Below are 453,088 nucleotides of genomic sequence, written 5' to 3' on the forward strand. Positions count from 1 at the left end.
GGGCGACGCGACGAGGCGGTCGGCCGCGTCGAACACGAAGATGTTGTCGGGATCGAGCGCGGCGTCGAGCACCTGCCCGGGTTCATATTCGTGCACGCCGTGCAGCACCGCAACCCAGTTCGAGCCGTGGACATGGACGTGCACAAAGCTCTCCGACCCGGTGATCTCGGTCACCGTCACCGCGGCGGAAAATTTGTGACGGCCGGCCGCGACATTCCCGACCTCGAGCTGGTGCGCGCGGAAGCCGGTCCGGTAGCGGCCATCGGGCAGGTTGGCATAGAGGCCGGCCGCGGGCGCCTGCTCGCCGCCGGCATAGATCACTTGCGCGCCCTTCTTCTCGATGCCGATGATGTTGAGCGGCGGATCGGAAAACACCTGCGCGACGCGCAGCGTGTCGGGATGGCGGTAGACCTTGGGCGTCGCACCGGTTTGCAGCGCCTTGCCCTGCCACATGCAGACCGTGTCGCCGCCGAGCAGCAGCGCTTCCGACGGTTCGGTGGTGGCATAGACGAAGATCGCGCCGGAGGCCTCGAAGATGCGCGGCAGCTCGGCGCGCAGCTCCTCGCGCAGCTTGTAGTCGAGATTGGCGAGCGGCTCGTCGAGCAGCACGAGGTCGGCGCCCTTGACCAGCGCCCGCGCAATCGCGGTGCGCTGCTGCTGGCCGCCGGAGAGCTGCAGCGGCGTGCGCTTCAGGAACGGCTCGAGCCGCAACAGGCTGGCCGCTTCCGCCACCCGCCGCTCGATCTCGGCGCGCGGCTTGCCCTGCACGCGCAACGGCGAGGCGATGTTCTCGTAGACCGTCAGCGAGGGATAGTTGATGAACTGCTGATAGACCATCGCGACCGAACGCTGCCGCACGTCGGCGCCGGTGACGTCCTTGCCGTCGACCAGCACGCGGCCGGTGGTCGGCTTGTCGAGGCCGGCGAGCAGCCGCATGATCGAGGTCTTGCCCGACAGCGTCGGCCCGAGCAGCACGCTGAGCGTGCCACGCTCCAGCGTCAGCGACACATCGCGGATGGTCGGAATGCCATCCACGGTTCGCGTGACATTCTGCAGTGTGACGCTCATGCCCGTCCTCCCGCTTCGCGGAGGGGACGTTCACCGGACACGCGGTTGGCGAGCATCCACTCGTCGAGCGCGGCGATCTCACCCGCCGTCATCCGCAAGCCCAGCTTGGATCGTCGCCAGACGACATCGTCCGCAGTCCGAGCCCATTCGTTCGCCATCAGGTACCTGACTTCGCTTTCCGTCAAGGTGGCGCCGAAGGAGCGGCCGAGATCGGCCGTCGATGTTGCGTTGCCCAAGACTTTGCTGGCGCGCGTGCCATAGGCATGGGCGAGACGATTGGCGTGCGATTGCGCGAGAAACGGATAGTTGCGGATCAATTCGGCGCTCAGCGCCGCGACCGCGGATACATCCATGTCGCCACCGGGCAGCGGCGCCTTGCCGGTCCAGCCCTCCTGCGCCTTTGTGCCGCGGAGATAAGGCGACAGTCGCTCCAGCGCCTCTTCGGAGAGGCGGCGATAGGTCGTGATCTTGCCGCCATAGATCGACAGTAGCGGCGCACCGCCGGGCGTATCGAGCTCGAACACATAGTCGCGGGTTGCGGCCTTGGCTTCGCTCGCGCCGTCGTCATAGAGCGGACGCACACCGGAGTAATTCCAGACCACGTCCTCGGGCTTCACCGGCTTGGCGAGATAGGCGCTGGCGGACGCGCAGAGATATTCGATCTCCTCCTGCGTCGCCTTCACCTTGGCCGGATCACCGTCATAGTCGCGATCGGTGGTACCGATCAGCGAGAAGTCGTCCTGATAGGGAATGACGAAGATGATGCGGCCGTCGGCATTCTGGAAGATGTAGGCACGGTCGTGGTCGTAGAGCTTCGGCACCACGATATGCGAGCCCTGCACCAGGCGCACCTTGGCGCGCGCGTTGACGCCGGCGCCCGAGGCCAGGACCTGTTCGACCCAGGGACCGCCCGCGTTGACCAGCACGCGTGACTGGATCGTGTCGCGGGCACCCGTGACGCTGTCCTCGACCGTGACGTGCCAGACGCCGTCGACCTGCCTGATCTCGACTGCGCGGGTGCGGGTGCGGATCTCGGCACCGCGATCGGCGGCATCGCGCGCCGTCAGCGCAACCAGCCGGGCGTCGTCGACGAAGCAGTCGGAATATTCGAAGCCCTTGGTGTAGCGGCCCCGGATCAGCGGCTTGCCGACCACGTCGCGGGTCAGATCGACCGAGCGCGTCGCCGGCAGCAAATGCCGGCCGCCGATGTGGTCGTAGAGGAACAGGCCGAGCCGCAGCAGCCAGGCCGGGCGCAGGCCGGCGTGATGTGGCAAAACGAAACGCAGCGGCCGAATGATGTGGGGCGCGATCTGCCAGAGGATTTCGCGCTCGATCAGCGCCTCGCGCACCAGACGAAACTCGTAATATTCGAGGTAGCGCAGACCGCCATGCACGAGTTTGGTCGACCAGGACGACGTCCCGCTGGCCAAGTCATTCATTTCACAGAGGAAAACAGAGTTACCCCGGCCCGCCGCATCGCGCGCGATGCCGCAGCCATTAACGCCGCCTCCAATGATGGCGAGGTCGTAAATCTGATCCAAAGAACGCTTCCCCCGGCAACCGCCTTCGCTTTGGCGGTTTTACTTTCGGATTGGAGTAAATCACAACCAAAAACGAAAGCAAAGTGAAAACGGGGAACTTTCGCTGGGGATTTTTTGGGCGAAGTGCTCGCGGTCAGGGCTTTTGGGGGGACGGGACGAGCGACGCTTGGCGTGACGCCAGGCAAGGCGGTGGCGGACGGTCAGGGACGCTGTGGCGATCGTCCGACGCGCAATTCCGGCAGAGCCTTTTTGGGATCGTAGGTACGGCGAACTTCTCCGCCTACCCGTTTGGCGCAAGCTCGGCTGTCGCGCACAAAGTAGACGGCGAGCAAGAGCACACCGGTCGACGCGACGAATGCGTGACCGCTGGCGAACAGGACGTAGAAGACCAACGAAGCGACGAAAAGGATCGCATACCATTTGAGCGCGAAGCGGAGATAGATTCGCCCGATCGAGCGATCCCTGTTCATCGGATCGCCCGATTGCCTGGCAGCGACGCCGACAGCACGAGAAAGAAAAGCGGAAAGAACACGAAGATCGCGACATAAGCCCAGAGGTGTCCGCCGCTGAGCGCGACTTGCAGGGCGCTATATCCCGATGATTTTCGGTGCGCCAGGAGTGCCCAGAATGCAAAGCAGAACAGCGGCATCGTGAGATACTTCCACTGCTCTCGCCAGTCGCGCAGGATGGTCGCGAGATCGCCAAGCAATGCGATCAGGACCAGGGAAAACGTGACGGCGTAGAGCGAGACCAGCGGCAGGAAGAGGTGCTCGAACCTCACCCCCGCGATTGCTTCAGCCGACATCGGGATGCCATCCGCAAACAGGCTGCCGAGCGACGGGATTGCGAACAGCCGCACGTCAAAGCCCATCGCCTGGCCAAGCCAGAACAGGACGATCGCCACCAGGCCGATTGCCGACTGCGCGAGGAAGGCTCCGCTCGCGATGCGCTGACACAGCGATCCCGACAAGAAGATCCGCGACAGTCCGTAAAGCAGTTTCCTGCCACGGCCGTTCTGCTGTTCCAGTTCCGAAAGCCAGGCCGGGCGGCTCCCGCTGCCGAAGCGAAAGATGTCGGCACGGACGTTCTTCGATGGCGGCTGGGTCTCACCATCGAACGCAAGCATGACCACAAGCGCAGAAACACCGCCGGCCAGCGCCGTCGCGCACACGGATGCGACGTTAAAGCCAAGGGCAAACGAGACGATGCCGAACATCGCCGCCATGCCCAATGCCGTGACGATCTTGAATTGCGTGCTGACCAACGAACCGCTCCACCTCAGGCAGGCTACAGCAGCAGCCGAAAGGCATCCGAAACAGGTTCGCTAAAACTTGAGCGATCAAGCGCCTTGCGCGCTGCACAGCGTCGCGGGTGCCGCGTCGGCGCCGTTGTCGTCGAGATCGACTTGCGGCTTGTCCATCGCGACGACCACCTCGATACCGCGGCTGTGGCAGATATTGGCGAGGCCCGCAGGAAGCGGTGAATCGGTGACGAAGGTCTGGATCTGGCTCATATGGGCGATCCGCACCGGCGCGCTGCGGCGGAGCTTGGTCGAGTCCGAGACCAGCATGACGTTGCGCGCATTGGCGATGATCGCCTGCGCGACCTGCACCTCGCGATAGTCGAAGTCGAGCAGCGCGCCCTCCTCGTCGATCGCCGATGCGCCGATGATGGCGTAATCGACCTTGAACTGGCCGATCAGCTGCGTCGCGGTGGAGCCGACCACCGCGCCGTCGGCGCGGCGCACCGTGCCGCCGGCCACCACCACCTCGATGCGCGGATGGCGATACAGCAGCATCGCGACGTTGAGGTTGTTGGTGATGACGAGCAGATCCTCATGCGAGGTCAGTGCGCTCGCGACCTCTTCCGTCGTGGTGCCGATATTGATGAACAGCGAGCAGCCGTTCGGAATCCGTGCCGCCGCGGCAGCGCCGATCGCCTTCTTCTCCTCGGCGGCGACGAAGCGACGCGCCTCGTAGGCGAGGTTCTCGACGCCCGAGGCGATAATCGCGCCGCCATGGATGCGGGTCAGCGAGCGCTGGTCGCAGAGATCGTTAAGGTCCTTGCGGATGGTCTGCGCCGACACCTCGAATCGCTTGGCGAGGTCTTCGACCATGACCCGGCCGAACGCGCGCGCGATGTTGAGGATTTCAGTCTGGCGATGGGAGAGTCCGGCCACGGCGGCCCCCTTGAAACGGCGAGTCGCCCATGGTGCGACCGTTCGGCACGGAGGTCAACGTGCAGTGCCGGGTCGGGGAAGGCCTGGGCGAAGGTGGACGCTTCGCCCGGGCCACGCGCTATCGCGCAAAGGTGTTCTACGACGCCAGCTGCACGGATTGACCGGTGAGCAGCCGGCGCGCCGCGCGCTCGGCCTCGCGGGCGTTGCGGAAGATCTGGCCTTCAAGGCGGTCGAAAAGGTGCGATGCAGCAAAGAACTGATAACCACGCGTATCGCGCACCACGATACCCGCCGTCTGCGAACTCACTTCGATCACGTAACTGTCGGACATTGTCAGCCTCGGTTTGACTCCGGCCCGACAACGGAATCGCTGGCTGTTTGTTCCTCAGTTATTTTGCGAGGCGAAGCGCTGGAATCCGATGCATTTTGCAATCAAACCACGCTCCGGACTCAGTTTCGACGCGTTTGCTCCCGCACCGAATCAGCGGTACCGGCGCGACGAATGTCAGGTCTCGATCGTGGCGCCGTCGCGCTGAATCGGTTGCGGATGGCCCTGCTCGTCGATCGAGACATAGGTGAAATTGCCGTCGGTCACGAGGATCGACTGCTGCTCGCGACGGCGCAGCACCCAAGCCTCGAGATGCACCGTGATCGAGGTGCGGCCGATGCGCACGAGATTGGCATGGACGGAGACGAGATCGCCGACATTGACCGCCTTGCGAAAGTTCATCGCGTCGATCGCGACCGTCACGGTGCGCGACTTCGCCACCTTGGAGGCGAACACGCCGCCGCCGAGATCCATCTGGCTGAGCAGCCAGCCGCCGAAGATGTCGCCATTGGCATTGGTGTCTGCCGGCATCGCCAGCGTGCGGATGCAGAGATCGCCCTTCGGCTCGGCGGCGCTGCTCAGCGGCGCGTGAACGTGGGTGTCGGTCACTCGCGAATCGGTCACTTGAAGGCCTCCCAGCCGGGATCGGGCGCAAATCGTCCGCCGAACTTGCGCATCAAGGCCTGCATCGCCGACACCACATTGTCGACGCCGCGGCTGCGCGCATAGTTGAGCGGGCCGCCGCGGAACGGGGCATAGCCGGTGCCGAAGATCATCGCGCCGTCGACCATGTCGGGATTGTCGACGATGCCCTCGCGCAAGGCGGCGACGCAGACATTCGAGATCGGCAGCACCAGGCGGTCGATCATCTCATCGCTCACCCGAGGACCGGTCTCGGGCAGCGGCGCCTTCTCCGCCTTGCCGTCCTTCCAGGTGTAGAAGCCCTTGCCGGTCTTGCGGCCGAGCTCGCCCCTGGCGACTTTTTCGCGCAACCACGCAGGCGTCGGCGGCAGCATGTCGCCGAACTTCGACCGCAGCATGTCGCCGACATCGAGGCAGATATCGAGGCCAACCTGGTCAGCAAGTTCGATCGGCCCCATCGGCATGCCGAACTCGACCGCGGCCGCGTCGATCAGGCGCTGGTCGATCTTCTCGTCCAGCATCATCATCGCTTCCAGCATGTAGGGCGTCAGCGCGCGGTTGACGAGGAAGCCCGGCGAGCTCTTCACCGGCAGCGGCAGGCGGTCGATGGCGCCGACGAAGGCGAGCGCCTCCTTGAGCATCTCCGCATCGGTGCCGTCATGGCTGACGAGCTCTACGAGTTGCAGCCGCGACACCGGGTTGAAGAAGTGCAGGCCGAGCAGCCGCTCCGGCCGTGCCAGCGTGGTGCGCAGATCCTGCAGCGGGATGCTCGAGGTGTTGGTGGCGAGGATCGCGCCGGGCTTCATCTTCGGCTCGAGGGAGGCATAGACCTTCTGCTTCAGCTCGAGCTTTTCCGGCACCGCCTCGATGATCAGATCGGCATTGCGGACGCCCTCGCCGTCCATGTCGGGAATCAGGCGGTCGAGCGCGTCGCGCTGGTCGATCCGCTTGCGCATGATCTTGCCGTATAGCTCCGCGGCGCGCTTCATCGCGCCCGCGATCGGCACGGCCTTCATGTCGGCCAAGGTCACCCGCATGTCCTGGTTGGCGCACCACGCCGCGATATCGCCGCCCATCGCGCCGGCGCCGATGACATGGACATGCGCAACCTTGTTGCCGCTGCCCGCCAGCTTCTTCATCTGCTCGCGCAGGAAGAACACCCGGATCAGGTTCTGCGCAGTCGGCGTCACCATCAGATTGGCGAACGAGGCCTTCTCCGCATTCAGCATCGCCGCGCGGTTGCCGGCGTGCTTCTCCCACAGATCGATCAGCGCATAGGGCGCCGGGTAATGCTTGCGCGGCGCTGCCTTCCCGGCCTCGCTGCGCATCCGCGAGGCGAGGAAGCCCCTGACCGGACCAAGATTGAGGATCGAGTTGAGCGCGCCCGGCCTGGCGCGTTTCAGCCGGCCGAACACCGCATCCTTCACCGCGTTGCGGACATGGCGCTCCTGGGTGACGGCGTCGACCAGGCCGAGCGATCTGGCGCGGCGCGCGTCGATGGTCTTGCCGGTCAGCATCAGGGTCATCGCCTGCATCGGGTTGACCAGCTCGGTGAAGCGCACGGTGCCGCCGAGGCCAGGATGCAGGCCGAGCATCACCTCGGGGAAGCCGAACCGCGCGTCGTCGATCGCGATCCGCATCTGGCAGGCCAGCGCGACCTCGAGGCCGCCGCCGAGGCAGAAGCCGTGGATGACGGCGACCGAGGGCACGCGCAGCGCCTCGAGCCGGTCGATCACCGCATGGGCGCGACCGATCGCGGTCTCGACCGTGCTGGAGTCGCTGGCGCCGCGAAACTCATTGACGTCGGCGCCGGCGATGAAGCCGCTTGGCTTAGCCGAGCGCACCACGAGGCCGGTCGGCCGCTTGTTCTCCAGCGCCGCGACGACAGCGTCGAGCTCTTCGAGCAGATCGGCCGACAGCGTGTTGGCGCTGGCACCGGCGCGATCGAACAGCAGCCAGGCAATGCCGTCGTCATCGCGCGTCAGCTTGAAATTCCTGTAGGGGCTGTCGGCGGCAGGTTTCGGCCCAAGTTCGAGCACGCGATCGGCGAGAACGTCCATGATCCGTGAATCCATGATCACACCGTCTCTATCAACATCGCACCGCCCTGCCCGCCACCGATGCATTCGGTGGCGACGCCGCGCCTGGTGCCGAGCCGCTTCATCGCATTGACCAGATGCAGCACGATGCGGTTGCCGCTGGTGCCCACGGGATGGCCGAGGCTAATCGCGCCGCCGTCGACGTTGAGCTTGGCGCGGTCGATCTCGCCGGCCGCGCCGTCGAGCCCGAGGATTTCGCGGCAGAATGTCTCGTCGTTCCACGCCGCGAGGCAGCCGAGCACCTGGGTGGCGAAGGCCTCGTTGAGCTCCCAGGTCTCGACGTTCTGCAAGGTCATGGCGTTGCGCTTGAGCATCGCGCTCGCCGACAGCACCGGGCCGAGGCCCATGATCGAGGGATCGAGCGCAGACCATTGGCTGTCGAGGATGACCGCCTTCGGCGTCAGCCCGTGCTTGGCCACCGCCGTCTCGGACGCCAGGATCACCCAGGAGGCGCCGTCGGTGATCTGCGACGAATTGCCGGCGGTGACCTGGCCCCAGGGACGCTCGAACACCGGCTTCAGCTTTGCCAGGGTTTCGGGCGTCGAGTCCGGGCGGACGCCGTCGTCATGGTCGTAGAACTTGCCGTCGCGGGAGAACGCGGTCTCGACCTCGCCCTTGAGAAATCCTTGCTTCTGCGCGTTGGCCAGCCGCTGATGGCTCTCGGCGGCATATGCATCGGACTGTGCGCGCGTAATGCCGAAGAGATGGCCGACCTTCTCGGCGGTCTGCCCCATGTTGAGCTCGGTGATCGGGTCGGTCAGCCCGCGCTCGAGGCCGATGATCGGCTTGAAGTAGCTCGGCTTCACCTTCAGCGCCGCGGCGATCTTGGCACCTAGTCCCTTGGCGCCGGCAAAGCCGGCAAACCAGCGCACGCCGGAATTGGGCCAGACCAGCGGTGCGTGGCTCAACGCCTCGGCACCGCCGGCGAGGATCAGGTCGGAGGTCCCCTCGCGGATATAGCGGTAGCCGGTGTCGATCGACTGCATGCCGGAACCGCAATTGATCTGCACCGTGAAGGCGACCATCTCTTCGCCCATGCCGAGCCTAAGCGCCGCAACGCGTGCCGGGTTCATCTCATCGGCGATCACGTTGACGCAACCGAGGATCACCTGGTCGAAGGCGGTGGGCGCGAACGGCTGCCGTGCCAGCAGCGGCCGGCCGCATTGCACGGCGAGATCGACCGGGGTGAACGGGCCGGGACCGGAGCGCGCCTTCAGGAACGGCGTCCGGCTGCCGTCGACAATAAAGACTGGTCGCGCCATCAGCTCGCCGCCCTCTGCTCACCAAGCTCCTGGAAGAACTGATGCACGTCGGCGGATTTCTTGTAAATCGGGGACAGCGCCTCCGGCGCAAAATCATCAACCTCGATGACTTTGGCGACGGCCTCATGGGCGGCGGCGAGCTTCTCGCCGTCGGCCTCGGTGATGACGCCCTTCTTGACCGCCTCCTTCCAGTCGTGCAGTCGCGCCGCGCGTAGCTGCTTGGCGGCGTCCTCGGCTTCGGTGACGAGGCGGAAGGCCTTCTCCAGCCGCGCGATGCCGCCGTCATCCTCGACAAAGGCGAGGTCCGGCGTCAGGCGATCGCGCGCAACCGACGGCGACAGCACGAGCTGTGCGCATTGCTGCACGACGCGATCGGACGGGCCGGTGACGCGGGCGCCGAACGGCTGGATCAGGAATTTCAGCAGCCAAGCCACCGGGCGGTTCGGCAGATTGGCGAAGATTTCCGCAAAGCGGTTCTCGATGGTCTTGAAGCCGGATGCCATGCACCATTGGAGCGCGGGAATATCCTCCTTCTGCCGGCCCTCGTCCTGCCAGCGCTTCAACGCCGCGGAGAGCAAATACAGCTCGGACAGGATGTCGCCGAAGCGCGCCGAGAGCATCTCCTTGCGCTTCAGCGCGCCGCCGAGGGTAAGCAATGCCATGTCGGCGCTCAGCGCGAATGCCGACGAATAGCGCGAGAGCTGGCGATAGAACTCGGTTGCGTCACCGGCATCCGGCGCCGGCGCGAACAGGCCGAAGCTCCAGCTGCGGCCCCAAGCGCGGAACATGGTCGCAAAGCTGTGGCCGACATGTTTCCAGAACGCGGTGTCGAACGCGGTGAGGCCCTTGTCGCGATCGGGCTCGCCGAGCGCGTTCATCTCCTGCAACAGATAGGGATGCGCGCGGATCGCGCCCTGCCCGAACACGATCAGATTGCGGGTCAGGATGTTGGCGCCCTCGACCGTGATGCCGACCGGCACCGAACGGTAGAGCCCGCCGAGATAATTCTGCGGCCCGTCGATCACGGCCTTGCCGCCATGGATGTCCATGGCGTCGTCGATCGCGATCCGCATCCGCTCGGTGGCGTGCAGCTTCATGATCCCGGAGATGACGGCGGGATGATGCCCCTCGTTCAGTGCCGCACAGGTCAGCCGCCGCGCGGCGTCGAGCAGATAGGCCGTGCCGGCGATACGCGCGAGCGGCTCCTCGATGCCCTCGAATTTCGAGATCGAGATGCCGAACTGCTCGCGGATGCGGGCATAGGCGCCGGTGGTGCGCGCGGCATAGGCAGCGCCGGCCGCCGACAGCGACGGCAGCGAGATGCCGCGGCCGGCGGCGAGCGCCGTCATCAGCATCTTCCAGCCCTGGCCGAGCCGCTCCTGGCCGCCGATGATGTAGTCGAGCGGGATGAAGACGTCGCGGCCCCAGTTCGGGCCGTTCTGGAACACCTGCATCGCCGGCAGATGGCGGTGGCCGATCGAGACGCCGGGCAGATGGGTCGGGATCAGCGCGACGGTGATGCCGAGCTCTTCCTCGCAGCCGACGAGGTGATCGGGATCATAGGCCTTGAACGCTAGCCCAAGCAGCGTCGCGACCGGGCCAAGCGTGATGTAGCGCTTGTGCCAGTTGAGCCTCAAGCCCAGCACCTCGCGGCCTTCGAAATTGCCCTTGCAGATGATGCCGGTGTCGATCATCGAGGCGGCGTCGGACCCTGCCTCCGGGCTGGTCAGGCCGAAACATGGAATGTCCTGGCCGGAGGCGAGGCGCGGCAGCCATTTGTCCTGCTGCTCCTTGGTGCCGAAGCGCATCAAGAGTTCGCCCGGTCCGAGCGAGTTCGGCACCATCACGGTGACAGCCGCGGTCAGCGAACGCGACGAGATCTTGCGCACCACTTCGGAATGCGCATAGGGCGAGAAGCCGAGGCCGCCGAATTCCTTGGGGATGATCATGCCGAAGAATTTCCTGGCCTTGATGAAGGCCCAGACCTCGGGCGGCAGATCGCGCCATTCCCAGTTGATCTTCCACTCGTCGAGCATCCTGCAGAGCTCGTCGACCGGACCGTGCAGGAAGGCTTGCTCTTCGTCGGTCAATCTGGCCGGCGCGAACGCCAGCAATTTCGACCAGTCGGGATTGCCGGTGAACAGATCGGCGTCCCACCAGACGTCGCCGGCTTCCAGCGCCTCGCGCTCGGTGTCCGACATCGTCGGCAGCACGCCACGCGCCCAGGAGAAGATCGGTTTCGTCACATAGTCGCGGCGGAAGCTCATGGCGGATCCCTCATGAAACGGCAGCGCGGATGGGTGATCTTATCGGAAAGTGCCGTTCACCGGTGAACACTTCGCTGTTCAAATAAAGCGAAATTGACGCGTCCCCGGCGCCATTCTGTTAACGGCAGGGCCACGCGTTCAGTTCCGAAAGCTGAGGTGCGACAATCAGGTAGCAGGGGATGGCGCAGACGCCATCCCCGCGCAGGACGAGCTAGGCCGGCCCCGCTCCCTGGGTTGCGGTATAGACCGCGTAGAGCGACTGGCTCGCGGCCATGAACAGGCGATTGCGCTTGGGGCCGCCGAAGGTGATGTTGCCGCAGACCTCGGGCAGCCGGATGCGGCCGAGCAGCTTGCCTTCGGGTGACCACACCGTCACGCCGCTGTAACCGACGGCGCGGCCGGCATTGCTCGAGCACCAGACATTGCCGTTGACGTCGCAGCGGATGCCGTCCGGTCCGCATTTCACGCCGTCGATCGTGAAATCGCTGAACCGCTTGCCGTTGGAAAGCTTGTTGTCGGCGCCGACATCGAACACGAAGACGTCGCCCTTGCCGCCGGGGCCGCTATCGCCCGGTCCCTTGCCGGTCGAGACCACGTAGAGCTTCTTGTAGTCCGGCGAGAAACAGAGACCGTTCGGATCGGGCACCTGGTCCTCGCTGACCACGAGATCGACGCGGCCGGAGGGATCGATGCGATAGCAATTGGTCGGCAGTTCGCGCTTGGCCGGCACGAAGCCCGCCGGCTGCCCGATCCGGGGATTGAGCTTGCCGGCCGGATTGCCCGGGCCGCCCGCGGCGTCGGGTTCGCCCTCATAGAGCTGGCCGCCATAGGGCGGATCGGTGAACCAGTAGCTGCCGTCGGGATGCGCGACGACGTCGTTCGGCGAGTTCAGCCGCTTGCCTTGATAGTTATCGGCAAGCACGGTCGCGGTGCCGTCATTCTCGTAGCGCGTCACGCGGCGGGTGAGATGCTCGCAGGACAGCTGGCGGCCCTGGAAGTCGAACGAATTGCCGTTCGAGTAGTTCGACGGCATGCGGAAGACGCTGACATGGCCGTCATCTTCCGACCAGCGCATCTGCCGGTTGTTGGGGATGTCGCTCCACAGGAGATAGCGGCCCTGCGAACTCCAGGCCGGGCCTTCCGCCCACAACAGACCGGTGTGGAGGCGCTTGATCGAGGTGTTGGGCTGGGCAAGGTCGTTGAAGGACGGATCGACCGCGACGATGTCGGGGTCCCAGAAATAGGTGGTCGGCGCACCGCGCGGACTGAAGTCGCGCGGCGGGCTGGTGATCGTCGTCGGCGGCCCGACCGGCGCGGGCGCGTTCTGAGCCAGCGCGCTGCCGATGCCCGCGACGGCGGCGGCGGAAGCCGCCAGCCCCTGAACCAGCGTGCGTCGTGAAACATTCGGATCGCGTTGTTCTTCGTTAGGATCGCGCCGCGGTTGGCGTGTCATCGCATCCTCCCACTCTGTTGGCCGGCCGTTGATCCGGCCTGGCGGGTGGAGGTTAGACTGCTCCCGGGGAGGTTGCGAGTGACGGTTTTTCATCCCCGCGCGCGGAAATTTCACATTGTTGTGGTGCGGGCCGTCGTTGCGGGGCGCACCGAATCCGCAGCGGAGCGACGTCCCTTACCTCGCCCCGCTTGCGGGGAGAGGTCGGAACGCATCGCCAGATGCGTTCCGGGTGAGGGGGTACAGGTCTCACGACCATCACAACTGGTGGAAGCAGCCCCTCACCCTACCTTCTAAGAGCGAGCTTCGCTCGTCTCGACCCCGTGAAGAACGGGGAGAGGGAGGATAGAGCAGCACTCAATCCGGCCGGATCATCTCGAACATGTTTTCCGGCTTGATCTCGAAGTAGTCGCCGCGGCGGCCGGCGCGGACGATCGGGTGCGCGAGACCGGTCTGGTAGACGCCGTCCTTGATGAAGGCCTTGTCGATGTGGACGGCGACGACCTCGCCGAGCGTCAGCCACGCCTCGGCCTTCTTGCCGTCGGCGCCCTGGAGCTGGACGATCTGGCTCACCTTGCATTCGAACGACACCGGGCTTTCGGCGACCCGCGGCACGTTGACGAGCTTGCCGGCGACCTGCGTGAGCCCCGCGAGCTTGAACTCGTCGACCTCGCGCGCGACATGCGCCGCCGTCGCGTTCATGTGCTTGGCGAGATCCATCGTCGCCAGATTCCAGACGAACTCGCCGGTGTCCTGGATGTTGGCGACGCTGTCCTTCCAGTTGGTGGAGGAGAAGCCGATGATCGGCGGCACGTAGCAGAAGGCGTTGAAGAAGCTGTAGGGCGCGAGGTTGACGTTGCCGCCCTTGTCGCGCGAGGAAATCCAGCCGATCGGCCGCGGCGCCACGATGGCGTTGAACGGGTCGTGCTTGAGGCCGTGGCCGTTTTTCGGCTCGTAGAAATGCAGGTCTTTGGCAGTCACGGCTGGCCCCTCTCACGTAGCCCGGATGGAGCGCAGCGTAATCCGGGACGGTCTCGCAAGGGGAAATGACCCCGGATTGCGCTGCGCTCCATCCGGGCTACAAACTCGATTTGCCTGCAATGATGGGAGAGTCAACTGACGAAAATGTCAGGGCTGGCGCTCAATTGGCGCGGCTGCGCGGCGACAGGCCGGCGATCACGAAATCGATCATCTGGTCGATGGTCGGGCCCGGCTTGGTGGCACATTGGGCGATCATCTGCGGGTGGAAGAACCGCATCATCGCCGTGCAGGCGCACAGCGAGGCGAGTTGCAAGTCCGTGATCTCGAACTCCCCCGACTCGGCTCCTTGCGCGATCACCTCGCCGATAATGGAGGCGATACACTCCATGTGGGCGACGCAGACGTCCCAGTCCTCCTGCATCGCGATCTCGACCATCTCGTGCAGCTTGGAGTCACCGACATAGCGTTCGGTGTTCATGCGATTGATGGTCGTCATCAGCTGGCGCAGGCGCGGCGCCGCCGGCCCCTCCGAGCGCGCGATGCGCTGGGCCTCGATCTCGACCTCGCCCATCAGGCCGCGGGCCACGCTTTCGTGGATCGACTTCTTCGAATCGAAGAAGCGGTACACGTTGGCGGGGCTCATCCGCAGCTCTTTGGCGATGTCGGCGACCGTCGTCTTCTGGTACCCGATCTGCCGGAACAAGCGCTCCGCCACCACGAGGATCCGCTCGCGGGTGTCGGTTTCGCTATGTTCCGAGATCAGTGTCATGTTGGCCTGCTCAATCTTCAATTATTCGGCCGCCTCAGCAAGCGGAAATGCGCGCTGCGCATCGCCGACATGCTGCGGTGCAGTATCGGTTTGCTCGGAGCCGCTCTCCTCGAGGGTCTTGCGGAACCAGAGGGCGTAAAGGCCCGGCAGATACAGCAAGGTCAGGAAAGTCGCAACAAACAAACCGCCCATGATGGTGATCGCCATCGGGCCCCAGAACGCCGAGCGCGACAGCGGGATCATGGCGAGGATGGCGGCCAGGGCCGTCAGCACCACCGGCCGGGCGCGCCGGACGGTGGCTTCGACGATCGCCTCGCGCCGGGTCAGGCCGGACGCCACGTCGCTCTCGATCTGATCGACCAGGATCACGGCGTTGCGCATGATCATGCCGGCGAGCGCGATCAGGCCGAGCAGCGCCACGAAGCCGAACGGCTGGTTGGCGACGTTCAGCCCCAGCGAGGCGCCGACGATGCCGAGCGGCGCGGTCAGGAACACCAGAAACAGGCGCGAGAAGCTCTGCAGCTGGATCATCAGCAGCGTCAGCATCACCATCACCATCACGGGGAAGAGGATGAAGATCGACGCATTGCCCTTGGCGGATTCCTCGAACGCCCCGCCCGGCTCGATCCGGTAGGCCGGCTCGAGATGGGCCTGGATGTCCTTCAGCTTCGGCGAGATCTGGTTGGTGACGTCGGGCGCCTGCACGCCGTCGACGACGTCGGAACGCACGGTGATCGCCATGTCGCGGTTGCGCCGCCACAGGATCGGCTCCTCATGCGCATATTCGATCTTGGCGATCTGCTGCAGCGGGACGGCGACGCCGTTGCGCGTGGTGATGGTGAGATCGCCGACGCGGCCGAGATCGAGCCGCTCGGACGGCACCGCGCGGGCGACCACGCCGACCTTCTCGATGCCGTCGCGGATCGTGGTGACCGGCGCGCCCGAGATCAGCATCGCCAGCGCCTGCGAGACGTCCTGCGGGGTCAGGCCGAGCGCGCGCGCCCGATCCTGGTCGACGGCGAGCTTCAGGTAGGGCGACTGCTCGTTCCAGTCGAGCTGGACGTCCTTGACGTTCTTGTTCTGGCGCATGACGTCGCGCACCTGGTAGGCGATGTCGCGCACCTTGTTGGCATCGGGGCCGATCACGCGGAACTGGACCGGGAAGCCGACCGGCGGACCGAAATTGAAGCGGTCGACCCGGACCCGCGCCTCGTTCAAAGCGCCATCGGCGGCAGCCTGCTCGATCTTGGCCTTGACGCGCTCGCGCGCCTCGACGTTCTTGGCGAGGATCACGATCTCGGCAAAGGCCTCGTTCGGCAGCTGCGGGTTGAGGCCGAGCCAGAAGCGCGGCGAACCCTGGCCGACATAGGCGGTGTAGGTCTGGATGTCGTCATCGCCCTTCAGCAGCCCTTCGGCCTTCTTCACCGTCTTCTCGGTGACATTGAAGGCGGTGCCCTCGGGCAGACGCAGCTGCAGGAACAACTCGGGCCGCTCCGACAGCGGGAAGAACTGCTGCTGGACGTGGCCGAACGCAACGATGGAGGCAACGAAGACGCCGACGGTCGCCGCCACCACCTTGATGCGGTGATCGACGCACCACTGCACGACGCTGCGCAAGCCGCGATACATCCGCGTCTCGTAGATCGAGTGCGGATCGTGGTTCTGGTGCACCTTGATGTTGGGCAACAGCTTGACGCCGATATAGGGCGTGAAGATCACCGCGACGAACCAGGACGCGACCAGCGAGATCGCCACGATCCAGAAGATGCCGCCGGCATATTCGCCGACCGCAGAATTGGCAAAGCCGATGGGGAGGAAGCCAGCGGCCGTGACCAGCGTTCCCGTGAGCATCGGAAACGCGGTGGATTCCCAGGCAAAGGACGCCGCCTTCATGCGGTCCCAGCCCTGCTCCATCTTCACCACCATCATCTCGACCGCGATAATCGCGTCGTCGACCAGAAGGCCGAGTGCAATGATCAGCGCGCCGAGCGTGATGCGGTGCAGGTCGAGCGACATCGCGTTCATCACGATGAAGACGATACCGAGCACCAGCGGCACCGACAGCGCGACCACGATGCCGGTGCGCCAGCCGAGCGCGACAAAGGAGACGAACAGCACGATCGCGAGCGCCTCGACGAAAGAGTGCACGAACTCGCCGACGGCGTGCTCGACCACCTTGGGCTGGTCGGCGATCTGCTGGATATCGACGCCCTGCGGCACCGCCTTCAGGAACTCGGCGGTCGCCTTCTGGACCTCCTTGCCGAGTTCGAGGATGTTGGCGCCCTTGGCGGTGACGACGCCGATGCCGAGCGCCGGCTTGCCTTCCTGACGCACCACGAAGCTCGGCGGATCGACATAGCCGTGAGAGACGGTCGCGATATCGCCGAGCAGGAACACGCGGCCGTTGCTCTCGACCGGCGTTTCGGCAACCGCCTTGACGCCGTCAAGCGCGCCGGTGACGCGCAGCGGCACGCGCTGCGAGGAGCTCTCGACGGTACCAGCCGGGGTGACGTTATTCTGCTTGGCGAGCGAGTCGAACAGCGCCTGCGGCGTGATGCCGAGCGTCGCCAGCTTGGCATGCGAGAACTCGACGAAGATGCGCTCGTCCTGGGTGCCGTAGAGATCGATCTTGGTGACGCCGGGCACCTTCAGCAGGCGCTGGCGAAAGCCCTCCGCGACCTTCTTGAGCTGCGCATAGTTGGCGCCGTCGCCGGTCATCATATAGAGGATCGAATCGACGTCGGAGAATTCGTCGTTGACCACGGGACCGAGGATGCCGGAGGGCAGCTCGCCCTGCACGTCGACCAGCTTCTTGCGCAAGAGATAGAAGAGATAGGGCACGTCCTTCGGCGAGGTCGAATCCTTGAAGGAGACCTGCATCGCCGTGAAGCCCGGCTTGGAATAGGTCTGCACCTTGTCGAAGAACGGCAGCTCCTGCAGTTTCTTCTCGATCGGATCGGCAACCTGCATCTGCATTTCCTGCGAGGTCGCGCCCGGCCACATCACCGAGACGTTCACCACCTTGACGGTGAAGAACGGATCCTCGGCGCGGCCGAGCTTCTCGTAGGAGAAGAAGCCGGCGGCGGCGAGGATGATCATCAGGAACAGCACCAGCGTCGGATGGCTGACCGCCCAGGCTGAAAGGTTGAAGCGCTTCATCGAACTCTCCAAGTTCTAGACCAGTCCCAGAACCGTTTCCGCTGTTATGCGAGGGTTAGAACGACAGCGACGACACGACCCGCACCTTCTGGCTCGGATCGAGTTTCTGCACACCGAGGGCGACCACCTTGGCGCCGTCGTCGACGCCGCCGGAGATGACGACGTTGTTGCTCTCATAGGCCTTCACCTTGACCGGCTTCAGCGCGATGTCGCCCTTGTCGTCGACGATGTAGAGCGAGGGATCGCCGCCCTGGCTGTACAGCGCCGACAGCGGCAGTTTTGCCACCCGCTCGCTCGCCTTGTCGGCCAGCGTCAGCGTCGCGGTCATGCCGAGCGAAACCGCCTCGTCGGCGTCCGGCAACGAGAATTTTGCGAGATAGGTGCGAGTGGCGGGATCGGCCTGCGGCGCGACCTCGCGCAGCCTGGCGGCATAGCTCTTCTTGGCGTCCGACCACAGCGTCACCGTGGCTACGCCCGACCTGGCACGAGCAAGAAGCGTCTCTGGGATCGCGACGACAGCTTCCTTCTCGCCAAGTCGGGCGACACGGATCGAAGCCTGGCCCGCGGCAACCACCTGGCCGGGCTCGATCATGGTCGCTGTGACGACACCCCGGGTGTCGGCCACCAGCGTTGCGTAAGAGAGGGAATTCTTGGTCAGTTCGACCGAGCGCTCGGCACGGTTCAGCCGGGCGCGGGCCTCGTCGCCGGCGGCCTTGGCGGAGTCGAGCGCCGCATCAGTGGTCCAGCCCTTGGCCTTCAGATCCTTGGCGCGCTGCTCGGCGGCCGCGGCCTGCGCCAGCACGCCGGTGGCGGCGCGGAATTCCGCCTCCGCCTGCTCGGCCTGCAGCTTCAGGTCGACCTCGTCGAGGGTGGCCAAGGGCTGGTCGACGTCGACTGTCTGTCCGACCTCGACCAGCCGCTTGGCCACCTTGCCGGCAACCCGAAAGCCCATATCGGCTTCGATACGGGGCTTGACGGTGCCGACAAAGCTGCGCTCAGGGGTTTCCGCTTCGTAATGGACAGTCGCCACCAGAACGGGGCGTCCCGGATCGGCATTTTCAGCCGCCTTTTCATTGCAGCCGGTCAGCGCGAACACCGCAAAAGCCAACGATGCTCCCGTCAAGAGCCTGTAATAGCTCGAGAAAACGGAACGAACGAACATCTGAAATCTCCATCGGGCTGACGACTGATGAAGAGTATCGATTTATCACTGATGAATGTCAATATTCGTCAGTGATAACCAATTCGTGAGCGGGGGTCGGATTTGGCGGTGCAGAGTTCGGAAAATGCGTAGCCCGGATGGAGCGGAGCGAAATCCGGGACCCTCACCGGTGGCGGGTGGGTCCCCGGATTGCGCTGCGCTCCATCCGGGCTACGGGAGCACGTGATTTGAGGGCGAGCTACTTCGCGCCGGCGAACTCGGTTTTGGTCTCGTGGCTGCCGAGGAAAACCAGCAGGCCCGCGGCAAGCGGCAACAGCGACAGCACAAGCAGGCCGGTCGACGTGCTGCCGGTGGCTTCCTTGACCCAGCCGATCAGATAGGGCCCGCCGAAACCGGCGAGGTTGCCGATCGAGTTGATCAGCGCGATCGCGCCGGCGGCGGCGGTGCCTGACAGCCAGGCGGTCGGCAGCGTCCAGAACACCGCGAAGGTGCAGAACACGCCGATCGCAGCGACCGTCAGCACCACCATCGTCATGACGGGATCGGTGATGTAGCTGGAGACGCCGAGCGCCAGCGCGGTCAACAGCAGCGGCGCGCCGACATGGAACACGCGCTCGCGCGTGGCATCGGAACGGCGCGCCCACAGGATCATCGCGACGGTGCCGAATGCGTACGGAATCGCGGTGACGAAGCCGGTCTGCGCATTGGTCAGCCCGAACGCCTTGACGATCTGCGGCAGCCAGAACTGCATGCCGTAGAGCGAGGCGACGAAGCCGAAATAGATCGCGCTGAGCGCGAGTACCTTCGGCGAGGAAAGTGCCTCGCCCAGCGTGAAATGCTTCGCCGCCTGCTTGGCCGCGACCTCGGCGTCGAGCTTCGCCTTGAGCCACGCCTTCTGCTCGGCCGAGAGCCAATCGGCCTTCTCCGGCCGGTCGGTCAGATAGAACCAGGTGACGATGCCGAGCAGCACCGAGGGAATGCCCTCGATGACGAACAGCCACTGCCAGCCCTTCAAGCCCATCACGCCGTCGAGGCCGAGCAACAGGCCGGAGATCGGCGCGCCGATCACGGTCGAGATCGGTACCGCGAGCGCGAAGGCGGCGAGGAAGCGCGCACGATACTCGGCCGGGTACCAGTAGGTCAGATAGAGGATGATGCCGGGGAAGAAGCCGGCCTCGGCCACGCCGAGGAAGAAGCGCAGCGCGTAGAAGCTGTGCTCGTCATAGACCGCCGCCATCAACGCCGAGAGGATGCCCCAGCTCACCATGATCCGGGCGATCCATTTGCTGGCGCCGAACCGCTCCAGCGCCAGATTGCTCGGCACCTCGAAAATGAAATAGCCGATGAAGAAGATGCCGGCGCCGAACGAAAACACCACCGGCGAGAACTTCAGCTCGCTGTTCATGGTGAGCGCGGCGAAACCGAGATTGACGCGGTCGAGATAGGAGAAGAAGTAGGCCAGGATCAGGAACGGGATCAGCCGCCAGGAGATCGCGCGGATCGTCGACGTCTCGATCTCGCTGCGGGCGCCGCGATCAGGCGCGATGGTTGCTGTCTGGCTCATAGGCTGCCCCCCGGGTGTTGCTTGCCGTGAGGATTATTGGCTGGCTCCGCTTTGAGCAATGGCAAAAACTCATAGCTCACAGCGCAAACGGGAACCCTGTGCGTTTTGTGCGTCATTGCGAGCGAAGCGAAGCAATCCACTTATCCGCTTGTGGCGCGATGGATTGCTTCGCGGCGCTCGCAATGACGGAGAGCCAGCCCTACTCCGCCAGCTGAAAGCGCTCGAAGCGGTCCAGTTCTTCCTCGATGCGGCGCTTCAGCTCCTTGCGTGCCGCCTGCTTCTTGCCGTTGCCGACCCAGCTCCATTTCTGCATCAGGAGCTTCTTGTTCTGCCGGTCGGTCTTGAGGTCTAGGGCGGCGACGATGTCGTCACCGACCAGCACCGGCAGCGCGAAATAGCCGAACAGGCGCTTCTCCTTCGGCACATAGGCCTCGAAACGGTGGCCATAGCCGAAGAACAGCTCGGTGCGCTTGCGCTGGATGATCAGCGGATCGAACGGCGAAAGGATGTGAACCAGGGTGGGATCACCCTCGCCGGTCGCTTCCAGCACCTCGGGCCGCGCCCAATGTTCTTGCTTGCCGGCGCCTTCCAGCGCGACCTGGACCAGCTCCTTGCGGCGCAGGCGCGCCTCGATCAGGCTGCGCACCGCCTTCTTGCTCGGCGCGTCGAGATGGCAGATCGAATCCAGGCTGACGATGCCCTGCGAGCGCAGCGCGCGGTCGAGCAGATAGGCGATCCTTGCCGAGGCCGGGGCCGGCTTCGGCGGCTTGTCCCAGCCGAAGTGCCGGGTCATCAGCTCGTAGGTCTTCAGCATGCCGGCACGCTCGCTGATCGTGACCACGCCGCCATAGAAGGCGAGCTGCAGCGCGCGCTTGGAGGGCTTCCGGCTCTGCCAGAGATGCTCCTTCTCGGTCAGCACGTCGTCGTCGATGTCGCGGATGGTCAGCGGACCGGCACGGAGCAGCCGCAGCACCTTGCGCGTATCCGCCGGGGTCACCGACGAGAACCATTTGTGGCCCTCGCGCTTATGCGCCCTCATCACCGGCAGGAAGATGCCGATGTCCTTGGACGGCACGTAGGACAGCGCGTGCGTCCAGTACTCGAACACGCTCTTGTCCCGGCTCTGCGCCTGCTTGAGGTCGGCGCGGCGGTAGTCCGGAATGCGGGTGAACAGGATGTGGTGATGGCAGCGCTCGATCACGTTGATGGTATCGATCTGCACATAGCCGAGATGATCGACGGCGGCCGCCACCGCTGACGCCCCCTCGCCGAACGGCGCCTTTGTATCGAGCCGCTGCGCGCGCAGCCAGATGTGGCGGGCGGCAGCATTGTTCAACGAAAGGGGTTCGGCGGCGCGGGACATTGCCCCAGCAATGTAGTGAGATTCGCGCCCCTGTGGAGAGCCGCGCGGCGGAAATCGGCTCCGCATCGTTCGGATGCGGCTAGGTCGATCCGACGACCCGCCGCAACCACGCAACGTCCCCGATCGCCGCGGCCAGGGCCGCGCTTTCCTCATGGAAGATGCGGGACGAATGACCGCCAGCCGGAAACCAGCCGCGGCCGTCTTCGACGTCCCGCCGATATTCTTCGAAGCCGACGGTGCCGTCCGGGCGAAGGAAGATATCGACGCAGTGCGAGGCGTCTTCGTCATTGATCGAGCGGAGGACGCGATTGACGTGGGCCATGATGTCCTCGCTTCCTGCCTGCCTGGCGCAAGGCAGGGCGGCACACCGAACCGTGACCCAGATCACATTCCGGGCTTTGAACCGGTCCTATTCTCCCAGCATCAAAACGACAGCAGGCCGGATTGGCTAGCCCGACATTTGAGGACGAAAACCATGACCCGCTCTTTTTCCTTGTCTTTTCTGACAATCGGCGCCGCGCTGTCGATGACGGCGGGCGTCGCACTGGCCGGCAGCGAGGCCGTTCCGGCCGCACAGATTCTCAATGCGCTGAAGCCGAAGTCGGCCACCCGCGGCCTTTCCGCCGGCACGCAGGTCGACCCGGCCGGCTCCGCCAAGGAGGCGAGCTTCCTCAACACCGTCCGCAACCGGCCGACCCGTTCGCTGTCGCGCGTTGAACGCCAGGAGATCGCCGACATCGCGGCGAACAAGCCGAAGATCGATCTGGAGATCCACTTCGACTACAACTCCGCCGACATCAGCAAGGGCTCGACCCAGGCGGTGCAGGAGCTCGGCAAGGCGCTGTCGGATGCCAGCATGAAGGGCTCGACCTTCGTCGTCGCCGGCCATACCGACGCGATCGGCGGCGAGGCCTATAACCAGGACCTGTCGGAGCGCCGCGCCGACACCATCAAGAAATATCTGGTCGAGCATTACGGCTTGAACGGCTCGGATCTCGTGACGGTCGGCTACGGCAAGACCAGGCCGAAGGACCCGAGCGCGCCGATGGACCCGACCAATCGCCGCGTGCAGGTCGTCAACATGGATACCAAGACCGCGTCACAGTAATCTCCCGCAGCCTCGATCCGCCTGCCATGCCCGGCAGGCGGATCACTTTACTTGAAAGACTGTCATATCCAGCTCTGAAACAGCATCAGCCGGTTGAACGTCGCCATCGACGTCTCGATGACAGCGGCCGTGACCGGCAGCATCGCAACAAACCCTGCGCATCCAACCGCGACGAACGCCCACAGCAGCCAGCGCGGCGCCCCCTTTCGCGTCAAGGCGTAGACCAGCACGAAACTCGCGGTGGTCGCCGCGGGCAGATAGTAATAGATGAAACCAAGCGTGCGCGGCAGCAGCGCCCAGGCCAGATACGGGCTGAGGTAGAACGCCAGCACGAGAAATGCATCACGGCCGCGCCCGACGATCCAGTCGCGCAGCGCAATGATCAGCGCGATCAATGCCGGCCATAGCACCAGCGGGTTGCCGAGGAACACGATCGCCGCGAACCTGTCGTCGCCGACCTTCTCGAACAGGTACCAGACCGGGCGCGCCAGGAACGGCCAGGACGGCCACGAGCTCATATAGGTGTGGCCCGCGATGGCAGTCGTGGTGTTGTCGGCAAAGATGCGGCGCTGCGCCTCGACGATATCCGTGAACGAAAGGCCGTAGAGCGGCACGAAGGTCGCGAGATAGGCGGTCGCCGGGATCACGACGAAGCAGACGATGAAGTGCGGAACACGAAAATCCGGCCACAGCTCCGGCCGGTACCAATCCTCCGCATTGGCGTCGGCAAAGCGCGTGCGCCAGCCCTGCATCAGGCGGATCACCACGATGATCGCTATGCAGGTCGCGAGCACGAACAGCCCGCTCCATTTGCTGGCAGCGGCAAGCCCCGCGAAGAGTCCCGCCAGCGCAAAGGCGGCTTGCGGCTGCTTTTGCCTGAAGCCGTGCACAAACGCCGCGATCGCGAACAGGCCGAAGGCGAGCGCAAAAATATCCAGCATCGCGATCCGCGACTGCACGAACAGCATCTGGTTGAAGAAGGCGAGCAGCACGGCTGCGATCGCGCGTTGCTGCGACGCGAACAGCGCAAGCCCGCCGAGATAGACGCCGACCAGCGCCAGCGCACCGAACAGCGCCGCGGGATAGCGCCATCCGAGCGGCGCGTCGCCGAACGCCTTGATCGAGAGGGCGATGATCTCCTTGGCGAGCGGCGGATGCATCGGGTTGAGGATCGGGCCCTCGCGCACCGACAGCAGCATCTGCCGCGCCGCCGGCACGTAATGCACCTCATCGAAATAGAGCTTGTCCGGCGCGGTGATCCCGAGCAGCAGCACGACATGGGCGACCATGAAGACGATTGCCGCGACGACCGCCGTGCGCGCGGCGGGACGCCGCAGAACAGAAGGAGATTTGGATACGATGTTCAAAGGGCAAGCACGGTGCAAGGGGAACGCAGCTTGCGATAATTATACGATATCAGTTGCATCCGCGATCCGTCGCCAAGGTCATGTGACGGAACCATCGTACCCATACTGTCTTGCCCCAGCTTCATGCGGGGTATCCAATACGCCGTGGCCTATCGGCCGAGCACCGAAATCTCTGGAATGCTGGATCGCCCGGTCGAGCCGGGCGATGCCAGCGAAGCCCTGCCTTACGCCGCCTCGCCCTCATAGGCCCGGCGCAGGCCTTCGATATCGAGCTTGATCATCCCGAGCACGGCCTGCATCACGCGCGCAGCGCCGGCGGCGTCGGAGCCGCCGAGATATTGACGGACCGCCGCCGGCACGATCTGCCAAGCGACGCCGTAGCGATCGCGCAGCCAGCCACACTGCTCGGCCGTGCCACCGGCCGCGAGCAACGCGTCCCACAGGCGATCGACCTCGGCCTGGTCGACACAGTCGATCGCGAACGAGACCGCGTGGGTATGCTCCATCCTCATCCCGCCGTTCAGCGCCATGAAGCGCTGACCGGCGAGCGTGAATTCGACCAGCAGCACCGTGCCGGCCTTTCCGCCGGGGCTGTCGATGACGTTCTTCTGGACGGTCTCGATCCGCGAACCGGGCAGCAGCGAGACGTAGAGGTTCGCAGCCTCCTCGGCCTCGCCGTTGAACCACAGGCAGGGAGATACCTTGGACATGCTTGAGCTCCTCGTGATGGCGGGATGCGATCAGGCGGTCGCCGCGGCGGACTGCGCCTTCATCGCTGCCTCGACGTCCATCCACATCACTTCCCAGATGTGACCATCGGGATCCTCGAAGCTGCGGCCGTACATGAAGCCGTAATCCTGCTGCGGCGACGGATCGGCGTTGCCGCCCGCGCCCGTTGCCTTGGTGACATAGCCGTCGACGGCGTCGCGGCTGTCGGCGGACAGGCAGATCAGCACTTCGCTCGTGGTCTTGGTGTCGGCAATTTTCTTCGGGGTGAACTCGCGGAACTTGTCGTGCGTCAGCAGCATGACGTGAATCGTGTCCGAGATCACCATGCAGGAGGCGGTGTGGTCGGAAAATTGCGCGTTCTTGGTCGCGCCGATCGCCTCGTAGAATGCAGTGGCATGGGCGAGATTGCTGACCGGCAGGTTGACGAAGATCATTTTGGGATTGGCCACGCGAAGAACTCCTGTTGGCGGGGTTGTGCCCCGAGGACGAACCGCATAGCCGGATCCCGACATCGCCGTGCAGATTTTTATTGCGGCGTCCTGCCGCAGGTTTCAGATCACAATCGGTGTCGGCATGGTCAGGAAAGCCCGCGTCACATGCCAGAACAGCTCCCGATTGGTGGCAAGCGCCACCGAATGTGCGGTGCCGGGCAGGATGACGAACTGCCGGTCGCCGTTCGGCAGCTTGTTGAAGAACTCCTCGAGGTCCGGAACAGCGGCGATCCCGTCATATTCACCCCGGATCAGCAGCACCGGCGCCAGCACCTTCTCCGGATGCACCACCGGCAGATTGGCGGTCATGTCGAGATAGGTGCCGGTCGGGATCTGGTCGCCGAACTGCATCTCGACATCGGCCAGCACCTCGACCACGGCAGGATCCGACGTGCCGGGCCTGTCGCGGGTCGCGATCGATCGGATCATGTCGCGGTCGCGCTTGCGCATGTTGTGGCTGCGGTAATAGGCGAGTTGCTCGGCGCGCTTTGCCAGCGTCGGCGAGCCCTCGCCCTTGTAGGTGAAGGCGGCGAACACCAGGCGGTCGATGCGCTCGGGTTCCGCCATCGCGAAAGCCCCGGCCCGCAGCGCGCCCGAGGATTCACCGACGAAGTGATATCGCCCCTGCCCGGTCTCGCGTGCGATCACCTCGACCGCGGCCTTCAGGTCCTCGACGCCGCTTGCGATATCCGCATTGCCCGAGGTGCGGCCGGACCTGCCGTAGTTCTCGTGGTCCATGGTCCAGCAATCGAAGCCGTAGCGGGCAAATGTGTTCAGCAGCGAATACTCGCCCTTGCCGGGCACGGTGAGGTCGAACACCCGTGATGTCACCGACGAGCCGTGCACGAAAAACACCACGGGCCGCGCCGGCTCGCCCGGCTTCGGTGCGCCGATCCGCTTGCGGAACATCCACAACGGGATGTCACCCTTCTTCGCCCAGTATTCGTTGCTCCATATTTCCCCTTCGACGGGAACCGCGCTCGCGGCCTGCGCCCGCGCTTCGCCGAGCATGCCTGCTGCCGTCGTAACGCCAATGCCCTGGATAATGCTGCGCCGCGAATGGTCAGATGACATCATGGTTCGCTCCCTTCCGGATTTCTTCGTTCGAACCGGTGCGATCGAGCATAGCAGCGCGCATGTCCGGTTGCGCGACGGGCGCATCTCGCGTCCGGCAATCCGATGCACGATTTTGTGAACGCGGTTTCCGGCCAACGGCGCGGACGACGAACGGACTTGGTCCTAGTCTCCGCGGCGATCCGACCGGAAAAATCCGGCGAGAAGCGGGAGCGAAGAATGAGCAGCAATCTCACCGACGAAGAACTTGCCGCCTTGATGCCCTCCGAACTGTGCCGGCACCAGACGCCGATCCCGACCCAGATCGTCTCCAGCGACGAATTCTATCCCGACCCGCAGAACGAACGTCAGCGCGAGGTCGAGGCGCGGCTGCTCGCGATGGCCGACGATTTCGGCGCCAGGCAAGGGCTCGACCGCCGCAGATTCTTCCAGACCGCGGCCGGCATGGCCGCCTCCTTCGTCGCGATGAACCAGGTTTACGGGGAGCTGTTCGCCGTGACGCCGGCGGAGGCTGCGACGCCCGCGATGGCGCAGGAGCGCGCCAACTCCCTGAAAGACCAGTTCATCATGGACATGCACACGCATTTCCTGCGCGACGACACCCGCATCATGGGTTTTGTGGAAATGCGCAAGGCGGTCGGCAAGGCCGGCTGGAACAAGGAGCTCAACGATCACGAGCAGACCATCGAGGACCTCAAGTTCAACAACTACAAAAAGGAGATGTTTCTCGATTCCGACACCAAGATCGCGCTGATCTCCTCGGCGCCGTCGGATATCGAGCAGGATTGGTTCCTGACCAACGAGCAGATGGCCGACGCACGCAAGAAAATGAACGACGAGGCCGGCTCGCGACGCGTGTTCTGCCACGCCATCTTCACGCCCGGGCAGCCCGGCTGGCTCGACAAGCTCGACGCCGCATTGGCGCTGAAGCCGGAATCCTGCAAGGGCTACACGATCGGCGACAACACCCACAAGGAGATCAGCCGCTATCCCTGGCGGCTCGACGACGAGAAGGTCGCCTATAAGGGCTATGAGAAGATGGTGAAGGCGGGCATCAAGAATGTCTGCGTCCACAAGGGACTGTTTCCGCCCGGGATCGAGAAGCAGTATCCGAATCTGCGCGGCTTCGCCGACGTCGCCGATGTCGGCCGGGCGGCCAAGGACTGGCCGCAGCTCAACTTCGTCATCTACCACTCGGCCTATCGCCATGTCGGCGGCGATCCGAAGGTCGCGCTCGCCGAGTTCGAGCGCACCGGCCGCATCGCCTGGACTTCCGACCTCGCCGACATCCCGGCGCAGTATGGCGTCAGCAATGTCTATGGCGACGTCGGGCAATTGTTCGCGACCACACTGGTCGCCGAGCCCAATGTCTGCGCGGCGCTGATGGGCACCTTGATCAAGGGGCTCGGCGCCGACCACGTCTGCTGGGGCACCGATGCGCTGTGGACCGGCGCGCCGCAATGGCAGATCGAGGGCCTGCGGCGGCTGGAGATCCCCGAGATGATGCAGAAGAAGTTCGGCTATGCGCCGCTCGGCCCCGCCGACGGGCCGGTGAAGACCGCGATCTTCGGCGACAACAACGCCCGGCTCTACAACATCCAGCCGAAGCGCGCGATGCTCGACCTCAAGGGCGATCGCTTTGCGATGATGAAGGCGCAGTATGAGAAGGCCGGCCCCGAACCGTCGAACACACGTTACGGCTATGTCGTGCCGAACGGTGTGATCGATCACCGGGTGTTTGTGTAAGTCTCACCCTCCGTCGTTCCGGGGCGGCGCGCAGCGTCGAGCCCGGAATCCATTTCGCAGCGATTGTTGCGGCTGGGTGGATTCCGGGCTCTCGCTTCGCGAGCCCCGGAATGACGAAACTACAGCCGCCTCTCGCCCTATCGCCCCGTAAACCTCGGCTTGCGCTTCTCGCTGAACGCCCTGGCGCCTTCCTTGAGGTCCTCGCTGTCCTTGATGGCATCGAGCTGCCGGCGCACCTCGGCGACCGTCTCCAGCGGCCCCTTCGGCATCGCGTCGCGCGCGAGCTTCTTCAGCGCCTGCACCACCAGCGGCGCGTTGCCGGCGATCTTGGCCGCCAGCTCCTGCGCCGCCGCAAGGTGCTGGCCCGGCGGCGTGATCCGGTTGACGAAGCCGATCTGGTAGGCCCGCTCGGCCGATAGCTCCTCGCCGACAAGCAGGAACTCCATCGCGATCTTGTGCGGCATGCGCGCCAGCACCGAGGAGACGCCGCCGCCGGTGGTGCCGATCTTGGCTTCCGGATAGACGAACCGCGTCGTCTCCGAGGCGACGCAGATGTCGGCCATCTGCACCAGAACGAAGCCGCCGCCCACCACCCAGCCCGACGTCGCCGCGATCACCGGCTTGTCGAGCTCGACGCCGAGCCCGGGCACCGCCTGCCACATATTGGCGGGGAAATCCCGAACGTCGGCGCCGACACAGAAGTACTTCTCCTCGGCCGAAGCCAGCACCGCGACGCGGTCGTCGCTGTCGCGAAAGCGCCGCCAAGCTTGCTGCAACTCGTCGCACAGCGCGTTGTTGAGCGCGTTGTGCGACGCGACGCGGTCCATCGTGATGGTCGCGATGTGGTCGGCGCTCTCGTAACGCACGAGCGTCATGCTGGCCTCCCTGATCTTGTTGTTGTTCTCTTTCGTCGCGACGGTGCCGCGCGCTATTTCTTCTCGTCGGGATGGCGGTGCACCGGGTCGACCCACAGCACGGTCTCTGGCTTCTCGATCGGCTCGATGTCGAGATTGATCGCGACCGCTTCACCGTCGGAGCGCACCAGCACGCATTCCAGCACCTCGTCGCGGCTGGCATTGATCTCCTGATGCGGCACGTAGGGCGGCACGAAGATGAAATCGCCGGGCCCGGCCTCGGCGGAGAACTGCAGCTTCTCGCCCCAGCGCATCCGCGCCTTGCCCTTCACGACATAGATGATGCTTTCGAGATGGCCGTGATGATGCGCGCCGGTCTTGGCGTCCGGCTTGATGCTGACGGTGCCTGCCCACAATTTCTGCGCGCCGACCCGGGCAAAATTGATCGCGGCCTTGCGGTCCATGCCGGCGGTCGACGGCACATTCGGATCGAGCTGGTTGCCCGGAATGACGCGGACGCCGCCGTGCTTCCAGCGCTCATCGTCGTGATGGTGATGGTCGTGGGAATGGGTGTGATCGTGGGAACCGCTCATCGTTCTTGCTTTCGTTGGTCTCATTTCGTGCGTGGAACGCTAGCGAAAAGCAGGCGCCCAGGCGAGCGGAAAATCGGAACGTTGCCAAATCGGAACATCGCCATGTGCCGGCGCGTTGTCTCAGCGTATTCCGAAGGAGTAATTTCATGGGTAGCACGACCGATAGGATCAAGGGCACGGCCAACGAGGCGATCGGCAGGTTCAAGCGGCGTCTTGGCAAGGTCACCGGCTCTCCCGCGATGCAGGGCCGAGGAGCGATCCTGGAAGCCAAGGGCAAGGGACAGAAGGCACTCGGCGGCATCAAGAGGATCGTCGGCAGGGTGACCGCAACGGCTCACTGGCCTCGCTGAACGAGAGATGACACGGCTGCCCCATCGAGCCCCGGCCGTTCGAGCATGAGCGATGCTGGTCGGCCGCGCGGGTGGGGATGTGCCAGCACATCCGGATGCGCCAGCACATCCGGATTGACGACGTTGGTCGGCGTGCCGGCCGCGTAAGCCAATATCTGATCGAAGATGTCGGTGAACTGGATCTCGTACTCGTCGCGCGAAACGTAGCCGAGATGCGGCGTGCAGACCACATTGTCCATGTTGAGCAGCGGGTCGGCCGTGTCGCGCAGCGGCTCCTTTTCGTAGACGTCGATCGCGGCCATGCCCGGCCGGCCGGCACGCAGCGCATTGACCAGCGCGCCGGGTTCGATCAGCGGCGCGCGGCTGGTGTTGACGATCAACGCGGTCTGCTTCATCCGCGCGAGGTCTTCCGCCTTGACGATGCCGCGCGTCGCGTCCACCAGCCGCATATGCAGCGACAGCACGTCGCAGCGGGCAAAGAAATCCGCCTTGCTGGCCGCGGTCTCATAGCCGTCGGCGCGCGCCTTTGCCATCGCCGGCTCGCGCGCCCAGACCAGCACGTTCATGCCGAACGCCTTGCCGTAACCCGCGACCACCGCGCCGATGCGACCATAGCCATAGATGCCGAGCGTCTTGCCGCGCAGCGTATGACCGACGCCGATCTGCCACTCGCCCGCCTTCAGCGCCGCCATCTGTTGCGGAATCGCGCGCATCGCCGCGAGGATCATGCCCCAGGTGAACTCGGCGGTGGCGTAGGACGGCGTATCGGCATGCTGGCTCGACGACACGATGATGCCGAGCCGCGTGCAGGTGTCGACGTCGATATGCGGATAGACGCTGCGCTGGCTGATCAGCTTCAGCTTCGGCAGACGTTCGAGCAGCGGCGTGCGGATCTGGGTTCGCTCGCGGATCAGGACCAGCGCGTCGGTATCGCGCAGCCGTTCGGCGAGTGCATCGACGTCCTGGACATGATCGTTCCAGATTTTGACGTCATACCCGTCGAGCTTGCGGTAGCAATCGAGGGTGCGCAGCGTGTCGAAATAATCGTCGAGGATCGAAATCTTCATCGCTGCGCCCCAGTTGTTGCGGGCCGGTTACTTGACGCTCATCAGCTTATTTCACGCTAAGCAGTTCGACGTCGAACATCAGCGTGGCGTTCGGCGGGATCACACCGCCGGCGCCACGCGCGCCATAGCCGAGGTTCGGCGGGATGATCAGGGTGCGCTTGCCGCCGACCTTCATGGTGGCGACGCCCTCGTCCCAGCCCTTGATCACGTGACCCTGGCCGATCGGAAACTCGAACGGCTCGTTGCGATCGACGGAGGAGTCGAATTTCTTGCCCTTCTGGCCGTTCTCGTAGAGCCAGCCGGTGTAGTGCATGACGCAGGTCTGGCCGGTCTTCGGCGAGGCGCCGGTGCCGACCTTGCTGTCGATGATCTGGAGGCCTGAAGCTGTGGTCATGGGCTTTCCTGCAGTTTGGGCCGTTGCCGTCCCGCTGACAACGGACGTGGAGACTGCCGCCGCAAGGCCGGCGAATGCAGTCTTGATGATCGTGCGTCGGGAAGATCGCATCTTGCACCTCTCGTGAAGGACGGCCGTCTCTAGCCCAGCGCGGGCCAAATCCCTAGCCATTTTTCAGTGACCGGCCATGCCGCCGTCGCGGTCCAGCGCAAAATCGTCAAGCAATGGCGACGACGCGCCTGCGATCAGATCGCCGATCAATTGCGCCGCCAGATAAGAGAAGGTGATGCCGTTGCCGCCATAGCCATACGCGGCATAGACGCCCTTCGCGCCGGGCACCGGGCCGATCAGCGGCAGGCCGTCGCGCGTGGTATCGAACGTTCCGGCCCAGCGATAATCGATCTCGGTTTCGGCAAACGGCCATAGCGCGGCAAGGCGTTTCGCCAGCGCGCGCGATTTCTGCGGGATCAGGCGGTCGCGTGCGTCGGGCTCGATGATCTCGTCGCTGTCCTCGCCGCCGACGATGATGCGGCCTTCCGGCGTCGTGCGCGCGTAGAGATAGTCTTTCGCGCACTCCCAGATCAGCACGCCGTCCTTCCAGACGTTCTGCGGCTGCGGCGCGGTTGCGATCGCCCAGCTCGAGGACACCGCCTGGACCCTGGAATGAACGATGTCCGGCATCGCATAGCCGGTCGCCAGCACCACGGCTCTCGCGGCGATTTCGCGGTCATTGTCGAACCCGACCGTGACCGCCGCGCCTGCCGGATCGAAGGCTGTGGCCTCGGCATCGAACGACCGCGCACCGCGCGCGACCGCAAGCCTGAGCAGACTGTGGGCGAGTTGCAGCGGATCGGCATCCGCCGCGCCGGATGACACGATCGCGGCGGCGCGCGCCATGCCGAATATCTCGAGCAACTGCCCGTGGTCGAGGAAGTCGCCGGGCAGGCCGGCGCGGCTGCGCAGCCGGTGTTCGTCGCGCAATTCGGCTGCGGAGCTTCCGGTCGCCAGATAGAGCGAGCGTTTGGTCCTGATCTCGCTCGGAATGTTGGTGCTGCGGACCAGCGACGTCAGGCCGGTTACCGCCGCCAGGCTCGCGCGGTAGGCGCGGACGGCGCGTTCGAAGCCGTAGATCGCGGCCAGCTCGACCAGCGGACGATCGATCTCCCAGAGCAGCATCGAGGTGCTCGCCGCGGTGCTGCCGTGGCCTGGATGCTCGCGATCGACGATGACGACGTCGAGCCCCTGACGCGTCAGCCGCTCTGCGACCAGCGCACCGGTGATGCCGGCGCCGACGATCAGCGCATCGCAGGAGAGATTTTCAGCGAGCGGCGGCGGACGCTTCGACGCCGCACGCCAGGGTGGAGAGCCGCCACGCAGATCGGCCTGTTCGGTCTCGTCTGAATCGAGGGTGCGAATAGTGGACCTCGCGGGGATGGGCTTTCAGCACCAACCCTCGCGACAAAATCTTGTTCCCTCCGCCGAGCTTCGCCGGCCGCGACAATCAATAGCCGAGCGCGCAGCCGTCCTTGCGCGGGTCGGAGCCGCCGGTCAGCGTGCCCTTGTCCCAATCGATCCAGATGCCCTGGCCACCGCCGAGCGGCGCGACCACGCTGGTGGTCTTGTGACCGATCTTCTTCAGGCCTTCGACGATCTCCGCCGGCACGCTGTCCTCGAGCTGGTAGACGCCTTCGTAGTGCAGGCCGCGCGGCATATCGATGGCTTCCTGAATGTCGCAGCCATAGTCGAGCATGTTGGTCAGCACACGGGTCTGGCCGACCGGCTGGTACTGCCCGCCCATCACGCCGTACGGCATCACCGCACGGCCGTTCCTGGTGGCCAGCGCCGGGATGATGGTGTGCAGCGGGCGCTTGCCCGGTGCGATGCAATTCGGATGTCCGGGCTGGATGCGGAAGCCGCCGGCGCGGTTCTGCAGCAGGACGCCGGTCTTGTTGGAGACGATCGCCGAGCCGAACGAATGCGCGATCGAATTGATGAACGAGCAGACGTTGCGATCCTTGTCGACCACCGTGATGTAGACCGTCGACGGATTCATCGGCGGCGCAACGTTCGGCAGTTCGAGCAGCCGGTCCATCCGGATGTTCTTGATGTGCTCTTCGGCGAATTCCCTGGCGAGGATGCCGGCAACGTCGACATGCACGTGCTGGGGATCGCCGATATGCTGCTCGCGCATCATGTAGGCGATGCGTGCCGCCTCGGCCTCGAGATGGAAGCGCTCGATGCTGAGCGGCTTGAACTTCGTCAGGTCGAAGCGCGACAGGATGTTGAGCATGACCAGCATGGTGATGCCGGGGCCGTTCGGCGGGCACTGCCAGACGTCGTAGCCCTTGTACATCGTGCCGATCGGCGAGGTCGCCTCGGTCGAATGCGCAGCGAAGTCCTCGAGCGTGTGCAGGCCGCCGATGCCGCGCAGCGTGTCGACCATGTCGGCGGCGATTTCGCCGCTATAGAAGGCGTCGCGGCCCTTTTGCGCGATCGCGCGCAGCGTCTTGCCGAGCTCGGGCTGGCGGATCACGTCGCCGGCAACCGCGGGCTTGCCGTGAGGCAACAGATAGCGCTCGGTGTTGGTGCCGTTCTTCAGCTTTTCGAAGCCGTTCTTCCAGTCGAAGGCGATACGCGGCGCGACCACGTAGCCCCTTCGGCGGCCTTGATCGCGGGCTGCAGCAGCCGGTCGAAGCCGAACTTGCCGTGGTCCTTCAGGATCACGTCCCAGGCATCGACCGCGCCGGGAATGCTGACCGCATGGGCCGAGGTCAGCGGCACCGAATGGATCTTGCGCTCGAGATACCAGTCGGCGGTCGCCGACATCGGCGCCCGGCCGCTGCCGTTATAGGCGGTGATCTTGCCTTCTCCCCGCGGCTGGATCAGCGCGAAGCAGTCGCCGCCGATGCCGGTCGATTGCGGCTCGATGACGCCGAGCAGCGCGCAGGCTGCAACCGCCGCGTCGGCGGCCGTGCCGCCCTCGCGCATCACCTCGATGGCCGCGAGCGCCGCCTCCGGATGCGACGTCGCCACCATCGCGTTCTGGGCGTGGACCGTGGAACGGCCGGCGAAATGGAAATTCCTCATGACGGAGTGCTCGCTTGATCGTGATGGTCTGATGCGGCTGCGGCGGATGATGCCAAGTACATGGCACACTCATCCCCGGCTGAGCAATGCCTGGCATGCCAGGGGAATTATCCCGACAATGCATGGCTTTGCGGGTTTCGCCGGCCCGGGCGGCCTGATAAACCCCGGCGATGCCCTTCAAGGTCGCCGCCTTCTACCAGTTCGCCGCGCTGCCCGACTTCCGCGCGCTGCGCGAGCCGCTGCGCGCGTTCTGCGCCGGGCTCGATCTCAAGGGCAGCGTGCTGCTCGCCCATGAGGGCATCAACGGCACGATTGCCGGCACCGACCAGGGCATCGACGACTTCGTTGCGGAGCTCAGGCGCGGGCCGCTGTTCGGCGACCGCCTCGACAATCTCGAGCTGAAGTTCTCCGCAGCCGCGCAAATGCCATTCCAGCGGCTCAAGGTGCGGCTGAAGAAGGAGATCGTCACGCTCGGCGACACCTCGGTCGATCCGACGCGGCAGGTTGGCACCTATGTCGATGCCGCCGACTGGAACGAGCTGATCGCCGCGCCTGACGTCACGGTGCTCGACACCCGCAACGCGTTCGAAGTCGCGATGGGCACATTCGAAGGCGCGGTGGATCCCAGGATCGCGAGCTTTGGACAATTCAAGGAATTTGCGGCGCGAAACCTCGATCCGGCGAAGCACCGCAGGATTGCGATGTTCTGCACCGGCGGCATCCGCTGCGAGAAGGCCAGCGCCTATCTGCTCGCGCAAGGTTTTGCCGAGGTCTATCACCTCAAGGGCGGCATCCTGAAATATCTCGAGGAAACGCCGCAGCAGGACAGCCGCTGGCGCGGCGACTGTTTTGTGTTCGACGAGCGTGTCGCGCTCGGCCACGGCCTGCGCGAGCGCGCGGGAGCGCTTGCGAGCGACGTGGGGCGCGCGGGTGCCCCCTGCGAGGCTGCCGTCCATGAATGACACGGCAAAGCTGGGCGAGCGGATCGAGGCGCTGGAGGTCCGCCTGACCTATCAGGACGAAACCATCGAGACGCTGAACCAGACCATCACGGCACAATGGAAGCAGATCGACGCGCTGACGCGCCAGATCGCCGAGTTGCGCGACCGGCTTCAGGAGGCCGAACGTCATGCGCCCGGCCCCGCCAACGAGCGCCCACCACACTATTGATCGGGGCCGCCAGACCGCGGCAGCACCGGCTACATGTTGCTCACCTGACGCATCGGCTTCGCGCCGCTGAAGAACAGGCTGGACAACCGCTGCACCATCGCCGTGGCGCGGCTGCCTTCGAGACCGGGGCGAACGCACAGCATGCGCTTTTGCACCGGAAGCTCCGGAAGATAATAATCCTTCGCCGAAATCAGCGAGGACGGGATCATCCGCTCGGGGCACGCCGTCAGGCCGTATCCGGCCCGTGCGGCTTCCAGACGCAGCTGGTGGTTCGGGCTCCTGAACACGATCTTGTACGTGATGTTGTGCTTGGTGAGCGTCCGGATCATCCAATCGTCACCGGGCCAGGCCAGGATCGGGATCGGGGCGCCCGGCCGCAGCACAAAATCGCGTGATCGCACCCACACCGACCGCTCGTCGGCTTCGGCGGCGATCGTCACCTCGTCCTCGTTCTCCAGCGAAGGGTTGCTGTAGACGAACGCGATGTCGATGTAGCCGTCGATCAATCCCCTGATCACGGCCGGTGACATGTCGGCGTGAAGCAGAACGTCGGCGAGTGCATCGGATGGATGCAGCTTCAGGAATTCCTCGGCGAGCATCGTGCTGATTCCCAGCCGCAACGGCTGGGGTCCTTCATGATTGCCGCCGAGCCGAAGCAGCTGATCGTTGGCTTCGAGGATGCGCCTTGCCTGCTGCACGGCGACCTTGCCGAGCTCGGTGGTCGTGGTGCCGTTTGCGGTTCTGACGAAGAGCGCGCCACCAATCAGGCTTTGCAGTCGCTTGACCTGCGAACTGATCGCCGGCTGGCTGAGGCCGAGACGCTCCCCGGCCTTCGACAGGCTCCCCGTCTCGGCGATCGCAACGACGGTGCGAACGATTTCAGTAGGAATATTCAAATGCTGACGCGGTCTATGCATCGCGAGCCCTCCAATCTCAGCGGGGACGCAATTCCAATCTCCACAGTATGTGATCAAGCTATACTAACATTTGGTTGCACTTTCGTTTAGGTACAATTACCGCCAAGCCACTGATATTGCAGGCCATATGTATTGTTACGTGCATTGCTCCGCTTATCACGGTATCCGACAACTGCATCTCCACACGCCGCAGCACGTCAACCGCACCACGCCCCGGGTTTTTGCGGATATCGCATCAAATATTCTGATCGCCCCATAACGTTTCACTGACCCGATAAGTCTGGATTGGCGCCGCTGATTCGTGAAAGCGTTTTCATAGTTTTCCTTAATCAAAGCCTCGCAACGTGACGTCGTAGTCGGCGTTTCGAGGTGCGTTGCAATGACCAGGTTTTTTCGCTGCCGAAGCGGTGCGTCTGCCGTCGAATTCGCGCTGATGCTGCCGCTGTTTCTTGCCTTCATTTTCGGCATCATCGTCTTCGGCTCGTATCTCGCCATGGTGCATGGCGTTCAGCAACTCGCTGCCGAAGCGGCGCGGTCATCCATCGCGGGAATGACCGATACCGAACGCAACAGCCTCGCGACGAGCTACGTCACCGCCAACGCGTCGACCTATCCGTTGCTCGTTCCCGGCAATCTCACGGTCAATGCCGCGCCGTCTCCATCGAATGCCAACGTCTACGTCGTGACGGTCAACTACGACGCGGCCGGCAACTTCATCTACAAGCTGCCCTTCGTCCCTGCCCCGGCGAGCACCATCGTCCGCTCCGCGGCGATTCAGTACGGGGGATTCTAGGATGAGAGGCGTCCTCATGCTGATGCGGCGCTTTGTCGCCGACGAACGAGGAAACTTCGCGATGATCAGCGCCGGCCTGATGACGCTCCTGATCGGATGCGCCGGGCTCGCCATCGATCTCGGCACGATCTTCGCCGATCGGCGCAATACGCAGAGCACCGCCGATCTCGCCGCGATCGTCGCCGCCGCCAACCTGAACAATCCGGTCAACGCCGCCACCGCGACGGTGACGCAGAACAAGTACCCGGCCAGCGCGCTGGTCAAGGTCGAGACCGGGACCTACACCGCAAACAGCGCCATCGCGCCGCAGGCCCGTTTCGTGACCCCGGCGGTCGGCACTCCGAACGCCGCGCGGGTCACGCTGAACACCCAGACCCCGCTCTACTTCGCGCGCTACCTGACCGGCGCCAGCAGCTTCACCATCAAGACGACCGCCACCGCGACATCGACCGAAATGGCCTCATTCGCGATCGGGTCGAGGCTGCTCTCGGTCAACGGCGGCGCACTCAATGCGCTGCTCGGCTCGATGCTCGGCACCACGTTGTCGCTCTCGGTGATGGACTACAATGCGCTGATCAGCGCGAAGATCGACGCACTGGACTTCCTGTCGGCACTGGCAACCCGGGTCAACCTGACCGGCGTCACCTATAGCGACCTGCTGAGCAGCAACATCAAGGTCGGCGACATCGTCGCGTCGGCGCTGACCACACAGCAGATCACCAACGGCGCCAACGCGGCGACGACCGCGCTGTCGACGATCTCCCAGGCCGTCACCGGCTCCACCACCAAGATTTCGCCCGGCACGCTGGTCGACCTCGGTCCCTTCGCCAATCTCACGGTGGGGCAGAAACCCAAGGTCGGCGCCAGCGTTTCGGTGTTCGACCTGATTTCCACGGTGGCGCAAATCGCCAACGGCAACCATCAGATCGCAACCTCGATCAACCTCGGCCTGCCGGGCATCGCCAACGTCTCCGTGATCGCAACGATCGGCGAGCGCCCGGTCGGATCGAGCTGGATCGCGATCGGCACCCAGGGTGTGAGCGTCCACACCGCGCAGACCAGGATCCTGGCGACGATCAATGTTCTCGGCTCCGGCACCGTGTCTGCGATCAATCTCCCGGTCTATGTCGAGGTGGCCTCGGGTACCGCGACGCTCAACGCGGTGTCCTGCGGCCACCCGAACATCAGCACCTCGCAGGTCACGATCGGCGTGACGCCGGGAATCGTGGATGCATGGATCGGCAACGTCACGCTCGCCGACATGACCAACTTCACGACCAAGCCCAATCCGCCGCCGGCGACACTGGTCAACCTCGGTCTCGCCACCGTCACCGGCCGCGCCCATGCCGGCATGGGCAACACCACGCCGACCAATGTCAATTTCAGTTACAGCGACATCCAGTCGGGCACCAAGAAGACGGTGACGACGACCAACTTCCTTTCATCGCTGACAGGAAGCCTGCTCGGCGACCTCTCGCTGACCATCAATCTCGGCCCGCTCGGGCTGCCAATCCCGGGATTGGGGGCGCTCGTCATGAGCATCCTGAATGGCGTGACGAGCTCAGTCGATCAGGTGCTGGCGTCGCTGCTCGCGACGCTCGGCATCGGGCTCGGCCAGGTCGACGTTTGGGTGCTGGGCATCCGCTGCGACGGCGCCGTGCTGGTGAACTAGAGCATGATCCGGAAAAGTGCGAAGCGGTTTTCCCTCGCGACAAACGCAAAGCGTTTTGCGCGGAGATCATGCTCAAACAAGCAGCGAAAGCGCGACCATCGCGCTTGAGGGGACCGATCGCGACGGGCATCACATCGGGGTAGGAGACTGCCGTGAGCACAACGACAAGATACAAGACCGACAGCCAACGAACGATCCTGCTGAAGCGCGGGACGATCTTCTTCCGCAACACCAGTGTCGGGTGTCTTGTGCTCAACCTCTCGACCGGCGGCGCGGGGATCGCCGTGGAAAGCGACGTCGCAATCCCGCTCGCGTTCGAGCTCGAGATCGAGAGTGAACCGATCCGGCGGCACTGCATTGTGGCCTGGCGCCTGGAGCGGCGGCTCGGCGTGACCTTCGAATCTGACCGGATGCAGCGCCCCGCAAGCGGCCCCGTCTAGTTTATCCCGGCGATCACGGTACGCCGACGGGCCCGGTCGCTCCGAGCCATCGCTCCGCGGCGAATAGGTCGCCGCATGTTGAGCTCACTTGGCATCGTGGTTAGCAGCCGCAGGGATATACCAGCTAATTGTCCCTATTGCCGTCGTGCTTCGAGGGCGCGGGCTGCGTGGCGCTGACCGGATCGGAGGCCGGGAAGGTATCCTCGAGCCCCTCCTTCAGCCGGGTGCGAGCCTTGCGGTCGGCAGCCTGCGCCTCGTGCGGCTTCTCGGCATGCTTGTCGTGCGGGGCAGGATCGAATTTGTCGGCCATGTCGTCCCTCCATTCCCGGGGACAACGCGGCCACGCAAAGAGGGGTTCCAGAACCGCCTTGGCCCATTGCGCTGCAGCGTGTATCAGGGGCGCAAATTTTGACCGTGATCAGGAACCATCCGCGTGCCCCAGGATCCCACCACAAAGCCGCTCATCGACGTGCTGTCGGGCCACCGGCAGGCCGTGCCGCCGCTCTGGATGATGCGGCAGGCCGGCCGCTATCTGCCGGAATATCGCGAGCTGCGCGCCAAGGCCGGCGGCTTCCTCGATCTCTGCTTCACGCCCGAATTCGCCGCCGAGGTCACGCTGCAGCCGATCCGCCGGTTCAACTTCGACGCCGCGATCATCTTCTCCGACATCCTGGTAATCCCCTACGCACTCGGCCGCGCGGTGCGCTTCGAGGCCGGCGAAGGACCCCGGCTCGATCCGCTGGCAACGCCCGGCGAGATCGCGACGCTCTCGACCCATGCCAACTTCGACAAGCTCGAGCCGGTTTTTGAAGCGTTGCGCCGCGTCCGTCGCGAACTCGCCCCCGAGATCGCACTGATCGGCTTCTGCGGCGCGCCGTGGACGGTCGCGACCTACATGGTGGCCGGACAGGGCACGCCGGACCAGGCATCCGCGCGGATGCTTGCCTACCGCCATCCGGACGCGTTCGCCAAGATCATCGACGTGCTGGTCGAGAACTCGATCCACTATCTCGTCGGCCAACTCAAGGCCGGCGCCGACTGCCTGCAGATCTTCGACACCTGGGCCGGCGTGCTGCCGCCGCGCGAATTCGCCCGCTGGTCGATCGAGCCGACCCGGCGCATCGTGGCCGGGGTGCGCAAGCAGGTCCCCGATGCCAGGATCATCGGCTTCCCGCGCGGCGCGGCAGGCATGCTGCCGGCCTATATCGAGCAAACCGGCGTCGATGCGGTCTCGATCGATTGGGCCACCGAGCCATCGATGATCCGCGAGCGCGTGCAGAACCGCGTCGCGGTGCAGGGCAATCTCGATCCGCTGGCCCTGATCGCCGGCGGCGCCGCGCTCGACCGCGCGGTGGACGATGTGCTGGAGAACCTTGGCAAGGGGCGGCTGATCTTCAATCTCGGCCACGGCATCCTCCCCGAGACGCCGATCGCCCATGTCGAGCAGATGGTCGCGCGGGTGCGCGCCTATAACGGCTGAGATCCAATAGCCCATTCTATCACCGTCACCCTGAGGAGCGCGCTCTTGCGCGCGTCTCGAAGGGTCGACGGCCCGGAGCTTTCCGAGCCGTCAGAGCGGGGCCGTGCATCCTTCGAGACGCGCTACGCGCTCCTCAGGATGACGGATCACGTCCTACCGCGCATCCTCCAAAATCATGTCCGACGCCTTTTCCGCGATCATGATCGTCGGCGCATTGGTATTGCCCGACATCAGGTCCGGCATGACGGACGCATCGACCACGCGCAGACCTTCGATGCCGCGCACCTTGAGCCGCTGGTCAACCACCGCGAGCGCATCGTTGCCCATGCGGCAGGTCGAGGTCGGATGATAGACCGTGCTGCCGGTGCGCCGGCAGAAATCGAGCAGGTCGTCGTCGCTGACCACCGTGGCGCCGGGATCGACCTCGCCCACTGAATAGGATTTCAGCGCCGGTGCGGCCAGGATCTTGCGCAGCATACGGATGCCGTCGATGAAGGCGCGGCGATCGGTCTCGGTCGCCAGATAGTTGATGCGGATTTCCGGCGGCACGCCCGGGTCCGCGCTCCTGATCTTCAGCGAACCGCGGCTCTCCGGACGCAGCTGGCAGACCGAGGCCGTGAAGCCCGAGAACGGATGCAGCTTCTCGCCCATCTTGTCGGTCGAGAACGGCAGGAAGTGGATCTGGATGTCGGGCGAGGCAAGCCGCGGGCTGGTCTTGAAGAACGCGCCGGAGGTACCGGCGGCGATCGTCAATGGTCCTTTGCGCAGCGCGGCGTAGCGGAGGCCCGCCATGACGCGGCGCACAGGATGATTGATGACGTCGTTCAGCGTGACGGTCTGCGCGCAGCGCGTGACGATGCGGACCTGCATGTGATCCTGCAGATCGTTACCGACGCCGGGCGCATCGAGCACGATGTCGATGCCGTGCTGCTTCAACAGATCGGCGGGGCCGACGCCGGAGAGCTGCAACAATTGCGGCGAGTTGTACGCACCGCTCGATACCAGCACCTCCTTGCGCGCCTTGGCCTTGCGCAACTGCCCGTCCTGCTTGTAGGCGACGCCGCTCGCGCGCTTGCCGTCGAACAGGATGCGCTGCGCCAGCGCCGAGGTCTCGACATGAAGATTGCCACGCGTCAACGCCGGCCGCAGATAGGACCGCGCCGTCGAGGCGCGCCGGCCGCGCCGCGTCGTGGTCTGGAAGAAACCCGCGCCCTCCTGGGCCGCGCCGTTGAAATCCGGATTGGTGGGAATGCCGACCTCGGCTGCGGCATGCACGAAGGCCTCCGACAGCGGATCGTGATGCCGCCAATCCGACACCGGCAGCGGGCCGCCGGCACCGTGATATTTGTTGGAGCCGCGCTGCTGATCCTCCGCCTTCCGGAAATAGGGCAGGACGTCGTCATAGCCCCAGCCGGCATTGCCGCGCTGTCGCCAGCGGTCATAGTCCTCGTGCTGGCCGCGCACATAGAGCAGGCCGTTGATCGAACTGGAGCCGCCGAGCACCTTGCCGCGTGGCTGGAACACCTGCCGGCCGTTGAGGCCCGGCTCCGGCTCGGTCTGGTACATCCAGTTGACGGATTTTTCCTTGAACAGCTTGCCGTAGCCGAGCGGGACATGGATCCAGATGTTGCTGTCCTTCGGTCCGGCCTCGAGCAGCAGCACCGAGTGCTTGCCGTCAGCGCTCAGGCGGTTGGCGAGCACGCAGCCGGCCGAGCCGGCGCCGACGATGACATAATCATACTCCGCCGCACCATGATTGTTGTTCACTGGTTTCCCCCGGAATTTCTTTCTTCCGGTGGTACAGACAAAGCGCCGGCTTGAAAAGACTAGTGCCCCGTTCCGATTGCATCGGCACGGGGCCCTGGATTCTTGTCTTGACGCGTTTTCTTCACGCGAACCGGTATCCACTTCGCTCGAAAACGCTCTAGTGCCATGCGCTGAGGTTCTGGAGCAGTTGCCCGACAAGCATATTGAGCTCATCGGCGTTCCCTGCGGCGCCGAACACGTAACGGTCGGGCCGCACGATGACCGTCGCGGCGCCGTGCTGTCGCATCCATTCGGCGAACAGCCCGTCGCGCTCCACCACGCTCAGCAGACCGTCGGTATCGCTACTTTTGCCTGACGCAGTGATGACGACGCGCTCGCCGGACAGACGCTGCCAGGCGCTCGAGGACGCGTCCGACAGCCACGCCATCGGCTCCGCAGCCACCGTTACGATCGCGAATTCCGGTTTCAGCAGATCGTCGAGCCGGCACGTCCGCCCATCCGGCGCGCGCACATGCGGCTGCACGAACAGCCGCCCGGCAAGCGCAGCATCGTGCGCGATCAGGCCGGAGACGAGATCGGGGATGAATTTCTGCCTGATGGTTTCGGCCTTGCCGGCCTTCAGGTCGGCGCGCAGCCGAACGTCACGTTCGACGGCGGCCACCGGATCGAGCTCGCCGATGATCTTGCCGAACTCCTTGGCGCTGGCGACCACGGCGCGGACATGCGGCTTGCGCTCGATCTCATAGCTGTCGAGCAGCGCATCGCCCGCGTCGCCACGAAGAACCAGCCGCAACTTCCAGGCCAGGTTCACCGCATCGCGGATACCGGCGCACAGCCCTTGCCCGAGGAACGGTGGCGTCTGGTGCACGGCATCGCCCATCAGCAGCACACGGCCGTCGCGCCAGCGCTGGCCAAGCAGCGCGTGAAAGCGATAGACCGCCGAGCGCCAGATCGTGAGGTCGGAGATATCGGTGAAGCCCTTGAGCAGCTTCACGACATTGTCAGGCGCGCCGGCCGCCTCGGGGTCCTCGCCGGGCAGCAACTTGATCTCCCAGCGCCGCAAATTGCACGGACCCGGCACGAAGGTGCCGGGACGCGACGGCCAGCAATACTGAAAGCTCCTGGCGGGCCGCCTTGCGGGATCGCTGGTCAGCGTGTCGACCACCATCCACCATTCATCGAAGGCGAGGTCGTCGAGGCCGATGCCGAGTTGCTTGCGGACAAAGCTGTTGGCGCCGTCGCAGCCGACCAGGTAGCGCGCGCGGATCAGGACCTCCTCGCCGGACCCGCGGCGCGCGGTCAGCATCGCCGCGCCGTCGTCCTGCTGCAGCGTCACGCCCGTGGCGGCGAGGAAAATGTCGGCATGCGGATAGTCGGCGAGCCTGTCGCGCAGCGCCTGCTCGAGGTCCGGCTGCACGAAGGTCACGTTCGGAATCCAGCCGAGCGGAAATGGCGGCGGCATCGGGTCGAAGATCTTGATGATCTCGCCGTCGACGCCGAGATAGTGCGATCCGTTATGCGGTGCGATCGCCTGTTCCATGAAATCGCCGAGCCGGATCGCCTGCAGCACGCGCAGCGCTTCATGATCGAGCGTGATCGCGCGCGGCTTGTCGTAGATGTCGGCAACGCGCTCGACGACTGCGACCCTCAAGCCGGATTTCGCGAGCAGATTGGCGAAGATGGCACCGACCGGCCCGAGGCCGACGATGGCCACGTCATGGATGGGATTATCAGCTGACAATGACATGCTACGTCGCGAGGTAGCTCTCGAGCGTCAGCGGCTTCGGCTTCACCTGCGGCTCGCTGATCGCGACACCTTCGAACGGCGTCGCCTCCTCGAACCAGGCCTGCCGCGCCGGCAACCCCCACGGGAACGAGATCGTATGGTCGGACGGATCCCAGGCGACCGGCTCGTTCTCGATGTCCATGATCTGGTAGTGCGTGTTGAACAGCTCGACGCGATGCCCATCGGGATCGCGCATGTAGACATACATCGCGTGTCCCGGCCCATGGCGCCCGGGGCCGCGTTCAACGGCCGCCCCATAGCCGAGTTCGCCGGCGATATCGCAGGCGTTGAGCAGATGATGAACCTCGGGCGCGAGAAACGCGAAATGATGCAGCCGCGGTCCGGCACCGTTGAAGAACACGATGTCGTGCGGATTGCCCTTGCGCTGCAGGAACACGCCGCGCAGATCGAATGTGCCCACCGGCGCGATGTATTCGCTGAGCCGAAAGCCTGCCGCGGTGTAGAACTCGCACGCCTTGCGCACTTCGGGCGTCAGGACCAACGCCGAGCCGCCGGCATGGCGGGTGAATTTGGTGATCATGCGCGGTTCGACCGGCATGGTCGCGCAGAACTCCAGCGGCGTGCCGGCCGGATCGGTCGCATGCAGGGTGCGGCCCTGATACGGCACCTCGGCCCAACCAGTCCGGCAGCCCTGCGCTTCGAAGAAGGCCTTGAGCCGCTCGAGGTCATCGTCCTGAAAGACCCGCAGGCCGAGCCGCGCACAGGCGGCGCCCTCGCCTTTGCGCAACACAAGGCCGTGATGACAGGCCTCCTCGACGCCGCGGAAATAGAGTGCGCCGCCCTCCTCCGCGGTCAGGATCAGCCCGATCACCTTTTCGTAGAACTGCCGGCTCGCCGCGAGGTCACGCACGGTCAGGACGACATGGCTGGCCCGCGTGATCCGGAACCCGGGATCGTGATTCGTGATCGGGAGGCTCATGCGCACCTTCTGGTTTTTTGCCGTTCGCGGGAACCCAACTCATTGCGAAAAACCCGCGGGGGATCAAGCAGCGCAGGGCAAGCTTTGCCGCTCCGTGACCTCGCCTCACGCATTTGTATCGATTTGTTAGCAATGCCCGCCGGTGGAATCGAAGGAGGGGCCCGCCGTGACACGGTCCGTTCCAATAGTTCATAGTTTGTCAAAGGTTTGCAGAGAATTCTTCGCCACGGCGCCATGGCCAAACCGGGCAGGCAACGTAGTGATGCGTACCCATCTGAGATCATATTTCGCGACCCTGTTCGCGGGCGACCTCGCGGCCTTCGGTGCACCACCGGCGGATGAAGCGCTTGCCGGCCACATCCGCGCCGAACAGGTCTCGCTCGTGCTCGGCTACTCCTTCGGCATCATGCTGGCCAACGCCTGCAACGCGCTGGTGCTGGCGATTGTGCTGTGGCAATCGCCGGACTGGGCCTTTGCGCTGGTGTGGGCGGCCGCGGTGGGCAGCGCGGCGCTGTTCTTCGGCTTGCAGGCACGGGCAGCGCGCCGCATCGCCAAGCCGCAATTCGTGTCGCGCCGAACCATGTACCGGCTGGTCCGCAATGCGCTGGCGCTCGGGACGGCCTGGGGCGTCGTCCCGGTCGCCTTCTTCGCGAACGCATCGAGCGGTGCCCAGCTCGTCATCACCTGCCTGTGCGCCGGAATGCTGGCCGGCGGCGCCTTCGCGTTCTCCACCATCCCGATCGCCGCGATTGCTTTCACCGCACCGATCTTCGTCGGCACCGCGATCTGCCTCGGCCGGGACGGCGATTTCGTCTACCTCCTGATGGCCGTGCTCGTCCTGGTCTACGGTTCGGTGCTGCTGCGCGGCGTCTTCCTCAACGCATTCGAGTTCAGGCGGCGGATCATCGCCCAGCACGAGGCCGAACGGACGGTGAGGCAGGATCCGCTGACGCATCTGCCGAACCGCGTCGCCTTCAATGAGGCGCTCAACGGCGCACTGAACCGGCTGGCGCGGTCGGGCGAGGAATTCGCGGTGCTGCTGCTCGATCTCGATCGCTTCAAGGAGGTCAACGACAGGTTCGGCCATCCGGCCGGCGACGAGTTCCTGGTGCAGGTGGCGGCCCGGTTGCAGCGCTGCACGCGCGCGGCCGAACATGTCGCACGGATCGGCGGCGACGAGTTCGCCCTGATCATGTCGAATCTGACGAGGCCCGAGGACGCGTTTGCGATCGCCGAACGGTTCGTCGCGACCTTTGCCGACCCGTTTCCGATCGACGGGCTGGAGGTCAACCGGACGATCAGCATCGGTATCGTGCTGGCGCCCCGGGACGGCAGCACGTCCCACGATCTGCTCAAGCATGTCGACATCGCGCTTTACCGGGCGAAGAAATCCGCTCCCGGAACCATCTGCTTCTTCGAGGCCAGCGACGACCAGTCGGCGCGCGACCGCCGTGCCCTGCAGCGGGATCTCGAGCATGCCATCGAGGCGGACGAGCTGTTTTTGGTCTACCAGCCGTTCCTCGACATCCGCAAAGGCCGCGTCACCGGCTTCGAGGCATTGTTGCGCTGGCAGCATCCGACGCGCGGCCTGATCCCGCCTACCGTCTTCATCCCGATCGCCGAGGAAAGCGGACTGATCCACCAACTCGGCGAGTGGGTGATCCGCCGCGCCTGCACGATGCTGTCGCGCTGGCCGGACGACATCCGGATCGCGGTCAATTTCTCCGCGGTCCAGTTCCAGAACGTCGGCATCCTGCAGACGATCGTCGACGCGCTGGCCGAGGCGAATGTCGCGCCGAACCGTCTCGAGATCGAGATCACCGAGTCGATGCTGATCTCGAAATATGGATCGGCGCCCGCGATCCTGCACGCGCTGCTCGAGCTCGGCCTGACGGTCGCGCTGGACGATTTCGGCACCGGCTTCTCGTCGCTGACCTATCTGCGCAAGCTGCCGTTCAGCCGCATCAAGATCGATCAATCCTTCATCCGGGACATGCTGACCCAGCCGGATTGCGCCGCGATCGTCAAATCGGTGATCGGCCTCGCGCAGGAGCTGCAGATCGGCGTCGTGGCTGAAGGCGTCGAGACTGCAGATCAACTCGAATATCTGCGCCAGACCAGCTGCGACGAGGTCCAAGGCTATCTGATCGGGCGGCCGATGTCCGGCAGCGAGATTTCCGCACTGCTCGATCACAATCCGCAGCACTCGGTACACGCGGCGTAAAGCGGGGATGAGTTTTGGTTGAATCGGCTTGGCGCGGTCTCGGTTCACCTCTCCCCGTTGGGGAGAGGTCGGATTGCGCTTGGCGATGCGAAGCATCGTCCAGTGCAATCCGGGTGAGGGCTCTTGCTCTCTCGATAGACCGTAACCCCTCACCCGATTTGCTGCGCAAATCGACCTCTCCCAAGGGAGAGGTGAACTTTCGAGCCGTTCCAGCTCAACCTAATCTCATCAGGCTTTAGCCTCGATCGAACGTCCACGCTGACCGGACGCGTCAAAGCGCGTCCGACCGATGCAGGGTATCGACCGTGATGGTGCCGCGGGCGCGCGAGACGCAGGCGCAGATCTTGCGGCTCTCCCGCTTCTGATGGCTACTGAAGAAGACGTCGCGATGGTCGATCTCGCCGTCGACATCGACCACGTCGAGTGCGCAGACCCCGCATTCGCCGCGCCGGCAGTCGCTCATCACCTCATGACCGGCTTCGTTGAGCACGTCCAGCATCGACCGGTCGCGCGGGATGACGAACTCGGTCCCTTCACCACTGAGCCGCACGCGGAACGGCTCGGTCGGCAGCAGCCCGCTCGATCCAAAGGTCTCGTAGCGCAAATCGGAGAGCGGGCGGCCGGATTCCTCCCAGGCGCGCCGCGCCGCGTCCAGCATCCGCATCGGACCGCAGAACAGCGTCATCGTGTCCTGCGGCAACGCCGCAAAGACGCGGTCGAGGTCGAGCCGCCCGCCCTCGTCGCCGGCATGGACGATGAGGCGGTCGCCGAGCGCACGCTCAAGCGTATCGAGATAGATCGCATCGCCGCGCGTGCGCACGGCATAGTGCAGCGTCACGGCGGCGTCGCGGCGAGTCAGCGCCTGTGCCGCACCGACGATCGGCGTGATGCCGATGCCGCCCGCGATCAGGCAATACTGCCGCCGCGTCCAGTCGAGCTGCACCAGCGAGGTCGGCAGCGTGATGTTGAGCCGCGCCCCCGGCGCGAGCGACCACAGGTAGCGCGAGCCGCCGCGGGAATCCGCTGCGTGCCGAACTGCGATCCGGTAGCCCTGCGGATCGGCTTCGCCGACCAGCGAATAGGAGCGGGTCTGCGGCTGGCCTTCGATGGTGACGCCGACATCGATATGGCTGCCGACGGGACAGGGCGCACCCGTGAAATTGTCCGGCCGCAGCAGGAATTCACGGATGCCGGGCGTGAGGTCGCGCACAGCGAGCAGCGTGGCGGATGTCCAGGTCTCGATGAATCGCATGGCGTTCTCCGCTCAGCCGGCTGCCGAATTGATCAATGCCAGCGCCGGCAACAGATCGAGATGGCTGCGGTTGCGCAGCGCCAGCCGCAGATTGCGTGCCGCAAGCCTTGCATGCTCGCGCATGATCGCCTCGGCGCGCGCACCCTCGCGGTTCTCGATGGCGTCGACCACAATGCGATGGTGATCTTGCGCGATCAGCAGGATCTGGCGCGCCTCGGGCAAGGCCGATTGCGCCATCACGAAGCCGCTCGGCGAGGCGAATGGCAGCGCCGAGGCGCGGTCGATCTGCCGGATCAGCGGCGGGCTGCGCGACAGCTCGGTGAGCAACGCGTGGAAGCGCGCGTTGAGCGCGACATAGGACGAAAAGGCTTCGACTGAAATCGGATCCTGCCGCACCAGGCCGTCGATCTCGTTGAGGCATTCCTTCAGCGGTTCGAGATCGCGCGACGAGACGCCGCGCTCGGCGGCGAAGCGCGCGGCCAGGCCCTCCAGCGTGCCGCGCAGCTCGATCGAATCGAGAATGTCGCGCTCGGAAAACGCCTTGACCATGAAGCCGCCGGAAGGGATCGCCTCCAGCAGGCCTTCCTCTTCCAGCCGGACCAGCGCCATCCGCACCGGCGTGCGCGATACCCCGGTGAACTCGACCGCCTGCAGCTCCGAGATCCGCTCGCCGGGCCGCAGGCCGCCGGAGAGAACGAGGTCGCGCAGCGCAAGCTGCGCCCGCACGGTCTGCGACACTGAGCGATCGGTTTCGCGTTCCGCCATGGGCCGCCCCTCGCCTACTCGGCAGCCTGCAGCTGTGGCGGCGGATTTTCCTTCGCCACCATGCGGTCAACGACGCGCCGCGCCCACATTGCACCGGCGTCGATGTTGAGATTGTAGAACACCCGGTCCGGATTCTCGTCCATCGCCCGCTGCTGCGCTTCCAGGATGATCTCATCCTCATGGAAGATGCCGGCGACGCCGTCGCGGATTTCCGAGGTCAGCCGCTGTTCGGTGATGCGGTGGTTGCGGACGAAGGCCCAGAAATAGTGGCAGGTCTTCTCGGTCTCGGGCGTGATCGTGTTCAGCACATAGCCGTTGACGCCCTGCGAACGATCGCCCTCCGGCGCGCCCGAACCGGCCGGCGCGACGCCGACGTCGATGTTGACGGTGCACGGCGCTTCGAAGCGGATAATCTGCCAGCGATCGACCGGGCCCGGCTTCTGCAGCTGCCTGGCCCAGAACGGCGGCGCCTCGATGCCCTTCATCCAGCGCGTCACGGTGACCGTCTTCTCGCCATGGGTGACGTCGAACGGCGCCTCGGCGACCGCATCATTGCCGATGCTCGAGCCATGCACGAAGGTCTCGTGCGTCAGGTCCATCAGATTGTCGACGACGAGGCGATAGTCGCATTTGACGTGAATGGTCTTGCCGTCGCCGGCCCAGGCCGGATCGTGGTTCCAGTGCATGTCGGGCACCAGCGCGGGATCGGCGAGCGCGGGATCCCCCATCCAGAGCCAGATGAAGCGGTGGCGCTCGACGACGGGATAGGCGCGCACGCAGGCCGACGGATTGATCGTCTCCTGCGAGGGCATGAAAGTGCAGCGGCCCTGCGCATTGTATTTCAGGCCGTGATAGCCGCAGACCACGGCATCGCCATCGAGCCGGCCCTTGGAGAGCGGCACGAGGCGATGCCAGCAGGCATCCTCCAGCGCCACCACCTCGCCGTCGCCCTTCCGGTACATCACGACATGCTTGCCGCAGATCGTCCGCGGCAACAGCGCATGCTTGATCTCGGCATCCCAGCCGGCCGCGTACCACGCGTTCATTGGAAAGGGTTTTGGCACTGGATCCTCCCTAATGCATCCCATGTGTATACATAACGTGCTTGGACGAGGCAATATCCGGCGATAAAGGCCAAAACTGACGCCATTCAGTATACATTCATATGAAATTCGAGAGTGTCTAAAAAAATCGATTTTCGATTGACGGCCACAAGACCGTCGGCCAGTCTGCCGGCCATGAACATCGGGTTGAGTTTTCGCGAGGGCTTGGCCGGCGACGGGCCGCGAAGCCTGACATCGGCGGTCCAGGAGCGGCTGCGGGCCGACATCCTGTCGACGCGGCTGCTTCCCGGCCAGAAGCTGCACATCGCCGGCCTCGCCAAGCAGTTCTCGGTCAGCCTTGCCGCCGTGCGCGAGGCGCTGTCGCGGTTGGTGGCGGATGGATTGGTACAAGCCTCGGATCAGCGCGGCTTCCGCGTCTGTCCGGTCTCGCTCGCCGACCTTGCCGATGTCACGCAGACGCGGATCGATATCGAGGGACTTGCGCTGCGGCGCTCGATCGAGCGCGGCGACGAGGCCTGGCTGTCGTCGGTCGCGGCGGCCTGGGAAGCGCTGAAGGCCGTGCCCTATCGGTTTCCCGACGATCCCACCGTGCATTACGAGGAATGGGTGGTCCGCCACCGCATCTTCCATCGCGCGCTGGTCAATGCCTGCGGTTCGCAATGGCTGCTCGGCTTCCGCGACGTGCTGCATGAGCAAAGCGAGCGCTACCGGCGGCTGTCGATCCGACGCGAGGTCGGCCGGCCGCGCGACGTCGAAGCCGAGCATACCGCGATCGTGGACGCCGTATTCGCGCGCGATGCCGATGCGGCGGTTCGCGCTTTGTCGGTGCATTTCAGCACCACCATGGAATTCGTCGAGCTCGCCGCTCCGCGCATTGCGGAGGTCAACGCCCCCACCTGATCCTGCGGCACGAGACGCGCCGAAAAATAACAACAATCGATATCCGGGAGAAACAGAACCATGAACATCACGCGCCGCTGTGCGCTGGCAACCCTGATCGCCACCACCGTGCTGGCCGGCCCGGCCTTCGCGGCCGACACGATCCGCGTCGGCCTGCCCACCAAGACCTATTGGCCGACGACGATCGCCGAGACGGCCGTGCGGCAAAAGCTGTTCGAGAAGGAAGGCATCAAGGCCGAGCTGACGATCTATCGCAGCGGCGCCGAGACCTTCGAGGGCATGGCCGCGGGAGCAGCCGACATCATCCTCGATCCACCGTCGCTGGTGTCCGCCGGCCGCAAGAAGGGCGTGATGTCGCGCATCGTCGCCAATGCCGCGATGGGCAATTTCGGCTGGCAATTGATGGTGCCGGCCAAATCGACGCTCGAGGTCAAGGATCTCAACGGCAAGAAGGTCGGGATCACCGCGGCGGGCTCCGGCTCCGACCTGCTGGCGCTGTGGACCATCCAGGACAGGAAGATCGACTTCACCCGCGTGCCGGTCGGCGGCGGCGGCCTGGTGCCGAACCTGCTCGCCGGCAATGTCGACGCCGCCGTGGTCTATTCGCCGCTCAGCTTCCAGGTCGCCAAGTCGGGCGAGGCGAAGACCATCCTCGACTATGCGACCGCGGCGCCGCCAAACCTCACCGCAGGCTGGATCGTGCTCGACAAGTTCGCCGAGGCCAAGCCGGAGGTGGTCCAGAAGGCCGTCAATGCGCTCTATGGCGCGCTGCAATTCATGCGCGCCAACCGCGACGTCACCGTGAAGCTGATCGCCGACCTCTACGAGATGCCGGCCGAGATCGCCGCGATGGAATACGACAACACCATCATGAAGCTGGAGACCGACGGCAACATGGGCGCGGCCAATGTGCCGGCGGCGGTGCAGCTGTCGCTCGATCTCGCCAAGCTCGGCGGGCTGAAGGACATCGTTCCGGTCGAGGACGTGATCTCGACCAGGTTCAAGCCGGTTCCGACCAAGCCGTAACATGCAGGTCACCCTGACCATCAAGCTGGCGCGGGTCGCGATCGTGGTCGCGATCTTCGCGCTGTGGGAGATGCTGTCGCGGACCGGGCTCGTCAATCCGCGCCTGTTGCCATCGGCATCGGACACGATGCTAACGCTCGGCGACCTCCTGCAACGATCGAGCGTCCGGACCGACCTTCTGGTGACCGCGACCGAGGTGCTGACCGCCTTCGCGCTGGCGGTGCCGATGGGGGCACTGATCGGGTTCCTGATCGCGGAGAACCGCTATTTTGCCGATGTCGCAAAGCCGCTGCTGTTCTTCGCCTTCAGCATCCCGAAATCGATCTTCCTGCCGATGTTCATCCTGGTGTTCGGCGTCGGTTTCGCCCAGAAGGTCGGCTTCGGCTTCTTCTCGACCATCTTCATCGTGATCATGTCGACCACGACGGCGGTGGAATCGGTCAAGGTCGAGCACCTGACGGTGGCCCGCTCCTATGGCGCCACGCGCACGCAGACCGCGTTCCGCGTCTATCTGCCGAGCATGCTGCCGGTGCTGCTGGAGGCGCTGCGGATCTCGATGATCTTCAACCTCACCGGCGTGATCCTCGCCGAGATGTACGCCTCGCGCGACGGCATCGGCCACCAGATCGCGACCTGGGGCGAGAATTTCCAGATGAAGCAGCTGCTCGCCAGCGTCGTGATGGTCGCCGCGATCGCCATGACCTTCAATGAACTGATCAGATGGGTGGAAACACGATGCAGCCATTGGCGAACGTGACACCGTTGAAGCCTGCCTCGCGCGCCGGCGCGATCGAGGTCAGGAATGTCGGCCAGGTGTTCCGCACGAAGTCCCAGGACGTCGTCGCGCTGGAAGACGTCTCGCTCGACATCAAGCCGGGGCGCTTCGTCGTGCTGGTCGGCCCGAGCGGATGCGGTAAGTCCACGCTGCTGATGATGATGGCCGGGCTGCGCGCGCAGACCGCGGGCACCATCACCATCAGCGGCGCGCCGATCCCGCAGCCCGACCCGAACCGCGTCGGCGTCGTGTTCCAGGAACCGAGCCTGTTTCCGTGGCTGACCGCCGAAGACAATGTCGAGTTTCCGCTGGCGCTGCGCGGCGTCGCCAAGGCGGAGCGCCGGGCCAAGGCGCAGGACGCGCTCAAGCTGGTCGGCCTCGAAGGCTTCGGCAAACGTCACCCGCACGAACTGTCGGGCGGCATGAAGCAGCGCGTCTCGATCGCGCGCGGCCTGGTGCAGGATCCGCCCGTGCTGTTGATGGACGAGCCGTTCGCCGCGCTCGACGAGCAGACCCGGATGACGATGGGCGACGAGCTGCTGCGCATCTGGGCCGCGACCGGCAAGACGGTCGTGTTCGTCACCCATAGCCTGACCGAAGCGGTCTACCTCGCCGACGAGGTGATCGTGATGTCGCCGCGGCCCGGCCGCATCGTGGACCAGCTGCAGGTCAATTTGCCGCGGCCGCGGACCTACGAGATGCTGAGCGGCGACGCCTTCGGCGCGCTGCGCGACCGCATCTGGCGGCACATCCGCAAATCGGCGTGAGACAATGATGAGCGCGAAAACACTTCGCCATCTGATCATCATCGGCCTGCTCCTGCTGTGGGAGCTGCTGCCGCGCACCGGGCTGATCCCCGAACTGTTCCTGCCGTCGCTGTCCTCCACCCTGCTCGCCGGCTGGAACGAGGCCGCCGAATACGGCCATGCGCTTGCGGTGACGCTTTACGAGGTCGCGGTCTCGATGGCGTTCGCTTGCGGCGGCGGCATCCTGCTCGGCGCCATCGTCGGCAGCCTGCCGCGCCCGCGTCTTCTGATCATGCCGATGGTCTCGAGCCTCTATGCGGTCCCGCTCGTGATCCTCTATCCCGTGTTCACGGTGTGGCTCGGCATCGGCTCGGAATCCAAGATCGCCTTCGCCTCGATCTACGGTTTCCTGCCGACCATGCTGGCGACCGCCGCCGGGATCCAGACCATCGACCCGCAACTCCTGCTCGCCGCCCGCAGCATGGGCGCGACGCTGAGCCAGCGGCTGGTTCGCGTCATCATTCCCGCGGCGATCCCGACCGTGCTGTCGGGCCTGCGGGTCGGCGGCGCGCTCGTCATCGTCGGCGTGGTGGTCTCGGAGATGCTGATCTCCTCGGCCGGCATCGGCTACCTGATCTCGCGCTACCGCACCATTCTCGACAGCCCGCACGTGTTCGCCGGCGTGCTGCTGGTGTTGTTCATGGCGATTGCCTTCAACACCGCGATCCGCTGGGTCGAGCGCAAGGCCGCGATCTGGCAGACCGGGACGCGCGCCGGCCAGAGCGCTGCCGACGAGGTCGGCTCCGGCGCGATGCAGCCGGCGACGTAAGGGAATCGCGACGTGTTCGACCTCACCTTGACGTTCGACAATGGACCGGAGCCCGATGTCACCCCGCTTGTGCTCGACATCCTCGGCGAGCGCGGCATCAAGACCACGTTCTTCGTGATCGGCGAGAAGCTCGCCGACCCCGCGCGCCGCCGCCTCGCTGCCCGCGCACGTGACGAAGGCCACTGGATCGGCAATCACACCTATACGCACAGCACGCCGCTCGGCGAGCAGCCCGGCGCTGATACGGCACAGCAGGAGATCGGCCGGACCGAGGTTGTGATCGGCGGGCTCGCCCATCCCGACCGCTGGTTCCGGCCGTTTGGCGGCGGCGGCAATCTGGACGATCGGCTGCTGAAGCCATCGGTGGTCGATTATCTCGCTCACAACAAGCACAGCTGCGTGCTCTGGAACGCGATCCCGCACGACTGGGACGATCCCGACGGCTGGACCGAGCGCGCGCTCGCGCGATGCCGCGCGCAGCCATGGACGCTATTGGTGCTGCATGACCTGCCGACCGGCGCGATGGCGCATCTCGATCGGTTCCTCGATCGCGCCGAGGCGATCGGCGCCCGCTTCCGTCAGGACTTTCCGCCGTCATGCGTGCCGATCCGCAACGGCGCCATCGCACTTCCCATCCAGACCTATGTTTCCTCCATCGAAGAGAGTGAGAGACCATGAAGATCGCAAGTTTCGAGGCGGCGGGTACCGCGAGCTACGGCATCGTGACCGATGCGGGCGTGATCGACGCCGGCAAGCGGCTGAAGGCGTACCCGACGCTGAAGGCGCTGCTGACGACGGGTTCGCTGAATGAACTGAAGAAGCTGCAGGGCGAGCGCGCCGATCACGCGCTGAAGGATGTCGAGTTGCTGCCGACCGTGCCGGATCCCGACAAGATCTTCTGCATCGGCGTCAATTATGCCACGCATCTCGCCGAGAGCGGCCATCCGACGCCGCCGCATCCGATGATCTTCACCCGCTTCGCCAACAGCCAGGTCGGCGCCGGCCAGCCGATGATCCGGCCGCTGGAATCCGAGCGCTTCGACTATGAGGGCGAAATGGCCGTCATCATCGGCAAGGGCGGTCGCCGCATCCCGCGCGAGGCCGCGCTCGGCCATGTCGCGGGCTATGCCTGCTACAATGACGGCAGCATCCGCGATTGGCAGCGTCACACCTCGCAATTCGCGCCCGGCAAGAATTTCGCCGGCACCGGCGGCTTCGGCCCGTGGATGGTGACGACCGACGAGCTCCCCGACATCAGCAAGCAGCACATCGCAACCCGCCTCAATGGCATCGAGGTGCAGACCGCGCCGATCTCGGACCTCGTGTTCGATGTCGCAACCCTGATCGCCTATTGCTCGACCTTCACCGAGCTGGTGCCGGGCGACGTCATCGTCACCGGCACCACCGGCGGCGTCGGCGCCTATCGCACCCCGCCGCTGTGGATGAAGGAGGGCGACGTCGTCGAGGTGGAGATTTCCGGCATCGGCGTGCTGCGCAATCCTGTGAAAGATGAAACCGCAGCAAGCGCAACGCGCGCGGCTTGATCTGGCCGCGCAACAACAAGAAGGAGGACATCATGAACCTGCCCAGGCACCTGTTGCCAACCACCGTCGTCGGCAGCTACCCGCAGCCGGAATGGCTGGTCGATCGCGCGATGCTGTCGAAGTCGGTGCCACGCACACGCATGCACGCGATGTGGCGTTTGCCGGCCGAGCATCTGGAAGAAGCGCAGGACGACGCGACGATCGTAGCAATCAGGGATATGGAGCGCGCCGGCATCGATATCGTGACCGACGGCGAGATCCGCCGCGAGAGCTACTCCAACCGGTTCTCCACTGCCCTTGACGGTGTCGATGCCGACAATCCCGCAATGATCACCGCACGCACCGGCAACACGCAGACGCCGGTGCCGCGCGTGGTCGGCCCGGTGAAGCGCAAGGCTCCGGTTGAGCTGCATGACATGCAGTTCCTGCGCAAGAACACCGACCGCGCCGCCAAGATCACCCTGCCCGGCCCGTTCACGATGAGCCAGCAGGCCAGGAACGAGTTCTACAAGGACGACGAGGAGCTCGCGATGGCGTTCGCCGAGGCCGTCAATGCCGAAGCCCGCGACCTCGAGAAGGCCGGCGCCGACGTCATCCAGCTCGACGAGCCTTGGGTGCGCAACAATCCGGATCTTGCCAAGCGCTATGCGGTGAAGGCGATCAATCGCGCGCTGCAAGGCATCAGCATCCCGACCGTGGTGCATCTCTGCTTCGGCTATGCGGCGGTGGTGCCGGGCTCGACCAAGCCGGCCGGCTATTCGTTCCTTGCCGAGCTCGACGACACCATCGCCGACCAGATTTCGATCGAGGCGGCACAGCCGAAGCTCGATCTCGGCGTGCTTAGGGATCTCTCCTCGAAAAACATCATGCTCGGCGTGCTCGACCTCGGCAATCCCGAGATCGAACCCGCCGCCGTCGTCGCCGATCGCATTCGCAACGGCCTGAAGCATGTGCCGGCGGAACGGCTGGTGGTCGCGCCGGACTGCGGCATGAAATACATGCCGCGGCACGTTGCGTTCGGAAAACTGAAGGCGATGTGCGACGCCGCCGCGACGGTCAGGAAAGAGATCGGCTAGAACGTTTTCGAGCGAAGTGGATACCGGTTCGCGTGAAGAAAACGCGTCAAAACAAGAATCTAGAGCCCCGTTCCGATTCCATCGGAACGGGAAAAGCTCTAGGCCGCACCCGACGCGGTCAGCGGGTCGTAACCCGGGCTCTTCAGGAGCGCATGAAGCTGACGGCGGCGCACACCCATGTTGCCGCCGTCGAACAGGGGATAGGCCATCGCGTCCTGGAGCAGGCCGGCGAGCGGACATTGGTGGTCGTAGCTCTCGATGCCGACCACACGCATCAAATCGGTGATCATTTTCACCGCGGTCTCCGATCCGAACACCTTGGCGTGCAGTGCGAGCTCGAAGGCACCGGGCGCATTGCTGTCCATGGCGTGACAGGCCTTCCAGCTCAAATAGCGCGCCGCCTCGATCGCCATCTTGGCATCGGCCAGCGCGTAGCCGACCGCCTGGTGCTCGATGATCGGCGCCGCGCCGCCGCGATTCTCGGTCCGGGCGAAGTTCAGCGCATAGTCGAAGGCGGCGCGCATCAGCGCGACGCCGAACACGCCGACCAGCGCGGCGGTACCCGCAAAACTCATCTCCACCAGTTCGAGCCCGCCGCCGGTGCGGCCAAGGACATTGTCCCTGGCCGTCCGCACCTGCTCTAGCCGAAAGCGCGGCGTCAGATGGGCGCGATGGCCCATCAGGTCGGCGGCGCGTTCGAGCACGATGCCCTTGATGCCGCCGGCGGACCGCGGCACCGCGATCACGGAGATCGCGCTGTCGGGCGCAGCCGTGGGATCGGTGCGACAGACCACGCAGATCAGGTCGGCGCCGTTGCCGTCCCAGCCGGTCGCGCTCGACACCCATTGCTTGGCGCCGGTGATGACCCATTCCTCGCCGTCGAGGCGCGCCGCTGTCCGCAAGCCGGTTCCCGGCACCGGCGAGGCGAAGTTCGCGCTGCCGCCGGGCTCGCTGAAGGCGAAGGCGGCGAGCGGCGTGCCGGCACGTTCGAGGAACGGCGCGATGAAGGTCTTCTGCTGCGCCGGCGAGCCCGCCAGCATCACCGGCATCAGGCCGAGCAGCGAGCCGAACAGCGTCAGCGAGACGTTGACATCGACGGCCTGAAACTCCTCGGCGACGACGGCCATGTCGAACACACCGGTGCCCTCGCCGCCGAGCGGCGCAGGGATCATCCGGCGTAGGAAACCGGCCTTGACCGCCTGTTCGTAGAACGGCCTGGTCGCGGCAAAGCGCTCCGCGGGCGTGGCGAGGTGGCGGGTTGCGTCGGCGACGCCCGAAAGCACGGTCCGCGCGAAGCTCCGGGCGGACATCTGCAGCTCGCGTTGTTCTGCGGTCAGGGTGAAATCGATCGGCATGGTCATCTCTCCTCCAGCGGGTCGAATGTCCGAAGGTGAGGCGCCGGGCCGCCGAAGTCATTGACGCCCGGTCCACGCCGGTTTGGCAAAATGTCCGCCTGACTGGCACGGCAATTGATTGTAAGCTCGTCGCCGGCTTCCGTCTTGGCAGGCAAACTTCGGCACGCGAACATGGGCGCTTCCTGGAATATGCACGATGTCGCACCGGCAGACCGTTTCGCCTATTGGCGCGAAGCGGTGCTGCGGACCTATCTGCCGCTCGAGCCGGAGAAGATCTCGGCCGGCGATTTCGACGGCGCGATCACCAGCATCGGCAGCCCCGCGCTGCCGTTGTCGCGGGTGCAGTCCGTGCCCAACGCCATCCACCGCACGCGGAAGGGAATCGGCAGCTTCCAGGACGGATCGTTCTTCGCCAATCTGCAGATCACGGGTGACGCCGTGGTCGAGCAGCATGGGCAAAAGACGCTGGCGCGGCCCGGCGACATCGTGCTGCTCGACACCAACGAGCCCTTCGCGATGCGGTTCGAGCAGGGCTGCGACCTGATCTGCGCCACGATTCCCGGCGCGCGGCTGCGGCGGCATCTGCAGCAAATGTCTGGCCGGCCGCCGAACGTCATCGCCGGACGCGGCGCGAGCCGTCTCGCCTCCGCTTATCTTGGCGCGCTGCGCGATATCCCCGACGATTTCGCGCTGGTCGACGACCTCGCCGCAAGCCAGCTCGAAAGCCTGCTGGTGCGGGCGACCACCATCGGCGTGCCGACGGCCGGATCGACGTCACCGCGCGAGGCGATGCTGCGGCAAATCCAGACCTTCATCCTGGACGAACTGCACAATCCGCAACTGTCCGCGAAATACATCTGCCGGCACCTGAACATTTCGCGCAGCCATTTGTTTGCCGTGCTCGCCGATGCCGGAACGACCCTCGCGGCGCATGTCCGCGATGCGCGGCTCCGCCACAGCCTCAACCAGCTTCGCGACCCCCGATTGACCGATCTTCCGATCGGCGAGATCGCGCTGCGCGTGGGATTCAAGAGCCACGAGAGTTTTGCCCGCGCGTTCCGCCGCGCCTATGGCGCAGCGCCCGGCGCGTTTCGCGCCGGAGGCGATGAGGCGCACTGAAGATTCAGGGGCTTGAAGCCCTCCTAGAGCAGGATGATTTTTGGTTGAATCCGCTTGCCGCGATTTCGGTTCACCTCTCCCCATCGGGGAGAGGTCGGATTGCGCTTGGCGATGCGAAGCATCGTCCAGTGCAATCCGGGTGAGGGCCCTCGTTCACTCGATAGACCGTAACCCCTCACCCGATTTGCTGCGCAAATCGACCTCTCCCAAGGGAGAGGTTTAGCGACGGTACTGGCCGCCTACGAGTTCGACGCCGCGCGGGTCGAGGCCGACTGGACATCCTTGATGTTGATGACGACGGCGATGCGCTTGACCGTGCCGCTGCGGTAGGCCTGCAGGAACTTGTCGTAGTGCTTGACCGAGATGCAGCCGTTGGAGTCGCCGTTCGGCCCGAGCATATAGCTGTGGACCAAAAGGCCGACGCGCCCGAAGGTGTCGCTGCCATCGACCGGGGTCATGCGCAGCGCGGGCACGCCGTGGAACAGCTTCTCGCGCGGCTTCATCTCATAGATGCCGGGCGGCGTCGCACCGGCGTTGCGGGCAGTCACATGCGCGGGATCGTCGAGCAGATTGCCGAGGCCTGAATGCGCCTCGAACTTGGTACCGTCGGGCATGTACACGATGCGGCCGGTGATGTCGTAGACGGCCGTGGTGCTGTCATAACCGAGCTTGCCGAGATCGGGGCTCGGACCGGACAACAATCCGTCATTCGGATCGAGCGAGGCCAGCTGCATCTTGCCCGGCATCATGTCGGCAATCTTCTGCAGGAATGTCCGGTTGTCGCCCTGCTGCACCGGCGCCTGTGGCGGCTGATCGTTACGTGCAAGCAGATTGGCCTCGGCCGGCCGCGACCGCGGCATCGGCACGGTGGACGTCGTCGCCGTGGTCGTGGCAGCGACGGACGCCGTCGCCGACTGGCTGGTCGGCAGTTCGGTCTGCGTGTCGCGCAGCTGGCCGGCCAGCGCGTCCTCGATCTGGCCGAACTCGGAATTGAAATCGCCGCGGCTCGAACGGAACCCGCGGCGCAGTGGATAATAGAGTGAGGCCGAATTGATCGTGGAGCGAGAGCCGAAGCGATCGTCGAAGTTCAGCGAGGCGGTGGTGTTGGCGAGCGCCGGACCGTGAAGCCATGCGGTGGGGTCGATGCCGACCATCCAGGCGGCAAGGCCAGACGACAGCGCAAGCGCGCTCACGGCAAATGCCGTGCTGCCCACCAGAGACATGCCGCGGCTCGACTTGCGCCGGGCAGGTTTCGTCGTTCGTTGACCCATCAATCCCCAAGTTCGGTGCTCTGGGGCCTGTTACCCGGCCCACCGGGATTCACCGATCACTCATCATATCAGGGAATTAGAGTAAGGCATAATCGAGACAAAACGGACAACGAGAGGTTTTTTAAACGTTTTTCGGATTGAAAGTGCCGGAGAATCAGCCTCGGGCGGGCTGAATTGACAGAAAAGGTCCCGATTCGGGACGATTTCGGCGACTCAGGCGATCTTTTCTTCCCAGAGGGTGAGCACCGGAACCGGCTTTCCGATGGCGTAACCCTGGGCGTAGTCGACCCCGATCTGGCGCAGCTCGTCCAGGATCGCGAGGTTCTCGACGAATTCCGCGACCACCTGCTTCTGCATGATCTTCGCGGTCTTGGTGATCATCTCGACCATCGCCCGATCGACCTTGCTGTTCAGGATCTCCTTCACGAACGAACCGTCGATCTTGATGATGTCGACCGGCAGGTGCTTCAGATAGGCGATCGAGGACATGCCGGTGCCGAAATCGTCGAGCGAGAAGCTGCAGCCGATCTCGCGCAGCCGCGCGATGAACTTCTGCGCCTCGTCGAGGTTCGAGATTGCGCTGGTCTCGGTGATCTCGAAACACACCGATGCCGGCGAAACGTCAAGCTGCGCGAACAGCCCGGCGACGAAGTCGACGAAGTCGCTGTCGCCGATGGTGGCGCCGGACAGGTTGATGGCGTAGCTGGCAATCTTGCGCGGCTGGTGCTTGCGCTCGGCGATGATCTCGAAGGCGCGGCGAACCACCCAGCGGTCGATTAGCGGCATCAGCCCGTAGCGTTCGGCGGCGGGCAGGAAACTGCCGGGCGGCACCAGCGCGCCGCTCTCGTCGCGCAGGCGCAGCAAGAGCTCGCGCCGGTCGTTGCCTTTCAGTGCGCCGTTCACCGGGCGGATCTGCTGCTCGTAGAGGCAGAAGCGCTCCTCGTCCAATCCCTTGCGAATGCGATTGACCCAGCTCATCTCGGCAACGCGCACCGCCATGCCGGTGTCAGACGGACGGTGCTCCTGGACGCGGTTGCGTCCCTTGTCCTTGGCAAGGAAACAGGCGACGTCGGCAAGCCGCAACGCGTCCTGCACGCCGGCGCTGTCGGCCAGCCCGACCAGGCCGATGCTCGTGCTGATCCGGAAGCTCGACCCCTCATAGACGAAGTTCGACTGCTCGATCACCGCCCTGATCCGCTCCGCAACATCGGCAGCGACGTCGTGCGTCGCGGAACCGTCGTCACGCAGCAGAATGCCGAACTCGTCGCCGCCAAGACGCGCGACAAGGCCGCTGCCGCCGACTTCGGCCGCGAGCAGCCTCGCCACCTGCTTCAGCAACCGGTCGCCCGCCATGTGGCCGCAGGTGTCGTTGACGATCTTGAACTGATCGAGATCGATCAGCATCAGGTCGGCGCCCATGGCCGGAGAGCCCGACATCGCCTTGTGCAGTTCGAACTCGAACTGCCGCCGGTTGGCAAGGCCGGTGAGCGCGTCATGCGAGGCAGCCCACGCCAATTCCTCGACCAGCCGCCGTTCGGCGGTCATGTCGTGAATGATCATGACGCGGCCCGCCGGTTCTCCGGCATGCACGATCGGGGTCTCGACCACCGAGACCGGCACGCTGGGATGGTCCGGCCGCACCAGGAGCTGCGGCCGGCTGTCGTCGTCGGCGTCGAACGATCCGCGCACCGGCTGCTCGGCAATGCTGAACAGCGACGCCAGCGGCCGTCCCGTCGCCTCCTGCCCTGCTGCGATGAGCCGCTGCGCGGCGGCGTTCATGTAGTCGACCCGATCGTCCTGCGTGGTCACGATGACGGCATCGCCAATCGACGCCAGCGTGAGCTGGGCGCGCTCCTTCTCGACCGCGAGCGCGGTCTCGGCGAGCCAGCGCCGCCACAGCATCCGCCGCGTGTGGACCAGCACGATGGCGGCAAGGCAAGCCGCGATCACGAGGTTGACCAGCAGCAGCAGCGCGGAGACCTGGCGCGACGCCTTGCCCAGATGATCGGAGAAATCGACCGCAAGCGTGCTCAGCGCGGCGTCGACCGTACCGATCCGCTCGGCCCAGTGCCTGATGGTCGCAGCCGACGGATCGTGCAGCGCGACGTCGTTCGCGGCCTCGTTCCGGATCTCAATGAGCTGATCGAGCAGCGCATCCGAATTGCGCCATGCCGTCACCGCGCCGGCCACGTGGTGCATCTTGCGGAAATATTTGAACAGCCAGATCAGGCCGCCGATGTCGTCATCATGATTGCCTGCCCTGGCGAAGCCGGCCCTCGCCACGGCGTCATTATTGCCGGGCGATTCCAAGGCGAGCCGCGCCGTACGATCGGCCAGCGGCACCGCGATCGCGGCATCGAACTTCTGCAGATAGAGCGGCGCGCCGGTGCTGACATAGGTCTGCAGGTAGTGGATGGCGTCCTTCTGCCCCTTCGACCACATGCTTTCGCCGGCCACATAGGCCCTCACCGCGGACATCACCTGCAGGCTGCCGGCAGACAGGCCGCCCAGCAGCAGCACGATGGCCAGCAGAGGTCCAACCACCCGCCACAATGACCAGCTACGAAACGAAAAAAACATGCCCAATGCGCCCGACCCTCAAATTTATCGGGTAAGCGTAGGAACCGTGACTTAACCTCACGTTGCAAAACGCGATGAGTTTGAAACGACTTGGCTGCCGCACAATTGCGTCAAACTTTACCCATCCCGGACAACCCCCAGGGCAATCGCATATGGAAAGAAATCTATCGGGCAGCGTCCTCGCGGCCATCCTTCGAGACGCCCGCCTTCGGCGGGCTCCTCAGGATGAGGGTCTTGTTTTGCGGCACAATAGTAGACCCTCATGGTGAGGAGCGCCGCTTGTGGCGCGTCTCGAACCACGAGCCGAGCTACCTCCGCAGCCGCCGAAGGGTCATATGCGATTGCCCTACGGACAACCCGGAGGCGCTCAGGGACGCAGTGTCGGCGACGTGTTCGGCACCGGCGCCTGCTCCATCTCGGCCTCTTCGGGCAGCTTGTCGGCATGGACGGCGAGCGGCGTGCCGATCCAGAGCGGATCGTCGTGGTGGTCGCGGCGCGGATTGGTGGTGTTGGGATGGACCAGGATGCTCAGACTGCCGTGGTTCAGCATCAGCCACGGCACCAGGGTCGGGAATAACTCGGCCGCAAACGCCACCTGATACATCGCCTGATCGTGCGGGCCAACCTTGACGTCGTGCCAACGTCCGAGCGTGACCAGGAAGCGCTCGCCGATCCAGTCGCGCAGCCGTTCCGCCTCGCCCCGGCTGGTCGCGGGGTCGTAATAGACATGGGCGTGGTAGCTCGCGATCTCGCCGATCATCCGTGGCGCGTCCGTCATCTCACCTCTCCCTGCGCGGCCGGTCACTTGCGCCGCAGCACACTGAACTGGAACGACTGCGTCGCGCCCCAGGGCGTGACGTGCCGGTGCGCCTCATGCGCGATCAACTCGAATGCCGGACCGATGGTCACGCTGAGCGTTGCGGGATCATAGCGCTGGACCGGCAGGCCGCTGCACTTCTCCGGGCCGTCCAGCGCGAAGGTGCCGATCACGGCGTGACCGCCTGCTTTCACGCCGCGATGCAGCCGGTCGAGATAGGCCGCGCGGTCTGGTTCCTCGACCAGGAAGTGAAACGCCGCGCGATCGTGCCAGATGTCGAAGGCCTGCTGCGGCTGCCAGACCGTCGCGTCACCTACGATCCAGTGCACCGCGTCACCTGCTGCGCCGATCCGCTCCCGCGCGCTGGCCAGCGCCGCTTCGGAGAGATCGAGCAGGGTCACATCATGAAAGCCGCTCGCCAGCAGCGCATCGACAAGTCGCGAAGCTCCGCTGCCGATGTCGACGATCGAGGCGTCGCGGCCCGGTGCGATCGATTCGATCAGGCGCAGCGATGGCTGCGGATCGGCCTGCGACCAGCTCACCTGCTGCTCGCCCTTGGTCAGATAGACGGCCTGCCAATGCGATTGCCGATCAGAAGCGGTCATGGCGATAGGTCCCGAAAGCGGCAACAACCTGCGTTGCGCGCCATTAACCATCAGCTAGGCGCGGCGGTCTCTCGCGTCAACCGGCAGCGGCGGGCACGCACGGCGGCGCAGCAGCAAATGCCGCATTTGCTTCGCCGCATTTTCCAACTAACCTGATGGCCGGGTTGAGATCAGGGCGTCCGGGGATGGCCAATTTCGGCTGGACACGCGGCAACAAGCCTGCACAAGCGGAGGATGCCGCCAGCGATTTGCGCGGCCTCAGCGATCCGGCGGCGTTTCTCGCCGCGCTCGACAAGGTGGTCCCGCGCTATCTCGATCTCGCCGACAATGGCGTGCTGGTCTATCCGGCCTGCAAACGCAAGTCCGGCGATCTGCTCGGCGACATCGGCGCGATCTGGGAGCACACGCGGCTCGAGGCGATGCGCTATGTCCCGATGGTGCCGCGGCAGGACATCTCGCTGCTGGTCGATCCGGCCCGCCAGGCGGAGATGATCGATGCTTTCCTGCGCCAGCGCGCGCACGACAAGACCGTCGTCGATTTCACCGGCACCGCGATCGAGGATTACGGGATTGCGATCTATGCTGGCCTGAACTGGCTGAACCATTGCGGCGCGCTCGTGGGCGCGGATCCGCAAAAGTTCTCCGGCACGTTGCGGAGCTTCCGCAGGGTCATGGTGGTCGCCCAACAGTGGTGGGCGATCGACGGCGCGGCCGAGCGCTGCCGGCAGCTGCTGGAAGCGCGCGAACGGCCACCGCTGGTGTTCTTCCTGATGTGGGCCGAATGCACCAATTTGGCGCGCGAGATCGCGATCGCGGCGGCCGGTAGCGCGGCGACGGAAGACAGTATCGCGCGCATGCGCGCGGCCGATGATCCGGAGCAGCTGACCTAGAGAAGCCGGCGGAGCCCACCCGTCAGGCGACGGGGTCCGCGTCGGCGGACACCAACTGCAATTCCTTGGATTTGCGCGAGATCAGGCGGCCGAGATCGCCCTGCTTGTAGGTCTCGACGAACTTGATGGCGAAGCCGTTCGGCAGATGCCGGACCACCCGCCCGACGCAGGCGCCGATCGCAAGCGGCATGCCGACCGGCGGCTGCGCCTCGGAGGAGACCGCCGCGCCGGACAGCGACATGTCGATGATGAAGCAGCTCTGCATGGTGCCGTCCGCCAGCGTCAACATGGCATGCGGCGCGACCGGAACGAAACGCGGGTTGTTGCGCGCCTCGCGGATGCTCGGATCCTTTTGCTTCTTCTCGATCCAGGTCAGCTTGTCGGCGAACTTCTCACGCATGGCATGCGTCATCTCGAGCTCGAGCAGGAAGCTGCCGCTCATGGTTTCGGTGATGCAGCCGTCGAACTTGCCGAACTCCTCGAAATACGAAGTCAGCCGGTCGCCGACCTTGCCGACGACGGGCACGTCCACGATCATCCGGAACGGCGAAACGCGCGTGGTGCGGCAAGCGAAGGTGCGCAATTTACCCTGCGCATCGTACCAGTTCGGCAACGTGTAGCTGCCGTTGACGGTGATCTTCACCGCGCGTTGCTTGAGAAACTTTTCGACGGACACGACTGAACCTCGCCCGAGGCGATGTGAGTGCACGGAGGGCTGGATTGACCGGCTTCACTGCCGGTCCGGTGGTGGGGACGTTCGCTACCGACGCGGTGGCAGCGGGGAGCTGCGGCACGTATCCCAGCGCGTGGCGGATTGGTCCTGGCGCGCAGGCGCGTACAGCCATACCGTCGAAAAACTAGGAAAAAGTTAAACCGGGACGGAGCGCGGGGCGGCGCACTCTATGGCGCAACCGTTTCGCGGCGGTTTATTTTGCGAGCCGTACAACTACCGGGAGAGTTGTCGCCCGGCAATGCAATCGCGCCGTGCTCCAAACCGCCTGCCTCGGCTGTCGGACAGGTGCTAGCCTTCGCCGAAATCAGACCGGACCCCTCATATGCCAAACGTGTCAAATAAATCGCTTGCCGACGGCAAGATCCTGCAAGACGTCGTCGACGGCGTCGGCGTCATCACCTTCAACAATCCCGACAAGCGCAATGCGATGTCGCTGGAGATGTGGGAGGGGCTCGGCGAGGCGCTGACGGCGTTGCGCGACGATCCGGCCGTCCGCGTCGTGATCCTGGTCGGCGCCGGCGACAAGGCGTTCGTATCGGGCGCCGATATCAGCCAGTTCGAGAAGACCAGGCACAACGCCGAGGCCTCCGAGGAATATTCACGGCGCAGCGCCGCCCAGCGCGCCCTGCTCGCCGACTATCCGAAGCCGACCATCGCCTGCATCCGCGGCTTCTGCCTCGGCGGCGGCATGCAGGTCGCGATGCTGACCGATATCCGCATCTCCGGCGCCAGCGGCCAGTTCGGCATTCCCGCCGCCAAGCTCGGCATCGCCTATGGCTATGACGGGCTGCGCCATCTGGTGTCGCTGGTCGGCCCGTCCTGGGCGCGGCTGATCATGTATACGGGCATGCGGATCGACTCCGCTGAGGCGCTGCGGATCGGCCTCGTCGATCGCGTGCTGCCGGACGCCGAGCTCTGGGACGCGACCATGGAGATCGCGCGCACCATTTCAGGCAACGCGCCGCTGGCGATCAAGGCCGCCAAGATCACCATTGCGCAGGTGCTGAAGGATCCCGCCGATCGCGACATGGCCGCGATCAAGCAGATCGGCATCGAATGCATGGACAGCGCGGACTTCCGCGAAGGCCGCAGCGCTTTCATGGAGAAGCGCAAGCCGCAGTTCAAGGGCCGGTAGCCATCCGGTGTCATCACCCGCACTTGCTTTCGCGGGTAATGACAGCTGAGCATAAGGTAACAACGGTGGTCCCTCCCGTCGTGGTTGCCACCCAACACACTGTCATCGCCCGGCTCGACCGGGCGATCCAGTATTCCAGAGGCGGTTGTGCTTGAGCCGATGGGCCGCAGCGTACTGGATCGCCCGGTTAAACCGGGCGATGACAGATGATGACGTCGCGCGATTTCCGAATAATAGAATAATACCGCCGATTTGCCCGACGCGTCAAGTCGCCTGGTCGAACGCCGGCCGCCGCCGGCTACTTTGCATGGGGTTGTTTTCGATATTTTGGCAATGTGCTCGCGATTGAACCCCTACTTCTTCTCGCTGACCGGCACCGTGTAGTTCAGGATCAACCGACCGCCGTCGGGATAGATGGTCTGGCCGGTGATATAGGAGGCATCGTCGCTGGCCAGGAATGCCACGACGGAGGCGACCTCGCTCGGCTCGCCGCAACGGCCGGCCGGCGTGCGCGACAGCACGCTGCGCCGCGCATCCTCGGACGAGAAGATCGCCGTCGCCACCATCTCGGTCAGGATCGTGCCGGGTCCGACCGCCACGACCCGAATGCCGTGCGGCGCGAGCGCCACGGCGGCGACCGAAGTGAGCTGCTTCATCGCGCCCTTGGACATCGCATAGGTCGCGAGCGAGGGGATCGCGAGCAGCGCGTTGACCGAGGACATGTTGACGACGACGCCGCCACCGCCCTGCGCGATCATCTGGCGCGCCGCAGCCTGAACCCCGAAGAACGCGCCCTTGAGGTTGATCCCCATGACGTCGTCGAACTCGGCCTCGCTGATGTCGAGGAAGTCGCGGTTGCGCGCGACGCCGGCATTGTTGACCATGACGTCGAGCCGGCCGAATTCCTTCACCGCGGTCGCGACGATGCGATCGACATCGGCACGCTTGCTGACGTCGGCCTCGACCGCCCGCAACTGATCGATATGTCCGAGTTCCTGGGCGGTGTGGACAAGCCCTGCAGCGTCGACATCCGAGATGACGACCCTGGCGCCGTCGGACACGAAGCGCGCCGCGCAGGCCTTGCCGATGCCGCGTGCCGCCCCGGTGATGGCGACGACCTTGCCGGAATTCTTCATGGGAGTGCCTCCAGAACAAACGGTTCATGGAGCAATAGCGCATTGCGCGTCGGCAGGGAACGCGGCGGATTCTCCGGGCGAGACCTCAGGACTTGATGCGCGCGAGAATCCGGTCGGCCTCGGTACGCCAGTCGGCGCTGCGGGCGAAGTCCGGCGTTCCCCTGGGTCCGAACACGCCCTCATCGGCAAGATCGGCGATCCAGCCCTGCCGCTCGGCGGTCGCAGAGGCGGACCATGGCGTCAGCCCGGCCTCGCGCACGGTCTCCGCCACCTCGCGCACCTCCTCGGCGCGCCGCCGGCCGTGCTCGATCACCCGCTGAAAGAAATAGGCGCCCTGCTTCTCCCAATCGATGCTCGGGAAGGTCTCCTTGAGCGAGGCGAGCACCGCATCCTCGACGCCATAGGCGCGTGCGGTGGTGAAGCTCTCGATCACCATGGCCTCCAGCCCCTTGATCATGATGCTGCGGCACATCTTGACTGCCGAGGAGACGCCAAGCTCGTCGCTTGCGACCTTCGCCGCAAAACCGAGCGCGACCAGCAGCGGCGCGAGCTCCCGCGCGCCCTGCCCGCCGAGCAGCAGCGGCACCTTGATCCGGTACGGCGGCAACGAGGTCATCACCGCGCCCTCGACATAGCGACCACCGGCGCCGTCGATGTGCGCCGCCGCGCGCTGCTTGGCCCCGGGCGAGGCCGAGTTGAAATCGAGAAACCAGACGTCGTTCCGGATTGCGGGCGCGCAGGCCGCGGCCACCGGGACCGCCTGGCTCGCCGTCACCGCCGAGATGATGAAATCGGCCCGCGCCGCGAGATCGGCATGGGATTGCGCGAGCTCGACGCCGATCTCCGCCGCGTGCGCGCGTAGCGCAGCGCCCTGCTCGCGGTCAAGCTTGATATCGTAGGCCGAAACCCTCACGCCCTGCTGGCGCAGATCTTCGGCAAGGATGCGACCGACCTCGCCATAGCCGAGCATGCCGACCTGCCATTGCCGCGGATCGCCGGAGATTGTCATCAGTTCAGGTCCCGTGTTGTGTCGTCGAACAGCTCATCGACCGTGACGCGCCGGGGGATCAACGCCTGCTGCACGCAATAGTCGATGATCAGTTCGAGCGGCTTGCGGTTCGCCGCAACGCCGAACGGCAGCAGGTCCGGCATGCCGGGCGGGCCGGCCTCTGCCTTGCCGCGCTTGAGCAGATCGTACAGGCTCCGCACCACGTCCGGCCGCGATGTCGCGAGCTGCTTCGTCACTACCACCAGATGGTTGACCGGCACGACGCCGTGCCGCACATACCACCGCGCGGCCTCCGCCGCCGGATCGGCGAACAACGGCTTGAGCGCCGGATCGCTCGATGTCTCGCCGAGCACAGCATCGAGCTTTCCGTCCCTCAGCACCTGAATGATAGTGCTGCCCTTCGGCGCACGCGCGGTGCTGTCGACATATTCCGCAACATGTGGATCCTCGAACGTGACCCAGTTGACCCTGTCGAGGTTCACGCCATGGTCATTGGCAAGGATGCCGCGCATCCATGCCCCGGTCGTGGTCGTGAACGAACGGATGCCGACCCGCTTGCCTTCGAGATCGGCAGGCAGGAGCGTGCCGCGGTCGGCGCGATAGAGCGCGTGGCCGTGCTGGAAGCGACCGACCATCGCCGCCGGCAGCAGCACCAGCGGCTTGCCGTGCGCCCTTGCCATCAGATAGGTCACGATCGCCATCTCGCAGACATCGAATGCCTGCTCGCGCACCATCGGCTTGAACGCGGCGTTGGTCGGCGTGAATTCGGTGAAGTCGAGATCGAACAGGTCGGAGCGAAGCTCACCGTTCTTCACCGCCCGGATGTGCGGATGATTGCCGAGCACGGCGCGTAGCCGAAGTTTCTCCATCGCGACAAACTCCGGACGTTCAGGTCAACGCTCGGCCCGGATTTGCGCCTGGGATCTTGCGCGGCGCCCCTCCGTCGAGCGGCGCGGCCTGCAACGCGGCGACGGTGGCGCGCACCAGTTCCTCGATGGCGTGGCCGGCATCGGTGCCGTCGGCGCTGCCGCGCGACAGGCGCGAGACGCGCTCCGGCGTCACTAGCGTGTAGTAAAGCGCGCCGAGCAGGAAGTGGCTGCGCCAGACCAGATCGGTACGCGGAATATGCGGCAGGCTTTCATGAATCGCGTCGATGAAAGCATGACTGGTGTCGTCGAAGGTCTGCGCGATGATCTTGCGCACGACCTCATTGCCCTCGGCCGACATGATCGCACGCAATCGCGTGAACCGCGTTCCGCCGCCTGCAAGATCGCTGCCGGACGTAAAGGCCGGCAGCACGTAGGCGCGCACGATCGCCTCCAAGCGGTCCTGCAGATCGCGCACCCGCCGCGCCGCCGCCAAAAGCTCGGAGCGCCGCCGGTTCATCGGGCCGCAATGGCGCCGATAGATTTCCAGCAGCAGGCCGTCCTTGGTCCTGAAATGATAGGTCACACTGCCCGGATTGGCGCCGGCGGCCTGCGCGATGTCGCGCACCGAGACGGCGTTGAAGCCGTAGGTCGAGAACAATTCCTCCGCCGCGGCGAGGATCGCCTCGCGCATGTTCGGCTTGCGGGTGCCGGCGGCGGCCTTCACGTCAGACCTGGCGGGTTTGCGGACCATATTTGTACTATCGTCCAAATAATCCGGTCGCGTCAACGACGCCGCGCGGCACCCATCCGTCAGGATAGTTTGACGTTAGGCTCGGCGCGACCGCGCGCGGCGGCCTCGAGCAGGAACGTCCTGCCATGCTCGGGATCGGCCGCACGCTGCGCCTCATCCATGTCCTGCCAGGCCGAGGTGACCAGCACACGCGAGAAGTCGCGGCCGACGAATGCCGGGCAGCTCGATTGCCTCGCCGGTACGCGCAGCGAACGCAGATGCCGGCCGGTGGGATCGTAAACGTCGACGCATCCGCCGCCCCAGCGCGCGTTCCAGATCATCCCGTCGGCATCGACGATCGCGCCGTCGAGGCCGCCGCTGCCTTGGTGCCTGATCAATTCGGTGGCCTCGCCGACCGGCAGTCCTGTTGATGGATCGAGCGGCACGCGATGCAGCACGTTGGTCGAGGTATCGGCGAAATAGCCGATGTCGCCCGCGGACGAAAAGCAGATCGCATTCGGGATGGTGATCCCGGGATACAGCCGCACGATGCGACCCCGGTGCAGCGCATAGATCGCGCCGGCACCCTGCTCGGCATGGCGCCCCATGGTGCCGAGCCAGAACGTGCCCGACGGATGCACACGCGCATCGTTGGAGCGCGTCAGCGGATTGTCGGCCTCCAGCGCGGCGAACAGCTCCAGGCGGCCGTCGGCAACGTGCCGGACGTAAAGTCCATCTTCGGTCAGGATCAGCTGTCGCTCGCCGTCGATCCGCGCTAATGCACTCGCCATTCTCGGCAATGCGTGAATGACGGTGCAGCCACCGGCAAATCGATGCTCGAACAGGCGGCGCTCGCGGATATCGAACCACCAGGCGGTGTCGGTCACCGCATCATAGGTCGGGCCTTCGCCGAGATGGCAACGCTCCGCCGACAGCACGGATGTCGGCACCTCTTCCATCGGCGGCTCGGCGGCACGGTCGGTCATGGCATCACTCACGCGGTTGAGAAGCGGTAGACGATGCTGCGCCGATAGAGCTGCCCCGGATCGAGCCGCGCCGACGGGAAGTCGGGTCGGTTCGGCGTATCCGGCCAGGCATGCGGCTCGAGACAGAGCGCGTCGGATTGCCGGTACAGACGTCCGCCCTTGCCGGCGGTCGAGCCGTCGAAGAAATTGCCGGAATAGAACTGCAGTCCCGCCTGATCGGTGAAGAGCTCCATCACGCGGCCGCCGTGCGGCGCTTCGAGGCGCGCAGCAAGGCGAAGACCCGTCCCTGAGGCCAGACAGAAATTGTGGTCATAGCCGCGCCCGAGCCGCAGCTGCTCGTCATTCATCCTGATCCGCGCGCCGATCGCCGTGGGCTTGCGGAAGTCGAGCGGCGTACCGTCGACCGGCCGCGGCGGGCCCGGAAGCGGGATCGCCGTGGCATCCACCGCGAGGAAATGGTCGGAGGCGATCGTCAGGCGGTGATCGAGGATCTGCATGCCCGAGCACGCGCCCTCGAGATTGAAGAAGCTGTGATTGGTGAGGTTGAGGCAGGTCGGCCGATCGGTCGTCGCCTCGTAGGTGACCGAGAGCTCCGTCGGACTGCGCACGCTGTACGTCACGCGCACCGCGAGGTTGCCCGGATAGCCCTCCTCGCCATGCGGGCTCTCGCGCGCCAGCACCAGCGTCGGCTCCGGATCATCCGATAGTTCGGCGATCCGCCACAGCTTGCGATCAAAGCCCTGCAGGCCACCGTGCAGCGCGTTGGGGCCATTGTTGGCGTCAAGCCGCACGGTCTCGCCATCGAGCACGAAGCGCGCGCCGGCGATCCGGTTGGCGTAACGTCCGATCGTCGCACCGAAGAATTTGCGCTGTGCGAGATAGCCGTCGAGCTCGTCGTGGCCAAGCACGATGTCGTCGCAATGCCCGTCACGATCCGGCGCGAGCAGCGCCTGCAGCGTGGCGCCGAAGGGAAGGATGGCGGCCTCAAAGCCATGTTCGCCGCGCAGCGTCACGCGCTCGACCACGGTGCCGTCGGGCAATGTGCCGAAGGGCGCGCGACCGATTTTGGCTGATGTCATTTTCAGTCCTCGAACGCCTCGACGAGGCGCCGTCGCCCCAGCATGAAGCTATCGGCGACAAGCCGCAAGGGCGCGAGGTCGACATCGGATTTTCCTTCCGAGGTCAGCGCGACGAAACGGCGGTACAGTGCGGGATATTCCTCATCTGGCGCATCGACCACCAGCCTGCTGCCATCGCGCAGCTGCCTTCCACCTTTCGACAGCGTCACAGGCCCGGCCTCTGTCTCGCACAGGATGTCCCAGCTCGGCGGTCCGGTCTGGCGGAAATCGAATTCGGCGTGGATCGGCAAGCCGCTCGCATCCGAGAGTTCGATCTCTGCCGCAATCGGCGCCTCCCGATTGGAGGGAAAGTCCAACGCCGCGCTCCTGACAAAGACCGCACGCGGCAGGATCTCGGTCAGGATCGACAGCGCGTTGATGCCGGGATCGAACACGCCGAAGCCACCCGCCTCGAAGATCCAGGCTTGGCCCGGGTGCCAGACGCGCACGTCTTCCTTCCAGGTGATGGTCACCTTGTTGATGGTGCGTCTCGCGAGCAATTGCCGCGCCGGGCCGACCGCGGCCGCATAGCGCGAATGCCATGCGGCAAACAATGTCCGGCCCGCCTCCTGCGCGGCCGCGATCAGTGGCGTGAGTTCGCTTAACGTCGCGCCCGGCGGCTTCTCCAGCAGCACATGCTTGCCCGACGCGAGCGCGGCGGCGGCCTGCGCATGGCGCATCTGCGGTGGCGTACACAGCGCGACCGCGTCGATCTCCGGCCCGTCGCGCAACAACTCCTGCAAATCGCGGAAATGCGGCAGGCCGGGCGGGGTCTTGACGGGATCGGCCACCGCAACGAGAGCCACGCCTGACGTCTTCGCGATCGCAGGCACGTGCTGCCGGCACGCGATCTCGCCATAACCGACGATGGCGATGCGAAGCAGGTCACTCATGGCCGTCCTCGCGTTGCTGTCCACCTGGCCGGCTGAAGCCGCCAGGCAGAATCATAAGCCAGCGCCGAATACCAACGGCATGATGTGATTTTGGTTGCGGACACGCAAGTCCACGACGCTCTGTTGCGCGCCGCGCGGCCGGGGCATCGGTTTTGACCAATCAAGGCCGATGCTCCGGATTCCGGCCTTGACGCGCTTTGTTCGCGCGGACCGGTCGCCACCTCGCCCGAAACCGCGCTAGCGCGCGGCCTCAAACCCGCCGAGCACCGCCGTCAGATTGGCGCCGAGGATGTCGGAGAGATAGCCGCCCTCCTGCACCAGCACCGTCGGCAGTCCAAATCGGGCAAGTCCCTCGCCGATGCGGCGGAAGCCGTCGGTGGTGACGGCGAGACCGGCAAGCGGGTCCTTCTCGGAGGCGTCGAGACCGAGCGCGACCACGAGCGCGGTCGGGGCGAAGGAGCGGATCGCCTTCTCCGCCGCTGCAAGCGCCTTCATGTAGTCGTCGTCGCCGGTGCCCTTGGCCAGAGGAATGTTGAGGTTGGTGCCGAGGCCGCCTCCGGTGCCGCGCTCATGCGCATAGCCCCAGACGAAGGGGTAGAAGAACGACGGATCGGCGTGGATCGAGACGGTGAAGACATCCGGCCGCTCATAGAAGATGCCCTGCGTGCCGTTGCCGTGATGCACGTCGACGTCGAGCATCGCGACGCGCTCATGCTTCTGGCGCAGATGCTCGGCCGCAATCGCGCTGTTGTTAAGGAAGCAGAAGCCGCCGGCGAGGTCGCGATAGGCGTGATGGCCGGGCGGACGGCACAGCGCGTAGACGGCGTCCTCGCCGTCCAGCACCATCTGCGCGGCGGTGGCCGCGACGTCGCTCGCGGCGCAGGCGCCGGCCCAGGTGCCGGGACCGATCGGGGCCGCGGTGTCCATCGTGTGCCAGCCGAGCTTGCCGACGATATGGGCAGGATACGTGCCGGCATTGCGCACCGGATGGATGTTCGCGATCATCTCTGGCCCGGCATTGCCGAGCGCCGACCATTCGTCCCAGGCGTCCGCGAGAAAGCTCAGATATTCCGGACTGTGCACGCGCGCCCGCGGCCCCTGCCCGAACCTGGTCGGTTCGATCAGAGTGTGCTTGCCGGCCTTGAGGCCCGCCAGCAGGCGGTCGGCGCGTTCGGGCTGTTCGGTGGTACGCTGGACCACACCGCGGACCAGGAAGAATTGCGGATCATGGCTGCGGTGCAGATCACTGTAGACGGCCTTCACGGGGACACTCCTGTTCGATCGGCGGCTGAGCTGGAAAGAGCGAGGGCAATGTGCCGCACGCAAGCTTCGGCTTGCGCGTTGTACACTATCAGTGACGGCGACGATCTGAAACCGAGCGCGATTTCATGCTATGCCCGCATGCAGCGCAATGATTGAAAGACGCAGGACGCGAAGTCCGGCCATGGCCAGCGGCAAGACGGAGACGGAGGAAGCGGCAACGGGGCGGCGTGGGCGGCCGCGCTCCGCCGCGACCACGGCCGCGATCCTGGAAGGCGCCTATCAGCTGATGGCGACGACCGGCCTCGCCGCGACCACCATCGACGCGATTGCCAGACATTCCAACGTCTCGAAGATGACGATTTACAAATGGTGGCCGTCGCGCGAAGCGTTGCTGATCGATGCCTTCCTCGACCAGGCCTCGCGGGCCGTGCCGCTGCCTGAGGCGGGCAATCCGGTGGCCCGAATCCGCCGCCACGTTGCGACCTATGTCGAGGCGTTGCAGGGCGAGTTCGGCCGTGTACAGCTCGCCGTGATCTCGGAATGCATCTCGAAGACCGGCACGGCGGAACTGTTCTACGAGCGTTACCTCGGCCTGCGCCGCAGCAAGATGCTGGAGATCATCGCGGCCGGCCAGAAGGATGGCAGCATCGGCGCGCCGGGCGTCCCCGGCGATATCTATGACGCCATCTATGGCAGCCTGTTCTACCGCTACGTCTTCGGCATCAAACCGCTGACGCCGGCCTACGCTCGCAATCTCGTCAATCTGGTGCTGCGGCCACGCACGGACGCTTGACTATCAAGCAGAGCGCTGGCGCTGACGGCGAAACCAGACCCAGGTCTCGCGCGTGACGGCCCGGTAATTGCTTCCGCGATACACGATGTGGCGATCGACGATGGCGTTCAGCTTCGGCAGCGCATGGAATGGCACCGTGGGATAGGCGTGGTGCTCGACATGGTAAGGCATGTTCCAGGCGAACCATTTCATGATCCTGCCGGTCATCGTTGTGCGCGTGTTCTCGAACGCGCTCCGCGTCCGCTCGCAACCGGTGTGCTCGGCATAGAGATAGGGGCGCAGGATGAGCTGACCGGCCAGGAGCGGCACGATCCACACCCAGAGCAGGATCGCACTGTGCAGCGCGAACGATGCCGCGAGCAACAGCAGATAGCCCGCGAGATAGAGCCTCGCCTCCAGCACGATCGAGGCGCGCTTGTGCTCCGGAATCCACGGCACAACCACCTTTCCGGTGAGTGCATGCCAAAACATCAGGCGGATGCGAACCAACACCTGCAGCAGTCCCGAATAGGCGATCGCAAGCTGGGTATCCGACGCGGGCTTGGGGCCGACGATCAGCTCCGGGTCTTTCTCCGGATCCTGCGTGTAACGGTGATGGTCCCAGTGAAACAGGCAGTAATACTGGTAGGGCAGTCCGATCATGAAGGCGGACAGATTGCCGACGACAAGATTGAGCACTGGACTGCGGAACGCGGTCTTGTGCGCGGTCTCATGCACCACCATGAACAGGAACGCGACGAAGTAGCCCTGCAGGGCAATCAGCGGCAGCGCCCATGGCAGGCCGTGGCGCGACGAGACCAGGAAGATCAGCGCGCCGACGGTGACGATCATCCCGTAATGGCTTGCCGCACGCACCGTGCCGGCAAGGTTCGACTTGGTCGACAAATCGCGCAAGGTCAGCGGGCTGAGCGGCTTCACGCGGGGTCCGGCGTCACTGGTCTCTGCGGTGCTCATGGTCGTCTCACCTGTCAGCGTTGCAGCAGCGCCGAGATTTCGGCGTTGATGAAGGCGCGGTCGTCGGCGTTGTTGGCGGGATTGCCGGCCCGGTGCCCGTGGATCGACGGAATCGCGTGCAGCGCGGCCGAGCGTGCGTTGACCAGGCGGCCGAGTTCATCCTCGTTGTCGCGCGGATCGAAATAGCGATCGGTACGCCCCGGCATCAGCAGGATATGCGCCCTGATCGCGGCCAGCGCCCGGTCGAAGTCGCCGCCGAATTGATCGCAACGGCTGATATCGCCGGCCTGCCAGATCGCGATCTGCGCCAGCAGATCATTCGCATCGCGCCGTGCGAAGGCACCGTCCCAGGATCCCGCGAGATAGTGCTCGAGCGACTTGAATCCGGCCTCGCGCCAGACTTCCTCGCGATAGAACTCATGCGACATCGCCCAGCCTGCGTAGACGCGCCCCATCGCACGAAGGCCCGCCGCGGGCTTGCTGACGAAGCCGCCGTCCCGGTAGGCCGGGTCGGCGGTCAGCGCGGCCTTCACACCTTCGAGGAACACATGATTATACGGCGAGCACCGCGCGCTGCCGCAAACCACGGCTGCGCGCTCCACCATGTCGGGATAGCGTGCGGCCCAGTGATAGGCCTGCATACCGCCCATCGACCAGCCGTAGACCAGCGCGAGCCTGGTCACGCCGAACCGCTCGACCAGCAGCCGCCGCTGGATCGCGACCGCGTCATGATAAGTGAAGGCGGGAAACGGCGCGGCGCCGAGCACCTCGGCCGAATTCGACGGCGAGGACGACAGGCCATTGCCGAACAGATTCGCGATGACGATGAAGTAGTGCTCGGGATCGAGCGCGCCGCCCGGCTGCACCAGCCATTCGATGTCGGTGTGCTGCGCGGCAAACGACGTCGGATAGAGGATGACGTTGTCCCGCGCCGCGCTCGGCGTGCCATAGGTCTTGTAGGCGAGCCGCAGCTGCGGAAACACGGCGCCGCCCTGCAGCGTCACATCACCTGCCTCGAACACCTCATAGTCGCGCGGCGTGGTCATCAGCATTCGACCTCGAGCAGCCGGCGCAACGCTGCGCCCTTAATAACTGTACTATTGGTACACTAAATACGAAACCCTGGCCATAGCGGCAAAGGTGGAATGACACCGGGCCGATCCATTCAAAATCGGTATGGATCAATACCCGTTTCGGCTTGGACCCATTGTCGTCATCTCTCTAGGACAGACCCCGAGGAAATTTTCGAGGAGGCGCTAATGAGCGCAATTGTGTCCGCCACAGACACGCGGCGATCCCGCGTCCGGCTCTTGATCGTGACGATGCTGTTTCTCGTCACCACCGTGAACTATGCCGATCGCGCCACGCTCTCGATCGCCGGCCCCGCGCTTTCCAAGGAACTGCATCTCGATCCCGTCGCGATGGGCTACGTGTTCTCGGCGTTCGGCTGGTCCTATGTGGTCGCCCAGGTGCCGTGCGGCTGGCTGCTCGACCGCTTCGGCTCCAAATGGGTCTATGCGATCAGCATCATCGTCTGGTCGATCTTCACCGCGATGCAGGGCCTGGTCGGGTTCCTGTCCGCGGGCACGGCCGTGGCCCTGCTGTTCGCCCTGCGCTTCCTGGTCGGCATCGCCGAGGCGCCGTCATTCCCGGCCAACGCCCGCATCGTCGCCTCCTGGTTCCCCGGCAATGAACGCGGCACCGCTTCGGCCTTCTTCAATTCGGGGCAGTATTTCGCCACCGTGATCTTCGCGCCGCTGATGGGCTGGATCGCCCATGAGTATGGCTGGCGCCATGTGTTCTACGTGATGGGTGCGCTCGGCATCGTCATGGGCATTGCCTGGATCAAGACCATCTACGAGCCGAAGGAGCACCCCGCGATCAACGAGGCCGAGTTCGACTACATCAAGCAGGGCGGCGCGCTGGTCGACATGGACGCGGCGAAGGCTGGCAAAACGCAGGACAACGGCCCCAGCTGGGACCACATCCGCCAGCTGCTCGGCAACCGGATGATGCTCGGCGTCTATATCGGCCAATACTGCATCGACACCCTGACCTACTTCTTCCTGACCTGGTTCCCGGTCTATCTAGTGAAGGAGCGTGGGCTGTCGATCCTGCAGGCCGGCTTCGTCGCGACCTTGCCGGCGCTGTGCGGCTTTATCGGCGGCGTGCTCGGCGGCGTGATCTCGGACTACATCCTGCGCCGCACCGGCTCGCTGACCATGGCGCGCAAGATCCCGATCGTCGGCGGCATGCTGCTGTCGATGTCGATCATCGCCTGCAACTATGTCGACGGCCAGGCGCTGGTGGTCGGCTTCATGGCGCTTGCCTTCTTCGGCAAGGGCATCGGCGCACTCGGCTGGGCGGTCGTCTCCGACACCTCGCCGAAGGAAGCCGGCGGCGTTTCCGGCGGTCTGTTCAACACCTTCGGCAATCTGTCCTCGATCACGACGCCGATCATCATCGGCTACATCCTGGCCGCCACCGGTTCGTTCAACGGCGCGCTGGTGTTCGTCGGCGCCAACGCGCTGGTCGCGGCGATCGCCTATCTGTTCATCGTCGGCGAGATCAAGCGGGTGCAGTTGAAGGCGGCCTGAAGGCGACGGGTCATGCGACGGCTTATCCCCCTCATCCCCGCGCAAAGGCTTCGCCTTTGTCGCTGGAGGAGCCCGCGCAGCGGGCGTCTCGAAGGATGCAGGCCACAGACCGGGCCTTCATGGTTCGAGACGCGCGTTCCGCGCTCCTCACCATGAGGGTCTGAGATTTTCGAAACGCGGAACGGCGGCTTCGGCCGCCGTCTTTGTCTGCTTCTTTGTCTGCTTTTTGTCTTCTTGGCCAGTGGGAGGCATCGATGCTAGAACGCACAAATCCCCGTTCGATCCATTCCGGGTTAGCATCGATGTTCGACCTGAGCCAGCTCCGCTGCTTTGTCACGGTGGCCGAGGAATTGCACTTCGGCCGCGCCGCGGCGCGGCTCAACATGACGCAACCGCCGCTGAGCCGGCAGATCCAAGTGCTCGAGCACATCATCGACGCGCCGCTGCTGGAACGCACCAGCCGCTCGGTGCGGCTGACGCCGGCCGGACGCAGCTTCCTGCCCGAGGCGCGGCGCATCCTCAAGCTCGCGGAATCCGCCTCGCAGGTCGCCCGCCGCATCGCGCTCGGCAAGACCGGCTCGCTCAAGATCGGCTTCACCGCGGCGGCCGCCTACGGCTTCCTGCCCGACCTGATCGCGGCCTGCCGCTCGCGCCTGCCCGAGGTCGATTTTTCGCTGAAGGAGATGGTCTCCGGCGATCAGTTCGAGGCGCTCACCACCGGGCAGATCGATGCCGGCCTGCTGCGCCCGCCGATCGCGCGGCCGGAATTCGCCAGCCGGCGCGTCGTGGCCGAGCCGTTGCTCGCCGCGATCCCGAAGAAGCATCCGCTGGCCGCGGCCGAGACCGTCAGCATCAAGGATTTCGACGACCAGCCCTTCGTGATGTATTCGCCCTATGAGGCGCGCTACTTCCACGATCTCTTGGTGTCGATGTTCACACGCGCCGACGTGCTGCCGCGCTATGTCCAGCATCTCAGCCAGATCCATTCGATCCTCGCCATGGTGCGCGCCGGGCTCGGCGTCGCGATCGTGCCGGAAGCGGCCGCCAGCCTGAAGATCGCGGAGGTCAAGCTGAAGCCGCTGAAGCTGCGATCACCCGTACCGGTCGAGCTGTTCATGGTGTGGCGGCGCGATCACGAGAACCAGTTGCTGCCTTCACTGATCGAGATCGCAACCGAAATCGCAGCGCCGCATCTGCGCGGCGATTGATGCAGATTGCGCATCGCTCGATACCGCGTTTGGCTTGGACGCGCATCGAAGCATTCCCTAGAAATCCCGCCATGGACGCGCGCTGCTCGCGCATCCCGTTCCCAACATCATAAGGAGTGGCGCCATGAGCAAGATGACCCCTCAGGAGATGGCCGCTAGAATCGGTGGCGGCCTCCTGTCCTTCCCGGTGACCCCGTTCAACGCGGACTATTCGTTCGACGAGGCGACCTATCGCGCCAACATGGACTGGCTATGCGGCTATGACGTTGCCGGCCTGTTCGCCGCCGGCGGCACCGGCGAGTTCTTCTCGCTGACGCCGAGTGAAGTTCCCCACGTCGTGAAGATCGCGGTCGACGAGACCAAGGGCCGTGTTCCCGTGCTGGCCGGCACCGGCTACGGCACCGCGATCGCGCGCGAGATCGCGGTTGGCGCCGAGAAGGCCGGCGCCGACGGTCTGCTCTTGCTGCCGCCCTATCTCACGCATGCCGAGCAGGACGGCCTCGCCGCGCATGTCGAGGCGGTGTGCGCGTCGGTCAAGATCGGCGTCATCGTCTACAACCGCGACAATGCGATCCTGCAGCCCGATACGCTGGCGCGCCTCTGCGAGCGCTGCCCGAACCTCGTCGGCTACAAGGACGGCATCGGCGACATCGAGCTGATGACCCGCGTCCACACCCGGCTCGGCGATCGCCTGACCTATATCGGCGGCCTGCCGACCGCGGAGACCTTTGCCCTGCCCTATCTCGACATGGGCGTGACCACCTATTCGTCGGCGGTGTTCAACTTCGTGCCGGAATTCGCCACCAAATTCTACGCCGCGGTGCGCCGGCGCGATCATCAGACCATCCATGCAGGCTTGAAGGATTTCATCCTGCCGCTGATCGCGATACGCAACCGCAAGAAGGGTTATGCGGTGTCGATCATCAAGGCCGGCATGAAGGTGATCGGTCGCGATTCCGGCCCGGTGCGGCCGCCGCTCACCGACCTCACCGCGCAGGAGACCGCCGAGCTCGCCGCACTGGTGGCCAAGCTGCCGCAGGCCGCCGCGCGGCAGGCGGCAGAATAAGCCGAACGGCCAACAACGAAGGGAGGAGCAGATGATCCAGGACACGATCCGCACCGGCTTTGCCGGCGCACCTGTTGTCACGGCGATGGAGGTGATCCCGGTCGCCGGCCGCGACGGCATGCTCCTCAATCTGAGCGGCGCGCATGCGCCGTTCTTCACCCGCAACCTCGTTATCCTCACCGACAACTCCGGCCTCACCGGCGTCGGCGAGGTGCCGGGCGGCGAGAAGATCAAGAAGACGCTCGAGGACGCCCGCGACCTCGTCGTCGGCCAGACCATCGGCGCCTGCAACAACATCCTGGCCTCGATGCGCCAGGCCTTCGCCGACCGCGACGCCGGCGGCCGCGGCAAGCAGACCTTTGACCTGCGTGTCACCATCCATGCGGTCACGGCGGTGGAATCCGCGCTGCTCGATTTGCTCGGCCAGCATCTCAATCTCCCGGTCGCGGCGCTGCTCGGCGAAGGCCAGCAGCGCACCAGCGTCGAGACGCTCGGCTACCTCTTCTTCGTCGGCGATCGCAAGAAGACCAGTTTGCCGTATGTCGAGGGCGAGACCGGCAAGCCCGACTGGTTCGACCTGCGCCATCAGGCGGCGATGACGCCGGATGCGATCGTGCGCCTCGCCGAAGCGACGCAGGCGCATTACGGCTTTGCCGACTTCAAACTCAAGGGCGGCGTGCTCAGGGGCGAAGAGGAGATCGAGGCCGTCACCGCCATTGCAAAACGCTTTCCGAAGGCGCGCGTCACGCTCGACCCGAACGGCGCCTGGTCGCTCGACGAGGCGATCCGGTTGTGCAGCAACATGCATGGCGTGCTCGCTTATGCCGAGGATCCCTGCGGCGCCGAGGCCGGCTTCTCCGGCCGCGAGATCATGGCCGAGTTCCGCCGCGCCACCGGGCTGCCGACCGCGACCAACATGATCGCCACCGATTGGCGCCAGCTCTCGCATGCACTGCGGCTCGGGGCGGTCGACATTCCGCTCGCCGACCCGCATTTCTGGACCATGCAGGGCTCGGTGCGGGTGGCGCAGACTTGCCGCGACAACGGCCTGACCTGGGGCTCGCACTCCAACAACCATTTCGACATTTCGCTGGCAATGTTCACCCATGTCGGCGCCGCCGCGCCCGGCAAGGTGACCGCGATCGACACCCACTGGATCTGGCAGGACGGCCAGGCGTTGACCAGGGAGCCGCTGCAGATCAAGGGCGGCAAGATCGCGATCCCGGATCGGCCGGGCCTCGGCATCGAGCTCGATCGCGGTGCCATCGAGGCCGCGAACGCGCTATACAAGCAGCATGGCCTCGGCGCCCGCGACGACGCGCTGGCCATGCAGTACCTGATCCAGGGGTGGACCTTCGACGACAAGCGTCCCTGCCTCGTGCGCTAAAAAAGAAAGGTTGGAAACATGACCGCTCACCAGAAGAACTTCATCGCCGGCGAATGGGTCGACGGAACAGGCATCACGCGGGACATCAACCCCTCCAACACCAAAGACGTGGTCGGCGAATACGCCAAGGCCGACAAGGCGCAGACTGAAAAGGCGATCGCAGCCGCGAAGGCCGCCTTCCCGGCCTGGGCGCGCTCGACGCCGCAGGAACGCTTCGATGCGCTGACCAGGATCTCCGTCGAAATCCTCGCCCGCAAGGAAGAGCTCGGCCGCCTGCTCGCCCGCGAGGAGGGCAAGACGCTACCGGAAGGCATCGGCGAGGTGGCGCGCGCCGGACAGATCTTTGCGTTCTTCGCCGGCGAAGCGCTGCGACTGATGGGCGAAAAGGGCGCATCGGTGCGCCCCGGCCTCGACGTCGAGATCACCCGCGAGCCGGTCGGCGTCGTCGGCATGATCACGCCGTGGAATTTCCCGATCGCGATCCCGGCGTGGAAGATCGCGCCGGCGCTCTGCTACGGCAATACCGTGGTGTTCAAGCCGGCCGAGCTGGTGCCGGGCTCCGCCCATGCGTTGTCCGAGATCATCGCGCGTTCCGGCGTACCGGCCGGCGTGTTCAACCTCGTGGTCGGCTCGGGCTCGGTGGTCGGCCAGACGCTGCTGGATCATCCCGACGTCGCCGCGATCTCCTTTACCGGCTCGGTTCAGACCGGCCGCAAGATCGCGCAGGCCTGCGTGCTCTCCAATCCGATGAAGAAGTTCCAGCTCGAGATGGGCGGCAAGAACCCGCTGGTCGTGCTCGACGACGCCGACGTGAAGGTCGCGGTCGAGGTCGCGGTCAACGGCGCCTATTTCTCGACCGGCCAGCGCTGCACCGCGTCCTCGCGCCTGATCGTCACTGCGGGGATTCACGACCGCTTCGTTGCCACGATGACCGAGCGCATGAAGGGGCTTTCGGTGGACGACGCGCTGAAGAGCGGCGTGCATGTCGGCCCTGTGGTCGACCAGAGCCAGCTCGACCAGGACCTCCGCTACATCAAGATCGGCCAGGATGAAGGCGCCCGCCTGCACTGGGGCGGAGAGCTGCTCAACCGCGAGACGCCCGGCTTCTATCTGCAGCCGGCGCTGTTTACCGAGGCGACCAACCAGATGCGCATCGCCCGTGAGGAGATCTTCGGCCCGGTCGCCTGCGTGATCCGCGCCAAGGATTATGAGGAGGCGCTGGCGATCTCGAACGACACCGAGTTCGGCCTCGCCTCGGGCATCTGCACGTCAAGCCTGAAATACGCCTCGCACTACAAGCGCAACAGCGAGGCCGGCATGGTGATGGTCAACCTGCCGACCGCCGGCGTCGACTACCACGTCCCGTTCGGCGGCCGCAAAGGCTCGAGCTACGGCGCACGCGAACAGGGCGCCTATGCCCGCGAGTTCTACACCACGGTGAAGACGGCTTACACCTTCCCGGGCTGAAGCAGTTGGGACAGAGTGCAGCCTCGTAAGACGCCGCGCCCCCTCTCCCGCTTGCGAGGGTTGGGGTGGGGGCTCTCCCCGCGAGTCATGCAGTGGAGAGAGCCCCCACCCGGATCGCATCATTCGATGCGATCCGACCTTCCCCGCAAGCAAGCGGGAGAGGTGACGTGAAGCCAGGAGGAATACGGCATGGACCAGTCGATCGGCGCGCAGGAGCAGCCCCGCTACATCAAGCTCAACGAGCGCGACAATGTCGCGATCGTCGTGAATGATTTCGGCCTGCCCGCCGGCTCCCGCTTCGCCTCGGGCCTGACGCTGCGCGCCTTCGTGCCGCAGGGCCACAAGACCGCGCTGGAAGACATCGCCGAGGGCGCACCCATCATCCGCTATGGCGAGGTGATCGGCCATGCGCTGTCGCCGATCCTGGCCGGCGAATGGGTCGACGAGGCACGCATCCGCATGCCCGACGCGCCGCCGCTCGATCAGCTCGAGATCGCGACCGCGGTGCCGCCAGCGCTGCCGCCGCTCGACGGTTTTACCTTCGAGGGCTATCGCAATCCCGACGGCTCGGTCGGCACCAAGAATATCCTCGGCATCTCCTCCTCCGTGCAATGCGTCAAGGGCACGATGGAATATGCGGTCAAGCGCATCCGCGCCGAGCTCTTGCCGAAATATCCCAACGTCGACGACGTCGTGCCGCTGACCCACGCCTATGGCTGCGGCGTCGCGATCACGGCGCCCGACGCCGTGGTGCCGATCCGCACCCTGCAGAATCTCGCGCTCAATCCGAATTTCGGCGGCGAGATCCTCGTCGTCGGCCTCGGCTGCGAGAAGCTCGCGCCGGAACGGCTGGTGCCGGAAGGCGTCGGCGATGCCATCGTGCGTATGCAGGACGAAGCGTTTGACGGCTTCGGCGCCATCGTCGACGCCATCATGACCCAGGCGGAAGCCCGGCTGAAGGTGCTCAACGCCCGCAAACGCGAGACCTGCCCGGCCGCCGATCTTGTGATCGGCCTGCAATGCGGCGGCAGCGATGCGTTCTCCGGCGTGACCGCGAACCCCGCGGTGGGCTTTGCCGCCGACCTGCTGGTTCGTGCCGGCGCGACCGTGATGTTCTCGGAAGTGACCGAGGTGCGCGACGCGATCCAGCTTCTGACCCGCCGCGCCGTCAACGAGGATGTCGGCCGCGCGCTGATCCGCGAGATGGAATGGTACGACGCTTATCTTGCCCGCGGCGGCGCCGACCGCAGCGCCAACACCACGCCGGGCAACAAGAAGGGCGGTCTCGCCAACATCGTCGAAAAGTCGCTCGGCTCGATCGTCAAGTCCGGCTCCGGCCCGATCGCGGGCGTGCTGTCGCCGGGCGAGAAGGCGCGGCAGAAGGGCATGCTGTTTGCCGCGACGCCGGCGAGCGACTTCATCTGCGGCACGCTGCAGCTCGCCTCCGGCATGACCTTGCAGGTGTTCACCACCGGCCGCGGCACACCGTATGGCCTGGCCGCCGCGCCCGTCATCAAGGTCGCGACCCGCAGCGAGCTGGCACGGCGCTGGAAGGACCTGATCGATTTCGACGCCGGCTGCATCGCCACCGGCGAAAAGACAATCGAGGAAACCGGCTGGGACCTGTTCCGCCTGATCCTCGACGTCGCGAGCGGGCGGACCAAGCCGTGGTCGGACCGCTGGGGCATCCACAACGATCTCACGCTGTTCAACCCGGCACCGGTGACCTGAGCATCGGCGCCTCCTTAACCACCCGTTAGCCACGTCCTGATCGGCCGGGGAACGTCGCAATTCGATTCAAATTGTCTGGGCATGGAGGCACACATGACCCGGACCATCAATGATCTCAGAGATCAGGCCGACCGCGCCGAGCGGCTGGCACGCACCGGCATGGACTCGTTGACGGCCGAGCGCCTGCGTGCCTACGCGGAGGAATGTCGCAGCCAGATCGCAGCCGCCGAGCGGGAGAGGCAATCGGGGGCATCACCAGCGGCATAGATCTCCGAGGTTCGCCGCCACACGCTCGTCAAAATTTCTCGAGTCCTCGCACTTCCCTGGCGGCGACCTTGATCAGCGGCTTGACCGCCTGTTCCTCTCGGCCGAGCACAACCCCCGAAGCGAAGGCGCTGGCGCGCTCCTTCCGATGCGGGGCCTTCAGCGCCGCATCGACCGCCAGCTTGCGGTGCGCGACAAAATCGTTGAGCGAGCCGAGTGCATCCTGGACCCGCTTCAGGTGCCTGGACAGCCGCGCGAGTTGCCTGCGCTCACCCTTGCGCGAAAACAGGCTTTCGAAGAAATCGATCGCGTATCTGAGCTTCTTGGCCTTGATGCGCACCTTGTGCCGCTCCCGGGCCGACAGTTCGTCGAGACGCCGGCCATCCTTGCGCAGCTTCCTGATGCGGCGATGCAGCAGTGCGGCGGCGAATTCCTCGATCGGACCGCCTTCGTCCTCCGCGGCAATGGTCTGCTTTGCCTCGATCCATTGCAACGTGTCGATCAGCATGGACCGATAGCGCCGCGAATTGACCGCCTGCCGCGCGCCGGCAAAGGCGCGGTCGCGGCGGTCGGAGAATTCCTGCCGGATCGCTTTGCCGCCTCGCCGCAGCAGCGCGTCATGCGACGCAGGCTCGATATCTTCCTTGACGAATACATCAAGCTCGCGCGCCGGTGCGAGCGCGCTGGTGAGCCACTTCAGCTGCGTCTTGATGTCTTCCGTCGGGGCCACGGTGAGGATCTTCGAGAACAGCGAGATCGCGGCGCGCAGCCGCCGCAACCCAACCCGCATCTGGTGAATGCCTTCCGCCTCGCCCTCGCGGACGGCATCGGCATTCGATGAAAAGTGACGAAGCGCGGCGCGCGCGATCACCCGGAACGCCGCGCCGGCGGTAAGCCCGGCGTCGAGCACGATGGCCCCGGCGGAGACGACGACATGCTCCTCGCCATCGGCAAGTTCATAGCCATGTTCGGCTTTCGAGCGCAGATCGAGCTCCGCCGCCGCCTTCCGCTCCAGCGCCCTGGCAACCCGGAACAAGTCGAGCGGGCGGCCGCTCTTGAGTTCGAGTTCGACCTCGTCGATTCGGCGCGAACGATGCCCGGCCGTGGTGTAGCCGCGATCGATCGCGAGCTCGATCTCGCTGCGTTTCGTCCGCAGCGGCACAGTGATACGCCGGACCGACGTCGCGAACATCGGCTTCAGCTTGTGACGCAGCCTGTCGGACGCGAGCTTTTCGAGCGGTGTACCTTCGGCCTTGTCGAGGTCGAGGTGTCCATCCGCAAGGTCGGTCTCCCATTCGCCCCGTTCAAACTGTGGCCCCGCCCCGGACTTGATCGTCTGAACATAGCTGGCGCCATCCCGCCGCACGCGCAATGTCAGTCCGTGCCGCTTCAGCTTGTGCTTCGCGGTGTCGAAATAGGTCGAGACGAGATCGCTCTCGGACGGCGCTCCGCTTTTGCTGCCGGCGATCCGCGGTTTCTTCAGTCCCTTGAGCTTGCGCGCGGGAACGCGGAATTTGAGCTCCGTCTCGGCCGCCATCGTCGCTCCGTGACCTGGGGCACCAAGCAAACGTCCGCCGTGACCAGGTCAGCGACGGACGTTCATGCTCACACAAGATCGCCTGGGTTGGCGTCAATCGTCGTCGTTGTGGATGACGGTCTTGCTGCGATTGCCGAATTCGTCCCGCTTCTTGATGACCGTGGTCCGGTCACGGCGCGGCTCACGTTCCCTGATCACGGTGGTGCGATCACGGTCGCGGTCGCGATACTCGGGCGCCCGACCAACCGTTACGCCCGCGCCGACGGGACCTGCGCGGACACCGATATCATCGGCGAACACAGGCGATGCGATCGCGGTCACCATGGCCGCGGCTAGCAGATACGTCCTCATGCCGTCTCTCCTCCTCCAGTTGCGATGTGAAGGAGGAACGTCGAGTGCGACGGACCGTTCCTGCATCGAACGTGCTGCATTTGCTCACGCGCCGGTGCGAAACATCGCGCGGGAACTCGCTGAACAGGCATTCATCTGTGTGGCGAAATACCCATGTTCCACGCGTTGAATAGCCTGAATTGATGTCCCACGTCCTTAACTAACAGGAGGACGTTCCATGAAACAGTCACAGCACTTCCTCGACAATGCGGAGAACTGCGCGCAGCTTGCCGAGCGTGCCGACGACGAGCCGACCCACAAGCGCTTCAAGCGAATGGAAGCGGCCTGGCGCGCGCTGGCAAAGGAACAGGATTGGCTCGATGGCGAGACTTCGCCAGCGGAAAATGCAGCCTAGATCCAGCCCGGCCGTGGCGATAAATGCGACATCGCCACGGCCCGCGGCCTACTCGGCGCTGCGCTGCCGCTGCCAGCGCAACAGATAGGCCTGCAGCCGCCAGATGATCGCCGACAGCACCACGCCGACCAGCATCAAGACCACGACAGCAACCATCATGCCCGAGGCCTCGCCGCGCGCCTCCGATTCGATGATGAGGCGGCCGATGCCGCGCTCGGCGCCGATGAACTCGCCGACGATCACGCCGATCAGCGCGAAGGAGATCGCAGGCGTCAGCGAGGCGAACACCCAGGCCATCGTCGAGGGGATCACCACCGTCCGGGTGATCTGCCATTCGCTGGCGCCGAGCAGCCGCGCGGCATTGGTGAAGCCCTCGTCGATCGAGCGCGCGCCCTCGAAGGTGTTGAAGAACACCAGGAACACGACGACGATCCACGACGTCACGATCTTCGACATGTCGCCGATCCCGAATGCCAGCACGATGATCGGCGCCAGCGCGATCCGCGGGATCGAATTGACAGCGGTGATGAAGGGCTGAAAGATCGCGCTCAGCCGGTCGGATCGTCCCAGGATCAGCCCCGCGACGAAGCCGCTGACCACGCCGGTGACGAAGCCGAAGAAGGTATTCTTCAGGGTGATGGCGGTCGCGGCCCAGAGGTTGTTCTCGTTGCGCGCCAGGCACTTTCCGAAGTCGCCGTTGAACCAGCTGTTGAAGGCGCCGAGCTTCGAGGTCAGGCAGCTCTGGATCAGGAAGTTGTCGAAGATCATCGACGGCTTCGAGATGAAGTAGGGATCGAGCAGGTCGGGCACCAGCCAAGGCAGTCTGGCGCGGAGGTCGTAGCCCCATTGCCAGACCGACAGCACGACGGCGCAGATCAGGACCTGCCAGCCGACCGTGCCGAGCGTGCCGTACCTCTTCATGCGCTGCGGCCCTTGACGAATTCCTCACCCAGCGAATGCCATATGTGCTGGAACAGCTCGGCATAATGCGGGGTCTCGCGTACCTTCACCGCATCGCGCGGGCGCGCGAAGTCGACCTCGAACATGTCCTTGATGCGACCCGGCCGCGCCGAGAACAGGATGATGCGGTCGGCCAATGTCAACGCCTCGCCGAGATCGTGGGTCACGAACAGCACGGTCTGCTGCTCGCGTTCCCAGATCCGCAGCAGCACCTCGTGCATGTCGATCTTGGTGTGGGTGTCGAGCGCGCCGAACGGCTCGTCCATCAGGAGGATCTGCGGCTCGACGATCAAAGTGCGCATCAACGCCGCGCGCTGCCGCATGCCACCCGACAGCGCCGATGGATAGGCGTTCTCAAATCCCTTCAGGCCCGCTTGCGCGACGCATTCCGCGATGCGCTCCTTCCGTTCGTGAGCCGGCACGCCTGACAGCTCCAGCCCGTAGCCGATATTGTCGCCGACGGACCGCCACGGAAACAGCGTGTCGCGCTGGAAGACATAGCCGACATTGGGCGTCGCCTTGCCGGCGACGACGCGCTTGCCGTCGATGAGGATCTCGCCGCCGGTCGGGCGGATCAGCGAGGCGATCATATTGAGCACGGTGCTCTTGCCGGAGCCCGACGGCCCGAGCAACGCGACGAACTCGCCGCGGCGGACGTCGAAGGTCACATCGCGGACGGCCTCGATCGTGGTTTTGGCGAGTTGGAACGACTTGCTCAGGCCCTTGACCTCGACGCGGCGATCGGCCGGGGCGCGCGGCGACACGGTTGCGCTTGTCTCGAGCGCGCTCAACCCGGATAGGCCTTTCGCGCCGCTTCGATCAGGTTGGAATTGACCACGTCGGCGATCTTGAGCGGCTTGATGCCGGTCATCTCGCGGAACCAGACTTTCTCGCCGCGCGCGAAGCTCGCGGCGTCGATCGAGCCCTCATAATCCGCGACCTTCTGGATCGACGTAATCTCCAGCAGATTGGCCTCGCGCGAGGTGCTGCCGACATAGGGCTCGATGGCGTCGTAGACCTCGGTCGGCTTGTGGGTCTTGATCCATTGCGACGCCCGCCACAGCGCGGTGACGTAGGCCTGCATCTTGGCCGGGTCCTTGTCGATGGTGGCTTGCAGCGTGAAATGCGCGGTCACCGGCACCTTGCCGCCGATATGCTTGTTCCAGATCGCCTCATCGGTACCGTCGAACAGCAACTCGCCCCAGCCCTGCTGCTGTGCCTCGTTCAACAGCGACAGCGAACTGACGAGAATATCGACCTGCTTCGACTTCAGCGATCCCAGCATGGTATCGACATTGCCGGTGCCGATCCAGGTCACCTTGTCGTCGAGCCCCATGGTTTCCATGTAGTAGGACGACCAGACATGGTTGGTGCCGCCGAGCGAAGAGACCGAGACGATCGGCTTGCGGCCGTCGGGCCGCTTCCATTGCGCGAAGGCCTCCAGCGAGTTGAGGCCCTGGTCCTTCAAATCCTTGCGCAGGATGAACATCACCGAGTTCGATCGCGTGTCGACCGGCAACAGCACGCGCGCGGCGCGACCGTGATTGGTCAGCTGCATCGGATGGGTGACGTCGCCGATGCCGATGTCGCCCTGCGACGAGGCGATGATCTCGCGGGTCTTCACACCGCTGCCGCCCTGCACCAGCTTGCAGTCGAGCCCGGCCTCCTTGAAGTAGCCGATACGGTCGGCGACGAACTGCGTCTGATAGACCGGCACCGCGACCGGATAGATCGCGCGGCCCGCGGCCGCCTGCGCCCATGCACGGCCACCCGCCAGCGCGGCGCCGCCGGCGGCGATGACCGTCAAGGCCGATCGCCTTGAAATGTGGGGCATGGCGAGGCGCGCCATCACGCGTGCTCCTTCGCCGAGATCTTGTCGAGCGCGCCGAGCACCGCATCGCCCATCTGCACGGTCGACAGCTTTTTCGCCCCGGCCTCGGCGATATCGGCCGTGCGCGCGCCGGAGGCGAGCGCGGTCTGCACCGCCTTCTCGAGCAGGTCGGCGTCCTCAGGCCGGTTCAGCGTCAGTCGCAGCAGCATCGCGACGCTGAGGATCGAACCGAGCGGATTGGCGATGCCCTTGCCCGCGATATCGGGCGCGCTGCCATGCACCGGCTCATAGAGCGCCTTGCGCCGGCCGAAGCGATCCACAGGACCGAGCGAGGCTGACGGCAGCATGCCGAGCGAGCCGGAAGCCATCGCCGCGCAGTCGGACAGGATGTCGCCGAAGATGTTGCCGGTCACCATGACGTCGAACTGCCGCGGCTCGCGCACGATCTGCATCGCGGCGTTGTCGACATAGAGATGGGTCAGCTCGACATCGGAGAACTCCTCCTTGTGCAGCTTGATCACCTCCTCGCGCCAGACCACGCTGGTCTCCAGCACATTGGCCTTGTCGACCGAGCAGACCTTGTTGCGCCGGGTCCGCGCCAGCTCGAAGGCCGAGCGCGCCACGCGGCGGATCTGGTTCGTGGTGTATTGCTCGGTGTTGAAACCGCGGCGCTGGCCGTCGGGCAGCGTCTCGATGCCGCGCGGCTCGCCGAAATAGATGCCGCTGGTCAGTTCGCGGATGATGACGAAGTCGACAGCGTCGAGCACCTCGGGCTTCAGCGGCGCGGACGCCGACAGTGCCGGGCTCGCCACGATCGGCCGCAAATTGGCATAGAGATCGTACTTGCTGCGCAGGCCCAGCAGACTGCCGGCCTTGCGCGCTGCGGCCGGCACCTCGGTGGTCTCCGGCCCGCCGGTCGCACCCCACAGGATGGCGTCAGCCTCGTCCATCGCCTCGGCGGTATCCTCGGGCAGCACCTTGCCGGTCGCCAGATACGGGATCAGGCCGTATTGCGCCTCGCGCAGCGTCATCGGCACGCTACGCTTCGCCGCGAACCAGTCGAGCACGCGGCGCGACTGCGCGGTGACCTCGGGGCCGATGCCCTCGCCGCCGACGACGGCGACCTTGACCATATTGGATTGCGTGCTCATGCGGATGTCCTTGAAGCGGGTGTCCTAGTCGAATGAATCCATGGCCGCGCCGCGCGGTCGGAAGCCTGGAAAGCGAGGATCTCGTCGTCGCGCCGCAGCGTCAGCGCCACCTCGTCGAGCCCCTTCAGCAGGCCCTCGCGCCGCCGCGGATCGATCTCGAACGAATGCCGCGCGCCCGACGGCGACACGATGGTCTGGGCCTCGAGGTCGATCGAGACCTTGCCCGCACCCTGCGTCGCCTCGATTTCGGCGGCAAGCTGATCGACCACCGCCTTGTCGACGATGACGGGAAGGATTCCGTTCTGGAAGCAGTTGGCGAAGAAGATGTCGCCGAAGCCGGAGCCGATGATGGCGCGGATGCCGCGCTCCTGCAGCGACCACACCGCGCCCTCACGCGAGGAGCCACAGCCGAAATTCGGCCCGGTCACCAAAATCTCCGCATCCCGGTACGGCTCGCGGTTCAGGATGAATTCCGGATTCTCCGAGCCGTCGGGCAGATAGCGCAGCGAGCCGAACGCCCATTTGCCGAGCGTGCCGCGGATCGAGTTGCCCACCAGCCGCTCGATGCGGATGATGACGTCGGTATCGATATTGCCGCGCATGATCGGCGCGGCGGTTGCGGTGAGCTTGTCGAACGGCTTTGGCATGCTCTAGCGTCCCATCATCCTGACATCGGCGATCGCGCCGGCAATGGCGGATGCCGCGGCACTCGCGGGGCTCGCCAGATGCGTCCGCGCACGCGGCCCTTGCCGGCCGACGAAATTGCGGTTCGAGGTCGAGACCGAGCGCTGCCCGGGCGCCACCACCTCACCATTGGCGGCAAGGCACATCGAGCAGCCCGGCTCGCGCCACTCGAAGCCGGCGTCGATGAAGATCTTGTCGAGCCCTTCGGCGACCGCCTCGCGCTTGACGTTCTCCGAGCCCGGCACCACCCAGGCGCGGACCCCGGCCGCGACCTTGCGGCCGCGCGCGACCTCGGCCGCGGCGCGCAAATCGCTGAGCCGGCTGTTGGTGCAGGAGCCGATGAACACCCAATCGACCGGCGTGCCCGCGATCGGCGCCCCGCCCTGCAGGCCCATATACTCCAGCGCGGTCTCGATCGCGGCGCGCCGCAAGGGATCGTCGACCGCCTTCGGATCGGGAATCACGCCATCGACGCCGACGACGTGCTCGGGGCTGATGCCCCAGGTCACTTGCGGGATGATCTTCTCGACGTCGATCACGACCTCGCGGTCGAACACCGCGTCGGGATCGCTCGGCAGTTCGCGCCACGCTTTCACCGCGAGATCCCACATCTCGCCCTGCGGCGCATAGGGACGGCCGCGGAGGAATTCAAACGTCTTTTCGTCCGGCGCCACCATGCCCATCTTGGCACCGAGCTCGATCGAGAGATTGCAGATCGTCAGCCGGCCCTCGATCGGCAGCGCGCGGATCGCACTGCCGGCATATTCGACCGCATAGCCGGTGCCGCCTGCAGCGCCGATATGGCCGATCAGCGCCAGGATCATGTCCTTGGCGGTGACGCCGAGCGGCAGCTTGCCCTCGAAGCGCGCGCGCAGCGTCTTCGGACGGCGCTGGATCAGCGCCTGCGTCGCCAGCACATGGGTGAGCTCGCTCGATCCGATGCCGAAGGCGAGCGCCCCTAGGCCGCCATGGGTGCAGGTGTGGCTGTCGCCGCAGACGATGGTCGCGCCCGGCAGGCTCAAGCCGAGTTCCGGCCCGATGACGTGGACAATACCCTGGCCGGGCTGATCGACATCGAACAGGGTGATGCCGCTCGCCGCCGTCTCGACCCGCAGTGCAGCCAGCAATTCCATGCCGATCTTGCTGGTTCCGGCGCGGCCCGGCGCCGTGGACAGCGCGTGATCCGGCGTCGCGAATGTCAGTTCGGGATTGTGGACCTTGAGGCCCCGGCTCTTCAGATCGAGCAGGCCGCGCGACCCGCCGAGATCGTGCAGCAGATGGCGGTCGATATGAAGGAGGTCGGTGTCCTCGCTCAAACGGGCAATGACATGCTGATCCCAGATCTTCTCGAGCAAACTTCGGCCGGGCATCCGCCTTCCCCTGCTCTGTGCGTTTCCATGCGACTTGATCTTATTGGCGGCAATCTGGGCCAAAGTTGTCGTCAAGTGAAGCAGTTTTGCCCTAACATCACATATGTGATGGAGGTGTACTTGACCCGCCGAGGAGCCAGCCATGCCGAATCCGAATAAGACGGCCATCGTCAAATCGGCCATGCGGACGTTTGCAGTTCTGGAGTTCTTCCGGAAAACAAAGCGGGCTGCTTCCGTGACTGAAATATCGTCCGCGTTGGAGATGCCCCAATCGAGCACGTCGGTGTTGCTTCGATGTCTCGTCGAATTGAACTACCTCGAATACGAGCGAAAGACCCGGCTTTTCATCCCGAGCTACCGGGTCAATCTGCTGGGTGACTGGATCCGTCGTTCCCCGTTCCGTGATACCAAGCTCACCGATCTGATGGAGGAACTCTGGACCGCGACGGGCGGCGAAACCGTCATGCTCGGACAACAGGCCGGCGCCGCCGGGATGCAGTATCTGCACGTTGTCCCCGGCGGCTCTCAGCTTCAGTACACGGCACAAGCCGGTCAAATACGACCGATGGTGCGGACCGCGCTCGGACATGTGCTGCTGAGCCAAATGCCGAACACCAAAATTCGCGGCATTATCCGCCGCAACAATGCCGAGGAGCCGAGTCAATCGGCGCGCGTTCGCGAATCCGCCTTTCTCGAGGAGGTCGAGCGCATTCGCCGCCGCGGCTATTCCGAGTCAGGCGGCCGCACGACGCCGGGCGCAAACACGATAGGCATGCTCATTCCCCGACCAAGGCGACGCGCTCCGCTCGCGATCGGCATCGGCGGACCGATCGAACGCATCGCGGCAAAGCGCGCGCACATCATCGAGGTGATGCAGAGCCGGCTGAAAGAACTGACAAGTGAAGCGCCGTAGCCCGGATGAAGCGAAGCGAAATCCGGGGGCAGTCTCCCTCCACGGAGAGATCGGCCCCGGATTTCGCTTCGCTGCATCCGGGCTACGGATACTGAATGTCTGTCTTCTCCTTCCCCCTGGAAGGGGGAAGGTCGGGATGGGGGTCCGCCACAGGCGGCGCTCTATGCGGAGAGAGCAGATCCCCACCCACTTTGCTCTGGCGAGCAAAGCGACCTCCCCTTTTCAAGGGGAGGTTGGACCCGCTGCAATTAGATCTTTCGGATTTCGCCTCACGACGCCAGCGCTTCCTCCGGCATCACGGCCGACAGATGCTGGCTCTCGGCGACAGCGCGGTTGGTGATGCGGCCGCGATGCACGTTGAGGCCGGCGCGCAGATGCGGATCCTCGACCAGCGCGCGCAGTCCCTTTGCGGCCAGCGCTAGGCCGAACGGCAGCGTGGCGTGGTTGAGCGCGTCGCTCGAGGTGACCGGCACCGCACCCGGCATGTTGGCGACGCAGTAATGCACGATGTCATCAACGAGGTAAGTCGGCGCCTGATGCGTGGTGGGCTTCGAGGTCTCGAGGCAGCCGCCCTGGTCGATCGCGACGTCGACCAGCACCGCGCGGCGTTTCATGCCTGCAAGCTGCGCGCGCGACACCAGCTTTGGCGCACTGGCGCCGGGCACCAGCACCGCGCCGATCACAACATCAGCCGCAAAGACCTCCTGCTCGATCGCTTCCAGCGTGGCGTAACGCGTACGGACGCGGCCGAGGAAGAGATCGTCGAGCGCGCGCAGCCGCGGCAATGAGCGGTCGAGAATGGTGACGTCGCTGCCGAGGCCGGCCGCCATCCGCGCCGCATGGGTGCCGACCACGCCGCCGCCGATGATCGCAACCCGCGCCGGCGGAACGCCGGGCACGCCGCCGAGCAGCTTGCCCATGCCGTCGGCGGATTTGCGCAGCGCGGCGCCCGCGGCCTCGATCGCGAGCCGGCCGGCGACTTCGCTCATCGGCGCCAGCAGCGGCAGCCCGCCATGCGCATCCGTGACGGTCTCATAGGCCACCGCCGTGCAGCCGGAAGCGATCAGCCCCGCGGTCTGCGGCACGTCGGGCGCGAGATGCAGATAGGTGAAGAGGATCTGTCCCTCGCGCAGCCTGATCCATTCGGACGGCTGCGGCTCTTTCACCTTCACGATCATCTCGGCGACGGAGAACACCTCTTCGGCGGTGTCGGCGATCCGGGCGCCAGCCTGGATGTAGACGTCGTCGCCGGCACCGATGCCGTCACCGGCGCCGCGCTGGACCACAACCTCGTGGCCGTGCGCCGCATATTCCCGCACCGAGGCGGGCGTCAGCCCGACCCGATATTCCTCGACCTTGATTTCCTTGGGCACGCCGATGCGCATGGTCCGCTCCTTGAAGGATTCGTTTCCGCCAGCATCAAGGCTATGCCCCGTCACACGGCGTTTCTCAGCGATTTCCGGCTTGCTCACAGCCAAATACGCTCATATTCTTCGCATTCAGCTCAGCCCTTGAAGGAAATCTGCGTGGACGGTCTCGATCGTATCGACCTCAGAATCCTCGCCGAGTTGGTCGCTGATGCCCGCGCCAGCCAGATCGAGCTTGCCGAGAAGGTCGGGCTGTCGCCGACCGCCTGCGCGCGGCGCATTCGCCATCTCGAGGAGATCGGCGTGATCCGCGGCTACCGCGTCGACCTCGAACCATCAGCGCTCGGCCTCGTGACGACCGTCGTCGTCACCATCACGCTGGAGAAGCAGAGCGAGGATTATCTCGCAGCCTTCGAGGCCGCGATCGCGCGCTGCCCCGACGTCGTGTCCTGCCATCTGATGTCGGGCAGCGACGATTATCATCTGCAGGTGATCGCCCGCGACATCGCCGACTTCGAGCGCATCCACAAACAGCATCTGTCGCGGATGCCGGGCGTCGCCCGCATCCATTCCAGCTTCGCGATGCGCGAGGTGGTTCGCCGCACCATTCCCGAGACCGCGCTGCGCGGCTAACGGTCACGCACCACCACGCACTGTCACAATCGCACACTGTCACAATCGGGCACTGTCATAATCGGCACTGTCGCAATCGGATCTGCCCGGCTCGCTCCCACACGCAATTTTTAGTTCGTGATTCGCCGCCTTCTATGACAGAATTGCTACAGTTCAATATCAATTCGGTTACACGCGGAGCGGTGAATGAGCATGGAGTGGCGGGCGCGGCCGGTTTCGCTGGCTTGGTCAAATCCAGTGGTCCGGTGGTGGGGCTTCCTGAGCCTCGTCAGTGCCGCCAACATCGCGATCTGGTTCGCGCTCTACCGCCAGTTCAATGAACAGGCCAATGGCAGCTTCAGCAACACCTCGGGCATCGGCCTGATGATGCTGCTGTGCGCGGCCTACGTGTTCGGCTGCGCCTTCCGCTCGGTCCTGCCGCGCGCCGACGTGCAGCGCATCTGCCTGTTCGACACCTGGCTGTCGAGCGTCATGGTCGGCCGCACGGTTGCCACCGTCGCCGAGGTCTGCTTCGCCGCGCAATGGGCGATCATCCTGCATCAACTCGGCACCATGACCGGCGCCGAGACCACCGTGACCATCGCCTGGATCATCGTGCCGCTGATCGTGATCGCCGAATGCTTCTCCTGGTATGCGGTGCTGACCACGCATTATCTCTGCAATGCGATCGAGAACTCGATCTGGGCGGTGGTGTTCTTCCTGGTCGGGATTGCGCTGTGCCGGCTGCTGCCGGAGTTTCATGGCCCGGTGCGCTGGGCCTTCGTCGTTGCGATACTCGGCATCGCCGCCTTCCTCGCCTTCCTGATGACCGTCGACGTCCCGATGTATCTGAATCGCTGGCGCGCCAACCTCGCCGCCGGCGGCACGCTGCTGCATCCGCTGGAAGGCCTGCGCGACGTCAGCCGGCGCTGGGTCGTGACCCATGACATCGCGGAATGGCGCGAGGAGATCGCCTGGATGTCGCTGTATTTCAGCATGGCGGTCTGGTCGAGCCTCGCGCTCTGCGTCGGCTACTCGCTCGAGGATCAGCTGCCGCGCTACCGCACCGAGCCTGCGATCGTTGCAACGACGCCGGCGCCGACAGCGCAGCACACCGCCACGATCGACGCGGCGGCGCCGTCGCGGAATTGATCGGCCACCGCCGCGCGCGGCTTGTCGGCGCCGGTGCTTTCGGAGTAAAGGCTGAGGCATCCCCGCTCATCCGTCAGCGCGTTCCATGCCCCGCATCACCATCATCGAAACCGGGCTCGTCAGTCCGCAATTCCGCGAGCGCCACGGCAGCTATCCGCAGATGTTTCAGCGGATGGTAGCCACCGCCGATTCCTCTGTTGCCTGCGACGTCGTCAGCCTCGCCAATGGCGAGACGCTGCCGGATCCGGTCGCCTTGGATGCGATCCTGATCACGGGATCGGCCGCCGGCGTCTACGACGATGTCGGCTGGATCGCGCCGCTCGAAGCCTTCGTGCGCACGGCCCATGACAAGCGCATTCCAACCGTCGGCGTCTGCTTCGGCCATCAGCTGATCGCGCAGGCGCTCGGCGGCACGGTGCGCAAATCCGAGAAAGGCTGGGGCATCGGGCGCCATGTCTATCGCATCGCGCCGGACAACGGGCTGATCGACGGCGAGACGATCGCCGTTGCCTGCTCACATCAGGACCAGGTGATCACCCCGCCCGCCTCCGCACGCACCATCCTGTCGTCCGGGTTCACGGCGCATGCCGGCCTGCTCTATGCCAACGGCACGACGCTGTCGGTGCAGCCGCATCCGGAATTCACCGCCGACTATGCCCGCGCGCTGTGCGACCTGCGCCGCGGCCTCGCGCCCGATAGCGTGGTCGAGACCGCGAAGACCTCGCTGGCAGAGCCGCTCGACCACGCCACGCTTGGCGGCGTGGTCACACGCTTCCTCACGCACGGGCGCAGCTAGCCCTTGCGCCACTGCGCGGCGGCGTCGCGGGCGAAATCGCGATAGGCCCGCGGCGCGCGGCCGAGCAGCTTCGTCAGGCGTGCCAGTTCGTCGGCCGTCGCGACCGCGCCGTCGCTCTGGTACCGGCCAAACATCAGGCGCATGTCGAGCGCGAGCCATGCCGGCATCGCCGCCTTGAAACGCTGCTCCATCGCCGCGAGATCGTCGCCGCCATAGCTGACCGCGCGGCCAAGTTCATCGCGCCAGATCGCAGCCGCGCCCGCGCCGGTCACGACATCGGGGCCGACCAGCGCGTAAGTCTCGCGGCCCAGCGGCGCGGACGCGCGCTCGCGGCGCAGGAGCTCGATCGCGGCCGCCTCGCCGATGTCGCGGATGTCGACCATCGAGATGCCCTTGGCGCCGATCGGCATGCCGTAGGCGCCGAAGTTCAGCAGCGGCTCCTTCAGCCGAAGATCGTTCTGGATGAAATAGGCCGGACGCAGAATGGTCGCGGGAAGATCGAGCGCCTCGATCATCCGCTCGACCGTGTGCTTGCCGGCGAAATGCGGCACGTCGGCATAGGCCTCGCCCTTGAACACCGAGAGATAGACGATGCCCTTGACGCCGGCCTCGCGTGCAGCGGTCAGCGTCAGCATCGCCTGGGTCAGTTCGTCGGCGGCGTTCGGCACCAGCAGGAACAGCGTGCTGACGCCAATGAGCGCCGCGCGAGCCGAATCCACGTCGGCAAGATCGCCGCGAACGGCCGTCACATGCTGCGGAAATTGAGCCTTGCCGGGCGAGCGCGTCAGGGCGCGAACCTCGACGCCGTGACCGGCGAGATGGTTCAGAACCTGGGTCCCGATGGTACCTGTGCTGCCTGTCACCAGAATAGCCATGTCGAAATACTCCTTCTCTTCGGCAGACCGTCTGCCGTCGCCGAGAAGCTATCTGTTCCAATTTCTCTTTGGAGATGCCATTATTTGGACATAGCGTCTCGAATATGGAACAGAACCGATGGACCTTCAGGTGCTCACCGATTTCAACCTGGTGGCCGCGCATGGCGGGTTCGGCCGCGCCAGCCGCGCCTCCGGACGGGCCAAGGCGACGCTGTCCCGCCGTGTCGCCGAACTCGAACAGAGTCTCGGCGTCCGCTTGATCGAGCGGGGTTCGCAGAGTCTGCGATTGACCGATGAGGGCCGCGCGCTGCACGAGCGCACCAGCGGTCCATTGTCCGACATCGCCGAGGCCGGCGAAGCCGTGGTGCTCGGCGCGTCGACGCCGCGCGGCCGCTTGCGGGTCAGTGCGCCGGTCTTGCTCGCCCATGTCGCGTTCGGCCGGATCGGTGCACGCTTTGCGCACGCCTATCCCGACGTCCAGCTCGAGATCGTCGCCGAGGATCGCCTGGTCGATCCGGTGGAAGACGGCTATGACCTTGTCATCCGCATCAACCCGTCACCGGATGAACGTCTCGTCGGCCGCCGCTTCCTGCATGACGAGCTGCTGGTCGTGGCGCATCCCGATCGGCAACGACCGGCGACCTCCGCGCGCGATCCGGATGGCGTCTCCGTCGATGCCGTTGTGATGTCGCCGACGCCACCGGACACGGTCTGGCGCATCCGACATGAACGCGAAGAGATTACGCTCAGGCCGCGGCCAATGCTGCGTCTCTCATCGATGCTGATGATGCGCGAGTCGGTGCTCGCAGGCGCCGGCGCGGCCCTGCTGCCCAAGCTGCTGGTCGACGACGACATTGCCGCGGGCCGGCTTGCCTACTGGGGAACGGATACCAGACCTCCGGTCGAGATCTGGGCGCTGCAGAGCTCGCGACGGCTGGTCGGTGCAAAGGTTCGCGCGTTTCTCGACGTCGTCGAGCAGGCGTTCCCGAACCGGGTCTTCGTTCCGCCGGCCTGAGTTGCAGCCGGACGATGCGCCTCAGGTCATGCTGCCCGGCATGAAGCAGCGCACGCGCGGGTGGCCGTCGATATAGTGCTTCCACACCATGGTGCGCCCGACCTTGTTCGGCTCGGTGATCACGGCCTCGTTCGGCACGACAACCCATTCATTGTCGATGAGCACGCGATAGTGGCCGTGATCCGACTCCCAGTCGGGATCGGCGACCACATAGCCGTCGGCATCCGAGCAGCATTGCCCGTAGCCGCTGCGCAGGCTCTCGAACCAGGGCTTTAGCGGTGAATTGGCGTAGCGGCCGTCGTCGCGCGCCAAGGCCGGTGATGCGAGGCAAATCGTCCCAAGCAGCAGTGCCGCACGTGTGATGACGTGCATGTCGTCTCGTCTCCGCAGACTTTGATCCAGCTGCGGGCGCGCGTCACGCATTGTTCGCCCGCGACATGACCGTCGCGGGCGAGAACACGGCACAACCGCGCCCCAGCACCTGACGCTGAACGATGCAAGAGCAAGGCCAGACTGGATGCCGGAAGACTACGGTCAACGAACGTATAGGGCGTGCAGCACGATCAACGACTCACTGCTGCGACCTCGGGGATGAGCGGCGGTGCGCTGCGCGACGCCGCCTGCAGCGCGCATTCGACGAACCGGCGCGGCAGCAGCGAGGCGCTGGAGCGCATCGCCACCAGCATGCGGCTTTCCGCATCCGGCGTGTCCAGCGGCTTCGCCACCACATTCATCACGCCGGCCTGCTGGTAGCACGACGGCAGGATCGAAAGCCCGATCCCGGCCGCAACGAGGCTGAGCACGGTGCGCAGCTCATGCGCCTCCTGCACCACGCGCGGGGCAAAGCCCGCCCGCCGGCACAGCATCGCGGCCTGATCGCCGACACCGCAGCCGCTCTCGGCCATGCCGACGAATTCGTGCTCGGCAAGGTCGGCCATCTCAAGCGCACCCTTCGCGCCGGCCAGCGGATGATCCAGCGGCAAAAACACCATCAGCCGGTCGCGCCAGACCACATGGACCTGCAGATCGGCCGCCGGCCTGAAATCGAGCGGCGGGCGCATGATCGCGACATCGAGTTCGGCGTCGGCAAGCGCGCGCAGCTGCGTTGCCGTCGACATGTGCCGGAGCTCGATCTTCACCCGCGGATAGCTGGCGCGAAAGCTGCGGAACAGTTCGGCGAACATGTCGAGCATCGGGACCGAGCCGGTAAAGCCGACGCGGATCATGCCGGCCTCGCCGCGCGCCGCACGGCGCACCGTCTCCGACGCTAGATCAAGCTCGCTGACCGCGCGCCGCGCATGTTCCAGCAGCAATTGTCCGGCTTGCGTCAGTTCCACCGCGCGCCGTGTCCGCGCCAACAGGCGCGTGCCGAGTTCTTCCTCCATCGCCTTGATCTGCGTGCTCAGCGGCGGCTGGCTGACATGCAAGCGTTTCGCTGCGCGGCTGAAGCTGAGCTCTTCGGCCACCGCGATGAAGTAACGAAGCTGCCTGTAATCCATCGCTTATTCCGATTCCCTATAAGTCGGGGGTCAACAAGGTATTTGACCTCACGGGGCCGTTTCCCGATCTTCGCGCGAAATCACCTGTCCTCCAAGGGAGAAGAAGGGAGAAGCGCGTGAAATGCGTCAGGTTCAGGCAGAATGGCGCGGCGCGCGCGGCGGGTCAGCCATGCAATATCGCAGCGGACGATAGAAGATGACCGCCCCGTTTCGCGTTCTGGTCACCGGCGACAGCCTCGCGCCGGCCGCCGTCAATGTCCTCAGCGAGATCGGTGCAGATGTCGTGCTGATGCGCGATGCCGTCACGCCCAAACGTCTCACGCACGAGATGGCGCGGGCGCCGACGCAGGCGATCCTGATGCGCGGCAATCCGGTATTCTCCGCCGCCGTCATCGCCGGCAATCCGCATCTGCGCGTGATCGCAAAGCACGGCGCCGGCGTCGACAGCGTCGATATCGATGCCGCGACAGCCAGGCGCGTACTGGTGATGGTCGCGGGCGACGCGAATGCGCCTGCGGTTGCCGAGCACACCATCGCATTGATCCTCGCGCTCGGGCGCGACGTCGTCAGCCTGAACGCGCGAACCCATTCCGGCGCCTGGGACCGCGCCACCTATCGCGGCCGCGAAATCCGCGGCCGCACAATCGGCCTGGTCGGCTTCGGCCGCATCGCCCGGCATGTCGCGCGCGCGGCGGCCGCGCTCGGCATGAGCGTCGTCGCGCTCGGCCGGAGCAAGGGCCGCGTCGATCCGGCGCTGGCGCGCGAAGCCGCCGATCTCGCCGAGCTGCTCGCAGTCTCCGACATCGTCAGCCTGCACGCACCGCTGACCGATGCGACGCGCGGCATGATCGATGCCGGGCGGCTTGACGCCATGAAGCCTGGCTCCCTCCTGATCAACACCGCGCGCGGCTCGCTGGTCGACGAGGACGCGCTGTGCGCGGCGCTGCGAAGCGGCCATCTCGCCGGCGCCGGCCTCGACACGCTGGCGGAGGAGCCGCCGGCGAAGGACAGGCCGATCCTGCAGGCGCCGAACCTGATCGTGACGCCGCATATCGCAGCCCAAACCGGCGCATCGATCACGCGGACCGGCGTCGAGGCCGCGCGCAACATCGTCGCGGTCCTCACGCAACGCGACATCGATCGCGCCAACGTCGTCAATCCGGCCGCGCTGGACCCGCCTTAAGTCTCACGGAAACGGCCCGGCAAGAGGTCGCGACATCAAGAGGAAACGAACATGAATCTGGGGTGGCTGTCCAAGCTGTCCGCCGTCGAACGCAAGACCTTCTTCGCCGCCTTCGGCGGCCTTGCGCTCGATTCGATGGACACGACGATCTACGCGCTGGTCACGCCGGCGCTGATCGCAACGCTGAGCCTGTCGCGGCCTGACGCCGGCATTCTGGCTTCCAGCTCGTTGATCGGCACCGCGCTGGGCGGCTGGGTCGCCGGAATTGCCGCGGACCGGTTCGGCCGGGTGCGCGTGCTGCAATTCACCATCCTCTTGGTCGCGGTCTCGACCTTTGCCGCCGCCTTTGCCGACGGCTTCTGGTATCTCTTGGTCGCACGCGCCGTCCAGGGCATGGGCTATGGCGGCGAGGCCGCGGTCGGTGCCGTGCTGGTCGCCGAAGTGGTTTCGGCCGGCATGCGCGGCCGCGTCGCCGCCGCGATCCAGAGCGGATACGCTGTCGGCAATGCGCTGTCGGTGGCGCTGTTTCCCGTCATCTTCGGCTGGCTGTCGCAGGACATGGCCTGGCGCGTGTTCTTCGCGATCGGAATCCTCCCCGCGCTGCTGGTATTCTTCGTCCGCCGCTTCGTGCCGGAATCCGCGATCTTCGTCGAGGAGAAGGCACAGCGCGCCGCCTCGCCGACGCACAGCTTCTGGACCATCTTCACCGGCGAGCACCTGTTCAAGACGCTGGTCGCGACCTTCTTCACCACCGGCACGCTCGGCGCAGCCTATGTGATGATCACCTGGCTGCCGACCTATCTGCAAACCGGGCTGCATCTGCCGGTCACGCACACTGCCGGCTATCTCGCCGTCAACATCTTCGGATCGTTCGTCGGACCGATCGCCTTCGGCCTGATCGCCGACCGCATCGGCCGCCGCAAGGGTTTCATGCTGTTCCTGGTCTGCCAGGCACTGAATGTCGTCGTCTACACCCAGGCGCCGATCGGCCAGGGCATCACCATCATCCTCGGATTCTTCCTCGGCGCGCTGCAGGCCGGCCTCGCCTCCGGCCTGATGCCGACCTTTGCCGAGCTGTTTCCGACCAGCATCCGCGCCAACGGCGCCGGTTTTGCGCTGAGCGCAGGACGCGGCCTCGGCTCGATCGTGCCGGCGACCGTCGGCATTCTCTCGACGCGGATGCATCTCGGCGACGCAATGGCGATCTGCGCCATCTGTGGCTACACCGCTGCCTTCTGCGCGGCATTGCTGCTGCCCGAGCAGCAGGGCATCGACCTCAGAACAATGGCGACAGGCGCAGCTTCGGACGGCGCCGAACGGCTGCCTGCCGAACGAGAGGCCGGACACCCCAACAACATCCGAAATGGCGTCGCGACCCAATGAACGCCATCACAATGAACGGGAGGATTGCAATGACTGGTGCGTCCGTCACTGAACTCGAACAGCAGACCATCCGCCGCGTCTATTGGCGGCTGATCCCGATCCTGTTCGTGATGATGTTCTTCAACTATCTCGACCGCATCAATCTCGGCTATGCCGGGCTGACGATGAACAAGGACCTCGGCCTTAGCCCCGCGATCTTCGGCTTCGCGGCCAGCATCTTCTTCCTCGGCTACATGGTGCTCGAGGTGCCGAGCAACCTGATGCTGCACTTGCTCGGGGCGCGGATCTGGCTGGCGCGGATCCTGATCACCTGGGGTCTCGTCGCCGCGCTGACAGCCTTTGTCTGGAATCCGCTCAGCCTCTACGTCATGCGGTTCGGCCTCGGCGTCGCGGAAGCCGGCTTCATGCCCGGCGTGGTGCTTTACCTCACCTACTGGTTCCCGGCGCGCTATCGCGCCCGCGCGGTGGCGGGATACATCATCGCCGGCTCGTTCTCGGCGGTTTTGGGCGGGCCGATCTCGACCAGCATCATGACCTGGTTCGATGGCGGTCTCCACGGCTGGCAATGGATGTTCCTCGCCGAGGGCGTGCCGACCATTCTGCTCGGCCTGTTCACGCTCTATTATCTCACCGACCGCCCGGCCAAGGCGAGCTGGCTCACCAAAGAACAGGCGGCCTGGCTGGAAGGCGAACTCGCCGCCGAGCGGGCCGAGATCGAACAACAGGGGCAGCACAGGTTGATCGAATGCGTCCTCGATATCCGGGTCTGGCTGCTGGCGGCGCTGTTCGGCTGCGCATTGGTCGGGATCTACGGCCTCTTGCTGTGGCTGCCGCAGATCATCAAGGGCATGGGCAATCTCAGCAACATCCAGGTCGGCTTCCTCTCGGCGATCCCGCCGCTGCTCGGCGTCATCGGCACCATCGTGGTCAGCCGCAGCTCGGACAAGACCGGCGATCGCAAGTTTCATCTCGCGGCGGTCTATCTGCTGGCCGCCGTTGCGATGCTCGGCAGCGCCTATGTCGCGAGCCCGGTGCTGGCCTTCGTGTTCCTCTGCATCGTCGGCTTCAGCCTCAATGCCGGCAATCCGCTGTTCTGGAGCATCAACGCCTCGCTGCTGACCGGCGCGGCCGGTGCCGCCTCGATCGCGCTGGTCAACACGCTGGCGCAGTTCGGCGGCCTGATCGGGCCGTGGTGCATCGGCCTGATCAAGGACTCCACCGGAAGCTTCTCCTGGGCACTGGTCGGGATCGCCGGCTTCCTGCTCGTCGCCTCCGCCATCGCCGCCACCATGCGCGTCAAGCCGCGCGAGACGGAATTGACGGGCGCGATCCCGTCATCCGTCGCCCACTGACACCCCTACCAAGGAAGCAACCATGATCATCGATTGTCACGGCCATTACACCACCGAGCCGGCCAAGCTGCAGATCTTCCGCGACAAGCAGCTCGCCGGCCTCGCCGACAAGTCGCGCCGGCCGCTCACCACCAATCTCGGCATCACCGATGACGAGATCCGCTCTAGCGTCGAGGGCGCGCAGCTTCGCCTGCAAAGGGAGCGCGGCACCGACGTCACCATCTTCTCGCCGCGCGCCGCCGGCATGGCGCACCACGTCGGCAAGGAAGCGACCAGCCGCGAATGGACCACGATCTGCAACGACCTGGTGCACCGGGTCTGCACGCTGTTCCCGCAGAACTTCGTCCCCGTCTGCCAGCTGCCGCAGAGCCCGGGCGTCAAGCCCGCGAACTGCATCGAGGAGCTGGAGCGCTGCGTGACGCAGCTCGGCTTCGTCGGCTGCAACCTCAACCCCGATCCCGCCGGCGGCTATTGGTGCGATCCGCCGCTGACCGACGAATGGTGGTATCCGCTGTATGAGAAGATGGTCGAGCTCGACGTGCCGGCGATGGTCCATGTCTCCTCGTCCTGCAATCCCTGCTTCCACGGCACCGGCGCGCATTACCTCAACGGCGACACCACTGCCTTCATGCAGTTCCTGACCTCGGACCTGTTCAAGCGCTTCCCGACCCTGCGGTTCATCATCCCGCATGGCGGCGGCGCGGTGCCCTATCACTGGGGCCGCTACCGCGGCCTGGCGCAGGACATGAAGCTGCCGCCGCTGTCGGAGCATCTGCTGAAGAACGTGTTCTTCGACACCTGCGTCTATCACCTCCCCGGCATCGAGCTGTTGACCAGGGTGATCCCCGTCGAGAACATCCTGTTCGCGTCTGAAATGGTCGGCGCCGTGCGCGGCATCGATCCTGAAACGGGTCATCACTTCGACGACACCCGCCGCTATATCGACGCGCTGCCGCTGAGCGCGGCGGACAAGGCCAAGATCTTTGAAGGCAATGCCCGCCGCGTCTATCCTCGCCTCAGCGCCCATCTCGACCGCCGCGCGCATTAGTTGATGGTTGAACTGATCTGGCCGCAGACCTGCTTCACCTCTCCCGCTTGCGAGGGCTTTGCGCAAAGGCGAATCTGCGATTCTCTAGGACCGATCTGAAGGGGGAGGCGGGGATGGCGTATCGGCAGGTTGGTCAAGCGAGCTTCGCAGATGCGCTGGTGTCGCGGCGGGGGAAAGGGAGTTCGGTGCTGAGGCGGATTGGCGAGCTGGTCGATTGGGCGGCTGTGGAGTGCGTGCTGCGCAGCCTTGCTGAACCGGAGCGTGGAGCGCCGCCCTATCCACGGCTGGTGATGTTCAAGGCGTTGTTGTTGCAGCAATGGTATGGGTTGTCTGATCCGGAGCTGGAGGAGGCGCTCGATGATCGGGCCTCGTTCCGCGAATTCTGCGGCTTTGTGCTCGGTGACGAGACGCCCGACCACACGACGATCTGGCGCTTCCGCGAAGCTTTGCAGCAGGCCGCTCTGGAGGAGAGGCTGTTCGGCGAGATCCTGCGCCAGATCGACGCGCGCGGGCTGGTGCTGCGCCGGGGCACCTTGATCGATGCGAGCCTGATCCCGGCGGCGGTGAAGCCGCCGAAGCCGCCGAAAGACCCGCTGCCGCTCGGCCCGGACGGCCGTGCGCCGAGCAAGCTGGTCAACAGCGAGCGGGATGCGGATGCGCGATGGACCAAGAAGGGTGGCAAGCGGTACTTCGGCTACAAGGCGCATGTCGGCGTCGACCAGGGCTCGGCGATCATCCGTCGCAGCAAGCTGACCGACGCCGCGGTCAACGACACGGTGCCGGCCGACGAGTTGATCTGCGGCGACGAGAAGGCGGTCTACGCCGACCAGGCCTATGACAAGCACGAGCGCCGCGCCCTCCTCGCGGCCCGGGGCATCAAGCCGCGGCTGATGTTCCGGCCCAACAAGCATCATCCCCTGACCGCGCGTCAGAAGCGCTTCAACGACGCCGTGGGACGGCGCCGCGCCCCGGTCGAGCAGGTCTTCGCGCGCCTCAAGGGCGTCTATGGCTGGGCGCGCGCTCGCTATCTGGGCTTGGCACGCAATCAGACCCATCTGCATCTTCTCTGCCTCGCCATGAACCTCAAACGATGGGCAATGCTGCGTCCAGCGGGAGTTGCGCTGTGACCGCCGCTCCGCAATGCCGTCAATCGGCCGCCCAAACCAAGCTGTCCACTCCCCCGCGCCCCCAGAAGCCACGCAAAAAAAGGCCTGACACTGGCCTGCACTCGCGCACGCCCGATTGCGCAAAGCCCTCGCTTGCGGGGGAGGTCGGATCGCATCGAAGATGCGATCCGGGTGGGGGCTCTCTCCACAATATGACTCGTGGAGAGAGCCCCCACCCCAGCCCTCCCCCGCAAGCGGGAGAGGGAGCCCATCTGCTGCGCGGCCATAGTTTGATCCGATCCAATCGTGCTCTAAGCAAACGCCCAACACAAACTCCGGAGAAAACCGATGGCCATTGGATTTGCAATTCACAAGGCGAAGCGGAAAGTGTCGCCCGACCTCGTCGCGCGCTACGGCACGCTGCCGGTCGCCAATATCAGCGATTCGATGTCGCGGATCGCGGGCACCAACCGGCTGCGGCCAATGCATGCGGGCGGCTGGCTCGGCGGCCCGGCGCTGACCGTCAAGACCCGGCCCGGCGACAATCTGATGGTGCACAAGGCGATCGATCTGGCGCAGCCGGGTGACGTCATCGTGGTCGATGCCGGCGGCGTGCTGGTCAACGCCATCATCGGCGAGATCATGTCGACGCTGGCCGAGAAGAAGGGCGTCGCGGGCTTCGTGATCGACGGCTCGATCCGCGATGCCGGCGCGATCCGCGCCGGATCATTCCCGGTGTTCGCTGCCGGCGTCGCCCATCGCGGCCCCTACAAGGATGGCCCGGGTGAGATCAATTGCGCCATCTCGATCGACGGAATGATCGTCGAGCCCGGCGATCTCGTCGTGGCCGACGACGATGGCGTGCTCTGCGTGCCCTATGACGACGCCGAGGCGATCTGCAAGCTGACCGAAGCCAAGAAGGCCACCGAGGAAAAGGCCATCCAGCAAATCCTCGCCGGCACCAGCGACCGCCGCTGGGTCGACGAGGCCCTGCAGCGCCTCGGCTGCGAGTTCAAGGACTGAGATGGACGCTGATGCGGGACGCTGCCCGGCGTCCCGCAATCGAGCGTCGCTGAATGCGACAAGCGCGGTCGAGATCGCGCGTCGTGCCATGCCGGTTCCCTGCCGGATCGGTTCCCGGCGAACGGCAGCCTCTCCTGACAATCCCATCACACCGTAATATCCTTCCGGTTTGCGGGAGAATGAGGTGGCTCGATGGAAGATATCGAGGTCTTTCTCGCGGTCATCGAGGCCGGTAGCCAGACGGCGGCCGCACGTCGGCTGGGCCGCTCGTTGCAATCGGTCAATCGATCGCTGATGACACTCGAACGCAGCGTCGGCGTCGAGTTGGTGCGACGTACAACCCGGCAGTCGTTCCCGACCGAAGCGGGATTGGCGTTCTATCGGCGCGTCAAACCTGCCGTTGCCGAGATCAGCGAGGCACGCCTCGAAGCGGCAAGCCAGCGCGCCGAGCCGTCGGGCCTGCTTCGCATCGCCGCGCCAGTCCAGTTCGCCTCCGCGTTTGTCGTCCCAGTCATCGCGGATTTCATTGCCCGCTACCCCCTGATCAAGGCTGAACTCAAGGCCTCGGATCGAGCCATCGATGTTGTCGGCGATGGCTTCGACATCGCCATCCGGATCAGGGAGCTGCCGGATTCGTCGCTCAAGGCCCGACGGCTTGGTGAGATTCGTACCGTCGTCTACGGCGCGCCGCGCTACTTCGCCCGTTACGGACGCCCGGCTCATCCCGACGACCTCGACCGGCATCAATGCGTCCTCCGCACCACGAGCGGGGGCGAGCCCGCGATATGGCGGTTTCAGATCGATGGCGGCATCAGGACGGTTCGGGTGAATGGCTGCTTCGAGACCGACAATACCGCGGCGCTCTCCGCGGCGGCACGTGATGGCCTGGGCCTCGGATACGGGCCGTTCTGGCAGGTCCGTGATCTCGTCAACGATGGCGCGATCGAAATTGTACTTGAGGAGTTCGAAGCACCGCGGATGCCGATCCATGCGGTGTTCCCGCCAAGCGGCATGCCGGCGGCAAAGACGCGCCTGTTCGCCGATAGCCTGGTCGATCGACTGAAGCACGAGCAGCTTTAGACACTGGCGCGCGCCATCGCCATTCTCTCGGTAGACGGGAAGGTGCTTCCCGCCGGGCGCTGATTGTCCGGCAAGCGGGCCCAACCCATTGTGCGGGTGAGCGGCAACGAAGCTTGCCGCATCATGCAGTTGAGGAGGCCCATGACGAACAGGCGTACCCTGCTCGGCGCAGGACTTTGCGCGGCCGCAGCGTTGTCGTCTCGCGCCACCCACGCGACGGCGCTCGCGCAGGCTCAGGGCTGCGACGGGTCCACGGCCGACGGCGAGCTCAGCCAATTCGCGTGCGACCTGCTCCCGGCGGCTGGTGCGCTCAGCGACGACAACAACGACCGCGCCGCCGTTTCCCGCGATTTCGGCAACATCGTTCAAGGCCAACCTCGTGCGGTGCTGAAACCTGCCTCCGCCGCCGATGTCGCCCGCCTGGTTCGTTGGGCCGGCAAGTCAGGGCACAAGATAGCGGCACGCGGGCAGGGCCATTCGACCTATGGCCGCGCGCTGACCGAAGGTGGCATCGTCATCGAGATGACCTCGCTCAACGCGATCCACCACATTGCGGCCGATCGTATCGTCGTCGATGCCGGCACGAAGTGGGAACGCGTCCTCGAAGCGACGCTAGCGCAAGGCCTCACGCCCCCGGTGCTCACCAACTATCTCGGCCTTTCCGTCGGCGGCACGATCTCCGTCGGCGGAATCGGCGGCAGTTCGTCGCGCCATGGCATGCAGACAGACCATGTTCTCTCGCTGAACATGGTTACGGGAACCGGCGAGCAATTGACCTGTTCGCCGCAGTCGCACGCCGATCTGTTCGATGCCGCTCGGGCCGGGCTTGCACAGTGCGGTCTGATCACACGGGCAACCCTGAAACTGGTGCGCGCGCCCGAGCGCGTCCGCCGATACCAGCTTTTCTACCGGGACCTTGCCTCGCTTGCTGCAGACCAGCGCCGCGCGCTTCAAGACGATCGCTTCGATCAATTGCAGGGGGCGATTCTCCCGGCCGGCCCCGGACGCTGGCGATACCAGCTCGAAGGCGCCGTGTTCTACGACAAGGGTTCGCCCCCCAAACGACGGCGCCGTGCTTGGATCGCTGTCCGACGACCGCAATACGGCGGTGATCACCGATCTGGCCTATCACGACGACGCGCTTGCCTTCGCGAAATTGGAAGCGCTGCTAAGGTCGAAGGGGCTGTGGTCGAGCCCGCACCCCTGGTTGTTCACGTTTCTGCCCGACTGCAACGCCGAGCATCTGGCCGACGAGATGATCGGCCGCCTCTCGGCTGAGGAGATCGGGCCGCTCGGGCGAGTGACCTTTTATCCCCTGAACACGCGCGCGTCGGGCACGCCGCTGGTGCGGTGGCCCGATGGCAACATCGCCTTCTGCTTCAACATCGTTCACATGCTGGCGTCGGCAGGTGCGGCAGGGGTTGGTCAGACGCTGTCGAAGAACCGCCTATTTTACGAGCAGATCCGCGGCGCGGGCGGCGTCCAATATCCCGTCAGCGCGCTTCCCATGGCGCCGGAGGATTGGGAACGTCACTTCGGCTCGGCCTGGCCGAAGCTGCGCGACGCCAAGCGGCGTTACGATCCGGCCAATCTGCTGACCCCCGGCTACAATCTGTTCTGATCCCGGCGCCGGGTGAACAGAAGCAGCACGCCCGACCGAAACCGGCCTGCATGCAGCCGGTTGGTCCCGCGAGGGGCGGAATCGGGAATTTTTCCCGATTACCGTTGGAAAAGAATCCCGGTCCTCTGGGACTGATGTTGTTTGCCAAAGCCACGCCGCTCCCGCAGTCTCCGAGCCAGGGTTCGTCGGGGACAAAAGCCGAACCGCGACTTAGGGGTGGGCGTCATGGCTGGTGCGTTGTTGCGTACGGCAACACGTTTTTTGTCTTCTTCGATCACCACGCGCGGCGCTGCGGCCGTGCTGGCCGTTATTGGCTCTGCACTGCCATCGACTGTCCTGCACGCTCAGACGGCCGATCCGGCCCCCACTGAACTGCCGCCCGTCAACGTGATTGCGCCCACACCTCTGGCCGGCACCCGCAGCGCAAGGCCGGCGGCACGGCCGGTGGTTCGGACCACGCGAACCGCGCGAACCCGAACCGGACCTGTTGCTCCGGCAGCGGGACCCGATGTCGGCACCGCTGCACCCGGCCCCTCCGACCGCGACTCCACCCTGATTGATCGCGACAAGGTCCCGTCCAACACCGCGGTGATGACGACGCAGGATTTCAGCCACAACTACTCGACCAACTTCCTCGATGCTGTGAACCGCAAGCTGCCCGGCGTCACGCTCGGCGACCAGACCGGCAATCCGTTCCAGCGCAATCTCGACTACCGCGGCTTTACCGCCTCGCCGGTCCAGGGCACGCCGCAGGGCATCGCGGTCTATCAGAACGGCGTGCGCATCAACGAATCCTGGGGCGACGTGGTCAACTGGGATTTCATCCCGGAAAAGGCCATCGACAGCGTCGCATTATTTCCGAACAATCCGGTGTTCGGCCTCAACGCGATCGGCGGCGCGCTGAGCATCCAGATGAAGAACGGATTCACCTATCAGGGCTCCGAGGCTGAACTGTTCGGCGGCTCCTACGGGCGCGTGCAGGGCAGCGTGCAGGCCGGCGGCCAGAGGGACAACATCTCCGCCTACGCTGCGTTCGAATCCGCGTATGATCGCGGCTGGCGCGACTACGCCAATTCGTCGCACATCAACCGCATGTATGTGGACGTTGGCGCACGCAACGACGACACCGAGTTTCACGTCAATTTCACCGGCGCCAGCAACCTGCTTGGCAATGTCGCGGCAACGCCGGTGCAGATGCTCAATCAGCGCTGGTCGAGCGTCTACACCTGGCCGCAGACGACGCTGCTTCAGCTCGCCTTCGTCAACGCGACGCTGAACCACAATTTCTCCGACACATGGTCCTTCCAGGGCAATGCCTATTTCCGCGGCTTCCGGCAGACCCATGTCGACGGCAACGGCACCGACGTGCATGCCTGCGACGGTGGAGACAGTTTGTGCATCGGGGACGACCTGCCGATTTTCGGTCCGGCGGGAGGTCCCTCGGTTCCGAACACGCTTGGCAACGCCTTCCTTGGCGAAGTCGACCGCAACCGGGCCGCGACCAACAGCTTTGGCGGCACGGCCCAGCTGACCAACTCGGACAAGCTGTTCGGGCACGACAACCACGTCGTGATGGGCGTCAGCGTCGACCACGGCAACACGAAATTCACGGCGACCAGCGAGCTCGGAACGATCGATCCGAACAACCTGTTCGTGACCGGCACCGGCATCTTCATCAACCAGCCCGATGCCGGTCTCGCCCCGGTCGACCTGCGCGCCACCAACACCTACACCGGCGTCTATCTCACCGATACCTTCGACGTGACGAACAGGTTCTCGGTCACTGCTGGTGGACGATTCAACTATGCCCAGATCGATCTGCAGGACCAGACCGGGACAAATGACCAGCTCAACAGCAGCAACCGATTCCAGCGCCTCAACCCGGTAATCGGCGGCACCTACAAGATCACGCCGAACCTCACCTTTTATGCCGGCTATTCAGAGGCCAACCGCGCGCCGACGCCGCTCGAGCTCGGCTGCTCCGATCCGGCCCGCCCCTGCGTCATCGATTCCTTCCTGGTGTCCGATCCGCCGCTCAAGCAGGTGGTGTCGCACACCGTCGAGGCCGGCTTCCGCGGCAGCTGGGGCCGCGATGCCAGGACCGGCGTGCTGAGCTGGGGCATCGGCGCGTTCCACACTCTGTCCGACGACGACATCATCCGGGTGCAGAGCCCGATCGGCACAGGCAATTTCGGCTATTTCCAGAATGCGGGGCAGACCCTGCGGCAGGGCATCGAAGCCAAGCTCGACTACCGCGTCAATCGCTGGAACGCCTATGCCAACTACACCTTCATCGACGCGACCTATCGAAGCGCAAATACGTTGCCGGCTCCCGACAACCCGAACGCCCTGACCGACCCGGACAACGATGACGTCCGGTTCATCAACGTCAAGCCGGGCGACCATATCCCGGGCATTCCGGCGCACCGCTTCAAGGCCGGTGTCGAGTACCTCGCCACCGACGCATGGAAGATCGGCGCCGACGTCAACGTGGTCGGCAGTCAATGGCTGATCGGCGACGACACCAACCAGAGCCAGAAGGTCCCGGCCTACGCGGTCGTGAACCTGCACACCTCCTACAAGATCACGCCGAATATCGAGGTGTTCGGCCTGATCAACAACGTCTTCAACCAGCATTATTATCTCGGCGGCGCGTTCTACGAGACCGGCGGCTTTGCCAGCGCCGGAGCTGCGCCCAACCTGATGGCCCAGCTGACCGATCCGCGCACCTTCATCCCCGGCATGCCGCTCGCGGCCTATGCGGGCATCAGGGCGAAGTTCTGAACTGCGAAGAAGTCAGGTTGAAGCGGCCCAGCGACGCGAACGGGCTGCACCTCTCCGGCTTGCCGGTAGAGCAAACGCATATGCGTCTTCGCCGGCCGCGCAGCCGCTTGGCCTCATGGTTCGAGACGCGCCGCAAGCGGCGCTCCTCACCATGAGGGTTTACAGTTTAGCCGCGAAACAAGACGTCATCCCGAGCCCGCCAACGGCGGGCGTCTCGAAGGATGGCCACAGGGAAGTAACGCGCCAGGATTTTTCCCGCATGTGACGCGACCTCCCCGTAAGCGCAGGGCGATGGCCCCCGTGGCGAGGGGCGTCTGCTCGATTTCTGGATAATGGAAAAATACCGCTGATTTGCCCGACGAGTCAAGTTGCCGTGTCCGCCGGCAGTCGTCGGGTACTTTGCATGGGGTTGTTTTCGATATTTTGGCAGTGCGCCCCCACGACGGCAGGCTATCGCATCCGGCCAGGCCTCAGTTCATCAGCGCCTTACGCCACCGTCCCGCCGTCGACCGGCATCGCGATGCCGGTGACGAACGACGCCTTGTCCGACAGCAGGAACACCGCGACCTCCGCGATCTCCTCGGGGCGCGCCGCGCGGCCCATCGGATTGCGGGTGACCGCGGCCTTGATCAGTTCCTCCGCATCCGCCTCGTTGTGGCCGGGCTGGTCCGGCCGGTTGACGAACACCCGCAGCATCGGCGTGTCGATCGCACCGGGGCAGATCGCGTTGACGCGGACGCCGTCCTTGGCGTGGCGCTTGGCGAGCGCGCGCGCAAGACCGATCACGCCGGCCTTGGCCGCGGAATAAGTCGGACTCCACGGCGAGCCGACCAGGCCCGAGGTCGACGCAGTGAACAGGATGCTGCCCTGGCGCCGCGCGGTCATCTGGCCGAGCGCCGCGTTGGTCGTGATCAGCTGCGAGCGCAGATTGAGATCGACGCTGAGATCCCAGCCCTCCAGATCGTCGATCACCGACGGACCGGGAATGCCGAGATGATTCCACACGCAGTCGAGCGCGCCGAATTCCTTGACCGTCGCCGTGACGATATCGCGCGCAAAGCCGTCGTCGCGCAGATCGCCGGTGAGCGCCAGCGCGCGCCCGCCGCCCTTTTTGATCTCGTCGACCACCGCCTTCGCGCCGGCCTCGTTCTGGTCGACCACCGCGACCGCCGCGCCCTCGCGCGCGAGGATACGCGCCCCGGCGCGGCCGGCGCCCGATGCTGCGGCGGTGACGAGTGCGATCTTGCCCTGCATGTCCATGTTTCGATCCTGACTGTGCCCGTGACTTCGAGCCTTCTTTGGTTCTGACGTTCTGGTTGAATCAGGACCGCAGCGCCGCGGTCTTGCGCTGACGCGCTAAAGCATGATCCGGAAAAGTGCGAAGCGGTTTTCCCTCGCGACAAACGCGGGACGCGTTTGCGCGGAGATCATGCTCAAGCAAAGAGCTATAGCGCGATGACGATTCAACCCAATCTCATCGCGCTTTACCGGCCGCCGAACAGGACCGGAGACTGGCCGGGCAGCAGCTGCGAATGGATGTCGCTGTCCATGCGCTCCGCCCCCTGCTGGGTAAAGCTCGCGCCGAATGACAGGCTGAGATTCGAAGTCGGCCGGAACTCGAGGCCGGCGCGCGCCGAATAGCCGGCGTTGACGCCGGGATTGCCGCTGAACGACGCCAGCGGTCCGCCGGCCCCGGGCGGATTGTATTTCAGGGTGTCGAAGCCGGCGAAGAAGGTCACGGGCGTATTGCCGACGCCCCTGAAATTGTAACCGAACTGCGCGCCCTGATATTCCAGCGAGCCGAACGCGGCCGATTGGCCGAGCGCGTTCCAGCCGACGCGACCGCCTTCGCTGCCGGCGAACCAGCCGTCGGGCCGGCCGTTCAGGTACGAGAAATCGCCGCCTTGCGCGCCGGCGGCGTCAAAGCTCGGAAAGTTTCCGTAAGTATCCGCCTTCTGGCCATCGGCAAGACTGCCGCCGAAGCCGAACAGCGAGCCCGGCGTCCAGTAGCGCACTGGGCCGGCCTGGGCATTGGCCTGCTGGCCGCTCAGGCACAGCGCCAACACTGCGATTGCGAGGCCGAGTTTACTTACCAAAGTGGTCATCAGGTTACCGTCACGAGCGCCGCGATTATACGTCCCACCGACCGGGAACGCCAGCCCGCGCCCCTAATCCGCCGCGAGCAGCTTCAGCTTCAGCAATTCCGTCAGCCAGTCGGCAAACACCTGCAGCCGCCGCGACAGATGCTGACGGTGCGGATAGAGCAAGGTCATCGGCATCGGCGCGGCGCGGTGCCGCGGCATCAGCTCGACGAGCTTTCCTGCATCGATATGCCGATTCACGTCGTAGGCGGGAATCTGGATCAGGCCGAGGCCGGCGAGGCAGCAGGCGATATAGGCCTCGGCGCTGTTGACGGTGACGCGGCCGCGCATCGCGATGCTGCGCGACGCGCCCTGCTCGCTCCACTCCCACTCCTCGATGCGGCCGGTGGAGGGCGAGGCGTAGTTGACCGCCCAATGCGCGCCGAGATCGTCCGGCGTTCGCGGCGTGCCGTGGCGCGCGAGATATCCGGGGCTTGCGACATTGATCAGCGTCAGATTGCCGAGCGGCCGCGCGATCAGACCGGAATCGCCCAGCGGGCCGACGCGCACGACGCAATCGGCGGAATCCTCAATCAGGTTGATGGCGCGATCGGTGACGCCGAGATCGATGTCGATCTGCGGATAACGATCAAGGAAAGCCGGCAACGCCGGCGCGATGATCAGGCGGCCGATCCGCCCGGGCACGTCGACCCTGAGCCTGCCGGACGGTTCGGCGGCGGCGTGGCGGAACAGGGTCTCGGCCTCCTCGACATCGGCAACGACGCGCAAGGCTCGTTCGTAGAAGGCCGCGCCGTCATGCGTGGGCGACACCTTTCGCGTCGTGCGATGCAGCAGCCGCGCGCCGACGCGCTGCTCCAGTTCCGCGACCGCTGAGGAGACCGACGAGCGCGGCAGGCCCAGCGTGTCGGCCGCCCGCGTAAAACTCGCGCACTCGACGACGCGGGCGAAGATGCGGAACAGGTCGATGCGGTCCAAAATCGTCCTCGATTGTTCGCAATTCCCGACAAGTGAGATCAGAATGCATGGCTTTATCGGCGAATCCTAGACGATATCGTCGTCTCCAGAAAGCGGCCGCAGGGCGCGGCCGCGAGACCTGGAGAGGCGAATGCCATGACCGACCACAGCATCAAGGACAAGACCGTCATCATCGCCGGCGGCGCCAAGAATCTCGGCGGCTTGATCGCGCGCGATCTCGCCGTCCACGGCGCGAAGGCAATCGCGATCCACTACAACAGCGCGGCCACCAAGGCCGATGCCGACGCGACGGTGGCGGCGCTGCAGGCCGCAGGCAGCAAGGCGGTCGCCTTCCAGGCCAACCTCACGACATCGGGCGCGATGGAGAAGCTGTTCACCGACGCGGTCGCCGCGATCGGCCGTCCCGACATCGCGATCAACACCGTCGGCAAGGTGCTGAAGAAGCCGATGGTCGAGATCTCGGAGGCCGAATATGACGCGATGAGCGCGGTCAACGCCAAGTCCGCGTTCTTCTTCCTCAAGGAGGCCGGCCGCCACGTCAACGACAACGGCAAGATCTGCACGCTGGTGACCTCGCTGCTCGGCGCCTACACACCGTTCTATGCCGCCTATGCCGGCACCAAGGCGCCGGTCGAGCACTTCACCCGTGCGGCATCGAAGGAGTTCGGCGCGCGCGGCATCTCGGTTACCGCGATCGGCCCGGGTCCGATGGACACGCCGTTCTTCTATCCGGCCGAAGGTGCGGACGCGGTCGCTTACCACAAATCGGCGGCGGCGCTGTCGGGCTTCTCCAGGACCGGGCTCACCGACATCAAGGACATCGTGCCGTGGATCCGCCTGCTGGTGTCGGACGGCTGGTGGATGACCGGCCAGACCATCCTGGTCAACGGCGGCTACACCACGAAGTGAGGCGCGATCTCGGTCGTCCTTACCATTCGAATCGCGTGCCGACTCCGACGGATGTCGAGCCCTTCGCATCGACATCCGACTCGACGCGGATATGGCGCGTCACGTCGACATTGGCCGACACTCCTGACTGGCTGGCGCTCGCGCCCGTCCGCACGCCTACGCTCAGCCTGTCGCCGATCGCGCGCGAGGCGCCAACCATCGGACCGCCCGCCCCGGCGCCGACGTCCAGATTGTCGACCCCGAGCGAGCGGCGCATGCGGTCCACCGTTCCCTCGCCACCGCTGGCGAACTGAGCCGCGGCCCCTGCGAGTTGCACGGCCTGCGAGGTCGTCAGGCTGCCCGAAGCTTTCTGAAAGAGGATGCGCGACAGGATCTCGTCCTGCGGCAACTCGGGCTGCGAATGGAAGGCGAAGACCGGCGCGGCCGCCGGGCCCGAGATTCCGACCTGCGCGGTGATGTCGGAGGCCTGTATCTCTGCCGCGAAATCGAGCTCGGGCGCGAGGTCGCCATTGAAGGAGAGATTGCCCTTGGTGAAGGTCAGCGTCTTTCCGAGCACCACCAGCTTGCCCTGATAGAGCGAGAAGGCACCCTTCGGTACCGGCGCGTTGCTCGTGCCGCCGACATGAACGGAGCCGCCGAGTTCCGCGGTTACCCCGCGGCCATGGATGAAGACGTGGTTCGGCGCCGAAACTGTCACGTCGAGCGCGGCGTTGAAGAGCGCCGTGCGCTTCGTGTTGTCTTTCGGCGCCTCGGCCTTGCGCGCAGCTGCGAGCCGTGCAGCGGCCTGTCCCGAGGCGTTCACATGGTTGATGCCCTCGATCGGCTTCAGCGTCGACGGCAGGCGATCCGGAATATCGACGTTGACGCGGGTCAAGTCGACGCGACCGACGATCCGCGGATCGCGTGCTAGGGCGCCTGTGACGTCAATGGCGAGATTGGCCTGCGCGGTCGCCAGCGCGCTGGAGGCAAGCGTCGCCTGCTGACCGCGAATCGAGACCGTGCCTGGAAAGCCTGCATCCGGAGCGACCCGTATCTGACCGGAGCCGGACAACGTGCCGCCGTTGGGCGTCACCGCGGCCAGGCGCTCCACCACGATGCGCTCTCCTTCGGCGGTGATTTTCGCCTCGACGGCATCGAGGCGCGTGCCGAGCATGCTGTCGCGGAAGGTACCCCCGCTGATGGTGGCGACACCGCCGATCTGGGGCTTGGTGCGCGTGCCGCCGACACGGGCATCGAGCGCGACGCTGCCGGATACGGTACGGCCAGAGGCGGAAAGCGTGGCATTGGCGACGGCGGCATCGAGGCGGCCCTTCGCGGACAGCGCGATCGGACCCGTGGCGTCGAGCGGCACCGTGCCAGACGCCGTGATCGTGCCGGCTCTTCCCGCGGCAATTGTAGTGTTCAGGCTCGCGCGGCTGCCATCGAGTCGTCCGTCCGCGGCAACGTCGATCGGCGGCAGGCCGGCGCTTCTGGTCTGCGGCGCGGTAAGCTGCTTGACCGCGACCTTGTACTGGCCGATCGGCGCGCTCGTGGAGCCCGCAATCGCGGCTGACGCGTCGAGGGTCCCGCTCAGGCCCAAACCGGGTATCGCGACATCGGCCTCGCCGAGCGGGATCGCGTTTGCCACGGCCTTGAGGTCGAGCACCTGGCCGGCTTTGCCGTCCACCGTGAAGCGGCCACGTCCAATCGCGAGCGCCAGATGCTCGATCAGCACCGTGCCATCGTCGAGCGTGAAGCCCGCGGGGCCCTGCAGCGCAATCGCTTTGGCGCCACGCCGCGCGGTGAAGCGGTTGAGATCGAACCGCACCCGCTCCCTGGTGGTCAGTGCACCCGCGGCATCGAGATCGAATCCGGCAGCCTTGGCGGACAAGCCGATCGTGCTCGCATCGGCATTGCCCCTGGCCGCTAGCGTGACGTTGGAGACCGTCTGACCGCCGAACTCGACACCGTTGACCTGCGCATCAGCATTGAGCACCGGATGGCTGTAGAGATCGGCGCCATCGGCGCGCAGATCGAAACTGCGGACGGCCGCACCCGCGGCACGGATTCCGGCACCCTTGCCGGCAAGCCGGACCGACTGCTGGCCGCCATCGGCCGAAGCGGCAAGGTCGAGTGAGGCCGAACCGGCGAGCTCTGTGAGGGCAAGCGGCGAGAGGTCGGCGAGCGCCCCGGCTGCGAAGCGAATCTGCCCGCTGGCGAATCTCTGTGCGTCGATCGTTGCTGCCCCCTGCAGGGATACCGATCCGATCGCGATGTCGATGGTCTTTGCGTGCCATCCGGCAAAGGCGGGAGCTGCGCGATCGTCGAGCCCCAACGATCGACGGCTCACCTGAACGATCCCGCGCGCTGGCTTGCCGTCGACGGAGCCGTCGAGCCTGGCCTCGACAGCACAGACTCCGTTGATGTCGTTGACCGTCGCGGCGAGCGCCAGATGCGGAATCGGGCGCCGCATGGCGGTGGCGCGATCCACCGAGGCCGTGAACGAAACGCCGGGATGCGTGAGCCCGCCGGTCAGGCCGACGTCGAGAGCTCCTGCACCGGTGAGGCGCGCATCGGCCGCCGAGAGATCCGGAAGGTCCACACGCGCCGACAGGTCGCTCGAGTCGCGCGTCACTGTTCCTTTGGCGCGAACCGCAACATGGGCTCCGTCGATCGACGCGCCGCGGACCGTGTAAGTGTCGCGGCCATCGCCAGAGATGTCGGCTGCGAGTGCGAGCCGCGCCCCCGCGAGCCCATCGAGCGCCGCAAGTCCCGTCGCAAGCTTCTCGCCGGCACCTGACATCCTGATATCAAAGCTGCCACGCTGGAGGTCCGAATCGAGGTCGAGGCCGAACGCCACCGAGCCCGCAAGCCTCAGCCCGGCAAGGTTGGCAAAGGCGCCGAGGTCGGGCACCGTTCCGGTTGCCCGGCCATTCAGGCGACCGGCGCTGACATCACCTGCATAGGTTGCCTGAACCGTTGATGTGCCGATCTCGAGACGCTCGATCCTGGCGCGGCCGCCGAGGTCCGTATCGCCGTGGAGCACGAGCGACGCGGTGTCGCCGATCGCGGCCGCCAAACTCGCGTCGCGTGGCGCGATGCCGGAAGCGCGCAGGCTCGCGTCAAGGATGATACGCGTTGCGGGATCGCTGGCCTCGGCACGAGGAACGGCCGTGATGGAAGCATCAAGCGTCTCGACGTCTCCGTCCGGCAGATGAGCACCGGACAGCGCGAGCTTGACCGATGCTGTGGGAGCCTTGATTGGGCCGTTGACGCGGCTGTCGAAGACGAGGCTGCGGATCGAGCCTTGGTCAGTCTCGGTCACGTCGCCGTTGCTTGGCAAGGCACGGATGGAAGCCGCGAAATCCACGACCTTGTCGGCTCCGAGCAGACCTTTCGCGTCGAGCCGCGCGAGACGGCTCGTAAGCGTCAGCACGTCCAGGGCGACGCTGCCGTCGTCACCAAAATGCGTCGTACTGTCGAGATTGGTTTCACCGGCGAAGACCGGCGCAGCGATCGCCGGCAACAACGGTTCGAGATGGCTGGCAAGGCGCGTTGCGAGCACTCGGCCCGCCCCGTTTCGGTCAAGCGTAATCGTGCCGGTCGCATCGATCGTCGGGCCGGCCTGCAACTTCAGGGCACCACGAAAGCTGTCGAGCGTGCCCTTGCCGCCCAATGCAAATGTGACGGGCGGCTCGCCCGGCAGATGGCCGAGCTTCGACATGAGTCCGTGGGCCGGCTCGTCGAGCGTGACGTCGAGGGTAAGCGCATTTCCCTGCGGAACGTAGGCGAGAGCAGCCCTGAAGTGGCCCGGGAAATCCTTGCGGGTGGCATCAAGGTTGAAGACGAGCCCTTCCGAGGGCGAGCCGAGCTCGGTATTGCCGGTCGCCGCGACACTCAAGGCTTCCCCCAGAATCGACTGTCCCAGCGTCAGGGCCCGCAGGTCGAAAGCCTTCACCTGCACCTTCACCGGAAGGTCGGGCAGGATCGCCTGATCGGACTCGGCGACAGGCTGGTCGGACGGAAGCGGTTTTCGCTTGATCTCAAGCGTGCCTATCTCGAGGCGGTCGATTTCCAGCCGCCCCAGCAACAGTGCGCTGCGTCGCCAGACGAGGCGCGCCTTGTCGAGCGTCAGCCAGACGCCGTCCTTGTCGGTGATGCTAACGTCGCGAACCGTGGCATCCGAGGACAGCACACCATCGACGGCGCCGACATGGACTTGGGTCGCCGGCGTCGAGAGCGTCCGCGAGACAAGACTAGCCAGCACATCCTGCTGGTTCTCGCCGCTCCTGCCCGCCATTCCGTAAAGAACGGCACCGAGCACCGCGGCAGCGATGAGGCTCATGGCCGCGACGGCGGAACCGATTATGAACAGCCGTCGGATGCGCATCAGAAGGCCTGCCCAATGCTGACATAGATCGCGTAACGGCTGTCGCCGGGGCGAGGATTCAGCGGTGTCGCAACGTCAAGGCGGATCGGGCCGACTGGCGTGAGATAACGCAAGCCGAGTCCCGCGCCGTAGCCCACATAGTCGTCGAAGCCCGGCAGGGACGATCGGGAGGCGGTGCCAAAGTCGAAGAATGGCACGAGACCGATGGTGGGGGTGATCCTGACCCGCACCTCGGCGGAGCCCTCGATCAGGCCGCGACCACCGGTGATTTGACCGAACATCATCGGCGAAATGGTGTTGAAGCCGTAACCGCGCACGGATCCGCCGCCGCCGGCGAAGAAGCGATGTGCATCCGGAATCTGGTCGAGCGGCGCGCCCGCAAGCGAGCCTGCGGCCAACCGACCCGCCAGCACGTAGTCCGCCTGCTCGTCGAGCGCATAGTAGGCCGAGCCCGCAACCCGCGCTTCGAACAGATCGATCGTGGAACCCATCAGCTTCGGATAGGCATTGACGGTCGCCGAGAGGCGCACACCGCGCGTGGGGTCGAGCGGATTGTCTGTCGTGTCGTAGCGGCCGGTCGCCGTGAGGCCGATCAATGTCGCATCGACCCGCCCCAGCACGTCCTGCGATTTCGATTGCTCGACCTGAAGACCGGCCTGCAGCGAAGCCGCTTCCGAAAAGCGATGGATCACGCCGAACGTGCCGCGCACCGTGTCGTCAGTGTAACCGCCGAGGTCGTTGTTGCCGACACGCTCGCGGAACGCAGTGGCCTCGATCAGAAGATCGTTGGCCGTACCGAACAGGCCTGGTTTGATGAAGGTGCCGGTAAACCGTGCGCCGAAATCCGAGCCGCGCAGATTATTGAAGCCGGTGAAGGACGTGCCGTCGATCCGTTGCAGGAGCGAGGCGGATGCTTCGAGCCTCAGGCGCTCGCCGCCGCCGAATATGTTCCGATCCTCGTAATAGCCTGCAATGCCGGGACCATCGACGGTGGAATATTTTGCCGAGAGGCCCACCGCGTGCCTGGGCCTTTCCGTCAAATCGATGAAGACCGGCAAATTGCCATTGGCGTCGAGCTTGTCGGCCTCGCGGACGCGAATTCCCCCGATGGCCGGGATCTTTGCGATCGAGGTTTTCGCCAAGGCGAGCCGCTCTGGCGAATAGGGCTCGCCTTCCCTCAGGTAGACGTGCGTGGCCACCACTCGCGGATCGACGTCTCCGCCCGAGATCGTCACGGCGCCGATGCCGGCCTTGGGGCCCGCTTCGACCCGCAACCGGAGGTCCATTGCGGCGGCGGCATGATCGACGGTGGCCTTGACGTCGGCGACCTTCGCGAGCGGATGTCCGTTGCTGCGGAACCAGTCGATGAGTTTCACCTGCGCGGCGCGCAGGTCGGCAGAGATCGCGGGATCGCCGGACTTCAGCGCAAACGCGCGGCGCGGCAATCCCTGCGGCGCTTGGTCGCGCGGATAGTCTACGTCAACGGCGCGCAGCTTGAACAACGGACCAAGTCGCGCAATCACCTTGACGGGCACAACGGTCCGATTGCGAAAGCTGTCGGCACGGCGCGCCGCCGCGGCAAGCCCAGTCTCGTCGAGGGAGATTGGAACTCCATCTATCGTCACATCGATCTGGGCGTTGTAGCGGCCAAGCCCCCAGAGGGCATCGAGCAGCGGATTGATATCCGCTTGCAGCCGGCGCGCGAGACCTTCCCCGTCCGGCGGCGGTTCCTGTCGAAGGCGATAGGTGCCGGCGGCATCGCGCAATGCCTGTTCGGCATCGCTATCGTTCTTGCCCTCCGGCGTCTTGGCTTCGATCTCCAACCGATAGGACAGCGTCGTGGCGCTGACCGGCGGCGGATCGTCGGAACCAAACAGACCAAAGAAGTCGAGCGCGTGGGCCTGCTCGCACAGCGAGCAACCGACGACAGCGACGCACGCCGAACGCAGAACGCGTCGCGCTGCAGCGATGAAATACCTTCGCCTTGCCCGCCCCGGCAAGGACGGCAGGCATCGTCGCACCACGATTTGCTTGATTGTTCCGCTCCGCCTGCCTGTTGACACGACCCGAGTCTGTGCACCTCGGGTTCCGGCGATCCCCTGTCTCCGCATTCAACAGGCACCACACGCGAAGTTGATAGACTCATGATGGACAATGTTTGGCAAACGCAAGGGAACCTCGATGTTCGTCGCAGTTATCCAATCTCCGATGCGCGCCACCGTCGGTTCCGGAAACCACATCTTGAGAACAATCCGCCACACGCGTCATCAGGATTGCGTGGCGCTGATGCTAGTCAAAAGCAGAATGCAAGCTCGGCCGATCCAATCCGCAAATGCAGAGGAACAGGTTCTGGCCGAGCCAGCGGGTTGCTGCCGCGGCCGATCAACGCAGAGCTCGTCATCGGGCAACGTTGCGCAGGCACGCACATTAGCCAATCCGGGCCCTGCCACTGATTTGCCCGACGGCGTAAGTCCCGCAGCTGTGGTCCTACCTCCCGCTTTTTTATTGCGCGGGACCCATGGGTGCGATCGGCACCCGGTTTTCCCTGCGCCCTCTGTTAACGGAGAGGCGAAACGAAGGGCAGAGCTCGAACAAATCATGTCGCGAGAACGCGCATGTATGACTCAGCGGATGTATGACCCAAAAATCGAGCCACACACTCAGTGTCGTCCCGGGCTTGACCCGGGACCCATAAGCACAAATGACAGCAGTTGCGCGACGTCGGGGCCGCAGCACCCTTCAACAACACAACCCTGTGGTTATGGGTCCCTGCTTTCGCAGGGACGACGGGTGGAGGGGGCGCCCCTACCAACTCCATCACCCTCATTCCAAGGTGCGAGCGGAGCGAGCCTCGGGATGACGGAGCCAAGAGCAGCGCGTACTGAACGAGAACAAATCACATCATCCCTGCTCCCGTGCGCAATCACGCACTAGGCAGGGACGACATCAACATATCAATCGCCTCACTCTCTTCCCCCGGTTGCAGCTCCGCGGCATTGCGCCGCGAACCGCGCTGCGGCGCAACAATCAAAATGAGACTGCCCGTTAAGCCACCCCGCGCCGACGACATCCGCGCCGCGCCCGCCTTCGGATAGCTTTGCCGGCAACAACCGGACGCCCATCAGCCTTCGCACGTCAAGTGGACGCCGGCGACAACACAGAGGGAGGAGCGCGATGTTGAAAGGCAGTTTGGGACTGATTGCGTTGAGCAGCCTGTTGCTTTCGGGCACGGCGTTCGCTCAGGAGAAGATCAAGGTCGGCGTCACCGCGACGCTCGAGGGCACCTACACGGTGCTCGGCGAGGACGGCATGCGCGGCTTCCAGACGGCGCTCAACGTGCTCGGCAAGAAGATCGGCGACAAGGAGCTCGAATTCGTCGTCGCCTCGACCGACGCGACGCCCGACTCCGCGGTGCGCGCGGTGCGCAAGCTGATCGAGCAGGACAAGGTGCAGATCCTGCTGTCGCCGCTGTCCGGCGACGAAGGCATTGCGGTCAAGAACTTCGCCAAGACCCATCCGGAGCTGACCTTCGTCAACGCCGCCTCCGGCGCGCAGGAGACGACCTATGTCGATCCGGCGCCGAACTTCTTCCGCTACAACATGGACGGCGCGCAGTGGCAGGTCGGCCTCGGCAAATACGCCTACGAGACCAAGGGCTATCGCAAGATCGCGACCGTCGGCGAGGACTACTCCTTCATCTACACCCAGGTGTTTGGCCTGGTGCTCGAGTTCTGCGGCGCCGGCGGCCAGGTCACCAACCGGCAATGGGTGCCGCTCGGCACCAAGGACTTTGCCTCGGTGATCGCCGCGCTGCCTGACGATGTCGACGCGATCTATCTCGGCCTCGGCGGCGCCGATGCCGTCAACTTCCTCAACCAGTATCAGCAGGCCGGCGGCAAGGCGCATCTGATGGGTGGCTCGATCATGATCGACCAGACCATCCTGTCGTCGAAAGGCAGCGCCAAGAACGCGTTGATCGGCACCATCGCCGCGAGCGGCCAGGCCGATACCTGGGAGGATCCGGGCTGGCAGAAATTCGTGAAGGCCTATCAGGATGCCTTCCCGCCGGCCAAACGCTTCCCGAGCCCCTCGCTGCTCGCGACCAACTATTACGGCTCGACCATGGCGCTGATCCTGGCGCTGCGCCAGGTCAATGGCGACCTCTCCAACAACCAGGCCAAGCTCAAGGACGCGCTGGCCAAGATCGAGATCGACGCGCCGAACGGCAAGATCAAGCTCGATTCCAACCGCCAGGCGATCGGCACCAACTTCGTCACCGAGGTGGTCGATGACGGCAAGGGCGCGCTGTTCAGCAAGGTCGTGAAGGTGATCCCGAACGTCAACCAGACGCTGGGCTACGATCCGGCGGTGTTCGCCAAGATCGGCCTGCCGAGCCGCACGGTCCCGGAGTGCAAGAAGTACTGACGTATTTGTTGCAGTGCAGGCACGGCGGCCGTGACGAGGCGAGCGGTTGCATGATGTGCCCTGCTCGCCCTTGCTTTCGGCGGGCGGATGTTGAACGCTTGTCGAAAAGACAAGAACATCCCGCGGGAGGGGAGGCATGAGCAGGGCGCTTGCCGTCTTCCACGGCCGGTTCGGTCGCGCGACGGTCTATCAGTTGAACCGTCCCTTCAACGTGCATGCGCACCGCGAAGGGCATCTGATCTTTCATGTCGGCGGAACGCCGGCGCAGATCGACGTCTCGGAGCAACGGCTGTTGCTCAAGGACGACACCGTGGTTGCGGTCAACCCGTGGGAACCGCACAATTTTCTGCCGACCGACATGGACCACGGCGCGATCTTCTTCGTGCTCTATGTCAACGCCGAATGGTTCGCGCCGCAGCCCGCGACGGCACAGGGCCTGCGGTTCGGCCGCACCTTCTTTCCGCGCACCGAAGCGCTCGACCGGCTGATCCGCCGCACCGCAGCACTGGTATGCGGCGCGCCGTCGCTGCGCAGCCTCGATTGCGAACTCCGGCAGTTGATCGACTCCTGCTACGAGGAGAGCTGGCAGGCCGCGCAGGACGCGCGCGCGGCGGCCGCGGTAACCGATTTCCGCGTCCGCAAATCGATCAAGCTGATGTCGGAAAGCCCCGGCGCCGAGATCGAGCTCGATGCGATCGCGCGCGAGGCCGGGCTGTCGCGGCCACATTTCTACCGGCTGTTCCGCACCCAGACCGGCGTCACCCCTCACCTCTACATGAACACGCTGATCATGGAGCAGGCGCTCGATGCGCTGGTGGCGACCGAGACGCCGATCGCCGATATCGGCTTCGACCTCGGCTTCTCCTCGCAGAGCGGCTTCACCCGCTTCTTCGCCGCCAATGTCGGCATGGCGCCGACCGACTATCGCCGCGCCGCCAAGGTGTTGCGGCCGTGAAGCAGTTCCGGAGCACACGATAAAAGATACTGTCGATCAAATCCCGAGCTTTCGCCCTCGGTAGGATACCGGACACGCGGCCCGGCAGACGGTCGCGACCAGTGAGGGAACGCGACGGAGATGGCCAGGTTCATCGAACGCCATCCGGCCTGGGCGCTGATCGTGATCATCGCGGTCGCGGTGCTCGCGTGGCTGGTGTTCGCGATCTGGCCGCCGGGGCTGGAGGCCGCGATCGGCCGCAAGCGCGTGTTCCTCAACGCGGTGCTGAACGGCATCACGCTGGGCGGGCTGTATTTCCTCGTGGCGAGCGGCTTCACGCTGATCTTCGGCCTGATGCGCAACGTCAACCTCGCGCACGGCTCGCTCTATCTGTTCGGCGGCTATGTCGGCTACGCGATCAGCAGCTGGACCGGGTCGTGGCTCCTCAGTTTCATCATCGCCTTCGTCGCGGTGGCGCTGGTCGGCGTGATCCTGCAGCTCGTGGTGTTCCGACGCATGGAGGGTCAGGACCTCAGGCAGACCATGGTGACGATCGGACTCTCGATCGTGTTCGCCGATCTGATGCTCTGGGTGTTCGGCGGCGACTTCTACCAGATCCAGACCCCGAGCTGGCTGATCGGCCCGATCCAACTGCCGCTGCTGACCACGATCAAATCATCGGGCGAGCCGGTCTATCTGCAATACCCGCTGGTGCGGCTGGTGATCTTCGCGGCCTCCGTCGTGATCGGGATCGCGATGTGGCTGGCGCTCAACCGCACGCGGATCGGCATGATCGTGCGTGCCGGCGTCGACGACCGCGACATCCTGGCCGCGACCGGGGTGCGGATCCAGCTGGTGTTCGTGCTGGTGTTCGCGCTCGGCGCGGGCCTTGCCGGCATTGCCGGCGTGGTCGGCGGCACCTTCCAGTCGCTGTCGCCGGGCGAGGATACGCGGTTCCTGCTCGCCTCGCTCGTCGTCGTGATCGTCGGCGGCATGGGCTCGATCCCGGGAGCGGCGCTCGGCGCCGTCATCATCGGCCTCGCCGAGCAGCTCGGCTCGGTCTACATCCCGACCTACGCCATCGTCGTCACCTTCCTGATCATGGTGCTGGTGCTGGCGCTGCGGCCGCAGGGCCTGCTCGCGAGGCGATGACCGATGTCGCTGCTCCAGAGCACCCAGTTCCGCCCCGATCCATCCGCCAACGCGACCCGCCGCGCCTTTGTCCGTGCCTGGCCGGAATTCCAGAATCCTGCGGCCTGGCTGGTCGCGCTGATCCTCGTGATCATGCCGCTGATCGCCAACGGCTTCTTCCTGATCGAGATCTTCGCCACCACGCTGATCCTCGGCATCATCGCACTCAGCCTGATGTTCCTCGCCGGCTATGGCGGCATGGTCAGCCTGGTGCAGCTCACCATCGCGGGCTTCGCCGGCTACATGGTCGCGGTGTTCGGCATGAGCGGCAACGCCAATATCAGCCTCGGCTGGCCGTGGTGGCTGGCAACCCCGATGGCGCTGGCGCTGGCGACGCTGTTCGGCACGCTCGGCGGCGCACTCGCGGTGCGCACCGAGGGCATCTACACCATCATGATTACGCTCGCGATCGGCGCGGCGTTCTACTACTTCACCAACCAGAACTGGGCGATCTTCAACGGCCACACCGGCATCAACACCGTCGCGACGCCGCATTTCTGGGGCGTCGACTGGCGCGCCGATATCGCCTTCTATTATGTCACGCTCGGTGTCGCCGCGATCTGCTACTTCGCCGTCCAGTATGTCTCGCGTGCGCCGTTCGGCCTCGCACTGCAGGGTGTCCGCGACAATTCCCGCCGCATGGCGGCGCTCGGCTTCAACCCCAATGCACACCGCATCGCGGCCTACGCCTTCGCCGCCTTCATCGCCGCGCTCGGCGGCGTGCTGCAGGTCTGGAACTACCGGCAGATATCGCCCGGCTCGGTCAGCGTCGGCGCCTGCATCGACGTCCTGATCATCGCCGTGGTCGGCGGTATCACCCGACCGATCGGCCCGTTCATCGGCGCGCTGATCTTCGTGCTGCTGCGGACTTTCGCGCTCGACGTGCTGATCAAGTTCGGGCTCGACGGCAACCGTTTCCGGCTGCTGATCGGGCTCGGCTTCCTCGCCATCGTGTTCTGGTCATCCGACGGTGTGATCGGCCTGTGGGAACGCTGGCGGCGGCGCAACGCATCCTCGGCGCAACGTTCAGGCGGAGGCCGGCATGGATAGCGTCGCGCAGCGGCTGTCCGTGGTCGGCGCCGGCGCGGCGCTCGAGCTGCGCGGCGTGACGCGGCTGTTCGGCGCGCTGGCGGCGCTGACCGACGTCACCATCACGGTGCGGCCCGGCGAACGCCGCGCGGTGCTCGGCTCGAACGGCGCCGGCAAGACCACGCTGTTCAACTGCATCACCGGCGACTTCCCGCCCTCATCCGGCACGATCCGCTTCTTCGGCGAGGACATCACCCAATTCCCACCCTATGAGCGCATCCGCCGGGGCTTACGCCGCACCTACCAGATCTCGGCACTGTTCCCCGGCCTGACCGTGCAGGACAATGTCTACCTCGCCTGCCGCGGCGTCTCGCGCGGCCGGTTCTCGTTCCTGCGCCCGGGGCAGAACGATGCGCTGATGCACGCGACCGAAACGCTGGTCCAGGCCGTGCACCTCGCGAACGTGAAGGACCAGCGCGTCGCAGAACTGGCACATGGCCAGCAGCGCCAGCTCGAGATCGCGCTGGCGCTCGCCGGCGCGCCGCGCTTCATCCTGTTCGACGAGCCGGCGGCCGGGCTGTCGCCGACCGAGCGGCGCGAGCTGATCGAGATCCTGACCTCGCTGCCGGCGCATATCGGCTACATCATCATCGAGCACGACATGGACGTCGCGCTGCGCGTCGTCGAGAGCGTGACGATGATGCACAACGGTCGCATCTTCAAGGAAGGCCTGCCGCGCGAGATCGAATCCGATCCCGAGGTGCAGGAGCTTTATCTCGGAGGCGGCCATGAATGACCGCCGTGCCGTGCCCGCACTCGAGGTGAAGGGCATCGACGTCTATTATGGTCATTCGCATGCGCTGCAGGGCGTCGATCTCACGCTCGAGTCCGGCGTGTTCTCGGTGGTCGGCCGCAACGGCATGGGCAAGACCACGCTGTGCAAGGCGATCATGGGCCTCGTGCGTGCCAGCGGCGGCTCGATCCGGATCCGCGGCGAGGAGGTCACGCGGCTCAATCCGGCGCGGATCGCCCGGCTCGGCGTCGGCTATGTGCCGCAAGGCCGCCGCCTGTGGCGCTCGCTGACCGTCGACGAGCATCTGGCGCTTGCCGGCGGCCTGCGGCGCGGCACCTGGACCATCGAGCGGATCTACGACACCTTCCCGCGCCTCGCCGAGCGCAAGAACAATGGCGGCAACCAGCTGTCCGGCGGCGAGCAGCAGATGCTCGCGATCGCGCGCGCGCTGCTGACCAATCCGCATCTCTTGATCATGGACGAGCCAACCGAAGGCCTCGCGCCCGTGATCGTCGCCCAGGTCGAGGACATGCTGCTGCGCCTCGGCGACGAAGGCGACATCTCCGTCCTGGTCATCGAGCAGAACATCGGCGTCGCCACGGCGGTGTCGCGCAACGTCGCCATCATGGTCAATGGCCGCATCAACCGCATCATCGATTCCGCGCGCCTTGCAACCGACCGCGAGTTGCAGCAGCGGTTGCTGGGTGTCGGCACCCATGGCGCCGATGAGACCGACGCCGAGCCAGCGCCGGCGAAGGCTGAAACGGCCGGTGCCCCGCAGCCGGCACGCAAGGGGCCGACCCGCATCTACCTCTCCAATCCGGTGCTGCCGACCCGCTGGTCGCAGCCGGTGCCGATCGCCCGCATCGAGGCCGCCGCGCGGACGCAATCCGCCGGAGTCACGCGGCTCGAGGAGACAACGCGCCAGCGACGCGAACCGACGGCCTCCCGAACGTCCGGGCCACCGGTCGTCCTCATCGTCGGCACGCTCGACACCAAGGGTGCCGAGCTGCGCTTCATCCGCGATATCATCGCCGGCAGCGGCCTGCGCACGCGACTGGTCGACGTCTCGACCAGCGGCAAGGCGGCGAGCTGCGACGTCACCGCGCAGGAGATCGCACTCAACCACGGCCGCGGCGGTTCGGGCGTGTTCGGCGCCGATCGCGGCGCCTCGGTGACGGCGATGGCGGACGCCTTCGAGCGATGGCTGCGTCGCCAGGGCAATGTCGCCGGGATCATCTCCGCGGGCGGCTCGGGCGGCGCGTCGCTGGTCGCGCCGGGCATGCGCGCGCTGCCGGTCGGCGTGCCGAAGCTGATCATCTCCTCGGTCGCGTCCGGCGACGTCGGTCCCTATGTCGGTCCCGCCGACATCACCATGATGTATTCGGTGACCGACGTACAGGGCCTCAACTCGATCTCGCGCACGGTGCTCGGCAACGGCGCCCATGCGCTGGTCGGCATGGTCAAGGCGCGGCTCGACGAGCAGGCCGGCAAGCAGCGCGATGCAGGCGCGAGCCTTCCGGCGATCGGCATCACCATGTTCGGCGTCACCACGCCGGCCGTGCAGAAGATCGCCGCCGACCTGCGTGAGGATTTCGAGTGCCTCGTCTTCCACGCCACCGGCGTCGGCGGCCGTTCGATGGAGAAGCTCGTCGAGTCCGGCCAACTCGCCGGCGTGATCGACCTCACCACGACCGAGGTCTGCGACCTCCTGATGGGCGGCGTGTTCCCGGCGACCGAGGATCGCTTCGGCGCCATCATCCGCAGCCGCGTGCCCTATGTCGGCTCGGTCGGCGCGCTCGACATGGTGAACTTCGGCGCACCCGACACGATCCCGGAACGCTATCGGCAGCGCAAATTCCACATCCACAATCCGCAGGTCACCTTGATGCGGACCACGCCGGAAGAGAACGAGCGCATGGGCCGCTGGATCGGCGAACGGCTCAACCAGATGGACGGGCCGGTGCGCTTCTTCCTGGCCGAGGGCGGCGTCTCCGCACTCGATGCACCCGGCCAGCCGTTCTGGGACCCGGAGGCCGACGCGGCGTTGTTCCGCGCGCTGGAGCGCACCGTGCGTCAGACCGGCAACCGGCAGATCATCCGCGTCAAGCGCAACATCAACGATCCCGAGTTCACCGCCGCCATCGTCAGCGCGTTCCGCCCCTTGCTCGGACGCGCCGGTGGTCGGCGCAGAGTGGCGAGGTGACCCATGGCCAGGTTTGAACGCACGGCGCTGTTGAAGAAGTTTCACGCCATGATCGCACGCGGCGAGCCGATCGTCGGCGGCGGCGCCGGCACGGGACTGTCGGCGAAATGCGAGGAGGCCGGCGGCGTCGACCTGATCGTGATCTACAATTCCGGCCGCTACCGCATGGCCGGCCGCGGCTCGCTCGCCGGCCTGATGCCCTATGGCGATGCCAACGCGATCGTCGTCGAGATGGCCGGCGAGGTGCTGCCGGTCGTGACCAAGACGCCGGTGCTCGCCGGCGTCAACGGCACCGATCCCTTCCGTGACATGGATGTGTTCCTCGACCAGCTCAAGGCGCTCGGCTTTGCCGGCGTGCAGAACTTCCCGACCGTCGGCCTGATCGACGGCACCTTCCGCGCCAACCTCGAAGAGACCGGAATGTCCTATGCGCTCGAGATCGACATGATCGCGAAGGCGCATGAGAAGAACATGCTGACCACGCCCTATGTGTTCAGCGAGCAGGAGGCCGCCGCGATGGCGATCGCCGGCGCCGACATCATCGTCTGCCACATGGGCCTGACCACCGGCGGCACGATCGGCGCGCAGACCGCGCCAAAGCTCGCCGACTGCCCTGCCCGCATCGAGGCCTGGGCCGAGGCCGCGCTCAGCGTCAATTCGAACATCATCGTGCTCGCGCATGGCGGTCCGATCGCGGACCCCGCCGATGCCGATTTCATCATGAAGCAGACCCGCAACTGCCACGGCTTCTACGGCGCCTCCTCGATGGAACGCCTGCCGGTCGAGCGGGCGCTGACGGATCAGGTTCGCAAATTCAAGGCGATCGGCGCGCGCTAGCCGCCGTGACCAAGGGAGGAAGAGATGTCGGGGATGCTGGTCGGTGAATTGATCCTCTGGCTCATCGTCGCAGTCGTCGCGATCGTCATCATCGTCTATGTCGTGAACTGGCTGTATCACCGCTCGTCGAAGGAGGTTTCCTTCGTCCGCACCGGTTTTCTCGGCGAACGCGTGGTGATCAATGGCGGTGCCTTCGTGCTGCCGTTCATCCACGACTACACGCCCGTCAACATGAACGTGCTGCCGATGGGGATCGTGCGCTCCCGGCAGGACGCCGTGATCACCCGCGACCGGATGCGCGTCGACATCGAGGCGGATTTCTACGTCCGGGTTCAGCCGACCCGCGAGGCGGTCTCGATCGCCGCCGCCACGCTCGGCCGTCGCACCATGGAGCCGCAGCAGCTGCACACCCTGCTCTCCGGCAAGTTCATTTCCGCGATCCGTTCGGTCGCCTCCGAGATGACGATGGAGCAGATGCACGAGCAGCGCGGCGACTATGTCGCCCGCGTCAAGGCCAATGCCGCCGAAGCGCTGGCGCAGAACGGCCTCGAGCTGGAGTCGGTCGCGATCACCGATCTCGACCAGACCGACCTCGAATATTTCAATCCCTCGAACCGCTTCGACGCCGAAGGCTTGACCCGCCTGATGGAGGACATCGAGGCCAAGCGCAAGCTGCGCAACGACATCGAGCAGGACTCGATGATCAGGATCCGCTCCCGCAATCTCGAGGCCGAGCGCCAGGCGCTGGAGATCGAGCGCGAGAGCGAGACTGCCCGTCTCGAGCAGGAACGCGACATCGAGATGCGCCGCGCCCTGCAGCGCACCGAGGTCGCCCGTGAGCGCGCCTTGCGCGAGACCGAGTCGGAGCAGGCCCAGATTGCGGCGCGCGAAGCCATTGAGAAAGCGCGGATCGCCAACGAGCAGGCGATCACCGAGGCCCGAATCGCCTCGGAGCGCGAGACCCGCCACAAGGAGATCGAGCGGACCCGCGCGGTCGAGGAAAAGGAGCTGCTGGCCCGCGAGGAGATCGAGAAGGTCCGGATCGCCAACCAGCGCTCGGTCGACACCACCCGCATCGCCTCCGAGCGCGAGGTGCGCCAGCGCGAGATCGAGCGGATGCGTACGGTCGAGGAAGCCGAGATCGCCGCCCGCGAGGCGATCGAGAAGGCCCGCATTCAACAGGACCGCGTCGTCACCGACGCCCGCATCGCCAATGAGGAGGAGACCCGGCGCCGCGAGATCGAGCGCACCCGCGCGGTCGACGAGGCCGAGATCGCCGCCCGCGAGGCCACCGAGAAGGCGCGGATCGCCCAGACCATGACGGTCAATGTCGAGCGCATCTCCTCCGACGAGCGCACCCGCGCGCTGGAGATCCAGCAGGTGCGCACCATCCAGGAAGCCGAGATCGAGGCGCAGAAGGCAGTCGAGGCCGCCCGCATCGCCCGCGAGAAGACGCTGGCCGCCGAGCGCATCGCCGCCGACCACGCTACGCGCAAGCTCGAGATCGAGCGCAACCAGGCGGTCGAGATCGCCGGGATCAGTGCCCGCGAAGCCACCGAAGCGTCGCGGATCGCTCAGGAAGAGCACGTTCGGGCACTTGAGATTGCCCGCGCCCGTGCGATCGAGGAAGCCGATATCGCCTCCCGCGAGGCGATCGAGGCGGCGCGCATCTCGCAGGAGAAGTCGGTCGCCGCGCAGCGCATCCGTGCCGAGCGCGAGACCCGCGCGCTCGAGATCGAGCGTACCGGGGCGATCGAGGCCGCCGAGCTGAGACGCCGCGACGCGGTCGAGCGGCAGCGCATCGATGTCGAGCTGACGCTGGAGAGCGAGCGGATCGCCTCCTCCAGGACCCGCGAGGTGCTCAACATCGACCAGAAGAAGGCGATCGAGCTCGCCGACGAGGAGCGCGTGATCGCGCTCGCCGCCAAGCGCTCCGAGCGGATCGATGCCGACCGGCAGGTCCGGCAGGCCGAGATTGTGGCGCGCAAGGACATCGACACCACCGACGTCTCGCGCGAGCAGGCGCTGGAGGCGGCCCGGATCGAGCGGCGCCGTGCGATCGAGCAGCTCGAGGTCGCCCGCAACCAGTCGCTGCAGGAGGCCGAGATCGTCGCCCGCGAGGAGGTCGAGCGCGCTCGGATTGCGTCGGATCGGGGCCTCGACGAGGCCCGCATCGGCCGCGAGCGCGAACTGCGCAAGCTCGAGGTCAACCGCGAGAAGGACGTCGAGACAGCACTGATGGAGAAGGCCATCGCGCTGCATCAGAAGTCGCTGGAGGAATCCGCGGCGCGCGCCGCGGCCGAGGACGCCCGGATCCACGCCACCGAAGCGGCCGAACGCGTCGTCACCGCGCGCGAAAGCGAGATCGCAAAGCGGCGCAAGACCGTCGAGGTGCTGCTCGCCGAAAAGCAGGCCGAGGAAACCAGGATCGCAGCCGGGGCCGAACGGGTCCGTGCCACGGTCGAGGCCGAAGCGCAGCGCCTCCTTAACGAGGCCGAGAACGTGCTGACCGATCAGGCGCGCTACTCGCTGTTCCGCCGCAAGCTGCTCGACCGGATCGAGGGCATCGTGCGCGAGAGCGTCAAGCCGATGGAGAAGATAGAAGGCATCCGCATCCTCCAGGTCGACGGCCTCAACGGCAATGGCCATGGCAACGGCACCGGCCGCAGCGCCACCGACGAGGTGATCGACTCGGCGCTGCGCTACCGCGTGCAGGCGCCGCTGATCGACTCGATCCTGTCGGACATCGGCGTCGAGGGCGGCAGCCTCGCCAAGATGCCCGGCCTGATCCGCGAAGCTCGAGACATGCAAGGCATCAAGGACTCCGCGCGCAAGAGCGGTGGCGAGGCCAAGCCGGCGGCACCCGAGGGCGGCGGCGAGCCGGCGCGACCTGAGCGCACGCCGCGCAAGAAGGACTGAGCTCACACCATGGCACGGGTTTACGTCTCCACCGTCGTCAACGCCCGCAACGATCGGGTCTGGGCCCGCGTCCGCGATTTCAACGGGCTGCCGAACTGGCATCCCGCGATCGCCGAAAGCCGGATCGAGGGTGGCGAGCCCTCCGACAAGATCGGCTGCGTCAGGGATTTCCGGCTGCGCAACGGCGATCGCATCCGCGAGAAGCTGCTCGGGCTGTCCGATTACGACATGTTCTGCACCTATTCGATCCTGGAATCGCCGATGGGCGTCGAGAACTACGTCGCGACACTGCGGCTCACGCCGGTCACCGACGGCGACCAGACCTTTCTGGAATGGACCGCCGAATTCGACTGCGCGCCGGAGCGCGAGACGGAGCTCGTCAACAATATCGGCGGCGGCGTGTTCCAGGGCGGCTTCGACGCGCTGAAGCGGGCGTTCGGAGGATAGGCCGTGCCGCATATCGTCAAAAGCACGATCCTGGATGCACCCACCGATGCGGTGTGGGCCGTGCTGCGCGATTTCAACGGTCATGACCGATGGCATCCTGCGGTCGCAACCAGCGGCATCGAGCGCGCACAGCCGTCCGACAAGATCGGCTGCGTCAGGCGCTTCAAGCTGAAGGACGGCGCCGAGCTGCGCGAGCAATTGCTGGCGCTGTCCGACCTTGAACAATCGTTCAGCTACTGCCTGCTCGATACGCCGATCCCGATGTTCAACTACGTCGCGCATGTCCGCCTGCTGCCGGTCACCGACGGCGACCGCACCTTCTGGCACTGGGAGTCGCGCTTCACGACGCGGACCGAGGACAGCGAGCGCATCACGCGGATGGTTTCGGAAGACATCTACCAAGCCGGCTTCGACGCCATCCGCCGGCATCTGAAGGAGGCCGCGTAAGCGGAAGGACATCATGCCAGTCACGGTGAAGACCTTCACCAGCACCCATGAAGCCGCGGCGGCGCTGTCGTCGGATCGCAGCGCCCGCTATCTCGGCGGCGGCACGCTGGTGATGCGGGCGCTGAATGAGGGCGACGTCTCGATCTCGACCATCGTGCGCGCCAGCGACCATGCGATGACACGGATCGATGCCACGGGCTCGCGCATCACGCTGGGTGCCGGCGTCACCTTCGCACGCATCCTGGCCGAACGCGACCTCGCCTTCCTGCACGCCCCTGCCCGCTCGATCGGCGGACCGGCGGTGCGCAACATGGGCACCGTCGGCGGCAATCTGTTCGCGCCGGTGCCATATGGCGACTTCACGGTCGCGATGCTCGCGCTTGATGCCACAGTGTCCGTCCAGGGCGGCCTCGGCGGGCGCGATATTCCGATCGAAGAGTTCCTGCAATCGCGCGACCGGCAGGCCGGATCCCTGGTGCTGGCGATCTCCTTCGCCAAGCCCGGCAGCAGTGAGGCCTTCCGCTACCGCAAGATCGCGCGGATCAAGCCCAAGGGCGGCGCAGTGGTCACGCTCGCGGCGCATCTGCCAGTCAACGGCAGCCGCATCGTCGGCGCCCGCGTCGCGCTGGGCTCGATGGCGCCGACGCCGATCCGCGCCCGCGCCGCCGAGCGCGCGCTGGAAGGCCGCGCGCTCGACGCCTCCACCATCAGCGCGGCTGCTGCGGCGGCGGTCGAGGGAACGTCGCCCGGCGACAATGCGCTCGCCAGCGCCTGGTATCGCCGCGAGATCGTCGGCGTGCATCTCCGCCGCCTGTTGTCCGGTCAGGAATAAATCGTGATGGCCAAGACTGCCCTTCAATTCCAGCATAACGGCCGTGACGTCGCGATCTTCGTCGACGGCGGCACCAACCTTTTGGTCGCGCTGCGCGAGCTGATCGGCGACATGACGCCGAAGTTCGGCTGCGGCCAGGGCGGCTGCGGCACCTGCAGCGTGCTGATCGACGGCGAATTGCACCTCTCCTGCCTGACGCTCGCCGAAACGGTCGCCGGCCGCTCGGTCGAGACGCTCGACGGCATCAAGGACGGCCCCAATCTGCACCCGTTGCAGCGTGCTTTCGCCGACAATTTCGCCGCGCAGTGCGGCTACTGCACGCCGGGCATGCTGATGGCCGCGAAAGCACTGCTCGACCGCAATCCGCAGCCCAGCCGCGCCGAGGTCGTCGAGGCGATCTCGGGCAATATTTGCCGCTGCACCGGCTATGAGCCGATCATCAACGCCGTGCTGGCTGCCGCTTCCGGCGGCCGCGCTCGCGCGTAAGGGAGCAGTGCCATGCTTGAACTGCGCAAGGACATCTTCGCCGACGAGCGCGACGATAATCTGAAGGAGATCGGCAAAGGCACGCAGCGCCAGGACATGCTCGGCCATGTCACCGGTACCTCGCCCTATTTCGATGACCACAAGCTGCAGGGTATGCTGCATCTGAAGGTGGTCCGCAGCGCCCATCCGCATGCGAGGCTGCGCCGCATCGACACCTCCGAGGCCGAGCGGTCGCAGGGCGTGCGGCGCGTGATCCGCGCCTCCGATGTGCCGCGCAATCTGAACACGCTGCTCAGCCTGATCAATTTCGGCAAGGACGACGAGCCGTCGCTCGCGGTCGACAAGGTACGCTACAAGGGCGAGCCGATCGTCGCAATCGTCGCCGACAGCCCGCGCGAGGCCTTTGAAGCCGTCGCCAAGGTCAAGATCGACTATGAGCCGCTGCCGGCGGTGTTCGATGTCGAGGACGCGCTGAAACCCGGTGCGCCCGTGGTCAACGAGGTCTATCCCAAGAACACCTTCACTTATCACGAGACCTACGATCACCAGCAGCTGCGCTTCGGCGATGCCGACCGCGCACTTGCGACGGCCGACCATGTGCTGGAGCAGCGCTACCAGATGTCGCCGATCGAGCACGCGCCGACCGAGACCAACGGCTCGATCGCAGCGCCCGATACCAACGGCCGCTACATCGTCTACACTTCGACGCAGGCGCTGTTCTTCTCGGTCGATACCTGCGCGAAGATCCTCGACGTGCCCTCGAACACCTTCCACTTCATCGGCGGCACGGTCGGCGGCGGCTTCGGCGGCAAGGTCGATACGCTGACCGAGCCGCTCTGCATCCTCGGCGCGATGCTGACCGGGCGTCCGGTGCGCTATCTGTTCGGACGCGAGGAGGAGATGCAGTACGGGCCGCCGCGCGGCGCCGAGCGCATCTACATCAAGGACGGCGTGATGCGCGACGGCCGCATCGTCGCCCGCAAGGTGCGCGCCTATTTCGACAGCGGCGCCTATACGCGGCTGTCGAGCTATGCGGCGGTGAAATGCGCCGCCCATCTGCCCGGCCCCTACACGATCCCGAACGTTCATGGCGACGTCTATTGCGTCTTCACCAACCGCACACCCGCGACCGCGATGCGCGGCTTCGGCGTCACCGCGATGGATTTCGCCATCGAATGCCAGATGGACAAGCTCGCCCATCTCATCGGCATGGACCCGATGGAGTTCCGGATCCTCAATGCGTATCGCGACGGCGACATGAAGGCGCACCGCCGCGAGGCCAAGAACACCGCGCTGATCGAATGCGTGCAGGTCGCCGCGGAGAAAGCCAAGTGGCCGCTCCGCGAGGACTTCAAGCGGATGTCGTCGCGCAAGGATGGCGGCGGCGCGCGCGCCGCGGTGACGCCAACCCCGCGCGAGACGCATACGCCGCCGTCCTCACCATCCCAGCAGCGCACGACGTATGACCGCGCGCCGGCCGCGACCCGCGAGCCGCCGCCCTCTTCGCCGCCGTCGTCTCCGCCGCCGCGGCCAAGCGCGCCGTCGCATGGCGCCACCCGCTTCTCTTCCGTCTTCGGCACCAGGAGGCGCTGACCATGACCCGGCACCGTGGACGCGGCATCGCGTCGGTCAATTATCCCATCGGCATGAACCTCGGCGGCGATCCGAGCCAGGCGCTGGTGCATTCCAACCCCAGCGGCAAGTTCACCGTGGCACTGTCGTCGATTGATCTCGGCCAGGGCATGAAGTCGGTGACACGGCAGATCTGTGCCGAGACGCTCGGCGTGCCGGTCGAGGACGTCTATGTCGACACCGCGGATTCCGACACCGGCCCGCACTGCATGGGCTCGTTCGCCTCGCGCGGCACGCACCGCGTCGGCAACGCCGTGATGGCGGCGGCGCGCGAGGCGCGCGGTGTGATGATGGAGGCGGCGGCCGAAGAGCTCGAAGTGAATGCCGCCGATCTCGAGACCGATGGCCGCGGCAATATCCACGTCAAGGGCGCGCCGCATCGCTCGATCTCCACCAAGGACGTCGCGATTGCCGCGCAGTTCAAGCAGGGCAAGACGATCTCCGGCCGCGGCATCTTCCTGGTGCCGCTGTCCGACGTCGACCCCGAGACCGGCGAGATGTCGCCGGCGACGTGCTACGCGCATGCCTGCCTCGTCGCCGAGGTCGAGGTCGACGACGAGACCGGCGAGGTCGACATGATCAGGATGGACTCCGCCTATGAGCTCGGCCGCGCGCTCAATCCGAGGCTGGTCGAGCAGCAGCTGGTCGGCGGCGCCTGGATGGGCGTCAGCCACGCGCTCTACGAGACGCCGGAGCCTTATTATCCGGAGCCGGTGCACGGCCCGCGCGACTTCGTCGAATATCTGATGCCGGGTCCGGCCGACATCTGCCCGCACGACATCGCAGTGCTGGAGCGCCCGGCGCCCGACGGTCCGTTCGGCGCCAAGGGACCGGGCGAGATGTGCGCCAATCCGGTGCTGCCTGCGGTCGCCAACGCGATCTTCAACGCGGTCGGGGTGCGGATCGACGATCTGCCGATCACGCCGGAGAAGGTGCTGCGCGCGATCAAGGCGCAGGGCGGCGCGCGGCCGCAGCCGCGGCGCTGAGGTCTCGCCATGCCGGTCCGCAGCAACATCGTCGGCATCGACAGCCCCGAGGCGCTGGAGAAGGCGCTGCGCGCGGCCTATTACCTCGCCGACGACGGCATCGCGACCGCCTCCTATCTCTCGCTTGCGCTCGGCAAGCCGCTGCTGCTCGAAGGCGCGCCAGGTGTCGGCAAGACCGAAGCCGCCAAAGCGATCGCCGCCGTGCTCGGCCGCAGGCTGATCCGCTTGCAATGCTATGAGGGCATCGACGCCGCCGCTGCGCTCTACGAATGGAACTATCCGCGCCAGATGCTGGCGATCCGGCAGGCCGGCGAGGAGAGCATCGACATCTATGGCGACGCGTTCCTGATCGAACGACCGATGCTGGCCGCGCTGCGCGCGCCTGATGCGACGGTGCTGCTGATCGACGAAATCGACCGCGCCGATCAGGAGTTCGAGGCCTTTCTGCTCGAATTCCTCTCCGACTTCCAGATCTCGATCCCCGAACGCGGCACGGTGCGCGCTGCCGAACATCCTGTGGTGGTGCTGACCTCGAACCGGACGCGCGATCTGCACGAGGCGCTGCGGCGGCGCTGCGTCTATCACTGGATCGATTATCCGAATGCCGAGCGCGAGGCGCGCATCGTGATGATGCGGGCGTCCAGCGTGGCCGAGGCCACCGCCCGCGCGGTGGTCGCCGCCGTCGGCCGGCTGCGCCGCGAGCCGCTGAGCAAGGCCCCGGGGATCGCCGAGGCGGTCGACTGGGCGGAGGCCGCGACCTTGCTCAACAAGGGCGGCGCGCGCTGGCCGGATGCGTTCAAGCGTTCGATCGGCGTCGCGCTGAAGGACGAGGAGGATCTGCATTTCATCTCACCCCGGCTCGATGCGATCATCGCGGAGGCGGCCGCGTGAGCGATGACCTCAAGCTGCCGCGCGCGGCACAGACATTCGTGTCCTTTGTGGCACTGCTGCGCGCCAACGGCTTCGCGGTCGCGCCGGAGCAGACGACGAGCTTCCTCGCCGCAATCGAGCTGCTCGGGCCGCGCAGCCTGGAGCACATCCGCCAGGCGGGGCTCGCGACGCTGGCGCCGCCGCCGGAGCGCCGCGCGACGTATGACCGGCTGTTCGACATCCACTTCCGCGGCGCCGAGGCGATCGAGCAGGCCGAGGGCGAGGACGAGGAGACCGTCCGCCTGCAGGAGGAAGGCCGCGGCGAGGACGAGCCGCCGCTCGCCGACGAGGCCAATGAGTCCGGCCTCGCCGCAGCGCGCGCCGAGGCGCTGGTCGAGCGCCGCTTTGCACAGGCCGCGACCAGCGATCCGCTGCAAAAACTGTCGCGTGAGGCGGCAAGGCGGCTGCCGCGGCGGCGCGGCCACCGGCGCCGTCGCGCACGGAGCGGCCCGTTCGCCGATCTGCGCCGCACGCTGCGCGACAGCGTGCGCAATGACGGCGAGGTGCTGCGGCTCGGGCGGATGCGTCGCCGCCAGCGCCCGCGCAAGATCCTGTTCCTGATCGACGTCTCCGGCTCAATGAAGGCGCGCACCGAGGAGAACATGAAGCTCGCGCATGTGCTGGTGCAGGCGGCCGGCAATGTCGAGGTCTTCACCTTCGGCACAAGACTGACCCGCGTCACGCCGGCGCTGCGGCTGAAGCGGCGCGAGCAGGCGCTGAACGCGGCCTCCTTCCTGGTCAGTGACTGGGACGGCGGCACAAGGATCGGCGATGCGCTGCAGGCCTTCCTCGCCGTGCCCCGGTTCGGCGGATATGCCCGCGGCGCCGCGGTCGTGATCGTCTCCGATGGCCTCGAGCGCGGCGACCCGGCTGCGCTGCGCGATGCCGTGGCAAAACTGTCGCGGCGGGCCTGGCGCGTCAGCTGGCTGACGCCGCTCGCAACCTCGCCCGGCTTCACGCCGCAAACCGAAGCGCTAATCGCGATCCAGCGCTTTGTCGACGATCTCGTGGACGGCGGATCCAGCGCGGCTGTTGTCGCCCATCTGCTGTCGCTTGGAGCAAGGAGAGCCGCGTGACTGGCATTGTCGACGGACATCATCACATCTGGCGGCAGGCCGATCTCGCCTGGCTGTCCGGCCCGATGCAGCCGCGCATCTTCGGCCCCTACGAGCCGATCCGCCGCGACTATCCGATCGAGGAATATCTGGACGACCTCAAGGGCACCGGCGTCACCCGCTCGGTCTATGTCCAGACCAACTGGCCGAACGGCCGGTTCGAGGACGAGGCGGCCTGGGTGCAGCAGACCGCGGACCGGCACGGCTGGCCGCACGCCCTCGTCGCCTATGCCGATTTTTCCGTTGCCGACGTCCGGCCGCAGCTCGATCGGTTGAAGCGCTACCCGCTGGTGCGCGGCGTGCGCATGCAGCTGCACTGGCACGAAAATCCGCTCTATCGCTTCGCCGCCCGTGCCGATCTCTGCACCGATCCCGTGATCCGGCGCAATGTCGGCCACCTCGCCGACTATGGCTGGAGTTTCGACCTGCAGGTGTTCGCACCGCAGATGGTTGACGCCGCCGGTCTTGCGGAGTCGTGCCCCGGCGTGACCTTCATCCTCCAGCATGCCGGCATGCTGGAGGACCTGTCGCCGCAGGGCCGCGCCGCCTGGCGCACCGGGATGACGCGGCTCGCGCGATGTCCGAATGTGGTGTCGAAGCTGTCCGGGCTCGGCACCTTCATCCATCGCAACGATGCCGCGCATATCGCCGGCGTGATGACCGATACCGTCGCGATCTTCGGCGCCGACCGCTGCCTGTTCGGCTCGAACTTTCCGATCGAGAAGCTGTGGACCAGCTATCGCGATCTCGTCGCCGCTTTCAAGACGGCAGCCGAACGGCTCAGCCCCGAACAGCGCGATACGATCTTCAGCACGACGGCGGCGCGGGTCTATCGGCTGGGGCCGTAGCCGCAGCGCGGGCACGAACATAACAACGAACACGAATTGGGAGGGAGAACGATGCCGTTGGAGATCAAGATTCTGGACTACGGCGATATCGAGCTGGAATCGAGCTTCCTCGTGCTCGGGCACAATTGCGGCCGCACCCGCCGCGTGCTGACGCTCGGCTTCCTGATCCTCGGCGGCCCCTACCCCGTGCTGGTCGACACGGGATATCGCTCCAACCAGATCATGGAGACGCTCGGCATGCGCGGGCTCCAGTTCCACGAGAACATGATCGAGAACCAACTCGCCCGCCACGGCGTGCGGATGGGCGACGTCCGTTTCGTCTGCCACACCCATCTGCACATCGATCATGCCGGCAAGGACGACCTGTTCCCGATGAACACCACGGTCGTGCTGAACCGCAAGGAGCTGGAATACTCCGTCTCCGGCCTGATGCATCCCCAATACCCGGCGCCCGACATCAAGCACCTGATCGACCGCCTGCACACCAAGAGCGCGCTGCGCTTTCTCGACCTCGAAATCACCGGCCCGGTCGAGCTGATGCCGGGCGTCTATTGCGATGCCGCCAACGCCCACACCGAAGGCTCGATGAACATCCACGTTCACACCGCCGACGGCATCGCCACGATCTGCGGCGACGTGATCTATGATTTCAACGACCAGATCGTGAATCCCTTCAATGAGATCCACGACGCCGAGCCGCGCACCACCGGCAATCACGGCACCAGCAAGCGCGCCGAGAAGGCCGCGATCAAGAAGCTGCTCTCGAGCTCGCGCTATCTGCTGCCGGTGCATGATCGTCCGGCGAAGATCGAAGGCGGCATGGTGGTCGGCCGCCTGCATGACCAGGTACCCGGGCCTGTCGTGCAGAGCCTGCCGCAGCGCAACTGGTTCCCGGCGTAGAGGATCGAGGCGATGACGCATGTCACGCTGCGCAGCGAGTTCGAAGGCCTGATCGATTCCTACGCGCTGGTCGGCCAGGTCGGAACCGGCTTCGATTTCACGGAGGGACCGATCTGGCATCCGCTCGATCACTTCCTGCTGTTCTCCGACATGCCGGGCGACGTGCGCCGGCGCTGGGATGCGCGGCGCGGCGTCGTCGAGGTCAGGCGGCCGTCGAACAAATGCAACGGCATGACCTATGATGCGGACCTCAATCTGATCGTCTGCGAGCACGCAACCTCCTCGCTGATTCGCGAGCGGCCCGACGGGCGGCGCGAGGTGCTGGCCTCGCATTACGAGAACCAGGAGCTCAACAGTCCGAACGACGTCTGCGTGCACTCGTCGGGTGCGATCTACTTCTCCGATCCCTGGTACGGCCGGATGCCGGTCTATGGCGTCGAACGGCCACGCCAACTCGGCTTCCAGGGCGTCTATTGCGTGCCGCCCGGCGGCGGCGCGCCGAAGCTGCTGGTCGACCGCTATTTGTTCGAGCAACCGAACGGGCTGTGCTTCTCGCCCGACGAGCGCATCCTCTATGTCAACGACACCGTGCAGGCGCTGATCCGCGCCTTCGACGTCAACGCCGACGGCTCGCTTACCAATCCGCGCGTGTTCGCCTCCGGCATCCGCTCCGAGCTCGAGCCCGGCCTGCCCGACGGCATGAAGTGCGACCAGCGCGGCAATGTCTGGGTCACCGCGCCCGGCGGCGTCTGGGTCTATTCACCCGGCGGCGACCTGCTCGGCAAGGTGCGCCTGCCGGAGCTCGTCGCCAACCTCGCCTGGGGCGGCGTCGACTTCCGCATGCTCTATCTGACCGCCACCCATTCGGTTTATGCGATCCCGACCAAGGTCGGCCCACGCCACGAGCCCTATATGAGCGGCAAACGCGGCGGCACGGGTGCCACATCGTCCACGCCTGCGCCGAACCTCGCCGCCGGCGAGATGCAGCTCGATCCGCAACGCTGCGCGATGATCATTCAGGACATGCAGAATGACGTCATCATGGACGGCGGCGCGTTCGCCGAGTCCGGTGCGCCCGCGCACGCCCGCCAGCAACATGTCGTCGACAATGTCCGCCGCGTGGCGGAGGCTGCGCGAGCGCGCGGCGTCGCCATCATCCATGTCTGGTTTGTCGTCGAGCCGGGCGCGCCCGGCGTCACCTTGAACGCGCCGCTGTTCGAGGGGCTGGTCGACAGCAAGGCGATGGTGCGCGGCAGCTGGGGCGCGGCACCAGTTTCGGGACTCGAGCCGCGCCCGGGCGACTTCGTGGTCGAGAAGATGCGGATGAGCGCCTGGGAGGGTACGCGGCTCGAGACCATCCTGAAGGCGACCGGCCGCGACATGATCATCAACACCGGGGCCTGGACCAACATGTCGGTCGAGCACACCGCGCGCACCGGCGCCGACAAGGGCTATTTCATGATCGTGCCGGAGGATTGCTGCTCGACAATGAATGCCGACTGGCACAACGCCGCGATCAACTTCGCGCTCCAGAACGTCTCCGTCGTGACCAACGCCGACACCGTGATCAAGGCGCTCGGCTAGGGAGGCGCGGTGCCGAAACTGCTGCATCTTAACTGCTCACCGCGCACCGATTCGGAATCGGCGGCCGGCGCGCGCGTCTTTCTCGATCGCTTCCGTCAGGCGCGGCGGACTGGGAGATCGACGCAATGAACCTCTGGCGCGAGCCGCTGCCGGAATTCGAGGGTTATCTGCTCGAGGCCAAATACGCCCGGATCGGCGGCAAGAGCTTCACCAATTCGCAGCACGACGCCTTCGCAATCGCCGAGCGCCTCGCGCTGCGGCTGTCGCTGGCCGATCGCGTGCTGATCTCGACGCCGATGTGGAATTTCGGCATTCCCTACAAGCTCAAGCAGTGGCTCGACGTCATCATCCAGCCCGGGCTGGCCTTCCGCTTCGATCCGGCGCAGGGCTATCTGCCGCTGCTCAAGGACCGCCCGACAATCGTGATCCTCGCAAGCGGCAGCGACTTCGTCACCGGAATGAACCGCGGCCGCATCGACATGGCAACGCCCTATCTGCGCGAGGCGCTGCGCTTCATCGGCATCAGCGACGTGCGCTTCGTGCCGATCGGCCCAACCACCGGGCCCACCGAGCCGATCCGCGCCGCTCGCGAGGCGGCGCACCGCCGGCTTGCGGAGATGGCAGCGAGGTTTTGACGGATTCGTTTTTCCGTCGTCGTCCCTGCGAAAGCAGGGACCCATAACCACAGGGTTGTATCGTCGGAGTGAGCTGTGGCCCAGCGCCGCAAGGCAATTCGCATTGGTGGTTATGGGTCCCGGGTCGCGCTTCGCTTGCCCGGGACAACACCAAGTTTGTTGCCCGGCCGGCGGACGTACATTCGCATTCTCGCGCCAGCGCTAACCCACCCTACGTTTCCGCCGCCGGAAAGACCAGCCTGCACAGCAACCCCGGCGCATTGTCGCGCAACTCGATCCGCGCGCCGTGCAGGCTCGCGACCGCCGCGACCAGGCTGAGGCCGAGCCCGTTGCCCGGCGTGTAGCGGCTCTGCTCGAGCCGGTAGAAGCGCTTGAAGACGCGGTCGTGCTGGTCGGCGGGAATGCCCGGGCCATCATCGGCGATCGAAATCACCGCACCGCGCTCATCGTTGTCGCAGGTCACCGTCACCCGTCCACCCGGGCGGCCATGCTTGATGGCGTTGTCGACGAGATTGGCGATGGCGTCAAACAGCAGGTCGCGGTCACCGGTGACCAGCACGGCCTGATCGCCGGCAAGATCGAGGCGCGTGGTCACCTGTTCGGCGGCGGCGTCGTAGAGTTCGACCACCTCGCCGGCGATCTCGACGAGATTGACGGTGCGGAACGCACCCTTGCGGGCTCGCGTCTCGATCTCGGAAATCCGCGTGATCGACGCGAACATTCCGAGCACCGCGTCGAGATCGGCGATGGTGTCGCCGATCAGCGCGGCATCGCCCTCCCCGCTCCGCGGGGCGTGGTAGGCTTTCTCGAGCCGGCCGCGCATCCGGGTCAGCGGCGTGCGCAGGTCGTGGGCGATATTTTCGCTGACCTGCTTGACGTCCCCCATTAAGGTCTGGATCCGGTCCAGCATCAGATTGAGATTCTCGGCGACGCGATCCCACTCGTCATGGCTGCCGCGGAGCGGAATGCGCTGGTCGAGGCCGGAGAGCATGATGGCGCGACTGGTCGCGTTGATCGACTCGATCCGGCCGACCGTTCGCCGCGTGACGCCGATGCTGGCAGCGGCCGCAAGCCCGATGATCAGCACGACGACGGCAATGCCGGCGGCCCTGATCTGGGCCATGAAGCCGTCGAGATCGCTGATGTCGTGGCCGACCAGCAGCCGATCGCCGTTTGACAGCGTTTCCGTCACGCCGCGCAGCAGGGAGGTTGCCGGGGAGAGCTGTGGCAGGGAGGCACGAAATTCAGCCCATCCCTTCTCGGCGGCGCCCGCCGGCCACTGCCTGAGATTACCCGCCAGCACCGTCGATCCGGGACCGACCAACAAATACACATGATCGGCAAAGCCCTTGTCCGCGACGCGTTGCGCGATCAGCGCGGTCAGGCCATCGCGCCCGGACCGCGCATAGGCGTCAGCCAGGCTCGCCTGCTCGGTCATGATCGCGCGGTCGGACCTGTCGCGCACATAGGACAATGTCGACCAGTAGACATAGGCGAAGATCGCGGTGACGATCAGGCCGAAGACACCGATGGCGATCAACGCCAGGCGGAACGTCGACGACTTGAGGGTCTTAGCCAGGAGCACGGAGGCAGTATCCGATGCCGCGAATCGTGTGGATCAGCGGGTAGGCTTGCTGGTCGTCGACCTTGCGGCGCAAACGCCCGACATAGACGTCGATGATGTTGGTCGAGGGATCGAAGTGCAGGTCCCACACATGCCGCAGCAGCATGGCGCGCGACACCACGCGGCCTTCGTTGCGCGCGAGGTATTCGAGCAGCTGGAATTCCTTCGGCAGCAGCGGAATCTTGCGGCTGCGGCGGCTCGCCGTGCGCGAAATCAGATCGATCGCGAGATCGCCGACCCGCAGGATGGTCTCCTTGGCAACGGTCTCGCTGCGGCGGCCAAGCGCCTCCAGCCGCGCCAGCAGTTCGACGAAGGAGAACGGCTTGACCAGATAGTCGTCGCCGCCGGCGCGCAAGCCCCGCACCCGGTCGTCGATTTCGCCGAGCGCGCTGATGATCAGGAACGGCACCGCAATGCCGCCGTCGCGCATCTGACGCATCACCGTGATGCCGTCGATGTCGGGCAGCATGCGATCGATGGTAATCACGGCATAGTCGCGCGCCGCACCCTGGCTCAGCGCCTCGCGGCCGTTCGCCGCCAGATCCACATCATAACCGCTGGTGGTGAGCTCCTCGACGAGCTGACCTGCGGTTTCCGGATCGTCCTCTACGACGAGAATGCGGCGGTGAGCACCGGTCATATTCCTGAACTCTCCGAGCTGTGTCGAACTCTCCGAGTTCTCAAACTCTCCGAGCGGCCGCCCCGCGACGATCGCCGCCAGACTATCCCATTCCGGGGCAGGATGGAACGTCTGGCGACGACCGCGACAACGGTGCGGTTGGTTGGGCGATCACCAATAGTCCCCGCACACATTGACCCATTGCAGACCGTAAGCCGTCCATACCCTCCGGTAGCAGCCGTAGTCATAGCCGGCATAGACATAGGGCGCGCCGATGAACGCGAAGCGATGGAAGCGGTGATGGCGGAAGAAGCCGCCATGATGGAAGAAGCGCGAACCGCGGAATCCGGCGCCGGCAAACCGCGGGCCGATTGCCGGTGCACCGACGAAGCGTGGACCACCAAAGCGCCCGCCAGCGAAATGGCCGCCGCCGCCCATGGCGGCGAATGCCGCGCCGCCACCACGCATCCCGCCGCCGAAACCACCGCCATGCATGCCGCCGCCAAAGCCGCCACCATGCATGCCGCCACCCATGGCACCCATGGCACCACCGTGGCCGCCACCGAAGCCACCGCCGCCATGTCCGCCACCACCACCGCCGCCTCTGGCGAGGGCAGCGGGTGCAAGCGCAACGCTGACAGCGAGCGTCGCTGCCGTGAGACACGTGAGAAGCCTGTTCTTCATGAAACCCTCCCTGATTGGGACCGCGGCGAACTCGTATCGCCGCACGCGAGCATGATCAGAAGACGCAAGCCGATGCCCGACTTCAACTGACAAATGCGCCAGATTCTGACACCGGATTTAGAATTCGCGTGCCGGCATGCCGAGCGGCAGTTGCCCGGACCGGCGGCCACGATTGCGTTGGCCGGGATCGACGGACATTTGGCTGGAATCGGCGGATAGCGCTCGTTGAATCGATCGGCCGCGGTTCTTAATCCTGCAGCTATCGGAGAACAACGACGGCGTCGAGGGATCGCAGACCCGCTTCACAATTTGTCGATCACCGGGCTCTCCCTTCCTCGCCGACCGTCATCCATCCGCGATGCAATCGCCTTTCGCCTGCCCTGCCCTCGGGCGCCGGGACGGCGAAGTGCTGACCTTCAGCAAGGAGCTTTCGATGAGCGACGAGACCAAAAGACCGTTTCTGACCCACGCCTCCGGCGCCCCCGTTGCCGACAATGTGAACATCCTGACGGCGGGGCCGCGCGGACCCGCACTGCTGCAAGACGTCTGGCTGATCGAGAAGCTGGCGCACTTTCACCGCGAGGTGATCCCGGAGCGGCGGATGCACGCCAAGGGCGCCGGCGCGCACGGCACCTTCACCGTCACCCACGACATCACGCGCTACACCAAGGCCAGCATCTTCTCTGAGATCGGCAAGCAGACGCCGATGTTCGCGCGGTTCTCGACGGTCGCCGGCGAGCGCGGCGCGGCGGACGCCGAGCGCGACATCCGCGGCTTCGCGCTGAAATTCTACACCGATGAAGGCAATTGGGACGTGGTCGGCAACAACACGCCGGTGTTCTTCTTCCGCGACCCCTTGCGCTTCATCGACCTCAACCACGCCATCAAGCGGCATCCGCGCACGGGGGTTCGCGACCCCGACATGAACTGGGATTTCTGGACGCTGCTGCCGGAAGCGCTGCACCAGGTCACCATCGTCATGAGCGAGCGCGGCATCCCGAAAAGCTTCCGGCACCAGCACGGCTTCGGCAGCCACACCTACAGCATGATCAATGCCGACAACGAGCGCGTCTGGGTGAAATTCCATTTCCGCACCCGGCAGGGCGTCCAGAACCTGACGGATGCCGAGGCCGAGACGCTGGTCGGCAAGGACCGCGAGAGCCACCAGCGCGACCTGTTCCGGAGCATCGCGCGCGGCGACTTCCCGCGCTGGACGCTGTTCATCCAGGTGATGACGGATACGCAGGCCAAGGCATTCCCGTTCAATCCGTTCGATCTAACCAAGGTGTGGCCGAAGGCGGATTATCCGCTGATCGAGGTCGGCACCTTCGAGCTGAATCGCAATCCGGAGAACTTCTTCGCCGAGGTCGAGCAGGCGGCGTTCACGCCGGCGAATGTCGTGCCCGGCATCGGCTATTCGCCGGACAAGATGCTGCAAGCCCGCCTGTTCTCCTATGGCGACGCCCAGCGCTACCGGCTTGGCGTCAACCACCACCAGATTCCGGTCAACGCGCCGAAATGCCCGTTCCACAGCTATCATCGCGACGGCGCGATGCGCGCCGACGGCAATCTGGGCGCCACGCTGACCTACTGGCCGAACAGCCATGGCGAGTGGACCGACCAGCCGCAGCTGAGCGAGCCGCCACTCGAATTGTCAGGCGCGGCCGCGCATTGGGATCATCGCGTGGATGACGACCACTGGCAGCAGCCGGGCGATCTGTTCCGCAAGATGAATGCCACGCAAAAGCAGGCCCTGTTCGACAACACCGCCCGTCAGGTCGGCAATGCGTCGAAGCACATCCAGGAACGGCACGTCGCGAATTGCAGCAAGGCCGACCCGGCCTACGGCAAGGGCGTCGCGGATGCGCTGGCGAGGTTTGCCGCCGGAATGCTGTAGCCAGGACGGCCCCCTTCGGCCCCGTCATCCTGAGGTGCCGGCGGAGCGGGCCTCGAAGGATGAATCGGCCAGAGATGGGACCGTGCATCCTTCGAGGCTCGCAAGAGCTCGCACCTCAGGATGACGGGGACAGCTTAGGCAACTGAGCCAGAAGCGTCAGGTGTCCGATTTCGAACAAGGCGGCGAACTCGGCTTGCCGCCCTCCTCAGCGGCTCAGGTCGGCTTGCCGCGTCCGCTCTTCTCGGCCGCGCGGCGCAGTGCGTCGGCGAGCGCGCTGCCGCCGGACTGCTCCTGCGGACGGCGCGGAGCTGATGACGTCATCTTGCCGCGCGAGAAATCGCGCGACGGCGTATTGTCCTTCTTCGGCCCGATCTCGTCGTCAAGCCGCAGCGTCAGCGCGATGCGCTTGCGCGCGACCTCGACGTCCAGCACCTTGACCTTGACGATATCGCCCGGCTTCACCACCTCGCGCGGGTCCTTGATGAAATTCCGCGACATTGCCGAGATGTGCACCAGCCCATCCTGATGCACGCCGATATCGACAAAGGCACCGAAGGCGGCGACGTTGGTCACGGTGCCCTCGAGGATCATGCCCTTCTTGAGGTCCTTGACCTCCTCGACGCCTTCCTTGAACACCGCCGCCTTGAACGCCGGACGCGGGTCGCGGCCGGGCTTTTCCATCTCGCGCAGAATGTCGGTGACGGTCGGCAATCCGAACGTATCGTCGACGAAGGACTGCGGCTTGAGACCGCGCACCACGTCGGCATTGCCGATCAGCGCCTTGATGTCGCTCTTGGTCGCCTCGAGGATGCGGCGCACCACCGGATAGGCTTCCGGATGCACGCCGGATGAATCGAGCGGGTCCTCGCCATTGCTGATGCGCAGGAAGCCGGCGCACTGCTCGAACGCCTTCGGCCCGAGCCGCGGCACCTCCTTCAGCGCCTTGCGCGACTTGAACGGGCCGTTGGCATCGCGGTGCTGCACGATGCTCTGGGCCAGTCCCTGGCCGATGCCCGACACTCGCGCGAGCAGCGGCACCGAGGCGGTATTGGCATCGACGCCGACCGCGTTCACGCAGTCTTCCACCACGGCATCGAGCGAGCGGGCGAGCTTGGACTCGCCGAGATCGTGCTGGTACTGGCCGACGCCGATCGCCTTCGGATCGATCTTGACCAGCTCAGCCAGGGGATCCTGCAGGCGCCGGGCGATCGAGACCGCGCCGCGAATGGTGACGTCGAGGTCGGGCAGTTCGTTCGAGGCGAAGGCCGAGGCCGAGTAGACCGATGCGCCGGCTTCAGAGACCACGATCTTGGTCATCTTGCGCTCGGGCAACCGCTTCACGAGCTCGGCGGCGAGCTTGTCGGTCTCGCGCGAGGCGGTGCCGTTGCCGATCGCGATCAGCTCGACGCCATGCTCGATCGCGAGCTTGCCGAGAATGGCGAGCGCCTCATCCCACCGCCGCTGCGGCTCGTGCGGGAAGATCGCCGTGTGTGCCACCACCTTGCCGGTCGCATCGATCACCGCGACCTTGACGCCGGTGCGATAGCCGGGATCGAGCCCCATGGTGGCGCGCGCGCCGGCCGGCGCCGCGAGCAAGAGGTCGCGCAAATTCGAGGCAAACACGCGCACCGCCTCGGTCTCCGCCGCGGTCCACAGCCGCAGCCGCAAATCGATATTGAGATGGATCTGGATCTTGGTGCGCCAGGCCCAGCGCACCGTCTCCGTCAGCCACTTGTCGCCCTTGCGGCCCTGGTTGGAGATCGCAAAGCGGTTCATGATCTTGAGCTCGTAGAGGCCGGGCTGGCCTACGACCGGCTCCTGCGCCTCCGGCTTGATGGCGAGGTCGAGGATCTCTTCCTTCTCGCCGCGGAACAGCGCCAGGATGCGGTGCGACGGCAGCTTCGGCAGCGGCTCGGAGAAATCGAAATAGTCCTTGAACTTCTCGCCTTCGGTCTTCTTGCCGGTGCGGACGGTCGAGGCCATGATGCCGTTCGACCACATCTCCTCGCGCAGCGCGCCGATCAGGTCGGCATCCTCGGCGAAGCGCTCGACCAGGATCGCGCGCGCGCCGTCGAGCGCCGCGGCGACGTCGGCGACCTGCTTCTCGGCATTGACGAAGGGCGTCGCGGCCTCGTTCGGATCGCTCTCGGGCTGCGTCAGAAGCTGATCGGCGAGCGGCTCGAGGCCGGCCTCCTTGGCGATCTCGGCCTTGGTGCGACGCTTCGGCTTGTACGGCAGATAGATGTCCTCGAGCCGGCCCTTGCTGTCGGCGGCCATGATCTGGGCCTCGAGCGCGGCGTCGAGCTTGCCCTGCTCGCGGATCGAATTGAGCACCGCGGTGCGGCGCTCCTCGAGCTCACGCAAATACGTCAGCCGTTCTTCCAGCGTGCGCAGCTGGGCGTCATCAAGCGCGCCGGTGAGCTCCTTGCGGTATCGCGCGATGAACGGCACCGTGGCGCCGCCGTCGAGCAGCGTCACCGCCGCCTCGACCTGTTCGTCGCGAACCCCAAGCTCCTGCGCAATCTGATGATGAATCTTTGCCACGCTCATCTCTCTAAAATTCCGTTGCGCCAGGGATCACCGACGGCGCGGACGCCGCTTATGGACCATCCCGGAATGATTCATCAAGGTGCGCTGTGGATCAAATTGGGCGCACGCCGCAATCTATTTCCGGAATGTTGGCCGTCCGCGGCTTGACAAATAAACCCGCGCCGCATTGCCGCCGAAAATCGCAGCTCTTGCTTCACTTGACAAATCAGCAAGCAGGCTCTCCGCGGCTGCGAACCAGTGCGCATAGCCGCCGGCGAGGTTGACGACGGGCCAGTCGCTGCCCCACTGCATCCGCTGCGACCCGAAACATGCCAGTGCATGATCCACGGCCTCGCTGAGATCGGCAACCTGCCAGTTCGGCGCCGCCTCGGTCGCAAGGCCCGAGAGTTTGCAGACGACGTTGGATCGTGTGGCGAGGCTTGCGATGTCGTCCTTCCAGGCCGCGATGTCGCCGGTCGCAAGGTGCGGCTTGCCGAAATGGTCGAGCACAAATTGCAGGTCCGGATGGCGATCGACCACCTGGATGAGCCGCGGCAGATGGCGCGGCAGCACCAGCGCGTCGAAGACGAGGTCATGCCGCATCATGGCCTCGAGCGGCGCCGCCAGTTCGGGGCGCAGCAGCCAGTCCTCGTCGGCGATGTCCTGCACCATCGGCCGCAGGCCGACCAGGAGCTCGCGCCCGGCGATCGCATCGACCCGCGCCGCGGCATCGGCGGCGTCGAAGTCGATCCAGCCGACCACGCCGCGCACCTGCTCGGCCCCTTTGGCGATATCGAGCAGGAATGCGGTTTCCGCTTCGGTCGGTGCGGCCTGCACCAGGATGGTGCCTTCGATCCCGGCCGCGGCGAGATGCGGCGCCAGATCGGCCAGGCCGAAGTCGCGGTAGATCGGCCCGCGTTCGGGCGTCAGCCAGCCGTAATCGGCGCGCGCCAGGGTCCAGACATGGTGATGGGCGTCGATCCGCATCATGCCGGCACCGGCGCATGCTGGTCGAGCAGCCCCTCATTCTTCAGGTCGCGCCACAACGCGGCAGGCACGGGCGACGACAACGCGGCGACGTTGCGCTCGACCTCCTGCGGCGTATGCGCGCCGAGCACGAGGCTTGCCACCGCCGGATGGCCGAGCGCGAAATGCAGCGCAGCGGTCGGCAGCGCCACGTTGTGGGCGCGGCAGACGCGATCGATCGCCGCCACCTTCTGCATCACGTCCGGCGGCGCGTCCTTGTAGTTGTACTTGGCGCCGGCAACCGCGCCGGTCGCCAGGATGCCGGAGTTGAAGACGCCACCGAGCATCATGCCGATGCCCCGGGCTTTCGCCAGCGGCAGGAATTCGGCGAGCGCGGGTTGCTCGAGCAGCGAGTAGCGGCCGGCGAGCAGCATGGTGTCGAACGTTCCGGCCTTGGCGAAGCGCACGCACATATCGGCCTCGTTGACGCCGATCCCGATGCCCCTGACCACGCGTTCGGAACGCAACTTGTCGAGCGCAACATAGGCGCCCACCATCGCCTCGCGAAACCGCGCCTCGATCGCGTCAGCGCCGTGGGTCCAGACGTCGACGTCGTGGATCAGGAGCAGGTCGATGCGATCGGTGCCGAGCCGCAGCAGCGACTGCTCCACCGAGCGCATGGTGCCCTCGTAGGAATAGTCGAACACCGCGCGATGCGGCGCGCCGCCGGCGAAATTGGAGCCGTCGCCACGGCCGTGGAACGGGTCCATCCAGCGCCCGACCTTGGTACAGACGACGACGTCGTCGCGCGCCACGCGGCGCAGCGCGGTGCCGCTGCGGTGTTCGGCGAGGCCATGGCCGTAGAGCGGCGAGGAATCCAGCAGGTTGATGCCCAGCGCAAACGCCCGTTCCACTGCTGCGATCGCAGCAGTGTCGTCGAGCCGTGCGAACAGGTCGCCGAGCGGCGCCGTGCCGAAGCCGAGAATGGAGACATCGAGCCCGGTGTGGCCGAGCCTGCGGCGTGGCAGTGCCGGGGAGCCTCGATCGGAGGGTTGTTGTTGGGTCATTATGGCCTCCCGCCTACGTTTCTTGTTAGCCCTTCATCAGACTAGCGTCGTTGACCGGGATCGTGAAGAGACCTTGGGCGGCCGATGCCGCAGTGAGGTCTCTCATCGCGCGCGCACCACATCGCTAAAATGCAATGCACAGCTTCACGTTGCCTGGTGGCGGGAAATACGCTATGGGAGCGCTCCGCAACTTCAACGCGGGAGGCGACGATGTTCAGGTCTGTGCGCTTCCCGGGTTCGCCGCGCGATATTTGACGCGCGTCCCGGGATCGGATCCCGGGTGAAATCGCAACACGCACACGCAATCGAATCTGCTGCGAGCCTCCGGCTCCGCGCTTGCGGAACTTTTGTCATGACCTCGACGCTTCTGGTGGACTCTCGTCGGGAGGCCACACGCTCCGTGCTGCTCGAACGTCAGCTACGGAGGTATCATCCGCACGTTCAGGGAAAGGTCCGCGCGCTGGCCATGCGGCACACGCGTCTTGCGGACCTTGCCGCGAGCTTCCCTGCGCTGCTGTTCGCGCTGGCGGTCCCGCGAGCCGGGATCGCTTCGGCGCGCGCACGCGCATGCGTCATCGACGGCCGCTCGCTCGCGGACGCCGCCTCCGCGGCGGGCATTCCGCTGTGGCTGCGAAGATTGCCGCCGGAAGCGTTCACCGCTCCGATCACGGGACTGCCCGATGACGAGCTGTTTCGCCGGCAGATCGCGAACCACCTGCCGCCATCACCGAAGCTCGCGCCGATCTGGTTGAAATCCGTCGCGGCGGTTGCCGAGCTCGCACATGGGCCGGCGGCGGTCTGGATCGCGCGCGAGCTGGTCCGGGCGCCGCCGCGCACCGATCCTGCGCGATTGCGGCCTGTCGGCCTGTGGGCGTGGTTCTCCACGCAGCCGGCGACGCTGGGACACACGCTGATCGACCGGAGGTGGACGCCGAGCATGCAGATCGGCTCGGCGCTCGCGGCCGCCGATGCGTGGAGCACGATGATCGCGCTGCATGTCAGCCTCGGCTCGGAGAAGATCGCGGATATGTGGCTGCAGCCGGGCCGCGTTGACGGTTACGACTTCATCCCGCTGAACTCGACCACGGATATCTCGGAGGAGGCGGAAGCGATGCATTCCGGAATGGCTGCCGCTAGCTCCGTCGCGCACGGCGCTCAATGCGCTGTGATCCGCATCCGCCAACGCTGCATCGTTGCTAATCGTCGGCGACAATCTGCTGGGCAAGGTTGTCGACCACCACAGGACTCTCGAAATAGGTCACGATCGGATCGGCCCCGTATTTCTCCCGGGCGCGGGCGCGCCACGCATCGGTGTACAGCGCTTCCGCCTCCTCCCTCGAGTTCCAGAAATAGATGCCGCCGGCCGTCAGCCCGTCCTCGGACAGCACATAGGTCTTTCGGAACAGCCCCTGAATGCCGCGATAGATCGGCGCGGTGCTCAGGAAGATGCTGCGGGCCTCCTCGCGCGTGATCGGCTTCGGCAGCTTGAACGTCGTGACAGCGGTAATCATCCGGATCTCCTCAGGTTCATTCTTGACATCATTGTCAATATTGACGATTGTGTCAAGAATGACCCGATTGGAGCAGATCGAATGGTGGGCGTGCGTCAGTTCGACGAAGACGAGATGATCGCGTGCGCGCTCGACGTGTTCTGGCGCAAGGGCCTGCACGATGCGACCATGCAGGACCTCGCGGCCGCGACCGGCGTCCAGCGCGGCAGCCTCTACAACGCCTATGGCGACAAGGAAGCGATCTTCCTGCGCGCCTTCGATCAGTATGCCGCGCAATTCCTGGACGCGGCCGGCTGCGCGCTGGCGCAGGGCGATATCTCGGCGAGGCTGAGGAGCTTCTTTGACATGATCATCGTCAACATGACGGACGGCACGCCGCAGCGGGGCTGCCTGACGACGCGCACCGCGCTCGACGCGGCCATTTCGAGCAAGGATGTGCGCCAGCGCGTGCAGAACGTGCTCACCCGGCTCGAGGAGTTAGTCGGCAAGGCCATCAGCACGGCGCCGAACAGGCGCAGCACGGCCGATGCGAACCGGCTGGCGCGCGTCATCGTGACGTTCACGCGCGGACTCGCCGTGATGGAGCGCGCCGGATACAGCCGCAAGCAGTTGAGGGAATCCGCCACGACATTCATCGATGCCGTGATTGGCGACGCCTGAGGCGACGTCCTTGTCCCGGCGACAGCGTCATCGTATGGGAGAAACCATCATGCAGGAACGGAACGGCGGCTGCCTGTGCGGCGCGGTGCGTTACACGCTCAAGAGCGAACCGCGGAGCATTGCGATATGTCACTGCACACATTGCCGGCGGCAAAGCGGCAGCCTGTTTTCGTTCAACCTCGTGATCCGCGAAGCCGACTACCAGCAGTCGGGCGAGACGGTGGTGTTCGTCGACAAGGGCGACAGCGGCCATCCGGTCCATCGTCATTTCTGCGGGCGCTGCGGGTCCCCTCTGCTTGCGAAGACCGCATTGATGCCCGGCAAGGTCGTGGTGAAAGCCGGCACGCTCGACAGCATGGAGGGGTTGCAACCGCAAGCCGAGATCTATACCGATCGCGCCGTCGCATGGCTCGCGCCGATCCCCGGCGCTGCGCGCTTTGCCCGGAACGTGTGACCGGATGCGCCGGTCACGAGCGCAGCGGGAAAAGATTCAGCCTGGCCAGGGTTGCCTCCGTTCCGATTGCATCGGAACGGAGGCTCTCGATTTTGTTTTGACGCGTTTTCTTCACGCGAACCGATATCAGATTCGCGCGAAAACGGTCTGGCGATCATTGACCGGCCGGCAGTTCGGCGTAGTTTCCGTCCTTGTCGCGGCGGTACACGACGTAGTCGATCAGAGTGATGTCACCCTTCGGCGTGTAGCTGATCTTGCCGAGCACGGTATCCCAGCTTCCGGCCTTGATGGCCGCCGCGACCTTCTTGGCGTCCGTGGTCTGGGCACGGGCTGCGGCCTGGCTCCAGATCTGGAACGCGGCGTAGCTGTAGAGCGTGTAGCCGTCGGGATCGATGCCCTTGTCCTTGAACTTCTTCAAGGTCGCTGCCGCGGTCGCCTTCTTGCGCGGGTCGGGCGAGAAGGTGAACAGCGAGCCTTCGGCGAGCGGACCTGCGATCGCGGCGAACTGCTTGTCGACCAGGGCGTCGCCGCCCATCAGCACCGCATTGACGCCCTGCTCGCGCATCTGGCGCAGGATCAACGCTGCCTCGGCATAGTAGCCGCCGACATAGACGAAATCGATCGACTCCTTCTTGAAGCGGGATACCAGAGCGGCAAAATCCTTGTCGCCCTTGGTATAGGCCTCATAAAGCTTTTCCTTCACGCCCGCGGCGTTGATGGCGTTCTTCGTTTCGTCGGCAAGGCCTTTGCCGTAGGTCGTCTTGTCGTGGATGATCGCGACGTTCTTGGTCTTGTAGTTCTTGATAATGTAGGCGGCCGCAACCGTGCCCTGCTGGTCATCCCGGCCGCAGACACGGAACGTGTTCCACAACCCGCGCTCGGTGAATTGCGGATTGGTCGAGCCGGGCGTGATCTGCAGCACATTGCCCTCGGCATAGGCGTCCGACGCGGGGATCGAGGTCGATGAGCAGAAATGCCCAACGACGAACGGAATCCTCGCGCCTGCCATCTTCTCGGCAACCGACACCGCCTGCTTCGGATCGCAGGCATCGTCGCCGACCTCCAGCTTCAGCTTCTTGCCAAGCACGCCACCCGCCGCATTGATGTCGGCGATCGCGAGATCAGCACCATTCTTGAACTGCTGGCCGAAGCTCGCCTCGGAGCCGGTCATTGGCCCGACCACGGCAACACTGATATCCTGTGCCATGGCGGCGCCGGACAAGGCCAGGCTCGCGCCGAGCGCAAGAAAATATCCTCGAAGTGCAAACTTCATCACATTCTCCTCGATGGTCTCAAGTCGCCTCAATGCATCGCAGTCGACGAATCCGCCGATTGCAACGATCACCGGGGGCTGCCTTTTAAGCGCGGGACGATTGGCAGGCTCGGACTGGGGCGACGGGGGATTGGACATATGCGACATCGGGCAACAATGTGAAACACGTTGTCGTGCATTGTCGTCTGAAATCTCCCGCAGCGGACGTGATTGGCGGCGATCTTGTGTGCGCGACAGCACACAGGCTGGCGCAGAGCGCTGCCTGCGACGCGTCGCCGGCGGGTGATGTGCCGGGTTGCGGCGAACCGCAGGCAACGACCCGACGCCCTCTCAGGGAGATTGCGATATTCGGTCAGGAGCGCCGCGGCACGGCACGGATATCCGACGGCGTCACGCCGTAATGCCGGCGGAAGGTGCGGTTGAAGTAGGACAGATCGCCGAAACCGACTTCGAATGCGATCGTACCGATGGTGCTGCCGCTGTGGCGCGGATCGGTCAGCAAATGATGCGCACGCGCCAGGCGCTGGCCGAGCACGAATTCCGAGAACGTCGAACCGACGCTTTCGAACAGCCGCTGGATATGGCGCGGCGTGAGCCTCAACCGGGCGGCCACCGCAGGCAAGGTGAGATCGCCATAGCTGAGATTGTCATTGATGTCGGCCTTGACCGCGGCGAGCCGCGCGGCCGCCACCCCGCCGTCTTCCGCGGCAGCCACCGCATCGCGGTTCGCACCGATGATCAACGCCCCGAGATCGACCAGATGCCGGACGACGGCGCGGCGCAGCTCGGCCGTCGCGAGCTGGTAGCTGTCGTCAAGCTCCCTGATGTAGAGCGCCAGCAAACGCATCGCCTCGGTGTTCGCGGGCAACGGCCGGACCAGCATGTCCTCGGGATCGCGGACCAGCGATGCCAGCGCCTTGCGCGGCAGCCTGAGACCGACGAAACAGCTCGGCGAGACCGGGACCGCCATGTTGCCGGCCTCCGCGCTCGACTGCAGCACGGCCTGCCCCGGGCCGAGCTCGATGTCGCGGCCGCGCTGCGACGCGCGGGTGTTGCCGCTCGTGATGATCGTCAGCACGAGGTCGTCATTGCCATCGAGCAGCTCGCGCGACCGTGCGATCTTGAGGTTGCTGCACGCCCACGATCCGATCCCAAGCCCGGGCAGCTCGCGCACATTGGCTTCGGCATGGAACGCGCCGGCGCTCAGCGGCTCCGGATCGAGCTTCACGATCATCCGCCCGATCTGCTCGCGAAAGATCGGCAAGCGGTCGCGCTCGCCGAAATCCGCGGTCGAGAACCGAAACCCGGTGATATCCGGCGACTGCATCGTCATCGGCTGATCCTCATGGCGGCGGGAGGTCGCCGCCGATATGCGGCCGATTTGTGGCAGCATGACACCGCTCGAGTGCACGGGACCGTGCTTACGCGTCGGCACTTTTGCTGCAGACAGGCGATGCGCGCCGGATCATCCTGACGTTCTTGTCGGGTCTGAAATCGCAACCGAAATCGTGCTCGCTCGATGTTGCCCGACATCATCATCCATGCCGTTACGCGGATTATAATTGACCGGACGGTCAATAGTAATCCAAGCGCACATCAGGCAACCTTCGGCTGCCAGAAGCCGCAACGGGAGGTCATCATGGTCAGCGATTTGGTGTTGACCGATATCCGCGCCGGATATCGCGTCCTGACGCTCAACAGGCCCGATCGCCTGAATTCCTTCAGCGCCGATCTGCACGCCGCACTGATGGCCGCGCTGATCGCGGCGGAACAGGACAAGTCCTGCCGCGCGCTGATCCTGACCGGAGCCGGACGCGGATTCTGCGCCGGGCAGGATCTTTCGGATGGCGTGTTCACGCCGGGCGAAACGCCGGACCTCTCCGCACCGATTGAAAAATTCTACAATCCACTGGTGCGCAAGCTGCGCGGCATTCCGATGCCGGTCGTGTGCGCCGTCAACGGCGTCGCCGCGGGCGCCGGCGCGAACCTGGCCCTTGCTTGCGACATCGTGATCGCCGCGCGGTCGGCCAAGTTCATCCAGGCCTTCGCCAAGCTTGGCCTCGTCCCTGACACCGGCGGCACCTGGTTGCTGCCGCGGCTCGTCGGCGGCGCGCGAGCGCGCGCACTGGCCATGCTCGCCGAGCCGATCTCCGCCGAGCGGGCGGAGACATGGGGCATGATCTGGAAGGTGGTCGAGGATTCCGACCTGATGGCCGAGGCCCACGCCCTCGCCGCCTCGCTCGCGACGCAGCCGACCGATGGTCTTGCGCTGATCAAACAGGCGCTCGATGCCTCCGAGACCAACACGCTCGACGCGCAGCTCGATCTCGAGCGCGAGCTGCAGGGCCGTGCCGGCCGGTCGGCGGACTATGCCGAAGGCGTCACCGCCTTTCTCGAGAAGCGCGCCCCGCGCTTTGTCGGACGGGCCAAGGATTGAACGTTTCCGATTGAACATTCCGCCGCCAAGGCGAGACGCATCATTGATCCCAAGTCAGAAGGTCCAATTGCGATGACACAGCCTCAATCCAGCGATGCACGGACGGCGGACAACGTCATGAAGCTCGACAGCTTCGTGCGCGGAAAATGGTCCGGCCCGGGCGAACCGGCAGCCGAGATTCACAGTGCCGTCACCGGCGATGTGGTGGCGGTCACGACCGGAAGCGATCTCGACATGCGCGAGATCCTCGCCTATGGCCGCGCGGTCGGCGGCAAGCATCTTGGAAAACTGACGTTCCACCAGCGCGCAGGCTTGCTGAAGGCGCTCGCCGACTATCTGACCCAGCACAAGGACCGGCTCTACCAGCTGTCGTTCCATACGGGCGCAACCCGCACCGACGCTGTCATCGACGTCGACGGCGGTATCGGCACGTTGTTCGCCTATGCCGGCAAGGGACGCCGCGAGCTTCCGAACAGCAAATTCCTGCTCGACGGCAATGTCGAGGGGCTGTCCAAGGGTGGCGCATTCGCCGGTCAGCATATCATGACGCCGCTGCACGGCGTCGCCGTGCACATCAACGCATTCAACTTTCCGTGCTGGGGCATGCTGGAGAAGCTGGCGCCCGCGCTGCTGGCCGGCGTGCCCGTCGTGACCAAGCCGGCGACGGTCACCTCCTATGTCGCTTACGAGCTGGTCCGGATCATCACCGAATCCGGCGTGCTGCCCGAAGGCGCGCTGCAATTCATCGTCGGATCGACCGGCGACCTGTTCGACCATCTGACCTGCCAGGACGTGGTGTCCTTCACAGGCTCGGCCGACACGTCGCAAAAACTGCAGCGGCATCCGGTCATCGCGCGCGAGGCGGTCAGGTTCATCGCCGAACGGGATTCGCTGAACGCCGCAATCCTCGCTCCGGACGCCGTACCGGGCAGCCCGGAGTTCGACCTCTTCGTCAAGGAAGTGGCCAAGGAGATGACGGTCAAGGCGGGGCAGAAATGCACCGCGATCCGCCGCGCGCTGGTGCCATCGGCGCAGCTCGACGCCGTGATCACGGCGCTGCGCGACCGTCTGGCCAAGGTCACGATCGGCAATCCCGAAAACGACAAGGTCAGGATGGGGCCGCTGGTCGGGCTCGGCCAGCGTAGCGATGTGTTTGCCCATGTCGCGAAGCTTCGCGCCGAAGCCGAACTGGTGGCCGGCGATCCCGGCAACTTCCCGCTGCTCGATGCCGACGCGAAGCGCGGCGCCTTCGTTCCGCCGCTGCTGCTGCATTGTGCGAAGCCGCTCGCCGCAACCGCAGTCCACGAGATCGAGGCGTTCGGCCCTGTCAGCACCGTGATGGGATACGACGATCTGGATCAGGCCATCGCGCTGACCAATCGCGGCGGCGGCAGCCTCGTCGCATCCATCTACACGCACGACATCCCGGCTGCGACCGAGCTTGCCTTCGGCATCGGCAGTTTTCACGGCCGCGTCGCGATCATCGATCGCGACTGCGCGAGCGAGCACACCGGACACGGTTCGCCGATGCCGCAGATGGTTCACGGCGGCCCCGGCCGGGCCGGCGGCGGCGAGGAACTGGGCGGCGTCCGCAGCCTCCAGCACTACATGCAACGCACCGCCTTGCAGGGCTCGCCGGCGATGCTGAGCGGCGTCACCGGCCGCTGGTTCAAGGGCAGCCCGATGCTCGAAGGCGACCTGCACCCGTTCCGCTATCACTATGACGATCTCGAGATCGGCCGCACGCTGGTCTCGAAGTCGCGGCAGATCACGCTCGACGACATCGAGCACTTCGCGCATTTCACGGGCGACACCTTCTACGCCCATATGGACGAGGAAGCGACCAAGGGGCATCCGTTCTTCCCGGGCCGCGTCGCGCATGGCTACCTGCTGCTGTCGTTTGCCGCCGGCCTGTTCGTCGATCCCGACTACGGGCCGGTGCTGGCGAATTACGGCCTCGACTCGCTGCGCTTCGTCAAACCCGTCCAGCCCGGCGAACAGATCCAGGTGCGGCTGACCGCGAAGGAGAAGATGCCGCGCAACAAGCAATATGGCGAGGTACGCTGGGACGTCGAGATCACGACCGGCACCGGCGAAACCGCGGCGACCTATGAGCTACTGACGATGAATGCGATGCGGGCTTAACGGCCCGCGTCAGAGCAACTCGGCCTGCCGGCTGCGGCCGGCCGATTTGGCCCTGCCGCGCGGCCGAGTGACGGTGGCCGCGGCATCGTCGGCGCCGGCCAGCACGAGCTGCGCGACGAAACCGGCATATTCGGCGCGGGTCATCGGCCCGCCCTCGCGAAACCACATGTAATGCCAGTTCAGCATGCCGAAGACGCTCATCGTCAGCGGCTTGAGCGCGCGCTTCTGCTTCGCCGCCGGCACTGCGGCGGCGAGTGCATCCGACATGATCCCGACCAGGATCCGCTCGCTTGCGAGCAGCGGCTGCTGCTTGTCCTTCGGCAACAGCTTGAGGCTTGAGATCTGGACCTGATGCTCGGCGTCGGCATTCCGGTAGAGCTCGAGCAGGGTCGCAACGATCGTCCTGAAGCGTGCGACCGGATCGCCGGCCTGTGCGCTCGCCTTGCGGACCGCCGCCACCAGCTTCGCGAGATGCGACGACAGGATATCGAACAGGATCGCTTCCTTGTCGGGATAATAGTGATAGAGCAGTGCCTTCGAGACACCGCAGGCGTCGGCGATGGTGTTCATCGACGTGCCGACATATCCCGATGCGGCAAACAGCTCGGCCGAGCGATGCAGCATCGAGAGGCGCTTGTCGTCATAGTCCTTGGCGCGCGATCGGGCCATGTCTTGTCCGTTCCACCAGGCGGCCGTTCGGCCATCGTCCAGAGATGTCAGTCAATAGTCGCAAGGTTCCGGGACCACAGCTCCGCCTCCGAACCCCTATTTATTGACCATCCGGTCGGACAATTCCATAAGCCCGGCGATCGGGCAACATTGCCCGGAATGAATTTTCCTGGCGCCGCGTCGCGAGAGCATCTCTCTGCTGCAAAACGCCTCGCCATGCGCGTCTGATTGCAAACTTCGCGGCGCCGCCGAGTTTCGCGCGCGTCCCGAACAGGGCCATGTTATCGTTCGTCGAACAGCTCGGAATGCGAAGGAGGCTCTGGGTGCGGACATCCTCTTGGCTCCACGTCCTTCGTCGCGCGGCCCGCCGGCTGAAGAGATGGCAGCGGCGGTTGGCGCGTGCTGCCAACCCCGACGGCAAGGACATGCACGAACTCTTTCTGTTTGGTCCTCACGGCTGATTGCCGGTTGCCTCGACGCATGCCCAATCGAGACCGCGGCAGATGTGATCCATCGCCACGCTGACGTCAGTCTGCCCACGCCGCGCATGTCGTGCGGCCGGATCACGCACAGAGCGATAGCATGACAGCTCCTCGAGCGCGTCACGTCATCATCGTCGGCGGGGGCGCGAGCGGCGTCCTGCTGGCGCACCAGCTACTGCGTCAACCGACGAACGATGTCCGCGTCAGCCTGATCGAGCAACGTCCCGACATCGGGCGCGGCATCGCCTATCATACCGGCAATCCGGATCATCTGCTCAATGTACGGGTCGCGAATATGAGCGCGCTGCCCGACCAGCCGGATCATTTCTGGCACTGGCTGATCTCGCGCGGGGCGGACGCGCCGCTCTGCCCTGATCCCTATTGCTTCGTGCCGCGGCGCATCTTTGGCGACTACATTGCCAGTCTGCTCGAGCAACAGGCGTCCGATCAGGCCGACATCCAACGCCTGTCGATCGTGCACGGCAGGTGCATCGCCATCCGCGAACGGCGAGGCGACGTCACCGCCAGCCTCGACGACGGCCGGCAGCTGATCGGCGACACCGTCGTTCTCGCAACCGGGCACGATTCACGCGCGAACAGTCCGGGTCATGCCGATCCTTGGGCAGCACCGTCTGCCGCTGCGATCGCCGACGACGCGACCGTCCTGATCCTCGGCACGGGGCTGACGATGGTCGATTACGTGCTGTCGTTGCTGCGCGACGGACATCGCGGGCCGATCGTTGCGATGTCGCGCCGGGGCCTTCTCGCCAAACCGCACCGCCGGGTCGACGCCGTGCGCATCGAGGAGGCGGAGGTCCCCTTCGGCTCCGGAATCGGCAACCTGCTTCGCTGGCTTCGCGGCCGGATCGACCGGCACATTGCAGCCGGCGGCGACTGGCGCAGCGTGATCGACGGGCTTCGCCCCCACACCCAGCGGCTGTGGCGTGAGCTCCCGCTTTCGTCCAAGCACCGGTTCCTCGAACACGCACGCGCCTGGTGGGACGTGCATCGGCATCGGATGGCGCCGGAAGTAGAGGTCCGGATCACCGAAGCAATCTATAGAGGCCGGCTCACCCCGATGGCCGCGAAGCTGATCTCGGCCGAGCCCGACCGGACAGGCGCGACCGTCAATTACCGGCGGCGCGGCGAGACCAGGCTCCATCGCATGCATGTCGGCGCCATCGTCGACTGCACCGGCATCGTCAAGGATCCGCGCGCAACCGCCAATCCTGCGGTGCGCAGCCTGCTGGAGCTTGGCCTGGCGCGCGTCGATCCGCTCCGCATCGGCATAGAAACCGATCGCAATTGCGCAATCATCGATCGCGACGGCGTCCCGTCACGCCGCCTGTATGCCGTCGGCCCGCTCACGCGCGCCGCGTTCTGGGAAATCAGCGCAATTCCCGACATCCGCAACCAATGCGCCGAGCTTGCCGCTCTGCTGGTTCGCGCCGACGAGGAGCGGCGACTCGCATCCCCCGCGCGCGTCTAGGGCTTCGGCTCTGATTGAATCAGAACCGAAACTCCAGCCCTTTGTTCTGACGCGCTCCCTTCACGCGAACCGGCGTCCACTTCGCTCGAAAGCGCTCTAGCTGCTGCCGAAGCCGGCCGCAATGAACGCCGGCAGCTTCTCCTCGATGAAGTGCTTGACCTCCGGCGAGTTGAAGACCTGGATGAAGGCCTTCAGACGCGGATCGTCCTTCTTGTCCGGCCGCGCGGTAAAGCGCAGCACGAGACCATCGTCGACCGTGCGGTCGATCACCAGCGCCGATTTCGGATCACCGCCGGCCGGTATCAGATAGGTGATGTTGACGAGCGCAAGCGTAACGTCGTCGAGCGACCGGTAGGTCTGCGCCGGATCGAGCTCGACGATCTTCAGGTTCTTGGGATTCTCGATGATATCAAACCGGCTCACCGAAAAACCCTTGCCCGGCGCCAGTTTGATCAGTCCGGCGCGTTCGAGCAGGATCAAGCCACGCGCGCCGTTGAGCGGCTCGTTCGGGATCGCAACGCTGTCGCCCGACTTGATCTCGTCGAGCGACTTGATCTTCTTCGAGAACAGCCCGACGGGCGCGATCACGCCGACCTTGTCGACCTGGATCAGGTTGAAACCGCGCTGCTTGTTCTGGATCGCGAGATAGGTGGCGTGCTGGAACAGATTGGCGTCGACATCGCCGCTGTTCACCACCTCGTTCAACGCGACCCAGTCCGACAACTCGACGATCTTGACGTCCTGCCCCTTGTCCTTGGCGAGCTTGGCGGCAAAGGCAGCCAGCTGACCGACCGGGCCGGCGCTGGTCGCAATCTTGAGAGGTTCGTCCGCAACGGCGGCCGCAGTCATGGCGAGCAGCACGCCAGCTGCCTGCGCCAGGCGCAACAATGTCTTCATGGTCTCGGTTTCAACTCCGTCTTCAGGGATCGATCAGGCCGCCTTGCGGCCGCTGCTTTCCGCCTCAGCCTCGGCCAATGCCTGGGTGAGGTCGGCGAGGATGTCGTCGGGATGCTCGATGCCGACCGAAAGCCTGATGTAGCCGGGCGTCACGCCTGCCGCGAGCTGCTCCGCGGCGCTCAGCTGCTGATGGGTGGTCGACGCCGGGTGGATCGCCAGCGAGCGCGCATCGCCGATGTTGGCGACGTGATAGAACAGTTTCAACGCATCGATGAAACGACGGCCGGCCTCAACGCCCCCTTTCAGCTCGAAGCCGACCAGCCCGCCATAGCCGCCCTTCAGATAGAGATCGGCGCGGCGCCGGTCCTCGCCGCTCTGCAGTCCGGGAAAGATCACATGCGAAACGGCGGGATGCCGTGCCAGGAAGTTCGCGACCTTGATCGCGTTCTCGTTGTGCTGACGCAACCGCAGCGGCAGGGTCTCGAGTCCCTGAATGAACTGAAATGCGTTCTGGGGGGCGACCGCGGCGCCGAGATCGCGCAGCAGCTTCACGCGTGCGCGCAGGATGTAGGCGATCGGACCGAGCGGCTTGGCTGCTTCGGTCCAGATCGCGCCGTGATAGGCAACGTCCGGCTGCGTCAGCAGCGGGAAGCGCTCGGCGTGCGCCGCCCAGTCGAAATTGCCGCCATCGATGATCGCTCCGCCAATCGACGTGCCGTGGCCGCCGATATACTTTGTCGCGGAATAGACGACAATCGCCGCGCCGTGCTCGAACGGGCGCGCAATGAGCGGGACGGCGGTGTTGTCGAGAATCAGCGGCACGCCGAGCGAACGGCCGATATCCGCGACTTCCCTGATCGGGAAGACGTTGAGCTTCGGGTTCGGCAGCGTCTCGGCGAAGTAGGCCCGGGTCTTCGCATCGGTCGCCCGGCGGAAGTTTTCCGGATCGGCCGGATCGACGAAGCGAACCTCGATGCCGAACTGCTTCAGCGTCTGCGACAGCAGCGTCCAGGTGCCGCCGTACAGATCGGTCGATGAGACGATATTGTCGCCGGCTTGCGCAATGTTGAAGATCGCGTAGGCCGTCGCCGACTGGCCCGACGCCACGGCCAGTGCGCCAACGCCGCCTTCCAGCGCGGCCAGGCGCTCCTCGAATGCGTCAGCCGTCGGGTTCTTGATCCTGGTGTAGATCTGCCCGATCGCCTCCAGGGCGAACAGCCGCGATGCGTGATCGGTATTCTCGAATTGAAAGGACGTCGTTTGGTAGATCGGAACGGCGACGGCGCCGGTCGCCGGGTCGGACCGGTACGATCCGCCATGCAAGGCGAGCGTCTCGACATTCTTGGTTTCGATCGGCATCTCGAAAATCTCCTGAAATCCGTGGACCCAGCATCAAAAGGCAAAGAATGATGCGCAGCAGATCCGCGACTGTCGAGACATCGGAGAAAATAGCGATGAGCGTGCTGGCGGCGCGTCTGATGGCGTCGCTAATTTTTCAGCCGTTGCGCCGATCGCATAACATTTGTTTCACTGCGCCGCCGGTTTGAACGGCTCAGCGGAGCTGATAGGCCATCTGCTGATCGCGCCTGCAAATCGGTACGCAATGTCGCGCATACCGCAATGTCCGAACAGCACGACGAAGTCGAACAAACGAATCTCTACTGCGCCGGATCGGAGACGGAGCAGGATTTTGATCCTGTCATTCCGAATAGAAAATAAAGCCGCGCAGCTGACGTGATAAATCACCTCTCAGTCCTCAATTGGCGGAATCGCGCGATGACCAGACCAAAGGAACTTCGCTTCAACGCGTTCAACATGATGGCGCCGAGCCACAACTGGGCCGGCCTCTGGTCGCATCCGCGCGACACCTCACTTAACTAGAACTCGCTCGACTATTGGGTGGACTACGCCAGAACGGCCGAACGCGGCCTGCTCGACGGCATCTTCCTGGCCGACGTCTTTGGCATCTATGACGTCTACGGCGGCAGTCCTGAGACTGCGCTGCGTCACGCCGTTCAGTTGCCGAACGCCGAGCCGACCCTGCTCGTCTCCGCCATGGCTTACGCAACGAAGCATCTTGGCTTCGGCATCACGTCCAACCTCACCTACGAACATCCCTACCAGTTCGCCCGCCGCTTCTCGACGCTCGATCATCTCACTCGCGGACGGATTGGCTGGAACATCGTCACCGGCTATCTCGATAGCGGCGCCCGCGGAATGGGTCTTGAGGCCAACCGCGCGCATGATGAACGCTACGAGACGGCCGAGGAGTTTCTGACTGCGAGCTATAAGCTATGGGAAGGCAGCTGGGAGGACGGCGCGGTTCGCCGTGACCGGACAGCGCGCACCTTCACCGATCCCGCAAAGATCCATCCGGTACGACACCAGGGGCGGCACTACACGGTCGACGGCATCCACCTCGCCGAACCCTCGCCACAGCGCACACCGTTGCTGTATCAGGCGGGAACCTCGAAGCGCGGCCGCGCCTTCGCGGCGCGGCACGCGGAGGCGATCTTCCTCAACGGCCAGACCAAGCCCATTCTGGCCCGCGCCGTACGCGAGATCAGGGAGGCGGCCAAGGCGTTCGGACGCGATCCCTATGATATCCGCCTGTTCGCCGGCGCGACCGTGATCGTTGCGCCGACGCGCGCGGAGGCCAACGATCTGCTCGAGGAGTACGCAGGGTATGTCGATCAAGCCGGCCAGCTGGCCCTGCTCTCGGGCTGGACCGGCATCGATTTCTCGAACTATCGTCCCGATCAGGCGGTACAATATGTCGAGAGCAACGCGATCCAGTCGATGGTCGAGAATCTCACGTTGCGGAGCGACCGGCCGGTCAAGGTCGGCGATCTCGCGACGCTGAGCCGGGTCGGCGCACGCTCGCCATTCGTGGTCGGTTCACCCCGGGACGTGGCGGACGAGCTGATCGCCTGGATCGACGAAACCGACGTCGACGGCTTCAACCTGTTCCGCCTCGTCGCGCCGGAATCGCTGACGTCATTCGTCGACCTCGTCGTTCCGGAATTGCAGTCACGCGGAGTCTACAAGACAGCCTATCGCGAAGGCACGCTCCGCGAGAAGCTGTTCCCCGGACGCGGTCCCTATCTTGACGCTACGCATCCCGGCGCCGGCTTCCGCCGCGCCTCGACGACAGCGCGCACCGAGGCCGCTGAATAGATCAGCCTGGAAACCTCCCGGCGATGGGCGATCAACGCCCCTCACCAGGTTGCGATGTAGGTGCCCTTGAAGCGCTTCTCGAGGAATGCCTTGACCTCTTCGGAATGGTAGGCATCGATCAGCTGCTTGACCCAGGGCTTGTCCTTGTCCGCCTCGCGCACGGCAACGATGTTGATCCACGGGCCATCGGCCGCCTCGCGGGCAATTGCATCGGTGGCGGGATTAAGCCCGGCCTGAACCGCATAATTGTTGTTGATCGAGACCAGATCGACATCTTGCAGGGAACGCGGCAACTGCGCGGCATCAAGCTCGACGAAGCGCAGATGCTTCGGATTGTCAGTGATGTCGGCAATGGTCGACGCGACGTTGTTGGGATCCTTGAGCTTGATCACGCCGTGCAGCGCAAGGATCATCAGGCCGCGCGCGCCATTGGAAGGATCGTTGGCGATCGCCACCCGCCCGCCATCCGGAAGATCGGCCAGCTTCTTGTACTTCGACGAGTAGACACCCTGCGGCGACGCAATCGTGTTGGCGACCTTGACGATCTTCCAGCCGGTCTTCGATATCTGGTTCTTCAAATAAGGCTCGTGCTGGAACGAATTGGCCTCGAGATCCCCGAGCGCGAGCGCCTGGTTCGGGATCACGTAGTCGGTGAATTCGACCACCTTGATGTCGAACCCATGGCCCGCAGCCACCTTCTTGACGACTTCGAGAATCTCGGCATGTGATCCGGCCGTGACGCCGACTCGGACCGTCTCGGCCCTCGCGGTGCCGACCAGGAGCGTTACCGCGGCAACCGCCGTCATCAGAATACGCATCGTCTTCCCTCAGCAATTGGATCGACAACTACCAGCCGGGCAGCACCGCGCCCTTGAACTTGGTCCGGACGAATTCCTTGATCTCCGGCGTGTGGTAGCTATCGACCAGGATCTTGACCCACGGCTTGTCCTTGTCGGCGGAGCGAACCGCGATCAGATTGACGTATGGCCCTTTCGGATCCTCGCGCAGGATCGGATCCTTGACCGGATCGAGACCGGCCTGTGTCGCATAGTTGGTGTTGATGACCGCCGCGTCGACATCGTCGAGCGCCCGGGGCGCCTGGGCTGCGTCGACTTCGATGAATTTCAGCTTCCTGGGATTGTCGGTGATGTCGATAACAGTCGGCTTGAAGCCGACATCGCTCTTCAGCTTGATCGCGCTCTTGTCGCGCAGCAGGAGCAGCGCCCGGCCGCCGTTGGTCGGATCATTGGGAATTGAGACCTTGGCTCCGTCAGGAACGTCGGCCCAGCTCTTGTGCTTGCGCGAATAGACACCGATCGGAAAATTGACCGTCAATCCCACCTGCTCGATCTTGTAGCCGCGATCGGCTTTCTGGTTATCCAGATAAGGCTGATTCTGAAACGAGTTGGCCTGAATGTCGCCGGCATCGAGTGCGGCGTTCGGAACGACATAGTCGGAGAACTCGATGAGTTGAAGCTCGAGCCCGCTCTTCGCCGCGATCGGTTTCACGGCCTCGAGGATTTGTGCATGCGGACCGGGCGTCACGCCGATCTTGATCGTTTCTGCCGCGGCGGCGGTCGACCAGATCGCAACAACGCCTGCAAGTGCGAAAATGGATCGAAGCAACATCCTGGTCTCCATGGAACTGAAATCGTTATCAAGCTCATCGCCCGCTCCGGGAACGAAATCAATGAAATGAGAATTCAAATTTTCCCGCATGACGAGTTGCCGCTGCTGTGGCCGCGATGAAAAGAGAATGGAGTCGGCCGGGCATCTTTTCGCAGCGAGTGGCTTATCTGCTGATGCCGGCCCCAACGCTCAGGCCAAAAATACTTTTCTCGCTGACTTCGCTTGCATGGAAAATTGCACTCGTTCGGACGACTTCTCCGCAATTGCCTCCGGCGTACCGATTGCACACAAATGGCAACAGATCGAACCGGCTCAGGACGACTTGCCATGCCCATCTTTGCCCGCCCCATCCCGCCAGCGCAGGCCGCATCATCGGCGGCTGCGATGTCGCGCCGTCTCGCTGTCGCCGCCATCGGGCTGCTTGCGATGGCCTCGCTGGTTCGGCCAGCGGCCGCCGAGGAGATCCGGATCGGCTACCAGAAATCGTCGACGCTGACCGCGATCCTGAAGACCAACGGCGCGTTGGAGAAGGCGTTGGCGCCGCTCGGCATCACCGTGTCGTGGCACGAGTTCACCAGTGGCTTGCCGCTGCTCGAAGCCATCAATGTCGGCAGCATCGATTTCGGAGCCGACGTCGCCGACACCGTGCCGATCTTCGCCCAGGCCGCCGGCGCCAAGCTCGCATACGTCGCCGAGGAGGCCGCTTCTCCATCGGCGCAGGCGATCCTGGTGCCGAAGGAGTCCACGATCAAGTCGCCGGCCGATCTCAAGGGCAAGAAGGTCGCGGTCACCAAGGGCGCGGGCAGCCACTTCCTGCTGCTTGCGGTACTTGCCAAGGCCGGACTGTCCTTCAAGGACATCACGCCGGCCTATCTGACGCCGGCCGATGGCCGCGCGGCGTTCGTCAGCGGCAATGTCGATGCCTGGGTCGCCTGGGATCCGTTCCTCAGCAGCGCGCAACGCCAGTCCGGCGCGCGCATCCTGACCGACGGCAGCGGCGGGCTCGCAAGCTACAAGCGCTACTATCTCGCGTCGGCCGCGTTCGCCGAAAAGCGGGCCGATGCACTGAATGTCATCTTTGCCAGGCTGGTCGAAACCGGCAGCTGGGTCAAAGCCAGTCCGAAAGACGCCGCGGCGCTGCTCGCCGGCCTGTGGGGCATCGACGCCGCCACGGTGGAGGAGGCCAACAGCCACCGCTCCTACAAGGTCGGCGTGGTCACCGCGGCCGGCCTTTCCGAGCAGCAGAAGATCGCCGATACCTTCACGGCCGAAGGTCTGCTGCCACGCAAGGTCGATACCGGCGACGTCAAGATCTGGGCGCCGAAGGGATCGTGACGCCGCCGCACCTTTAGCGGTGGCGCAGCCGGCGATTGACGCGGCGCGCCAGGTAGTCGCCGGCGGTCTGGACGGTCTGAACCAGCGCGATCAGAACGACGACGACCGCCAGCATCATTTCGGGCATGAAGCGCTGATAGCCGTAGCGAATGCCGAGGTCGCCGAGGCCGCCGCCTCCGACGGCCCCGACCATTGCAGAGTAGCCAAGCAGGCTGACCACCGCGAGCGTCAGGGCCAGCACCAGGCCCGGCAAAGCCTCCGGGATCAGGACCTTGAACACGATCTGCAGCGGGCTTGCACCGAACGAGGACGCCGTCTCGATCAGACCGGCATCGACCTCGCGGATCGCCGCCTCGACCAGACGGGCGATGAACGGCGTTGCCGCGATGGTGAGCGGCACAATTGCCGCGCCCGATCCGATCGAGGTGCCGGCAATCAGCCGCGTGAAAGGAATGATCGCAACCACCAGGATGATGAACGGCGTCGAGCGGGCCGCATTGACGATGACGCCGAGCACGCCATTGGCGGACGGCGCGGCGAACAGCTCCCCTTTCCGGCTGGTCGCCAGGAAGACGCCAAGCGGAAGGCCTAGCGCGGTCGCAACCAGCGCGGCCACCGAGACCATGAAAAGGCTTTCCCCCGTGGCCTGAACGATCAGGTTGATGAGTTCACGCGACATAGCCGAGACGCTCCACCAGAATGTCATGCTGAGAAAGATAGGCCAGGGCCTGCCTAGCCGCGGCTTCACCGCCGGGGATGCCGAGGATCAGCGAACCCACGTGCTGGCCGCCGATCTCGTCGATGCGGGCCGACAACAGCGCCACGTCATGGGACAGTTCGCGCGAAAGCCGCGCCACCACGGTGTCGCCGGCTTCGGTGCCGCGCACCTGCACGCGAAGGACCGCCTGCCCGCCAGCAACGGGCTGAGGCGAAAGGCGGCTCGCCAGCGAGACCGGAACACTGTCCCCGATCACCTCGGAAAGGAACGCCTGCGTGACCGGATGCCGGGGATGCGTGAAGATTTCCGCGACATGACCGCGCTCGACGACATGGCCGCCGTCGATCACCGCAACCTCCTTGGCGAGCTGGCGGACAACCGACATCTCGTGGGTGATCAGCACGATCGTGACTCCGAGCTCGCGATTGATGTTGGCCAGCAAGTCCAGGATCGCGCGCGTGGTCTGCGGATCGAGCGCCGACGTCGCCTCGTCGGACAGCAGCACATTCGGCCGCGTCGCCAGCGCGCGGGCGATGCCGATGCGCTGCTTCTGGCCGCCGGACAATTCGGAGGGATAGCGATCGTACTTGTCGGCAATGCCGACGAGCTCGAGCAGCTCGGCCACACGGACGGCGATGTCAGCCCTGGACCAGCCGGCGATCTCGAGCGGCAAGGCAATGTTGTCCGCCGCCGTCCGCGACGACAACAGGTTGAAGTGCTGGAAGATCATGCCGATCGAGCGCTGCGCCAGGCGGAGCTCGCGGCCGGCAAGCGCCGAGATCTCGCTGTTATCGACGACGACGCGGCCGCTCGACGGCTTCTCAAGCCCGTTGATGAGGCGGACGAGGCTCGATTTACCGGCGCCGGAGCGGCCGATCACGCCGGTGATCGAGCCGCGCGGAATCGCGAAGTCGATCGCCTGCAGGGCATGGACGCTCGGCTTGTCGCGATAGGCCGGATAGACCTTCGAGACCGCTTCGAAGCGGATCATGGCTTCGCTCGCGTTCGGAGCGAGCGGAATGGACGGCAGCGGCGCAACATGCTGCGCCGTCGTCAGGGATTGATGTACATTCATTCGGTCGGTCCAATTGGGAAATGGCTTCGGTCGCCGGGCGCAGCCCGGGCTCAATGACCAAAGAGCAGATAGCTGCGGTCGATGCCGCGGAGATCGCGCGTCTCGTCGGTCCAGCCGACCGCGCGGCGGTAACTGCCCAACGCGGTCGTCTGCCGCAGCGCGACCACATCGGTCGGGCGAGGCTCCTCCGCATAAGGCGACACGTAAAGCGCGTCCTCGGGACAATACAGTTCGCAGAGGAAACAGGTCTGGCAATCACCCTGACGGGCGATCACCGGAATCCCCTCCGTCTTGTCGAAGACATCGGTGGGGCAGACATTCACGCAGATGTCGCAGGACGTGCAGCGCTCGGCGTCGATCACCTCGATCATTCCGCGGCCTCTGCATAGCTGGCCTCGGCATGCGGCCGCACCGTGGTCCAGACCTCGTCGAGGCCGCCGCTCGTCACGTAATGGCGTTGGCGGTCCTCCTGGTCGGGATAGTCGTCGCGGCGATGCATGCCGCGGCTTTCGTTCCGCGCCAGCGCGCTGCGGTACATCCAGCGCGACGTCGCCAGCATGGCCACGCTCTCGCGGGCGCGCAGCAAATCGTCCTTGCTCGCCGCATCGGCCGCCGAGGCGTCGGACCATTCCGCATCGAGCCGCGCCAGCGCGCCTTCGAGACGCGAGGCGTGCCGGAAATAGTTCAGCTCATACGGATAGACCTCGTCCTGGACCGCCTTTGCCAGCGCGGCCGGCTCAAACGCGCGACCCGTTCTGCTTCGAAACGCCACGGTTCCGGCGGACGCCAGCCGTCGCTGACGTACCGGGCCCAGCTGCCTTGCATAGCCGGCAGCGCCCCATCCGGCCCAGGTCCCCGATGACATCGCCCAGGCGGCGTTGTGACTGCCGCCGCCGGTGAAGCCGCCGCAGATCAATTCGCGCGTCGCTGCATCACCGGCGGCGTAGAGTCCGGGCACGCTGGTGGCGCAGCTGTCGTCGACAATGCGAAGGCCGCCGGTGCCGCGCACGGTGCCTTCGAGCCGCAAGGTGACGGGGAAACGCTCCTTGAAGGGATCGATGCCGGTGCGATCGAACGGCAGGAAGAAATTCGGCTGCGACGCGCGCATGTGCCGCTGCACGTCGTCGGCGGCCTTGTCGAGGCGGGCATAGACCGGTCCCTGAAGCAGCGCGCGCGCAATCGCCGATCGCCCGCCCTTGGATGCCGCACCGGGAACGACGCTGCCGTCCTCATAGCTGAAGGTCGCCCAGCCGTAGAACAGCGTCTTGGTCACGGAGCCGAACGCCGGCGAGATCGCGTAGGGGTTGGAGAATTCCATGCTGCTGAACTCGGCCCCGACCTCCGCGGCCATCAGATAGCCGTCCCCGGTCAGCACATTCGATCCCAGCGTCTTGCTCAGGAACGCGCAGCCGCCGGTCGCGATGACGACAGCCTTGGCGCGCACGATCCAGCGATCGTGCTTCTGGCGGCGCACGCCGCTGGCTCCCGCAACCGAGCCGTCGTCATCCACCAGCAGCTCAAGCGCCGGGCTGTGATCGAGAATGGTGACACCGGCCTGCTTGGTGCGCTTGCGCATCAGGCGCATGTATTCCGGCCCTTGCAGCGAGTTGCGCTGCGACTTGCCACTGTCGTCGACAGGGTAAGGGTAACCCCAGGCTGCCAGACGATTGCTGTCCTCATAGGTCTGGTCGAGCACGCGCGCCATCCAGCGCCGATCCTGCAGGTGCCCGCCCATCTTTTCGCGATTGGCCATCGCGGCCTCGCGCAGCGCCGGATTGGGATCGACATACCAGACGCCGGTGCCGGCAGCCGCGGTGGCACCCGACGTGCCGCAAAATCCCTTGTCGGCGAGCACGACGCGCGCGCCGCGCTCGGCGGCGCTCACCGCAGCCCACGTCCCCGCCGGCCCGCCGCCGATCACCAGCACGTCAGCGTCGAATTCGACCGAGCCGCCTGGCGCCGTTCGCTGTTCGGCACGTCGCTCGTGGACTGTCATCGTTCAATTCCCCGGGCGGCACCGATTGCTTGCAATGCGCCGCAACAGCATCGTTACGCGCGTAGGCTGCTCTGGCAATTTCAGATATTTGCGCAGACTTGGACGAAGCTTCCCCTGCCGCTGCGCGCCGAAGAATATTCATGCGGCGACGGACAGGACGTTCCGTTCATCGCAGAGGATCAACACGGGATTTGTCCGCAGATCGCACGGGAGAGACGGATATTTCTTTTTGCATGGACGCGCCGGCCGTTCGTTTTCATGCGGCCAGACAGGCGATACTTCGTGAATCGTCTCAACTCAATGCGTGGCAGCCATGTCCGATCGTCAGCTTCACCTCAATGTCAACCTGCTGCACTCCGGCGTCTACGCGTCAGCGTGGCGGCTGCCCGAAAGCGATCCTCGCGCCTGCTTCGACGTCGGCCATTATGTGCGCGTGGCTGAGATCGCCGAGCGCGGCAAGCTCGATGCGATCTTCCTTGCCGACACGCCGGCCATCACCGACCGCATCGACTACCGCTCCTTCATGTCGATGGAACCGACGATCGTGCTGGCGTCGGTGGCCGCGGCGACCAGCCATATCGGGCTGATAGCAACCGCCTCGACCACCTACAACGAGCCCTACAACATCGCGCGACGCTTCGCGACCCTGGACCTGGCGAGCGGCGGCCGCGCCGGCTGGAATGCGGTGACCACGGCCGACGCGTCGGCCAGCCGCAATTTCGGCCTCGGCAACGTGCTCGAGCACAAGGCCCGCTACGAGCGCGCGAAGGAGTTCGCCGAGGTCGTCCACGCACTGTGGGACAGTTGGGAGGACGACGCCTTTGTCGGCGACAAGTCCTCGGCGCGATTTGTCGATACGTCGAAGGTTCATCCGATCGCGCATCGCGGCGTCCATTACTCCGTGGCCGGTCCGCTCAACGTGCCGCGTTCGCCGCAGGGGCGCCCGGTGACCGTGCAGGCCGGCGGCTCGAGCGACGGCCGTGATCTCGCTGCCGCGCAGGCCGAAGCCGTGTTCACGCTGGCCCAGACGATCGAGGAAGGCGTCGCCTATGCGCGCGACCTGCGCGCCCGCGCCGCGGCCTACGGTCGCGCCGGTGACTCCATCGTCATCCTGCCGGGCCTTGCCACCGTGATCGGCAGCACCGAAGCCGAAGCGAAACGGCGGCAGGATGAGCTGTGGGAACTGGTTCCGATCGAGTATAGCCTCGCGCGTCTCGCCGGCACATTGCAGGTCGATCCTGTGATCCTAGAGCTCGACAAACCGCTGCCCGATCCACTGCCGCTGCCGGCCAACGCCAACCACACCATGTTCCAGGGCACGGTGAACCTTGCGCGCCGCGGCAACCTCACCGTCCGGCAATTGTTGCGGGCACTCGGCGGCGGGGTCGGACACCGGATCATCGTCGGCACGCCCGAGCAGATCGCCAACGACATCGAGGCTTGGTTCAGGGCTGGCGCGGCCGACGGATTCAATCTGATGCCCGACGTGTTGCCGACGGGGCTCGAAATCTTCGTCGACAGCGTGGTGCCGATCCTGCAGCGCCGTGGTCTGTTCCGAACCAACTACGCCGGCACCACCTTGCGTGAGCATTTTGGCTTGCCTCGGCCGATCAGCCGCTTTGCGCGTCAGACGGAAACCGCCGCAACCGCGTGACGCAGCTACCGCGAACCCGCCAGCAGTGCTCGGGTATCATTTGCAACAGATGACGCTGCGCGGACGCGCGGGATGATCTCCTTCGCACAGCGCTCCATCTCGGCCTCGAAAGGCTGAAACTGCAGCATGAACAACTCGATGCCCGCGGCATGGAACGCCCCGATCCGGGCGGCCACGTCATCATAGCTGCCGACCAGCCCGGCAGCGGTGCCGCCGTTGCTGCCGACCCGCTCCGACTTCTGCATGGTCTGCATCATCACGACCTTCGGATCGGTATTCTGCCGCTGGACCGCCTTCATCGAGGCGTCCTGCCGCGACAGCTCCAGCAGCCGCTCATAGGCGGCCTGGGCCTCGGCCTGCGTCTGGCGCGCGATGACGAAGGCGGACAGCCCGAAGCGAAGCGGCGCCGAGGTCCGTGGCCGCGCCGCCACGTCGGCAATGAGGCCCGCGACATCCTCGAGCGGCTGACCGTTGATGAACCAGACATCGCCGTGGTCGGCGACCAAAGCGCGCGCCGGCTCGGACTCGCCGCCGACATAGATCAATGGTCGCGGTCGGTAGAGGCTCGTCGGCCGCAACAGATAATCGCGGACGTCGAAATGTTCGCCCTTGTAGGTCAACCGCTCGCCCTGCATCAGGCGCGAGACGATCGTGATCCACTCGCGGCCATAGGCGTAACGGGCATCATGCTCGGCAAAGCCGATACCGGCCTTGTCGAGCTCGGGCCGGTTCCAGGCATTGACCAGGTTGATCGCAAAGCGGCCGCGGCTGATGTTCTCGATCCCGAGCGCAAGCTTGGCCAGAACCACCGGGTGGTAGAGATAAGGCTTGATGGCCGCGATGATCTCGATCCGGCTGGTCAATGCCGCAACGGCCGCCGCCGCGCTCCAGGCCTCGAGCTGATCGAAATCCTCCTGATGCGGATTGATGGTGTGCTGCGCGATCAGCGTGGAATCGTAGCCCAGCGTTTCGGCGGCAAGCACGAGGTCGCGATTGCGCTCCCACGATGCGTCATACGGCTCCTCCGGATCCTGATAGGCCGCGCGCGAACCATGGACCAGCGCCCAGATGCCAAAGCGAAGCGGTCGTGTCGACATTCCGTCTCTCCGATTTCCCTGACGTTGCGTCGGCGTGTTTTCAAAGAAGCACGGCGGCAGATCAAGCAGCGACGCATCAAAAGATTATCCTTGCCGCGCGGCGCGCGCCGATGAACCAGAAAACTCCGGACGCAGCGACAATTGGAATACGGCTCTATTTCTGTTCGAGAAAATTCGTGGGACAGTTTGCGTCGCATGAGCCGCGCGCCCTTTCGAACGACGACGAACCGTCAATCGAGAGAACGGCGAACCATGCCGCGCGCGATCAATGACGTCCGCGCGCCGTGTTGGATGAGGACCGAACAGACTTGAGCAACCTCGAACAGGCTGCGCCATCAATCGCGTTTGATTCAACGCCGCGCAGCGATCAAACCGCCTCGCCGTCCCGGAAGCCACGAGTAGAGATCGGCCGGCGCGGCATGCTGCTGCTGTCGTGGCTCGCCCCGGTCGTGCTTCTGATCGTCTGGGAATTGCTGGCGCAGGCCGGCTGGCTCTCGCCGCAGGTGCTGCCGGCACCGAGCAAGGTCGTCCGGACGGCATTCAAGCTGGCGACGTCCGGAAGCCTGCTGAACGACCTCGGCGTTAGCCTGCTGCGCGCAACGGCCGGTTTTGCGATCGGCGGCAGCGTCGGATTCGCGCTCGGCATCCTCGTGGGCTTCTCGCGAATCGCGGAAGCCGCGATCGACCGCAGCATCCAGATGATCCGCGCGATTCCGTTTCTCGCCGCGCTGCCGCTGGTGATCGTCTGGCTCGGCGTCGGCGAAGCTCAGAAGGTCTTCCTGGTCGCCCTCGGCGTTGCCTTCCCGATCTACATCAACACCACGCTGGGTATCCGGCAGGTCGACCCGAAGCTGCTCGAGCTCGGCCGCGTCCAGGGCCTCGGAACGCTCGAGCTGATCCGGCGCGTCATCCTGCCCGGCGCCCTGCCCTCGATCCTGACCGGTGTGCGCTATGCGCTGGCGACCGCGTGGCTGGCGCTGGTGGTCGCGGAGACCATCGGCGCGCAGTCCGGCATCGGCTTTCTCGCCATGGATGCGCGCGAGTTCCTGCGCACCGACGTGATAGTGCTGACGATCGTGATCTATGCGCTGATCGGTGTCGCCGCCGACGGCATCGCGCGCGCCCTGGAGCGACGGCTATTGGCCTGGCATCCGAACTATGGAGGCGCGCGATGACGCTGCACGCCGTACCCTCACCGGCCGCGATTGCGCCGGCCGTCGTGGTGACGGGACTACGTCGCGCCTATGGCAGCCGCGTGGTGATCGAGAATCTCAACCTGCGAATCGAGCGCGGCGAGTTCGTCGTCCTGCTCGGCGAAAGCGGGTGCGGCAAGACTACGCTGCTGCGGGCGCTGGCCGGCCTCGATGCGATCGACGGCGGGCGCATCACGGCACCACGGCGGCCGGCCGTCGTTTTCCAGGAGCACCGCTTGCTGCCGTGGGACAGTCTGTGGCGCAACGTCTCGCTCGGCCTCAATGCGAGCGACGCCCGTCAGCGCGCCGCCACCGCGCTCACCGAGGTCGGACTCGGCGGCCGTCTCGATGACTGGCCGCGCAACCTCTCGGGCGGACAGGCGCAGCGCGTGGCGCTGGCGCGCGCGCTGGTGCAGGAGCCCGAGCTGCTCTTGCTCGATGAGCCCTTTGCCGCGCTCGACGCGCTGACCCGCATTCGAATGCACGATCTGGTGCGCGAGCTGGTCGCCGTCCATCGGCCCGGCGTTCTCCTGGTCACCCACGACGTCGACGAGGCGATCGCGCTCGCCGACCGCATCCTGGTGATGCGCGAGGGCCGGATCGCGTTCGAGCGTCGCATGAAACGTAACGGCGCAGCGCCGATCGCCCGCACCGACCTGCTGGCGGAGCTCGGCGTCGGCGCCTCTCACCCCATTCCTGCCTGAGGACCACTCGATGTCTATCCTACGGTTCACCAACCCCACCCGCCGCAGCTTCCTTGGCGGCGCCGCCTTCGGCATCGGCGCGCTTGCCGGCTTTGACCTGTCCGAGCCGGCGCATGCGGCGACCGGCCGCGTCACCGACACTGTACGTCTGACCTGGGGTTTGAGCGGCCTCAATCTGATCGCCAAGGAGCGCGGCGAGTTCGAGAAGCTGCTGGCCAGGGACGGCATCAAGGTCGAGTGGCTCGGGCCGTTCCCCAATCATGCACCGACGCTGCAGGCTGTGACCGGCGGCAGCGCCGATTTCAGCTTCGGCGGCAGCACGACGCCGGCACTCGCCGCGATCATCGCCGGCTCGCCGCTGGTGTTCACGCAATTCGTGGTCTACGAGCCGCGCACCACTGCGATCATTGCGCGGGATGACTCCGGCATAAACAAGGTCGAGGATCTCGTCGGCAAGTCGGTGGCGGTGAACCGTTCGGGTCTCGGCGAATTCCTGCTGGTTGCGGCGCTCGAGAAGCACAAGGTCGACCGCTCCAAGGTGACGTTCGTCTATCTCAACCCGCCGGACGCAGCGCCGGCGCTGGCCTCCGGGAAGGTCGACGCCTGGTCGATGTGGAGCCCGGGCGTCGACATCGCGCGGCTCGAATACAAGGCGCACGACGTCTTCCTGGAAGGTCGCGATCTCGAGTTCCAGATCGACTACACGTCCTACCTGACCACCCGAAAATTCGCGACCGACAATCCTGCGCTGGTCCGGGCCGTCAACGATGCCTTCCGCGCCGAGGGCAAGTGGATCTCCGCGAACAGCAAGGATGCCGAATACATCGCGCAAAAGGCCGGCAAATACAGCGACCAGGTCCGCGACCGGTTCATCGCATTGAACCGGCAGTATCGCTACTTCGCCGCCAACGACGAAAACTTCCTCGCCGAGCTGCAGAGGGCCGCCGACTGGCTGGTCGCGCGCAAGGTGCTTCCGGAGCCGATCAAGGTCACCGACCATTTGGCCCAGGTCTGATCAACAACCGTCCGACTAATCAACGCGCTTCGAGTGACACCAATGAACAAGCCCTTATCCGCTACCTCGCTGGAGCCTTCCGACCGCCTCCGCAGCCACGCGCCCAATATCGACGCGCTGCTTGGCCGCATCGCGGAAGGCGCCGCCGACCGCGAACGCGAGCGCGTCCTGCCGTTCGCGCAAATCGATCTCATTCGCAAGGCCCGCCTCGGCGCGTTGCGGCTTCCGACCGAATCCGGCGGCGCCGGTCTGTCGATTCGCGCATTGTTCGAGATCGTCATCGGTCTCGGCGAGGCCGACGCCAATGTCGCGCATATCCTGCGCAACCATTTCAGCGTCGTCGAACGCCTGGTGCGCCGGCCGAAGGACGATCAGCACAGGCAGTGGCAGAAGGCAGTCGCCGACGGCGCGATCATCGGGCTTGCGGCGACCGAACTCGACACGCCGAAGGTCGGCAACGTCACGCCGAACACGACACTCACTGCCGACGGCGACGACTATTTGCTCAACGGCACGAAATACTACAGCACCGGCACGCTGTATTCGGACTACGTCCTCGTTCGCACCGCCGACGCATCCGCCACCAATGCCGCCGTGCTGATTCCGGTCAACCGCGAAGGCATTGAGCTCATCGACGACTGGGACGGCCTCGGGCAGCGGCTGACGGCGACCGGCACCACTCACTTCCGCAACGTGCGCGTCAAGCGCCAGGAGGTCGTGTTCGATGCACCGGACACCGGCTATGGCATTCCCTACTCCAACACATTTGCCCAGCTGTTCCTGACCGCGATCAATGCCGGCATCGCGCGCGCCGTGCTGCGCGACGCCAGCGCCCTGGTGCGGACCCGCAAGCGGACATTCTATTACGCGCCGAGCGAAGTTCCGGCGGACGACCCGCTGCTGCAACAGACCGTCGGCCAGATCGCCAGCGGCGCATTCGCCGCCGAGACCGTGGTGCTTGCCGCCGCGGAGGCGCTCGATGCCGCCACCGACGCTTTCGATGCAGGCGACGAAAACGCCGTCGATGCCGCGCACAAGGCCGCGCTGCTGTCAGCCAAGGCCAAGATCGTTGCGGACGAATTCGCGATCCGGAGCGGCAGCCTGCTGTTCGACGTCGGCGGTGCATCGGCCACCAAGAAGGCGACCAATTTCGACCGCCACTGGCGCAACGCGCGCACGCTGGCGTCGCACAATCCAAACACCTTCAAGGCGCGCTCGATCGGACAATACGAGATCAGCGGCACGCCGCTACCCGCCAAGGGCTTCTTCTAGAGCCCCGCTCCGATCGAATCGGAACGGAGCTCTGGATTGTTGTTTGATGCGTTTTCCTCATGCGAACCGGTATCCACTTCGCTCGAAAACGCTCTGGCGAGGTCCAATCCGGCGAGGCAATGCAAGGGAGAATCCCGATGAGCAGGCCGGATATTCATCTTGTCGACGCCGACCACGAGATCGAGCGTCAATTTCGCCTTGTCATGCGCCGCCTCCCGGGCGGCGTTTGCATCATCACCGCAGGACAGGGTGAGGACATCACCGGCATGACGGTGACCTCGCTGACGTCGCTCAGCGCCAGCCCACCCCGGTTGCTGGTTAGCATCAACCGGCAGGCGTCGTCCTTCGCGCCGATCGCCCGCCATCGGCTGTTCGGTGTCAACATCCTCGGCTCCGACCAGCAGGCCCTGGCCGAGCGCTTCAGCAATGGCCGGCTGAAAGGCAGGGAACGCTTCGAGGGCACCGACTGGACCCATGGAGCCTCGGGCGTGCCGTTGCTGCAGCGGTCGCTTGCGATGATCGAATGCCAGGTCGAGGAGATCATCGAGCGGCATTCCCATGGCATCATCGTGGGCCGCCTCGCCAGCATGGAATTGTCGCATCGGCTGTCCGGCCTCACTTACTGGAATGGACAGTATGTCCAGATCGATCACGAAGCCGATCTCGACCTATTGGCCGAAGTCAGCATTCCTCTGGCCCATGTCCGTTAGAACAGAGAAAGGGTGCAGCATGAAACGCGAATTGCCGCCAGCGTCGCCTCCGTCAACGGCCGGCGCGGTCAGCAGACCACCAGGCCGCTGGCAGCTCGACCGGATCGTGGCCGAGTTGCGCACGTCGCGGGAGGAGACCCACAGCATCCGGCAAGACGGCGAGGCTCGCCGTGCCCCCTCGCGCGACGCGCTGGAGGCGATCCTGGATGGCCTCACCGAGGCGCTGTTCCCGCGTCACTACGGCCAATCGGACCTCGACGGCGAGAATATCGACTATTTCGTCGGCAATACGCTGAGCACAGCATTGGATTCGCTCGGCGCGCAGATCCATCGCGGCGCGCTGTTCGTTGGCGACGAGCTGGAGCCGGGCTTTGCGCACGAAGAGGCGATCGAGCTGACACGCGCATTCGCCACCCAACTGCCGTCGGTCCGCGGACTTCTGATCAACGATCTGCGGGCGGCATTCGTTGGCGACCCGGCGGCGCGGAATTTTCCCGAGATCCTGATCGGCTATCCCGGGATGACCGCCATCATCCACCATCGCCTTGCCCATCTGCTTTACCAGATCGGCGCGCGGCTGGTGGCGCGCCTGATGTCGGAGATCGCCCACACAAGGACCGGCATCGATATCCATCCCGGCGCCCGGATCGGCTCCGGATTCTTCATCGATCACGGAACCGGCGTCGTGATCGGCGAAACCGCCATCATCGGCAACAACGTCCGGGTCTATCAGGCCGTCACGCTCGGCGCTCGGCATTTCCCGACCGACGACGAGGGCCATTTGCTCAAGGGCGACGCCCGCCATCCGATCGTCGAGGATGACGTCGTGATCTACGCCGGCGCAACCATACTCGGCCGGATCACGATCGGCCGCGGGTCGACCATCGGCGGCAACGTCTGGCTGACCAAGGACGTGCCGCCGAACAGCATTGTGACGCAGGCCACCGCACGAAACAGTTCGAGTGGCGCCTGAACCACGGCCTCACGCCGCGACCTGTGCCTTCCATCGCATCAAGCGCCGTTCCAACGCCTCCAGGACGGCATTGAATGCCAACCCGATCACGGTGATCCCGATTATGCCGAAATACATCTGCGGGATTAGGAAGCTGTACTGGCTGTTGATGATGAGATAGCCGAGGCCGGCCTTGGCGCCGACCATCTCGGAAGCGACCAGCACCAGCATGGCTGACGCACTGGCGAGGCGAATGCCGACAAAGATCGTCGGCAGCGCCGCCGGAAGGATCACCTTGCGGAACAGCTGCTGCGGGGTCGCGCCCATGGTCCGCGCCGACTTGATCAAGAGCGGATCGACTTGCTTCACCGCGGCAATGGTGTTGAGCAGGAGCGGCCAGGCACAGCTATAGACCACCATCGTGACCTTCGAGAGCTCGCCGATGCCGAGCAGCAGGATGAACACCGGCAACAGCGCGAGCGGCGCGGTATTGCGGCAAATTTCGATGAACTGGTTCAGGAGATCGCCGAGCCTTGTGTACCAGCCGACGGCCAGCCCGAGCGGGACGAACAGCACGACCGACACCAGAAACCCGCTCAGGGCGCGGAGCAGGCTCGCTGAGGCGTCGTCATAGAGCTCGCCGGTTTGCGCGAGCTGCCAGCCTGCGGCGATGACATCAGAGAAGGGCGGCAGAAACACCGCGTCGATCAAGCCGAGCCTGGGCGCGGCCTCCCAGATCGCAAGAAGGGCGATCAGCAGCAGGGAACGGCGCCCGAAAGCTGCCAGACCGCGGGTCGCGGCGCGGGCCGCGCTCACCAGCGGTGACCGCGCCGCCGCCGCGTGCTCGTCTCGCCGTCCATGCGCGAGCTCCAGCAATGTCAGCATCTCCAGGCTAGACATGAGCGACTTCCTTTACTTCACGCTCGACACGGCCTGCGCTGACCCTGCCCGCCGATTGCCCCTGCTGCGCCTTCTGCACTTCCTCGCGGAGCAGGCTCCAGATCTCATGGCGCACGCGGCCGAATTCCGGCAGCGAGCGCACGTCCTCGGCTTCGCTGCGCAAGGCCGCGGGGATGTCGACAATCTCCTTGATCCGGCCCGGACGCGACGTCATGACCGCCACGCGCTGGCCGAGCACGACGGCCTCGTCGATGCCATGGGTGATGAAGATGATGGTCTTGCCGGTGGCACGCCAGATTCGCAGCAGCTCGCCTTGCAGCGTTTCGCGCGTCTGGGCATCGAGCGCGGCGAACGGCTCGTCCATCAGCAGCACCTCCGGATCATAGGCAACGCTGCGCGCGATCGCGACGCGCTGCTTCATGCCGCCGGAAAGCTCGTGCGGATAACGGTCGGCAAAACCGGACAGCCCGACCAGGTCGAGAAAGTGCCGCGCGATCTCCCCGCGCTGCTTCGGCTTGAGGCCGGCAATGTCGAGCCCGAACTCGACGTTCTGCGCGGCGGTACGCCATGGAAACAGCGCGTATTGCTGGAACACGACACCGCGGTCGCGTCCGGGCCCGACGATCGGCCGGCCGTCGAGCAGGATGCGGCCGCTGGTCGGCGTCGCAAGCCCGCCGAGCAGATCGAGCAATGTCGACTTGCCGCAACCGCTTGGACCGACCAGGGCCAGGAATTCGCCGGCGCGGACGTCGAACGTGATGTCCTCGAGCGCGGTGAAACGGCCCGCCGGCCGGCCTCCCTCGCCTCGGGTGACGAACTCCTTGCGGACCTTGTCAAAACTGATCTTGACCGACGTCATCGCGCCTCCGCCGTCCTTCCGGGACGGAAATAGTTGAACTCGTTGGTGTAGGTGTCAGAGGCCTTGATCTGGCCCGGCTTGAGCAGGCCGTCCTTGACCAGCCAGTCGATCCAGACCTGCAGCTCGGCATCCGAGATCACGCCGCCCTTGGACGCGACGCCGGTGCTCTTCCAGTACTTGATCGAGGAGGCATCCTCGTTGCGCTTGCGCTCTGCGATGATCCGGTCGAAGCGGGCCCGCACTTCATCGGGCGGCGTCGTCTGCGCCCACTGGATGGCCCGCGAAATCCCCTCAACCAGCTTGCGGGCGGTGTTCGGATTGTCCTTGATGAACTTCTCCCCCAGCACATAGGCACCGCCGGTGAATTGTCCGAACAGATCGGTATCGTTGAAGAGCGAACGGATCCCGCCACGCTCCAGCGCCTTGTCGCGCAACACGCCGCTGAGCGCGCTCACCTCGACCTGCCCTTGCCGCAGCGCCTGCTCGCCGGTGACGGGTGGGACCGCCACCAATGTCACCTGCTTGGCCTCGCCGGCGCTGAGGCCGTTCCGCGCCAGATACTCACGCAGCACGAACTCCAGATGGGCGCCAAGCGTATTGACCGCGACCTTCTTGCCGATCAGGTCGCGGGCCGTCTTGATCGGACTGTCGTCCTTCACATAGTAGCCGTAATAGGTGTTCGCGTCGGAACCGTAGTAGCCGACCACCGCCTTGATCGGCGCCTTGGCCGCGATCAGCTTGATAATCGCGCCATAGAAAGCGCCGCCGACGTCGATGTCGCCGGTGACGACGGTCTGGATGTCCTGCGGTCCGCTGATAGTGTTGCCGACCCATTTGAGCTTGAGGGGCGCGAGGTAGCCGAGGTCCTCGGCGAGCTCGGTGAACGTCACCTGCCCGGCCCAGCCCTGATAGCGGATCTCGGTCTTCTCAAGCGGTGGCTCGGCGAAGGCCGGAGCGATCAGGCCCAACGCAAAGGCGCCGGCCAGCAGCAATCGCGCCGCCCGGCGCGCGGCGACTCGCCGCGCGCGCAGAATTCGAATGATGGCATTCATCGTGTTGCTCCAATAGGCGACAAACTCAGGCGGCCTTCGCCGCCTGCGGCTTCGGCGATTTGATCCGCGTCACGCTGTGGCGGCCGTCGACGCTGACCGGAACCTCGCCATCGATGGTGGCGCGGCGCACCACGCGATGCTGCTCGCCGTAGTCATTGACTGCGTAATGCTGGGTCGCGCGATTGTCCCAGATCGCGACGTCTCCGGCCCGCCAGCTCCAGCGCACGGTGTTCTCCGGAGCCGTGATGTGAGACTGGAACAGATCGAACAGCTTCTGGCCGTCATATTTGGGCAGGCCGACAAAGCGCTGGACGAAATTGCCAAGCACCAGCGTGTGCTCGCCCGTTTCGGGATGGACGCGCACGACCGGATGCTCGGTCTCATAGATCGTCCCGGTGAATACCTCGTCGAAATGCTGTCTGTCGGCGTCGGTGGCGCGAGACTTCACCGCGTAATCATAGGCATTGCTGTGAACCGCCCAGAGCTCGTCGGCGAGCTTGCGCAACGGTGCAGGCAGATCGAGATAGGCCGCCGCCGTGTTCGACCAGACGGTGTCACCGCCATAGGGCGGAATCACCACGCCGCGCAGCACCGAGATCTTCGGATAGGCATCGACGAAGGTGACGTCGGTATGCCATTGGTCCGCGCGGCCGCCACCACGCCCCGAATCCAGCTCGAGGATCGACGACGTGCCCTTGCTCGGGCCGATGGTCGGATGCGGCACCAGTTTGCCGAGCCTGACCGCGAAGCGCTCCTGCTCGGCGTCGTCGAGGTGCCCCTGGTCGCGAAAGAAGATCACCTTGTGCTCGAGCAGCACCTGGTTGATGGCACGGATGACCGCGTCGGGAACGTCACCCGACAGCTTCACATTCTTGATCTCGGCACCAAGCCGGGCAGCACGCTTGACGATGTCGGCGCGCGGAATGAGGTTGTCGATGGTGGTCGTGTTGCTCATGATGTTGGTCTCGTCGCCGCGATCCCCTGGACAAGGCTCCGCCATGCGCCGGTCGCGGAAACGACGGCGGAGATGAATGATGTGGTCGTGATCCTCGCTATTCCGCCGCGACGGGCTGCGGCGGCCGCCAGACAGCCGGCGCATAGAGCTCGGCGGTGAAATCCTCCGCGATCTCTCCGTTGATGCGCGCTTCGTGAGATGCGAGGTCGGCCAGGAACAGATCGCGGCTGATCCTGGCCGTGATCCCCGGAATGTCGCGCTTGAAGCTTGGAACGTCGCCGATCGGCAGGCCGAAGCTGACGAATGCTGCCGGGTTGAAGACGTGAATGTCCTTCAGATACGGCGCGCGGCCCGGAACTTTCTCGAGATACTCGTGCCCGGACCCGAGATAAGGATAGGCTGCCAAGCCATCGTCTTTTTCGCCGTCAGGCGGCACGAAGCGATCTCGCCACAGCAGGATTTCGTCGGCGAAATCGCCGAGCTCGGACTGCGCGCCAAGATCGACGGAATAGCCGGTCCCCGCAATCGCGAAATCGAACGCGAACTCACCCTGCGGAGTAATGGCGACCGGCCGTACCCCCTTCAATTGCGCCGAGGTCCATGGCGCGCCCAGATGCAGATGAAAATTGGGAAAGGCGACCGCGCGCGAGATCGCATCCGGCGGCGGGGTCGACCCAGCTTGCCTGAACCGGATCGCCTGATGCCAGCGCACCGCATCGGGCAAGCTGCCATAATTGTCATAGGCTCCCGGGTAGCTGCGGATCCGAATGACCGGCAACGCGGCCAAGGTCTCCCGGCGCGCAAACAGATGAACGTCACGCGCTCCGGCCTCAAGGGCCGCGGCCGCCGCATCGAAGGCCGACGCAGCACTCCCGACCACCGCAACGGAGAGACCACGCAGCGACCTGAAATCGATCTTCTCCGATGTATGCGCATGGAATCGCTTCGGCAGGGCCCGCAGCGCATCAGGGACATAAGCGCCCCCGCTACCCGCAAAACCGGTTGCGAGCACCAGCTTGCGCGTGGTCTCGACGGACGTGACCCCGCTCCGCTCCAGATGTAACCGCAGATGATCGGCTGCGGGCTCGATGCGGAGCAGCCGCGTACCGTAACGAATGCCGGCGCCAGTCACGCGGCGATACCAGTCGAGATAAGCCGCCCAGTCAAGCCGCGGAATCCGATCGAGCGCGTCGAAGGCCGCCGCGCCATGGCGTGCTTCATACCATGCCTGGAAACCAAGACCGGGCAGACCGAGCTCCGGACCTGGAAGCGTCTTCGGGGTACGGAGCTTGTGCATTCGTGCGCTCGTCAGCCACACGCCGGCCTTGCTGGCGTCGGCGGCGGCATCGATCACCGAAACCTTGCCGATCCCGGCGCGCCGAAGCGCAAACGCGAACGCCGCACCGGACTGGCCACCGCCGACCACGACGACGTTGTGATCGATCCCGTCGCGATCAGGCACCCAGTTCTGCGGGTCGGCCCCAATCAGCCGGAGGGCCTCGCGGGCGACGCTGTCAGGATCGGATTGCGGCATGAATGACCACCTCGCTTTGACGTTGCAAATCGTAAAAGCGATCGACATTCAGTCAATGAAACGAAACCAGCTTTGTTTTCGATAGCAGGCAATGTTCGCGTCGTGGACAACGCGGGCATTGAAATATTTGCGATGATCGCCGCCTGACCGATCGTCTCATGTGCATTGCGACGTGCGGGATCGGCGCGATCGATTGGGAAAACCTCCCAAATCATGCACCGCCCGGATCGGCGCGATCGCACTCATCTCCGGTGAACGACGAACTCGTCACGTTCATGCTCGCTTGCCGCGCAACAATGCAAATTCATTTCATCGCAGTCGACATAGAGTCTGCCGCAACGCACGCGCCTGACGTCGACGCGCGGCGAGCAACGATGGGTCTCTCGAAATGCCGCGAACTGTTGGCGACATCAGCCTTGAACACGATACTCCGGAGCTCGCCCGCTCCTATGATGAGGCGGGACTCGTTCAATTTCGCCACGGCAAGTTCCTGATCGGGCCGCTCGCCATCAAGTCCGGCGAGCACGTGCTCGACATCGGGACGGGAACCGGCCGGCTTGCGGAATTCGTGGCCGGACTGGTCGGCCCGGACGGCCGCGTGATCGGTATCGACCCACTTGCCGGCCGCATCGAAATTGCGCGCCTCCGGCGGGGGGATAACCTCCAGTTCGCCACCGGGCGCGCCGAGGATCTGTCGGGCTTCGACGACGCGCAGTTCGACGCAATCTATCTCAACAGCGTCTTCCATTGGATCTCCGACAAGGATCGCGCGCTGCGGGAGATCCGGCGCGTGCTCAAGCCCGGCGGCCGCCTCGGATTGAATGTGCAGGATCCGTCCAGGCCGCACCAGTCGCGCCTGCTGCTTCGTCGCGCCATCGTCGAGGCGGGTCTTGCCGGCGATCGCCAGGACTCCAACCCGGTGCTCGGATCGACCGACGAGGAGCTCAAATTGCTGTTCGTGGCACACGGCTTCGCCGGTTACCGTAGCGAGTTGCGCGCGCTGATCGATATCCACGACGATGCCGCATCGCTGCTGCAGTGGTCGGAAGCGAGCGCATTCGGCAATTTCCTCGAAGCGTTCACCCCTCACGAGCGCGACCTGGTGCGACGCACCTTCGCGCGCCTTGTCGAAGAAAAACGTACGCCCGAAGGTTTGAAGCTGGAGCGGTACCTGCGCTTCGCGTTTGCGCACAAGGCGCCGTCCCACCAATAACGATCGGCAGAACTCACGAGATCCGAGATGAGCAAACGACAGCTTTCCCTCAACCTCTTTATCTATCCCGGCGGCCATCACGAGGCGGCATGGCGCTACAAGGGCTCTGCGGCGGATCGCATCCTTGACGTTACCTACTATCAGGAGCTGGCGCAGCGCGCCGAGGCCCAGAAATTCGACGCGATCTTCTTCGCCGACGGCCCGGCGCTGGCCGACAATGTTCGCTACGCACAACGATTCCGGTTCGAGCCGATCACCTGGCTGGCCGCAATCGCCGTCGCCACGAAACGGATCGGCCTGATCGCGACCGCGTCGACGACCTACACCGAGCCCTACAACCTGGCCCGCCTGTTCGCGTCGCTGGATCACCTCAGCGGCGGCCGGGCCGGTTGGAACATCGTCACGACCAGCACGGCACAAGCGGCGCAGAACTTTGGCTTGCCCGAGCATCCGCCGCACCACGAACGCTACGAGCGGGCGCGGGAATACCTCGATGTTATCACGCGGCTGTGGGACAGCTGGGAAGATGACGCGGTGGTGAACGATCCCGCATCCGGCATTTTCGCCGATACGGGAAAGATCCATCCGATCGATCACGTCGGAAAGCATTTCCGGGTGCGCGGCCCGCTCAATATCTCGCGGACGCCGCAGGGACGGCCGGTCTATGTCCAGGCGGGCTCGTCCGATGACGGACGCGCCTTTGCCGCGCGCTTTGCCGAAGCGATCTTCACTGCGCATCAGACGCTGGCAAGCGCCCAGGAGTTTTATGCGGACATCAAGCGGCAGGCACGTGCCTTCGACCGCAGCCCCGATCAGGTCAAGATCCTGCCGGGCATCAGCCCGTTCATCGCCAGCACGCAGGCCGAAGCCGACCGGTTGCAGGACGAGTTCAACGAGTTGATCCAGCCGGAATACTCGTTGACCCAGCTTCGCCAGATGATCGGGCTCGACCTCTCCGGCTTCGACCTCGACGATCCCTTCCCGCGTCACCTGATCGACACCGGCAGCGCCCGCGGGGTCGCCAGCCGTTTCAAGCTCGTGGTCGACATCGTCGATCGCGAGCAGCCGACCATCCGCCAGCTCGTGCAGCGTCTCGCCGGAGCGCGCGGCCACTGGGTGATTGCGGGCCCGCCGGAGAAAATCGCCGACAACATCCAGACCTGGTTCGAGAATGGCGCGGCCGACGGCTTCAACGTGATGCCGCCCTGGCTACCCGGCGGGTTTGATATCTTCGCCGAGCAGGTCGTGCCGATCCTGCGCAAGCGCGGCCTGTTCCGCGACGAGTACGGCGGCACGACGCTGCGCGACCATTACGGATTGAGCCGGCCGCAAAGCCCGTTTTCCGGATCGATCAAGGCGATCGCCTGATCGCCTGACGTGCTCGAAACCGCCGACCTCTCGTCGGCCAAATCGCTGTTTGCCCACAGCCCAAGGATTTGAGAATTCAATGACCACTGCGCGCGTCCTGTTCGTTTCGACCCTGCTCATTCTCGGTGCTCTTGCCGGCGTCGCGCTGCATGCGGAGACATCAGTCAAATCCGATCTGAAAGTCGGCTTCGTACCGGGCCCCTATATCGACGAATTCAAGGTTGGCGTCGCGCCGGAACTCGAGAAGAAGGGCTACCGTATCCGCTATGTCGAATTCTCGACCGGGCTGGAAGCCAACAACGCGGTGTTCAAGGGCGAGATCGACGCCAACGTCATGCAGCACACGATCTTCCTGAACTCGTACAACGAGCGGCAGCAGACCGACCTCGTCGGCATCGTCCACGTCCCGACGCCCCCGATGGGGCTTTACTCGAAGAAGCACCCGGTCGGCTCCCCGATCAAGCCCGGCTCGACCGTGGCCGTGCCCAACGATCCCGTCAATCTGCAGCGCGCGCTCTGGATCCTGCGCGATCTCGGCCTCGTCGAGATTCGCGACTCCAAGCCGGTCGATGTCAGCGAACTCGACGTGATCAAGAACCCCGGCGGCATCAAGATCGTGCCGCTGGAAGCAGCACAGGCGCCACGCGCGCTCGACGACGTTGATTTCGCCGCCATCCAGGGCAACTTCGCGATCTACAGCGGCCTGAAGCTGACCAACGCATTCGCCCTGGAGAAGATGACGACGCCTTATATCAATGTGGTCGCGGTGAAGCAGGCCAATGCGGGCTCACCGTGGGCGCAGGACATCGTCGCCGGCTACAAATCACAGACGTTCAAGACCGCGATCCTGTCCGACCGGTTCTACGACGGGTTTACCCTGCCGGATTACCTGAAGCGCTAGACCCAACCACCATCGACGATATGGCTCTGGTTGGTGCAGGCGCCGCTGTCATCGGCAGCGAAGAACAGCACGACGCGGGCGATGTCATCAGGCACGAGTTTGCGCTTGAGGCATTGGCGCTGCATCAGCTCGGCCACGCCTTCAGGCGTCAACCACAGATCCTGCTGCCGCTGGGTCATGATCCATCCGGGCAGGATGGAATTGACCCGTATGTTGTGCGGCCCGAGATCGCGGGCCAGCGCCCGGGTGAGGCCCTGAACGGCTGATTTGGCCGTTGTGTAGCAGGGCATGTTGCCCTGGCCGATCACCCAGCTCACCGAGCCAATGTTGACGATCGAACCGCCGCCTGCCTGCTTCATGTCCGGCGCGACCGCCTGGGCGCTGAAGAACTGGTGCTTCAGGTTGACGGCGATCCGCTCGTCCCAGAATTCCGGTGTGACGTCCTCGATCGCGTGACGGTCGTCGCGGGCCGCATTGTTGACCAGGATGGTGACCGGCCCGAGCGCCTCGCGGATGCCGGCGACTGCGCGCCGCAGCGCGCAGATGTCGCGCAGATCGGCATGTTCGAAGTGCACGCGGGCTTGTGCCCCGAGATCGGACAGCAGCTGCTCCGAGGCCGTCAGGTTGATGTCGATGAAGCCGACCCGCGCGCCCTGGCCGATGAACTGGCGGACGAGCGCCTCGCCAATGCCGGAACCGCCGCCAGTGACCAGCACGGTCCGGTCCTTGAGACTTGGATAGATGGCGCCCTGCATTGGCTTCCTCTCGATTTTGGCGCCTGAAGGGCGTCGGTTGCGTTGCTGCGGCTCAAGCAAAAGGGCCACAAATCCCGAGATTCACTCGGTCGTCTCCATGAGGCTGCGGTCCACGACCCGCAGCGTCCGCCGCACCATGCCGTCGACGATGGTCGCCGACTCGCTTGGACGCACATATATCGCCGTGGACTTGAGCAACCACGGCAGCACCGCCTGGTCGAGCCGTTCTTCATAGGCACTGCGCATCATGTCGAATGCCTGCAGGCCGGGACCTGCGAGGATGACGTGATGCGGGCGCAGCACCGATATCGTCGTGGCGACCGCCTCGGCAAGCGCGTGGCCCGCCTGCTGGAACAAGTGCTCGAGGCGGGAATCCCCGCTCCGTGCCCGATCGCGCAGCAGAGCCATCTGCGCCTCGGACGGTTGCTGCGACGCCGCCGGCGGCAGGTCGAGAAAGGTGCGGGCATCGCGGTAAAGCGCGTAGTCGGCAAGATGGGCCTCGATGCAGCCGCGCTGACCGCAGCGGCATTGCGGGCCGTTCAGCGCCAACTTGACATGACCGATCTCACTGCCCGCGCCCGCCCCCCAGCGCGCTTCACCGTCGACAATGATGCCCATGCCGACGCCGTGGCCCACCATGATCGTGGCCGTGAGGCCCTGCGCCAGTGCCGGTTCGGCAGCTGCGAGGGAAAGCGCGACCGCGACCGCGTCGTTCGCCATCACGACCTCGACACCGAACGCCTGGCGGATCGGATTGGCAAGATCGACATCGGTGATCGACAGCGCCGGGCTCCACAGATGCCGGCCGGTGTCGCCGTCGACGATGCCCTGCAGCGCTATCCCGATTCCGAGCAACCGATGCCGCGGCGTGGCGGTCGCCTCAAGCATGGCGTCGATCTGTGCGATCACGAGATCGCATAATGCGCCTGCATCGAGCGCGCGCGTCGCGAGTTCAAGTCGCGATTGCGCCAGGGCGGAGCCGCTGAAATCGGCGATCAATGTCTCGACCAGATTCATGCGCAGAGAGACGGCGATGATGCGGCCGAACTCGGGATTCAGGGTCAGCAAGACGGCCGGCCGGCCGCGGCGACGGCCGCCATCCGCATCCTCTTCGTCGGCATCGTCAGGCCACAGCGTCGCCGCATCTGTCTCGGCTTCGCACAGCAGGTCTTCCGCCATCAGCTTCGACGTGATGGCCGAAATGGCCGGGAAGCTCAGGCCCGTGCTGCGTGTGAGCTCGACCCTCGGCAACGGCCCTTGGCGTCGCAAGACCTCGACGAGACGGCCGGGGTTCGATCCGCGGGCCAGGCTCGAAGCACGTCTCAACGGCTCGGACTGCTCGTTCATATTGGCTTTTTTAATTCTCTTGATGAAATTATTCAACGCGGGTTACTCAGATTCAACGCGGGTTACTCAGATATGGGCCGAAAAGCGCAGACAGAGGCTGAAATACATCACCCTCATACTATTAACGCTTGAAGAAGTGGGTATGAACATCCTTGACTGGACATTTTGTCGCGCTAATTTATTAGTTACGTGAATAAAATAAGGCGTGAAAAGCGCCGGGCCTGAAATCCCCTCACCGGGGGTGTCGACAGGGAGGTGCATATGAAGGTCTCAACGAGAGAATTGATCGTGCCGCTCTTGGCGGGCGCTGCCGCGCTCGCGATGGCGACGGGGGTAGCACAGGCACAGCAGAAAAAGACCATCGCGCTGGTGACCAATGTCGCGGCCGACTTCTGGACCATCGCAGGCCGTGGGCTTGAGAAGGCGCAGAAGGAGCACCCGGACTACAATATCGAATTGATCGTCACCAATGAAGGGACGGCGGCCGGCCAGCGGCGCGAACTGGACGATCTGCTGGTGCGCGGCGTCGCCGGTATCTCGATCTCGGTCGACGATGCACCGCATGCAACCGAAGAACTCAACAAGGTTGCGGCCAAGACCGTGCTGATCACCACGGACAGCGACGCGCCGCAGAGCAATCGCCTCGCCTATATCGGCACCGACAACGTCGCCGCAGGGCGGCAGGCCGGCGAGGAGATCAAGAAGGCGCTGCCGAACGGCGGCAAGATCGCGCTGTTCGTCGGAACGATGGACGCCGACAACGCCCGCGAGCGGGTGCAGGGCATCAAGGAAGCGATCGCCGGCACCAAGGTCGAACTGGTCGACGTTTTCACCGACCAGGTGGACTTCGCCAAGGCCAAGGCGAACATGGAGAACGTCCTCGTCAAATATCCCGACATCGCGCTGCTGTCCGGCCTGTGGAGCTACGAGACGCCGCTGATCTATGACGCGGTGAAGGCCGCAGGCAAGGCCGGTAAGGTGAAGATCGTCGGCTTCGACGAGGATCAGCGGACGCTGCGCGGCATTTCCGACGGCACGATCGAATCCACGGTCGTGCAGCAGCCCTACGAGTTCGGCTATCTCTCCGCCACCAACATCATCAAGACGCTGAACGGCGACAAGTCCTGGATTCCGAAGGACAGCAAGCTGATCGTGCCTACCAAGGTGATCAGCAAAACCAACGTCGCGGAGTTCGCCGCACATCTGAAGGAACTGCTCAAGAAGTAACTTCAGTCGGCTTCAACGCCCGGCCGCCACAGGCCGCCGGGCGTTGTGCAGGAGGACATGCCGATGGCGGAAACGCTGCTGGAGCTCAGCGGAATCAGCAAGACCTATCCCGGCGTCAGGGCGCTCGACGACGTCAATTTGCGCGTCAATCGCGGCGAGGTGCTGGGCCTGATCGGCGAGAACGGCGCCGGCAAATCGACGCTGATGCGCGTGCTCGCCGGCGTGATCGCCCCGAGCGCCGGCGTGATCCGCATCGGCAGCACCGAGCACCCCCGGATGACTGTGACCGAGGCGACGCGATGCGGCATCGCCTTCGTGCACCAGGAGCTGAACCTGTTCGATAATCTCGATGTCGCCGCCAACGTCTTCATCGGGCGCGAGAAGCTGGCCGGCGGTCCGCTGAAGCTGGTGGACAATGCGCAGATGCATGCCCGCGTGACGCCGCTGCTGGATCGGCTGGGCGCCGATTTCACGCCGGGCACGCTGGTCGAGAATTTGTCGATCGCGGAGCGCCAGATGGTGGAGATCGCCAAGGCGCTCTCGATCGACGCCCGCGTCATCATCATGGACGAACCGACCTCCAGCTTGACGATTTCGGAGACCGAGCGGCTGCTCGAGGTGATCGCCGACCTGAAGACGCACTGCATCTCGGTGATCTACATCTCTCACCGGCTCGGCGAGATCATGAGCTGCGCCGATCGCGTCGTGGTCTTGCGCGATGGGCGCACCGTAGGGGAATTGGCGCGCGACGAGCTCAGCCACGCCGCCATGATCCGGCTGATGATCGGCCGCGACCTGAAGGCGCTGTATACGCCGCCGGCATGCGCGCCGCAGCCCGGCGGCTGCGATATCGCCGGCGTCGTGACCACTGCCTTTCCCGACCGGCAGATCGACCTGTCCGTGCGGCGCGGCGAGATCCTCGGCCTCGCCGGGCTCGTCGGCGCCGGCCGCACCTCGCTTGCCCGTGCGGTGTTCGGCGTTGATCCGCTGCTGGGTGGCGAGATCAGGGTCGACAACGCCCCGGTCGGCGTCGCCTCGCCGCGTGACGCGATCAGGCAAGGAATCTACCTGGTGCCGGAGGATCGCAAGAAATCCGGCCTGGTGCTGGAACTGCCGATCAGGGAGAACGTGACGCTCGCGAGCCTGCTGGATCATGCGCGGATGTGGCTGGTCAACGGCGCGGCCGAGCGCAGAATCGCCAAAGACCAGGCCAGGCGGCTGTCCATCAAGGCGCCGAGCATCGACATCGAGGCCGTGACGCTGTCCGGCGGCAACCAGCAAAAGGTGGTGCTGGGCAAGTGGCTCTCCATGCAGCCGCGCGTGATGTTCTTCGACGAGCCGACCCGCGGCATCGATGTCGGCGCCAAGAGCGAGATCTATGCGCTGATGCGCAGCCTCGCCGACCAGGGCGTCGCGATCGTGATGATCTCTTCGGACATGGAGGAAGTGATCGGCGTCTCCGACCGGGTGGCGGTGATGCATGAAGGCAGTGTCAGCGGCGTGCTCGAGCGCGACCAGTTCAGCGAATACAACGTGTTGAGGCTGGCGGTCGGCCAAGCGCTCGAAACCATGGAGGCCGCTGCGTCATGATGAAGAAGGAACTCGGCCTGTTCTTGCTGCTGGCGGTGATCTCCGCCATCACGGGCGCGATCAATCCGGCCTTCCTGTCGTTCGTGAATCTGCTGAACATGGCCAATCTGATCGGACTGTTCGGTGTGTTCGCGCTGGGTGAGGGCCTCGTCATCATCACCGGAGGAATCGATCTTTCGCTCGGCTCGATGTTCGCGCTGCTCGGCGTCATCTTCATCGACCTGCTGACGACGTATCAGGTGCCCTGGCCTTTGGCGCTGCTGCTGGTCCTGATGGGCGGGCTTGCGCTGGGCGGCATCCAGGGCTTCCTGATCACGCGGCTGAAAATGCAGCCCTTCATCGTGACGCTGTGCGGGTTGCTGATCTATCGCGGCGCCGCGCGCTACTACACCAGCGATTCGACGCGCGGCTTCGGCTACGGTGACGAGGCGAGCACGCTGAGCGGCATCGCCTCCGGCAATATTGCGGGCATCCCGAACACCTTCATCTTCCTGATCATCCTTGCGCTGATCCTCGGCGTGCTGTTGCACCTCTCGGTCTACGGGCGCTGGCTTTATGCCGTGGGCAAGAACGAGGAAGCGGCGCGCTTCTCCGGCATCAACACCAACCTCGTGATCGCCACCGCCTATGTCATCAGCGGAGGGCTGGCCGGCGTCTCGACCGTGATGTTCGTGTTCTATACCAACTCGGTCTCTCCGAGTTCTTTCGGCAACTTCTACGAACTTTATGCGATTGCGGCGGCCGTCCTCGGTGGCTGCAGCCTGCGCGGCGGCGAAGGCTCCATTCTCGGTATCGTGCTGGGGACCGCGTTGCTGCAGGTGCTGCAGAACCTCGTGAACATCCTGGGCATTCCCAATTCGCTGAACTTCGCGGTGATGGGAACCGTGATCCTGATCGGCGTGCTGGCGGATCAGCAATTGCAGGCCCGTCGACGGCGCAAGGCCGCGCTGGCTGGCCTCGCCCGCACGACGCCAAGATCGAAGGAAGGCACAATTCTGCAAGGCGCAGCTCCGCATGGCGCGGCTGCGTTGCCGACGACGACGGGCGATCAGGCATGACAACTCGAAAAGGAAGAACCCGGACCGGGAATATGGTCGCGGCGACTTGAGTAGAGGAACAAGGGGAGGAGTTCGATGCGCAAGATCGATCAAGCTCCTGGCGCTCGTACCCAAATTGGCGTGGGCTGGCCCAGCTGGGCCGCAGGCAGACCCTCGCCGCCGTCTTGAAGAGCTTTGGCGTGCGCATGTTTTCTATCTCTGGTTGAATGATCGATGCACTGAAACGACCACGTTCCACGCTGAAGGGCTTTGGGCGGGAACGTGACACAAAAATGGACAAAGCCGGGGACGCTGGGAGTGCAGAAAATGTCACTTTGGTCTGTAAACACCGCGCGGGCGTGCGGCGTGGGGATCGCGTTGTTATCTCTGTTCAGCGGCGGCGGCGCGCATGCGGCCGATCTCATGACGAAGGCTCCGCCGGTGCCTTACACGGAGACCGATGATTTCTGGACAAGGCCATATCTGTTCGGCGATCTCGGCAGGACGCAGCTAAAGGAGCGAGGGATCTCGCTTGCCCTCACGCTGGGCGACGAAGCCGTCGGCAATTTATCGGGCGGCAACAGGAACACCGCGACCCAAGCCGGACAGCTGTTCTTTCAAGCCAAGTTCGACATGGCGAAGCTTGCCGGCATCCAGGGCGGCACGGTCGGCCTCACGCTGGTCGACCGCTTCGGCCGCAACCTGAATGACGAGGCGGGAATTCCGGCTCTGCAACTGACCAACGAAGTGTTCGGCCGCGGCAGTATTCTCCGCCTGACCGAGCTCTATTATTCGCAGAAGCTGTTCGATGACCGCCTTGAACTCAAGGGCGGCCGTCTTCCGGTCGGCTCCGACTTCTTCTTTGGTCTCTGCGAGTTCATCAACCTGACCTTCTGCGGCGGCCAGCCGGGCAACATCCAGGGCGGCTACATCTACAACTGGCCGGTGAGCCAATGGGCCGGTGTGGTGCACTACAACTTCGCCAAGGAATGGCAGCTCTCGGTCGGCGTCTACGACGCCAACCCGAACTACCTGACAACGTCGGACTCCGCGACTTACTTCTTGCCCGGTGTCCCCGGCTCGAGCCCCGCCTCGGGCGTGCTGGTGCCGGTCGAGGTCGTCTGGGCGCCGAGCGGTCCGTTGAACGGAACCTGGAGGTTTGGCGGCTGGTATGACAGCGCATCGACAATTGATGGCGGCCTGCCGGGGATCATTGCGATCTCGCCGGGCACCGGCGGTGTCTCGGACCAGAATCTCGGAGATTCGCGCGGCCGTTATGGCGTCTATGAATCGATCCTGCAGCGGCTGACGGTTGAAGGTCCCAAGGCGCAGGGCTGGTACACCTTCCTCAATACGACCGTCGCCGACCACCGCACGTCGTACCAGGATTATCAGATCGCCTTCGGCTTCAGACACACCGGAACGTTCGCCTCGCGCCCCGAGGACGAAGTCGGCTTTGCGGTCGGCACGACCCATGTCAATACGGCTGCGCTCACGCCCAACGCCGGAGGAAACGAAGTTCCGATCGAAGCCTGGTACGGGTGGCAGGCGACGGGCTGGATGAACCTGAAGTTCGACGCCCAGTATGTGATGCATCCTGGCGGGCGCGGGTACAATGCCGCCGGCGTGAAGACCGACAACGCCTGGATTCTCGGTCTGCGCACGCTGGTGCACTTCTGAGCGGAGGTGGCCAGCATGCCTGAGCGAAGCCAGCCATGGCAACCCCTCAAGACGCCGGGCTAGCAATCCTGGAGTTGAAGGGCATCGGCAAGGAGTTCGGCGCCATTAGCGCGTTGCATGGCGTCGACCTCCGCGTGTCGTCCGGCGAGGTGGTCGGCCTGATGGGCGACAACGGCGCCGGCAAGTCGACGCTCGTCAAGATCATTGCCGGCAACTTCCCACCAAGTCACGGCGAGATCCGCCTTGACGGCAAGGCGGTTCATTTCGCCCGTCCGATCGATGCCCGGTCTCGACGTTGTGACGAAGGACAACGTCGCGGCGATGCTGAACTAGACGCGCAGGCAGCCCGAGCGGAACGGCATGGATCCGGACCTGTGCTCGCGGCCGACCGACATCGATTATCCCGCCGAGCGGATCTCGGCGGCCATCTTCAATGGCGCCGCCATCGCATTTGACGAGCACTAGGGAACAATGTGCGTCCCGGTCTCGCCAGTCAGCGCGGCCATGGCGCAATTGAGATGGCTGATGATCGCGCGCTTTCCGCCACCCTCGAGAAAGCGGATAGCGGCATCGACCTTGGGCCCCATGCTTCCCGGCGGAAAATGGCCCTCGCGGTGATAAGCCTTGATCTGCGCCAAGCTGACCTGATCCAGCTCCCTCTTGTCGGGCTTGCCGAAATTGATCGCGACGCGGGGCACCGCGGTCAGGATCAGCAGCTCCTCGATGCCAAGCACGTTGGCGATATGGGCCGAGGTCAGGTCCTTGTCGATCACTGCCGGCACGCCGGTGCGCACGCCCCGTTCGTCGCGGATCACGGGCATACCGCCGCCGCCGCCTGCGATGACGATGGTGCCGCGTTTGACCAATGCGTCGACCAGAGAAATGTCGCAGACATGTTTCGGCTTCGGAGACGGCACGACATGGCGCCAGCCACGTCCGGAGTCCTCGCGCATTTTCCAGTTCAACTCGGCGCTGATGCGCTGGGCTTCCTGCTCGGTGAAAAACGGTCCGACGAACTTGGTCGGATTGGCGAAGGCGGGATCGTTGGCGTCGACCTCGACCTGGGTCAGCAGGCTGGCGACGTGCCGGCCGTTGCCATGCGCGCGCAAGACGTTCTCGATCGCCTGCATCAGAAGATAGCCGATGCCGCCCTGGCTGTGCGCGACGCAGATGTCCATCGACATCGGCGGAATCCGGCTCATCGTCAGCATCTGGCGCATCATGATCTTGCCCACCACCGGTCCGTTGCCGTGGGTGATCACCAGCTCGTTGTCGAGCTCGGCCAGCGGCAGCAGCGCCTCGGCCGTTTGCTGGGCGACGGCCTTCTGCTCGTCCGAGGTGCCGCTGATGTCTTCGGGGTGGACGGCATTGCCGCCGATCGCGATCACGAGACGGCGCGGGACCTCATTGAGTGTTCGCATAGCGCGGCATCCTGACGACGTTGACGGAAAGAGCGAGAGCGAGATCACAGGCCTGGGCATTCGACGGCGCCACCACGATGCCGGCGTCTTCGAGCAGCCTGATCTGCGCCGAACGCACCTGGCGATCGAGTTCGGTCCCGGTCACCGACGCAACCAGAACCGGCGCGTCATCCGCGCGGCCCGCCATGACAGCCGCAAGATGCGCTGCCGGATTGTCGTGTGCGCCGTATCCGATCACGAGATCGAGCAGGATGACGGCAACCGCCGGATCGGCGAGCGCCGCCCGCAACGCATCGTCGCGCACCGAGGGATCGATCATCGGATGCGGCCGGCCTTGGGTATATTCGTCGGCGCCGAGGTCGACGATGCGGTCCCTCCCCTGCGCCTCCGGCTCCCCGAAATGCGGGACGCCGGGAATGGCGGCATTCGATGCCACCTTGCGGCCGCCCGCGGCAAGGATCACCTGCGCCTCGGCACAGAGCGTGCCGCCGGCGAACAGCCCCTCGATGCGCTGCGCCGCCTTGCGTCGCTGCGGCAAACGCGCAGCCACGGCGGCAGCGTCGAACTTGCCGCCAATGTTCCGGCCGTTGCCGAGGGTTTTCTCGGCCGCTTCCCTCAACGTACCGGCAAAGCGTGCATTTGGCGGCAGATCCGCCGAGGCGGCGCCGATGAAGCAAACCGTGTAGGGCTTCGAGCTGTTTCCGATCCGGCCGAGCACGGCCCGGGCGACGTCCGGATGCGGCGGCTTGGAGATGAGCACGACGCGATCAGTCTCGGGATCGGCATCAAGGGCGTCGATCGCCATCAATGTCGTGATGCCGCCGATCTCCTTCTTCAAATCCCGTCCGCCGACGCCGATGGCGTGGGAAATGCCTTCGCCCGCCTCGGACAGCAGGCACGACACCTCCTGCGTCCCGGTCCCGGATGCGCCGATGATCCCAATCCTGCCGCGCTTCAGCCGGTTGGCGAAGGCGAGCGGCGCGCCGCCGATGACCGCCGTGCCGCAGTCCGGTCCCATTATCAAGAGGCCCGCTTCGCGCGCCTGCTGCTTCAACGACAATTCATCCGCTATCGAGACATTGTCGCTGAACATCAGGACATGAAGTCCGCGGTTCAGCGCCTTGCGCGCCTCCGCCGCGGCGAACTCACCGGGAACGGAGATCAGGGCGAGGTTGGCGGCGGGTGCGGCCTTGACGGCCGCGGCAATGCTGCGCGGCCGCCACGCCGCTTCGCCGCTGCTGCTCGTCTTGGGGCGGTCGAGCGCCTTTTGCGCTTCGGCAAGCGCGGCGCGTGCCGCCGCTTCGCTCTCGGCCTTGATCGCGAGGATCAGATCATTGCCCTGCGCGATCACCTCGCCATCGAGCAATCCGGCGTTGCGCAAGATCGCCTGGTTGGACGGCGTGCCCATCATCAGCGCGGCTTCGACGACGCCCGCCGCCGATGCGACCTCGCGCGACAACCGCATCAACGCCACCGAGTCGAGATAGAAGCCCTTGCGAATTTCGTTCAGGACATACGCGCTCATGACACCCCCAGATCTTCCGCAATGGCGAGGACGGCCTGCCGGAAGCAGGCCATCGGCGCCCGCACCACGCCGGCACCGACCTGGCCGATGCCGGGCTCGCGATGCGCGATGCCGGTGTTGATGACCGGTGCGAGGCCGGTCTCCACCACCAGGCGAACGTCGATGCCGGTCGGCACTCCGGCAAAATCGAGCGCGGGGATCGTCCATTCCGGATTCTGCCCGACAGTGATTTCGCTCATTGCCCGCGTGAAATTGCCTGCCGACGACGGTGCGCCAGCGCCGATGAAGCCGGCAACCGCCGGAGCTGCCGCCATCGCGAAGCCACCAAGCCCGACCGTCTCGACGATCGCGGAGTCGCCCATGTCGGGATTGGCATCCTTGCGCGAATAGCCCGGGAAATAGAGCCCTTCCGGCATCTCCACCGGCGCCGTGAACCAGCGATCGCCCAATCCGCTGACGCGGACCCCGAAATCGGTTCCGTTGCGGCACATCGCGGTTACCACCGTCGAACCGCGAATGCCGTTGGCGGGATCGGTCAGCGCCTTGCCCATCGCCATCGCGATGTTGAGAAAGAACTGATCGTTCTGCGCGATGAAGCCAATGCAGCTTGCGAGCACTTCGTTGTCGTTCGAGGTGCGCGCCAGCACCGACCCGATCTCGCGCAGGAACACGCTGGAGCAGGCCAGGTTACGCTGGTGCATTTCATCGCCCATCGAGAGTCCGCGCGCGATGATCTCCTTCAGGTCGATCCCGCCATGCGCGCGGATCGCCCTGGCCAGCACCGGCCCGAATACGTCACGCAGCCAGCCGAGGCGAGCCAGCACGCTATCGTCATTGCCGCCGAAGCGCATGACCTTGCCGAGGCCCTCGTTGATGGCGCAGTAGGCGCGGTTGCCGTATTTGGCGTTTTCGACGACGAACACCGGCATGGAGACCGTAGTCATGCCGGTCATCGGACCGACCGCGCCGAAATGATGATTGGGGTGGAAGGCGACGCCGCCGCCGGCCGCGAGTTCGAAAGCGGCTTCAAGGTCCGGAGCCCAGCCTTCGAACACGATGGCGCCTGCCACCGCGCCACGCATCGGACCGCACATTCGGTCCCACGTGATCGGCGGCCCGGCATGAAGGATCATGCGCTCCTTCAACCCTTCCAGCACATCGCGTGCCGGAACGATATCGATCAGCCTGGGCTCACCCTCGAGGATGCGTGCCAGCGCCTGCTTGTTGGCGTCTTCGATCAGCTTCATGGCCGCTCTCTCACGTACCGAGCTTGGCGAGCAGTGCCGCCATTTTGGGATCGCCGTCGGCAGGCGGCGTCCAGTCGACCTGCACGACCTCGATGTCGCAATCCCGCAGGTCCTTCACAAAGCCTGCCAGCCCGACGTTCACCACGCTCGGCTTGCTCATCAACAGACGCCCGCTCGGCGTCCCTTCCTGCTTGGTCACCACTCGCAGCCTCCCGAGATCCGATGCCCGGATCTTAGTAAGAAAATTTTTACTTTGTCAAACACGCGCAACCTTTCGTCCGAATTCCCGTCGCGTCGCATGATCGTTCAGGCCCCTGCGATTGATCGCGTCGGCGGGCCGTTGCCGGCGAGGCCGGCATGATGCAGCGCGCTGTCGTTGAGCAGCCGACATTCGATCGCGCGCAACACCATCAGCGCACCTGCAAACGCATCCAGTCCGGAGCTTTGCCCGATCCGCGACAGCGCCGCGACCGCGGACTTGATACGATCCACCCGTCCGCCAATCGTCGCGTCGATGGCCTCATGCAGCGCCGCCGCCGCGAAGCCGAGCACGGCACTGTGCAGGTGGGCGGCACTGATCTCATTGGTCCGACCGAGATGCGCGCGACAGGTCTTCCACAGCGCATCGCGCGTCGCGAGACGGCCGAGGCCGGCGAGCGCGACCAGCGCGCCGCCGATCAGGTCGTCGCCGGATGGCGTGAGCCCGGGACCAAGACCGATCAATTCGACGATCTCCGGGTAGTCACGCGGTACACATCGCTCTCCGCGAAGCCCGGCCCCGATCAATCGCCTAAGCGCGGCGAGTCCCGGCGCCGCAGCAGTGAGCACACGAGACGGCTTTGCGGGCGGTTGCACGCCACCCGACGCGGCGAGCCCCTGCTCGACCGGCAAGCGACGCCATACCTGATCGACCATCGCAAGCCCTGCCCGCAAACTGTCGAGCGTCCATTCCGGCGACGGCGGCGGCGCCCATACGGAAGCCGTCTCGAAACCGGCAAACCGCATACCGTCGACGAGCAGCATCGTGTCGACGATCGCAACCTCTTGTCCGGGAACGAGCAGCCGCGGTTCGATCCCGGTGCACAGAAGATGGAGCGGGCCGGAGCCGAGGTCTGTGACACCGATGCAAATCCAGCGATCGTCGAGCACCGCATAAAGGCTGCGCTCGAACACCGCCACAATGCGGCCGCGCCGTCCGCTGCGCAGCGCGCGGCGCGCCAGCACGCCGACCTCGATCACGGCACCGCCGTCATATCGTTCAGACACGGGCGCGCCGGGCAGGTCACGAAACGTATTGCCTGGCCGCATCACACCGATCTCCCGCTGCGCAACCATGGCGTCAGGACGCGAGCACTGCGGTTCGCGGCATACTACTCCCGTGAGCCTCTCCGCCGAGATAGGCGGCTTCAAGCGAGGGATCTTCCGCGATGATTTCGGCCGCGGCGCTCTTCAGGATGGCGCCGGTCTCGAGCAGATAGGCCCTGTCGGCAAGCGCAAGGGCTTGCCCGGCCATCTGGTCGACCACGATCAAGGTCATCCCCTCGACGCGAAGCTGCTCGAACGACGCGAACAGCTCGTCGACGACAAGGGGCGCCAGTCCAAGCGACGGCTCGTCAAGCATGAAGACCTTGGGAGCGGTCAGGAGCCCACGCGCAACCGCGAGCATCTGCTGCTCGCCGCCCGACAAAAGGCCCGCGCGATGATTGATGCGCTCCTTCAGGCGCGGAAAACGGGCAAACATCGCGTCGATCTCCGCGTCGAGATCGAGGCCCTTGCGTGCGAACGCGCCGAGCTGCAAGTTCTGCCGCACCGTCAGCTCGGGAAACACCTGCCGTCCTTCGGGCACCAGCACGATACCTGCCCTGGCGCGGATATGCGCCGGCATCTTGTCGACGCGGGCGCCGGACAGCCGAATCTCTCCGATCGACCGCGGTGGTTCGAGACCGGCAATCGAGCGCATCAGGGTGGTTTTCCCTGCTCCGTTGGCGCCGAGTACGGCGATGGCCTCGCCGGGGGCGACGGCAAGGTCGACCCCACCGAGCGCCCGCGACAGGCCATAGAAGGCATCGAGCGTGCGGACTTCGAGCGCCGTGCCTTGTTTCGCCGGGCGCGGCGCGCGGCGCCGCTCACCCGACGGCGCGTCGCCGAGATAGGCCTTGCGGACCAGCGAATCGTTGCGGATCGCCGCCGCATCGCCGATCGCGATGCGCTTGCCGCCATCGAGAACGACGATGAGGTCGCTCAGCGACATGATCATCGGCATGTCGTGCTCGACAATGATGACCGCGATCCCGGTCTCCGCGATGCGACGGAGCAGAACCGTCAGCCGCTGCTTGTCGCCCTTCGAAAGACCCGCGGCTGGCTCATCGAGCAACAGGATCTTCGGGCGCAAAGCGAGCGCCCTCGCGATCTCGACCAGTCGCTTCTCGCCATGGGGCAGCGAGTCCGCACGTCTGCTCAAATCGCCGTCGACACCGGCAAAGCGCAACAGCGACCGTGCAAGGCGCTCCTGCGCGTCATTGTGCAGCGCCGACACGATGTTGCCGAGCTTGCCCGCCGTCGCCGCCAGCAGGACGTTCTCGATGATCGAGAGCGAGCCGAATAGCTGCGTCGTCTGGAACGTTCGCGCCACTCCGACACGCGCAAGCTGGTGCGACGGCAAACCGGTGACGTCGCGGTCGCCAAGCTTCACGGTGCCGGATTTCGGACGGTAGAAGCCGCAAAGCAAATTCAGCGCGCTGGTTTTCCCCGCACCATTGGGGCCGATGACGCTGGTCACCGTGCCGGGTTCGGCGATAAACGAGACGTCCTGCACGGCGCGGACACCGCCGAACGAGATCGAGAGGTTTGCGACGTCAAGACGCGACGCGCTGCTGGTCCCGATGCCGAGGTCGGCGACCGGCTCGGCGCCCATTGCGCCCGTATCGGCCTTCGATCCCGTCGGCAGGAACCTTGCCGCGAATTGCTCGATCAGCCCCATGATGCCTGAGGGCGCGAGCCGCAGCACGGCGAAAAGCAGCACGCCAAAGGCAAGCAGACGATACTCCGCGAGATCGGACAGCATTTCCGGCAGCAGCACGACGAGCGCCGCCCCGATCACCGGCCCCAGCGCCGAGCCGGCGCCGCCGACCATGACGCCGAACAGCAGCAGGATCGACTGCAGAAAGGGGAACGAACTCGGGCTGATATAGCCCTGCAGGGGCGCAAACAGCGCCCCCGCCAAAGCCATCGCTGCGGCCGAGATGATGAACGCCACGGTGCGGACCCGCACGAGATCAATGCCGATCGAGCGCGTCGCAACCTCGGTGTCGCGGGCGGCACGCATGGCGTAGCCCCAGCCGCTCCGCTTCAGGCGCTCGAACAGGATGAGGCCGGCGAACACCAGCACGATGCCCGCGATCGCCAAATGCCGCTCCGACAACGGAAAGCCGAACACTTCCGGCGGCGCGGTCAGGATCAGGCCGTTGCCGCCGCCCGTGAGGTCGCGCCACTCGATCGTGCCGTGTTCGACGATGAAGCCGAAGGCGATCGTCACCATCGCGAGATATGGACCTCGCACGCGCAAGGCCGGCATGGCGAGCAGACCACCGACGACGCTGACAAGGGCAATCGCGGCGGCCGTCGCCGCCAGATAGGGCCACCCCGCCTTCTCCATCAGGAGCACGGTCGTATAGGCCCCGATCGCCATGAAGCCGATGTGGCCCAGCGAGATCTGCCCCGCCAAACCGAGCAGCACGTTGAGGCCGATACAGGCGATCGCGGTCAGCGAGATGGTCGCGACCAGGAACACGCCGTAGCTGTCGGCAACGGCGGCATAGAGGATAGCGGCCGCGAGTGCTGCCGCGACGGCGGCGAGAATAGAGACGCGAGAGGTCATACCTTTTTCACTCCGGCTCGGCCGAGCAGCCCGTGGGGGAGGACGACAAGGATCGCGATCACCGAGGCGAATGTGATGATCTGGGTGTAGACCGATCCCAGGTAATTGGTCGCGAACACCTCGATCAGGCCGAGACAGAGCCCGGCCAGCATCACGCCCCAGGCGCTGCCGAGGCCGCCGATGATCGCCGCCGCGAAGGCCTTGATGCCGAACAGCGTGCCCATTTCGGAGGAAACGTTGAACAGGGGCGCGATCAGCAGCGCCGCAACCCCGGCCAGCATCGCCGAGACCGCGTAGCTTGCCGCGATGGCGCCGCTGACGTTGATGCCCATCAGCCGGGCGGCGTTCGGGTTCTGGACCACCGCGAGCATGGCGACGCCATGGCGCGTCCGGCGACTGAGCAGATGAAGTGCCAGCGCCAGCAGCAATCCGACCACGGGAATCAGGAGCTGCAACGGATAGACCCCCGCGCCCTCGACGATCTGGATCGGCTTGGCCGCCAGGACGGACGGAAAGCTGCGCGGCTCCTTACCGAAGACGAACATCATCACGTTGTCGACGATGATGCCGACCGCAACGGTCGCCATCAGCCAGTTGTCGGAGCCGCGCTGCACGAACGGCCGGACGGCAAAGCGCTCAATCAGCAGGCCATAGAGCGCGCAGACGAGCAGAACGGCGGGAATGCCGGCCGCGGCCGGCCAGCCCCACAGCACGAGGAAGAAGTATCCGGCAACGGCTCCCAGGGTCATCGAGCTGCCCTGGGAGAAATTGACCGTGCCGGAGACGGCGTAGGTGACGTGGAAGCCAAGCGCAAGCAGCCCGTACATGCTCCCGAGCGCCAGTCCTGTTATCACCGCGGGAAGAAATGACATCGACGACTACCCTGTTTGTTTGTCGGACGATCTCGCGCGGTCAGTTCCGCGCGAACGGCATGATGTGGTTGTCCTCGAACCGCGCCCAGATGTAGTCCCCCGCCGTCAGCGCATCGTGCTTGTCCTGCGCGAACGGCTTTTCATAGGTCTTGATCAAGCCGTCCACGCGGTCGATGGCGTAGAAACCGTCACGGACGGCGGTCGGTTCGGTGCCACCGGCCTTTTCAATTGCTCGCGCAATGACCAGGATGGAATCGTAGGCGTTGGCGACGCCAACCGCCGGCGTCACGTCCGCAGGCCCCTTGATGTCCGAATACTTCGCCTGCAAGGCCGACATCACCCGCTTGCCGACCGGCGACAGGTTCCCGAAGAAGCTGTAGGTCTGGACGAAAATCACGTTCTCCGCGCTCGGCCCGGCGAGCTCGGTGAAGCGGCCGCCGGCCGGCCCCCAATGCGAAACGATCGGTGGCGCCCAGCCCATGCGGTCGAGCGATTTCACCACCTGGGAGGACGGTCCGACATTGCCGACCAGATAGAGCGTATCGGCGCCCGCCTGCTTCAGCCGCGACAGCTGGGAAACGACATCGACGTCGTTGCCTTCGAACTTCTCGACGCCGGCAGGCTCGATTCCTGCGGCCTTCAATGCCGCCTTCAGGCCATGCTCGTTCGACTCGCCCCAGGGATTGTTGACCAGGATGAGCCCGGGCTTTTTCGCATTGTAGGTCTTGCGCGAGAACTGGACGATCGCCTTGTCGACCTCATCGTCCATGGCCGAGACGCGGAACACGTAGTTGGACGGCGCGCCGTTCCGCGTGATGTTGGTCCCGGCGGCCCACGGCACGACGAACGGCACCTTGACGTTGTTGACGAACGGCACGATGGCAAGCTCGACCGGTGTGTCGAGGCCGCCGACCAGGACCGCGACCTTCTCGCGCTGAATCAACTCGCGCGCGGCGATCAGCCCTTTGGCCGGATTGCTCTCGTCGTCGCGGCGGACGAGCTCGAGCGGACGTCCAAGCACGCCGCCCTTCGCATTGATTTCCTCGATGGCGATCGTCGCTCCGCGGGTCAGCGCCTCGCCGGCGCGCGCCGACTGCCCCGACAGGGCGGTCACCAGGCCGATCTTGATCGGTTCGGCCGCGCGCGCGCCAGACGTGAACGGCAACGCGGCCAGCAGGATCGTCGCTGCGGCGTGCCAAACCGGCCAACGACGCGCAGGTCCGGACGAAACTATGCTCCGGAAGTTCATCTTCGGTGTTCCTCCGCTGATGGCGGCCTCGGCATCGAAGCCGCCAGTTCCTCCCGCTGCCGCTTATGCGCGGACTTGACGGAAGTAAAAACTTTCTTCAAAAATATTCCGATGTCAAGCGAGCGATCAGCCGCCGGAGAAAATTCCGATGGACCCAAGGAATGTCGAGGCCCGCGACGTGTTGATCTCGATCGCGGAAGATGGCGACCGTCTGTCGCGCGGGGAAGCGGTACTGCGCTCGGATTCTGTCGGACCGGCCCTCGCCGCTCACGGACGCTATCGCTACAGCGCGATCGGGCAACGCCCGGATTTCAATTGGCCGCAAGGGCGGCGGCTTGCCGTCTATGTCGGTCTCAACCTCGAGCATTTCGCATTCGGCGATGGGCTCGGTGCCGAGCTCTGCCCCGGCGGTCCGCATCCGGACGTCCTCAACTACGCCTGGCGCGACTATGGCAACCGTGTCGGCGTGTGGCGCCTGATCGAGCTGTTCGACGAGCTGGAGCTGCCGCTGTCGGTGCTCGCAAACAGCAGCATCTATCACTACTGCCCTGAAGTCATGGCGGCATTTCGCGCCCGCGGCGACGAAATTGTCGGTCACGGCCGCACCAATTCCGAGCGCCAGGGTGTGCTCGCGCCCGACCAGGAGCGTCAATTGATCGCGGAAGCGACCGATGTCATCGCGCGCGCCGAAGGGCGGCCGCCGCGCGGCTGGCTAGGGCCCTGGATTTCGCAATCACAGGTCACACCCGATCTGCTGGCCGAAGCAGGCTACGAGTACCTGCTCGACTGGTGCATGGACGATCAGCCGGTGTGGTTCTCGACGCGGAACGGCGGCCGCACCCTTTCAGTGCCCTATCCGCAGGAGTTGAACGATATCCCCTCGATCGTCGGTCGCAAGGACTCCGGTGAGCAGTTCGCCACCATGATCACCGACACGTTCGAGGAGATGCTGGCACAGTCGAAAAGGCAGTCGCTCGTCATGGGAATTGCGCTGCACCCCTATCTGGTCGGCCAGCCGCACCGCCTGCGTCCGCTGCGCCGCGCCCTGCAGACAATCCTGGCGCGGCGTGACGAGATCTGGATCACTACTGCCGGAGGAATAGCCGCGTTCTCGCGCGCGCTACCCGACGGCATCGTCCCAACATGACAAATCGGGACCCGATTGCCTCGCCGTTGCAACGAACCGGAGACGACCAGTGAGCACTGCCGACACGCTGTTTCGAAACGCCCGACTGGTCGATGGGCGCACCGTCGATATCGCCGTGCGCGATGGTCGCATCACCTCGATCGTGTCGCAATCGCCGGTCGCGGCCGGCGAAACGCTTGATTTGGCCGGACGCCTGGTGTTGCCGGGGCTGGTCGATGGTCATATCCATCTCGACAAGGGCTTCGTCGGCGACGATTGGAAGTCCCACCGCCCCTGCACCCCCGGTTTCAGCGTGCGCGAGCGCGTCAAGTTCGAAAAGGAGGCGCTTGCCGGCGCCAGGCCGATTGCGGTGCGGGCGGCGGCGCTGATCGACCTTTGCGTCGCGCACGGCACGACCCAGATGCGCAGCCACGTCGATATCGACCTTCAGGTCGGGTTGCGCAATCTCGAACAGGTCATGGCGGCGCGCGACGCGCACCGCGACAAGGTGTCGGTCCAGATCGTCGCCTTTCCGCAAAGCGGCATCGTGACGTCGCCGGGCGTGGCCGGACTGCTCGACGAGGCGGTTCGCGCCGGCGCGGACGTGGTCGGCGGCCTCGATCCGGCGGGTTACGATGCCGACATCGACGGGCATCTCGACGTCATCTTCGGCATTGCCGACCGGCGCGGGGTCGGCATCGACATTCACCTGCATGACGGCGGCTTGCTCGGTATCTTCGAGATCGAGAACATTGCACGCCGGACGAAGGCCCTCGGGCTCGGCGGCAAGGTCACGATCAGCCATGCCTATGCGCTCGGCGAGGTGCCACGTGACGTCGTTCAGCGCACCGCGCAGCTGCTCGCCGAGGCCGGGGTCGCGATTTTGACCAACGCGCCCGGAGCGCATGCGTTTCCGCCGGTGCTGCTGCTGCGCGATGCCGGCGTCAATGTGTTCGCCGGCAATGACAACATCCGCGATTCCTGGTGGCCCTATGGCGACGGCGACCTCCTGGAGCGCGCCATGATCGTCGGCTACCGCTCCGGCTTCAACACAGATGCCGACCTGGCGGCCGCCTTCAACATGGTAACCACCAACGCCGCGCAGGCCCTCGGCCTCCCGGACTATGGGGTGGCCAAGGGTGCGGCGGCGGACTTCGTCGTGCTCGACGCGCAGCACGTGCAAGAGGCCGTGGTGGCCCGGCCCAGGCCGCGCGACGTCTACAAGAATGGCCGCCTAGTCGCGCGTCGCGGCACGATCGTGACGGCGGCGCGCTGATGTGGATGTGGAGACCGGAACATCGGGAAGGTTACCCCTTGACGAGCCACCACAATAGCGATCTCAATCCCGCGAGCCTGCGCGGCAGCGCCCCGCATCCCGTTGAACATGATGGGCGGGGACATATTGTCCCAGCTGGGCTCGTACAACCTGAGAAAAGCTTGTCCCGTGACTGAAACGACAGCATCGACCAATCCGGCCCGCAGCGCCACGCGCGGCAGACGGGCACGCGATTCCGCGTTGACGAAGGAAGCGATCCTGCACGCGGCGACGTTCGAGTTCTGCCGCAACGGCATTGGCGGGGCTCGGGTTGAAGCCATCGCGAAGCGCGCCAAAGCCAACATGCGATTGCTGTACGCCTATTTCGGCGACAAAAACGGCCTTTATCTCGCCGTGCTCGAACACGTCTACACCGAGATCCGCGCGGCCGAACAGCAACTCAAGCTCGACGACCTCGATCCGGTCGCGGCCATGCGCGAGCTGATCAACTTCACGTTCACCTTTTTCGGGGCGCACCAGAACTATATTGCCCTGATCAACAATGAGAACCTGCAGCGCGGGCGCAACCTGCGCAAATCGCGCAAGATCGCCGACCTCACGCTGCCCTTGGTCGCGAGCATCGAAAACATCCTTCGCCGGGGCCTAGCGGTCGGGCTGTTCCGCAGCGACGTCGATCCGGTTCAGCTCTACGTCACGATCACGGCCATGAGCTATTTTCATGTCTCCAACCGCTACACGCTGTCGGCGATGTTCGACAAGGATCTGGGAGAGCCGGACTGGCTGGAGAAGCGTCGCCACCACGCGCTGGACGTGATCATGACCTGGTTGACGGCGACGGCGGCCGCAAGCGAGGGAAAACGGAAACCGTCCGCAGCCAGAACACCGGCCGGCGCCGGACGTTAGCTCGCGCGCGGCAAATTCCGAACAGCCTGCGAGTAAGCGCTAAGGGTGCTCGCTCACCGGGCAGCGACGACGCCGTCGCTGCGGGGATCGCTGGCGCCCTCGAGCAGTCCATCCGGGTGCCAGACGATTGCGCCGGCGTGGCCCATGAATTCCTCGAACGCACCGACCACCTGGATGTCGTGGCCGAGCGCCCGCAGCGCGTCGACGACGGCAGGATCGAAACGCGATTCGATCTTGAGATTGTTGTTCTCCTCGCCCCATGTGCGACCGAGCAGCCAGCGCGGCGCGGTCACTGTCGACTGAAGGTCCTGACCGTGCAACGCGTAGCGCGTGAAGATCGCCGCCTGGGTTTGCGGCTGCCCTTCGCCGCCCATCGTGCCGTAGGACAATAGCCGGCCATCGCTGAGTTCAGCCATTGCGGGCTGAATGGTGTGGAACGGCAGCCGCCCAGGTTCCAGGCGGTTGATGTCGGTTTCGGCGAGACCGAAGCTCGTCCCACGGTTCTGCCAGGTGACCCCGCTTTGGGGCAGGATGACGCCCGAGCCAAACTCCCAATAGATGCTCTGAATGAAGCTGACGCTAAGACCGTTCCGGTCGGTCGCAGCGAGCCAGACCGTATCGCCCTGGGCCGGCGGGTCAGGCCAGCGCGCTGCATGATCGACGGCGACGGTCTTTTCGAGCGCCGCAATGGACTCGTCGGTGAGAAACCCGGCAGCCGACCGCGCCATGTAGTCGGAATCGGTCACGTAGCGATTGCGGATGCGGAACGACGCCTTCGTGCTCTCGACCAGCCGATGCAGATGATCGACCCCGTCCGCGTCTCTCGCCATGCGCCGGGCATACAGCGCGAGAATCAACAGCGAGGCCAGGCCCTGCGTCGGCGGCGGCATGTTGAAAACCTTGTGCCCCGCCACATCGACCGACAGCGGCGTCACCAGTGAGGCTTGATGCTGCTCCAGATCGGATAGGCGGAGCGGGCTGCCGAGCCGTTCGAGATCAGCCGCCATCGAACGCGCCAGGTCGCCGCGATAGAAATCGGAAAGGCCGGCTTGCGCCAGCTGCCGCAACGTGTCTGCCACGCGCGGCTGCCGCAACCGCGTGCCGACCGCAAGCGGAGCGCCCTGCGGCAGATAGACTTCGGCAAAGCCCGGCACATCCTGCAGTTCAGCGCGCTTCTTCGTGGTGTTGTCGTGCAAGGTCTGGGTCACGGCGACGCCATCGGCGGCATAGCCGATCGCAGGCTCGAGCAGCCGCGACAGCGGCATGCGCCCCCCGTGGCGATCGCGGCTGAGCTCATAGGCCTTCTGCCAGCCATCGACGGTCCCGGCAGCGGTGAGTGCCGCGAGCGGTCCGCGGCTTGGGATCGTGCTGCAGCCATGCTCGCGATACCAGGCGCGGCTGGCGGCCTTCGCCGACCGTCCGCACGCCTGGATTCCGACCGGCGAAGAGCCCGCCCGGCCGACCAGCCAGAAGCTGTCGCCACCAAGGCCGTTCATATGCGGATAGACCACCGCGATCGTGGCGGCGGACGCAATCATCGCCTCGACCGCATTGCCTCCCTCGGAAAGGACGGCGAGCCCGGCCTGCGCCGCAAGGTGATGCGGCGCGGTCACCATTCCGCTATAGCTTCGCTTGGTCTGCAGCATGAACGCGTTCTCCGAAAACTGCAGTTTGTAATAATATTCTTACTTACATTGTCAAGCGGCCGTCGCCTGGCTGCGGCGGCGCGGGGTGCCGCGCGAGGTGGATCGAGGCGAAAGCGGAAATCGGCCGCGCAAAGCTGCGTGTCAGCGGCAGCGGGGCGGGTCGCCGGATTCCCGGAGGGACTGAATCTGTTCCGAAAAAGATGCAAAAAATGTAGTCTCCCGAACCATGGCAACGATCCACGAGTTCGGCCCCTACCGCCTCGACGCGGAAGCCGTGATGTTGTTTCGAGAGTCCGAACCGGTCGCGCTCGGGCGGCGCGCGGTGACGCTGCTTCGGCTGCTCGTCGAGCAGGCCGGAACGCCGGTTTCCAAGGACGCATTGATGCAGGCGGCGTGGCCGGGGCTTGCGATCGAGGAGAGCAACCTGACGGTGCAGATCGCCGCTCTGCGGCGGGTATTTGCCGACGTCGAGGGCGGTGCGACCTGGATCGAGACCCTGCCGCGCCGCGGCTACCGCTATGTCGGGCCACTGGTCGCCGCCGAATCCGGCGCCGGCCTGCCCACCTCGCCGGCAATAACGGTACCCGATGGGCCGTCGCTTGCAGTGCTGCCGTTCTCGAATCTCAGCGGCGATCCCGCGCAGGAATATTTTTCCGACGGAATCACGGGAGACATCATCGCCGAACTGTCGCGCTTCCGCTCGCTGTTCGTTGTCGCCCGCCACTCCAGCTTCGCCTACAAGGGCAAGACGCCCGAGATCAAGCAGGTCGGTCGCGAACTCGGCGTCAGGTACGTGGCCGAAGGAAGCGTGCGCAAGATCGGCAGCCGGATGCGGGTGACCGTCCAGCTTCTCGATGGCGCGAGCGGTTACAATCTCTGGACCGAGCGCTACGACCGCGAACTCGAAGACATCTTCGCCCTGCAGGACGAGATCGTCCGCGCAATCGTCGCAGCCCTTCCGGGCCGGCTCGAGGACGCCGGCCGCGAGATCGCCAGACGCAAGCCGACCCCGAGCATTACCGCCTATGACCTGGTTCTGCTGGGCAACGAGCGATGGCGTCAATTGACCGTGAAGGGCATGGCGGAAGCCAGGCAGTTTTTCCGGGACGCAGTCGCGCTCGATCCGCAATATGCCCGCGCTCACGTCAACATTGCCTGGACGATCGTCTGCGACGTGTTTCTCGAATCGCCCGGCACGGCGAAGCTCGACGACGCACTGAGCGAGATCGAGATCGCGCTCGACATCGACGGCGGCGACGCCTGGGCCCATGGCGTCTTCGCGCAATTGCTGTTCCTGCGTCGCGAGGATGCCAAGGCCGAAATCCATTTCAGCCGGGCTCTGGCGCTCAATCCAAACGACGCCGACGTCGCCGCCGTTTTCGCGAACATTCTGGTCTACTGGGGACGGTGGCGAGAGGCACTCACATGGATCGGTGCGGCCAAACGACTGAATCCCTTCCCGCCCAATCTGTACCACTGGTACCACGCGCTCGCGCTCTATTCGGGGCGCCGGTACGATGAAGCAGTCAGGACGCTGATGGAGGCACGATCCCCCGATCGCTGGTCGCACAGTCTGCTTGCCGCCTGTTATGCGCAGATGGGTCGGCACAGCGAAGCGCGATCCGAAGCCGAAGTGTTCGTCACGGAACGTTGTCGTGAAATGAGCGCGAACGGCGCAACGCCGCCGGCGAACACCCTCGATCTCGTTCGAACGCGCGCCGAACGGTACAGAAATTCAGTCGATCGCGAGCACTTCCTCGACGGCTTGCGCAAGGCCGGCCTATCGGGCTGAGTCGATCGGAATATGGCGTGGGGCAATTCGAAGCCCGTGGTAGCGGGGGAGCGCTACCGCCTTTCCCCACACCCAGAGAACCACGGCATCTTCTGCAATCTTTCGCCCAATATCGAATCGCAAACGCTTCCAATGCGCGCTGTGCGCAAGTAGTTCTTCATAGAGGTTGAGGACGAAGGGGAACGTTCCCGCGGAAAACCGCAGCGTCTGATCCTTGAATCTTTTGGATCTGGCCTGGGATCAGCTCAATCTGAGGAGATTGAGCATTGGAAAACTCCAAGAAGGCGTCCGTGGATTCGAATATTTGATCCACAAACCCGCGATGCTCTGGTTCGATGATGGAGTAAATGTCGGGTTTGTCGCACCTCCACCATCCCGACCATAGTTCCGCTTTCTTCTCATTGGGATCAAAAATAAGGATGAGCGCCCCGCCGTCCTCATAGATGAGTTCAGCGGGCACGCAGCCGTGTTTGATCAGCGTTTGCAGAACGTGGCAAAACTCGTACCCAAATACGTACACATCAGGCTTTAGCTCTTGCGCCATGAAGCGAATCGCTTAGCTGCCTGCTTGGGATCAGTGATCCTGGCTGGTCAGTCGATACGTCAGGCACTCATCTCGATACCCCGGGGACCATTGGCCGTCCGTGCCCGACGCTCTGAGATGCGTCGCTCTACGCCGCGCCGCCGATCGGGTATCGGAACCTGCGAATCCCGCACGTTGCTCCTTCGCCTGACAAGAATTCGCCGATCAGCTACCCTGCGTTCCGCACCCACTCTTCGGTCGTCTCTCCGCACGACGCTTGCCGATCCGGCGATCGCTCTCTCCGGACGGGCGGCGTAAGCCCTGCGCGCCACCACTTCGCGGAGCGCCAGCCAGATGAACTCGCTGTTGGTGGAAAGATATCGCCGCCATAATTTGCGCGGCTCCATCATCAGCCGCCAGAACCACTCGAGACCGAACGATTGGAATAGCCGAGGAGCGCGCCTGATAAAGCCGGCCAAGACGTCGAAGCTGCCACCCACCCCCAGGATGACGGGAACTTGCAGCCGATCCCGATAGCGTTCGCTCCATACCTCCTTGAACGGGGACGGCAAGCCGATAAAAAGAATGTGGGCGCCGCTGGCCCGAATCTCATCGACGATAATTTCGTGCTCGTCCGGACCGAAGTAACCGTTCCGGAAACCAGCGATCTTCAGTTGCGGAAAGCGCGCCTCGCAGACGCGTACGAGCTTTTGGACGACTTCCTGATGCGCCCCTAGAAAATAGACACAAAGTTCGTTGGACGCGGCAGCTCTTAAAAGTCCTTCCATCAGATCGATGCCGGCCACGCGTTCCGGCATGTGTTGACCTGTCGCTCGTATTGCCCAAACCACCGGCATACCGTCCGCGACCGTCATATCGGCCGCGGAACATGCGTGCGCCAACTCCACGTCTCGCCGCATCATGCAGAGATGCGACGCATTGATCGTCATGACGATGTGGGAATCGTTCGAGCGGCGACAGATATCGACACAGCGCTGCGCCGCCTGATCGAGCGTAACCGCATCAAATTCGACGCCCAATAGGCTTACGTGTTCCGTCATCTGCTCAACTTTCCTGCGGCGATTGCCGGCTGGCTTGCCACCGAGCCACTTGCTCGGCGTCCAGGCGAGCTGTGGCAGCTCGTTTACCCAGTCTCAGGCACGCGTGCTGATAGGTACGAAGAAAGCGTCTGAACTCGGGGTCATTGTAGCGCGGCAACCCCTTTGCCCAGCTGCTGAAGTAACCCCAAAGCATCGCGACGCTTCCGATGAACATTGGGTGCGCGCGAAGACGGGAAGCCGCCACCGCCAGATAGTAAAACGGCGAGGTGCCCATGAAGTACTGACCGAAGCCAGCACGAATTCTGCCCGCCCAGATGCTGTTCTGGCTGGCACCTTGCGGACGAAGGTGGACGAACCGGATTGGCTCTGAATCAACGCTCTCGGCGATCCAGCCCAGCATTCTGGCGCGGTGACAATCGATGCCATCCCACATGACCTGCCGTACGAACCCCCCGATCTGCTCGAAGCACGCAACGCGATAGAATTTCGTCATTCCAACCGACATCTCGTCGCCGCAGACCTCGGGCACGAGATCGCCGGTTTGGGGATGAACGAACCAGGGTTTGCCGGAGGTCGTTCCGATACGTGGATTGCCCTCCATTCGCTGCATCAGCAGTTCGAAGTAGCGAGGCGGCAGGTCGAGATCCATATCAAGCTTGCACAAATAGTCGAAGTCGCCGAGCGGCACTTGATCAAGACCATCATAAAACGCCTCAATCACTCCGGGCCCCACCCGCCGGTGGCCTCGGTCCTGACGGCGCACGACGCGCAGATAAGGCAATCGCGCCGCATACTCCTCCAGGATCCGAGGCGTCTCGTCGGTAGATCCGTCGTCAACGACGATCCACAGCTCAGGCGGCACTGACTGTGCAGCCACGCTGTCCAGCGTGCGGCGGAGATAGGGTCCCTCATCGCGGCAGGGCGAAATCAGCGCATACCTGCGCGGCGCCGCGTTGCGCGGAGACCCTGAAGCACTGTCAAGCTCGTCCACAGCCCTACTCCCGGTAATATCCTTCGGACCTGACCCCATTTCTTGCCTCGATGGTTCTGAGCTCAAGAGGGTCAATCTGGTTGAGCACGATGGTCGACACGCGCGCACGGATGAGCTGCGTCACCGACAAGGCTTCGAGCACGCTCGTACGCTTGGTCTGACCGCATTCCACAACGAAGACGAACTCATCGATGAAGCGCTCGATCAGCCTAGCATCGACCACCGACATGATCGGCGCCACCTCCACCACGATGTAGTCATAGGATTTCCGTGCAACGGCGAGCAGGTTTTCCATTTCCTGCGAACCCAGGAGCTCTGCGGCGTTTGGAATCCTGACCGTGCACGCATTTGGCAGGACATCCAGCCCCGAATGCGGCCGCTTGCAAACAAACTCGTCAAGACGAGAGGGATCTTCCAGCGCTTCGAAAAGCCCGACCTTCGCATCCGGGGAAAGTGCAGTCGTGAGATTCCGGAGATGAAGGTCGGCATCGATCAACAGCGTGCGCGACCCAGAGGACGACAATATGAGCGCGGCAAGATTGGCGGCAACGACAGTCTTTCCCTCTTTCGAAACCGCCGACACGACGCCGATGACCTTGCCCCCGGTCGAGGCGGACGAACGGTCGAGCATCGCCTTCACATTGCGAAGACCTTCCGCGAAGCGCGAGAAGGGAGCAGCAAGGACATGCTCCTCGATTGGCAATTGACCAGCGTAGACGAAGGGCAGTCCGATGCACCGTGTTTCGGTCACCTGTTCGACGGCCTTGGGCGTACGGAATACGTCCGCCATCCATTCACGTCCGAAGGCAGAGCCTATGCCGAGAAACAGGCCAAGAAGAATGCTGCCTGCCGCCACGATGAGGGTCTTCTTGGAACTCTTTGTCAGCGGCGGAACTGCTCTTGCGATGATCTGCGCACTCTGGGCCGGAAGCGTCTCAGCCTGCGCCGCCTCGATCTCCTTATGCTTTTGCAGGAAGCCACTATAAAGATTGCGCAGCGCCTCGGCGGCGCTCTCGAGTTCGCGCAGCCGGCTTCCGGTCTCCGCGGAAAGCTTTGCGGCCGTGTCTTCGAGTTCGGTCTGTCGTGCCTTGGCGACTTCGTATTCGCTGGCGTAGGAATCGGTAATGCGCCCCTCGTCGGACCGAATGGCAGCGTCAACGCTGTTCAGTTGCGCACGAAGCTTGACGACAGCCGCGTGCTTGCGACCGACGCGAGCTTCCATTTCCGCAAGGCGAGACGCAAGGTCGCGCTTTTGCGTGCGGAGACGTGCAAGTTCGCTGTTGTTGAGCGCGAAGTTGATGACTGCCGCCCGCCTGTCGTTGAATAGCGCATCCGTCGACACGGCTGACGGAATCCCGTTTGCCTCTGTCCGCTTGATACGGTCGAGGCGCTCCTTTGCTTCGACTGCCGCGAACTTGGCATTCATCAGCTGGGTATTCAGACTTGCCAGGAGCTCGGTGTCCTGCGCGCCAGTGCTACTAAGGTTGTTAGCTGTCTTGAAGTCCTGCAGCGCCTTGTCCGCGTCGGCTACCTGCTTCTTCAGCTCGATGAGCCGCTCCTGCAGCCATCCGCTCACCTTCTGCGTCGACTTCAATTTTGCGTCCTGCAGGGACGCGAGATAGCTATCCACGATGCCGTTGGCGATCTTCGCAGCCTTCTCCGCACTCTGCGACTCGACCGTCACATTGATAACGTTGGCGACATCCTCTCGCGCAATTGTCACGCGCTTCAACAGAGCTTCGAGAGCAGCTCGTTCAGCCGCAGCTGTGGCTGCCGCCGTGCTGGCGCTCCCGTCTGTGGCGCTCGCAAGCGCAGATCGGCCGGCAAACTCGCTGTCACTGGCCAGATTCAGCGAACGAATGACCGGCAGCATTACCCTGTCGGATGAAAGTACGTAAAGCTGGCTGCCAACCTCCACTTCATCCATCGTCGGCTGATCCACGATCTTGTTCGTCTGCAGATAACGATTGAGACTCCGATCGATGAGGATGCGTGCACTGCTCTTGTAGGGCGCCTTCATAACAACAACGGAAGCCACGGCGACCGCCAGCCCAATCAACAGTCCGATAACGGGCAACCGCCATTCGCGGCGCAGAACGTCAATGATGTCCCACAAGCCGAAAGTCGGCCGGGCCACCGTCGGCGGACCGTAGTCTTCCGCAAGCGGATGGCCGTATTCCTGAATGACCAATTGATTGGTTCTGGTGTCCATGGCTTCGTTTGATCAGTACGCCGGTTGGGAGAGCGGTGGTGTCGGCCGCGAATGCATCTCGGTATTCGACAAAAGATTGACGCTCGCTATGCCATCAGCTGGATGTTTCGGCCGACGGACATTCAGAAGATCATGCACGATCAGTTTGCTGGCGCGCCCGTCACCGAACGGATTGGCACCGAGAGACATGGCTTCGTGCTCCGCTGGCACATCGAGCAGGCGTTCGACGCCCGCAACAATGCGAGCCGGGTCGGTGGTGACCAGGCGAGCTACGCCGGCGTCAACGGCCTCCATGCGCTCGCTGGTATCTCGCATGACGAGCACGGGCTTGCGAAGCGCCGGTGCCTCCTCCTGAATTCCACCGGAATCGGTGAGGATGAGATATGAGCGCGTCATGAGGTAGACGAACTCGGGATAGTTCAAGGGTTCGATCAGGAAGATATTCGACGCATCGCGCAGATGATCAAATACCGGCCCGCGCACGTTCGGATTCAGATGAACGGGATACACGATCTGAATGTCGTCCCGCCGACTGATCGTCTTCAATGCCTCGCAAATTTGCCGGAACCCGGATCCAAAGCTCTCGCGCCGGTGTCCGGTCACGAGAACAAGTCGCTTCGACGTATCGAGCCATGAGTATTTCACCTCGAGCGACCGGCGAAGCTCGCCCGGTTGAGCGATATTTGCGGCCATACGAAGCAGCCCGTCGATGACGGTATTGCCGGTGACAATGACGGCGTCCGGCGGATAGCCTTCCTTCAGCAGGGCTGAACGCGCACGCGACGTCGGCGCATAATGCCTCGTCGTAACGACCGCAGTGACCCGCCGATTGGCTTCCTCCGGCCACGGGCTCATGAGATTGCCGGTTCGCAATCCCGCCTCGACATGCCCGACACTGACCGACCGGAAGAACGCGGCAAGTGCAGCCGCCGTACTGGTTGCCGTATCGCCCTGCACAAGAACGTAGTCCGGATTGTAGTCTGCGATGATCGGATCGATTCCGGTCATCACCGCGCTGAAGACTTCGCTCAACGACTGGTTCGGTCGCATGATGTTCAGGTCGTAGTCCGCCTTCAACGAGAACGCCGACATCACATCGTCGAGCATCTGACGATGCTGGCCCGTCACGCAGACGCGCGTATCAATTCCTTCTGCTTCGCCCAGCGCCAGCACAAGCGGCGCCATTTTGATCGCCTCTGGACGAGTACCAAATACGCTAAGAATACGCATGAAGCCCGACGCCGCCTGTGTTCAAAAATTTTGCCGTGTTGAATATTCTTGCCGTGTCGAAATGATGCGGCACGCTACCGGATTTTCCCGACGCGTTCATCGCCAACGTGGGCTCGGCGCATGTTAAATGAAATTTATAGCTAATTCTCGGGGTTGCCGCAGAGGGCGTTGCGCATCATCGAAGCCGGCTGTTGTCAGGCGGTTCCAGATTTAACCTTTTCGGGTTAACGCGCATCCAGTGATTGTCCGCTGACGTTTCTTCACTACCGCCGGCGAGTTCCAGATTTAACTTCTCCAGATTAACGCGCATTCGCTGTACCGTTCGCAATCGTCGTCGATGCATCCTCGGGCTTGCATTCGCAACGGCTCGGCGAGAATGCCCATGCGTGCAATGAACTCCAATGACAGGCTCGCATTATCCAATTTCGGGAAAACTTGGACAAAACAAGATTAAATAGCGTATGGACTTGCGTTGATTGGCGCCGTTCGTGACGACGATCAACGCGCAACTCGCTCCTGGTCGGGGGATTCCGTAAGTGGTGTGGCCGGCATTTTCCGGCGTTTGATAGGTCGGAGGCAGCGCCTCGTGGAAGGCAAGGTTTTACTCCTCTCGCAGCGTCGGATTTCCGATCTTGTCGCATTTTGCCTCAGCTATGAGTTCGAGGACAATTTGGCGGCGATGACGCGCGCCGATCGGTTCGATGTTCGAGATCGTGCTGCACTGGAGTTCTCGCGGCGAGTCTACAAGTGGACGCGCCTTGCATCAGGATCGACCAAGCTGGCAGGTGTGCTGGCACCCTCCCCGCCGCAGCTGCGGCTGCAACGCGATTACGAACTGTTCTTTCCAATCTTCAGCAATGCGTATCAACTCCACGCGCTCGCCGCGATTCCCGACTGGCGCAAGCGGTGTCGCAAGGCCGCATGCTTCATCACTGAAGTCTGGGCAGACGACATCCCGGAGTATCTGATCGAGCTCCTGTCCGGATTTGATCATATATTCGTCGGCCTGCATCACTGCGCACCGCAGATCGCGCGCATAGCGGGTCGACCGTGCAGCTATCTGCCGCTGGCTGTCGACGTGGAGCGGTTCGCACCGAAGCCCGAGCAGCAGCGATCGATCGCCGTGTGCAACATCGGACGTCGTTCGGCGACGACCCACGCCGCGTTGCTGGCCGGCGCCGAGAGAGAGCGCTTCTTCTACTACTACGACACTGTGGCGGCGAGCGGTTCGAACCGGAAGGAAAGAACGTTCCGGGTCGACAATCCGGAAGAACACCGCATCATGATTGCGAATATCCTCCAGCGCAGCCGCTATTTCATTGCCAATCGCAGCCACGTCAACAACCCGGAGTTCACGGCGGGCCGAGACGAGATTTCCGCTCGCTATTATGAAGGTGCTGCAGCCGGGGCAGTGATGGTCGGAGAAGCACCCCGCACCGAAGAGTTTGCACGGCAGTTCGACTGGCCCGATGCCGTCATTCATGTGCCCTTCGATTCGCCGGACATTTGCCAGATCCTCGAAGCGCTGGACGCAGAGCCGGCGCGACTGCGAGCGGTTCAGAACGCAAACGCCCGGGAAGCCGCGCTGAGGCACGATTGGCTCTACCGCATACAGACGGTATTCGACATCCTCGGTATCGCTCACACCGACCAGATGAGCGCACGAGCCAACCGTCTGCGCCAGATCGCCGGATCCTTTGAGCTGCCAGCGGCCGCCTGAAATCGTCACCTCGAGTGATACGGAGCAATGCGGCACTTCCGCCGGTTTATGGTTAACGCCCTGTTAAGCGGCGGCTGCTACATCCCAGCAGGTAGGCGATCTCGATCATATGATCGCCAGGGTGTCGCGAACGTCCGCAACGGTGGACAAACGTCAAGCTGCGTATCCAGGCATGAAACGCTCCAGTCAGCTTCCCTCGGCTCAAGCGGCCATCCTGAATGCGCCGCCTTTGCCACGTCAGGCAGACAGGCTTGCTGCACCTCTGCGACGGCGTGGCGCCTGGACGCAATTCGTCGAAGCCCGCCTGCGCGAGCCCGTAAATCCGGAGCGAGATCCCGCCGGGCCGCCGCCAGACAGTCCGACCGACAAGCATCCGACGGTCCTTGACGAGGATCCGAGCTCGCCGAACGGTGGACCGACGGATGAAGCTCATCCGCTCCTTGACCTGGAGCAACCCCTGCAGCCGATTGTGCTCCCGCAGGATGAGGTCAGTCGGCGCCTGAATGAGGCCGCGGAGAACATCGGACGCCGGACGAACGCGACTCGGCCCGATGCCGGACCAGACGACGGGCCCGTCCCCCCTGCGGCCGATCCAAACGATGTTTCAGCGGAAGAATCCGACAACCGCGCGCAGCCAGCACCACCGGACTCGCACGCCGGCTCAGCCGTAGGCTTGTACGCGACTGAGGCAGATGAAGGAGAGGGATTCAGTCCGGCCGCGGACCCAGGTCCGAACTCGGTGCCACCGGCGTCAATCCGTCTAGCAGTGCAATCGCCCGTGCACACCAGCACTGCCGAGGCGGGCGTCGCGGTGCAGGAACAGCAGACGATACTGATCGAGAAGCCGATCGCCGAGGAACTTCAGAGCTCGCCGCGGGACCGACGTTCGGTCACCAGCGAATGGAAAGTGCGCAACTTTGTATGGTTCCTCGCTCCAACAACGGTTCTGCTGGCGATTGGGACCGGAATGCTCATGCGGGGCAATGTTGCATCCCTGTTCAGCACAGCACCCCAGGTTGTCAGCCATTCGAACGCGACGCCCGTTCAGCCGCCACCGCAAAGCAGACGCAAGCTGAAACCGGCAATTGCCACTTTCGTACATCGTGCTCCGATCGAAGCAGCCGCAACCGCACCACCCGCACGTTCACTGCCGACGACATATGGGATTTTTGCGTCAAGCAACGGACGGATGATCCGGCTCGAGCCGATGAACATCCGCCTTCCCGACAGCCGGATCGCCGTATCGGTATTGAGCACGAAGCCGGGCACCGTTGTGGTGCCGCACGGCCCGCTTTCGTTTGTCGCGTATCAGCGCGAGCTTATGACAAGCGCGCCCGACAACGCACAATTGCGCATTCTCGCCCAGGTGGCACGAACACCGTCGTCACCGGCAGTCGCTATGGCCAACGATGCCTGGGCGATCCGGTCCGTTTCCGTCGACCTGACCGTAGCGCCGGTCCCTGAAAACCGCGAGATGGTCGAGCTGCAGCCAGTGAACCCCGATCTCGTCCTCTCACCCGGCCGTTACGTGCTGGTCTTCAAAAACCAGGCCTACGACTTTGTCGTAGCCGGCAAGGTTACCGATAAGGCCCATTGCCTCGAGAGGGCGGAAACGCCGGACGGCGACAGGTTCACCGAGTGCCGCAAGCTCCCGTAATGTAGGGCCGGCCCGGTCCTAGGGCGGTGTCGACGCGACCGCGGCCGGCGGCAACTTCGTCGCTTTCGCAGTGGCGGCACCGACGCTGAGCTGGCCGGTCCTACGCCAAAGCAGCAGCCCTGCTCCGCCGCCGATCGTACAGATCGCAAGCAGCACAATTTCCCCGCGCCCCAATCCTCCAGGGATCAGCGCGTAGGGCAGCATGCCCAGCCCCATCCAGAAGAGCTTTTGCCACTGGTAGGAGTCGTACCTCTTGCCAAGATTGCGACGCTTGAACCACAGATCTTTCGCGTCGCGCGAAAACGGAAGAACACGCCGGCACACGGCCGGCACAAGGCGAAGCGCGAGCAGCAGGGCAAGAAACATCGGCAACGCGACCACGATACGATCGTCGCCGCCTGACAGCAGTCGGAACGCCGGCAGAATGCAAAGGCCGAGGCCGATCCTCAGGAATGCCCCGGCGGGCCACGTGTCCAAGTTAATCAGGAAGCGCTCAACGGAAGTCATGGGCGTAATCCGGGATCAGGAGTTGACTTGCAGTCGTACAATGCCGAAATCGCGTAGCAAGGACCACGCGAGTTGCAGTGGCCGCGTGATCCTGAAGACCCCGACCACGACGGCCAGGTAGGCCGTCACACAGATCACGCTCGCGACGGGGATTCGCAGCAACCGCGGCAATTCCTGCAGGAATGCCTCCTGTATCGAGAAAGCGACCGCGACGGCGACCAGCGCAGCAATGGTCTGCGGCGCTGTCGCGCGCAAGACGTCCCCGATTGTGATCCCGACAGGCCTGCCGGCATAGACGAGCGCAGGAACGAACAGCACAAACATGGTGACCGTGTAGGCGATCGTCACTCCGACCACGCCGAAGGGCAGTCCGGCTGCAAGCGCAACCAATTGGCAGATTGCACTGAAGATGCCCCATCGCATCCACCGATCGGGACGCCCGACCGCGACATGCACCCAACCGAGAGTTCGCTCGATGCAGTCGGCAATGCCGCGAATGGCGAGGATGCAGAGCAAGGGGCCCGCCGGAGACCATTTCTCTCCGAGAAGTACGATCACGATGTCATGAGCGCTCACGGCCAGGGCCGCGAAGGCAGGCCCCGAAAAGTAGCAAAGCAATGACAGCGCGCCTTCCCAGGAGCGCTTCAGTTCGACCGCACTGTGCTGGAGCTTACTCAGTCCCGAAACCGCGATGTTATGCAGCGGCTCACTGAGAATCGACAGCAGGTTGTTGTAGATCGTGAAGGCGTTCTGAAAATAGCCAAGCGGCCCTGCACCGAGGAAATACCCCATCGCGATTCTGTCCGCCGAACGAGCGAAGTAATCCGTCATGGTGAAGCCGGTGACTCCCAGCCCGAACCGCAGCAGTTCCTTGACCATTGGCGTGAGCCTCGGCCTGCCCGGTATCCATCGACAGGCGGTCCAGGCTCCCACGACGGTCAAAGCCGACGTTATGATCGGCTTGGCGATCAGCGCCCAGTAGCCCCAGCCCGAAAGCGCCAGTCCAACGCTTGCAGCGCTTCCGATGATGTTAGCCGATATGTCGATCATCGCGATGCGGCGAAACTGCATTGCCCGACGCATCAGCGCATAGTGTTGCGTCGACAAGGCCATCATCAGGAAGGTCACCGATAATGCCAACGCCATGCCCGCGAGCGATGGCTCGCCGAAGGCACGCGCTATCCACCGACCGGACGCGGCCAGCACGACAGCCAGCACGACGCCGATCAGAACATTCAGCCAGAACAACGTGCTGACCTCGGCGCGCGAGATGCTGCTCCGCTGGGCGGAGGCCTCGCTCATCCCGAGATCGACGAAAAGGGGCGCAAAGCCGATCAGGGCCAGCATCATGGCCACCAACCCGAAATCATGCGGTCCGAGCAGTCGCGCCAGTACGATCGTGGAGGCCAACTGAACGAAGATATTCAGTCCGCGCGCGGCGATGAACGCCACGCCGCTATGCAACGACCTGCGGCCAAGGCCAGAGTATGGCTTGTTGTCCGCAAAATACTGATCGGTGCGTTCGTTCCGATGCACGCGTCGTTCCCGTTCAATTCGCCGGATTCTGGCTTTGAGGTACCCGCTCAAGCCAGATTTCCCGCCAATAGGGATAGATGGCGCGCGGGCAGAAGCGGCGGCAGATCGCATAGCGCGCCTCACACACGACATCCTTCAAGATGATCGCGTCCGTCTTGAAACGGACCATCTTGCACGAACCTTCGTCGATGATCTGCTTTTGACGCCTCTCGACCTCGTATTCACGTTCCGTGAACGGTACCATCTCCGGATCGAAATACAGGCCGCGATTGCGGTAGTTGCAGTCCAGTGTCTCGAGGATGTCCTTGTACGGCTTGACGCGCACGACGTCGCCCACCTGCAGATCAAGCCGGGACTGCGGGACCTTGCTACCCTCCGGCACACCGAAGGGCCTGATCGGATAAGGTACGCCACCTCTCATGCGCTGGAATGTGTCGTAGATCCAGCGCATCGCGGTGCCAATGCCCAGCCCTGCTTCGGTGACCGTGCGCCAGACCGAGAAAGTCAATCCGGCGACGAGGTCCTGCAACCGAACGTTTCCCGAAGTGTAGTCCTCGACATACTGACGCGGATCCCACCACTTCAGGGGTTGCGTGGCGAATTTGACCTGTGTGTTCTGGCAAACGTAGGTCGGCTCTGTTTCGCCGACCTTCGGCGGATGCTTGATCGTGCTCCACAGCGTTTCCTCGCTGCAGCCGCCAGACCTGAACGGCTTGCCAGCGCCATCTGGCGACGGCCTTTTCTCGCCCGCCGGCTTCAACCAGGCGTCCTTCCAGAATATCAGGCAGGCCGCCTCGCAGCCGTCATGAGCCGCGCCGTTGCAGCGGATGTTCTCGAGATGAACCGTGTTCAGCATCTTGCGCCCGCCGATACCGAGCGCGGGATCGCAGGTCTTGTGAGCTCGCTTGCCGACGCGAAGCCTCTTGCCGCAATGCTTCAGCATCTCGGGCATGAAGGGCATTTCCTCCAGGCGGCCGTTGGCATCCAGCGTCGCGAGGATCTCCTCCTTGCTTCTGACCTCCACCAGGTCACCAGCGCGAAAGATACTCGAAAATAGCGTGCTCATATCGTGCGCCTTGAGATACACCTTGCAATCAGAAATTCGCCGGCTGCGCGACGTCCGCGCAACCATCGTCAGATCAGTGTCAACTTTCGCCCGAAAAATGCCTCGGCGAAGCGTTCCGTAGCCCTGCACTCCATGCCCCGAATCCGTGCGAGGCCGCGAAAGGTGTCTGCATCGAACCACTGCTTGGATCGCTGCGTCCCGAAATGCTTGAGCAGGAGTTCAATCTTACGATCGAGCGCCGCGGCCGACACCGGCATGTAAACGTTGGGTTGACCGAAGTCGCCATCCCACTTCGGGATCTCGTATTCCAGAATCTGATGATCACGAAACGTGTTCCAGGTCAGGCGGCAGACCTGACGATGGTCCTGATGAGCATCATCCCTGCGATGCGTCAGAATGACGTCGGGCTCGACCCGCCGCTTCAGCGATTCAAACCATTCCTTGATGGCTTCTCCCCTTTCCGGGAAGAATCCATCGGGAAACGACAGCACCTCGACATTCGCGGATGCAGCCTCGCACAAGAAGTCGGCCGCCGACGCTCTGGCTTCAGCCTCCCGTATGGCGCCACCGCTTAGAACGCACCAGTGCACGTCCAGTTTGATACCGCGCTCGATCAGCCCGAGCAGCGTCGCTCCCGCGCCGATTTCGATATCATCCGAATGGGCGCCGAGGCACAGCATCGACAGACGGTCTCCGGGCCTGGCAAGCTGCAATGCTCTCATTCCGGTTACGCCGCGCTGGCTACCGACGAGTGATTCAGCCGCCACGGCGTGTCGCCGCGCTCCACCATGTCCTCCAACACTTGTCTATCGCGCAAGGTATCCATGGCGCGCCAAAAACCCTCATAGCGATACGCCATGAGGCGACCGCCCTCGATCAAACGGTTGAACGGTTCCTGGACGAGCTCTTCTCCCTCCTTGATGTAGTCGAAGATTTCATTGCGGAAGATGAAGTAGCCGCCGTTAATCCAGATCTCGGACTCCTGGCTGGAGCGAATCCGCTGCACCGACCCCTCAGCATCGAACTCGGCAAGGTGGAAGCTGATCGGTGGATGGATTGCCACGAAGCAACCGATCTTTCCGCTTTCCTTGAACTTCTGGATCATGTCAGGCAGCGGCGCGTCGGTCAGCCCGTCGCTGTAGTTCGCAAGGAACATCTCCTCGTCCTTGACGAGATGGCGGACGGCCAGCAAGCGCTGCCCAATGTTGCGCCATGTCCCCGTATCCACCAGCGAAACCCGCCAGTCCGGCTGATGTTCGCCGATCAGCTCGACCTTCTTGCCGTACTCCGAAATCACGCAGTCGCTGCTCGCAGTCGCGCGATAATTGAGGAAGTAATCCTTGATCACGTTCGCCTTGTAGCCAAGGCACAGTATGAAATCATTGTGATTGTATTGGCTGTAATACTGCATCACATGCCAGAGGATCGGCTGATGGCCGATCGGGACCATCGGCTTCGGTATGCTCTCCGAATATTCGCGGATCCGCGTACCAAGACCGCCGCAAAAAAGGACAACCTTCATGGCGCAACCTCACGCGGATCAATGATTTCAACGTTAGGAATCGGAACGATGAACTTGCAGCCCCAGTCCGCGACATGCCGCATTTGCGCGACGATTTCCCTCTTCAAATTCCAGGGCAGGATGAACAGGTAGTCGGGACGGGCCTCGTCGATGGCTTCGACTGGGAGGATCGGAATGTGCATTCCCGGCGTATAGCGGCCGTGCTTGTAGGGGTTGCGGTCCACGGTGAAGTCGAGGAAGTCGGTACCGATGCCGCAGTAGTTCAGCAGCGTGTTGCCCTTGCCGGGAGCGCCGTAGCCGCAGATCCGCGCCCCCTTGTTCTTGCTCGCGATCAAGAACGACAGCAGTTCGCGCTTGGTGCGATGAACCCGCGATGTAAACTGCTCGTACTGGCCTATGTCTTCCAGGCCGATCCGACGCTCATGGGCCAGCAGTGCGGTCACCGCGGCGGAGACGGCGTAAGTCGCGTCGGCGCGGCAGAGATAGACGCGAAGCGAGCCGCCATGCGTTGGGATCTGCTCGACGTCGAAAACCTTCAGGTCGTGCCGCCGCGCCAGACGATCAATCGTCACCAACGAGAAATAGGAGAAATGCTCGTGATAAATGGTATCGAACTGATTTTCGTCGATGAGCCGCTCAAGATGCGGAAACTCGAGCGTAATCGCTCCTTGCGGCCCGAGCAGGCACGCCATTCCGGCAGTGAAATCGTTTAGATCCGGAACCTGGGCCAGCACGTTGTTGCCGATAATCAGATCGGCCCGCTTGCCATCCGAGACCAGCTTCTGCGCCAGTTCCAGGCCGAAGAACTCGACCATTGTCGGGACGTTCTTCTGCCTCGCAACTTCGGCCACGTTGGCCGCCGGCTCGATTCCCGTGACCGGCACCCCGAGCGGCAGGAAGTGCTGCAACAGGTAGCCATCGTTGCTCGCGATCTCGTAGACGCGGCTCTCGGCACCAAGGTTCAGCCTGGCCTTGATCATCTCACAGTAGCGCCGCGCATGTTCCACCCACGACGTCGAGTAGGACGAGAAGTAGGCATACTCGGTGAAGATATGCTCCGGTTTGACGTATTCCTGGAGTTGCACCAGGAAGCAGGATCCGCAAACCACGGTGTGCAGCGGATAGTACGGCTCCATGGCATCGGTCTGGTCGGCTGTGAGAAAACTTTCACACAGAGGCGACATTCCCAGATCGACAAACGTCGATTTCAACGTCGCGCCGCACAGACGGCAGTTACCGTGAGAGGATTTCGATCGAATCGATTCGAATCTCGAGTGAGCGTTCATTGGGCCGTACCATGAATATAGGATTGCCGAATATAGGATTGCCGGCGCTTAAATCGGGCTCGTTAGATTGAATTTTATCGTATGAAAGCGAACAATATGAAGCGATATCGAGCAACAAGGTAAACCACGCAGATGCTGAAAATTTTAGTAAAATTGTATAGAACTGGTCGTCGACAATTGGCCTCTCGGTCGGGAGTGGATACGTCCCATGCGTTTTGAAGCAACAGGACTTGACGGAGCGTGGCTCGTCAAACTCGAGGCTGCACACGATGAGCGCGGCTTTTTCGCGCGCACGTTCTGCGAAGACGAGTTCCGCGCACACGGGCTCGTGACCAGATTTCCCCAGCACAGCATCTCGAGTTCCTCGCGCAAGGCGACATTGCGCGGAATGCACTTCCAGAATGAGCCGCATAGCGAGGTTAAACTCGTGCGCTGCCTGAACGGATCGATTTGGGACGTCATCGTCGATCTGCGTGCGAACTCGCCGACCTTTCGTCAATGGCGCGGCTTCGAGCTTTCGGCGGAGAACGGTTCGCAGCTCTACATCCCCAAAGGGTTCGCGCACGGCTTTCAAACGTTGAGCGACAACGTTCAGGTCAATTACCTGATTTCGGAATTCTACCAGCCTTCGGCTGCTAACGGCGTCCGATACGACGATCCGATGTTCGGCATCAGCTGGCCTCTGGCCGTCAGCACGATCTCCGATAAAGACCTGAACTGGCCGCTTCAGGGTGCGTGAGCGCTTACCGCACAGGCGCGAGGAGCCCGTGGCGCTCGAGCACCTTTGCCGTCTTCAGAATGACCGGGAACGGCAGGTCGGCACGCCTGGCGATATCAAGCAGCGAATGGTGTCCATCGGACAGATTGAGAATCCACAACATCGCCATGTTGGCTGCAGCGGCGTCCTTGTCGCCGCCGATCGCACCGTAGAGTCCGCGTCTGCCCAGCTGCGGTTCGCCCCTCGGCGACGTGTTATAGTAGCTGCGGTTGCCTTCGAGCAGGTCGATGACTTCGGAAATGACGCGGAAGGATTCCCCGAGGTGCTCCGGCCGAATGAAGCTCAGGTCGTCGGCCGAGGTGTGATACTGGGGGATAGCACCGAAGCGGCTGCGCTGAAACAATCCCACCGGCAGGTTGAACCCAGGCGAACAGTATTGCCGCTCATCATAGCCGTAGGGCGAAAACTCCAATATCGTCGGCGTCAGCTTGCAATGCTGCAGCGTGTGCATCATCGCAAGGTCGATTTCGGCATCGCCCTGCCTGCTCTTCTTGTATGTCGGGCCGGCGCCGTCGCCGACCATTGACACCACGAGGCCATGTTTGATGCGAGACACACGATGCTCGTTGCGGGCAAGCCAGGTGATCGCGCCAATCGTTCCTGGCGCAAAGAGAAACCGATAGCTGTATCGCGTTCGCATCTGGGAGATGCGGCTTGCAAGCCCCGCAAGCAGGGCCAGGCCGGAACAGTTGTCATTGGCGAGCGAGGGATGGCAGACATGCGCCGACAGAAGCACCTCGTCGTCTGACTCTCCCCGATGAAAATACTCACCATAGGTCAAATGCCCGTCGGCGAGGCTCGAGTCGATCACGACCTCGTAGCTGTCGTCCCGCAGTTGCTCCAACTGTCGGTGGGCCATGCAGAAAGCCCAGTTCTCCTGGTAGTAGGACGTTCGGTACGGGATCAGGTCCGGCTGATCGGACAATGTGAAGATGTGAGACTTAAGCTCGTCCAGCGACATGGTGCGGCACACCGGCACGCTGTAGCTCATCACATGCAGGTTCGATTCGTTGAAATCGATAACCTTCCGGCCCCGCGGGTCCTTGATGTACGCGTCCCGGATGTTCCACTCGCGCGGCACGACCCAGTCGAGTACGGGTGTACCGGTCGGCACCTCGTGGACATCAAGCGAGATGTGCGCGCCGATCTCCCGAAGGGTCTGCCGCACACCGTTGCCGGTGATGCTGCGGCAGATCGGGTAGATCCTTTGGGCAAGCGCAAAGATCTTTGCGCCTGAACTTGTGAGATCGTCTGCCGCCGACACGCCGTCCTCCTGGTGTGTCAAATCGATCGGCGCGCGTATTAATTCGCGGCAAGAGCCGATTGCCCGGCACTCTGCCTCGACTTTACATGGCGGAGATCCGCATCGAGCACACCGTCCGCCAGCAACTTGTTGACGTGGCTGATACGCTGATACCGGGGGCCTTCGAACTCCTCGAGCGTGATGCCCGAGGCCCGGTAGGCCTTATAGAGCTGTTCCGCGCCCATCCTCGCATCCCATTGCGGCTTGAACTCCGGTAGCCGGGTTCGGATCTTTTCGAAGCTCACGCGATAGGACCGCGTGTCGGGACCGGCGCCATCGGCAAATTCGATCTGACAGCCAGGGACAACATCAGCGACAATCTTCGCGAGATCGCGGATCTGGTAGTTGTGCGCCGTCTGGCCGACGTTGAAAGCCTCATTGAACACCGCCGCCTCGGGAGCTTCCATCGCCGCGATGAAGGCGCGGGAGATGTCCTCGATGTGAGCGATAGGCCGCCAGGGCGTGCCGTCCGATTTCAAGAGGATCTTTCGCGTTGTCACCGCCCAGGCAACGAGATTGTTCAGCACGACATCGAATCGGAGCCGGGGAGATACGCCGTAGGCCGTTGCGGGTCGCAGGTAGACCGGGCAAAACCCGTCACCGGCGAGGCCGGCGATATCGCGCTCCGACTGTACCTTGGATTCGCCATAGGCGGTCACCGGGTTGAGCGCTCCGGTTTCGTCGATCATCCCGTCGCCCGCCTTGCCGTAGTTGCTGCAGGAGGACGCGAACACGAACCGTCGCACGCCGGCTTGCTTGGCCAGTTGCGCGAGGCGCACGCTGGCTACATGATTGATCTGGTCGGTGAGGCCAGGCCTCAGATTGCCGAGCGGATCGTTCGACAGCGCTGCAAGATGCAGGACCGCGTCAAACGCCTTCAGATCGGCAAGTTCGACGTCTCGCGTGTCCTTGCGGATGGCCGGCACATCCACGATCGACCCACCCTCTGCAAATGTGCAGCGAGAGTACAGATCGCTGTCGAGGCCCACGACTTCGTGCCCGGCACGCCGTAGCATCGGGGTAAGCACTGCTCCGATGTAGCCGAGATGTCCGCTCACGAGAACGCGCATCTTAACGCCTCCAAATTTATTCTGTTTCTATCCCCCCTACTTATTTCAAAATTGCTCGCTGATGCACGTGTTTGTAAAACCTTAGTTAATGGCGCGCATTGAAATTGCGGTCAAGACGACGGGAAATGGTTGAGCCGTACGCCATGATCGTTGACGTCGCTGGCAGCGGGGCCAGCCGAGAGACGCCGCAGCAGCGCTTGGGGAGCTCTGCGTAGTTGCCGGTGAAGCCGGTAGCGAATGGTGGAACGACTGACGTCGAAGCGATTGGCCAGTTCTCCGCCGAACGCCACAACGAACTTGTATCGCGCCTCGTTTTCAATTCCGCCATCGAAATCGAAATGAAGGCCCCGCTCGTGCGCCAGCTCGATGCCACTCCAGAGGAGCAGACTTACCGCGCCTGGATGCGCAATGCTCCTGTCGCGCGAAGACAGGAAATAGTGCACGAATTTGTGGTCCCAGACGAAGAAGACCTGGGCGTGGACGTTGTTGTTCGAGTCCACCGCCGCCAGTATCTTGCATTGCTGTCGCTCGCTCGCGGCGGCATAGACAGCTTCCAATCGCGAGAGGTCGAAATACGACTTCGCGCCCTCCAGGTTGGCTTGATAGTACTTCACGAAGTATTTTGCGGACGTGACTTCGCGAATGACGAGCCGTTCCCGCGCGCGTCGTATCACGTTCTTCGTCTTGTCGCGCAATCCCGACCAGAGCTCGTCTCGGGGGCTCGTGCATTTCAGCATGAAGGTCGGATGCGCCCGCACCTCGTAGCCGCACGCGAGGAACGCGGCGACATCGCTGAACCCGGTATCGAGCGTCATCTCGACGTGATCGAAATCCGCGACCTGCTTGAGCAGATCAGTGATGACCGCATGCGCCAACCGCATGCGCGCTTCCGTCTTGCCGGACTGCAGCGTGACTGTCGGTCCGAGAAAGCGCGTGATTTGAGGCATCTCGCAGATGCTCATCCCGCCTTCAGTTCGCGTGACGAACCGGAGAGAACCCACGACGCGCCCGCCACGCGAACAAGTGACTTCGCGCCAGCTGCCGGGAGCCAGCGCATCCAGCCACCAATCCTCGTGAAAGACCGATTTGCGCATCAAATTCCTCTTCCGGAGACTAACCGGATAGCGAAACGGCAATCTGATTAAACCAAAACGTGCAGAAATGCCCAACGTCCGCGCGGATCAGAAGGCCTTAGCTTCCATTGTAGTTAACGACGTCTGCAGCATTTGAATCGGGGCGCTGGCCTAGTTAGCCTCTGAGTTCGTCGCCGGTCAGATGACGCATTGACGCAATGCTGCGCCTGTTCGAAACATGTTTAATCATTGTCACGCGATACGTATTCACTGCGGACTTTTGCGTGCCGATCCATCCAAATTCGGCTGCACGAACGGCGTGCCGGCGTCATAGCGCGCCTTGGCCGGAAGCACATGAAGCTTCGTCTCTCCGACCGGGTCCACCCAAGGCCAATCGTATCCGCGCCCGGCGTCGAAGAACGCGGGACGGCCTGCGAGGTACATGGAAGCAGGCAAGGCGCGATCCTCGCTTCCGGAATCCCAGTGCGTTTTGTTGGTGAGGTAATCAAAATTGCCATATCGAATCGTGGACATCGCAACCTTTGCGTCCGTCGGATATGGCTTCACGGCGTCCCAGCCGAGCATCCAGACGCCGGCCTTTGCGTCCGTAAAGCGGGTTTCGTACGACCAACCGCCCATCTGACCGGGAATCCCGAGCACATTTCCTATGAAAGACATCCAGTAGGAATACGCCATCAGGCCGGCGGCGCGCCGCGGCCCATTGCGGGGCTGCGACAGATCATCGATCGTCCCGCCAGCCTGATTGTCGAACGCTGCCCGGACGCCACGTAGATAGTTGCGGAAAAACGTGTGATAGATGCTGTTGCCGTGAGTGTCGTCGCTGTCGGCGTTCTGGGCGTAGTTGCCCTCGAACAGAACGTGATGGGCGCCCACCATGTGGCTGGCGTTGAGCCCAGTCTCGATCCAGGCTCCATTCGTATTGATGTAGCCCATGTCCATGTAGTTATAGCCGACCACCGAGCCCGCCCCGGCGGAACGCGCCACCACCAGCTTGTTGGCCCTCACGGCAATTCCATTCTCGATCAGAACTTCCGACGATCCGGCGGAAAGGCTAATGGCATATCCGCCTCCGCCGGGTTGAGCCCAGGCCGCGTCGTGCACGTAGAACTCGCGCAGTTCGACGCGAAAGGAACTGTGAACTGCAAAGCCTTCGCCGTGCCAAACCGAATTGTCGACGTTCTTCGCCCACGAAGAAGCAGCCCAATTGAAGCGAAGATTGCCCGCGTCGCCCCCCTTGAGCGCCAGATCTTCGACGCCCGCGTGTTTCACGTGCGGCTGCGCGAACCGTGACAGTTGAGCGGCGTTTGCTTTCCGGTAGCTGATGTGAATTGGAGTCGTGAAGGTGATCCTGGAACCGGAGACGGTGCTGATCTCCTTGACCTCGGCAACAGGCCGATCAGGTCTCCCGAACCACGATCCAGCGCTTTGCGGCGTCGACGGAAACGCATCGGGTGCAAAGTCGTCGACATACTGAATTGCAGGCTTGTGCTTTTGCCAGACAACCCTGAAATCTTCCGACGCCCAGATCTCCCCTCGTCCCTGCGGGTCGACACGCCAATCAGCGGCCGACGCCTCGTCGAGCAGCACGATCTGTCCAGGCACAAAGCCCGCAGCGTCGTCGACCTCGACCGTCTTTTCGCCCTTGATGGCGTCATTCCGAAGGTTCGCCGATCGCACGGCATTGACCGTATCGCTCGTGCTGGAAAAAAGGGACGGTCCCACCACGACCAGCGGAGACGGCTTGGCACCGACTGCGTCATTGAAAGGTTTCGCGCCATCTTGCTTTTCGACCATCGTCCGGTCCGGACCGGAGCCGCGCAGCGTGATTGCCTTGTTGAGCAGCAGGAAATTGCCGCCATTGACCAGAAACCGTCCCGCCGCCAGTTGCACGACCTGCCCTACAGGACATGCGTTGATTGCGCCCTGGATTGCCGCAGCGTCATCGAGTGTGCCGCCACGAGGCGACAGCGTCGCGCAGATGGTTTTTCGGATGGGTATCCCACCCTCGGCCATCAGGCCGGGTTGCCAGGTCGTCGCGCGATCTGAGGGCAGTATTTCCATCGAGTCGAGAGCAATTGCGGACGAATGGCTTGAGCATGCAACGAAGATCATCGTTGCAGCCAAGCACCGCCAAGGCCGTCGCAGGGCCGTTCGCAGCGTCTGGTGACCAGGGTTGCGCCGCGTCGCGATGACCTTCCGGTTGAACATGCATCCTCTGACTTGCGGCGCCGAACCGACTGGCTTCGCGCCTGCTAGCGTGACCTCACGACATTGACGGGAGTGGACGGCGGCCTGAACCGCGGTCCGTGGATGCGCCGCATTGCTGGACGCCTGGCTATCGCCGAATTTGCCGCGGGACGCGCCTGCCCCCAATATCTGGCGGCTTCAACCGCGGCTATAACGAACACGACCCACAACATTTCGAAGCCGCGCATCCATGTGCTCTCGAGACCGTTCGTAATGGCAACGTAGAGAACGATCGACAGCAGGATCCATGCCCGCGAAAGATCAAACCGCGCCAAGCGACCAATGCCGTGTATCGTCGCAAGGATGAACGCGACAAGCAGGAAAAATCCCGCATAGCCTAGTTCAAGCAATGTGTCTTCATACCCATTGTGGGCGTTGGGCATCTCCTTGACCCAGCCCGGCGCTTCCACGATGCTCGGCGCGTCGGGCCCAACCAGCCAGAACGATTGATAACCCCAGCCCAGCAGCGGCTTCTTTGCGATTTGCATATTTGCAAAATCCCAAATGATGGTACGGCCCGTGAAGGTCGAATCGCCGTACAGCATGTACGACACGCGATTCATGCTGAAGCCGGTGACGAACGAAAAAACCATCCAGCAAATCGGTATCGATACGACGATCACCCACACCGGAACGCGCGTAGCCTTGGAAAGCTTGAGCAGGATCCAGGCGAACACAGGGACAAGCACCGCAAGGGCAAGCGCCGTCTTTGAATTGCTCAGCAGCAGCAGCGCAACAGACATCAGCGCGGTAACAATGCCGAGAATCCGTCGTCGTCCGGGATGAAGCAGTTCATGGAGCGCAAGCAGGAATGCAACGGCAGCGCATTCACCTAGATAGTTCTTGCCCGAAAAATAGCCCGGGTAGCCCCATGTGGCGAACTTCACATCGATCGGCGGCCTACCCATGACGAACAGCATGTTCAGCACGGCAGCGATAAAGAAGCACCAGAACAAGCCGCGCAGCAGGTCGGTCGATCGAGTTGCAACGATCGCCGGGAGCGCGATCGAGGCAATGATCATGGCCTGCTGCATAAATCTGATCAGCGAAGTCTCCGGCTTGAATGCCCAGGCAACGCTCGCCCCGGCCAGCGCAAGGTAGGCAAACAGTATGATCAGGATCGGCGGAAAGCGAAGTCGCGACCGATTGCGCAGCACAACGACGAGCGCGACTGCGGACAGGATCGGCCAAAAGATTTTGCTCTCTGGACGAGCTTCCAAAAGACAAGCCGAGTCCGTCGGACTACAGGTCACGAGGATCAGGGGAAAGGCAATCGTGGCGTAGACACAGGCCAGCAGCGGAATGATCGCGTATCTGTCGATTACCCGGCCGGACGGAGCCGCCAAGCCTGGTCGCTGAGAACGCAATACGGCTTCGTGCATGCTCGGGCCCGTCAACTCCAGTCGCCAAGGCAGCACGCTGATCGTTAATCGCCTGCCTTGCCCGACCGCGGGGCCGCGCAGCGATACGATCAGCTTCTCAATGGCACTGGCGCCAACACGTACCCAGGCACAGCTCCGAACACCAACGATAAGTCAATCTTTCCTGAATTTTTATAGTGAACGCTTCGTTAACGCTTGTCCCCTAGCGTGGCGCACAGGGCGGGCTGTTTCGCTTGGTCGCTTATTATTCCGGGAAATTGTGGATGCCGCGTAAGTACATGTTTACTCGCGCAAATTTCTTCCGAGCCTGTGTCCGGCAGTACCGCGGTCGATGCCGAACGGCGACGACCGCAAGCGGCGTGCAAGCAAGCGCGAAGACGAGACCGGCGTTTACCAAGACTGCGTTCGTTAATCTTCGTTAACCAGGGTCCAATGTCGTGCCGAGAAGTGCGGGCAAGAGTAGTCAACGAACGCCGCGCCTGACCACTCGTGAAGTGGCGCCGGCGCATTCGGCTGGCAATTCCTCGCGTCTCAATGGCCGCCTGTTGGGCGCCCTGGCCATCACAGCGACAATCGCGCTCGCTGGCTGCTCGACCATGCCGACCTCGGGACCGGCAAGCTCCTATGTCCGCGCCGGACAGTCCGACCCTGAAAGCGTGCACTATGCCCTGGTGCGCCTGACGGCTGACACCGAGAGGGTCCTGGTGCGCAACTCTAGGCGGATCGACCGCGTTTTCACGGATCGCCGCGGCCCGCCCGAGATTCGCTTTGGCATCGGCGACACGGTCAGCGTGACGCTGTTTGAATCGATGGCCGGAGGCCTGTTTACTCCAACCGAAGCCGGTACGCGCCAGGGCAATTATGTCACGTTACCCAATCAGGCCGTGAATTACAAAGGCAACATCACGGTTCCGTATGGGGGCTCGATCCGCGCTGCGGGCCGGACGCCGGAGGAAGTCCAAAATGCGATCGTGAAGTCCCTGCAGGACCGTGCGATCGAACCACAGGCAGTGGTTGCGCTGGTGGATCAGAAGGCAACCTCGATCAGCGTATTGGGCGAGGTCGGAACGCCTGCACGCTTGCCTGCAAGCGCCAGCGGCGAGCGGCTGCTCGACATCATCACGCGCGCGGGCGGCCCCAAGAATCCCGGCTTCGATACCTGGGTGACCCTCGAACGCGACGGACGGCAGGGTACCGCACCGTTCGGATCGCTGCTCAGCCAACCGGCAAACAACATCTTCGTTCGCCCCCAAGATACGGTGTACGTATTCACGCAGCCGCAAACCTTCCTCGCGATGGGCGCTTCCGGGCAACAGGGGCAGTTCTCGTTTGGAGCCTGGCGCCTGACACTGGCCGAGGCCATGGCGAAGGCGGGCGGCCTTAAGGATGATCACGCCGACCCTGGGTCCGTGTTTATCTACCGAGGAGAACCACGCGAGGTCGCCAAGCAGCTCGGCGTCGACTGCACTCGCTATAGCGGGCCCCTTGTCCCCGTTATCTATATTCTCGATTTGAGAGATCCCGCCGGCTACTTCATCGCGACAGAATTCGAGATGCGGAATAAGGATGTCATCTTCGCGTCCAATGCAACATCTGTCGAAGCGACAAAGTTCATGACTTACCTTCGGTTGATCATCGGCACCGTGAGCGATCCAATCGTCGCCGGGATCGATGCCTACACGTTAAAGGGACTCGCCAACGGCAGCATCTCCGGCGCGACAACCATCGTTACGTCGTCCCGATGACAACAATTGGCCTGGCGGAATCGGCTCCCGCGGCAAGTATGCTGCCGGCAACCGAATCCGCCGAGGCAACTGCCCGCGATCGGTGGCCTCGCCTTCAGGGACACATTCCTGCGCTCGACGGCGTGCGGGGACTTGCCATCGTGATGGTGATGCTACTGCACTTCGTCGGCAATACGTTGCCGACCAACGCTGTCGAGAAAATCGTCGTCGGAATCACCAACTACGGCTCCTACGGCGTCGAGTTGTTCTTCGTCCTGTCCGGCTTTCTCATCACCGGCATCCTCTATGACTCACGGGAGGAGCCGAATTTCTTTCGCAATTTCTATGTACGGCGCGTGCTGCGCATTTTTCCGCTCTACTATGGCGTGCTCGCACTTGTCTTCTTCGTCGCTCCGCTTTTGAGCCCGCTGCGTGGTCCGACCCTCGACTATCTGGTAGATCGTCAGGCCTGGGCTTGGCTGTACGGAGTTAACGTCTACATCGCATGGAACGGTGACTGGTCATTTTCGTATCTGGAGCATCTCTGGTCGCTTTGCATCGAGGAGCATTTCTATTTCTTCTGGCCGCTCGTCGTATATCTGGTCGCGAAGCAACCGAGAAAGTTGATTGGGGTCAGCGTTGGCCTATCGGTCGCTGCGATGCTCGCTCGCCTGGGCGGCTCCCTGGCGGGACTTAGCTGGTGGACAACCTATGTGTTGACACCGTTTCGCCTGGACGGTCTGGCCCTCGGCGCCTTTCTCGCCGTGGTCGCCCGACAACCGGGCGGACTTCTGCGACTTGTGGGCGCTCTTCCATACGTTGCGACCACTGCATTCGCCTTGCTTTCCCTGACTTTCATCTGGACGCGCCTGGTGACCGACCAAGGTAACGCTTTCGTCCTTCCGGTTCGGTCTTCCATCATCACCGTGCTGCTGGCTTGTCTCCTCATCTGGGTGCTCGTTGTCCCAAAGCATTCCTTGGGATCGCGCCTTTTCTGCAGCCGACCACTGATGTTTCTCGGGACCTATAGCTACGGCCTGTACGTCTACCATCACTTTATATCGTACTATCTCGTGACTCATCGAACCGAGCTGGCACTCGGCGAATGGCTTGGCTCTCACAGCGCAGCCGTGGCAATACAGGCGACAGCGGGCGCGCTCGTCTCGCTGCTAATCGCTTATCTGAGCTATGAATTCGTCGAAAAGCGTTTCCTGGAACTGAAGCGATTCTTCAACGCTCGACGCCCCGTTGCTGCTGGCGACGCATTGGCGCCTTCCCATCCGTACCGCAGCTGATGGCGAGTCTGGTACGGTAGAAGCTTTCGAGAGCGCGAGCTGCTGAACTCCAGGCATACTTGCTTTCGACCAAATGCCTTGCTGAACGTCCGAGATCCGCAGCGCGATCGGCATCACCCAGCAAGCCGCTGACGCGGGCGGCAAAGCTCTCGACATCGTCCGCGATCATGATGTCGCGGTCCGGCACGGCCTCGATCCCCTCCGCGCCCAGGGTTGTCGAGACGATTGCCTTGCCCATCGCCATAGCCTCGACAATCTTGAGCCGCGTCCCGCCTCCCAATCGCAGAGGGACGACGACGACCGCCGCCTCGGCAAGATGCGGTCTCAGATCCGGCACGAAGCCGGTGAACTCGATTTGGGGCCCTGCCAGCGCCAACAAGGCAGGTGGCGGCGACCCGCCGATGATCTTGCAACGCGCATCCGGATGGCTGGCCGCGATCCGCGGCCATATATCGTTGACGAAGTGGATGACACCGTCGACATTCGGTGCATACGACAGGAGGCCAAAGAATACGACGGTGCGTCCGTCGGGCTTCGGATCGTCGGCACGCGGGCGATAGAACTCGATATCCGCGGCATTGGGGATGACGGCGGTCCTGGCTTCCGGCACTTCTTCAAGCAGCCGTCGTTCGTCGGCAGCGCTGCACAGATAGACACCATCTGCGTCACGATAGGTCCCGAGCTCCTCCCTCCGAAGCTTTCGCCAGTTGACTTCGGAATAGAGGCGACGGAACAGGCTGTCGCCGCTTTGGGCGTACTGGCGGGCAAGGTCGTAGTCGATGTTGTGAGAATCCACGACCAATACCGGAAGCTTCTCTCCTGCCGGCGCCTTGCGCAGCGCGTAGTGACCAAGGAACGTGAACTCGAGATTAACCACGTCGAAGCGCGTCGACCCAAGCAAGTCGTCCAGCGTCTGCCGCACTACGTCTGCCGTGATTCGCAAACGCTCGAAGCTGAGTGGCGATACCAGAGAGCGCAGTTGAAGCAGGCGCTTCGGCATCCCATCGCGACCAAACGGGTTACGCACGAGCACCACCTTGCGGCAGTAAGCCTGCATGGCAGTTCGGCATTCCTCGATGTCGTGCTCGTCATCCACGAGCATGACTGTCGTCAGGTCATGGCGCCGAGCCAGCTCCGTCATCAAACCGTGCATGCGCGCCTGCGCGCCTATGCGCGGCGGGCTCGCAGGCATCTGTGACACAAAGAGAATATTTAGGCGGTCTGAGTGCATCGATCCAAACCTGCCTGCCGACATCGACAGGTGCTGAGATGCTCGCTGGGGCCCACATTCACACAGCTCGGCTTACTCAATGCTTAAGCCGGGACTTTGCGTTAATAGTTGCCTCGTTCCTCTTAACGAAACAATGATAGAAAGGCGGCGTGTCCATTTATCCGCTTGGATTTTCGACGTAGAAGCATTGCCGAAGCAGTCTTGGTAGGTTCTCCGCAACGTTACCTCGTGCGGGCCAGCTCCAGCTCAAGCCGCAAAGGCGACGATTGAATGTGCGGTATCTCGGGTATCATCGGCCGGCTTGACGAAAACAACCGGGCCGCGCTCGCTCGGATGAGCAAAGCCATGATCCATCGCGGGCCGGACGGCCACGGCTCGTGGACTTCAACGCCGGATGCCCGCGGCTGGGGTGTCATGCTTGATCACCGCCGCCTCTCGATCCTTGATCTGTCGTCCGCCGGCGCTCAACCGATGGTGGACGATACAACCGGGCATGTGATTTCGTTCAACGGCGAAATCTACAACTATGTCGCCCTGCGCAAACGCCTCGAGAGCGAAGGGCAAACTTTTCGGTCCAGCGGCGACACCGCCGTCATGTTGCGGGCACTCGGCCTGCATGGCCTGGAGGCAGTCGGGTGGCTGCGCGGCATGTTCGCATTTGCAAGCTGGGATCCGCAGCAGCGACGACTTATGCTTGCGCGCGACCAGCTCGGCATCAAGCCGCTCTATATCGCACAGTCCAGCAATCCGAACACGACCTGGTCGCTGATATTTGCATCCGAACTGCGTGCATTGCTGGCCTCAGGCTTGCTCGGAACGCCGCGTCTTGATCCGCAAGCGGTTGCGAGCAGCGTATGGAACGGCTTTGTTGTCGGCCCTTGCACCGCCGTTCAGGGCGTTGAACTTCTTGCGCCAGGTCACTACGCCGAGTTTGACGGGACAGGCCGTAGAATAGGCGAGCACGATTTCTGGCGCATCCCCGGAGAGTCGCCAGAACCGACAATGGACGAAGCGACGCTTGCCTCGATCCTCGAAGAAGGGATGAAGCTTCACCTCGCCAGCGATGTGCCGCTCGCGGTTTTCCTGTCAGGCGGCATCGATTCCTCCGCGATGGCGAATCTCGCGCAACGGGCCGCTGACGCTCCGGTTCATACTTTCACGCTCGCGTTCGAGGACCAGCAGTTCAACGAAGCGCCGTTCGCGAGGCAGACCGCTGCGGCAATCGGCACTCAGCATCATGAGGTGATGTTGTCCGAGCAACGGTTCGTCGACAGTCTGGACGACGCCCTCGATAGTCTCGACCAGCCAACGTTCGATGGACTGAACGCTTATTTCATCTCCCGGGCTATTCGCGAAGCAGGCTTTACCGTCGCGCTGTCGGGAACCGGCGGCGACGAGCTGTTCGGCGGGTATCCGACCTATCGCGATCTTCCGATCTTGCAGCAGTGGTGTCATCGGGGCCGCGCATTTCCCAGAAAATGGCAGGCCACGGCTGCATCTTTGTTGACATGGCCCCTGCGACGATCCTCGCATCCCGTGCCGCCTCAGACGCGCTGGGCGAAGCTTCCGGATATGGTCGATCGTAGCGAGGATTTGCTGGCGTTATACCAGATGGCCTACGCGCTCTTCCTGCCTGGATTTCAGGATGAATTGCTTGCACCGGATTTCGCGGGCGCGATTGTGGACGGCCTTCCCGACGCGATGCGCCGGCGGCTGATGGCCGAAACGGCAGGCCGTACCGCTGTTTCCGCCATTAGCGTGATGGAACAACGTCTCTTTTTGGGTGAACGCCTCCTGCGCGACAATGATGCAGCAAGCATGGCCAGTTCGCTCGAGCAGCGCGTTCCGCTGGTCGACCACGTATTGTTTGAAAGCGTCGACGCCCTGCCGGACCCGGCGCGATATCAACCGTTGGGCCGCAAAGATATGCTTCGGCGGATCGGATTGCGCGGGCTCGATCCTGCGCTCTTCGAGCGCCCAAAGACCGGCTTCGTCATGCCCTTTGACCGGTGGATTCGCCGCGGATTGAAGGACGCCATGGATCGGACGATGCGCGATCCGCAGGCGATCGCACCTACGGGCCTAGATCCCACCGCGGTCGAGCGACTTTGGCGAGCCTTTCTCGACGGAGCGCCAGGCATGTACTGGTCGCGGGTCTGGTCCATCTATGCGTTTGTCCGTTGGTGCCATCGCAACGGCGTTTACGCATGAATAGCGAGTGCCCTCACCGGCTTGCTCGCCGCTCACTCTGACCATTCGTCCAATCGATTACGTCGAACTCGAGCCCTCGCTTCAGCATCTCCGCCTCAAGATCGTTGGCATGCCGCTTCCATTCGGCCGTCGACCGGACTCGGAATTTTGGATCTTTGCCGCTTGCCTCGAATTCATCGTCGGCCTTTAGCGCGCCGCGGATAGCTTCATATATCATCCTCCGACTGGGATCGGTGATGGCACCGCAGGCCATTGGTTTCAGTGTCTCGATCTCGTCGAAGTTTTTGCTCATGACGATGGTCGATCCTCATCTACGCGCGCCAGCGCGGCTTCGATGACCTCGATCTCCTCGCGGAGGATATCGCTCACGATCGACGGCTTGAACCCTGGTATGCTGTGCACCTGAACATCATCCAGCAATTGCTGACGATGGTGCCTCAGCTTTTCCAGGACTTGGCGATCCTTCAACGCAACGTAGCCGGCAACGATCTGCTCGATGGCTTTCATCGGAAATGCGCTCTACAATAGGAATAACGTACTGCAATCTCTCAAATAAACTGGCCAAGTCGCTTCCTGACAAGACCCTCGCCTTTGTGCTCGTGCGGTAGCGTTAACGCTCAGTCCGTAAAAACCCGGGCCATCCACGAAATGAATCTACCGCTGATCGGGATCCGGCTGAAAGCGAAGAAGTAAGTTCGATCGGCCCTGGCGCCGGCCGGCTTTTCCTGGACTACCAGGCAGGACGATTTGCATACCCGCCCACGTGTAATCCGCCGCCTGGTCGAAACCGGATTGAAGGCAAAGGCGAAGCAGTTGGAACAACGGCCCGCGAAGACAGTGAGACTTGGGAATGCCCTTTATCTGATCGGGTGCTTTGTTGCGGCCATTTGCATCGCCACCGGCGCCATCACGGCGATCGTCATGCACAATTCAGGTGGTGTTTTTGACGTGGCGTTTGCCCCAATTGTTGGAGGCGTCATCGCCGCCCTCGGCCTCATCTCGTGCCTCATCGGCCGATGTCTGCCGCTACATCCTCTCCGGTCATTGACACAGGCTGGTTCACGACTCTCATCATCGGGATGCTGCCCTGCATTACTGCTGGGTCAATCCGTCAGAGATATTGACGGCAGACCTCCCGTCGTGCGTCAGCGGCAGTCGTGACTCTCCCTTTTGGCTCGACAAGCAGTGCCGGCGCTTGGTTCTCAGTCGTTCTAGAGAGCTCGCCCGAGTTCCATGCGAAGACAACGATCTATCCGCCCTCGCGCTGCGCCGGGATGTGATCGGTAACGCGTCACCTGTGTTACGAAAGTTCCAAACTCGCCTAACGCCAATCGTCCTCGCACCCGCCGTTAGCGGCCCGCGTTTGGCACCGCCTGTTGCAGCCAGGTTACAGCAATTCCGCACGTGTCTGATAGGCGATGAACTTGGGGCAGGGCCAGTACAAGAAAGTTGGAATGCAAAACATGAAGAAAATTCTGCTCGTCACCGCAAGCATGATCGCGCTCGGCGCGGTCGCGCCCGCTTCCGCGGCTGATCTCGCGCCTCAGCCCTACACCAAGGCTCCGCCCTATGTTGCTCCGACTCCGATCTACAACTGGACCGGATTCTATATCGGTGGTCACGTCGGTGGTGCGTTCGGTGGCAGCGACAACGTCCTCGCCCCCGGCTTCGGCGGTGGCAACGACGGTGTGTTCATGGGCGGCGTGCAGGCTGGCTATGATTACCAGTTCGCGCCGAGCTGGGTGATGGGTCTTGAAGCCAACTATAGTTTTCTGGATACCAGTTCGAGCTTCGCCAATCGCGGCCTCGGTTCGGTAACCGGCCGCCTCGGCTACACCTGGGGTCCGGCGCTGCTTTACGTCAAGGGCGGCTATGCCTGGGCTGACACGCGCTTCTCAAACGGCTTCGGCGGCGACGGCGGCCGTGACGGCTACACCGTCGGTGCCGGTCTCGAATACATGTTTACCCAGAACTGGTCGGGCAAGCTCGAATACCAGTACTATGACTTCGGCACCGTCAACGTGCGCGATTCTCTCGGCTTCATCGGCAGCTTCCGCAACGACCAGCACACCATCAAGGCTGGCCTGAACTACAGGTTCAACCTGGGCGGCCCGGCCGTCGCTAGGTACTGATCGCTCGCTTGACTCCAAGCGACATGAAAGCTCCGGGCCAAACAAAGGCCCGGAGCTTTTTCGTTGGAGCGGTGGTTCCTTCCGGATTGGAAGCCTCCTGCGCGGTCGGCGCGTGACAGACTGATCTGTGACGGTATGACGCACGACGATCAATGCGCCATGGAACGGACCTCCAAGGGACGATGGCAGCTCACGCTCATCGGGCTGATGGAATGCGAACAGGAGGCCCGCTGCGAGCGGTTTGGTTCGGCTGGTGAATTGGGCGGGCCGGTTGGATTTGCCGCTTGAGCGCCCCGCGCTGCGGGGCTTCAGCGCCGACGCCGCATCTGTACGGCCTTCAGATAGTCGGCAACCTGCTCAGCCCAATCGGCGGGTGGGGCCACGCCGGTCACTTGCGGGCTGCAACCGCAGCCAACGCAGATCGGGTGGGTGTCGTGATCGCTCTCGAAGCTATAGGCATCCGCGCCGTCGGTAATCACGCACGGCGTCATGTCGGAGCGCTTGCGGTCGCAGCGGTTCATCATGGCCTCCGTTCCCCGGCGAGTGCTAGCCGACACACTTTGCGAGTCCAGTGCTGGATCATGAGTCGCCCACCACCGCCGAGGAGAATGCAAAGTGAGACGCATTCGACGGAACAGCAACACGCGTGAGTGTTTTGGTTGTTGATTGATTATGATGCAATCGTGACGATGGAACCGGTGCTGTTGGCACGGACTGCACATCCCATCACGAGGCGATTGTGATCTCATACGTGCATCGGATCGACCAAGCACGCGCATCGGCTCGGCCAATCCGAAATACTGGCAAAGACGGCTCCGGCGCGGCCCTCAGACAGCACGTCGGGGTCGTCGCTTGTGTCAGCGGAGCTTGCGAGATTGGCGACAGCCATGAAGTGTCATTGTCGGATATGCACGTGCGCGTGTTGACGCGGCGTTGCGGTGCTCAATAGCTTTGCCGGTTGGGGTGGCTTGATGCGCGGTGATGGCGATGTCGAGAATAGAAGTGAGCGCGGAAGAGAAGGAATTGATTCTAATGCTGCGCGAGTGGAAACGCGACGTGCGCGGATTTGGGTCGTCCGAGGTTTTGATTTCACGCCAGCATGGACGCGGCTGGGAAATCAGGCTTGCGCTCAACGCGGATCAAATGTCGTCCATCGGATTGAGTTTCGGCTTGGCTTGGAATGCGCTCGCGGCAACACAGTTGGGTGCCGCACGACAGGACGACATTGGGCGTGCATGAATTATGATACAACCATTGCAACGGAACCGGCTGTGTTGGCACAAAGTGCACTTCCGTCTTGAGCCGAGTGTGATCTGATCATCGCTCGGATCAGCCGGGCCCCACACCGCATCAAACTCGGATAGTCCGAAACACTGGCGAAGACGGCTCCGACGTCGAAACCCCTCAGACTCACGTCGGAGCCGTCGAAAAATGGTGGCGCCAATGAAAAATCGAACTGGCACCGAATGGGCCATCATCGCCGCTGAATGCTGGCTCGCAGTGGTCGCGGTGGCAATCTTGCTGATCGCGCTACACCCGGAAGTTGGCTGATTGCGACTCGCGCGGCTGTTTAGACGCAGTCACCGCAGAGCCATTCCAGGAGCGACCACGCGGTCGGCGAACCTACAGCGTCTCGAATATGCTTCAACGAGCAACCGTAGATGGAGATTCAGGAGTTGCGCTGTTGGCTGCGTCGTCCGACTGTTCGGCGGCAACGACGGAACGAATTTCGTCAATCCGTCGACAAGCGCGGATCGCACACTCTCTTAACTCATCGATCGATTGCGTTTCTGCCCGTGTCTTTTCTATCGCTTCGATTTGCGAATTGAGGGCTGCAAGTTCTGCCTGGAGCAGCTCCAGTAGCGATTGGTTGGAACCGACCGCCCTCTCCACCCTTTTTGCCCGCATTGTCATCCCCAAATACGGTTGTACGTTCGTGACAACGATTCGTGGCGCCATTATGAATCCAAATGCCCCCAGCTGGACCGGGGCCTCGCGTCGCCGCCAGAACGTTACCAACGGAGTCCGATCGCACTGCCGAACTGATCGTTCATTGCAAGACGCGCAATTTCGTTCGGGACCTTGAGCACGACTCATCGGCGAAAGTCGAACTTCGAACGAAAACGCCCTTGATCGTGTTCTTATATTTATCGCGACTGCAAATGCACGGCCTTTGCCAAGGCTCGCGCCGCCTCTGCCGGAGACGCCTTGTCGGTATCGCCGTCGACCATGAGGTTAGCGGCGCGCATCGCCTCAACGGGAACCGAGCCGACAAGCGGAACGAGTGCTCGCTTCAGCCGCGCATCGGCGGCGCGCTTTGGCGCGACGAGGATCAACGCATCATAGGAAGGGATCGCATGCTTCGGGTCGGCCAGCACGAGAAGATCAAGCGCCGCGATACGCCCGTCGCTGGAGAACGCGGAGATGACATCGGTCTCGCCGGATTCGAGAGCATGATACATCATCGTTGGATTGAACGAGCGCCGCGTTCCGAACGACAGACCATAGGCATCCTTAAGCGAGCGCCATTCCGGTCGTCCCAGGAACTCAAGGTCATCGCCGATGGTGAGTTGAGGTGAAACACGAGCAAGATCGGCAAGCGACGCGACGTTTAGTGCCTGCGCTCTTTCTCGTTTCATCGCGAGAACGTAGGCATTTTCAAAACCAAGCGCGCCAAGCACCGTGACGCCCTGCTCTGCTTTCATCCAGCGGACGATCTCCGCCTGCATCTCCTCGCGTGGTGGCATGTCGGTGCGGCCGATGACATTGCGCCAGAGCGTGCCGGAGTAATCGACGTAAGCATCAATGTCATTGTGAGCCAGCGCGCGGAAGGCGATAGCCGAACCGAGCCCATCCTTACGCGTTACGCCGACTCCCTCGGCCTTCAGTCGGTCACCCATCAGCTCCGCCAGAATGAACTGTTCGGAGAAACTCTTCGCGCCGATGACATAGGTTGCTGCTTCGTTCGAGAGCAGCGGCGCGAGACCGGCGAGCGTGCCGAGAGCAAGCCCGGCGATACCGAACACCACACGCTTCCTGCTGCGTTCGGACGCTCCTGTCTCGACGAGACCGAGACAGAAGTCGGTGATCAGGGCAAGCCCGGCGGCGGCGATGCAGCCGAACAGCACGGAAATCCAATTCTCAGTTTGCAATCCCGTAAAAATGTAATTGCCAAGGCTGGTTTGGCCGACGGGCGTGGAAAGCGTGGCTGCCCCAATCGTCCATACAGCTGCAGTCCGCACCCCGGCCATGATGACAGGCGTGGCGAGCGGCGCCTTGACGCGTGTCAGAATCTGCTGGGGCGTCATACCAACGCCCTCTGCCGCTTCGACGACAGCAGGACTGATGCCATTCAAGCCAACCACACTGTTGCGCAAGATCGGAAGCATGGCATAGAGCGTCAATGCAATCAGCGTCGGCAAGAATCCCAGCGCGGGGATGCCGAAGCCGAACAGCCGTGCCGTCAATGTCGAGAGCGCAAGGAGCAACGGATAGAACAGTGCGAGCAACGCAAGTCCCGGTATGGTCTGGATCAAGCTCGCGATGGCAAGCACCAGCCTGCGTAGCCATGGTCGATCCGCTGCGAGGGCAGCCAGCGGCAGGCTGACGAGCAGTCCAAGCGCCAGCGCCATGGCGCAAAGTACAATATGTGGCGTGAGATAAGTGGGAAGCAGGCGCCAGGCGTCGAACAAAGCGTCTAATCGGGCACTGGAAAGCAGCTCCGCGCCGGCATCAGGCACGGACAGGTCCGTTCCTGGTCGCAAGGGCGGCGATACGTTCCGCTTGACGTCGCGGCACTTCCATTAAGGCGGTAACGTCCGGATCGTCAGACCCAGAGCCCATCATCAAGGCGTGCGGCGTATCGTCGGCGAGTATGCGGCCGTTCTTCATGACGACGATTCGATCAGCCATCAGCGCGGCCTCCTGGATGTCATGGGTAACCATCAGTGTCGTCATGCCGAACCGGTCGTGCAGCTCGCGGTAGGAAGAACCCAGGCTGTCGCGGGTGACAGGATCGAGCGCGCCCAACGGCTCGTCCATCAGAACAATGCGCGGTCGGGCGGCGATCGCACGCGCGACGCCAATCCGTTGGCGCTGACCTCCGGACAGCATGTGCGGAAAGCGGCTGGCGTAATCCTGCGGCAAGTCCACCATATCCAGCATCTCGGCCACCCGCGCTTCGATCGCCTTCGCCTGCCAACCACGCAACCTGAGTGTTACGGCAATGTTGTCGGCAACGCGCATGTGCGGAAACAAACCGATACCCTGAAAGACATAGCCGATGCTCCGCCGCAGCATCGGCGGCTCGGCTTCGCTAACAGGCACTCCGTCGATCCTGACTTCTCCAACGTCAGGATCGACGAGTCGATTGATGGTCTTCAGCAGCGTGGTCTTGCCAGATCCCGAGCCGCCCACGAGCGCAACCAGTGAACCCTGCTGCACGTCGAGCGATACGTTGGAAACAGCAACATTCCGCCCTCCATCGTAGGATTTTGATACAGCATCGATCTTGATGTACGGCACGGAAGCAGACGGATTCGAAATCGGCGAAGCTGTCATGAGCAAGGCCTCCCTGTAGACTGCTGAACTGGCGGAAAGTAACCATGCAGGAGTCAGCGCATGATCCACTTGGGTGCACAGGTCCCCGGGTCACCCTCACGCCCATCTTGGGAAAGCGAGCCCGTCACGGCTCCAACGCGACCTGCAAGCCGTCGTCGCCCTCAATATGAACGTAACGGGGTCCGATCGGACGCCCCCTGCCGCTGGCAACAGTGACAATGTCTTTCAGGGGAGCGGCGCGCGCATCCGCCTCAGGGCGTGACAACATCAGATCGGCGTGAAACAGCCCTTCCGACTCAAGACCGGTAGCATCGACGCCAAGAGCCACTAGGCTGGCCAAGCAACTTTCAAACTCTTCGGCATCGCGAAAACGACGCTGGATAAAAGTCGCGCCGGTAAGACGTTCTGTCACGAGGCCACGCTTCTCGAACGTCGCGGCTAGCGAATCGAACGGGAACATTCGCAGCACGAACGAAATGATCCATGGACGCTTCTCTGTCGCATCGAGAATCTTGCTGAACGTCTTCTCGGTGACGTAGCCGATGCACCCCGTCGACATGATGACATCCGCGGATCGGATAAGATCCGCGCTGTCCGCCGACAGCGCCTCCGTTTCAAGATCAGCGACAATGCCCTGCTCAAGCAGACCGACACCCGTTGCATACCTTATCGCCGGCGCCGATACATCGAGACCGATAAATCGCGCCAGACCGACATCCGGCCAAGCCGCATAAAAATTGCGATCGAGACGCACCAATGTCTCAGAACCGATTGCCCTCATCTCGCGTCGAGCGTAGCGATGGCGCAAGCCCCCGAAAGTCAGTGGAAACCGATGCACCGCTGCGTTGATTCCGTATGAACAGCCAACATCAAGCACGGTCGGCTTGACGCCGGTTTCCGAAACCTTCGCTGCCATAATTTGGCGCACAACCGGCTCAGCCACGTCCGGGATCATGTAATCCAAATCTCCCAGGACAGAGAAATATGCCCTGGGATCATCCAGGGCATAAATATCATCGAAGACGGCCTTGGACTGATTGATGCGCGAAAAATGTGTTTGCAACCCGGTCTCCTATTTCAATTTACAAGCCACTCGACGGCTGCTGCGTTCAAGTGCTTGATGCCTTATTGCAGAGATTGACCGGCGCACAAACCCATTGCGCTTTTTCAACCTCGCTTCGTGGAACTGCGCTGAGCACTGATGTGCACGCGCGTGTAACGCGGCCTCCTTTTCGAGACCATCGCCTGTTGGGGCGGCTTGATGTGCGGTCAGGATGATGTCGAAAATGCCAGTTGCTCTGGCAGAGAAGAGAATCAACTCTAATGCTGCACGAATGAAAGCGTGCGGGCAACCGGCCTCGATAGTCGACAATGCAGGTCAGGCGCGGACGCGGCACGCTCACATTGCGCGCCCGGTGGCGCCAGCCGCAGCACCGAAGAACATTTCGCAGAAGCATGGAATGCACTCGCACCAGCACAGTTGCCGACAACAGGTTGAGACCGCGCCAATAGGAAGGCCGCTCAGATAGGAATGTTGGCCCGCGTAGTTGGCCGATGGATCGAACCTGGCCTACGGACAAGGCGCGCTGGAGCAGTTCCTCGGCAACGGCAACTCACGCACGTGGTTTGGGGGCCATGTGAGAAAATGCGCCAAGCCGCCACGCCGAGGATGAGCTAGCTTGAAGCTGATTTGCTGGAACAGCAACTCGCGCATGCGCACAGGGCTACTGACGGTTTGCATCGCTTCGGAGGCCGATGTGCGGAACTTTATCGGTTCCGCTCCCCCGATGAGACCCTGACAGCCCTGAACGGACTGTGCTTCTTGCACGGCATCATCAGCGAGATTGAGCGTTACCAAGGGTCTCGAACACCGTCTGCTGCCACCAATCACCTTCGATTTGATCAAGCACGGCGAGATCGAGCATCGGCCGCAAGGCGCTGTCTTTGGGCAGTACGATCGCATAGCTCTCGCTGCTGAAGCTGGTATCGACGACGCGAGCCGAGGCCGAGAAGTCGCTGCGAACCATCCAGGTCAGCAACGGCTTGTCATGAACAAAGGCATCGATTGTCCCACGCCCCAGCGCGGAGAGGCCGCCCTGGATGTCCGGAAACGTTCGAAACGAAAGCCGCTGACGAGCGAGGTAGTCGGTCGTCGCGGAGTTCGCGACCGCGCCGACGCGCACGGAACGCAGGTCGTTGAAGCCGTGAACGGCGCCCTCGAGCCCTCTGCGCGTCAGGGTGGAGGTGATACCGGCGGTGAACACCGCAATCGCGATCACGGAAGCGATCATCCATCCCATTGCGACGATCCTTCCGGGGAGCGTTGTCGGAGCATTCTGAGCGGCCCCGGCTTGCGTCATGGCGATGGTCGACCACCAGAAGCTGGAGCCGAGTCCCTTGGCGCCGCCACCGAAGTGCTCCGTTTTGCGCCGTTCCAGCATCCAGATCAGGAATCCGACCGCCATTGCGAAACCAAGCAGCACCGCGACGGCCTGGAAGAATCCGAAAGAGAGAAGCGCCCGTCCGATCGCGACCCAGGGGTTTTCGTTGACCGGTACCGCAACGCCGAGCCCGGTGTTGTAAAACGGCTGTGTAAAATCGACTTTGCGCGCACGCTCGGCAGTCACTGTAACCGCCGCGACGCCAACGTCGAATCTGCCGTTTGCGACGCCGTCCAGCAAATCCGGCACGCTCTGGGTTTCGACCAGGCGAAAACGCAGATGTGCCTGATCGGCGATCCTTTTCCAGAGCGCGATGCTGATACCGCTCCAGCTCCCATCCGGCTGCTTGATCGCAAATGGTGGGGCCTCCTTGGTCGCCACGACCAATTCCTTGTCAGGGGGCGCGGTGGCTTGGGCGTGAAGAGCGCCGCAGCCGAACGCGAGCACCGCCAGCGCCAAGATGCATGACCAGACCGGTCGAATCGTCCACTTGCGCTGCGAGATTGGATCTCCCCACCTGGCGCTGTGGGCAGACATCTCACACGACACCTCCCCCCTCAGATAGCGGTCGTGCAGAGCTGCCGGGAAAGCCTCGAATGAACTCATTGCTCACCTTGACGCATAGCGGGATTGCCGACCAGAGCACCGCTACTCCCTTTGGCATTTCGTCACACACCTGTCCGTCAAAACAATGGCGAAGGCGTTCTCGGCCGCCACGACGGCCGGACACTGCAACGGAGAGAACCGGGTGCCCTGGCAGCGTCGCCTTGAACACCTGCTCCCGAAGACGAAAAGGAAAGGCAAGGTGCGCAGGCCACATCCGTCCATGCCTTATGAGGAGCTGCCGGCACTCGTGGCCAAGCTGACTCACCAAAACATGCATCAGCGCACGGATGCTTGAGGCCTGCATTTTGACCTGTGCCAGACTCCATTGTGGCGACGGTGCCTTGCCGCTCCGGATTGAAGCACTGAGAAAGATATCCGCTATGCGGTGAGTTCACGCGCAATGACCAGCCGCTGGATCTCGCTGGTACCCTCGAGGATACGCAGCACTCTGGCCTCGCCTGGGAGGCTCGACACGTCGAATTCCTCGAATGCGCCGTATCCGCCGTGCACCTGCAGAGCGATATCTGCAACTTCGCCCGCCATTTCCGTTGCGAAGAGCTTGGCCATCGACGTTTCCAACCGAAATGGCCGATCGGCGTCAGCCAGACACGCGGCGTTCCGGATCATCAGCTCGGCTGCGTGGATCTTCGTCAGTGCATCCGCGAGCGGAAAGGTCAGCCCTTGGTGCTGGAAGATCGGCGTGCCCCCAACCTGACGACCGGAGCCGTACACCTTCGCAAGATCGATCGCCTTGCGCGCCAGTCCAAGACCCGTTGCCGCGACGAGGATCCGTCCGATACTCAGCGTCGTCAGGATTTGCCTCAAGCCGTCGCCGCGATTTCCAACCATATTCGCTTTGGGAACTCGACAGTCGTCGAGAAAGAGTTCTACGGAGTCAGCGACACGCCAGCCAATTTTGCGGCTCGCTTTTCCGACCCGGAAGCCAGGTGTGCCGACGGGCACCACGAATGTGGACAGCCCCTTCGCTCCCAATTCAGGGTCCGTAACAGCCACGAACGTCGTAATGCCGTGGAGCGGAGTGCCGGCATTGGTAGAAAACACCTTGGAGCCACTCAAGACGAAAGAATTACCGTCCTCCAGGGCACGCATTTTTACGCTCGCGACATCCGACCCACCACTCGGCTCCGTGACGCCGAATGAGGCGATAAAGTCACCGCGACACAGCGGCTCAAGCCATTTGCTCTTTAAGTCATCCGATCCGTAGCGAGCGATAACCGTCATGGGAGCGCTATTGCACAGGAAGATGGCGGCAAAGCCGGGCTCTGCGCGAGCGAGCGTCTCGGCCACAATGGCGGCTCCGCGTGTACCGAGCCCTCCACCGCCAAAAGCCGGATCATACGCCGTGCCCATGAAGCCAAGCGCAAGAAATTCCTTCACGAGTTCGGTTGGAAACTCATGCCTGTCGGCGAAGGGCTTGATCCTGGGTCGCAGTGCGCCTGCGGTAAATTGCTCGAGACTGCCTCTTACCAAAGCTTCGTCTTCATTGAGATCCAAGAGCATTGGACCGCTCCTCATGTCGGTGAGCCGGATGTAGGTTAGCGTTGTCTGAATTTCTCGAAGGTCGCTTGCGCGGACGTCTCCCGGCAGTTCTCGAGAAATAGACGATTTGCTTCGAAATCCATCGTTTCAGCGTCTTCCATGAGATAGTTCGAGAAGAAGCGCTTCGTCGCGCGAACAGCGGGACGTGGTAGTTGCGCGAGCTGTTCCGCAATCGCAATCGCTCTCGTCAGCGCTTCGCCGTCATCGCAGCAGTAGTCGACGATGCCGATGGCGCGCGCATCTTCGGAGTTGAGCGCTTCGAGACAAAAGCAGAGAAGGCGCGCCTTGACGAGCCCGACACGGGCGACCAAGGACCTGATTCCCCATGGGGTTAGCCAACCGTGGGGCACCTCCGGAAGACTAAAGAGCGACGAGCGCCCCGCGACGACCACATCGCAAGAGGTCGCCAGCGTCAGTCCTCCTCCAATTGCGAACTTCTCGACAGCCGCGACGACGGGCTTTGCCAAATATCCTATCAACCGGCCGAGATCGCCGCACTCTTGCTCGAACCGTCCCATTGCTTCGAGCTCGAGTCGGCTGATGAATTTCAAATCGCTTCCGGCGCAGAACCCCGGAGCGGTACCCGCTAGAACGATTACGCCCACGTCGTCGTTGCGATCGAGCTCCAACAAAGCGGCTTTAACTCCGTCGACAAGAGATCGGTCCATCGAATTCCGCCGGGCCGACCGCTGTAACGTGATGATCGCGACGCCGTTACGTTTCTCGACGCTTACCGTCGTCTCTTCGTTACTCATTCGGCTCCACCTGGTACTGGATTGGGTTATGCGCTCAGATACATCTGCTTGACTTCCGTCGTTTCGGACAATTCCTTCGCATGTCCCGAGGTCACGATCCGACCGGATTGCAGCACGTAGGCGCGGTCAGCACAGCCCAGGGCCATCATGGCGTTTTGCTCGGCGAGGAGGATCGTCAGTCCTTCGTGCGCGAGATTTCGCACGATCCGCCCCAGTTCCTCGATAATGATCGGTGCAAGACCGAGGGTCGGCTCATCCAGCAGCATCAGCGTGGGTCGAGACATCAGCCCTCGTCCGATCGCAAGCATCTGCTGCTCTCCGCCCGACATCGAGCCCGCTTTCTGATCCCGTCGCTCGCGGAGCCGCGGAAACATCGAGAATATTCGCTCCAGGTCGGCGCCTGCGTGATCGCGATCGGCTCGGTGATAGGCGCCGATAATCAGGTTTTCCTGGACCGAGAGCTTGGTGAATATCTGGCGCCCCTCCGGCACGAGAACGAGGCCGGCCCTCACACGGTCCACGGTGGAGGATTCCGTGATGTCTTTTCCAGCGAGATGGATCGTGCCGCGATCTGACGTCTTCAACCCCGCCAGTGTTCGCAGCGTCGTCGATTTGCCGGCGGCATTAGGACCGATCAAAGTGACCACTTCGCCCTTCTCCAGCTTGAAGGACACCTCCCTGATAACCTTCTGCTTGCCGTAACTGACGCTGAGGTTCGATACATCAAGCATGCTTTTTGCCCAGGTAGGCCGCGACAACGGATTCGTCGGCGAGAACGTCGGAGGTCTTTCCGGAGGCAATGACCGCGCCGTGGTGAAGCGCGATCGAACGGTCCGCAAGCCGGCCCAGAAAGCCGACCTTGTGGTCGATAATGCACAGCGTGACGCCGTGAGATTTCAGGTCCCTGAGCACCGCGTCGAGATTCGCGATCTCGTCATGACCTAGGCCGGAGGCCGGTTCATCTAGGAGCAGAAGCTCCGGTTCGCAAAGCATACCCATTGCAACGCCGAGCATCTTCTCGCCACCATACGACAGCGCAGCGGCTTGTTCGTTCCTCTGGCTGGAGAGCCGGCAAAGCGCGAGGACTTGGTCGATCTTCTGCTCCAGCAGACGATCCAAACCGTCGGGCATGCCTCCGATCAGCGTCCGCAAGCGACCGATTCCCAGCTCGCGCTTGATGTGCAGGTGACATGCGATCCGCATGTGTTCGACGACCGTCAGCTCAGGAAAGAGCTGCGGATTCTGAAAGGTCTTGACCAATCCTTGCTGAGCGACCTCGAACGGCGACAGGGCGCTGATATCGTTCCCTTTCCAGAGAATCACGCCGCTGGTTGGCTTCAGGATCCCGGCGATCAGACTCAGAGTCGTGGTCTTTCCGGAGCCGTTCGGTCCAAATATCCCGATGATTTCCCCGCGCTCGATGCCGAACGCTACGTTGGACACGGCGGTGAGGCCGCCAAAGCGCTTAGTGAGGCTTTTTACGTCAAGCAGCATGTTTTCTGCTCGTAAGTAGGCCGACGATACCCTTCGGCATCACCAGGATCACGAAGATGAGGATGGAGCCGTACAGAGCGATGCGAAGCTCGGCGCTGAGCTCGATCATATGCGGCAAGGCCGTGAGCACGAGGGCGCCGACAACGGGGCCGATCAGGGAATTGACGCCTCCCAGCAGGACCATCGCGATGATGTCGAGTCCGAGCGAGATCGAGAGGAAATGCGGCTCGACGAACCCTGCGTAGAAGCCGTAGAAGGCGCCAACCAGCCCGGCAAGGCCGCTGCCGATTGCGAAACCGAGCAACTTGTACTTGAAGACGTCGATGCCGAGCGTTTCGCCCAACTGGTCGTTCAGCCGGATGGCGGCAAGACAACGTCCGATCCAGGACTTCAGGACACGGCTGCACACACCGTATACGACCACCAGCAGAGCCAGCGTCAGGTAGTACCAAGCGACCCCGCCCGCAATCGCAAACGTGCCAGATGGCGTCCAGATCTTCGGCGTATCGACGATCGTAATGCCGAGAGAGCCGTTCGTGACGCTGTTCCAGTTCAATGTGATCAAACGCAGCACTTCGGAAAATGCCAGGGTGACGACGGCAAAATAGAACTCTTTGAGTTTGAAGCGGAAGCAGATCGTTCCGACGATAAGAGACAGGATCACGACAATGGCCAGGGCGGGGGCGATCGCCAGCCAGAAGTTCCAGCCGAACGCAGTCACCAGGATGGTGACCACGTAGGCGGAAACGCCGAAGGACGCGGCGTGAAACATGGAGAGCTGGCCGGTGAATCCGAAGATCAAATTGAAACTGACCGCCAGCGACGCCGCCATGAAGCCGTAGATCGCAATGGCGAGCACCGAGTCGCTGTGAACGAAGGCCGGAACGGCAAGGGCGAGCAGCAGCCCGACTGAAATTGCGTACTTCACGACCGATCTCCAAACAGGCCGCCCGGACGGACGAGAAGGATCAAGATGAGGAATACGAGACCGTAAGCGTCCCTGAAGGCCGACGAAAAAAACACCGATCCGATGTTCTCGCTGATGCCGAGAATGATACCGCCGCCCAATGCGCCGAGCACGCTGCCGACGCCGGCGAGAATGGCGGCCTCGACCGCCTTGAGAACGTAAGCCGATCCGATCGTTGGTTCGATCGAATACATGCTCGCGTACAAACCCCCACCGAGACCCGCCAACGCCGTCGAATAGACCACGACGATCGTCTGGAGCCTTCCCGTGCGGATGCCCATAAGAGCTGCGGCTTCGGGATTCTGTGCGTAGGCGAATGCCGCGCGCCCCAACCACGTCCGCGTCAAGGCGAGATATGTGCCGAGGATCACAGCCAGGAATACCGCGGCGACTGCGACCTTGATCTTCGGCAGAACGATGCCGGCTACCTTGAGAGCGCCAGGAAGCACGTAAGTCAGATCTTTGGGCGTGGTCGTGAAGGCCGCGAGGACCAAGGCCTCGAAGACCGAAATCATACCGATCGACACCAACAGACCGTTGACCAGGTTGCCGCGAGTGAAGCGAAACAGGGCAAGATCCGAAACGTAGCCGAAGGTGCTCACGACCACGACGGCGCCAATGACGGCCACGGGGTACGGGAAACCCACGACGTCGTAGAGATACCAGGTCGCGTAGGCGCCAAGCATCATGAACGCGCCGAGCGCGAAATTCACCACGCCGGTCAGGCCGAATGTGAGCGTTACGCCCAGCGCTATGATGCCGTAGAGCGTACCCACGATTACGCCATTCAGCAATTGTCCGATGACTAGCTGCGTCATTGATCGAAGGTCCGCGGGAAGCGCATTTCGTGACGCCTTCCCGAGTGGAGAGAGAGCGCTCCGGCTCCGCCGGAGCGCGACGAACGAGCCTTACTCTTTGGTCGGGTCGTAAGGCACTCTCTCGATGGCACCACCCTTGCGCACGTGGACGACATCGAACCCGAACACGGCCTCTCCGGTCTTGTCGTATTTGATTCTCCACATGCCCTCGTGGGTCATGCTCATCAGGGCAGCACGGATCTTTGCCACATCGTCGACGGTGCCAGCCTTCTGCATGGCCTCCACGAGCATGTAGACATGGTCGTAGCAAGATGAGGAGCAGAGCGGTGCTTGATCGTAGGGAAATTCGCGCTTGAACAGCTTCTGATAGCTTTCGATAAAGGCACGGACCTTCGGCTCGGTCTTCTCGGCACCCTCGAAGTACTTCGGAACGTATGCGATATAGTCTTCGATCGCGTCCTTGTTCTTCAGCGCCGGCCCGATGGAGCCACGAACGAGAAAGAAACGATTGCCGAAACCGGATTCGGTCGACTGCCTCACGATATCGTAGAGGACGGCATCCGAATAACCCGGGAAGAGAATGTCCGGCTTGCCGGCCGCGAGCTTCGCGAGCACCGCGCTGAAGTCCTTCGTGCCGGGCTCGAACAATTCGACCTGCAGTTCAATTCCGGCATCCTTGAACAGCGCGCTATAAATATCGACGGCGGTCTTGCCGAAGGCGTCGTTCTGGAAAAGCATCGCCACCTTCCTGGTATTGAGCTTCTTCAAATAGTCCACCATCAGCTTGCCGAAACCCGCTGATCCCGCGTCCCAGTTCCAGGTTCGCAGCAGATAGTCGTGATCGGGCTTGCCAAGCGCTGCGTGTGCCGACGTCGCGCCCGCGAACAGCAGGAACTTGCCGTTGTTCTGATTGGCTATCGGCTCGATGGCGTTGAAGACATTGGTCAGAAACGGCCCAAAGACGAAGTGGACTTTTTCTTCCATCATCTTGCGGAACTGTACGGTCGCCTCGCGGGGCTCGCCGCGCGTATCGACCTGCTGCAGTTCGAGCTTGTAAGTCCTGTCGCCGACCAGGAAGCCGCCCTTCGCGTTGATTTCCTCGACCGCAACCTTGGTACCCTGCGCCGACATCCAGCCGTAGGTAGCGGTTGCGCCGGTCAGGGCCTCGATCTGCCCGATCTTGACGACATCTTCGGCCTTGGCCGCCGGTCCGAACAGCAGTCCGGAAGCGATGCCCCCTGCAATCAGGGCCCCTTTCCAGCAAGACATGAATATCCTCCCTCGGCGTCGTTGCGCTTGTGTTGTACTAGTAATATCTTACAAAAGTTTCGTCAACACATCATTGCGTTTTCCCGGATGATGGCCGCTCAGCCCCGGGAGGGGTCGATTTAGGTGTGCGCATTGTGCGAGATGCGCTCGTGCTGCGCTTGTCCCGAACGTCGCAGCGAGGATATTCGTAAGAGACACCCACATCGCGCCTTGCGCGCGCTAAGAGCTTGGCGTCCAATGGCGAAAAAGGTCGGAGTACTTTCCCCTCCCGAGTCTCAGGCCGACACGGCTCACCGACGGCTCGAGGAGATGATCGTGACACTGCAGCTGCCGCCCGGCAGTCACTGGTCTGAGGAGGGATTGGCAGAGGAGATCGGCATCGGCCGCACACCGGTGCGCGAAGCGGTGAAACGCCTTCAGGCGGACCGTCTCGTGACCATTCTGCCCCGGCACGGCTTGATGATCACCGAGATAAATGTTCATGAGCAGTTGTTGGCGATCGAGCTGCGGCGCGAACTCGAGATTTTCATTTCGATAAGGGCGGCTCGCCGCATCCTTGCAAGCGACCGAGAGCGCCTTCTCGCTGCTGCCGACGAAATCGAAAGCGCGGGCAAGCACGGCAACCTCGAAAAATACTTGCGTGAGGTCTTTAAGGCGAACGGTCTTATCGCCGCGGCTGCCGGCAACCCATTCGCAACCCGCTCAATCTCGCCGCTTCACGCGATGTCGCGGAGATTCTACTACAGGTACGAAAGCGACCTGCAGAACCTCGGTGCAATGGGCGTCCTTCATGCGGCGCGAGCACGCGCGGTTTCGCGGCATGACGAGCAAGGTGCACTCGTTGCCGTTACCGCTCTGATGGAGCAGATCGAAAATTACACACGACAGATATTCGAGATCAGCGTCGGGTCAGGCAGATGATCGGAATCCCCCGGTCTCGTCGAGACCGGGGAACTTCTTAACCGGCTTGTCCCCGAACCGCGCTTGTCTGACCGGGATCGACGAAGAAGCTTGCATCCATCAACTTCAGTTCGTCTGCGACTTGCCAAGGGGCGAACTCCATTTGCTCGAGCACATCACGCCGAACGTCGATACCTGGCGCCACTTCCGTCAGCACCAGTCCCTCCGGAGCAACTTCGAATACCGCTCGCTCGGTGATCACCAGCGCGGTTTGGCCGCGCTTGACGCCGTCGGTAACCGCGTAAGTGATGTGCTCCACCTGCTTCGCGAACTTGCGAACCTTTCCTTCCTTGACGATGCTCAGTTTCCCGCCATCGAAACCGACATCCAGCCCTCCAGTGGTGAAGGTTCCGGTAAAGACCAGACGCTTGGCGCTTTGCGCAATGTCGATAAAGCCGCCCGCGCCCGGATTGGCGGCGCCGAACTTCGACACGTTGACTCGGCCGCGCTGGTCGAACTGAGCGAAGGCGAGTGCCGCAAAATTGCACAACCCTCCATCAATGGCGTCGAACTGATAGACGCCGTCGAGGATCGCATCGGGATTCAGATTCGCGGAAAACTGCCATCCGGACATGACGATCCCGCCGTAGGATCCGTGCTCGGTGGTAAACCAATAGTCCTTGAGCTCGTCGCCGTGAAGCAGCCCCTGCTCCGCCATGACGAGCGGCACATCGGCCGCCGCCCCGAAACCAAAAATGGAAAGTTCGCGTTTCCGCACTTCCTTCGCTGCCCGCGATGCGACGACCTTGTCGGCGGACGACGGGATCGGAGGGAGTTGAGACAGCGCCCTGCGCTCACCGCCGAAGTAAGCCGGGTCGAACTCGACGTCGGTCGTCATCATCATCTTGGGGTCGACGACGACTGCATCGACAAACATGCCTGGAATCCGAACCTCGGATGCGGCTCTCTGGCCGTGAGGCACGGCTCGCCGCACTTGCGCTACGACGCGGCCGCCATGGGCCTTGGCTGCCAGCACCAGCGCAATATTCGAGGACACCAGCGCCTCGTTCTCGAAAGACAGATTTCCGAACTCGTCTGAGGTCGATGCGTAGATGAACACCGTATCCAACTTCCATGCCGGATAGAATAGATACGGCTTTCCGTCGAATTCGATTTTTCTCACGAGATCGTCATGTGCTCTTTCCGAGAACCGGCCGCCGCCATTGTCGGGATCGATGTAGGTGCCGATCCCGATTTCGGTCATGTAACCTGGGCTGCGACGAGCTATCTCGCGTAGCCAATGCATCGTCGCTCCGATCGGCCAGGAGTAGGCTTCGATCCTGTTCTCACGGATGAGACGCATGAGCTCGGGTCGCTTTCCCGTCTTGGGGTCGACAGGATTGATGTATGAACCGCTCACCATGCGCTTCATCAATCCTTCCTGCGCCACGTGGTCCATGCCCTTGATGCCCTGAGCGTCGCCGGTCCCGACCGGGAAATAGAAGGTCAGGTTTTTCGGGCTGCCTGTATTGCGGAATTTGTCGCCAAGGGCCTTCAAAAGAGTATCGGGCGTTACCCAACCGATCACACCCACGCAACCTACCGAGGATCCGTCCTGAATGGATGCAACTGCCGTCGCGGCATCAACGATTTTATTCACGACTTCACCGTAAAGCGTTCAAAGGTTTTTTTGGAACTTGGCGTTTCGCAGTTCGACGCGAACTCCCGGGACGAGACTTCGTCCAGGCGCTCGGCGTCTGCCATGATGAAGCGGTCGAAGAAGCGTTTCGTCGACGCGACGGCTTCGGGCGGCACTTTGGAAAGACCGACGGCAATCTCCGTTGCCAGAGAAAGCGCGGCGCCCGGCTCGGCGACGTCATCGACCAAGCCGATCCTCGCCGCCTCGATCGTGTCGATCGAAGCCGCGCCCCACGTGAGACGGCGCGCCCGCACCGGGCCGACCCGAGTCAGGAGCGCCGTAAGCCCCCACGGCGGCAGCCAGCCGTTCGGGGCTTCCGGCAGATGCCATCGTGCGTTCGACGCAGCCACCACGATGTCGCACGATGCTGCAAGGATCATTCCGCCTCCCAGAGCGTATCCTTCGACGGCCGCGATGACCGGCTTGGCGCGGTAGCCGATCGCGCGCGCGAACGTTGCGGTTTCGGCCTCGTGCTTGCACATATCCGCGATAGAGAGGCCTGCCAGCTCCTTGAGGTCGCTGCCGGCGCAGAATGCGGGCGGAGCGCCCGTCAGCACAACTGCGCTGATCGCGTCATTGCGCTCTGAATCGGCCAGGGCAGCGTTCAGATCCCGCATGAGCTGCGAACCCAACGCATTGCGGCGCTCCGCGCGATTGATGGTAACGATGGCGATCGGACCTTGATTGTCTAGCTTGATCATCTGTTCACGATCCTGTTAATCGAGGCGCGCGCCGTCGGCGTTCACCGCTGCCCTCACTTGCTGCCCGTCAATGTGCCTCGGCGCTATTCCGTCGCGCACCGCAATCACCGCTGCATGACCGATCGCATGACCGTAGGAGAAGCACTGAGCCGTGACGCGTGCTGAAGCGACTGCTTCGTGCTCCGCCGAGAGGCAGCGGCCGGCAACCAGCAACCCCTCCCCGCGCTCCGGCACGAAGCACCCGTACGGTACTTCGTAGTAATCGTTCAGCAGCCACTCGACGCGAGGCTTGACGCCCGAGTGCAGCTCGATCGGCCAAGGCGAGACCGCAATGCCGTCAGATGACTTGGCGCCTTTGACGACGTCTTCGTTTGAAAGCCTCTTTACGCCAGAGACCTGACGGGTCTGGCGCACGCCGACCTGGACGCCCGTATCGTTCAGAAAGGCGGCTTCGCATCCCACGAGATGATCGCGAAAGAAACGAGCGTATTCTCGCGCCTGAAGCCTTCCCTCGATTTCGGCGTCGGTGAAATCCTGATGGAAAAGCGTGTTGAGCTCACGCCCGTCCGGCCCGATCACACGCGTGCAATTACACAGCAACTCGTTGGGTCGGGTGGTGGGGAATAGCCAGATTTTGGCGCGCGGCAGCCGGTATTCACCCGCATTGTGCTTTGCGCGGATCATGTCGGATATCTTTTCCGGCATGATGGCGTCGGCACCGTATTCTGTGACGAAACGATCGACATCGACACCCATCATTCGAAAGATCATCGTCGGGTTCTGAACCCTGCCGTTGTCGCCAATGAAGCTGGGCAAGCCGGCCATTGCGACGACATCAGCATCTCCGCTCGCATCGACGACAACTTTGGCGCGCGCATCGAGGGGGCCTTGTTTCGTCCAGATGACCACCCCCCCGATCCTGTCGCCCTCCATGCTCACGTCGCTAGCGACAGCATGGAACACGACGCGTACTCCGGCTTCCCGCAGCATCGCGTCTGCTTCCTCGCGCCAAACCAAGGGGTCGTGGACCCGCGCCCAAGTCTTTCCGTAGAGCAGCGGATCGCCAAGCCCGCCTTTGGCTTCCAATCGGCGGCAGAATTCGTCGGCAAAACCAAAAACAACCTGCTTCGGTTTGGCGTTGATCGCTTCGGTCGCCTCGTACAGACCGCACACCGTGCCCGACAGCCCGGCCACAGCCCCGCCGCCGCAAAAGCCATACCGCTCCACGAGCGTGACTTTCAGACCCCTTCGAGCGGCGGTTACAGCGGCCGCAACTCCTGCGGCTCCCCCTCCGACGACGAGCACATCGCTATCGACACGGTTAGACCCACGGGCGTCCAATTGTGCTCTCCCTGTGATATCTTAGTGGTGTATTATAATTATTTCAATGCATGTTGGTTTGCAAGCGCCTTCGGGCAAAAAAATTGCCCGCGATCGCGCGGCAGATTTGCGAGTGAAAAAAGTTAGCTGCTTGGGGGCAGCAGCGGCGACCGCGGGCTGGAGGCGACGAGAGGGCTGAAGCTGACCTGGCGGTCCCTGCGAACGACGCGACCGGCGTGCTCGCTACAGCCGCCAGCGGTCAGCTCGTCAGGCACGGGATCAGGACACAGGACACATGCCGTAGCCGCTATTCGGTAGCGGTGAATGCCTGCGGCGCTGCGAGACTGCTGCTATCCGGTTGTTCAACAGCAGGTGCCGTCAACGCGACGATAGCGCGCGCATGCTCGGTTCTTACTGAGGTATCTCGTCCACTGACGGTACAGTTTTCGCAATCACGGCGTCCGAAGCCGTGCCGTCAGGCGTAGCGCATCGCAGAAGATCGTAGTTTGGCGTGCAAAATCGTACGCATGGTAGCGGGGGAGGGACTCGAACCCCCGACCCCAGGATTATGATTCCCGTGCTCTAACCAGCTGAGCTACCCCGCCATGGGCTCGCCATCGGCGGCTGGTGAGCCGCGGGTGCGAACGCGCGGCATATAAAGAGTGGCATGCGCGCCTGTCAAGCAAACCCGAACGGGGCAGCAACTTATTGCAGACAGAGGCTATTTCGGCCTCACCGATTGGTCGCCGCCGGGGCTGCCGGGCGGTGGAATCACCGGCGTGTTGCCGCCTTGCGGGGTCGGCGCACGCATTTCGGGATCGACCCCGGCCGGCGGGCACAACACCCCGTCGGATTTGGCGAGCTTGTCGCCCAGCGGCTGGCTGCTCTGCCCGGTGGTGGTTCCCTCCGGAACCACAGCACCGGGATGCGAAGGCTGCTGCGGCGCGCAATTCGCGGCGGTGCGCGACGGCGCCGGTGGAGCGGTCTGGGCCGGCGGTGTGGCTGATGTCGGCGGCGCCTGCGCCACGGCCACAGCGGGCGCCATCATCAGCACACAGGATAAAGCGAGTGTTCGATTGATCCTCATGACGAGAAAACCGTGACGGCGCGCCGATGTTCCCCGTCAAAATCGCCGCAATCTCACGATTTGCGGAAGCGGATCAGCGAGAAATGCCCCATCGGCGGCATCGGCCGGCGCTCCGCAAGGCAGACCCCGCCATGCTTGGCCGCCCAATTGGTCAGCCGCTCCCACGGAAATTCCGGCCGCCAGCCGAGCCGCCGCGCCAGCGGCGCGAAGGCGAGCTCGAAGACGCGGCGCGGGCCGCTCTCGGCGCCGATGTGATTGACCAGGATCAGTTCGCCGCCGGGCTTCAGCACGCGGATGAAATCGTCGAGCGTCGCCTCGGGATCCGGCACCGCGGTGATGACATATTGCGCGACCACCGCGTCGAAGAACGCATCCGGAAACGCGAGATTCTTGGCGTCCATCACCGCCAGCGCCTCGACATTGCTGAGGCCCTGCGTGCGCACGCGCTTGAGCGCCCGCCGCAGCATCGGCTCGGATATATCGACGCCGCATAGTTTCGTGGTGCGCTTGTATTCCGACAGCGACAGCCCGGTGCCGACGCCGACGTCGAGCACGCGTCCGCCGATCCGGTCGGCCTCCGCGATCGTCGACTGACGGCCCTGATCGAACACCTTGCCGAACACCAGATCGTAGATCGGTGCCCAGCGGCCATACGCCTTTTCGACCCCTTCGCGGTCGATATCCCCAGCCATTCCCCTGCCCCGAAGTTACTTTTGTTTGCGCATGATCGTCGCGGAAAACCGGTCCCCACTTTTCCGGATCATGCGCTATCCGCGAACCGCTTCCGCAATCGGCGCCATCGCATCCTGCGTCGCGGCCCGTATTGCGCGGCTTGCGCTTGCACTCCTGATGAAGCCGCCGCCGAGCACACGCGCCTGTCCGGAGGCTGCGTCGTAGAACACGCAGGCCTGGCCGGGCGACACGCCCTCCTCGCCGGCGACGAGCTCGACCTCATAGCCGCCATCGGCGGCGCGCAACCATGCCGGCTGCGGCGCACGCGTCGAACGCACCCGGACATAGATCTCGATGCCCTCGCCGATCACGCGATCCAGCGCGCCGTCGCCGATCCAGTTGACGTCGCGCAGCGCGATGCGATCCATCCGCAGCGCCTCGCGCGGCCCGACCACGACACGGCGCGTCGCCGCATCGAGCTTGACCACATAGAGCGGGCTGCCGGAGGCAATGCCGAGCCCCTTGCGCTGGCCGACGGTGAAATGAACGATGCCCTGGTGCTGGCCGATCACATGACCGTCGAGATCGACGATGTCGCCCGGCGCGATCGCGTTCGGCTTCAGCCGTCCGATGATGTCGGTGTAGCGGCCGGTCGGCACGAAACAGATGTCCTGGCTGTCCTGCTTGTCGGCGACCTCGAGATCGAAGCGCCGCGCCAGCTCGCGGGTCTGCGGCTTGGTCATGTCGCCGAGCGGGAAGCGCAGGAAGTCGAGCTGCTCGCGCGTGGTCGCGAACAGGAAATAGCTCTGGTCGCGATCGGCATCCGCGGCGCAAGTGAGCGAGCGCGATCCGTCGGCAAGCCGCCGCGAGGCGACATAGTGGCCGGTGGCGAGCGCCTGCGCCCCGAGCTCGCGCGCGGTCGCGAGCAGATCGCGAAACTTGACCGAACGGTTGCACTCGATGCACGGCACCGGCGTCTCGCCGAGCGCGTAGCTGTCGGCGAAATTGTCGATCACCGATTGCTTGAAGCGGCTTTCATAGTCGAGCACGTAATGCGGGATGCCGATCCGCTCGGCGACATTGCGCGCATCGTGGATGTCGCGGCCGGCGCAGCAGGCGCCCTTACGATGGGTCGCGGCGCCGTGGTCGTAGAGCTGCAGCGTGATCCCGACCACGTCGTAGCCCTGCGACTTCAACAGCGCAGCCGTCACCGACGAGTCGACGCCGCCGGACATGGCAACGACGATCCGTGTGTCTTCAGGGCGGCCTTCGAGATCCAGACTGTTGAGCATCTTTAAGCGGTCATTGGTCACTGTCGCGGCGAGCTTATGCGCTCCGCGACGATATTGGAAAAAGCCTTTTGTCCAGAGAGCCTTAGAACACGTCCAAGCCGGTTCGGTCGGTCCGGACGCATTGGAGGCCACCTTTAATATAGGCCGTATTCCGGTGAGGCAATCCGGCGGAAGCTGTGCCGTGCCGCGCGTGGACGGCAAATCTTGCCGCCGGGCAAAAAGGAGACCCGCCGGGAACCCGCTCCAATCGGCCAAGGCATCCCGTAACCTCCTGAGATAGCTCATTATTTATTGCCATCCCTGGTTGGCCCACTCCTTGCTGACAAAACGCCGGAAGTCTCATTTGCGAGGGTTGGCAGTGGTCAGCGTCACGTCGGAAGCATTGGCAGGCCGGTCTTTTCAGGGCGCGACGCAGCGGTCGTCGCGGCCCGATCCCGCTTCGCAGGCGGGGAATGACGGCTTTGCCGCGCTGGTCGACAGCAACACTGCGTCCACAAACGACAGCCGCTACGACTCCCAGCCGGCGCCCTCGCGGCGGTCCGACGATCCGCCCTCGACGACCGAGGCGCGCCCCCGCGACACCAACCCGGGCCCCGACAAGACGTCGCGGGATTCCGGCAGTTCGCGGGACGACAACAAGGTCGACAGCGACAGCGACGCGCCGTCCAAGACCAAGTCGAAATCGAAATCGGACGACTCGAAATCGAGCTCCGATGCGAAATCGACCAGTGACAAGCCTGACGCGACGCAAACCGCTGCGCAGCAGGATCCCGGTGCGGCAACCGTGACTGCCGTGATTGCTCCCGTTGCCGCAACACCGGCGACTGCCCCGGCACCGGCGACGGCCGCGTCGTCCGACCAGCCGGCCGCACCGCTCGCGATCGCGGCGGCGGCCATCGCGGCGAGCTCGGCCATCGCCGGCACCGGCGCGGCGAGCGGCGGCGGCGCGCCTACCGGCGCCGACACCGCAGCGGCGGCGGCCACCACAGCGAACGCCGACAAGGTCGCCAAGGCGGCCGGTATCAAGACCGACGCGCAAATCATCACCCCCGGCGATGCGGCAACGGCTTCGGGCGCCGCGACAGCAACCGGCGATACGACATTCGCCGCCGCGGTTGCCGCCGGAACGCCCGCCGCCAAGACGACGACGCAAGCCAAGGCACAGGTCACCGCCAAGGACGCGACGGCGACGATGCCGGCCGACCAGGACGGCGCCGCGGCAGGCAGCGCCAACACCGCGCAGGCTGCTCCGACCAATATCGTTCCCGCCGCCGCGCAGCCGGCCGCCGTTGCCGGCAAGGCGAAGCCCGCCGCAGTCGGTGCGGCCGATGCCATCAAGGCCGACGCGAGCGGCGACGGCAATGCCGCGCCGACGCCGGCGGTCGGCGGCCACGCGGCCGCGCAGGCCCAGCTCACGACCCCCGATCCCGGCGCGCAGGCAGCGAATGCACTGCAGCCGCAACTCGCGACCACCCAGACGACGCCGTCTGCGACCGCGCAATTGACCGTGACCAACGCCGCGCAAAGCGCCGCCGTGCCGCTCAGCGGGCTTGCGATGCAGATCGCCGCCTCCGCCAAGAGCGGCAAGAGTCGCTTCGAGATCCGGCTCGACCCCGCCGAGCTCGGCCGCATCGACGTCCGCATCGATGTCGATCGCAACGGCCAGGTCACCTCCCATCTCACCGTCGAACGCCCGGAAACGCTGTCGATGCTGCGCCAGGACGCCAACCAGCTGCAGCGCGCGCTCGACAATGCCGGCCTCTCGACCGGCAATGGCGGATTGCAGTTCAGCCTGCGCGACCAGTCGCAGTCGGGCCAGAACAACAATGGCCAGCCCAATCCGAACGCCCATCGTTTGATCGTCGCCGAGGAGGACAGCGTTCCCGCCGCCGCGGCGGGCCGCTCCTACGGCCGTGCAACCGGCGCCCTCGGCGGCGTCGATATCAGAGTGTAAGGAGTTCACCATGGCAGTCGATGCAACCATGCCGACGCCCGTCGTCTCTGCACCGGGCACCAGCAACGGAACGAACTCTGGAAGCAGCAGCGGCAGCGGCCTGACGACCTCGTCGCAGGGCATCGCTGACAATTTCCAGACCTTCCTGACGCTGCTGACCACGCAGTTGCAGAACCAGAACCCGCTCGACCCGCTCGACACCAACCAGTTCACCCAGCAGCTGGTGCAGTTCGCGGGCGTCGAGCAGCAGCTGAAATCCAACGATCAGCTGAAGTCGCTGATCGAGATCGAGAAGAGCGCGCAGTCGACCCAGGCGCTGGTCTATGTCGGCAACACGGTCGCGGTCGACGGCAGCAAGACGCAGTTCGACAAATCCGCGACCTGGAATCTGGTGTCCCCGCAAGCCACCAGCGCCACGATCACGATCACGAGCGCGACGGGCCAGACCGCCTATTCCGGCAATTTCAGCCTGAAGCAGGGCAATGCCAGCTTCGTCTGGGACGGCAAGGGCAATGACGGCACGCAATGGCCGGCCGGCACCTACACGCTGACCGCCACCGGCAAGGATTCCAAGGGCAACCCGATCGCCATCTCGACCGAGGTGCAGGGCGTCGTCGATTCCGTCGACCTGACCGCCTCCCCGCCGCTGCTCTCGATCGGCGGGCAGACCTACACCACCGACAAAATCAAGCGCGTGGTGCGCGGGGCGACTGGCTCGAGCTAGGCTGCGCCTGCGGGCACCGTGTACTTGCACATCGCATGTTGCGCGGCATACGCATCTGTCGTCCCTGCGAAAGCAGGGACCCATACGCCCCGGCCTGTGTTGTGAACGGGATTCGTCGTTGCAGCGACGCGTATCAATCAACATTCGTGGTTATGGGTCCCGGCCTTCGCCGGGACGACACCGAATGTGTTGACCGCGAAGCGCCCCTCGTGTCGGATGAGACGCATCTATTGAGCATCTGAGTTGGGTCAAACGCCAAGCGGAATATTTTCTTATTCTTGTATTGACAGGTTTTGCTGATTTGCCCGTCGGGGTGTTTGCCGCCCCCTTCCCGTCCTTCCCCGGTGCGCGACTGCGCACCTGATCGCATTACATCCGGGCGCCATCCTCCGCCTGCCCCTCCAAGGTCGGCGCCCGCCCAAAGACTGACGCCGCTTCCTCACGGCGAGCGACGGTTCCATGCTATAGAAACACCACTTGGCTGCTTGCTGTGGGGCTCGACCAATGCCGATCAATCGCTTGCTGAAGACGGGCGAATACACGCCGGAGCAAATCGATCTCTTCAACAGGGCGTTCAGCCTGGCGCTGCATTCGATGGGTCTGGTTGATCGCAACGATCCGCTTTGCGAGATCGTGGCCCGCAAGGTTATCGAGATCGGCAAGACCGGCGCCCTCGACGCGAAGGGCATCGCGCAAGCGGCTGTGGCCCGCATCGGTCTCTGATCGCGGCCGACGCGGTCGATGGCCGCTGACCGAACGGCGCTTGCCCTCTAGATCAGGCGTTCCGGCTGAGCGCGGGCCACCGCCGTTCCCGGCGGCGGCCCGCCGTCATAGCGGCCTCACTCGACTTCCTGCACGACCGTACGGGTGTCGGGATCGACCAGCATCACGCGCTGGCCGGTATAGACATAGCGATATCTGGTGAGCGACGGGCCCCAATCGGCAGGCACCGCTTCAAGCTCGACCTCGCGCGGCACAGGCGAGCCGACGACGATCCTCTCCCGCGTCTCGACGGGACGGATCTTGTGTTCGGTCACATAGCTGTGGATCCGCGTACGGTACTGCGGCTCGATCTGCACGGTGGCGGCATGTCCGGCACCGGTCGTGCCGACAACCGTGCTCTGGGCGAAAGCGCCGGTCGAGGCCAATACGGCGGCAACAGAAATCAGAACCAGCTTTTTCATAACGTCCTCCTCACCGCTCCATGCGGCGTTTCGAGAACCGCGACGGAATGCCAATGTTCCTAGTGAAGGATCCCGATCAATCGCGCCGCTGGCACGCCCCTCGCGCCAAGGCGTTCATCCGGGAATGGTCGTCTTGTTCGGCTGGTCCAGTGTTGGCGCGTCCGGACTTTCGCTCTCCGCATTCAGCTCGACCTCGGCCGCGTGCCAGAATTCCTTGTCCCTGCCGTCGGGCTTTCCGGCCTTCTCCCAGAGCTGCCGCGCGTAGTCCCCGATTTGCTGTTCGGTGGCCATGTCATTCCTCGGGTATCCCGAGCTCCTTGCGAACCGTCACGGCGGAGTCACCGACCTTCTCGACGGCTTTACGCAGCTGTTCGCGCGACACGCCGAGGGCATGCGTCCAGCATCTCACCTGACGCAGATCGTGCACGTTGATCTTCGATCGATCGAACTGCTCTTTCCTGGTCAGGCGTTTCGTCACCGGACTTCTCGCGTCAGCCGTTCGGCCCGAGCTTCGGCCGTTGCTGGCGATCCAATCTTCCGGACGGTTGTTTGTTCCTTTTCCGGATGGGTGGGCTGTCACCCCCCGGAGGAACATTATTCGCGAGCGATACTTCAGTCGTGAGAGATGAACAAAGGTGAGCCATGACAAGCATTGCAGACAGGATCGGCGGACGGGTCAAGCAGCTCATCGCCGAGATCATCAACGATGGCAGGCTTGCCGAGGAAGGCGCGCAGCAGATCAGGAAGGCCGAGAACGAGCCGCCAGCGAAGCCGTTCGGCAATTTGGACAAGCTGACCTAACAAGCTGACCTAGATGCCCAGATACTTCTTCCATCTCGCGGGCGACATCCCCGCACATGACGTCCTCGGTCACGACTGTGCCGACGACAAGGACGCCAGGGATCACGGCAGCTTCATCGCGCACCGGATCGGGACTGAAAAGCCGGAGATGGTCCGCGACGGCAATTTCATTTCGGTTCGCGATGAGGGCGATCGCGAACTCTTCCGCATCCCCCTGGCTTCGACGAGCGTCTGACGGGAAACCGTCGTTCTCAGCTCGGCTCGCTTCCCGCACACCGACGCTGCCGGCCGATGTCCGGCATTCCTTCGCCGGCCCGCCGCATGGTGCTCTCGAGGACGCGGCCAGGACAGGGCACGCCGCGCCGTTCAATAGGAACAAACGACGACGAGCGTGGTTCGGACCTACACCAGGGTTTGAAACACCAATTGCACAAATGAAACGCCGCAATCGCTTCAAGCAAACCACGACGCTCGCATACCGCCTCATTCAGCTGGAAGAGGCGGCCCGCGCAAGGGCTTCGCACCTGCCTCCCGGCACCGAGCGGGAACGACTTCTCAAGAAGGCCCGTGAGGCCGAGCGCGCCGTCCAGATCGAAGAATGGCTCGCCACTCCGGGAGCGGAGCCGCCGCAGTAGCGCTTCGATTCACATAGGCTGGTTCGATTCACATAAGCTAATGCGCGCATTGCCCCGAGATGTGCTCGAGGCTCGAGCCTGACCAAAGGTTTTGACCTAACCAGACTTGCAGCCGGCTCCAACCCACCTCGCCCTCCGCTCCGGAGCGGTCACTCCCAAGGCAGCGTCTCGCGCCTATGCCGATCAGGGCAGCGCGGCTCAGCGAGAGCCCCTTCGCGCGAGCCGGACAGCGCGCGGCGAATCGCCGAAACGGGTTCGGAACAGACGATTGAAATACGAAACATCCGAGAAACCGACCTCGAGCGCGATATCGGAAATTCGCCGACGGCCGGCATCGGACTCGGTGAGCAATTTGAACGCCCGCTGGAGTCGCAATTCATTCAAGCGCTCCGTGAATGAGGGTCCTGATGACGCCATCAGGCGCTGCAGATAGCGGGATGAGATGCCCTGGTAACGCGCAACCGCCTGAACGCTGAGGCCGGGCTTCTGAAAGTGTGTGGCGATGTAGTCGAGCACTGCACCGTGCCGCGCAGCGACGACGGCGCTCGCGCTGCTCTCGCCCAATGCAGGACACTCGCCGATCGCGAGCGCGACGAGATCGTGGATGTGGGCCACGACCGTATCGCGAAGCTTCGGCTCGCTCAGCGCTTTCGTCCTAAGTACCGACTTCAGATACAAGCTGAACAGTCGAAATGCCTCTGTCCGGTGCCAAATCGGCCGCATGACCAGGCCTTCGACGTCCGCCACGCGCTGTGCAAGCGCCTCGCGCGGCACGGCCAGGCCGAACTGTGACCCGTCGATATAGGTGACGCTGGCGGGCTCGGAATGCAAAATTGCGATCGCATCGCCGGCACGAAGGTCGGCTTCCTGGCCGCGCTGCGATAGCTGGCTTCTGCCCGGAGAGCAGAAGATGACTCCGATGGAGTCATCGCCATCGGCGAGGTTCGCTCGCATACGCTTGAAATGCATCGACGTGCCGTTCAGCTGCAGCATGCGCAAACCCGGAACCGCTCGCAGCGACGCATCGGCCTGGAATAAACTGTCCGATAGAGGCTCGATATCGGCGTGCACGATGCAGCGGCCAAAGTGCTCGCGCCACAGAGGAATACGAATGCGCTCCGGAAGGTCGCGCGTCGAAAATCGATACGATGCGAAATCGGCTGCGTCCGTGGGCATGGGGACCTCCAGCCTTCACAAAACACCAGAATAAAATGCTGCGGCACACCACAGTCAGTATCTGCATTTTGCGATTCACGCACCGGCCTTCGCGTGACCGGTGCGCATCAGTCCAAGAAGCCACGCTATCGGTATGCTAGTCTCGTTCTCCTGTGATTGATGCTGATGTGAACTGGTTCACTTGGTGATCAGAATATTACGTATATAATGCTCGTGAAAATCGCGGCGAAATTTCCCCTTTAAGAAGACGCGGTCGCGATAGCTCTATTTATGATTGCTGCCATCGGATTCGTTTCAGACATTCCTGGCAGCGTGCAAGCGCAAATCAGTATCATGCCCTGTACGCGGTTTCCTGGCTAAGGCGCCACGCGCAGGCTATTCTGTAGAACGACTGATATCGATTTTGGTTGCGTCGGACTGCCTGCGGCACTGTTGGTTATCGCCGCCGGTTGAAATGGTCGAAATCTGTCACGTGGGAAAGTTAACCTAAGTGATCAAGAAGGCGTTCGATCATGTCCACCATATTTGACATGCTTTATCATGAGTACTGTCGTGCCCGCCTCGCCGAAATGCGAAAGCAGCATTTGTTGCCGGCCATCGGCGAAATCGTGCAGGCTCCGTCGGAGGAAAGCGATCCTCCCGGCCCCCGTGATTGCGGTTGGCCGGCGGAAGCGCCGCCAACCCTCGGGTAGCTGGAGCGCACCATCATACAGGTTGGCCGGAGGCTAGTCCGGCACGCGCACGCCTCGGAGCATCCGAGCCTCTCACGGGCCTATGTCCGATGAGGCCGCGCGCGCACGCCGGACAGATCGACAGATGCTAGATCGAACCCACAGCTCGAAACGATTGCTCGGCGAAACCCCGCCGGAGTTCAGATCGACCGGCCGCGACCCGCGCATCGATGTCTGTCGCGGGATCGCGTTATGGTGGATCTTTCTCGATCACATTCCAGACAACGTCGGAAGCTGGCTGACCCTGCGCAACTACGGCTTCTGCGATGCCGCCGAAATATTCATGTTCATCTCGGGCGTCACCTGCGCACTGGCCTACGGCAGGGCGCGTCAGCGCGACGGCTGGCGCGGCATGATCGGCCGTTCGCTGCGGCGGGGATGGGATATCTATGCCGCCTTTCTGCTGCTGACGCTCGCCTGCGCGATCCTCGTCTACCTCGCGGGCAGCGATCGCCTCACCGACGACAGCAATACGCGGGTTCTGTTCGAACGTCCGGGCGCAGCACTTGCGCACGCCGCGGTCCTGCAATTCCACCCTGTCAATACCGACGTCCTGCCGGTCTTTGTGATCTGTCACGTGTTGTTCGCACCGCTGCTGTGGCTGCTGCTGCGGGCGCCGAACCTGGCGCTTGGCCTTTCGCTGTTGCTCTATGCGCTGGTGCATGTCTTCGGCTGGAGCATTCCCGCCTGGCCCGACGGCGTCTGGTTCTTCAACCCGCTGGCCTGGCAGCTTCCGGTCGTGCTGGGCGCATGGTACGTCATCGAGGGAAGGACCATCCAGGGATGGGTGACGTCGCGCCCCGCGCTCGTTCTGTCCGCGCTCTATCTTGTGTTCGGCCTGGTCGTTGCGCTCGGCCACGGCATCAAGCCGCCGCTGCTGCCGCAGGCTCTGGCCGATCTGCTGTTTCCAATGGACAAGTCAAATCTGAGCCCGTTGCGGCTGCTGCATTTTCTGGCGCTTGCAATCCTGGCGTCATGGCTCGTCCCCGCGGGCTGGCGAGGGCTGTCGACGCCGATGCTGCGCAGCGCGAGGCGTTGTGGCGAGAACTCGCTGCCGATCTATTGTCTCGGCGTCCTGCTGGCGCTCGCCAGCCAATGTGACCTGTTCGACATCTCGAACCGGCTCTCGATGCAGATCGGACTCAGTCTTGCCGGTGTCCTTGTGATGGTCGCGGTCGCGACGCTACTGAACACGCTCAGCACCAAGCACGCGCGGCAGCCCAACGTCGATGCCGTCATGCAGGAATTGATCCCGCGCGTGGGCGATCGGGGCATTCTCGACGGTCGTGGCGCGAATATCCTCTAGGCCGCGTCGACTGGCCTGGCGCCAGCGGCCCGGGAGCGTACCGCAGTCCCCCGGGCCATTCATCATCGCGCGGGAGAGGCAGATTGCTCTCCAACGCACGGTCAACGCCGACACTCAGCTCGACTGCCGCGCGGCGTCGAGGATCAGCCGCGCAATCGCGTCCGGCTGCGAGATCAGCGCGAGATGGCTGGCCTTTACCTCGATCGTGGTGGCGCCCATCCGCTTGGCCATGAAGCGCTCGAGATCCGGATTGATGGTGCGATCTTCGGTGGAGACGGCGTAGTAGCTCGGCTTGCTGCGCCAGGCCGCATGGCTGGTCTTGCCGGCCAGCAGTTGCTTGTGGAACGGCTGCTGCACGGCATAGAGCACCTTCGCCTTGACCTCCGGCAGGTCGCCGGCGAAATCGCGCAGGAACGCTTGTTCGCTCAGCCGGCCCTCATCGCCGTCGAACACGATGCCGGCGCTCGCCGGCGGCGTCGGATAGGTCTTTGCCAGCGCGGTGTAATCCTCGTCCGCATCGGGTGCGCGCGCCGCGACATAGACCAGCGCCGAGACATTCGGATGCACGCCGGCCTCGGTGACGATCATGCCGGAGAAGGAATGGCCGACCAGCACGGTCGGACCATCCTGGCGATCGAGCACCCGCTGCGCGGAGGCAACCGCTTCGGGCAGCGTGGTCAGCGGATTTTGCACCGACGTGACGTTGAGCCCGGCGGCCTGCAGGCGCGGAATGACCTCGGACCAGCAGGAGCCGTCGGCGAACAGGCCGTGCACCAGCACGACGTTGCGCGCCTTGACCGGCGGCGTGGTGGCGGCCATGCCGCGCGTGGACACCAGTGAAGCCGCAGCTCCGGCGAGCAAGGCGGTCGAGAAGGCGCGTCTGTTCATCATCATGTTACTGCTCCGTTGTTTGAATGGTGAGTTGAAAGTCAGAGAAGCGCGTCCACCTGCGGTGAACGGACAATCTCTCCTACGCGCGCAAAGGCCTCGTGGTTACGCTCGATGCTGTCGTGATCGTAAAGATAGTTGACCATGATGCCGAAGGATTCCGCCATCGCGCGATCGGCCGTGTTGCCGAGCCAGTTGATCCGCTCCAGCCGGGCACCGTTGCCGAGATGGAAGCGCGCCACCGGATCGATGCGATTCCCGGACGCCGGCGAGCGCGTGAGATATTGCGCGCACAGCCTCATCAGGACCGGACGCCAGGTCTCGCAGGTCGCGGCGTCGTGCCACCAGCCTTCGCGGTCCAGCATCGCGACCTCATTGCCGCCGGATTGCGGCTGCTGGCCGAGCCAGCGCCGGAAGCCCGGTATCGGCGACAGCGTGGAGAAGCGCTTCAGCTGCGGGAATTCCGTTTGCAGCTCCTCGACCACCTGCTTGATCAGGAAATTGCCGAACGACACGCCGCGCAATCCGTCCTGACAGTTGGAGATCGAATAGAAGATCGCGGTGTCGGCATGCGCGGCCCTGAGGCCTGCGCTGTCTTGATCCGCGTCCTGCACCAGCAGCGGCGGCACGGCGGTGGCCAATCCCTGCACCAGCGCGACCTCGACGAAGATCAGCGGCTCGCCGGGCAGCGCGGGATGGAAGAAGGCAAAGCAGCGGCGGTCGGGCGCAAGGCGGCGGCGCAGATCGTCCCAGCCCTTGATCTCGTGCACCGCCTCATAGGCGATCAGCTTCTCGAGCACGGCGGCCGGCGACTGCCAGTCGATGCGGCGAAGCTCGAGGAAGCCGCGGTTGAACCATGAGACGAACAGATGCTTGAGGTCGGCATCGAGCAGCTTCAGCTCCGGTTCGGAGCCGAGACGGCCGGCGATCTCGCTGCGCATCGCGATCAGGCTCGCCGTGCCGCCGGGCGCCATGTTCATCCGCCGCAACACCTCCTGCCGCGGCGGATCGGCGGCGTCGGCCAAAGCGGCCGCGGCCGCCGCGGTGCCATCGGCAAGATAACGCTTCGCCGCATCCTGCAGCGCCGCCGCGTCGGGCTGAAACGCGCTCGCCAGATAGCGTTGAAAGCCGTGCCGGCCGTCGGCATCGAGCGCGCGCATGGTCTGCTGCAATTGGCGCGCGATCAGGGCGCCCGACGCTTCGCCGCGCTCGGACAGCAGCGCCGCGGCGAGCTGCCTCGCTTGATCGAGCGAGGCCGGCGGGCTGCCTGGGATGTGCTCGGCGTGGGTCATGGGAGCCTCCTCCTAGCGGCGGAATTTGGCGGGGGGCGCGTAGAGGCCGCCCGATGCGGCGACGAGGTCGTCGATCGATTTCGCGGCGAGCCAGTCGCGCGTCGCCGGCGCGACGTCGAGGCCGAGATCGGACGGCAGCATCACGATGCCGCGGCGGCGCAGGCCGTCGGTCGTCCCGGCGTCCTGCCGCCGGCCGAACTCGGTGTCGCCGGCGACCGCGCGCAAGGCGGCCTCGCGCTCCTGCGGCGAGCGGCAACGCAACAGGTTGCAGACGCCGCGCTCGGTGATCACGTGGGTGACGTCGTCGCCATGGATCATGACGGGCGGCAGCGCGAAGCCGGCCGAGGCCGCGAGGTCGAACGCGTCGAGGCGCTCGACGAAGCTCGGCGCGCCGTTCGGCTGCCGGGTCTGGACCATCTGCACCACCAGCTTGCGGCCGCGCAGGCGCTCGCCTGCTTCCTCGCCGGCGCGCAGCCAGGCAACGCTGTCGTGGCGCCGGCCGCGCGGATCGGCGCCCATGTTCGGCGCGCCGCCGAAGCCGGTGATGCGGTCCTTGGTGGCGGTCGAGCTGTTGCCCTCGGGATCGATCTGCAAGGTGCCGCCGACGAACAGATCGCAGGCATATTGTCCGGCGACCTGCGCCAGCGCGCGGTTGGAGCGCAGATTGCCGTCGGCGCCGACCGGAAACACATCGGGACGGCTGGCGACATAGCGTTCCATGCCGAGCTCCGAGCCGAAGCAATAGACGTTGTCAACGAAGCCGGCTTCGATGGCAGGGATCAGCGTCGGATGCGGGTTGAGCACGAAATTCCGCGCGACCTTGCCCTTCAGCCCGCGCCTGGCGGCAAAGGTCGGCAGGATCAGCTCGATCGCCGCGGTGGCATAGCCGATGCCGTGATTGAGCCGTGTCACCTGATAAGGTTCGTACACCGCTGCGATCGCCATCATCGCCATCAGGACGTTCTCGTCCCTGACCTTGGCAGGATCGCGCGTGAACAGCGGATCGATCGCATAGGGCTTCGGACCGGGCACCACGACATCGACCCAGTGGCCGGGGATGTCGACGCGCGGCAGGCGATCGACGATCTCGTTGACCTGCGCCACGACGACGCCACCGCGGAACGCCGCGGCCTCGGCGACGGTCGGCGTGTCCTCGGTGTTCGGACCGGTGTACAGATTGCCGTCGCGATCGGCCTTGTCGGCCACGATGAGCGCAACCTGCGGCGTCAGATCCACCAGCATCCGCGCGTAAAGCTCGAGATAGGTATGGATCGCGCCGATCCGCAGCGCCTTGGCGGCGACGAGCTCGGCGAGGCGGCGGCTCTGCGGGCCGGCAAAGGCGAAGTCCAGGCGGTTGGCGATGCCGCGTTCGAACACCGCGAGATGATCGGGAAGCGCGAGCACCGACTGCACCATGTGCAGATCATGCACCCGCGCCGGATTCACCCCGGCGAGGCACGCGGCCAGGAAGTCCGCCTGCTTCTGGTTGTCGCCCTCGAGCGCCACCCGGTCGCCGGATGCGATGACCGCCTCCAGCAGCTCGATCGCGCGGTCGGGCGGGCAGACCTTTCCACTCGTGCCGCAGACAGCTCGCGCACGCGCCAGGCGCGCCGTGCGATCGGTTCGTTGTGTCGTCTCCGACATGATGGCCTCTCCTTGCTTGATCATGAAGCGAAGGTAGGCGGCCGGCATTGATAACAGAAACGATATTCTATAATATCATTGATTATGAATACGGATTAATCGATGCTCGACCTCGAACTTTTGCGGGCCTTCGTCGCGGTCGCCGATTGCGGCGGCTTCCACCGCGCCGCCGAGCAATTGCATCTGACCCAGTCGACCATCAGCCAGCAGATCAAGCGGCTCGAGCTCGAGACCCGGCGGCCGCTGTTCCGGCGCACGACGCGCAGTGTCGCATTGACCGACGAAGGCGAGATGCTGCTCGGCGATGCGCGGCGTTTGCTGCAGCTCGAGGAGGCGGCGCGGCAGCGGCTGGTGGCGCCGCGGCTGTCCGGCTCGGTTCGTCTCGGCGTGGTCGAGGAAGTCGCCGGGGGCTCATTGCCGTCGGCGCTGGGCCGCTTCGCCGCGCTGCATCGCGGCGTCAAGCTCGAGGTGCAGATCGGCGTCAGCGCCGAATTGATCGAGCAGCTCAATGCGGGCCGGCTCGATCTGGTGTTCGCCAAGCGGCCGCTTGGAACATCGAAAGGCCGCCTGGTATGGCGCGAGCCGCTGGTGTGGGCCGCGGCGGAAACGTTCGATCTCGTTCCCGGCGTACCGCTGCCGCTGGCGCTGTACCGCGAACGATCGGTGTCGCGCGACGCCGCGCTCTCCGCGCTGCGTGACGGCGAGCTCGGCTGGGAGATCGTCTATACCAGCCCGAGCCTGACCGGCGTCCGCGCCGCCGCCGTCGCGGGCCTTGCCGTCACCCCGCTGCCGCTCAGCGCCGTCACCACCGGCCTGCGCATTCTCGGAATGGGCGACGGTCTGCCGCCGCTTCCCGATCTGGAATTCGCCATCTACGAGAAAAGACGGCCGGACAAGGCCGCGGAAGCACTCGCCGATGCCTTGCTGACGCTGGCGCGCGGTCCCCTGCGCCCCACGATCTGAGCGCGCCGAACCCCAAATTGCGCCGCGCGCCGGTCTGCCTGCCGGCGGGCAGACCCCCCTGTTCCCGGCCGTTCCAACGAGATTCGTATTGAACGCTTGGGCTTAGGCAAATTTTAAACCGGGAGGCGTAGCTTACCCCTTGCGAGTTCAGTGGTTGAGAGTTTGTGAGTACGCCATGACAGAACCCCATCGCCCGAGGGTGAAATACGTCATCGGGCCTGACGGCAGCCCGTTAACGATTGCGGATTTGCCGGCCCCCGGTACCAAACGGTGGGTCATCCGCCGCAAGGCCGAAGTCGTCGCTGCGGTCCGCGGCGGCCTGCTCTCCCTCGAGGAGGCCTGCAGCCGCTACACATTGACCGTCGATGAATTCCTTTCCTGGCAGTTCTCGATCGACCAGCACGGTCTGGCCGGGCTGCGCACCACCCGCATCCAGCAATATCGGCAGTAATTCGGCGCCGATACTGTGGCATTTGACGAAAACCGGCCTCGCCTTGCGAAGCCGGTTTTTTTCATGTCCGCGATTTTGCCGCGGTCCTTAACCTTCGTTAACCATATGGAAACCATACCCTAGGCAATATTTGCCCAGTCGGACCCGCGCGGGCCGAATCCCTGGGGGCCGTTGGTGCAAAGTCTGGTTGCTTTCCTGAGAGGTCTTGGTGCGGCCCGCCTCGCGGCCATGGTTGCGGTCACCGCGGCCCTGATCGGCTTCTTCGCTTTCGTCATCATGCGCGTCACGACGCCACAGATGACCACCCTCTTCACCGACCTGTCGACCGAGGATTCCTCTGGAATCATCAAGGAGCTGGAGCGCCAGGCGATCCCGTTCGAGCTGCGCAATGACGGCGCTGCGATCATGGTGCCGAAGGACAAGGTGACGCGGCTCAGGATGAAGCTCGCCGAGGGCGGCATGCCCAAGGGCGGCGGCGTCGGCTACGAGATTTTCGACAAGTCGGATGCCCTGGGCACCACGAGCTTCGTCCAGAACATCAATCATCTGCGGGCGCTGGAGGGCGAACTCGCCCGCACCATCCGCGCCATCGACCGCGTCCAGGCCGCGCGCGTCCACCTCGTGCTGCCGGAGAAGCCGCTGTTCTCGCGCGAGACGCCCGAACCATCAGCCTCGATCGTGCTCAGGGTGCGCGGCGCGCTGGAGCCGCAGCAGATCCGGGCGATCCGCCACGTCGTCGCCTCCGCGGTCAACGGGCTGAAGCCGCAGCGGGTCTCGATCGTCGACGAGGCCGGCCAGCTGCTGGCCGACGGCGCCCAGTCCGATGCCGACGCCGCGGTCGGCGACGAGCGCCGCGCCGCCTTCGAGAAGCGGATGCGCAAGCAGGTCGAGGACATCGTCTCCTCGGTGGTCGGCGCCGGCCGCGCCCGCGTCCAGCTCTCCGCCGACTTCGACTACAACAAGATCACCCAGACCTCGGACAAGTTCGACCCCGAGGGTCGCGTGCTGCGCTCGACCCAGACCCGCGAGGAATCGAGCCTCACCGCCGACAATTCCGGCCAGGTCACCGTCGCCAACGAGCTGCCGGGCAGCCAGAATCAAGACAACGCCGCCCGCGCCCGCGACCAGAGCAAGAAGAGCGAAGAGACCAACAATTACGAGATTTCCCGCACCACCAAGACCGAAGTGACCGAGGCCGGCCGCGTCAACCGTATCTCGGTCGCGGTGCTGGTCGACGGCAGCTACTCCAAGAACGAAAAAGGCGAGCTGGTCTATCAGGACCGCACCAAGGAGCAGCTCGACCGCATCGCTGCCCTGGTCCGCTCCGCGATCGGCTTCGACCAGAAGCGCGGCGACCAGGTCGAGGTCGTCAACCTGCGCTTCGCCGAGCCGCCCGCCGCGCAGCCGATCGCCGAGCCGACCGGCCTGCTCGGCATGCTGCAATTCACCAAGGATGACGTGATGTACGTCATCGAGCTCGGCGTCATGATGATGCTTGGCCTCGTCGTGCTGTTCATGGTGGTCCGTCCGCTGGTCAAGCGCATCGTGGCGGCCGACGTCATTCCGGCGCTGACCGGCGCGGGCATGCCCGCGCTGGCCGAAGCGCCCGAGAGCACCGGCACGCCCGGTCAGGCGCTGATCCCGAGCGGCAGCGGCGCGGCGCAATTGATCGACGTCGCCCAGATCCAGGGCCAGGTCCACGCCCAGGCCGTGCACCGGGTCGGCGAGCTCGCCGAACGCAATCCGAACGAAACCGTCTCCATCGTCCGTCAATGGCTGAGCGAGCCGGTAGAGAACTGACATGGCCGCCGTACCCCAGACCACCAACGCCAACGACATCGCCACCGTCCTCTCGACGCTGGCGAACCGGCAAAGCGCCGGGCCCAAGGGCAAGCCGCTGCCCGGCCCGAAGCGGGCGGCAATCCTGATGCTCGCGCTCGGCGAGCAGTATGGCGGCAAGATCTGGTCGATGCTCGACGACGAGGAGGTCCGCGAGCTGTCGGTCCACATGTCGACCCTCGGCACTGTCGAGGCCGACGTGGTCGAGGACCTGATGCTGGAATTCGTCTCGCGGATGTCGGCCTCCGGCGCGCTGATGGGCAATTTCGACGCCACCGAACGGCTGTTGCAGCAATACCTGCCGGCCGAGCGCGTCTCCGGCATCATGGACGAGATCCGCGGCCCGGCCGGCCGCAACATGTGGGAGAAGCTCTCCAACGTGCAGGAAGAGGTGCTCGCCAACTACCTCAAGAACGAATACCCGCAGACCATCGCCGTGGTGCTGTCGAAGCTGAAGCCGGAGCACGCCGCGCGCGTGCTCGCGATCCTGCCCGAGGACATCGCGCTCGACGTGGTCGGCCGCATGCTGCGGATGGAGGCGGTGCAGAAGGAAGTCATCGAGCGTGTCGAGCAGACGCTGCGCACCGAGTTCATGTCGAACCTGTCGCAGACCCGCCGCCGCGACGCCCATGAGGTGATGGCCGAGATCTTCAACAATTTCGACCGCCAGACCGAGACCCGCTTCATCACCTCGCTGGAAGAGGAAAACCGCGAATCCGCCGAGCGCATCAAGGCGCTGATGTTCACCTTCGACGATTTGATCAAGCTCGACACCGCCTCGGCCCAGACGCTGATGCGCAACATCGACAAGGACAAGCTCGGCGTCGCGCTGAAGAGCGCCAACGAGGAGGTGCGCAGCTTCTTCCTCGGCAACATGTCCTCGCGCGCCGGCAAGATGCTGATGGACGACATGGCCGCGATGGGCCCGGTGCGGCTGCGCGACGTCGACGAGGCGCAAGCGCTCTTGGTCAACCTCGCCAAGGACCTCGCCGCGCGCGGCGAGATCACGCTGACCAAGAACCGCGCCGACGACGAGCTGGTGTATTGATGGCCGCGCCCGCAAAATTCCTGTTCGACACGGATTTCTCGGCGCCGGACCGGGCGCGCGAACGCGCGCCGACGCCGGCCGAGGTCGCGCAAAAGGTTGCCGACGCCGAGGCACGGGCCTATCGCGCCGGCTACGAGGCCGCGCTGCGCGAGGCCAAGGTCGAGAGTGACCGCCGCGCCGCGCAGGCGCTGGAGGAGATCGGCACCGCGATCAAGGGCATCGCGGCGCGCTTCGCCGGCATCGAGACGCGGATGGAGACCGAGGCGGTGGACGTCGCGGTGGCGGTCGCCCGCAAGCTTTGTTCCGAGCTGATCGCGCGCGAGCCGCTCGGCGAGATCACCGCGCTGGTCTCCGACTGCTTCTCGCATCTGGTGGCGACGCCGCATCTCGTGGTGCGCATCAATGACGCGCTCTACGAGGCGGCGCATGACAATATCGAGCGGATGGCGGCGCATTCCGGCTTTCAGGGCCGGCTGGTGATCCTGGCCGAGCCGACGATTGCGACCGGCGACTGCCGGATCGAATGGGCCGATGGCGGCGTCGTGCTGGAACGTGCCGCGATCGAAGGCAAGATCAACGAACTCGTCGGGCGCTATCTGGCGTCCCGCGGCCAGGCCGGCTGAAGGCGATTGAGGGCTGAACCATGAGCGACACCGACACCCAAGTCCCGCTTCCCGATCTCAACTCCGCCGAGGCGCCCGGGATCGACGACATCGGCTACAACGAGGATGAGCATGCCGCGCGCATCGCGGCCGATCTCGAGGCCGTGTTCGACGTGCCGGTGCAGGTCTCGGCGGTGCTCGGCCGCTCCAAGATGGACGTCGGCGACCTCTTGAAACTCGGACCGGGCACCGTGCTCGAACTCGACCGCCGCGTCGGCGAGGCAATCGACATCTACGTCAACAACCGCCTGGTGGCGCGTGGCGAAGTGGTGCTGGTGGAAGACAAGCTCGGCGTGACCATGACCGAAATCATCAAGGCGGAACGCTCTTAATAACTCAGGCGGTAGCGCGCGGGACCTGCGCGACCAGACGAACAGGAGATCATCATGCGGCTTCTCATCGTTGGCACCCTGAAGGGCCAGCTCACGACCGCGACCAAGATCGCGATGGACAACGGCGCCTCCGTGACCCATGCCGAGGCCGCCGAACAGGCGATGAACGTGCTGCGCGGCGGCAAGGGCGCCGACCTCCTGCTGGTCGATGTCGGTCTCGACATCCGCGACCTCGTGATGCGGCTCGACGCCGAGCACATCCACGTGCCGATCGTCGCCTGCGGCATCTCCAACGACGCCCGCGCCGCGGTCGCCGCGATCCATGCCGGCGCCAAGGAATACATCCCGCTGCCGCCGGATCCCGAGCTGATCGCAGCGGTGCTGGCCGCGGTCGCCAACGACGCGCGCGATTTGATCTACCGCGACGAGGCGATGGGCCGGGTGATCAAGCTGGCGCAGCAGATCGCGGGCTCGGACGCCTCAGTCATGATCACCGGCGAGTCCGGCACCGGCAAGGAAGTGCTGGCGCGTTACGTCCATTCCCGCTCGGCCCGCGCCAAGCGGCCGTTCATCTCGATCAACTGCGCGGCGATCCCCGAGCACCTCCTGGAATCCGAGCTGTTCGGCCATGAGAAGGGCGCCTTCACCGGCGCGGTGGCGCGCCGCATCGGCAAGTTCGAGGAAGCGACCGGCGGCACGCTGCTGCTCGACGAAATCTCCGAGATGGACGTGCGGCTGCAGTCCAAGCTGCTGCGCGCGATCCAGGAGCGCGTGATCGATCGCGTCGGCGGCACCAGGCCGGTCCCGGTCGACATCCGCATCATCGCGACCTCGAACCGCAACCTCTCGGAGGCGGTGCGCGAAGGCACCTTCCGCGAGGACCTGCTGTTCCGCCTCAATGTCGTCAACCTGAAGATTCCGCCGCTGCGCGACCGCCCGGCCGACATCCTCGAGCTGGCGCAGCATTTCGCTAGGAAATATGCCGAGGCCAACGGCATGCCGGTCCGTCCGATCTCGACTGATGCCCGCCGCATCCTGACCGCGAACCGCTGGCAGGGCAACGTCCGCGAGCTCGAGAATACCATCCATCGCTCGGTCCTGATGGCGCAGGGCGACGAGATCGGCGCTGAGGCGATCCTGACCCCCGACGGTGACCGCCTCGACCTCGCCAAGACCGCGCCCGCGGTCGCGCACGCGACGCTTGCCGCCGAGCAGGTCACCCGCGCGCTGGTCGGCCGCACCGTCGCCGATGTCGAGCGTGACCTGATCCTGGAGACGCTGAAGCACTGCCTCGGCAACCGCACCCATGCCGCCAACATCCTCGGCATCTCGATCCGCACGCTGCGCAACAAGCTGAACGAATATGCCGACGGCGGCATCCCGATCACCCCGGCCGGCAATGGCGCGCCCGACTATCAGCGCATGGCGAACGCCGGCTGACAAACCGAAGCGGCGGGGTCAATCTTGCCGCGACTAATGCGCGATGAGATCAGGTTGAAGCGACATCGCGCTTTAGCTTTTCATTTGCGCATGATCTTTTCGGAAAACCGCTTCGCACTTTTCCGGATCACGCATTAGGTGTAGAATCATGAGCGCGCAGCCATAACCTGATTGATGCAAGCTGGACGAAGGCGAGTAGTTGGCGGCAAGTTTGTCGTAGAGCGTCGCCACCCGACGACATTGCTTGATCCTACTGAAGAACCGTTCTATCCGGTTGCGGACAGTTCGTAGCGCACGATTCCTCCTCAATCAGGAGATTGAATCACGGCTCGGCAGTCAGACCCAGCTTGGGCTGCCAAGGAGAAGCTCGGTCGCTGTCCACCCTAAAGCGGACCTATTATACTCCCTTTGAGTTTTGCTGTTCATGGGACCCATTTCGGACTTCGCAGGGCAAAGGCTTACTATCAGCTGCGCGTTCTGCTAGCTCGAAATGGGTAGTTTCCTCAACGAACCCGAATTGCGATTATGCATGGCAATTGCGGTGGCCGCCGGGGTTATGGGGGCGGCGTTGATTCCTATCAGAGTCAGCGACAGGTCGCTTAGCTCCGAAAAGTTGGTGCACTTTAGATGCTCCAGCCTGTCGGTAGTAAAAGTAGCGATCTTTGATCTTGATCAAGGAGATCAAAAGGTCAGCCATGGTGGACGATCCAACTGCCTGATCCAGGCGCCGACGATGTCCGATCCACGATCACTGACCTCGGAGATAAAGTTCCGCCGAATCTTTGGCCATGCCGGCGGCCTGATCGCAATTGGAGTGACCTATTTCGCCTTGGCAAAAGGCGGCCTTGCTCTCGCCTCTATTCATCCCAATGCAACGCCAATTTGGCCACCGACGGGTGTCGCGCTGGCGGCGGTGCTGTTGTGGGGATATCGGACTTCCCCCGCAATTTTCATGGCCGCGGCGATGGCCAATGCGACGACCGCCGGCTCGATTGCCACCGCAATTGCGATTGCGACCGGTAACTCTCTTGAAGCGGTTGTTGGCGCTTACCTGATCAATCGATGGTCGAGCGGATGTAATACTTTTTCGACGCCAAACTCCGTCGCGAAGTTTGCTCTGATTTGCTTCGTGATCGCAACACCGATCAGCGCCAGCATTGGACTGACCAGCTTGGCAACCGCCGGGTACATCGAACGGACGAATTTCGCGAACGCCTGGGTCACATGGTGGCTGGGAGATGTGACCGGCGCGCTGGTCATTGCCCCCGTTATCGTGCTTTGGGCGTCAAGCCATTACCATGCTTTCAACCGCGATGATTTTTTGGAGACGGTCGGCGTCCTCGCAACAGCGGCGGCTGTTGGACTCATTGCTTTCAGCCCCCTGATCGAGCAAACGCCGAGCCGAAATCCACTGGGTTTCCTTGCGATCCTGCCAATGTTGTGGGCGGCGCTGCGCCGCGGTCCACGTGACACCGCAACGGTTGCGCTGGTGCTTGCGGGTATCACGATTTGGGGGACGCTCACGGGCGGCGGCCCGTTCACGACCGCGGATATCAACGTTTCATTCCTGCTGGTGTTGATGTTCTTGATCAGTATTACCGTTCCAAGCTTGTTGCTGAGCGCCGACGTCGAGGTGCGTAAGAAAGCGGAGGAAAGTCTGCGCCGCTCGCAGATCGAACTCGAACGGAAGGTCGCAGAGCGTACGCAAGAGCTGGAGCTCGCCAATGCAGCAAAATCGCACTTTCTTGCCATGGCAAGCCATGATTTGCGGCAGCCATTACATGCACTAGGCCTGTTCGTTGCACAGCTGCGCACGCCGCTCAAATCGTGGGAAAGGGCAAAGACGATCGAGCGGATCGATGCAACGCGCAAAGAAATGGATGAAATGTTCAATTCGCTCCTGGATATTTCCAGGCTCGATGCTGGAATCTTTACACCCACAATTACCGAATTCCCGATCGCGCGCCTATTGCAAACAATTGAGACCAGGTTTGATCAAGCAACGCGAGAAAAAGGCTTGCGTCTACGCGTTAGGCGAAGTGACGCCTGGGTGCGGAGCGACGCGATGCTGCTCGAACGCATACTGCTCAATCTGGTATCCAACGCTGTGCGCTATACATTGCGGGGCGGGATCCTCGTCGGATGTCGTCGCCGCAGTGAAATATTGCGTATTGAAGTATGGGATAGCGGTCCCGGCATTCCTGAGGATCAGAAACAGAATATCTTTGGCGAGTTTTTTCAGCTTCCTGGCCCAGAACGGAACCGGTACGGCGGCCTGGGGCTCGGCCTGGCTATTGTCGACAGGCTTCGCGTACTTCTCAACCATCAAATCGACTTAGCTTCGACTGTGGGCCGAGGTTCGCGATTCGCAATCCTGGTTCCGGTTGCCGATGAATGCGTCACGTCCACCGAGCCCGTCGACTCACCTCGCCCCGCAGCCTTTGCGGTCGAAGGCAGGGTAATCCTTGTTATTGCCGATGCTCCAATTGTGCTGGAGGAAACGGGCGGATTGCTTGGTAAATGGGGATACTCCGTCCTGACCTCCGGATCCGACGAAGGTGCACTTATCCGACTTGCTGAGCGCCAACAACGCCCCGATCTTATAATCTCGGATTATCATCTTGCGGGCGGAAAGACCGGCATCCGAGCAATTGAACAAATTAATGCGGTGTTTGGCTCATCAATTCCAGCCATCCTCATCAGCGGCGATACGGCACCCGAACCATTACGTGACGCCAAGGATAGAGGGTACATTTTGCTGCACAAGCCCGTCGACCCAATGCGGCTCCGCGCTGTCATGCACGAGTTCTTTAGGGATCATGACGATAGGAGAGACACCGGGGCGGCGTTATGAGTCAGATTTCGGCGACAATTCCCAGCCCATTTTTCCTACTTTTATTACCGCCTCGGTGCGGCTCGTAACGTTGAGCGCCTTGAGAACGACCGTGATGTGGTTCTTCACTGTCGGCACTGCCATATTGAGGGTCCTGGCAATGATCTTGTTGGTTTTTCCCTTCATCAGGAGCGCGAGCACTTCAATCTGCCGATCGGTCAACCCGAGACCCTTGGGAGAGTCGCGCGTCGCTAGCTTATTTGTAAGCCGCGGAGACGTTGTTTTCTCAAGAATCTCCGGGGGAATGTAAATTCCGCCGGAGAACACTAACTTGATGGCGTTGAGCATGACCTCACGTTCGGTCGTTTTCGGGATGAAACCCAGAGCGCCAAGTCTGAAAGCCCGCTTGACTGTATCTTGATCATCCGAGGACGAGAGAATGATGATAGCAATGGTCGCATAGCGGTCACGCAGTTCGCGGAGGACAGCGAAGCCATCTCGATCAGGCAAATTGATATCAAGCAAAATGAGGTTGATGTCGGGATGTTCCTCGACTATGTGCACGGCCTGACGGCCGCTCGAAGCTTCAAATATGACGGCCTCTCGCTTCAGTTGTTTCACGACAGCGTGCAGCGCCTCGCGAATTAATGCATGATCGTCGACAATAAGAATCTTCATAAAAAGCTCTCCGTCATCCCATTGCACGGAGATCCAATTGAAAAAATCATACACCCGCCTTCGGGTCTTTGGCGAGGAAGAAGCTGGCGAAAGACTGGCTCCCGAAACCGTCCATCCTCAATCTTTAGCCCAGCCAGCGGTTCGCCATCAGGCACTCAAGGTAGGAGCCGAATGCCGTTGTGCGCTGTAATTGTAATCACCTCACAGTAGGGCAACGAAAGAGCGAGTGCGGACCACGAGAGTTGTGGGACTGAGAGTCTCCTACGCCGGTGCGCAACGGTGATCGATGCCGAGATCTTTACGGTACCTTGATCATAGGACCTAGGACCTCTCACTGTGGACCTCCGGCTGATTTACACGCTGTGCCGTTGAACTAGGATCGTCAACGGACAGCCTCGCGCGCCAGGAGGTTCCACCAAGCGCCGCCATACGATCGTTATCGCAATAGCTTTCGTGGCCGGGCTCGGCGTGAAGCAACTCGAGACTGCGCCGTTGTCACGACCCGGCCGTTTTTCAAATTCGGTCCTTCTTGAGGCGCGCTCGCACGCCGGACGGGGCAATCAGATGCATGATCGAACTGCCACCCCGAAGCCATTGGTAGCCGCGCTGCCAGAGCTGAAAGGCTACGGCCGCGATCTGCGCATTGATACCTGCCGCGGCATCGCGCTCTGGTGCATCTTTCTTGACCATGTCCCCAACAACATCGGGAGCTGGCTGACACTGCGCAACTACGGCTTCAGCGATGCCGCGGAAGTATTCATGTTTCTTTCGGGTCTGACCTGCGCGCTGGCCTACGGCAAGGCACGGCAGAGCGGGGGCTGGACCGGCGTGATCGGCCGGACTCTGTGGCGAAGCTGGGATATTTATGTCGCATTTCTGCTGCTCACGCTCGCCTGCGCCGTCATGGTTCACCTCGCAGGCAGCGGTCATTTTGCCGACGAGAGCAATACGCGCATTCTGTTGGAAGAGCCGGGCATGACGCTCGCGCACGCGGCGATCCTGCAATACCGCCCCGTCAACACCGACATCTTGCCGCTCTTCGTGCTTTATCACCTTTTGTTCGCGCCGCTGCTGTGGCTGCTGCTGCGAGCGCCGAACGCAACGCTCGGCGCGTCGCTGCTGCTTTATGCACTGGTGCACGTCTTCGGCTGGACCATCCCGGCATGGCCGAACGGCCACTGGTTCTTCAATCCGCTGGCCTGGCAGCTGCCGCTTGTGCTTGGCGCGTGGTGGATCATCGAGGGTAAAAGATTCCGACCGTGGGTGACCTCACGCGCCGCGCTTGTACCTGCCGTTGTCTATCTGGTGTTCAGCCTCATCATCGCGTTGAGCTGGAGCATCAAACCGCTGGAAGTGCTGGTCCCGCAGGCTCTGCTTTACCCGATGGACAAATCGAATCTCGCCCCTTTGCGACTGCTGCATTTCTTGGCCCTTGCGGTTTTGTTCGTATCGTTCGTGCCTCGCGATTGGCGAGGGCTGACGACGCCGGTGATGCGTGGCGCCATTCGCTGCGGCCAGAACTCGCTGCCAATCTACTGCCTCGGCGTACTGCTGACGCTCGCCAGCCAGCTGGCGCTGCTCGACATCTCCGAGGGGCTGACGATGCAGATCGCGCTCAGTGTTGGTGGCGTCCTGGTGATGATCGGCGCGGCGACGCTGCTGAATTTGATCAAGATCAAACCCAGGCAGCCGCCGCACGCGAAGGCCGTCGAGCAGCCAACCAGGTTTGAACTGGCCATCAATCCCATGACAGCCAGGGCGCTCGGCGTTGACATTCCGCCCGCGTTACTCGCCTGTGCCGACGAGGTTGATCGACTAAAGATGCTGTTCGCTCCGGTGCGCGAGTCCGGCTGCAGCGCTGATTCAGTGCCAGCAATCGCGCACGCCTTCGGGCCACCAGCGAAAAATGTGGGTCAGGACGTGAATTAGATCACAAGGACTGTGGAGCCTGCCCCTTAATCTTCCGGCCATCGTACAGGAGCTAAGTCCATGATTTCCCACCCAAGGACCCACAAGGGAGCGGTGCTGATCGCGGCGTACGTGACGCTTGCCTGCGTAGCGGCATTACTGTCGGTCAACCTGACATCACCCACCAGCGCCGCGCTCGGCGCTGACTGGCAGTGCAGCCGGTTTGCGCTCGTACTTACGACCTGCACCCCGGTGCGTGCACATGAGACCTTTTCCACTGGCGTGGGCAAGCGGACCTAGTCGAATCATGCTGCGAATGTCGGCTGAAATCAGCGCACACCCTCTGCGAGGGCTCCTTTCCTAATTTGGAGCCGGGCTGCCGATACGCTCGGCCAACTCCAACAGCTGCTCGGCGCTCGGTTGGAAATTTCGGGACAGCACAACTACTGCTCGTTCGTCCCGAACGGTGTCTTCGGCACATCCCGCTTCAACGGCAATTATATTCTACGAGCCCGACGCTCCTTAGAAATGGATATTTCGCCAAACGATGTCCGGAGGTGGCCATTCTGCGACCTCCGCGACGTCTGCTATTCCGCCGCTATGGGCGGACAAGCGGACATCAGTCGCCCGCTGACCCTACGCTTCATGAGTACATGGCTTGCCCGGCATCACGAATAGCTGGGCGCGTCGGGCTTGCGGAAGATGCGGATCGGATCGCCGGGCGTGATGTCGCGGCCGGTGAACGTCACATAGGCATAGAGCGCGAGATAGGCGACGGCGATCGCACCGACGAGATAGAACAGCCAGGTTCCCACGCGCTTCATCGAACCGTCACGTCTCCGAAATCTCGGGCGCTTTTAGTGCGCGCGCCGGGAAAGCGCCACGGCCAACATGCCGCGCCGGCCTGGGCGCCGTTCATCCCTTGAATCCGGGGAACAGTTGCCTTACACAATCTCCTATTGTTTTTACGTCCTTAGACAACTGGAGAGTGATATGGCCCTTTATGCGCAGACCAGCGGCACCCTGTCCACGACTTCCGCGACTTTAACGCCGATGCAAGGCCTCAGCCTGACGATTCCGGAGGGCGTCGGCACCACCGCGATCATCACCCTTAACGTTCCGAATCCCTACGCCACGGGCAACGATATTCCGGGCGGCGTGTTCGGCGTCACCGTCAATGGCACGGTCTCGCCGGTCGTCGCAAGCTTCACCTATAACGAGACCCCGTCGAGCTTTGGCCGTATCCCGACCACGCTCGTCGTTGGCATTCCGCTGGCCAATGCAGCTCAGACCGTCCAGGCTGTATGGGCTGGCGTCCGCGGCAGCAATGTGATCATCGACAGCCCGGCATCGCTGAGCGCAGTTTTCTAAAGTCCGATCCGGATAAGCGCGGCGCGCTAGCGCGGCCCTCGCACATGAACATGACGCGACGGCAGGCTGACCTCGGCCAGCCGTGCGGCGTCTTCCTCATGGTCGATCGCGACATACTCGCCGTGCCAATACGCCAGCGCGGCGGTGCGCTTGGAGGCAATCACATCGAGCACGCGGCCGATGACGATCACGTGCGAATGCCGTTCGATGGTCTCCTCGACCTCGCAATCAACCGCGGCGAGCGCGCCGACCAGCAGCGGGACGCCCGACGCGCGCGTCGTCCACTCGGCCCCGGTGAAGCGGTCCGCGCCCTTCAGCCCGCCCTTGCCGGTGAAGCGCTCGGCGATATCGCGCTGATCCGCGGCCAGGATGTTGACGCCGAACACGCCATGGCGCGCGATCAGCGGCCATGACGAGGCCGCGCGGTTGATGCTGACGATCAAGGACGGCGGCTCGACCGAGAGCGACGACACCGAGGTCACCGTCATTCCTGAAATATCCTTAGCCCGACCGGCCGTGATCACGCTGACGCCGCCGGTGAGGTGACGCATCGCGCCGCGGAATTCGGCGGCCGCAACCGCGGGCTCGATCGAAACATTGCGGACGATGGAATTCATGGCGACCTCACAGACTGTCTTCGCTGCCTTCGAGCAGATGCTTCAGGATCTCGCCCTCCAGCGCGGCGAGTTCGGCCGACCCGCGCCGGCGCGGCCGCGGCAGGTCGACCGTGACATCCTCGGCGATGCGGCCGTCCTCGATGACCAGCACGCGGTCGGCGAGCGCGACCGCCTCGGCGACGTCATGCGTCACCAGGATCGCGGTAAAGCCCTGGTCGCGCCAGACCCGTTCCAGCAGTTGCTGCATCGAGATCCGCGTCAGCGCGTCGAGTGCGCCGAGCGGTTCGTCGAACGCCAGCACGCGCGGCTGGCTGACCAGCGCCCGCGCCAGCGCCACGCGCTGCTTCTGCCCGCCCGACAGCACCGACGGCCACTGGGTGCGCTTGTCGCCGAGCCCGACCTCGACCAGCGCGCGCTCGGCGCGCGCCTGTGCATCAGCGGACGAGCGCTCGCGCCCCAGCCCGACCTCGACATTGGACAACACCCGCGCCCAGGGCAGCAGCCGCGGTTCCTGGAACATGACGCGGACGTCCTGCGCCCGCGGCTGTTCGCCGAACGCGATGCTTCCCGCCGTCGGCGCGTCGAGGCCGGCGATCAGGCGCAGCAGCGTGCTCTTGCCGCAGCCGCTGCGGCCGACGATCGCGACGAACTGGCCGGCCGGTATGTGCAGGTCGATACCGCGCAGCACCTCATTGTCGCCGAACGCCTTGCGCAGGCCGCGGATGGTCAGCGACAGGCCGCGGGCCGCGCCTTCCGGCACGCGCCGCAACTGCCGCGCCTTCACGACGATCTCGGTGCGGTCGACCGGCTCGGCTTCAGCGGTTTCGAAACGAAGCGCTTCTTGCATTCTCATTCTCACTTCTTCTGGAAGGCGGGATGCCACGACAGGGTCAGCCGCTCCAGCGCCCGCGAGGCGCTGTCGGCGAGCTTGCCGAGCAAGGCGTAGATCAGGATCGAGAGCACGACGACGTCGATCAGCATGAACTCGCGCGCCTGCATCGCCATGTAGCCGAGGCCCGACGAGGCCGCGATGGTCTCGGCAACGATCAGGGTCAGCCACATGATGCCGAGCGCGAAGCGCAGCCCGACGAAGATCGAGGGCAGCGCGCCGGGGAAGATCACCCGGCGGAACAACTCGCCGTCGGTCATGCCGTAGATGCGGCCCATCTCGATCAGCTGCGGGTCGACGGTGCGGATGCCGTGCAGCGTGTTGAGATAGATCGGGAAGAACACGCCGAGCGCCACCAAAAACAGCTTTGCCGACTCGTCGATGCCGAACCACAGGATGACGAGCGGGATCAGCGCCAGATGCGGAATGTTGCGCACCATCTGCAAGGTGGTGTCGGTGAGCTTTGCCGACAACTGCGACAGCCCGTTGGCGAGGCCGAAGGCGAAGCCGATGCCGCCGCCGATCACAAAGCCGATCGAAGCGCGCCAGAAGCTGACCCAGATGTTGCGGACCAGTTCGCCGGACAGCAGCAGCTTCCATCCCGCCACCGCGACGTCAGTCGGCGCCGGCAACACCCGCGAGGGCACGTAGCCGGTGACGCAGGCAAGCTGCCACACCAGCACGATCGCCAGCGGCACGATCCACGGAATCAGACCGTCGACCTTTGGAAGTTTCGGGGCGCCGACGCGCGGGAGACTGTCGATAAGACTCATGATTGCGATGCCTGCTTCTGCGGACGGTAGTCGTTGCCGATGGTCTCGCCGAACGGCCCGGTGTTGACGCGGATCGGCGTCACGTTGCCGCCCTGCGCCAGCGACAACAGCGGGAACACCAATTCGGCGAAGCGATAGGCTTCTTCGAGATGCGGGTAGCCCGACATGATGAAGGTATCGACGCCGATCTCCTGATACTCCTTGATCCGCGCGGCGACGGTCTCGGGATCGCCGACCAGCGCGGTGCCGGCGCCGCCGCGCACCAGGCCGACGCCGGCCCACAGGTTCGGGCTGATCTCGAGCTTGTCGCGGCGGCCGCCATGCAGTTGCGCCATGCGCTGCTGGCCGACCGAATCCATCCGCGCAAAAATCTTTTGCGCGGCGGCCACCGTGTCGTCGGTCACGTACTGGATCAGCTCGTCGGCGGCGCGCCACGCTTCCGCATTGGTCTCGCGCACGATCACATGCAGGCGGATGCCGAACGAGAGCTTGCGGCCGCGCTGCGCCGCCACTGCCCTCACTTTGGCGATCTTCTCGGCGACCTGCGCCGGCGGCTCGCCCCAGGTGAGATATTTGTCGACGGTGTCGACCGCGACGTCGATGCCGGCATCCGAGGAGCCGCCGAAATACAGCGGCGGCCGCGGCGACTGCACCGGATTGAACAGCAGGCGGCCGTCCTCGATCCGGATGTGGTCGCCTTCGACATTGACGGTCTTGCCCGCCAGCAGATCGCTGTAGACGTTGAGGAACTCGCGGGTCACCGCGTAGCGCTCGTCATGATCGAGGAAAATGCCGTCGCCCTTGTTCTCGATCGGATCGCCGCCGGTGACGACGTTGATCAGCAGGCGGCCGTTCGACAGCCGGTCCAGCGTCGCGGTCATGCGTGCGGCGACGCTCGGCGACTGCAGGCCGGGCCTCACCGCCACGAGATAGCGCAGGCGTTCGGTCCAGGGCGCAACGGCCGACGCCACCACCCAGGAATCCTCGCAGCTCCGCCCGGTCGGCAGCAGCACGCCGTAATAGCCGAGCTGATCCGCGGCCTGCGCGATCTGGCGCAGGTAATTGAAGTTCACCTCGCGGCCGCCGATCGACGTGCCGAGATAGCGGCTGTCACCGTGGGTCGGCAGGAACCAGAGGATGTTGGCGTTGGTTGGGATGCTCACGTGCCCGGCCTCCATGCGACGTCGGAAATCTTGATTTGTTTCGGGATCAGGCCGAGCGCGAAGAACGTGTCGGCAACCTGCTGCTGGTCCGCGACCACCGCATCGGTGACCGGCTTGATGCCGTAGGCCTGCCGCTTCAACGCGACCTCGACCACCGGCACCGACAGGCCGATGCTCGGGGCCAGCTGCTCGGCGACGGCGTGGATGTCGCCCTTGGCCCAGTCGTCGACCTCGCTCAGCTGCGCCAGCACGAGCTCGACGATTTTCGGATCGGCCTGCAGGAATTTCTTCGAGGCGAAGTAGAACTGATAGTTCGCGACGATGCCGGTGCCGTCGGCGACGGTGCGGGCGCCGGTCGCAGCTTCCGCCGCGGCCTGGAACGGATCCCAGATCACCCAGGCATCGACCGCGCCGCGCTCGAACGCCGCGCGCGCATCGGCCGGCGCCAGGAACACCGGCTCGATCTCGGAATATTTGACGCCGGCCTTCTCGAGCGCCTTCACCAAGAGATAGTGGACGTTGGAGCCCTTGTTCAGCGCGACCTTCTTGCCCTTCAGGTCAGCGACCGACTTGATCGCGCTGTCCTTCGGCACCAGGATCGCCTCGCCCTTCGGCGCCGGCGGCTCGTAGGCGACATACTGGATCGGCGCGCCGGCGGCCTGCGCGAAGATCGGCGGCGCCTCGCCGGTGTTGCCGAAATCGATCGCACCGACATTGAGTGCCTCGAGCAGCGGCGGCCCGGACGGAAACTCGGTCCACACCACCTTGGTGCCGGCCGCCTTCAGCTTTTCCTCGAGCGAGCCCTTGCTCTTGAGCAGCACCAGCTTGCCGTATTTCTGGTAACCGATGCGGACGACCTTCTCCTCGCCGTAGGAGGCGCCGACGGTCGCCGCGACGATGCTGAGCGACAGCACCGCGCGGGCGACCCAGCGTCGAAATAAACGCGTCATGGGACTATCCTCTGCATTGAAATGACCAAACGCGCGCCGATCAGGTCTGGGGATTGCGCCAGACGATGTCGCGGATCGCGATCTGCTTCGGGATCAGGCCGAGCTTGAAGAAGCGGTCGGCGACGCCCTGCTGGGTCGCGATGATATCGTCGGTCACGGGTCCGACCGAGAAGCCCGCCCGCTTCGCCGCGATGGTCTGGATGTCGAGCGGCACGCCGGTGACCGCGGCCAGCGATTTGGCGACCTCGTCGGGATGCGCCTGCGCCCATGCCGCGCTCGATGTCGTGACATCGACGATCTGCTGCAGGATCGCGCCGCGATTGCGGGCGAAGTCGCGGTTGGCGATGTAGAACGAGTTGGTCTTGGTGATGTCGCGCGTCTTGACCAGAATGCGGCCGTTCTGCTTGGTCTCGGCGATCGCGAAATACGGATCCCAGATCGCCCAGGCATCGATGCCGCCATTGGCGAAAGCGGGACCGGCGTCCGGCGGCGTCAGATAGACCGGCGTGATGTCGTCATAGGTGAGCCCGGCCTTCTCCAGCGTCTGGATCACGACGTTATGGGCGCTCGATCCCTTGGTGAAGCCGACGCGCTTGCCTTTGAGATCGGCGATTGACGTGATCGCCGAATTCTGCGGCACCAGGATGCCGGAGCCGTTGATGATGGGCTGGGCCGCGGCATAGACGATGGCGGCGCCCGCGGCCTGCGCGAAGATCGGCGGGGAATCGCCGACCGCGCCGTAATCGACGCTGCCGACATTCATCGCTTCCATCATCGGCGGGCCCGAAGAGAACTCGACCCATTTCACGCTGATGCCCTGCGGCTTGAAATGATTTTCCAAGGCCTCGCGCTGGCGCGTGATAACGAGCACGCCGTTCTTCTGATAGCCGATACGAATTTCCTTCGCGTCCGCCTGCGCCTGCGCACCGCGTGACAGCGCAGCGGCGGCGGCTGTGACGAGCGACAGCTGGAGGAACTCACGACGCTTCATTCCAAGACTCTCCTGACGATCAAGCGCGCCATCGCGCTGCACGATCATGCGATGTCAGGATGATGGGGCGCGCGAATGAAGCTGTCGAGCACCGCACAAAAATAGCGATGCCAGCACTTCGGTGCTGGCATCGCGCGTGCCGTTTCTTTTAAGGCGCGGATCGCGCGTAGCGAATTATTTTCCTCACGGAAACGCGAGGTCGCTGTACAGAAGCGTTTTCGAGCGAAGTGGCTACCGGTTCGCGTGAAGAAAACGCGTCCAACAAGAATCTGGAGCATCGGCTCTGATTATCAGAGCCGATGCTCCAACAATCGATCAGCCGGCAGCGGCGGCCTTCGAGCCGACATTGACCGCGAGTTTGCCATAGCGGTCGGTGAACGCCTGGGTGTCGATCTCCTCGAGCTGGATCGAGCCGTCGAGCACGCCCTTCTTCCAGGCATGGTGCTCGGGATCGTGCTGGAACTCCGGCATCACCTCCTTGCCGAACAGCTCGAGCGACTCGCAGATGTGCTCATGCGTGTTCTTGCCGGCCTGGTTGAGCAGGATCACCTGGTCGATATGCGAGGCGCGGAAGCGCCGCAGCTTCTTGCGCAAGGTCTCGGGCGAGCCGATCAGGCCGCCGCGTAGCGCGGCCTCCTGCGCCTCCGGATTGTCGCGCTTCCATTTGTTGTACTCGTCCCACATGTTGACGGTGCCGGGCGCCGGCCGCTGCCGGTTTTGCGCCTGGCCGTAATAGCGCAGCGCGAACTGGAAGAAGGTCGCGCCGTCGGCGCGCCGGCGCGCTTCCTCGTCGGTCTTCGCGCACATGAAGAACGAGACCAGCGCCATGTTCGGATTGATCTCGTAGTCGGCGAGTTTCTGCAGCCGCTTGGTGATCGCGTTGTAATAGGCGTGCACCCAGGCATGCGCCGCCTCGGCGCTGACGAACTGGAAGCCGAGCGCGCCAAACCCGTTCTGTCCGGCGCGTTCGATGGTCGGCAGTTGCGAGCACGCCATCCACAGCGGCGGATGCGGCTTCTGCACCGGCTTCGGCACGACATTGCGCAGCGGAATATCGAAATAGTTGCCGTGATGCTCGGTGCCGACCTTGCTGAACATCGGGAAGATCGCCTGCACGGCTTCCTCGAACACCTCGCGCTTGGTCTCCATGTCGCGGCCGAACGGCGTCAGCTCGGTGATCGAGGCGCTCTCGCCCATGCCGAACTCGCAGCGGCCGTTGCTCAAGAGATCGAGCACCGCGACCCGCTCGGCGACGCGGGCGGGATGATTGGTGGTGAGCTGGAAGATGCCGTGGCCGAGCCGGATGTTCTTGGTGCGCTGGCTCGCGGCGGCGAGGAAGGATTCCGGCGCCGGCGAGTGCGAATATTCCTCGAGGAAGTGGTGCTCCACGACCCAGGCGTAGTCGTAAGCGAGCCGATCGGCGGTTTCCAATTGCGTCAGCGCGTTCTGGTAGAGCCTGAGCTCGTCGCCGTCGTTCCAGGGGCGCGGCAATTGCAGCTCGTAAAAGATGCCGAATTTCATGGAGTCACTCCCAAGGTCGCTTCCTCGACCACGTGTCGTGGTCCCGACCGCTTGTTGTTTTGGGGCAGTCTAGTGGCGCCCCGGATCAAGTCTAGCCTCGGGGGCGAAACCCCAATTCCGCGCAGCGGGAGACGGCTTGATCGGAACGCATGAATGTTTAGCTTGTGCTGGCCTGAGTCGCGGCGCTATCGGTCGCGCGCTCACTCTTCCGAAAGCTCATGACCACCTTCACGCCGCATCAGGACACTGCGCTGAAAGCCGTCGCCGACTGGCTGAAGGCCAAGCCCGGCCAGAACGGCACGCCGCCGGTGTTCCGCCTGTTCGGCTATGCCGGAACCGGCAAGACCACGCTCGCCCGTCACATCGCCGAAGGCGTCGACGGCGAGGTGAAGTTCGCGGCCTTCACCGGCAAGGCGGCGCTCGTCATGCGCAACAAGGGTTGCGACAGCGCCTCGACGATCCATTCCCTGATCTACCGCGCCCGCGAGTCCGGCGTCGAGCAGCCGAGTTTCGAGCTCTGGGACGACGCGCCGGCATCGAAGGCGAAGCTGATCGTGATCGACGAGTGCTCGATGGTCGATGCCGAGCTCGGCCGCGATTTGATGTCGTTCGACTGCCCGCTGCTGGTGCTCGGCGATCCCGCGCAATTGCCGCCGATCCAGGGCGGCGGCTTCTTCACCGATGCCGAGCCCGACGCGATGCTGACCGAGGTGCACCGCCAGGCGCAGGACGATCCGATCGTGCGGATGTCGATGGATATCCGCGAGGGCCGCGAGCTCGAGATCGGCCGCCACGGCGAGAGCGAGGTGGTGTCGCGCAAGGAGCTCGATCCGGACCGCGTGATGAGTGCCGACCAGGTGCTGGTCGGCCGCAACAACACCCGCCGCGCCTACAACATGCGGGTGCGGCAGCGGCAGAACATCGAGGATCCGCTGCCGGTTGCCGGCGACAAGCTGGTCTGCCTGCGCAACAACCGCAAGAAGGGCCTGTTCAACGGCGGGCTGTGGCGGGTCAAGGCGCGCGCGCAGTCGAAATCCAAGATCATCACCATGCGCGTGATGCCGGACGAGGACTTCGGCTACAAGGTCACCAAGGTCTCGGTGCGCGGCGAATGCTTCGACGGCGGCGTCGAGGGCGTGCCGTGGGAGCAGCGCAAGCCCTATGACGAGTTCGACTACGGCTACGTGCTGACCGTGCACAAGTCGCAGGGCTCGCAATGGGACGACGTCGTGCTGTTCGACGAGAGTTTTGCGTTCCAGGACTCGCGCGCGCGGTGGCTGTACACCGGCATCACGCGGGCAGCGAAGCGTCTGAGCATCGTCGTGTGATCGTCCCGCAGGCGCCGACGTCATCCTGACAGCAGGTGAGTGTATGACTCGCAGGCGGCCCCAACCTTCAGCGTCGTCCTGGCGAAAGCCAGGACCCATTACCCCGGCTGCTTGTTGTTGCGGGACGCTGGGGCCACGATCCCGCCTAAAGTACATTTCGTGATTATGGGTCCCGGCTTTCGCCAGGACGACGGGCGTGGAGAGGCCGCGGGCAAAAATCCATCACTGTCATCCCTGAACCTCGCTGATTTCCCTCACGAAACCGTGTGGCCGGCGCCGTAACAAAACGCCCCCTCGCCCGTATTTTGAAGCGTCGGAGCCGCCGGCCTGATTGGCCAATGGCGGCTCCCGCTCTAGACTGGCCCCACTTGCGATCCCACGAGGAACCCATGCCCAAAAGCTCCCTCAGCCGCCTCTCGCTGTGCGCCGCCGCGATCGGCGCGCTGGCCGTCACAGCTTTTGCCGTTGCGCCCTCGCTTGCCGCCGAGGACGCCGTGATCATCCCGCCGCCGGCCGCGAGCGCGCCGGAAACCGGCATCAAGACCGCGGTGCTCGCCGGCGGCTGCTTCTGGGGTGTGCAGGGCGTGTTCCAGCACACCGCCGGCATCGTCAGCGCGGTGTCCGGCTACTCCGGCGGCAGCAAGGCAAACGCCGATTACGAGAAGGTCTCGACCGGCACGACCGGCCATGCGGAATCGGTCGAGATCAAGTACGACCCGCAGAAGATCTCCTACGGCAAGATCCTGCAGATCTTCTTCTCCGTCGTGCACGACCCGACCCAGCTGAACCGGCAGGGCCCCGATTCCGGCACGCAATATCGCTCGGCGATCTTCACCACCAGCGACGAGCAGAAGAAGGTCGCGGACGCCTATATCGTCCAACTCAACGCGGCCAAGGTCTACAAGAAGCCGATCGTCACCAAGGTCGGCGCGCTGGAGGCGTTCTATCCGGCGGAGGGCTACCACCAGGACTATCTGACGCTGCACCCGAACCAGCCCTATATTGCCTATAACGACATCCCGAAGGTCGAGAACCTGAAGAAGATCTTCGTGGAGAACTACATCGAGAAGCCGACGCTGGTGGGCAGCACCAAGGTCACCAACTGAGCATCTCGCAAAGGAGGTTGAATGTCCGATACCAAGACCGACGGCAAGGTCCGCAAGAGCGAGGCCGAGTGGCGCAAGGAATTGACGCCGATGCAGTATGCCGTGCTGCGCGAGAAAGCGACCGAGCGGCCCTTCACCGGCGAATACGAGCATGATCCGCGCAAGGGCACCTATGTCTGCGCCGGCTGCGGGCAGACGCTGTTCGAGTCCGACCAGAAGTTCGATTCCGGCTGCGGCTGGCCGAGCTTCTCCAAGCCCTCGGTCGAGAGCCATGTCGACGAGGAGCGCGACATGAGCCACGGCATGATCCGCACCGAGGTGCTGTGCTCGAAATGCGACGGCCATCTCGGCCACGTCTTCAACGACGGCCCCGGCCCGACCGGCCTGCGCTACTGCATCAACTCGGCGGCGCTGAAGCTCGACGAGAAGAAGTAACGCCGCCCACCGCGCCGTGCCCCACGCGACCAACAGGCCGGTCGCGTGGGGCTTTGTTTTGGCTCCGGCCCCCCGGCAACATCCTCGTGATCGGCTGACGGCCTTAACGACTCGCAGGCCGGAATGTGGTTTGCTTGGTGTTCGCGGGGCCGTAGGCGTCTCGCCGTGCGGCTGCCGCCTGTTCTGAGGAGGGCGCCATGTCGCTTGGACTGATCCTCATCATCCTTCTGCTGATTATCCTGCTGGGCGGCTATAGCGGCCGAATTCGCGGCTATGGCTATGGCCTCGGCCACTCCGGAATGGGCCTTTTCGGGGTGATTTTGATCGTGGTCGCGATCCTGGCCTGGCTCGACAAGATTTGAGCGCCATAAGTCATTGAAACAAAATGACTTATCTGGCCGGCGCCCGTGCTATGCGCGGATTCAGCATGTGCCCTGTCAGGGGCTCTTCTGGGGTCGCATTTTTGTCAAAGAGGCCTATATTAGGGGTCGAAATGACATGTACGGCGCGCCGCCGATAATAGGCCGCCGTCCCCCAAAATCCCTTTCGCAACGCCAACTGAAAAGAACACAAGAGGTCGTCGACCATGCGTCCCCTGCGTCCGTTCAACTATAACACATCCGCCGAACTGTTCCCCGCCGCGATCCGCAAGAAGAAGCGGGCGGGTTTCGCCTACCGCCGTTTCGGCACCGCTGCCGAGGCCGTGCAGTTCGCGATGGAGCAGTTGCCGGCGGACTCGCTGAACGGCGCCTATCTGCAGGTCGAGGAAGCCCGATTCGACCAGAACGGCATCCGCTCGCTCTATGAGAGCGAGGCTTTCCCGCTGCCGCGCCGTCCGCGCCCCGCCGCCAGCCAGACCGACGCCGACGCCGCGTAAGCTTTCTGCTCCTTCTTAACGAAAAGCCCTCGGACCGATCCGGGGGCTTTTGTTTTGAGAGTTAAAATCTCGGCTGCTTGTCGAGCCAGCGCCGCAGCATCCGCACATTGCGGATATTGGCGCGGAACATCACGTCGAAGGCATCGCCCGCCACCGGCACCATGCCGATCACGCCGTCGACGGCGACGTTGGCAAGCATCCGCGCGGTGATGTGCCAGGGCGCGCCCAGCAACCGGGCCTCGCGCACCAGCCACAGCGAGATCGCGGTGGTGATGATATCGCCGACCACGGGGATCAGGCCGATCAGCCCGTCGATGCCGTAGCGCACATTGGTGCCCGGCACGATGAAGGCGACGTCGAGCAGCTTTGCGATCATCTCCAGCCGCGCCAGCCGCTGCTCGCGGGTCAGATTGCCGAACGGATTGGCGGTGGAGTTGCGGAAGTCGAACTGGAAGCCTTCCTGAAAGGCTCCCTGAAAACCTTGGAACTGCGGATGCAGCGGGCCGTCGGCGAGCTCGCGCCCGTCCTGGTCGATGACCTTGCTGCGCGCCTGCGCGCCGCCAAAAGGCGGCCGCGATCGCGCGGCGTGGGGCGTGAAGATGTCGTCCTCGGGCATGGCCATCACTTGGTAACGCAGGCAGGCGGTTCAAGTTGCGTCACATTACCACTGTGTCACCTTCAAGGCCTGTTACCTCAAGGCTCTGCCGTGCTCGCGTTCAGTAGACGCCCTTGTTCATGGTTCTAAGGCGCTGCGCCAGCGTCCGCATGACCTTCAGGGCAAAATGCGGCGTCTGGCTCACGAGGAAGAGAAACTGCTTTTCCGAGACCGGGACGAGCTCGACATCCGTGAGCGCCGTGGCGGTCGCGCTCCTTGGCTCGTTGTCGATCAACGCCATCTCGCCAAAGATCGTGTCGGGCGCCAGATCCGCCATGGTCTTGTTGCCGACCTGAATGCGCACATAGCCGCTCTTGATCACGAAGAGCTCGTTGGCCTGCTCGCCCTCGCGAAAGATCACGCCGCCGGCCCGGACCAGGCGCGTTTCGATACTGTTGCCTGTCAGAAGGCTGAAGCTTGCATCTGCCACTCGAAATTCCTTTCCCCGAATCCGGACGCAGATCCCGTACGTCCCGGTCGTCTGCAGCGACGGCTGAAATAGATGCGCGAACACAGAATAGAGCAGGCCCGAGATCGGCATCGCCGCTGCCCCGGACGGCCGCGGGTCGCGAGGGCGACGCGGGCATGACATTGGGACTACGTTTGCATGACGATGATATGACAGTTATGTGAAGTGCGCTGGCCGTCCGGCCGTCTGGTGCGCTGACAAGACTACTGCAACGGGTGATCTATTCCGCGCCGTGCGTTGAGCGCGGTCCTGTCCGATCCCGATGCGATCATTCGCCGTTGGGTCAGACGTCGCCGATCACGACTTCTGCTTTTCCCTTGGTAACGAGTAGGCGCCTAGTGCTGCGAAGCCGGCTGCGCCGGCGCGTGCAGCTCTTCGGCATATTTGTGCGCCAGCCAGGACGTGATCACGCCCGGGATGAAGCCGACCATTCCGTACAGGATGAACTGCACCGCGCCGCTTTCGGAGCCGTGCGAGGCGTAGGTCAACGCGGCGCCAACGAACGCCACCGCGCCGACGAGCAGCATCCGCACCACCGGCGCGATCCGCTTCACATGCATCAGGATGTCGTCGATCGCACCGAACATCAGCGACGGCACGATGCCGAACAGATAATTGTATTGCAGCGACTTCACGAACACGACGAGCAGCTTGGTCACCTCGCCGCCACTGGTCTCGGTCCAGTAGCCGGACTGATAGGTGGTCATGAGCAGCAACAGGAAGCCGCCGATGAACGGCCCGATGGCTGCGAAGATCAGATAGCGTTTCATGGCGTCCCCTTGCCCGACGTCAGTCAAGTGTAACGCGGTCGCGCGACGGTTCTAGGGAAAAATCGAAAGCCGCGGCGATGTTCCGGAGCGCCGCGCGTCGAATGCGCTGCAACAGCCGCAGATCTTGCTGCGATACGGAATCGCCCGGACGAAGCCGGGCGATGACATTGCTGGCAACCGAGGCGAGAGCTAGGCCGCTACTCGCCCCACGCGGCGAATGCCTCGTTGAAGGCCCGCTCGCCGGGGGCGCCCTTTTCGATCGCGATGATGGCGCGGCGCTGGTTGGTGTAGACCAGCGGCACGTCGAACCAGGAGCGCTCCTTCAGGAGCTGCAGGTTGCGCGAGCGGTCGGCGTCGACATTGGAGAGGCCGACCAGGAAGAAGCCGTCGGTGACCTTGACCGCGAGCCCGGCCAGCGGCGTGCCGCGCGCCTGCTCGTTCGACTTCATCAGGATGCCCGGCACGTTGCCGACGCCGCCATTAGCGAAGTCCTGCGGCAGGATGAAGGTCAATTCCGCGGTATGGCTCGCCGGCAGCGATGAATCGGTGTTGCGGCGGAACGACATCGTCATCTTGAACTTGCGATCGGGGATGTCGATGTCGGCGCGCACGGCGATGTCGGCCTTCTGGTTGCCCGATCCCTTGACCTGCTCGGTGCGCCAGACCACCGAACCGACATACTGCTTGCCCTTCGGATCCGACGGGTCCTCGTCATACAGCACGACGCGCTGCGCCACCGGGGCGACCGTCTCGCCCGACGACGAGGGCTGGCCGACGCGGTCGGTGATCTTCTTGCTCGCAGGCGTCGACGCGGCATCCTTCGGCGCCTCGACCGGGGCCGAGGATTTGAACAGGCTGCTGACAAGGGTCATGGCCTGCTGCCGGAACAGGATGCCGGTGCCGACCAGGATCAGCAGGATGCCGATCACGATCGCGGTCTTGAACGGGAACATCGACCCGACGCGGGGCGGCTTTTTCGGCTCACGCTCGCCGTTGCCGGCCCGCGACCGCTGCGGCGGCGGACCCTGCGGCGGCTGCGGGGTGTAGCGCTCGGCCTCCTCGATCGACTCGTCGTAGGAATACGGCGCCTCGGGATCGCCGCCGCGATTCTCCAGGCTCGGCTCGAGCCGGTCGAATTCCGGCGAGGGCGACGGCACGTTGGCGTAGGTCTTGCGCGCGTTGCGGCTGGCTTGCGCCGCGGCACGGCCGAGATCGTCGGCGTCGGCGGTGATGTCGCGGAAGCCGCGCACGCCCGGCGATGCCGGCGGCACCGGCGGCGGCGCGCCTTCCGGTCCGCGGCGGGGCGGGCCCGGCCGGGCCGGCGGCGCCTGGGTCTCGGGACCCGGCGGGTTCTGCGGCCGCGCCGGGGCCGGCGGCGGCGCATCGGGACGCAGATTGCGCGGCGGGCGGGGCTCGGCCGGGGGCCGTGGGCGGGCGGCACTGTCGGCGGAAGCGGGCTCGGGCGGCCGGGGATTGGCCCGGCGCAGCGCATCGCTGCCGCGGGCACCGCCACCGGGGCGCGAGGCCTCGCGGGCGCGCTGCGCGGCCTCGGACTCGACCTTGCGAACCGCCTCTTCCAGCGACAGCCGTTCGCGGGTGATCTCGGATTCGGAGAGCGGCGGCTGCACGCCGCGAAGCTGCTGGATCAACGCCGTTCGCGCCCGCGCATACAGCGCACGGCGGGCTTCGCCGGGGGCGTTGGGGTCCAATCCGGCGATGGCGCGGGCGATCAGCGGGTAGTAGTCAGCCATTTCCACACAATTGGAGGGATATAGGTAATATCCCGTTAAGCCTCGAACGGATTCTGTACCAGAATAGTATCTTCACGCTCCGGGCTGGTGGACAGCAGGGCGATCGGACACCCCACCAGTTCCTCGACCCGGCGAACGTACTTGATGGCCTGGGCCGGCAGATCCGCCCAGGACCGCGCATTGGCAGTCGGCTGCTTCCAGCCCTCGATGATCTCATAGATCGGCTCGACCCGGGCCTGTGCGCCCTCGCCCGCCGGCAGATGGTCGATTTCCTTGCCGTCGAGCTTGTAGCCGATGCAGACCTTGATGCTGTCGAACCCGTCGAGAATATCGAGCTTGGTCAGCGCCAGCCCGGCAATTCCGCAGGTGCGGACAGTCTGTCGCACCAGCATGGCATCGAACCAGCCGACCCGGCGCTTGCGCCCGGTATTGACGCCGAATTCCTTGCCGCGACGGCCGATTTCCTCGCCGATCTCGTCGTTCAGCTCGGTCGGGAACGGGCCCTGGCCGACCCGGGTGGTGTAGGCCTTGCAGATGCCCAGCACATAGCCGACCGCGCCCGGGCCTAGGCCGGTGCCGGTCGCGGCCTGCGCCGCCACCGTGTTGGACGAGGTCACATAGGGATAGGTGCCGTGGTCGACGTCGAGCAGCGCGCCCTGCGCGCCCTCGAACAGGATGCGCTTGCCCTCGCGGCGCTTGATGTCGAGCAGCCGCCACACCGTCTCGGCATAGGGCAACAGTTTCGGCGCCAGCGCCGACAGCTCGGACAGGATGCCCTTGCCGTCGATCTCCTGCAGATTGAGGCCGCGGCGCAGCGCGTTGTGATGCGCCAGCAGGCGTTCGATCTTGTGCGGCAGGGTGTCGAGGTCGGCGAGGTCCATCAGGCGGATGGCGCGGCGGCCGACCTTGTCCTCATAGGCCGGGCCGATGCCGCGGCGGGTGGTGCCGATCGAGGTGATGGCGTTACCGGATTCGCGCAAGGCGTCGAGCTCGCGATGCAGCGGCAGGATCAGCGTGACGTTCTCGGCGATCCGCAGATTGTCCGGTCCGACCGCAACGCCCTGCCCCTTCAGCTTGGCGACTTCGTCGAGGAAGGCCTGCGGATCGAACACCACGCCATTGCCGATCACCGCGAGCTTGTTCGGGCGCAGCACGCCGGAGGGCAGCAACGCCAGCTTGTAGGTCTCGCCATTGATCACGAGCGTATGGCCGGCATTGTGGCCGCCCTGGAAGCGCACGACGATGTCGGCCTGTTCCGACAGCCAGTCGACGATCTTGCCCTTCCCTTCGTCACCCCATTGGGCGCCGACGACGACAACATTGGCCATTGCGAAGATGTTCCCTTCAGGTGTTTTCAGACCATGATCGCGGCGAAAACGCGTCCGCCCACAGCGACCTGCATGATATGCCCAGCCTAAATCGCGGCGCCCGGCCGCGCGCACGCAAGGCGCCTACCGGATAAAGGAAGCGGCTCGGCTGCGCAAGCAAGAAGGGGCCCGTTTACGCCTTTTAGACGAGCTACAACCCTTTGATATCCCCATTAAATTCCATGCTGCGCCCGGCCGCGCCAGGCTGGCGGGAATTTAATGTTACGGCAACGTGACGCCAGACGTGCTGCGGATTGATCGCAACTCCTATTACGGCGATCATTCACCTAGATTAACCGGCAGGGTCCATGCCCAATTCGACACAAGCGACGATGGCGCTGCGCAAGCTGGGCATTGCCTTCAAGCTTCACACCTATGTCTACGATTCCAGCGCCGAGAGCATCGGGCTGCAAGCGGCCGAGGCGCTCGGCGTCGACCCGAATCGCATGCTCAAGACGCTGATGGCGGAGGTCGACGGCAAGCCGGTCTGCGCCGTGGTGCCATCCGACTGCGAGGTCAGCATGAAGAAGCTTGCCGCCGCCCTCGGCGGCAGGTCGGCCAAGATGATGCGCCCGGCCGATGCCGAACGGCTGACCGGCTATCATGTCGGCGGCATCAGCCCGTTCGGCCAGAAGAAAAAGGTCCCGACCGCGATCGACGAGACCGCCCTCACCCACGTCACGGTCTTCGTCAATGGCGGCCAGCGCGGCCTGCAGATCGAGATCGACCCGAACGACGCCGCGCTTGCCGCCGGCGCCATGATGAAGCCGCTGGTGGCGACGCAAGACTGAACCTGCGCAAGACTGAACCTGCGCAAGACTGAACCTGCGCGAGACCGATCCGAAGACCGATCGCCGCGATCAGTGCGAGGATTTGTCCCTCATGAACTCCGCGCCGACGAAGTCGGACAGACCGGATAATTCCTCCGCCGTAATATCGTTGACGTTGAGCCGCAGCTGCATGATCGCGAGGTCGAGCAGATGCGCGGCAAAGCTCGCGCCGGCCGCCCTCACGATGCTGCGCTGCTCGATCAGGACAGCGATGACGTCGCGCAAACTGCGCACTTGCACTTGATCCATGGCCCTTTGCCCGGCGCTGGCCGTTGTTAGCTGAGTTGTCATTGGGATACCGATTGTAGTGTGCTGATGGACGCCGCACCCACGGCTGGGATGTACGGCAGATGCTCGGCTTCCTCGCCGAGATGCGGGATGCGCGAGGGCGTCTCGCGGACTTCGATGTCGATGGTCATCGGCGGGGGAATCAGCGTCACCGAGGCTTTCGGCCACGGCGCCGGATTCGGGCTGACGCCGGTGAAGCGATAGGCCGCGGCGATCTCGAGCGCGAGCAGTTGCAGCTCGAGCATCGCAACCCCCATCCCGGCGCAGGCGCGTGGGCCGGCGCCGAACGGGATGTAGGCGTCGGTGTTGTAGCGCCGCGTCATCAGGAAGCGGTCCGGATCCTCGAAATGCCTGGGGTCGCGCTGCAGCTGCCAGGGGCAGATCAGAAGCGATGTGCCGACCTTGAGATCGCGCCCGCCGATCGTCACCGGCTGCATCACCTCGCGCGAGAACCACCAGGCGCTGGGGTAGAGCCGGCAGACCTCCTTGACCAGCGTCGCGCTCAGATTGGCGCGCTTCACCGCGTCAAGTCGCAACTCGCCGTCGTCGCCGAGGCACTCCGCCGCCTCGTCGGCAATCTCGTCCATCAGGGCGGGGTCGGCAGCCATCTGGTAGAACATCCACGCCGCAGTCGAACCTGTGGTGTGATGGCCGGCCAGCAGCAATGTCAGGATCTCGTCCTCGAGATCGCGATCGGTCAGGCCGAGCGCCTCGAGATCGCGCAGCGCGCTGCTCGAGCCGGCTTTGCGGCGCAGGCGTTGCACCACCGTCGACATCGCAAGCTTGGCACAGACCCGGTTCTTGCGCCGCCGATACCAGGCCACCGGACCGAACGGCAACGCGCGGAACATCTCTTCCGCCAGATCGTCCTCGATCGCGCCCACCGCCTGAACCAGGGCTTCCTCGTCGCCGGACGACATCACCTGGGAGCCGAAGATCGCGACGCAGATCGTCCGCAGCGCCAGCATTGCGGTGACATGGTGCGGATCGAACGATCCGAGCCGCGCCAGGCTGGCGCCGACCGCGCGGATCTCGGCGCACATATGCGGCAGGAATTTCTCGACGCTGCCCTTGGCCATGTGCTTCTGCAGCGCCGCCCGCCGCGGCTTGTGCTCCTCGCCGCTCAGCATCAGCGAGCTGCGGCCGAGCACCGGCGAAAGCTTCTTGATCAGCTTGCCCTTGCCGATGTCGGTCTCCGGCGCCTTCAGGATCGGGCGCAGCAGATCGGGATCGTTCACCAGGAAGACGGGCGCAGGACCGAGCCGCAGCGGCACCAGCCCCGGCGCGGACTCGTTGCCGCGCGTCAACAGCAGACGCAGCGGATCACGCTGGAATGCTCGAACGTCCGAGAACATGTGAGGCATCGTGGATCTCCAATTGCCGTCCAAGGTCGAGGAATTTGGTCAGGCCGGGATTGGCGGCGAGACCGAGCGGGATTTCTCCGGCGAGCGCCGTCAGCGGGCGGCCCATGCGATCATTGCCGATCACCTGCGGCGGGCCGTAGCGGCGGGTGCGGATGTCCATGCGGGTGAGAAAACGCTCATAGGAGAGGTCGGCCAGCGCCACCAGCGCCTTCGCTCCGCGCAGCTCCGCGAAGCGGAACATCAGCGCATAGGTCACGCGTGCGGTCTGCGACCTCGCGACACCAGGCAGCACGCCGAAGCGGCTGATCTCCCAGGCATCGCGACGGCTCGGAAAGCGGCGCACCGCAAGCTGCGGGAAGACCGACGCGGTGAGGTAGGGATAATCGGTGCGGATCGCCCGGAAGCCGCCGACGAGTTCGACGCCGGAGAACAACAGGCAGTGCTCGGTATACCAGCAGTCGAACTGATCGCGTTCGGCATCCCCGACCGTGGTCAGAAGCCAGCCGCAATGATCGACGAACAGGCGTTTGCGCAGCCGCAACATCGCCCCGACATGCGCCGGGTCAAGCTCTTCCCTGGTGATGAGTGCATGATAGCCGTCCAATAAATGCGGCATTATCCTTTCCTCCAAATGCAGAACATCTGGAACGAAAGGGGTTAACTGTGGTACCCCCGGAAACCGGGGGTTTTAGTAATGGGCCTGGTAGACGCGATTTCGACCATCGAGGCGTCGGATACCATCGACGAGCTCAGCTCGTCATTGCATCGCGTTGTCCAGAATTACGGCTTCTCGGGCTTTGCCTTTGTCGATGCCGGCCGGCCCGACCTTGATCTGCCCTACCATATCGGCACATTTCCCGACGCCTGGAAGCGGGCGTATGTGCAGAACGAGTTCGTTCATGCCGATCCGGCACTGGCGCGGTCACGACGCACCAACACGCCGTTCAGCTGGAGCAGCCTGAAGCTGCCGGAGCGAAGCGGACGCAAGCGACCGCCCGAGGTCAAGACGATGGATGCCGCCCGGGAGTTCGGATTCAAGGACGGCTTTGTCGTGCCGTTCCACTATCGCGACCGGCTTGGCGCCGTGCATTCGAGCTCGACGGTGTTCTTCTGGGAAGACAAGCCGCGCGACTTCGACAAGCTGTTCGTCTGCCATCGCCATGAACTGCATCTGTTGATGATCTACTGGGTGCAGCGGGCGATGGATATCGTCAACCGCGACCAGCGCAACGCGCCGACCATCCTCAAGCCCGCGGACGCCGCCGAGACCATCAAGCTCACCGGGCGGGAAAAGGAAGTGATCGCCTGGGCGGCGCGCGGCAAGACCGTGGCCGACACCGCGCAGATCCTCGGCATTTCGCCGGAGACGGTGGAAGGCTTCATCAAGCAGGCGCTGCGCAAGCTCGAGGCATCCAACAAGACCCACGGGGTGGCCAAGAGCATCGCGCTCGGGATCATCGATTTGTGAGCGGCGCCGCGCAGCCATCGCGGCGCTCCCGGGGTTGCCGCCATGCCGACCGCATCGCCCAGCCAGGACCAAACACCGCGATCTGTGGCGCGGTCACACATCCGGGTTGGGTTGATCTTCCCGGTCGCCCCCTGATTGCATTCGCGCATGGTCTTGATAATAAGGCCAGGGCCGGATGACGCTGACGCGCGCATCCCAGACCATGGGTGCGCGCTCCGGTGCCCGTCCGGCGCGACTGCCCGGCTGGCGTAGAGACGCGGATCATCCTGCACGTTGCCCGGTACGGCAGGACCCGTTGTCCAGCCGCATGATCCGTAGAAGTCCCATCGCGACGAACCGCTGGTTCATTTGCTACCAACTTTCGTAGCGGAAATGCTGTCCACGGACCTAGCTGGAGATGGTCTGAACGCATCATGAGCACATCACAGGACGACCAGATCGACCAATTGGTGCAGGCGCGCTGGCGCGCAATCGGGCTGTCGCAGGCGGATCTCGCCGAGATCCTGTGCGCCGGCGCCTCCCTGCAAAAGAACGGCGTCGACGGCACGGTGAAAATCGATACCGGTCGCCTGGCGACCGTAGCCGAGATGCTCGGAATCGCCGCCGACATCCTCAATCGCCGGCCGGTCACGGCAGCGCCGGCGCAAGCCGGACAGACGGCGGAATCGCTGCAGTCCCTGCTCGAACTGCGCATGCTGCGGGTGTTTCGCGACGTGCAGGACCCCGACACCAAGCGGATCCTGATCGAGCTCGCCGAGCAGATCGTCAAGCGCCAGACCACGCCGCCAGAGACCGGCTAAGACCAGGCGTTCGATTCCCTGCGCGACCGGTGCGGGGCTGCCCCTGCCAAGCGCCGCCATGTTGCCTTGGTGAAGGGGTCTTCGCGCATGGTCGCGATGCGTCTATCCCCATTGATGGAATGGCGGAATCCGTGTCTGTGATCCGAGCCGGGGAGATCCATACCGGCCCGGCGGTGCCAGCCGGGCAGGCCGCGGCGTCGTGAACCCGGGCCCTCTTTATGTCTGCCTCCGATTCCACCACATCAACGCCTGCGGCCGGCTCCTGGATCGCCAACCAGCCCTATCTGCTGCTCTGCATCACCGCGACGTGCTGGGCCGGCAATGCGATCGTCGGTCGCCTCGCCGCCGGCCACATTCCGCCGGTGACGCTGTCGTTCCTGCGCTGGTCGGCGGCCTTCCTGATCATCCTGCCGTTCGCCTGGAAGCACCTCGTCCGCGACTGGCCCGTGATCCGCAGCAATCTCGGCATCATGGTGCTGATGTCGATCACCGGCATCAGCGCCTTCAACACGCTGCAATACTGGGCGCTGGAGCACACCCAGGCGCTCAACACGCTGCTGCTGCAATCGGCGGCACCGCTGGTGGTCGCGCTGTGGTCGCTGATCCTGCTCGGCGCACGGCTGACGCTGGCACAATTATTCGGCGTGCTGCTGTCGCTCGCCGGCGTGCTGGTGATCCTGCTGCACGGCGATCTCACGACGCTGTCGAAGATCGAGTTCAACAAGGGCGATCTGATCTTCATCGTCGCATTGGTGATCTTCGCGCTGTATTCGGTGCTGACCCTGAAGCGGCCCAAAATCCACGGCCTGTCGGTCGCCGCCTTCACCTTCGGCTGCGGCGCGCTGGTCCTGATCCCGCTCTACATCTGGGAACTCGGCGCGCGTCCGGTGATGCAGCTCACGATCAACAATCTGCTGTCGCTGTTCTATGTCGCGGTGTTCCCCTCGACACTGGCCTATCTGTGCTTCAACCGCGGTGTGCAGCTGATCGGCGCCAACCGCGCCGCGCCGTTCTTCCACATGGTTCCGGTGTTCGGCACCATCATGTCGATCGTGTTCATCGGCGAGCATCCGCAGGCCTTCCATTTCATCGGCTTCGCGCTGGTGCTGGCCGGCGTCTTCGCGGCGTCGCGGAGGCAGAGTGCGTAATTCTCCTCTCCCTCTCCCCGTTCTTACGGGGAGAGGGAGAGGTGGGGTCAGGTGCGGTGACTATCGGCGGCAAATCCGCTATCTGTGGAAGTCTGCTTCGCAGACGGGTTTTACGCATGGCGCGCGCCAGCAATCTCTTGATCGGCACCCTGACGCTGGCCCTGATCGCCGGCTCGCTCGGCGGCTGGCTGGGCTATCAGCGCTATGCCGGTATCAAGCGGATGGTGCCGTTCCGCGTCATCTTCGAGGGCTCGGCCTCCGGCCTGCGCCGCGGCGGCAGCGTCAACTTCGCCGGCGTGCGGATCGGCGAGGTGGTCTCGATCAGGCTCGACCGGCACCGCGTGGTGGCGATGACGCGGATCGAAGGCAACGCCCCGATCAAGAAGGACACCCAGGCCGGCCTCGAATTCCAGGGCCTGACCGGGATCGCCTCGATCTCCTTCACCGGCGGCACCGACGATGCTCCGCCGCCGACGCTCGGCGCCGACGGCATTCCCGAGCTGACGGCCGACGCCGAAGGCACGATGGGAATCCAGGAGAAGCTGCGGGTCGCGCTGCGCAATGTCGACCGCGTCATCAGCGAGAACGAGGCTGACATCAAGGACTCGCTGCTCGGGCTCGAGAACTTCACCAACTCGCTGTCCGGCAATGGCGAGCTGATCGCCGGCTTCATCGACGCCGCCGACGACGGGATCAGCGCGGTCGACGCCAAGATGACCGCGGCCGACAAGTTCCTGAAGAGCTTCGGCAGCGACAAATATGGCGGCGAGCTGCTGCCGACCGTGATCTCGCTGCGCGAACTGATCCAGAGCTTCGACAAGAAATCCGGCGCCATGATCGCCGAGACCCGCAAGACGCTCAGCGACGTCAACCAGTCCGTCAACAAGTTCAACGAGAGATTTGTCGGGCCCGCCGGCAGGCGCTAGTCTGACTTTCCGACCAAGAACCAAGAACAACGGAAACGCTCAACGTGCACGACCGGACCGCAGCCCCCTCTCCGCCTCCCGTAACCGTCAACCGCGCAGCACCCGCCGTGCCGCGGCATCTGCGGCGCTATCTCACGCTCGACGATTTCGAACCGCAGGCGCGGCGGCTGCTGCCGAAATTCCTTTACGGGTACATTTCGGGCGGCGCCGAGACCGATATGGCCCGCACCGACAATCGCCGGGCGTTCGAGGAATACGGCTTCGTGCCGCGGGTGCTGCAGGACGTCTCCGGCCGCGACCAGTCCACGACGCTGTTCGGCAAGAGCTACGCCTCGCCGTTCGGCATTCCGCCGATGGGCTCCTCTGCCCTGTGCGCCTATCGCGGCGACATCGTGCTGACGCGCGCTGCGGCCGGCGCCAACATCCCGATGATCCTCTCGGCCTCCTCGCTGATCACGCTGGAGGACGTTCGCGCCGCCAATCCTTTGGCCTGGTACCAGGCCTATCTCGCCGGCCTTCCCGAGCGGATCGAGCCGCTGGTCGATCGCGTCGCCGCCGCCGGCTACGACACCTTCGTCGTCACCGCCGACGTGCCGGTGCCGCCCAACCGCGAGAACAACATCCGCAACGGCTTCCAGGTGCCGCTTGAGATCACGCCGCGGGTGTTCTGGGACACCATCACCCATCCCGACTGGCTGCTCAACACCTGGGCGCGCACCGTGTTCAATCACGGCATGCCGCATTTCGAGAACATGGACGCCAAGCAGGGCCCGCCGGTGCTGTCCAAGAATTTGATGCGCAACATCGGCAGCCGCGACCAGCTGGCCTGGAAGCATGTCGAGCTGATCCGCAAGCGCTGGCGCGGCAAGCTCGTGGTCAAGGGACTGATCGCGCCGGAAGACGCCCGGCTGGCGCGCGAGCATGGCTGCGACGGCGTCATGGTCTCCAACCATGGCGGCCGTCAGCTCGACTACACCGTCGCCGGCTTGCGCACGCTGCCGGAGATCGCGGCGCAAAAGGGCAACATGACCGTGATGGTCGACGGCGGCATCCGCCGCGGCACCGACGTGATCAAGGCGCTGGCACTCGGTGCGGATTTCGTCTGGGTCGGTCGGCCGTTCCTCTATGCCGCCGTGGTCGCGGGCGAGGCCGGCGTGGCGCGCGCGATCTCGCTCCTGCATGCCGAGATCGACCGCGATCTCGCGCTGCTCGGCATCCGCAGCCTGAAAGAGATCACCCCGGACCTGGTGCGGAAGTTCTGAGACGATTGCATCCGCAACGGGACTACGTCCCCTCCCCCGCAAGCGAGGGCTTTGCGCAATCGGGCGTGCGCGAGTGCAGGCCAGTGTCAGGCCTTTTTTTGCGTGGCTTCTGGGGGCGCGGGGGAGTGGACAGCTTGGTTTGGGCGGCCGATTGACGGCATTGCGGAGCGGCGGTCACAGCGCAACTCCCGCTGGACGCAGCATTGCCCATCGTTTGAGGTTCATGGCGAGGCAGAGAAGATGCAGATGGGTCTGATTGCGTGCCAAGCCCAGATAGCGAGCGCGCGCCCAGCCATAGACGCCCTTGAGGCGCGCGAAGACCTGCTCGACCGGGGCGCGGCGCCGTCCCACGGCGTCGTTGAAGCGCTTCTGACGCGCGGTCAGGGGATGATGCTTGTTGGGCCGGAACATCAGCCGCGGCTTGATGCCCCGGGCCGCGAGGAGGGCGCGGCGCTCGTGCTTGTCATAGGCCTGGTCAGCGTAGACCGCCTTCTCGTCGCCGCAGATCAACTCGTCGGCCGGCACCGTGTCGTTGACCGCGGCGTCGGTCAGCTTGCTGCGACGGATGATCGCCGAGCCCTGGTCGACGCCGACATGCGCCTTGTAGCCGAAGTACCGCTTGCCACCCTTCTTGGTCCATCGCGCATCCGCATCCCGCTCGCTGTTGACCAGCTTGCTCGGCGCACGGCCGTCCGGGCCGAGCGGCAGCGGGTCTTTCGGCGGCTTCGGCGGCTTCACCGCCGCCGGGATCAGGCTCGCATCGATCAAGGTGCCCCGGCGCAGCACCAGCCCGCGCGCGTCGATCTGGCGCAGGATCTCGCCGAACAGCCTCTCCTCCAGAGCGGCCTGCTGCAAAGCTTCGCGGAAGCGCCAGATCGTCGTGTGGTCGGGCGTCTCGTCACCGAGCACAAAGCCGCAGAATTCGCGGAACGAGGCCCGATCATCGAGCGCCTCCTCCAGCTCCGGATCAGACAACCCATACCATTGCTGCAACAACAACGCCTTGAACATCACCAGCCGTGGATAGGGCGGCGCTCCACGCTCCGGTTCAGCAAGGCTGCGCAGCACGCACTCCACAGCCGCCCAATCGACCAGCTCGCCAATCCGCCTCAGCACCGAACTCCCTTTCCCCCGCCGCGACACCAGCGCATCTGCGAAGCTCGCTTGACCAACCTGCCGATACGCCATCCCCGCCTCCCCCTTCAGATCGGTCCTAGAGAATCGCAGATTCGCCTTTGCGCAAAGCCCTCGCTTGTGGGGGAGGGCAATCGCATATGGAAAGAAATCTGTCGGGCAGCGTCCTCGCGGCCATCCTTCGAGACGCCCACCTTCGGCGGGCTCCTCAGGATGAGGATCTTGTTTTGCGGCAAAATAGTGGACCCTCATGGTGAGGAGCGCCGCTTGCGGCGCGTCTCGAACCACGAGGCCGAGTTACCACCGCAGCAGCCGAAGGGTCATATGCGATTGCCCTGCCCGCAAGCGGAAGAGGTAAGAAACCATCACGCATAGCGCGCCGCGCCCATGCAGAGCGCGGTGATGGCGAGCAGGGCGGCGGCGATGCGCTGGGCGACCGCCAGGCGCGAGCGTGCGGCTGACGTATCGCCGGCATCATTGCGCAGCTGCCGGACCGCGCCGCCGCCGACGATGATCTGCACGGCGATCGCGGCCAGTGCTGCGATCGCGCCACCGGCCAAAATCTGCTCCGACAGCCCGAACGAGCCTTCATGAACCAGTCGCCAGAGCGTGGCGCCGGTCACGATCGCGACCGTCGCGGCGCCGATTTGCGGAAACAGCAACTTTTCGCCGCCGAGGCCGCCGGTGCGCGCCAAGGTGAAGCTCGAGCCGGCCCAAAACACCGATGACAGGACGTGAAGGGACAGCGCTATGATGAGGGCGGTCTGCATGATGTCGCTCCAAACGGGCATTGGAAATTAGATAAACATAATGTATAGTCAATCTGACGAAAGCAAGGCAAACCGATGCCGCCGCGCAGCTATGTGAGCCCGGCGCGCAGCGCCGCCGCCGCCGAGACCCGCGAGCGCGTGATCGAGGCCGCCTCGCGCACATTGCGCGAGGAGAGCATCGCGCGCTTCTCGTTGGATACCGTGGCCAAGGCGGCCCGCGTGACCCGGCTGACCGTCTACAACCAGTTCGGCTCGCGGCGCGGGCTGCTCGAGGCCGTGTTCGACGAGATCGCGCGCCATGGCGGGCTGCATCAGCTCGCCGACGCCATGACGATGGCCGATCCGCGCGCCGCGCTCGACCGGATGGTCGAGATCTTCTGCGGATTCTGGAGCCGGGATTCCGCGGTCGGCCGGCTGCACGACGCGATGGCGACCGATCCCGAATTCGCCGAGGCCGTGCGCGAGCGCAACGAGCGCCGCCGCCGCGGCATCACCGCATTGGTCGACCGGATCGCGGGCAGGCATGCATCGCCGCAGGCGCGCAAGGACGCGGTCGACCTGATCTTCGCGCTGACGAGCTATCCGACCTTCGCCTCGCTGAGCGCGGGGCGGTCGGGGGATGAAGTCTGCCGTGTCGTGCAGAGCGCCTGCCACGCGGCGCTTGCTGACTTATCAAACCCGTCATCCTGAGGAGCGCGTAGCGCGTCTCGAAGGATGAATCGGCCACAGTCGGGCCGTCGCCCCTTCGAGACGGCCGCGTTGCGGCCTCCTCAGGGTGACGGGGACAGATATGAGCGCACGACCTCCATCACGAAAGTTCGCGCCAAATCCCCTCACCCCACCTTGAACTTGCTGTAGGCCTCGCGCGTCGCGATGATGACGTGCTCCTCGCAGCCGTTGCGGCGGTGCGGGTCGCAGCGGTCTTCGTAGTCGGCCGAGGTCATCATGTCGATGAAGGCGGCGACGCTCGGGTAGTAGACCAGCGCGAGATAATCCCAGCGCTGGCCGGCCGGCTCGCCCAGCGCGACAGTCTCGGCGCTGCCGGTCCACAGCAGCGTGCCGCCGCGCGCCTTGATCATCGGGACGGTGAGCGCGCTGTAGCGCAAATAGGCCTCCCAGCCCGAGCCGTCGCCGTCGAGCGACCGCGCGCGAAACCGCATCAGATTGACCATCACGACCGGCGCCTCGCGGTCCAGCTCGTTCAAGCCTTTGACGTTCAAGAGATCGACACCCATCACCCGCTCCCGCCCAAGGCACATCGGTCTGGCCGCAACGATTATGTCACATCGCGGGACTAGCCTGAAATACCGCCGGGCCGTAAGCTCAGGCCAGCTCTCGGAGGTCAAGGCCGTGATGACCCTTCCAGAACTAGCGGCCGACGCGCTCGGCAAATTCCTCGGCGAGTACATGCAGCGCCGGTTCGGCTCTTCGCAGACCCAGCTGGTCGAAATGGTGCCCTCGATCGCGCGGATCGCGCTCGAATGCATCGGCAACAGCGACGCGCTCTATCACAATGTCGAGCACACCATGCTGGTGACGCTGGCCGGCCACGACATCCTGCGCGGCCGCGCGCTGCACTCGCACATGAGCGCCGAAGATTATGCCCATGTCATCATCGCCTGCCTCACCCATGACATCGGCTATGTGCGCGGACTGTTCGAGGCCGACGACCAGAGCGGCTATCTGGTCGGTGCCGATGGCCGCAAGATCATCCTGCCGCGCGGCTCGTCGGATGCGGCGCTGATGTCCTATCACGTCGACCGCTCCAAGATTTTCGTGATGGAGCGGCTCAAGGGCGTCACCCTGCTTGACAAGGAACGCATCGCGCGCGCCATCGAGGGCACCCGCTTTCCGCTCAGTGCCCCTGATGACGATGAGGATTTCGGCGAGGAGGCCACCTTGCTGCGGGCCGCCGATCTGATCGGGCAGCTCGGCGATCCCCACTACATCCGCAAGGCCAACGCGCTCTACCTCGAATTCGAGGAGGCCGGACTGAACCGCCAGCTCGGCTACAATTCGCCGGCCGATCTCGTCGACCTCTATCCGCGGTTCTACTGGGACAGCGTCGCACCGCATGTGCAGAAGGCGATCCGCCACCTCAACATCACCTCGAGCGGACGGCAATGGATCGCCAATCTCTACAGCAACGTGTTTCGCGCCGAGCGCGACATCTCGCTGTCGGGGCCGCAGAAATAGGCTGGTATCCGAGACACGCGCAATACCTATTCCCGTCACCCTGAGGAGGCCGCAACGCGGCCGTCTCGAAGGGTCGACGGCCACCAGCCGGGCCGTCGACCCTTCGAGACGCGCTTCGCGCTCCTCAGGGTGACGGGGATAGTTCTGCATTCGACGTCGTGTTCTGCGGTGATGGCACGGTGCGCATGGCTCCAATCCGCTCTTTCGTCTTGTCGCGGCGGCGGATTCGGGCACAACATCCGCCCAATAATGACCGCTTTGCCCGCACCCGCCACAACGCCACGCCGCTCGCCGCTCAGCTGGCTCAATAATCAGCCCTATCTGCTGCTCAGCCTGACGTCGCTGTTCTGGGCCGCCAACATCGTGCTGGCGCGGCATGTCGGCAGCCATGTGCCGCCGGTCACGCTGACCACGATCCGCTGGTTCGGCGTCTTCCTGATCCTGTTGCCGTTCGCCTGGCCGCACCTGAAACAGGACTGGCCGAAGCTGCGCAGCGCCCTGCCGCTGATGCTGCTGTTGTCCGCGGTCGGCTTCGCCTTCAACAACGCGATCTCGTACTGGGCGATGCAGTACACCGAGGCGTTGAATGCGCTGTTGATCCAGTCGGCGGGGCCGCTGTTCGTGGCGCTGTGGTCGCTGATCCTGTTCGGCGTTCGGCTGACGCCGGCGCAGCTTGCCGGCATCGCGATCTCGCTGGCCGGTGTGCTGACCATCATCCTGCGCGGCGACTTCTCGGCGCTCGCCGGCATCCGCTTCAACCGCGGCGACATCATGTTCGGCGCCTCGCTGGTGTCGTTCGGGCTCTATTCGGCGCTGATCCCGCGGCGGCCTAAAATCCATCAGCTCTCGCTGATCTCGTTCACCACCTGCTGCGGTGCGCTGATGCTGCTGCCGGTGGCGGCCTGGGAATTCTTAAACGGCGTGACGCTGAAGCTCGACGTCCTGACCTTTGCCACGCTGGGCTACACGCTGATCTTCCCGTCCACGCTCGCCTATCTGTTCTTCAACCGCGGCGTCGCGCTGATCGGCCCGAACCGCGCCGCGCCGTTCTTCCATCTGGTGCCGGTGTTCGGCTCGGCGATGGCAATCCTGCTGCTCGGCGAGACGCTCGCGCCGTTCCATCTGATCGGCTACGCGCTGGTGCTCGCCGGCGTCATCATCGCCTCGCGGCAAGGATCGGCCAAAGGCTCCGCGAAGCCTGGCTGACGCCGAGAGATCGCTAGCCTGCCTTGCGCAAGCCGGCGGATTTGCGCGGCGAATGTGACTTTGCCGCCAGCGTTTCCGTGATGAAGTCGATGAACCGCCTCACCTTGGCCGGCACGTGGTTGCGCGAGGCGTAATAGACGTAGAGCGGAAAACGCTCGTCGGGCCAATCCGGAAACAGCTCGATCAGCGCGCCGCTCCTCAGGTGATCGTCGAGGCCGAGATCGATCACCTGCGCGATGCCGAAGCCGGCCAGGCAAGCGCCGAGCTTGGTTCCCGAATCGGTCACGGTCAGCCGCCCGTTGACCGCGACCGGCACGATCTCGCCGCCGCGCCGAAACTCCCAATCGAACGGACGCCCGGTCGCCGCGTCGATTGCCTGGATGCACTGATGGTCGCGGCTTGCCAGCTCCCGCGGATCAAGCGGCCGGCCGTGTCGTTCGAGATAGATCGGCGAGGCCACGGTGAGCACGCGCGTATCGAGCACGCGACGCGCAATCAGCGCCGACGGCGTCGGCTCGCCGAAACGCACCGCCAGATCAAAACCGTCGCTGACCAGATCCGCGATCCGGTCGCGGGTCTCGATACGCAGCTCCATGCCTGGATTCTGCAGCAGGAACTCGCTCAGCTTCGGCGACAGCACCATGCGGGAGAACAGCGGGTCGACATTGACACGCAGCCTGCCGCGAACCGCATCGCGCGATTTCGAGGTCTCCGCCGCCGCCTCGCCGATCCCCGCCAGATGCGCGGCAACCCGCTCATACAGCGCGCGTCCTTCCTCGGTGAGCTCGACGGCGCGGCTCGTGCGGTGAACCAGCCTGGCATCGAGGCGCGCCTCGAGCTTCGCGATCGCCTTGCTGACCCCGGATTGCGTCATGCCGAGCCGTTCGGCAGCCCGGCCAAAACTGCGCGCATCCGCCAGCGCCGCGAGGACCACCAGGCCGCCAACCAGCCGACCGTCAACTTCGTCCATGCCGATGCCTTTCAGTCATCCAAGAGATGACCGCCCAGTCGTAGCACTCCGCCACCATATCGGCCACTGTCGGCGCAGATCACCGGTTCGATCCGGTGCAGCCACCGCCACATCATCCGCCAAGGAGATTTTGCAATGAGCGACATCCAGGCCATCGCGTCCGCGATCGATGGATATTTCGACCTGATGTACGACGTCGACGATAGCCGGTTCCGCGACGTCTTCGCCGATGCCTGCATCGTGCACGGCATCCGGGACGGCAAGCACACGGTGCGGTCGGCCGCGGAATTCCGCGACTTCATCCGCAGCCGTCCCTCGCCGGCCTCGATGAAATCGCCGCGCGAGGAGGCCATCATCAGCATCGACCAGACCGCGCCCGATCTGGTCATCGCCAAGGTGCGCGTCAGGGCCGGCCAAACCGGCTTCATCGACCATCTGGTGTTTCATCGGATCGACGGCAGGTGGCTCATCACCACCAAGGCGTTTCACGTCGCGCAGGTCTTCCCGGCTGGATCGTAACACCGCACGGTCAATTTTCGGAATATTAGAAAAATGGCACTGATTTGCCCGACGTGTCAAGTTGCCTGGTCGCACGCCGGCCGCCACCGGCTCCTTTGCATGGGGTTGTTTTCGATATTTTCGGTAGCGCTTGCGACGGCCCGGGAGTGGCCATGCGGCGAAAGGCTGCTCCCGGCACGGCTTCCGCAGCCATGGCGGCCGGGCTAGCTTCGGCCGCAATGGGCCTGTTCAGGGCCTGCGCGGGGGGACGACGACATGATCGCGGGATTGAGACGATATTGCTGCCTGGCGGCTGCGGCCGGCGCCGCGCTTGCGGCGATATCCGGGGCGGCACTTGCCCAGACCTATCCCACCCGCAACATCACGCTGGTGCTGCCGTTCGCCGCCGGCAGCGGCACCGACACCACGACACGGCTGATCTCCAAGGAGCTCGGAGTTGCGCTCGGCGTCGGCATGGTGATCGACAACCGGGCCGGCGCCAACGGCTCGATCGCGGCGAACTATGTCGCCCGCTCCGCCCCCGATGGCTACACGCTGTTCGTCACCACGAACACGACGCACTCGGCCAATCCGTATCTGCTCAAGACCATGAACTACGATCCGATCAAGGATTTCACGCCGATCGCGCGCACCGGCGACCTGCCCTTCATGCTGGTGATCCATCCGGACATCCCGGCGAACTCGGTCGCCGAGCTGATCGCGCTCGCCAAGAAGGAGCCGGGCAAGTACAGCTACGCCAGCGGCTCGTCGTCGGCGAGCGTCTCCGGCGCGACCTTCGCGCGCCTCGCCGGCATCGACCTTCTGCATGTGCCCTACAAGAGCTCGCCGCCGGCACTGACCGACGTCATCGCCGGCCGCATCTCGATGATGTTCATCGACGTGCCGACCGGGCTGCCGCACGTCAACGCCAAGGTGCTGAAGCCGCTCGCCGTCACCACCAAGCGCAAGTCGGCGCTGCTGCCGGACCTGCCCACGATGGACGACACCGTGAAGGGCTTCGATATCACCTCATGGCAGGGCTATCTCGGCCCCGCCAACATGCCGAAGGACGTCGTGGTCAGGCTGAATGCGGAGATCCGCAAGATCGTCGAGCGGCCGGATATCAAGAGCCAGCTCGCCGAGCGCGGCATGGAGGCATTCTCCGGTACGCCCGAGGAGTTCGAGGCATTCCTCAAGGAGCAGCTCGTGCTGTGGGAGAAGCTGATCGCCGACGCCGGGATCGAGAAGCAGTAGGCGGCGCGTCGTCCGTCACGTCTTAAAACACGAATGCCCGGGCCAGGCCCGGGCATCACGTTGATGTCCATTGATCGCGCAGCCCTTACGCCGCGCGCACCTTCTGCAGGAACTCGTCGACCGCGTTGCGCAGCATGCCGGACTGGGTGTCGAGCTCGCGGGCATTCGACAGCACGTCGCCGGCCGCGGTGCCGGTGGCGGCGGCCGCTGACGTGACGCCGCCGATATGGGCGGAGATCTCGCTCGAGCCGGCCGCGACCTGCTGGATGTTGCGCGCGATCTCGCGCGTCGCATCGCCCTGCTGGTCGATCGCGGTCGAGATCGAGGCGGTGATCTCGCTCATCTGCGCGATGGTCGCTGTGATGCCGCCGATCGAGGTCACGGCCTCGCCGGTGGACGCCTGCATCGCCGCGACCTGCGCCGAGATCTCCTCGGTCGCCTTCGCGGTCTGGTTGGCCAGCGCCTTCACTTCGGAGGCGACCACCGCGAAGCCGCGGCCGGATTCGCCGGCGCGCGCCGCCTCGATGGTGGCGTTGAGCGCGAGCAGGTTGGTCTGGGCGGCGATCGAGTGGATCAGCTTGACCACCTCGCCGATCTTCTCGGCGCCGGTGGAGAGCGCCTGCACGGTCGCATTGGTGCGCTCGGCATCGGCCACTGCCTGGCTTGCGACCTCGCTGGAGCGCGCCACCTGGCGGGAGATCTCGGCAACAGAGCTGGAGAGTTCCTCGGCCGCCGCGGCGACGGTGCCGACATTGTTGGACGCGCTGTCGGACGCCGCGCCGACTGTCGCGGCCCGCGCGCTGGCGTCGCTGGCGGTTGCGGTCATCGACTGCGCCGTGGTCTGCATGCCGGCGGCGGCGGAGGCCACCGTGCGGACGATACCGTTCACGCTGCGCTCGAAATCGTTGGCGATATTCTCCATCGCACCACGGCGCTCGGCCTCCGCGCGTGCTTTGGTCTCGGCCTCGGCCTGTTCCAGGCCGCGGATGCGAACCGCGTTGTCCTTGAAGACCTGAACCGTGGCCGCCATTCCGCCGACCTCGTCACCGCGGCCGACGCCGGGGATGTCACCGTCGAGCTTGCCGTCGGCGATGTCGCGCATGCGGGCGCCGAGCAGGTTGAGCGGACGGGAGATGCTGCGGCCGATCAGCCAGGCGACCGAACCGGAAACGATGCCGATGCCGAGGATCGCGAGGCCGAGCAGCCAGGCAATCGGCCGCATCTTGGCATCGATATCGTCGAGATAGGCGCCGGTGCCGAGATACATGTCGAAGCCGGGGACCGCGACGGCATAGCCGAGCTTGCGGATCGGCGTCTCCTGGCCGGGCTTCACATAATCATAGAACAGCAGGATCTCGCCCTTGGCCTTCACGCCGTCCATCAGTTCCTGTGAGAGCTTGCGACCATTGGTCACGACGTCCATGCGATTGGTTCCGACCTGCTTCGGATCGGGCGCCAGCACCGTGATGCCGCTGTAGTCGGTGCCGAACAGATAGCCGGCGCCGTTGTCGTAGGTCAGGGTGTTGGCACGCTTGCCGAACTCGGCCAGTGCCGCTTCCCTGGTCAGCTTGCCGGCATCGACATCCTTCTTCAGGCCCGCCGCCATGTTCTTCGCCATCTCGACGATGGCCTTGGCCTGGTCGACGCGCGCATTCAGCATCTCCCGCTGCATCAAGTGACCGGCGAGGATGCCGGCCGTGCACAGGCCAAGGAGGGTCACCCCCACCAGAATGCCGAGCTTGGGAGTGATCTTCAAATTTGACAGCTTCACGGGGGTCTCCAGAAGAGGCGGGAACGCGACGCGATTGGCGGATTGATTCCGCGCACCGTAATGTGAGACCCTTTACCTGATGGTTACGGATGTTCCCCGTAGAAGCCCGGAGAATCAGACCGCGGACCAACCGGCAATTGTGGAGAGAACAGCGCGGCTCGCGTACAAACATGGGAGGGCGGTGATGCAAGCCGCACCCCAAGAAGCAAGAAGATCAAGAATCAAGATCAAGAAGCAAACCAGCAAGAAGCAAGAACAGCAGACTCACATCGGGAGCAGACAATGTCGAAATTCAGGGTGGTCACGCCGAAGGGCGCGAGCTTCACGGTCGCCGGCGGCGGCTACGATTATGAGCGCGAGGCGCTCGATCCGATCGGCGCCGAGATCGTCGAGGCACCGGCCAATGAGGCCGAATTCATCGCGGCGGCACGCACCGCAGACGCGATCTACGCCAAGGGCATGCCGATCACCAAGGCGGTGATCGACGCGCTCGAGAACTGCAAGGTGATCACGCTCGGCAGCGTCGGCGTCGACTCGGTCGACGTCAAGGCCGCGACCGCCTGCGGCATCCCGGTCACCAACATCCCCGATACCTTCATCGAGGAGGTCGCCGACCACGCCATGATGCTGCTGCTCGCCGGCTTCCGTCGCCTGATCGAGCAGGACAAGATGGTGCGCACCGGCCGCTGGGCCGAGGGCCGTCCGGCGCTCTTGAAGATTCCGCGGCTGATGGGCCAGACGCTCGGCTTCATCTCGTTCGGCCGGGTCGCCCGCGCGGTGGCCAAGCGCGCCGCGCCGTTCGGCCTCAGGATGATGGCCTACGATCCCTTCATCCAGGAAACCCTGATGTACGACCACGGCGTGATCCCCTCGACGCTGTCGGAGGTGCTGTCGCAGTCGGATTTCGTCTCGATGCACGCCCCGGCGCGGCCCGAAGTGCACCACATGCTGACCGAGAAGCATTTTCGCCAGATGAAAAAGTCGGCGATCTTCATCAACACCGGCCGCGGCGCCACGGTCGACGAGGAATCGCTGATCAAGGCGCTGCAGGAGGGCTGGATCGCCCACGCCGCGCTCGACGTGCTCGAAAAGGAGCCCCCGTCACACAATAATCCGATGCTCGGGATGGACAATGTTACCTTGACCGCCCATGTCGCCTCGGCGTCGGCACGTTTTGACGAGGCGCGCAAGCGCCGGGTGGGCTACGAATTGTCACTAGCACTACTTTGGCAGATTGTTGGATTTCGGCTTTTTATTAGGATTCCCGAATCAATTTTTCAATGATTCATGGGTGGTCGGCTCTTGGAGGGCTGACCATGGCGGAATGGGAAGACGAACTCGAACGCTGGCTGATGCCGTTCTTGGACCGGTTGGGTCATAAGACGCGGCAGCGGATGTGTCCCCTGTACGTTGCGGGATTGATCGGTCCTGGCGATCGCAAGAGCATTCAGCCGATGGCAGAACGCCTCGCAACCGGCAACTACGATCAGCTGCACCATTTCATTGCCGATGGTGTCTGGGACGCGTCAGCGCTGGAATCTGAGTTGCTCAACCAGGCCGACCGGCTTGTCGGCGGCAACGATGCGGTGCTGGTTATTGATGACACCGCGATCCCGAAGAAGGGTGAACGTTCGGTTGGTGTTGCAGCTCAATATGCATCGGCTCTCGGCAAAACGGCAAATTGCCAAACGCTGGTGTCTTTGACGCTTGCGCGAGGTGAAGTGCCGGTGATGGTCGCGTTGCGTCTTTTTCTACCCGACAGTTGGACGAGCGACCTGTCTCGTCTAAAGCGCGCTCGCGTGCCGGTCGAACACCGAACGGCACGGTCCAAGCCGGAAATTGCTTTGGCCGAGATTGACCGCGCGATGGCAGCCAACGTGCGCTTTGGATGTGTGCTGGCGGATGCAGGATACGGGCTCAGCGCGCCGTTTCGACAAGGGCTAACGGCACGCGGGCTGGCCTGGGCCGTCGGCATCCCTCGGCATCTCAAGGTGTATCCGGTCAATGTGAAGCTCATTTGGCCGATTACCAAAGTCCGCGGGAAACCACGAAAGCACCACGTACCAGATATCTTATCGATTGCGGCAGAACACATGCTGGCCAGCGCCAAATGGAAAACCGTGAGTTGGCGCAGCGGGACGAAAGGTCGGCTGAAAGCCCGATTTGCTGCTCTCCGTGTCCGCACCGCCGACGGCCCTCCGCAGCGGATTTGGGACAAGGGTCAGCAGCATCTCCCAGGCGACGAGGCCTGGCTCATTGGCGAGCAACGAGCCTCGGGGGAGAAGAAATACTATCTCGCCAATCTCCCTGCGGCGACGGATCTGCGCACACTGGCCGCCACTATCAAGGCAAGATGGGTTTGTGAGCAGGCGCATCAGCAGTTGAAGGAGGAGCTTGGACTTGATCACTTCGAAGGGCGATCATGGCAGGGTCTTCATCGCCACGCCCTGATGACAATGATTGCCTACGCCTTCCTGCAACATCGCCGCCTCGCATACGCGGGGCGGAAAAAAAAGAATCAACGGGCCTCCGCCTCAGCCAACCATGCCCGCCGTGCGTCACGCCATCGTCGATCTCATCCTTCGGCCACCGTCTCAACGGTGTCCATACTGCCGAAAACAAATCCTTGAAAAACACCGGCGCAAACAGATTCTGCCAAAGTAGTGCTAGTGCTGCAAGGCATGTGGCCGGTAAGCTGCGTCAACCCGTCGGTGCTGCAAAACACCGCGTTGCGCCGCTGGCAGCCCGTCAGCATGGATCGCGGTCCCAACAGCTAGGGCGGGAATGCGCTTTTCGTGCGGGGCCCGCCTCTTGCGGGCCCTTTGCGCGGCGGGCGGGCCGAGACCACAAGACCCTTCACCGACGGCCAAACGCCGGGAAGGAACAACAACAACGAAACAATAAGAACGGGAGTGCGAACGACATGAAGTACGAGATCACGCGTCGCGATGCGCTGGTGCTGGGGGCCTCCGCGGCGGCGCTGGCGGTCACCGGCGCCTCGGCGCAGGAGGCGTCGAAGGTGAAGGCAGCCGACGTGGCGGCGCCGTCGCTGCCGATCGAAAAGGACGCCACCTTGCGCATGCTGCGGCCGGTGCGCTTCGTCCAGGCCGACGAGGACGTGTTCCGCGCCAATGCCAAGAAATTCACCGACAAGACCGGGGTCGACATCAAGGTCGACTTCGTCGGCTGGGAGGACATCAACCAGCAGACCGCCGTGACCTCGAACTCCGGCGCCGGCCCCGACATCATCATCGGCTTCGGCGACGCTCCGCACATCTATATCGACAAGCTGATCGAGCTGACCGATGTCGCCGACTATCTCGACAAGCGCTATGGCGGATGGCTCACGCTGGCGCGCCGATATGGCATGCGCTCGAAGTCGAAGAGCTGGGTCGGCCTGCCGTTCGGCGCCTCGGGCGGCCCGCTGGTCTACCGCAAGTCGCTGGTCAACGCCGCCGGCTTCGACAAGGTGCCGGAGGACCACGCCGGCTTCCTCGAACTCTGCAAGAAGCTGAAGGCGGCCGGCAAGCCCGCGGGCTTCGCTCTCGGCAACGCGGTCGGCGACGGCAACGGCTTCGCCAACTGGCTGTTGTGGTCGCACAATGCCGCGCTGCTCGATGAGGAAGGCAACATCATCATCAACAGCAAGGAGACGATCGCGGCGCTGAAATATCTGAAGGAGCTCTATCCGACCTTCATTGCCGGCACGCCGTCCTGGAACGACGTTTCCAACAACCGCGCCTACTCGTCGCAGGAGATCGGCCTGACCGCAAACGGCGTCTCGCTGTATTTCTCGCTGAAGAACGATCCCGCGACCAAGGCGATCGCCGACGACACCGCACATCAGTTCCTGATCAAGGGGCTGGCTCCGACCTCTCCGATGTCCGGCCTGACCTTGAACGCAATGGTGTTCAAGCACAGCAAGTATCCCAACGCGGCGAAGGCGTTCCTGCAGTTCATGCTCGAGCACGAACAGTACGAGCCGTGGCTCAACGCCAACTCGGGCTACTGGTCGCAGCCGCTGGCGGCCTATGCCGACGCCGCGGTGTGGTCGAGCGACCCCAAGGTCGCGATCTTCAAGGACACGATGAGGAGCCCGTACTACAACGGCTACAAGGGGCCGATCTCGACCGCGACCGGCGCCGTCAACGCCGACTATGTGCTGGTGCAGATGTGCGCCTCGGTCGCGACCGACGCCGCAACGCCCGAAGCCGCAGCCGCCGAAGCCGAACAGCGCGCCAAGCGGTACTTCCGGCGGCAAGGCCGGTAACGCCGAACAGAGCTGCCGTCATTGCGAGGATGTCCGTGACAAAATTGCAAGGCAATTTTGCACTGTAGCGACGAAGCAATCCATTCTTTCTTTCCATGGAAACCTGGATTGCTTCGCTTCGTTCGCAATGACGGTCTCATGCAGCCCGCACCGGGATCATATTGATGTCCGTAACGACACTACCTTCACGGGGACACGCGCTGCACCAGCCGGGCTGGCTCGCGCGCCTGTTCGACTACAAGCCGTTCCTGATCGTGATGTGCCTTGCGCCGGCGATCGGCCTGCTGCTGGTGTTCCTCACCTATCCGCTGGGCCTCGGCATCTGGCTCGCCTTCACCGACACCACGATCGGCCAGCGCGGCATCTACATCGGACTTGAGAACTTCCAGTACCTGCTCAAGGATCCCTTGTGGTGGAACGCGGTGTTCTATTCGATCTTCTACACCGCGATCGCAACCTTCGGAAAGTTCGCGCTCGGCTTCTGGCTGGCGCTGCTGCTCAACAACCATTTCCCGTTCAAGAGCCTGATCCGCGCCATCGTGCTATTGCCGTGGATCGTGCCGACGGTGCTCTCCGCACTGGCGTTCTGGTGGATCTACGATCCGCAGTTCTCGATCATCTCCTATCTCCTGGTCGACGTGCTGCACTGGCGCGACAGCAATGTCGACTTCCTCGGCTCGCCCTGGCCGGCGCGGTTCTCGCTGATCGCCGCCAATATCTGGCGCGGCATCCCGTTCGTCGCGATCTCGCTGCTGGCGGGGCTGCAGACCATCTCGCCCTCGCTCTACGAGGCGGCGATGCTCGACGGCGCCACCTCCTGGCAGCGCTTCCGCTACATCACCTTCCCGATGATGATGCCGATCCTGGCGATCGTGATGACGTTCTCGATCATCTTCACCTTCACCGACTTCCAGCTGGTCTACGCCATCACCCGCGGCGGGCCGGTCAACTCGACCCATCTGCTCGCGACACTGGCGTTCCAGCGCGGCATCGCCGGCGGCGAACTCGGCGAGGGTGCCGCGATCGCCGTCTCGATGATCCCGTTCCTGGTGTTCGCAACATTGTTCAGCTACTTCGGCCTCGCGCGCCGCAAATGGCAGCAGGGAGAAGCCAATGACTGACGTTGCAGCCCAATCCTCCAACGTCGCCAGCGCAACGCCCGACACGATGGCATGGGACTCCCGCGCCCGCCGCGTGGTGATGATCTATCTGCCGCTCGCCTGCTTCATCCTGATCCTGCTTTTTCCGTTCTACTGGATGGCGATCACCTCGTTCAAACCGAACGCCGAGCTGCTGAACTACAAGGAGCACAATCCGTTCTGGATCACCTCGCCGACGCTCGCGCATATCAAGCATCTGTTGTTCGACACGGCCTATCCGCGCTGGCTGAAGACCACCATGCTGGTGGCGATCGGCTCGACCTTCCTGTCGCTGTTCGCCTCGACGCTCGCCGCCTACGCGATCGAGCGGCTGCGCTTCCGCGGCAGCCCCTATGTCGGCCTCGGCATCTACCTCGCCTATCTGGTGCCACCGTCGATCCTGTTCATTCCGCTCGCCACCGTGATCGTGCAGTTCGGGCTGTTCGATTCTCCGCTGGCGCTGATCCTGGTCTATCCGACCTTCCTGGTGCCGTTCTGCACCTGGCTGTTGATCGGCTATTTCAAGTCGATCCCCTACGAGCTCGAGGAATGCGCGCTGGTCGACGGCGCGACGCGGTTGCAGATCCTGTGGCGGATCACGCTGCCGCTCGCGGTGCCCGGCCTGATCTCGGCCGGCATCTTCTCCTTCACGCTGTCCTGGAACGAGTTCATCTACGCGCTCGCCTTCATCCAGAGCGGCGCCAACAAGACGGTGCCGGTCGCGATCCTGACCGAGCTCGTCACCGGCGACGTCTACCAATGGGGCGCGCTGATGGCCGGCTCGCTGCTCGGCTCGCTGCCGGTCGCGCTGTTCTACTCGCTGTTCGTCGACTACTACGTGTCGTCACTGACGGGGGCGGTGAAGGAGTAGCGAGGCGCCTGGATCGAGAATCGAGGCGAGCTCACTCCATCCCCGTCATGCTGAGGTGCTCGCGGAGCGAGCCTCGAAGCATGCACGGCCCCCTGTGGGGCCGTCGACCCTTCGAGACGGCTGCTTCGCAGCCTCCTCAGGGTGACGGTGAAGGAGATTTACCGCGGCACGAACGCGACCGGCACGGAGAAACCCAGCGAGTCCTGCGTGATCTCGGACGGAAACGCCGGAAACGGCTGGGCCTGGCGCACCATCGCCAGCGCCCGCGCGTCGAAGGTCGGATTGCCGGAGGAGCCGCCGAGGTGGCTCGACAGCACCTGCCCGCCGCGGCCGAGCGTGAACAGCAGGCGGACCACGCCGCGCTGGCCGTTGCCGCCGGCCGGATAGGAGTGGAAGCGCAGCAGATGCGCGCGGACGTGGGCGTTATAGGCGGCGATCGCTGACGCGGCTGCACCGGCGCTGATCGCGGACGCAGCCGGCGCCTGCCGTTCGGCACGGCTCGGCGCGCTGGTGCGCGGTGCCGGCGTTGCCTCGGACGGCTTCTTTGCTTCCCGGCGAACCACTTTCGGCTTGACCGGCTCGGGCTTCCTCTCCGGAACGACTTTCGCGGGTTCGGGTGTCGTCGGCGCGATCTGGGGTTTTTGCTCCGGCGGCGCGACGACGTCGGGCTTCTCCCGCATCGGCGTCGGCGCGATCTCCTGCTGCACGGGCTGCGCGGCGGCAGGCTCCGGCGGCGACGCGTCGGCTTCCTGCATCGCCGGGCCCGGCGGCAGCTCGGTCTCCGAAATCTCCGGCGCCGAGGTGATCGGCGTCAGGTCGACCAGCACCGCCGGCACGGCGACGCCCGGCGGCGGTGCCGAGACCCATGTCATGCCGAGCGCGAGCAGCGCCGCATGCGCCGCCAGCATCGCAACCGCCGACAGGCCCCAGCGCCTCAGCCGGATATCGCCGCCCGCATCGTGAAGCGCGTAGGCATTCATGGATCAGCTGCGCCCGTCGAGGCCGACCAGCGCGATCTTGAGATAGCCGGCGTTGCGCAGCAGGTTCATCACCTCCATCAGATCGCCATAGCTGACCGCCTTGTCGGCGCGCAGGAAGATGCGCTCGTCTTTCCTGCCCTGCGTCGCGCCATCGAGCGTTGACGTCAGCGTCTCGCGCGCGATCACGTCCTCGCCGACCGCGACGGAGAGATCGGGCTTCACGGTGACGAACACCGGCTTGTCCGGCCGCGGCTGCGGCTCGGCGGTCGAGGCCGGCAGATCGACGCCGAGATCGACGGTCGCGAGCGGCGCCGCCACCATGAAGATGATGAGCAGCACCAGCATCACGTCGATGAACGGCGTGACGTTGATCTCGTGCGCCTCGACCGGATCGTCATCGCCGCGACGCCTGAACGCGCCGCCGGAGCCGAGCTTGACGCCCATCTGCTACTCCGCAGCGCGTGCCAGCCGGAACAGGCTGCGATCGCCCTCGCGGCTGACCAGCAGCATCACCATGACGGAGGCGTCGCCGAGCAATGCGCGGTAGGACGCGATCGAACGGGTCAGGTGATTGTAGATCACGACCGCCGGAATCGCAGCGACCAGGCCGAGCGCGGTCGCCAGCAGCGCCTCGGCGATGCCGGGCGCGACCACCGCGAGATTGGTGGTGTGGGCCTCGGAGATGCCGATGAAGGCATTCATGATCCCCCACACCGTGCCGAACAGGCCGACGAACGGCGCGGTGGCGCCGATCGTCGCCAGCACACCGGTGCCGCGCGCGATCTGCCGCGACATCGCCGCTTCGACCCGCTCCAGCCGCAGCGCGATGCGCTCCTTGAAGCCGTCGTCGAACATCCCGCCGGACAGCGCAGCCTCGCGCGAGGCCGATTGCACGATCTGCGCCACCGCATCGTTGCCGTCGCGGCTCGCCTGCTCGACCTCGGCGAGCTGGGTGTCGCGCTCGAGCAGGCCGATCCGCTGCCGGGCGAGCGCGGTCTTGCGGCGGATCTCGACGGTCTTGGCGAGCCAGACCGTCCAGGTTACGAGCGAGGCGAAGGCGAGCCCGACCATCACCGCCTTCACGACGATGTCGGCGCTTTCGAACATGCCCCAGGGCGAGAGGTTGCGCGGCAGCAGCGCGGCGTCGGATGCGGCAAGGCTCGCGCCCGGCAGCATGCCGAGCCCGGCCGACGCCGCCATCCAGATGCTTCGCCCAAGCCAACGCTGCGACATGATCGCCTCCCGTCCTTCGTTGGTGTCAGCCCGCGTTCGGTGCGAGGCGGTCCGCCAGCGCATGAAAGCGCACCAGCTGATCGCCGCGCAGCGCGCGCGTCTCGTCGCGGCCGACGAACACCTTGAACATGATGCCGCCGTCGCGATTGATGAAGGCGATGAACGCCGACACCTTGCCCATGAAAGGCCGCTCGACGAAGGCGATCGCCGCGCAGCGCTCATGCCTGAGGTGGCCGTGCAGGCCCTTCGGCTGCATCAGGTTGAAATAGCCGCGGCCGACCTCGCCGCTCGGAATGGCGCCGGTGAACTCGAAGATCGCGTCATCGGTGTGCACGATCAGCGTCACCTCGCCCCACTCCGCGATGTCCTGCATCGCGGCGGCAAACTCGCCGGGACCGATCCGCACCATGGTCTCGGGGAGCGCCTCGAGCACCGCGCGCGGCGTCACCTTGCGCTCGCGCGCAACATCCTCGATGACCGCGCCGGGATTGTCGGCCATATAGGCCTTCAACCCCGCTAGCTCCGCGTTCTGTGTCATGCCGGGCTCTTCGCGCGCTCGGTGATCAGCACCTCAAAACCCTCGAATTTGGGATGGCCGAGATAGAGGCTGCCGCCGGTCTCGTTGCCGGCGCGCGAATGGGCGCGGCGGAACGCCTCGGATTTCGTCCAGGCCTCGAACGCCGCCTTGCTGGCCCACACGGTGTGGGTCGCATAGAGCGTGTGGTCCTCGGCCTCGGGGCCCTTCACCAGATGAAACTCGATGAATCCAGGCAGATCGCCGAGATAGGATTCGCGCGTCTTCCAGACCGTCTCGAACGCCTGCTCCTTGCCCTTGATCACCTGGAACCGGTTCATTGCGATGAACATGAAAACTCTCTCCTGTTTGACGACGGATGCCTGGATCCTGCCGGTTGATCTCGTTAATAACATGAACGCGCCAAAGCCGCGCTGGGGGCACCAGCGCGGCCGGAGCAACCTGGATGGAATGATCGGCGTCTCGCGTTACGCTCCACCTAGGTGAATCCTGAGCCCGGCCTTGTAGACGGTGCCCGGACCGGGGCTCGAGAACAGCACGTCGTTCTGCGTCGTGCCGTCGGTCGAGGAGCCCGGGATCGCATAAGGCCGGTAGTACTGGTTCAAGAGGTTGTCGACCGACGCCGTGAAGGTGATGTCCTTGGTGGCGTTCCAGGTCAGATAGAGGTTGACGAGCTCGTAGCCGGTCGAGGGCAGATAGCCTGCCGGCAGGTCGTTGTTGGCGCCGAACGAGGACCATTGCGCGGCAATGATCAGCGAACGGTCGAGCAGGCGGACGCCGCCCGTCGTCGTCACCTTGCGCGGCGTGATGGTGGCGAGCCCGACATTGGTCTGGGTGTTCCGGCCGCGCATCAGATGGCCGGCGACGCCGACGAACCAGTCGCCCGCGTCATACATCGTTTCGAGCTCGAAGCCCTCGATGCGGGCGTGGGCGATGTTCTGGTACTGGTAGAATTGGCTGAAGCGTCCGAACGGCGTCAGGGTCGGCGCCGACGCGACGAGATCGATATAGCCGTCGACGTCGTTGCGGAACACGTTGATCTTGCCGCGGAACGAGTCGCTCGCCGTGAAGATGCCGTCATATTTCAGATTGATGCCGGCTTCCTTGTTCTTGCCGACCTCCGGCCGCAGCGCCGCATTGGGCAGGAAGCAGAACAGGCCGCTGGTGCCGTCGGGGCAGTTGAACAGCGCCGGTCCGCCGCCGGTGGCGTGGCCGCCCGCGATCAGGGTCTCGGTGATCGACGGCGCGCGATAGCCTTCGGCATAGCTAACATAGGGCGTGAAGCCGGCAACCGGCGTGACGCCGAGCGTGATCTTCGGCGACAGCCGGTCGCCGCTGGTCGTGGTGTTGATCGAATTAAGCTCGTAGTGGTCGTAGCGGACAGCGCTGATCAGCTCGAGCCAGGTCGAATAGTTCTGCTTCAGCTGCACGAAGCCGCCGGACACCGTGCGCTGGCCACCCGGCGTCGTGATGTTGGAATTGCCGCGGGAGTCGAAGGTCTCGACATCGTCGCGGAAGGCGTCGAAACCGTAGGTCACGGCGTTGCGCCAATCGCCGAAATTGAAGCGCGAGGTGTTGTTGACGTCGATACCGACGGTGTCCAGCAAATAACCACGCTTGTCGCCGACGCAACCGGAGATGTTATTGCCGGGATTGGCGAGCGTGCAGACCCCGCCGCCGGTGGTGATGCGGTTGTTGTAGGTCTTGACCTGGTCGTTGTCGGTGCGGTTGCCGTAGACCGAGATGTTCCAGTCGAACAGCATGTCGTCGGGCTTGGAATATCGCCAGCTCAAGGTGCCCGTGTAGTTCTTCGCGTCGGAGGCGTAGACCGAGGAGCCGGCGATCGCCGCCAGCGGCGCCGCCGTCGTGGTCGGTCCGCGGTTCGGCTGACCGATATTGTACTGGTAGTCCTGGAAGATGCCGCCGATCTTGAACTCGTGGCCTTCTGCGGGGCGGAACGTCACCTTCATCAAGCCGGCCGCAATATCGTTGCCGGTGTTGCCGATCTCGGTGCCCGCGCCGTCCTTGTAATTACCCTGGGTGCGATAGACCGCGCCGCCGAACACATCGACATTCGGATCGACGCGTACGCCGCCGAACACCGAGCCCATGCCGCGGTCCTTGTTGGTGCCGTAGGAGCCCGACATGTCGACACCCCAGAGCTCGCCGGGACGCACCACGTCGTCGATATCCTTGGTGCGGAACGAAACCACACCGCCGATCGCGCCGGAGCCATAGATGTTCGCGGTCGGGCCGCGCACCACGTCGACGCCGCCGATCAATTCGGGATCGAGGAAGAACGAGCCGTTGGCGTTGTGACCGGTGCGCTGATAGTTCTGCCGCGCGCCGTCGACGACAACAGCGACACGGCCGAAATCCTGCAAGCCGCGGATGTTGATGACGGTCGCCGGATCGTCGCCACGCTCCTGGACCGAGACGCCGGGCACAGCGTAGAAAATGTCGGAGAGCCGGTTCGGCTGCAGGCCCTGGATCTTCTCCAGCGTGACGGAGCTGACCGGCGCCAACGCATCGATCGCGCGCTCCTCGGTCTTGGACGCCACCGCCGTGATGGTGTCGAGCGATTGCACCGGCACCGCGCCGATTTGCGCCCGCGCATTCATCGCCGCCGGCGCCGCCTGAGCTTCGGCCGCCGGCTTCGGTTTCCGCTTGGCCTGCTTCGGCCGCTCGGTCGAAGGACGCGCCACCGACGGATCGGCGGTCTGCGCGAACCCGCGTTCCGGCAGCGCTGCCGCAAATGAAAACACCGATGCGCCCAAAATCAGGGCGCGCGAAACCCTAGCCCCGTCAGCCATTCTAGCCCCAGCCTGATCATCGCTTTTCTGGTTTGGCTGGCGTGCGCTCTCTGACGAGCGGCTTGCTGGCTACATCGCGATGCAAGCCACCCGCCTGCATCGCGTGATGATTGGTTACGAGCCGGCAACAAAACGGTCAAGAATGCGGCGGCGCTGTTTATATCGATTGTAAAGTGCCGCCGTTGGAATGCGCTCTCGCCCGCTTATACAAGCAAACACCATTTGAAAATTTCGCAGGCGCAGCACCATCACATGTCCGCAGCTTCCGGAGACAATATCGGCGCAGCCGGAAAGCAGACCGAGCCCGCATCCGGCGCGGCCAAAACGCTGATCATGCGCGGAAATCGTCTCGACAGTCGCGACCTGTTCGCGGCAGAGCGCGAGATCATCATCATGCACGGCGAAGAACATTACCGGTTGCGGCTGACCTCGCAGAACAAGCTGATCCTGACCAAGTGACGGCCCCGATGACAATTTGTCGCACGCTCGCTCTGCTCGCCTTCTCCTGCCTGCTGCCGATCGAAGCAGTGACGGCCGAGGGCATCACCGTGCATGACGCACGCGACCGCGACGTCGTGATCGACAATCCGTCGCGGATCGTCTCGATCGGCGGCGCGATCACCGAGATCCTCTATGCGCTCGGCTTCGAGGACCGCATCGCCGGCGTCGATGCGACCAGCCTCTACCCGCCGGCTGCGCTGCGCGAAAAGCCCGACGTCGGCTACATGCGCCAGCTGTCGCCGGAGGGCGTGCTCGGCCTGCACCCGTCGCTGGTGCTCGCAGTACAGGGCTCCGGGCCGAAGGAGACCATGGACGTGCTTGAGGCGGCGAAAGTGCCGCTGGTGCTGGTGCCGGAGACATTCTCGGAGGCCGGGCTGGTCGAGAAGATCAGGTTGGTGGGCCGCGCCATGGGCGCCGATCTGCGCGCTGCCTGCCTGGCCACGGCGGTCGAGAGCGATCTCGCGCAACTGCGCGCGCTGCGCGCCAGGGTGACGAAGCCGGTGCGCGTGATGTTTGTGATGTCGCTCTTGAATGGCCGGGCGATGGCGGCGGGCCACAAGACCGCCGCGGACGAGATCATCCGGCTTGCCGGCGGCCTCAACGCCATCGACGGTTACGACGGCTACAAGCCGGTCAATGACGAGGCCATCGTGGCGGCGAAACCGGATGTCGTGCTGTCGATCGATCGCGGCAAGGACTCGCTGACGTCGGATGCCGTGTTCGCGCATTCGGCCTTCGCGCTGACGCCGGTCGCTGCCAACAAAGCCTTCATCTCGATGGAAGGTCTTTATCTGCTCGGCTTCGGACCGCGCACCGCGGCCGCAGCACGCGACCTCTCGGTCAAGCTCTATCCGGCGCTGGCGCCGGACGCCGACAGCTTCAAGCCGGCAGCGCTGACCGCGAATTGCCGGCAATGAGCGTGCTGGCCGAACGTCGCGGACGTGCGAAACAACGGCGCGCCGGCGTGTCGCTGCGGCCGGCCGCGACACTCACCCTGCTCTGCCTGCTTGCGGCGCTCGCAGCGACCGCGCTGGTCGCCCTGACGGTCGGTGCCGCCGGCATTCCAATGGCGCGGCTTCCGGCGGCGCTTGGGCTATGGGCTGATGGTGCCGCCAATCCGCTGCTCGCACGCGACCAGCTCGTGGTGTGGTCGATCCGCATCCCGCGGATCGCCGCAGCGGCGATGGTCGGCGGACTGCTTGCCCTATCGGGCGCGATCATGCAGGGCCTGTTCCGCAATCCCCTCGCCGACCCCGCGCTGGTCGGCGTCTCCTCCGGCGGCGCGTTTGCCGCGGCGGCCGCGATCGTGTTCACCGACAGCCATCTCGGCGAAAGCCTGCGCTTCCTGCAACACCAGTTGCTGCCGATCGCGGCCTTTGCCGGCTCGCTGATCACGACCATCGTGCTTTACGGCATCGCCAGCCGCGGCGGCCGAACATCGATTGCGATCTTCCTGCTGGCAGGGCTTGCGATCGCCGCGATCGCCAACGCCGGCATCGGCCTTCTGGTGTTCGTCGCCGACGACCGCCAGCTGCGCGACATCACCTTCTGGCTGCTCGGCTCGCTCAGCGGCGCGACCTGGAGCAAGCTCACGGCGCTGGCGCCGGTGCTGGCGGTGGCGCTGGTCGCGTGCCTCTCGATCGCGCGCGGGCTCGACGTGCTGGTGCTCGGCGAGGCCGAGGCGTTCCACAGCGGCGTCGACGTCGAACGGCTGAAGCGGATCTCGATCGTGCTGGTGTCGGCGATGACCGGCGTCGCGGTCTCGGTCTGCGGCGTGGTCGGTTTCGTCGGGATCGTGGTGCCGCATCTGTTGCGGCTGATAATCGGGCCCGCACATCGGCTGCTGCTGCCGGCGTCCGCACTGCTTGGTGCCATCCTCCTGGTCGGCGCCGACACGGTGGCGCGCACCATCGTGGCACCCGCGGAAATGCCGATCGGCATCCTGACGGCGGCGATCGGCGCGCCGTTCTTCCTCGCCATGCTGCTGCGGCAGCGCGGGCTGGTGTCGCTGTGACGGCCCTGCTCGAAGCGCAGTCGGTAACCATGACGATCGGCGGCACGACGCTGGTCGATGCAGTGTCGCTGCAGATCGGTGCCGGCGAGATGGTCGCGATCGTTGGTCCCAACGGCGCCGGCAAATCGACCCTTCTGCGGATGCTGTCGGGCGACCTGTCTCCGTCGCGCGGGACGATCAAGCTCAGGCGGCGCGACCTGCACACTTACGGACCACGCGCGCTGGCGCAGCACCGCGCGATGCTGTCGCAGCACGTTAACGTCACCTTCCCGTTCACCGTCGAGGAAATCGTCAGCATGGGCGCCGGCGAAAGCCCGTGTGCCGTGGCGCGGGCACTGGTCGAGGCGGCGCTCGACGAGGTCGGGCTCGGGCGTTTCCGTTTCAGGCAATTGCCGACACTGTCGGGCGGCGAGCAGCAGCGGGCGCATTTCGCCCGCGTGCTGGTGCAGCTCGCCTGCGGCGAAGCGCTGCATGGACCCGGACTGTTGCTGCTGGACGAGCCGACCTCGAGCCTCGATCTGCGGCACCAGATCGACCTGGTCGAAACGGCCCGGCGGCGCGCCGCGCGCGGCACCGCCGTGATCGCGATCCTGCACGACCTCAACCTCGCGATGCGGTTCGCCGACCGCATCCTGCTGCTGCACCGAGGCCGGCTTGCCGTCGACGGCAACCGCACGGCGGCGATGAAGACCGAGACGCTGCGCGAGATCTTCGAGATCGACGCCGCGATCGCCTACACCGGAGACGGCATGCCGTTCCTGCTGCCGCAAACCATGCGGCCCGTTTAGACCCTCGTGGTGAGGAGCGCGGTACGCGCGTCTCGAACCACGAGGCCCGACTGTCGCCAGCGGCCATCCTTCGAGACGGCCGCTGCGCGCCCTCCTCAGGATGAGGACTGCTGTCAGGGAGGCGACGTAACGCCGCAAGCCTTATCCCGCCGCAACATCCGCGGTTCACAAAACTGTCAGCCGGCTGTAACAGGCGGCTCGGAGAACACCGCATCGTTTATCCTTTGGGAGATCAACCATGCGCCTGTCCCTGCTCTGCTCCGTCGCCTCGATCCTGCTCTCCACATCGGCGTTCGCGCAGAGTGAAGGCGAATTCCCGGCGACGCTGGCAGGACATGCCGTGATGCCGGCGGAGAGCTTCATCGACGCGCCCGCCGACGCCCCGAACGATCTGAAGTCCTCGGGCAAGTACACCACCGGCAGGCGCGTCGACGCCATCGGCACCGTGATGGGCAAGTCCTATGAGCGGCCGACCGGCGTGTCGCTGCCGTTCAAGGGCCAGCCGCTGCAGGGCCATTCCGGAATCAAGGTGATGCCCGACGGCTCGTTCTGGGTGATCACCGACAACGGCATGGGCTCGCGCTACAACTCGGCGGACTCGATGCTGTACCTGAATCGGCACAAGATCGACTGGGCGAGCGGCAAGATCGAGCGTCAGGAGACCGTGTTCCTGCACGATCCCGACAGGAAGGTGCCGTTCCGCATCGTGCATGAGGACACCGCCAAACGCTATTTGACCGGTGCCGATTTCGACACCGAGGGCTTCCAGATCATCAACGACATTTTCTGGATCGGCGACGAGTTCGGGCCCTACATCCTCAAGGCCGACAAGACTGGCAAGATCCTCGCCGTGTTCGAGACGGTCGCGGACGGCAAGCCGGTGCGTTCGCCGGATCACTGGGCGGTGCAGTCACCCGGCGCGCCCGGCGTCTCCTACACCAACGTCAACCTGCGCCGCTCCAAGGGCTATGAAGGATTTGCTTCCTCCAAGGACGGCAAGTTCCTCTACGGCCTGCTCGAGGGCCCGCTGTGGGATGCCGACAAGAAGGATTGGGAGAAGGTCGACGGCAAGGAAGCCTCGCGCATCCTGGAATTCGACGTCGCGGCGGAGAAGTTCACCGGACGCTACTGGCAGTATGTGCTCGAGCAGAACGGCAATGCGATCGGCGACTTCAACATGATCGATCCGGTCCAGGGCCTCGTCATTGAGCGCGACAATGGCGAAGGCACCGCCGACAAGGCCTGCCCGCAAGGCCAGCGCGGCGAGAACTGTTTCCCTGACCTCGCCAGGTTCAAGCGCGTCTACAAGATCGAGCTATCCGATGCCAATGTCGGCAAGCCGGTGCGCAAGATCGCCTATATCGACCTGATGAAGATCCGCGATCCCAACAAGAAGGCGCGCAAGCCGCTCAACGACGGCGTCTACACCTTCCCGTTCTTCACGATCGAGAATGTCGACCGGGTCGACGAGACCCACATCATCGTCGGCAACGACAACAACCTGCCGTTCTCCTCGAGCCGCGACCCGAACAAAGCCGATGACGACGAGTTCGTGCTGCTCGAGGTCGGCGACTTCCTGAGGGCGAAGTGAGACGATTGCTCTCGCCACCCACAACAGTGTCGTCGCCCGGCTTGACCGGGCGACCCAGTATTGCAGAGGCGCCGAGCTCAACGGACAAGCCGCGGCGTACTGGATGCCTCGCTCAAGGCGGGGCATGACAGCGAATATGCGATAACGTGACGCTCATCCCAGCACGACGGCCATTCCGTCATCCCCGCGCAAAGGCTTCGCCTTTGTCGCTGGAGGTGCGAGCCTTGCGGCGCAATTGCGCCGCTGGGCGAGCCTCGAAGGATGCACGGCCACCGATGCAGCCGCGCGGAGACAGCCGGGCCGCCGCCCTTCGAGGCGGCCGCCTTGCGGCCTCCGCGGGGTGCCGGTGATACAGCTCCGCGCGTGGCTTGCGTGATCCTCACTCCTTCTTCGTCCGGTAATCCCCGAACGTCGTGTCGCGCTGGTCGAGCTGGGCCTTCACGCTGCCGCCGTCGCGGCGGAAGCCCGCCATGTAGGCCTTGCTGGCCTCGGTCGTGAAGGCCAGTGCCTGGATCTCGGTGCCAGCGCGCATCGCGGCGCGGGCACCCATGATTTCCATCGCGCGGTGGACGCTACGCTTGTTGAGCTGTTGCAGCTCGATCGGCACCTTGGCCGCGCGCTCGGCGAAATCCAGCGTCTTCGCCTCCAGTTCGGCGAGCGGAAACGACCGGGTCGCATAACCCCATTCGGCGGCCTCGCGGCCGGACATCGCGTCGCCCGTCAGCATCAATTCCATGGCGCGGCGCATGCCGACCAGCCAAGGGTGATACTGCATGTCAGGCGGGCTCATCAGCCGCACCGGCGGATAGCCGATCTGGGCGTCGTCGGCGACGTAGACCACGTCGCAGGCGGTCGCGAGCTCGGTGCCGCCGGCGAGGCAATAGCCGTGCACCTGCGCGATCACAGGCTTTGCGAGGTCCCAGATCGAGAACCAGCCCTCGACGACATGGCGCGACCACTGGCCGGGGCCGGATGCCGAATGATAGGGCTGGTCGACGCGGTTGTCGGCGGAGAGATCGTAGCCCGCCGAGAAACAGGGGCCCGCGCCGCGCAGCATCGAGATCGAAATCCCGGGATCGCGGTCGGCCTGCTCCAGCACCTCGAAAATCTCGCCGCGCAGGCGGTTGTTCAGCGCGTTGCGCTTCTCGGGGCGGTTCAGCGTGATGCGGCGGACGCGCGGACGCGGATCATCGACGATGATGTGCTGGTAGCTCATGGATCCTCCCGATCTCAGGCTCTGTTGCCCTTGGCACAGTGATGCCCGAGATCGGGAGAGATGTCATCGGCAGTTGACGCAGGTCCTCATAGCGTTTTCAAGCGAAGTGGGTTCCGGTTCGCGTGAAGAAAACGCGTCAAGCAACAACGCTAGAGCCCGGCACGGGCTCTAGCCCGCCGGCACCATCACGACGCCCTTGTCCTTTGGCCATCGCATCCGCCAGGCGAAATTGATGTCACGGACTTCGCCGGCCTTGGCCTCGAACGCCCATTCCAGCACGCCGCGCTTGTCACGCAGATTGGTCGTCGTCGCAGGCGTCGACGACGGCAGCATCTCGACCACGATATCGTCGTTCTCGCTGACCGGGAGCTGATCCTGGATCGCGACCTTGATCGCGAAGTCGTGGCCGTTGCGCACCGCAGTCTTGAAGGCGCGCTCATCGGTCTTCGACGTGGTCACGATCAGACCGGCGGAGCCTTCATTGCGCTTAACCACCGTGCGTTCGATCTTGACCTTGTCGTCGGCGCCGAAACCGAGCCGCACGGTCTCGTCCTTGGCGGCGGTGGCCATCCGGCTGCGGCCGACAAAGATTCCGTCGCGGTAGATCGAGACCTGCCCCGGCAGCAGCGGCGCATCGTCGGCCTGCACGAAGCTCGCTTCCAGGAACGCGGTCGGATCGATCACCGGAACCGTGCGAACTACGAGATCGGGCGTGATCGTCGCCGTCGAGATGCGCAGGCTCTTTGCGCCCTCATTGGCGGCAACGCTGACGCGGCCGGGAATCTTGAAGGTGGCCTGGAAGGCGCCGACCTCGGCGGTGGCTTCCAGTTCGTCGGTGCGTCCCCCGCCAAAGCGGAATTGCTGAACCGCGTCGGCGGCCGGCGCGGGTGCCAGGGCCTCGCGCGCCCGCATGCTGGCCTCTCCCGAGAGCTTCGCCAGCGGCCGCGGCGGCTGCGGATATTGCACGATCAGCGAACGGAGATCGGGTGCATTGCCGCCGCGCGCGACCCGCACGGTGGAGACGACGAGCGCCACGTTCGACCAATCCTCGCCGGTCGACTGGGTGATCTCGGCGCGGCGCACCAGTTCGATCGCGGGCTTGCGGTCCCTGGAGCCGGTGTCGAGCCGGGCGTCATAGAGCGGCGTCCAGCGCGCGTTGGGAACCGCATAGGTGACCCGCAGGGTCGCCTTGGTCCCCGCCTGTGAGGCGACGTCGATCCGCACCTCGACCTTGCTCGGCGGCTTGCTCGTGCGATCGGCTGCGAGCTGCGCAAGATCGCGGTCGATCACGCGGATCTTGCGCTCGGCGTCACGGATCGCGCTGTCGGCGGTTGCGACCTCGTCGGCCACCGCCGAGAACGCCGCGCGCCACTCGCTGAGCGGACGCGCCTCGCCCTTCTCGCCGAGGCCCGCGGGCGACGCTTCGGCAAAGCGCTCGGCGAATTTGCGCCGCGCCTCGGCCGCGCTGATCAGTCCCTGCAAATCGGCGCGCTGATCGTTAAGTGCCTCGATGCGCCTGTCGATCTCGGAAAGATTTGGTGGCAGCAAGGGCTGCGGCAGCTTTGTATCGATCGCGCCGATCGTGAGCTTCGCTCCGCCCTCGCCCTCGACCCGCAGCGAGGACGGATCGAGCCCCATTGGAAAATCGCGGGCGATGAGCGTGTTGTCGCCGGCAGGCAGGTCCAGCGTGATGACGCGGGTGACGCTCGCGCCATCGGGATAGACGGTCACGGCGTCGACCTGCGAGGCCGTATCGAGATTGGCCGCATGCAGCGGCGCGGCAACCAGCGCACCCGCCAGCACCAGGCTGGTGGTCACAAGATAATTCGCAATTCTACACATGACATCCCTCCGGAAAAACGCCGCATCGCGCGCGAGACGAACGGCGCGCCGGGCTCGACTGCGCGCCGTTTCTCGTGGTGAGACGCAGCGAGGAAGGGACTGGTTCGATTGAGGTTTCCCTGCGGCGCGACGATGGCGCCGCCGCGGCTGCCGCATGGCGCAGCGATGTCTTTCGGGCGTTAGCGATCCGCCTTGCGCCGAATGAACAGATAATTCGGCACGAAGCCGGCCAAGGTGATCGCGATCATGATCCACCAGCTGCGCTGAAACGCCGCGATCCGCTCGGTCATCGAGACCGGCGTTGCTAGGATCGCGACAAAGATCGCGACGCCGATCGCCAGTGCCGCCTGCCGGATCATGTTGATGACGCCGGAGCCGGTGGCAAACGACGACGGCGGCAGCGCGCCGGCGCCGACGCCCATCAGGGTCGGAAAGGTCAGCCCGACGCCGATACCGATCAGCATCACGCCCACGACGATGGCAGGTGCATTGGGTTCGGCCCCGAGCAGCGTCGCCCAGATCGCGAGGCCGGCCGCGAACAGCACGATACCGGCGGAGACGACGGCCGCGGCGCCAAACCGCGCAATCAGCCGGCCAGCGAACAACAGCGAGGTGATCGGCACCATCAGCGGACCGGGAGCGATTGCAAGTCCGGTCTTCAACGCCGACCAGCCCCACACCGTCTGCTCCCACAAGGCGCAGGACAGCAGCATCGCGCCGAAGGCCGCCGAGTAAGGCGCCATCACCAGCGACGCGCCGGTGAACGGCCTGACCGCGAACAGTGCAGGATCGACGAAAGGATTCCTCGATCTGAGGCAATGCCACGCGAAGGCGGCGAGCGAGACGATCGCGACGGCAAAGCCGAACGCGACGCCGCGCGAACTCCATCCCCAATCGTTCGCCTTCACGATCGCAAATGTCAGCGCACCGATACCGGAGGTCACCAGCAGCGCCGCCCATGAACTCGGACGCGGCACGTCGTGACCGGGCACTTCGGGCAATTTCAACCAGCCGATGATCAGTGCAACGACGCCGATCGGGACGTTGACGATGAAGATCCAGCGCCAGTCGAAGGTGACCAGGACGCCTCCCGCGAGCGGGCCCAATGCGGCGGCAAGGCCGCCGATCGCCGTCCAGGTACGCACCGCCCCGGCGCGCTGCTCGGGCGGAAATGATGCCAGCAGCAGGCCGATTGAGGTCGGCGTCATCAATGCCGCACCAGCCGCCTGCGCCACGCGGGAGACGACCAGGAACTCGACACTGGACGAAAGAGCACATGCTGCCGACGCGACCGTGAACAGCGCGACGCCGAGCAGGAAGCTGAGATTGCGGCTGTGGCGTTCGGCGAGCCGGCCGAAGAACACCAGCAACGCCGCGTAGGCAATGGCATAGGCATTGAGGATCCAGGACAGATCTTCAAGCGAGGCGCCGCGGAATTCCTGCGCGATGTTAGGCAGCCCGACATTGACGATGAACAAATCGAGATTGGCGAGGCAAATTCCAACCGACACGATCGCCAGCACCTGGCGCGGGGTTGCGGTGGCGACGCCGGACCGGGGCCGCGCATCAGGTTCGACGACCAGATCGATGGTCTCCACCTCTACCTCCGACATCACACCCTCCAAGATACGTGCATATGCAACTATTGCAATTAGGTGCATATGCATGTATCTGTCAAGTCCATTGGAGGCAGCGATGGCGAAAACGGAACCCAGCCGGTGTAATCTCACGGCGTTGCGCAAGGCGACGCGGCGGGTGTCGCAGCTCTACGATCAGGTCCTTGCGACATCAGGCCTGCGCGGCACGCAACGGGCGATTCTGGTCTATGTCAGGCGGTCGGGCGCGCCGACGATGGGCGAGCTTGCCGCAGCCCTGGTGCTCGACCGCACCGCGCTCAACCACAACCTGAAGCCGCTCGAGCGCGACGGCCTCGTGACCATCACCGTCGACAAGAATGACCGGCGCAGCAGGCTGGTGCGGCTCACCAAACGCGGCGAAACCAGGCTGGCGGAATCACAGGCCGCCTGGCTTGAGGCGCAGGATCGCTTCGAGACGGCGTTTGGCGCCAAGCAGGCCGCCGATCTCAGGCAGACGCTCGAACTGATTGCCTCGCTCGAGTTTGACGAGCGCGCGCTCGGCTCACCGGCGAGCTAGCCGGCTCCAAAAGAAAAGCGGCCCGGCGTTGCCGCCGGGCCGCTCATTCGCACACGATCCGTGTCGATCGCGCTTAGCTGTAGATCTCGAACAGGCCGGCGCCGCCCTGGCCGCCGCCGATGCACATGGTCACGACGCCCCACTTGGCCTTGCGGCGACGCCCTTCCTGCAGCAGGTGGCCGGTGAGCCGGGCGCCGGTCATGCCGAACGGATGGCCGATCGCGATCGAGCCGCCATTGACGTTGTACTTCTCGGGATCGATGCCGAGCTGGTCGCGCGAATAGAGGCACTGACTGGCGAACGCCTCGTTGAGCTCCCAGAGATCGATGTCGTCGATCTTCAGGCCGTGGCGCTTCAGGAGCTTCGGCACGGCAAAGACCGGGCCGATGCCCATCTCGTCGGGCTCGCAGCCGGCCGAGGCCCAGGCGACGAAGCGGCCCATCGGGTTGAGCCCACGCTTCTCGGCATCCTTGGCTTCCATCAGCACCACCGCGGCGGCGCCGTCGGAGAGCTGGCTGGCATTGCCGGCGGTGACGAACTTGCCCGGACCCTTGACCGGCTCGAGCTTGGCAAGACCTTCCAGCGTGGTCTCGGGGCGGTTGCACTCGTCGCGATCGACCACGTAGTCGACGATCGACTCGGCCTTGGTCGCCTTGTCGACCACCTTCATCTTGGTCTTCATCGGGACGATTTCGTCCTTGAACTTGTTGGCCTGCTGCGCGGCCGCCATGCGGCGCTGCGACTCCAGCGAATACTCGTCCTGGTATTCGCGGCTGAGCTTGTAGCGCTCGGCGACGATGTCGGCGGTATCGATCATCGCCATGAAGATGTCGGGCGCGGTCTTGAGCAGCTCCGGATCGATCGATTCCTTCGGCGAGCCGCCGCCGGGAATCGAGATGCTCTCGACGCCGCCGGCGACGATGCAATCGGAGCCGTCGGAACGGATCGAGTTGGCGGCCATAGCGATGGTCTGCAGGCCCGACGAGCAGAAGCGGTTCACGGAGACGCCCGCGGTCGACTTCGGCAGGCCGGCGAGCAGCGCCGCCTGGCGGCCGATGTTCGGCGCGCCATGCGCGCAATTGCCGAGATAGCAATCCTCGACATATTCCTTGTCGACGCCGGCGCGGTCGACCGCGTGCTTGATGGCGTGCGCGGCGAGCGACATCGGCGGGGTGATGTTGAATCCGCCACGGCCGGACTTTGCCAGGCCGGTGCGCGCGTAGGAAACGATTACGGCTTCACGCATTGTTTTCTCCCTCTGAGATGACAGTCATTGTGGCGCGTCGTGGCCCGTTCGTACACATTTTTCGGCGGGCGCAACAGCAATACCGGACGTCCCGGAACGACAAACGCCGCCTCCGCGACCGGAGACGGCGTCATGTTCCGCAGATCGGAATATGGACTGCTTGAGCGGTATCTTTCCTCCGTCATGCCCCGGGTGTTCCGGGCGATGACGAGGACCGCTCAAACAGCGTTTGAAACGCCAGCGCCTTTAAAACGTCAGCGGCTCAGAACGTCAGTGCCTTGGCCTGCTTCACCTGCGGCAGCGTCTGTACCTTGGCGAGCAGCTCCGCCGGCACCGCGCCGTCGACCTCGACCAGCGCAATGGCGTCGCCGCCTTGCTTGACGCGGCCGAGATGGAAGGTTGCGATATTGATTTTCGCATCACCCAAGAGGCTCGCGAACGCGCCGATGAAGCCCGGCTTGTCCTCGTTGGTCACGTAGATCATCGACTTGCCGAACTCGGCGTCGACGCGGATGCCCTTGATGTCGACGAGGCGCGGCTTGCCGTCGGCGTAGACGGTGCCGGACACCGAACGCTCCTGGCGTTCGGTGGTGACGGTGACCGTGATCAGGCTTTCATAGTCGCTCTGCGCGGCGCGGACGACCTCGTCCACCACCATGCCACGCTCCTTGGCGACGACCGGCGCCGAGACCACGTTGACCTCGCCCAGCATAGGCCGCAGCAGGCCCGACAGCACCGCCGAGGTGATCGCCTTGATCTTCATCTCGGCGACGTGGCCCTCATAGGTGATCTCAGTCTTGAGGATGCCGCTCTCGGTGAGCTGGCCGGCGAACGAGCCGAGTTTTTCGGCGAGCTCGATGAACGGCTTCAGCTTCGGCGCCTCTTCCGCGGTGATCGAGGGAAAGTTGACCGCATTGGAAATCGCGCCCGACAACAGATAGTCCGACATCTGCTCGGCGACCTGCAGCGCGACGTTTTCCTGCGCTTCGGTGGTGGAGGCGCCGAGATGCGGGGTGCAGATCACGTTGGGATGACCGAACAGCACGTTCGAGGTCGCCGGCTCCTCGACGAACACGTCGAAGGCGGCGCCCGCAACGTGCTTGGAATTCAGCGCGTCGACCAGCGCCTGCTCGTCGACCAGGCCGCCGCGCGCGCAGTTGATGATGCGCACGCCCTTCTTCATCTTGGCGATCGCGGCCGCATCGATCACGTTGCGGGTCTTCTCGGTCAGCGGCGTGTGCAGCGTGATGAAGTCGGCGCGCTTCAAGAGATCGTCGAGCTCGACTTTCTCGACGCCGATGTCCTTGGCGCGCTCCGGCGACAGGAACGGATCGAACGCGATCACTTTCATGCGCAGGCCGAGCGCGCGGTCGGCGACGATCGTGCCGATATTGCCGCAGCCGATCACGCCGAGGGTCTTGGCGGTGATCTCGACGCCCATGAAGCGGTTCTTCTCCCACTTGCCGGCCTGGGTCGAGGCGTCGGCCTGCGGGATCTCGCGCGCCAGCGCCAGCATCAGGGTGATGGCATGCTCGGCGGTCGTGATCGAATTGCCGAACGGCGTGTTCATCACGATGATGCCCTTGGCGGTCGCGGCCGGAATCTCGACATTGTCGACGCCGATGCCGGCGCGGCCGATCACCTTCAGCCTGGTCGCCTTCTCGATGAGCTTGGCGGTCGCCTTGGTGGCCGAGCGGATCGCGAGGCCGTCGTAATTGCCGATGATCTCGGCGAGCTTTTCCTTGTCCTTGCCGAGGTTGGGCTGGAAGTCGACCTCGACGCCGCGATCCTTGAAGATCTGCACGGCGGCGGGAGACAGCGCGTCGGAAATCAGAACTTTGGGTTTTGTCATCTCGATTGTTCCTTTGCCCTGCGGCGGGCGGGTCTCCTGGACCGATGTGGTGAAGTCTCTGATCACTTCTCCCTCTCCCCGCTCTTGCGGAGAGAGGGTTGGGGTGAGGGGCAGCCACGGGCGAGGAACAAGCCGAGATGGCCCCTCACCCGGATCGCTGCGCGATCCGACCTCTCCCCGTAAGACCGGGGAGAGGTGACAAGAGAAAACTTAAGCCGCCTTGGGCAACGCTGCCTTGGTCTCGGCGAAGGCCCAGTCGATCCACTGCGTCAGCAACTCGACATCCTTTGCCTCGACGGTGGCGCCGCACCAGATCCGCAAACCGGCCGGCGCGTCGCGGTAGTACGCGAAGTCGAAGCCGGCGCTCTCCTTCTCCACCAGCGCGACCAGCTTCTTGCAGAAGTCGGCCTGTGCGTCTGATGGAAGCGAGGTGATCGCGGGATCGGTGAACTTCAGGCACACCGAGGTGTTGGAGCGGATCGCCGGATCCCTGGCCAGGAAGTCGATCCAGGGCGTCCGCGCCTTCCAGTCGGCGAGCGCCTTGGTGTTGGCATCGGCGCGGGCGATCAGCGACTTCAGGCCGCCGATCGACTTCGCCCAGTTCAACGCATCGAGATAGTCCTCGACGCAGAGCATCGACGGCGTGTTGATGGTCTCGCCCTCGAAGATGCCCTGATTGAGCTTGCCGCCCTTGGTGAGGCGGAAGATCTTCGGCAGCGGCCAGGCCGGCTTGTAGGTCTCGAGCCGTTCCACCGCGCGCGGCGACAGGATCAGCATGCCGTGCGCGGCTTCACCGCCAAGCGCCTTCTGCCAGGAGAAGGTGACGACATCGAGCTTGGCGAAATCCAGCGGTTGCGCGAAGGCGGCCGAGGTCGCGTCGCAAATCGTCAGGCCTTCGCGATCCGCGCTGATCCAGTCAGCGTTCGGCACGCGCACACCCGAGGTGGTGCCGTTCCAGGTGAAGACGATATCCGACTTCGGATCGACCTTGGAGAGATCGGGGATTTCACCATAAGCCGCGTTGAGCTTGGTGACGTCCTTCAGCTTCAATTCCTTGACGATATCGCTGACCCAGCCCTCGCCGAAGGATTCCCAGGCGAGCGTGGTGACGGGCCGCGCGCCGAGCAGCGACCACAGCGCCATCTCGACTGCGCCGGTATCCGACGCCGGCACGATGCCGATCTTGTAATCGGCAGGCACCTCAAGCACCTCGCGCGTCAGTTCGATCGCGAGCTTGAGCTTGGCCTTGCCGACTTTCGCACGATGCGAGCGGCCGAGGGCGGCGTCCTTGAGATTGTTGGGGTTCCAGCCGGGGCGCTTGGCACAGGGGCCGGAGGAAAAATGCGGCACTTCGGGCCGCGAAGCGGGCTTCGCTGCAGTCATAATCTACCCTTCCAGATAGCTGCCTCTCGGTGGGGAGAGGTTTCCCGCGGTCGGGGATAGTGGAAAGGTACCCAAACGTCAAGAAAGTTCGGACTCGTCTGGAACAATCCGGGCATCACGGCTGATTGATGGGGCGTCCTCGACCTGCTGGATCGTCTCCTGATCGAGCAAATCTGCCGCCAGAGTCATGATCTTAACCGCCCTGCGCCGGCTCGATACTTTCAAAATGCTCTTCTCGCCGGCCTGCACGATGTACTCGTTGCCGACCCGCACGATCGAATAATCCGACATCCGAATCCCCAGTTGCCCGCGCCCCGTGGGAGACGCCCGACATAGCGGACTCGTTCCGACCCGTAAAATCACGGAGGCCAGCTTAGTTTATCGCCTGTTAACCGGATCGCAGAGCAACGGCTGCCGCAGGCATTGCCCGGTAGATGGCACAACTTTCCCGCGCGCGTTTCAGAAACGAATCGCCATCCCGACATGGCTGCGTGCGAACCCAAGCCGTTCATAGAAGCGCTGCGCATCGACCCGCGTCTGATGCGTCAGCAATTCGACGAGCATGCAGCCTCTCGCGTGCGCTTCCGTGACTGCCCACTGCACGAGCTTCTCGCCGATGCCGCGGCTGCGGCAATGCTTTGCGACGCGAACGTCCTCGAGCAGGCCGCGCGAGCCGCCCTGCGAGCTGATGCCCGGCAGAACCGCAAGCTGCAGACAGCCGACGACGACGCCCTCTCCGTCGACGGCGACGACGAGTTGCAGGTTGGGATCGCGTTCGACCCGCGCGAAGGCCTCGTAATAAATTTGCGGCAGCGGATCCTCGATCCGCTCGCGCGCACTGCCGAGCGGATCGTCCGCAAGCATGCCGACAATGGCGGCGACGTCTTCGCGGCGGGCGCGGCGGATCGTGATGGATGAAGCTTCGGTCATGGCGGCATTCACCTGAGGTCAGCGGACCGGCGGCAGCGCGAGCACGCGCTCGGCGTCGGCGATCCAGCGACGGATCACGGGATAGCGCGCGAGTTCGAGGCCGCCATCCTCCGCGACACGGGTATAAGCGAGCAGCGAGACGTCGGCGAGCGAGAACGCATCTCCGACCAGGAATTGCGTGCCCGCCAGATGCCGCTCCAGATGATCGAGCGCGACATAGCCGCGCTTGACGAGGTTCGGATCGATCTCCGAGATGGCCTTGCCGAGATACACGGCCTGAAAGCGGCAGACCGCCACATAAGGCTCGTGGCTGTTCTGCTCCCAGAACATCCAGGCGTCCATTTGCGCCGCGCGATAGGGATCGCTCGGGATCAGGTCGCTGCCGCGCGCGAGATAGCGAATGATGGCGTTGGATTGCGCGAGCGTGCGGCCGTCATCCAGCTCCACCGTCGGTACCTGGCCCCAGCCGTTTCGCTTGAGGAATTCCGCGGTCCGGCTGCGGCCCTTCATGGTGTCGATCTCGACCCATGTGTACGGCAGCGCCAGCCTGTCGCACACCCATTTCACCTTCAGGCAGTTGCCTGAATTGGCGTCGCCGTAGATTTTCATGTGAGATTGCTCCGCTTGCGGAGCGATATCCGACCAGTCACGCCATGGGCTGTCAAGTTGGGCGGCTTTGCCTCAGAACTTGTAACCGAGACCGGCGCGCACGGTATTGATGCTGGTATCGACGGTGGACGTGAAGCGGACATATTCCCACTCGGCGCGCATGAACAGCCCGCCCGTGATATTGACGTCGAAACCGAGACCGCCGGTGTAGCCATACACCAGATGATTATGCTGAACATCCGATGCGGTCAGTGGTGCGAGCTGCGTGAATGGCCCCAGTTGGCTGGTGCTGACCGCGTCGTTGACGGTGACGGAGCGCGAGATATCGGCATTGCCAAACGCGACGCCTCCGAAGATGTAGGGCAGGAAGCAGCCCCAGGCATAGGCGGCGCGGCCGCGGATCGTCGCCATGTCGTTGATCCGGATCGACGCCGACGAATCGACCCGCACGTCATGGAAATTGCCGTCGGTGAGCGCATTCCCGCTCACCAGTTCCTTGCTGGCGACGGAAGCGCCGCCGAACTTTCCGTGCATGTAGCTCGCGTCAATGCCGACAACGACGTCGTCGTATTGCCAGTTGTAACCGGCGAAGCCGCCCCACGCCGAGGAGCGCTGGGATGCCTTGCCGAGGCCGAGATTCCAGTTCGCGACGTCCATCTGCTGGATGACATTGTGATCCAGCAAGCCTGCGAGCAGGCTGGTGTTCGTGCCGCTGAAATTCTCATCGGAAGAGCCGTAGCCGCCCTGCCCGCCGATGTAGAAGCCGCGCCAGTTAACCGGTGCGCTGGGCGCGTCGCTGAAGCCGCCGCGCAGGATCGGAAAGTCCGGCAGATCGGCAGCCTGTGCGCCGGTCACCGTTCCAATCATCATCGCCGCCAGCACCAACCTACGCATTGCAACGCTCCATCCACCGCACCGATTTCGCGTTGATCATCGCCTGTTAACCTTAACCAATCGTTGTCGCCGCCGGTTTTCGAGCACGCAAGTTGCAGAAGTTGGCGACATGACGCGGCAAAGAAAAACGGCGCGGGATGGTCCCGCGCCGTTTCAATCGTTAACCGTGGAGGCTTGAAATTAACCCTTGCGGATCAGCGGCGGCGGCGGAGGCGGCGGCGGCACGTCGCAGCAAGGCAGGGCGAAGCGCACGCCGAGCTTGACGTCCTGCGACGTGATATCCCGGAACTGGAACGACGACGGACCAGCATTGCTGCCGTCGAACGAGCGACCGTTGCCCTGCCCCGCGGTGCCCATGTCGAGATAGCGGTAAGCCAATTCGACCGTGAAGTTGTTGGTGACCTTGTAGGCGACACCGGCATGCACTGCCCAGGCGAGGTTGGTCTTGGTCGCGCCGTCGGCGGCGAAGGAACCGGTGAAACCGGACGCTCCCGGGAACGTGGTGACGTCGGAGAAGGCCGAGGTCTTGATCGTCGCGGCACCGACACCGGCGCCGATGAACGGCGTCAAGCACCACCAGGTGCCGAGATCGGCGTAGACGTTCACGAGGCCGACCCAGCTCTGGAAACCGCCATGATAGGCATCGGCGATCGAGTTGGTGGGAAAGGTCACGAAGTCGGTGCCGTTGAAGCTCACCTTCGAGCGGTACTCACCGGTGATGTCGGCGCGGAACCAGCTGTTGAACTGATAGCCGACGCCGATGCCGTAGAGCGTGCCGCCGTCGAAGCCATGGCCAACCTGGGTGAGCGCGCCGGCGGGCAGCGTGTCATACGCGTTGACGTGCAGCCTGCCTTTGCTGCTGGTCATGCCGATGTCGCCGCGCAGGTACCAGCCGCCGAAATCCTGGACCGGCGGAGGAGCATACGCCATCGGAGGTGGCGGCATGATGGGCATGTCGGCGGCGAACGTCGCCGAGGACAACAGAGATGCCGCACCGGCGGCAATCAGGGTCTTTACGCTACGCATTGGCTTCGTCCTTTTGGGCCAAGTGAGGCGACACGAAAGCCCCACGTCTGAAACTCACGGCCGGACGATGGCAGGAAATGTTTAAGCGGCACTTAACCCTAATTTTTAAGGTTGATTTTCTCTCACCTTTTTCTGCGGCTTCGCTGATAGGTCCATTAAAATGGCGCAGGAGACAGCGAAACATCGCGATCTCGCCACAAGTGCTAATGAAGCATTGACGCATGCGCGCCGTTCGCAGGGCACGCGAGCCGCGTGTGTTAGCGAATCCTTAATACGAGCGTCGCGTCTGCGGCCGGGCGTTCAGCGCACGGCCTGCGGCATCTTCGGCAGGAACACCGCGAGCAGGCCGATCGCCGGCAGGAAGGCGCACAGCTGATAGACGAAGGCGATCGAGGTGTGGTCGGCGAGCTTGCCGAGCACGGCGGCGCCGAGACCGCCGATCCCGAACGCGACGCCGAAGAACACGCCGGAGATCATGCCGAAGCGATGCGGCATCAATTCCTGCGCGAACACGATGATCGCCGACGTTGCCGACGAGATGATCAAACCGATCACGACCGTCAGCACGGCGCTTGCGAACAAGCCGGCATAGGGCAGCGCCAGCGTGAACGGCAGCGCGCCGAGGATCGAGAACCAGATCACGTATTTGCGGCCGAAGCGGTCGCCGAGCGGGCCGCCGATGAACGCCCCCGCCGCATTGGCGGCAAGGAAGACGAACAGATAGAGCTGCGCCGCCCGCGTCGAGACGCCGAACCGATCGATCAGATAGAAGATGTAATAGCTCGACAGGCTCGAGACATAGAGCTGCTTGGAGAACAGCAGCGCGACCAGCACGATGAGCGCGATCCTCACGCGCCGCTGATCCGGATGGTCGGGATGCCGCGCGATGGCGACCGCCTTCTTGCCCGATATCTGCGGCTTGTACCAGACGCCGATGCGCCAGAGGATCACGATGGCAAGGAACGCGATCGAGGAGAACCAGGCGATCGAGGGCTGGCCGAACGGCACCACGATCAGTGCTGCGAGCACCGGTCCCATCGAGGTGCCGAAACTGCCGCCGAGCTGGAACACCGATTGCGCGAAACCGTAACGTCCGCCTGACGCCAGCCGCGCGATGCGCGACGATTCCGGGTGGAACACCGCGGAGCCGAGGCCGACCAGCGAAGCCGCGATCAGGATGACCCCATAGCTGTGCGCAACGCTGAGCAGCAACAGACCGAAGAAGGTGAAGCCCATGCCGATCGCAAGCGAGAACGGCTGCGCCTTCTTGTCGGTGAAATGCCCGACCAGCGGCTGCAGCAGCGACGCCGTGAACTGGAACGCCAGCGTGATCATGCCGATCTGCGCGAAGTCGAGCGCGTAATTGTCCTTCAGGATCGGATAGACCGAGGCGATCAGCGACTGCATCGTGTCGTTGAGGAAGTGCGAGAAGCTGATGCCGGCAAGCACGACATAGGCCGGCCCCGCAGCGGCGGCGGCCTTCGCGGCCGTCAGCTCCGGCACCGGCACCGGCTCGCCCAGCGCCTGTTTGCTCACGACGGGTTTGTTCAATGCAGCATTCCCGGACAGATTCGCAAAAATACCTCCGTGTCGTACGACGCGGAGGTGAGGCAAACCAGTTGCGTCAGCCGATGGCAGCGATGCGCTGTGTGGCCAGCCGGCGGCCAAACTCTATCCCCGTCACCCTGAGGAGCGCCAACGGGTCCGCGCAAAGCGCGGCCCGATGACGGGCTCCGCGCGTCTCGAAGCGTCGACGGCCCGGCGCTCGCCACATTGCGACAACGGGCCGTGCATCCTTCAAGACGCGCGCAAGGGCGCGCTCCTCAGGATGACGGATCACGAGCTGACGAGGCCAGACGGAGCTTAAGCCGCGGCGGCGTGGCCGAGTGCGCTGACGATGTTGTCGACGACCTCTTCCACCAGGATGCGATCGTCGCCTTCGCCCATCACGCGGATCACCGGCTCGGTGCCGGAGGGACGGATCAAGAGACGGCCATGGCCGTTGAGGCGCTTCTCGCCGTCGGTGATCGCGGATTTGACCTCGGCGTCGTCGAGCGGCTTGCCGCTGCGATAGCGCACGTTCTTCAGGATTTGCGGCAATGGATCGAAACGCCGGCAGATCTCCGACACCGGGCGGCGCAGCTTCTGCACCACGGCCAGCACCTGCAGCGCCGCGACGAAACCGTCGCCGGTCGTCGAATAGTCCGACATGATGATATGGCCCGACGGCTCGCCGCCGAGATTGTAGCCGCCGCTCAGCATCTGCTCGAGCACATAGCGGTCGCCGACCGGCGTGCGGACCATCTGCAGCCCGAGACCCTGCAGGAAGCGCTCCAGCCCGAGATTGGACATCACGGTCGTGACGATGCCGGGCTTGGCGAGGCGCCCTTCTTCCTTCCAGCTCTGCGCGATCACCGCAAGCAGCTGGTCACCGTCGACGATATGGCCGCGCTCGTCGACCAGGATGACGCGATCGGCATCGCCGTCGAGCGCGATGCCGATGTCGGCGCGCATCTCGCGCACCTTCCGCGACAGCGCTTCCGGCGAGGTGGATCCGCATTCCTTGTTGATGTTGAAGCCGTCGGGTTCGACCCCGATCGGCACCACGTCGGCGCCGAGCTCCCACAGCGCTTCCGGCACCACCTTGTAGGCGGCGCCGTTGGCGCAATCGACCACGACGCGCAGGCCGTCGAGCGAGAGATCGCGCGGCAGCGTGCGCTTGGCGAATTCGATGTAGCGGTCATGGACGCCGTCGATGCGGCGGGCGCGGCCGAGGCTCGCGCTCTGCGCCAGGCGGCGGTCGAGCGATTCGTCGAGCAGCTGCTCGATCTGCTTCTCGACATCGTCGGACAGCTTGAAGCCTTGCGGGCCGAACAGCTTGATGCCGTTGTCCTCGAAAAGATTATGCGACGCCGAGATCATGACGCCGAGATCGGCGCGCATCGACTTGGTGAGCATCGCGATCGCCGGGGTCGGCATCGGGCCGACCAGCAGCACGTCCATACCGACCGACGTGAAACCCGCGACCATGGCGTATTCGATCATATAGCCGGACAGCCGCGTGTCCTTGCCGATCACGACGCGATGGCGATGGTCGCCACGCTGAAACACCAATCCCGCGGCCTGCCCCACCTTGAGCGCGAGCTCCGGCGTGATCAGTCCATTGGCGCGGCCCCGAATTCCATCGGTCCCGAAATATTTGCGGCTCATGTAACCCCCAACACGGACCTCTCGAACCACCCGGCGAGAGAGTCCCGAACGCCTGCCAGTCTAGCGTGCATCGGCCTTATAGACTGCCAGGCACTAAAATGACTTCAAAAAATATGATGAATCATTACCGGGGCCAAACCCCGTGCTTCGACATTAACGCACTGAAAGATATAACATTATCGCTCTCTCGGCAACCTCGGGAACGAACCCTGTCCCCTACCCTTTGCCGTTGCGCTTGACGTGCTGGTCGCCCTTGCTGGGGGCCGGCTGGGTGACATTGACGGGGTCGGAACCGGGAAACGTCTCCTCCAGCCCCTCCTCCAGGGCCTCGTCGAGCCGGCGCTTCTCGGCGTTCTCGTCTGCTTTCGGCTTGGAGCCTGATTGGGTCATCGCGCTCTCCCATCCGTCTTCGATTTGGCAGGCAACCCATCCATGCTAGATGACGACAAGATCGAACACCCGCAAGACTTTGCTGCCTAAAACAAGGCTCGCGACATCGAACTTGCGACAGAAGAAGGGCCGGGACCGTCCATGAAGCACATTACCTGCATCGAAGATCTGCGCCAGCTGCACAAGCGCCGGGTGCCGAAGGCGTTTTTCGATTATGCGGACCGCGGCTCCTACACCGAGGACACGCTGCGCGCGAATTCGGAAGATCTGCAGCAGATCAAGTTCCGCCAGCGCATCCTGGTCGATGTGTCCAAGCGCACCCTGGCGACCACGATCCTCGGCGAGCCGGCGGCGATGCCGCTGATCCTGGCGCCGGTCGGCCTGCTCGGCATGCAGCATGGCGACGGCGAGATCTACGCCTGCCGCGCCGCCCAGGCGGCCGGCATTCCCTTCACCCAGAGCACGATGTCGATCTGCTCGATCGAGGACATCGCGGCCGCCGTCGACAAACCGTTCTGGTTCCAGCTCTACGTCATGAAGGACCGCGGCTTCATCAAATCGCTGATCGAGCGCGCGATCGCCGCGAAATGCTCGGCGCTGGTGCTGACCGTCGACCTGCAGGTGATCGGCCAGCGCCACCAGGACATCAAGAACGGCATGACGGTGCCGCCGGAATGGACGCTGTCGAAGCTGATCGACTTCGCGACCAAGCCCGCCTGGGTGTCAGGCGTGCTGCAAGGCAAGCGCCGCACCTTCGGCAACATTGCCGGCCACGTCAAAGGCACCGAGGACCTGACGAAACTGTCGGAATGGACCGCCTCGCAGTTCGACACCTCGCTGAACTGGAAGGACATCGACTGGATCCGCAGCATCTGGCCGGGCAAGCTGATCCTCAAAGGGATTCTCGATGTCGAGGATGCCGAGCTTGCCGCCAAGACCGGCGCGCAGGCGATCGTGGTCTCCAACCATGGCGGCCGCCAGCTCGACGGCGCGCCGTCCTCGATCGAGGTGCTGCCAGAGATCGTCGATGAGGTCGGCTCGAAGCTCGAGATCATGTTCGACGGCGGCATCCGCACCGGCATGGACGTCATGCGGGCGCTGGCGCTCGGCGCGAAGTCCTGCATGATCGGCCGCGCCTATGCCTACGGCCTCGGCGCCGGCGGCCAGGAAGGCGTCGCCAAGGCGATCGATATCCTGGGCAAGGAGCTCACCACCACGATGGGGCTGTGCGGCGTCAACACCATCGCCGAGATCGACGATCACGTGCTGGCGGTTTAGCCGCCGGCGCTATTATCGTAGCCCGGATGAAGCGAAGCGTAATCCGGGTCTTTCCTCGTGGATAGATTGGCCCCGGATTGCGCTGCGCTCCATCCGGGCTACGCAATCTTCGTCGTCCCGGGCAAGCGAAACGCGACCCGAGACCCATAACCACCGGCCGTCGTTTCGCAGCGCCGAGGCGACAGCGCGCTTCAACAGCTCAACCCTGTGGTTATGGGTCCCTGCTTTCGCAGGGACGACAGCGGAGCCTGTTCAGCCTCACATCGGCGGCGTGAGGCCGTCGCGGCCGACGCTGACGCGATCGGTTTCAAGCGAGCCGTCCGGCAGTTTCTTCATGAAGGCGATCACCTTGGCGCCGGCCTTCAGGTCCGCTCTGTCGCCGGGAACATAAGTCACGACCGGCGTATCGGGTGCGACCTCCACCTTCTTCTCGCCGTCCTTGTATTTGACCAGCAATGTGTGACCGTCATTGCTGACGACGGATTGCGCAACGGTCGCATTGGTCATGCTGCTGTTCGGCTTCAGATCGTAGGGCCGCGACCCTTCGCCGGTGCCGCGCATGTTCTCCGGGAAGACATGCACCTCGACCGCCTTCGGCGTGCCGTCGGGGCCGGGCACGGTGGTCGTGCCGATGAAGGAACCGACCTTGATGTCGGACAGCGCGACCTTGGTGAGACCGAGCACCACCAGATTGCCTGCCATGTGCAGCTTGACGTCCTCGCCGCTGCGCGACTTCACCGCGAGCGTATCGCCGTCGACGCTCTCGACGGTTCCACGCACCCGCGTCGGCGTCGGCGGCTGCTGAGCGAGCGCGTAGAGCGTGGACACCGTCACCATCGCGAGCGCGATGAACGGCCGAATGAGATGGGAACGGCTGGCAGGCATAACTGATCTCCGGGAGGGAACGCGGGGGGACTAACACCAGACCCCGTTCCGGAGATGCTATTCCAGGCCTCAAGTCTTTGTGAGATCGGCCTCAACCAGCGCGCGCAGTTCCGGCGTGACGTGCGGACGCCGCCCGAACCACAACTCGAAACCGCGCACCGCCTGATGCAGCAGCATGCCTAGTCCATCAGCTGTCTTCAGACCACGCGCCTCTGCCGCCGCAAGCAGCGGCGTCACCAGCGGCACATAGACGAGGTCGCAGACAACCGCGCCCTGCGGCAGCAGACCGACATCGACCTCGAGCGCGGGCTGACCATGCATGCCGAGCGAGGTGGTATTCACCAGCAGGCCGGCGCGCGGCAGCAGCTCATCAACCTTGTCCCAGGTCGCGGGATGAACCCGCGTGCCGAATTGCCCGGCCAGCGCGCGGGCGCGATCGATGCTGCGGTTGACCAGATGCACGCGCGCGATGCCGCGCTCGATCAGGCCGAACACCACCGCACGCGCCGCGCCGCCGGCGCCGAGCACCAGCGCGTCTTCGGTCTTGTCCCAGTCCGGCGCGCAGGCGTCGAGATTGTTGATGAAGCCTTCCACATCGGTGTTGGTCGAGCGCAACTCGCCATCGGCGAACCACAGCGTGTTGGCGGCGCCGACGGCACGGGCGCGCTCGTCCGGTGCCGACAGCGCCAGCGCGCGCTCCTTGTGCGGAATGGTGACGTTGGCGCCGACGAAGCCGCGCAGCGACAGGCGGAACAGGAAATCCTTGAAATCCTCCGGCGGCACCGCCTCGATCACATAGCCGCCCTCGATGCCGAGCGTGCGCAGCCAGTAATGATGGATCAGCGGCGAGCGGGAATGCGCGGCGGGCCAGCCGATCAGGCACGCGGCGCGGGTTTTGCCTTGAGATGTCATGGCCGTGACATCGGCCAAGGCAGCGGCGCTGTCAATCCGTCCGCTTCGCGGTTGCGGCAACCAGCGCGCTGAGGGCGAACGCGGCGGCTGCGGCGAACCAGATCGCGGCGAGGTTGATCCAGCCATAGGCCATCGCGCCGGCGAGCGCGCCCGCGACCAGCGCCGCCCACAGCAGCAGGTTCGGCAGCCAGGCCCAGCCCGCGCCGCCGGTGAGCGCGCCGGCGATCAGCTGGCCGGCCTTCACCAGCGCCCCGGTGACGTAGGTGAGGCCGAGCCCGGCGCCGCCTTCGAGCTGGAATACCGCGTTCTCGAGCCCCATCGCCAGCACGATGGCGGCGACCGCGGCGCTCGGCAGGCCATAGGCATAGGCCACCGCCGCCGCCGTCAACAGCCAAGCCTCGACGAGCAGGAGCAGGGGCTGGCGATGCGTCAGCGCGCTGAGCACGATCAGGCTGCCGGCTGCCGCGCCGGCGACGAACAGCACGATCAGCTCCAGCGCTTCCAGAGCGCGCTGCCAGTGCCCCTCGGCCAGCGTCACGCCGAGCCGCGTCGAGTTGCCGCTCATGAAGGAGACGAACAGCCCGCCGAGATGCAGATAGCCGATGCCGTCGACATAGCCGGCCAGCGCGCTGAGCGCGCAGGCCAGCGCCAGGTTACGGCGGGATTCAAGCATGACGGTGGGAATCGCTCCCGGTGTTCAGAACAACAATGTTCATGAAAGCAGTCGGCTTGGGAAGGAAGGGAGCGAAGCAGTCTCCCCGTCATTGCGGGCGATGCGACAGCATCGAATCCCAATGCGCAATTGCGCATTGGGGACTCTCGAGATTCCGGATTCGCTCGCGGGCGCGAGCGCTCCGGAATGACAATTGGATCACGCCGCGTCGCGATGCGCGGCGATGATCTGGTCGGCGGCCCGGCCCGTCACTTCGGCCATGCGGTCGAACTGGCGGGTGAAGGTGCCGGCGCCGGCGGTGGCGGAGCGCAGCTCGACGATCAGGTCGCCGATCTCGGATTCCGGCATCGTGGCGCGGACGCAATCCCAGCCGCTCCAGCCCTCACGGGTGTCGAAGCCGAGGATCTGGCCGCGGCGCGCCGACAGGATCGCGTTGATCTTGGCGGTCGCTTCGTTCGGACAGACGATCTCGACCATATGGATCGGCTCCAGCAGCACCGGCTGGCACTGCGGCAACCCCTCGCTGACCCCGATCCGCGCCGCGGTACGGAACGCAAGGTCGGAGGAATCGACGCTGTGATAGGAGCCGTCGGTCAGCGTGACGTCGACGTCGATCACGGGAAAGCCGAGCGGGCCACGCGCCAGCGCGTCGACGACGCCCTCTTCCACCGCGCCGATATAGTTGCGCGGCACCGCGCCGCCGACCACCTTCTCGTGGAATTCGAAGCCAGAACCACGCGGCTTCGGCTTGATGTCGAGCACGACATCACCGAACTGGCCGTGGCCGCCGGACTGCTTCTTGTGCCGGCCGCGCTGGGTAATGGCCTTGCGGATGGTTTCCTGGTAGCCGATCGCCGGCGGATGCGATTTGACGTTGACGCCGTAGCGGTCCTTCAGCCGCTCCTGCGCCACGCGAAGATGCATCTCGCCCTGCCCCCACAGCACGGTGTCGTGGGTGCGCGGGTTCTGGATCATCGTCAGCGAGGGATCTTCCTCGTTCAGCCGCAGCAGCGCCTGGCCGAGCTTGACGTCGTCCTTGCGGTCGGTCGCGGCAATCGAGATCGACAGCACGGCCGCGGCCGGCTCGACCTTGACCAGCGATGCCGGCGCCGTCTTGCCGCTCGAGACCGTATCGCCGGTCTTGATCGCATCGAGCTTGCCGAGCGCGACAGTGTCGCCGGCCTCGGCCTGTGGCCGCTTGCTGTCATGCGCGCCCGAGACCGCGAGGATGCCGGAGACCCGCCCGCTCTCGCCGCTTGAGGATTGCAGCGTCATGCCATCGTCGAGCCGGCCCGCAAGCACGCGCGCCAGCGACAGCTTGCCGCCGTGCTGCAAGTGCACGGTCTTGAACACGTAGGCCAGCGCATCCTTCTGATCCTTGATGCCGAGCCGGCCGGCGGTCTCGGCAACGCCGGGCGCCTCATGGCGCAGCGCCTTCATCAGACGCAGCACGCCGTTCTCGCGGCTCGCGGCGCCGAGCAGCACCGGACAGATCAGCCCTTCGCGCAGTTCGCGGGCGAGATCGTCGAACACGGCATCGCGCGGCGGCTGAATATCCTCCAGCAACTGCTCCATCAGCGCGTCGTCATGATCGGCAAGCTTCTCCAGCATCGAGAAGCGCGCTTCCTTCTCGCGATCGAGATTGCCGCCCTCGAGTGCCATCACCTCCGACGGCTTGTGCTCGCGATAGACGAAGGCGCGCTCCAGCGCGAGATCGACAAAGCCTTCGATCAGATCGCCGTTCCAGATCGGGATCTGGCGCAGCACCAGCGGCACGCGCGAGGCCGGCTGCAGCGTCGCAAGCGTCTCGCGGACGCGCTTGTTGGCGCGGTCGATCTTGTTCAGGAATAGAAAACGGGGAATTCCGAGCTCCTCGAGCTCGCGCAGGATGATCTGCAGCTGCGGCAGTTTCTTCTCGTCGGCTTCGCAGACCACGACCGCGGCATCGACCGCCGGCAACGCTGCACGCATATCGTGCGCGAATTCGATCGAACCGGGACAATCGATAAAGGTGTAGCTGTCCCCCATAAAGGTGGTGGTGGCGGCGGTCAGGCCTACGCCCATCTTGTGCTGACGCGCCTCGGGGCTGGCATCGCCGACGGAGGTTCCGGCATCGACGCTGCCGGCATTCTTAATGGCGCCAGTGCGCGCCAGGATCGCTTCCAGAAGTGTGGTTTTACCGCTTTGGAAAGGGCCCACCAATGCGATGCACCGTGGACCTCGGGGACTTCTGACGTCTTGTCCCATTGCCGCCTCCTCGTTTTGGAGCTCGGCCCATGATTGGGTCGGCGACCGTTTATGCTCTGCCTGCGTTTGACATTTGGCAAGCGGGAAAACGTCGCTGCGGTGCGGCGTCGCGTAAGTTTGCGATCCCGAGCCATCGTCCGGACAATTGCGGCCGCTGCGTCAGTTCCTTCGCGCAAGTCCCGGAGCAATCTCGCGCAAGCGTGTCGCAAGGTCGAGCAGACGCTGCACGGCGGGCGAGACATCTTCATCGCGCCACGCAATCGTGAGCGGAGCCGTCACCGCCGGCGCGGCCAAGCGGACATACGCCACGCCGCGACCGGCCTGTGCGCGCGCCGCGGCCTCCGGAACGAGCGACACACCGACGCCGGCGGCGATCAGGCCAATCGCGGTTTGCAGATGCAGCACCTCCTGTGCGAGCCGCGGCGTGAAGCCGGCGGCCCGGCACGCGGCGACGATCAGGCCGGTGACGGACGGCTCCGGCCGCGCGGGATACAGCACGAAGGCATCGTCGGACAATTCGGCGAGCGCGATGTCGTCCCTCTCGGCAAGCGGATGCGCGCGCGGCAACGCCGCGACATAGGGCTCTTCCAGGATCAGGCGCTGGGCAAGTCCCGCCTCCGGCAATAGCGCGGGGCGTGCGAAGCCGACATCGATCCGGCGTCGCCGCAGCGCTTCGGCAATCTCGGCCGCCAGCATCTCGTCGAGCACGAGCTCGACGTCGGGACAGGCGTCGCGATAGCTGCCGATGAGATCGGGCAGACCGGCGAACATCGCGGAGCCGACGAATCCGATCGCGAGCTTGCCGGCCTGGCCGCGCCCGACGCGCCGTGTGTCCGCGACCGCGGCCTCGAAATTTGCGAGCAGCGAGCGGGCGCGCGCAAGCAACAGCTCGCCCGCCTCGGTGAGCCTGACAGGACGGCTATTCCGCTGCAACAACGTCACGCCGAGTTCGTCCTCAAGCTGACGGATCTGCTGGCTCAGCGGCGGTTGCGCGATGTGCAGTCGCTCGGCCGCGCGGGTGAAGTTCAATTCCTCGCCGAGCGCCACGAAATATCTGAGATGTCGCAATTCCATGCCGGCGGTATAGCACGGCGGCGGGTGCCGTCAGTCATACGCAATAGCTCTGCAACCGTATCGAACGAGTATTGGACCGGATGCGCGAACGCGGACAGCCTGCGGCAAACCACAGGGAGTCCCCATGACGGCGCTGGAAAAAGCCTTCGCGGATGCAGCCGCGGCAGGCATCACACAACAGAAGATCGATATCGACGGTCTGCGCGTCAATGTCGCGCGCTTCGGCAAAGGGCCGCCGCTGCTCCTGCTTCACGGCTGGCCGGAGTTCTGGCTGGTGTGGCGCCCGCTGATGCTGCGCCTCGGCGACAGCTTTGAACTGATCGCGCCCGACTTGCGCGGCTGCGGCGACACCGGCAAGCCGACACCGGGGCCCGATGCGTCCGCCACCGCGGAGCGCCACGCGCTGGATATGTTTGCCGTCATGGACGCGCTCGGTCATATCAGCTTCGGCGTGATCGGCGGCGATCTCGGCGCCTATGTCATGCAGGCGATGTCGCATCGACAGCCGCAGCGGCTGACCGGCACGCTCTATCTCTGCACGCCCTATCCGGGCCTCGGCCACCGCTACGGCCAGCCCGGCCACCTGATCGAGGTCTGGTATCAATACTTCCAGCAGCTGCCATGGGCCGCGCGCCTGGTCGGAAGCTCGCGCGAGTCATGCCGGCTCTACTTCCGACATTTCCTCGACCACTGGTCGGGCGACGATCCCGCCGTGTTCAGCGATCTGCTGGAAGCCTATGTCGACAACTTCATGAAGCCGGGCAACATCCAGGGCGGCTTCGACTGGTATCTCTCGTCCGCGCCCAATCGCCGGCGCTGGCTGGAAGGCAAACTGCCGGCGCAGCCGCGCATCGACGTGCCCTCGCGATTTCTCTGGGGCCGTCGCGATCCGTTGATCGCGCCCGAATGGTCGGACAGGCTGGGAGACTATTGGAGCGAACCTTCGATCAGGTTCGTCGAGACCGGGCACTATGTTCACGCCGAGGCGCCCGCGATCGTTGCCGAAGAAGCGAGCGGCTTCTTCGGCAAGCTGATCAACCGCAAGGGCGCGCGTTAGCGGCCCGGACGCAGCTCCAGGCTCTCGAGGCCGGCGGCGATGTTGATGCCGACCTGGCCCTGCACGCTGAGCGGCTGCAGGGCGATCGTGTTGTCGGAGCCGCCGACCAGCACGTTGCCGCCGACGCCGACACCGAGCGTCGCGCTGCCCTGCGCGCCGGCGTAGTTGCCGGAGAGCGCACCCGGCCCGAGCCGCTCCACCGGTGCGTAGACGCCCCAGGCCAGCGCCGATTCCTGGGTGATGCCGAGATCGATGCCGACCTTCTGGATGGTCGCGATGTAGCGATCCTCAGGCAGACCATTGGCGCGCAGCACGCAACCGAGATGGGTCACGGAACCGACGATGAAGCCGACGCTCGCACCACCGCGGCATTCCAGGACGCCGACCTGCACGCGCTGGATCGGCTGTTGGGCGCTGGCGCCAACGATTGCGGTCAGCGTGGCAATGGCAGCACCGGCGAGGAGAGTGAAGCGACGCATGTTGGGGAGTCTCCGGCTGAGAGGCATGACGCGAGCAGAGAACAGAACGGCGCCGTGTCTGCGGCGCCGTCCGCATCCTATGCCACAACATCGAATGTCCAGCCAGAATTGCGGTGCTCGGCCACCGATTGTCAGGAGATGTTGCGGCGCTGCTATGTTCCTCCCGGCCTGCCGATGCGGTCGAGCAACGGACAGCAAACAACAGACAAAAAAAAGGCCCGCTTTCGCGGGCCTCTTTGATGAGACACCAACCAACTTAATGGTGGTGATGATGACGGTGGTGACGATGATGACGACGCGGACCGCCGTAGGCGACCGGCTCGAGATCGATCCCGGCGATGCCGGCCGCGACGTTGAGGCCGGTCTGGCCCTGCACGCTGACCGGCTGCAGCGCATAGGCGTTGTTCGGGCCGCCGAACAGGAAGTTACCGCCGGCACCGAGGCCGACCGAGGCGTTGACGCCGACGCCGCCGTAGCTGCCGGCCAGCGCACCGCGCGGAAGCTGGGTGGTCGGCGCGCTCACGGCCCAGGCGAGCTGGGTCGTCGCGGTGACGCCGAGGTCGACGCCGATCCGCTTCACGGTCGCAACATAGGGCTCGGGCCGACGGCCGCCGCTCTGGAACACGCATTCGAGGCGCGCGACAGAGCCGACAACGAAGCCGACATTCTCGCCGCCCTGGCATTGCAGGACCCCGGCTTGAACCTGAGGCGCCGCGTTGGCGGTGGCGAACGGCGCCAGCAACGCAAGCGCTGCAAGGGTGAGGGTCGAAAGTCGCATTGAACTGTCTCCGCAAGGTGAACTGAATTTGCGCGGCGGACAGGAAGGAAGGCTCGTGTCCAAAACAAGGCAGTGCGCAAAGACGCCGTAAAAACTTCCCGCGTGTGGCATCGATGTTCGCACACACGCGCGTGAGGTGAGCAGGATGTGATTTGACTCGTCGAATCTACCGGCGCGCGATTTCAGCACACAAACAAAAACGCTCCCGCACCAGGTGCGGGAGCGTTTTTCAGGTTCGGATCGAACTACCGCAGATTACCGCAGAAGCGCTGGATGCGCTTGCAGGCATCCTCGAGATCGGAGGTCTTGGTGGCGTAGGAGATGCGGAACGCGGGTCCGAGCCCGAACGCCGATCCCTGCACCACGGCGACGCCTTCGCTCTCGAGCAATTCGGTGACGAACGCCTCGTCGTTGTCGATCAGCTTGCCCGACGGCGCCTTCTTGCCGATCGTGCCAGCGCAGGACGGATAGACGTAGAACGCGCCTTCCGGCCGCGGGCATTCGATGCCGCTCGCCTGGTTGAGCATCGACACCACGAGGTCGCGACGTTCCTTGAACACCTTGTTGTTCGCGGCGATGAAGTCCTGCGGACCGTTGAGCGCCTCGACCGAAGCCCACTGCGCGATCGACGACGGGTTCGAGGTCGACTGCGACTGGATCGTCGCCATCGCCTTGATCAGCTGCGCCGGGCCGCCGGCATAGCCGATGCGCCAGCCGGTCATGCAGTAGGCCTTCGACACGCCGTTCACGGTCAGCGTGCGATCGTACAGGCTCGGCTCGACCTGCGCCGCCGTGGTGAAGACGAAGTCGTCATAGACGAGGTGCTCGTACATGTCGTCGGTCATCACCCAGACATGCGGATGCCTGACCAGCACGTCGGTGATCGCCTTGAGTTCGGTCTTCGTATAGGCCGAGCCGGTCGGGTTCGAGGGCGAGCACAGGATCACCCACTTGGTCTTCGGCGTGATCGCCTTCTCGAGATCTTCCGGACGCAGCTTGAAGCCGGTCGAGGCCGGGCAAACCACCGGCACCGACTCGCCGCCGGCGAGCGCCACCATCTCGGGATAGCTGACCCAGTACGGCGCCGGGATGATCACCTCGTCGCCCGGATTGATGGTCGCCATCAGCGCGTTGTAGAGCACCTGCTTGCCGCCGGTGCCGACGATGACCTGGTTCGGCTTGTAGGTCAGGCCGTTCTCGCGCGCGAACTTGTTGATGATGGCTTCCTTGAGCTCCGGAATGCCGCCGACATCGGTGTACTTGGTCTTGCCGGCCTCGATCGCGTGGATCGCTGCCAGCTTGATGTTGGCGGGCGTATCGAAGTCAGGCTCGCCGGCGCCGAGGCCGATGACGTTGCGGCCCGCGGCTTTCAGCGCGCGTGCTTTGTCCGTGACCGCGATCGTCGCGGACGGCTTCACACGGTCGAGCGCAGCGGACAGGAAGGCCATTATCATCTCCTGGCAAACGTCGTGAGCCGTTGGGCCACGACTTGATTTGAATGGGATCGCGGCACCCTAGGCCTGTCGCCGCTGCACCGCAAGAAGCTTGGCGGTAAAGCACGAAAACTTTCGCGCATGGCTCGCCGCACGCGCAATTTTCCGCAAGTTCCGGCGCCGGATGACTCATATCCGGCAAGCCCGGCGACCACAGCTCTGGCCTTGCCGGCAGGGCCTTCGGCGGCATGCGCCGGCGCGGATTGCTCCGAGGACAATGCCGCGCGGCACCTGCCTGACAGCGCTAGCGGCGGGCCGTCAACGCAGACCGGCGCGTCGTGCCGCCAAGGATGCCGCGTTAAGGTTTGTGAGTTGCAGCGCAGGCCATGGTCGCGACCTTGGTATCAACTTGGCATCGACCGGCACCGTGCAGAGCGTCGCGCAGGCGTGATCCGAGTTGTTCTGCCGTGTTGATGGAATCGTTCTGCACGCGTGCAGTGCGGTAGACGTTTCGACTTTTTCCACACTGCAGGGCTTGCGACGCACACCCGTCGGCATCATTGTTTAGCGGCGTTGCGGTGTGACAGGCCGCGCAATTCGAGCGTACCGTCTCCCTGACCCGAGTGAACACCGACGCAATGTACAAGCTCTATTCGATGCAGCGCTCCGGCAACAGCTACAAGGTCCGGCTGGCGCTTGCCGTGCTGAACACGCCGTACGAGGCGATCGAGATCGACATCCTGCGCGGCGAGAGCCGCACCCCGGAATTCCTGGCGAAGAATCCGAGCGGCCAGGTGCCGTTGCTCGAGGTCGCCGAAGGCCGCCATCTCGCCGAGTCCAATGCCATCCTCTGGTACGTCGCGATCGGCACGCCGCTGGCGCCGGAGTCGCGGATCGAGCGCGCCGAGGCGCTGCAGTGGATGTTCTTCGAGCAGCACGCGCTGGAGCCGAACATCGGCGCCGCCTATTTCTGGCTGTCGCTGGTCAAGGGCGGACGCGACCTGCAGACGCACGCGCTGGAGGACTGGATGGAGCGCGGCTATGCGGCGCTGCAGGTGATGGAAAATCACCTCAAGGAACACACCTATTTCGCCGCCGGACAGCTCACCGTCGCCGACATCGCGCTCTACGGCTACACCCACGTCGCCGACCGCTGCGACTTCGACCTGGCGACCTTTCCGTCGATCCGCGCCTGGCTGAAACGGGTCGAGCAGACCCCCGGATTTGTCTCGATGGACTGGCAGCCTGGTACCGAGGCCGAGCCTGAGCCCCGGCTCGCGGCCGGCGTCTGAACGGCCGGTTGTGAATCCAGAGAATAACGGGGAAACTGCCTAAATAGCGGGCAAAACCTGCGCCACCGCCGCATTTTAGCCATTTTTGGACGGCGCCACCGCCGCAATGTTGCCGGTGACAACCGGCAGATTCGCGCGGATGTCGCGAGTGATTCGTTCGCGGCCTGAGGGATTTAGACCATGAAACGGTGGTCCGGCACGGCAGGCTTCGATGGCCGCCCTGCCCCGGTGGCATCATCCCGGCTGACGAACGCGATCGCAGCGTCGCTCGCGCTTGGCGCGCTGACGCTGTGCCTGGTCGTCGCCGTGACCGTGCTGTCGAGCAACGTCACCATGGCAACGGCGATCCCGGCGTAATCAAGCAATTTCCGGTTGGCACCTGATCCGCGGCAAGGCGCGGGAGAGACAGCGGCGCGACATGATGAAGACCCCCGTCGGACTTGTGACCGTGACGCTGTCGGCGGCGATCCTGCTGGCGGCATCGCTTCTGATCGTGACCGGCACGCAAGGCGAAGACCACGCACGCCCCGCGCATGTCACGACGCCCGCCGCCAAGCCGGCCCCGCACCACTAGCGCCGTCCCGAACGCAAATGCGCTAGCCCCATTTGTGGAAGATCAGAAACGCGCCGGCGGCGATGAACGCAAATCCGAGCGCGTGATTCCAGCCCAGCGGCTCCTTCAGGTACAACACCGAGAAGGCGGCGAACACGACCAGCGTGATCACCTCCTGCATGGTCTTGAGCTGCGCCGCCGAGTAGACCGCGCTGCCCCAGCGGTTGGCCGGCACCGCCAGCCAGTATTCGAAGAAGGCGATGCCCCAGCTCACCAGGATGACGATGGGGAGCGAATGATCCTTGAACTTGAGATGGCCGTACCAAGCGAAGGTCATGAAGACGTTCGAGGCGAACAGCATCAGGATCGGCAGCAGCGAAGGCGAAATGGCGGGCATCGATTGTCCTCTTGCAAGCAAAGCACGCGGTAACCCGCAGGCACGGAACCGGGTTCCGCGCCGATCTGCATATCATTTGATTTGAAAGCAGCGAAAGCTGGTTCGGCCCTCGCAACGCCCGCTTAACGGTCGTCACGGAAATGCCGGCGCCGTTGCGGCCCTGTCGTCAAACTGCGGCTTTATCGTTCGTTTGACAGACAGCGAGAACGCGCATGCGGTTCGACTGGCGTGCCATTTCAGGTCCGGCCCTGACGGCGATCACGGCATCCGCCGCCTTCCTGATCGATCGCCTCGTGGTCGCCGTCCCCAATCCTGCGCCGCTGTTCGTCTGCATCGTGGCGCTTGCGAGCTCGATCAGCGGCATCGCCTCCGGGCTGATCTCCGCCGCGATCGCCGTGGCCGCCTCGGCGCTGTTCTTCCTCGATCATCGCGCGCTGCCCGGTTACGACACCGCCGACGTCGTGCGGATGCTGATGCTGGCGGCGACCGCGGCCGGCACCGCCGTGATCACCGGGATGCTGCGGCAGAAATGGATCGACGCCTTTGCCGCCGACCAGCAGCATCACGCGACCTCGGAGCGGCTCGCCGCCGCGCTCGACCAGGTCGACATCGGCATCGTGCTGCTCGACGCCGACACCCGCGCCGAATTCATCAACCGTGCCTTCCGCGACTATTTCGCGCTGTCGGATGCGCAGGCCGACAGCAAGCCGCCGTTCGTCGCGCTGATGTATCACGGCCGCGACACCGGCGCCTATGAACTGCCGGAAGACGAGCTGAGCGCATTCATCGCCGAGCGCATCGCGATGATGCGCGCCGGCGACTCCACGCCGATCAATCTCAACCTCGCCGACGGCCAGGTGCTGCGCTTCAGCTGCACCGCGCTGCCGGATGGCGGCCGCATGCTGAGCTACACGCCGGTCACCGACCTGGTGCGGCACACCGACGATCCCGCGAAGGCCGATGAATACCGGGCGCAGCGCGCCGGGCGCGAGCGCCATCTGGCGCGACTGCTGCGCGCCGCCGAGTGAGGCGCGGCCTCGTCCGCAATTGATCCTGCGAGACAGCGACGGTAGAATCTTGCGGGCGGTGCGGAGACATCGCCCGCAACCGCAGGATCATCCAGGAATCTCCATGGCCGACGACGTCACCATCCGCTTCGTCACGCGCGACGACTACCCCCAGTGGCTTCCTCTGTGGGACGGCTACAATGCCTTCTATGAGCGATCCGGACCGACCGCGCTCGCGCCCGAGATCACCGCGATGACGTGGGAGCGTTTCTTCGATGCCTATGAGCCGGTGCATGCACTGGTCGCCGACGCCGGCGGCAGATTGCTCGGGCTGACGCATTATCTGTTTCACCGCTCGACCACGGCGATCGCGCCGACCTGCTATTTGCAGGATCTGTTCACCAGCGAAACCGCGCGCGGCAAAGGCGTTGGCCGCGCGTTGATCAACGGTGTCTACACGCAGGCCAAGCTCGTGGGTTCGCCGCGCGTCTACTGGCAGACGCATGAGACCAACCACACCGCGATGCAGCTTTATGACAAGGTCGCGGACAAGCCCGGCTTCGTCATCTATCGCAAGATTCTCTGAGCCCGCACCCGCGCCTGTGGATTGAACAGAGGTGTCACCGGCGCGTTACAAAGCCCGGCTACGCTTCCGCTCGCGTAAGATCAGGCCCCCCGTCTCAGATCTTCGCCGAGCGGTCCCCGTCAGTCGCCGCGTCTGACCGGGACCGCTTTTTTTGCGACATCTCATTTTGCGACATCGCTATGCGCGATCGGCGGTAGGACGGCACCTTGCCGGGCCCTGGCATGCTTGTCACAATGCGCGGCACCCCTCGCCTATCCCACAGGATTGTCTCATGGAAATTCGTAATCTCGGCGGCTCCGGGCTGCGCGTGTCCGCGGTCGGCCTCGGCTGCAACAATTTCGGCCAGCGCACCGACCTCGAAACCTCGCGCAAGGTGATCCACAAGGCGATCGATCTCGGCATCACCCTGTTCGACACCGCCGACATCTATGCCGGCATGGGCGGCTCGGAGACCGTGCTCGGCACCGTGCTGGGCGACCGCCGCAAGGACATCGTGCTCGCCACCAAATTCTCCAAGCCGATGGCGACCGACGGCACCAAACAGGGCGCCTCGCGGCGCTACATCATGTCGGCGGTCGAAGCGAGCCTCACCCGCCTGAAGACCGACTATATCGATCTCTACCAGCAGCACGACTACGATCCGCTCACCCCGATCGACGAGACGCTGCGCGCGCTCGACGATCTCGTGCGCCAGGGCAAGGTGCGCTACATCGGCAACTCCAACTTCCCGGCCTGGCGGATCGCCGAAGCCGAGTACGTCGCGCGCCAGATGAACGTGAACCGCTTCGTGTCCTGCCAGGACGAATACAGCCTCCTGGTGCGCGACATCGAGAAGGACCTGCTGCCCGCGACGCAGCAATACAATCTCGGCCTGCTGCCGTTCTTCCCGCTCGCCAGCGGCCTGTTGACCGGCAAGTACCAGCGCGGCGCCGCTGCACCCGCCGATACCCGCTTCGCCAAGGCGCCGGCCCTGAAGGATCGCTACGTCACGCCGCGCAACGAGGACATCGTCGAGAAGCTGCAGGCGTTTGCCAGGGAGCGCGGCCACACCATGCTCGAGCTCGCCTTCTCCTGGCTCGCCGCCCGCCCGCAAGTCGCAAGCGTCATCGCCGGCGCCACCCGCCCCGAGCAGATCGAACAGAACGTCAAGGCGATCAGCTGGAAGCTGAGCGCGGAGGAGATGACGGAGATCGACCGGATTACGAAGGGGTAGGCATCGCTGAGGGATCAGCCGCAACTGTCGTCCCTGCGAAAGCAGGGACCCATAACCACAGGGCGTAGTTGGACGCCATGCTGCGGCCCTAGCGTTCTCAAGCAACCGCGTTCGGTGGTTATGGGTCCCTGTGTCTTGGAAGTCTGTCAGGATGTGGGTGGGCGGGAAGCCGTTGGGTCCTTGGCGCTTGACGCCGCGAGCCGGCTCGGTCTCCCGCCCGTTCCATCTATCAACCTGAACAGTTGCACGAGGCTGCGCCAACAGACCTCGCATCACAGGGACAGGCACCGTGATCATAGCTCTTCGTTACGTCGGAATCGACGTCTCCAAAAAACACCTCGATATCTTTGATGAGGCTGACGGCGTGCCGAGGCGCATTGCCAACGCGACACAGGCCATCACACAGCAGGTGGCGCGTTGGCAATGCGATGCGCTGGTGGTCTTCGAGGCGACGGGTATCTATGACCTCGCGCTTCGCGAGGCGCTGCGTCAGGCCGGGATCCAGTTCGCACGGATCAACCCGGCCCGTGCCCGCGACTTTGCACGGGCCAGCGGCCTGCTCGCCAAGACCGATCCGATCGATGCGCGGATGCTGGCGGCCTTTGCCCGGGCCATGCAGCCCGCCCCCGAGCAGGTCGCCGATCCTGCACGGGGCGCCTTGGCGAGGCTTGCAAAACGGCGGGATCAGCTGGTCCTCATGCGCGCCCAGGAGAAGAACCGGCGCAGCGAGGCCGACGATCGCGCCATGGCCGAACGCATTGGCCGCCTCATCGAGGTCCTCGACAGCGAGATCGCCGGGATCGAGGCCGACATCAGCGCATTGATTAAAGCCGAAGCGCAGATCGCGGACGATGCGAAGTTAATGCGTTCGCTGCCCGGCGTGGGTCCCGTGGCCTGCATACAGCTCATCGCGCAGATGCCGGAACTCGGGCGGGTCGGACCGAAACAACTCGCAGCGCTCGCTGGCCTTGCTCCCTTCAACGTCGACAGCGGCACCTTCCGCGGCAAGCGCAAGATTGCGGGCGGCCGAAAGCGCGTTCGTGACGCCCTTTATATGGCGGCCCTCAACGCAGTTCGCAGAGCTGATCCGTTCAAGGCCTTCTATGCACGACTGCGACAGGCCGGAAAACCAGCCAAACTCGCCCTCATCGCCGTCGCCAGGAAGCTGCTCACGGTCCTCAATGCCATGATGCGAGACCGAAAGCCGTACCTGCAGACCAAACCAACATAACAGTTGCCGGCTCGCGCTTCGCTTGGCCGGGACGACGTTGTGGTTGGAGCTTAGCGCTTACACCACCAGCCCCTTCATCGGCTTCACCGGGGCGCTGTCCGGAAACACGGCGTCGGCCAGCACGCGTTCGCCGAGGCCGAACTGGTCGTGCAGCACGCCCTTGATCACGGCGCGCAGGTCGGTGGTTGGGGCGAGGTCTCGGGCCTGGTAGAGATTGGCGGGCTTGAGGCCCGGCCAGTCAGTGATCATCCGGCCGCCATTCACCGCGCCGCCGGCGAGCAGCGCGACGGTGCCGGTGCCGTGGTCGGTGCCCTCGGTGCCGTTGATGCGCGCGGTGCGGCCGAACTCGGTGGCGACCACGATCACGGTGTCGCGCCAGCGCGCGCCGAGGCCGCTCTGGAATTCCGCCAGCGCGCCGTCGAGGCCGCCGAGCAGCTGCGCGAGGCGGCCGACCGGCCCGCCTTCATTGGCATGGGTATCCCAGCCGTCGAAGGCGAGCGCGCCGATCCGCGGGCCGTCATCGGCCGCCATCAATTTCGCGGCGCCGCGCGCCACGAGGCGCATCGCCGCCACGCCGCCCGCCCCGGGCTTCGGCTTCATTTCGTCGCCCTGCGCCTGCTTCTCGAGCTGCAAGCCTTGCGTCAGCGCGCTCGCCAGCGCCGGATCGCGGTGCTGATAGAGATCGAGCAGCCGCATCGCGGTGTCGTCGGCGGCCTGCGGCAGCGCGGTCGGCGCCCAGCCGACCGTTGGTGCCGCGCCGCGCAGCACCAGCGGCGTGGTTGGGCCGACCGCGAGCGCGCTCGTCACCCGCTCGCCTTTCGGCAGCGCCTCCAGCGCGCGGTTGAGCCAGCCGGACTGCACGCGGCCCGGACCGGGAAAGCCGCTTTCCAGCACATCCTGGCCGTCGAAATGCGACCGATCGCGATACGAGGTTGCCACTGCATGAACCACCGCAGCCTGCTTGGCGCGATACATCCGCGAAAATTCCGGCATCGCTGGATGCAGGCCGAAAAACGGATCGAGCATCACCGCTGCGTTCGGCCCATCGGCCCTCAGTGCGATCGCGCCATGCAGGCCGGCATAGTCAGGGTCACCGACCGGGGCGACCGTGGCGAGGCCGTCGAGCGCGCCGCGCAGGATGATGGTGACGAAGCGCGGATCGCGGCCATCGGCGGCGCGCGCGAATTTCGGCAAATAGGCCCAGGCCGCAAACGAGGCGCCGCCGAGCAGCAGCGCGCGCCGCGACGTCGCCTGCAGCATCAGGCTCTCGGAGCATTCCATCGTCATCTCCTCTGGAACTCGGGCGACATCAACAGCAGCGCCAGCGCCTGCTGCCGCGATTCCGCGCGCTCGATGGTGCGCCGCGTCTCGGGCGAGGCTGCATCGGCGGCAATGAGCTCGAGCAGGTCGCGCGGGTCGAACCGGTCGGCGAGCTGGGAGGCGACTTGCGCCGAAATGTCGAGCCTGAGCTTGACGCCTTCAGGTGCAGCCCAGGCCGCGGCGGTGTCCGGAAATCCGTTCGGCCCGGCCGGCGACCACAAGGGCTGGCCGAGCACGTTGAGGCCGTTGAGATAGCGGCCCGGATCCTCGGGATTGCGCGCCAGCAGGCGGCCGGATGCGACCAGGAACTCGTAAGGCGAACGCATCTTCGTCAGCGGCGGCTGCCAGGCCTCGCTGGACCGAACGAGCGCGGTGGCCAGCGCCCTGAGATCGCCGTCTGTTTTCGTGAACGTATCCTGCAGCCTCGCCACCAGCGCCGGCGGCGGATCGTCGGCGACGAAGTGGCGCGCGAATTTGGTCGCGATGAATTTTGCGGTCGAGGGATGTCGCGCGATATCAAACAGCACCGCCTCACCCTGCGCGACGCCGACCTGCGCGTAGGTCTTGCCGAGCACCTGCTGCGGTCCGGGCTGGTGCGCATTGGCATTGAACACGAAGCTGCCGGGCGTGCCGAGCTGGCCACGGCGGCCGGCAAAGGTCCAGCCGGTGATGATTCGCGCCAGCGCCGTCACGTCGTCCTGGGCGTAGCCGCCGCCGACGCCGAGCGTATGCAGCTCCATGATCTCGCGCGCGAGGTTCTCGTTCAGGCCGCGGTTGCGGTTGATGCCAGCGCGCGACTCCGGGCCGAGCGATTGCTGGTTGTCGAGAAAGAACAGCATCGCCGGGTGCTGCTCGACGGCCATCAGCATGTCGCCGAAACGGCCGAGCACATGGGGACGGATCGCCTCGCGCTCGAATGAGCCGGCCCACATCCGCGCCAGCGCGCCCTTGTTGGCGGAGATGCAGAAGTGATTGGACCAGAACACCACGAGCCGCTCGACAAAGCCGCAATCAGCGACCACGCCGCGTTGCAGGCGCGCCAGCGCCTCGGCGCGGAACGTCTTCTGGATGATGTTGAGCGGTTGCGCCGGCGGCTTGGGGGAACCGGCCTGCGGCTGCATCGTCGGAGGCTGCATCGGAGCCGACGGCGTCATCGCCGCATTGGCGTTGTCAGGCGCCTGCATCGCCGAATCCTTCCCGGCGATCTCCTTGGCGGCGGAGGACAGCGACAGATTGCGCCGCGGCTGTGGCTTGGCGTCCGGTCCTTGCGGCGGCGTTTCGCTCGCGCCTTGCTGCGCGGCCTTCGCGGCGTTGCGCGCCTGCTGGATCTCGAACTGATAGTCGAACACCTGCTTGCCGAGTTCGGGTGTCGAGAGCAGGCCCGGCACTTCGAGCAGCGCGCCGTTCGGACGCGCGAGTTCCGCCAGCACGAAACCGCGCGGATCGGAGGCCGCATTGATGAAGTCGCCGGCCGCCCCGCCGCGGGCGCCGAATCCAAACCGGTTGAGGGCAACCAGCGCGGCTTGCGAATCACGGGCCATCAGAATTTCCTCGACGAATTCCCGGGCGATTTCCTTGACGATTTCCTTGGCCGCCTATCCCGGCTATATCTGTCGCACGGCATCATAGCGCGGTCCGGGATGAACCCGAGATTAATTCGCGCATTAAATCGCGGTTAGAATGGACCTCCCGTCAAACGATCGTTCCCAACCAGGATCTCCGCGCCGGCTGGCCTGCACGGCATGCGGCAGCGAATTTTCCTGCTCGCTCACGGGAGCATGCTGGTGCTCCGATGAGAGTTTTCGCCTGCCGATGCCGACCGACGGCGGCGACTGCCTGTGCCCCGCATGCTTGCGCAAGCTCGCGGAACAGCAAGCAGCGGTGAGCGCCACGTGAACGCACGCTGGACCGTCGACGCCGTCCTGCTCGACATGGACGGCACGTTGCTCGACACCGAGAAGGTCTATTTCGACAGCCTGGTCGCGGCGCTGAATGCATGCGGCTACACCGACGACGTCGTCGCGCTGTGCCACTCCATGGTCGGCCTTCCCGGCCCGGCCTGCGAGGCGATGCTGCGCGATCATTACGGCGCGGCGTTTCCGCTCGCCGAGGTCAACCGCGCCTTCATCATCAACCGCGATAGGATGTTCGAAGCCGCCTTGCCGCTGAAGCGCGGCGCGCTGGCGCTGCTTGACGGGCTCGCCGCCGCCGATTGCCCGATGGCGATCGTGACTTCGTCGTCCCGCCGCACCGCCGAGCGCCATCTCGGGCTCGCCGGCATCCGCGCGCGCTTCGACACGTTGCTGACGCTTGACGATGTCGCGCAGGGCAAGCCGGATCCGGAGCTCTATCTCAGGGCAGCCGCGCGGCTCGGCGTGACGCCGGCGTCCTGCATCGCGGTGGAGGATTCCAACCACGGCGTCGCCGCCGCCCACGCCGCCGGCGCGATCACGCTGATGGTGCCGGATATGGCGCCGCCGACCGACGAGACCCGTGCAAAATGCGCAGCGGTGCTGCCGGACCTCAACGCGGTGCTGGCGTTGTTGCGCGAGCGCGGCGCGCTCTGATCGTCATTGCGAGCGTCGGCGAAGCAATCCATCGTCCCGCATGCCCGGACATGTTGTCCGCACGCTCGCGGAGCGTCCATTGGCTGATTGCGTTGCTACCGCCGCGCCAGATTGATCCTTCAGCACGGCGCCGGTGGCAGCATCATGCGCGCTGCTATTTCGTGATTCTGGGCCGCGTGGATGTCGGCGGCGTTGGCGCCGCGGGCTGAAGATTGAACGTCAGCCAGACGTTCCAGCCTGCTGGCCGATTTTCATTGGCGAATTCGCCGTAGCCCTTCAGGTTCAGATATCCCTGCATGTCTCCGACCGGGAAAATGTAGCCGACCTGCGGGCCGACGCCGGCCACGCGCGACCGGAAGCAGCCGACACGATCGCCCGAGCCGCTGTCGCAGCCGAGTTGCTGATAGAGGTAACCGACGAGACCGACCTGCCACTGCTTGGTCAGGAATTGCGACGCGCCCCAGTCGAGGTGCATGTCGACGCCGCTTTGATATTGGGTGGAGGGGTTGACGAAGTTGTAGGTGAATCCCAGCACCGTCGAAAATTCATGCCCAGTCTTTGGATCGAAATAGGTGTAGCCGCCGCCCGCGTCGACCGCCCAGTGCCCAATCCCCAGATTCGCCAGGCGGCCCGACTGGTAGGCGCCGGCCGGAAGGTCGGCGGTAATGTACGTCATGTAATTGTTGACACCGGCATTCCAGCGCAGCGCGAACTGCGGGATCAGGTCGCCGAATGCAATGAGCGAGCTGTCGATGCTGTCAAACCGGGAGAAGGGGAACGTGCCGCCGCCCGGTCCCGTCAATGTCCCAACGAGCGATCCCGCCAGCGACGTGGAGTTGGAGCCGTAGGTCGCCAGCAGGCTGGCAGAGGCCTGACCGCCCAGCACGGGTGTTGCAAAAGTATAAGTCCCGGCCACAAGGCCAAGATTCACATTCGCATTGACGTTCGCGTTCACGGTGGCCGTCAGATTCGCGGGAAAGCGACCAAGCGTGATTTCGCGCGACCGCGCCACGTCGCCGCCGGCGGAAACAGAGGTGTGATAATAAACCGAGGTCACCGACCAGCCCGGCGCCTGCTGAGGAACAGCCGCGAGGCTGCCAAAAAATCCGGGTAACCAAAAGCTGATGCCGTTTTCGTCGGCGCGAGCCGCTTGGGTGGACAGCGCCAGTAGAGCGGCAAGCGCTCCAACACTCAAATGCCACTGCGAAAAAAATCTGCGTCCCAAACCCGGTCCAAGGTACCCCATCGCCGATCCCCCGACTCTCGCGATCCCACCGTCGCTCCGGCGGGGTAGAAACTCGGAAAGAATAAGCCGACGCCACCGTTGGTCCATGCGAAATCGGCATATTTGCGTTCAGCCGGCCCTTTATTGAAAGGCTGTGTTCATGACGCCACAGCCTTGGCACTTTTTGCATAGTCGTCAGGGGCTCTCGACAAGGAAGAGGCGACCTGGCTCGATTGATCTAGATCAATATGAGAAGGATGCGGTGCTGGAAGCATCTTATCTTGGCCAGTTCGAGATGCTGCGTCGTCGGTCTCGCACTTCGGATACTCGATCGTCTTTTGACTGACCAAGGCGTTAAATCCTCCCGAAGCAACCGGCGAGCTAGAAAGCTGCCGAGAGGTTCTTGCCCGGGCGACACTCGTAACTTTGAAACTCGTTCACTTCGAGTAGCTCATGCACGACGTTGGCGTTGCGGCAGACGTACCCAATCTGGTGGCTGAGGCTTCGAACGCACCTCGCGCGCCACCGCATTCCCGGTCAATGGCTGCGGCCCTCGTGAATCGGCAGCGTCTGGGAATGGACGACCGATTGGTATTCACCAGAAGCACGACGCAGACGCCCCGAAAGCCTGCTGTATCCCGCAATATCCTCGCGGCCGGTCCGAGGGCGGGAGCTACGACTCTCGTCAGCCGAACCTCAGGATTCCACGCAAGATGCTTAAAGGCGGCTCGCATCTTTGCGCTCCGAGCTACTGCCGCCGCCATCGTCCGGCCGCGCGTCACGCCGAGCCGATCGACACCTCAGCAAGCTATGTCGGCTTCAAGTGCATCACCATGAAGAGGATCACGTCATGAGTAACGATACGATTCCGGAAAAGCCTGAGATGAATACGGGGCCGAACAGCGTAAGATTGAAACGCCGCGATCTCTTGTTGAGCGGTAGTTCGCTCGTCGCCGCTTCAGCACTCTCTGCCGTCGGGGCGACAAGCTTAGCGCAAGCGCAGCAACCAACGCCGGCCCCGGTGCCCGCGCCGGCCGGACAGCGGCCCAATATCGTCGTCATCATGGGGGACGATATCGGCATCTGGAATATCGGTGCTTACCATCGTGGCATGATGGCCGGCCGGACGCCGAACCTCGACAAGATCGCCGCAGAAGGCATGCTGTTTACCGATTATTACGCCGAGGCAAGTTGCACCGCAGGCCGCGCCAACTTCATCACCGGCGAGCTGCCGATCCGCACCGGCATGACAACGGTCGGTCAGGCTGGCGCCCCCACAGGCTTGCCGGCGGAGGCCGTGACCATTGCCACCGCGCTCAAAGGCATGGGCTATGCCACCGGCCAATTCGGCAAGAACCACCTTGGCGACAAGAACGAGTTTCTGCCGACAGTGCACGGCTTCGACGAGTTCTTCGGCTATTTGTATCATCTCGACGCGATGGAAGACCCGGCCCACCCCGCTTATCCGCAGGAGCTGCTAAACACGGTCGGTCCGCGCAACATGATCCATTCGTGGGCAACCAATGTGGACGATGCCACCGTGGATCCGCGCTGGGGCAAGGTCGGCAAGCAAAGAATTGAGGACGCCGGAACGCTCTATCCCAAGCGGATGGAAACTGTGGACGATGAAATTCGAGACTTTGCGTTGAGTTTCATTGAAAAGGCTAAAGCCGACAACAAGCCGTTCTTCTTGTGGCTGAATCCAACTCGCATGCACATCGTCACGCACTTGTCGCCAAAGTATCAGGCAATGCGCAACTCCAAGAACGGTTGGTCGATTCATGAAGCCGGCATGGCGCAGCTCGACGACGATGTCGGCATCGTAATGCAAAAACTTAAGGACATGCGCGTGGATGACAACACCATCGTCATCTTCACCACTGATAACGGCACCGAGGTCTTCACGTGGCCGGATGGCGGACAGACGCCTTTCGCGCAAAGCAAAGGTACGGTCATGGAAGGCGGCTTTCGCGCGCCCGCGATGATCCGCTGGCCGGGCAAAGTGCCGGCCGGCAAGATCGAAAACGGCATCATTTCCGGGCTGGACTGGTTCCCGACCTTGCTGGCCGCTGCCGGCAACCCGAACATTGTCGAAGAACTGAAGAAGGGGAAGCACATCGGGGACCGTACCTACAAGTGCCATCTGGACGGTTATAATCAGATGGACATGATTACCGGCAAGGGGCCGTCGAACCGGCACGAAATCTGGTACTTCGGTGAGAGCGAGCTCGGGGCTGTGCGCATCGACGACTACAAGTATCGTTTCATCGACCAGCCCGGGGGCTGGCTGGGCGAAAAAAGCAAGGTTGACGTGCCCTACCTGACCAACCTTCGCCTGGATCCGTTCGAGCGAACGGGCTGGCCTGATAGCGGGACCAAATACGGCGCGCAACAATACTTCGACTGGTTCAAATATGAGTTCTGGCGCTTCGTGTTCGTTCAGCAGGAGGTCGAGAAGCTGGCCATGACCGCGGTCGAGTTTCCGCCGATGCAGAAGGGCGCGAGCTTCAACCTCGATTCCGTGAAGGCGAAAATCGAGGCCGCCAGGACGGCAATAGCAAAGTGAGATTCATAATCGTGTTGGGCGGCGTCCATGCCGCCCAACGCCGTCTCCTCCGGCCTTCGATATTGCAGATCGGTTCACCGAAGTCCGCTTCCGGGAGTGGAGCGGGCCAATAGCGAACGGGTCTGGCCCAAGGCCGGCGTACTTCAGTCCGGATCTATCTCGCCTTTTCAGAGCGTAGCGGACGGGCCTCGATGAGTACACGCTCTAACCCCGTTTGCGCGCCGGCTTCGCCAGCGCCGTCTCGATCAGCGTGCGCGCGGCCTCGCCGGCGGTCTCCATGTAGCTCGCGTCGCGGTGCAGCAGCACCACGGCGAATGAGCCGTCCAGCAGCAGCAGGATCTGCCGCGCCAGCTTGAGCGGATCGGCGATCCCCTGCTCCGCGAAGGCTGTGCGCAGCCAGTCCTCGAACTTCTTCTTGTGCGCGGCGCCGATCCGGATCGCAGGATGCCCGGGCATGTTGGCGAGCTCGGCGGAGGTGCGCAGGAAGCCGCAGCCTTTCCATTTCGGATGCCGAGCCGAGCGCGCGAGGTTCTTGAAGATCGCCTCGACCTTCGCCGCCAGGCCGCCCTCGGCCTCCGCGAACCATTTGCGGAACAGCGCGAGATTGGGCTGGTCGCGCGCGGCGAGATAGGCGGCGACAAGGTCGTCCTTGCTCTTGAAGTGATAATACAGCGTGCGCTTGGTGAGGCCGGCCTTGGCCGCGACCTCGTCGACGCTGACGCGGCGGATGCCTTCATTGTAGAACAGCGCGCTCGCCGCCTGGACGATGCGCTCGCGGGTGGGCTCGGAGGGTCTGGGCATGGCGCGTATGTATACTAACCAGTGAATATACACAAATTGCAGCTAGCTCTACATTCGGCGCTGACACAAAACAGCCATGCCGGAGAGCGCACCATGCCCGAACCCATCCTGCTTGAGATCACCGCCGGGATCGCCCTGATCACGCTGAACCGTCCCGAGCAGCTCAACGCACTGAACTACGGGCTGATCGATCAGCTGATGACGGCACTCGACCGCATCGAGGGCGACGCTGACGTGCGCGCGGTGATCCTGACCGGCGCCGGCGAGCGCGCCTTCTCGGCCGGCGCCGACATCAAGGAATTCTCTGACAGCGTCAAACGGGGAGCCGCCGTTGCGGTGCGCGACTTCGTCCGACGGGGACAAGCCATGACCGCGCGGCTCGAGGCGTTCAAGAAGCCCGTGATCGCCGCGGTCAACGGGCTCGCCTTCGGCGGCGGCTGCGAGATCACTGAAGCAGTACATCTTGCGATCGCCAGCGACCGCGCGCTATTTGCAAAACCCGAGATCAAGCTCGGCATGCCCCCGACCTTCGGCGGCACGCAGCGGCTGCCGCGGCTGGCCGGACGCAAGCGCGCCCTGGAGCTGCTCCTCGCAGGCGATCCGTTCCCGCCCGAGCATGCGCGCGAGATCGGGCTGGTCAATCAGATCGTGCCGCACGATCAATTGCTGACGGCCGCGCGCGAGCTCGCCGGCCGCATCATCAGGCATTCGCCCGGCGCCGTCGCCGGCACCATCACCGCGGTGACGCGCGGGCTCAACATGCCGATTGCCGAGGGCCTTTTGGTCGAGAGCGAGCAGTTCGCCGCGCTGGTGCCGAGCCGCGATCTCGCCGAGGGGCTTGCGGCGTGGAAGGAACGGCGGCTGGCGAAATATGTCGGGGCGTGAGCTCCGCTCGTGCCAACCGTCATTGCGAGCGAAGCGAAGCAATCCATCGATCCGCATACGCGGAAAGATGGATTGCTTCGTCGCTTCGCGCCTCGCAATGACGGGGAGAGAGTTGCGTCTCTACCGCACCACCGCGGCGGTCTGCCCGAACAAGAGCTTGCGCTCTTCCTCGGTGCGGATCGCGGGCTGGCCGAAATTCGGATTGACCTCCTTCGCCTTGGCATAGGCGCGCTCGGTCGCCGGGCGCTTGCCGATCGTCTCCAGCCAGCGCTTCAGATGCGGGAAATCGTCGATCTCCTGGCCCTGGTTCTTGTAGGGCACGACCCAGGGGTAGCTCGCCATGTCGGCGATCGAATAGTCGCCGGCGATGAACTCGCGGTCGGCCAGCCGCTTGTTGAGCACGCCGTAGAGCCGGTTGGTCTCGTTGACGTAGCGGTCGATCGCGTAAGGCAGCTTCTCGACGGCGTAGTTGCGGAAGTGATGGTTCTGCCCGGCCATCGGCCCAAGCCCGCCCATCTGCCAGAACGTCCACTGGATCACGTCATAGCGGCCATGAATATCGGCTGGCAGGAATTGTCCGGTCTTCTCGGCGAGATAAAGCAGGATCGCGCCGGACTCGAACAGCTGTAGCGGCTTGCCACCGCCCTTCGGCGCGTGATCGACAATTGCGGGGATGCGGTTGTTCGGCGCGATCTGCAGGAAGTCCGGCTTGAACTGATCGCCTTTGCCGATGTTCACCGGGAAAATCCTGTACTCCAATCCGGTCTCCTCAAGGAACATCGTTATCTTGTGACCGTTCGGCGTGGACCAGTAGTGGAGATCGATCATGGGCGTGATCCTGCATTGCCAGGGACTGCCGATGTCGTGCACCGGCGAGAAAGATGCGAATGCATGGAGTTGGGCGCATAACCGCAGCCAAGTCAATGGCGCGCGCATTGCACCGCGCGCGAATGTGATCTGCAAGCAGCGCAAGTGCCCGATTGAGCCGCGTCCCGATTGCTCCTAGGCTCAACGTGTTTGGTATTGAAACGTTTTCAGAACACGGGGGATTGTGATGACACGGGATTTGGCACGACGTGATTTCCTGAAAGGTTCGGCGGCGGCCGCCGGCGCTGCAGCCGCGGGCGCCTTCTCCTGCGTCGAGATCGCCAGCGCCGCGCCGATCGAGGTGCCGACCGTCGACAAGCTCTCGATCCGCGTGCTGGTCGATTCCAGCTTCGATTTGTTCTTCAAGCCGAAGCACGCCGGCGGCGTCACCATCGCGTCGCCGCCGCGCTCCGCCGACTACCAGAAGTCGCTGCACAATGAATGGGGACTGTCGCTGTGGCTGGAGTCGGAGGCCAAGGGCGCGCAGCGCACGCTGATGCTCGACTACGGCTACACACCGGAGGTGCTGCTCAACAACATGGCGCTGGTCGGCGTCGATCCGGCGAAGCTCGACGCGCTGATCGTGAGCCACGGCCACTACGACCATTTCGGCGGCCTCAACGGCTTCCTCGACAAATTCCGCGATAAACTGCCAGCCGACGTGAAGCTCTATGCCGGCGGCGAGGACAATTTCTGCCACCGCGTCAGCGCGACGCCGACCAAGGGCCAGTTCAGCGATTTCGGCACGCTCGACCGCCGCCATCTCGCGGCGCAGCGCGTCACCACGGTGCTGTGCGAGACCCCGACCGTGATCGCGGGCCATGCCTTCACCACCGGCAAGATCACTCGCCGCAGCATCGAGCGTGTGCTGCCGCAGACCTGGGTCGAGTTCGGCATCAAGGACGGGCTCGGCTGCAACGCCAGCCACTATCTGCCGGCCGAGATGGACGGCAAGATCGTGCCCGACGAGCACATCCATGAGCACGCCACCTGCTTCAACGTGCGGGACTTCGGCCTCGTCGTGATCTCGTCCTGCGGCCATGTCGGCATCGTCAATTCGGTGAAGCAGGCGCAGGAGGTCTCCGGCATCCAGAAGGTGCACGCCATCGTCGGCGGCTTCCATCTCGGGCCGGCGCCGAAGGACTACCTCACCGAGGTGGTCACCGAGATCAGGAAGCTCGACCCCGACGTGCTGATCCCGATGCATTGCTCCGGGCTCAACTTCGTGCAGGAGGCGACCGCGCAGATGGGCGACAAGGTGCTGGTCACGACGACGGGCAGCCGCCTCTCCTTCGGCATATGATCGCGCCGATCCTGCGCGGCATTGCATACGCTGGCGCGGGCCTGGCGAGCGCCGGCACAGGCCTGTGGCTGACGCTGGCGCCGGTGCTGGCGGCCGATGCGCCGCCGCAATCGGCGCGCTCGGCCGCCGAGATCATGGATATCCTGATGTGGAACAGGGAGCCGGTCGGCGGGCCGTTCGCGCTGACCGATCAGGCGGGCCATCAACGCACCGACAAGGAGTTCCGCGGCAAGCTGATGCTGATCTATTTCGGCTTCACCACCTGCCCCGACGTCTGCCCGACCGATCTGCAGGCGATCGGGCTTGTGCTCGACAAGCTCGGCCGCGACGGCGACCAGGTGCAACCGATCTTCATCACCGTCGATCCCGAGCGCGACACCGCTGCGCATCTCGCAGACTACGTGCCGATGTTTCACCCGCGCCTGATCGGGCTGACCGGCAACCCTGATGCGATCCGCAAGGTCGCCGATGCCTACAAGGTCTACTTCGCGCGGGTGCCGCTGAAGGATGCCGACGACTACACCGTCGATCACACCGCCTACATCTATTTGATGGACCGCGACGGCAATTATCTCGGCTTCTTCCCGCCGGGGACGTCAGCCGACCGGATGGTCGAGATCATCCGGCCACGGCTCGCCGAGCCGGCGCGCTAGTGCCGCATCGGGATTGCGCCCCCGCTCCCACTTGCTGGGGAGGGTTGGGGTGGGGGCTCTCTCCGCGGTACAGACCGGATAGATACCCGACAGTTTGGACCGGCATGATTGCCGACAGGTTTCTCGAAGCATCGACTGGTTTCGCATCACTGCAGCCGCCCGTGCGCGCGCAAAAAGCTCTCGCCGCTTTCCGTCACCATCACCCGCATGCCCTCGACCGAGGGTCGACGCGCGACATAGCCGCGGTCGACGGCATCCTCCCAGATCGTCAGCCGCGGGCATGAGCTGCGCCAGACCTCGAGCACCTCGGCATAGTGCCGCGGCTCGCGCGCGACCCACTCGACAAGATCGAGCACCAGGGCGTCTGTGGTCTCTGTCATGTGGTCCTCGCCGGGTCAGCAGGGATTCATTGTCTCCGGTATTTCTGCGCCGCTTGGCCTCTTCGGGCAAACTGAGTTATCTTGCCCATGCATCAGTTTTCCTGAGGGTTCATGCGGCGGCTGCTCTTTCTCAACGGCATCAAGGCGTTCGAAGCCGCGGCGCGGACCGGCAGCTTCGCGGCGGCGGGCAGCGAGCTCAACGTCTCGGCCGCCGCGATCAGCCGGATGGTGCACCTCTTGGAGGAGCGGCTCGGCGTCGCGCTGTTCGAGCGCAAGGCCAACCGCCTCGTCACCACGCCGGCGGGCCGCGCCTACCAGGGTGGGCTGACGCCGATCTTCGACGCGCTGGCGAGCCTCACCGCGCAGGTCACGGCGTCCGCGAGCGCGCGGGTGCTGACCGTCGGCGTCGGTCCGACCTTTGCGCTGAAATGGATGATCCCGCACCTCGCCGAGTTCCGCAAAGCGGAGCCCGACATCGAGGTGCGCATCACGACCGGCGGCATGGCGGTGCCGTTCGCCGACGACTGGAGCTGCGGCATCCAGCTCGGCGATGGCCAATGGCCGGGCCTCGTCGCCGAGCCGCTGTTCGCCGCCGATCTGATGCCGGTGTGCACGGCGCGGCTCGCCAATACCCTGAAGCGCCCCGCCGACCTCAAGGGCCCGAGCCTGATCCGCGTCGCGCATTCGCCCGACGACTGGCCGTCCTGGCTGAAGGCGGCGGGCGTGCCGCGCCTGACCGCGCGCGGGCCGGAATTCCAGTTCTACGGCCAGGCGCTGCAGGCCGCTAGCGACGGGCTCGGCATCGCGATGGGCATCCGACCCTATATCGACGACGATCTCGCCGCCGGCCGGCTGGTGGCGCCGTTTGCGCTCAGCGTGCCCAAGGGCATGCGCTGGTATCTGGTCTATCGCGGCTTCCGTGCCGAGCAACGCGATTTCGCCGCGTTCCGGCGCTGGATCATCCGTGCCGCGGCGGAGCCCGCCGCCCGCCGCAAGGGACCACGCAGTGCCTGACGAGACCTTCGATACGCTAGTGATCGGCGGCGGCCAGGCCGGGCTCACCATGAGCCACCGGCTGAAGCAGCATGGCATCGCCCATCTGGTGCTGGAGCGAGGCCGCATCGCCGAGCGCTGGCGCAGCGAACGCTGGGACGGATTGATGTTCCAGTTTCCGAACTGGTCGGTGCGGCTGCCGGAATTTGCGTTTCCGCACAGCGATCCCGACGGCTTCGCGGATACCGCCGCCATCATCGCCTTCATCGAGCACTACGCCGCGTTCGTCGCGCCGCCGATCCGCTGCGGCGTCGCGGTCACCAGGCTGCGCCGCGATGCCGGCGGCTTCCTCGCCGAATTTGCCGGCGGCAGCATCGCCGCCCGCAACGTCATCATCGCCACCGGCCCCTATCAACGGCCGCTGCGGCCCGCGCTGCTGCGCGATCACCCCGGCTTGTTTCAGGTCGATGCCGCCGGCTACAGGAATCCCGCGCAATTGCCTGACGGCGCGGTGCTGGTGGTCGGTGCCGGCGCCTCGGGCGCGCAGATCGCCGAAGAGCTGATGCACGCCGGCCGCGACGTCTTCCTCTCGGTCGGACGTCACAACCGCCTGCCGCGCCGCTATCGCGGGCGCGACCTGATCTGGTGGCTGGCCGAGATGGGCATCGACCGGACGCCGGTCGAGCAGCGCGGACCGTCGCGGCTGCTGCCGGTGATCTCCGGCGCCCATGGCGGCCACACCGTCGATTTCCGCCGCTTCGCCGCCGGCGGCGTAACCCTGCTCGGCCGCGTGACGGCGGCGCGCGACGGCGTGCTCGAGATCGCGCCCGATCTCGCCGCCAACATCGCCAATGGCGACGCCTATTACGCGACCTTCCTCGGGGTCGTCGACGACTTCGTCGCGGCACGCGGCCTCGATCACCCCGAAGATCCCTTGGCGCGCCTCCGTTTGCCCGATCCGCCGTGCCTCACCGCACCGCTCGATGCGATCGACCTGCGCGCCGCGCGGATCAGGAGCGTGATCTGGGCCACCGGCTATGGCCTCGATCTGAACTGGATCGACATACCGGTGCTGGATGCCGACGGGGCGCCGCGACACCGCCATGGCGTCTCCGACGTGCCGGGCCTCTATTTCCTCGGCCTGCAATGGCTGTCGAAGATGAAATCCTCGTTCCTGTCAGGCGTCGGCGACGATGCCGCCGTGCTCGCCGACCACATCGCCGGCCGCGGTTAGATCCAACGACATCGGAGGTGCGCTCCCTCGCCCCGTTCTTACGGGGAGAGGGTTGGGGTGAGGGGCTGCTTCCGCGCAAACCGTCGCAATTGGACTCGCGGGGGCTCCCCCCTCACCCGGAACGCATCTGGCGATGCGTTCCGACCTCTCCCCGCACGCGGGGCGAGGTGAAGCGGAGCTCGCTGCTCGAAGCAAAGTCGACTTCTTCTCCCGGTTCCTTTGCCGTTCGGAAATAAACCGCGCGACTTGTGATCTGGTTCACATAGGGCACCGCGCGCTCGTGCTTCCTATGAGAAGGGCGTTTCGAGGTCGCACATGATTTACAGCGGTTTTGAGATCAAGTCGTTCGAAGTGGGGAAGGGGCAATGGCACGCCAGGATTCAACGGGTCGATCAAAGGCCGGTCGTCATCGATGGCATGCTGTTTCCGATGCTCGACATCGGCTTTGCGTGGTCCGATCCGGATGCGGCGATCGCCGACGCGAAGCGGGCTATCGACCGGTTCCCGCAACGCTATGGCATGACAATGCCGGCGGCCGAAGCATCGGCGTGACCGGCAACGTCGTGGTCGCCGCCGTCCCGCAATGCGAGCCGGATCCGGTCTGGCCGGCGCAGGTCCGCACCAGCTGCCCGGAATGCGCCGCCCCGCTCTCGCTGCTGCGCGTGATCCCCGGCCGCGCCGCCGAATACTGGACCATGCGCTGCGACGGCTGCGGCGGGATACATCTCGACATCGTCGACCTGCCGCGGGCCTGAACTCCGCGACGGCGCCGCCTGCTGACACCCTGCTGTCAGCAGCCTCGCCCGTGCAGCTATCCAGCCGTCGTTTGCCCTTTTCTCGCTGCCGGACTCGTCCCATATTCGGGGCATGGCGAAGACACCGAACACTCCGAAAAAGCCCGGCAAAACCCCCAAATCCAAAGCACACCGGCCCGAGGTCCTCCCGATCGGGCCCGCGCTCGCCGAATTGCTCAATCCGGCGATCAACCGCGGCGATGCCGGCATGGGTTCGGGCACCGGCCTGCAGCCGCCGCCGGACAATTCCTGGGACCGCCGCGCCGGCGGCGAGGCCGCCGCGCATCGCGCGCGGGCGTCGACGCGCGAGACCAGCGAGGACGTCGCCAGGCGCGATACCTCGGGCCTCGGCGAGGCCCCGCAGGCCAATTACGGCACCTCGGCCATCATCCCGACCCTCGATCCGGAACTGGCGCGGCAGCTTGGCCTGCCCACCGCCGAGGACGACGAGGAGGCCCTGGCGCGGCCGCCGCGCAGCAAGATGGAGGCGCTCGGCGTCAAGGCGACCGCCGACGCGCTGGAGAACCTGATCCGCGACGGCCGCCCGGAATTCCGCAAGGACGACGGCTCGATGCGGGTGTGGACCCCGCACCGCCCGCCGCGCCCGGAGAAATCCGAAGGCGGCGTGCGCTTCGAGATCAAGTCCTACTATCAGCCGAAGGGCGACCAGCCGACCGCGATCGCCGAGCTGGTCGAGGGCATCGACCGCAACGAGCGCACCCAGGTGCTGCTCGGCGTCACCGGCTCGGGCAAGACCTACACCATGGCCAAGGTGATCGAGGCGACGCAGCGCCCGGCGCTGATCCTGGCGCCGAACAAGACGCTGGCCGCCCAGCTCTATGGCGAGTTCAAGAACTTCTTCCCGGACAACGCGGTCGAGTATTTCGTCAGCTATTACGACTACTACCAGCCGGAAGCCTACGTCCCGCGCACCGACACCTATATCGAGAAGGATTCCTCGATCAACGAGCAGATCGACCGCATGCGCCACTCGGCGACGCGTGCGCTGCTCGAGCGCGACGACGTCATCATCGTCGCTTCCGTGTCCTGCATCTACGGTATCGGCTCGGTCGAGACGTACACTGCGATGACCTTCGCCTTGAAGAAGGGCGAGCGCATCGACCAGCGGCAATTGATCGCCGACCTGGTCGCGCTGCAATACAAGCGCACCCAAGCCGAGTTCACCCGCGGCACCTTCCGCGTCCGCGGCGACGTCATCGACATCTTCCCGGCGCACTATGAGGACCGCGCCTGGCGGGTGAACCTGTTCGGCGACACCATCGAGACCATCGAGGAGTTCGATCCGCTCACCGGCCACAAGCAGGACGAGCTCGAATTCATCAAGATGTACGCCAATTCGCACTACGTGACGCCTCGCCCGACGCTGGTGCAGGCGATCAAGTCGATCAAATCGGAGCTGAAGCAGCGCCTCGACCAGCTCAACGACCAGGGCCGCCTGTTGGAAGCGCAGCGGCTCGAGCAGCGCACCACCTTCGATCTCGAGATGATGGAGGCGACCGGAAGCTGCGCCGGCATCGAGAACTATTCGCGCTATCTGACTGGGCGCCGCCCCGGCGAGCCGCCGCCGACGCTGTTCGAATATGTGCCGGACAACGCACTGATCTTCGCCGACGAGAGCCACGTCACGGTGCCGCAGATCGGCGCCATGTTCCGCGGCGACTTCCGCCGCAAGGCGACGCTCGCCGAATACGGCTTCCGCCTACCCTCCTGCATGGACAACCGCCCGCTCCGCTTCGAGGAGTGGGACATGATGCGGCCGCAGACGGTGGCGGTGTCGGCGACGCCGAGCGGCTGGGAGCTCAACGAATCCGGCGGCGTGTTCGTTGAGCAGGTGATCCGCCCGACCGGGCTGATCGATCCGCCCGTCGACATCCGCCCTGCCCGCACCCAGGTCGACGATCTCGTCGGCGAGGTGCGCGCCACCGCGGCGGCCGGCTATCGCTCGCTGATCACGGTGCTGACCAAGCGCATGGCGGAGGACCTCACCGAATATCTGCATGAGCAGGGCATCCGCGTCCGCTACATGCACTCGGATATCGACACGATCGAGCGTATCGAGATCATCCGCGATCTCCGCCTCGGCGCGTTCGACGCGCTGGTCGGCATCAACCTCCTGCGCGAGGGCCTCGACATTCCCGAATGCGCGCTGGTCGCGATCCTCGACGCCGACAAGGAAGGCTTTCTGCGCAGCGAGACCTCGCTGATCCAGACCATCGGCCGCGCCGCGCGCAACGTCGACGGCAAGGTGATCCTCTATGCCGACAGCATGACCGGTTCGATGGAGCGCGCGATGGCCGAGACCACGCGGCGCCGCGAGAAGCAGGTCGAGTACAACGAGGCCAACGGCATCACGCCGGAGAGCGTGAAGAAGTCGATCGGCGACATCCTCAACTCCGTCTACGAGCGCGACCATGTGCTGGTCGAGATCGGCGACGGCGGCATGGCGGACGACGTCATCAGTATCGGGCATAATTTCGAGGCCGTGCTGAGCGATCTCGAAACACGGATGCGCGAGGCCGCGGCCGACCTGAACTTCGAGGAAGCCGCCCGGCTGCGCGACGAGGTCAAGCGGCTGCGCGCCACCGAGATGGCCGTGGTCGACGATCCCACCGCCAAGCAGCGCAACGTGCAGAAGCAGGCCGGCGCCTATGCGGGCACCCGGAAATACGGCGATGCCGCCAACCTGCCGGTCAGCGCGCTGAAGAACAAGTCGGCGCAGACCTCGCTCAAGGCTGGCCGCGGTGGCAAGTCCGGCTCGCGCGTGCACAAGCCCGATCTCGACGAGATGCACGGCCCGGAATCGCTGCCCTTCCGCCCGAGCGGCGCGCTGCCGGCAAAGCCGTTCGGCACCACGAGCCGCATCATCCAGCCGACCGACTCGCGGCAGTCGGGGCCGGAGTTCGGCCCGTCGCCGCGGTCGAGCGGCGGCGCGCCGGGCAAACGGGGCGGGTGGAAGAAGAGGTAGATCATGACGCGCGCCGAGCTTCTCGCCTTCCTGCGGATGCATCGGCTCGCTGTGGTCAGCACGGTTCACGACGGCGCGCCCCAGGCGGCGGTCGTCGGGATCGCGGTCAGCGACAATCTTGAGATCATCTTCGACACCCTGACCATCTCGCGCAAATACCAGAACCTCCGCGCCGATCCGCGCGCGGCGCTGGTGATCGGTTGGGACGCCGAACAGACCGCACAGGTCGAGGGCGTCGCGGACTTCCCGAGCGGCGCGGAGCTCACCGCCTGCAAGCAGGTGTATTTCGCAGCGTGGCCCGACGGGCTGGAGCGCGAGACCTGGCCGAACATCGGCTATGTGCGGATACGGCCGAACTGGGCGCGGTTCAGCGATTTCGGCGCGGTGCCGGCGCAGATTGAGGAGATGACGCTGCCGTAGACAGCTTCATCAGCCGATCACGCCACGTCGAACGCCGGATGGTAGCTCACATCCCCCCTGGGCGCCTTGCCCCTCAACACCATCCGCTGAAAGTATCGGCTCGGCTTGCCGCCATAGATCAGCCGCCGATCATCGAGGAAGCCGAAGCGGTGGTAGTACGCGGGATCGCCGAGCACGACGCAGCCATCGGCCCCTTGCTCCGCAAGCCGGATAAGCCCCTCGCATATCAGAGCTTTGCCGATTCCGCGCCGTTGCATGTCGGGTGCGACCGAGACCGGGCCAAGGCCATGCCAGCGTCCCGCTACGCCATCGATCTGCACCGGCGAGAACGCTATGTGGCCAGCGATGCTGCCGTCCTCGGAGACAGCCACCAGCGAAATCGTCAACGCGCGGCTGCGCGCAGCGCCTCGACGATGCGGGCTTCGGTGCCGCTGCTGTGCGGCGCCTTCGCGAAGGCGGCCGCCGTGATGCGGCTGATCGCGGCGGCGTCTTCGGGGCGTTCGTCCCTGATCTGCATTCCCGCAGATAAGGCCGATCGGCAACAGCGCGCAAGGGAAGCGCAAAGCTCGGGCAAATCATGTCGCGAGAATGCTGAAGTATGACTCACCGACCGTGCCACATATTCGGTGTCGTCCCTGCGAAAGCAGGGACCCATAACCACAGACGATCATCGTGATGCGACGGTGGAGCGACGAGTCCCGTTCACGATATCCGCCGCGGGGTATGGGTCCCTGCTTTCGCAGGGACGACGTCCGGAAGGGCGCGCGGCCTCTCGGTTCACGCACGGACGTCTCTGGAATACTGGATCGCTCGCATGCGCGGGTGATGACTCGGCGCTGTTTGACATCTTAAATCGAGAACCATCCTCACCGTCATCTTGGCGAAAGCCGGGACCTATTACCACCGGCTTTGGTTGTCGGAAGGATCGTGGCCCCAGTGTCGCGCAACAATTCGCATTAATGGGTCCTGGCTTTCGCCAGGACGACGTCAAGGGATGTGGCTCCGCTTCGCCCCGACCCTACCCCGATCGCTTGTTGCTGGTGTTCTGGATCAGATTGCCGTGCGCGGCCTGCTCGCGGATGTTGTGCTTCTCGTCGTCGCGATGGCCCTTGGTGGTGTCGATGGGAACGCTGGGGGCGCTGCCGGGGCCCTTGTGGCTCTTGTTGTCGTCCGGAACGGGCTGGATGGTCTTTGTCTTTGGTTTCGTCATCATCGTCTCCGTTACGCATGGAGACAACGCAGCCGGTGCGGACGGCGTTCCCGGAACGAGACGTCGTTCCCGGAACGAGACTTCACGTTCCTGGAGATGTGGCGTCACGTTCCAGGAGATGTGGCTTCACAGCCGACCCTACAGCTTCTCCTGCTGCGACGGCTGCGCCTGTTGCTGCTGGCGCTGCCGTGCCTGCTCCTTGGCGTGATGGCGGCCGTAGAGGCAACCGGCGGCGGCGCCGAGCATGCCGTGATGGCCGGCATAATGACCGGCGACGCCGCCGACGATCGCGCCCTTGACGCAACCCTTGGCGTCGGCCGGCGACGCCGCGGCAAGCGCGCTGACGGCAATGACGGACGCGAGAACAATCGATTTCATGATGCGGCTCCGATGCAATGCTGCCGCATCAACGGCGAAGCGGCACCGCCGGTTCCGGGAAGAAGAAGCGGTTCACCATCGACCTCCCCGCCGGCAAGGCGGCGCGGCGGATTAGCTGTTATCGAACGCACCGCGACAGCGAGCCGGCGCGATCTCACCGGCCGGCCCCGGAGGAGCTCAAGGCCTCATGGCCGGCGTCGACGCCGGCTCACCGTCGCGCGGTGCGCGCTCGCATGATCTATTTGGAGACAACCAGGGCGGCGACGGCAAGCGGCATGGTGTTTCTCATACGGAACTCCTGATCGCGGATGCGTCGCCCACGCCGAACCAACCGGGCGCGCGCCGGGAGGTTTCATTAACTCGCGGACAGGCACCGCCGCGCCCGCTTCACGTCCGCAGGACGCGATCAGTGCCGCCGATCAGTTCAATGTCTTGCCGCCGCCGGTGACGCCGTCGAGGAACACGCCGGTTTCGCGGTTGAGAAACTCGACATCCGCCGGGAAGAAACCGCCGGCCGAGGCGTGGCCGGTCACGGTGCCCGGGCTGATCGTCTTGATGGTCACGCCTCCGATGTTGTGGCCCATCTGGTTCGGCTCGAATTCGGGATTCAGCAGGTCCTTGGTGCCGGTGAGGATCAGCGTCTTCGCCTTGATCGAAGCCAGCGCCTTCGCGGTGTCGCCGCCGAACCCGGCCGTGGTGCCGACATCGTGCCGGTCATAGGCCCAGCTCTGGTAGATCCAGTCGTTGGCGTCGAACAACTTCCACAGCGCGGTCTCCTGTTCGGCCATCCAGGGCAGCACGTCGGGGCCGGACTTGAACTGCGCCGCATACATGTCGGGCGTGCGCGCCGCGAGCAGCGCGACGATATCGCGAAACAGTTTCAGCCCCTTCTCCGGCGGCGCCTCGTAATTGCCGTCCTTCCACGCCGGATCGTTCATGATCGCCTTGCGCGAGGCCTCCATCACCGCGACCGACCAAGCCGGCGTCTTCGCAAGCGGCACCATCGCAACCAGCGCGTCCATGAAGTCCGGATGGCTGACGCCCCATTGCAGCGCCTGCATGCCGCCCATCGAGGGGCCGACCACGGCGACGACATGGTCGATGCCGAGCTTCTCCTTCATCAGCCGGTACTGCGATTCCACCATGTCGCGGATCGCGAATTTCGGGAACTGCATCCGCGGCTGCGCCTTCGAATTGCTCGGCGACGTGGTCAGCCCGTTGCCGATCGCATCGGTGCAGACGATGAAGTACTTGTCGGGGTCGAGCGCCTTGCCGGGGCCGATCATGAAATCGAGCCGGTGATGATTGCCCGAGATCGCGGTCACCATCAGGATGGCGTTCGACTTCTTCGCGTTCAGCGCGCCGTGGGTGCGGCGAAGTGGGTGATGCGCTTCATTGGTCTCTCCCCATCGGGGCGGCTCTGTTCGGCCGCCTTCCGCCGCGAAGCATACGGGCCGGCCGCGCCGCGGCAAGGCCGCGGGCGCGAAGATTTAAGCGGCGCAGGCGCGGAATAAACCGCCGCCCGCACCGCGGCGGCCGCCCGTCGTCGCATTGCGCGAACCGGCGCGTCGCATGCATTTTGTGCCATAATGCACGCGCTGGTTGCCGAACCTAATCGCGTCTCGCGCGTCAAACATGTTGTTGATTGTGGAATGCTCCGGTTCACAATGCCGGGCCGGAGCGAGTCGGCGGAGTCGATCATGGGCGAGGATTTGAACCGGCAGCGCGTCTTGAACTTCCTCGACGTCTATTATGCCGGCGGCATCGAGGGCGCGCTCGATCGCTGCAGCGACGACGTCGCGTTTCTCGCCAACGCCCCGATCGACATTCTTCCGCATATGGGCCAGCACCGCGGCAAGGCCGCGCTGCGCCAGATGTGGACCACGATCCACGAGCGCTATTCCGACATGCGCTACGAGGCGCCGATCGTGGTGACCCAGGGCGACAGGGTCGCCGCGCAGCTGCGCGTGTTCTTCCGCAAGCGCAACAACGCCCGCGTGGTGCAGTTCGACGTCGCGGTGTTCTACACGCTGCGCGACGGCAAGATCACCGAGATCCGCGAGATCATCGACACCTTCGACCTCGTCCAGCAGGTGCTGGAGCGCGACGTCGCGGCGGCGCTGACCGGTCATGACCACATCGTGCCCGCAAATTCGCAACGCCAGCGTTGAACCTCGACCGCGCGGCGCTGACCTATGACTGGGCTTGTTGCGGTCGGGGCTGAAATCACCATGAAAGTCGCATTGCTCGCTGTGCTTGGCCTGGCGCTGGGCGCCCTTGGCGGCGCCGCCTTCGGCATCGGAGCCGGGCTTAGCTGGATCGGATTGGCCAGAACCTCGGGTATCGATAGCGGAACGCTGGTGTTTTTCACCTTCATGCCGCTCGGCGCCGCGATCGGCGGCATCGGCGGCGCGCTGCTGTTCGCGGTGGTGGCGATCCGCGACGCCGAGATCGTGATCGAGCGGCAGCCGGTGCGGCGGCGCGACCGCTGAATTGCGGTCACCGGAGCGTTTTCGAGCGAAGCGGCTGCCGGTTCGCGTCAAGAAAACGCGTCAGAACCAGAATCTCGATCCCATTCCGATCCTGTCGGAGTAGAATTCCAGAGGGCGGCGGTCATATTCCGGTAAAATTCCGCGCAATTGTGCATTGCAAAAAAGTCATTTGCGTTTTTGCCGTTCCGCACTATTTCAGGCCGCAATAGCGATGTGCAGCAACCTGGCAAGGCGTCGGCGCTGACCCCCTGCCATCCGTTTGCGTTTGAAAATCCAGTTTCAGGACAAGGCCAAAATGACAGAGCATAGTCTCTGGCGTTTTTCGCGCGCATTGCATCGCGCGATCAACGAACGCCAGCTTGCAGATATCGAGCCGCTGCTCGACGACGAGGTCGAATGGTCCATCTATGGGCCGATCGACCTGTTTTCCTTTTTCGGCGCGCGCCGCGGCAAGGCCGCGGTGCTCGAGGTGATCAGGCAGATCGGCGAGAACCTCAGGGTTCACCGCTTCGACCGGGAACAGATCATGCTCGGCGTGGATTCCGCAGCCTCGATGCTGCGCTATTCGCTGACGGCACTCGACTCCAACAAACCGATCTCGCTCCGGATCGCGCATTTCGCGCAGTTCAGGGCCGGCAAGCTCACGAGCTTCCGCGTGCTGGTCGACAGTTTCGACCTGGTCGAGCAGACCGTCGGCTACCCGATCCATCTGCCGCGCATCGCGGTCTGACGGCTTTTCGATTTCACGCCTTCGTCATGTCCGGGGCCCCTGCCCCGGCAGCGGCGGCCTGTTTTGCCAGCCCCGAACGGCCGCGCTCGGGACGCGCCGCGCCAACGCGCTGCGCGTTTGTCCCGGACATGACGATCACGCGTTGATCACTTGCTTTCAGAGCGCCGATGCCACAATTTTGCGCCACGGCAAACGCATGCTGCGGCTCTGGAATTTGCGGGCTGGGAATGACCTTCACATTACGATTTGGCTGGGCAAGGCTGCCGATGCTGGCGGCCGGCTTCAGCCTGGCGACAGCGCTGTCGGCCGCCGCGCAAACCCCGCCATGGCAGATCGCTCCCGCCGCCCAGGATACCGCAGCCGATAACGCCGAGGCTGCGGCCGACGAGGAGCCGCCGGCGGCCAATGCCAATGACGCCGACATCCTGAAGGACATCGACGAGAGCAAGCTCGACTGGAGCCAGCTCGACACCGATTCCACCAGCCTGCCGACGCTGGCGCCGAAGCGTGCGGCGAGGCCGGCCAGCGTCGCCGGCAACGATCCATCCTGGTCAACCAACAACAACGCCAACGGCTCGTCGGCGGTGTCGGTCAAGCAGTCGATCTCGCCATTCCTCGACACCCGCATCGGCGCCGACATGACGGTCGCGAGGCAAGGCACGATGACGACGTCGGAGCAATTGTCGGAGCGGCTCGCCAATGGCGGCAGCCTGCCGCAGTCCGGCGGCTCGGCCTGGGCCGCGATCTCGACCGGCGGCGTGGCCTCGATCTGGGACAAGACCTCGGTCGAGGCGCGGGTCGATCCCTCCGCCGACCAGAGCAAGGTCGGCACCTCCCTGAGCAAGTCGGTGCCGCTGTCGGAGCAATATTCGCTGACGCTGCAGAACGGCTACAACCTCATCCAGCAGGGCGTGGTCCCGGTGCCCGGCATCATCAGCCACCCGTCGCGCAGCTACGACACCGATCAGTCGGCGAGCCTGTCCGTTAACGACACCGGCACCAGCATCACGGCAGGCCAGACGCTGTCGACCTCCGACGACAGGTGGCTGCGCCGGATCGGCGCCGAGCAGAAGCTGTTCGACGGGGTCACCGTCTCCGGCTCGGTCGGCGAGACCTCCCAGGGCGCGACCAACAAGAGCATCAGCGCCGGCTACAAGCGCTCATGGTGAACGGTCTGTTAGCTCTATCGCGCTAAATGATCAGGCATTGCCGCAACTTGGCCCAGATGCGGTCAAATTCGGCGGCACTGATAGGTCCGTAACTTCATCAATTCGTCGTGCGGGGGACAAGCCGCGCTTCGCTATTGCGAACTAGAGGAAAGCCGATGAACGCCACCAACCGTACCGAGGAAGCCGAAGCCGAAGCGACGTCTGAGGTCGACACCAACCTTGCCGCGGTCTCGGAAGTCGAAGCCGGCATCCGCGACTTCGTGCGCAACGATATCGCCTATCTGCGCCGGCCGGTGGCGAGCCCGGAGACCGCACCGACCGACACCAACACCGATGCCACCGTCAGCAACGTCAACTCGCTGATCCAGCGCGTCGCCGGCACCTCGCTCGCCGAGATCGAGAAACTGATCGGCGAGCTCGAGAGCCTGCGTGACCTGCTGCATGCCGAGGGCCAGCGCGTCCAGCGCGAGATCTCCGGCTATGCCCAGCTCAGCCAGGCCGCGATGAAGTCGACGCGCATGATCGCCGACAACGTCTCGCAGTGGAAGCGCGCGGCCGACGGCCTACGCAACAGCTGATCCGGATCCGCCTTTAGGGTTGGCAGCCGCCGCCTCCTGGACAGGGGGCGGCGGCTTCGCTTTGCGGTCGCGATTCAGCGCAGAACGATTCGTTATTCAGCGCGGTGTAAACTCCGCGACGTCAATTTTTGCAGATGCCGATTTGAACTTCGGATGCCGAGCCCGCCTCCAATCCGGAATTCGCGTCCGGACCGCGCCTTGCCGGGCATCCGTTTGGAGACGAAGTCATGCAGAGCGTCCGGCCGGATAACGCCGCCGATCCGATTCCGCTGCGCCAGCCGCAGCAGGGCATCGGCACGATCATGATCCGCTTCATCGGCATCCTGGTAGCCGCGACCGTCGTGATGGTGCTGATCTGGAATCGTTAGACTGAAGCTTGGAAGATGTGTGACGCAGCCTGCCGACAGATCACATTGAAAAGCGCAATTGCGCGCAACCTGCGCCCCCTCGAGCGCCGGCAGTTACAGACGGTCAATCAGCGATCGATGCTCGCGGTGGTCTCGAAGGAATAATTGCCGTCGGCAAAGCCCTTCACGACCATTCCGGTGGCCAGCATCACCACAACCGTTACCGTCGCGAAGATAATGCCGACGAGTTTCAGCGCGCTGCGATCTGCCATGGTATCCCCAGTCATTCTTGCCAGATGTCCGTGCCCTCAAACCATAAGGCAGGGACAAAGGTTCAGAATGCGTTAGCAAAAAATGAGTTCCACGCAACGCACAACTGCGTCGGCCGCAGAAGTCATCCGCTAACCATGGCGTCCGGGCAACATCAGAGGCGTGCGGGCAACATCAGGAACCGGGATTCCGCCGTGGCACGAAAGCGGTGGCAAGGAACGAGAACACCACCTCATTGCGCTGATTGACGCCGATGTTGCGGGCCTGGAGGATGCCCCATTCGGGCCGCTTCTCGGACGTGCGCTTGGTCTCGACCTGGTTGGTGAAGCTGATGGTATCGCCTGCGAGCACCGGGCGGATCCAGCGCAGCTCGCGGAAGCCCGGTGAGGGGCCCCAGACCGCGACCTGTTCGCCGCGCGCGGCGGCTTCCGCGGCGAGCCGCTTGCCGTCGGCAACGAGCAGCTTCATGCAGACGCTGGCGACGTGCCAGCCCGATGCGGCGAGCCCGCCGAACAGCGAGTTGCGCCCCTCCTCCTCGTCGAGATGGAAGCGCTGCGGATCGAACTGCGCGGCAAAGCGCTTGATGTCCTCAGGCGTGAAGGTGAAGGAGCCGAACTCGCGCCGTGCGCCGATCTCGATATCTTCAAAAAAGCGCATGACCTCTCCTATGCGCTCGCGGCGTCGCGGCGGCTGATCATGATCGGCGCCTCCATCTCGCACAGCATCTCGCCGCGCGCGTTGCGGATCGTGCTCTTGAACGTGACGATGCCGGTCTCGGGACGGCTCTTCGAGACGCGCGCTTCGACGACATCGACATCCAGCGTCAAATCGTCGCCCGGACGCAGCGGCGCCACCCAGCGCATCTCGTTGACCCCGGGCGCGCCCAGCGAGGCGGTGCGGCCGATGAAGCCGTCGAACAGCATCCGCATCATCAGCGAGCCGAGATGCCAGCCCGAGCCCGACAGGCCGCGGAGCATGGATTTCTTCGCCGCCTCCTCGTCGAGATGCATCGGCTGCGGGTCGAATTCGGCGGCAAAGGCGAGGATTTCCTCGCGTGAAACATGGCGCGGGCCGAACGTGCCGAAGCGGCCGGGCTTGAAGTCTTCGAAGGTCAGCGTGGTCATTGGGTGAGGATATGCCGGAGGGAAGCCCGATTGTGGCCGTTATTTGCAGCAATCACAACCGGCCCACTCGCATAGCTCGCCCCTGGACCGCCGGCGCCCGGTCCGGGGCTCGCCTTTGGCGAGACCGATTGGGCTTCTGCGGTATCGATCCCTCTGGTCGCGGAGGCGCTTTGGCGTCGTCCCAAACCATTGGCCCGGCGAATAGCCTCGTCCCGATGGACGCCTGCGGCGCAGGCTTCCGCGACGAAGTGATCGCGCCGGCGGTGACGCAGTAGGATGAACGAGACGCGAATCATATTTCGGCTGGCCGGGAGAACCATGATGTTCGATTTCCAGGATCTGTTTCAGTGGGACCGCTTCATCACGCCCACGATCATCAAGACGTTCTACTGGCTGGTGATCGCGGTCATCGTGCTGTTCGGGATCTCCGGCATCCTGTGGAGCCTCACCGCGATGGCGATCAGCCCGTTCGTCGGCTTCATCCAGTTGCTCGCGTCGATCGCCAGCGTCTTCGTCGGCATCGTGTTCTCGCGCATCGCCGCCGAGTTCATCCTGATCGTATTCCGGATCAACGAGCATCTCGGCGCGATCCGCGACCGGGACGGAGCAATGCACTGAGGCGAACGGCAACCAGCCGAACGCGGCCCGCCGCCCATGCCGTGGTTAATCCGAAGTAGCACCCGCGCGCAAATGCCCGCGAAATTCCGACCGGGATCTTAAATCCGCTCGCGTATCAGCCTCTGCATTGCCAAGACCAGCGCGGGGGCGTCGTGAATTCGAGGAATGGCTTTGTTGCCGTGAGGCCGGGTGCCGAGCCGGGCTTTACGACCGAGGATATTTTATGGGCTGTCGGCATCTGGTCGGTGATCCTGACCCTGGCGCCGGTGATCGTGTTCTATCTGCTGATGGTGGCTTAAAGCCAACCATCGTGTCATTGCGAGCGTCAGCCAGATTGCAAGTGTCAGCCAGGCAATCTGCGATTGCCTGGTCGCTTCAGCAAAAAACGCGCGAGTGCCGCGCGTTCTTTCCATTTCGAACGTAAGCGGCGTTGTTACGCCGCTTGCTTGTGCATCGTACCGGACGCCGACGCCGTGCCACGGATCGCCTTGATCGAGCGTTCGATCGCGGCCCACAGCCGATTGATCTCGGCGGCGGCGCGGCCTTCCGCATAATATTCGCGGGCGCCTTCGCCCTGGCCGAGCGCCATCAGAAGATCGGCGCGGTTGGTGATCTGGCCGCTCCACACCGGCGCACGGAATTTCGCCAGCGCCTCGCGTGCGATCGCGACGATGCGGCTTTCGGCGCCGTCACGCTGCGCGGGCGCGCCGTTGATCACGACGGCATAGGGCTTGCGCATCGAGCGGCAGGTCTGGATGGTTTCCTGCACGGCGTTGACGTCGAACACGCCGGGCCGCGCCGGAATGATCACCATCGTGGCGTTCTTGATGGAGTCGTCGACCACGGCCGAGAGGTTCGGCGGCGTGTCGATGAACACCCACTCGATGCCGTCACGCTTGGCCTGGGCAATGATCCCGCTGACCGAGTTCACCGCCGTCTTGATCGCCGGCTCGTTGGTGCCGCGCAGCTTGTGCCAGAGCGTCAGCGAGCCCTGCGGATCGGCATCGATCAGCAGACAGGGCTTCGTTGCCTTGTGCACTTGCGCAGCGAGGTGAGCAGCCAGGGTACTTTTTCCCGAGCCCCCCTTACGCGAAGCGAAAACAATCACGTTCATACGTTGGCCTCCAGATTGACCCCAGGAGGCGAAAATGAATCAGCACGCTGATTCGCGAAAGAAAAAATTTCTTGCAATCCGCAAAGTGGCCAAGATTACCGGTGCGTTTTGCTTTTTGAGTCACACCGAACTTATGACGCAACCGCAAATGGAAGCGCTAAGCGTTTGATTTGACTCAGGGCCTAGCGTTTTCCGGCAGCTTTCGCGCGCTCGCGCTCGATCCACTTGCGCTCGATCCAGCCGAGCAATTGCGCGGTGGGTTTCTGCAGGAACGGGACGTCCTGCGCGAACAAAAGGAGTCCGAGCGGCAGCATCCAGAGTCCGAGCACCGGCAGGAAGCTGAAGATGCCGCCGATGATCAGGAGGATCGCGAGCGGAATCCGCACATAGCGCGACGATGGCTTGCGCAGCCACGCGACGAAGCGCGCTGGCTTTTCCGGCAGCTTGGCTTCGAACCAGGCGAAGTGCCGATCGATCTCTTGCTTGTAGTATTCGCTCACACGTCCCACTCCATCCGTTCCACGAGCGGAACAGATTTGGCAAACCACACAAGTCCCACAGATGATGCTGCGTGACAGCGTCACAAGGCGTCAGTCTGTCGCGCATCGCAGCCTTGAAATCGCGGCCTGGCGATCCAACGCCCGTTATCGCGCGAGGCGCATACCGGTTCGCGTGGTAACAACGCGTCAGGCTGGCGACGCTGGCATGCGCGCGATGTGAGCCTGTTCAGTGGGCCGACTTCTTCGCCTTGTGCGATTTGGAGACCTTCCGCTTCGCAGCGACCGGCCGCCGCTCGACGCGTTCGCTCGCCCTACGCGGCTCCGGATCTGCGCGGAAGAACACGCGGCAGGCCGGCGACAGCTGCGCCTTATTCCTGATCATGCAGGCCGTGATGCGATCGACGTCGGGAATCTCGGGGCTGCAAAGCCGGAACGCATCCGGCGTACAGGCCTGCTGCTGATCGGGCGTGTGGGCCTCACCCCGGCCCGGCAGCAGCAGCGCCGCAAGAGCGACGGCTGATGTCAACGCAAACGAAAAACTCCTTGAACCGGCGGTCCCCATGCGTCCCCCCAAAGGTGTCACCAAGGCGTCGTTAAGGCGTCGTTTCGGGGAGTGTGGGTGACGGGACAGAGAAGTGCAAGCGGACGCGATGACACGCCGGGCGATAAGGGCAAGCGACCTTGCGACGGTCTGATCTTGCGATGTCGCGCTGAGTGATCTTGCGGATGGTACAGTTGGGTGGGCTCGAACCACCGACCTCCTGTTCCACAGACAGGCGCTCTAACCAACTGAGCTACAACTGCATCCTGACGCGCGGCCCGCTCAAGCGGGGCGGCGATTTCGGGCGGAAACTAGGTGCAACGCCGCGCTTTGGCAAGGCCGTAACGCGCCGATTTCCGCTGTTATGTCGGGCCGCTCGACGGGCCCTTGGCCAGCAAAAAGGCCCGGACCGCTTCGGCCCGGGCCTTTCGCTGGTCTCCTAGAGGGCAGCGATCAGGCGGCCGGCTTGTAGAACTTCGAGGCGCTGGCCTTGATCGGCTCGGCGGTCTCGCTGGCGACCTTCTGGCCGAGCTCGGCCAGTTCCTTGGCCTGCGCGGTGTAGGTCTCGAACTGCTTGCGGGCGTGCGACGTCCACAGCTCGACCGCTTCGGTCGGCGACTTCACGCTGAACAGCTCCTGGGCGAAGTCGAGCGAGGAGGTGGTGTTGGCCTTGAAGAACTCGATCAGCTTGGCCGAATACTCGCTGGCGCCCTTGCTCACCGAGGTGAACACGGCCTCGACCGTCGAGTTGTGGGTCTCGGCAGCGTCCTTGAACTTGGCGTAGCTGTCGCGGGCCTGCAGAACGCCCTTCTCGGCGAACGCACGCATCTGCTCGGGAACTTCAAACGGAATGATCGAGGCGGAAAACGGATCGGACGGGTTGGTCATACGTGTAATCCTTCGCAACGGGTGAGTAGATGTGACCATTGCGGACGTCCCGGAGCCCATCAGGCCGGGAGCGCTGAAATGGATCACGCTGCCTTGATTCACGGGAGTGCCCTTCGTCGGGCGCGCCTAATAAACACCCATATCATGTCAATTTTGTGCAACGCAACGTAAGATCGCGTGCGACGCCATATTTTTTATGTGGCGGAATAAAAAGTTACCGCGGCCGACCGAGGCTGAACGCGCCAGGGTCGGCCGCGGCCAATGCGCCTCGATCAGTTCTTCGGCTTGACCGCGTCCATCGCGGCGCGGCTGACGGCCTGGCCCATCTCGCTGGCCTGCTCGGCGAGCGAGCGCATCTGGCCCTGCACATATTCGCTGTGCAGCCGCATGACGTCGCTGAGGTCCTTGGCCTTGAGCAGCGCCTCGGCGTAGTCCAGCGACGACTGCACGTTCTTTTCGGCATAGGACAGCGCCTTGGCCGAAAGGTCCTTGGCGCCGGCGCGCATCGTGGCGTTGCTCTCCTCAATCTTGCCGGCGGTGTCCTTGGCGTTGGTCACGAATTGCTCGAACGCCTTGCGCGCCTGATCGAAGCTCGCCTCCGCCATCGACCGCATGTCCTTGGGAATCTCGAACTTGGGGATCTCGAAATGGTCACGCCCGTTGTCGCTCATGGTCGCTCTCCCTCGCTTGCTGATCGACCCGCCGCTTGGCCCCGCGGGCCTAGGGCAAGATAGACGGCAGAATATATCGTGGCACTGCAATCGCCGGTGTGACGCGGCGCCGCCTGGTTCCGCATCGCGCGGCTCGCAGCGACCTCTCTTTGCCCGACAACGCCGAACGGCTGTGGATCGTTCAGCCAAGTTAACGTTATCCCGGCTTTGGCGGGGGCAGTTTCGCTTGCGGACATGGACCTGCCGCCCCCCAGTTGCGATACTAACCTTCTGTTAAGGCTGTCGTCCTGCGGCTGCCGGGCCTTCGGCTGAGCTTAAGGAAGAAAGCCAAACCCATGCGGTCAAATCTTGCGTGATGAGTGACGCGGAATTCCAGATCCAGGCGCTCGGCGATGTCAGGCTGGCGGATCATGCGACGGGCGCCCTGCCGGCATGGCTGTGGGCGGCCGACGGCGCACGGATTCTCTGGGCCAATCCGGTCGGCGCGCAGGTATTCGGTGCCGCCAACGGCGCCGAACTGGCAAAGCGCGGCTTCGGCCCGGCCGATCCGCACCGCCGCCAGGTCGCGCGGCTCGGCCACAGCCTGAACGCCAATGGCGCGGTCCGGCTGGAGCGGCTGCGCGGCTTCGGCGCGGCGCCCGGCGTGCTCGCGACCTGCGGCTGCACCCGGATCGACCTGCCGGACGGCAGCCATGGCATCCTGATGACCGCGCTCAACGCGACCAGCCGCGGCATGCCGCTCGCGGAACGCCTGCTGCGGCTGGTGCAGGGCTTGCAGCGTCCAGCAGCCGCCTTCACCAGCGACGGACTACTGGTCGCAACCAATGAGGCGGCGCGTGCGCTGCCCGGCCTGCACGATCTCACCGAAGCCGGTCTCGATGCCGCGCGCGGCGAGGCGCTGGCGCAGGGCCGCGCGGCGGCGAGCGTTGCGATCGGCCGCGTGGTGCTGCAGCGGATCGGCCACGGCGCCGATCGCGCGCTGGTCGCGCTGATCAAGCCGGCGCCGCATCTCGCCGCAAAGCCGGCGGCGCCGATCGTGCCTGAGCCGGTTGCGCTGGCAGCGTTCGAAGCTCCTGTATCCCCAGCAGTGACGCCGCCAGAGGCCGCGGCAACCGAGCCGCCGCCAGCACGGGTCGCCGTCGAACAACAAGCCGCGCATCACGAAGCCCCGGTGCAGGCCAGCGAAGCGCCGGCCACCTTCACGCTGTTCGATGCGCTCGATCCGACGCCGGAAGAAGCGGCCGAGCCGATCATCAGCGTGACTGAACCCGAATCTGCGGATGCAGCTTCATCTCCCGCACCAGTAGAAGCCGCGCCCATCGAGACCGCGGCATTCGACACCACGCCCGACGAAACCCCCGCCGTCGAGGAGCCGCTGTCGGAAGCGCTGATCGAGACCGCTGTGGAAGTGTGGGTCGAAGAGCCTGCAGACGTTGCTCCATCTCACGCGTCAGCAGAACAGGCGCACGCAGAGACAGCGCCTCTCGACACCACGCCCGGCGAAACTCCCGTCGTCGAGGAGCCGCTGTCGGAAGCGCTGATCGAGGCCGCTATGGAAGTGCCGGTCGAAGAGCCTGCAGACGTTGCTCCATCTCTCGCGTCAACAGAACAGGCGCACGCAGAGAAAGCCTCTCTCGGCACCACGCCCGACGAAACTCCCGCCGTCAAGGAGCCGTTGTCGGAAGCGCTGATTGAAATGCCCGCTGAGACGCAGGTCGAACAGCGCGTGCCGGAGCCCGCACCTGATCTCGCAGAGACGGCACGCACGCACGCGCCGGAAACATCAGCGCCGCCGGCCGATCCCGTCCCCTCGCCTTATGCGATCGCGGATGCGCCCGCGCCGCCGCCTGCCGCCGGACCGGAGCCCGCGACATTGGCGCCGGTGCCACCGCCGTCCTGGCTCGACGAGCCGTTGCCGGTGCGGCGGCATCCGCTGCGCTTCATGTGGCAGATGGACCACGAGGCCCGCTTCTCGCTCGGCTCCGATGAATTCACCCGGCTGATCGGCCTGCACACCGCGGCGGGCTTCGGCCGGCTCTGGAGCGATATCGCCGAGAGTTTTGGCCTCGATCCCGAAGGCCGCGTGATGCAGGCGTTCGCCAGCCACGACACCTGGAGCGGCATCACGCTGCACTGGCCGGTCGACGGCGGCGGCCGGCTGCCGGTCGAACTGTCCGGTCTGCCGGTGTTCGATCGTGCCAGGAATTTCGCCGGCTATCGCGGCTTTGGTGTGTGTCGCGACCTCGACGGGCTTGCGCGACTCGCCGCATTGCGCCGCTATGAGTTCTTCAGCGGCACGGTCGCGCCGCAATCGCTGTCGGCCGATGTCGCGCCGGCGCCGCGCAGCGATGCGCCGCCCGGGCCCGCCGCGCCGCCGGACAATCCTCCGCCGTACGCCGAGCCGCCGCCCGACACGAGAGCAGCAGCACCACCCGAGGAATTGACCGAGCCGACAGCAGCAGAGACTTCACACCGAGCCGATCCGGATCACGCCGTGGAAACGCACGAGGAAACGCACGAAGTGCGTCACGACCCGCCACCGAATGTGGTGCCGTTCCGTCCCGCCGGCGACACCCGGCCGCCGTCGCTGACGCCGGTCGAGAACAACGCCTTCAACGAGCTCGCCCGTCAATTGTCGGCGCGGCTCGAGAACGAGGCCGGCCTCGCCGCGACCACGAACGACAGCGTGCCGGCCGAGCCGGTCGCCGAAGTGCCGCCCGCAACCGAACCGCCGCAGGAAGCGGCGGCGGCACCGCAGGAGACGGTCGCGCCGCTGGAGCCGCCGGCGGAAACGCCAAAGGCCGGTTGGCTCGCTGCGGCCGAGCCGGCGCCGCGCGCCGACTCCCGGCGCGACCGTGCGCTGCTCGATCTGTTGCCGGTCGGCGTCCTGATCTACCGGCTCGACCGCCTGCTCTATGCCAACCACACCTTCCTCTCACGCATGGGCCATGACAGCCTGCATGCGCTGGAAGCCGCCGGCGGCCTCGACGCGCTCTATGTCGAGCCCGGCGTCTCGCAGGCGAGCAGCACGTCGGGCACCGGCACGCCGGTGACGATCTCGGCGAACCAGAGCACCGAGCACGGCGCGCAGTCGGTGTCCGCGGAGGCGCGGCTGCACACCATCACCTGGGATGACGATTCCGCGCTGGCGCTGATCTTCTCGCGCACGCTGGACGAGGATGCCGCGATCGCCGCTGCGCTCTCCGAACCGGAACCGGAGCCTGCGGCCACCGCCGAGCCGCTGCTCGCGCCGGCCGAGCCGCAAGCCGGCCACGCCGACGCCGAGGAGCTCGGCGCGATCCTCGACACCGCGGCCGAAGGCATCATCATGTTCGATGCCGAGGGCAACATCCATTCCTGCAACCGCAGCGCCGAGGCGCTGTTCGGCTATGACGGCGACGAGTTCGTCACCCGCAAGCTCGCCGACCTGTTCGCGCCGGAAAGCCAGCACGGCATCTTCGACTATCTCACCAGCCTGAAATCCGCCGGCGTCGCCAGCCTGCTCGACCATGGCCGCGAGACGCTCGGGCGCGTCCGCCAGGGCGGCATCATCCCGCTGTCGGTGACGATGGGCCGCACCCGCGCCGACGGGCCGAACTTCTTCGCCGTGTTCCGCGATCTGTCGCAGACCAGGAAGAGCGAGGGCGAATTGCGCGAGGCGCGGCGGCTCGCCGAACGCGCCGCCAACGCCAAGTCCGACATGCTGGCGCGGATCAGCCACGAGCTGCGCACGCCGCTCAACGCCATCATCGGCTTTGCCGAGGTGATGATCGGCGAACGCTTCGGCGCGCTCGGCAACGAGCGCTATGTCGAATACATGAAGGACATCCGCGCCTCCGGCGAGCGGGTGATCGCGATCGTCAACGATTTGCTCGACCTCTCGCGGATCGAGACCGGCAAGCTCGACCTCGCCTTCGCCAGCCAGAACCTCAACGAGATGGTGGAGAGCTGCGTCGCTGTGATGCAGCCGCAGGCCAACCGCGAGCGCATCATCATCCGCACCTCGCTCGCCCACACGCTGCCGCCTGTGGTCGCCGACGCCCGCGCGCTGCGCCAGATCACGCTGAACCTGATCGGCAACTCGATCCATCTCGCCAATGCCGGCGGCCAGGTGATCGTCTCGACCGCGCTGTCGGATTTCGGCGAGGTGATGCTGCGCGTGCGCGACACCGGGCAGAGCCTCAACGACAACGAGGTCGCCGCGGCGCTCGAGCCGTTCCGCGCCCCGACGCCATCAGATCAGGCCGGCTCCGGCGGCGTCAGCCTGTCGCTGACCAAGGCGCTGGTCGAAGCCAATCGCGCCAAATTCCAGATCAGGACCGGCGGCCGCACCGGCACGCTGATCGAGGTGACCTTCGTCCACGCCACGGCGCGGGCGTGAGCGGGACTTGAAGGGTTCGCGTTCAAGCGTAAGGGACGCACCGGCGGAGGGGCTCCCTCCCCCCTTGCGGGGGAGGGTTGAGGAGAGGGGTACCGCACGACGCGCTCTCTCCATTTGCAGAACGGCGCGGCCGAGACTGTGAGACCGACACTCATCGCAAAAATCTCGCCCGGGGCCACCCCTCTCCCCACCCTCTCCCGCAGGGGGAGAGGGAGCCGGACAGGCGTGCTCACCTCACTTGCCTGAGCGGCGCACAACCGCGCAAAATTCAAGTCGCTTCGAAATTCGCGCTCCACCGCCGCGCCAGCAGGACCAACTACTCGCCGGACACTGCGAACATCTGTCGCGTCGGACCCGCGCGACGCGGCATAGATCTTGCTGCGATTTGGCTTGTTTGAATTCATTGCCGTGCGACCCCGCCCGTTTTCCGGGCATTCGGATTTTCACCGATGCGCTGTCTTGTCGTCGCCGACCTGCATTACTCGTTGCCGCAGTTCGACTGGCTGCTGGCGGCGGCACCGCAATTCGATCTCGTGATCTTCGCCGGCGATGCGCTCAACCTCGGCTCGGCGGTCGATTTCCGCGCCCAGATCGTCGTCGTCACGAAATACCTGTCACGGCTCGCCGATCTCACGCCGGTGATCTTCTGCTCGGGCAATCACGACCTCGACGAGCGCAACCCGGAGGGCGAGAAGGTCGCGCGCTGGGTCGCTGGCATCAGGGAGTTCGGCGTCGCCTCTGACGGCGACAATCTGGCCATCGGCGACACGCTGTTCACGGTGTGCCCGTGGTGGGACGGCCCGCTGGTCAAGGCGCGGATCGACGAGCAGCTTCGCGCCGCAGCCGCGGTGCCGCACAAGCGCTGGGTCTGGGTCCATCACGCCCCGCCGGCGGATTCGCCGACCAGCTGGGGCGGCAAGCGCTTCTTCGGCGACGCCGAGCTGCTCGGCTGGATCGAGCGCCACCATCCGGCGCTGGTGATCTCGGGCCATGTGCATCAATCGCCGTTCATCCAGAGCGGCTCGTGGTTCGACCGGATCGGAGCGACCTGGGTGTTCAACACCGGCCTGCAGCCCGGCCGTCCCCCGGTCTACATCGTGCTCGATCTCGCGCAGGACAAGGCGTTCTGGCTCGCCGCCGGCGATGCGCAGATGATCGATCTCAAGGCGCCGCTGTCGCGGCCGGCAGCGCCTGTGTGCGATGCGCCTGACTGGCTCATATCCTTGGATCGGATTGCCGATCCGAGCCTGGCGCGACCTGCATCGGCGGCAGGTTGATCATGCTCTGCAGCACCTCGCCGACCATCGCCAGATGGGTGCCGTGATCGGCATATTGGTGCATCAGGTCGGCAAGATAGGTCGTGGCGACATGAAGCCGTTGTGCCAGCAGCTGCGCGATCAGCAGCGCCACCGCCGGCTGCTGGCGCAGGAACGACGCCGCATCGTCGAACTCGTAGAGGACGCAATCGGACGCCGTGCGCACCTTGGCGCTGTGCGCCCGGTCGAGCAGCACACTCATCTCGCCGAACACCGCGCCGGGCTCGTCGATGACTGCCACCAGGCTGTCGCCCTTGACAACTTCCACCTTGCCATCGAGCAGCACGAACAGGTGCCCGGTCTTGCCGCCCTCCTCGATGAAATCCGTGCCGGCCGACAGGCTGCGCCTGCGACCGCCGGTGCAGTGATCAAGGATCGCTCGCATGTTTCATCTCCGTCTCCGGTCAGACTAGGCAGAGATGCTGTCGCGTCAAACGGCATTAGCTGGGCGTTCTGCCCAAATTGTCGGCACGCCACCGCGTGACCCGCGGTGCGATCCAGCCGTTTGCACTGCCTCAGGCGGGGGCGTTATGCTTGACCGCCAGGAAATCGCCGATCGTATCGAGGAACAGTTTTGGCGATTGCAGCTGCGGGACATGCGCACATCCCGGAATGACCCTGAGCTTGGCTCTCGGCAGACCGCCTGCCAATTCGTATGACATCGGCGGCGGCGTTGCCTCGTCATATTCGCCGACCACGACGAGCGTCGGTATGGTCACGCTGCGTAGTTCGCCGCGAAGATCGAGGCTCGCCAACGCATCGCAGGCCGCGCAGAACACGTTGAGATCGGTGCGCAGGAATGCATCGCGGCGATCCTGCATCAGCGCGGGATGCTGCGCCTGGAAATCCGGTGCGAACAGCCGGCGCATTGCAATGTCGGTGATCGCGGCGAGCCCCTTCTCGCGTGAAACCCTGGCCATGTTGCGAAACGCCTCGCGGCCCGGCTCGGAGAACGCCGCACCGCTGTCGGCGAGGATCAGCCGGCTCGCGATCGCCGGGTGGCGCATCGCCATCTGCAGCGCGACGAACCCGCCATAACCATTGCCGAGCACGATGGCTGGCGTGCCATCAGCCGCATCATGCACCGCATCCGCCATCCGGTCGGCAATCGCGGCAAGGCCACCCTCAACCGCGCTCGACCGGCCGAATCCCGGTAGTTCCGGCACGATGGTCCGAAACGACCGGGCAAGCTCCGGCACGATCGCATCGAAGCTCGCGCGATCCGACAGCAGCGAATGAAACAGGACCAACGGCGGCCCCTCGCCCGACTGGGCTGCGTTGACTGTGCGGTTGGCCAAAAGCCTGTCCATCGTCGCTCTCTTTCAAATCGCGCCCGAAACTCGCGCATTTGGGCTCCGAAGCGCCCCTGCGGACGATTGATAAATCAAATCACCCGGATTTCAAGGATTTCGGCTTGACGTGATATTTCACAAACTGCATTTTGATGGGCAGGAGGCCCAATGAAATGATCCTTCTCCGCGAAAATATCTACGAAAACCTGCGATCTGATATTTTATCGTGTCAGTTTGCTCCCGGTGATGAAATACGAGAGCAGGATCTGGCCGAGCGTTACGCCGTCAGCCGCCAGCCGGTCCGGGACGCCCTGCTGCGGCTCGAGCGCGAGCACCTCGTGACGGTGCAGCCCCGCCAGGGCTACCGGGTCAATCCGATCTCGCTGTCCGATGCGCGCGATCTGCTGCGCTTCCGCCTTGCGCTCGAGCCGGCGTGCGTCGCCGAAGCGATCGAGAGCGCGCCCGACAGCATCCTGAAATCACTCGATGAATTCCGCCGCTTCTCCGGCAGCCATGAGGACTTCATCACCTACAATCGCGGCTTCCACTCGGCGCTGGCGCACGCATCGGGCAACCGCCGCATGGCGACCACGCTCTGCGACCTGATCGGCCAGGCCGATCGGCTGGTGCGCGTCAGCGTCTCCAATCTGAAGGGCCACGACCCGGCGAAGCTCGTCGCCGAGCATGTCGCATTGATCGACGCCATGCAGCAGCGCGAGGCACGCACGGCGGTCCGCATCATCAAGGCTCACATCGCGGCAACCGAAAAGCGCGTGCTGCCGGCACTCAAGCGCAACGCCGTCATCGTCGAAGAGAGGTCATCATGAACATTCCGTCGAAGCCCGCGACGATCGACGTCGAGATCCACGGCAACTTCATCGACGGACGCGAGGTCGAGGCCGGAGATGGCGAGATGCTCGACGTGCGCAATCCCGCGACCGGCGACGTCATCGCCCGGATTCCGAATTCGACCGCCGCGGATATCGACCGTGCGATGAAGAGCGCTCGCGCTGCATTCGAAGGCAAGGCGTGGGGCGGGATGGACACGAGGGCCCGCGCCCGGCTCGTCAACAGGCTCGCCGACGCATTCGAGGCCAATCTCGACACGCTGTACCGGCTGGAGACGTTGAACAACGGCCGTCCCGTCAACGAAACCCGCGCGCAGCTGTCGCGCTTGCCGGATTTCTTCCGCTACTTCGCCGGACTCGCGCTGTCGCGCCGTGATTCCGTCATTCCGGTCGAAGGCGCGTATCTGAACTACACCCTGCGCACGCCGATCGGAATCGTCGCCAACTGCACGCCCTTCAATCACCCGCTCATGATCTTGTGCAAGTCGCTTGCCGTCGTACTGGCGACCGGGTGCGTCACCGTGGTCAAGCCATCGGAATACACGCCGCTGACGACACTGAAGCTCGTCCAGATCTTCAGCGAGGCCGGACTGCCTCCCGGCGTCGTCAACATCGTGCTGGGCCTCGGCCAGAGCGCCGGCAAAATGCTCGCCGAGCATGGCGACATCAACAAGCTCGTGCTGACCGGCGGGACCGAAGCGGGCCGCATCGCGGGCAGCGCCGCGGCGAAGGTGTTCGCGCACCAGACCATGGAGCTCGGCGGCAAGACGCCGGTGATGATATTCGACGATTTCGACGTCGACCGCGCCGTCAACTATGCCGCGTTCGGCGCCTTCATCGGCGCCGGCCAAACCTGCGTTTGCGCGTCGCGCCATATCGTGCAGGCCTCGATCTACGACGAGTTCGTCGAAAAGCTGCAGGCCAAGACCCGCACCATCCGCATTGGCGATCCGTTCGATCCGAACACACAGCTTGGGCCGGTGATCTCGGCACGCCAGCGCGACCGCGTTCTCAGCTATGCACGCTACGGTCATGAAGACGGCGCGCGGCTGCTCACCGGCGGCGTGGCCGCAAAGGTCGCCGGCCACGACAACGGTTATTTCGTCGAACCGACCGTGTTCGCCGACGTCAAATCCGACATGCGGATCTTCCAGGAGGAGGTATTCGGTCCCTTCACCTCGGTGACCCCCTTCAAGGACGAGGCCGACGCGCTCCGGCTCGCCAACGACTCGCCGTTTGGTCTCGCCGCCGCCATTCGCACCTGCGACGTCGCGCGCGCGCATCGCGTGGCCGCCGCGGTCAAGGCCGGGATCGTCTGGATCAACGATCACCACCGGCTCGATCCGGCCTCGCCCTGGGGCGGCGTTGACGATTCCGGCATCGGCCGGGAATGCGGCACCGAGAGCTTCGACGACCATTTCAACACCAAGAGCGTGATGGTCGCGACCCACGAACAGCCGTTCGATTGGTACCGCGACACGGCCAGCCAGCGCCGGTTGAACTAGCCGCAGTCGAGCAAAGCGGCAAACCGCCCACAGATGGCGGGCCGCATCACCGAGGAAACAGTCGAGGGGAGAGCGTATATGTCGACATCGGTCAATGCCGGGAGCCGTCTCGATCGGCTACCGATCGGACCATTCCATCGCCGGATCATGATCCTGATCGGGATCGGAATGTTCTTCGACGGTTTCGACATCTATATCGCCGGCACTGTGCTCGGCGTGACGCTGAAAACCGGGTTCTCGACGCTCGCCCAAAACGCCGCGTTCATCTCCGCAACCTTCGTCGGCATGATGCTCGGATCTTTCGGCACCGGCTTCCTCGGCGACCGTTACGGACGACGCTTCACCTACCAGTTCAATTTGCTGCTGTTCGGTATCGCGTCCCTGGCGGCGGCGTTTGCGCCAAACATGGCCTTTCTGATTGCCTGCCGTTTCGTGATGGGCGTCGGTCTCGGCGCCGAAAATGTTGTCGGCTATTCCACGATGACCGAGTTCGTGCCGGCCCGGAGCCGCGGCAAGTGGCTCGGCTTCACCGCCGTCTGCGTCGTGACTGGCCTGCCCATCGCGCTGCTGGTCGCATCGGTCGTCGTCCCGCAATTCGGCTGGCGCGCGATGTTCGTGCTGGGCGGCGTCGGCGCCCTGATCGTCTGGTACCTGCGCAAGTCGCTGCCGGAGTCGCCGCGCTGGCTGGAGGCGGTGGGACGCACCGCCGAGGCCGAGGCGCTGATGCAGGCGATAGAGAAGGAAGCTTCCCAGGGGCAGCCCTTGCCGGCGCCCGCCGCTGCAACGCCGGCACCGGTTTCGCCCGATCTCGCCACGCTGTTCACTGCGCCGCTGCTGTCCCGCATGATCGTCGGCGCGGTATGCCTGATTACCATCAATACGCTGCTCTACGGATTCGTGACCTGGCTGCCGGTGTTTTTTATCAAGCAGGGCCTGTCCGTCGCGACCTCGTTCGGCTACTCGCTGCTGATGGCGCTTGGCGCGCCGATCGGCTCCGCGATCGGCGCCCTGACCGCCGACCGCTGGGGCCGCAAGCCCACGATCATCGGCGCGTCGCTGATCTCGATCATCCTCGGCGTCATCTATCCGATGATCTCGGATCCGTTCCTGCTGCCGGCCGTCGGCTTCGCACTGACCGTGCCGATCTATGTCCTGGTCGCGCTGTTGTTCGGCATCTATATTCCCGAACTGTTCCCGACCGAGGTGCGGCTGCGGGCATCCGGCATAGTCAACACACTCGGTCGAGGTGCCACCATCGTGACACCATTCCTGGTCGTGATGCTGTTCGAAGCGCGCGGCGTCGCCGGCGTGATGGCCCTGATGATCGGACTGCTCATCGTGCAGATCATCACCGTATGGGCGCTCGGCATCGAGCCGCGGCACCGCAGCCTCGAGGAGCTCAAGGGCGAGGAATCACCATCCGCAATTCCGCAGGAAGCTTCGTGAGGCGGAGCGACCTTTCTCGCGACAAGCTTTGACGGCGCGGGATACCCGCGCCGTTCGCGTCACTCCCACATCTCCGGCGTGACACGCCCGGCGAAGCCGCAGTCGATGACCCGCTCCTGCGGATTGCGATCGACGATCAGCCGCAGCAGGTCGGGGCGCGAATAGTGGCCGCCAATATCGCACAGCGCCTTGGCGGCGAGCACGGCCTCCCGCGATCCGTCCGCGATCAGGATCGTCTCGCCCTGCGCCGGACCTGCAATGACCTCGCCGCGCGGATCGATGATGACGCTGTCACCGCTGTACTCGATCGTCGAGAGCTCGCGGTAGCGTTCCGGCGTCGCTTCGTGCGAGCGCATGCCGCCGACCGCGATGACGTAGCAGCCGGCCTGCGAGGCGAACGCCCGCGAGAGCAACAACTGCCGCGGCCAGAGCGGCGTCGGCGACGGTGGCGCCACCGCAGGCTCCCGCCCCGGCCACGCCGCTACGTGGATCTGCGTTCCCTGCGCGGCCAGCGCATAGCCGGGCAGCATGGTGTTGTGCTCCCAGCAATTGCGGCCGCTGATCCGGCCATAGGGCCGCTCATGCACCCGCAGCCCCGCCGCGTCGCCGTCGGCCCACACCGAGCGCTCGTTGAAGGTCGGCTTGAGCTTGCGATGGCGGCCGAGCAGCCGTCCCTCGCGGCCGATGAACAGCAGCGTGCAGTAGACCGTGCCCCTGGTCACGGTATCGCGTTCGGCGACGCCGATCACGACATCCAGTCCGGCGGCCTCGGCGGCGGCGCAGAGCCGGTCGGTCGCGGGCGAGGGAATCTCGACCGCGTTGTCGAGATATTCGGCCATCGCGCGAAACGTGTTCGGCCCGGTCGGCGCGTGACAGAAGAAGGGATAGCCGGGCAGCCAGGTCTCGCCGAAGGCGGCGATCGTCGCCCCCATGGCGCCGGCCTCGCCGATCAGGCGGCAGGCCTTCTCCACCGAGGCGTCGCGATCGAATGGCACCGCGGCGGCCTGGACCGCCGCGAGCCTGAAATGCGTGTCGGATGTCATGGCTTTGCCCGCGTCAGTCGACGCCCTTGCGGACAGCGTCGAGCGCGCCCGCAAGCAACTCCAGCGCCTTGACGCGCCGCCGTCGCGCCAGACGCGCCTCGCCGACCTTGCGCTCGTGCTCGCCGGCGATGAAGGCCTGGATGTCCGGCAGCGGACGAATGATGCCACGGCTGCCCCACTGGCCGTCGGGGATCTCGGTCGGAAACACCCAGACCTGCGGCGCCACATCCTCGAACGCACCGCCGGCGGCGCGCACCACTGCATCGGTCACGTCCTTCACCAGCGCCGCGCGCGAGGCCTCGGTGTACTGGCCTTCCGGCACGGTCGGGACAATCCGGTAACGCGGCGATGGTGATGGCTGGCCCGCCACATAAACGGCGGCCGGCCGATGCAGGAAGACAACGGTGACGCCTTGCGCGACCTTGTTCGCCGGATCGAACCCCTCGTGACCGATCAGGATATCGCCGAGCTCCTTGATGAGCCGCGCTTCTGCTTCCGGCTTCAGGGCTCCTTCGGGAATTGTCACGTCGATCATCGGCATTGAGGGGACCTCCTGTTGTTGACAGCACGAGGTCTATGCGCGGCGTGCTCCCGGCAGCAGTGGCAGTATCGCCATTTTGGAGGCAAATTCGGACACGGCGTTCTCAGCTCGCGGCGGCCCTGCGCACGAACCGGCGCTGGTATTCGCGTGGCGACAGCCCGGTTTCGCGCTTGAACAGACGACGGAAGGTCGACAGGTCGTTGTAGCCGACGCGCGCGCTGACCGCGTCGAGCTTCAGCCGCGTGGTTTCGATCAGGCGTTTGGCCACGTCCACCCGCAGCGCTTGCAGATATTGCAGGGGTGCCTCGCCGACCGCCAGCTTGAAGCGGCGGTTCAGGGTGCGCTCGCTGACCGAAAGGTCGCGGGCCAGCCTGGCCAGACTGAAGCCCTGTTGCAGCGACTTCTCCATCATGCTCTGCGCCCGCGCCACCAGCGCGTCGGAGTGCTGCGTGTCGCGCGCGCGGCTGGCATAGGGTGCCTGCGAGATGCGATTGCTGTCGATCAGCATCAGCTTGCCGGTCTCCGCGGCCACGTCGGCACCGGCGAATTTCTCGACCAGCCGAAGCGCGAGATTGAGCGAGGTGGTCACCGCGCCCGAGCAGACAATGCGGTTCTGCTCGGTGAGGATCTCGGCGACGCGCAGATCGACCGCCGGGTAGCGCATCGCGAATGTCCGTCCCTTCGCCCAATGGGTGGTGGCAACCCTGCCGTCGAGCAGGCCGGCCTCGGCGAGGATGAAGCTGCCGGTGCAATAGGACGCGAGCAGGGTGCCGCGCTCATGCTGCCGCCGCAGCGCCGCGAGCAGCGGCTCGACGGTATCGAGCCGCGCGAAGAAGCGTTCGATATCGCCGACGAACGGTCCCGGGATCACCACCGCGTCTGCCGAAGACCGCGCGCCGATCGGTCCGTCGACGCCGATGATCTGGCCGGACGCCGTCTGGACCGGCCGGCCACTCAATGACTCGACGCGCCACCGCAGCTGAGACGGCTTGCCGTTGTGACGCTGGGGCCGCCGCGCCGTCACCGAATTGGCGGCGGTGAACACGTCGACAACCCCCGCCACACCCGAAGCGAGGATGCCGTCACAGACCCAGATCCGGATGAGTGGCATGGCGTGTCCGATCTTGCACAATATGGTACAATTCTGCCATCGCATGGACGGCCGGACAAGCCGGCGGCGGCGGGCGCCGAATGTGAGGCGCTGTGTGACTGCCCGACGGGCAACTCAGCAAAAACCTGTCAATCCGCGCCCGCGAAAATATTTCGCTTTATCAGAAGAACGACTCAGTGTATAGAAACACCCGTCTCACCCGATCGAGGGGCGCTTCGCGGTCGTCACGAACGTGGGTCGAGATGCGGTGGACGCTGCGCGTGGTACTGACGAGAGCACGCGCGGCGGACGGTCAAGTCGTGCAGGCCTGACGCCCTAGCGGCAGGTGTCCTTTCGCAAAACGCGCAAGCGCTTTTGCGAAAGCGGTGACAACAAAGCCCAGTCTCGCCGGGGTGAGCACGTATAGCCCGTAAACCATCGCGCAGGGAAAGCCGGGTTGTTTCCGGTTACACCTGTGGTCCTACCCCCGTGCTTTCTACCTATTGCACGGGGCCCATGGGTGCGATCGGCACCCGGCTTTCCCTGCGCCCTCTGCTTTCAGAGCGGCGAAACGAAATGCAAAGCTCGGGCGAAATGCGCCGCGAGAATGCGGGCGTACGACTCAGAAGGCGCACAGCACATTCGGTGTCGTCCCTGCAACGCAGGGACCCATAACCACCAATGCTGATCATTGCGCGACGATGGAACGACGAGTCCCGTTCACAACACAAGCTGCGGCGTATGGGTCCCTGCGTTCGCAGAGACGACAGCGGTGTATGTGGCCGCGTACCGCCCCGTTCACATCGCCCGCACAAATCGGCGAAAGCCCGGCGCGCCGGTCAGCGCTTCGAAGGCGGCGTCGCGCTTCTCTTCGGCGAAGGCGAAGCCGGCCTTGGCATAGCAGCGTTCGGCCGCGTCGTTGCCGATCAGGAACGAGATCGATGCCCGCGCGTAACCTGCCGCCTTGCCGTCGGCGAGTGCGCGGCGGATCAAGTCCTGCACCAGACCGCCGCTGCGATGGGACGCTTGTCGGGCGACATGCTCGATCAGCCAGTCGCCCTCGCCGCCTTGTACCCAGCAGTTACGGGCATAGCCGCCGCGCGCGACGATGGCATCGGCATCCATGCCGGTCTCTGCTGCGACCTCCTCGATCGCCGCACGTGCCGCGACGACGGTTCCGGATGCCGGCATCGCGCACAGCGCGGCGGCCGGCGCGCCATCGACTTCAGCGATCAGGAAATGGGCGACGTGGTACCATGACTTCACCCGCGCCACGGCGAGCCGCGTCATGAACGCCAGGCATTCCGCCTCGCCCCGGTCGAGCGCGATGTCGAACCAGCCGCGCGGCAACGGGCCGCGCTGCGCGGCCAGGACGGTGCGGGCGATGAAGCCGGCGTCGTCTGATCGTGCGGGACGGATCGAGGATCGTCCCGCGCCGATCATCTCAGGTGTTCTTCAGCGCGACGCGGAATTCGGCCTCGGTCTTGGCCTTGACCTCATCGAGCGTGACGCCGTCGGCAAGCTCGATCAGCGCCATGCCGTCCTTGCCGTGCTTGTCGATGGTGAATACCGCAAGGTCGGTGACCACCATGTCGACCACGCGCTCGCCGGTCAGCGGCAGGTTGCACTGTTTGAGCAGCTTGGGGCCGTCCTTGGCGGAATGCTCCATCACGACCACGACGCGCTTGACGCCGGCGACGAGGTCCATGGCGCCGCCCATGCCCTTCACCATCTTGCCGGGGATCATCCAGTTGGCGAGGTCGCCGTTCTGCGCCACCTGCATGGCGCCGAGGATCGACAGATCGATATGGCCGCCGCGCACCATGCCGAAGGAATCGGCCGACGAGAAATAGCTGGTCGAGGGCAGCTCGCTCACCGTCTGCTTGCCGGCGTTGATGAGGTCGGCGTCCACCTCGTCCTCATAGGGGAACGGGCCCATGCCGAGCATGCCGTTCTCGCTCTGCAGGCTGACGTCGATGCCGTCGGGAATGTAGTTCGAGACCAGCGTCGGAATGCCGATGCCGAGATTGACGTAATAGCCGTCGCGCAATTCCTTGGCGGCGCGGGCCGCCATCTGTTCACGGGTCCAGGCCATGAGGCTCTCCTGAAGGATAATGTTTTAAGCGGCGGGCCGCGGACGGGTGTTGCGGAACTCGATCCGCTTCTTGCCGGTCCCGACCTCGATGATGCGCTTGACGAAGATGCCGGGGGTGTGGATGTGGTCCGGGTCGATCTCGCCGGCCGGCACCAGATGCTCGACCTCGGCGACGGTGACCTTCGCCGCAGTGGCCATCATCGGGTTAAAGTTGCGCGCGGTCTTGCGGTAGACAAGGTTGCCGGCGGTGTCGCCCTTCCACGCATGGACGATGGCGACGTCGGCGAACAGGCCGCGCTCCATGATGTACTTCTCGCCGTCGAATTCCTTCACTTCCTTGCCCTCGGCGATCAGCGTGCCGACGCCTGTCTTGGTGTAAAAGGCCGGGATTCCGGCGCCGCCGGCGCGGATGCGCTCGGCCAGCGTGCCCTGCGGGTTGAACTCGAGCTCGAGCTCGCCAGCGAGATATTGCTGGGCGAACAGCTTGTTCTCGCCGACATAGGACGAGATCATCTTCTTGATCTGGCGCGTCTCCAGCAGCCGGCTGAGGCCGATGCCGTCGACGCCGGCATTGTTGGAGACGACCGTGAGGCCCTTGACGCCGGACTCGCGGATTGCGTCCGACAGGGTCTCGGCGATGCCGCAGAGGCCGAAGCCGCCCGACATGATCATCATGCCGTCCTTGAGGAGACCATCGAGTGCCGATTTGGCGTCGGGATAAACTTTGTTCATGCAGCGAATACCTGATGGAGGGCGCGGAACGGCTGTGGCAAAGCGGATTATTAGGCGAAATCTTCGCAGTGCGTCAATCACGGCCGGGTGCGGCGACGGGCGGCGGCCTGCGGCAATCAACATGGCCTTGAAAGCGACAAGAAAACCCTTCAGGTTGCGTGGGTTGGCAGGGGTCTCCGGCGAGAGCCCGCTGTGTTCGACGACGACCCGACAAAACTCAACCCGACCCGGATATGTCATTGACGATGGCCCAAGGAATTAAGCGCCTGGGGATGCCGATCGCGGCGCTTTTCGGCCTGGCGCTGGTCGGGCTGGTCGGAACGTCGTGGTTCCTCAACCGGGACGCGCTGCAGCGGGCGGTGGAAGCGCAGATCCGCGCCGTGACCGGGCTCGAGCTCGTCGTCAACGGCCCGATCGACGTCTCGGTTTTTCCCGGCAGCTACGTCTCCTTTCATAATGTCGGGCTGAAGGGCGCCGATACCATCGGTCCCGCCCTGCAGGTCGACGTGCTGACTGCCAATCTGCGCCTGCTGCCGCTGTTGCTGCGGCGGTTCGAGATTGCCGACGTCATGATGCTCCGTCCGCATATCCATGTGGTCCGCGACGGCGCCGGCGAGAGCAATTGGACGCCGTTCGTCGAGACCATCGCCAAGGCGATGACGCCCGGCGCCGAGAACCAGGTGTCGTTCTCCGAAATCCGGATCCAGGACGGCGAGCTGAACTACCAGGACGGCACCAACAACATCTCCGAACAGCTTGGCGATATCGACCTGTCGCTGGCCTGGCCCTCGATCTCGCGCTCCTTTGCCGCAACCGGCCAGTTCGACTGGCGCGGCGAGCGCGTCGACGGCTCGATCAGCGCTAGCGACTTCGTCGCGCTGCTGTCGGGCGACCGCTCCGGCCTGAAGGCACGGCTTGCCAGCGCGCCGCTGAAGGTTGCTTTCGACGGAACCGTCGCCAACCGCACCAGCCTGATGATGGAAGGCGTCGCCACCATGGACAGCCCGTCGCTGCGCAACGCGTTGCGCTGGATGGGACAGGCCCCGCCCGGCGGCGGTGGCGGCTTCGGCCGCTTCGCGCTGAAGGCCCGCGCCAATGTGGTCGGCGGCTCGGTCGCGCTCACCAATGTCAATGTCGAGCTCGACGGCAACGTCGCCGAGGGCGTGATGACCTACGCCAATAACGGCCGGCAGACGCTGCAGGCGACGCTTGCCGCCGGCAATCTCGATTTCACGCCTTACATCTCGACGTTCCGCCTGCTGGCCAGCGGCCAGCGCGACTGGAACAGGCAGCTGTTCGACCTGTCCTCGCTGTCGTCGACCGATCTCGACATGCGCCTGTCGGCGGCCAAGGTCACGGTCGGCCCGTCCAAGCTCGGCCGCACCGCATTCGGCGCCAATCTGCGCGGCGGCGCGCTGGCGCTCAGCGTCGGCGAGGCGCAGATGTATGGCGGCATCGCCAAGGGCTCGTTCGCGATCGCGCGCTCGGATGCGGTCGCCGACGTCAGGGCGCAATTCCAGTTCACCGATGTCGATCTGCAGGCCTGCGCCAGCGAATTGTTCGGCATCAACAAGCTGTCCGGCCGCGGCAACCTCAACGTCTCGCTGACCGCCTCGGGCTCGAGCCCGTTCGGGCTCGCATCGTCGCTCGACGGCACCGCGACGCTGAACGGGCATGACGGCGCGATCGCGGGCTTCAATGTCGAGCAGCTCTTGAAGCGGCTGGAGAAGCGGCCGCTGTCCGGCGGCGGCAATTTCCGCTCCGGCTCGACGCCCTATGACAATCTCAGCATCTCGGTGAAATTCGCCGACGGCGTCGCGACCGCTGACGACATCCATGTCGAAAGCCCCACGGCGAAGATCACGCTGACCGGCACGGCCTCGGTGCCGTCGCGCGAATATGATCTCAAGGGCGTCGCCAGCCTGACCTCGGCATCGGCCGGCGGCAACGGTTTCGATCTGCCCTTCGTGATCCAGGGGCCGTGGGACGATCCGCTGATCTTCCCCGATCCGGAAAGCCTGATCCGCCGCTCGCCGGCCTCCGCCCCGCTGCTCGATGCGGTGAAGGATCGCAAGACCCGCGACGCGGTGCGCTCGGTGATCGAGCGCTTCACCGGCGGCGCCGCACGGCCCGCGGCCGCGCCCGATGCTGCGGCAGGCGCGCCCGGCAGCGCACCGGCAGCGTCGGCCGAGAATGCGAAGTCGAACTGATCGAATCCATTCACTTTGCGCATCGATGCACCGGGACCGATCCACGCGCTCGCCGCAAACCCCTACACAAGTCGGCGGCGCGACATCTTTATCGGGTCACGGGCATGCGCTAGTGTTTTCTCCAACCGGTTAAAAAGCCGGCCTCATGAGGGAGAACAACGTGAGATCCAAGGTTATCGGTGCGCTATCAATTGCGGTCGCCGCGGTCGGCCTGTTTGCCGCAACTGCACCTGCTCTCGCCCAGGGCAAGACGATCACCGTCTGGTGGGGCAAAGGATTTTACAAATCCGAAGACGACGCGCTGCTCGAGACGATCAAGAAATTCGAAGCCAAGACCGGCATCAAGGTCGAACTGTCGCAATACGCGATCCAGGACATGATTCCGAAGACGGTCGCCGCGCTCGATTCCGGCACCGTGCCCGACGTCGCCTATTCCGACTCCTACGACGTGCAGGCGCAGGGCAAATGGGCCTATGAAGGCAAGCTCGAGGATCTCTCCGACATCCTGCTGCCGATGAAGGACGCGTTCGCGCCGAACACGCTGGAGACGGCGCTGCTCTACAACGACGTCGCCAAGAAGAAGGCCTATTACGGCTTCCCGCTGAAGCAGCAGAGCATGCACGTCCAGATCTGGGGCGACATGCTCGAGAAGGCGGGCTTCAAGGCCGCCGACATCCCAACCAAGTGGGAGGATTACTGGTCGTTCTGGTGCGACAAGGTGCAGCCGGCAATCCGCAAGGCGACCGGCCAGCGCATCTACGGCGTCGGCCAGCCGATGGGCGTGGAATCCACCGACTCGTTCCAGTCGTTCTACACCTTCATGGACGCCTATCACGTCAAGCTGGTCGACGACGACGGCAAGCTGCTGGTCGACGATCCCAAGGTGCGCGACGGCTTGATTCACGCGCTGAAGGACTACACCGACACCTACATCAAGGGCTGCTCGCCGCCCTCCTCCACGACCTGGAAGGATCCGGACAACAACGTCGCCTTCCACAACAAGACGATCGTGATGACCCACAACTTCACGATCTCGATCGCGGCGAAGTGGTTCGAGGATTCCACCAACCCGGCGCTGACCGATGCGCAGCGCGCCGCCGGCAAGCAGGCCTATGAGCAGGACATCATCACCGCGTCCTTCCCGAAGGCGCCGGACGGATCGACGATCCGCTACCGCTCCGACGTCAAGACCGGGCTGATCTTCGCCAACGCCAAGAACAAGGCGGAAGGCAAGCAGTTCATTGCCTTCCTGATGCAGGAAGACAATTTGCGGCCCTATGTCGAGGGCGCGCTCGGCCGCTGGTTCCCGGTGACCAAGGCAAGCCAGGCGAGCCCGTTCTGGCAGGCTGACCGGCATCGCAAGGCGGTCTACAATCAGTTCACCGGCGGCACCGCGCCGTTCGACTTCACCAAGAACTGGAAGTTCACCATCCTGAACAACGAGAACGTCTGGGCCAAGGCCATGAACCGCGTCGTCAGCGAGAAGGTGCCGGTGGACAAGGCCGTCGACGAACTGATCGCCCGCATCAAGCAGGTCGCGGGGTAGCAGTTGCGAGACCGACTGCCGCAGCACATTTCCCTGGTCGTCCCTGCGAAAGCAGGGACCCATACGCCGCGGCGGTCGTTTTCGAGAATGCTGGTCGACGGCTTTCGTGCAATAACGAAAGCCGGTGGTTATGGGTCCCTGCTTTCGCAGGGACGACAGGGTAGGCGTAGGCGCAAGCGGTAGCTTGCTCAAAGAGTAACCGTATGGCGATCACACTCTCCGCATCCGATGTCCCCTCGCCGCCGTTGTCGGCGCGGCTGTCGCCGCCGCAGGTCTGGGGCATCGTGCTGCTCGCGCCCTATCTGCTCGTCTTCCTCGCCTTCGTGGTCTATCCGGTCGGCTACGGCCTGTGGCTGGCGCGCCATCCGGCGAGCTATGTCGCGCTCTATCACGACCCGATCTTCGCCCGCGCGGCGATCAACACGCTGATCTTCCTGGTCATCGGCATCAACATCAAGATGCTGATCGCATTGTTCCTGTCCGGCTTCTTCGCCCAGCAGCGGCCGTGGATCAGGTGGCTGTCTGTCATCTTCATCCTGCCCTGGGCGGTGCCCTCGATCCCGACCATCCTGTCGGTGCGCTTCATGCTCAATCCGGAATGGGGCGTGGTCAACCAGCTGATCTTCAAGTTCACCGGCGACGACGGCCCGAACTGGCTGAACGATCCTTCGGTCGCGCTGGCGATGGCGATCGGCGTGCACATCTGGAAGTCGCTGCCGTTCTGGACGCTGATCCTGCTGACCGGACGGCTCGCCATCTCGCACGATCTGTACGAGGCGTCCGACGTCGACGGCGCCAATTGGTGGCAGAAATTCCGCTACATCACCTGGCCGTCGATGCAGACGCTCTACGTCACCTGCACGCTGCTCTCGATGATCTGGACGCTCGGCGACTTCAACAGCGTCTATTTGCTCACCGGCGGCGGGCCCGCCGACCTCACCCACGTGCTGTCGACCCTCGGCATCCGCTATCTGCGCCTCGACCAGCTCTCGCTGGCGATGGCCTCGATCGTTTGCGCGATGCCGTTCGTGCTGCCGCTGGTCTATTACATGATGAAACGGTTGTCGCGATGAAGCTGCCCACCCTCCGCGAAGTCGGCACCGAAGCCAAGCTGCTGCTGATCGGCATCCCGGTCTTCATCTGGACCATGATCCCGATCTACCACATGTTCGTGTTCGCGATCTCGCCGAAGGAGGACGCGTTCTCCGGCAAGCTGTGGCCGACGCATCCGACGCTGCACAATTTCGAGATCGTGTTCAACCAGCAGCACTACTTCCTGCGCGACTTCTGGATCCAGTTCTGGAATTCGACCGTGATCGCGCTCGCGGTCGGCGCGCTGACGCTGTTCGTCGCGACCGCCGCCGCGTTCTCGATCTCGCGGCTGCGCGTGCCGGGCGGCCGCGCCGTCATGAACATGGCGCTGTTCACCTATTTCATTCCGGCCGCGTTCCTCGCCGTGCCGATGTACCGCACCATGGGCAATTACGGCCTGCTCAACAATCACTGGTCGCTGATCCTTGCGATGGTGACGATCGCCGCGCCCTACGCGATCTGGGTCCTGAAGCAGGCCTCCGACAAGCTGCCGGTCGAGCTCGACGAGGCCGCGACGATGGACGGCGCCACCACGCTTCAGCTGTTCCGCCTGGTCTATGTGCCCTTGATGATGCCCTCGCTGGTCGCGGTCGGCACCTATGCGATCCTGCTCGCGTGGAACGAATATCTCTACGCGTTCCTGCTGCTGTCGAAGGACACCGACATCACGCTGCCGGTCGCGCTCGGCAACTTCCTCGCCGCGGACGACTCGCCGTGGGAGCTGTTGATGACCACCGGCTTCATCTACGCATTGCCGCCGGCTGCGGTCTATTACGCCTTCAAGCGCTACATGGTTGGCGGGCTGACGGCAGGCGCCGTCAAGTCGTGACGAGCTTCATAGCGGCGCGGCGCTCTCGCCGCGCGCGCTCGACAGTTTCGAGGCGAACGAGGCGATCACGATGATCACGGCGATCAGCGCGATCACCAGCGTGCAGATCGCGTTGATCTCGGGTTTCACGCCGAGCCGGACCTCGGAATAGATCCGGATCGGCAGCGTCGCCGAGCCCGGGCCGGTGGTGAAGCTCGCGATCACGACATCGTCGAGCGACAGCGTGAAGGCCAGCATCCAGCCGGCGACGATCGCGGGCACGATCAGCGGCAGCGTCACCAGGAGGAACGCCCGCACCGGATCGCAGCCGAGGTCCATCGCGGCCTCCTCCAGGCTGCGATCGAGCGTGGAGAGGCGCGACTGCACCACGACGGTGACGAAGCACATCGTCAGCGTGGTGTGGGCGATCGTCACCGTCCAGAACCCGCGCTCGGCATTGAGCGCCACGAACAGGAGCAGCAGCGACAGGCCGGAGATCACCTCGGGCATGACCAGCGGCGAATACAGCATGCCGGAGAACAGCGCCCGCCCCCGGAACCGCTCGCCGCGTGCCAGCCCGACTGCCGCCAGCGTGCCCAGCAGTGTCGCCAGCGTCGCCGACACCGCGGCGACCGACAGGCTCATCCACGCCGCCTCCAGCATCGCGCGGTCGCCGAAGAACTCGCGGTACCAGCGCAGCGACCAGCCGCCCCACACCGTCACCAGCCGCGAGGCGTTGAACGAGTAGATCACGAGGATGACGATCGGCAGATAGAGGAACGCCAGCCCGAGCGCCAGCGACGTCATGTTGAAGCGGGTGAGCCTGGTGACGGTGCGCGCCATCAGCGGCCCGCCTCCAGCTGACGCCGTTGCAGTCGGTCGTAGAGCACGAGCGGCGGTACCAGCAGCAGCAACAAGGCGACCGCGGCGGCCGATGCGACCGGCCAGTCCTTGTTGGTGAAGAACTCGAGCCACAGCGTCTGCCCGATCATCAGCGAGTTGGAGCCCGCGAGCAGGTCGGGGATCACGAACTCGCCGACAACAGGGATGAAGCAGAGCAGCGCGCCGGCGCCGACGCCGGGCAGCGACAGCGGGAACGTCACCAGCCAGAACGCCTGCAACGGCGAGGCGCCGAGATCGCCCGCGGCCTCCAGCAGCGACGCGTCCATCCTGGAGAGCGTCGCATAGAGCGGCAGGATCATGAACGGCAGATAGGAATAGACGATGCCGAGGTACATCGCGCTGTCGGTCGACAGCCAGACCACGGGCGCGGACACGATATGCAGCGCCAGCAGAACCTGGTTGAGCAGGCCGTCATGCTGCAGGATGTTGATCCAGGCATAGATGCGGATCAGGAACGAGGTCCAGAACGGCACGATGACCAGCATCATCGCCACGCCCTGCCAACGCTGCGGCAACCGCGCCATGCCGTAGGCGATGGGATAACCGATCAGGAGCAGGATCAGCGTCGAGCTCACCGCGACGACGAGGCTGCGCAGATAGGACAGGATGTAGAGGTTGTCCGAGATCAGCAGGCGGAAATTGTCGAACGACAATTGCGCGAACGCCGCGGTCAGCGCGGCGCGGCCCTCAGTGAAATCGAACACCGGCGTATAGGGCGGCTGCGCGATCGCGGTCTGCGACAGGCTGATCTTCAGCACGAAGCCGAACGGCACCAGGAAGAACAGCACCATCCACAGATAGGGCGCGATCGCGGCGAGGCGCGCCGGCCGGGCGAAGATGCGGCGCGCGCTCATTGCTCGAGCACCAGGCAATCGTCGGCGGTGAACCATGCCACCACGCGCTGACCGGCGAGGTAGGCATCGACATCGAGCCGCGCGGTGTTGGCCATCGACGAGCGCACCACCGCGCCCGTCTCGAGCTTCACCCGGTAGCTGGTCACGCCGCCGAGATAGTTGACATCGGTGACGACGCCCTCCAGCCGGTTGATCGCCTTTGAGGCGCCCTCATCGGAGGCCGGCGCGCGGCGCGACAGCTTAACCTTCTCGGGGCGGATCGCGACGGCAACGACCTGCTTGGTCACCGGCGGCCACAGCTCGCTGACCGCCAGCGTGCCCGCATCAGCCGTCGCGACCGTCAGGCGCCCATTCTCGCGGGACGTGACCTCGCCGTTGAACAGATTGATGTCGCCGACGAACTCGGCGATCCAGCGCGAGGCCGGCGCCTCGTAGAGATTGCGCGGGGTTGCGACCTGAACCAGACGGCCGGCATCCATCACGCCGATCCGGCCGGCCATCGTCATCGCCTCCTCCTGATCGTGGGTGACGATGATGAAAGTCATGCCGAGCCGGCGCTGCAGCTCCATCAATTCGGCCTGCGTGCTCTCGCGCAGCTTCTTGTCGAGCGCGGCGAGCGGCTCGTCGAGCAGCAGCACCTGCGGGCGGCGCGCCAGCGAGCGCGCCAACGCGACGCGCTGCCGCTGTCCGCCGGAGAGCTGGTCGGGCTTGCGCTTCTCCATCCCCTCGAGCTTGACGAGGGCAACCATCTCGGCGACGCGCGCGGCGATATCGCCGCGCGCCATGCCGGCACGCTTCAGCCCGAAGGCAATGTTGTCGCGCACCGACAGATGCGGGAACAGCGCGTAGTTCTGGAACATCATGTTGACGGGCCGCTCATGCGGCAGCACCTGGGCGATGTCGCCGCCGCCGAGCAGGATCCGCCCTTCGTCCGGCGTCTCGAAGCCGGCGAGCATGCGCAGCAGCGTGGTCTTGCCGCAGCCGCTCGGGCCGAGCAGCGCGAAGAATTCGCCGGCGCGGATATCGAGCGAGAGCTTGTCGACCGCGCGAAAATTGCCGAACGACTTGGCGACACCCTCGATCCGCAGCAGCGGCATGTCCGAGACGGCCGGTTCAGGCAACGGCCTCGCCGCCTCCGCACTCGCTTCGCCCGATGTCACGTCCGTCAGCCCCGATTCTCCGTAAGGTCCGATTCTGGCGGCAAGCTAGCGGTGGATCGCCACCGGCTCAACCGCCTCACGGACATCTCCCGCAATATTGTCGGCGTCCGCACCTCTGCTAGACTTCGCAGCCAAATTCGAGGGGCAACCGATGATTCACGACCGCTACGGCCTGCCACTGACGACGAGCTCGGACCGCGCCGCCGCCTACTATGTGGGCGGCGTCGATCGCATGCTGGCGGCGCTGCACGGCGCCGATGCGGCGTTCGAGGCGGCGATCGCCGAGGACCCCGATTTCGCGTTGGCCCATATCGGCCGCGCCCGCGTGCACCAGCTCAACATGGAAGGCGCCAAGGCCCGCGCCAAGGCGGCCGATGCACGGCAGCTGGCTGCGGCCGCCAGCCCGCGCGAGCGCCAGCACATCGAGATCATGGCGTCCGTGATCGAGAGCCAGCCCAGGAAGGCGGTGACAGAAGCCGAACGGCATCTCACCGAATATCCGCGCGATGCGCAGGTGCTGTCGCTGTTGCTCGGCGCCTTCGGCCTCTATGCGTTCTCCGGCCGGCCCGACCATGACGCCGCGCGGCTTGCCGTCTGCGAGCGTTACGCCAGCGACTATGGCGACGATTGGTGGTTCCTCACCTATCTCGGCTGGTCGAAGACCGAGGCCGGCGATGTCGTGTCCGGCCGCGCCATCACCGAGCGCGGCTATGCGCTGAAGCCGGAGAACGCCGGCGCCGCGCACGCGGTCGCGCATGCGTTGTTCGAGCAGGGCGACGCGGCGGAAGGCCGCAGCTTCCTCTCCGCCTGGCTGCCGGCGAATGATCGCACCAGCTTCCTGCAAGGCCATCTCGCCTGGCACCTCGCCTTGATCGCGATCGAGGAAGGCGACGCCGACAGCGCGCTCGACATTTACGAGCAGCACATCAAGCCGGCGGGCCGGCCCTATCCGCCGCTCAATATCTTCACCGACACGGCCTCGCTGCTGTGGCGGCTGTCGGTCGCCGGCAAGACCGGCCTCGAGCAGCACTGGAAGGATGTCGCCGCCTATGGCGACGGCTATTTCCCGAAGGCCGGCGCGCATTTCGCCGACGTGCACCACGCGCTGGTCGCAGCCACGACGAACAACGACGCGCTCGAGGCGCGGCTGGTCGAGATGGCGGCGCGCGATGCCGACGGCAGGCTAGCGCCGGGCCCCGCGGCGATCGGGCTCGGCCGCGGGATCGCGGCCTTCGCCGCCAGCGATCACCACGATGCCGTGCGCATCCTTGCGCCGCTGATGCCCGAACTGGTGCGGATCGGCGGCAGCCATGCGCAACGTGAATTGTGGGAGGACACCTTCATCGTCGCATGCCTGCGCGCCGGCCGGGGCCGGCAGGCAACGAGCCTGATCTCGGAGCGGCTGCATCGCCGTCCGTCCCGGCGCGACCTCGCCTGGTCACAGGAGGCGGCCCGGCAATAGCCGCTGCTCGAGCTACTCTCCTTCCCCCTGAAAGGGGGAAGGTCGGGATGGGGGTCGGCCACAAGCGACACCGGTCGTTGTGGAGGCAAAATCCCCACCCGCTTTGCTCTGGCGAGCAAAGCGACCTCCCCTTTGCAAGGGGAGGTTTGAAGCGAGCTCAATCCATCTTCGCCATGAATGTCGCGAGCGCGTCGCAATCGGCTTGCGGCATGGTCAACCCGAGCTTGGAGCGGCGCCACAGGATATCGTCGGGAAAGCGCGCCCATTCCCTGCGCATGAGGTAGCGCACCTCGGCGCCGGTCAGTTCGGGACCGAAGGCCGGGCCGAGATCGGCTTTCTCCCTGGCGTCGCCCAGAACATCCCCGACGTTCAGCCCATAGGCGGCCACCAGCCGTCGCGCCTGCGCCTCGCCGAGGAAGCGCCAGCGGTCGCGGGCGATCTCGACCTCGGTTTCAAAGCGCTGCCAGGCGAATTCGCCGCCCGGCAGCGGCGCCGTTGCGGTCCAGCGCGGCGTCATCGGATAGAACCGCGTGAACTCCGACACTGCCCGCTCGGCGCGGCGCCGCGACGTGGTGACGTCGCCGCCGAAGATCGTGAGCAGCGGCGCCTTGCCGCGGCTGACATCGAGCAATGCTGCGCCATCGCTCATGCGCCGGCGCGCGGGCGCGACCACGGAATTGGCGCCGGAGACGGTCCGTAGCACATCCACTGGGGCGATCTGTTCGCGAAAGTAGCGATTGGCCGCGTCGCAGAGATAGGCGACCTCGCGCACATCAATTGCGACAACCGCCGGATCACCCTTGAAGGGATGACTGACGCTGCCGATCAGGGTGAAGTCGCGCTCATAGGGACTGGCGAAGATCAACCGGCCGTCAGGGTTCTGAAACACATAGACGTTGTCGCAGTCGAACAGGCGGCGCACCACGATCTGGCTGATCTGCACGGTCGCAAGCTGCGGCGCGGACACGCGCAGCACGATGTCGGCGATCGAGGCGGTCCACGCGCCGGTCGCGTTGACCAGCGCCCGCGCCGTGATCGCCCGCCGGTAGCCGCGGTCGATCGCGATCAGCCGCCAGGTCTCGCCGCGCTCGGCCCGGGTCACGCGCGCGCCGGTGCGGATATTGGTGCCGCGCGCTGCGGCATCGACGGCGGTGAGCACGACGAGCCGGGAATCGTCGACGACGCAGTCGGAATATTCGAACGCGGTTCCGAACGGCCGCTTCAGCGCATTGCCGACCGGATGGTGGGTGACATCGAGCGTCGCCGAGCGCGGCAGACCGCTGCGCGAAGTCAGCCGTTCGTAGAGCAGCAGCAACGACCGCAACTGCCACGGTGGCCGCTCCTCGGCATGCGCCGGGATCACGAAGCGCACCGGCCGCACCAGATGCGGCGCAATGCGCAGCAACACGTCGCGTTCCCTCAGCGCCCTGCGGACGCGGAAGAGCTCCCGCCGTTCCAGCCCGGCCAGATCGCCATGGACCAGCCGCGGCGAAGCCTGCGATGCGCCGGAACCGAGATCGCCCTGCTCCAGCAGGATCACGCGCAGGCCGCGGCCGGCGGCATCACGGGCAACGCTCGTGCCGTTCAGGCCACCGCCGATGATCGCGACGTCATAATCCGCCATGCGCAACGCCTATCGCATTTCAATGCGAACGGAATACGCGGTCGCAGAGAAAATGCATTGGACGTCAGCCTGCTCCAACGGAGGCGAAGAACTGTTCCGGCCCGTCGACCTCGATCAGCTTCCTGCCTTCGATCACCCAGAACCGGTTGGCCACGGTCCGCACGAACTGGCGGTCGTGCGACACCAGGAGGCAGCTGGCCTGCTGTTCCATCAATTCGTCCTCCAGCGCCTCCTGCCCCTCGATGTCGAGGTGGTTGGTCGGCTCGTCGAGCAGATAGAAGTTCGGCTGGGTGAGCCGCAGCACCAGCATGCCGAGACGAGCCTTCTGCCCGCCCGACAGCCGCCCGATCGGACGGCCCTGCATCTCGATCGAGAGCCCGGCACCGGCGAGCAGGCCGCGCGCCCGCTGATCGCCGACCTCGAAGCGCCGCGTCAGCATGCGCATCGGCGTGTCGCTATCGGCGAGATCGGCCACTGCCTGGTCGCAATAGCCAAGCACCAATGACTCGGTGGCCCGGATCTCGGCCGGTGCCGCTCCGGCATTCTCGATCGCCAGCCGCAGCGCCGCGACGAACCGGGTCTTGCCGGCGCCATTCGGCCCGAGCAACGCAATCCGGTCGCCCTTGCAGATGAACTGCTGGCCGGACCTGAACAACAGCCTGCCATCGGGCGTGGCGATCCCGGCGTTGTTCAGCCTGATCAGAACCTTGGCATGGGTGTCGCGGTTGGCGAGCCGGATCGTTCCGGCCGGGCGTTCCAGATGCGCGGGCTTCGCCGTCTCCTCCAATCTCTCGGCGCGCTGTTTCAATTGCCTGGTCTTCGACAGCAAAAGGTCGCTGCCGGAATTGATGCCGAGGTTGTTGAGCTTCGCGGCCTGCTGCCGGAGCTGCCGCACGGCCTTCATGTCGCGCTGATAGCGCCGCTCGTCCGAGGCATCGAATTCGTCGATCGCCGCGCGCGCCGCGGCATAGGGCAGCGAGAACAGCTGCGACCGCTCCGGGCGCAGGAACAGCGTCCGGTTGGTCGTTGCATCGAGAAAGGCGCGATCGTGGCTTGCGATCACCACCGGCATCTCGCGCGGCAGCGCGTTCAGCCAGGCCTCAAGCCGGCCGATCTTGGCGAGGTCGAGATGGTTGGTCGGCTCGTCGAGCAGCAGCACATCGGGCTCGGTCACCAGCACGCGTGCGAGCACCGCAAGCCGCAGCCAGCCGCCGCTCAGCTGCTTCAGCGGTCTCGTCCACAGCTCCTCCGGAACTTCGAGCGATTGCAGGGCGACGTCGACCCGCCAGCCCTCGCTGGCGCGCTGTTCGCCGGGAAGCGCCTCGAGCACGGCGGCATGGAACGGCGTATCCAGCAGTTTCGGCGGCGCATCCTGCTCGACATGGCCGACTGTCAGTCCGCGCGCACGGGTGATATCGCCCTCGTTGGGCTCCATCGCATCTGCGATACAGCGCAACAGCGTAGACTTGCCGCGGCCATTGGCGGCCACCAGCCCGATGCGGTCGCCGGCATTGACGACAAAATTCAGTTCCGAAAACAGCGGCGCGTTCAGCGTCACGCCGAGATTGCGCACATTGATGAGGGTCACGATCAATTCTCTGGTCTTGCCGGCGATCGCGACATCCCCGGGCATGCCAGCATGCCCTTGGGCGTCCAGCCATCATCGGATGTGCGTGTCGAAGCGCGGCGAGGGATTCATGTGCGGGCGCGAACGCTCAAACGTTCGACGCCGCACGGCCACGAAGGGCAGACCAGGAAGAGATATTGCGCGAGTTTTCCGGTCAGCCCTGCAAACGCATCTGCAGGGCGTTGACGGGGCCACGCTTGAGGTGGGGATCGGTGTATCTCGCCACGACGCGGCCCTCCTTTCTCGGCTGAAATGATGTGGTGGGTCGAGGTGTAGCCGGGCGTGCAGCGGATGGCAAGCACAGCCGGCCGGGCCGGCGACCATTCAGGCCGAATTACCCGGCTCTGCGCACGGTCTCGGCAAGCTGGTCGCCACCGACCAGCGCGGCGAATTGACCGATCGGAGCCGGCCTGCCGATCAGATAGCCCTGCACCGCATCGCAGCCCTCTTCGGCGAGGAAGCCGAGCTGCGCCTCGGTCTCGACGCCTTCAGCGACGATCGACATTTCAAGGCCGTGGCCGAGATCGATCACCGCGCGCACGATCGCAGCCGATTGCGGGTTGCGGCCGAGATTGATGACGAAGGCGCGGTCGATCTTGATCTTGTCGAACGGAAACGCCTGCAGGTAGCTCAGCGAGGAATAGCCGCTGCCGAAATCGTCCATCGAGATGCGCACACCGAGCGCCTTCAGCCGCCGCAGCAGCGACAGGCCGCGGTCGAAATCCTCGATCAGCACGCCCTCGGTGATTTCGAGCTCGAGCCGGTCGGGCGTGAGCCCGGTCTCGAGCAGGATCGAATGCACGAGGCCGACGAGGTCGCCATGGGTGAATTGCGCCGGCGACAGGTTCACCGCGACCTGCAGCGGGATCGCCCAGGAGGCCGCCTCCCGGCAGGCTTCGCGCAGGATCCATTCGCCCATCTCGACGATCAGGCCGCTTTCTTCCGCGAGCGGAATGAAGTCGCCGGGCGGCACGAAGCCGCGCACCGGATGGTGCCAGCGCGCCAGCGCCTCGAAGCCGATGATCTGGCTGGCCGCCACGCTGCCGCCCGCGGCGGCCTGCGGCTGGTAGTAGAGCGACAATTCGCCATTCTTGATCGCGACCGACAGCTCCTGGTGCAGCACGCGGCGATCGCGGATCTGCTGGTCCATCTCCGGTTCGAAGATCGAGATCGTGCCGCGCGACTTCGCCTTGGCGCGAAACAGCGCCGCGCCGGAATTGGCCAGCAGCGAGGCCGCGTCGGATCCGTTGTCCGGGAACACCGCGATCCCTGTGGTGAGGCCGGTCCGCACCGACTTGCCGTCGATCAGGAAATCCTGCCCGAGCGCCTCGGCGGCCTGCTCGGCCAGCGCGATGCCGGCCGCCGGCTGCTTGCCGTCGATGATGAGGCCGAACTCGTCGCCGGACAGCCGCGCGACCACGCCGCCGCGCGCGACGGTCTGCAGGCGCTGCGCGACCTCGATCAGCACCTTGTCGCCCATCGCGTGGCCGTAGACGTCGTTGATCTCCTTCAGCCCGTCGAGATCGACGCAGAGCACGGCGAACTCCTCGTCTGTGCCGTCGCAGGCCTCGATCATCTGGGTCAGCGCCTGCAGGAAGGCGGCGCGGTTCGGCAGATCGGTCAGGCCGTCATGATAGGCCATGTGCGCCATGCGCGACTCGGTCTGGCGCCGGTCGGTGACGTCCTCATGGGTCTTGATCAGATATTGCGGCTCGCCGACATCGTCGAGCACGGTCATGCGGCGGGTCAGGAACAGCCGCAGGCCGTCCTTGGTCGAGATCGGATGCTCCTCGGCGATCATGCTGCGCTTCCTGATCGCGGCCTCGTCGCGGGCGATGATCAGCTTGGCTTCACGCGCATTGAAGATGTCGGACGCGGTCAGGCCGGCGGCGTCCTCGCGGCGGCGATTGAGGATCGTCTCGGCGCTGCGGTTGGCCAGGAGGTAGCGGCCGTCGCTGACCCGCTGCACGATCAGCGAGACCGGGATGTTGTCGACCACGAGCTCGAGGAATTTCTTGTTGTTCTCGAGCTCGCGCGACAGCGAGCGGCGGTCGGTGACGTCCTCGAACAGCGCGATCAGGAATTCCGGTTCGCCGGCCTCGTTGCGGGCGATCACGCGGTTGGAGGCGAGGATCCGCTTGTCCGAACCGCGTTCGACGAAGAATTCGCTGCGATGATAGCCTTCCGCCGCGTTCAGCGCCGCGCGGTCGGCGGTGTCGATGCTGGCGGCGGTCTCGGGGCGGAAGATCTCGTCGGCGCGCTTGCCCACGATGTGATCGCGCGAGAAGCGCGAGAAGCGTTCGAAGGCGCGGTTGGCGAAGATGTAGCGGCCGTCCTCGATGTTCTTGGCCGCGACGCAGACCGGAACGTTGTCGAGCACCGATTCCAGGAATTGCGTGGTCGAGGCGAGCTTGCGCGACAGCTTGCGCTGGTCGGTGCAATCGAGATGGGTCGCGACCGAGCCGCCGTTCGGCAACGGAAAATACTTCACCAGCACCGACCTGCCGCCGGGCAGCTCGGAGACCAATCCCTCGGGCGCCGCGGCCCTGGCGAAGAAATCCTCGGCGCTGAGGTCGAGCACGCCGCGGTCGCGGCGCAGTTCCAGCAGCTCGACGCCCGTCATGTTGCGCCGGATGTCGGCGCGCGACAGGCCGTAGATGTCGAGATAGCGGTCGTTGCAGAACACGATGCGCTCCTGCGCATCGGTCATCACCACGCCCTGGTTCAAATGGTTGAGTGCCGACGAGACGAAGGCGTTGCGCCGCAATTGCGCGCGCTTGGCCTTGCGCAGCGCCGAGAGAATCCACAGCCCGACCGCGCCGAAAAAGGACGCCACCACCACGCTACCGATCAGGAGCTCCCAGACCACGCCGGGATCGAGGCTGCCCAGATAGCTCGACGGCGCGAACGCACCGGTGCCGGCCCGGGCTGCAGCGCACGGCGCGACGGCGGCGATCAGGCAGAGCACGGCCCTTGCCGGAATCGAATTCTTCCCGCCCGCCTGCACCTTCCTGCCAGCCATCGATCACCCGCGGATTTCCGGGGCGAGTGTCCGGCTCCGGCGGTTTGGATCGGGTAAACGCGTACTGATGCAACCGGAAAATGCTGACTTAATTTATGGCAATTGCCCTGACATGATTAATGCTCCACTAACAGGGCACGGCCTCGCAACTATTTGAGATGGCCCAAGCACTTGCCTAATAAGCACTTGCCCAAAGCGACCGGATCGGCTGAACGATGCTGGCGGCAAGCGGCCAGGGCGCGGCCGGGCGGAAATTTTCGGACCTGAAGGACGAGATGGACAGGGTTGATTGCGTGATCGTCGGTGCGGGGGTGATCGGCCTCGCGGTGGCGCGGCGGCTGGCACAGGCCGGCCGCGAAGTGATTGTGATCGAGGAGGCCGAGGGGATCGGCACGGTGACCTCGTCGCGGAACAGCGAGGTGATCCACGCCGGCATCTACTACCGCGCCGGCAGCCTGATGGCGCGGATGTGCGTCAGCGGCAAGCGGGCACTCTACCGCTACTGCGCCGAGCACGGCGTCCCGCACAAGAATTGCGGCAAGCTGATCGTGGCCACCACGCCTGCGGAGACCGAGAAGCTGCAGTCGATCCGAGCGCATGCAAAGGCCAATGGCGTCGACGACATGCAGCTGTTGTCCGGCGAGGCGGCGCGCGCCCTGGAGCCGGCGCTGAATTGCGACGCAGCGCTGCTGTCGCCCTCGACCGGGATCATCGACAGCCATGCCTACATGCTGGCGCTGCGCGGTGACGCCGAGGCGGCCGGGGCGGCGTTCGCCTTCCATACGCCGCTGCTCCACGCCAGGGCCACCGCCGACGGGTTCGAGATCGAGGCCGGCGGCGCGGCGCCGATGACGCTGGCCTGCGATCTCCTGGTCAATGCCGCCGGGCTCGGCGCGACGGCGGTCGCGCGCAACGTCGAGGGCATGCCGATCGAATTGATTCCAACGGCCTATTTGGCCAAGGGCAATTATTTCAGCTGCAGCGCCAGGGCGCCGTTCTCGCGGCTGATCTACCCGGTGCCGGAACCCGGCGGGCTCGGCGTGCACCTGACGCTCGACATGGCCGGACAGGCAAGGTTCGGGCCCGACGTCCAATGGATCGATCACATCGATTACGCCGTCGACCCCGATCGGGCCGAGCGGTTCTATCCGGCGATCCGGAAATACTGGCCGGCCCTGCCGGACGGCGCGCTGATGCCGAGCTACTCGGGAATCCGCCCCAAG

General features: G+C 64.5%; 422 protein-coding genes, 2 tRNA genes and 9 pseudogenes (2 of these 433 cut by a window edge). 192 read left to right on the plus strand and 241 right to left on the minus strand.

Features of this window, described 5'->3' with window-relative positions:
- The 18 genes from ACE10X_RS35635 to ACE10X_RS35720 form a co-directional block, all read right to left on the minus strand.
- A protein-coding gene (locus tag ACE10X_RS35635) for an ABC transporter ATP-binding protein (RefSeq protein WP_018273400.1) crosses the window boundary here: on the minus strand, window positions 1-1,068 show its 5' portion. Its footprint begins 72 nt before the window's first position; only the first 1,068 of its 1,140 coding nucleotides appear in the window; it begins with the start codon at window positions 1,066-1,068; its stop codon lies off the left edge, out of view.
- Window positions 1,065-2,609: a glycerol-3-phosphate dehydrogenase gene (gene glpD / locus ACE10X_RS35640; RefSeq protein ID WP_375763505.1), complete on the minus strand. Its 1,545-nt coding sequence runs from the start codon at window positions 2,607-2,609 to the stop codon at window positions 1,065-1,067. Before glpD ends, ACE10X_RS35635 begins: the two co-directional genes overlap by 4 nt.
- A 200-nt stretch (window positions 2,610-2,809) precedes the next feature.
- The gene (locus tag ACE10X_RS35645) at window positions 2,810-3,079 is read right to left on the minus strand and encodes a hypothetical protein (protein ID WP_375763506.1); all 270 of its coding nucleotides are present in this window, start codon (window positions 3,077-3,079) and stop codon (window positions 2,810-2,812) included.
- A complete protein-coding gene (locus ACE10X_RS35650) occupies window positions 3,076-3,873 on the minus strand; it encodes a hypothetical protein (protein WP_375763507.1) in 798 nt (265 codons plus the stop codon). The genes ACE10X_RS35645 and ACE10X_RS35650 overlap by 4 nt, the downstream gene beginning before the upstream one ends.
- 75 nt (window positions 3,874-3,948) lie before the next feature.
- Complete coding sequence (locus tag ACE10X_RS35655) at window positions 3,949-4,788, minus strand: DeoR/GlpR family DNA-binding transcription regulator (RefSeq protein ID WP_375763508.1); 840 nt, start codon at window positions 4,786-4,788, stop codon at window positions 3,949-3,951.
- A 136-nt stretch (window positions 4,789-4,924) separates the two neighbouring features.
- The gene (locus tag ACE10X_RS35660) at window positions 4,925-5,119 is read right to left on the minus strand and encodes a hypothetical protein (RefSeq protein WP_375763509.1); all 195 of its coding nucleotides are present in this window, start codon (window positions 5,117-5,119) and stop codon (window positions 4,925-4,927) included.
- Window positions 5,120-5,293: 174 nt separating this feature from the next.
- Window positions 5,294-5,725, minus strand: a complete 432-nt coding sequence (locus ACE10X_RS35665) for an acyl-CoA thioesterase (RefSeq protein ID WP_375764635.1) — start codon at window positions 5,723-5,725, stop codon at window positions 5,294-5,296.
- Between the two features lie 11 nt (window positions 5,726-5,736).
- The gene (locus tag ACE10X_RS35670) at window positions 5,737-7,833 is read right to left on the minus strand and encodes a 3-hydroxyacyl-CoA dehydrogenase NAD-binding domain-containing protein (protein ID WP_375763510.1); all 2,097 of its coding nucleotides are present in this window, start codon (window positions 7,831-7,833) and stop codon (window positions 5,737-5,739) included.
- Window positions 7,834-7,835: 2 nt separating this feature from the next.
- A complete protein-coding gene (locus ACE10X_RS35675; RefSeq protein ID WP_375763511.1) occupies window positions 7,836-9,119 on the minus strand; it encodes an acetyl-CoA C-acetyltransferase in 1,284 nt (427 codons plus the stop codon).
- A complete protein-coding gene (locus tag ACE10X_RS35680) occupies window positions 9,119-11,386 on the minus strand; it encodes an acyl-CoA dehydrogenase (protein ID WP_375763512.1) in 2,268 nt (755 codons plus the stop codon). Before ACE10X_RS35680 ends, ACE10X_RS35675 begins: the two co-directional genes overlap by 1 nt.
- A 211-nt stretch (window positions 11,387-11,597) precedes the next feature.
- Complete coding sequence (locus ACE10X_RS35685) at window positions 11,598-12,839, minus strand: SMP-30/gluconolactonase/LRE family protein (protein ID WP_375763513.1); 1,242 nt, start codon at window positions 12,837-12,839, stop codon at window positions 11,598-11,600.
- Window positions 12,840-13,193: 354 nt separating this feature from the next.
- Window positions 13,194-13,817 (minus strand): flavin reductase family protein, encoded by a 624-nt coding sequence (locus tag ACE10X_RS35690; protein WP_342727088.1) that lies wholly within the window; start codon window positions 13,815-13,817, stop codon window positions 13,194-13,196.
- Between the two features lie 160 nt (window positions 13,818-13,977).
- Entirely contained in the window at window positions 13,978-14,586 is a 609-nt protein-coding gene (locus ACE10X_RS35695; protein ID WP_038382504.1) for a TetR/AcrR family transcriptional regulator, read from the minus strand.
- Window positions 14,587-14,607: 21 nt separating this feature from the next.
- The gene (locus ACE10X_RS35700) at window positions 14,608-17,745 is read right to left on the minus strand and encodes an efflux RND transporter permease subunit (protein ID WP_375763514.1); all 3,138 of its coding nucleotides are present in this window, start codon (window positions 17,743-17,745) and stop codon (window positions 14,608-14,610) included.
- 55 nt (window positions 17,746-17,800) lie between these two features.
- Entirely contained in the window at window positions 17,801-18,907 is a 1,107-nt protein-coding gene (locus ACE10X_RS35705; protein WP_038382498.1) for an efflux RND transporter periplasmic adaptor subunit, read from the minus strand.
- A gap of 238 nt (window positions 18,908-19,145) precedes the next feature.
- Window positions 19,146-20,471: an MFS transporter gene (locus ACE10X_RS35710; protein WP_038382497.1), complete on the minus strand. Its 1,326-nt coding sequence runs from the start codon at window positions 20,469-20,471 to the stop codon at window positions 19,146-19,148.
- Between the two features lie 199 nt (window positions 20,472-20,670).
- On the minus strand, window positions 20,671-21,834 hold the full coding sequence (locus ACE10X_RS35715) for a winged helix-turn-helix domain-containing protein (protein ID WP_375763515.1): 1,164 nt from the start codon (window positions 21,832-21,834) through the stop codon (window positions 20,671-20,673).
- A 79-nt stretch (window positions 21,835-21,913) separates the two neighbouring features.
- Window positions 21,914-22,156 (minus strand): hypothetical protein, encoded by a 243-nt coding sequence (locus ACE10X_RS35720; protein WP_375763516.1) that lies wholly within the window; start codon window positions 22,154-22,156, stop codon window positions 21,914-21,916.
- A 153-nt stretch (window positions 22,157-22,309) separates the two neighbouring features.
- Here ACE10X_RS35720 and ACE10X_RS35725 point away from each other — a divergent pair, with 153 nt between their 5' ends.
- On the plus strand, window positions 22,310-22,942 hold the full coding sequence (locus ACE10X_RS35725; RefSeq protein ID WP_038382495.1) for an OmpA family protein: 633 nt from the start codon (window positions 22,310-22,312) through the stop codon (window positions 22,940-22,942).
- A 62-nt stretch (window positions 22,943-23,004) separates the two neighbouring features.
- Here the strand turns inward: ACE10X_RS35725 and ACE10X_RS35730 are convergent, their stop codons facing one another.
- The 4 genes from ACE10X_RS35730 to ACE10X_RS35745 form a co-directional block, all read right to left on the minus strand.
- Entirely contained in the window at window positions 23,005-24,309 is a 1,305-nt protein-coding gene (locus tag ACE10X_RS35730; RefSeq protein ID WP_375763517.1) for a phospholipid carrier-dependent glycosyltransferase, read from the minus strand.
- A gap of 224 nt (window positions 24,310-24,533) precedes the next feature.
- Window positions 24,534-25,019 carry a VOC family protein gene (locus tag ACE10X_RS35735; RefSeq protein ID WP_375763518.1) on the minus strand — a complete coding sequence of 162 codons (486 nt, stop codon included), beginning with the start codon at window positions 25,017-25,019 and terminating at the stop codon, window positions 24,534-24,536.
- Between the two features lie 30 nt (window positions 25,020-25,049).
- Window positions 25,050-25,472, minus strand: coding sequence for a VOC family protein (locus ACE10X_RS35740; RefSeq protein ID WP_035630843.1), 423 nt, complete (start codon window positions 25,470-25,472; stop codon window positions 25,050-25,052).
- A gap of 117 nt (window positions 25,473-25,589) precedes the next feature.
- On the minus strand, window positions 25,590-26,606 hold the full coding sequence (locus ACE10X_RS35745) for an alpha/beta hydrolase (RefSeq protein WP_375763519.1): 1,017 nt from the start codon (window positions 26,604-26,606) through the stop codon (window positions 25,590-25,592).
- 216 nt (window positions 26,607-26,822) lie between these two features.
- Between ACE10X_RS35745 and ACE10X_RS35750 the strand changes: the two genes are divergently transcribed.
- Window positions 26,823-28,349, plus strand: coding sequence for an amidohydrolase family protein (locus ACE10X_RS35750; RefSeq protein ID WP_375763520.1), 1,527 nt, complete (start codon window positions 26,823-26,825; stop codon window positions 28,347-28,349).
- A gap of 137 nt (window positions 28,350-28,486) precedes the next feature.
- Here ACE10X_RS35750 and ACE10X_RS35755 read toward each other — a convergent pair whose 3' ends face one another.
- The gene (locus tag ACE10X_RS35755) at window positions 28,487-29,224 is read right to left on the minus strand and encodes an enoyl-CoA hydratase/isomerase family protein (RefSeq protein ID WP_157340555.1); all 738 of its coding nucleotides are present in this window, start codon (window positions 29,222-29,224) and stop codon (window positions 28,487-28,489) included.
- A gap of 53 nt (window positions 29,225-29,277) precedes the next feature.
- Window positions 29,278-29,796, minus strand: coding sequence for a cupin domain-containing protein (locus tag ACE10X_RS35760; RefSeq protein WP_375763521.1), 519 nt, complete (start codon window positions 29,794-29,796; stop codon window positions 29,278-29,280).
- 146 nt (window positions 29,797-29,942) lie between these two features.
- On the opposite strand from ACE10X_RS35760, the gene ACE10X_RS35765 reads away from it, so the two are divergent.
- Window positions 29,943-30,146 carry a CsbD family protein gene (locus ACE10X_RS35765; protein ID WP_375763522.1) on the plus strand — a complete coding sequence of 68 codons (204 nt, stop codon included), beginning with the start codon at window positions 29,943-29,945 and terminating at the stop codon, window positions 30,144-30,146.
- Here ACE10X_RS35765 and ACE10X_RS35770 read toward each other — a convergent pair.
- The 3 genes from ACE10X_RS35770 to ACE10X_RS35780 all read right to left on the minus strand — a co-directional run bounded on the left by ACE10X_RS35770 (window position 30,131) and on the right by ACE10X_RS35780 (window position 32,876).
- Window positions 30,131-31,213 (minus strand): D-2-hydroxyacid dehydrogenase family protein, encoded by a 1,083-nt coding sequence (locus ACE10X_RS35770; RefSeq protein ID WP_375763523.1) that lies wholly within the window; start codon window positions 31,211-31,213, stop codon window positions 30,131-30,133. The genes ACE10X_RS35765 and ACE10X_RS35770 overlap by 16 nt on opposite strands.
- A 46-nt stretch (window positions 31,214-31,259) precedes the next feature.
- Window positions 31,260-31,718 carry an FKBP-type peptidyl-prolyl cis-trans isomerase gene (locus tag ACE10X_RS35775; RefSeq protein ID WP_375763524.1) on the minus strand — a complete coding sequence of 153 codons (459 nt, stop codon included), beginning with the start codon at window positions 31,716-31,718 and terminating at the stop codon, window positions 31,260-31,262.
- Between the two features lie 63 nt (window positions 31,719-31,781).
- Complete coding sequence (locus ACE10X_RS35780; protein ID WP_375764636.1) at window positions 31,782-32,876, minus strand: NAD(P)/FAD-dependent oxidoreductase; 1,095 nt, start codon at window positions 32,874-32,876, stop codon at window positions 31,782-31,784.
- Between ACE10X_RS35780 and ACE10X_RS35785 the strand changes: the two genes are divergently transcribed.
- Window positions 32,817-33,008: a hypothetical protein gene (locus ACE10X_RS35785; RefSeq protein ID WP_375763525.1), complete on the plus strand. Its 192-nt coding sequence runs from the start codon at window positions 32,817-32,819 to the stop codon at window positions 33,006-33,008. The genes ACE10X_RS35780 and ACE10X_RS35785 overlap by 60 nt on opposite strands.
- Before the next feature lie 100 nt (window positions 33,009-33,108).
- Here ACE10X_RS35785 and ggt read toward each other — a convergent pair.
- A pseudogene (gene ggt, locus ACE10X_RS35790) lies at window positions 33,109-34,694 on the minus strand (gamma-glutamyltransferase).
- Between the two features lie 170 nt (window positions 34,695-34,864).
- Here ggt and ACE10X_RS35795 point away from each other — a divergent pair.
- Window positions 34,865-35,656 carry a rhodanese-related sulfurtransferase gene (locus tag ACE10X_RS35795; protein ID WP_375763526.1) on the plus strand — a complete coding sequence of 264 codons (792 nt, stop codon included), beginning with the start codon at window positions 34,865-34,867 and terminating at the stop codon, window positions 35,654-35,656.
- The gene (locus ACE10X_RS35800; protein WP_038382484.1) at window positions 35,649-35,864 is read left to right on the plus strand and encodes a SlyX family protein; all 216 of its coding nucleotides are present in this window, start codon (window positions 35,649-35,651) and stop codon (window positions 35,862-35,864) included. The genes ACE10X_RS35795 and ACE10X_RS35800 overlap by 8 nt, the downstream gene beginning before the upstream one ends.
- Before the next feature lie 29 nt (window positions 35,865-35,893).
- Here ACE10X_RS35800 and ACE10X_RS35805 read toward each other — a convergent pair whose 3' ends face one another.
- Window positions 35,894-36,781 (minus strand): LysR family transcriptional regulator, encoded by an 888-nt coding sequence (locus ACE10X_RS35805; RefSeq protein WP_244435689.1) that lies wholly within the window; start codon window positions 36,779-36,781, stop codon window positions 35,894-35,896.
- A 379-nt stretch (window positions 36,782-37,160) separates the two neighbouring features.
- On the opposite strand from ACE10X_RS35805, the gene ACE10X_RS35810 reads away from it, so the two are divergent.
- From ACE10X_RS35810 to ACE10X_RS35820, 3 genes are all read left to right on the plus strand, one after another.
- Window positions 37,161-37,574 (plus strand): TadE/TadG family type IV pilus assembly protein, encoded by a 414-nt coding sequence (locus tag ACE10X_RS35810; RefSeq protein ID WP_375763527.1) that lies wholly within the window; start codon window positions 37,161-37,163, stop codon window positions 37,572-37,574.
- Window position 37,575: 1 nt separating this feature from the next.
- A complete protein-coding gene (locus ACE10X_RS35815; protein WP_375763528.1) occupies window positions 37,576-39,246 on the plus strand; it encodes a pilus assembly protein TadG-related protein in 1,671 nt (556 codons plus the stop codon).
- Between the two features lie 152 nt (window positions 39,247-39,398).
- A complete protein-coding gene (locus ACE10X_RS35820; RefSeq protein WP_244435688.1) occupies window positions 39,399-39,686 on the plus strand; it encodes a PilZ domain-containing protein in 288 nt (95 codons plus the stop codon).
- 124 nt (window positions 39,687-39,810) lie between these two features.
- On the opposite strand, the gene ACE10X_RS35825 is transcribed toward ACE10X_RS35820, so the two are convergent.
- The gene (locus ACE10X_RS35825) at window positions 39,811-39,996 is read right to left on the minus strand and encodes a hypothetical protein (protein ID WP_028333252.1); all 186 of its coding nucleotides are present in this window, start codon (window positions 39,994-39,996) and stop codon (window positions 39,811-39,813) included.
- Between the two features lie 123 nt (window positions 39,997-40,119).
- Between ACE10X_RS35825 and hemE the strand changes: the two genes are divergently transcribed.
- Window positions 40,120-41,166 (plus strand): uroporphyrinogen decarboxylase, encoded by a 1,047-nt coding sequence (gene hemE / locus ACE10X_RS35830; RefSeq protein ID WP_375763529.1) that lies wholly within the window; start codon window positions 40,120-40,122, stop codon window positions 41,164-41,166.
- A gap of 153 nt (window positions 41,167-41,319) precedes the next feature.
- Here the strand turns inward: hemE and ACE10X_RS35835 are convergent, their stop codons facing one another.
- The 3 genes from ACE10X_RS35835 to ACE10X_RS35845 all read right to left on the minus strand — a co-directional run bounded on the left by ACE10X_RS35835 (window position 41,320) and on the right by ACE10X_RS35845 (window position 45,659).
- Window positions 41,320-42,933: a GMC family oxidoreductase gene (locus ACE10X_RS35835; RefSeq protein WP_375763530.1), complete on the minus strand. Its 1,614-nt coding sequence runs from the start codon at window positions 42,931-42,933 to the stop codon at window positions 41,320-41,322.
- Between the two features lie 157 nt (window positions 42,934-43,090).
- Window positions 43,091-44,680: a bifunctional 3-(3-hydroxy-phenyl)propionate/3-hydroxycinnamic acid hydroxylase gene (locus ACE10X_RS35840; protein ID WP_375763531.1), complete on the minus strand. Its 1,590-nt coding sequence runs from the start codon at window positions 44,678-44,680 to the stop codon at window positions 43,091-43,093.
- 1 nt (window position 44,681) lies between these two features.
- Window positions 44,682-45,659 carry a VOC family protein gene (locus tag ACE10X_RS35845; RefSeq protein WP_375763532.1) on the minus strand — a complete coding sequence of 326 codons (978 nt, stop codon included), beginning with the start codon at window positions 45,657-45,659 and terminating at the stop codon, window positions 44,682-44,684.
- Window positions 45,660-45,921: 262 nt separating this feature from the next.
- Between ACE10X_RS35845 and ACE10X_RS35850 the strand changes: the two genes are divergently transcribed.
- Window positions 45,922-47,883, plus strand: a complete 1,962-nt coding sequence (locus ACE10X_RS35850; protein WP_375763533.1) for a putative bifunctional diguanylate cyclase/phosphodiesterase — start codon at window positions 45,922-45,924, stop codon at window positions 47,881-47,883.
- A gap of 271 nt (window positions 47,884-48,154) precedes the next feature.
- On the opposite strand, the gene ACE10X_RS35855 is transcribed toward ACE10X_RS35850, so the two are convergent.
- The 3 genes from ACE10X_RS35855 to ACE10X_RS35865 are packed head-to-tail and all read right to left on the minus strand — an operon-like array spanning window position 48,155 to window position 50,946.
- Complete coding sequence (locus ACE10X_RS35855) at window positions 48,155-49,135, minus strand: PDR/VanB family oxidoreductase (protein WP_038382469.1); 981 nt, start codon at window positions 49,133-49,135, stop codon at window positions 48,155-48,157.
- Between the two features lie 12 nt (window positions 49,136-49,147).
- A complete protein-coding gene (locus tag ACE10X_RS35860; RefSeq protein ID WP_038382468.1) occupies window positions 49,148-49,900 on the minus strand; it encodes a GntR family transcriptional regulator in 753 nt (250 codons plus the stop codon).
- Between the two features lie 14 nt (window positions 49,901-49,914).
- Window positions 49,915-50,946: a Rieske 2Fe-2S domain-containing protein gene (locus ACE10X_RS35865; protein ID WP_038382467.1), complete on the minus strand. Its 1,032-nt coding sequence runs from the start codon at window positions 50,944-50,946 to the stop codon at window positions 49,915-49,917.
- A gap of 156 nt (window positions 50,947-51,102) precedes the next feature.
- Here ACE10X_RS35865 and ACE10X_RS35870 point away from each other — a divergent pair, with 156 nt between their 5' ends.
- The 8 genes from ACE10X_RS35870 to ACE10X_RS35905 are packed head-to-tail and all read left to right on the plus strand — an operon-like array spanning window position 51,103 to window position 57,860.
- Window positions 51,103-51,864 (plus strand): GntR family transcriptional regulator, encoded by a 762-nt coding sequence (locus tag ACE10X_RS35870; RefSeq protein WP_375763534.1) that lies wholly within the window; start codon window positions 51,103-51,105, stop codon window positions 51,862-51,864.
- Window positions 51,865-51,924: 60 nt separating this feature from the next.
- Entirely contained in the window at window positions 51,925-52,890 is a 966-nt protein-coding gene (locus tag ACE10X_RS35875; protein WP_038382466.1) for an ABC transporter substrate-binding protein, read from the plus strand.
- 1 nt (window position 52,891) lies between these two features.
- Window positions 52,892-53,647 carry an ABC transporter permease gene (locus ACE10X_RS35880; protein ID WP_375763535.1) on the plus strand — a complete coding sequence of 252 codons (756 nt, stop codon included), beginning with the start codon at window positions 52,892-52,894 and terminating at the stop codon, window positions 53,645-53,647.
- Complete coding sequence (locus ACE10X_RS35885; RefSeq protein ID WP_375763536.1) at window positions 53,626-54,432, plus strand: ABC transporter ATP-binding protein; 807 nt, start codon at window positions 53,626-53,628, stop codon at window positions 54,430-54,432. Before ACE10X_RS35880 ends, ACE10X_RS35885 begins: the two co-directional genes overlap by 22 nt.
- A 4-nt stretch (window positions 54,433-54,436) precedes the next feature.
- Window positions 54,437-55,240 (plus strand): ABC transporter permease, encoded by an 804-nt coding sequence (locus ACE10X_RS35890; protein ID WP_375763537.1) that lies wholly within the window; start codon window positions 54,437-54,439, stop codon window positions 55,238-55,240.
- A gap of 12 nt (window positions 55,241-55,252) precedes the next feature.
- Window positions 55,253-55,918 (plus strand): polysaccharide deacetylase family protein, encoded by a 666-nt coding sequence (locus ACE10X_RS35895; protein WP_375763538.1) that lies wholly within the window; start codon window positions 55,253-55,255, stop codon window positions 55,916-55,918.
- Window positions 55,915-56,784, plus strand: a complete 870-nt coding sequence (locus ACE10X_RS35900; protein ID WP_375763539.1) for a fumarylacetoacetate hydrolase family protein — start codon at window positions 55,915-55,917, stop codon at window positions 56,782-56,784. The genes ACE10X_RS35895 and ACE10X_RS35900 overlap by 4 nt, the downstream gene beginning before the upstream one ends.
- A gap of 32 nt (window positions 56,785-56,816) precedes the next feature.
- Window positions 56,817-57,860 carry a 5-methyltetrahydropteroyltriglutamate--homocysteine methyltransferase gene (locus tag ACE10X_RS35905; RefSeq protein WP_375763540.1) on the plus strand — a complete coding sequence of 348 codons (1,044 nt, stop codon included), beginning with the start codon at window positions 56,817-56,819 and terminating at the stop codon, window positions 57,858-57,860.
- A gap of 98 nt (window positions 57,861-57,958) precedes the next feature.
- Here the strand turns inward: ACE10X_RS35905 and ACE10X_RS35910 are convergent, their stop codons facing one another.
- Window positions 57,959-59,215 (minus strand): acyl-CoA dehydrogenase family protein, encoded by a 1,257-nt coding sequence (locus ACE10X_RS35910; RefSeq protein ID WP_375763541.1) that lies wholly within the window; start codon window positions 59,213-59,215, stop codon window positions 57,959-57,961.
- A 189-nt stretch (window positions 59,216-59,404) separates the two neighbouring features.
- Between ACE10X_RS35910 and ACE10X_RS35915 the strand changes: the two genes are divergently transcribed.
- Complete coding sequence (locus tag ACE10X_RS35915) at window positions 59,405-60,334, plus strand: helix-turn-helix domain-containing protein (protein ID WP_375763542.1); 930 nt, start codon at window positions 59,405-59,407, stop codon at window positions 60,332-60,334.
- Window positions 60,335-60,573: 239 nt separating this feature from the next.
- On the opposite strand, the gene ACE10X_RS35920 is transcribed toward ACE10X_RS35915, so the two are convergent.
- The 4 genes from ACE10X_RS35920 to ACE10X_RS35935 form a co-directional block, all read right to left on the minus strand.
- Window positions 60,574-61,557, minus strand: coding sequence for a DUF2778 domain-containing protein (locus ACE10X_RS35920; RefSeq protein WP_375763543.1), 984 nt, complete (start codon window positions 61,555-61,557; stop codon window positions 60,574-60,576).
- 261 nt (window positions 61,558-61,818) lie between these two features.
- Window positions 61,819-64,185 (minus strand): putative bifunctional diguanylate cyclase/phosphodiesterase, encoded by a 2,367-nt coding sequence (locus ACE10X_RS35925; protein ID WP_375763544.1) that lies wholly within the window; start codon window positions 64,183-64,185, stop codon window positions 61,819-61,821.
- A gap of 367 nt (window positions 64,186-64,552) precedes the next feature.
- Complete coding sequence (locus ACE10X_RS35930) at window positions 64,553-64,963, minus strand: DOPA 4,5-dioxygenase family protein (RefSeq protein WP_375763545.1); 411 nt, start codon at window positions 64,961-64,963, stop codon at window positions 64,553-64,555.
- Between the two features lie 23 nt (window positions 64,964-64,986).
- Window positions 64,987-65,607, minus strand: a complete 621-nt coding sequence (locus ACE10X_RS35935) for a class I SAM-dependent methyltransferase (protein ID WP_375763546.1) — start codon at window positions 65,605-65,607, stop codon at window positions 64,987-64,989.
- A gap of 185 nt (window positions 65,608-65,792) precedes the next feature.
- Between ACE10X_RS35935 and ACE10X_RS35940 the strand changes: the two genes are divergently transcribed.
- Window positions 65,793-66,497: a hypothetical protein gene (locus ACE10X_RS35940; RefSeq protein WP_375763547.1), complete on the plus strand. Its 705-nt coding sequence runs from the start codon at window positions 65,793-65,795 to the stop codon at window positions 66,495-66,497.
- A gap of 22 nt (window positions 66,498-66,519) precedes the next feature.
- Here the strand turns inward: ACE10X_RS35940 and ACE10X_RS35945 are convergent, their stop codons facing one another.
- Window positions 66,520-67,173: a PilZ domain-containing protein gene (locus tag ACE10X_RS35945; RefSeq protein ID WP_038382455.1), complete on the minus strand. Its 654-nt coding sequence runs from the start codon at window positions 67,171-67,173 to the stop codon at window positions 66,520-66,522.
- A 379-nt stretch (window positions 67,174-67,552) separates the two neighbouring features.
- Between ACE10X_RS35945 and ACE10X_RS35950 the strand changes: the two genes are divergently transcribed.
- On the plus strand, window positions 67,553-68,365 hold the full coding sequence (locus tag ACE10X_RS35950; RefSeq protein ID WP_375763548.1) for an enoyl-CoA hydratase: 813 nt from the start codon (window positions 67,553-67,555) through the stop codon (window positions 68,363-68,365).
- Window positions 68,366-68,718: 353 nt separating this feature from the next.
- On the opposite strand, the gene ACE10X_RS35955 is transcribed toward ACE10X_RS35950, so the two are convergent.
- The 8 genes from ACE10X_RS35955 to ACE10X_RS35990 form a co-directional block, all read right to left on the minus strand.
- On the minus strand, window positions 68,719-69,501 hold the full coding sequence (locus ACE10X_RS35955) for an SDR family NAD(P)-dependent oxidoreductase (protein ID WP_375763549.1): 783 nt from the start codon (window positions 69,499-69,501) through the stop codon (window positions 68,719-68,721).
- 85 nt (window positions 69,502-69,586) lie between these two features.
- Window positions 69,587-70,504 (minus strand): DUF1932 domain-containing protein, encoded by a 918-nt coding sequence (locus ACE10X_RS35960; protein ID WP_375764637.1) that lies wholly within the window; start codon window positions 70,502-70,504, stop codon window positions 69,587-69,589.
- 5 nt (window positions 70,505-70,509) lie between these two features.
- Window positions 70,510-71,379: an ABC transporter substrate-binding protein gene (locus ACE10X_RS35965; RefSeq protein WP_375763550.1), complete on the minus strand. Its 870-nt coding sequence runs from the start codon at window positions 71,377-71,379 to the stop codon at window positions 70,510-70,512.
- A gap of 19 nt (window positions 71,380-71,398) precedes the next feature.
- A complete protein-coding gene (locus ACE10X_RS35970) occupies window positions 71,399-72,130 on the minus strand; it encodes a TetR/AcrR family transcriptional regulator (RefSeq protein ID WP_038382452.1) in 732 nt (243 codons plus the stop codon).
- A gap of 59 nt (window positions 72,131-72,189) precedes the next feature.
- Window positions 72,190-73,068 carry an SMP-30/gluconolactonase/LRE family protein gene (locus tag ACE10X_RS35975; RefSeq protein ID WP_375764638.1) on the minus strand — a complete coding sequence of 293 codons (879 nt, stop codon included), beginning with the start codon at window positions 73,066-73,068 and terminating at the stop codon, window positions 72,190-72,192.
- A 35-nt stretch (window positions 73,069-73,103) separates the two neighbouring features.
- A complete protein-coding gene (locus ACE10X_RS35980) occupies window positions 73,104-74,174 on the minus strand; it encodes an aldose epimerase family protein (protein WP_375763551.1) in 1,071 nt (356 codons plus the stop codon).
- Between the two features lie 2 nt (window positions 74,175-74,176).
- Window positions 74,177-75,106 (minus strand): Gfo/Idh/MocA family protein, encoded by a 930-nt coding sequence (locus ACE10X_RS35985; RefSeq protein WP_375763552.1) that lies wholly within the window; start codon window positions 75,104-75,106, stop codon window positions 74,177-74,179.
- Between the two features lie 237 nt (window positions 75,107-75,343).
- Window positions 75,344-76,369, minus strand: a complete 1,026-nt coding sequence (locus tag ACE10X_RS35990; protein WP_375763553.1) for a histone deacetylase family protein — start codon at window positions 76,367-76,369, stop codon at window positions 75,344-75,346.
- Between the two features lie 181 nt (window positions 76,370-76,550).
- Between ACE10X_RS35990 and ACE10X_RS35995 the strand changes: the two genes are divergently transcribed.
- Window positions 76,551-77,162, plus strand: coding sequence for a TetR/AcrR family transcriptional regulator (locus ACE10X_RS35995; RefSeq protein WP_038382447.1), 612 nt, complete (start codon window positions 76,551-76,553; stop codon window positions 77,160-77,162).
- A 3-nt stretch (window positions 77,163-77,165) separates the two neighbouring features.
- On the opposite strand, the gene ACE10X_RS36000 is transcribed toward ACE10X_RS35995, so the two are convergent.
- Both ACE10X_RS36000 and ACE10X_RS36005 read right to left on the minus strand, forming a co-directional pair.
- Complete coding sequence (locus ACE10X_RS36000; protein ID WP_375763554.1) at window positions 77,166-78,116, minus strand: fatty acid desaturase; 951 nt, start codon at window positions 78,114-78,116, stop codon at window positions 77,166-77,168.
- A 14-nt stretch (window positions 78,117-78,130) separates the two neighbouring features.
- On the minus strand, window positions 78,131-79,162 hold the full coding sequence (locus ACE10X_RS36005) for an alpha/beta fold hydrolase (protein ID WP_375764639.1): 1,032 nt from the start codon (window positions 79,160-79,162) through the stop codon (window positions 78,131-78,133).
- 213 nt (window positions 79,163-79,375) lie between these two features.
- Between ACE10X_RS36005 and ACE10X_RS36010 the strand changes: the two genes are divergently transcribed.
- The 7 genes from ACE10X_RS36010 (at window position 79,376) to ACE10X_RS36040 (ending at window position 87,839) form a co-directional block, all read left to right on the plus strand.
- A complete protein-coding gene (locus tag ACE10X_RS36010; protein WP_375763555.1) occupies window positions 79,376-80,713 on the plus strand; it encodes an MFS transporter in 1,338 nt (445 codons plus the stop codon).
- Between the two features lie 302 nt (window positions 80,714-81,015).
- Entirely contained in the window at window positions 81,016-81,921 is a 906-nt protein-coding gene (locus ACE10X_RS36015) for a LysR substrate-binding domain-containing protein (RefSeq protein ID WP_028333278.1), read from the plus strand.
- Window positions 81,922-82,045: 124 nt separating this feature from the next.
- Window positions 82,046-82,987, plus strand: a complete 942-nt coding sequence (kdgD, locus tag ACE10X_RS36020; protein WP_375763556.1) for a 5-dehydro-4-deoxyglucarate dehydratase — start codon at window positions 82,046-82,048, stop codon at window positions 82,985-82,987.
- A gap of 31 nt (window positions 82,988-83,018) precedes the next feature.
- On the plus strand, window positions 83,019-84,374 hold the full coding sequence (gene gudD, locus ACE10X_RS36025) for a glucarate dehydratase (protein WP_375763557.1): 1,356 nt from the start codon (window positions 83,019-83,021) through the stop codon (window positions 84,372-84,374).
- A gap of 18 nt (window positions 84,375-84,392) precedes the next feature.
- Entirely contained in the window at window positions 84,393-85,841 is a 1,449-nt protein-coding gene (locus ACE10X_RS36030; protein ID WP_038382441.1) for an aldehyde dehydrogenase family protein, read from the plus strand.
- Between the two features lie 189 nt (window positions 85,842-86,030).
- On the plus strand, window positions 86,031-87,572 hold the full coding sequence (garD, locus tag ACE10X_RS36035; protein WP_038382440.1) for a galactarate dehydratase: 1,542 nt from the start codon (window positions 86,031-86,033) through the stop codon (window positions 87,570-87,572).
- 93 nt (window positions 87,573-87,665) lie between these two features.
- Window positions 87,666-87,839 carry a hypothetical protein gene (locus tag ACE10X_RS36040; protein ID WP_225158646.1) on the plus strand — a complete coding sequence of 58 codons (174 nt, stop codon included), beginning with the start codon at window positions 87,666-87,668 and terminating at the stop codon, window positions 87,837-87,839.
- Between the two features lie 28 nt (window positions 87,840-87,867).
- Here ACE10X_RS36040 and ACE10X_RS36045 read toward each other — a convergent pair whose 3' ends face one another.
- Both ACE10X_RS36045 and ACE10X_RS36050 read right to left on the minus strand, forming a co-directional pair.
- Window positions 87,868-89,373, minus strand: a complete 1,506-nt coding sequence (locus tag ACE10X_RS36045; protein WP_375763558.1) for a CHAD domain-containing protein — start codon at window positions 89,371-89,373, stop codon at window positions 87,868-87,870.
- 93 nt (window positions 89,374-89,466) lie between these two features.
- Entirely contained in the window at window positions 89,467-89,724 is a 258-nt protein-coding gene (locus tag ACE10X_RS36050) for a hypothetical protein (protein WP_304496987.1), read from the minus strand.
- A 217-nt stretch (window positions 89,725-89,941) separates the two neighbouring features.
- Here ACE10X_RS36050 and ACE10X_RS36055 point away from each other — a divergent pair, with 217 nt between their 5' ends.
- Window positions 89,942-90,118: a hypothetical protein gene (locus ACE10X_RS36055; RefSeq protein ID WP_162832403.1), complete on the plus strand. Its 177-nt coding sequence runs from the start codon at window positions 89,942-89,944 to the stop codon at window positions 90,116-90,118.
- A 48-nt stretch (window positions 90,119-90,166) separates the two neighbouring features.
- On the opposite strand, the gene ACE10X_RS36060 is transcribed toward ACE10X_RS36055, so the two are convergent.
- Genes ACE10X_RS36060 through leuC form a run of 6 tightly spaced genes read right to left on the minus strand, consistent with a single transcriptional unit; the run spans window position 90,167 to window position 96,114 of the window.
- Complete coding sequence (locus ACE10X_RS36060) at window positions 90,167-91,039, minus strand: ABC transporter permease (RefSeq protein ID WP_038382436.1); 873 nt, start codon at window positions 91,037-91,039, stop codon at window positions 90,167-90,169.
- Complete coding sequence (locus ACE10X_RS36065; RefSeq protein WP_375763559.1) at window positions 91,036-91,869, minus strand: ABC transporter ATP-binding protein; 834 nt, start codon at window positions 91,867-91,869, stop codon at window positions 91,036-91,038. The genes ACE10X_RS36060 and ACE10X_RS36065 overlap by 4 nt, the downstream gene beginning before the upstream one ends.
- Complete coding sequence (locus tag ACE10X_RS36070; protein WP_375763560.1) at window positions 91,866-92,885, minus strand: ABC transporter substrate-binding protein; 1,020 nt, start codon at window positions 92,883-92,885, stop codon at window positions 91,866-91,868. The genes ACE10X_RS36065 and ACE10X_RS36070 overlap by 4 nt, the downstream gene beginning before the upstream one ends.
- 41 nt (window positions 92,886-92,926) lie before the next feature.
- On the minus strand, window positions 92,927-94,060 hold the full coding sequence (gene leuB / locus ACE10X_RS36075; RefSeq protein WP_375763561.1) for a 3-isopropylmalate dehydrogenase: 1,134 nt from the start codon (window positions 94,058-94,060) through the stop codon (window positions 92,927-92,929).
- Complete coding sequence (gene leuD, locus ACE10X_RS36080) at window positions 94,057-94,707, minus strand: 3-isopropylmalate dehydratase small subunit (protein WP_375763562.1); 651 nt, start codon at window positions 94,705-94,707, stop codon at window positions 94,057-94,059. The genes leuB and leuD overlap by 4 nt, the downstream gene beginning before the upstream one ends.
- A gap of 3 nt (window positions 94,708-94,710) precedes the next feature.
- Window positions 94,711-96,114: a 3-isopropylmalate dehydratase large subunit gene (gene leuC, locus ACE10X_RS36085; protein WP_038382434.1), complete on the minus strand. Its 1,404-nt coding sequence runs from the start codon at window positions 96,112-96,114 to the stop codon at window positions 94,711-94,713.
- 142 nt (window positions 96,115-96,256) lie between these two features.
- On the opposite strand from leuC, the gene ACE10X_RS36090 reads away from it, so the two are divergent.
- Window positions 96,257-97,027, plus strand: coding sequence for an IclR family transcriptional regulator (locus tag ACE10X_RS36090; protein ID WP_038382433.1), 771 nt, complete (start codon window positions 96,257-96,259; stop codon window positions 97,025-97,027).
- A 269-nt stretch (window positions 97,028-97,296) separates the two neighbouring features.
- On the opposite strand, the gene ald is transcribed toward ACE10X_RS36090, so the two are convergent.
- Complete coding sequence (gene ald / locus ACE10X_RS36095) at window positions 97,297-98,412, minus strand: alanine dehydrogenase (protein WP_375763563.1); 1,116 nt, start codon at window positions 98,410-98,412, stop codon at window positions 97,297-97,299.
- Window positions 98,413-98,538: 126 nt separating this feature from the next.
- Between ald and ACE10X_RS36100 the strand changes: the two genes are divergently transcribed.
- The 3 genes from ACE10X_RS36100 to ACE10X_RS36110 all read left to right on the plus strand — a co-directional run bounded on the left by ACE10X_RS36100 (window position 98,539) and on the right by ACE10X_RS36110 (window position 100,954).
- Window positions 98,539-99,027 (plus strand): Lrp/AsnC family transcriptional regulator, encoded by a 489-nt coding sequence (locus tag ACE10X_RS36100; RefSeq protein ID WP_016847653.1) that lies wholly within the window; start codon window positions 98,539-98,541, stop codon window positions 99,025-99,027.
- Between the two features lie 192 nt (window positions 99,028-99,219).
- Complete coding sequence (locus ACE10X_RS36105; protein WP_375764640.1) at window positions 99,220-100,158, plus strand: hypothetical protein; 939 nt, start codon at window positions 99,220-99,222, stop codon at window positions 100,156-100,158.
- A gap of 85 nt (window positions 100,159-100,243) precedes the next feature.
- Window positions 100,244-100,954, plus strand: coding sequence for a type 1 glutamine amidotransferase (locus tag ACE10X_RS36110; protein WP_375763564.1), 711 nt, complete (start codon window positions 100,244-100,246; stop codon window positions 100,952-100,954).
- Here the strand turns inward: ACE10X_RS36110 and ACE10X_RS36115 are convergent.
- The gene (locus ACE10X_RS36115; RefSeq protein WP_375763565.1) at window positions 100,951-101,829 is read right to left on the minus strand and encodes an NmrA/HSCARG family protein; all 879 of its coding nucleotides are present in this window, start codon (window positions 101,827-101,829) and stop codon (window positions 100,951-100,953) included. The genes ACE10X_RS36110 and ACE10X_RS36115 overlap by 4 nt on opposite strands.
- A 118-nt stretch (window positions 101,830-101,947) precedes the next feature.
- Between ACE10X_RS36115 and ACE10X_RS36120 the strand changes: the two genes are divergently transcribed.
- Window positions 101,948-102,844 carry a LysR family transcriptional regulator gene (locus tag ACE10X_RS36120; protein ID WP_375763566.1) on the plus strand — a complete coding sequence of 299 codons (897 nt, stop codon included), beginning with the start codon at window positions 101,948-101,950 and terminating at the stop codon, window positions 102,842-102,844.
- Window positions 102,845-102,865: 21 nt separating this feature from the next.
- On the opposite strand, the gene ACE10X_RS36125 is transcribed toward ACE10X_RS36120, so the two are convergent.
- Window positions 102,866-103,216 (minus strand): hypothetical protein, encoded by a 351-nt coding sequence (locus ACE10X_RS36125; protein WP_026193281.1) that lies wholly within the window; start codon window positions 103,214-103,216, stop codon window positions 102,866-102,868.
- Window positions 103,217-103,407: 191 nt separating this feature from the next.
- A complete protein-coding gene (locus ACE10X_RS36130; RefSeq protein WP_375763567.1) occupies window positions 103,408-104,343 on the minus strand; it encodes a LysR substrate-binding domain-containing protein in 936 nt (311 codons plus the stop codon).
- 196 nt (window positions 104,344-104,539) lie between these two features.
- On the opposite strand from ACE10X_RS36130, the gene ACE10X_RS36135 reads away from it, so the two are divergent.
- The 10 genes and pseudogenes from ACE10X_RS36135 (at window position 104,540) to ACE10X_RS36180 (ending at window position 116,923) form a co-directional block, all read left to right on the plus strand.
- Entirely contained in the window at window positions 104,540-105,526 is a 987-nt protein-coding gene (locus tag ACE10X_RS36135; RefSeq protein WP_375763568.1) for an NAD(P)-dependent oxidoreductase, read from the plus strand.
- Between the two features lie 51 nt (window positions 105,527-105,577).
- Window positions 105,578-106,909, plus strand: a complete 1,332-nt coding sequence (locus ACE10X_RS36140; protein ID WP_375763569.1) for an MFS transporter — start codon at window positions 105,578-105,580, stop codon at window positions 106,907-106,909.
- A gap of 29 nt (window positions 106,910-106,938) precedes the next feature.
- Window positions 106,939-108,261: an MFS transporter gene (locus ACE10X_RS36145; RefSeq protein WP_375763570.1), complete on the plus strand. Its 1,323-nt coding sequence runs from the start codon at window positions 106,939-106,941 to the stop codon at window positions 108,259-108,261.
- A gap of 22 nt (window positions 108,262-108,283) precedes the next feature.
- Window positions 108,284-109,309 (plus strand): amidohydrolase family protein, encoded by a 1,026-nt coding sequence (locus ACE10X_RS36150; protein ID WP_038382421.1) that lies wholly within the window; start codon window positions 108,284-108,286, stop codon window positions 109,307-109,309.
- A 113-nt stretch (window positions 109,310-109,422) separates the two neighbouring features.
- Window positions 109,423-110,436: an IS5 family transposase gene (locus tag ACE10X_RS36155; protein WP_304557374.1), complete on the plus strand. Its 1,014-nt coding sequence runs from the start codon at window positions 109,423-109,425 to the stop codon at window positions 110,434-110,436.
- 327 nt (window positions 110,437-110,763) lie between these two features.
- Entirely contained in the window at window positions 110,764-111,438 is a 675-nt protein-coding gene (locus ACE10X_RS36160; protein ID WP_038382420.1) for an RraA family protein, read from the plus strand.
- A 192-nt stretch (window positions 111,439-111,630) separates the two neighbouring features.
- On the plus strand, window positions 111,631-112,518 hold the full coding sequence (locus ACE10X_RS36165) for a LysR family transcriptional regulator (RefSeq protein WP_038382419.1): 888 nt from the start codon (window positions 111,631-111,633) through the stop codon (window positions 112,516-112,518).
- Window positions 112,519-112,659: 141 nt separating this feature from the next.
- Window positions 112,660-113,241: pseudogene (locus ACE10X_RS36170) on the plus strand (FAD-binding protein); the annotation flags it as partial.
- Window positions 113,242-113,626: 385 nt separating this feature from the next.
- Entirely contained in the window at window positions 113,627-114,139 is a 513-nt protein-coding gene (locus ACE10X_RS36175) for a hypothetical protein (RefSeq protein WP_157787858.1), read from the plus strand.
- Between the two features lie 591 nt (window positions 114,140-114,730).
- Complete coding sequence (locus tag ACE10X_RS36180) at window positions 114,731-116,923, plus strand: TonB-dependent receptor domain-containing protein (RefSeq protein WP_038382418.1); 2,193 nt, start codon at window positions 114,731-114,733, stop codon at window positions 116,921-116,923.
- Window positions 116,924-117,409: 486 nt separating this feature from the next.
- Here the strand turns inward: ACE10X_RS36180 and ACE10X_RS36185 are convergent, their stop codons facing one another.
- From ACE10X_RS36185 to ACE10X_RS36195, 3 genes are all read right to left on the minus strand, one after another.
- The gene (locus ACE10X_RS36185) at window positions 117,410-118,183 is read right to left on the minus strand and encodes an SDR family NAD(P)-dependent oxidoreductase (protein WP_018273423.1); all 774 of its coding nucleotides are present in this window, start codon (window positions 118,181-118,183) and stop codon (window positions 117,410-117,412) included.
- A gap of 224 nt (window positions 118,184-118,407) precedes the next feature.
- A complete protein-coding gene (locus ACE10X_RS36190; protein ID WP_038382417.1) occupies window positions 118,408-119,028 on the minus strand; it encodes a hypothetical protein in 621 nt (206 codons plus the stop codon).
- Window positions 119,029-119,091: 63 nt separating this feature from the next.
- The gene (locus ACE10X_RS36195) at window positions 119,092-120,000 is read right to left on the minus strand and encodes a LysR family transcriptional regulator (protein ID WP_375763571.1); all 909 of its coding nucleotides are present in this window, start codon (window positions 119,998-120,000) and stop codon (window positions 119,092-119,094) included.
- A gap of 135 nt (window positions 120,001-120,135) precedes the next feature.
- Between ACE10X_RS36195 and ACE10X_RS36200 the strand changes: the two genes are divergently transcribed.
- Entirely contained in the window at window positions 120,136-120,909 is a 774-nt protein-coding gene (locus tag ACE10X_RS36200; protein ID WP_038382415.1) for an SDR family oxidoreductase, read from the plus strand.
- Between the two features lie 19 nt (window positions 120,910-120,928).
- Here the strand turns inward: ACE10X_RS36200 and ACE10X_RS36205 are convergent, their stop codons facing one another.
- Together ACE10X_RS36205 and ACE10X_RS36210 are read right to left on the minus strand one after the other, a co-directional pair.
- The gene (locus tag ACE10X_RS36205; protein WP_375763572.1) at window positions 120,929-125,233 is read right to left on the minus strand and encodes a translocation/assembly module TamB domain-containing protein; all 4,305 of its coding nucleotides are present in this window, start codon (window positions 125,231-125,233) and stop codon (window positions 120,929-120,931) included.
- 44 nt (window positions 125,234-125,277) lie between these two features.
- The gene (locus ACE10X_RS36210) at window positions 125,278-127,302 is read right to left on the minus strand and encodes an autotransporter assembly complex family protein (RefSeq protein WP_244435681.1); all 2,025 of its coding nucleotides are present in this window, start codon (window positions 127,300-127,302) and stop codon (window positions 125,278-125,280) included.
- A gap of 1,150 nt (window positions 127,303-128,452) precedes the next feature.
- Between ACE10X_RS36210 and ACE10X_RS36215 the strand changes: the two genes are divergently transcribed.
- The 20 genes and pseudogenes from ACE10X_RS36215 (at window position 128,453) to ACE10X_RS36310 (ending at window position 150,454) form a co-directional block, all read left to right on the plus strand.
- Window positions 128,453-129,703 (plus strand): ABC transporter substrate-binding protein, encoded by a 1,251-nt coding sequence (locus ACE10X_RS36215; RefSeq protein ID WP_038382412.1) that lies wholly within the window; start codon window positions 128,453-128,455, stop codon window positions 129,701-129,703.
- Between the two features lie 136 nt (window positions 129,704-129,839).
- Window positions 129,840-130,658 (plus strand): helix-turn-helix transcriptional regulator, encoded by an 819-nt coding sequence (locus ACE10X_RS36220; protein WP_016847806.1) that lies wholly within the window; start codon window positions 129,840-129,842, stop codon window positions 130,656-130,658.
- A 120-nt stretch (window positions 130,659-130,778) separates the two neighbouring features.
- Window positions 130,779-131,789 carry a branched-chain amino acid ABC transporter permease gene (locus ACE10X_RS36225; RefSeq protein WP_038382411.1) on the plus strand — a complete coding sequence of 337 codons (1,011 nt, stop codon included), beginning with the start codon at window positions 130,779-130,781 and terminating at the stop codon, window positions 131,787-131,789.
- Window positions 131,790-131,792: 3 nt separating this feature from the next.
- Window positions 131,793-132,878: a branched-chain amino acid ABC transporter permease gene (locus ACE10X_RS36230; RefSeq protein WP_375763573.1), complete on the plus strand. Its 1,086-nt coding sequence runs from the start codon at window positions 131,793-131,795 to the stop codon at window positions 132,876-132,878.
- Window positions 132,871-133,653, plus strand: coding sequence for an ABC transporter ATP-binding protein (locus ACE10X_RS36235; RefSeq protein ID WP_028338492.1), 783 nt, complete (start codon window positions 132,871-132,873; stop codon window positions 133,651-133,653). The genes ACE10X_RS36230 and ACE10X_RS36235 overlap by 8 nt, the downstream gene beginning before the upstream one ends.
- The gene (locus tag ACE10X_RS36240; RefSeq protein WP_038382409.1) at window positions 133,646-135,856 is read left to right on the plus strand and encodes an ABC transporter permease; all 2,211 of its coding nucleotides are present in this window, start codon (window positions 133,646-133,648) and stop codon (window positions 135,854-135,856) included. Before ACE10X_RS36235 ends, ACE10X_RS36240 begins: the two co-directional genes overlap by 8 nt.
- A gap of 3 nt (window positions 135,857-135,859) precedes the next feature.
- Window positions 135,860-136,693: a phosphoenolpyruvate hydrolase family protein gene (locus tag ACE10X_RS36245; RefSeq protein WP_028338490.1), complete on the plus strand. Its 834-nt coding sequence runs from the start codon at window positions 135,860-135,862 to the stop codon at window positions 136,691-136,693.
- A 24-nt stretch (window positions 136,694-136,717) separates the two neighbouring features.
- Window positions 136,718-139,612 (plus strand): flotillin family protein, encoded by a 2,895-nt coding sequence (locus tag ACE10X_RS36250; RefSeq protein ID WP_038382408.1) that lies wholly within the window; start codon window positions 136,718-136,720, stop codon window positions 139,610-139,612.
- A 9-nt stretch (window positions 139,613-139,621) separates the two neighbouring features.
- The gene (locus tag ACE10X_RS36255) at window positions 139,622-140,059 is read left to right on the plus strand and encodes an SRPBCC family protein (protein WP_028338488.1); all 438 of its coding nucleotides are present in this window, start codon (window positions 139,622-139,624) and stop codon (window positions 140,057-140,059) included.
- A 3-nt stretch (window positions 140,060-140,062) separates the two neighbouring features.
- Window positions 140,063-140,506 (plus strand): SRPBCC family protein, encoded by a 444-nt coding sequence (locus tag ACE10X_RS36260; RefSeq protein WP_038382407.1) that lies wholly within the window; start codon window positions 140,063-140,065, stop codon window positions 140,504-140,506.
- 13 nt (window positions 140,507-140,519) lie between these two features.
- On the plus strand, window positions 140,520-141,338 hold the full coding sequence (locus ACE10X_RS36265) for a xanthine dehydrogenase family protein subunit M (RefSeq protein WP_304556941.1): 819 nt from the start codon (window positions 140,520-140,522) through the stop codon (window positions 141,336-141,338).
- 6 nt (window positions 141,339-141,344) lie between these two features.
- Complete coding sequence (locus ACE10X_RS36270; RefSeq protein WP_018273433.1) at window positions 141,345-141,824, plus strand: (2Fe-2S)-binding protein; 480 nt, start codon at window positions 141,345-141,347, stop codon at window positions 141,822-141,824.
- A 12-nt stretch (window positions 141,825-141,836) separates the two neighbouring features.
- Window positions 141,837-143,417 (plus strand): xanthine dehydrogenase family protein molybdopterin-binding subunit, encoded by a 1,581-nt coding sequence (locus ACE10X_RS36275; protein ID WP_038382404.1) that lies wholly within the window; start codon window positions 141,837-141,839, stop codon window positions 143,415-143,417.
- A gap of 2 nt (window positions 143,418-143,419) precedes the next feature.
- Window positions 143,420-144,442, plus strand: a complete 1,023-nt coding sequence (locus tag ACE10X_RS36280; protein ID WP_038382403.1) for a xanthine dehydrogenase family protein molybdopterin-binding subunit — start codon at window positions 143,420-143,422, stop codon at window positions 144,440-144,442.
- Between the two features lie 9 nt (window positions 144,443-144,451).
- Window positions 144,452-145,333 (plus strand): MoxR family ATPase, encoded by an 882-nt coding sequence (locus ACE10X_RS36285; RefSeq protein WP_028338483.1) that lies wholly within the window; start codon window positions 144,452-144,454, stop codon window positions 145,331-145,333.
- Entirely contained in the window at window positions 145,330-146,448 is a 1,119-nt protein-coding gene (locus tag ACE10X_RS36290; protein ID WP_304556945.1) for a VWA domain-containing protein, read from the plus strand. The genes ACE10X_RS36285 and ACE10X_RS36290 overlap by 4 nt, the downstream gene beginning before the upstream one ends.
- The gene (locus tag ACE10X_RS36295) at window positions 146,445-147,335 is read left to right on the plus strand and encodes an amidohydrolase (RefSeq protein ID WP_304556946.1); all 891 of its coding nucleotides are present in this window, start codon (window positions 146,445-146,447) and stop codon (window positions 147,333-147,335) included. The genes ACE10X_RS36290 and ACE10X_RS36295 overlap by 4 nt, the downstream gene beginning before the upstream one ends.
- A 51-nt stretch (window positions 147,336-147,386) precedes the next feature.
- Window positions 147,387-148,235 carry an MBL fold metallo-hydrolase gene (locus ACE10X_RS36300; protein ID WP_026193286.1) on the plus strand — a complete coding sequence of 283 codons (849 nt, stop codon included), beginning with the start codon at window positions 147,387-147,389 and terminating at the stop codon, window positions 148,233-148,235.
- A 12-nt stretch (window positions 148,236-148,247) separates the two neighbouring features.
- Window positions 148,248-149,819, plus strand: a complete 1,572-nt coding sequence (locus ACE10X_RS36305) for an isochorismatase family protein (protein WP_375763574.1) — start codon at window positions 148,248-148,250, stop codon at window positions 149,817-149,819.
- 9 nt (window positions 149,820-149,828) lie between these two features.
- Window positions 149,829-150,454: pseudogene (locus ACE10X_RS36310) on the plus strand (FMN-dependent NADH-azoreductase).
- Window positions 150,455-150,665: 211 nt separating this feature from the next.
- On the opposite strand, the pseudogene ACE10X_RS36315 reads toward ACE10X_RS36310, so the two are convergent.
- The 3 genes and pseudogenes from ACE10X_RS36315 to ACE10X_RS36325 all read right to left on the minus strand — a co-directional run.
- Window positions 150,666-151,601, minus strand: a pseudogene (locus tag ACE10X_RS36315) (sensor histidine kinase); the annotation flags it as partial.
- Window positions 151,602-152,025: 424 nt separating this feature from the next.
- Window positions 152,026-152,718 carry a response regulator transcription factor gene (locus ACE10X_RS36320; protein WP_375763575.1) on the minus strand — a complete coding sequence of 231 codons (693 nt, stop codon included), beginning with the start codon at window positions 152,716-152,718 and terminating at the stop codon, window positions 152,026-152,028.
- A 150-nt stretch (window positions 152,719-152,868) separates the two neighbouring features.
- A complete protein-coding gene (locus ACE10X_RS36325) occupies window positions 152,869-153,381 on the minus strand; it encodes a hypothetical protein (protein WP_162832402.1) in 513 nt (170 codons plus the stop codon).
- Between the two features lie 433 nt (window positions 153,382-153,814).
- Between ACE10X_RS36325 and ACE10X_RS36330 the strand changes: the two genes are divergently transcribed.
- The gene (locus ACE10X_RS36330; protein ID WP_375763576.1) at window positions 153,815-155,278 is read left to right on the plus strand and encodes a catalase; all 1,464 of its coding nucleotides are present in this window, start codon (window positions 153,815-153,817) and stop codon (window positions 155,276-155,278) included.
- 213 nt (window positions 155,279-155,491) lie between these two features.
- On the opposite strand, the gene ACE10X_RS36335 is transcribed toward ACE10X_RS36330, so the two are convergent.
- The 5 genes from ACE10X_RS36335 to ACE10X_RS36355 form a co-directional block, all read right to left on the minus strand.
- Window positions 155,492-157,828 carry a Tex family protein gene (locus ACE10X_RS36335; protein ID WP_375763577.1) on the minus strand — a complete coding sequence of 779 codons (2,337 nt, stop codon included), beginning with the start codon at window positions 157,826-157,828 and terminating at the stop codon, window positions 155,492-155,494.
- Window positions 157,829-157,942: 114 nt separating this feature from the next.
- Window positions 157,943-158,797: an amidohydrolase gene (locus ACE10X_RS36340; RefSeq protein ID WP_038382389.1), complete on the minus strand. Its 855-nt coding sequence runs from the start codon at window positions 158,795-158,797 to the stop codon at window positions 157,943-157,945.
- Window positions 158,794-159,840, minus strand: a complete 1,047-nt coding sequence (locus tag ACE10X_RS36345; RefSeq protein WP_051002693.1) for an aldo/keto reductase — start codon at window positions 159,838-159,840, stop codon at window positions 158,794-158,796. Before ACE10X_RS36345 ends, ACE10X_RS36340 begins: the two co-directional genes overlap by 4 nt.
- A 441-nt stretch (window positions 159,841-160,281) precedes the next feature.
- Window positions 160,282-160,779, minus strand: coding sequence for a hypothetical protein (locus tag ACE10X_RS36350; protein ID WP_157787857.1), 498 nt, complete (start codon window positions 160,777-160,779; stop codon window positions 160,282-160,284).
- Between the two features lie 257 nt (window positions 160,780-161,036).
- Complete coding sequence (locus tag ACE10X_RS36355; protein WP_375763578.1) at window positions 161,037-161,351, minus strand: monooxygenase; 315 nt, start codon at window positions 161,349-161,351, stop codon at window positions 161,037-161,039.
- Window positions 161,352-161,432: 81 nt separating this feature from the next.
- Here ACE10X_RS36355 and ACE10X_RS36360 point away from each other — a divergent pair, with 81 nt between their 5' ends.
- On the plus strand, window positions 161,433-162,011 hold the full coding sequence (locus ACE10X_RS36360; protein ID WP_375763579.1) for a TetR/AcrR family transcriptional regulator: 579 nt from the start codon (window positions 161,433-161,435) through the stop codon (window positions 162,009-162,011).
- Window positions 161,998-162,465 carry a GFA family protein gene (locus ACE10X_RS36365; RefSeq protein WP_375763580.1) on the plus strand — a complete coding sequence of 156 codons (468 nt, stop codon included), beginning with the start codon at window positions 161,998-162,000 and terminating at the stop codon, window positions 162,463-162,465. The genes ACE10X_RS36360 and ACE10X_RS36365 overlap by 14 nt, the downstream gene beginning before the upstream one ends.
- 154 nt (window positions 162,466-162,619) lie before the next feature.
- Here ACE10X_RS36365 and ACE10X_RS36370 read toward each other — a convergent pair whose 3' ends face one another.
- Complete coding sequence (locus tag ACE10X_RS36370; protein WP_038382395.1) at window positions 162,620-163,738, minus strand: branched-chain amino acid ABC transporter substrate-binding protein; 1,119 nt, start codon at window positions 163,736-163,738, stop codon at window positions 162,620-162,622.
- A gap of 352 nt (window positions 163,739-164,090) precedes the next feature.
- Window positions 164,091-165,131, minus strand: a complete 1,041-nt coding sequence (locus tag ACE10X_RS36375) for an AraC family transcriptional regulator (RefSeq protein WP_375763581.1) — start codon at window positions 165,129-165,131, stop codon at window positions 164,091-164,093.
- 246 nt (window positions 165,132-165,377) lie between these two features.
- On the opposite strand from ACE10X_RS36375, the gene paaG reads away from it, so the two are divergent.
- Window positions 165,378-166,175: a 2-(1,2-epoxy-1,2-dihydrophenyl)acetyl-CoA isomerase PaaG gene (gene paaG / locus ACE10X_RS36380; RefSeq protein ID WP_304497025.1), complete on the plus strand. Its 798-nt coding sequence runs from the start codon at window positions 165,378-165,380 to the stop codon at window positions 166,173-166,175.
- 117 nt (window positions 166,176-166,292) lie between these two features.
- The gene (paaZ, locus tag ACE10X_RS36385) at window positions 166,293-168,320 is read left to right on the plus strand and encodes a phenylacetic acid degradation bifunctional protein PaaZ (protein WP_038382384.1); all 2,028 of its coding nucleotides are present in this window, start codon (window positions 166,293-166,295) and stop codon (window positions 168,318-168,320) included.
- Between the two features lie 9 nt (window positions 168,321-168,329).
- Here the strand turns inward: paaZ and ACE10X_RS36390 are convergent, their stop codons facing one another.
- The gene (locus ACE10X_RS36390; RefSeq protein WP_038382382.1) at window positions 168,330-168,989 is read right to left on the minus strand and encodes a TetR/AcrR family transcriptional regulator; all 660 of its coding nucleotides are present in this window, start codon (window positions 168,987-168,989) and stop codon (window positions 168,330-168,332) included.
- Window positions 168,990-169,571: 582 nt separating this feature from the next.
- On the opposite strand from ACE10X_RS36390, the gene ACE10X_RS36395 reads away from it, so the two are divergent.
- Window positions 169,572-170,960, plus strand: a complete 1,389-nt coding sequence (locus tag ACE10X_RS36395) for an FAD/NAD(P)-binding protein (protein ID WP_038382365.1) — start codon at window positions 169,572-169,574, stop codon at window positions 170,958-170,960.
- A 96-nt stretch (window positions 170,961-171,056) separates the two neighbouring features.
- On the opposite strand, the gene ACE10X_RS36400 is transcribed toward ACE10X_RS36395, so the two are convergent.
- The 3 genes from ACE10X_RS36400 to ACE10X_RS36410 form a co-directional block, all read right to left on the minus strand.
- The gene (locus ACE10X_RS36400) at window positions 171,057-171,857 is read right to left on the minus strand and encodes a MetQ/NlpA family ABC transporter substrate-binding protein (protein ID WP_038382364.1); all 801 of its coding nucleotides are present in this window, start codon (window positions 171,855-171,857) and stop codon (window positions 171,057-171,059) included.
- 33 nt (window positions 171,858-171,890) lie between these two features.
- A complete protein-coding gene (locus tag ACE10X_RS36405) occupies window positions 171,891-173,216 on the minus strand; it encodes an O-acetylhomoserine aminocarboxypropyltransferase/cysteine synthase family protein (protein ID WP_038382363.1) in 1,326 nt (441 codons plus the stop codon).
- Between the two features lie 168 nt (window positions 173,217-173,384).
- Window positions 173,385-173,603: a hypothetical protein gene (locus tag ACE10X_RS36410; RefSeq protein ID WP_157787856.1), complete on the minus strand. Its 219-nt coding sequence runs from the start codon at window positions 173,601-173,603 to the stop codon at window positions 173,385-173,387.
- 30 nt (window positions 173,604-173,633) lie between these two features.
- On the opposite strand from ACE10X_RS36410, the pseudogene ACE10X_RS36415 reads away from it, so the two are divergent.
- Window positions 173,634-175,034, plus strand: a pseudogene (locus ACE10X_RS36415) (LLM class flavin-dependent oxidoreductase).
- Window positions 175,035-175,075: 41 nt separating this feature from the next.
- Here ACE10X_RS36415 and ACE10X_RS36420 read toward each other — a convergent pair.
- Both ACE10X_RS36420 and ACE10X_RS36425 read right to left on the minus strand, forming a co-directional pair.
- Complete coding sequence (locus tag ACE10X_RS36420) at window positions 175,076-175,852, minus strand: MetQ/NlpA family ABC transporter substrate-binding protein (RefSeq protein WP_038382362.1); 777 nt, start codon at window positions 175,850-175,852, stop codon at window positions 175,076-175,078.
- Window positions 175,853-175,880: 28 nt separating this feature from the next.
- On the minus strand, window positions 175,881-176,663 hold the full coding sequence (locus ACE10X_RS36425; RefSeq protein WP_162832401.1) for a MetQ/NlpA family ABC transporter substrate-binding protein: 783 nt from the start codon (window positions 176,661-176,663) through the stop codon (window positions 175,881-175,883).
- Between the two features lie 384 nt (window positions 176,664-177,047).
- Between ACE10X_RS36425 and ACE10X_RS36430 the strand changes: the two genes are divergently transcribed.
- Window positions 177,048-177,998: an aliphatic sulfonate ABC transporter substrate-binding protein gene (locus ACE10X_RS36430; RefSeq protein WP_193375393.1), complete on the plus strand. Its 951-nt coding sequence runs from the start codon at window positions 177,048-177,050 to the stop codon at window positions 177,996-177,998.
- 13 nt (window positions 177,999-178,011) lie between these two features.
- Here the strand turns inward: ACE10X_RS36430 and ACE10X_RS36435 are convergent, their stop codons facing one another.
- From ACE10X_RS36435 to ACE10X_RS36450, 4 genes are read right to left on the minus strand one after another with little or no spacing between them, the layout of a single operon-like run.
- Complete coding sequence (locus tag ACE10X_RS36435) at window positions 178,012-178,677, minus strand: methionine ABC transporter permease (RefSeq protein WP_038382360.1); 666 nt, start codon at window positions 178,675-178,677, stop codon at window positions 178,012-178,014.
- On the minus strand, window positions 178,667-179,791 hold the full coding sequence (locus ACE10X_RS36440) for a methionine ABC transporter ATP-binding protein (protein WP_038382359.1): 1,125 nt from the start codon (window positions 179,789-179,791) through the stop codon (window positions 178,667-178,669). The genes ACE10X_RS36435 and ACE10X_RS36440 overlap by 11 nt, the downstream gene beginning before the upstream one ends.
- 50 nt (window positions 179,792-179,841) lie before the next feature.
- Window positions 179,842-180,162 (minus strand): ferredoxin family protein, encoded by a 321-nt coding sequence (locus ACE10X_RS36445; protein ID WP_375763582.1) that lies wholly within the window; start codon window positions 180,160-180,162, stop codon window positions 179,842-179,844.
- Window positions 180,159-181,787, minus strand: coding sequence for an FAD-dependent oxidoreductase (locus ACE10X_RS36450; RefSeq protein WP_375763583.1), 1,629 nt, complete (start codon window positions 181,785-181,787; stop codon window positions 180,159-180,161). Before ACE10X_RS36450 ends, ACE10X_RS36445 begins: the two co-directional genes overlap by 4 nt.
- 313 nt (window positions 181,788-182,100) lie before the next feature.
- Between ACE10X_RS36450 and ACE10X_RS36455 the strand changes: the two genes are divergently transcribed.
- The gene (locus tag ACE10X_RS36455; RefSeq protein ID WP_038382356.1) at window positions 182,101-183,441 is read left to right on the plus strand and encodes an LLM class flavin-dependent oxidoreductase; all 1,341 of its coding nucleotides are present in this window, start codon (window positions 182,101-182,103) and stop codon (window positions 183,439-183,441) included.
- Between the two features lie 5 nt (window positions 183,442-183,446).
- Here ACE10X_RS36455 and ACE10X_RS36460 read toward each other — a convergent pair whose 3' ends face one another.
- The gene (locus ACE10X_RS36460) at window positions 183,447-184,538 is read right to left on the minus strand and encodes an LLM class flavin-dependent oxidoreductase (RefSeq protein ID WP_375763584.1); all 1,092 of its coding nucleotides are present in this window, start codon (window positions 184,536-184,538) and stop codon (window positions 183,447-183,449) included.
- Between ACE10X_RS36460 and ACE10X_RS36465 the strand changes: the two genes are divergently transcribed.
- The 7 genes from ACE10X_RS36465 to epsC all read left to right on the plus strand — a co-directional run bounded on the left by ACE10X_RS36465 (window position 184,529) and on the right by epsC (window position 190,405).
- Window positions 184,529-184,810: a hypothetical protein gene (locus ACE10X_RS36465; RefSeq protein ID WP_157787855.1), complete on the plus strand. Its 282-nt coding sequence runs from the start codon at window positions 184,529-184,531 to the stop codon at window positions 184,808-184,810. The two genes, ACE10X_RS36460 and ACE10X_RS36465, sit on opposite strands and share 10 nt — an antisense overlap.
- A gap of 147 nt (window positions 184,811-184,957) precedes the next feature.
- Window positions 184,958-185,713, plus strand: a complete 756-nt coding sequence (locus tag ACE10X_RS36470; protein ID WP_085970476.1) for an ABC transporter permease subunit — start codon at window positions 184,958-184,960, stop codon at window positions 185,711-185,713.
- Entirely contained in the window at window positions 185,710-186,435 is a 726-nt protein-coding gene (locus tag ACE10X_RS36475) for an ABC transporter ATP-binding protein (protein ID WP_038382353.1), read from the plus strand. Before ACE10X_RS36470 ends, ACE10X_RS36475 begins: the two co-directional genes overlap by 4 nt.
- A gap of 10 nt (window positions 186,436-186,445) precedes the next feature.
- Window positions 186,446-187,450 carry an NrtA/SsuA/CpmA family ABC transporter substrate-binding protein gene (locus ACE10X_RS36480; RefSeq protein ID WP_038382352.1) on the plus strand — a complete coding sequence of 335 codons (1,005 nt, stop codon included), beginning with the start codon at window positions 186,446-186,448 and terminating at the stop codon, window positions 187,448-187,450.
- Between the two features lie 42 nt (window positions 187,451-187,492).
- The gene (locus ACE10X_RS36485; protein ID WP_038382351.1) at window positions 187,493-188,722 is read left to right on the plus strand and encodes an acyl-CoA dehydrogenase family protein; all 1,230 of its coding nucleotides are present in this window, start codon (window positions 187,493-187,495) and stop codon (window positions 188,720-188,722) included.
- A 137-nt stretch (window positions 188,723-188,859) separates the two neighbouring features.
- Window positions 188,860-189,432 (plus strand): flavin reductase family protein, encoded by a 573-nt coding sequence (locus tag ACE10X_RS36490; RefSeq protein WP_038382350.1) that lies wholly within the window; start codon window positions 188,860-188,862, stop codon window positions 189,430-189,432.
- A 19-nt stretch (window positions 189,433-189,451) separates the two neighbouring features.
- On the plus strand, window positions 189,452-190,405 hold the full coding sequence (gene epsC, locus ACE10X_RS36495; RefSeq protein ID WP_038382349.1) for a serine O-acetyltransferase EpsC: 954 nt from the start codon (window positions 189,452-189,454) through the stop codon (window positions 190,403-190,405).
- Between the two features lie 9 nt (window positions 190,406-190,414).
- Here epsC and ACE10X_RS36500 read toward each other — a convergent pair whose 3' ends face one another.
- The 5 genes from ACE10X_RS36500 to ACE10X_RS36520 form a co-directional block, all read right to left on the minus strand.
- Entirely contained in the window at window positions 190,415-191,284 is an 870-nt protein-coding gene (locus ACE10X_RS36500) for an ABC transporter permease (protein ID WP_193375392.1), read from the minus strand.
- The gene (locus ACE10X_RS36505) at window positions 191,277-192,143 is read right to left on the minus strand and encodes an ABC transporter ATP-binding protein (protein WP_038382347.1); all 867 of its coding nucleotides are present in this window, start codon (window positions 192,141-192,143) and stop codon (window positions 191,277-191,279) included. The genes ACE10X_RS36500 and ACE10X_RS36505 overlap by 8 nt, the downstream gene beginning before the upstream one ends.
- Entirely contained in the window at window positions 192,140-193,195 is a 1,056-nt protein-coding gene (locus tag ACE10X_RS36510) for an ABC transporter substrate-binding protein (protein ID WP_375763585.1), read from the minus strand. Before ACE10X_RS36510 ends, ACE10X_RS36505 begins: the two co-directional genes overlap by 4 nt.
- Window positions 193,196-193,220: 25 nt before the next feature.
- Entirely contained in the window at window positions 193,221-194,150 is a 930-nt protein-coding gene (locus tag ACE10X_RS36515; protein ID WP_038382378.1) for a TauD/TfdA family dioxygenase, read from the minus strand.
- Window positions 194,151-194,247: 97 nt separating this feature from the next.
- Window positions 194,248-195,684 (minus strand): FAD-dependent oxidoreductase, encoded by a 1,437-nt coding sequence (locus tag ACE10X_RS36520; RefSeq protein ID WP_038382346.1) that lies wholly within the window; start codon window positions 195,682-195,684, stop codon window positions 194,248-194,250.
- Between the two features lie 526 nt (window positions 195,685-196,210).
- Here ACE10X_RS36520 and ACE10X_RS36525 point away from each other — a divergent pair.
- The 3 genes from ACE10X_RS36525 (at window position 196,211) to ACE10X_RS36535 (ending at window position 199,166) form a co-directional block, all read left to right on the plus strand.
- Window positions 196,211-196,897, plus strand: coding sequence for a class I SAM-dependent methyltransferase (locus ACE10X_RS36525; protein WP_244435677.1), 687 nt, complete (start codon window positions 196,211-196,213; stop codon window positions 196,895-196,897).
- A gap of 27 nt (window positions 196,898-196,924) precedes the next feature.
- On the plus strand, window positions 196,925-198,265 hold the full coding sequence (locus tag ACE10X_RS36530) for an LLM class flavin-dependent oxidoreductase (RefSeq protein WP_375763586.1): 1,341 nt from the start codon (window positions 196,925-196,927) through the stop codon (window positions 198,263-198,265).
- 79 nt (window positions 198,266-198,344) lie between these two features.
- Window positions 198,345-199,166: a MetQ/NlpA family ABC transporter substrate-binding protein gene (locus ACE10X_RS36535; protein ID WP_375763587.1), complete on the plus strand. Its 822-nt coding sequence runs from the start codon at window positions 198,345-198,347 to the stop codon at window positions 199,164-199,166.
- Here the strand turns inward: ACE10X_RS36535 and ACE10X_RS36540 are convergent.
- Complete coding sequence (locus tag ACE10X_RS36540) at window positions 199,163-199,921, minus strand: SDR family NAD(P)-dependent oxidoreductase (RefSeq protein WP_375763588.1); 759 nt, start codon at window positions 199,919-199,921, stop codon at window positions 199,163-199,165. The genes ACE10X_RS36535 and ACE10X_RS36540 overlap by 4 nt on opposite strands.
- Before the next feature lie 81 nt (window positions 199,922-200,002).
- Window positions 200,003-201,268, minus strand: coding sequence for an ROK family protein (locus ACE10X_RS36545; protein ID WP_038382342.1), 1,266 nt, complete (start codon window positions 201,266-201,268; stop codon window positions 200,003-200,005).
- A gap of 261 nt (window positions 201,269-201,529) precedes the next feature.
- Between ACE10X_RS36545 and ACE10X_RS36550 the strand changes: the two genes are divergently transcribed.
- The 5 genes and pseudogenes from ACE10X_RS36550 to ACE10X_RS36570 all read left to right on the plus strand — a co-directional run.
- Window positions 201,530-202,495, plus strand: coding sequence for a sugar-binding protein (locus ACE10X_RS36550; RefSeq protein ID WP_212055523.1), 966 nt, complete (start codon window positions 201,530-201,532; stop codon window positions 202,493-202,495).
- Between the two features lie 63 nt (window positions 202,496-202,558).
- A complete protein-coding gene (locus tag ACE10X_RS36555; protein WP_038382376.1) occupies window positions 202,559-204,085 on the plus strand; it encodes a sugar ABC transporter ATP-binding protein in 1,527 nt (508 codons plus the stop codon).
- Window positions 204,082-205,143: an ABC transporter permease gene (locus tag ACE10X_RS36560; RefSeq protein WP_038382341.1), complete on the plus strand. Its 1,062-nt coding sequence runs from the start codon at window positions 204,082-204,084 to the stop codon at window positions 205,141-205,143. The genes ACE10X_RS36555 and ACE10X_RS36560 overlap by 4 nt, the downstream gene beginning before the upstream one ends.
- Before the next feature lie 306 nt (window positions 205,144-205,449).
- The gene (locus tag ACE10X_RS36565; protein ID WP_375763589.1) at window positions 205,450-206,802 is read left to right on the plus strand and encodes a carbohydrate porin; all 1,353 of its coding nucleotides are present in this window, start codon (window positions 205,450-205,452) and stop codon (window positions 206,800-206,802) included.
- Window positions 206,803-206,837: 35 nt separating this feature from the next.
- Window positions 206,838-207,092: pseudogene (locus tag ACE10X_RS36570) on the plus strand (ATP-binding cassette domain-containing protein); the annotation flags it as partial.
- Window positions 207,093-207,263: 171 nt separating this feature from the next.
- Here the strand turns inward: ACE10X_RS36570 and arcC are convergent.
- The 8 genes from arcC to ACE10X_RS36610 all read right to left on the minus strand — a co-directional run bounded on the left by arcC (window position 207,264) and on the right by ACE10X_RS36610 (window position 216,909).
- Window positions 207,264-208,223: a carbamate kinase gene (gene arcC, locus ACE10X_RS36575; RefSeq protein WP_016840183.1), complete on the minus strand. Its 960-nt coding sequence runs from the start codon at window positions 208,221-208,223 to the stop codon at window positions 207,264-207,266.
- Complete coding sequence (fdrA, locus tag ACE10X_RS36580; protein ID WP_038382338.1) at window positions 208,207-209,748, minus strand: acyl-CoA synthetase FdrA; 1,542 nt, start codon at window positions 209,746-209,748, stop codon at window positions 208,207-208,209. Before fdrA ends, arcC begins: the two co-directional genes overlap by 17 nt.
- Window positions 209,745-210,995, minus strand: a complete 1,251-nt coding sequence (locus ACE10X_RS36585) for a DUF1116 domain-containing protein (RefSeq protein WP_375763590.1) — start codon at window positions 210,993-210,995, stop codon at window positions 209,745-209,747. The genes fdrA and ACE10X_RS36585 overlap by 4 nt, the downstream gene beginning before the upstream one ends.
- Window positions 210,996-211,005: 10 nt before the next feature.
- Window positions 211,006-211,197 carry a hypothetical protein gene (locus ACE10X_RS36590; protein WP_028333377.1) on the minus strand — a complete coding sequence of 64 codons (192 nt, stop codon included), beginning with the start codon at window positions 211,195-211,197 and terminating at the stop codon, window positions 211,006-211,008.
- 104 nt (window positions 211,198-211,301) lie between these two features.
- Entirely contained in the window at window positions 211,302-212,303 is a 1,002-nt protein-coding gene (locus ACE10X_RS36595) for a DUF2877 domain-containing protein (protein ID WP_375763591.1), read from the minus strand.
- Between the two features lie 31 nt (window positions 212,304-212,334).
- Window positions 212,335-214,872, minus strand: coding sequence for a branched-chain amino acid ABC transporter ATP-binding protein/permease (locus tag ACE10X_RS36600; RefSeq protein WP_038382336.1), 2,538 nt, complete (start codon window positions 214,870-214,872; stop codon window positions 212,335-212,337).
- A complete protein-coding gene (locus ACE10X_RS36605; RefSeq protein WP_026193301.1) occupies window positions 214,869-215,744 on the minus strand; it encodes a branched-chain amino acid ABC transporter permease in 876 nt (291 codons plus the stop codon). Before ACE10X_RS36605 ends, ACE10X_RS36600 begins: the two co-directional genes overlap by 4 nt.
- A 40-nt stretch (window positions 215,745-215,784) precedes the next feature.
- The gene (locus tag ACE10X_RS36610) at window positions 215,785-216,909 is read right to left on the minus strand and encodes an ABC transporter substrate-binding protein (RefSeq protein WP_016840205.1); all 1,125 of its coding nucleotides are present in this window, start codon (window positions 216,907-216,909) and stop codon (window positions 215,785-215,787) included.
- A gap of 232 nt (window positions 216,910-217,141) precedes the next feature.
- On the opposite strand from ACE10X_RS36610, the gene ACE10X_RS36615 reads away from it, so the two are divergent.
- The 3 genes from ACE10X_RS36615 (at window position 217,142) to ACE10X_RS36625 (ending at window position 220,298) form a co-directional block, all read left to right on the plus strand.
- Window positions 217,142-218,140 carry a polysaccharide deacetylase family protein gene (locus ACE10X_RS36615; RefSeq protein ID WP_375763592.1) on the plus strand — a complete coding sequence of 333 codons (999 nt, stop codon included), beginning with the start codon at window positions 217,142-217,144 and terminating at the stop codon, window positions 218,138-218,140.
- A gap of 49 nt (window positions 218,141-218,189) precedes the next feature.
- Window positions 218,190-219,395 carry an amidohydrolase family protein gene (locus tag ACE10X_RS36620; RefSeq protein ID WP_038382335.1) on the plus strand — a complete coding sequence of 402 codons (1,206 nt, stop codon included), beginning with the start codon at window positions 218,190-218,192 and terminating at the stop codon, window positions 219,393-219,395.
- 126 nt (window positions 219,396-219,521) lie between these two features.
- The gene (locus tag ACE10X_RS36625; RefSeq protein WP_244435676.1) at window positions 219,522-220,298 is read left to right on the plus strand and encodes a TetR family transcriptional regulator; all 777 of its coding nucleotides are present in this window, start codon (window positions 219,522-219,524) and stop codon (window positions 220,296-220,298) included.
- A gap of 53 nt (window positions 220,299-220,351) precedes the next feature.
- On the opposite strand, the gene ACE10X_RS36630 is transcribed toward ACE10X_RS36625, so the two are convergent.
- Window positions 220,352-221,944, minus strand: a complete 1,593-nt coding sequence (locus tag ACE10X_RS36630) for a gamma-glutamyltransferase family protein (protein WP_304556989.1) — start codon at window positions 221,942-221,944, stop codon at window positions 220,352-220,354.
- Between the two features lie 226 nt (window positions 221,945-222,170).
- Here ACE10X_RS36630 and ACE10X_RS36635 point away from each other — a divergent pair, with 226 nt between their 5' ends.
- Complete coding sequence (locus ACE10X_RS36635; RefSeq protein WP_375763593.1) at window positions 222,171-223,736, plus strand: winged helix-turn-helix domain-containing tetratricopeptide repeat protein; 1,566 nt, start codon at window positions 222,171-222,173, stop codon at window positions 223,734-223,736.
- A 157-nt stretch (window positions 223,737-223,893) separates the two neighbouring features.
- Here the strand turns inward: ACE10X_RS36635 and ACE10X_RS36640 are convergent, their stop codons facing one another.
- From ACE10X_RS36640 to wecB, 5 genes are read right to left on the minus strand one after another with little or no spacing between them, the layout of a single operon-like run.
- Window positions 223,894-224,280, minus strand: coding sequence for a hypothetical protein (locus ACE10X_RS36640; RefSeq protein ID WP_375763594.1), 387 nt, complete (start codon window positions 224,278-224,280; stop codon window positions 223,894-223,896).
- 59 nt (window positions 224,281-224,339) lie between these two features.
- Entirely contained in the window at window positions 224,340-225,320 is a 981-nt protein-coding gene (locus tag ACE10X_RS36645; protein ID WP_038382330.1) for a WecB/TagA/CpsF family glycosyltransferase, read from the minus strand.
- 4 nt (window positions 225,321-225,324) lie between these two features.
- The gene (locus ACE10X_RS36650) at window positions 225,325-226,311 is read right to left on the minus strand and encodes a glycosyltransferase family 2 protein (protein ID WP_304556991.1); all 987 of its coding nucleotides are present in this window, start codon (window positions 226,309-226,311) and stop codon (window positions 225,325-225,327) included.
- 4 nt (window positions 226,312-226,315) lie between these two features.
- Window positions 226,316-228,523, minus strand: coding sequence for an AAA family ATPase (locus ACE10X_RS36655; RefSeq protein ID WP_038382329.1), 2,208 nt, complete (start codon window positions 228,521-228,523; stop codon window positions 226,316-226,318).
- Window positions 228,524-228,535: 12 nt separating this feature from the next.
- On the minus strand, window positions 228,536-229,708 hold the full coding sequence (wecB, locus tag ACE10X_RS36660; RefSeq protein ID WP_038382328.1) for a non-hydrolyzing UDP-N-acetylglucosamine 2-epimerase: 1,173 nt from the start codon (window positions 229,706-229,708) through the stop codon (window positions 228,536-228,538).
- A 631-nt stretch (window positions 229,709-230,339) separates the two neighbouring features.
- Here wecB and ACE10X_RS36665 point away from each other — a divergent pair.
- Window positions 230,340-231,473, plus strand: coding sequence for a glycosyltransferase (locus ACE10X_RS36665; protein ID WP_038382327.1), 1,134 nt, complete (start codon window positions 230,340-230,342; stop codon window positions 231,471-231,473).
- A 172-nt stretch (window positions 231,474-231,645) separates the two neighbouring features.
- Window positions 231,646-233,130 (plus strand): hypothetical protein, encoded by a 1,485-nt coding sequence (locus tag ACE10X_RS36670; protein ID WP_304556994.1) that lies wholly within the window; start codon window positions 231,646-231,648, stop codon window positions 233,128-233,130.
- An 18-nt stretch (window positions 233,131-233,148) separates the two neighbouring features.
- On the opposite strand, the gene ACE10X_RS36675 is transcribed toward ACE10X_RS36670, so the two are convergent.
- The 6 genes from ACE10X_RS36675 to ACE10X_RS36700 are packed head-to-tail and all read right to left on the minus strand — an operon-like array spanning window position 233,149 to window position 239,047.
- Window positions 233,149-233,637, minus strand: coding sequence for a hypothetical protein (locus tag ACE10X_RS36675; protein ID WP_038382326.1), 489 nt, complete (start codon window positions 233,635-233,637; stop codon window positions 233,149-233,151).
- A 15-nt stretch (window positions 233,638-233,652) separates the two neighbouring features.
- Complete coding sequence (locus tag ACE10X_RS36680; protein ID WP_244435675.1) at window positions 233,653-235,224, minus strand: lipopolysaccharide biosynthesis protein; 1,572 nt, start codon at window positions 235,222-235,224, stop codon at window positions 233,653-233,655.
- Entirely contained in the window at window positions 235,187-236,260 is a 1,074-nt protein-coding gene (locus tag ACE10X_RS36685; protein WP_157787851.1) for a hypothetical protein, read from the minus strand. Before ACE10X_RS36685 ends, ACE10X_RS36680 begins: the two co-directional genes overlap by 38 nt.
- 47 nt (window positions 236,261-236,307) lie before the next feature.
- Entirely contained in the window at window positions 236,308-236,961 is a 654-nt protein-coding gene (locus ACE10X_RS36690) for a PIG-L deacetylase family protein (protein WP_038382324.1), read from the minus strand.
- A gap of 5 nt (window positions 236,962-236,966) precedes the next feature.
- Window positions 236,967-237,761 carry a glucose-1-phosphate cytidylyltransferase gene (locus ACE10X_RS36695; protein ID WP_038382323.1) on the minus strand — a complete coding sequence of 265 codons (795 nt, stop codon included), beginning with the start codon at window positions 237,759-237,761 and terminating at the stop codon, window positions 236,967-236,969.
- Window positions 237,758-239,047, minus strand: a complete 1,290-nt coding sequence (locus ACE10X_RS36700; RefSeq protein ID WP_051002668.1) for a class I SAM-dependent methyltransferase — start codon at window positions 239,045-239,047, stop codon at window positions 237,758-237,760. The genes ACE10X_RS36695 and ACE10X_RS36700 overlap by 4 nt, the downstream gene beginning before the upstream one ends.
- A 208-nt stretch (window positions 239,048-239,255) precedes the next feature.
- Here ACE10X_RS36700 and rfbC point away from each other — a divergent pair, with 208 nt between their 5' ends.
- Complete coding sequence (gene rfbC, locus ACE10X_RS36705; RefSeq protein ID WP_038382322.1) at window positions 239,256-239,786, plus strand: dTDP-4-dehydrorhamnose 3,5-epimerase; 531 nt, start codon at window positions 239,256-239,258, stop codon at window positions 239,784-239,786.
- A 4-nt stretch (window positions 239,787-239,790) separates the two neighbouring features.
- Here rfbC and ACE10X_RS36710 read toward each other — a convergent pair whose 3' ends face one another.
- The 5 genes from ACE10X_RS36710 to ACE10X_RS36730 all read right to left on the minus strand — a co-directional run bounded on the left by ACE10X_RS36710 (window position 239,791) and on the right by ACE10X_RS36730 (window position 246,921).
- Entirely contained in the window at window positions 239,791-241,110 is a 1,320-nt protein-coding gene (locus ACE10X_RS36710; RefSeq protein ID WP_038382321.1) for a DUF4910 domain-containing protein, read from the minus strand.
- Between the two features lie 17 nt (window positions 241,111-241,127).
- A complete protein-coding gene (locus tag ACE10X_RS36715; RefSeq protein WP_375763595.1) occupies window positions 241,128-242,198 on the minus strand; it encodes an NAD-dependent epimerase/dehydratase family protein in 1,071 nt (356 codons plus the stop codon).
- Between the two features lie 110 nt (window positions 242,199-242,308).
- Entirely contained in the window at window positions 242,309-243,292 is a 984-nt protein-coding gene (locus ACE10X_RS36720; RefSeq protein WP_244435674.1) for a GNAT family N-acetyltransferase, read from the minus strand.
- Between the two features lie 246 nt (window positions 243,293-243,538).
- Complete coding sequence (locus ACE10X_RS36725) at window positions 243,539-245,404, minus strand: glycoside hydrolase family 55 protein (RefSeq protein ID WP_244435673.1); 1,866 nt, start codon at window positions 245,402-245,404, stop codon at window positions 243,539-243,541.
- A gap of 140 nt (window positions 245,405-245,544) precedes the next feature.
- Window positions 245,545-246,921 (minus strand): O-antigen ligase, encoded by a 1,377-nt coding sequence (locus ACE10X_RS36730; RefSeq protein WP_244435672.1) that lies wholly within the window; start codon window positions 246,919-246,921, stop codon window positions 245,545-245,547.
- Window positions 246,922-247,466: 545 nt separating this feature from the next.
- Between ACE10X_RS36730 and ACE10X_RS36735 the strand changes: the two genes are divergently transcribed.
- The gene (locus tag ACE10X_RS36735; RefSeq protein ID WP_375764641.1) at window positions 247,467-248,666 is read left to right on the plus strand and encodes a polysaccharide biosynthesis/export family protein; all 1,200 of its coding nucleotides are present in this window, start codon (window positions 247,467-247,469) and stop codon (window positions 248,664-248,666) included.
- Window positions 248,663-249,940, plus strand: a complete 1,278-nt coding sequence (locus ACE10X_RS36740; RefSeq protein ID WP_375763596.1) for an acyltransferase family protein — start codon at window positions 248,663-248,665, stop codon at window positions 249,938-249,940. The genes ACE10X_RS36735 and ACE10X_RS36740 overlap by 4 nt, the downstream gene beginning before the upstream one ends.
- On the opposite strand, the gene ACE10X_RS36745 is transcribed toward ACE10X_RS36740, so the two are convergent.
- The gene (locus tag ACE10X_RS36745) at window positions 249,876-251,093 is read right to left on the minus strand and encodes a glycosyltransferase family 4 protein (protein WP_244435670.1); all 1,218 of its coding nucleotides are present in this window, start codon (window positions 251,091-251,093) and stop codon (window positions 249,876-249,878) included. The genes ACE10X_RS36740 and ACE10X_RS36745 overlap by 65 nt on opposite strands.
- A 348-nt stretch (window positions 251,094-251,441) precedes the next feature.
- Here ACE10X_RS36745 and asnB point away from each other — a divergent pair, with 348 nt between their 5' ends.
- Complete coding sequence (asnB, locus tag ACE10X_RS36750) at window positions 251,442-253,382, plus strand: asparagine synthase (glutamine-hydrolyzing) (protein ID WP_375763597.1); 1,941 nt, start codon at window positions 251,442-251,444, stop codon at window positions 253,380-253,382.
- 13 nt (window positions 253,383-253,395) lie between these two features.
- On the opposite strand, the gene ACE10X_RS36755 is transcribed toward asnB, so the two are convergent.
- Both ACE10X_RS36755 and ACE10X_RS36760 read right to left on the minus strand, forming a co-directional pair.
- Window positions 253,396-253,674, minus strand: a complete 279-nt coding sequence (locus ACE10X_RS36755) for a hypothetical protein (RefSeq protein ID WP_375763598.1) — start codon at window positions 253,672-253,674, stop codon at window positions 253,396-253,398.
- Window positions 253,671-253,889: a hypothetical protein gene (locus ACE10X_RS36760; protein WP_375763599.1), complete on the minus strand. Its 219-nt coding sequence runs from the start codon at window positions 253,887-253,889 to the stop codon at window positions 253,671-253,673. The genes ACE10X_RS36755 and ACE10X_RS36760 overlap by 4 nt, the downstream gene beginning before the upstream one ends.
- A gap of 956 nt (window positions 253,890-254,845) precedes the next feature.
- Between ACE10X_RS36760 and ACE10X_RS36765 the strand changes: the two genes are divergently transcribed.
- A complete protein-coding gene (locus ACE10X_RS36765) occupies window positions 254,846-255,514 on the plus strand; it encodes an outer membrane protein (protein ID WP_212055559.1) in 669 nt (222 codons plus the stop codon).
- Window positions 255,515-255,822: 308 nt separating this feature from the next.
- On the opposite strand, the gene ACE10X_RS36770 is transcribed toward ACE10X_RS36765, so the two are convergent.
- Entirely contained in the window at window positions 255,823-256,038 is a 216-nt protein-coding gene (locus ACE10X_RS36770) for a hypothetical protein (protein ID WP_375763600.1), read from the minus strand.
- A gap of 457 nt (window positions 256,039-256,495) precedes the next feature.
- On the opposite strand from ACE10X_RS36770, the gene ACE10X_RS36775 reads away from it, so the two are divergent.
- Window positions 256,496-256,753 carry a hypothetical protein gene (locus tag ACE10X_RS36775; RefSeq protein WP_038382311.1) on the plus strand — a complete coding sequence of 86 codons (258 nt, stop codon included), beginning with the start codon at window positions 256,496-256,498 and terminating at the stop codon, window positions 256,751-256,753.
- Between the two features lie 405 nt (window positions 256,754-257,158).
- Here ACE10X_RS36775 and ACE10X_RS36780 read toward each other — a convergent pair whose 3' ends face one another.
- The 12 genes from ACE10X_RS36780 to ACE10X_RS36835 all read right to left on the minus strand — a co-directional run bounded on the left by ACE10X_RS36780 (window position 257,159) and on the right by ACE10X_RS36835 (window position 269,984).
- Entirely contained in the window at window positions 257,159-257,473 is a 315-nt protein-coding gene (locus ACE10X_RS36780; RefSeq protein WP_375763601.1) for a hypothetical protein, read from the minus strand.
- A gap of 188 nt (window positions 257,474-257,661) precedes the next feature.
- Window positions 257,662-259,146 (minus strand): ABC transporter permease/substrate-binding protein, encoded by a 1,485-nt coding sequence (locus ACE10X_RS36785; RefSeq protein ID WP_375764642.1) that lies wholly within the window; start codon window positions 259,144-259,146, stop codon window positions 257,662-257,664.
- Window positions 259,147-259,246: 100 nt separating this feature from the next.
- On the minus strand, window positions 259,247-260,074 hold the full coding sequence (locus ACE10X_RS36790) for an ATP-binding cassette domain-containing protein (RefSeq protein ID WP_375763602.1): 828 nt from the start codon (window positions 260,072-260,074) through the stop codon (window positions 259,247-259,249).
- A gap of 124 nt (window positions 260,075-260,198) precedes the next feature.
- On the minus strand, window positions 260,199-261,137 hold the full coding sequence (locus tag ACE10X_RS36795; protein ID WP_375763603.1) for a class I SAM-dependent methyltransferase: 939 nt from the start codon (window positions 261,135-261,137) through the stop codon (window positions 260,199-260,201).
- Between the two features lie 772 nt (window positions 261,138-261,909).
- Window positions 261,910-262,974, minus strand: coding sequence for a transporter substrate-binding domain-containing protein (locus tag ACE10X_RS36800; RefSeq protein WP_038382308.1), 1,065 nt, complete (start codon window positions 262,972-262,974; stop codon window positions 261,910-261,912).
- A gap of 525 nt (window positions 262,975-263,499) precedes the next feature.
- Window positions 263,500-264,642: an acyl-CoA dehydrogenase family protein gene (locus ACE10X_RS36805; RefSeq protein ID WP_375763604.1), complete on the minus strand. Its 1,143-nt coding sequence runs from the start codon at window positions 264,640-264,642 to the stop codon at window positions 263,500-263,502.
- A 35-nt stretch (window positions 264,643-264,677) separates the two neighbouring features.
- Entirely contained in the window at window positions 264,678-265,436 is a 759-nt protein-coding gene (locus ACE10X_RS36810) for an enoyl-CoA hydratase/isomerase family protein (RefSeq protein WP_375763605.1), read from the minus strand.
- Window positions 265,437-265,462: 26 nt separating this feature from the next.
- The gene (locus tag ACE10X_RS36815; protein WP_375763606.1) at window positions 265,463-266,167 is read right to left on the minus strand and encodes an ABC transporter ATP-binding protein; all 705 of its coding nucleotides are present in this window, start codon (window positions 266,165-266,167) and stop codon (window positions 265,463-265,465) included.
- On the minus strand, window positions 266,160-266,930 hold the full coding sequence (locus tag ACE10X_RS36820; protein ID WP_038382304.1) for an ABC transporter ATP-binding protein: 771 nt from the start codon (window positions 266,928-266,930) through the stop codon (window positions 266,160-266,162). Before ACE10X_RS36820 ends, ACE10X_RS36815 begins: the two co-directional genes overlap by 8 nt.
- Window positions 266,920-267,858: a branched-chain amino acid ABC transporter permease gene (locus ACE10X_RS36825; RefSeq protein WP_038382303.1), complete on the minus strand. Its 939-nt coding sequence runs from the start codon at window positions 267,856-267,858 to the stop codon at window positions 266,920-266,922. The genes ACE10X_RS36820 and ACE10X_RS36825 overlap by 11 nt, the downstream gene beginning before the upstream one ends.
- Complete coding sequence (locus ACE10X_RS36830; protein ID WP_038382302.1) at window positions 267,855-268,715, minus strand: branched-chain amino acid ABC transporter permease; 861 nt, start codon at window positions 268,713-268,715, stop codon at window positions 267,855-267,857. The genes ACE10X_RS36825 and ACE10X_RS36830 overlap by 4 nt, the downstream gene beginning before the upstream one ends.
- A 90-nt stretch (window positions 268,716-268,805) precedes the next feature.
- Window positions 268,806-269,984 (minus strand): ABC transporter substrate-binding protein, encoded by a 1,179-nt coding sequence (locus ACE10X_RS36835; protein ID WP_038382301.1) that lies wholly within the window; start codon window positions 269,982-269,984, stop codon window positions 268,806-268,808.
- Window positions 269,985-270,293: 309 nt separating this feature from the next.
- Between ACE10X_RS36835 and ACE10X_RS36840 the strand changes: the two genes are divergently transcribed.
- On the plus strand, window positions 270,294-270,905 hold the full coding sequence (locus ACE10X_RS36840; RefSeq protein WP_244435679.1) for a GntR family transcriptional regulator: 612 nt from the start codon (window positions 270,294-270,296) through the stop codon (window positions 270,903-270,905).
- A gap of 37 nt (window positions 270,906-270,942) precedes the next feature.
- Here the strand turns inward: ACE10X_RS36840 and ACE10X_RS36845 are convergent, their stop codons facing one another.
- From ACE10X_RS36845 to mnmA, 7 genes are all read right to left on the minus strand, one after another.
- On the minus strand, window positions 270,943-272,544 hold the full coding sequence (locus ACE10X_RS36845; protein ID WP_375763607.1) for an acyl CoA:acetate/3-ketoacid CoA transferase: 1,602 nt from the start codon (window positions 272,542-272,544) through the stop codon (window positions 270,943-270,945).
- Complete coding sequence (locus tag ACE10X_RS36850) at window positions 272,541-273,284, minus strand: enoyl-CoA hydratase/isomerase family protein (protein WP_375763608.1); 744 nt, start codon at window positions 273,282-273,284, stop codon at window positions 272,541-272,543. The genes ACE10X_RS36845 and ACE10X_RS36850 overlap by 4 nt, the downstream gene beginning before the upstream one ends.
- A gap of 15 nt (window positions 273,285-273,299) precedes the next feature.
- Complete coding sequence (locus ACE10X_RS36855) at window positions 273,300-274,589, minus strand: FAD-dependent oxidoreductase (protein ID WP_375764643.1); 1,290 nt, start codon at window positions 274,587-274,589, stop codon at window positions 273,300-273,302.
- Between the two features lie 543 nt (window positions 274,590-275,132).
- Window positions 275,133-275,209, minus strand: a tRNA-Met gene (locus ACE10X_RS36860).
- A 116-nt stretch (window positions 275,210-275,325) separates the two neighbouring features.
- On the minus strand, window positions 275,326-275,691 hold the full coding sequence (locus ACE10X_RS36865) for a hypothetical protein (protein ID WP_038382296.1): 366 nt from the start codon (window positions 275,689-275,691) through the stop codon (window positions 275,326-275,328).
- A 53-nt stretch (window positions 275,692-275,744) separates the two neighbouring features.
- Window positions 275,745-276,383: a class I SAM-dependent methyltransferase gene (locus tag ACE10X_RS36870; RefSeq protein ID WP_375763609.1), complete on the minus strand. Its 639-nt coding sequence runs from the start codon at window positions 276,381-276,383 to the stop codon at window positions 275,745-275,747.
- A gap of 75 nt (window positions 276,384-276,458) precedes the next feature.
- Complete coding sequence (gene mnmA / locus ACE10X_RS36875) at window positions 276,459-277,655, minus strand: tRNA 2-thiouridine(34) synthase MnmA (protein ID WP_375763610.1); 1,197 nt, start codon at window positions 277,653-277,655, stop codon at window positions 276,459-276,461.
- A 358-nt stretch (window positions 277,656-278,013) separates the two neighbouring features.
- Between mnmA and ACE10X_RS36880 the strand changes: the two genes are divergently transcribed.
- From ACE10X_RS36880 to ACE10X_RS36890, 3 genes are all read left to right on the plus strand, one after another.
- Window positions 278,014-279,609, plus strand: coding sequence for a flagellar hook-length control protein FliK (locus tag ACE10X_RS36880; protein WP_038382294.1), 1,596 nt, complete (start codon window positions 278,014-278,016; stop codon window positions 279,607-279,609).
- A 10-nt stretch (window positions 279,610-279,619) separates the two neighbouring features.
- Window positions 279,620-280,333, plus strand: coding sequence for a flagellar hook assembly protein FlgD (locus tag ACE10X_RS36885; RefSeq protein WP_016844363.1), 714 nt, complete (start codon window positions 279,620-279,622; stop codon window positions 280,331-280,333).
- A 504-nt stretch (window positions 280,334-280,837) separates the two neighbouring features.
- The gene (locus tag ACE10X_RS36890; protein ID WP_375763611.1) at window positions 280,838-281,056 is read left to right on the plus strand and encodes a hypothetical protein; all 219 of its coding nucleotides are present in this window, start codon (window positions 280,838-280,840) and stop codon (window positions 281,054-281,056) included.
- A gap of 116 nt (window positions 281,057-281,172) precedes the next feature.
- Here ACE10X_RS36890 and ACE10X_RS36895 read toward each other — a convergent pair whose 3' ends face one another.
- The 4 genes from ACE10X_RS36895 to ACE10X_RS36910 form a co-directional block, all read right to left on the minus strand.
- On the minus strand, window positions 281,173-281,370 hold the full coding sequence (locus tag ACE10X_RS36895; RefSeq protein WP_369525399.1) for a DUF1236 domain-containing protein: 198 nt from the start codon (window positions 281,368-281,370) through the stop codon (window positions 281,173-281,175).
- A complete protein-coding gene (locus ACE10X_RS36900; protein ID WP_369529686.1) occupies window positions 281,288-281,482 on the minus strand; it encodes a 2Fe-2S iron-sulfur cluster-binding protein in 195 nt (64 codons plus the stop codon). The genes ACE10X_RS36895 and ACE10X_RS36900 overlap by 83 nt, the downstream gene beginning before the upstream one ends.
- Before the next feature lie 149 nt (window positions 281,483-281,631).
- Window positions 281,632-281,808: a DUF2934 domain-containing protein gene (locus ACE10X_RS36905; protein WP_375763612.1), complete on the minus strand. Its 177-nt coding sequence runs from the start codon at window positions 281,806-281,808 to the stop codon at window positions 281,632-281,634.
- A gap of 1 nt (window position 281,809) precedes the next feature.
- On the minus strand, window positions 281,810-281,995 hold the full coding sequence (locus ACE10X_RS36910) for a DUF3606 domain-containing protein (RefSeq protein WP_028343468.1): 186 nt from the start codon (window positions 281,993-281,995) through the stop codon (window positions 281,810-281,812).
- A gap of 164 nt (window positions 281,996-282,159) precedes the next feature.
- Between ACE10X_RS36910 and ACE10X_RS36915 the strand changes: the two genes are divergently transcribed.
- The 3 genes from ACE10X_RS36915 to ACE10X_RS36925 all read left to right on the plus strand — a co-directional run bounded on the left by ACE10X_RS36915 (window position 282,160) and on the right by ACE10X_RS36925 (window position 282,953).
- Window positions 282,160-282,318 carry a hypothetical protein gene (locus ACE10X_RS36915; RefSeq protein ID WP_375763613.1) on the plus strand — a complete coding sequence of 53 codons (159 nt, stop codon included), beginning with the start codon at window positions 282,160-282,162 and terminating at the stop codon, window positions 282,316-282,318.
- Window positions 282,319-282,331: 13 nt separating this feature from the next.
- Window positions 282,332-282,553 carry a DUF6894 family protein gene (locus ACE10X_RS36920; RefSeq protein WP_375763614.1) on the plus strand — a complete coding sequence of 74 codons (222 nt, stop codon included), beginning with the start codon at window positions 282,332-282,334 and terminating at the stop codon, window positions 282,551-282,553.
- A 199-nt stretch (window positions 282,554-282,752) separates the two neighbouring features.
- The gene (locus ACE10X_RS36925; RefSeq protein ID WP_038382289.1) at window positions 282,753-282,953 is read left to right on the plus strand and encodes a hypothetical protein; all 201 of its coding nucleotides are present in this window, start codon (window positions 282,753-282,755) and stop codon (window positions 282,951-282,953) included.
- 198 nt (window positions 282,954-283,151) lie between these two features.
- Here ACE10X_RS36925 and ACE10X_RS36930 read toward each other — a convergent pair whose 3' ends face one another.
- Window positions 283,152-284,129, minus strand: coding sequence for an AraC family transcriptional regulator (locus ACE10X_RS36930; protein WP_375763615.1), 978 nt, complete (start codon window positions 284,127-284,129; stop codon window positions 283,152-283,154).
- Window positions 284,130-284,945: 816 nt separating this feature from the next.
- On the opposite strand from ACE10X_RS36930, the gene ACE10X_RS36935 reads away from it, so the two are divergent.
- The gene (locus ACE10X_RS36935; RefSeq protein ID WP_375763616.1) at window positions 284,946-286,166 is read left to right on the plus strand and encodes an OpgC domain-containing protein; all 1,221 of its coding nucleotides are present in this window, start codon (window positions 284,946-284,948) and stop codon (window positions 286,164-286,166) included.
- A 114-nt stretch (window positions 286,167-286,280) separates the two neighbouring features.
- Here the strand turns inward: ACE10X_RS36935 and ACE10X_RS36940 are convergent, their stop codons facing one another.
- Genes ACE10X_RS36940 through mdcA form a run of 3 tightly spaced genes read right to left on the minus strand, consistent with a single transcriptional unit; the run spans window position 286,281 to window position 290,014 of the window.
- Complete coding sequence (locus tag ACE10X_RS36940) at window positions 286,281-287,060, minus strand: alpha/beta fold hydrolase (protein WP_375763617.1); 780 nt, start codon at window positions 287,058-287,060, stop codon at window positions 286,281-286,283.
- Between the two features lie 35 nt (window positions 287,061-287,095).
- Window positions 287,096-288,346: a malonyl-CoA decarboxylase gene (locus tag ACE10X_RS36945; protein WP_375763618.1), complete on the minus strand. Its 1,251-nt coding sequence runs from the start codon at window positions 288,344-288,346 to the stop codon at window positions 287,096-287,098.
- Between the two features lie 12 nt (window positions 288,347-288,358).
- Entirely contained in the window at window positions 288,359-290,014 is a 1,656-nt protein-coding gene (mdcA, locus tag ACE10X_RS36950; protein ID WP_375763619.1) for a malonate decarboxylase subunit alpha, read from the minus strand.
- 78 nt (window positions 290,015-290,092) lie between these two features.
- Here mdcA and ACE10X_RS36955 point away from each other — a divergent pair, with 78 nt between their 5' ends.
- From ACE10X_RS36955 to ACE10X_RS36985, 7 genes are all read left to right on the plus strand, one after another.
- On the plus strand, window positions 290,093-290,953 hold the full coding sequence (locus ACE10X_RS36955) for a LysR substrate-binding domain-containing protein (RefSeq protein WP_038382274.1): 861 nt from the start codon (window positions 290,093-290,095) through the stop codon (window positions 290,951-290,953).
- A 175-nt stretch (window positions 290,954-291,128) separates the two neighbouring features.
- Window positions 291,129-291,404: a DUF1153 domain-containing protein gene (locus ACE10X_RS36960; protein ID WP_002714638.1), complete on the plus strand. Its 276-nt coding sequence runs from the start codon at window positions 291,129-291,131 to the stop codon at window positions 291,402-291,404.
- 174 nt (window positions 291,405-291,578) lie between these two features.
- On the plus strand, window positions 291,579-293,204 hold the full coding sequence (gene fliF / locus ACE10X_RS36965) for a flagellar basal-body MS-ring/collar protein FliF (protein ID WP_038382283.1): 1,626 nt from the start codon (window positions 291,579-291,581) through the stop codon (window positions 293,202-293,204).
- 1 nt (window position 293,205) lies between these two features.
- Complete coding sequence (gene fliG, locus ACE10X_RS36970) at window positions 293,206-294,291, plus strand: flagellar motor switch protein FliG (RefSeq protein ID WP_375763620.1); 1,086 nt, start codon at window positions 293,206-293,208, stop codon at window positions 294,289-294,291.
- On the plus strand, window positions 294,291-294,914 hold the full coding sequence (locus ACE10X_RS36975) for a FliH/SctL family protein (protein ID WP_018273553.1): 624 nt from the start codon (window positions 294,291-294,293) through the stop codon (window positions 294,912-294,914). Before fliG ends, ACE10X_RS36975 begins: the two co-directional genes overlap by 1 nt.
- Window positions 294,915-294,934: 20 nt before the next feature.
- Window positions 294,935-295,285 (plus strand): flagellar motor switch protein FliN, encoded by a 351-nt coding sequence (fliN, locus tag ACE10X_RS36980; RefSeq protein WP_016844340.1) that lies wholly within the window; start codon window positions 294,935-294,937, stop codon window positions 295,283-295,285.
- A gap of 54 nt (window positions 295,286-295,339) precedes the next feature.
- Window positions 295,340-296,725 (plus strand): sigma-54-dependent Fis family transcriptional regulator, encoded by a 1,386-nt coding sequence (locus tag ACE10X_RS36985; RefSeq protein ID WP_038382273.1) that lies wholly within the window; start codon window positions 295,340-295,342, stop codon window positions 296,723-296,725.
- A gap of 127 nt (window positions 296,726-296,852) precedes the next feature.
- Here the strand turns inward: ACE10X_RS36985 and ACE10X_RS36990 are convergent.
- Window positions 296,853-297,004: pseudogene (locus ACE10X_RS36990) on the minus strand (IS5/IS1182 family transposase); the annotation flags it as partial.
- Window positions 297,005-297,254: 250 nt separating this feature from the next.
- On the opposite strand from ACE10X_RS36990, the gene ACE10X_RS36995 reads away from it, so the two are divergent.
- Window positions 297,255-299,579: an MASE1 domain-containing protein gene (locus ACE10X_RS36995; RefSeq protein ID WP_375763621.1), complete on the plus strand. Its 2,325-nt coding sequence runs from the start codon at window positions 297,255-297,257 to the stop codon at window positions 299,577-299,579.
- Here ACE10X_RS36995 and ACE10X_RS37000 read toward each other — a convergent pair.
- On the minus strand, window positions 299,574-300,236 hold the full coding sequence (locus ACE10X_RS37000) for a response regulator transcription factor (protein ID WP_038382281.1): 663 nt from the start codon (window positions 300,234-300,236) through the stop codon (window positions 299,574-299,576). The two genes, ACE10X_RS36995 and ACE10X_RS37000, sit on opposite strands and share 6 nt — an antisense overlap.
- Window positions 300,237-300,689: 453 nt before the next feature.
- On the opposite strand from ACE10X_RS37000, the gene opgC reads away from it, so the two are divergent.
- Window positions 300,690-302,165 carry an OpgC domain-containing protein gene (opgC, locus tag ACE10X_RS37005; RefSeq protein WP_244435663.1) on the plus strand — a complete coding sequence of 492 codons (1,476 nt, stop codon included), beginning with the start codon at window positions 300,690-300,692 and terminating at the stop codon, window positions 302,163-302,165.
- A 60-nt stretch (window positions 302,166-302,225) separates the two neighbouring features.
- Window positions 302,226-302,444, plus strand: coding sequence for a hypothetical protein (locus ACE10X_RS37010; RefSeq protein ID WP_038382272.1), 219 nt, complete (start codon window positions 302,226-302,228; stop codon window positions 302,442-302,444).
- Window positions 302,445-302,812: 368 nt separating this feature from the next.
- On the opposite strand, the gene ACE10X_RS37015 is transcribed toward ACE10X_RS37010, so the two are convergent.
- Window positions 302,813-302,968: a hypothetical protein gene (locus ACE10X_RS37015; RefSeq protein ID WP_016844338.1), complete on the minus strand. Its 156-nt coding sequence runs from the start codon at window positions 302,966-302,968 to the stop codon at window positions 302,813-302,815.
- Window positions 302,969-303,137: 169 nt separating this feature from the next.
- On the opposite strand from ACE10X_RS37015, the gene ACE10X_RS37020 reads away from it, so the two are divergent.
- Window positions 303,138-303,515: a hypothetical protein gene (locus ACE10X_RS37020; protein WP_016844337.1), complete on the plus strand. Its 378-nt coding sequence runs from the start codon at window positions 303,138-303,140 to the stop codon at window positions 303,513-303,515.
- Window positions 303,516-303,541: 26 nt separating this feature from the next.
- Here the strand turns inward: ACE10X_RS37020 and ACE10X_RS37025 are convergent, their stop codons facing one another.
- The 8 genes from ACE10X_RS37025 to ACE10X_RS37060 are packed head-to-tail and all read right to left on the minus strand — an operon-like array spanning window position 303,542 to window position 310,419.
- Window positions 303,542-304,132, minus strand: coding sequence for a flavin reductase family protein (locus ACE10X_RS37025; protein ID WP_038382271.1), 591 nt, complete (start codon window positions 304,130-304,132; stop codon window positions 303,542-303,544).
- Between the two features lie 7 nt (window positions 304,133-304,139).
- Window positions 304,140-304,979 (minus strand): ATP-binding cassette domain-containing protein, encoded by an 840-nt coding sequence (locus ACE10X_RS37030; protein WP_038382279.1) that lies wholly within the window; start codon window positions 304,977-304,979, stop codon window positions 304,140-304,142.
- 8 nt (window positions 304,980-304,987) lie between these two features.
- The gene (ssuC, locus tag ACE10X_RS37035; RefSeq protein ID WP_038382270.1) at window positions 304,988-305,794 is read right to left on the minus strand and encodes an aliphatic sulfonate ABC transporter permease SsuC; all 807 of its coding nucleotides are present in this window, start codon (window positions 305,792-305,794) and stop codon (window positions 304,988-304,990) included.
- A complete protein-coding gene (gene ssuD / locus ACE10X_RS37040) occupies window positions 305,791-306,972 on the minus strand; it encodes an FMNH2-dependent alkanesulfonate monooxygenase (RefSeq protein WP_038382269.1) in 1,182 nt (393 codons plus the stop codon). The genes ssuC and ssuD overlap by 4 nt, the downstream gene beginning before the upstream one ends.
- Window positions 306,954-307,907: a sulfonate ABC transporter substrate-binding protein gene (locus ACE10X_RS37045; RefSeq protein WP_038382268.1), complete on the minus strand. Its 954-nt coding sequence runs from the start codon at window positions 307,905-307,907 to the stop codon at window positions 306,954-306,956. Before ACE10X_RS37045 ends, ssuD begins: the two co-directional genes overlap by 19 nt.
- Before the next feature lie 40 nt (window positions 307,908-307,947).
- Entirely contained in the window at window positions 307,948-308,898 is a 951-nt protein-coding gene (locus tag ACE10X_RS37050) for a sulfonate ABC transporter substrate-binding protein (RefSeq protein ID WP_038382278.1), read from the minus strand.
- Between the two features lie 44 nt (window positions 308,899-308,942).
- Window positions 308,943-309,176 (minus strand): hypothetical protein, encoded by a 234-nt coding sequence (locus ACE10X_RS37055; protein WP_157787849.1) that lies wholly within the window; start codon window positions 309,174-309,176, stop codon window positions 308,943-308,945.
- 37 nt (window positions 309,177-309,213) lie between these two features.
- Entirely contained in the window at window positions 309,214-310,419 is a 1,206-nt protein-coding gene (locus ACE10X_RS37060) for an LLM class flavin-dependent oxidoreductase (protein WP_304557024.1), read from the minus strand.
- A gap of 218 nt (window positions 310,420-310,637) precedes the next feature.
- Between ACE10X_RS37060 and ACE10X_RS37065 the strand changes: the two genes are divergently transcribed.
- The 5 genes from ACE10X_RS37065 to ACE10X_RS37085 all read left to right on the plus strand — a co-directional run bounded on the left by ACE10X_RS37065 (window position 310,638) and on the right by ACE10X_RS37085 (window position 314,165).
- Window positions 310,638-311,747 (plus strand): ATP-dependent RecD-like DNA helicase, encoded by a 1,110-nt coding sequence (locus ACE10X_RS37065; RefSeq protein ID WP_038382266.1) that lies wholly within the window; start codon window positions 310,638-310,640, stop codon window positions 311,745-311,747.
- A 389-nt stretch (window positions 311,748-312,136) separates the two neighbouring features.
- Window positions 312,137-312,853, plus strand: coding sequence for a peptide-methionine (S)-S-oxide reductase MsrA (gene msrA / locus ACE10X_RS37070; RefSeq protein ID WP_051002659.1), 717 nt, complete (start codon window positions 312,137-312,139; stop codon window positions 312,851-312,853).
- A gap of 21 nt (window positions 312,854-312,874) precedes the next feature.
- Window positions 312,875-313,288 carry a peptide-methionine (R)-S-oxide reductase MsrB gene (gene msrB, locus ACE10X_RS37075; RefSeq protein WP_028343489.1) on the plus strand — a complete coding sequence of 138 codons (414 nt, stop codon included), beginning with the start codon at window positions 312,875-312,877 and terminating at the stop codon, window positions 313,286-313,288.
- 197 nt (window positions 313,289-313,485) lie between these two features.
- On the plus strand, window positions 313,486-313,650 hold the full coding sequence (locus ACE10X_RS37080; protein ID WP_016844323.1) for a DUF3309 family protein: 165 nt from the start codon (window positions 313,486-313,488) through the stop codon (window positions 313,648-313,650).
- Between the two features lie 224 nt (window positions 313,651-313,874).
- Window positions 313,875-314,165 carry a hypothetical protein gene (locus ACE10X_RS37085; protein ID WP_016844322.1) on the plus strand — a complete coding sequence of 97 codons (291 nt, stop codon included), beginning with the start codon at window positions 313,875-313,877 and terminating at the stop codon, window positions 314,163-314,165.
- Window positions 314,166-314,226: 61 nt separating this feature from the next.
- Here ACE10X_RS37085 and ACE10X_RS37090 read toward each other — a convergent pair whose 3' ends face one another.
- The 5 genes from ACE10X_RS37090 to ACE10X_RS37110 form a co-directional block, all read right to left on the minus strand.
- Entirely contained in the window at window positions 314,227-314,787 is a 561-nt protein-coding gene (locus ACE10X_RS37090) for a DUF4112 domain-containing protein (RefSeq protein ID WP_038382265.1), read from the minus strand.
- Window positions 314,788-314,881: 94 nt separating this feature from the next.
- Window positions 314,882-315,361, minus strand: a complete 480-nt coding sequence (locus ACE10X_RS37095; protein WP_016844320.1) for a Crp/Fnr family transcriptional regulator — start codon at window positions 315,359-315,361, stop codon at window positions 314,882-314,884.
- A 263-nt stretch (window positions 315,362-315,624) separates the two neighbouring features.
- On the minus strand, window positions 315,625-316,059 hold the full coding sequence (locus ACE10X_RS37100) for a DUF5413 family protein (RefSeq protein ID WP_038382276.1): 435 nt from the start codon (window positions 316,057-316,059) through the stop codon (window positions 315,625-315,627).
- 197 nt (window positions 316,060-316,256) lie between these two features.
- Complete coding sequence (locus tag ACE10X_RS37105) at window positions 316,257-317,810, minus strand: hypothetical protein (RefSeq protein WP_304557029.1); 1,554 nt, start codon at window positions 317,808-317,810, stop codon at window positions 316,257-316,259.
- Window positions 317,811-317,845: 35 nt separating this feature from the next.
- Window positions 317,846-319,138: an adenylosuccinate synthase gene (locus tag ACE10X_RS37110; RefSeq protein WP_038382261.1), complete on the minus strand. Its 1,293-nt coding sequence runs from the start codon at window positions 319,136-319,138 to the stop codon at window positions 317,846-317,848.
- 347 nt (window positions 319,139-319,485) lie between these two features.
- Between ACE10X_RS37110 and ybaK the strand changes: the two genes are divergently transcribed.
- Window positions 319,486-319,968 carry a Cys-tRNA(Pro) deacylase gene (gene ybaK, locus ACE10X_RS37115; protein ID WP_038382260.1) on the plus strand — a complete coding sequence of 161 codons (483 nt, stop codon included), beginning with the start codon at window positions 319,486-319,488 and terminating at the stop codon, window positions 319,966-319,968.
- A gap of 69 nt (window positions 319,969-320,037) precedes the next feature.
- On the opposite strand, the gene ACE10X_RS37120 is transcribed toward ybaK, so the two are convergent.
- From ACE10X_RS37120 to ACE10X_RS37130, 3 genes are read right to left on the minus strand one after another with little or no spacing between them, the layout of a single operon-like run.
- Entirely contained in the window at window positions 320,038-320,256 is a 219-nt protein-coding gene (locus ACE10X_RS37120) for a hypothetical protein (protein ID WP_016842680.1), read from the minus strand.
- A 38-nt stretch (window positions 320,257-320,294) separates the two neighbouring features.
- Window positions 320,295-321,659: a cytochrome P450 gene (locus tag ACE10X_RS37125; RefSeq protein WP_375763622.1), complete on the minus strand. Its 1,365-nt coding sequence runs from the start codon at window positions 321,657-321,659 to the stop codon at window positions 320,295-320,297.
- The gene (locus ACE10X_RS37130) at window positions 321,619-322,275 is read right to left on the minus strand and encodes an acyl-homoserine-lactone synthase (protein WP_080583207.1); all 657 of its coding nucleotides are present in this window, start codon (window positions 322,273-322,275) and stop codon (window positions 321,619-321,621) included. The genes ACE10X_RS37125 and ACE10X_RS37130 overlap by 41 nt, the downstream gene beginning before the upstream one ends.
- A 78-nt stretch (window positions 322,276-322,353) precedes the next feature.
- Between ACE10X_RS37130 and ACE10X_RS37135 the strand changes: the two genes are divergently transcribed.
- From ACE10X_RS37135 to ACE10X_RS37155, 5 genes are all read left to right on the plus strand, one after another.
- Complete coding sequence (locus tag ACE10X_RS37135) at window positions 322,354-323,127, plus strand: LuxR family transcriptional regulator (RefSeq protein WP_028333478.1); 774 nt, start codon at window positions 322,354-322,356, stop codon at window positions 323,125-323,127.
- A 413-nt stretch (window positions 323,128-323,540) separates the two neighbouring features.
- Window positions 323,541-323,927: a hypothetical protein gene (locus ACE10X_RS37140; protein WP_253625436.1), complete on the plus strand. Its 387-nt coding sequence runs from the start codon at window positions 323,541-323,543 to the stop codon at window positions 323,925-323,927.
- A 218-nt stretch (window positions 323,928-324,145) separates the two neighbouring features.
- The gene (locus ACE10X_RS37145) at window positions 324,146-325,075 is read left to right on the plus strand and encodes a DMT family transporter (RefSeq protein WP_038382256.1); all 930 of its coding nucleotides are present in this window, start codon (window positions 324,146-324,148) and stop codon (window positions 325,073-325,075) included.
- Between the two features lie 116 nt (window positions 325,076-325,191).
- On the plus strand, window positions 325,192-326,001 hold the full coding sequence (locus ACE10X_RS37150) for an MlaD family protein (protein WP_038382255.1): 810 nt from the start codon (window positions 325,192-325,194) through the stop codon (window positions 325,999-326,001).
- Between the two features lie 107 nt (window positions 326,002-326,108).
- Window positions 326,109-327,263: an alpha-hydroxy acid oxidase gene (locus ACE10X_RS37155; RefSeq protein ID WP_038382254.1), complete on the plus strand. Its 1,155-nt coding sequence runs from the start codon at window positions 326,109-326,111 to the stop codon at window positions 327,261-327,263.
- Window positions 327,264-327,437: 174 nt separating this feature from the next.
- Here ACE10X_RS37155 and ACE10X_RS37160 read toward each other — a convergent pair whose 3' ends face one another.
- Window positions 327,438-328,451: an IS5 family transposase gene (locus ACE10X_RS37160; RefSeq protein WP_304557374.1), complete on the minus strand. Its 1,014-nt coding sequence runs from the start codon at window positions 328,449-328,451 to the stop codon at window positions 327,438-327,440.
- Between the two features lie 311 nt (window positions 328,452-328,762).
- Entirely contained in the window at window positions 328,763-329,167 is a 405-nt protein-coding gene (locus tag ACE10X_RS37165; RefSeq protein WP_038382257.1) for a hypothetical protein, read from the minus strand.
- Between the two features lie 75 nt (window positions 329,168-329,242).
- Here ACE10X_RS37165 and ACE10X_RS37170 point away from each other — a divergent pair, with 75 nt between their 5' ends.
- Window positions 329,243-329,857 carry a TetR/AcrR family transcriptional regulator gene (locus ACE10X_RS37170; RefSeq protein WP_375763623.1) on the plus strand — a complete coding sequence of 205 codons (615 nt, stop codon included), beginning with the start codon at window positions 329,243-329,245 and terminating at the stop codon, window positions 329,855-329,857.
- Window positions 329,858-330,000: 143 nt separating this feature from the next.
- Here the strand turns inward: ACE10X_RS37170 and ACE10X_RS37175 are convergent, their stop codons facing one another.
- A complete protein-coding gene (locus ACE10X_RS37175) occupies window positions 330,001-330,402 on the minus strand; it encodes a DUF1330 domain-containing protein (protein WP_375763624.1) in 402 nt (133 codons plus the stop codon).
- A gap of 115 nt (window positions 330,403-330,517) precedes the next feature.
- On the opposite strand from ACE10X_RS37175, the gene ACE10X_RS37180 reads away from it, so the two are divergent.
- Window positions 330,518-331,363 carry a hypothetical protein gene (locus ACE10X_RS37180; RefSeq protein ID WP_028343505.1) on the plus strand — a complete coding sequence of 282 codons (846 nt, stop codon included), beginning with the start codon at window positions 330,518-330,520 and terminating at the stop codon, window positions 331,361-331,363.
- 249 nt (window positions 331,364-331,612) lie between these two features.
- Window positions 331,613-332,569 carry a DMT family transporter gene (locus ACE10X_RS37185; RefSeq protein WP_038382250.1) on the plus strand — a complete coding sequence of 319 codons (957 nt, stop codon included), beginning with the start codon at window positions 331,613-331,615 and terminating at the stop codon, window positions 332,567-332,569.
- 13 nt (window positions 332,570-332,582) lie between these two features.
- Here the strand turns inward: ACE10X_RS37185 and ACE10X_RS37190 are convergent, their stop codons facing one another.
- Window positions 332,583-333,539, minus strand: a complete 957-nt coding sequence (locus ACE10X_RS37190) for a LysR family transcriptional regulator (RefSeq protein ID WP_038382249.1) — start codon at window positions 333,537-333,539, stop codon at window positions 332,583-332,585.
- A gap of 135 nt (window positions 333,540-333,674) precedes the next feature.
- Here ACE10X_RS37190 and ACE10X_RS37195 point away from each other — a divergent pair, with 135 nt between their 5' ends.
- The gene (locus tag ACE10X_RS37195; protein WP_038382248.1) at window positions 333,675-334,058 is read left to right on the plus strand and encodes a nuclear transport factor 2 family protein; all 384 of its coding nucleotides are present in this window, start codon (window positions 333,675-333,677) and stop codon (window positions 334,056-334,058) included.
- Window positions 334,059-334,313: 255 nt separating this feature from the next.
- Entirely contained in the window at window positions 334,314-335,291 is a 978-nt protein-coding gene (locus ACE10X_RS37200) for a tripartite tricarboxylate transporter substrate binding protein (protein ID WP_038382247.1), read from the plus strand.
- Between the two features lie 85 nt (window positions 335,292-335,376).
- On the opposite strand, the gene ACE10X_RS37205 is transcribed toward ACE10X_RS37200, so the two are convergent.
- Complete coding sequence (locus tag ACE10X_RS37205) at window positions 335,377-337,062, minus strand: methyl-accepting chemotaxis protein (RefSeq protein ID WP_375763625.1); 1,686 nt, start codon at window positions 337,060-337,062, stop codon at window positions 335,377-335,379.
- A gap of 282 nt (window positions 337,063-337,344) precedes the next feature.
- Here ACE10X_RS37205 and ACE10X_RS37210 point away from each other — a divergent pair, with 282 nt between their 5' ends.
- The 6 genes and pseudogenes from ACE10X_RS37210 (at window position 337,345) to ACE10X_RS37235 (ending at window position 343,342) form a co-directional block, all read left to right on the plus strand.
- Window positions 337,345-338,346, plus strand: a complete 1,002-nt coding sequence (locus tag ACE10X_RS37210) for a C-terminal binding protein (RefSeq protein WP_375763626.1) — start codon at window positions 337,345-337,347, stop codon at window positions 338,344-338,346.
- Window positions 338,343-339,692, plus strand: a complete 1,350-nt coding sequence (locus ACE10X_RS37215) for an IS701 family transposase (RefSeq protein ID WP_304556539.1) — start codon at window positions 338,343-338,345, stop codon at window positions 339,690-339,692. The genes ACE10X_RS37210 and ACE10X_RS37215 overlap by 4 nt, the downstream gene beginning before the upstream one ends.
- A gap of 36 nt (window positions 339,693-339,728) precedes the next feature.
- A pseudogene (locus tag ACE10X_RS37220) lies at window positions 339,729-339,839 on the plus strand (C-terminal binding protein); the annotation flags it as partial.
- A gap of 146 nt (window positions 339,840-339,985) precedes the next feature.
- Window positions 339,986-341,332 carry an ABC transporter substrate-binding protein gene (locus ACE10X_RS37225; RefSeq protein ID WP_016840581.1) on the plus strand — a complete coding sequence of 449 codons (1,347 nt, stop codon included), beginning with the start codon at window positions 339,986-339,988 and terminating at the stop codon, window positions 341,330-341,332.
- A gap of 164 nt (window positions 341,333-341,496) precedes the next feature.
- The gene (locus tag ACE10X_RS37230; RefSeq protein ID WP_038382245.1) at window positions 341,497-342,453 is read left to right on the plus strand and encodes a carbohydrate ABC transporter permease; all 957 of its coding nucleotides are present in this window, start codon (window positions 341,497-341,499) and stop codon (window positions 342,451-342,453) included.
- Between the two features lie 46 nt (window positions 342,454-342,499).
- A complete protein-coding gene (locus ACE10X_RS37235) occupies window positions 342,500-343,342 on the plus strand; it encodes a carbohydrate ABC transporter permease (RefSeq protein ID WP_375764644.1) in 843 nt (280 codons plus the stop codon).
- A 158-nt stretch (window positions 343,343-343,500) separates the two neighbouring features.
- Here ACE10X_RS37235 and ACE10X_RS37240 read toward each other — a convergent pair whose 3' ends face one another.
- From ACE10X_RS37240 to ACE10X_RS37265, 6 genes are all read right to left on the minus strand, one after another.
- Window positions 343,501-344,322: a TonB family protein gene (locus ACE10X_RS37240; RefSeq protein ID WP_375763627.1), complete on the minus strand. Its 822-nt coding sequence runs from the start codon at window positions 344,320-344,322 to the stop codon at window positions 343,501-343,503.
- 3 nt (window positions 344,323-344,325) lie between these two features.
- Complete coding sequence (gene exbD, locus ACE10X_RS37245) at window positions 344,326-344,766, minus strand: TonB system transport protein ExbD (RefSeq protein WP_038382242.1); 441 nt, start codon at window positions 344,764-344,766, stop codon at window positions 344,326-344,328.
- Between the two features lie 3 nt (window positions 344,767-344,769).
- A complete protein-coding gene (exbB, locus tag ACE10X_RS37250; protein ID WP_038382252.1) occupies window positions 344,770-345,522 on the minus strand; it encodes a tonB-system energizer ExbB in 753 nt (250 codons plus the stop codon).
- Window positions 345,523-345,580: 58 nt separating this feature from the next.
- Window positions 345,581-346,093 (minus strand): heme utilization cystosolic carrier protein HutX, encoded by a 513-nt coding sequence (hutX, locus tag ACE10X_RS37255; protein ID WP_038382241.1) that lies wholly within the window; start codon window positions 346,091-346,093, stop codon window positions 345,581-345,583.
- Window positions 346,090-346,422: an antibiotic biosynthesis monooxygenase gene (locus tag ACE10X_RS37260; protein ID WP_304557046.1), complete on the minus strand. Its 333-nt coding sequence runs from the start codon at window positions 346,420-346,422 to the stop codon at window positions 346,090-346,092. Before ACE10X_RS37260 ends, hutX begins: the two co-directional genes overlap by 4 nt.
- A gap of 135 nt (window positions 346,423-346,557) precedes the next feature.
- Window positions 346,558-348,903 carry a TonB-dependent hemoglobin/transferrin/lactoferrin family receptor gene (locus ACE10X_RS37265; protein ID WP_375763628.1) on the minus strand — a complete coding sequence of 782 codons (2,346 nt, stop codon included), beginning with the start codon at window positions 348,901-348,903 and terminating at the stop codon, window positions 346,558-346,560.
- Window positions 348,904-349,155: 252 nt separating this feature from the next.
- Here ACE10X_RS37265 and hemP point away from each other — a divergent pair, with 252 nt between their 5' ends.
- The 5 genes from hemP (at window position 349,156) to ACE10X_RS37290 (ending at window position 353,797) form a co-directional block, all read left to right on the plus strand.
- On the plus strand, window positions 349,156-349,362 hold the full coding sequence (gene hemP / locus ACE10X_RS37270) for a hemin uptake protein HemP (RefSeq protein ID WP_016840569.1): 207 nt from the start codon (window positions 349,156-349,158) through the stop codon (window positions 349,360-349,362).
- A gap of 8 nt (window positions 349,363-349,370) precedes the next feature.
- On the plus strand, window positions 349,371-350,321 hold the full coding sequence (locus ACE10X_RS37275) for a hemin ABC transporter substrate-binding protein (protein ID WP_375763629.1): 951 nt from the start codon (window positions 349,371-349,373) through the stop codon (window positions 350,319-350,321).
- The gene (locus ACE10X_RS37280) at window positions 350,318-351,418 is read left to right on the plus strand and encodes an iron ABC transporter permease (protein WP_038382234.1); all 1,101 of its coding nucleotides are present in this window, start codon (window positions 350,318-350,320) and stop codon (window positions 351,416-351,418) included. The genes ACE10X_RS37275 and ACE10X_RS37280 overlap by 4 nt, the downstream gene beginning before the upstream one ends.
- Window positions 351,415-352,206: a heme ABC transporter ATP-binding protein gene (locus ACE10X_RS37285; protein WP_038382233.1), complete on the plus strand. Its 792-nt coding sequence runs from the start codon at window positions 351,415-351,417 to the stop codon at window positions 352,204-352,206. The genes ACE10X_RS37280 and ACE10X_RS37285 overlap by 4 nt, the downstream gene beginning before the upstream one ends.
- 238 nt (window positions 352,207-352,444) lie before the next feature.
- On the plus strand, window positions 352,445-353,797 hold the full coding sequence (locus ACE10X_RS37290) for an esterase-like activity of phytase family protein (RefSeq protein ID WP_038382232.1): 1,353 nt from the start codon (window positions 352,445-352,447) through the stop codon (window positions 353,795-353,797).
- 379 nt (window positions 353,798-354,176) lie between these two features.
- Here the strand turns inward: ACE10X_RS37290 and ACE10X_RS37295 are convergent, their stop codons facing one another.
- The 3 genes from ACE10X_RS37295 to ACE10X_RS37305 form a co-directional block, all read right to left on the minus strand.
- Window positions 354,177-355,013, minus strand: a complete 837-nt coding sequence (locus ACE10X_RS37295) for an enoyl-CoA hydratase-related protein (protein WP_038382231.1) — start codon at window positions 355,011-355,013, stop codon at window positions 354,177-354,179.
- A gap of 168 nt (window positions 355,014-355,181) precedes the next feature.
- Window positions 355,182-356,855 carry a mucoidy inhibitor MuiA family protein gene (locus ACE10X_RS37300; RefSeq protein WP_038382230.1) on the minus strand — a complete coding sequence of 558 codons (1,674 nt, stop codon included), beginning with the start codon at window positions 356,853-356,855 and terminating at the stop codon, window positions 355,182-355,184.
- 179 nt (window positions 356,856-357,034) lie between these two features.
- Window positions 357,035-358,468, minus strand: a complete 1,434-nt coding sequence (locus ACE10X_RS37305; RefSeq protein WP_038382229.1) for an MFS transporter — start codon at window positions 358,466-358,468, stop codon at window positions 357,035-357,037.
- A gap of 82 nt (window positions 358,469-358,550) precedes the next feature.
- Between ACE10X_RS37305 and ACE10X_RS37310 the strand changes: the two genes are divergently transcribed.
- Window positions 358,551-359,009: a MarR family winged helix-turn-helix transcriptional regulator gene (locus ACE10X_RS37310; protein WP_038382228.1), complete on the plus strand. Its 459-nt coding sequence runs from the start codon at window positions 358,551-358,553 to the stop codon at window positions 359,007-359,009.
- A gap of 73 nt (window positions 359,010-359,082) precedes the next feature.
- Here the strand turns inward: ACE10X_RS37310 and ACE10X_RS37315 are convergent, their stop codons facing one another.
- The 11 genes from ACE10X_RS37315 to ACE10X_RS37365 all read right to left on the minus strand — a co-directional run bounded on the left by ACE10X_RS37315 (window position 359,083) and on the right by ACE10X_RS37365 (window position 370,549).
- Window positions 359,083-360,255 (minus strand): acetyl-CoA C-acyltransferase, encoded by a 1,173-nt coding sequence (locus ACE10X_RS37315; protein ID WP_038382227.1) that lies wholly within the window; start codon window positions 360,253-360,255, stop codon window positions 359,083-359,085.
- 262 nt (window positions 360,256-360,517) lie between these two features.
- Window positions 360,518-362,107, minus strand: a complete 1,590-nt coding sequence (gene serA / locus ACE10X_RS37320; protein WP_028333510.1) for a phosphoglycerate dehydrogenase — start codon at window positions 362,105-362,107, stop codon at window positions 360,518-360,520.
- Between the two features lie 210 nt (window positions 362,108-362,317).
- Complete coding sequence (locus ACE10X_RS37325) at window positions 362,318-363,490, minus strand: phosphoserine transaminase (protein WP_375763630.1); 1,173 nt, start codon at window positions 363,488-363,490, stop codon at window positions 362,318-362,320.
- Window positions 363,491-363,568: 78 nt separating this feature from the next.
- Complete coding sequence (locus ACE10X_RS37330; RefSeq protein ID WP_028340548.1) at window positions 363,569-363,781, minus strand: hypothetical protein; 213 nt, start codon at window positions 363,779-363,781, stop codon at window positions 363,569-363,571.
- Between the two features lie 168 nt (window positions 363,782-363,949).
- Window positions 363,950-364,420, minus strand: coding sequence for a GNAT family N-acetyltransferase (locus tag ACE10X_RS37335; RefSeq protein WP_375763631.1), 471 nt, complete (start codon window positions 364,418-364,420; stop codon window positions 363,950-363,952).
- A gap of 18 nt (window positions 364,421-364,438) precedes the next feature.
- Entirely contained in the window at window positions 364,439-365,029 is a 591-nt protein-coding gene (locus ACE10X_RS37340; protein WP_038382224.1) for a glutathione S-transferase family protein, read from the minus strand.
- Window positions 365,030-365,101: 72 nt separating this feature from the next.
- Window positions 365,102-365,923 carry an outer membrane protein gene (locus tag ACE10X_RS37345; protein ID WP_193375391.1) on the minus strand — a complete coding sequence of 274 codons (822 nt, stop codon included), beginning with the start codon at window positions 365,921-365,923 and terminating at the stop codon, window positions 365,102-365,104.
- 180 nt (window positions 365,924-366,103) lie between these two features.
- Entirely contained in the window at window positions 366,104-366,949 is an 846-nt protein-coding gene (locus tag ACE10X_RS37350; protein WP_028340552.1) for an outer membrane protein, read from the minus strand.
- A gap of 300 nt (window positions 366,950-367,249) precedes the next feature.
- A complete protein-coding gene (locus tag ACE10X_RS37355; protein WP_038382222.1) occupies window positions 367,250-368,500 on the minus strand; it encodes an MFS transporter in 1,251 nt (416 codons plus the stop codon).
- 312 nt (window positions 368,501-368,812) lie between these two features.
- The gene (gene glmM, locus ACE10X_RS37360) at window positions 368,813-370,159 is read right to left on the minus strand and encodes a phosphoglucosamine mutase (protein ID WP_016846677.1); all 1,347 of its coding nucleotides are present in this window, start codon (window positions 370,157-370,159) and stop codon (window positions 368,813-368,815) included.
- Between the two features lie 216 nt (window positions 370,160-370,375).
- Complete coding sequence (locus ACE10X_RS37365; RefSeq protein WP_162832399.1) at window positions 370,376-370,549, minus strand: hypothetical protein; 174 nt, start codon at window positions 370,547-370,549, stop codon at window positions 370,376-370,378.
- Between the two features lie 141 nt (window positions 370,550-370,690).
- Here ACE10X_RS37365 and ACE10X_RS37370 point away from each other — a divergent pair, with 141 nt between their 5' ends.
- Complete coding sequence (locus tag ACE10X_RS37370) at window positions 370,691-371,827, plus strand: alpha-hydroxy acid oxidase (protein ID WP_038382221.1); 1,137 nt, start codon at window positions 370,691-370,693, stop codon at window positions 371,825-371,827.
- Window positions 371,828-372,085: 258 nt separating this feature from the next.
- On the opposite strand, the gene ACE10X_RS37375 is transcribed toward ACE10X_RS37370, so the two are convergent.
- The 5 genes from ACE10X_RS37375 to ACE10X_RS37395 form a co-directional block, all read right to left on the minus strand.
- A complete protein-coding gene (locus ACE10X_RS37375) occupies window positions 372,086-372,664 on the minus strand; it encodes a hypothetical protein (protein ID WP_162136624.1) in 579 nt (192 codons plus the stop codon).
- A 117-nt stretch (window positions 372,665-372,781) separates the two neighbouring features.
- The gene (locus tag ACE10X_RS37380; protein WP_038382239.1) at window positions 372,782-373,624 is read right to left on the minus strand and encodes a shikimate dehydrogenase; all 843 of its coding nucleotides are present in this window, start codon (window positions 373,622-373,624) and stop codon (window positions 372,782-372,784) included.
- Between the two features lie 31 nt (window positions 373,625-373,655).
- Window positions 373,656-374,297, minus strand: coding sequence for a YoaK family protein (locus tag ACE10X_RS37385; protein WP_375763632.1), 642 nt, complete (start codon window positions 374,295-374,297; stop codon window positions 373,656-373,658).
- A gap of 198 nt (window positions 374,298-374,495) precedes the next feature.
- A complete protein-coding gene (locus ACE10X_RS37390; RefSeq protein ID WP_038382218.1) occupies window positions 374,496-376,544 on the minus strand; it encodes an elongation factor G in 2,049 nt (682 codons plus the stop codon).
- 159 nt (window positions 376,545-376,703) lie between these two features.
- Window positions 376,704-377,618, minus strand: a complete 915-nt coding sequence (locus tag ACE10X_RS37395) for a LysR substrate-binding domain-containing protein (protein ID WP_038382217.1) — start codon at window positions 377,616-377,618, stop codon at window positions 376,704-376,706.
- Between the two features lie 124 nt (window positions 377,619-377,742).
- On the opposite strand from ACE10X_RS37395, the gene ACE10X_RS37400 reads away from it, so the two are divergent.
- Window positions 377,743-378,675 (plus strand): alpha/beta fold hydrolase, encoded by a 933-nt coding sequence (locus ACE10X_RS37400; RefSeq protein ID WP_051002654.1) that lies wholly within the window; start codon window positions 377,743-377,745, stop codon window positions 378,673-378,675.
- On the opposite strand, the gene ACE10X_RS37405 is transcribed toward ACE10X_RS37400, so the two are convergent.
- From ACE10X_RS37405 to ACE10X_RS37415, 3 genes are all read right to left on the minus strand, one after another.
- A complete protein-coding gene (locus ACE10X_RS37405; RefSeq protein WP_028336066.1) occupies window positions 378,672-379,154 on the minus strand; it encodes a DUF992 domain-containing protein in 483 nt (160 codons plus the stop codon). The two genes, ACE10X_RS37400 and ACE10X_RS37405, sit on opposite strands and share 4 nt — an antisense overlap.
- 256 nt (window positions 379,155-379,410) lie before the next feature.
- The gene (locus ACE10X_RS37410; protein WP_057015953.1) at window positions 379,411-379,932 is read right to left on the minus strand and encodes a DUF992 domain-containing protein; all 522 of its coding nucleotides are present in this window, start codon (window positions 379,930-379,932) and stop codon (window positions 379,411-379,413) included.
- Between the two features lie 245 nt (window positions 379,933-380,177).
- Window positions 380,178-381,380, minus strand: a complete 1,203-nt coding sequence (locus ACE10X_RS37415; RefSeq protein ID WP_038382215.1) for a pyridoxal phosphate-dependent aminotransferase — start codon at window positions 381,378-381,380, stop codon at window positions 380,178-380,180.
- A gap of 623 nt (window positions 381,381-382,003) precedes the next feature.
- Here ACE10X_RS37415 and ACE10X_RS37420 point away from each other — a divergent pair.
- The 3 genes from ACE10X_RS37420 to ACE10X_RS37430 all read left to right on the plus strand — a co-directional run bounded on the left by ACE10X_RS37420 (window position 382,004) and on the right by ACE10X_RS37430 (window position 383,231).
- Window positions 382,004-382,657 (plus strand): glutathione S-transferase family protein, encoded by a 654-nt coding sequence (locus ACE10X_RS37420; protein ID WP_028336064.1) that lies wholly within the window; start codon window positions 382,004-382,006, stop codon window positions 382,655-382,657.
- Between the two features lie 180 nt (window positions 382,658-382,837).
- On the plus strand, window positions 382,838-383,014 hold the full coding sequence (locus ACE10X_RS37425; RefSeq protein ID WP_016846694.1) for a hypothetical protein: 177 nt from the start codon (window positions 382,838-382,840) through the stop codon (window positions 383,012-383,014).
- A gap of 61 nt (window positions 383,015-383,075) precedes the next feature.
- Window positions 383,076-383,231: a hypothetical protein gene (locus tag ACE10X_RS37430; protein ID WP_162832398.1), complete on the plus strand. Its 156-nt coding sequence runs from the start codon at window positions 383,076-383,078 to the stop codon at window positions 383,229-383,231.
- Between the two features lie 22 nt (window positions 383,232-383,253).
- Here ACE10X_RS37430 and ACE10X_RS37435 read toward each other — a convergent pair whose 3' ends face one another.
- Window positions 383,254-383,607 (minus strand): DMT family protein, encoded by a 354-nt coding sequence (locus ACE10X_RS37435; protein ID WP_028336063.1) that lies wholly within the window; start codon window positions 383,605-383,607, stop codon window positions 383,254-383,256.
- Window positions 383,608-383,819: 212 nt separating this feature from the next.
- Here ACE10X_RS37435 and ACE10X_RS37440 point away from each other — a divergent pair, with 212 nt between their 5' ends.
- From ACE10X_RS37440 to ACE10X_RS37455, 4 genes are all read left to right on the plus strand, one after another.
- A complete protein-coding gene (locus ACE10X_RS37440) occupies window positions 383,820-384,635 on the plus strand; it encodes a PAS-domain containing protein (RefSeq protein ID WP_038382214.1) in 816 nt (271 codons plus the stop codon).
- Between the two features lie 103 nt (window positions 384,636-384,738).
- Window positions 384,739-385,200: a GNAT family N-acetyltransferase gene (locus ACE10X_RS37445; protein ID WP_038382213.1), complete on the plus strand. Its 462-nt coding sequence runs from the start codon at window positions 384,739-384,741 to the stop codon at window positions 385,198-385,200.
- Window positions 385,201-385,471: 271 nt separating this feature from the next.
- Window positions 385,472-386,413: an aldo/keto reductase gene (locus tag ACE10X_RS37450; RefSeq protein WP_375763633.1), complete on the plus strand. Its 942-nt coding sequence runs from the start codon at window positions 385,472-385,474 to the stop codon at window positions 386,411-386,413.
- A gap of 289 nt (window positions 386,414-386,702) precedes the next feature.
- On the plus strand, window positions 386,703-387,644 hold the full coding sequence (locus tag ACE10X_RS37455) for an IS110 family transposase (protein ID WP_304557332.1): 942 nt from the start codon (window positions 386,703-386,705) through the stop codon (window positions 387,642-387,644).
- Window positions 387,645-387,701: 57 nt separating this feature from the next.
- Here the strand turns inward: ACE10X_RS37455 and ACE10X_RS37460 are convergent, their stop codons facing one another.
- Both ACE10X_RS37460 and ACE10X_RS37465 read right to left on the minus strand, forming a co-directional pair.
- On the minus strand, window positions 387,702-388,931 hold the full coding sequence (locus ACE10X_RS37460) for a DUF1501 domain-containing protein (protein WP_375763634.1): 1,230 nt from the start codon (window positions 388,929-388,931) through the stop codon (window positions 387,702-387,704).
- Window positions 388,928-390,505 carry a DUF1800 family protein gene (locus ACE10X_RS37465; protein ID WP_375763635.1) on the minus strand — a complete coding sequence of 526 codons (1,578 nt, stop codon included), beginning with the start codon at window positions 390,503-390,505 and terminating at the stop codon, window positions 388,928-388,930. The genes ACE10X_RS37460 and ACE10X_RS37465 overlap by 4 nt, the downstream gene beginning before the upstream one ends.
- 351 nt (window positions 390,506-390,856) lie before the next feature.
- Here ACE10X_RS37465 and ACE10X_RS37470 point away from each other — a divergent pair, with 351 nt between their 5' ends.
- On the plus strand, window positions 390,857-391,531 hold the full coding sequence (locus ACE10X_RS37470; protein WP_375763636.1) for an HAD family hydrolase: 675 nt from the start codon (window positions 390,857-390,859) through the stop codon (window positions 391,529-391,531).
- A 154-nt stretch (window positions 391,532-391,685) separates the two neighbouring features.
- On the opposite strand, the gene ACE10X_RS37475 is transcribed toward ACE10X_RS37470, so the two are convergent.
- Window positions 391,686-392,777, minus strand: a complete 1,092-nt coding sequence (locus tag ACE10X_RS37475; protein ID WP_244435661.1) for a transporter — start codon at window positions 392,775-392,777, stop codon at window positions 391,686-391,688.
- A 479-nt stretch (window positions 392,778-393,256) separates the two neighbouring features.
- On the opposite strand from ACE10X_RS37475, the pseudogene ACE10X_RS37480 reads away from it, so the two are divergent.
- Window positions 393,257-393,610, plus strand: a pseudogene (locus tag ACE10X_RS37480) (formylglycine-generating enzyme family protein); the annotation flags it as partial.
- Window positions 393,607-395,322: an arylsulfatase gene (locus ACE10X_RS37485; protein WP_375763637.1), complete on the plus strand. Its 1,716-nt coding sequence runs from the start codon at window positions 393,607-393,609 to the stop codon at window positions 395,320-395,322. The pseudogene ACE10X_RS37480 and the gene ACE10X_RS37485, both read left to right, overlap by 4 nt.
- A gap of 204 nt (window positions 395,323-395,526) precedes the next feature.
- Here ACE10X_RS37485 and ACE10X_RS37490 read toward each other — a convergent pair whose 3' ends face one another.
- Window positions 395,527-396,123: a TetR/AcrR family transcriptional regulator gene (locus tag ACE10X_RS37490; RefSeq protein ID WP_375763638.1), complete on the minus strand. Its 597-nt coding sequence runs from the start codon at window positions 396,121-396,123 to the stop codon at window positions 395,527-395,529.
- A 93-nt stretch (window positions 396,124-396,216) separates the two neighbouring features.
- Here ACE10X_RS37490 and ACE10X_RS37495 point away from each other — a divergent pair, with 93 nt between their 5' ends.
- The gene (locus tag ACE10X_RS37495) at window positions 396,217-397,008 is read left to right on the plus strand and encodes a crotonase/enoyl-CoA hydratase family protein (protein WP_375763639.1); all 792 of its coding nucleotides are present in this window, start codon (window positions 396,217-396,219) and stop codon (window positions 397,006-397,008) included.
- A 120-nt stretch (window positions 397,009-397,128) separates the two neighbouring features.
- Here ACE10X_RS37495 and ACE10X_RS37500 read toward each other — a convergent pair whose 3' ends face one another.
- Window positions 397,129-397,836: a glutathione binding-like protein gene (locus ACE10X_RS37500; RefSeq protein WP_375763640.1), complete on the minus strand. Its 708-nt coding sequence runs from the start codon at window positions 397,834-397,836 to the stop codon at window positions 397,129-397,131.
- Between ACE10X_RS37500 and ACE10X_RS37505 the strand changes: the two genes are divergently transcribed.
- The 3 genes from ACE10X_RS37505 to ACE10X_RS37515 are packed head-to-tail and all read left to right on the plus strand — an operon-like array spanning window position 397,835 to window position 399,831.
- Window positions 397,835-398,014, plus strand: coding sequence for a hypothetical protein (locus tag ACE10X_RS37505; RefSeq protein WP_375763641.1), 180 nt, complete (start codon window positions 397,835-397,837; stop codon window positions 398,012-398,014). The genes ACE10X_RS37500 and ACE10X_RS37505 overlap by 2 nt on opposite strands.
- Before the next feature lie 48 nt (window positions 398,015-398,062).
- Window positions 398,063-399,178 carry an MBL fold metallo-hydrolase gene (locus ACE10X_RS37510; protein WP_375763642.1) on the plus strand — a complete coding sequence of 372 codons (1,116 nt, stop codon included), beginning with the start codon at window positions 398,063-398,065 and terminating at the stop codon, window positions 399,176-399,178.
- A complete protein-coding gene (locus ACE10X_RS37515; protein WP_375763643.1) occupies window positions 399,175-399,831 on the plus strand; it encodes an SCO family protein in 657 nt (218 codons plus the stop codon). The genes ACE10X_RS37510 and ACE10X_RS37515 overlap by 4 nt, the downstream gene beginning before the upstream one ends.
- A 146-nt stretch (window positions 399,832-399,977) precedes the next feature.
- Here ACE10X_RS37515 and ACE10X_RS37520 read toward each other — a convergent pair whose 3' ends face one another.
- Window positions 399,978-400,211, minus strand: a complete 234-nt coding sequence (locus ACE10X_RS37520) for a hypothetical protein (protein ID WP_375763644.1) — start codon at window positions 400,209-400,211, stop codon at window positions 399,978-399,980.
- A 111-nt stretch (window positions 400,212-400,322) separates the two neighbouring features.
- Between ACE10X_RS37520 and ACE10X_RS37525 the strand changes: the two genes are divergently transcribed.
- The 6 genes from ACE10X_RS37525 (at window position 400,323) to ACE10X_RS37550 (ending at window position 406,638) form a co-directional block, all read left to right on the plus strand.
- Window positions 400,323-401,225, plus strand: a complete 903-nt coding sequence (locus tag ACE10X_RS37525) for a LysR substrate-binding domain-containing protein (protein ID WP_375763645.1) — start codon at window positions 400,323-400,325, stop codon at window positions 401,223-401,225.
- On the plus strand, window positions 401,218-402,438 hold the full coding sequence (locus ACE10X_RS37530; RefSeq protein ID WP_375763646.1) for an NAD(P)-binding domain-containing protein: 1,221 nt from the start codon (window positions 401,218-401,220) through the stop codon (window positions 402,436-402,438). Before ACE10X_RS37525 ends, ACE10X_RS37530 begins: the two co-directional genes overlap by 8 nt.
- Before the next feature lie 315 nt (window positions 402,439-402,753).
- The gene (locus tag ACE10X_RS37535; RefSeq protein ID WP_304497180.1) at window positions 402,754-402,990 is read left to right on the plus strand and encodes a hypothetical protein; all 237 of its coding nucleotides are present in this window, start codon (window positions 402,754-402,756) and stop codon (window positions 402,988-402,990) included.
- Entirely contained in the window at window positions 402,987-403,193 is a 207-nt protein-coding gene (locus ACE10X_RS37540) for a zf-TFIIB domain-containing protein (RefSeq protein WP_370142560.1), read from the plus strand. Before ACE10X_RS37535 ends, ACE10X_RS37540 begins: the two co-directional genes overlap by 4 nt.
- 112 nt (window positions 403,194-403,305) lie before the next feature.
- The gene (gene uvrB, locus ACE10X_RS37545; protein ID WP_375763647.1) at window positions 403,306-406,218 is read left to right on the plus strand and encodes an excinuclease ABC subunit UvrB; all 2,913 of its coding nucleotides are present in this window, start codon (window positions 403,306-403,308) and stop codon (window positions 406,216-406,218) included.
- A 3-nt stretch (window positions 406,219-406,221) separates the two neighbouring features.
- Complete coding sequence (locus ACE10X_RS37550; RefSeq protein WP_038387373.1) at window positions 406,222-406,638, plus strand: pyridoxamine 5'-phosphate oxidase family protein; 417 nt, start codon at window positions 406,222-406,224, stop codon at window positions 406,636-406,638.
- Between the two features lie 17 nt (window positions 406,639-406,655).
- Here ACE10X_RS37550 and ACE10X_RS37555 read toward each other — a convergent pair whose 3' ends face one another.
- From ACE10X_RS37555 to ACE10X_RS37575, 5 genes are all read right to left on the minus strand, one after another.
- Window positions 406,656-407,024, minus strand: coding sequence for a GNAT family N-acetyltransferase (locus tag ACE10X_RS37555; protein WP_375763648.1), 369 nt, complete (start codon window positions 407,022-407,024; stop codon window positions 406,656-406,658).
- On the minus strand, window positions 407,021-407,155 hold the full coding sequence (locus ACE10X_RS37560; RefSeq protein WP_375763649.1) for a hypothetical protein: 135 nt from the start codon (window positions 407,153-407,155) through the stop codon (window positions 407,021-407,023). The genes ACE10X_RS37555 and ACE10X_RS37560 overlap by 4 nt, the downstream gene beginning before the upstream one ends.
- A gap of 501 nt (window positions 407,156-407,656) precedes the next feature.
- Window positions 407,657-407,851 carry a hypothetical protein gene (locus ACE10X_RS37565; protein ID WP_375763650.1) on the minus strand — a complete coding sequence of 65 codons (195 nt, stop codon included), beginning with the start codon at window positions 407,849-407,851 and terminating at the stop codon, window positions 407,657-407,659.
- A gap of 135 nt (window positions 407,852-407,986) precedes the next feature.
- Window positions 407,987-408,226, minus strand: coding sequence for a hypothetical protein (locus tag ACE10X_RS37570; RefSeq protein WP_375763651.1), 240 nt, complete (start codon window positions 408,224-408,226; stop codon window positions 407,987-407,989).
- Between the two features lie 419 nt (window positions 408,227-408,645).
- Window positions 408,646-409,698, minus strand: coding sequence for an alpha/beta fold hydrolase (locus ACE10X_RS37575; RefSeq protein WP_375763652.1), 1,053 nt, complete (start codon window positions 409,696-409,698; stop codon window positions 408,646-408,648).
- 228 nt (window positions 409,699-409,926) lie between these two features.
- Here ACE10X_RS37575 and ACE10X_RS37580 point away from each other — a divergent pair, with 228 nt between their 5' ends.
- From ACE10X_RS37580 to ACE10X_RS37590, 3 genes are all read left to right on the plus strand, one after another.
- Window positions 409,927-410,397 carry a nuclear transport factor 2 family protein gene (locus ACE10X_RS37580; RefSeq protein WP_038387384.1) on the plus strand — a complete coding sequence of 157 codons (471 nt, stop codon included), beginning with the start codon at window positions 409,927-409,929 and terminating at the stop codon, window positions 410,395-410,397.
- A 60-nt stretch (window positions 410,398-410,457) separates the two neighbouring features.
- Window positions 410,458-410,718 (plus strand): hypothetical protein, encoded by a 261-nt coding sequence (locus ACE10X_RS37585; RefSeq protein ID WP_016841374.1) that lies wholly within the window; start codon window positions 410,458-410,460, stop codon window positions 410,716-410,718.
- A gap of 295 nt (window positions 410,719-411,013) precedes the next feature.
- Window positions 411,014-411,448, plus strand: coding sequence for a nuclear transport factor 2 family protein (locus ACE10X_RS37590; RefSeq protein ID WP_026193357.1), 435 nt, complete (start codon window positions 411,014-411,016; stop codon window positions 411,446-411,448).
- A 13-nt stretch (window positions 411,449-411,461) separates the two neighbouring features.
- On the opposite strand, the gene ACE10X_RS37595 is transcribed toward ACE10X_RS37590, so the two are convergent.
- A complete protein-coding gene (locus ACE10X_RS37595; protein ID WP_157788100.1) occupies window positions 411,462-411,686 on the minus strand; it encodes a hypothetical protein in 225 nt (74 codons plus the stop codon).
- Between ACE10X_RS37595 and ACE10X_RS37600 the strand changes: the two genes are divergently transcribed.
- The 3 genes from ACE10X_RS37600 to ACE10X_RS37610 all read left to right on the plus strand — a co-directional run bounded on the left by ACE10X_RS37600 (window position 411,676) and on the right by ACE10X_RS37610 (window position 413,563).
- Entirely contained in the window at window positions 411,676-412,617 is a 942-nt protein-coding gene (locus ACE10X_RS37600; protein ID WP_304557083.1) for a hypothetical protein, read from the plus strand. The genes ACE10X_RS37595 and ACE10X_RS37600 overlap by 11 nt on opposite strands.
- 155 nt (window positions 412,618-412,772) lie before the next feature.
- Window positions 412,773-413,195: a hypothetical protein gene (locus tag ACE10X_RS37605; protein WP_038387366.1), complete on the plus strand. Its 423-nt coding sequence runs from the start codon at window positions 412,773-412,775 to the stop codon at window positions 413,193-413,195.
- Window positions 413,196-413,422: 227 nt separating this feature from the next.
- A complete protein-coding gene (locus tag ACE10X_RS37610; RefSeq protein WP_162832442.1) occupies window positions 413,423-413,563 on the plus strand; it encodes a hypothetical protein in 141 nt (46 codons plus the stop codon).
- A gap of 107 nt (window positions 413,564-413,670) precedes the next feature.
- Here the strand turns inward: ACE10X_RS37610 and ACE10X_RS37615 are convergent, their stop codons facing one another.
- From ACE10X_RS37615 to ACE10X_RS37625, 3 genes are all read right to left on the minus strand, one after another.
- Window positions 413,671-413,814, minus strand: coding sequence for a hypothetical protein (locus ACE10X_RS37615; protein ID WP_016841369.1), 144 nt, complete (start codon window positions 413,812-413,814; stop codon window positions 413,671-413,673).
- A gap of 172 nt (window positions 413,815-413,986) precedes the next feature.
- Window positions 413,987-414,469 (minus strand): MaoC family dehydratase, encoded by a 483-nt coding sequence (locus ACE10X_RS37620; protein WP_038387365.1) that lies wholly within the window; start codon window positions 414,467-414,469, stop codon window positions 413,987-413,989.
- 8 nt (window positions 414,470-414,477) lie between these two features.
- Window positions 414,478-414,936 carry a MaoC family dehydratase gene (locus ACE10X_RS37625; protein ID WP_028340591.1) on the minus strand — a complete coding sequence of 153 codons (459 nt, stop codon included), beginning with the start codon at window positions 414,934-414,936 and terminating at the stop codon, window positions 414,478-414,480.
- Between the two features lie 321 nt (window positions 414,937-415,257).
- Here ACE10X_RS37625 and ACE10X_RS37630 point away from each other — a divergent pair, with 321 nt between their 5' ends.
- The gene (locus tag ACE10X_RS37630; RefSeq protein ID WP_028340592.1) at window positions 415,258-415,554 is read left to right on the plus strand and encodes a DUF4282 domain-containing protein; all 297 of its coding nucleotides are present in this window, start codon (window positions 415,258-415,260) and stop codon (window positions 415,552-415,554) included.
- A gap of 152 nt (window positions 415,555-415,706) precedes the next feature.
- Complete coding sequence (locus tag ACE10X_RS37635; RefSeq protein WP_162832441.1) at window positions 415,707-415,853, plus strand: hypothetical protein; 147 nt, start codon at window positions 415,707-415,709, stop codon at window positions 415,851-415,853.
- 134 nt (window positions 415,854-415,987) lie between these two features.
- Here the strand turns inward: ACE10X_RS37635 and ACE10X_RS37640 are convergent, their stop codons facing one another.
- Window positions 415,988-416,668: a ParA family protein gene (locus ACE10X_RS37640; protein WP_028336032.1), complete on the minus strand. Its 681-nt coding sequence runs from the start codon at window positions 416,666-416,668 to the stop codon at window positions 415,988-415,990.
- Between the two features lie 34 nt (window positions 416,669-416,702).
- Between ACE10X_RS37640 and ACE10X_RS37645 the strand changes: the two genes are divergently transcribed.
- Window positions 416,703-416,837, plus strand: coding sequence for a hypothetical protein (locus ACE10X_RS37645; protein WP_256521274.1), 135 nt, complete (start codon window positions 416,703-416,705; stop codon window positions 416,835-416,837).
- A 13-nt stretch (window positions 416,838-416,850) separates the two neighbouring features.
- Here ACE10X_RS37645 and ACE10X_RS37650 read toward each other — a convergent pair whose 3' ends face one another.
- The 5 genes from ACE10X_RS37650 to ACE10X_RS37670 form a co-directional block, all read right to left on the minus strand.
- Window positions 416,851-417,177: a hypothetical protein gene (locus ACE10X_RS37650; protein WP_018273595.1), complete on the minus strand. Its 327-nt coding sequence runs from the start codon at window positions 417,175-417,177 to the stop codon at window positions 416,851-416,853.
- Window positions 417,178-417,394: 217 nt separating this feature from the next.
- On the minus strand, window positions 417,395-417,694 hold the full coding sequence (locus tag ACE10X_RS37655) for a hypothetical protein (protein ID WP_369529623.1): 300 nt from the start codon (window positions 417,692-417,694) through the stop codon (window positions 417,395-417,397).
- Between the two features lie 201 nt (window positions 417,695-417,895).
- Window positions 417,896-417,972 (minus strand) — tRNA-His (locus ACE10X_RS37660).
- A 190-nt stretch (window positions 417,973-418,162) separates the two neighbouring features.
- Window positions 418,163-418,597, minus strand: coding sequence for a phasin (locus ACE10X_RS37665; RefSeq protein ID WP_028336028.1), 435 nt, complete (start codon window positions 418,595-418,597; stop codon window positions 418,163-418,165).
- Window positions 418,598-418,869: 272 nt separating this feature from the next.
- On the minus strand, window positions 418,870-419,268 hold the full coding sequence (locus ACE10X_RS37670) for a phasin family protein (RefSeq protein WP_038387364.1): 399 nt from the start codon (window positions 419,266-419,268) through the stop codon (window positions 418,870-418,872).
- Window positions 419,269-419,623: 355 nt separating this feature from the next.
- Between ACE10X_RS37670 and ACE10X_RS37675 the strand changes: the two genes are divergently transcribed.
- Both ACE10X_RS37675 and ACE10X_RS37680 read left to right on the plus strand, forming a co-directional pair.
- Window positions 419,624-423,649 (plus strand): histidine kinase dimerization/phospho-acceptor domain-containing protein, encoded by a 4,026-nt coding sequence (locus tag ACE10X_RS37675; RefSeq protein WP_375763653.1) that lies wholly within the window; start codon window positions 419,624-419,626, stop codon window positions 423,647-423,649.
- A gap of 449 nt (window positions 423,650-424,098) precedes the next feature.
- Window positions 424,099-424,926 carry a metallophosphoesterase gene (locus ACE10X_RS37680; RefSeq protein ID WP_038387358.1) on the plus strand — a complete coding sequence of 276 codons (828 nt, stop codon included), beginning with the start codon at window positions 424,099-424,101 and terminating at the stop codon, window positions 424,924-424,926.
- Here the strand turns inward: ACE10X_RS37680 and ACE10X_RS37685 are convergent.
- Together ACE10X_RS37685 and ACE10X_RS37690 are read right to left on the minus strand one after the other, a co-directional pair.
- On the minus strand, window positions 424,865-425,350 hold the full coding sequence (locus tag ACE10X_RS37685; RefSeq protein ID WP_038387357.1) for a Crp/Fnr family transcriptional regulator: 486 nt from the start codon (window positions 425,348-425,350) through the stop codon (window positions 424,865-424,867). The two genes, ACE10X_RS37680 and ACE10X_RS37685, sit on opposite strands and share 62 nt — an antisense overlap.
- 130 nt (window positions 425,351-425,480) lie before the next feature.
- Window positions 425,481-426,275, minus strand: coding sequence for an alpha/beta fold hydrolase (locus tag ACE10X_RS37690; RefSeq protein WP_038387356.1), 795 nt, complete (start codon window positions 426,273-426,275; stop codon window positions 425,481-425,483).
- A 155-nt stretch (window positions 426,276-426,430) separates the two neighbouring features.
- On the opposite strand from ACE10X_RS37690, the gene ACE10X_RS37695 reads away from it, so the two are divergent.
- From ACE10X_RS37695 to ACE10X_RS37705, 3 genes are all read left to right on the plus strand, one after another.
- Entirely contained in the window at window positions 426,431-427,084 is a 654-nt protein-coding gene (locus ACE10X_RS37695) for a GntR family transcriptional regulator (RefSeq protein ID WP_080583515.1), read from the plus strand.
- A complete protein-coding gene (locus tag ACE10X_RS37700; protein ID WP_038387355.1) occupies window positions 427,081-428,610 on the plus strand; it encodes an aldehyde dehydrogenase in 1,530 nt (509 codons plus the stop codon). Before ACE10X_RS37695 ends, ACE10X_RS37700 begins: the two co-directional genes overlap by 4 nt.
- A gap of 78 nt (window positions 428,611-428,688) precedes the next feature.
- The gene (locus ACE10X_RS37705; RefSeq protein WP_028336020.1) at window positions 428,689-430,056 is read left to right on the plus strand and encodes an MFS transporter; all 1,368 of its coding nucleotides are present in this window, start codon (window positions 428,689-428,691) and stop codon (window positions 430,054-430,056) included.
- A 59-nt stretch (window positions 430,057-430,115) separates the two neighbouring features.
- On the opposite strand, the gene ACE10X_RS37710 is transcribed toward ACE10X_RS37705, so the two are convergent.
- The 6 genes from ACE10X_RS37710 to ACE10X_RS37735 form a co-directional block, all read right to left on the minus strand.
- The gene (locus tag ACE10X_RS37710) at window positions 430,116-431,099 is read right to left on the minus strand and encodes a carbon-nitrogen hydrolase family protein (protein WP_038387354.1); all 984 of its coding nucleotides are present in this window, start codon (window positions 431,097-431,099) and stop codon (window positions 430,116-430,118) included.
- A 13-nt stretch (window positions 431,100-431,112) separates the two neighbouring features.
- Window positions 431,113-431,640 (minus strand): Tautomerase enzyme, encoded by a 528-nt coding sequence (locus ACE10X_RS37715; RefSeq protein WP_304557096.1) that lies wholly within the window; start codon window positions 431,638-431,640, stop codon window positions 431,113-431,115.
- A 103-nt stretch (window positions 431,641-431,743) separates the two neighbouring features.
- The gene (locus ACE10X_RS37720; RefSeq protein WP_375763654.1) at window positions 431,744-432,751 is read right to left on the minus strand and encodes a GlxA family transcriptional regulator; all 1,008 of its coding nucleotides are present in this window, start codon (window positions 432,749-432,751) and stop codon (window positions 431,744-431,746) included.
- Between the two features lie 777 nt (window positions 432,752-433,528).
- Complete coding sequence (locus ACE10X_RS37725; protein ID WP_375763655.1) at window positions 433,529-434,173, minus strand: GNAT family N-acetyltransferase; 645 nt, start codon at window positions 434,171-434,173, stop codon at window positions 433,529-433,531.
- A gap of 1 nt (window position 434,174) precedes the next feature.
- Entirely contained in the window at window positions 434,175-434,825 is a 651-nt protein-coding gene (locus tag ACE10X_RS37730) for a 3-oxoacid CoA-transferase subunit B (protein WP_018268725.1), read from the minus strand.
- Window positions 434,826-434,849: 24 nt separating this feature from the next.
- Window positions 434,850-435,557: a CoA transferase subunit A gene (locus ACE10X_RS37735; RefSeq protein WP_028336014.1), complete on the minus strand. Its 708-nt coding sequence runs from the start codon at window positions 435,555-435,557 to the stop codon at window positions 434,850-434,852.
- Window positions 435,558-435,802: 245 nt separating this feature from the next.
- Between ACE10X_RS37735 and ACE10X_RS37740 the strand changes: the two genes are divergently transcribed.
- From ACE10X_RS37740 to ACE10X_RS37755, 4 genes are all read left to right on the plus strand, one after another.
- Window positions 435,803-437,767 carry an AsmA family protein gene (locus ACE10X_RS37740; RefSeq protein ID WP_069280107.1) on the plus strand — a complete coding sequence of 655 codons (1,965 nt, stop codon included), beginning with the start codon at window positions 435,803-435,805 and terminating at the stop codon, window positions 437,765-437,767.
- 160 nt (window positions 437,768-437,927) lie between these two features.
- On the plus strand, window positions 437,928-439,313 hold the full coding sequence (locus ACE10X_RS37745; RefSeq protein ID WP_028340607.1) for an ABC transporter substrate-binding protein: 1,386 nt from the start codon (window positions 437,928-437,930) through the stop codon (window positions 439,311-439,313).
- Window positions 439,314-439,516: 203 nt separating this feature from the next.
- Window positions 439,517-440,386 carry a carbohydrate ABC transporter permease gene (locus ACE10X_RS37750; RefSeq protein WP_038387345.1) on the plus strand — a complete coding sequence of 290 codons (870 nt, stop codon included), beginning with the start codon at window positions 439,517-439,519 and terminating at the stop codon, window positions 440,384-440,386.
- Window positions 440,383-441,234 carry a carbohydrate ABC transporter permease gene (locus ACE10X_RS37755; RefSeq protein ID WP_016843362.1) on the plus strand — a complete coding sequence of 284 codons (852 nt, stop codon included), beginning with the start codon at window positions 440,383-440,385 and terminating at the stop codon, window positions 441,232-441,234. The genes ACE10X_RS37750 and ACE10X_RS37755 overlap by 4 nt, the downstream gene beginning before the upstream one ends.
- Window positions 441,235-441,240: 6 nt before the next feature.
- On the opposite strand, the gene ACE10X_RS37760 is transcribed toward ACE10X_RS37755, so the two are convergent.
- Genes ACE10X_RS37760 through ACE10X_RS37770 form a run of 3 tightly spaced genes read right to left on the minus strand, consistent with a single transcriptional unit; the run spans window position 441,241 to window position 444,139 of the window.
- Window positions 441,241-442,056 carry an ABC transporter permease gene (locus ACE10X_RS37760; protein WP_038387344.1) on the minus strand — a complete coding sequence of 272 codons (816 nt, stop codon included), beginning with the start codon at window positions 442,054-442,056 and terminating at the stop codon, window positions 441,241-441,243.
- Window positions 442,056-442,970 (minus strand): ABC transporter permease, encoded by a 915-nt coding sequence (locus ACE10X_RS37765; RefSeq protein WP_038387343.1) that lies wholly within the window; start codon window positions 442,968-442,970, stop codon window positions 442,056-442,058. Before ACE10X_RS37765 ends, ACE10X_RS37760 begins: the two co-directional genes overlap by 1 nt.
- Window positions 442,967-444,139 (minus strand): ABC transporter ATP-binding protein, encoded by a 1,173-nt coding sequence (locus tag ACE10X_RS37770; RefSeq protein ID WP_038387342.1) that lies wholly within the window; start codon window positions 444,137-444,139, stop codon window positions 442,967-442,969. Before ACE10X_RS37770 ends, ACE10X_RS37765 begins: the two co-directional genes overlap by 4 nt.
- Window positions 444,140-444,362: 223 nt before the next feature.
- Between ACE10X_RS37770 and ACE10X_RS37775 the strand changes: the two genes are divergently transcribed.
- Window positions 444,363-445,592 (plus strand): tetratricopeptide repeat protein, encoded by a 1,230-nt coding sequence (locus ACE10X_RS37775; RefSeq protein WP_080583514.1) that lies wholly within the window; start codon window positions 444,363-444,365, stop codon window positions 445,590-445,592.
- Window positions 445,593-445,749: 157 nt separating this feature from the next.
- Here ACE10X_RS37775 and ACE10X_RS37780 read toward each other — a convergent pair whose 3' ends face one another.
- From ACE10X_RS37780 to ACE10X_RS37790, 3 genes are all read right to left on the minus strand, one after another.
- Complete coding sequence (locus tag ACE10X_RS37780; RefSeq protein ID WP_304557108.1) at window positions 445,750-447,216, minus strand: glycerol-3-phosphate dehydrogenase; 1,467 nt, start codon at window positions 447,214-447,216, stop codon at window positions 445,750-445,752.
- Between the two features lie 64 nt (window positions 447,217-447,280).
- A complete protein-coding gene (locus ACE10X_RS37785) occupies window positions 447,281-448,849 on the minus strand; it encodes an ABC-F family ATP-binding cassette domain-containing protein (protein WP_051003204.1) in 1,569 nt (522 codons plus the stop codon).
- 328 nt (window positions 448,850-449,177) lie between these two features.
- Complete coding sequence (locus ACE10X_RS37790) at window positions 449,178-451,865, minus strand: EAL domain-containing protein (protein WP_038387340.1); 2,688 nt, start codon at window positions 451,863-451,865, stop codon at window positions 449,178-449,180.
- 275 nt (window positions 451,866-452,140) lie between these two features.
- Here ACE10X_RS37790 and ACE10X_RS37795 point away from each other — a divergent pair, with 275 nt between their 5' ends.
- On the plus strand, window positions 452,141-453,088 hold the 5' portion of the coding sequence (locus ACE10X_RS37795) for an NAD(P)/FAD-dependent oxidoreductase (RefSeq protein WP_028340617.1). The gene runs 156 nt beyond the window's last position; only the first 948 of its 1,104 coding nucleotides appear in the window; the start codon lies at window positions 452,141-452,143; its stop codon lies beyond the right edge, outside the window.

Source organism: Bradyrhizobium sp. Pha-3 (assembly GCF_042258325.1).
Lineage (GTDB): Bacteria > Pseudomonadota > Alphaproteobacteria > Rhizobiales > Xanthobacteraceae > Bradyrhizobium > Bradyrhizobium elkanii.

What these genes read in the sequence shown, in the direction of transcription:
- ACE10X_RS35950 (WP_375763548.1), top strand. Translation starts at nt 67,553, where the DNA reads ATGCCAAACGTGTCAAATAAATCGCTTGCCGACGGCAAGATCCTGCAA.
- ACE10X_RS35930 (WP_375763545.1), bottom strand. Translation starts at nt 64,963, where the DNA reads ATGACGGACGCGCCACGGATGATCGGCGAGATCGCGAGCTACCACGCC.
- ACE10X_RS37570 (WP_375763651.1), bottom strand. Translation starts at nt 408,226, where the DNA reads ATGAAATCGATTGTTCTCGCGTCCGTCATTGCCGTCAGCGCGCTTGCC.
- ACE10X_RS35775 (WP_375763524.1), bottom strand. Translation starts at nt 31,718, where the DNA reads ATGCGATCTTCCCGACGCACGATCATCAAGACTGCATTCGCCGGCCTT.
- ACE10X_RS36885 (WP_016844363.1), top strand. Translation starts at nt 279,620, where the DNA reads ATGGCAGTCGATGCAACCATGCCGACGCCCGTCGTCTCTGCACCGGGC.
- ACE10X_RS35695 (WP_038382504.1), bottom strand. Translation starts at nt 14,586, where the DNA reads ATGACACTGATCTCGGAACATAGCGAAACCGACACCCGCGAGCGGATC.
- ACE10X_RS37755 (WP_016843362.1), top strand. Translation starts at nt 440,383, where the DNA reads ATGAAGCTGCCCACCCTCCGCGAAGTCGGCACCGAAGCCAAGCTGCTG.
- ACE10X_RS36485 (WP_038382351.1), top strand. Translation starts at nt 187,493, where the DNA reads ATGAACAAGCCCTTATCCGCTACCTCGCTGGAGCCTTCCGACCGCCTC.
- ACE10X_RS37170 (WP_375763623.1), top strand. Translation starts at nt 329,243, where the DNA reads ATGCCGCCGCGCAGCTATGTGAGCCCGGCGCGCAGCGCCGCCGCCGCC.
- ACE10X_RS36145 (WP_375763570.1), top strand. Translation starts at nt 106,939, where the DNA reads ATGACTGGTGCGTCCGTCACTGAACTCGAACAGCAGACCATCCGCCGC.
- ACE10X_RS36450 (WP_375763583.1), bottom strand. Translation starts at nt 181,787, where the DNA reads ATGACAGTCCACGAGCGACGTGCCGAACAGCGAACGGCGCCAGGCGGC.
- ACE10X_RS36760 (WP_375763599.1), bottom strand. Translation starts at nt 253,889, where the DNA reads ATGAAAGCCATCGAGCAGATCGTTGCCGGCTACGTTGCGTTGAAGGAT.
- ACE10X_RS36645 (WP_038382330.1), bottom strand. Translation starts at nt 225,320, where the DNA reads ATGACGGAACACGTAAGCCTATTGGGCGTCGAATTTGATGCGGTTACG.
- ACE10X_RS37235 (WP_375764644.1), top strand. Translation starts at nt 342,500, where the DNA reads ATGGCATGGGACTCCCGCGCCCGCCGCGTGGTGATGATCTATCTGCCG.
- ACE10X_RS37260 (WP_304557046.1), bottom strand. Translation starts at nt 346,422, where the DNA reads ATGTTCATCGCAATGAACCGGTTCCAGGTGATCAAGGGCAAGGAGCAG.
- ACE10X_RS35735 (WP_375763518.1), bottom strand. Translation starts at nt 25,019, where the DNA reads ATGTCCAAGGTATCTCCCTGCCTGTGGTTCAACGGCGAGGCCGAGGAG.
- ACE10X_RS37585 (WP_016841374.1), top strand. Translation starts at nt 410,458, where the DNA reads ATGAAAGTCGCATTGCTCGCTGTGCTTGGCCTGGCGCTGGGCGCCCTT.
- ACE10X_RS36850 (WP_375763608.1), bottom strand. Translation starts at nt 273,284, where the DNA reads ATGATCAAGCTAGACAATCAAGGTCCGATCGCCATCGTTACCATCAAT.
- ACE10X_RS37375 (WP_162136624.1), bottom strand. Translation starts at nt 372,664, where the DNA reads ATGGTGACGGTGTCCACGCTCTACGCGCTCGCTCAGCAGCCGCCGACG.
- ACE10X_RS36720 (WP_244435674.1), bottom strand. Translation starts at nt 243,292, where the DNA reads ATGCGCAAATCGGTCTTTCACGAGGATTGGTGGCTGGATGCGCTGGCT.
- ACE10X_RS36055 (WP_162832403.1), top strand. Translation starts at nt 89,942, where the DNA reads ATGAAACAGTCACAGCACTTCCTCGACAATGCGGAGAACTGCGCGCAG.
- ACE10X_RS36790 (WP_375763602.1), bottom strand. Translation starts at nt 260,074, where the DNA reads ATGACAGCTTCGCCGATTTCGAATCCGTCTGCTTCCGTGCCGTACATC.
- ACE10X_RS36160 (WP_038382420.1), top strand. Translation starts at nt 110,764, where the DNA reads ATGGCCATTGGATTTGCAATTCACAAGGCGAAGCGGAAAGTGTCGCCC.
- ACE10X_RS37065 (WP_038382266.1), top strand. Translation starts at nt 310,638, where the DNA reads ATGACCACCTTCACGCCGCATCAGGACACTGCGCTGAAAGCCGTCGCC.
- paaZ (WP_038382384.1), top strand. Translation starts at nt 166,293, where the DNA reads ATGAAGCTCGACAGCTTCGTGCGCGGAAAATGGTCCGGCCCGGGCGAA.
- ACE10X_RS37370 (WP_038382221.1), top strand. Translation starts at nt 370,691, where the DNA reads ATGAAGCACATTACCTGCATCGAAGATCTGCGCCAGCTGCACAAGCGC.
- ACE10X_RS36370 (WP_038382395.1), bottom strand. Translation starts at nt 163,738, where the DNA reads ATGAAGTTTGCACTTCGAGGATATTTTCTTGCGCTCGGCGCGAGCCTG.
- ACE10X_RS37450 (WP_375763633.1), top strand. Translation starts at nt 385,472, where the DNA reads ATGGAAATTCGTAATCTCGGCGGCTCCGGGCTGCGCGTGTCCGCGGTC.
- ACE10X_RS37685 (WP_038387357.1), bottom strand. Translation starts at nt 425,350, where the DNA reads ATGCGAGCGATCCTTGATCACTGCACCGGCGGTCGCAGGCGCAGCCTG.
- ACE10X_RS35940 (WP_375763547.1), top strand. Translation starts at nt 65,793, where the DNA reads ATGGCCAATTTCGGCTGGACACGCGGCAACAAGCCTGCACAAGCGGAG.
- ACE10X_RS37265 (WP_375763628.1), bottom strand. Translation starts at nt 348,903, where the DNA reads ATGGCTGACGGGGCTAGGGTTTCGCGCGCCCTGATTTTGGGCGCATCG.
- ACE10X_RS37765 (WP_038387343.1), bottom strand. Translation starts at nt 442,970, where the DNA reads ATGAGCGCGCGCCGCATCTTCGCCCGGCCGGCGCGCCTCGCCGCGATC.
- ACE10X_RS36920 (WP_375763614.1), top strand. Translation starts at nt 282,332, where the DNA reads ATGCCCAGATACTTCTTCCATCTCGCGGGCGACATCCCCGCACATGAC.
- ACE10X_RS36785 (WP_375764642.1), bottom strand. Translation starts at nt 259,146, where the DNA reads ATGGCGCTGGCGCTTGGACTGCTCGTCAGCCTGCCGCTGGCTGCCCTC.
- ACE10X_RS35755 (WP_157340555.1), bottom strand. Translation starts at nt 29,224, where the DNA reads ATGACGCTCGTGCGTTACGAGAGCGCCGACCACATCGCGACCATCACG.
- ACE10X_RS36225 (WP_038382411.1), top strand. Translation starts at nt 130,779, where the DNA reads ATGGCCAGGTTCATCGAACGCCATCCGGCCTGGGCGCTGATCGTGATC.
- ACE10X_RS37610 (WP_162832442.1), top strand. Translation starts at nt 413,423, where the DNA reads ATGCAGAGCGTCCGGCCGGATAACGCCGCCGATCCGATTCCGCTGCGC.
- ACE10X_RS36200 (WP_038382415.1), top strand. Translation starts at nt 120,136, where the DNA reads ATGACCGACCACAGCATCAAGGACAAGACCGTCATCATCGCCGGCGGC.
- ACE10X_RS35825 (WP_028333252.1), bottom strand. Translation starts at nt 39,996, where the DNA reads ATGGCCGACAAATTCGATCCTGCCCCGCACGACAAGCATGCCGAGAAG.
- ACE10X_RS37365 (WP_162832399.1), bottom strand. Translation starts at nt 370,549, where the DNA reads ATGACCCAATCAGGCTCCAAGCCGAAAGCAGACGAGAACGCCGAGAAG.
- ACE10X_RS36435 (WP_038382360.1), bottom strand. Translation starts at nt 178,677, where the DNA reads ATGTCGCGTGAACTCATCAACCTGATCGTTCAGGCCACGGGGGAAAGC.
- ACE10X_RS35645 (WP_375763506.1), bottom strand. Translation starts at nt 3,079, where the DNA reads ATGAACAGGGATCGCTCGATCGGGCGAATCTATCTCCGCTTCGCGCTC.
- ACE10X_RS36770 (WP_375763600.1), bottom strand. Translation starts at nt 256,038, where the DNA reads ATGATGAACCGCTGCGACCGCAAGCGCTCCGACATGACGCCGTGCGTG.
- ACE10X_RS35890 (WP_375763537.1), top strand. Translation starts at nt 54,437, where the DNA reads ATGATGAGCGCGAAAACACTTCGCCATCTGATCATCATCGGCCTGCTC.
- ACE10X_RS35995 (WP_038382447.1), top strand. Translation starts at nt 76,551, where the DNA reads ATGGCCAGCGGCAAGACGGAGACGGAGGAAGCGGCAACGGGGCGGCGT.
- ald (WP_375763563.1), bottom strand. Translation starts at nt 98,412, where the DNA reads ATGCGCATCGGCGTGCCCAAGGAAATCAAGGTCGAGGAATATCGGGTC.
- ACE10X_RS36865 (WP_038382296.1), bottom strand. Translation starts at nt 275,691, where the DNA reads ATGAGGATCAATCGAACACTCGCTTTATCCTGTGTGCTGATGATGGCG.
- ACE10X_RS36545 (WP_038382342.1), bottom strand. Translation starts at nt 201,268, where the DNA reads ATGAACGAGCAGTCCGAGCCGTTGAGACGTGCTTCGAGCCTGGCCCGC.
- ACE10X_RS37460 (WP_375763634.1), bottom strand. Translation starts at nt 388,931, where the DNA reads ATGACGATGGAATGCTCCGAGAGCCTGATGCTGCAGGCGACGTCGCGG.
- ACE10X_RS36320 (WP_375763575.1), bottom strand. Translation starts at nt 152,718, where the DNA reads ATGACCGGTGCTCACCGCCGCATTCTCGTCGTAGAGGACGATCCGGAA.
- ACE10X_RS36270 (WP_018273433.1), top strand. Translation starts at nt 141,345, where the DNA reads ATGGCCAAGACTGCCCTTCAATTCCAGCATAACGGCCGTGACGTCGCG.
- ACE10X_RS35875 (WP_038382466.1), top strand. Translation starts at nt 51,925, where the DNA reads ATGAACATCACGCGCCGCTGTGCGCTGGCAACCCTGATCGCCACCACC.
- ACE10X_RS36640 (WP_375763594.1), bottom strand. Translation starts at nt 224,280, where the DNA reads ATGGCGCAAGAGCTAAAGCCTGATGTGTACGTATTTGGGTACGAGTTT.
- garD (WP_038382440.1), top strand. Translation starts at nt 86,031, where the DNA reads ATGGACCAGTCGATCGGCGCGCAGGAGCAGCCCCGCTACATCAAGCTC.
- ACE10X_RS37740 (WP_069280107.1), top strand. Translation starts at nt 435,803, where the DNA reads ATGGCCCAAGGAATTAAGCGCCTGGGGATGCCGATCGCGGCGCTTTTC.
- ACE10X_RS36905 (WP_375763612.1), bottom strand. Translation starts at nt 281,808, where the DNA reads ATGGCCACCGAACAGCAAATCGGGGACTACGCGCGGCAGCTCTGGGAG.
- ACE10X_RS37395 (WP_038382217.1), bottom strand. Translation starts at nt 377,618, where the DNA reads ATGGAATTGCGACATCTCAGATATTTCGTGGCGCTCGGCGAGGAATTG.
- ACE10X_RS37600 (WP_304557083.1), top strand. Translation starts at nt 411,676, where the DNA reads ATGACCTTCACATTACGATTTGGCTGGGCAAGGCTGCCGATGCTGGCG.
- ACE10X_RS36395 (WP_038382365.1), top strand. Translation starts at nt 169,572, where the DNA reads ATGACAGCTCCTCGAGCGCGTCACGTCATCATCGTCGGCGGGGGCGCG.
- ACE10X_RS37195 (WP_038382248.1), top strand. Translation starts at nt 333,675, where the DNA reads ATGAGCGACATCCAGGCCATCGCGTCCGCGATCGATGGATATTTCGAC.
- gudD (WP_375763557.1), top strand. Translation starts at nt 83,019, where the DNA reads ATGATCCAGGACACGATCCGCACCGGCTTTGCCGGCGCACCTGTTGTC.
- ACE10X_RS37425 (WP_016846694.1), top strand. Translation starts at nt 382,838, where the DNA reads ATGAAACGGTGGTCCGGCACGGCAGGCTTCGATGGCCGCCCTGCCCCG.
- ACE10X_RS37125 (WP_375763622.1), bottom strand. Translation starts at nt 321,659, where the DNA reads ATGCCTCACATGTTCTCGGACGTTCGAGCATTCCAGCGTGATCCGCTG.
- ACE10X_RS37330 (WP_028340548.1), bottom strand. Translation starts at nt 363,781, where the DNA reads ATGTCGGATTATTCGATCGTGCGGGTCGGCAACGAGTACATCGTGCAG.
- ACE10X_RS37785 (WP_051003204.1), bottom strand. Translation starts at nt 448,849, where the DNA reads ATGCCCGGGGATGTCGCGATCGCCGGCAAGACCAGAGAATTGATCGTG.
- msrA (WP_051002659.1), top strand. Translation starts at nt 312,137, where the DNA reads ATGCCCAAAAGCTCCCTCAGCCGCCTCTCGCTGTGCGCCGCCGCGATC.
- ACE10X_RS37385 (WP_375763632.1), bottom strand. Translation starts at nt 374,297, where the DNA reads ATGCTTGAATCCCGCCGTAACCTGGCGCTGGCCTGCGCGCTCAGCGCG.
- ACE10X_RS36890 (WP_375763611.1), top strand. Translation starts at nt 280,838, where the DNA reads ATGCCGATCAATCGCTTGCTGAAGACGGGCGAATACACGCCGGAGCAA.
- ACE10X_RS37025 (WP_038382271.1), bottom strand. Translation starts at nt 304,132, where the DNA reads ATGAATTCCATCGTCCGCAATGTTTCGATCGAGCCCGCGGTTGCGGCC.
- ACE10X_RS36120 (WP_375763566.1), top strand. Translation starts at nt 101,948, where the DNA reads ATGGACCTTCAGGTGCTCACCGATTTCAACCTGGTGGCCGCGCATGGC.
- ACE10X_RS37410 (WP_057015953.1), bottom strand. Translation starts at nt 379,932, where the DNA reads ATGCGACTTTCGACCCTCACCCTTGCAGCGCTTGCGTTGCTGGCGCCG.
- ACE10X_RS37525 (WP_375763645.1), top strand. Translation starts at nt 400,323, where the DNA reads ATGCGGCGGCTGCTCTTTCTCAACGGCATCAAGGCGTTCGAAGCCGCG.
- ACE10X_RS37675 (WP_375763653.1), top strand. Translation starts at nt 419,624, where the DNA reads ATGAGTGACGCGGAATTCCAGATCCAGGCGCTCGGCGATGTCAGGCTG.
- ACE10X_RS35725 (WP_038382495.1), top strand. Translation starts at nt 22,310, where the DNA reads ATGACCCGCTCTTTTTCCTTGTCTTTTCTGACAATCGGCGCCGCGCTG.
- ACE10X_RS36110 (WP_375763564.1), top strand. Translation starts at nt 100,244, where the DNA reads ATGCCCCGCATCACCATCATCGAAACCGGGCTCGTCAGTCCGCAATTC.
- ACE10X_RS37130 (WP_080583207.1), bottom strand. Translation starts at nt 322,275, where the DNA reads ATGCCGCATTTATTGGACGGCTATCATGCACTCATCACCAGGGAAGAG.
- ACE10X_RS36535 (WP_375763587.1), top strand. Translation starts at nt 198,345, where the DNA reads ATGACCACTGCGCGCGTCCTGTTCGTTTCGACCCTGCTCATTCTCGGT.
- ACE10X_RS37440 (WP_038382214.1), top strand. Translation starts at nt 383,820, where the DNA reads ATGCGGTTCGACTGGCGTGCCATTTCAGGTCCGGCCCTGACGGCGATC.
- ACE10X_RS37030 (WP_038382279.1), bottom strand. Translation starts at nt 304,979, where the DNA reads ATGCAAGAAGCGCTTCGTTTCGAAACCGCTGAAGCCGAGCCGGTCGAC.
- ACE10X_RS37400 (WP_051002654.1), top strand. Translation starts at nt 377,743, where the DNA reads ATGACGGCGCTGGAAAAAGCCTTCGCGGATGCAGCCGCGGCAGGCATC.
- exbB (WP_038382252.1), bottom strand. Translation starts at nt 345,522, where the DNA reads ATGGCGGCGTCGGCCGGGCTCGGCATGCTGCCGGGCGCGAGCCTTGCC.
- ACE10X_RS37280 (WP_038382234.1), top strand. Translation starts at nt 350,318, where the DNA reads ATGAGCGTGCTGGCCGAACGTCGCGGACGTGCGAAACAACGGCGCGCC.
- ACE10X_RS36835 (WP_038382301.1), bottom strand. Translation starts at nt 269,984, where the DNA reads ATGTCTTGCTGGAAAGGGGCCCTGATTGCAGGGGGCATCGCTTCCGGA.
- ACE10X_RS37050 (WP_038382278.1), bottom strand. Translation starts at nt 308,898, where the DNA reads ATGAAGCGTCGTGAGTTCCTCCAGCTGTCGCTCGTCACAGCCGCCGCC.
- ACE10X_RS37775 (WP_080583514.1), top strand. Translation starts at nt 444,363, where the DNA reads ATGCTGGCGGCGCTGCACGGCGCCGATGCGGCGTTCGAGGCGGCGATC.
- ACE10X_RS37300 (WP_038382230.1), bottom strand. Translation starts at nt 356,855, where the DNA reads ATGTGTAGAATTGCGAATTATCTTGTGACCACCAGCCTGGTGCTGGCG.
- ACE10X_RS35860 (WP_038382468.1), bottom strand. Translation starts at nt 49,900, where the DNA reads ATGGCGGAACGCGAAACCGATCGCTCAGTGTCGCAGACCGTGCGGGCG.
- ACE10X_RS35840 (WP_375763531.1), bottom strand. Translation starts at nt 44,680, where the DNA reads ATGTCATTGTCAGCTGATAATCCCATCCATGACGTGGCCATCGTCGGC.
- ACE10X_RS36540 (WP_375763588.1), bottom strand. Translation starts at nt 199,921, where the DNA reads ATGCAGGGCGCCATCTATCCAAGTCTCAAGGACCGGACCGTGCTGGTC.
- ACE10X_RS37240 (WP_375763627.1), bottom strand. Translation starts at nt 344,322, where the DNA reads ATGAATGCCTACGCGCTTCACGATGCGGGCGGCGATATCCGGCTGAGG.
- ACE10X_RS36840 (WP_244435679.1), top strand. Translation starts at nt 270,294, where the DNA reads ATGATCGTGACACTGCAGCTGCCGCCCGGCAGTCACTGGTCTGAGGAG.
- ACE10X_RS36460 (WP_375763584.1), bottom strand. Translation starts at nt 184,538, where the DNA reads ATGTCGACACGACCGCTTCGCTTTGGCATCTGGGCGCTGGTCCATGGT.
- ACE10X_RS36550 (WP_212055523.1), top strand. Translation starts at nt 201,530, where the DNA reads ATGAAGGTCTCAACGAGAGAATTGATCGTGCCGCTCTTGGCGGGCGCT.
- epsC (WP_038382349.1), top strand. Translation starts at nt 189,452, where the DNA reads ATGAAACGCGAATTGCCGCCAGCGTCGCCTCCGTCAACGGCCGGCGCG.
- ACE10X_RS37445 (WP_038382213.1), top strand. Translation starts at nt 384,739, where the DNA reads ATGGCCGACGACGTCACCATCCGCTTCGTCACGCGCGACGACTACCCC.
- ACE10X_RS37055 (WP_157787849.1), bottom strand. Translation starts at nt 309,176, where the DNA reads ATGCTCCAGATTCTTGTTGGACGCGTTTTCTTCACGCGAACCGGTAGC.
- glmM (WP_016846677.1), bottom strand. Translation starts at nt 370,159, where the DNA reads ATGAGCCGCAAATATTTCGGGACCGATGGAATTCGGGGCCGCGCCAAT.
- ACE10X_RS35865 (WP_038382467.1), bottom strand. Translation starts at nt 50,946, where the DNA reads ATGAACGCGTGGTACGCGGCCGGCTGGGATGCCGAGATCAAGCATGCG.
- ACE10X_RS36490 (WP_038382350.1), top strand. Translation starts at nt 188,860, where the DNA reads ATGAGCAGGCCGGATATTCATCTTGTCGACGCCGACCACGAGATCGAG.
- ACE10X_RS37735 (WP_028336014.1), bottom strand. Translation starts at nt 435,557, where the DNA reads ATGAACAAAGTTTATCCCGACGCCAAATCGGCACTCGATGGTCTCCTC.
- ssuD (WP_038382269.1), bottom strand. Translation starts at nt 306,972, where the DNA reads ATGGAGGCCGGGCACGTGAGCATCCCAACCAACGCCAACATCCTCTGG.
- ACE10X_RS37140 (WP_253625436.1), top strand. Translation starts at nt 323,541, where the DNA reads ATGAGCACATCACAGGACGACCAGATCGACCAATTGGTGCAGGCGCGC.
- ACE10X_RS36740 (WP_375763596.1), top strand. Translation starts at nt 248,663, where the DNA reads ATGACAACAATTGGCCTGGCGGAATCGGCTCCCGCGGCAAGTATGCTG.
- ACE10X_RS36040 (WP_225158646.1), top strand. Translation starts at nt 87,666, where the DNA reads ATGACCCGGACCATCAATGATCTCAGAGATCAGGCCGACCGCGCCGAG.
- ACE10X_RS35955 (WP_375763549.1), bottom strand. Translation starts at nt 69,501, where the DNA reads ATGAAGAATTCCGGCAAGGTCGTCGCCATCACCGGGGCGGCACGCGGC.
- ACE10X_RS36820 (WP_038382304.1), bottom strand. Translation starts at nt 266,930, where the DNA reads ATGCTGCTTGACGTAAAAAGCCTCACTAAGCGCTTTGGCGGCCTCACC.
- ACE10X_RS36945 (WP_375763618.1), bottom strand. Translation starts at nt 288,346, where the DNA reads ATGACCCACGCCGAGCACATCCCAGGCAGCCCGCCGGCCTCGCTCGAT.
- ACE10X_RS37160 (WP_304557374.1), bottom strand. Translation starts at nt 328,451, where the DNA reads ATGGCGTATCGGCAGGTTGGTCAAGCGAGCTTCGCAGATGCGCTGGTG.
- ACE10X_RS36870 (WP_375763609.1), bottom strand. Translation starts at nt 276,383, where the DNA reads ATGGCTGGGGATATCGACCGCGAAGGGGTCGAAAAGGCGTATGGCCGC.
- ACE10X_RS36325 (WP_162832402.1), bottom strand. Translation starts at nt 153,381, where the DNA reads ATGAAGAACAGGCTTCTCACGTGTCTCACGGCAGCGACGCTCGCTGTC.
- ACE10X_RS37020 (WP_016844337.1), top strand. Translation starts at nt 303,138, where the DNA reads ATGGCCCTTTATGCGCAGACCAGCGGCACCCTGTCCACGACTTCCGCG.
- ACE10X_RS37670 (WP_038387364.1), bottom strand. Translation starts at nt 419,268, where the DNA reads ATGAGCGACAACGGGCGTGACCATTTCGAGATCCCCAAGTTCGAGATT.
- ACE10X_RS35765 (WP_375763522.1), top strand. Translation starts at nt 29,943, where the DNA reads ATGGGTAGCACGACCGATAGGATCAAGGGCACGGCCAACGAGGCGATC.
- ACE10X_RS36810 (WP_375763605.1), bottom strand. Translation starts at nt 265,436, where the DNA reads ATGAGTAACGAAGAGACGACGGTAAGCGTCGAGAAACGTAACGGCGTC.
- ACE10X_RS37580 (WP_038387384.1), top strand. Translation starts at nt 409,927, where the DNA reads ATGGGCGAGGATTTGAACCGGCAGCGCGTCTTGAACTTCCTCGACGTC.
- fdrA (WP_038382338.1), bottom strand. Translation starts at nt 209,748, where the DNA reads ATGAGCGCGTATGTCCTGAACGAAATTCGCAAGGGCTTCTATCTCGAC.
- ACE10X_RS37520 (WP_375763644.1), bottom strand. Translation starts at nt 400,211, where the DNA reads ATGACAGAGACCACAGACGCCCTGGTGCTCGATCTTGTCGAGTGGGTC.
- ACE10X_RS36375 (WP_375763581.1), bottom strand. Translation starts at nt 165,131, where the DNA reads ATGCTGCCACAAATCGGCCGCATATCGGCGGCGACCTCCCGCCGCCAT.
- ACE10X_RS37225 (WP_016840581.1), top strand. Translation starts at nt 339,986, where the DNA reads ATGAAGTACGAGATCACGCGTCGCGATGCGCTGGTGCTGGGGGCCTCC.
- ACE10X_RS37415 (WP_038382215.1), bottom strand. Translation starts at nt 381,380, where the DNA reads ATGGCCTTCCTGTCCGCTGCGCTCGACCGTGTGAAGCCGTCCGCGACG.
- ACE10X_RS37390 (WP_038382218.1), bottom strand. Translation starts at nt 376,544, where the DNA reads ATGGGACAAGACGTCAGAAGTCCCCGAGGTCCACGGTGCATCGCATTG.
- ACE10X_RS37345 (WP_193375391.1), bottom strand. Translation starts at nt 365,923, where the DNA reads ATGCGTAGGTTGGTGCTGGCGGCGATGATGATTGGAACGGTGACCGGC.
- ACE10X_RS36510 (WP_375763585.1), bottom strand. Translation starts at nt 193,195, where the DNA reads ATGAATGCCATCATTCGAATTCTGCGCGCGCGGCGAGTCGCCGCGCGC.
- ACE10X_RS36400 (WP_038382364.1), bottom strand. Translation starts at nt 171,857, where the DNA reads ATGAAGACATTGTTGCGCCTGGCGCAGGCAGCTGGCGTGCTGCTCGCC.
- ACE10X_RS37150 (WP_038382255.1), top strand. Translation starts at nt 325,192, where the DNA reads ATGGCGCGCGCCAGCAATCTCTTGATCGGCACCCTGACGCTGGCCCTG.
- ACE10X_RS35800 (WP_038382484.1), top strand. Translation starts at nt 35,649, where the DNA reads ATGAATGACACGGCAAAGCTGGGCGAGCGGATCGAGGCGCTGGAGGTC.
- ACE10X_RS36700 (WP_051002668.1), bottom strand. Translation starts at nt 239,047, where the DNA reads ATGAACGCTCACTCGAGATTCGAATCGATTCGATCGAAATCCTCTCAC.
- ACE10X_RS36505 (WP_038382347.1), bottom strand. Translation starts at nt 192,143, where the DNA reads ATGACGTCGGTCAAGATCAGTTTTGACAAGGTCCGCAAGGAGTTCGTC.
- ACE10X_RS37185 (WP_038382250.1), top strand. Translation starts at nt 331,613, where the DNA reads ATGACCGCTTTGCCCGCACCCGCCACAACGCCACGCCGCTCGCCGCTC.
- ACE10X_RS36690 (WP_038382324.1), bottom strand. Translation starts at nt 236,961, where the DNA reads ATGAGAGCATTGCAGCTTGCCAGGCCCGGAGACCGTCTGTCGATGCTG.
- ACE10X_RS36985 (WP_038382273.1), top strand. Translation starts at nt 295,340, where the DNA reads ATGCGGCTTCTCATCGTTGGCACCCTGAAGGGCCAGCTCACGACCGCG.
- ACE10X_RS36915 (WP_375763613.1), top strand. Translation starts at nt 282,160, where the DNA reads ATGACAAGCATTGCAGACAGGATCGGCGGACGGGTCAAGCAGCTCATC.
- ACE10X_RS36960 (WP_002714638.1), top strand. Translation starts at nt 291,129, where the DNA reads ATGACAGAACCCCATCGCCCGAGGGTGAAATACGTCATCGGGCCTGAC.
- fliG (WP_375763620.1), top strand. Translation starts at nt 293,206, where the DNA reads ATGGCCGCCGTACCCCAGACCACCAACGCCAACGACATCGCCACCGTC.
- ACE10X_RS36955 (WP_038382274.1), top strand. Translation starts at nt 290,093, where the DNA reads ATGCTCGACCTCGAACTTTTGCGGGCCTTCGTCGCGGTCGCCGATTGC.
- ACE10X_RS36655 (WP_038382329.1), bottom strand. Translation starts at nt 228,523, where the DNA reads ATGGACACCAGAACCAATCAATTGGTCATTCAGGAATACGGCCATCCG.
- ACE10X_RS35715 (WP_375763515.1), bottom strand. Translation starts at nt 21,834, where the DNA reads ATGTCCCGCGCCGCCGAACCCCTTTCGTTGAACAATGCTGCCGCCCGC.
- asnB (WP_375763597.1), top strand. Translation starts at nt 251,442, where the DNA reads ATGTGCGGTATCTCGGGTATCATCGGCCGGCTTGACGAAAACAACCGG.
- ACE10X_RS36275 (WP_038382404.1), top strand. Translation starts at nt 141,837, where the DNA reads ATGCTTGAACTGCGCAAGGACATCTTCGCCGACGAGCGCGACGATAAT.
- ACE10X_RS35920 (WP_375763543.1), bottom strand. Translation starts at nt 61,557, where the DNA reads ATGTCTCTGGTGGGCAGCACGGCATTTGCCGTGAGCGCGCTTGCGCTG.
- ACE10X_RS36775 (WP_038382311.1), top strand. Translation starts at nt 256,496, where the DNA reads ATGGCGATGTCGAGAATAGAAGTGAGCGCGGAAGAGAAGGAATTGATT.
- ACE10X_RS36925 (WP_038382289.1), top strand. Translation starts at nt 282,753, where the DNA reads ATGAAACGCCGCAATCGCTTCAAGCAAACCACGACGCTCGCATACCGC.
- ACE10X_RS36205 (WP_375763572.1), bottom strand. Translation starts at nt 125,233, where the DNA reads ATGAGCCTCATCGCTGCCGCGGTGCTCGGTGCCGTTCTTTACGGAATG.
- ACE10X_RS35925 (WP_375763544.1), bottom strand. Translation starts at nt 64,185, where the DNA reads ATGTTTTTTTCGTTTCGTAGCTGGTCATTGTGGCGGGTGGTTGGACCT.
- ACE10X_RS37550 (WP_038387373.1), top strand. Translation starts at nt 406,222, where the DNA reads ATGACGCGCGCCGAGCTTCTCGCCTTCCTGCGGATGCATCGGCTCGCT.
- ACE10X_RS36390 (WP_038382382.1), bottom strand. Translation starts at nt 168,989, where the DNA reads ATGGCCCGATCGCGCGCCAAGGACTATGACGACAAGCGCCTCTCGATG.
- ACE10X_RS35905 (WP_375763540.1), top strand. Translation starts at nt 56,817, where the DNA reads ATGAACCTGCCCAGGCACCTGTTGCCAACCACCGTCGTCGGCAGCTAC.
- ACE10X_RS37190 (WP_038382249.1), bottom strand. Translation starts at nt 333,539, where the DNA reads ATGGACGAAGTTGACGGTCGGCTGGTTGGCGGCCTGGTGGTCCTCGCG.
- ACE10X_RS37145 (WP_038382256.1), top strand. Translation starts at nt 324,146, where the DNA reads ATGTCTGCCTCCGATTCCACCACATCAACGCCTGCGGCCGGCTCCTGG.
- ssuC (WP_038382270.1), bottom strand. Translation starts at nt 305,794, where the DNA reads ATGAGTCTTATCGACAGTCTCCCGCGCGTCGGCGCCCCGAAACTTCCA.
- ACE10X_RS37465 (WP_375763635.1), bottom strand. Translation starts at nt 390,505, where the DNA reads ATGGCCCGTGATTCGCAAGCCGCGCTGGTTGCCCTCAACCGGTTTGGA.
- ACE10X_RS35720 (WP_375763516.1), bottom strand. Translation starts at nt 22,156, where the DNA reads ATGGCCCACGTCAATCGCGTCCTCCGCTCGATCAATGACGAAGACGCC.
- ACE10X_RS35680 (WP_375763512.1), bottom strand. Translation starts at nt 11,386, where the DNA reads ATGAGCTTCCGCCGCGACTATGTGACGAAACCGATCTTCTCCTGGGCG.
- ACE10X_RS36135 (WP_375763568.1), top strand. Translation starts at nt 104,540, where the DNA reads ATGACCGCCCCGTTTCGCGTTCTGGTCACCGGCGACAGCCTCGCGCCG.
- ACE10X_RS36715 (WP_375763595.1), bottom strand. Translation starts at nt 242,198, where the DNA reads ATGCGCGTTCTCGTGAGCGGACATCTCGGCTACATCGGAGCAGTGCTT.
- arcC (WP_016840183.1), bottom strand. Translation starts at nt 208,223, where the DNA reads ATGCGAACACTCAATGAGGTCCCGCGCCGTCTCGTGATCGCGATCGGC.
- ACE10X_RS37015 (WP_016844338.1), bottom strand. Translation starts at nt 302,968, where the DNA reads ATGAAGCGCGTGGGAACCTGGCTGTTCTATCTCGTCGGTGCGATCGCC.
- ACE10X_RS35805 (WP_244435689.1), bottom strand. Translation starts at nt 36,781, where the DNA reads ATGCATAGACCGCGTCAGCATTTGAATATTCCTACTGAAATCGTTCGC.
- hutX (WP_038382241.1), bottom strand. Translation starts at nt 346,093, where the DNA reads ATGACACAGAACGCGGAGCTAGCGGGGTTGAAGGCCTATATGGCCGAC.
- ACE10X_RS35885 (WP_375763536.1), top strand. Translation starts at nt 53,626, where the DNA reads ATGCAGCCATTGGCGAACGTGACACCGTTGAAGCCTGCCTCGCGCGCC.
- wecB (WP_038382328.1), bottom strand. Translation starts at nt 229,708, where the DNA reads ATGGCGCCGCTTGTGCTGGCGCTGGGCGAAGCAGAAGGAATTGATACG.
- ACE10X_RS36830 (WP_038382302.1), bottom strand. Translation starts at nt 268,715, where the DNA reads ATGACGCAGCTAGTCATCGGACAATTGCTGAATGGCGTAATCGTGGGT.
- ACE10X_RS37060 (WP_304557024.1), bottom strand. Translation starts at nt 310,419, where the DNA reads ATGAAATTCGGCATCTTTTACGAGCTGCAATTGCCGCGCCCCTGGAAC.
- ACE10X_RS37095 (WP_016844320.1), bottom strand. Translation starts at nt 315,361, where the DNA reads ATGCCGATCTCGGGCCTGCTCTATTCTGTGTTCGCGCATCTATTTCAG.
- ACE10X_RS36130 (WP_375763567.1), bottom strand. Translation starts at nt 104,343, where the DNA reads ATGGATTACAGGCAGCTTCGTTACTTCATCGCGGTGGCCGAAGAGCTC.
- ACE10X_RS37690 (WP_038387356.1), bottom strand. Translation starts at nt 426,275, where the DNA reads ATGGACAGGCTTTTGGCCAACCGCACAGTCAACGCAGCCCAGTCGGGC.
- ACE10X_RS35935 (WP_375763546.1), bottom strand. Translation starts at nt 65,607, where the DNA reads ATGACCGCTTCTGATCGGCAATCGCATTGGCAGGCCGTCTATCTGACC.
- ACE10X_RS36765 (WP_212055559.1), top strand. Translation starts at nt 254,846, where the DNA reads ATGAAGAAAATTCTGCTCGTCACCGCAAGCATGATCGCGCTCGGCGCG.
- ACE10X_RS37510 (WP_375763642.1), top strand. Translation starts at nt 398,063, where the DNA reads ATGACACGGGATTTGGCACGACGTGATTTCCTGAAAGGTTCGGCGGCG.
- ACE10X_RS36030 (WP_038382441.1), top strand. Translation starts at nt 84,393, where the DNA reads ATGACCGCTCACCAGAAGAACTTCATCGCCGGCGAATGGGTCGACGGA.
- ACE10X_RS36605 (WP_026193301.1), bottom strand. Translation starts at nt 215,744, where the DNA reads ATGTCATTTCTTCCCGCGGTGATAACAGGACTGGCGCTCGGGAGCATG.
- ACE10X_RS37490 (WP_375763638.1), bottom strand. Translation starts at nt 396,123, where the DNA reads ATGCCCAGACCCTCCGAGCCCACCCGCGAGCGCATCGTCCAGGCGGCG.
- leuD (WP_375763562.1), bottom strand. Translation starts at nt 94,707, where the DNA reads ATGCCAAAGCCGTTCGACAAGCTCACCGCAACCGCCGCGCCGATCATG.
- ACE10X_RS36755 (WP_375763598.1), bottom strand. Translation starts at nt 253,674, where the DNA reads ATGAGCAAAAACTTCGACGAGATCGAGACACTGAAACCAATGGCCTGC.
- ACE10X_RS37705 (WP_028336020.1), top strand. Translation starts at nt 428,689, where the DNA reads ATGTCGACATCGGTCAATGCCGGGAGCCGTCTCGATCGGCTACCGATC.
- ACE10X_RS36530 (WP_375763586.1), top strand. Translation starts at nt 196,925, where the DNA reads ATGAGCAAACGACAGCTTTCCCTCAACCTCTTTATCTATCCCGGCGGC.
- ACE10X_RS36215 (WP_038382412.1), top strand. Translation starts at nt 128,453, where the DNA reads ATGTTGAAAGGCAGTTTGGGACTGATTGCGTTGAGCAGCCTGTTGCTT.
- ACE10X_RS37290 (WP_038382232.1), top strand. Translation starts at nt 352,445, where the DNA reads ATGCGCCTGTCCCTGCTCTGCTCCGTCGCCTCGATCCTGCTCTCCACA.
- rfbC (WP_038382322.1), top strand. Translation starts at nt 239,256, where the DNA reads ATGCGTTTTGAAGCAACAGGACTTGACGGAGCGTGGCTCGTCAAACTC.
- ACE10X_RS36050 (WP_304496987.1), bottom strand. Translation starts at nt 89,724, where the DNA reads ATGAGGACGTATCTGCTAGCCGCGGCCATGGTGACCGCGATCGCATCG.
- ACE10X_RS36360 (WP_375763579.1), top strand. Translation starts at nt 161,433, where the DNA reads ATGGTGGGCGTGCGTCAGTTCGACGAAGACGAGATGATCGCGTGCGCG.
- ACE10X_RS35685 (WP_375763513.1), bottom strand. Translation starts at nt 12,839, where the DNA reads ATGACACGCCAACCGCGGCGCGATCCTAACGAAGAACAACGCGATCCG.
- ACE10X_RS36565 (WP_375763589.1), top strand. Translation starts at nt 205,450, where the DNA reads ATGTCACTTTGGTCTGTAAACACCGCGCGGGCGTGCGGCGTGGGGATC.
- ACE10X_RS36445 (WP_375763582.1), bottom strand. Translation starts at nt 180,162, where the DNA reads ATGATCGAGGTGATCGACGCCGAGCGCTGCACGTCCTGCGACATCTGC.
- ACE10X_RS35815 (WP_375763528.1), top strand. Translation starts at nt 37,576, where the DNA reads ATGAGAGGCGTCCTCATGCTGATGCGGCGCTTTGTCGCCGACGAACGA.
- paaG (WP_304497025.1), top strand. Translation starts at nt 165,378, where the DNA reads ATGGTCAGCGATTTGGTGTTGACCGATATCCGCGCCGGATATCGCGTC.
- ACE10X_RS36230 (WP_375763573.1), top strand. Translation starts at nt 131,793, where the DNA reads ATGTCGCTGCTCCAGAGCACCCAGTTCCGCCCCGATCCATCCGCCAAC.
- ACE10X_RS36635 (WP_375763593.1), top strand. Translation starts at nt 222,171, where the DNA reads ATGGCAACGATCCACGAGTTCGGCCCCTACCGCCTCGACGCGGAAGCC.
- fliN (WP_016844340.1), top strand. Translation starts at nt 294,935, where the DNA reads ATGAGCGACACCGACACCCAAGTCCCGCTTCCCGATCTCAACTCCGCC.
- ACE10X_RS37230 (WP_038382245.1), top strand. Translation starts at nt 341,497, where the DNA reads ATGTCCGTAACGACACTACCTTCACGGGGACACGCGCTGCACCAGCCG.
- ACE10X_RS36480 (WP_038382352.1), top strand. Translation starts at nt 186,446, where the DNA reads ATGTCTATCCTACGGTTCACCAACCCCACCCGCCGCAGCTTCCTTGGC.
- ACE10X_RS36500 (WP_193375392.1), bottom strand. Translation starts at nt 191,284, where the DNA reads ATGTCTAGCCTGGAGATGCTGACATTGCTGGAGCTCGCGCATGGACGG.
- ACE10X_RS35850 (WP_375763533.1), top strand. Translation starts at nt 45,922, where the DNA reads ATGCGTACCCATCTGAGATCATATTTCGCGACCCTGTTCGCGGGCGAC.
- ACE10X_RS37340 (WP_038382224.1), bottom strand. Translation starts at nt 365,029, where the DNA reads ATGAAAATCTACGGCGACGCCAATTCAGGCAACTGCCTGAAGGTGAAA.
- ACE10X_RS37325 (WP_375763630.1), bottom strand. Translation starts at nt 363,490, where the DNA reads ATGACTGCAGCGAAGCCCGCTTCGCGGCCCGAAGTGCCGCATTTTTCC.
- ACE10X_RS36470 (WP_085970476.1), top strand. Translation starts at nt 184,958, where the DNA reads ATGCTGCTGCTGTCGTGGCTCGCCCCGGTCGTGCTTCTGATCGTCTGG.
- ACE10X_RS36285 (WP_028338483.1), top strand. Translation starts at nt 144,452, where the DNA reads ATGCCGGTCCGCAGCAACATCGTCGGCATCGACAGCCCCGAGGCGCTG.
- ACE10X_RS36630 (WP_304556989.1), bottom strand. Translation starts at nt 221,944, where the DNA reads ATGCTGCAGACCAAGCGAAGCTATAGCGGAATGGTGACCGCGCCGCAT.
- ACE10X_RS36250 (WP_038382408.1), top strand. Translation starts at nt 136,718, where the DNA reads ATGTCGGGGATGCTGGTCGGTGAATTGATCCTCTGGCTCATCGTCGCA.
- ACE10X_RS35795 (WP_375763526.1), top strand. Translation starts at nt 34,865, where the DNA reads ATGCCCTTCAAGGTCGCCGCCTTCTACCAGTTCGCCGCGCTGCCCGAC.
- ACE10X_RS36780 (WP_375763601.1), bottom strand. Translation starts at nt 257,473, where the DNA reads ATGGCGCCACGAATCGTTGTCACGAACGTACAACCGTATTTGGGGATG.
- ACE10X_RS36305 (WP_375763574.1), top strand. Translation starts at nt 148,248, where the DNA reads ATGACGCATGTCACGCTGCGCAGCGAGTTCGAAGGCCTGATCGATTCC.
- ACE10X_RS36995 (WP_375763621.1), top strand. Translation starts at nt 297,255, where the DNA reads ATGGCAATTGCGGTGGCCGCCGGGGTTATGGGGGCGGCGTTGATTCCT.
- msrB (WP_028343489.1), top strand. Translation starts at nt 312,875, where the DNA reads ATGTCCGATACCAAGACCGACGGCAAGGTCCGCAAGAGCGAGGCCGAG.
- ACE10X_RS36475 (WP_038382353.1), top strand. Translation starts at nt 185,710, where the DNA reads ATGACGCTGCACGCCGTACCCTCACCGGCCGCGATTGCGCCGGCCGTC.
- ACE10X_RS37335 (WP_375763631.1), bottom strand. Translation starts at nt 364,420, where the DNA reads ATGACCGAAGCTTCATCCATCACGATCCGCCGCGCCCGCCGCGAAGAC.
- ACE10X_RS37500 (WP_375763640.1), bottom strand. Translation starts at nt 397,836, where the DNA reads ATGATCGATCTCCACTACTGGTCCACGCCGAACGGTCACAAGATAACG.
- ACE10X_RS35670 (WP_375763510.1), bottom strand. Translation starts at nt 7,833, where the DNA reads ATGGATTCACGGATCATGGACGTTCTCGCCGATCGCGTGCTCGAACTT.
- ACE10X_RS36695 (WP_038382323.1), bottom strand. Translation starts at nt 237,761, where the DNA reads ATGAAGGTTGTCCTTTTTTGCGGCGGTCTTGGTACGCGGATCCGCGAA.
- ACE10X_RS36595 (WP_375763591.1), bottom strand. Translation starts at nt 212,303, where the DNA reads ATGCGGCCAGGCAATACGTTTCGTGACCTGCCCGGCGCGCCCGTGTCT.
- ACE10X_RS37790 (WP_038387340.1), bottom strand. Translation starts at nt 451,865, where the DNA reads ATGGCTGGCAGGAAGGTGCAGGCGGGCGGGAAGAATTCGATTCCGGCA.
- ACE10X_RS36440 (WP_038382359.1), bottom strand. Translation starts at nt 179,791, where the DNA reads ATGAATGTACATCAATCCCTGACGACGGCGCAGCATGTTGCGCCGCTG.
- ACE10X_RS35965 (WP_375763550.1), bottom strand. Translation starts at nt 71,379, where the DNA reads ATGGAGAAACTTCGGCTACGCGCCGTGCTCGGCAATCATCCGCACATC.
- ACE10X_RS36420 (WP_038382362.1), bottom strand. Translation starts at nt 175,852, where the DNA reads ATGCGTATTCTGATGACGGCGGTTGCCGCGGTAACGCTCCTGGTCGGC.
- leuB (WP_375763561.1), bottom strand. Translation starts at nt 94,060, where the DNA reads ATGAGCACGCAATCCAATATGGTCAAGGTCGCCGTCGTCGGCGGCGAG.
- mnmA (WP_375763610.1), bottom strand. Translation starts at nt 277,655, where the DNA reads ATGCTCAACAGTCTGGATCTCGAAGGCCGCCCTGAAGACACACGGATC.
- ACE10X_RS37350 (WP_028340552.1), bottom strand. Translation starts at nt 366,949, where the DNA reads ATGCGTAGCGTAAAGACCCTGATTGCCGCCGGTGCGGCATCTCTGTTG.
- leuC (WP_038382434.1), bottom strand. Translation starts at nt 96,114, where the DNA reads ATGCCCGGCCGAAGTTTGCTCGAGAAGATCTGGGATCAGCATGTCATT.
- ACE10X_RS36010 (WP_375763555.1), top strand. Translation starts at nt 79,376, where the DNA reads ATGAGCGCAATTGTGTCCGCCACAGACACGCGGCGATCCCGCGTCCGG.
- ACE10X_RS35660 (WP_375763509.1), bottom strand. Translation starts at nt 5,119, where the DNA reads ATGTCCGACAGTTACGTGATCGAAGTGAGTTCGCAGACGGCGGGTATC.
- ACE10X_RS37080 (WP_016844323.1), top strand. Translation starts at nt 313,486, where the DNA reads ATGTCGCTTGGACTGATCCTCATCATCCTTCTGCTGATTATCCTGCTG.
- ACE10X_RS36555 (WP_038382376.1), top strand. Translation starts at nt 202,559, where the DNA reads ATGGCGGAAACGCTGCTGGAGCTCAGCGGAATCAGCAAGACCTATCCC.
- ACE10X_RS37110 (WP_038382261.1), bottom strand. Translation starts at nt 319,138, where the DNA reads ATGGCCAATGTTGTCGTCGTCGGCGCCCAATGGGGTGACGAAGGGAAG.
- ACE10X_RS37680 (WP_038387358.1), top strand. Translation starts at nt 424,099, where the DNA reads ATGCGCTGTCTTGTCGTCGCCGACCTGCATTACTCGTTGCCGCAGTTC.
- ACE10X_RS36930 (WP_375763615.1), bottom strand. Translation starts at nt 284,129, where the DNA reads ATGCCCACGGACGCAGCCGATTTCGCATCGTATCGATTTTCGACGCGC.
- ACE10X_RS37750 (WP_038387345.1), top strand. Translation starts at nt 439,517, where the DNA reads ATGGCGATCACACTCTCCGCATCCGATGTCCCCTCGCCGCCGTTGTCG.
- ACE10X_RS36180 (WP_038382418.1), top strand. Translation starts at nt 114,731, where the DNA reads ATGACGACGCAGGATTTCAGCCACAACTACTCGACCAACTTCCTCGAT.
- ACE10X_RS37475 (WP_244435661.1), bottom strand. Translation starts at nt 392,777, where the DNA reads ATGGGGTACCTTGGACCGGGTTTGGGACGCAGATTTTTTTCGCAGTGG.
- ACE10X_RS37715 (WP_304557096.1), bottom strand. Translation starts at nt 431,640, where the DNA reads ATGCCGATGATCGACGTGACAATTCCCGAAGGAGCCCTGAAGCCGGAA.
- ACE10X_RS36815 (WP_375763606.1), bottom strand. Translation starts at nt 266,167, where the DNA reads ATGCTTGATGTATCGAACCTCAGCGTCAGTTACGGCAAGCAGAAGGTT.
- ACE10X_RS36335 (WP_375763577.1), bottom strand. Translation starts at nt 157,828, where the DNA reads ATGAGCGTGGCAAAGATTCATCATCAGATTGCGCAGGAGCTTGGGGTT.
- ACE10X_RS37535 (WP_304497180.1), top strand. Translation starts at nt 402,754, where the DNA reads ATGATTTACAGCGGTTTTGAGATCAAGTCGTTCGAAGTGGGGAAGGGG.
- hemP (WP_016840569.1), top strand. Translation starts at nt 349,156, where the DNA reads ATGTCCGCAGCTTCCGGAGACAATATCGGCGCAGCCGGAAAGCAGACC.
- ACE10X_RS36165 (WP_038382419.1), top strand. Translation starts at nt 111,631, where the DNA reads ATGGAAGATATCGAGGTCTTTCTCGCGGTCATCGAGGCCGGTAGCCAG.
- ACE10X_RS36405 (WP_038382363.1), bottom strand. Translation starts at nt 173,216, where the DNA reads ATGCCGATCGAAACCAAGAATGTCGAGACGCTCGCCTTGCATGGCGGA.
- ACE10X_RS37725 (WP_375763655.1), bottom strand. Translation starts at nt 434,173, where the DNA reads ATGATCGGCGCGGGACGATCCTCGATCCGTCCCGCACGATCAGACGAC.
- ACE10X_RS37620 (WP_038387365.1), bottom strand. Translation starts at nt 414,469, where the DNA reads ATGCGCTTTTTTGAAGATATCGAGATCGGCGCACGGCGCGAGTTCGGC.
- ACE10X_RS35750 (WP_375763520.1), top strand. Translation starts at nt 26,823, where the DNA reads ATGAGCAGCAATCTCACCGACGAAGAACTTGCCGCCTTGATGCCCTCC.
- ACE10X_RS36670 (WP_304556994.1), top strand. Translation starts at nt 231,646, where the DNA reads ATGAAACGCTCCAGTCAGCTTCCCTCGGCTCAAGCGGCCATCCTGAAT.
- ACE10X_RS36150 (WP_038382421.1), top strand. Translation starts at nt 108,284, where the DNA reads ATGATCATCGATTGTCACGGCCATTACACCACCGAGCCGGCCAAGCTG.
- ACE10X_RS37665 (WP_028336028.1), bottom strand. Translation starts at nt 418,597, where the DNA reads ATGACCAACCCGTCCGATCCGTTTTCCGCCTCGATCATTCCGTTTGAA.
- ACE10X_RS36105 (WP_375764640.1), top strand. Translation starts at nt 99,220, where the DNA reads ATGGAGTGGCGGGCGCGGCCGGTTTCGCTGGCTTGGTCAAATCCAGTG.
- ACE10X_RS35740 (WP_035630843.1), bottom strand. Translation starts at nt 25,472, where the DNA reads ATGATCTTCGTCAACCTGCCGGTCAGCAATCTCGCCCATGCCACTGCA.
- ACE10X_RS37605 (WP_038387366.1), top strand. Translation starts at nt 412,773, where the DNA reads ATGAACGCCACCAACCGTACCGAGGAAGCCGAAGCCGAAGCGACGTCT.
- ACE10X_RS35975 (WP_375764638.1), bottom strand. Translation starts at nt 73,068, where the DNA reads ATGGAAGAGGTGCCGACATCCGTGCTGTCGGCGGAGCGTTGCCATCTC.
- ACE10X_RS36245 (WP_028338490.1), top strand. Translation starts at nt 135,860, where the DNA reads ATGGCCAGGTTTGAACGCACGGCGCTGTTGAAGAAGTTTCACGCCATG.
- ACE10X_RS36220 (WP_016847806.1), top strand. Translation starts at nt 129,840, where the DNA reads ATGAGCAGGGCGCTTGCCGTCTTCCACGGCCGGTTCGGTCGCGCGACG.
- exbD (WP_038382242.1), bottom strand. Translation starts at nt 344,766, where the DNA reads ATGGGCGTCAAGCTCGGCTCCGGCGGCGCGTTCAGGCGTCGCGGCGAT.
- ACE10X_RS37380 (WP_038382239.1), bottom strand. Translation starts at nt 373,624, where the DNA reads ATGACATCTCAAGGCAAAACCCGCGCCGCGTGCCTGATCGGCTGGCCC.
- ACE10X_RS36355 (WP_375763578.1), bottom strand. Translation starts at nt 161,351, where the DNA reads ATGATTACCGCTGTCACGACGTTCAAGCTGCCGAAGCCGATCACGCGC.
- ACE10X_RS36255 (WP_028338488.1), top strand. Translation starts at nt 139,622, where the DNA reads ATGGCACGGGTTTACGTCTCCACCGTCGTCAACGCCCGCAACGATCGG.
- ACE10X_RS35910 (WP_375763541.1), bottom strand. Translation starts at nt 59,215, where the DNA reads ATGCCGATCGATTTCACCCTGACCGCAGAACAACGCGAGCTGCAGATG.
- ACE10X_RS36000 (WP_375763554.1), bottom strand. Translation starts at nt 78,116, where the DNA reads ATGAGCACCGCAGAGACCAGTGACGCCGGACCCCGCGTGAAGCCGCTC.
- ACE10X_RS36240 (WP_038382409.1), top strand. Translation starts at nt 133,646, where the DNA reads ATGAATGACCGCCGTGCCGTGCCCGCACTCGAGGTGAAGGGCATCGAC.
- ACE10X_RS36005 (WP_375764639.1), bottom strand. Translation starts at nt 79,162, where the DNA reads ATGACCACGCCGCGCGACTATGAGGTGTTCGAGGCAGGTGATGTGACG.
- ACE10X_RS37135 (WP_028333478.1), top strand. Translation starts at nt 322,354, where the DNA reads ATGGGCCTGGTAGACGCGATTTCGACCATCGAGGCGTCGGATACCATC.
- ACE10X_RS35760 (WP_375763521.1), bottom strand. Translation starts at nt 29,796, where the DNA reads ATGAGCGGTTCCCACGATCACACCCATTCCCACGACCATCACCATCAC.
- ACE10X_RS37505 (WP_375763641.1), top strand. Translation starts at nt 397,835, where the DNA reads ATGGGCGTGATCCTGCATTGCCAGGGACTGCCGATGTCGTGCACCGGC.
- ACE10X_RS37010 (WP_038382272.1), top strand. Translation starts at nt 302,226, where the DNA reads ATGATTTCCCACCCAAGGACCCACAAGGGAGCGGTGCTGATCGCGGCG.
- ACE10X_RS37085 (WP_016844322.1), top strand. Translation starts at nt 313,875, where the DNA reads ATGCGTCCCCTGCGTCCGTTCAACTATAACACATCCGCCGAACTGTTC.
- ACE10X_RS37695 (WP_080583515.1), top strand. Translation starts at nt 426,431, where the DNA reads ATGATCCTTCTCCGCGAAAATATCTACGAAAACCTGCGATCTGATATT.
- ACE10X_RS37175 (WP_375763624.1), bottom strand. Translation starts at nt 330,402, where the DNA reads ATGGGTGTCGATCTCTTGAACGTCAAAGGCTTGAACGAGCTGGACCGC.
- ACE10X_RS35915 (WP_375763542.1), top strand. Translation starts at nt 59,405, where the DNA reads ATGCACGATGTCGCACCGGCAGACCGTTTCGCCTATTGGCGCGAAGCG.
- ACE10X_RS35970 (WP_038382452.1), bottom strand. Translation starts at nt 72,130, where the DNA reads ATGGTCCGCAAACCCGCCAGGTCTGACGTGAAGGCCGCCGCCGGCACC.
- ACE10X_RS36060 (WP_038382436.1), bottom strand. Translation starts at nt 91,039, where the DNA reads ATGAAGAGGTACGGCACGCTCGGCACGGTCGGCTGGCAGGTCCTGATC.
- ACE10X_RS36515 (WP_038382378.1), bottom strand. Translation starts at nt 194,150, where the DNA reads ATGAGCAACACGACCACCATCGACAACCTCATTCCGCGCGCCGACATC.
- ACE10X_RS36455 (WP_038382356.1), top strand. Translation starts at nt 182,101, where the DNA reads ATGTCCGATCGTCAGCTTCACCTCAATGTCAACCTGCTGCACTCCGGC.
- ACE10X_RS36265 (WP_304556941.1), top strand. Translation starts at nt 140,520, where the DNA reads ATGCCAGTCACGGTGAAGACCTTCACCAGCACCCATGAAGCCGCGGCG.
- ACE10X_RS36935 (WP_375763616.1), top strand. Translation starts at nt 284,946, where the DNA reads ATGCTAGATCGAACCCACAGCTCGAAACGATTGCTCGGCGAAACCCCG.
- ACE10X_RS37430 (WP_162832398.1), top strand. Translation starts at nt 383,076, where the DNA reads ATGATGAAGACCCCCGTCGGACTTGTGACCGTGACGCTGTCGGCGGCG.
- ACE10X_RS36520 (WP_038382346.1), bottom strand. Translation starts at nt 195,684, where the DNA reads ATGCCGCAATCCGATCCTGACAGCGTCGCCCGCGAGGCCCTCCGGCTG.
- ACE10X_RS36185 (WP_018273423.1), bottom strand. Translation starts at nt 118,183, where the DNA reads ATGGACATGCAGGGCAAGATCGCACTCGTCACCGCCGCAGCATCGGGC.
- ACE10X_RS37640 (WP_028336032.1), bottom strand. Translation starts at nt 416,668, where the DNA reads ATGAACGTGATTGTTTTCGCTTCGCGTAAGGGGGGCTCGGGAAAAAGT.
- ACE10X_RS37730 (WP_018268725.1), bottom strand. Translation starts at nt 434,825, where the DNA reads ATGGCCTGGACCCGTGAACAGATGGCGGCCCGCGCCGCCAAGGAATTG.
- ACE10X_RS36560 (WP_038382341.1), top strand. Translation starts at nt 204,082, where the DNA reads ATGATGAAGAAGGAACTCGGCCTGTTCTTGCTGCTGGCGGTGATCTCC.
- ACE10X_RS36805 (WP_375763604.1), bottom strand. Translation starts at nt 264,642, where the DNA reads ATGCTCTTGGATCTCAATGAAGACGAAGCTTTGGTAAGAGGCAGTCTC.
- ACE10X_RS37000 (WP_038382281.1), bottom strand. Translation starts at nt 300,236, where the DNA reads ATGAAGATTCTTATTGTCGACGATCATGCATTAATTCGCGAGGCGCTG.
- ACE10X_RS37515 (WP_375763643.1), top strand. Translation starts at nt 399,175, where the DNA reads ATGATCGCGCCGATCCTGCGCGGCATTGCATACGCTGGCGCGGGCCTG.
- ACE10X_RS36615 (WP_375763592.1), top strand. Translation starts at nt 217,142, where the DNA reads ATGGACCCAAGGAATGTCGAGGCCCGCGACGTGTTGATCTCGATCGCG.
- ACE10X_RS37590 (WP_026193357.1), top strand. Translation starts at nt 411,014, where the DNA reads ATGACAGAGCATAGTCTCTGGCGTTTTTCGCGCGCATTGCATCGCGCG.
- ACE10X_RS35880 (WP_375763535.1), top strand. Translation starts at nt 52,892, where the DNA reads ATGCAGGTCACCCTGACCATCAAGCTGGCGCGGGTCGCGATCGTGGTC.
- ACE10X_RS35710 (WP_038382497.1), bottom strand. Translation starts at nt 20,471, where the DNA reads ATGAGCCAGACAGCAACCATCGCGCCTGATCGCGGCGCCCGCAGCGAG.
- ACE10X_RS37275 (WP_375763629.1), top strand. Translation starts at nt 349,371, where the DNA reads ATGACAATTTGTCGCACGCTCGCTCTGCTCGCCTTCTCCTGCCTGCTG.
- ACE10X_RS36330 (WP_375763576.1), top strand. Translation starts at nt 153,815, where the DNA reads ATGAGCGACGAGACCAAAAGACCGTTTCTGACCCACGCCTCCGGCGCC.
- ACE10X_RS36140 (WP_375763569.1), top strand. Translation starts at nt 105,578, where the DNA reads ATGAATCTGGGGTGGCTGTCCAAGCTGTCCGCCGTCGAACGCAAGACC.
- ACE10X_RS36300 (WP_026193286.1), top strand. Translation starts at nt 147,387, where the DNA reads ATGCCGTTGGAGATCAAGATTCTGGACTACGGCGATATCGAGCTGGAA.
- ACE10X_RS37420 (WP_028336064.1), top strand. Translation starts at nt 382,004, where the DNA reads ATGTACAAGCTCTATTCGATGCAGCGCTCCGGCAACAGCTACAAGGTC.
- ACE10X_RS37625 (WP_028340591.1), bottom strand. Translation starts at nt 414,936, where the DNA reads ATGACCACGCTGACCTTCGAAGACTTCAAGCCCGGCCGCTTCGGCACG.
- ACE10X_RS37630 (WP_028340592.1), top strand. Translation starts at nt 415,258, where the DNA reads ATGTTCGATTTCCAGGATCTGTTTCAGTGGGACCGCTTCATCACGCCC.
- ACE10X_RS37565 (WP_375763650.1), bottom strand. Translation starts at nt 407,851, where the DNA reads ATGATGACGAAACCAAAGACAAAGACCATCCAGCCCGTTCCGGACGAC.
- ACE10X_RS36115 (WP_375763565.1), bottom strand. Translation starts at nt 101,829, where the DNA reads ATGGCTATTCTGGTGACAGGCAGCACAGGTACCATCGGGACCCAGGTT.
- ACE10X_RS37120 (WP_016842680.1), bottom strand. Translation starts at nt 320,256, where the DNA reads ATGGATCAAGTGCAAGTGCGCAGTTTGCGCGACGTCATCGCTGTCCTG.
- ACE10X_RS36350 (WP_157787857.1), bottom strand. Translation starts at nt 160,779, where the DNA reads ATGCTCGGCGTCCACCTCCGGTCGATCAGCGTGTGTCCCAGCGTCGCC.
- ACE10X_RS35770 (WP_375763523.1), bottom strand. Translation starts at nt 31,213, where the DNA reads ATGAAGATTTCGATCCTCGACGATTATTTCGACACGCTGCGCACCCTC.
- ACE10X_RS37560 (WP_375763649.1), bottom strand. Translation starts at nt 407,155, where the DNA reads ATGCAGATCAGGGACGAACGCCCCGAAGACGCCGCCGCGATCAGCCGC.
- ACE10X_RS35675 (WP_375763511.1), bottom strand. Translation starts at nt 9,119, where the DNA reads ATGGCGCGACCAGTCTTTATTGTCGACGGCAGCCGGACGCCGTTCCTG.
- ACE10X_RS36155 (WP_304557374.1), top strand. Translation starts at nt 109,423, where the DNA reads ATGGCGTATCGGCAGGTTGGTCAAGCGAGCTTCGCAGATGCGCTGGTG.
- ACE10X_RS37760 (WP_038387344.1), bottom strand. Translation starts at nt 442,056, where the DNA reads ATGGCGCGCACCGTCACCAGGCTCACCCGCTTCAACATGACGTCGCTG.
- ACE10X_RS36280 (WP_038382403.1), top strand. Translation starts at nt 143,420, where the DNA reads ATGACCCGGCACCGTGGACGCGGCATCGCGTCGGTCAATTATCCCATC.
- ACE10X_RS35845 (WP_375763532.1), bottom strand. Translation starts at nt 45,659, where the DNA reads ATGAGCCTCCCGATCACGAATCACGATCCCGGGTTCCGGATCACGCGG.
- ACE10X_RS37315 (WP_038382227.1), bottom strand. Translation starts at nt 360,255, where the DNA reads ATGCGTGAAGCCGTAATCGTTTCCTACGCGCGCACCGGCCTGGCAAAG.
- ACE10X_RS36190 (WP_038382417.1), bottom strand. Translation starts at nt 119,028, where the DNA reads ATGACCACTTTGGTAAGTAAACTCGGCCTCGCAATCGCAGTGTTGGCG.
- ACE10X_RS36430 (WP_193375393.1), top strand. Translation starts at nt 177,048, where the DNA reads ATGTCGCGCCGTCTCGCTGTCGCCGCCATCGGGCTGCTTGCGATGGCC.
- ACE10X_RS37045 (WP_038382268.1), bottom strand. Translation starts at nt 307,907, where the DNA reads ATGACGCGTTTATTTCGACGCTGGGTCGCCCGCGCGGTGCTGTCGCTC.
- ACE10X_RS37485 (WP_375763637.1), top strand. Translation starts at nt 393,607, where the DNA reads ATGAGTAACGATACGATTCCGGAAAAGCCTGAGATGAATACGGGGCCG.
- ACE10X_RS36585 (WP_375763590.1), bottom strand. Translation starts at nt 210,995, where the DNA reads ATGAAGCTGATCGAAGACGCCAACAAGCAGGCGCTGGCACGCATCCTC.
- ACE10X_RS35900 (WP_375763539.1), top strand. Translation starts at nt 55,915, where the DNA reads ATGAAGATCGCAAGTTTCGAGGCGGCGGGTACCGCGAGCTACGGCATC.
- ACE10X_RS35745 (WP_375763519.1), bottom strand. Translation starts at nt 26,606, where the DNA reads ATGATGTCATCTGACCATTCGCGGCGCAGCATTATCCAGGGCATTGGC.
- ACE10X_RS37165 (WP_038382257.1), bottom strand. Translation starts at nt 329,167, where the DNA reads ATGCAGACCGCCCTCATCATAGCGCTGTCCCTTCACGTCCTGTCATCG.
- ACE10X_RS37700 (WP_038387355.1), top strand. Translation starts at nt 427,081, where the DNA reads ATGAACATTCCGTCGAAGCCCGCGACGATCGACGTCGAGATCCACGGC.
- ACE10X_RS36675 (WP_038382326.1), bottom strand. Translation starts at nt 233,637, where the DNA reads ATGACTTCCGTTGAGCGCTTCCTGATTAACTTGGACACGTGGCCCGCC.
- ACE10X_RS37495 (WP_375763639.1), top strand. Translation starts at nt 396,217, where the DNA reads ATGCCCGAACCCATCCTGCTTGAGATCACCGCCGGGATCGCCCTGATC.
- ACE10X_RS37100 (WP_038382276.1), bottom strand. Translation starts at nt 316,059, where the DNA reads ATGAAACGCTATCTGATCTTCGCAGCCATCGGGCCGTTCATCGGCGGC.
- ACE10X_RS36745 (WP_244435670.1), bottom strand. Translation starts at nt 251,093, where the DNA reads ATGCACGGTTTGATGACGGAGCTGGCTCGGCGCCATGACCTGACGACA.
- ACE10X_RS37210 (WP_375763626.1), top strand. Translation starts at nt 337,345, where the DNA reads ATGTCGAAATTCAGGGTGGTCACGCCGAAGGGCGCGAGCTTCACGGTC.
- ACE10X_RS37105 (WP_304557029.1), bottom strand. Translation starts at nt 317,810, where the DNA reads ATGGCTGACTACTACCCGCTGATCGCCCGCGCCATCGCCGGATTGGAC.
- ACE10X_RS37405 (WP_028336066.1), bottom strand. Translation starts at nt 379,154, where the DNA reads ATGCGTCGCTTCACTCTCCTCGCCGGTGCTGCCATTGCCACGCTGACC.
- ACE10X_RS36125 (WP_026193281.1), bottom strand. Translation starts at nt 103,216, where the DNA reads ATGCACGTCATCACACGTGCGGCACTGCTGCTTGGGACGATTTGCCTC.
- ACE10X_RS36345 (WP_051002693.1), bottom strand. Translation starts at nt 159,840, where the DNA reads ATGACCCAACAACAACCCTCCGATCGAGGCTCCCCGGCACTGCCACGC.
- ACE10X_RS36340 (WP_038382389.1), bottom strand. Translation starts at nt 158,797, where the DNA reads ATGATGCGGATCGACGCCCATCACCATGTCTGGACCCTGGCGCGCGCC.
- mdcA (WP_375763619.1), bottom strand. Translation starts at nt 290,014, where the DNA reads ATGATCAAGCAAGGAGAGGCCATCATGTCGGAGACGACACAACGAACC.
- ACE10X_RS37645 (WP_256521274.1), top strand. Translation starts at nt 416,703, where the DNA reads ATGAATCAGCACGCTGATTCGCGAAAGAAAAAATTTCTTGCAATCCGC.
- ACE10X_RS36090 (WP_038382433.1), top strand. Translation starts at nt 96,257, where the DNA reads ATGCCGAATCCGAATAAGACGGCCATCGTCAAATCGGCCATGCGGACG.
- ACE10X_RS37295 (WP_038382231.1), bottom strand. Translation starts at nt 355,013, where the DNA reads ATGAGCTACCAGCACATCATCGTCGATGATCCGCGTCCGCGCGTCCGC.
- ACE10X_RS37720 (WP_375763654.1), bottom strand. Translation starts at nt 432,751, where the DNA reads ATGCCACTCATCCGGATCTGGGTCTGTGACGGCATCCTCGCTTCGGGT.
- ACE10X_RS36940 (WP_375763617.1), bottom strand. Translation starts at nt 287,060, where the DNA reads ATGATGATGAACAGACGCGCCTTCTCGACCGCCTTGCTCGCCGGAGCT.
- ACE10X_RS36235 (WP_028338492.1), top strand. Translation starts at nt 132,871, where the DNA reads ATGGATAGCGTCGCGCAGCGGCTGTCCGTGGTCGGCGCCGGCGCGGCG.
- ybaK (WP_038382260.1), top strand. Translation starts at nt 319,486, where the DNA reads ATGCCCAATTCGACACAAGCGACGATGGCGCTGCGCAAGCTGGGCATT.
- ACE10X_RS35785 (WP_375763525.1), top strand. Translation starts at nt 32,817, where the DNA reads ATGCTCGCGATCGACGATGACGACGTCGAGCCCCTGACGCGTCAGCCG.
- ACE10X_RS37200 (WP_038382247.1), top strand. Translation starts at nt 334,314, where the DNA reads ATGATCGCGGGATTGAGACGATATTGCTGCCTGGCGGCTGCGGCCGGC.
- ACE10X_RS37780 (WP_304557108.1), bottom strand. Translation starts at nt 447,216, where the DNA reads ATGGCGGATTATGACGTCGCGATCATCGGCGGTGGCCTGAACGGCACG.
- ACE10X_RS37310 (WP_038382228.1), top strand. Translation starts at nt 358,551, where the DNA reads ATGGCGAAAACGGAACCCAGCCGGTGTAATCTCACGGCGTTGCGCAAG.
- ACE10X_RS37305 (WP_038382229.1), bottom strand. Translation starts at nt 358,468, where the DNA reads ATGTCGGAGGTAGAGGTGGAGACCATCGATCTGGTCGTCGAACCTGAT.
- ACE10X_RS36015 (WP_028333278.1), top strand. Translation starts at nt 81,016, where the DNA reads ATGTTCGACCTGAGCCAGCTCCGCTGCTTTGTCACGGTGGCCGAGGAA.
- ACE10X_RS37090 (WP_038382265.1), bottom strand. Translation starts at nt 314,787, where the DNA reads ATGGCCATGCCCGAGGACGACATCTTCACGCCCCACGCCGCGCGATCG.
- ACE10X_RS35980 (WP_375763551.1), bottom strand. Translation starts at nt 74,174, where the DNA reads ATGACATCAGCCAAAATCGGTCGCGCGCCCTTCGGCACATTGCCCGAC.
- ACE10X_RS35855 (WP_038382469.1), bottom strand. Translation starts at nt 49,135, where the DNA reads ATGCGATTCATCGAGACCTGGACATCCGCCACGCTGCTCGCTGTGCGC.
- kdgD (WP_375763556.1), top strand. Translation starts at nt 82,046, where the DNA reads ATGAGCAAGATGACCCCTCAGGAGATGGCCGCTAGAATCGGTGGCGGC.
- ACE10X_RS35810 (WP_375763527.1), top strand. Translation starts at nt 37,161, where the DNA reads ATGACCAGGTTTTTTCGCTGCCGAAGCGGTGCGTCTGCCGTCGAATTC.
- ACE10X_RS35700 (WP_375763514.1), bottom strand. Translation starts at nt 17,745, where the DNA reads ATGAAGCGCTTCAACCTTTCAGCCTGGGCGGTCAGCCATCCGACGCTG.
- ACE10X_RS36725 (WP_244435673.1), bottom strand. Translation starts at nt 245,404, where the DNA reads ATGATCTTCGTTGCATGCTCAAGCCATTCGTCCGCAATTGCTCTCGAC.
- ACE10X_RS37710 (WP_038387354.1), bottom strand. Translation starts at nt 431,099, where the DNA reads ATGACATCCGACACGCATTTCAGGCTCGCGGCGGTCCAGGCCGCCGCG.
- serA (WP_028333510.1), bottom strand. Translation starts at nt 362,107, where the DNA reads ATGACAAAACCCAAAGTTCTGATTTCCGACGCGCTGTCTCCCGCCGCC.
- ACE10X_RS36045 (WP_375763558.1), bottom strand. Translation starts at nt 89,373, where the DNA reads ATGGCGGCCGAGACGGAGCTCAAATTCCGCGTTCCCGCGCGCAAGCTC.
- ACE10X_RS36730 (WP_244435672.1), bottom strand. Translation starts at nt 246,921, where the DNA reads ATGCACGAAGCCGTATTGCGTTCTCAGCGACCAGGCTTGGCGGCTCCG.
- ACE10X_RS37215 (WP_304556539.1), top strand. Translation starts at nt 338,343, where the DNA reads ATGATTCATGGGTGGTCGGCTCTTGGAGGGCTGACCATGGCGGAATGG.
- ACE10X_RS37435 (WP_028336063.1), bottom strand. Translation starts at nt 383,607, where the DNA reads ATGCCCGCCATTTCGCCTTCGCTGCTGCCGATCCTGATGCTGTTCGCC.
- ACE10X_RS35985 (WP_375763552.1), bottom strand. Translation starts at nt 75,106, where the DNA reads ATGAGTGACCTGCTTCGCATCGCCATCGTCGGTTATGGCGAGATCGCG.
- ACE10X_RS37615 (WP_016841369.1), bottom strand. Translation starts at nt 413,814, where the DNA reads ATGGCAGATCGCAGCGCGCTGAAACTCGTCGGCATTATCTTCGCGACG.
- ACE10X_RS36425 (WP_162832401.1), bottom strand. Translation starts at nt 176,663, where the DNA reads ATGTTGCTTCGATCCATTTTCGCACTTGCAGGCGTTGTTGCGATCTGG.
- uvrB (WP_375763647.1), top strand. Translation starts at nt 403,306, where the DNA reads ATGGCGAAGACACCGAACACTCCGAAAAAGCCCGGCAAAACCCCCAAA.
- ACE10X_RS36600 (WP_038382336.1), bottom strand. Translation starts at nt 214,872, where the DNA reads ATGACCTCTCGCGTCTCTATTCTCGCCGCCGTCGCGGCAGCACTCGCG.
- ACE10X_RS36975 (WP_018273553.1), top strand. Translation starts at nt 294,291, where the DNA reads ATGGCCGCGCCCGCAAAATTCCTGTTCGACACGGATTTCTCGGCGCCG.
- ACE10X_RS35705 (WP_038382498.1), bottom strand. Translation starts at nt 18,907, where the DNA reads ATGTTCGTTCGTTCCGTTTTCTCGAGCTATTACAGGCTCTTGACGGGA.